At 56.0% G+C, this 461,373-nt stretch carries 390 protein-coding genes, 7 tRNA genes, 1 other RNA gene, 2 pseudogenes and 1 riboswitch (2 of these 401 only partly in view); of the genes and pseudogenes, 149 read left to right on the plus strand and 251 right to left on the minus strand.

Translation table 11 applies throughout. The features are described 5' to 3' along the window. The 20 genes from LZP73_RS01090 to hinT form a co-directional block, all read right to left on the minus strand. Positions 1 to 1,124, minus strand: the 5' portion of a protein-coding gene (locus LZP73_RS01090) for an ExeM/NucH family extracellular endonuclease (RefSeq protein WP_442800703.1). It extends 1,714 nt beyond the left edge of the window; 1,124 of the gene's 2,838 nt are visible here — the first part of the coding sequence; its start codon is at positions 1,122 to 1,124; the stop codon falls past the left edge of the window. A gap of 181 nt (positions 1,125 to 1,305) precedes the next feature. Beyond that, positions 1,306 to 1,821: a GDYXXLXY domain-containing protein gene (locus LZP73_RS01095; RefSeq protein ID WP_234232664.1), complete on the minus strand. Its 516-nt coding sequence runs from the start codon at positions 1,819 to 1,821 to the stop codon at positions 1,306 to 1,308. After that, positions 1,814 to 2,953, minus strand: a complete 1,140-nt coding sequence (locus tag LZP73_RS01100) for a DUF4401 domain-containing protein (RefSeq protein ID WP_234232665.1) — start codon at positions 2,951 to 2,953, stop codon at positions 1,814 to 1,816. Before LZP73_RS01100 ends, LZP73_RS01095 begins: the two co-directional genes overlap by 8 nt. After that, positions 2,946 to 4,004, minus strand: a complete 1,059-nt coding sequence (locus tag LZP73_RS01105) for a DUF2157 domain-containing protein (RefSeq protein ID WP_234232666.1) — start codon at positions 4,002 to 4,004, stop codon at positions 2,946 to 2,948. The genes LZP73_RS01100 and LZP73_RS01105 overlap by 8 nt, the downstream gene beginning before the upstream one ends. 175 nt (positions 4,005 to 4,179) lie before the next feature. Further along, a complete protein-coding gene (locus LZP73_RS01110) occupies positions 4,180 to 4,572 on the minus strand; it encodes a hypothetical protein (protein ID WP_234232667.1) in 393 nt (130 codons plus the stop codon). A gap of 240 nt (positions 4,573 to 4,812) precedes the next feature. Beyond that, on the minus strand, positions 4,813 to 5,232 hold the full coding sequence (locus LZP73_RS01115) for a hypothetical protein (RefSeq protein ID WP_234232668.1): 420 nt from the start codon (positions 5,230 to 5,232) through the stop codon (positions 4,813 to 4,815). Positions 5,233 to 5,266: 34 nt separating this feature from the next. Further along, a complete protein-coding gene (locus LZP73_RS01120) occupies positions 5,267 to 5,731 on the minus strand; it encodes a GNAT family N-acetyltransferase (protein ID WP_234232669.1) in 465 nt (154 codons plus the stop codon). Between the two features lie 36 nt (positions 5,732 to 5,767). Then, on the minus strand, positions 5,768 to 6,367 hold the full coding sequence (locus LZP73_RS01125; protein WP_234232670.1) for a GNAT family N-acetyltransferase: 600 nt from the start codon (positions 6,365 to 6,367) through the stop codon (positions 5,768 to 5,770). Positions 6,368 to 6,553: 186 nt separating this feature from the next. Further along, positions 6,554 to 7,177: a 2OG-Fe(II) oxygenase gene (locus tag LZP73_RS01130; protein WP_234233307.1), complete on the minus strand. Its 624-nt coding sequence runs from the start codon at positions 7,175 to 7,177 to the stop codon at positions 6,554 to 6,556. Positions 7,178 to 7,356: 179 nt separating this feature from the next. Then, positions 7,357 to 7,866 (minus strand): GNAT family N-acetyltransferase, encoded by a 510-nt coding sequence (locus LZP73_RS01135; protein WP_234232671.1) that lies wholly within the window; start codon positions 7,864 to 7,866, stop codon positions 7,357 to 7,359. Between the two features lie 39 nt (positions 7,867 to 7,905). Further along, the gene (locus LZP73_RS01140; RefSeq protein ID WP_234232672.1) at positions 7,906 to 8,454 is read right to left on the minus strand and encodes an NAD(P)H nitroreductase; all 549 of its coding nucleotides are present in this window, start codon (positions 8,452 to 8,454) and stop codon (positions 7,906 to 7,908) included. Positions 8,455 to 8,557: 103 nt separating this feature from the next. After that, positions 8,558 to 9,154, minus strand: coding sequence for an HvfX family Cu-binding RiPP maturation protein (locus LZP73_RS01145; protein WP_234232673.1), 597 nt, complete (start codon positions 9,152 to 9,154; stop codon positions 8,558 to 8,560). A gap of 93 nt (positions 9,155 to 9,247) precedes the next feature. Then, a complete protein-coding gene (locus tag LZP73_RS01150; RefSeq protein ID WP_234232674.1) occupies positions 9,248 to 10,093 on the minus strand; it encodes a DUF6279 family lipoprotein in 846 nt (281 codons plus the stop codon). Positions 10,094 to 10,165: 72 nt separating this feature from the next. Continuing rightward, a complete protein-coding gene (locus LZP73_RS01155) occupies positions 10,166 to 11,149 on the minus strand; it encodes a phosphotransferase (RefSeq protein WP_234232675.1) in 984 nt (327 codons plus the stop codon). A gap of 2 nt (positions 11,150 to 11,151) precedes the next feature. Next, entirely contained in the window at positions 11,152 to 11,805 is a 654-nt protein-coding gene (pnuC, locus tag LZP73_RS01160) for a nicotinamide riboside transporter PnuC (RefSeq protein ID WP_234232676.1), read from the minus strand. A 99-nt stretch (positions 11,806 to 11,904) separates the two neighbouring features. Next, the gene (locus LZP73_RS01165; protein ID WP_169562961.1) at positions 11,905 to 12,165 is read right to left on the minus strand and encodes a hypothetical protein; all 261 of its coding nucleotides are present in this window, start codon (positions 12,163 to 12,165) and stop codon (positions 11,905 to 11,907) included. An 85-nt stretch (positions 12,166 to 12,250) separates the two neighbouring features. Then, on the minus strand, positions 12,251 to 14,419 hold the full coding sequence (locus LZP73_RS01170) for a TonB-dependent receptor (RefSeq protein WP_234232677.1): 2,169 nt from the start codon (positions 14,417 to 14,419) through the stop codon (positions 12,251 to 12,253). Between the two features lie 54 nt (positions 14,420 to 14,473). Then, a riboswitch (TPP riboswitch) is annotated at positions 14,474 to 14,583 on the minus strand. Positions 14,584 to 14,714: 131 nt separating this feature from the next. After that, positions 14,715 to 15,119, minus strand: a complete 405-nt coding sequence (locus tag LZP73_RS01175) for a YcfL family protein (protein ID WP_234232678.1) — start codon at positions 15,117 to 15,119, stop codon at positions 14,715 to 14,717. A gap of 36 nt (positions 15,120 to 15,155) precedes the next feature. Continuing rightward, on the minus strand, positions 15,156 to 16,148 hold the full coding sequence (locus LZP73_RS21515) for a PaaI family thioesterase (protein WP_234232679.1): 993 nt from the start codon (positions 16,146 to 16,148) through the stop codon (positions 15,156 to 15,158). Next, positions 16,145 to 16,501 carry a purine nucleoside phosphoramidase gene (gene hinT, locus LZP73_RS01185; protein ID WP_234232680.1) on the minus strand — a complete coding sequence of 119 codons (357 nt, stop codon included), beginning with the start codon at positions 16,499 to 16,501 and terminating at the stop codon, positions 16,145 to 16,147. Before hinT ends, LZP73_RS21515 begins: the two co-directional genes overlap by 4 nt. Before the next feature lie 145 nt (positions 16,502 to 16,646). On the opposite strand from hinT, the gene LZP73_RS01190 reads away from it, so the two are divergent. Then, a complete protein-coding gene (locus tag LZP73_RS01190) occupies positions 16,647 to 18,413 on the plus strand; it encodes a M61 family metallopeptidase (RefSeq protein WP_234232681.1) in 1,767 nt (588 codons plus the stop codon). 115 nt (positions 18,414 to 18,528) lie between these two features. Here the strand turns inward: LZP73_RS01190 and htpX are convergent, their stop codons facing one another. Next, entirely contained in the window at positions 18,529 to 19,392 is an 864-nt protein-coding gene (gene htpX, locus LZP73_RS01195; RefSeq protein ID WP_234232682.1) for a protease HtpX, read from the minus strand. Positions 19,393 to 19,606: 214 nt separating this feature from the next. Here htpX and pepE point away from each other — a divergent pair, with 214 nt between their 5' ends. Beyond that, a complete protein-coding gene (gene pepE, locus LZP73_RS01200; protein WP_234232683.1) occupies positions 19,607 to 20,323 on the plus strand; it encodes a dipeptidase PepE in 717 nt (238 codons plus the stop codon). 343 nt (positions 20,324 to 20,666) lie between these two features. On the opposite strand, the gene bioD is transcribed toward pepE, so the two are convergent. From bioD to bioB, 4 genes are read right to left on the minus strand one after another with little or no spacing between them, the layout of a single operon-like run. After that, positions 20,667 to 21,365, minus strand: a complete 699-nt coding sequence (gene bioD, locus LZP73_RS01205) for a dethiobiotin synthase (protein WP_234233308.1) — start codon at positions 21,363 to 21,365, stop codon at positions 20,667 to 20,669. Positions 21,366 to 21,369: 4 nt separating this feature from the next. After that, entirely contained in the window at positions 21,370 to 22,332 is a 963-nt protein-coding gene (locus LZP73_RS01210; RefSeq protein ID WP_234232684.1) for a methyltransferase domain-containing protein, read from the minus strand. Positions 22,333 to 22,377: 45 nt separating this feature from the next. Continuing rightward, positions 22,378 to 23,583 (minus strand): aminotransferase class I/II-fold pyridoxal phosphate-dependent enzyme, encoded by a 1,206-nt coding sequence (locus tag LZP73_RS01215; protein WP_234232685.1) that lies wholly within the window; start codon positions 23,581 to 23,583, stop codon positions 22,378 to 22,380. A gap of 45 nt (positions 23,584 to 23,628) precedes the next feature. Continuing rightward, complete coding sequence (gene bioB / locus LZP73_RS01220) at positions 23,629 to 24,696, minus strand: biotin synthase BioB (protein ID WP_234232686.1); 1,068 nt, start codon at positions 24,694 to 24,696, stop codon at positions 23,629 to 23,631. Between the two features lie 111 nt (positions 24,697 to 24,807). Here bioB and bioA point away from each other — a divergent pair, with 111 nt between their 5' ends. After that, complete coding sequence (bioA, locus tag LZP73_RS01225) at positions 24,808 to 26,166, plus strand: adenosylmethionine--8-amino-7-oxononanoate transaminase (protein WP_326490325.1); 1,359 nt, start codon at positions 24,808 to 24,810, stop codon at positions 26,164 to 26,166. 89 nt (positions 26,167 to 26,255) lie between these two features. Here the strand turns inward: bioA and LZP73_RS01230 are convergent, their stop codons facing one another. Further along, positions 26,256 to 29,696: a hybrid sensor histidine kinase/response regulator gene (locus LZP73_RS01230; RefSeq protein ID WP_234232687.1), complete on the minus strand. Its 3,441-nt coding sequence runs from the start codon at positions 29,694 to 29,696 to the stop codon at positions 26,256 to 26,258. Between the two features lie 202 nt (positions 29,697 to 29,898). Here LZP73_RS01230 and acs point away from each other — a divergent pair, with 202 nt between their 5' ends. The 3 genes from acs (at position 29,899) to LZP73_RS01245 (ending at position 34,084) form a co-directional block, all read left to right on the plus strand. Next, positions 29,899 to 31,851, plus strand: coding sequence for an acetate--CoA ligase (acs, locus tag LZP73_RS01235; RefSeq protein ID WP_234232688.1), 1,953 nt, complete (start codon positions 29,899 to 29,901; stop codon positions 31,849 to 31,851). Between the two features lie 159 nt (positions 31,852 to 32,010). Further along, entirely contained in the window at positions 32,011 to 33,759 is a 1,749-nt protein-coding gene (locus tag LZP73_RS01240) for a DEAD/DEAH box helicase (protein ID WP_234233310.1), read from the plus strand. A 58-nt stretch (positions 33,760 to 33,817) separates the two neighbouring features. Then, complete coding sequence (locus LZP73_RS01245) at positions 33,818 to 34,084, plus strand: GrxA family glutaredoxin (RefSeq protein ID WP_169562975.1); 267 nt, start codon at positions 33,818 to 33,820, stop codon at positions 34,082 to 34,084. Positions 34,085 to 34,315: 231 nt separating this feature from the next. On the opposite strand, the gene LZP73_RS01250 is transcribed toward LZP73_RS01245, so the two are convergent. The 12 genes from LZP73_RS01250 to LZP73_RS01305 all read right to left on the minus strand — a co-directional run bounded on the left by LZP73_RS01250 (position 34,316) and on the right by LZP73_RS01305 (position 43,718). Further along, a tRNA-Lys gene (locus LZP73_RS01250) sits at positions 34,316 to 34,404 on the minus strand. A 47-nt stretch (positions 34,405 to 34,451) separates the two neighbouring features. Continuing rightward, positions 34,452 to 34,527, minus strand: a tRNA-Lys gene (locus tag LZP73_RS01255). Positions 34,528 to 34,578: 51 nt separating this feature from the next. Beyond that, a tRNA-Lys gene (locus tag LZP73_RS01260) sits at positions 34,579 to 34,668 on the minus strand. A 136-nt stretch (positions 34,669 to 34,804) separates the two neighbouring features. Then, positions 34,805 to 35,536: a tol-pal system protein YbgF gene (gene ybgF, locus LZP73_RS01265; protein ID WP_234232689.1), complete on the minus strand. Its 732-nt coding sequence runs from the start codon at positions 35,534 to 35,536 to the stop codon at positions 34,805 to 34,807. 24 nt (positions 35,537 to 35,560) lie between these two features. Continuing rightward, positions 35,561 to 36,100 carry a peptidoglycan-associated lipoprotein Pal gene (gene pal / locus LZP73_RS01270; RefSeq protein ID WP_169562977.1) on the minus strand — a complete coding sequence of 180 codons (540 nt, stop codon included), beginning with the start codon at positions 36,098 to 36,100 and terminating at the stop codon, positions 35,561 to 35,563. Positions 36,101 to 36,120: 20 nt separating this feature from the next. Further along, positions 36,121 to 37,449 carry a Tol-Pal system beta propeller repeat protein TolB gene (tolB, locus tag LZP73_RS01275; protein WP_234232690.1) on the minus strand — a complete coding sequence of 443 codons (1,329 nt, stop codon included), beginning with the start codon at positions 37,447 to 37,449 and terminating at the stop codon, positions 36,121 to 36,123. 9 nt (positions 37,450 to 37,458) lie between these two features. After that, complete coding sequence (tolA, locus tag LZP73_RS01280; RefSeq protein WP_234232691.1) at positions 37,459 to 38,394, minus strand: cell envelope integrity protein TolA; 936 nt, start codon at positions 38,392 to 38,394, stop codon at positions 37,459 to 37,461. Further along, positions 38,395 to 38,835, minus strand: a complete 441-nt coding sequence (gene tolR / locus LZP73_RS01285; protein WP_234232692.1) for a protein TolR — start codon at positions 38,833 to 38,835, stop codon at positions 38,395 to 38,397. After that, on the minus strand, positions 38,832 to 39,521 hold the full coding sequence (gene tolQ, locus LZP73_RS01290; RefSeq protein WP_234232693.1) for a protein TolQ: 690 nt from the start codon (positions 39,519 to 39,521) through the stop codon (positions 38,832 to 38,834). Before tolQ ends, tolR begins: the two co-directional genes overlap by 4 nt. Beyond that, positions 39,511 to 39,912, minus strand: a complete 402-nt coding sequence (ybgC, locus tag LZP73_RS01295) for a tol-pal system-associated acyl-CoA thioesterase (RefSeq protein WP_234233311.1) — start codon at positions 39,910 to 39,912, stop codon at positions 39,511 to 39,513. The genes tolQ and ybgC overlap by 11 nt, the downstream gene beginning before the upstream one ends. A 182-nt stretch (positions 39,913 to 40,094) precedes the next feature. After that, the gene (locus LZP73_RS01300) at positions 40,095 to 42,257 is read right to left on the minus strand and encodes a prolyl oligopeptidase family serine peptidase (protein ID WP_442800704.1); all 2,163 of its coding nucleotides are present in this window, start codon (positions 42,255 to 42,257) and stop codon (positions 40,095 to 40,097) included. 591 nt (positions 42,258 to 42,848) lie between these two features. Continuing rightward, a complete protein-coding gene (locus LZP73_RS01305) occupies positions 42,849 to 43,718 on the minus strand; it encodes a flagellar protein MotY (protein ID WP_169562984.1) in 870 nt (289 codons plus the stop codon). A gap of 142 nt (positions 43,719 to 43,860) precedes the next feature. Between LZP73_RS01305 and rnt the strand changes: the two genes are divergently transcribed. Then, positions 43,861 to 44,613, plus strand: coding sequence for a ribonuclease T (gene rnt, locus LZP73_RS01310; RefSeq protein ID WP_234232695.1), 753 nt, complete (start codon positions 43,861 to 43,863; stop codon positions 44,611 to 44,613). A gap of 94 nt (positions 44,614 to 44,707) precedes the next feature. Here the strand turns inward: rnt and LZP73_RS01315 are convergent, their stop codons facing one another. Next, on the minus strand, positions 44,708 to 45,313 hold the full coding sequence (locus tag LZP73_RS01315; protein WP_169562986.1) for a peroxiredoxin: 606 nt from the start codon (positions 45,311 to 45,313) through the stop codon (positions 44,708 to 44,710). A 316-nt stretch (positions 45,314 to 45,629) separates the two neighbouring features. On the opposite strand from LZP73_RS01315, the gene LZP73_RS01320 reads away from it, so the two are divergent. Continuing rightward, positions 45,630 to 46,949 (plus strand): Na+/H+ antiporter family protein, encoded by a 1,320-nt coding sequence (locus LZP73_RS01320; protein WP_234232696.1) that lies wholly within the window; start codon positions 45,630 to 45,632, stop codon positions 46,947 to 46,949. A gap of 166 nt (positions 46,950 to 47,115) precedes the next feature. Here the strand turns inward: LZP73_RS01320 and LZP73_RS01325 are convergent, their stop codons facing one another. The 3 genes from LZP73_RS01325 to upp form a co-directional block, all read right to left on the minus strand. Continuing rightward, positions 47,116 to 47,421, minus strand: coding sequence for a panthothenate synthetase (locus tag LZP73_RS01325; RefSeq protein WP_169562988.1), 306 nt, complete (start codon positions 47,419 to 47,421; stop codon positions 47,116 to 47,118). 363 nt (positions 47,422 to 47,784) lie between these two features. Continuing rightward, positions 47,785 to 49,128, minus strand: coding sequence for a hypothetical protein (locus tag LZP73_RS01330; protein WP_234232697.1), 1,344 nt, complete (start codon positions 49,126 to 49,128; stop codon positions 47,785 to 47,787). 777 nt (positions 49,129 to 49,905) lie between these two features. Then, positions 49,906 to 50,532 (minus strand): uracil phosphoribosyltransferase, encoded by a 627-nt coding sequence (gene upp / locus LZP73_RS01335; RefSeq protein WP_169562990.1) that lies wholly within the window; start codon positions 50,530 to 50,532, stop codon positions 49,906 to 49,908. A 252-nt stretch (positions 50,533 to 50,784) separates the two neighbouring features. On the opposite strand from upp, the gene purM reads away from it, so the two are divergent. From purM to asnB, 8 genes and pseudogenes are all read left to right on the plus strand, one after another. Further along, complete coding sequence (gene purM, locus LZP73_RS01340) at positions 50,785 to 51,822, plus strand: phosphoribosylformylglycinamidine cyclo-ligase (protein ID WP_234232698.1); 1,038 nt, start codon at positions 50,785 to 50,787, stop codon at positions 51,820 to 51,822. Continuing rightward, positions 51,822 to 52,466 carry a phosphoribosylglycinamide formyltransferase gene (gene purN, locus LZP73_RS01345; RefSeq protein WP_234232699.1) on the plus strand — a complete coding sequence of 215 codons (645 nt, stop codon included), beginning with the start codon at positions 51,822 to 51,824 and terminating at the stop codon, positions 52,464 to 52,466. The genes purM and purN overlap by 1 nt, the downstream gene beginning before the upstream one ends. A gap of 184 nt (positions 52,467 to 52,650) precedes the next feature. Next, the gene (locus LZP73_RS01350; protein WP_169562993.1) at positions 52,651 to 53,397 is read left to right on the plus strand and encodes an HAD-IIA family hydrolase; all 747 of its coding nucleotides are present in this window, start codon (positions 52,651 to 52,653) and stop codon (positions 53,395 to 53,397) included. A gap of 192 nt (positions 53,398 to 53,589) precedes the next feature. Next, positions 53,590 to 53,923: pseudogene (locus LZP73_RS01355) on the plus strand (HAD hydrolase-like protein); the annotation flags it as partial. 61 nt (positions 53,924 to 53,984) lie between these two features. Then, positions 53,985 to 54,072, plus strand: a pseudogene (locus LZP73_RS01360) (UMP phosphatase); the annotation flags it as partial. A gap of 556 nt (positions 54,073 to 54,628) precedes the next feature. Continuing rightward, a complete protein-coding gene (locus tag LZP73_RS01365) occupies positions 54,629 to 56,545 on the plus strand; it encodes an AAA family ATPase (RefSeq protein ID WP_234232700.1) in 1,917 nt (638 codons plus the stop codon). Between the two features lie 209 nt (positions 56,546 to 56,754). Next, positions 56,755 to 58,455 carry a M28 family metallopeptidase gene (locus tag LZP73_RS01370; RefSeq protein ID WP_234232701.1) on the plus strand — a complete coding sequence of 567 codons (1,701 nt, stop codon included), beginning with the start codon at positions 56,755 to 56,757 and terminating at the stop codon, positions 58,453 to 58,455. Between the two features lie 363 nt (positions 58,456 to 58,818). Continuing rightward, entirely contained in the window at positions 58,819 to 60,483 is a 1,665-nt protein-coding gene (gene asnB / locus LZP73_RS01375; protein WP_234232702.1) for an asparagine synthase B, read from the plus strand. A gap of 88 nt (positions 60,484 to 60,571) precedes the next feature. Here asnB and LZP73_RS01380 read toward each other — a convergent pair whose 3' ends face one another. From LZP73_RS01380 to LZP73_RS01395, 4 genes are all read right to left on the minus strand, one after another. Then, positions 60,572 to 60,913, minus strand: a complete 342-nt coding sequence (locus LZP73_RS01380) for a 5-carboxymethyl-2-hydroxymuconate Delta-isomerase (RefSeq protein WP_234232703.1) — start codon at positions 60,911 to 60,913, stop codon at positions 60,572 to 60,574. Between the two features lie 10 nt (positions 60,914 to 60,923). After that, positions 60,924 to 61,274, minus strand: a complete 351-nt coding sequence (locus tag LZP73_RS01385; protein WP_234232704.1) for a VOC family protein — start codon at positions 61,272 to 61,274, stop codon at positions 60,924 to 60,926. Positions 61,275 to 61,357: 83 nt separating this feature from the next. Continuing rightward, positions 61,358 to 62,065 carry a DUF445 domain-containing protein gene (locus LZP73_RS01390; protein ID WP_169563001.1) on the minus strand — a complete coding sequence of 236 codons (708 nt, stop codon included), beginning with the start codon at positions 62,063 to 62,065 and terminating at the stop codon, positions 61,358 to 61,360. A 179-nt stretch (positions 62,066 to 62,244) separates the two neighbouring features. Further along, positions 62,245 to 63,246 (minus strand): 2Fe-2S iron-sulfur cluster-binding protein, encoded by a 1,002-nt coding sequence (locus tag LZP73_RS01395; RefSeq protein WP_234232705.1) that lies wholly within the window; start codon positions 63,244 to 63,246, stop codon positions 62,245 to 62,247. Between the two features lie 272 nt (positions 63,247 to 63,518). Here LZP73_RS01395 and LZP73_RS01400 point away from each other — a divergent pair, with 272 nt between their 5' ends. Together LZP73_RS01400 and LZP73_RS01405 are read left to right on the plus strand one after the other, a co-directional pair. After that, positions 63,519 to 66,632 (plus strand): DUF748 domain-containing protein, encoded by a 3,114-nt coding sequence (locus LZP73_RS01400; protein ID WP_234232706.1) that lies wholly within the window; start codon positions 63,519 to 63,521, stop codon positions 66,630 to 66,632. 154 nt (positions 66,633 to 66,786) lie between these two features. Continuing rightward, on the plus strand, positions 66,787 to 67,143 hold the full coding sequence (locus LZP73_RS01405) for a glutaredoxin family protein (RefSeq protein WP_234232707.1): 357 nt from the start codon (positions 66,787 to 66,789) through the stop codon (positions 67,141 to 67,143). 165 nt (positions 67,144 to 67,308) lie between these two features. Here the strand turns inward: LZP73_RS01405 and LZP73_RS01410 are convergent, their stop codons facing one another. Beyond that, positions 67,309 to 67,998 carry an energy-coupling factor ABC transporter permease gene (locus tag LZP73_RS01410; protein ID WP_234232708.1) on the minus strand — a complete coding sequence of 230 codons (690 nt, stop codon included), beginning with the start codon at positions 67,996 to 67,998 and terminating at the stop codon, positions 67,309 to 67,311. A gap of 111 nt (positions 67,999 to 68,109) precedes the next feature. Here LZP73_RS01410 and LZP73_RS01415 point away from each other — a divergent pair, with 111 nt between their 5' ends. Further along, complete coding sequence (locus LZP73_RS01415; protein ID WP_234232709.1) at positions 68,110 to 68,562, plus strand: hypothetical protein; 453 nt, start codon at positions 68,110 to 68,112, stop codon at positions 68,560 to 68,562. Between the two features lie 51 nt (positions 68,563 to 68,613). Here the strand turns inward: LZP73_RS01415 and yqfB are convergent, their stop codons facing one another. Next, positions 68,614 to 68,931 (minus strand): N(4)-acetylcytidine aminohydrolase, encoded by a 318-nt coding sequence (gene yqfB, locus LZP73_RS01420; protein WP_234232710.1) that lies wholly within the window; start codon positions 68,929 to 68,931, stop codon positions 68,614 to 68,616. Between the two features lie 181 nt (positions 68,932 to 69,112). Here yqfB and LZP73_RS01425 point away from each other — a divergent pair, with 181 nt between their 5' ends. After that, positions 69,113 to 69,382 carry a DUF2986 domain-containing protein gene (locus LZP73_RS01425; protein WP_234232711.1) on the plus strand — a complete coding sequence of 90 codons (270 nt, stop codon included), beginning with the start codon at positions 69,113 to 69,115 and terminating at the stop codon, positions 69,380 to 69,382. Between the two features lie 148 nt (positions 69,383 to 69,530). Here the strand turns inward: LZP73_RS01425 and LZP73_RS01430 are convergent, their stop codons facing one another. Both LZP73_RS01430 and LZP73_RS01435 read right to left on the minus strand, forming a co-directional pair. After that, positions 69,531 to 71,036 carry an MATE family efflux transporter gene (locus tag LZP73_RS01430; RefSeq protein ID WP_234232712.1) on the minus strand — a complete coding sequence of 502 codons (1,506 nt, stop codon included), beginning with the start codon at positions 71,034 to 71,036 and terminating at the stop codon, positions 69,531 to 69,533. 61 nt (positions 71,037 to 71,097) lie between these two features. After that, positions 71,098 to 71,931, minus strand: a complete 834-nt coding sequence (locus tag LZP73_RS01435) for an ion transporter (protein WP_234232713.1) — start codon at positions 71,929 to 71,931, stop codon at positions 71,098 to 71,100. A 214-nt stretch (positions 71,932 to 72,145) separates the two neighbouring features. Between LZP73_RS01435 and LZP73_RS01440 the strand changes: the two genes are divergently transcribed. The 3 genes from LZP73_RS01440 (at position 72,146) to LZP73_RS01450 (ending at position 73,747) form a co-directional block, all read left to right on the plus strand. Continuing rightward, positions 72,146 to 72,655 (plus strand): L,D-transpeptidase family protein, encoded by a 510-nt coding sequence (locus LZP73_RS01440; protein ID WP_169563011.1) that lies wholly within the window; start codon positions 72,146 to 72,148, stop codon positions 72,653 to 72,655. Between the two features lie 85 nt (positions 72,656 to 72,740). After that, a complete protein-coding gene (locus tag LZP73_RS01445) occupies positions 72,741 to 73,337 on the plus strand; it encodes a VOC family protein (protein WP_234232714.1) in 597 nt (198 codons plus the stop codon). Between the two features lie 146 nt (positions 73,338 to 73,483). Continuing rightward, positions 73,484 to 73,747, plus strand: coding sequence for a DUF5062 family protein (locus LZP73_RS01450; RefSeq protein ID WP_234232715.1), 264 nt, complete (start codon positions 73,484 to 73,486; stop codon positions 73,745 to 73,747). A gap of 9 nt (positions 73,748 to 73,756) precedes the next feature. Here LZP73_RS01450 and LZP73_RS01455 read toward each other — a convergent pair whose 3' ends face one another. The 4 genes from LZP73_RS01455 to LZP73_RS01470 form a co-directional block, all read right to left on the minus strand. Further along, a complete protein-coding gene (locus LZP73_RS01455; protein WP_234233312.1) occupies positions 73,757 to 74,560 on the minus strand; it encodes a M23 family metallopeptidase in 804 nt (267 codons plus the stop codon). Between the two features lie 131 nt (positions 74,561 to 74,691). Further along, a complete protein-coding gene (locus LZP73_RS01460) occupies positions 74,692 to 75,564 on the minus strand; it encodes a 6-carboxytetrahydropterin synthase (protein WP_234232716.1) in 873 nt (290 codons plus the stop codon). A 310-nt stretch (positions 75,565 to 75,874) separates the two neighbouring features. Further along, positions 75,875 to 76,795: a M14 family metallopeptidase gene (locus tag LZP73_RS01465; protein WP_234232717.1), complete on the minus strand. Its 921-nt coding sequence runs from the start codon at positions 76,793 to 76,795 to the stop codon at positions 75,875 to 75,877. Between the two features lie 337 nt (positions 76,796 to 77,132). Beyond that, positions 77,133 to 77,828 carry an ArsR/SmtB family transcription factor gene (locus LZP73_RS01470; protein WP_234232718.1) on the minus strand — a complete coding sequence of 232 codons (696 nt, stop codon included), beginning with the start codon at positions 77,826 to 77,828 and terminating at the stop codon, positions 77,133 to 77,135. A gap of 168 nt (positions 77,829 to 77,996) precedes the next feature. On the opposite strand from LZP73_RS01470, the gene LZP73_RS01475 reads away from it, so the two are divergent. The 3 genes from LZP73_RS01475 to LZP73_RS01485 are packed head-to-tail and all read left to right on the plus strand — an operon-like array spanning position 77,997 to position 79,418. After that, a complete protein-coding gene (locus tag LZP73_RS01475; protein ID WP_234232719.1) occupies positions 77,997 to 78,332 on the plus strand; it encodes an NIPSNAP family protein in 336 nt (111 codons plus the stop codon). Further along, a complete protein-coding gene (locus tag LZP73_RS01480; RefSeq protein WP_234233313.1) occupies positions 78,332 to 78,688 on the plus strand; it encodes an antibiotic biosynthesis monooxygenase family protein in 357 nt (118 codons plus the stop codon). The genes LZP73_RS01475 and LZP73_RS01480 overlap by 1 nt, the downstream gene beginning before the upstream one ends. Before the next feature lie 43 nt (positions 78,689 to 78,731). Continuing rightward, positions 78,732 to 79,418: a DUF6058 family natural product biosynthesis protein gene (locus LZP73_RS01485; RefSeq protein ID WP_234232720.1), complete on the plus strand. Its 687-nt coding sequence runs from the start codon at positions 78,732 to 78,734 to the stop codon at positions 79,416 to 79,418. 41 nt (positions 79,419 to 79,459) lie between these two features. Here the strand turns inward: LZP73_RS01485 and LZP73_RS01490 are convergent, their stop codons facing one another. Then, a complete protein-coding gene (locus tag LZP73_RS01490; RefSeq protein WP_234232721.1) occupies positions 79,460 to 81,940 on the minus strand; it encodes an ATP-dependent Clp protease ATP-binding subunit in 2,481 nt (826 codons plus the stop codon). A 617-nt stretch (positions 81,941 to 82,557) separates the two neighbouring features. Here LZP73_RS01490 and LZP73_RS01495 point away from each other — a divergent pair. Next, entirely contained in the window at positions 82,558 to 82,866 is a 309-nt protein-coding gene (locus LZP73_RS01495; RefSeq protein ID WP_234232722.1) for a hypothetical protein, read from the plus strand. 146 nt (positions 82,867 to 83,012) lie between these two features. Here LZP73_RS01495 and yejK read toward each other — a convergent pair whose 3' ends face one another. Then, complete coding sequence (yejK, locus tag LZP73_RS01500) at positions 83,013 to 84,041, minus strand: nucleoid-associated protein YejK (RefSeq protein ID WP_234232723.1); 1,029 nt, start codon at positions 84,039 to 84,041, stop codon at positions 83,013 to 83,015. 77 nt (positions 84,042 to 84,118) lie between these two features. Between yejK and LZP73_RS01505 the strand changes: the two genes are divergently transcribed. The 3 genes from LZP73_RS01505 (at position 84,119) to LZP73_RS01515 (ending at position 86,636) form a co-directional block, all read left to right on the plus strand. Continuing rightward, on the plus strand, positions 84,119 to 84,337 hold the full coding sequence (locus tag LZP73_RS01505) for a YejL family protein (protein ID WP_234232724.1): 219 nt from the start codon (positions 84,119 to 84,121) through the stop codon (positions 84,335 to 84,337). A 125-nt stretch (positions 84,338 to 84,462) separates the two neighbouring features. Next, positions 84,463 to 86,253, plus strand: coding sequence for a DUF3413 domain-containing protein (locus LZP73_RS01510; protein WP_234232725.1), 1,791 nt, complete (start codon positions 84,463 to 84,465; stop codon positions 86,251 to 86,253). Positions 86,254 to 86,559: 306 nt separating this feature from the next. Continuing rightward, a tRNA-Pro gene (locus tag LZP73_RS01515) sits at positions 86,560 to 86,636 on the plus strand. Between the two features lie 660 nt (positions 86,637 to 87,296). Here LZP73_RS01515 and LZP73_RS01520 read toward each other — a convergent pair. The 9 genes from LZP73_RS01520 to LZP73_RS01560 form a co-directional block, all read right to left on the minus strand. After that, positions 87,297 to 87,737 carry a hypothetical protein gene (locus LZP73_RS01520; RefSeq protein ID WP_234232726.1) on the minus strand — a complete coding sequence of 147 codons (441 nt, stop codon included), beginning with the start codon at positions 87,735 to 87,737 and terminating at the stop codon, positions 87,297 to 87,299. Positions 87,738 to 88,187: 450 nt separating this feature from the next. Next, the gene (locus LZP73_RS01525; protein WP_234232727.1) at positions 88,188 to 88,496 is read right to left on the minus strand and encodes a hypothetical protein; all 309 of its coding nucleotides are present in this window, start codon (positions 88,494 to 88,496) and stop codon (positions 88,188 to 88,190) included. Continuing rightward, complete coding sequence (locus tag LZP73_RS01530; RefSeq protein WP_234232728.1) at positions 88,480 to 89,415, minus strand: zeta toxin family protein; 936 nt, start codon at positions 89,413 to 89,415, stop codon at positions 88,480 to 88,482. The genes LZP73_RS01525 and LZP73_RS01530 overlap by 17 nt, the downstream gene beginning before the upstream one ends. 703 nt (positions 89,416 to 90,118) lie before the next feature. Next, positions 90,119 to 90,658, minus strand: coding sequence for a GNAT family N-acetyltransferase (locus tag LZP73_RS01535; protein WP_234232729.1), 540 nt, complete (start codon positions 90,656 to 90,658; stop codon positions 90,119 to 90,121). 141 nt (positions 90,659 to 90,799) lie between these two features. Further along, complete coding sequence (locus LZP73_RS01540) at positions 90,800 to 91,144, minus strand: GFA family protein (RefSeq protein ID WP_234232730.1); 345 nt, start codon at positions 91,142 to 91,144, stop codon at positions 90,800 to 90,802. 198 nt (positions 91,145 to 91,342) lie between these two features. Further along, positions 91,343 to 92,248, minus strand: coding sequence for a 30S ribosomal protein S6--L-glutamate ligase (gene rimK / locus LZP73_RS01545; protein WP_234232731.1), 906 nt, complete (start codon positions 92,246 to 92,248; stop codon positions 91,343 to 91,345). Between the two features lie 47 nt (positions 92,249 to 92,295). Continuing rightward, positions 92,296 to 93,627, minus strand: a complete 1,332-nt coding sequence (locus tag LZP73_RS01550) for a magnesium transporter (protein WP_234232732.1) — start codon at positions 93,625 to 93,627, stop codon at positions 92,296 to 92,298. A gap of 57 nt (positions 93,628 to 93,684) precedes the next feature. Next, positions 93,685 to 94,515 carry a magnesium transporter MgtE N-terminal domain-containing protein gene (locus LZP73_RS01555; RefSeq protein WP_234232733.1) on the minus strand — a complete coding sequence of 277 codons (831 nt, stop codon included), beginning with the start codon at positions 94,513 to 94,515 and terminating at the stop codon, positions 93,685 to 93,687. Positions 94,516 to 94,611: 96 nt separating this feature from the next. Then, positions 94,612 to 95,457, minus strand: coding sequence for a mechanosensitive ion channel family protein (locus LZP73_RS01560; RefSeq protein ID WP_234232734.1), 846 nt, complete (start codon positions 95,455 to 95,457; stop codon positions 94,612 to 94,614). Between the two features lie 246 nt (positions 95,458 to 95,703). Here LZP73_RS01560 and LZP73_RS01565 point away from each other — a divergent pair, with 246 nt between their 5' ends. Both LZP73_RS01565 and LZP73_RS01570 read left to right on the plus strand, forming a co-directional pair. Further along, complete coding sequence (locus tag LZP73_RS01565) at positions 95,704 to 97,914, plus strand: sensor domain-containing diguanylate cyclase (RefSeq protein ID WP_326490326.1); 2,211 nt, start codon at positions 95,704 to 95,706, stop codon at positions 97,912 to 97,914. Positions 97,915 to 97,953: 39 nt separating this feature from the next. Further along, positions 97,954 to 98,475, plus strand: coding sequence for a DUF6942 family protein (locus tag LZP73_RS01570; protein WP_234232735.1), 522 nt, complete (start codon positions 97,954 to 97,956; stop codon positions 98,473 to 98,475). A 65-nt stretch (positions 98,476 to 98,540) separates the two neighbouring features. On the opposite strand, the gene nadE is transcribed toward LZP73_RS01570, so the two are convergent. The 13 genes from nadE to LZP73_RS01635 all read right to left on the minus strand — a co-directional run bounded on the left by nadE (position 98,541) and on the right by LZP73_RS01635 (position 112,715). Next, the gene (gene nadE, locus LZP73_RS01575; RefSeq protein WP_234232736.1) at positions 98,541 to 99,371 is read right to left on the minus strand and encodes an ammonia-dependent NAD(+) synthetase; all 831 of its coding nucleotides are present in this window, start codon (positions 99,369 to 99,371) and stop codon (positions 98,541 to 98,543) included. Between the two features lie 204 nt (positions 99,372 to 99,575). Then, positions 99,576 to 100,880 (minus strand): inosine/guanosine kinase, encoded by a 1,305-nt coding sequence (locus LZP73_RS01580; RefSeq protein WP_234232737.1) that lies wholly within the window; start codon positions 100,878 to 100,880, stop codon positions 99,576 to 99,578. A 355-nt stretch (positions 100,881 to 101,235) separates the two neighbouring features. Next, positions 101,236 to 101,880, minus strand: coding sequence for an adenylate kinase (gene adk, locus LZP73_RS01585; RefSeq protein ID WP_234232738.1), 645 nt, complete (start codon positions 101,878 to 101,880; stop codon positions 101,236 to 101,238). Positions 101,881 to 102,018: 138 nt separating this feature from the next. After that, entirely contained in the window at positions 102,019 to 102,879 is an 861-nt protein-coding gene (locus LZP73_RS01590) for a tetratricopeptide repeat protein (RefSeq protein WP_234232739.1), read from the minus strand. A gap of 80 nt (positions 102,880 to 102,959) precedes the next feature. Further along, positions 102,960 to 104,873, minus strand: a complete 1,914-nt coding sequence (gene htpG, locus LZP73_RS01595; RefSeq protein ID WP_169563048.1) for a molecular chaperone HtpG — start codon at positions 104,871 to 104,873, stop codon at positions 102,960 to 102,962. A gap of 199 nt (positions 104,874 to 105,072) precedes the next feature. After that, positions 105,073 to 105,672 carry a recombination mediator RecR gene (recR, locus tag LZP73_RS01600; protein WP_234232740.1) on the minus strand — a complete coding sequence of 200 codons (600 nt, stop codon included), beginning with the start codon at positions 105,670 to 105,672 and terminating at the stop codon, positions 105,073 to 105,075. Positions 105,673 to 105,684: 12 nt separating this feature from the next. Next, positions 105,685 to 106,014, minus strand: coding sequence for a YbaB/EbfC family nucleoid-associated protein (locus tag LZP73_RS01605; protein ID WP_234232741.1), 330 nt, complete (start codon positions 106,012 to 106,014; stop codon positions 105,685 to 105,687). Between the two features lie 165 nt (positions 106,015 to 106,179). Continuing rightward, positions 106,180 to 108,972 (minus strand): DNA polymerase III subunit gamma/tau, encoded by a 2,793-nt coding sequence (gene dnaX / locus LZP73_RS01610; protein WP_234232742.1) that lies wholly within the window; start codon positions 108,970 to 108,972, stop codon positions 106,180 to 106,182. A gap of 117 nt (positions 108,973 to 109,089) precedes the next feature. Beyond that, complete coding sequence (gene apt, locus LZP73_RS01615; protein WP_267960042.1) at positions 109,090 to 109,641, minus strand: adenine phosphoribosyltransferase; 552 nt, start codon at positions 109,639 to 109,641, stop codon at positions 109,090 to 109,092. Between the two features lie 174 nt (positions 109,642 to 109,815). Beyond that, positions 109,816 to 110,184, minus strand: a complete 369-nt coding sequence (locus LZP73_RS01620) for a YbaN family protein (protein ID WP_234232743.1) — start codon at positions 110,182 to 110,184, stop codon at positions 109,816 to 109,818. A gap of 283 nt (positions 110,185 to 110,467) precedes the next feature. After that, positions 110,468 to 111,214, minus strand: coding sequence for an HvfC family RiPP maturation protein (locus LZP73_RS01625; RefSeq protein WP_234232744.1), 747 nt, complete (start codon positions 111,212 to 111,214; stop codon positions 110,468 to 110,470). Then, positions 111,214 to 112,050: an HvfB family MNIO-type RiPP peptide maturase gene (locus LZP73_RS01630; RefSeq protein ID WP_234233316.1), complete on the minus strand. Its 837-nt coding sequence runs from the start codon at positions 112,048 to 112,050 to the stop codon at positions 111,214 to 111,216. The genes LZP73_RS01625 and LZP73_RS01630 overlap by 1 nt, the downstream gene beginning before the upstream one ends. 158 nt (positions 112,051 to 112,208) lie before the next feature. Then, positions 112,209 to 112,715, minus strand: coding sequence for an HvfA family oxazolone/thioamide-modified RiPP metallophore (locus LZP73_RS01635; RefSeq protein WP_234232745.1), 507 nt, complete (start codon positions 112,713 to 112,715; stop codon positions 112,209 to 112,211). A gap of 307 nt (positions 112,716 to 113,022) precedes the next feature. Between LZP73_RS01635 and dusC the strand changes: the two genes are divergently transcribed. Together dusC and LZP73_RS01645 are read left to right on the plus strand one after the other, a co-directional pair. Beyond that, positions 113,023 to 113,967 (plus strand): tRNA dihydrouridine(16) synthase DusC, encoded by a 945-nt coding sequence (dusC, locus tag LZP73_RS01640; RefSeq protein WP_234232746.1) that lies wholly within the window; start codon positions 113,023 to 113,025, stop codon positions 113,965 to 113,967. A 124-nt stretch (positions 113,968 to 114,091) separates the two neighbouring features. After that, the gene (locus LZP73_RS01645) at positions 114,092 to 114,454 is read left to right on the plus strand and encodes a TraR/DksA family transcriptional regulator (RefSeq protein ID WP_234232747.1); all 363 of its coding nucleotides are present in this window, start codon (positions 114,092 to 114,094) and stop codon (positions 114,452 to 114,454) included. A gap of 83 nt (positions 114,455 to 114,537) precedes the next feature. Here LZP73_RS01645 and ndk read toward each other — a convergent pair whose 3' ends face one another. From ndk to LZP73_RS01670, 5 genes are all read right to left on the minus strand, one after another. Then, positions 114,538 to 114,969: a nucleoside-diphosphate kinase gene (ndk, locus tag LZP73_RS01650; protein ID WP_234232748.1), complete on the minus strand. Its 432-nt coding sequence runs from the start codon at positions 114,967 to 114,969 to the stop codon at positions 114,538 to 114,540. Between the two features lie 303 nt (positions 114,970 to 115,272). After that, positions 115,273 to 115,470 (minus strand): Fe-S cluster assembly protein IscX, encoded by a 198-nt coding sequence (iscX, locus tag LZP73_RS01655; protein WP_169563059.1) that lies wholly within the window; start codon positions 115,468 to 115,470, stop codon positions 115,273 to 115,275. 107 nt (positions 115,471 to 115,577) lie between these two features. Continuing rightward, the gene (gene rimK / locus LZP73_RS01660; protein ID WP_234232749.1) at positions 115,578 to 116,483 is read right to left on the minus strand and encodes a 30S ribosomal protein S6--L-glutamate ligase; all 906 of its coding nucleotides are present in this window, start codon (positions 116,481 to 116,483) and stop codon (positions 115,578 to 115,580) included. Positions 116,484 to 116,684: 201 nt separating this feature from the next. Beyond that, entirely contained in the window at positions 116,685 to 122,501 is a 5,817-nt protein-coding gene (locus LZP73_RS01665; RefSeq protein WP_234232750.1) for a PKD domain-containing protein, read from the minus strand. 370 nt (positions 122,502 to 122,871) lie between these two features. After that, on the minus strand, positions 122,872 to 132,966 hold the full coding sequence (locus LZP73_RS01670) for an immunoglobulin-like domain-containing protein (protein WP_234232751.1): 10,095 nt from the start codon (positions 132,964 to 132,966) through the stop codon (positions 122,872 to 122,874). Between the two features lie 326 nt (positions 132,967 to 133,292). Between LZP73_RS01670 and LZP73_RS01675 the strand changes: the two genes are divergently transcribed. From LZP73_RS01675 to LZP73_RS01695, 5 genes are all read left to right on the plus strand, one after another. Further along, positions 133,293 to 136,454: an ATP-binding protein gene (locus tag LZP73_RS01675; protein WP_234232752.1), complete on the plus strand. Its 3,162-nt coding sequence runs from the start codon at positions 133,293 to 133,295 to the stop codon at positions 136,452 to 136,454. 13 nt (positions 136,455 to 136,467) lie between these two features. Next, positions 136,468 to 137,139, plus strand: a complete 672-nt coding sequence (locus LZP73_RS01680; RefSeq protein WP_234232753.1) for a response regulator — start codon at positions 136,468 to 136,470, stop codon at positions 137,137 to 137,139. Positions 137,140 to 137,241: 102 nt separating this feature from the next. Further along, positions 137,242 to 137,535 (plus strand): histidine kinase dimerization/phospho-acceptor domain-containing protein, encoded by a 294-nt coding sequence (locus LZP73_RS01685; protein WP_234232754.1) that lies wholly within the window; start codon positions 137,242 to 137,244, stop codon positions 137,533 to 137,535. A gap of 112 nt (positions 137,536 to 137,647) precedes the next feature. Next, entirely contained in the window at positions 137,648 to 138,217 is a 570-nt protein-coding gene (locus tag LZP73_RS01690; RefSeq protein WP_234232755.1) for an ECF-type sigma factor, read from the plus strand. Then, positions 138,210 to 141,017: a serine/threonine-protein kinase gene (locus tag LZP73_RS01695; RefSeq protein ID WP_234232756.1), complete on the plus strand. Its 2,808-nt coding sequence runs from the start codon at positions 138,210 to 138,212 to the stop codon at positions 141,015 to 141,017. Before LZP73_RS01690 ends, LZP73_RS01695 begins: the two co-directional genes overlap by 8 nt. A 236-nt stretch (positions 141,018 to 141,253) precedes the next feature. Here LZP73_RS01695 and fdx read toward each other — a convergent pair whose 3' ends face one another. The 9 genes from fdx to trmJ form a co-directional block, all read right to left on the minus strand. Next, positions 141,254 to 141,592, minus strand: a complete 339-nt coding sequence (gene fdx, locus LZP73_RS01700) for an ISC system 2Fe-2S type ferredoxin (protein WP_169563062.1) — start codon at positions 141,590 to 141,592, stop codon at positions 141,254 to 141,256. Positions 141,593 to 141,603: 11 nt separating this feature from the next. Then, on the minus strand, positions 141,604 to 143,466 hold the full coding sequence (gene hscA / locus LZP73_RS01705; protein ID WP_234232757.1) for a Fe-S protein assembly chaperone HscA: 1,863 nt from the start codon (positions 143,464 to 143,466) through the stop codon (positions 141,604 to 141,606). A 65-nt stretch (positions 143,467 to 143,531) separates the two neighbouring features. Next, complete coding sequence (gene hscB, locus LZP73_RS01710; protein WP_234232758.1) at positions 143,532 to 144,056, minus strand: co-chaperone HscB; 525 nt, start codon at positions 144,054 to 144,056, stop codon at positions 143,532 to 143,534. A gap of 15 nt (positions 144,057 to 144,071) precedes the next feature. Then, the gene (gene iscA / locus LZP73_RS01715; protein WP_169563065.1) at positions 144,072 to 144,395 is read right to left on the minus strand and encodes an iron-sulfur cluster assembly protein IscA; all 324 of its coding nucleotides are present in this window, start codon (positions 144,393 to 144,395) and stop codon (positions 144,072 to 144,074) included. Positions 144,396 to 144,409: 14 nt separating this feature from the next. Further along, on the minus strand, positions 144,410 to 144,793 hold the full coding sequence (gene iscU, locus LZP73_RS01720; RefSeq protein WP_169563066.1) for a Fe-S cluster assembly scaffold IscU: 384 nt from the start codon (positions 144,791 to 144,793) through the stop codon (positions 144,410 to 144,412). Positions 144,794 to 144,833: 40 nt separating this feature from the next. After that, positions 144,834 to 146,048: an IscS subfamily cysteine desulfurase gene (locus tag LZP73_RS01725; RefSeq protein WP_234232759.1), complete on the minus strand. Its 1,215-nt coding sequence runs from the start codon at positions 146,046 to 146,048 to the stop codon at positions 144,834 to 144,836. Positions 146,049 to 146,139: 91 nt separating this feature from the next. Then, positions 146,140 to 146,601, minus strand: coding sequence for a Fe-S cluster assembly transcriptional regulator IscR (gene iscR, locus LZP73_RS01730; protein WP_234232760.1), 462 nt, complete (start codon positions 146,599 to 146,601; stop codon positions 146,140 to 146,142). Positions 146,602 to 146,810: 209 nt separating this feature from the next. Beyond that, positions 146,811 to 147,632, minus strand: coding sequence for a serine O-acetyltransferase (gene cysE, locus LZP73_RS01735; RefSeq protein WP_234232761.1), 822 nt, complete (start codon positions 147,630 to 147,632; stop codon positions 146,811 to 146,813). A 13-nt stretch (positions 147,633 to 147,645) separates the two neighbouring features. After that, a complete protein-coding gene (gene trmJ / locus LZP73_RS01740; RefSeq protein ID WP_234232762.1) occupies positions 147,646 to 148,374 on the minus strand; it encodes a tRNA (cytosine(32)/uridine(32)-2'-O)-methyltransferase TrmJ in 729 nt (242 codons plus the stop codon). 152 nt (positions 148,375 to 148,526) lie between these two features. On the opposite strand from trmJ, the gene suhB reads away from it, so the two are divergent. The 7 genes from suhB (at position 148,527) to LZP73_RS01775 (ending at position 155,275) form a co-directional block, all read left to right on the plus strand. Continuing rightward, a complete protein-coding gene (gene suhB, locus LZP73_RS01745; protein WP_234232763.1) occupies positions 148,527 to 149,330 on the plus strand; it encodes an inositol-1-monophosphatase in 804 nt (267 codons plus the stop codon). A 189-nt stretch (positions 149,331 to 149,519) separates the two neighbouring features. Next, the gene (locus LZP73_RS01750) at positions 149,520 to 149,825 is read left to right on the plus strand and encodes a PilZ domain-containing protein (protein ID WP_234232764.1); all 306 of its coding nucleotides are present in this window, start codon (positions 149,520 to 149,522) and stop codon (positions 149,823 to 149,825) included. An 81-nt stretch (positions 149,826 to 149,906) separates the two neighbouring features. Further along, a complete protein-coding gene (locus LZP73_RS01755) occupies positions 149,907 to 150,572 on the plus strand; it encodes a nucleotide-binding protein (protein WP_234232765.1) in 666 nt (221 codons plus the stop codon). 190 nt (positions 150,573 to 150,762) lie between these two features. Next, positions 150,763 to 152,448, plus strand: coding sequence for a sensor histidine kinase (locus tag LZP73_RS01760; protein WP_234232766.1), 1,686 nt, complete (start codon positions 150,763 to 150,765; stop codon positions 152,446 to 152,448). 1 nt (position 152,449) lies between these two features. Then, the gene (gene btsR, locus LZP73_RS01765) at positions 152,450 to 153,160 is read left to right on the plus strand and encodes a two-component system response regulator BtsR (protein WP_234232767.1); all 711 of its coding nucleotides are present in this window, start codon (positions 152,450 to 152,452) and stop codon (positions 153,158 to 153,160) included. Positions 153,161 to 153,334: 174 nt separating this feature from the next. Next, the gene (locus LZP73_RS01770) at positions 153,335 to 154,777 is read left to right on the plus strand and encodes a carbon starvation CstA family protein (protein ID WP_234232768.1); all 1,443 of its coding nucleotides are present in this window, start codon (positions 153,335 to 153,337) and stop codon (positions 154,775 to 154,777) included. Positions 154,778 to 154,948: 171 nt separating this feature from the next. Continuing rightward, positions 154,949 to 155,275, plus strand: coding sequence for a VF530 family DNA-binding protein (locus tag LZP73_RS01775; RefSeq protein WP_234232769.1), 327 nt, complete (start codon positions 154,949 to 154,951; stop codon positions 155,273 to 155,275). A 137-nt stretch (positions 155,276 to 155,412) separates the two neighbouring features. Here the strand turns inward: LZP73_RS01775 and ribA are convergent, their stop codons facing one another. The 3 genes from ribA to rssA all read right to left on the minus strand — a co-directional run bounded on the left by ribA (position 155,413) and on the right by rssA (position 157,850). After that, positions 155,413 to 156,027, minus strand: a complete 615-nt coding sequence (ribA, locus tag LZP73_RS01780) for a GTP cyclohydrolase II (protein ID WP_234232770.1) — start codon at positions 156,025 to 156,027, stop codon at positions 155,413 to 155,415. Between the two features lie 282 nt (positions 156,028 to 156,309). Continuing rightward, positions 156,310 to 156,666: a YibL family ribosome-associated protein gene (locus tag LZP73_RS01785; protein ID WP_169563078.1), complete on the minus strand. Its 357-nt coding sequence runs from the start codon at positions 156,664 to 156,666 to the stop codon at positions 156,310 to 156,312. 239 nt (positions 156,667 to 156,905) lie between these two features. Beyond that, complete coding sequence (rssA, locus tag LZP73_RS01790) at positions 156,906 to 157,850, minus strand: patatin-like phospholipase RssA (protein ID WP_234232771.1); 945 nt, start codon at positions 157,848 to 157,850, stop codon at positions 156,906 to 156,908. A gap of 369 nt (positions 157,851 to 158,219) precedes the next feature. On the opposite strand from rssA, the gene LZP73_RS01795 reads away from it, so the two are divergent. From LZP73_RS01795 to LZP73_RS01810, 4 genes are all read left to right on the plus strand, one after another. Beyond that, on the plus strand, positions 158,220 to 159,584 hold the full coding sequence (locus LZP73_RS01795) for a DEAD/DEAH box helicase (protein WP_234232772.1): 1,365 nt from the start codon (positions 158,220 to 158,222) through the stop codon (positions 159,582 to 159,584). 129 nt (positions 159,585 to 159,713) lie between these two features. Further along, positions 159,714 to 160,151: a DUF3010 family protein gene (locus tag LZP73_RS01800; protein ID WP_169563081.1), complete on the plus strand. Its 438-nt coding sequence runs from the start codon at positions 159,714 to 159,716 to the stop codon at positions 160,149 to 160,151. A 132-nt stretch (positions 160,152 to 160,283) separates the two neighbouring features. Further along, complete coding sequence (locus LZP73_RS01805; RefSeq protein WP_234232773.1) at positions 160,284 to 160,799, plus strand: M48 metallopeptidase family protein; 516 nt, start codon at positions 160,284 to 160,286, stop codon at positions 160,797 to 160,799. A gap of 136 nt (positions 160,800 to 160,935) precedes the next feature. Next, a complete protein-coding gene (locus tag LZP73_RS01810; RefSeq protein ID WP_234232774.1) occupies positions 160,936 to 161,388 on the plus strand; it encodes a hypothetical protein in 453 nt (150 codons plus the stop codon). 75 nt (positions 161,389 to 161,463) lie between these two features. Here the strand turns inward: LZP73_RS01810 and LZP73_RS01815 are convergent, their stop codons facing one another. The 19 genes from LZP73_RS01815 to LZP73_RS01905 all read right to left on the minus strand — a co-directional run bounded on the left by LZP73_RS01815 (position 161,464) and on the right by LZP73_RS01905 (position 188,709). Next, positions 161,464 to 162,762: a peptidoglycan DD-metalloendopeptidase family protein gene (locus tag LZP73_RS01815; protein WP_442800705.1), complete on the minus strand. Its 1,299-nt coding sequence runs from the start codon at positions 162,760 to 162,762 to the stop codon at positions 161,464 to 161,466. A gap of 238 nt (positions 162,763 to 163,000) precedes the next feature. Next, positions 163,001 to 166,057: an AAA family ATPase gene (locus LZP73_RS01820; protein ID WP_234232775.1), complete on the minus strand. Its 3,057-nt coding sequence runs from the start codon at positions 166,055 to 166,057 to the stop codon at positions 163,001 to 163,003. Next, positions 166,054 to 167,196, minus strand: coding sequence for an exonuclease SbcCD subunit D (locus tag LZP73_RS01825; protein ID WP_234232776.1), 1,143 nt, complete (start codon positions 167,194 to 167,196; stop codon positions 166,054 to 166,056). Before LZP73_RS01825 ends, LZP73_RS01820 begins: the two co-directional genes overlap by 4 nt. Positions 167,197 to 167,231: 35 nt before the next feature. Beyond that, positions 167,232 to 168,014: a TSUP family transporter gene (locus LZP73_RS01830; protein ID WP_234233318.1), complete on the minus strand. Its 783-nt coding sequence runs from the start codon at positions 168,012 to 168,014 to the stop codon at positions 167,232 to 167,234. A 218-nt stretch (positions 168,015 to 168,232) separates the two neighbouring features. Then, complete coding sequence (locus LZP73_RS01835; protein ID WP_234232777.1) at positions 168,233 to 168,625, minus strand: ribonuclease E inhibitor RraB; 393 nt, start codon at positions 168,623 to 168,625, stop codon at positions 168,233 to 168,235. Positions 168,626 to 168,647: 22 nt separating this feature from the next. After that, positions 168,648 to 168,893, minus strand: coding sequence for an RNA-binding S4 domain-containing protein (locus LZP73_RS01840; RefSeq protein ID WP_234232778.1), 246 nt, complete (start codon positions 168,891 to 168,893; stop codon positions 168,648 to 168,650). A 74-nt stretch (positions 168,894 to 168,967) separates the two neighbouring features. Next, positions 168,968 to 169,504, minus strand: coding sequence for a GNAT family N-acetyltransferase (locus LZP73_RS01845; protein ID WP_234232779.1), 537 nt, complete (start codon positions 169,502 to 169,504; stop codon positions 168,968 to 168,970). A gap of 70 nt (positions 169,505 to 169,574) precedes the next feature. Further along, positions 169,575 to 169,853 carry a peptidylprolyl isomerase gene (locus tag LZP73_RS01850; RefSeq protein WP_169563088.1) on the minus strand — a complete coding sequence of 93 codons (279 nt, stop codon included), beginning with the start codon at positions 169,851 to 169,853 and terminating at the stop codon, positions 169,575 to 169,577. A gap of 146 nt (positions 169,854 to 169,999) precedes the next feature. Next, a complete protein-coding gene (locus LZP73_RS01855; protein WP_234232780.1) occupies positions 170,000 to 171,832 on the minus strand; it encodes a DUF885 domain-containing protein in 1,833 nt (610 codons plus the stop codon). A 347-nt stretch (positions 171,833 to 172,179) separates the two neighbouring features. After that, entirely contained in the window at positions 172,180 to 173,430 is a 1,251-nt protein-coding gene (locus LZP73_RS01860; protein ID WP_234232781.1) for a tetratricopeptide repeat protein, read from the minus strand. A 2-nt stretch (positions 173,431 to 173,432) separates the two neighbouring features. Continuing rightward, entirely contained in the window at positions 173,433 to 174,053 is a 621-nt protein-coding gene (locus tag LZP73_RS01865) for an energy transducer TonB (RefSeq protein ID WP_234232782.1), read from the minus strand. Position 174,054: 1 nt separating this feature from the next. Further along, the gene (locus LZP73_RS01870) at positions 174,055 to 174,459 is read right to left on the minus strand and encodes an ExbD/TolR family protein (RefSeq protein ID WP_234232783.1); all 405 of its coding nucleotides are present in this window, start codon (positions 174,457 to 174,459) and stop codon (positions 174,055 to 174,057) included. Positions 174,460 to 174,472: 13 nt separating this feature from the next. Beyond that, entirely contained in the window at positions 174,473 to 175,000 is a 528-nt protein-coding gene (locus LZP73_RS01875) for a MotA/TolQ/ExbB proton channel family protein (RefSeq protein WP_234232784.1), read from the minus strand. Then, a complete protein-coding gene (locus tag LZP73_RS01880) occupies positions 175,000 to 176,355 on the minus strand; it encodes a MotA/TolQ/ExbB proton channel family protein (protein ID WP_234232785.1) in 1,356 nt (451 codons plus the stop codon). The genes LZP73_RS01875 and LZP73_RS01880 overlap by 1 nt, the downstream gene beginning before the upstream one ends. Next, complete coding sequence (locus LZP73_RS01885) at positions 176,355 to 177,137, minus strand: DUF3450 domain-containing protein (protein ID WP_234232786.1); 783 nt, start codon at positions 177,135 to 177,137, stop codon at positions 176,355 to 176,357. The genes LZP73_RS01880 and LZP73_RS01885 overlap by 1 nt, the downstream gene beginning before the upstream one ends. Before the next feature lie 1,089 nt (positions 177,138 to 178,226). After that, positions 178,227 to 181,025 carry a TonB-dependent receptor gene (locus LZP73_RS01890; RefSeq protein ID WP_234232787.1) on the minus strand — a complete coding sequence of 933 codons (2,799 nt, stop codon included), beginning with the start codon at positions 181,023 to 181,025 and terminating at the stop codon, positions 178,227 to 178,229. Positions 181,026 to 181,431: 406 nt separating this feature from the next. Further along, positions 181,432 to 184,257 (minus strand): TonB-dependent receptor, encoded by a 2,826-nt coding sequence (locus tag LZP73_RS01895; protein ID WP_234232788.1) that lies wholly within the window; start codon positions 184,255 to 184,257, stop codon positions 181,432 to 181,434. Positions 184,258 to 184,873: 616 nt separating this feature from the next. Next, positions 184,874 to 186,076 carry a porin gene (locus LZP73_RS01900; protein ID WP_234232789.1) on the minus strand — a complete coding sequence of 401 codons (1,203 nt, stop codon included), beginning with the start codon at positions 186,074 to 186,076 and terminating at the stop codon, positions 184,874 to 184,876. Between the two features lie 212 nt (positions 186,077 to 186,288). Then, positions 186,289 to 188,709 (minus strand): DNA polymerase II, encoded by a 2,421-nt coding sequence (locus LZP73_RS01905; RefSeq protein ID WP_234232790.1) that lies wholly within the window; start codon positions 188,707 to 188,709, stop codon positions 186,289 to 186,291. A 102-nt stretch (positions 188,710 to 188,811) separates the two neighbouring features. On the opposite strand from LZP73_RS01905, the gene dinG reads away from it, so the two are divergent. From dinG to LZP73_RS01930, 5 genes are all read left to right on the plus strand, one after another. Continuing rightward, on the plus strand, positions 188,812 to 190,884 hold the full coding sequence (gene dinG / locus LZP73_RS01910) for an ATP-dependent DNA helicase DinG (protein WP_234232791.1): 2,073 nt from the start codon (positions 188,812 to 188,814) through the stop codon (positions 190,882 to 190,884). 8 nt (positions 190,885 to 190,892) lie between these two features. Beyond that, positions 190,893 to 191,666 carry a sulfite exporter TauE/SafE family protein gene (locus LZP73_RS01915; RefSeq protein ID WP_234232792.1) on the plus strand — a complete coding sequence of 258 codons (774 nt, stop codon included), beginning with the start codon at positions 190,893 to 190,895 and terminating at the stop codon, positions 191,664 to 191,666. Beyond that, positions 191,663 to 192,325 (plus strand): primosomal replication protein, encoded by a 663-nt coding sequence (locus LZP73_RS01920; protein WP_234232793.1) that lies wholly within the window; start codon positions 191,663 to 191,665, stop codon positions 192,323 to 192,325. Before LZP73_RS01915 ends, LZP73_RS01920 begins: the two co-directional genes overlap by 4 nt. 9 nt (positions 192,326 to 192,334) lie before the next feature. Then, positions 192,335 to 193,024 carry a DUF2057 domain-containing protein gene (locus tag LZP73_RS01925; protein WP_234232794.1) on the plus strand — a complete coding sequence of 230 codons (690 nt, stop codon included), beginning with the start codon at positions 192,335 to 192,337 and terminating at the stop codon, positions 193,022 to 193,024. A 322-nt stretch (positions 193,025 to 193,346) separates the two neighbouring features. After that, positions 193,347 to 193,607, plus strand: a complete 261-nt coding sequence (locus tag LZP73_RS01930; RefSeq protein WP_234232795.1) for a late competence development ComFB family protein — start codon at positions 193,347 to 193,349, stop codon at positions 193,605 to 193,607. Positions 193,608 to 193,703: 96 nt separating this feature from the next. On the opposite strand, the gene ffs is transcribed toward LZP73_RS01930, so the two are convergent. The 8 genes from ffs to pspA all read right to left on the minus strand — a co-directional run bounded on the left by ffs (position 193,704) and on the right by pspA (position 199,739). Continuing rightward, positions 193,704 to 193,801, minus strand: an RNA gene (gene ffs / locus LZP73_RS01935) — signal recognition particle sRNA small type. Between the two features lie 210 nt (positions 193,802 to 194,011). Beyond that, the gene (locus LZP73_RS01940; protein WP_234232796.1) at positions 194,012 to 194,371 is read right to left on the minus strand and encodes a ComEA family DNA-binding protein; all 360 of its coding nucleotides are present in this window, start codon (positions 194,369 to 194,371) and stop codon (positions 194,012 to 194,014) included. 144 nt (positions 194,372 to 194,515) lie between these two features. Next, positions 194,516 to 195,700, minus strand: coding sequence for a methionine gamma-lyase (gene megL, locus LZP73_RS01945; RefSeq protein ID WP_234232797.1), 1,185 nt, complete (start codon positions 195,698 to 195,700; stop codon positions 194,516 to 194,518). A 107-nt stretch (positions 195,701 to 195,807) separates the two neighbouring features. After that, positions 195,808 to 196,908: a TIGR01620 family protein gene (locus LZP73_RS01950; RefSeq protein WP_234232798.1), complete on the minus strand. Its 1,101-nt coding sequence runs from the start codon at positions 196,906 to 196,908 to the stop codon at positions 195,808 to 195,810. Positions 196,909 to 196,925: 17 nt separating this feature from the next. After that, a complete protein-coding gene (locus LZP73_RS01955; RefSeq protein WP_234232799.1) occupies positions 196,926 to 198,362 on the minus strand; it encodes a YcjX family protein in 1,437 nt (478 codons plus the stop codon). A 54-nt stretch (positions 198,363 to 198,416) separates the two neighbouring features. Beyond that, positions 198,417 to 198,812 carry an envelope stress response membrane protein PspC gene (gene pspC / locus LZP73_RS01960; RefSeq protein ID WP_234232800.1) on the minus strand — a complete coding sequence of 132 codons (396 nt, stop codon included), beginning with the start codon at positions 198,810 to 198,812 and terminating at the stop codon, positions 198,417 to 198,419. Continuing rightward, positions 198,799 to 199,038, minus strand: a complete 240-nt coding sequence (gene pspB / locus LZP73_RS01965; RefSeq protein ID WP_211164268.1) for an envelope stress response membrane protein PspB — start codon at positions 199,036 to 199,038, stop codon at positions 198,799 to 198,801. The genes pspC and pspB overlap by 14 nt, the downstream gene beginning before the upstream one ends. 17 nt (positions 199,039 to 199,055) lie before the next feature. Beyond that, the gene (gene pspA, locus LZP73_RS01970; RefSeq protein ID WP_169563112.1) at positions 199,056 to 199,739 is read right to left on the minus strand and encodes a phage shock protein PspA; all 684 of its coding nucleotides are present in this window, start codon (positions 199,737 to 199,739) and stop codon (positions 199,056 to 199,058) included. A gap of 176 nt (positions 199,740 to 199,915) precedes the next feature. Here pspA and pspF point away from each other — a divergent pair, with 176 nt between their 5' ends. From pspF to fabV, 7 genes are all read left to right on the plus strand, one after another. Further along, on the plus strand, positions 199,916 to 201,001 hold the full coding sequence (pspF, locus tag LZP73_RS01975; RefSeq protein ID WP_234232801.1) for a phage shock protein operon transcriptional activator: 1,086 nt from the start codon (positions 199,916 to 199,918) through the stop codon (positions 200,999 to 201,001). Positions 201,002 to 201,070: 69 nt separating this feature from the next. Next, positions 201,071 to 202,696 (plus strand): ABC transporter substrate-binding protein, encoded by a 1,626-nt coding sequence (locus tag LZP73_RS01980; protein ID WP_234232802.1) that lies wholly within the window; start codon positions 201,071 to 201,073, stop codon positions 202,694 to 202,696. Continuing rightward, complete coding sequence (locus tag LZP73_RS01985; RefSeq protein ID WP_234232803.1) at positions 202,696 to 203,727, plus strand: ABC transporter permease; 1,032 nt, start codon at positions 202,696 to 202,698, stop codon at positions 203,725 to 203,727. Before LZP73_RS01980 ends, LZP73_RS01985 begins: the two co-directional genes overlap by 1 nt. Next, a complete protein-coding gene (locus LZP73_RS01990; protein WP_234232804.1) occupies positions 203,714 to 204,604 on the plus strand; it encodes an ABC transporter permease subunit in 891 nt (296 codons plus the stop codon). The genes LZP73_RS01985 and LZP73_RS01990 overlap by 14 nt, the downstream gene beginning before the upstream one ends. A 3-nt stretch (positions 204,605 to 204,607) precedes the next feature. After that, positions 204,608 to 205,615 carry a peptide ABC transporter ATP-binding protein gene (locus LZP73_RS01995; protein WP_234232805.1) on the plus strand — a complete coding sequence of 336 codons (1,008 nt, stop codon included), beginning with the start codon at positions 204,608 to 204,610 and terminating at the stop codon, positions 205,613 to 205,615. After that, a complete protein-coding gene (locus LZP73_RS02000; protein WP_234232806.1) occupies positions 205,596 to 206,381 on the plus strand; it encodes a peptide ABC transporter ATP-binding protein in 786 nt (261 codons plus the stop codon). Before LZP73_RS01995 ends, LZP73_RS02000 begins: the two co-directional genes overlap by 20 nt. Before the next feature lie 105 nt (positions 206,382 to 206,486). Continuing rightward, on the plus strand, positions 206,487 to 207,689 hold the full coding sequence (gene fabV, locus LZP73_RS02005) for an enoyl-ACP reductase FabV (protein ID WP_234232807.1): 1,203 nt from the start codon (positions 206,487 to 206,489) through the stop codon (positions 207,687 to 207,689). A 327-nt stretch (positions 207,690 to 208,016) separates the two neighbouring features. On the opposite strand, the gene LZP73_RS02010 is transcribed toward fabV, so the two are convergent. From LZP73_RS02010 to LZP73_RS02050, 9 genes are all read right to left on the minus strand, one after another. Next, entirely contained in the window at positions 208,017 to 209,885 is a 1,869-nt protein-coding gene (locus LZP73_RS02010; protein WP_234232808.1) for a SurA N-terminal domain-containing protein, read from the minus strand. Positions 209,886 to 210,114: 229 nt separating this feature from the next. Beyond that, positions 210,115 to 210,387, minus strand: coding sequence for a nucleoid-associated protein HU-beta (hupB, locus tag LZP73_RS02015; protein WP_169563336.1), 273 nt, complete (start codon positions 210,385 to 210,387; stop codon positions 210,115 to 210,117). Between the two features lie 258 nt (positions 210,388 to 210,645). Beyond that, the gene (lon, locus tag LZP73_RS02020) at positions 210,646 to 213,003 is read right to left on the minus strand and encodes an endopeptidase La (protein ID WP_234232809.1); all 2,358 of its coding nucleotides are present in this window, start codon (positions 213,001 to 213,003) and stop codon (positions 210,646 to 210,648) included. A gap of 129 nt (positions 213,004 to 213,132) precedes the next feature. Beyond that, positions 213,133 to 214,413: an ATP-dependent protease ATP-binding subunit ClpX gene (gene clpX, locus LZP73_RS02025; RefSeq protein WP_234232810.1), complete on the minus strand. Its 1,281-nt coding sequence runs from the start codon at positions 214,411 to 214,413 to the stop codon at positions 213,133 to 213,135. Positions 214,414 to 214,497: 84 nt separating this feature from the next. Then, entirely contained in the window at positions 214,498 to 215,109 is a 612-nt protein-coding gene (clpP, locus tag LZP73_RS02030) for an ATP-dependent Clp endopeptidase proteolytic subunit ClpP (RefSeq protein WP_234232811.1), read from the minus strand. 89 nt (positions 215,110 to 215,198) lie between these two features. Further along, positions 215,199 to 216,503 (minus strand): trigger factor, encoded by a 1,305-nt coding sequence (tig, locus tag LZP73_RS02035; RefSeq protein WP_234232812.1) that lies wholly within the window; start codon positions 216,501 to 216,503, stop codon positions 215,199 to 215,201. A 254-nt stretch (positions 216,504 to 216,757) separates the two neighbouring features. After that, a tRNA-His gene (locus tag LZP73_RS02040) sits at positions 216,758 to 216,833 on the minus strand. 8 nt (positions 216,834 to 216,841) lie between these two features. Next, positions 216,842 to 216,918: transfer RNA gene (locus tag LZP73_RS02045), tRNA-Arg, on the minus strand. 96 nt (positions 216,919 to 217,014) lie between these two features. Continuing rightward, a tRNA-Pro gene (locus tag LZP73_RS02050) sits at positions 217,015 to 217,091 on the minus strand. Between the two features lie 283 nt (positions 217,092 to 217,374). On the opposite strand from LZP73_RS02050, the gene folD reads away from it, so the two are divergent. Next, entirely contained in the window at positions 217,375 to 218,232 is an 858-nt protein-coding gene (gene folD / locus LZP73_RS02055; protein WP_169563125.1) for a bifunctional methylenetetrahydrofolate dehydrogenase/methenyltetrahydrofolate cyclohydrolase FolD, read from the plus strand. A 114-nt stretch (positions 218,233 to 218,346) separates the two neighbouring features. On the opposite strand, the gene cysS is transcribed toward folD, so the two are convergent. After that, positions 218,347 to 219,726 (minus strand): cysteine--tRNA ligase, encoded by a 1,380-nt coding sequence (gene cysS / locus LZP73_RS02060; protein WP_234232813.1) that lies wholly within the window; start codon positions 219,724 to 219,726, stop codon positions 218,347 to 218,349. A gap of 140 nt (positions 219,727 to 219,866) precedes the next feature. Here cysS and LZP73_RS02065 point away from each other — a divergent pair, with 140 nt between their 5' ends. Next, positions 219,867 to 220,361 carry a peptidylprolyl isomerase gene (locus LZP73_RS02065; RefSeq protein ID WP_169563127.1) on the plus strand — a complete coding sequence of 165 codons (495 nt, stop codon included), beginning with the start codon at positions 219,867 to 219,869 and terminating at the stop codon, positions 220,359 to 220,361. Positions 220,362 to 220,370: 9 nt separating this feature from the next. Next, a complete protein-coding gene (locus tag LZP73_RS02070; RefSeq protein ID WP_234232814.1) occupies positions 220,371 to 221,096 on the plus strand; it encodes a UDP-2,3-diacylglucosamine diphosphatase in 726 nt (241 codons plus the stop codon). Between the two features lie 29 nt (positions 221,097 to 221,125). Here LZP73_RS02070 and miaE read toward each other — a convergent pair whose 3' ends face one another. Next, complete coding sequence (miaE, locus tag LZP73_RS02075) at positions 221,126 to 221,896, minus strand: tRNA isopentenyl-2-thiomethyl-A-37 hydroxylase MiaE (RefSeq protein ID WP_234232815.1); 771 nt, start codon at positions 221,894 to 221,896, stop codon at positions 221,126 to 221,128. Positions 221,897 to 222,136: 240 nt separating this feature from the next. Here miaE and LZP73_RS02080 point away from each other — a divergent pair, with 240 nt between their 5' ends. Continuing rightward, on the plus strand, positions 222,137 to 222,733 hold the full coding sequence (locus LZP73_RS02080; protein WP_234232816.1) for a Yip1 family protein: 597 nt from the start codon (positions 222,137 to 222,139) through the stop codon (positions 222,731 to 222,733). Between the two features lie 129 nt (positions 222,734 to 222,862). Here LZP73_RS02080 and glnS read toward each other — a convergent pair whose 3' ends face one another. The 3 genes from glnS to LZP73_RS02095 all read right to left on the minus strand — a co-directional run bounded on the left by glnS (position 222,863) and on the right by LZP73_RS02095 (position 227,198). After that, complete coding sequence (glnS, locus tag LZP73_RS02085; protein ID WP_234232817.1) at positions 222,863 to 224,533, minus strand: glutamine--tRNA ligase; 1,671 nt, start codon at positions 224,531 to 224,533, stop codon at positions 222,863 to 222,865. A 177-nt stretch (positions 224,534 to 224,710) separates the two neighbouring features. Further along, a complete protein-coding gene (feoB, locus tag LZP73_RS02090) occupies positions 224,711 to 226,966 on the minus strand; it encodes a ferrous iron transport protein B (RefSeq protein ID WP_234232818.1) in 2,256 nt (751 codons plus the stop codon). Further along, complete coding sequence (locus tag LZP73_RS02095; RefSeq protein WP_169563139.1) at positions 226,959 to 227,198, minus strand: FeoA family protein; 240 nt, start codon at positions 227,196 to 227,198, stop codon at positions 226,959 to 226,961. The genes feoB and LZP73_RS02095 overlap by 8 nt, the downstream gene beginning before the upstream one ends. Before the next feature lie 275 nt (positions 227,199 to 227,473). On the opposite strand from LZP73_RS02095, the gene LZP73_RS02100 reads away from it, so the two are divergent. Next, a complete protein-coding gene (locus LZP73_RS02100) occupies positions 227,474 to 228,112 on the plus strand; it encodes a uracil-DNA glycosylase family protein (RefSeq protein ID WP_234232819.1) in 639 nt (212 codons plus the stop codon). A gap of 55 nt (positions 228,113 to 228,167) precedes the next feature. Here LZP73_RS02100 and LZP73_RS02105 read toward each other — a convergent pair whose 3' ends face one another. Further along, complete coding sequence (locus LZP73_RS02105) at positions 228,168 to 229,661, minus strand: M4 family metallopeptidase (RefSeq protein ID WP_234232820.1); 1,494 nt, start codon at positions 229,659 to 229,661, stop codon at positions 228,168 to 228,170. A 213-nt stretch (positions 229,662 to 229,874) separates the two neighbouring features. Between LZP73_RS02105 and LZP73_RS02110 the strand changes: the two genes are divergently transcribed. From LZP73_RS02110 to LZP73_RS02145, 8 genes are all read left to right on the plus strand, one after another. Further along, entirely contained in the window at positions 229,875 to 231,029 is a 1,155-nt protein-coding gene (locus LZP73_RS02110) for a glycerate kinase family protein (protein WP_234232821.1), read from the plus strand. Positions 231,030 to 231,273: 244 nt separating this feature from the next. Then, positions 231,274 to 232,917, plus strand: coding sequence for a pyridoxal-dependent aspartate 1-decarboxylase PanP (panP, locus tag LZP73_RS02115; RefSeq protein WP_234232822.1), 1,644 nt, complete (start codon positions 231,274 to 231,276; stop codon positions 232,915 to 232,917). A gap of 131 nt (positions 232,918 to 233,048) precedes the next feature. Continuing rightward, a complete protein-coding gene (locus LZP73_RS02120) occupies positions 233,049 to 233,381 on the plus strand; it encodes a YceK/YidQ family lipoprotein (RefSeq protein WP_234232823.1) in 333 nt (110 codons plus the stop codon). Between the two features lie 175 nt (positions 233,382 to 233,556). Continuing rightward, positions 233,557 to 234,336 (plus strand): AzlC family ABC transporter permease, encoded by a 780-nt coding sequence (locus LZP73_RS02125; RefSeq protein WP_234232824.1) that lies wholly within the window; start codon positions 233,557 to 233,559, stop codon positions 234,334 to 234,336. Further along, entirely contained in the window at positions 234,333 to 234,635 is a 303-nt protein-coding gene (locus LZP73_RS02130) for an AzlD domain-containing protein (RefSeq protein ID WP_169563146.1), read from the plus strand. Before LZP73_RS02125 ends, LZP73_RS02130 begins: the two co-directional genes overlap by 4 nt. 254 nt (positions 234,636 to 234,889) lie before the next feature. Further along, a complete protein-coding gene (locus LZP73_RS02135) occupies positions 234,890 to 236,407 on the plus strand; it encodes a hypothetical protein (RefSeq protein ID WP_234232825.1) in 1,518 nt (505 codons plus the stop codon). A 631-nt stretch (positions 236,408 to 237,038) separates the two neighbouring features. Continuing rightward, a complete protein-coding gene (locus tag LZP73_RS02140; RefSeq protein ID WP_234232826.1) occupies positions 237,039 to 238,283 on the plus strand; it encodes an aerolysin family beta-barrel pore-forming toxin in 1,245 nt (414 codons plus the stop codon). Between the two features lie 324 nt (positions 238,284 to 238,607). Continuing rightward, complete coding sequence (locus LZP73_RS02145) at positions 238,608 to 239,291, plus strand: glutathione S-transferase family protein (RefSeq protein WP_234232827.1); 684 nt, start codon at positions 238,608 to 238,610, stop codon at positions 239,289 to 239,291. A gap of 98 nt (positions 239,292 to 239,389) precedes the next feature. On the opposite strand, the gene LZP73_RS02150 is transcribed toward LZP73_RS02145, so the two are convergent. The 7 genes from LZP73_RS02150 to LZP73_RS02180 form a co-directional block, all read right to left on the minus strand. Further along, positions 239,390 to 240,145 carry a helix-turn-helix transcriptional regulator gene (locus LZP73_RS02150; RefSeq protein ID WP_234232828.1) on the minus strand — a complete coding sequence of 252 codons (756 nt, stop codon included), beginning with the start codon at positions 240,143 to 240,145 and terminating at the stop codon, positions 239,390 to 239,392. A 199-nt stretch (positions 240,146 to 240,344) separates the two neighbouring features. Next, the gene (locus tag LZP73_RS02155; protein WP_234232829.1) at positions 240,345 to 240,806 is read right to left on the minus strand and encodes a GyrI-like domain-containing protein; all 462 of its coding nucleotides are present in this window, start codon (positions 240,804 to 240,806) and stop codon (positions 240,345 to 240,347) included. A gap of 34 nt (positions 240,807 to 240,840) precedes the next feature. Then, a complete protein-coding gene (locus LZP73_RS02160; RefSeq protein ID WP_234232830.1) occupies positions 240,841 to 241,227 on the minus strand; it encodes a VOC family protein in 387 nt (128 codons plus the stop codon). Between the two features lie 142 nt (positions 241,228 to 241,369). Further along, on the minus strand, positions 241,370 to 243,091 hold the full coding sequence (locus tag LZP73_RS02165; RefSeq protein WP_234232831.1) for a phospho-sugar mutase: 1,722 nt from the start codon (positions 243,089 to 243,091) through the stop codon (positions 241,370 to 241,372). A 209-nt stretch (positions 243,092 to 243,300) separates the two neighbouring features. Then, positions 243,301 to 243,612 carry a hypothetical protein gene (locus tag LZP73_RS02170; RefSeq protein ID WP_234232832.1) on the minus strand — a complete coding sequence of 104 codons (312 nt, stop codon included), beginning with the start codon at positions 243,610 to 243,612 and terminating at the stop codon, positions 243,301 to 243,303. Positions 243,613 to 244,075: 463 nt separating this feature from the next. Next, positions 244,076 to 244,528 (minus strand): GFA family protein, encoded by a 453-nt coding sequence (locus tag LZP73_RS02175; protein ID WP_234232833.1) that lies wholly within the window; start codon positions 244,526 to 244,528, stop codon positions 244,076 to 244,078. A gap of 228 nt (positions 244,529 to 244,756) precedes the next feature. Next, positions 244,757 to 246,583, minus strand: a complete 1,827-nt coding sequence (locus LZP73_RS02180) for a M20/M25/M40 family metallo-hydrolase (protein ID WP_234232834.1) — start codon at positions 246,581 to 246,583, stop codon at positions 244,757 to 244,759. A 398-nt stretch (positions 246,584 to 246,981) separates the two neighbouring features. Here LZP73_RS02180 and LZP73_RS02185 point away from each other — a divergent pair, with 398 nt between their 5' ends. After that, positions 246,982 to 248,565, plus strand: a complete 1,584-nt coding sequence (locus LZP73_RS02185) for a peptide MFS transporter (protein WP_234232835.1) — start codon at positions 246,982 to 246,984, stop codon at positions 248,563 to 248,565. A gap of 44 nt (positions 248,566 to 248,609) precedes the next feature. Here LZP73_RS02185 and LZP73_RS02190 read toward each other — a convergent pair whose 3' ends face one another. Further along, positions 248,610 to 249,719: an NAD(P)/FAD-dependent oxidoreductase gene (locus LZP73_RS02190; protein ID WP_234232836.1), complete on the minus strand. Its 1,110-nt coding sequence runs from the start codon at positions 249,717 to 249,719 to the stop codon at positions 248,610 to 248,612. A gap of 172 nt (positions 249,720 to 249,891) precedes the next feature. Then, complete coding sequence (locus LZP73_RS02195) at positions 249,892 to 250,779, minus strand: LysR family transcriptional regulator (RefSeq protein ID WP_234232837.1); 888 nt, start codon at positions 250,777 to 250,779, stop codon at positions 249,892 to 249,894. 90 nt (positions 250,780 to 250,869) lie between these two features. On the opposite strand from LZP73_RS02195, the gene LZP73_RS02200 reads away from it, so the two are divergent. Continuing rightward, a complete protein-coding gene (locus tag LZP73_RS02200) occupies positions 250,870 to 251,877 on the plus strand; it encodes an NAD-dependent epimerase/dehydratase family protein (protein ID WP_234232838.1) in 1,008 nt (335 codons plus the stop codon). Positions 251,878 to 251,929: 52 nt separating this feature from the next. Here LZP73_RS02200 and oleD read toward each other — a convergent pair whose 3' ends face one another. The 5 genes from oleD to LZP73_RS02225 form a co-directional block, all read right to left on the minus strand. Then, complete coding sequence (gene oleD, locus LZP73_RS02205; RefSeq protein WP_234232839.1) at positions 251,930 to 253,060, minus strand: 2-alkyl-3-oxoalkanoate reductase; 1,131 nt, start codon at positions 253,058 to 253,060, stop codon at positions 251,930 to 251,932. Between the two features lie 98 nt (positions 253,061 to 253,158). Then, positions 253,159 to 254,871: an olefin beta-lactone synthetase gene (gene oleC / locus LZP73_RS02210; RefSeq protein WP_234232840.1), complete on the minus strand. Its 1,713-nt coding sequence runs from the start codon at positions 254,869 to 254,871 to the stop codon at positions 253,159 to 253,161. Continuing rightward, positions 254,871 to 255,818 (minus strand): alpha/beta fold hydrolase, encoded by a 948-nt coding sequence (locus tag LZP73_RS02215; protein ID WP_234232841.1) that lies wholly within the window; start codon positions 255,816 to 255,818, stop codon positions 254,871 to 254,873. The genes oleC and LZP73_RS02215 overlap by 1 nt, the downstream gene beginning before the upstream one ends. A 116-nt stretch (positions 255,819 to 255,934) precedes the next feature. Beyond that, complete coding sequence (locus tag LZP73_RS02220; protein WP_234232842.1) at positions 255,935 to 256,984, minus strand: 3-oxoacyl-ACP synthase III; 1,050 nt, start codon at positions 256,982 to 256,984, stop codon at positions 255,935 to 255,937. A gap of 239 nt (positions 256,985 to 257,223) precedes the next feature. Continuing rightward, on the minus strand, positions 257,224 to 258,534 hold the full coding sequence (locus LZP73_RS02225) for a methyltransferase (RefSeq protein WP_234232843.1): 1,311 nt from the start codon (positions 258,532 to 258,534) through the stop codon (positions 257,224 to 257,226). Positions 258,535 to 258,765: 231 nt separating this feature from the next. On the opposite strand from LZP73_RS02225, the gene LZP73_RS02230 reads away from it, so the two are divergent. Further along, a complete protein-coding gene (locus tag LZP73_RS02230) occupies positions 258,766 to 259,005 on the plus strand; it encodes a DUF1289 domain-containing protein (RefSeq protein ID WP_234232844.1) in 240 nt (79 codons plus the stop codon). 64 nt (positions 259,006 to 259,069) lie between these two features. On the opposite strand, the gene LZP73_RS02235 is transcribed toward LZP73_RS02230, so the two are convergent. From LZP73_RS02235 to LZP73_RS02245, 3 genes are all read right to left on the minus strand, one after another. Then, positions 259,070 to 259,432, minus strand: coding sequence for a YajD family HNH nuclease (locus tag LZP73_RS02235; RefSeq protein WP_169563163.1), 363 nt, complete (start codon positions 259,430 to 259,432; stop codon positions 259,070 to 259,072). 114 nt (positions 259,433 to 259,546) lie between these two features. After that, positions 259,547 to 261,520 (minus strand): BCCT family transporter, encoded by a 1,974-nt coding sequence (locus LZP73_RS02240; RefSeq protein WP_234232845.1) that lies wholly within the window; start codon positions 261,518 to 261,520, stop codon positions 259,547 to 259,549. Positions 261,521 to 261,740: 220 nt separating this feature from the next. After that, positions 261,741 to 262,328: a DUF502 domain-containing protein gene (locus LZP73_RS02245; RefSeq protein ID WP_234232846.1), complete on the minus strand. Its 588-nt coding sequence runs from the start codon at positions 262,326 to 262,328 to the stop codon at positions 261,741 to 261,743. Positions 262,329 to 262,499: 171 nt separating this feature from the next. On the opposite strand from LZP73_RS02245, the gene LZP73_RS02250 reads away from it, so the two are divergent. After that, positions 262,500 to 262,883: a VOC family protein gene (locus tag LZP73_RS02250; protein ID WP_169563166.1), complete on the plus strand. Its 384-nt coding sequence runs from the start codon at positions 262,500 to 262,502 to the stop codon at positions 262,881 to 262,883. A 33-nt stretch (positions 262,884 to 262,916) separates the two neighbouring features. On the opposite strand, the gene LZP73_RS02255 is transcribed toward LZP73_RS02250, so the two are convergent. The 5 genes from LZP73_RS02255 to LZP73_RS02275 all read right to left on the minus strand — a co-directional run bounded on the left by LZP73_RS02255 (position 262,917) and on the right by LZP73_RS02275 (position 268,230). Continuing rightward, positions 262,917 to 264,194: a hypothetical protein gene (locus LZP73_RS02255; protein WP_234232847.1), complete on the minus strand. Its 1,278-nt coding sequence runs from the start codon at positions 264,192 to 264,194 to the stop codon at positions 262,917 to 262,919. Then, entirely contained in the window at positions 264,169 to 264,867 is a 699-nt protein-coding gene (locus LZP73_RS02260; protein ID WP_234232848.1) for an ABC transporter ATP-binding protein, read from the minus strand. Before LZP73_RS02260 ends, LZP73_RS02255 begins: the two co-directional genes overlap by 26 nt. Positions 264,868 to 264,969: 102 nt before the next feature. Continuing rightward, on the minus strand, positions 264,970 to 266,190 hold the full coding sequence (locus tag LZP73_RS02265; protein ID WP_234232849.1) for an ABC transporter permease: 1,221 nt from the start codon (positions 266,188 to 266,190) through the stop codon (positions 264,970 to 264,972). Continuing rightward, positions 266,190 to 267,419, minus strand: a complete 1,230-nt coding sequence (locus LZP73_RS02270) for an ABC transporter permease (protein ID WP_234232850.1) — start codon at positions 267,417 to 267,419, stop codon at positions 266,190 to 266,192. Before LZP73_RS02270 ends, LZP73_RS02265 begins: the two co-directional genes overlap by 1 nt. Position 267,420: 1 nt before the next feature. Next, on the minus strand, positions 267,421 to 268,230 hold the full coding sequence (locus LZP73_RS02275) for an outer membrane lipoprotein-sorting protein (protein ID WP_234232851.1): 810 nt from the start codon (positions 268,228 to 268,230) through the stop codon (positions 267,421 to 267,423). A 296-nt stretch (positions 268,231 to 268,526) separates the two neighbouring features. Between LZP73_RS02275 and LZP73_RS02280 the strand changes: the two genes are divergently transcribed. Both LZP73_RS02280 and LZP73_RS02285 read left to right on the plus strand, forming a co-directional pair. Continuing rightward, positions 268,527 to 269,024 carry an ion channel gene (locus LZP73_RS02280; RefSeq protein WP_234232852.1) on the plus strand — a complete coding sequence of 166 codons (498 nt, stop codon included), beginning with the start codon at positions 268,527 to 268,529 and terminating at the stop codon, positions 269,022 to 269,024. A 195-nt stretch (positions 269,025 to 269,219) separates the two neighbouring features. Next, complete coding sequence (locus LZP73_RS02285; RefSeq protein WP_234232853.1) at positions 269,220 to 269,849, plus strand: LysE family translocator; 630 nt, start codon at positions 269,220 to 269,222, stop codon at positions 269,847 to 269,849. Positions 269,850 to 270,095: 246 nt separating this feature from the next. On the opposite strand, the gene LZP73_RS02290 is transcribed toward LZP73_RS02285, so the two are convergent. The 3 genes from LZP73_RS02290 to LZP73_RS02300 all read right to left on the minus strand — a co-directional run bounded on the left by LZP73_RS02290 (position 270,096) and on the right by LZP73_RS02300 (position 271,841). Next, a complete protein-coding gene (locus tag LZP73_RS02290; RefSeq protein WP_234232854.1) occupies positions 270,096 to 270,392 on the minus strand; it encodes a hypothetical protein in 297 nt (98 codons plus the stop codon). A 137-nt stretch (positions 270,393 to 270,529) separates the two neighbouring features. Further along, positions 270,530 to 271,111 carry a dienelactone hydrolase family protein gene (locus LZP73_RS02295; protein ID WP_234232855.1) on the minus strand — a complete coding sequence of 194 codons (582 nt, stop codon included), beginning with the start codon at positions 271,109 to 271,111 and terminating at the stop codon, positions 270,530 to 270,532. A 46-nt stretch (positions 271,112 to 271,157) separates the two neighbouring features. Next, on the minus strand, positions 271,158 to 271,841 hold the full coding sequence (locus tag LZP73_RS02300; RefSeq protein ID WP_234232856.1) for a DUF4386 family protein: 684 nt from the start codon (positions 271,839 to 271,841) through the stop codon (positions 271,158 to 271,160). Between the two features lie 755 nt (positions 271,842 to 272,596). Here LZP73_RS02300 and LZP73_RS02305 point away from each other — a divergent pair. Both LZP73_RS02305 and LZP73_RS02310 read left to right on the plus strand, forming a co-directional pair. Next, positions 272,597 to 273,055, plus strand: a complete 459-nt coding sequence (locus LZP73_RS02305; RefSeq protein ID WP_234232857.1) for a nuclear transport factor 2 family protein — start codon at positions 272,597 to 272,599, stop codon at positions 273,053 to 273,055. A 113-nt stretch (positions 273,056 to 273,168) separates the two neighbouring features. Continuing rightward, positions 273,169 to 273,750, plus strand: coding sequence for an HD domain-containing protein (locus tag LZP73_RS02310; protein WP_234232858.1), 582 nt, complete (start codon positions 273,169 to 273,171; stop codon positions 273,748 to 273,750). 35 nt (positions 273,751 to 273,785) lie between these two features. On the opposite strand, the gene LZP73_RS02315 is transcribed toward LZP73_RS02310, so the two are convergent. The 5 genes from LZP73_RS02315 to LZP73_RS02335 form a co-directional block, all read right to left on the minus strand. Continuing rightward, positions 273,786 to 274,196: a GNAT family N-acetyltransferase gene (locus LZP73_RS02315; RefSeq protein ID WP_234232859.1), complete on the minus strand. Its 411-nt coding sequence runs from the start codon at positions 274,194 to 274,196 to the stop codon at positions 273,786 to 273,788. A gap of 945 nt (positions 274,197 to 275,141) precedes the next feature. After that, positions 275,142 to 275,852, minus strand: a complete 711-nt coding sequence (gene phoU / locus LZP73_RS02320; RefSeq protein WP_234232860.1) for a phosphate signaling complex protein PhoU — start codon at positions 275,850 to 275,852, stop codon at positions 275,142 to 275,144. Positions 275,853 to 275,913: 61 nt separating this feature from the next. Further along, a complete protein-coding gene (gene pstB, locus LZP73_RS02325; RefSeq protein ID WP_169563179.1) occupies positions 275,914 to 276,732 on the minus strand; it encodes a phosphate ABC transporter ATP-binding protein PstB in 819 nt (272 codons plus the stop codon). Positions 276,733 to 276,764: 32 nt separating this feature from the next. Then, positions 276,765 to 278,417 (minus strand): phosphate ABC transporter permease PstA, encoded by a 1,653-nt coding sequence (pstA, locus tag LZP73_RS02330; protein WP_234232861.1) that lies wholly within the window; start codon positions 278,415 to 278,417, stop codon positions 276,765 to 276,767. Between the two features lie 72 nt (positions 278,418 to 278,489). Beyond that, positions 278,490 to 280,745, minus strand: coding sequence for an ABC transporter permease subunit (locus LZP73_RS02335; RefSeq protein WP_234232862.1), 2,256 nt, complete (start codon positions 280,743 to 280,745; stop codon positions 278,490 to 278,492). 223 nt (positions 280,746 to 280,968) lie between these two features. On the opposite strand from LZP73_RS02335, the gene LZP73_RS02340 reads away from it, so the two are divergent. After that, on the plus strand, positions 280,969 to 281,469 hold the full coding sequence (locus LZP73_RS02340) for a glycine cleavage system protein R (RefSeq protein WP_234232863.1): 501 nt from the start codon (positions 280,969 to 280,971) through the stop codon (positions 281,467 to 281,469). Between the two features lie 50 nt (positions 281,470 to 281,519). Here the strand turns inward: LZP73_RS02340 and LZP73_RS02345 are convergent, their stop codons facing one another. Then, a complete protein-coding gene (locus LZP73_RS02345) occupies positions 281,520 to 282,407 on the minus strand; it encodes a DMT family transporter (protein WP_169563183.1) in 888 nt (295 codons plus the stop codon). A 158-nt stretch (positions 282,408 to 282,565) separates the two neighbouring features. On the opposite strand from LZP73_RS02345, the gene LZP73_RS02350 reads away from it, so the two are divergent. The 3 genes from LZP73_RS02350 (at position 282,566) to LZP73_RS02360 (ending at position 285,730) form a co-directional block, all read left to right on the plus strand. Then, positions 282,566 to 283,384: a DUF2797 domain-containing protein gene (locus LZP73_RS02350; RefSeq protein ID WP_234232864.1), complete on the plus strand. Its 819-nt coding sequence runs from the start codon at positions 282,566 to 282,568 to the stop codon at positions 283,382 to 283,384. A 452-nt stretch (positions 283,385 to 283,836) separates the two neighbouring features. Beyond that, the gene (locus tag LZP73_RS02355; RefSeq protein ID WP_234232865.1) at positions 283,837 to 284,757 is read left to right on the plus strand and encodes a lipase family alpha/beta hydrolase; all 921 of its coding nucleotides are present in this window, start codon (positions 283,837 to 283,839) and stop codon (positions 284,755 to 284,757) included. Position 284,758: 1 nt separating this feature from the next. Further along, entirely contained in the window at positions 284,759 to 285,730 is a 972-nt protein-coding gene (locus LZP73_RS02360; protein ID WP_234232866.1) for a lipase chaperone, read from the plus strand. Here LZP73_RS02360 and LZP73_RS02365 read toward each other — a convergent pair. Then, positions 285,711 to 285,881 carry a hypothetical protein gene (locus tag LZP73_RS02365; RefSeq protein WP_234232867.1) on the minus strand — a complete coding sequence of 57 codons (171 nt, stop codon included), beginning with the start codon at positions 285,879 to 285,881 and terminating at the stop codon, positions 285,711 to 285,713. The two genes, LZP73_RS02360 and LZP73_RS02365, sit on opposite strands and share 20 nt — an antisense overlap. A 24-nt stretch (positions 285,882 to 285,905) precedes the next feature. On the opposite strand from LZP73_RS02365, the gene LZP73_RS02370 reads away from it, so the two are divergent. Both LZP73_RS02370 and LZP73_RS02375 read left to right on the plus strand, forming a co-directional pair. After that, positions 285,906 to 286,499 carry a LysE family translocator gene (locus LZP73_RS02370; protein ID WP_234232868.1) on the plus strand — a complete coding sequence of 198 codons (594 nt, stop codon included), beginning with the start codon at positions 285,906 to 285,908 and terminating at the stop codon, positions 286,497 to 286,499. 45 nt (positions 286,500 to 286,544) lie between these two features. Beyond that, positions 286,545 to 287,087, plus strand: a complete 543-nt coding sequence (locus LZP73_RS02375; protein WP_234232869.1) for a DUF1415 domain-containing protein — start codon at positions 286,545 to 286,547, stop codon at positions 287,085 to 287,087. A gap of 45 nt (positions 287,088 to 287,132) precedes the next feature. Here the strand turns inward: LZP73_RS02375 and LZP73_RS02380 are convergent, their stop codons facing one another. Further along, the gene (locus LZP73_RS02380) at positions 287,133 to 287,468 is read right to left on the minus strand and encodes a hypothetical protein (protein ID WP_234233319.1); all 336 of its coding nucleotides are present in this window, start codon (positions 287,466 to 287,468) and stop codon (positions 287,133 to 287,135) included. Positions 287,469 to 287,986: 518 nt separating this feature from the next. Here LZP73_RS02380 and LZP73_RS02385 point away from each other — a divergent pair. After that, positions 287,987 to 288,439: a GNAT family N-acetyltransferase gene (locus LZP73_RS02385; RefSeq protein ID WP_234232870.1), complete on the plus strand. Its 453-nt coding sequence runs from the start codon at positions 287,987 to 287,989 to the stop codon at positions 288,437 to 288,439. Between the two features lie 50 nt (positions 288,440 to 288,489). Next, positions 288,490 to 288,984 (plus strand): DUF2938 domain-containing protein, encoded by a 495-nt coding sequence (locus LZP73_RS02390; protein ID WP_234232871.1) that lies wholly within the window; start codon positions 288,490 to 288,492, stop codon positions 288,982 to 288,984. Between the two features lie 97 nt (positions 288,985 to 289,081). On the opposite strand, the gene LZP73_RS02395 is transcribed toward LZP73_RS02390, so the two are convergent. From LZP73_RS02395 to phhA, 20 genes are all read right to left on the minus strand, one after another. Then, positions 289,082 to 289,978, minus strand: a complete 897-nt coding sequence (locus LZP73_RS02395) for a universal stress protein (protein ID WP_234232872.1) — start codon at positions 289,976 to 289,978, stop codon at positions 289,082 to 289,084. A 384-nt stretch (positions 289,979 to 290,362) separates the two neighbouring features. After that, positions 290,363 to 291,955 carry an ABC-F family ATPase gene (locus tag LZP73_RS02400; protein ID WP_234232873.1) on the minus strand — a complete coding sequence of 531 codons (1,593 nt, stop codon included), beginning with the start codon at positions 291,953 to 291,955 and terminating at the stop codon, positions 290,363 to 290,365. 248 nt (positions 291,956 to 292,203) lie between these two features. Beyond that, positions 292,204 to 294,264 carry a S9 family peptidase gene (locus LZP73_RS02405; RefSeq protein WP_234232874.1) on the minus strand — a complete coding sequence of 687 codons (2,061 nt, stop codon included), beginning with the start codon at positions 294,262 to 294,264 and terminating at the stop codon, positions 292,204 to 292,206. Positions 294,265 to 294,306: 42 nt separating this feature from the next. Beyond that, positions 294,307 to 294,531, minus strand: a complete 225-nt coding sequence (locus LZP73_RS02410) for a hypothetical protein (RefSeq protein ID WP_234232875.1) — start codon at positions 294,529 to 294,531, stop codon at positions 294,307 to 294,309. A gap of 261 nt (positions 294,532 to 294,792) precedes the next feature. Continuing rightward, on the minus strand, positions 294,793 to 295,551 hold the full coding sequence (locus LZP73_RS02415) for an SDR family oxidoreductase (protein ID WP_234232876.1): 759 nt from the start codon (positions 295,549 to 295,551) through the stop codon (positions 294,793 to 294,795). A gap of 22 nt (positions 295,552 to 295,573) precedes the next feature. Then, a complete protein-coding gene (gene mmsB, locus LZP73_RS02420) occupies positions 295,574 to 296,473 on the minus strand; it encodes a 3-hydroxyisobutyrate dehydrogenase (protein ID WP_234232877.1) in 900 nt (299 codons plus the stop codon). A gap of 50 nt (positions 296,474 to 296,523) precedes the next feature. Further along, on the minus strand, positions 296,524 to 297,645 hold the full coding sequence (locus tag LZP73_RS02425) for an enoyl-CoA hydratase/isomerase family protein (protein ID WP_234232878.1): 1,122 nt from the start codon (positions 297,643 to 297,645) through the stop codon (positions 296,524 to 296,526). Beyond that, positions 297,630 to 298,403 (minus strand): enoyl-CoA hydratase, encoded by a 774-nt coding sequence (locus tag LZP73_RS02430; protein ID WP_234232879.1) that lies wholly within the window; start codon positions 298,401 to 298,403, stop codon positions 297,630 to 297,632. Before LZP73_RS02430 ends, LZP73_RS02425 begins: the two co-directional genes overlap by 16 nt. Positions 298,404 to 298,460: 57 nt before the next feature. Continuing rightward, positions 298,461 to 299,618: an acyl-CoA dehydrogenase family protein gene (locus LZP73_RS02435; RefSeq protein WP_234232880.1), complete on the minus strand. Its 1,158-nt coding sequence runs from the start codon at positions 299,616 to 299,618 to the stop codon at positions 298,461 to 298,463. A gap of 175 nt (positions 299,619 to 299,793) precedes the next feature. Continuing rightward, positions 299,794 to 301,287, minus strand: a complete 1,494-nt coding sequence (locus LZP73_RS02440) for a CoA-acylating methylmalonate-semialdehyde dehydrogenase (RefSeq protein ID WP_234232881.1) — start codon at positions 301,285 to 301,287, stop codon at positions 299,794 to 299,796. Between the two features lie 100 nt (positions 301,288 to 301,387). Next, complete coding sequence (locus LZP73_RS02445) at positions 301,388 to 302,578, minus strand: thiolase family protein (protein WP_234232882.1); 1,191 nt, start codon at positions 302,576 to 302,578, stop codon at positions 301,388 to 301,390. Between the two features lie 408 nt (positions 302,579 to 302,986). Further along, positions 302,987 to 303,934 (minus strand): homoserine O-acetyltransferase MetA, encoded by a 948-nt coding sequence (metA, locus tag LZP73_RS02450; protein ID WP_234232883.1) that lies wholly within the window; start codon positions 303,932 to 303,934, stop codon positions 302,987 to 302,989. A 95-nt stretch (positions 303,935 to 304,029) separates the two neighbouring features. Beyond that, a complete protein-coding gene (locus LZP73_RS02455; RefSeq protein WP_234232884.1) occupies positions 304,030 to 304,491 on the minus strand; it encodes a YbaY family lipoprotein in 462 nt (153 codons plus the stop codon). A 143-nt stretch (positions 304,492 to 304,634) separates the two neighbouring features. Further along, a complete protein-coding gene (ompW, locus tag LZP73_RS02460) occupies positions 304,635 to 305,285 on the minus strand; it encodes an outer membrane protein OmpW (protein WP_234232885.1) in 651 nt (216 codons plus the stop codon). A 162-nt stretch (positions 305,286 to 305,447) separates the two neighbouring features. Next, positions 305,448 to 306,104, minus strand: a complete 657-nt coding sequence (locus tag LZP73_RS02465; RefSeq protein WP_234232886.1) for a nucleotidyltransferase family protein — start codon at positions 306,102 to 306,104, stop codon at positions 305,448 to 305,450. Positions 306,105 to 306,300: 196 nt separating this feature from the next. After that, entirely contained in the window at positions 306,301 to 306,954 is a 654-nt protein-coding gene (gene maiA / locus LZP73_RS02470) for a maleylacetoacetate isomerase (RefSeq protein WP_234233320.1), read from the minus strand. Between the two features lie 71 nt (positions 306,955 to 307,025). Then, positions 307,026 to 308,012 (minus strand): fumarylacetoacetate hydrolase family protein, encoded by a 987-nt coding sequence (locus tag LZP73_RS02475; protein ID WP_169563206.1) that lies wholly within the window; start codon positions 308,010 to 308,012, stop codon positions 307,026 to 307,028. Between the two features lie 282 nt (positions 308,013 to 308,294). Next, positions 308,295 to 309,833 (minus strand): transcriptional regulator TyrR, encoded by a 1,539-nt coding sequence (gene tyrR / locus LZP73_RS02480; protein ID WP_234232887.1) that lies wholly within the window; start codon positions 309,831 to 309,833, stop codon positions 308,295 to 308,297. Positions 309,834 to 310,077: 244 nt separating this feature from the next. Continuing rightward, complete coding sequence (locus LZP73_RS02485; RefSeq protein ID WP_169563208.1) at positions 310,078 to 310,416, minus strand: 4a-hydroxytetrahydrobiopterin dehydratase; 339 nt, start codon at positions 310,414 to 310,416, stop codon at positions 310,078 to 310,080. 61 nt (positions 310,417 to 310,477) lie between these two features. Continuing rightward, positions 310,478 to 311,275, minus strand: coding sequence for a phenylalanine 4-monooxygenase (phhA, locus tag LZP73_RS02490; protein WP_234233321.1), 798 nt, complete (start codon positions 311,273 to 311,275; stop codon positions 310,478 to 310,480). Positions 311,276 to 311,596: 321 nt separating this feature from the next. Between phhA and galU the strand changes: the two genes are divergently transcribed. The 3 genes from galU (at position 311,597) to LZP73_RS02505 (ending at position 314,053) form a co-directional block, all read left to right on the plus strand. Next, positions 311,597 to 312,505 (plus strand): UTP--glucose-1-phosphate uridylyltransferase GalU, encoded by a 909-nt coding sequence (gene galU / locus LZP73_RS02495; protein WP_234232888.1) that lies wholly within the window; start codon positions 311,597 to 311,599, stop codon positions 312,503 to 312,505. Next, a complete protein-coding gene (gene galE, locus LZP73_RS02500) occupies positions 312,505 to 313,518 on the plus strand; it encodes a UDP-glucose 4-epimerase GalE (RefSeq protein WP_234232889.1) in 1,014 nt (337 codons plus the stop codon). Before galU ends, galE begins: the two co-directional genes overlap by 1 nt. A gap of 115 nt (positions 313,519 to 313,633) precedes the next feature. After that, positions 313,634 to 314,053 carry a bactofilin family protein gene (locus tag LZP73_RS02505; RefSeq protein ID WP_234232890.1) on the plus strand — a complete coding sequence of 140 codons (420 nt, stop codon included), beginning with the start codon at positions 313,634 to 313,636 and terminating at the stop codon, positions 314,051 to 314,053. Positions 314,054 to 314,063: 10 nt separating this feature from the next. Here the strand turns inward: LZP73_RS02505 and LZP73_RS02510 are convergent, their stop codons facing one another. The 4 genes from LZP73_RS02510 to cysQ form a co-directional block, all read right to left on the minus strand. Then, complete coding sequence (locus tag LZP73_RS02510; protein WP_234232891.1) at positions 314,064 to 314,759, minus strand: DUF2982 domain-containing protein; 696 nt, start codon at positions 314,757 to 314,759, stop codon at positions 314,064 to 314,066. Next, positions 314,749 to 315,501: a YdcF family protein gene (locus LZP73_RS02515; RefSeq protein WP_234232892.1), complete on the minus strand. Its 753-nt coding sequence runs from the start codon at positions 315,499 to 315,501 to the stop codon at positions 314,749 to 314,751. Before LZP73_RS02515 ends, LZP73_RS02510 begins: the two co-directional genes overlap by 11 nt. A gap of 167 nt (positions 315,502 to 315,668) precedes the next feature. Next, the gene (gene mak / locus LZP73_RS02520) at positions 315,669 to 316,571 is read right to left on the minus strand and encodes a fructokinase (protein ID WP_234232893.1); all 903 of its coding nucleotides are present in this window, start codon (positions 316,569 to 316,571) and stop codon (positions 315,669 to 315,671) included. Positions 316,572 to 316,635: 64 nt separating this feature from the next. Then, entirely contained in the window at positions 316,636 to 317,436 is an 801-nt protein-coding gene (gene cysQ / locus LZP73_RS02525; RefSeq protein ID WP_234232894.1) for a 3'(2'),5'-bisphosphate nucleotidase CysQ, read from the minus strand. A gap of 720 nt (positions 317,437 to 318,156) precedes the next feature. Here cysQ and cspE point away from each other — a divergent pair. Beyond that, positions 318,157 to 318,366 (plus strand): transcription antiterminator/RNA stability regulator CspE, encoded by a 210-nt coding sequence (cspE, locus tag LZP73_RS02530; RefSeq protein WP_234232895.1) that lies wholly within the window; start codon positions 318,157 to 318,159, stop codon positions 318,364 to 318,366. A gap of 107 nt (positions 318,367 to 318,473) precedes the next feature. On the opposite strand, the gene LZP73_RS02535 is transcribed toward cspE, so the two are convergent. Further along, a complete protein-coding gene (locus tag LZP73_RS02535; protein WP_234232896.1) occupies positions 318,474 to 320,420 on the minus strand; it encodes a monovalent cation:proton antiporter family protein in 1,947 nt (648 codons plus the stop codon). A 162-nt stretch (positions 320,421 to 320,582) separates the two neighbouring features. Here LZP73_RS02535 and dgcS point away from each other — a divergent pair, with 162 nt between their 5' ends. Beyond that, positions 320,583 to 321,491 (plus strand): diguanylate cyclase DgcS, encoded by a 909-nt coding sequence (gene dgcS, locus LZP73_RS02540; protein ID WP_234232897.1) that lies wholly within the window; start codon positions 320,583 to 320,585, stop codon positions 321,489 to 321,491. A 30-nt stretch (positions 321,492 to 321,521) separates the two neighbouring features. On the opposite strand, the gene tilS is transcribed toward dgcS, so the two are convergent. The 17 genes from tilS to rpsB form a co-directional block, all read right to left on the minus strand. Beyond that, positions 321,522 to 322,907: a tRNA lysidine(34) synthetase TilS gene (gene tilS / locus LZP73_RS02545; protein ID WP_267960069.1), complete on the minus strand. Its 1,386-nt coding sequence runs from the start codon at positions 322,905 to 322,907 to the stop codon at positions 321,522 to 321,524. Between the two features lie 65 nt (positions 322,908 to 322,972). After that, positions 322,973 to 326,446, minus strand: coding sequence for a DNA polymerase III subunit alpha (dnaE, locus tag LZP73_RS02550; RefSeq protein WP_234232899.1), 3,474 nt, complete (start codon positions 326,444 to 326,446; stop codon positions 322,973 to 322,975). 111 nt (positions 326,447 to 326,557) lie between these two features. Beyond that, the gene (gene rnhB, locus LZP73_RS02555; RefSeq protein WP_234232900.1) at positions 326,558 to 327,172 is read right to left on the minus strand and encodes a ribonuclease HII; all 615 of its coding nucleotides are present in this window, start codon (positions 327,170 to 327,172) and stop codon (positions 326,558 to 326,560) included. Beyond that, the gene (gene lpxB, locus LZP73_RS02560; RefSeq protein WP_234232901.1) at positions 327,159 to 328,322 is read right to left on the minus strand and encodes a lipid-A-disaccharide synthase; all 1,164 of its coding nucleotides are present in this window, start codon (positions 328,320 to 328,322) and stop codon (positions 327,159 to 327,161) included. The genes rnhB and lpxB overlap by 14 nt, the downstream gene beginning before the upstream one ends. A gap of 132 nt (positions 328,323 to 328,454) precedes the next feature. Continuing rightward, entirely contained in the window at positions 328,455 to 329,225 is a 771-nt protein-coding gene (gene lpxA, locus LZP73_RS02565; RefSeq protein ID WP_234232902.1) for an acyl-ACP--UDP-N-acetylglucosamine O-acyltransferase, read from the minus strand. Next, complete coding sequence (gene fabZ, locus LZP73_RS02570) at positions 329,222 to 329,686, minus strand: 3-hydroxyacyl-ACP dehydratase FabZ (protein ID WP_169563224.1); 465 nt, start codon at positions 329,684 to 329,686, stop codon at positions 329,222 to 329,224. The genes lpxA and fabZ overlap by 4 nt, the downstream gene beginning before the upstream one ends. A gap of 31 nt (positions 329,687 to 329,717) precedes the next feature. Beyond that, complete coding sequence (gene lpxD, locus LZP73_RS02575; protein WP_234232903.1) at positions 329,718 to 330,743, minus strand: UDP-3-O-(3-hydroxymyristoyl)glucosamine N-acyltransferase; 1,026 nt, start codon at positions 330,741 to 330,743, stop codon at positions 329,718 to 329,720. Between the two features lie 3 nt (positions 330,744 to 330,746). Beyond that, positions 330,747 to 331,253: an OmpH family outer membrane protein gene (locus LZP73_RS02580; protein WP_234232904.1), complete on the minus strand. Its 507-nt coding sequence runs from the start codon at positions 331,251 to 331,253 to the stop codon at positions 330,747 to 330,749. Positions 331,254 to 331,300: 47 nt separating this feature from the next. Continuing rightward, on the minus strand, positions 331,301 to 333,784 hold the full coding sequence (bamA, locus tag LZP73_RS02585; protein ID WP_234232905.1) for an outer membrane protein assembly factor BamA: 2,484 nt from the start codon (positions 333,782 to 333,784) through the stop codon (positions 331,301 to 331,303). A 31-nt stretch (positions 333,785 to 333,815) separates the two neighbouring features. Further along, the gene (gene rseP / locus LZP73_RS02590) at positions 333,816 to 335,186 is read right to left on the minus strand and encodes a sigma E protease regulator RseP (protein ID WP_234232906.1); all 1,371 of its coding nucleotides are present in this window, start codon (positions 335,184 to 335,186) and stop codon (positions 333,816 to 333,818) included. A 54-nt stretch (positions 335,187 to 335,240) separates the two neighbouring features. Beyond that, positions 335,241 to 336,434, minus strand: coding sequence for a 1-deoxy-D-xylulose-5-phosphate reductoisomerase (ispC, locus tag LZP73_RS02595; RefSeq protein WP_234232907.1), 1,194 nt, complete (start codon positions 336,432 to 336,434; stop codon positions 335,241 to 335,243). Positions 336,435 to 336,438: 4 nt separating this feature from the next. Next, the gene (locus LZP73_RS02600) at positions 336,439 to 337,296 is read right to left on the minus strand and encodes a phosphatidate cytidylyltransferase (RefSeq protein WP_234232908.1); all 858 of its coding nucleotides are present in this window, start codon (positions 337,294 to 337,296) and stop codon (positions 336,439 to 336,441) included. A 20-nt stretch (positions 337,297 to 337,316) separates the two neighbouring features. Further along, positions 337,317 to 338,144 carry an isoprenyl transferase gene (locus LZP73_RS02605; protein WP_234232909.1) on the minus strand — a complete coding sequence of 276 codons (828 nt, stop codon included), beginning with the start codon at positions 338,142 to 338,144 and terminating at the stop codon, positions 337,317 to 337,319. 82 nt (positions 338,145 to 338,226) lie between these two features. Further along, positions 338,227 to 338,784, minus strand: a complete 558-nt coding sequence (gene frr / locus LZP73_RS02610) for a ribosome recycling factor (RefSeq protein ID WP_234232910.1) — start codon at positions 338,782 to 338,784, stop codon at positions 338,227 to 338,229. A gap of 29 nt (positions 338,785 to 338,813) precedes the next feature. Then, entirely contained in the window at positions 338,814 to 339,542 is a 729-nt protein-coding gene (gene pyrH, locus LZP73_RS02615; protein ID WP_234232911.1) for a UMP kinase, read from the minus strand. A gap of 68 nt (positions 339,543 to 339,610) precedes the next feature. Further along, positions 339,611 to 340,462 carry a translation elongation factor Ts gene (gene tsf, locus LZP73_RS02620; protein ID WP_234232912.1) on the minus strand — a complete coding sequence of 284 codons (852 nt, stop codon included), beginning with the start codon at positions 340,460 to 340,462 and terminating at the stop codon, positions 339,611 to 339,613. A gap of 119 nt (positions 340,463 to 340,581) precedes the next feature. Continuing rightward, positions 340,582 to 341,310 carry a 30S ribosomal protein S2 gene (gene rpsB, locus LZP73_RS02625; RefSeq protein WP_169563234.1) on the minus strand — a complete coding sequence of 243 codons (729 nt, stop codon included), beginning with the start codon at positions 341,308 to 341,310 and terminating at the stop codon, positions 340,582 to 340,584. Between the two features lie 311 nt (positions 341,311 to 341,621). Between rpsB and map the strand changes: the two genes are divergently transcribed. The 4 genes from map (at position 341,622) to LZP73_RS02645 (ending at position 346,432) form a co-directional block, all read left to right on the plus strand. Then, positions 341,622 to 342,422, plus strand: coding sequence for a type I methionyl aminopeptidase (map, locus tag LZP73_RS02630; protein WP_234232913.1), 801 nt, complete (start codon positions 341,622 to 341,624; stop codon positions 342,420 to 342,422). Continuing rightward, a complete protein-coding gene (glnD, locus tag LZP73_RS02635) occupies positions 342,397 to 345,033 on the plus strand; it encodes a bifunctional uridylyltransferase/uridylyl-removing protein GlnD (RefSeq protein ID WP_326490330.1) in 2,637 nt (878 codons plus the stop codon). The genes map and glnD overlap by 26 nt, the downstream gene beginning before the upstream one ends. Before the next feature lie 17 nt (positions 345,034 to 345,050). Next, positions 345,051 to 345,875, plus strand: coding sequence for a 2,3,4,5-tetrahydropyridine-2,6-dicarboxylate N-succinyltransferase (gene dapD / locus LZP73_RS02640; RefSeq protein WP_234232915.1), 825 nt, complete (start codon positions 345,051 to 345,053; stop codon positions 345,873 to 345,875). 212 nt (positions 345,876 to 346,087) lie between these two features. Beyond that, positions 346,088 to 346,432 (plus strand): DUF3718 domain-containing protein, encoded by a 345-nt coding sequence (locus LZP73_RS02645; RefSeq protein ID WP_234232916.1) that lies wholly within the window; start codon positions 346,088 to 346,090, stop codon positions 346,430 to 346,432. Positions 346,433 to 346,534: 102 nt separating this feature from the next. Here LZP73_RS02645 and purU read toward each other — a convergent pair whose 3' ends face one another. The 4 genes from purU to LZP73_RS02665 all read right to left on the minus strand — a co-directional run bounded on the left by purU (position 346,535) and on the right by LZP73_RS02665 (position 349,474). Then, positions 346,535 to 347,401 carry a formyltetrahydrofolate deformylase gene (purU, locus tag LZP73_RS02650; RefSeq protein ID WP_442800706.1) on the minus strand — a complete coding sequence of 289 codons (867 nt, stop codon included), beginning with the start codon at positions 347,399 to 347,401 and terminating at the stop codon, positions 346,535 to 346,537. Between the two features lie 236 nt (positions 347,402 to 347,637). Next, positions 347,638 to 348,102 (minus strand): flavodoxin, encoded by a 465-nt coding sequence (locus tag LZP73_RS02655; RefSeq protein WP_234232918.1) that lies wholly within the window; start codon positions 348,100 to 348,102, stop codon positions 347,638 to 347,640. Positions 348,103 to 348,354: 252 nt separating this feature from the next. After that, positions 348,355 to 349,167 carry a tRNA pseudouridine(65) synthase TruC gene (truC, locus tag LZP73_RS02660; protein ID WP_234232919.1) on the minus strand — a complete coding sequence of 271 codons (813 nt, stop codon included), beginning with the start codon at positions 349,165 to 349,167 and terminating at the stop codon, positions 348,355 to 348,357. Beyond that, on the minus strand, positions 349,154 to 349,474 hold the full coding sequence (locus LZP73_RS02665; protein WP_234232920.1) for a YqcC family protein: 321 nt from the start codon (positions 349,472 to 349,474) through the stop codon (positions 349,154 to 349,156). The genes truC and LZP73_RS02665 overlap by 14 nt, the downstream gene beginning before the upstream one ends. A gap of 188 nt (positions 349,475 to 349,662) precedes the next feature. Here LZP73_RS02665 and LZP73_RS02670 point away from each other — a divergent pair, with 188 nt between their 5' ends. Together LZP73_RS02670 and LZP73_RS02675 are read left to right on the plus strand one after the other, a co-directional pair. Next, positions 349,663 to 350,676 carry a DUF3549 family protein gene (locus LZP73_RS02670; RefSeq protein ID WP_234232921.1) on the plus strand — a complete coding sequence of 338 codons (1,014 nt, stop codon included), beginning with the start codon at positions 349,663 to 349,665 and terminating at the stop codon, positions 350,674 to 350,676. Next, positions 350,673 to 351,062, plus strand: coding sequence for a DUF3301 domain-containing protein (locus tag LZP73_RS02675; protein WP_234232922.1), 390 nt, complete (start codon positions 350,673 to 350,675; stop codon positions 351,060 to 351,062). The genes LZP73_RS02670 and LZP73_RS02675 overlap by 4 nt, the downstream gene beginning before the upstream one ends. Positions 351,063 to 352,390: 1,328 nt before the next feature. Here LZP73_RS02675 and LZP73_RS02680 read toward each other — a convergent pair. Then, positions 352,391 to 352,696: an Mpo1-like protein gene (locus LZP73_RS02680; protein ID WP_442800707.1), complete on the minus strand. Its 306-nt coding sequence runs from the start codon at positions 352,694 to 352,696 to the stop codon at positions 352,391 to 352,393. After that, a complete protein-coding gene (locus LZP73_RS02685) occupies positions 352,689 to 353,327 on the minus strand; it encodes a GNAT family N-acetyltransferase (protein WP_234232924.1) in 639 nt (212 codons plus the stop codon). Before LZP73_RS02685 ends, LZP73_RS02680 begins: the two co-directional genes overlap by 8 nt. 151 nt (positions 353,328 to 353,478) lie before the next feature. Here LZP73_RS02685 and LZP73_RS02690 point away from each other — a divergent pair, with 151 nt between their 5' ends. Further along, positions 353,479 to 353,709 (plus strand): DUF2789 domain-containing protein, encoded by a 231-nt coding sequence (locus tag LZP73_RS02690; protein ID WP_234232925.1) that lies wholly within the window; start codon positions 353,479 to 353,481, stop codon positions 353,707 to 353,709. Positions 353,710 to 353,729: 20 nt separating this feature from the next. On the opposite strand, the gene LZP73_RS02695 is transcribed toward LZP73_RS02690, so the two are convergent. Further along, on the minus strand, positions 353,730 to 354,101 hold the full coding sequence (locus LZP73_RS02695) for a DUF3192 domain-containing protein (protein ID WP_234232927.1): 372 nt from the start codon (positions 354,099 to 354,101) through the stop codon (positions 353,730 to 353,732). Between the two features lie 163 nt (positions 354,102 to 354,264). Here LZP73_RS02695 and LZP73_RS02700 point away from each other — a divergent pair, with 163 nt between their 5' ends. Together LZP73_RS02700 and LZP73_RS02705 are read left to right on the plus strand one after the other, a co-directional pair. Next, complete coding sequence (locus LZP73_RS02700; protein ID WP_234232928.1) at positions 354,265 to 354,594, plus strand: hypothetical protein; 330 nt, start codon at positions 354,265 to 354,267, stop codon at positions 354,592 to 354,594. Continuing rightward, positions 354,594 to 355,367: a Zn-ribbon-containing protein gene (locus LZP73_RS02705; RefSeq protein WP_234232929.1), complete on the plus strand. Its 774-nt coding sequence runs from the start codon at positions 354,594 to 354,596 to the stop codon at positions 355,365 to 355,367. The genes LZP73_RS02700 and LZP73_RS02705 overlap by 1 nt, the downstream gene beginning before the upstream one ends. Positions 355,368 to 355,439: 72 nt before the next feature. Here LZP73_RS02705 and syd read toward each other — a convergent pair whose 3' ends face one another. After that, positions 355,440 to 356,093 (minus strand): SecY-interacting protein, encoded by a 654-nt coding sequence (gene syd, locus LZP73_RS02710; protein ID WP_234232930.1) that lies wholly within the window; start codon positions 356,091 to 356,093, stop codon positions 355,440 to 355,442. Positions 356,094 to 356,152: 59 nt separating this feature from the next. On the opposite strand from syd, the gene queF reads away from it, so the two are divergent. Next, on the plus strand, positions 356,153 to 357,010 hold the full coding sequence (queF, locus tag LZP73_RS02715) for an NADPH-dependent 7-cyano-7-deazaguanine reductase QueF (RefSeq protein ID WP_234232937.1): 858 nt from the start codon (positions 356,153 to 356,155) through the stop codon (positions 357,008 to 357,010). Between the two features lie 91 nt (positions 357,011 to 357,101). Here queF and LZP73_RS02720 read toward each other — a convergent pair whose 3' ends face one another. Further along, entirely contained in the window at positions 357,102 to 357,905 is an 804-nt protein-coding gene (locus LZP73_RS02720) for a 4'-phosphopantetheinyl transferase family protein (RefSeq protein ID WP_234232942.1), read from the minus strand. A 254-nt stretch (positions 357,906 to 358,159) separates the two neighbouring features. Beyond that, positions 358,160 to 358,453, minus strand: coding sequence for a hypothetical protein (locus LZP73_RS02725; RefSeq protein ID WP_234232943.1), 294 nt, complete (start codon positions 358,451 to 358,453; stop codon positions 358,160 to 358,162). Between the two features lie 416 nt (positions 358,454 to 358,869). On the opposite strand from LZP73_RS02725, the gene LZP73_RS02730 reads away from it, so the two are divergent. The 13 genes from LZP73_RS02730 (at position 358,870) to LZP73_RS02790 (ending at position 386,192) form a co-directional block, all read left to right on the plus strand. Further along, complete coding sequence (locus LZP73_RS02730) at positions 358,870 to 359,727, plus strand: transcriptional regulator (protein ID WP_234232944.1); 858 nt, start codon at positions 358,870 to 358,872, stop codon at positions 359,725 to 359,727. Further along, on the plus strand, positions 359,724 to 367,520 hold the full coding sequence (locus tag LZP73_RS02735) for a type I polyketide synthase (protein WP_234232946.1): 7,797 nt from the start codon (positions 359,724 to 359,726) through the stop codon (positions 367,518 to 367,520). Before LZP73_RS02730 ends, LZP73_RS02735 begins: the two co-directional genes overlap by 4 nt. A 161-nt stretch (positions 367,521 to 367,681) precedes the next feature. Further along, the gene (locus LZP73_RS02740) at positions 367,682 to 369,841 is read left to right on the plus strand and encodes a PfaB family protein (protein WP_234232947.1); all 2,160 of its coding nucleotides are present in this window, start codon (positions 367,682 to 367,684) and stop codon (positions 369,839 to 369,841) included. Continuing rightward, complete coding sequence (locus LZP73_RS02745; RefSeq protein ID WP_267960044.1) at positions 369,838 to 375,804, plus strand: hotdog fold thioesterase; 5,967 nt, start codon at positions 369,838 to 369,840, stop codon at positions 375,802 to 375,804. The genes LZP73_RS02740 and LZP73_RS02745 overlap by 4 nt, the downstream gene beginning before the upstream one ends. A gap of 280 nt (positions 375,805 to 376,084) precedes the next feature. Next, entirely contained in the window at positions 376,085 to 377,728 is a 1,644-nt protein-coding gene (pfaD, locus tag LZP73_RS02750; RefSeq protein ID WP_234232949.1) for an eicosapentaenoate synthase subunit PfaD, read from the plus strand. Between the two features lie 855 nt (positions 377,729 to 378,583). After that, positions 378,584 to 379,480 (plus strand): hypothetical protein, encoded by an 897-nt coding sequence (locus tag LZP73_RS02755; RefSeq protein ID WP_234232950.1) that lies wholly within the window; start codon positions 378,584 to 378,586, stop codon positions 379,478 to 379,480. A gap of 120 nt (positions 379,481 to 379,600) precedes the next feature. Beyond that, positions 379,601 to 380,158 (plus strand): hypothetical protein, encoded by a 558-nt coding sequence (locus LZP73_RS02760; protein WP_234232951.1) that lies wholly within the window; start codon positions 379,601 to 379,603, stop codon positions 380,156 to 380,158. Positions 380,159 to 380,240: 82 nt separating this feature from the next. Then, the gene (locus tag LZP73_RS02765; protein ID WP_234232952.1) at positions 380,241 to 380,882 is read left to right on the plus strand and encodes a hypothetical protein; all 642 of its coding nucleotides are present in this window, start codon (positions 380,241 to 380,243) and stop codon (positions 380,880 to 380,882) included. An 803-nt stretch (positions 380,883 to 381,685) separates the two neighbouring features. Further along, positions 381,686 to 382,741 (plus strand): inorganic phosphate transporter, encoded by a 1,056-nt coding sequence (locus LZP73_RS02770; protein ID WP_234232953.1) that lies wholly within the window; start codon positions 381,686 to 381,688, stop codon positions 382,739 to 382,741. A gap of 16 nt (positions 382,742 to 382,757) precedes the next feature. Next, positions 382,758 to 383,513, plus strand: coding sequence for a DUF47 domain-containing protein (locus LZP73_RS02775; protein ID WP_234232955.1), 756 nt, complete (start codon positions 382,758 to 382,760; stop codon positions 383,511 to 383,513). A gap of 382 nt (positions 383,514 to 383,895) precedes the next feature. Beyond that, entirely contained in the window at positions 383,896 to 384,099 is a 204-nt protein-coding gene (locus tag LZP73_RS02780; RefSeq protein ID WP_234232956.1) for a hypothetical protein, read from the plus strand. A 206-nt stretch (positions 384,100 to 384,305) separates the two neighbouring features. Next, positions 384,306 to 385,661 carry a DEAD/DEAH box helicase gene (locus tag LZP73_RS02785; protein ID WP_234232957.1) on the plus strand — a complete coding sequence of 452 codons (1,356 nt, stop codon included), beginning with the start codon at positions 384,306 to 384,308 and terminating at the stop codon, positions 385,659 to 385,661. Between the two features lie 36 nt (positions 385,662 to 385,697). Then, entirely contained in the window at positions 385,698 to 386,192 is a 495-nt protein-coding gene (locus LZP73_RS02790) for a peptidylprolyl isomerase (RefSeq protein WP_234232958.1), read from the plus strand. A 40-nt stretch (positions 386,193 to 386,232) separates the two neighbouring features. On the opposite strand, the gene LZP73_RS02795 is transcribed toward LZP73_RS02790, so the two are convergent. Further along, positions 386,233 to 386,973, minus strand: coding sequence for a hypothetical protein (locus tag LZP73_RS02795; protein WP_234232959.1), 741 nt, complete (start codon positions 386,971 to 386,973; stop codon positions 386,233 to 386,235). Between the two features lie 587 nt (positions 386,974 to 387,560). On the opposite strand from LZP73_RS02795, the gene LZP73_RS02800 reads away from it, so the two are divergent. From LZP73_RS02800 to LZP73_RS02830, 7 genes are all read left to right on the plus strand, one after another. Beyond that, positions 387,561 to 389,456 carry a thiamine pyrophosphate-binding protein gene (locus LZP73_RS02800; protein WP_234232960.1) on the plus strand — a complete coding sequence of 632 codons (1,896 nt, stop codon included), beginning with the start codon at positions 387,561 to 387,563 and terminating at the stop codon, positions 389,454 to 389,456. Continuing rightward, on the plus strand, positions 389,453 to 390,340 hold the full coding sequence (locus LZP73_RS02805; protein ID WP_234232961.1) for a hypothetical protein: 888 nt from the start codon (positions 389,453 to 389,455) through the stop codon (positions 390,338 to 390,340). The genes LZP73_RS02800 and LZP73_RS02805 overlap by 4 nt, the downstream gene beginning before the upstream one ends. Beyond that, positions 390,337 to 391,191, plus strand: a complete 855-nt coding sequence (locus LZP73_RS02810) for a hypothetical protein (protein ID WP_234232962.1) — start codon at positions 390,337 to 390,339, stop codon at positions 391,189 to 391,191. The genes LZP73_RS02805 and LZP73_RS02810 overlap by 4 nt, the downstream gene beginning before the upstream one ends. A 53-nt stretch (positions 391,192 to 391,244) precedes the next feature. Further along, a complete protein-coding gene (locus LZP73_RS02815) occupies positions 391,245 to 393,374 on the plus strand; it encodes a TonB-dependent receptor plug domain-containing protein (protein WP_326490327.1) in 2,130 nt (709 codons plus the stop codon). Between the two features lie 124 nt (positions 393,375 to 393,498). Next, positions 393,499 to 394,464 (plus strand): ABC transporter substrate binding protein, encoded by a 966-nt coding sequence (locus tag LZP73_RS02820; RefSeq protein WP_234232963.1) that lies wholly within the window; start codon positions 393,499 to 393,501, stop codon positions 394,462 to 394,464. A 46-nt stretch (positions 394,465 to 394,510) separates the two neighbouring features. Then, complete coding sequence (locus tag LZP73_RS02825; RefSeq protein WP_234232964.1) at positions 394,511 to 399,016, plus strand: EAL domain-containing protein; 4,506 nt, start codon at positions 394,511 to 394,513, stop codon at positions 399,014 to 399,016. 112 nt (positions 399,017 to 399,128) lie between these two features. After that, positions 399,129 to 399,404, plus strand: coding sequence for a hypothetical protein (locus tag LZP73_RS02830; RefSeq protein ID WP_234232965.1), 276 nt, complete (start codon positions 399,129 to 399,131; stop codon positions 399,402 to 399,404). A 19-nt stretch (positions 399,405 to 399,423) separates the two neighbouring features. Here the strand turns inward: LZP73_RS02830 and LZP73_RS02835 are convergent, their stop codons facing one another. Next, positions 399,424 to 400,074, minus strand: a complete 651-nt coding sequence (locus LZP73_RS02835) for a fumarylacetoacetate hydrolase family protein (RefSeq protein ID WP_234232966.1) — start codon at positions 400,072 to 400,074, stop codon at positions 399,424 to 399,426. A 306-nt stretch (positions 400,075 to 400,380) separates the two neighbouring features. On the opposite strand from LZP73_RS02835, the gene LZP73_RS02840 reads away from it, so the two are divergent. Beyond that, a complete protein-coding gene (locus tag LZP73_RS02840; protein ID WP_234233324.1) occupies positions 400,381 to 402,408 on the plus strand; it encodes a methyl-accepting chemotaxis protein in 2,028 nt (675 codons plus the stop codon). A 7-nt stretch (positions 402,409 to 402,415) separates the two neighbouring features. On the opposite strand, the gene LZP73_RS02845 is transcribed toward LZP73_RS02840, so the two are convergent. Next, complete coding sequence (locus LZP73_RS02845; protein ID WP_234232967.1) at positions 402,416 to 403,429, minus strand: succinylglutamate desuccinylase/aspartoacylase family protein; 1,014 nt, start codon at positions 403,427 to 403,429, stop codon at positions 402,416 to 402,418. 180 nt (positions 403,430 to 403,609) lie between these two features. Continuing rightward, the gene (locus LZP73_RS02850) at positions 403,610 to 404,104 is read right to left on the minus strand and encodes a MarR family winged helix-turn-helix transcriptional regulator (protein ID WP_234232968.1); all 495 of its coding nucleotides are present in this window, start codon (positions 404,102 to 404,104) and stop codon (positions 403,610 to 403,612) included. 232 nt (positions 404,105 to 404,336) lie between these two features. Between LZP73_RS02850 and LZP73_RS02855 the strand changes: the two genes are divergently transcribed. Both LZP73_RS02855 and LZP73_RS02860 read left to right on the plus strand, forming a co-directional pair. Continuing rightward, the gene (locus LZP73_RS02855) at positions 404,337 to 405,017 is read left to right on the plus strand and encodes a DUF2461 domain-containing protein (RefSeq protein ID WP_234232969.1); all 681 of its coding nucleotides are present in this window, start codon (positions 404,337 to 404,339) and stop codon (positions 405,015 to 405,017) included. Between the two features lie 215 nt (positions 405,018 to 405,232). Then, a complete protein-coding gene (locus LZP73_RS02860) occupies positions 405,233 to 406,492 on the plus strand; it encodes a dicarboxylate/amino acid:cation symporter (RefSeq protein WP_234232970.1) in 1,260 nt (419 codons plus the stop codon). A gap of 131 nt (positions 406,493 to 406,623) precedes the next feature. Here LZP73_RS02860 and LZP73_RS02865 read toward each other — a convergent pair whose 3' ends face one another. Further along, entirely contained in the window at positions 406,624 to 408,831 is a 2,208-nt protein-coding gene (locus tag LZP73_RS02865) for a TonB-dependent receptor (protein WP_442800713.1), read from the minus strand. Positions 408,832 to 409,215: 384 nt separating this feature from the next. Here LZP73_RS02865 and LZP73_RS02870 point away from each other — a divergent pair, with 384 nt between their 5' ends. Next, complete coding sequence (locus tag LZP73_RS02870; protein WP_234232972.1) at positions 409,216 to 410,229, plus strand: LacI family DNA-binding transcriptional regulator; 1,014 nt, start codon at positions 409,216 to 409,218, stop codon at positions 410,227 to 410,229. Between the two features lie 167 nt (positions 410,230 to 410,396). On the opposite strand, the gene pgmB is transcribed toward LZP73_RS02870, so the two are convergent. Next, positions 410,397 to 411,062: a beta-phosphoglucomutase gene (gene pgmB / locus LZP73_RS02875; protein WP_234232973.1), complete on the minus strand. Its 666-nt coding sequence runs from the start codon at positions 411,060 to 411,062 to the stop codon at positions 410,397 to 410,399. Positions 411,063 to 411,095: 33 nt separating this feature from the next. Beyond that, complete coding sequence (locus LZP73_RS02880; RefSeq protein ID WP_234232974.1) at positions 411,096 to 413,432, minus strand: glycoside hydrolase family 65 protein; 2,337 nt, start codon at positions 413,430 to 413,432, stop codon at positions 411,096 to 411,098. A gap of 129 nt (positions 413,433 to 413,561) precedes the next feature. Between LZP73_RS02880 and LZP73_RS02885 the strand changes: the two genes are divergently transcribed. The 3 genes from LZP73_RS02885 to LZP73_RS02895 all read left to right on the plus strand — a co-directional run bounded on the left by LZP73_RS02885 (position 413,562) and on the right by LZP73_RS02895 (position 417,256). After that, positions 413,562 to 414,827 carry an MFS transporter gene (locus LZP73_RS02885; protein WP_234232975.1) on the plus strand — a complete coding sequence of 422 codons (1,266 nt, stop codon included), beginning with the start codon at positions 413,562 to 413,564 and terminating at the stop codon, positions 414,825 to 414,827. Positions 414,828 to 414,977: 150 nt separating this feature from the next. Next, entirely contained in the window at positions 414,978 to 415,646 is a 669-nt protein-coding gene (locus LZP73_RS02890) for a glutathione S-transferase family protein (protein ID WP_234232976.1), read from the plus strand. A gap of 260 nt (positions 415,647 to 415,906) precedes the next feature. Then, positions 415,907 to 417,256, plus strand: coding sequence for an RsmB/NOP family class I SAM-dependent RNA methyltransferase (locus LZP73_RS02895; protein WP_234232977.1), 1,350 nt, complete (start codon positions 415,907 to 415,909; stop codon positions 417,254 to 417,256). A gap of 87 nt (positions 417,257 to 417,343) precedes the next feature. Here LZP73_RS02895 and LZP73_RS02900 read toward each other — a convergent pair whose 3' ends face one another. Then, positions 417,344 to 417,511: a hypothetical protein gene (locus tag LZP73_RS02900; protein ID WP_234232978.1), complete on the minus strand. Its 168-nt coding sequence runs from the start codon at positions 417,509 to 417,511 to the stop codon at positions 417,344 to 417,346. Between LZP73_RS02900 and LZP73_RS02905 the strand changes: the two genes are divergently transcribed. Then, on the plus strand, positions 417,510 to 417,671 hold the full coding sequence (locus tag LZP73_RS02905) for a small highly charged protein (RefSeq protein ID WP_169563283.1): 162 nt from the start codon (positions 417,510 to 417,512) through the stop codon (positions 417,669 to 417,671). The two genes, LZP73_RS02900 and LZP73_RS02905, sit on opposite strands and share 2 nt — an antisense overlap. 188 nt (positions 417,672 to 417,859) lie before the next feature. Further along, the gene (locus LZP73_RS02910) at positions 417,860 to 420,982 is read left to right on the plus strand and encodes an NAD(P)-binding protein (RefSeq protein WP_234232979.1); all 3,123 of its coding nucleotides are present in this window, start codon (positions 417,860 to 417,862) and stop codon (positions 420,980 to 420,982) included. A gap of 78 nt (positions 420,983 to 421,060) precedes the next feature. Here the strand turns inward: LZP73_RS02910 and LZP73_RS02915 are convergent, their stop codons facing one another. From LZP73_RS02915 to LZP73_RS02925, 3 genes are all read right to left on the minus strand, one after another. Continuing rightward, positions 421,061 to 422,731, minus strand: a complete 1,671-nt coding sequence (locus tag LZP73_RS02915; RefSeq protein ID WP_234232980.1) for a GGDEF domain-containing protein — start codon at positions 422,729 to 422,731, stop codon at positions 421,061 to 421,063. Positions 422,732 to 423,213: 482 nt separating this feature from the next. Next, complete coding sequence (locus LZP73_RS02920; protein WP_234232981.1) at positions 423,214 to 423,723, minus strand: GNAT family N-acetyltransferase; 510 nt, start codon at positions 423,721 to 423,723, stop codon at positions 423,214 to 423,216. Between the two features lie 15 nt (positions 423,724 to 423,738). Further along, complete coding sequence (locus tag LZP73_RS02925; RefSeq protein ID WP_267960045.1) at positions 423,739 to 425,121, minus strand: magnesium transporter; 1,383 nt, start codon at positions 425,119 to 425,121, stop codon at positions 423,739 to 423,741. A 144-nt stretch (positions 425,122 to 425,265) separates the two neighbouring features. On the opposite strand from LZP73_RS02925, the gene LZP73_RS02930 reads away from it, so the two are divergent. Then, entirely contained in the window at positions 425,266 to 425,754 is a 489-nt protein-coding gene (locus LZP73_RS02930) for a glutathione peroxidase (protein ID WP_234232982.1), read from the plus strand. Between the two features lie 529 nt (positions 425,755 to 426,283). On the opposite strand, the gene LZP73_RS02935 is transcribed toward LZP73_RS02930, so the two are convergent. Then, positions 426,284 to 428,068 carry a M1 family metallopeptidase gene (locus LZP73_RS02935; protein ID WP_234232983.1) on the minus strand — a complete coding sequence of 595 codons (1,785 nt, stop codon included), beginning with the start codon at positions 428,066 to 428,068 and terminating at the stop codon, positions 426,284 to 426,286. A 215-nt stretch (positions 428,069 to 428,283) separates the two neighbouring features. On the opposite strand from LZP73_RS02935, the gene LZP73_RS02940 reads away from it, so the two are divergent. Continuing rightward, positions 428,284 to 429,114, plus strand: a complete 831-nt coding sequence (locus LZP73_RS02940) for a collagenase (RefSeq protein WP_234233326.1) — start codon at positions 428,284 to 428,286, stop codon at positions 429,112 to 429,114. 304 nt (positions 429,115 to 429,418) lie between these two features. On the opposite strand, the gene LZP73_RS02945 is transcribed toward LZP73_RS02940, so the two are convergent. The 4 genes from LZP73_RS02945 to LZP73_RS02960 form a co-directional block, all read right to left on the minus strand. Beyond that, entirely contained in the window at positions 429,419 to 430,390 is a 972-nt protein-coding gene (locus LZP73_RS02945; RefSeq protein ID WP_234232984.1) for a PstS family phosphate ABC transporter substrate-binding protein, read from the minus strand. 234 nt (positions 430,391 to 430,624) lie between these two features. Further along, positions 430,625 to 431,950 (minus strand): phosphate regulon sensor histidine kinase PhoR, encoded by a 1,326-nt coding sequence (gene phoR / locus LZP73_RS02950; protein ID WP_234232985.1) that lies wholly within the window; start codon positions 431,948 to 431,950, stop codon positions 430,625 to 430,627. Positions 431,951 to 432,024: 74 nt separating this feature from the next. Continuing rightward, positions 432,025 to 432,714, minus strand: a complete 690-nt coding sequence (gene phoB, locus LZP73_RS02955; protein WP_234232986.1) for a phosphate regulon transcriptional regulator PhoB — start codon at positions 432,712 to 432,714, stop codon at positions 432,025 to 432,027. A 185-nt stretch (positions 432,715 to 432,899) separates the two neighbouring features. Beyond that, positions 432,900 to 433,835 carry a porin gene (locus LZP73_RS02960; protein ID WP_234232987.1) on the minus strand — a complete coding sequence of 312 codons (936 nt, stop codon included), beginning with the start codon at positions 433,833 to 433,835 and terminating at the stop codon, positions 432,900 to 432,902. 291 nt (positions 433,836 to 434,126) lie between these two features. Here LZP73_RS02960 and rdgC point away from each other — a divergent pair, with 291 nt between their 5' ends. From rdgC to LZP73_RS02990, 6 genes are all read left to right on the plus strand, one after another. Beyond that, positions 434,127 to 435,041: a recombination-associated protein RdgC gene (gene rdgC / locus LZP73_RS02965; protein ID WP_234232988.1), complete on the plus strand. Its 915-nt coding sequence runs from the start codon at positions 434,127 to 434,129 to the stop codon at positions 435,039 to 435,041. A 491-nt stretch (positions 435,042 to 435,532) separates the two neighbouring features. Further along, the gene (locus LZP73_RS02970) at positions 435,533 to 437,710 is read left to right on the plus strand and encodes a tetratricopeptide repeat protein (protein ID WP_234232989.1); all 2,178 of its coding nucleotides are present in this window, start codon (positions 435,533 to 435,535) and stop codon (positions 437,708 to 437,710) included. A gap of 147 nt (positions 437,711 to 437,857) precedes the next feature. After that, positions 437,858 to 439,414 (plus strand): sensor domain-containing diguanylate cyclase, encoded by a 1,557-nt coding sequence (locus LZP73_RS02975; protein WP_234232990.1) that lies wholly within the window; start codon positions 437,858 to 437,860, stop codon positions 439,412 to 439,414. Positions 439,415 to 439,470: 56 nt separating this feature from the next. Continuing rightward, positions 439,471 to 440,826: a nucleotide 5'-monophosphate nucleosidase PpnN gene (ppnN, locus tag LZP73_RS02980; RefSeq protein ID WP_234232991.1), complete on the plus strand. Its 1,356-nt coding sequence runs from the start codon at positions 439,471 to 439,473 to the stop codon at positions 440,824 to 440,826. Between the two features lie 16 nt (positions 440,827 to 440,842). Further along, on the plus strand, positions 440,843 to 441,604 hold the full coding sequence (gene xni, locus LZP73_RS02985) for a flap endonuclease Xni (protein WP_234232992.1): 762 nt from the start codon (positions 440,843 to 440,845) through the stop codon (positions 441,602 to 441,604). Between the two features lie 143 nt (positions 441,605 to 441,747). Next, complete coding sequence (locus tag LZP73_RS02990; protein WP_234232993.1) at positions 441,748 to 442,164, plus strand: DUF3192 domain-containing protein; 417 nt, start codon at positions 441,748 to 441,750, stop codon at positions 442,162 to 442,164. 35 nt (positions 442,165 to 442,199) lie between these two features. Here the strand turns inward: LZP73_RS02990 and LZP73_RS02995 are convergent, their stop codons facing one another. Continuing rightward, on the minus strand, positions 442,200 to 442,406 hold the full coding sequence (locus LZP73_RS02995; RefSeq protein WP_234232994.1) for a DUF3565 domain-containing protein: 207 nt from the start codon (positions 442,404 to 442,406) through the stop codon (positions 442,200 to 442,202). Between the two features lie 145 nt (positions 442,407 to 442,551). Further along, complete coding sequence (locus tag LZP73_RS03000) at positions 442,552 to 445,401, minus strand: prolyl oligopeptidase family serine peptidase (protein ID WP_234232995.1); 2,850 nt, start codon at positions 445,399 to 445,401, stop codon at positions 442,552 to 442,554. Between the two features lie 253 nt (positions 445,402 to 445,654). Between LZP73_RS03000 and LZP73_RS03005 the strand changes: the two genes are divergently transcribed. Further along, the gene (locus tag LZP73_RS03005; RefSeq protein ID WP_169563304.1) at positions 445,655 to 446,665 is read left to right on the plus strand and encodes an isocitrate dehydrogenase; all 1,011 of its coding nucleotides are present in this window, start codon (positions 445,655 to 445,657) and stop codon (positions 446,663 to 446,665) included. Positions 446,666 to 446,834: 169 nt separating this feature from the next. Here LZP73_RS03005 and rlmM read toward each other — a convergent pair whose 3' ends face one another. The 4 genes from rlmM to LZP73_RS03025 all read right to left on the minus strand — a co-directional run bounded on the left by rlmM (position 446,835) and on the right by LZP73_RS03025 (position 450,000). Further along, complete coding sequence (gene rlmM / locus LZP73_RS03010; RefSeq protein WP_234232996.1) at positions 446,835 to 447,920, minus strand: 23S rRNA (cytidine(2498)-2'-O)-methyltransferase RlmM; 1,086 nt, start codon at positions 447,918 to 447,920, stop codon at positions 446,835 to 446,837. A gap of 107 nt (positions 447,921 to 448,027) precedes the next feature. Beyond that, positions 448,028 to 448,417: a DUF423 domain-containing protein gene (locus tag LZP73_RS03015; protein WP_234232997.1), complete on the minus strand. Its 390-nt coding sequence runs from the start codon at positions 448,415 to 448,417 to the stop codon at positions 448,028 to 448,030. After that, on the minus strand, positions 448,410 to 449,045 hold the full coding sequence (locus LZP73_RS03020) for an alpha/beta fold hydrolase (RefSeq protein WP_234233327.1): 636 nt from the start codon (positions 449,043 to 449,045) through the stop codon (positions 448,410 to 448,412). The genes LZP73_RS03015 and LZP73_RS03020 overlap by 8 nt, the downstream gene beginning before the upstream one ends. A gap of 43 nt (positions 449,046 to 449,088) precedes the next feature. Beyond that, on the minus strand, positions 449,089 to 450,000 hold the full coding sequence (locus LZP73_RS03025; RefSeq protein ID WP_169563307.1) for a transcriptional regulator GcvA: 912 nt from the start codon (positions 449,998 to 450,000) through the stop codon (positions 449,089 to 449,091). A 176-nt stretch (positions 450,001 to 450,176) separates the two neighbouring features. On the opposite strand from LZP73_RS03025, the gene LZP73_RS03030 reads away from it, so the two are divergent. After that, the gene (locus LZP73_RS03030) at positions 450,177 to 450,413 is read left to right on the plus strand and encodes a hypothetical protein (protein ID WP_234232998.1); all 237 of its coding nucleotides are present in this window, start codon (positions 450,177 to 450,179) and stop codon (positions 450,411 to 450,413) included. A 181-nt stretch (positions 450,414 to 450,594) separates the two neighbouring features. On the opposite strand, the gene thiI is transcribed toward LZP73_RS03030, so the two are convergent. The 3 genes from thiI to pomA all read right to left on the minus strand — a co-directional run bounded on the left by thiI (position 450,595) and on the right by pomA (position 453,903). Beyond that, entirely contained in the window at positions 450,595 to 452,049 is a 1,455-nt protein-coding gene (thiI, locus tag LZP73_RS03035; protein WP_234232999.1) for a tRNA uracil 4-sulfurtransferase ThiI, read from the minus strand. A 155-nt stretch (positions 452,050 to 452,204) separates the two neighbouring features. Beyond that, positions 452,205 to 453,131: a flagellar motor protein MotB gene (locus LZP73_RS03040; protein ID WP_234233000.1), complete on the minus strand. Its 927-nt coding sequence runs from the start codon at positions 453,129 to 453,131 to the stop codon at positions 452,205 to 452,207. Between the two features lie 4 nt (positions 453,132 to 453,135). Then, positions 453,136 to 453,903, minus strand: coding sequence for a flagellar motor protein PomA (pomA, locus tag LZP73_RS03045; RefSeq protein WP_234233001.1), 768 nt, complete (start codon positions 453,901 to 453,903; stop codon positions 453,136 to 453,138). A 339-nt stretch (positions 453,904 to 454,242) separates the two neighbouring features. Here pomA and xseB point away from each other — a divergent pair, with 339 nt between their 5' ends. Genes xseB through dxs form a run of 3 tightly spaced genes read left to right on the plus strand, consistent with a single transcriptional unit; the run spans position 454,243 to position 457,256 of the window. Next, positions 454,243 to 454,482, plus strand: a complete 240-nt coding sequence (xseB, locus tag LZP73_RS03050; protein ID WP_169563312.1) for an exodeoxyribonuclease VII small subunit — start codon at positions 454,243 to 454,245, stop codon at positions 454,480 to 454,482. 2 nt (positions 454,483 to 454,484) lie between these two features. Continuing rightward, entirely contained in the window at positions 454,485 to 455,366 is an 882-nt protein-coding gene (gene ispA / locus LZP73_RS03055) for a (2E,6E)-farnesyl diphosphate synthase (protein ID WP_234233002.1), read from the plus strand. A gap of 21 nt (positions 455,367 to 455,387) precedes the next feature. Further along, on the plus strand, positions 455,388 to 457,256 hold the full coding sequence (dxs, locus tag LZP73_RS03060; protein WP_234233003.1) for a 1-deoxy-D-xylulose-5-phosphate synthase: 1,869 nt from the start codon (positions 455,388 to 455,390) through the stop codon (positions 457,254 to 457,256). A gap of 100 nt (positions 457,257 to 457,356) precedes the next feature. Here dxs and grpE read toward each other — a convergent pair whose 3' ends face one another. Then, positions 457,357 to 457,962, minus strand: a complete 606-nt coding sequence (gene grpE, locus LZP73_RS03065; RefSeq protein ID WP_234233004.1) for a nucleotide exchange factor GrpE — start codon at positions 457,960 to 457,962, stop codon at positions 457,357 to 457,359. Positions 457,963 to 458,061: 99 nt separating this feature from the next. On the opposite strand from grpE, the gene nadK reads away from it, so the two are divergent. Beyond that, a complete protein-coding gene (nadK, locus tag LZP73_RS03070; RefSeq protein ID WP_234233005.1) occupies positions 458,062 to 458,940 on the plus strand; it encodes an NAD(+) kinase in 879 nt (292 codons plus the stop codon). Positions 458,941 to 458,953: 13 nt separating this feature from the next. On the opposite strand, the gene LZP73_RS03075 is transcribed toward nadK, so the two are convergent. The 3 genes from LZP73_RS03075 to LZP73_RS03085 all read right to left on the minus strand — a co-directional run. After that, positions 458,954 to 459,301, minus strand: coding sequence for a hypothetical protein (locus LZP73_RS03075; RefSeq protein WP_234233006.1), 348 nt, complete (start codon positions 459,299 to 459,301; stop codon positions 458,954 to 458,956). 306 nt (positions 459,302 to 459,607) lie between these two features. After that, on the minus strand, positions 459,608 to 460,978 hold the full coding sequence (locus LZP73_RS03080) for an MATE family efflux transporter (protein ID WP_234233007.1): 1,371 nt from the start codon (positions 460,976 to 460,978) through the stop codon (positions 459,608 to 459,610). An 86-nt stretch (positions 460,979 to 461,064) separates the two neighbouring features. After that, positions 461,065 to 461,373 carry the 3' portion of a CobW family GTP-binding protein gene (locus LZP73_RS03085; RefSeq protein WP_234233008.1) on the minus strand. The gene runs 771 nt beyond the window's last position, so 309 of the gene's 1,080 nt are visible here — the last part of the coding sequence; its start codon lies off the right edge, out of view; it ends in the stop codon at positions 461,065 to 461,067.

Genomic DNA, 461,373 nt, shown 5'->3' on the forward strand with positions numbered 1-461,373 from the left:
AGGGCCGCGGCACCCGGGCTGGCGACCTGAGTCCCCATGAAGTGACGCTGGCTGCCGAGGCTGATTTCACCGTAACGCCCCAGGTTATAGACTTCGTTCACCACCAGAGGTTGGCTGAAGCTGACGCCCATGCCTTCGAAAGCCTCGAGCTCGGAGGACGCGGCAAACGGCAGGCTAACCTGTGCCGGCGTCGGCAGCGCCTGGTTGGCGGCGCATAAACTATGCTCGGTCACAGAGGTCAGCTCGGTCAGGCCCTGGTATTCGGTGACCTTGGCCTGCAGCCGTATTCTGTCACCCGGCTGATAGCCGGTGGCGGCGTTGCCCGTGTAGACGAATACCCCTTCCGAGGTGTGCGCGTCCGCGTCTGTCTCGGCATCGGCCATCTGCAGGAATAAGCCCTTGAGACCGGCTTCCTGGTTGCTGACCACTATGGCTTCGACAATCACTGTCTGGCCATTGAGCGGGCTGAGATCCGTCGCCCCCTGGATGGCGTGGATCGGGGTCGAAGTCTCGCCGCACACCAAGGTTCCCGGCGTTGGGTCCGGGTCGGTTGGATCTGTGTTGTCTGCGCTGAATTTGCCCAGATCTGAGATGTCATCCTTGGCGAAGCCCTGCCAGCTGCCGAGGGTCACTTCGTCGTCTGTCTGGGTGTCGGCCACCAAGAGTGCCGGGTTCCGGCGCAGGGTGTTGTCCTGGGTAGATAGGTCGCCGGCGCCCCACTCGCTGCCGGGATCTTCCCCTATGCGGCCCAGGCTGTCTATGACCTGGGTTCCGGAGCTGAGCACTATGGCATCGTCGCCGTTGAAGAAGCTGGCGTTGCTGACCATGTCGGCCACAGCCAGGATGTCGGCACTGGCATCGTTGTCGGCGATGACAAAGGTGGCGCCGGCCGCCAGTACGCCGCTGAGACTAATGCTGCTGCCGGCCTGGGTGTTGCCGTTGAAGTAGAAGCTCAACTGGTATTGGCTCAGATCTATGCTGGCCGAGGTAGGATTGTAGAGTTCGATGGCCTTGTTATTGCTGCTGCCTTCGACATATTCGGAAATGATCAGATTATCGGCCGCCTGGGCCAGGGTGGACGCGCCACCCATGGCCAAGACGAGTAGACTCGCTTTGGTTAACATAAAAACCCCTAAATAGTATCGTTATTGTATTATTTTTACTTTAACCAGAAGTACTTGCCTCTGGTTAATCACTGGTTCATCCAAAAACCAGCCGACACTATAGGGTAAAGAGGTTACAAATAGGTTTCAATTGTTAACTTAAGCATGATCCGCCAAAAGCACGCCAAGTCTAAGTACAAGATCACAGCTTGACGAAATTTTCATCCAACAAACTGACGAGTAACAGTTCGCCGTTCCGTTTAAGCTTGAACTCACCGAACTTGGCAACGGCAAAATGACTGCCCTGGCCCTCTTCGAAAAAGAAGGCGTTGGATGCCAGTTTTATCAGGCCATGACGCAACCTGAACTGCACCTTGAGTTGAGCCGGTTGCAGCGGCTGGCCCAGGTACAAGCCGTCGAACTGGCCTACCCCGTCGGCATCGAGCCGCACCAAGAGCACACCGTCCGTCTGCCCCTCGGCCAACCGGGCAGCGACCTCGCCGGCCATGGCATAGTTGAGCGCCATATAATCGCCCTGCATCAGGGAGCGGGGATCGACCGGCGCCAGCTCGAACCTGACGTCCAGACCTTCGGCCAGCAGCCTCTCCTTCTGGTATATGCCCCAGTTCACCGAGGCGAGGACCAACAACGTGCTGACACACATCCATAGACCCAGGCGTTTCGCCGCGGCCGCACTCAAAGCTGCCAGCTCAATCATGGTTGCCTCCCGGCGTCTTGTGGGCCAGGCTCCACTGCATCAGGCCGCGGGCGCCGAGCAATGCCGCCCCGAAGCCGGCCAGGTAGAGGGATTTTTCCATCAAGTCGACCCGCAGCGAGTAGTAATAGCCGCCGATAAACAGCAGGCAACTGAGCACAGCCAGGCAGATGAGCCCCCTCTCCTTGAAATAGAGCCCAAGGATGAAGACACAGACGGCCGCCGCTAACCCAGCCATGGGCACAGACAGTAGCCCCACCCCGGCAACGGCCATCAGAACCAGGGCCCCTTGACGGCTGCCGAGCCCCAATCCCTGTTGCGCCAGGGCCTTGAGGCCCAGCAGCAAGATCACCCCAAGGCTCAGCAGCAGGGATAAATACCACTGCCAGTCATGGTGCAACAGCGGCGCCAACAGCGACCAATCCATGCCCTGGGCATGCTGCTCGCTTACCCCTTGGCCATTGAACAGGTAAGGCAGTTGGATGAAGAGCACCCACAGCGCCAGCCCATACCCCAGGACGCGTCCCCGACGGTACTGCAGCCCCCAGTGGCTCAGGGTTAACCACACCAGGGCCAACAAGAGGACGGTCAGCGCCGGTGCCAATGCCAGCGCGCCGTACTCTTGCAACAGACCCGTGCCGCAGGCGCAGAGGCCGAGCGCCGTGATGAACTGGTGCGGCGTGTGGGAGATGAGCATAAAATGCAATGCCATAACCAATGCCATGCCGCCGTACCAAGACACAGACAAGTGCATGTCCAACAGCTCGAACAGTCCCCATCCCAAGGCGATCAGACCACTCAGGTTAATGGCGAACGCCAGCTGAGAGGCAAATTCCCGCGCGGCGCTGACGGGCGAGCGATAGAGCCACAGGCCCAGCAGGCTATAGAAGCTTCCTATGCCGATGGTGGCGCCCGTGTCTATCTCGTCCAACACCAAGAGCAACAAGCTGGTCATGAAACCCAGCAGGAAGGAGGCCGCCATCCAGGCGGCGATCAGCAGCAATAACACCAGGTACCAGGGAGATGCCGGCGCCACCTCGGGTTCATCCCCTTTGACCCAGCCCAATTGCAGCAATTCCTGCCACAGGCGCGCCGCGCTCTCCCTGTCGCTGTAACCGGCTTGGGGCTCAGTCATGGTCCGTCTCCCTTAATGTCACACTGAACTCAAGTTGCAATCTTCTCAGCCATTGGGTCAACAGGGTGCTGCCCCCTATCATCACCATGGCCAGCACCAAGCCGCCGCCAACGGGTTCCGAATCCTCGAACAAGAGGCGCATCAGCAAGGCGGTGATGACAGTGATCAGACTGAAGCCGCCGAGGGCCAGAGGATACAAGTGTTTAATCTTGAAGCGATACCAGACAAATCCCAGGCCTATGACCAAGGCATAGACTAGGATATTGAGTTCCCGCCCCTGGGGCTGGAACAAGGCGTGGATGCATAGCCAGCTCAGCATCACCAGGGCGGCGCAGAGCGTCAGACGTTCGGTTAACGGCGCACGGCAGCGCACTTGCCCCAGGCGGGCACCAATGAGAAACAGCAAGTGCATGGCGCCATTTACCAGCGTCAGCGCCCACAGCAACTGCTCTTCATTCAGCGCCAGGCCAAATAGTCCACCGAAGGTATGGTAATAGAGCAGCAGCGCCAGATTGCTTAGGGCCGCGATCAGCAACCACAGCAGATCCAGGCCGACGAGCCAGGCCCAGGGCAATAAACACAGGGCCCAGAGGGCGAACAATTGCCAGGGATCGGCCCCCGTTTGATAGGTTTGCCCCACCAGTGCCAATAAGGCACCGACCAGTATGGCGGCGCCCAGCAGCGCCACTTTGGCGCCCTGGGTTCCTATGCTGCTCCCGGCAGGGGCGGAACGGGCAGCCTGGCTCAGCCAGACAAACAAGGCGACACACACCAGGAGAGCGGCTTCCACCAGGGCAAACTTGGCGAAGCGCCCCATGGCATGCCAGTTATAGGCGAAGAAGAACACCAGCGCACTGCAGATGCAGAGCATTCCCAGCCACAGCAGCAGGGCCGAGATCCCCCGGCGCCAACCGGCAGAGGTTTGCGGTCGAATGCTCAGTGCCAGCACCCGGTCGATATGCTCGGCCGGCAGCTTGCCCTGCTCCAGCCATTGCCATAGATGCACAGATGCATGAATGAGAGGTGAGAGATGAGAGATGAACCTGCCCATGGTTGTCGTCCTTGCAGCACTAGGGAGAGAATGCCTTTCCCTGTCCAAGATTAAGCCAATTGTTGCTGTTATCAGCCCCTGATATCAGCATCCAGATATCAGGCTAGCACAGCCAAGGGAGAAAGTGGATCTACGGCTGGGATGCAAACTTGCCATGCCGAAAAACCGGCAGCATTTACCTCATGAATAAACCCGCAAGACACAAGAGGCAGATCAACAGCAGGCTCATGCCTTGGTACCAGGCCAGCCAGGCGTCTTCGGCACGGTTCAGGCGCAGCAGATAAAGCTGCCAGATGACGAAGATGCCGTAGATGAGTGCCAGAAACAGCACCAAGGCGAAGGCATGCATACTGGAGACCAGTGCCAGGCCACAGGCCCACAGCACCAGTGCCGACAGGAGGAACAGAACCGAAATCCAGTGATACATGCAATGCAGCATCTGCTTGGCAGTATCATGGAGCCGGGATTGCAACAGCGGCGCCAGGACACGGGATTTCACCACGGTCAACTGCAACAGGCTCAGCAGCGTCGCCAGTATGGCCGCCAAGATAAAATAGACATTGATCATTTCACTTCCTCTGGCCATCCTCAGGAGACAGACGTGGCTTATTTTTGACTCAGCAGAGCGGCTGTTAACCCCGCCGGGGCAGGCCGGCATCAGGCTCTTTCTAAGAGACAGGGCCAACGGCGCATTTGTTACACCCAGAATCAAAAAAAGGAGCCCAGGGCTCCTTTTTTCAAGCTGCTATTTCAAACCACTGGCACTTAAAAGCCAGTTATATGGAAACCACTGGCGCTGAAAAGCCAATCACATGGTCGCCATGCTCCAGTAGTCCAGGCGCTTTTCCGGGTTGCCAAGCACTGTCTTGCATCTGTCTTTGTATTGGCCCATGAGGCTGGCCAAGCTGCTGGACCCTGCCAGGGTTTGGATCTGTTTCGCTTTGGCATCGGCCACGGCCTGAGTCACCACGGCCGCAGGCCGGTACTGGCTCGCCAGGGCAACGGCATCGGCGGCCGAGGCTTTCAACCTCTCTCCTACCGCCTGCATCTGCGGTGCATTCATGGCGGCTATGGCTTCTGAGCTGATCTGGTAATAGGCGGCGCATTCGATCAATTCGTTGCTGAAGGCGGTTTCCGCTTCGTTTGCCGCCTGTACACTCAGGCTCAATAAGGCGCTGATGCCCAACAGCGCCTTGGCGAGAGATGACAACTTATTGGGTATTAACATAGTGAGATGTCCTGGATTCAAATTGTCGGAAAACTTAAGCCAGTTCAGAGGCGATATCAAGCTCATAGACAAAATATTTGTCGTTGCGCGCAAACCCCAGGGCCTCATACAGGCCCTGGGCCCTCAGATTATGCTGCTCGGTTTCCAGCATGATGCCGGCAACCCCATGATGGCCGGCATAGGCGATCACCGCCTGCAGCAGCGCCCTGCCGATGCCGACACAACGGGCATGCTGAGCCACGAATAGATCGTTGAGGATCAGAATAGGTGCGAGTTTGAGGGAAGAAAAGCTGGGGTAAAGCTGGGCGAAGCCCAAACCCGAGCCCTGATTGTCGGTCGCGATGAAAATGACAGAAGAAGCCTCCTGCAGCCGCATCTCAATGAACTGCCGCGCCCTCGCCGGCTCGTCCGCCTTGCCGTAGAAGATGCGGTACTCGTTGAACAGGCCGGCGATCTCTTCGCCATCCCCGGGTGTTGCCTGTGCTATATGCCATGCCATGAATCTAAGCTTCCCTCTGTCGTGGAGTAAGAGACATTACTCCTTGTGTTGCAGCAATCTGAACTGCAGATTGGCTTTCACCGCCGGCCACTCCGAGTCCAGAATGGAGAAGACCACAGTGTCCCTGAGGCTGCCATCTTTGAGTATCTTATGGTTTCTCAGCACCCCATCCTGCTTGGCGCCGAGGCGGGCTATGGCCTGTCTTGAGGCCTGATTGAACCAGTGGGTACGAAACTCCACTGCGATGACGCCCAAGGTTTCGAATGCATAACCGAGCAACAGGAGTTTGGTTTCTGTGTTGATGCCGCTGCGCTGGGCGCTCTTGCCGTACCAGGTATAACCTAGCTCCAGACGGCGATTGGCTTGATCCCAGGAACAGATACGGGTCGAACCGACCACCAGGCCCGAAAGCTTGTCACGCACGGCGAAGGCCAGCGACTCACCCAGGGATTCGGATTTCATGGCCTCTTGTATATAGGCCGCCACCTCATCCGGATGCGGCACGCTGGTATACCAGAGTTCCCACAAGGCGCCGTCTCGGGCGGCCAGACTCAGAGCCGCGGTATGTTCCAGCGTCAACGGCTCCAACACGACCCTTTCACCCGACAAACAGGCGTGAAGATTAATCTCAGTCAAGCTATCTCTCCTCAAACAGTGATGTCTGTTTGTATCAGATTAACATTAAACTTTGATTAAAAAATAACATTATTTTCATGGGATTGCGATAGGAGGTCGGTCAAATGTAACAACGGGGTAAAAGAGAACCCTTGCCTGCCGGAAGCCGTGGCTCTCTGTGATTCACCAGGCCATGGCCTGGATGGCTCAGAATCCATGCACGCTGTTACTGACCCTAAACCAGCCGGCAATGCTGTTGCGCACCGCCAGGGTTTCCCTGACTTCGTGGGGAAATTGCTCGCTGAGGAAGATCACCAGCGTTCCCATCCTGGGCGCTATCCTCTGCAGCTCTGTACCCGCCTCGTCGAACAGCACCAACTCGCCCTTATGTTCGGCTTGCCAATGGGGATTGAGGAAACACACAGTACTCAAAATGCGGTTTTGGCTGCCCTTGAGCGCATCCAGATGCTTGCGGTAGAAGGCACCGGGTCGATAGACGGCATAATGGCTTTCATAATCGAACAGACCCATAAACAAACGCCGGTTGAGGCCATCCTTGAGCTGAGCCATGAGCGCCAGATAGGCACTGTCCGGCTGCTGCGAGGCATCGAGCCAACTGATCACGTCCGAACGTATCTCGGGGTTAAGCTGCTGCTCAACCCCGCGTCCTATGGCGGCCGGCCTGAATTCATTCAGTGCCGCTGTCTGCATCTTTTCCAGCAGAGCCTGGGTCACACATGTGGGAATGGCATCGGCCAGAGAGACGTAGCCCTTATCGGCCAGCGCATCTGCAATCACATCCAGCACAGCTTCACTCAATTGCGAAACCATCATTGCTACATCCAAAAAGAGACTACGCTTTTGCTGTACTCAAGGGCTCGAGGGGAAGATTCCGAGCCTGATTTTCGAGGGGCGTCATTAAAGGATAAATGTCATCTATCCCGGTAAAAAAACTGACGGAATTTTAGGGTAAAGTCCCGCCAAAGACAACTAAATTAAATCTTTTTATTTCAACAAGTTAAACATATAGAGTGAAGTTCTATCTCGGGAGCCTCCGGAGAGTGTCGCCAATAACCCTCGAAGCCGAGCCCGAGCCTTGCCAGGATCGCCTTGGAGGCCAGATTCTGGGGGTTGACTATTGCCACCAACCTGGCGAGGCCAAGCGCCCTGGCGTGATCCAGAGTGGCCTTTGCCGCCTCCAGCGCATAGCCCTTGCCTGCATATTGAGGCAGGAAGGCATAGCCTATGTCGACATCGGCCAGGGTCGGACGTTTTATCAGGCCACAGCTACCTATCACCTCGCCTGTGGGTTTCAACTCCACCCGATACAGACCGAAGCCGAACTCGGCATAGCTGGCCATGGGGCCATTGGCAATATGGTCACTCGCCTGCGCCAGGGTGCGTACCCCGCGATCGCCGATATTGTCCAAAAATCCCTGGCTGTTGAGCAGCGCCAGCATGAAGGCGGCATCGCTGCGCTGCAGTTGACGTAACACTAGCCTTTCGGTTTCGATTAACATACTGCACTCCTGTTCAAAAATCCTGTCTTCCAGGCTGACTTAGAGATAGCGGGCGAACGCCGAGCCATCCCTGGTGGCCTTGATGGGCGCCTTGACCGCAGGCGTGCCCAGATAGAGGAAGCCCACTATCTGATCTGCCGGGGTCAGGCCGAGTCGCTGTTTCACCAGGGGATCGAAGGCGAAGTCCCCGGTACGCCAGACGCCACCCAGCCCGAGGGAAAACGCCGCCTGTTGCATCGCCATGGTGGCACAACCGGCAGCTATCTCCTGCTCGATAACCGGCACCTTGGGGTGGACCTGAGTCTTGGCCACCACAGTGATCACCATGGGCGCGCGAAACGGCATGCCCCTGGCCTTGCGCAGCAAGTCCTCATCCGCGCCCTTAGCCTGTGCCGCCTCGACATAAATGGCCGCCAGCCGTTCCAGCCCTTCGTCCCTGGCGATGATAAATTCCCATGGCGTCAGACCGCCGTGGTCCGGCACCCTGGCCGCAGCATCGAGAATGATTTTAAGCTGGCGTTCATCCGGCGCCGGTGCCGTTAACCTGGGGGTGGATTGGCGGGTAAGCAGCAGTTCTTGTGCGTTCAACTTATTGTCCTTACAGAAATCTTATTGCGTTCGAGAATAACAAATTGCCGGCCAATAAACATAAAAATCCCACCGCCAAGGGTGGGATCTTGGCATCTAAGCGCTAGCCGGCAATCCCATGACGTCTGGCGATGACATGGTCCAGGCTGGTATAACGTCCACCGCCCAGCACCAGCAGCGCCAACAGCATGATGAAATAAGTGGCGGCAAACTCTATGCCGTTGTTGAGCACCACGAAGTTACCCGAGCCGGTCAACCACTCATAGTTACCGTATTGCTCCAATATCTCCCTGGCTCTGGACAAGCGCTCCACCGAGCCCATCACCCTGTCATTGGCGAGCCAGGAGCCGGGATCTGCTATGGCCAACCAGCCATTGGGCCAATGCACGGTAAAGGCCGCCACCAGCATGGTGATCATCAGCGGGATGCTGATGATCCGGGTCGCCAAGCCGAGCAAGAGCAGGATGGAACCGAAAAACTCGGTGCCGGCCGCCAGACCCGCCATGACTTCCGGCATGGGCAGGCCCAATCCCCAGTCTGGATTACCGAACCAGGCCGCAGTGTCTTCGAAATGCGTCAGTTTTTGGTAACCTGCCTGCATCAACACGGGGGCCAGATAGAGCCTCAATGCCAAGGGGGCCAGGCCGTCGATGCAGCGGATCATGTTGAGAAACGTCTGATATAGGGGGGCTAGTTGCATGCTGACCTCTTCATTTGTGTGGGTTGCCGTTTGGGTTGCCGGATAAGACCCCCAGACAGGGAGATATCTTTCATCCCGGCATGTTCTGGGCACTCAGAAGGCTTCCTGGTTCAGTTCGATTAGATCTTTAATCAGCTTATTCAATTTCTTATTGAAATGTTTCGCCTGCTTCGCCGAGAGGGTCTGACTGACGGCCAGCAGCATGGCACCGAAGTTTTCGGTATTTTGCTGCAACTTGACCTTATATACCTCGGACTTGAGTTCATCCGGCCGGGTCATCAACAGCGTCAGGCGCTCGGATAACAACGCCCTGTCCTGGCGCTGTGCCAATGCCTGTTCGAATTGCCTGAGCCATTCATGGCGGTACTCCAGCCACATATCCAGTGTAGCCAATCTTTGGCTATTGTATTGATGAATAAGCGCTTGCTGCGCCTCGCTGACACTGCCGAGCCAGTCGTCGAACTGCTCTGTCAGGCGCGCGTCCGAATCTGCCACCAGCTGAAGCTGGGTCTTGCCGGCATATTCCCCAACCAGTTCCCGCTCGTTTTTCCTGAGGACGCCTATGATTTCCCCGACCTGCGCGTCGCTGAAGGAGGCCACCAAGGGCAAGAGATCCGGCAGGGCATATTCAAACAACCTGAACCAGTGCGCCTTGGCCTGGGCAATATGCCGGGCCCACATCTGAGGTGTCAGGCTGTGGTCATTGATGGCGGTGGCCAGGGATTCAAGTTGCGCCGCATAACGGGCCAACTCTTCTTTTTGATGCCAGACGACAAACTTATCGACCAAGGCCTCGAACGCCTTTTCCTGCTCGTCATTGAGGGTGACATAGTCTTCCACCTCCCACTCTATGGCCCAGTCGAGAAAGTGGTAGCTGAATTTAGTCGAACAGCCGACGAGCAGCAGGACACCGAGCAGCAAGGGGAAAAGTTTTTTCATCGACCAGGGATCCATCCAGGTATTCAATAAGACGTCGGCTAGCTTAGCCCAGCTGTGGAGCACAAAAAAACACTATTTTGTAACAAGACAGTAAAAGCTGTCGAACCAGCCCAGGTACGCCTGGCGTTGCTTGGCATCGACTTCCTGTCCCGCCAGCAGCAGGGCCCAGCAGGCGGCAAACACCCAATATATGTCTATGGCACTCGTCAGGGCAGCCCCGGCAGCGGGCGTGAGATGAGGGTGTCCGGTCAAGTAGTGGGCCGTCAGCCAATCCCGCTGTGCAACTGACAGCCCATGGCTGGCCAACACCCCAGCCAATTCGAACAGAGGATGGGAGGCGCAGGCATATTCAAAGTCGATGCAGACCAACTGATTGTTGCGCAACAGCAGATTATGGGGATTGAGATCCCTATGACAATACTGGTGGCGCAACAGGCAGGCGTCGAGTCGTACCAGCCAAGCATCAAGGTGCGGCGTCAGCGCCAGCAGCCGGCGGTGACGGGTCAGCCAGTCCGCGGCAGCGGCCCCTGCCGCCAGGCGTTGCAGCTTATGCAGGTATGCCTGCCACTGGCCCGCGACACTCATGTCGTTGGCCGGCAGCGGTAACGCTTGCAGCCGCTGCAACAAGCCGAGCAATTGGCCGGCGGCATCGGGCCGCAGCGGCTCGCTGCGACCGTCTCCGCTCGCAGGCACGGCGGCCGCCAAGGCCTCCCAGGGGGGGGAGGCCTGCGGAACATATTCACTCAGGTAATATTGATGGTCGTCGCTGACCCACAGGAGCGCCGGCGCCAGGCCCCCGGACTCGGCCAGTCGCCAGTTGGCGACTTCCTCGGCCCTGTTACACAGGAAACTGGATGCCCGGCTGTTGACCCTGAGCACCCAGGCCTGGGTGCCCGGTGCTTTGATGCCCTGTGCCTTGTTGCTCAATGCCCTGGTCTGCAGCAGGTAGTTGCTGTTGCTCAGTCCCTGGCTCAGCACCTCAACCCCGCTAACCTGGCTCAGGTAGTAGCGTGGCAAGGCGGCGAGCACCTGTGCCGGTAAGCCGGAGACGGGCAAGCTCAGTGGCCCTGTACGGCCAGAGACTGGCTCTGACGTTGCCGCAATGCACCGCGCCACAGGAAATAACCCCCGACAGCCAGGCCGACATAGAACACGAATAGCAAGGAGGTCAGCATCAGACCCTTGTTGAGGTAGAGGTAAATGGAGACGAGATCTATCACCACCCAGTAGAGCCAGTTCTCCAGTACCTTTTTCGCCACCAAATAGGTGGTCATCACGGCGAAACAGCTGGTCGCCGCATCGAGATAGGGAAAGGCCGCCTGGGTGTAGGTCGCCATCATGTGGCCCACGCCCAGGGAGAGCAGCGCGGTTCCCGCAATCAGGCTCAGGTGCGTCTTCAGCGGCCAACTGCTGACCTCGACCCCGGCATGCTGCTCGCCGCCCTGGCTCCAGAGCCAGTAACCGTAGACCGCCATCAGCATGTAATAGATGTTGAGCACTGACTCCATCAGCAGGGCCACCCGCCAGAAAAGCACTGTGTAGATGGCCGTGCTGGCAAAGGCCGCTCCCCAGCACCAGACATTGGCCTTCATCGCCAGCAAGAGGTAGGCCAAGGCCAATACCACGGCGAGCGCTTCCCAGGCGGTCATCAGCTGTACCTCGGCCGAAGCCGAACTCAGGGTGTCGACCAGGCTTAACCAGAATTCTGTCATGCTGTCTCTCTGCTTCTCGCTTATTTGTTTCTTACTTAGTCGCTTGTTTGTCTCTTAACTCGTCGCTTGCTTGTCGCTGGCCTTGAGCACAACAGCGACCTACTCGCTATGCGCCAAGTCGAGTTCACCGCCGATAAACTTACACACAAATACCGCCTTGCCCCACTTCTGGTGTGCCGCCGCCATCTCTTTGGCAAGCATGGCCATGACGTCCGGGTAGTCGCCGCACACCTGGGTCGCCATGGCGTTGGTGACCCTCTCTATGTTGGGGTAGGCATCGACCCGGGCGATGAACCACCTTATGGGGTCCAGGTAATTGTCTTGCAGCGGGTACATGCTGATTTCTGCCGTGAGTTTCATCTCTATCTCCGGATTGCGTGCTTTACTTTGGCCTGTGCCAGAACCGGCACAGGCCCCTTGTCGCCAACTCTGATGACCTTCAGCCCTACAGATAATCGTATCTGAAGCTGATCCCCAACTGCCTGGGATCACCGTAACGTATATATTGCTGCGATGCCCAGTCCAGGTTGGGTTCGTTGCCGAAGAAGAAACCACGCACGCCGTAGGCTTCATCCGTCAGGTTGCGGCCCCAGAGATACACGGACCAGCTGGGCGTTTGGTATCCGAGGCGGGCATTGACTAACCTATAGTCGTTCGAGACAGAGTCATTGCTGTCAGAATAGTAGAAGGCGTCCATCCCAGTCAGGTTCAGGTTGGCGAACCAGCCGGCGTCGCTATGCCAGGTGCCGCCCAACTGGTAATTATAGTTGGGGGCATGGGCGAGCTCACGCCCGGACAGATCGACCAGGCCGCCATAACCATCGTCATAGCTGTATTGGTCATATTTGGCCTTGAGCAAGCCAAGGGAGCCGTAGAGCTCCAGACTGCTGCTCAGATACCAGGTGGCTTCGGCTTCCAGACCATAGTTGGTCGAGCTGCTGGCATTGGCCGTGTACAACTGGAAATCGCCGCTGTTGGGAATTTGCACCGAGGCATCGACCTGTTGATCTTGTCTGTCCATGTAGAACACAGATACCCGGCTGGCGAGTGCGCCATCGAACCAGGAGCCGCTGTGGCCCAGTTCGTAATTGTACAAGGTCTCGGAATCGAAGTTGCGGTACTGGCTCAATGCCGCCGGCAGATCCATGTTGAAGCCGCCCGACTTATAACCGCGGGACACCTTGGCGTAGAGCATCTGATCCGATTCGAATTGATAGCTCACAGACACATGGCCGCCCCACAGGTTTTCCGAGGGCGAGAAACTGTTGTCGGCTTGCTTCGAATCATCCTGATAATCGCTCTGCCAATGCTCGAAACGCACACCGGCGGAATAGTGCCACTGGCCCAGGTAGGTATCCAGTTGGGCAAAGCCGGCCAGCTTGGTGGCGTTGTAATCGCTGTTGAGGTTGCTCACATCCAGGGGATCCGGACTGTAGCGCTGCTCTATCTGTAACGCATTGGCTTCGGACAAGCGATTGTAATAGCCGCCGAACAACCAGTCTGTGGTGCCGGCGAAAATCCGCCCTGCCTGGCTGGACAGCAATCTCAGCTCCTGGGTGAAATTCTGCCTGTCGGCGGTCTTGTCCCACCAATAATCATAGACACAGGGCGCACCATAACAGCTCAGGTTGGCCCAGTATTCGGGGTTGGCCCAGTCGCCGTCGTAGGCCTGACGCTGCTTGGTGTCGGCGAAGCTGGTGCGCGACTCAAGTGACCAATTGTCATTGGCCTGCCAAGTCACTTTCAGGCCAGCGGCCGTGGTGTCCTGGGTATCGACACCGGGTCTGTCCGAGTAGGTAGTGTCGCCGTTGCTGTCCAGGGACCAGGCATCATAGCCATTGTCAAAATTGCCCTGCAACAGGGTGAAATCCAGCTGCAGTGCATCCGTAGCGTACCAACGCAACTTGGCCTTGGCCGACAGCTCATCACGGGCATTGGTATCGTCGCGTCCCAGGTAGGCGTTGTCCATGAAACCATCTTCCTTATGGGAAGAAACAGACACCCGCCCAAGCAAGGTCTCGTCGGCATTCAAGGCGCCGCTGGCATAAGCCCCGGCGCTCCAGAGAGCGTCTGTGCCCAGGGTCAACTCGGCGCCGGCTTCCGTCACTGCGGTTGGCTCGGCACTCTTGAGGTAAATCGCCCCGGCCAATGCATTGCCCCCGAACAAAGTGCTCTGTGGGCCACGCAGCACTTCCACCTGCTCTATGTCAAACAGATTGGATGCCATGCCCAGGCCGGACAAGTCAATGTCATCGATGAAGAAGCCGACCGAAGAGTTGGGCGCGCCCTGGTATTCTTCCTGATCGCCGACACCGCGAATTTGGAAATACCTGGCCCTGGAGCTGCCGCCGGACCAGTTCATGTTGGGAATGGCATTGAGCACATCCTGGAAGTTTTGCCCGCCATCGTCCAGCAAGCGCTGGCGATCCAGGACGCTGAGACTCGCAGGTACGTCTTCGATGGAGGTGGCACGAAAGTCGGCGGTCACAACCATGACGTCCATTTTTTCTTCGGGAAGGGTTTCGGTGAGCGTGGCGGTTTGCGCCAGTGCGGCCGGAGACAAGGCGGCTAAGATAGCCAGTGACAGCACAGACTCGGGTTTCAGGGTAAACATAGGACCTCAAATATTCAGTTTGAGATCCGGCAAAGTGTAAGCGATTCAGAAGTGCGCAATTGACAGGCCCATTCCTACGCCGGTATTAGCCGGATCAGGTTCTAAGGGTTCATCGTTCGACATCTCAGTTCGGTGCTTGGCACAGAACACCCCTTGGCGCCGGCAAGTATACCCGAGTTAGGCAACAAGATGACAGGTTTGTATCACCTTGATGTGGAACTCATTGCGGCAAAAAACAAAACGCCGGCAAAGCGGCGTTTTTATCTTCAGTTGGCCACCAACGACAGGGCCTGCCTCAGTTGGAGATGGCTTCCCTGACATAGACTTCGAAGGCGACCGCATTGGCATTGGGTGCCAGCGCATTGACCTGCAGCTGCTGCTTGCCATGCAGCTTGAGCGGCTTCCAGCTGCCGGCCTCCCCTTCCAGGCTATAACCGCCGGCATCGAACCAGGTGAACTTGTACTGCAAATGCAGATCTGTGCCTACCTTGCTGGCAACGACCGCCGAGCCTTGCAACAGTCCGGCCTGCAGCCTGCTGCCGGCATGCTCGACCGCCACCTGGCGGGCCAGGCCGGCATTGTCTACCCTGACGTCGCCGGCGGAATTCACTGCGACCCCGGCGGTATGGGGGGCACAGGCGCTTAAGCCAACCAAGGCGGATGCCGCCATGGCCGCCAATAACAGATATGTCGCTTTCATCTCTACTCTCCCTGTTTGCTTAGCTTGCTCGATACACTAGTCGACCAGGAAGTGAGCCCTGGCGGTAGCGATCAACTGTTTGCGGTTGGTCTGCCAACAATTGATGTTGACGTTGGCGACCCTGCGTCCCTGACGGGTGATGCGGCATTCGGCGAAGGTATCCTTATGATAGCCGGCCCTCAGGTAGTCGATGGAGAAATCCACCACCTTAGGCACCTTGGAGGTCTGCATGAACACCATCAGCTGGACTATCGCCGACATCTCCATGAACCCGGCTATCACCCCGCCGTGGATCGCCGGCAACACGGGATTGCCTATGTTGTCGTCCTTGGCCGGCAATTTAAACACCAGCTCATCACCGAAACGCTCCACCGCCATGCCGACAAACTTGGCATAGGGCACATGCTCCAGCAGGTGACCGAAATCGTTCAGCTCTGTGGCGCGTTTGACTATGCCCTTGACATCCAGCGGGCCTTTCACATCCAGGGCGGGATGGGACTGGGTCACGCTGGCCTCGTTGGCCTGGCCCTTGTCGCCGTCCTTGCCCATCAGGGCCTTGCGAAACTCATCGCCGACCATCTCAGGGCTGATGCGCATGAAGGACCCCACGGCATGGGCTATGGGATCGTCTATGCTGTCCTGGTAGGCGATCGCCCGGGTGAAGGCGATGCTGGAGGCCAGCTTATAGCATTCGGCGAACGCATAGACAGGCTTGTTGGGCTCGGCCGGTTTCATATAGTCGACCCGCAAGTCCAGGGTCGGCGAGATCTCCAGCGAGGCAAACTTGTCGAAGATGGCACACACCACGGCGCTGCCACAGGCGGTGTCCATCAGGGTGGTAATCACACCACCGTGGATCACCCCTGTATCTGGGTAACCTATCAACTCTTGACTGTAGGGCAGCTCGATCAGCACATGATGCTCGCTGGCCTCATGCACCGTCAGCCCCAGACGCCGGCACTGGGCCAGCTGGTTGACGAAACGCCCCGCCAACTGGGTCAGAGGGAAAAAGTCCGGGTTGACCTTCATAGACGCTGGCTCAGCATGGGGCCAAGCGCTGCGCCACCGAGCAGGTGCATGTGAATGTGATACACCTCCTGGCCACCGTGACTGTTGCAGTTCATTATCAGCCGATAGCCATCCTCGGCTATGCCTGCCTCGGCGGCCAATTTGGCCGCCACTGTGACCATGCGCCCCAGCGCCAGTTCATCCGATGCCTTGACATCGTTGGCGGTGGCGATCAAATGGTTGGGGACTATCAATATATGGAGCGGCGCTTTGGGGAAGATGTCGCGAAATGCGGTGACCAATTCATCCTGGTACAGGATATCGGCCGGGATCTCACGACGAATAATTTTACTGAAAATGGTTTCTTCTGCCATGGGTCATTCCTCCTTGGGGCAACTTGGCTAGTATACTCGTAATTCAACACTTTGTGACGCGCCAATTGCAGCCAACGCCGATTTTTGGCAGCATGTGGGCCACTGGCTCAAGCCGTATTCTAACAATAGCCGCTCAGGACAACAGATGATTAACTACCGGATAATTCCGCTGGACCCCAACGCCCATCTCTTTCAGGTCGAAATGACCCTGCTTAAACCCAACCCGGTACAACAGCTGTCGCTGCCGGCCTGGTTGCCCGGCAGCTATATGGTGCGGGATTTTGCCAAAAACATCATAGATCTGCAGGCAAAGGATGAGAAAGATAACAGCCTGACGCTGGAACAGTTGGATAAACAGACCTGGGCAGTGCTGGGCAACGGCCACGAGCTGCACCTGAGTTACAGGGTGTATGCCTGGGACCTGTCGGTACGTACCGCCCACCTGGACAGCCGCCATGGTTTCTTCAACGGCAGCAGTGTGTTCCTGGCGGCCAAGGGCTTCGAGGCCAGTGAGCATAAGCTGGAGATCTGCGCCCCCGACGGCGAGCCCTTCACCTCCTGGCGCCTGGCCACCGCCATGACGCGTGCCTCGGGCGACGACTTCGCTTTCGGCAGCTTCACTGCCGAAAGCTATGATGAACTGATAGATCATCCGGTGGAAATGGGTGACTTCAGCCTCGGCAGTTTCGAGGCCGGCGGCGTGCGCCACGACGTGGTGCTCAACGGCCGCCACCTATGCTGCATGGAACGCCTATGCCAGGATCTCAAGGCCATCTGCGACTATCAGATAGCCCTGTTCGGCACCCCTGCCCCCTTCGAGCGCTACCTCTTCATGACCACGGTGCTGGACAATGGCTTCGGCGGCCTGGAGCATAGGGCCTCCACAGCGCTCATGTGCTCGCGCAAAGATCTGCCGCTGTCCATGACGGCAGAAGTCAACAAGGACTATCGCACTTATTTGTCGCTATGCAGCCATGAATATTTCCACAGTTGGAACGTCAAGCGCATCAAACCCGCGGCATTCGTGCCCTACAAACTGGACAGCGAGAGCTATACGGAGCAGCTCTGGGCCTACGAAGGCATCACCTCCTATTACGACGACTTCCTTACCTTCAGGGCCGGGCTGGTCGATGAGGCGAGCTACCTGGAGATGCTCAGCCAGACCATGACCCGGGTGCAGCGCAGCCGCGGCCGCTTCATCCAGACCCTCAAGGACTCGAGCTTCAACGCCTGGACCAAGTTCTACAAGCAAGATGAAAATGCCGACAACGCCATCATCAGCTATTACACCAAGGGTGCCCTGTTTGCCCTGTACCTGGACTTGACCCTGCGTCTCGAGACTCAGGGGCAATACAACCTGGACCACCTGATGCGGGCCCTGTGGCAGGAGTTCGGCCTGACGGGCCGCGGCACGGACAACGACAGCCACCAGCGCATAGTCGAGCGCCTGCTCGGCCGCAACTGTGACGATATCTTCAGCTTCCTCAGCCGCACCGACGACATCCCCCTGGCCCCCTTGCTGGCGCAATTTGGGGTGGCCCTCAACCTCAGGGCCAGCAGCGGCCAACAGGATCTTGGCGGCGGCCCCCCCACTGGGCTCAAGCTGAGCCTGGGGGCCAAGTTCAAGGCCGAAGCCATGGGGCTGAGACTCATCAGCGTGAGCCAGGGCGGCGCCGCCCACCGGGCGGGACTCAGTGCCGGCGACCTGTTGCTCGCCGCCGACAACTTGCAGGTGACGGCCCAGTTCGAGCAGTTGCTGCAGAACTACCATGAAGGCGAGACCCTGACGCTGCACTGGTTCAGACGCGACGAGCTGATGACAGGCGAACTGCCGCTGCTGGCCGCGCCGTTGGATACAGTGTCACTGAGCATCACCCAGGCGGAACTCGCCGCCCGCTGGTTGACACGCTAACCAGCGCGCCATATCAGCAGACCCGGCATGGCCGCCATGCCGTAAACCCGTTCCTGCACACATAAAAAAGGGAGGCTTTCGCCTCCCAAACACACTTCAAACCTGGTTAACCTTATTAGCTTGCCTTCAGCGCCGCGATGCGCTTCTCCAGTGGCGGATGGCTCATCAGCATCTCGGCCATGGAGCGTTTGCCGTTGATGCCGAATGCCGCCATCTGCGCCGGCATGGCGCCGCTCTCTGGCCCCTGACGCAGGCGCTCCAGCGCCGCTATCATCTTGTTCTTGCCTGCCAGACGCGCCGCACCGGCATCGGCCTTGAACTCACGCACCCTGGAGAAATAGGCCACTATGATGGACGCCAGGATCCCCAGCAGCATGTCCAGCACGAACACCACTGCCATGTAAGCGAACATGCCCAGGCCCTCGCCTTCTTCATCGTTGCTGGCGACGACGTTGTTGATTATGCCGGCAACAACACGGGCGGCGAAGATCACGAAGGTATTGACCACGCCCTGGATCAGGGTCAGGGTCACCATGTCGCCGTTGGCGACGTGGCTGACTTCATGGGCCAACACACCCTCAATTTCATCCTGGTTCATGCCGTAGAGCAAGCCTGTGCTCACGGCCACCAAGGCATTGTCTTTGCTTGGGCCTGTGGCGAAAGCATTCATCTCGGGCGATTGATACACAGCCACTTCCGGCATCTTGATGCCGGACTGCTTGGCCTGACGCGCCACAGTGTCCAGCAACCAACGCTCGGTATTGTCCCTCGGGCTGGTGATGACCTCGCAGCCCATGGTCTTCTTGGCCATCCACTTGGAAATAGCCAGGCTGATGAAGGCGCCGCCGAAACCGAAGATAGCCGCAAACACCAACAGGCCCGTCATGCTGGAAGTATTCACCCCGAGCAGGGACATCACAATAGAGGCCACCAGCAACACCGCCAGGTTGGTCCCTACCAACAATAATATACGCTTCATTCGAGCTCCTTAACGGCAACGAGATGCCAATACATGTTCTTGCAAGACATAATATGTCAGAACCAAATAAATTCAAGAGGCAGAAGATAAATATTTGTTCATCTGGGATAAATCGGTTACCCCAACGCCACCCGGACAATGATGTGTTAAGCCTGTGTCGATTGACTGGGATCTTTGTTAGCATAAGCTGATACCTCCCTTACAGGACATAAGAATGACAATCAACACCTTACTCATCAGCAGCTCCCGGGTGGGCGACACCCCCTACCTGGCCCACGCCATCCCCTTTATCAAGCCCCTGACCGCCAAGGCCCAGAAATGGGTATTCATCCCCTACGCAGGTGTCAGCATGAGCTACGACGCTTATCTGGCCAAGGTGGTGAGCGGCCTGAGCGAACTGCGCCTGGACATCTCGGGCATACATCAGCATGCCGATCCGCGTCAGGCACTGCTGGACGCCGACGGCATACTGGTCGGTGGCGGCAACACCTTCCACCTGTTGCATGAGTTGTATCGCTACGATTTGCTGCACCTGATCCGTGAGCAGGTCGCCAACGGCAAGCCCTACATAGGCTGGAGCGCAGGCTCGAACATCGCCGGCCTGAGCATACGCACCACCAACGACATGCCCATCATAGAGCCGCCGTCCTTCACCGCCTTGGGACTGGTGCCCTTCCAGCTGAACCCCCATTACAGCAACTTCCAGCCGCCGGGACACAATGGCGAGACCCGCGCCCAGCGCTTGTTGGAATTCACCCTGGTGGATCCGCTCACGCCCGTGGTCGGCATCCAGGAAGGCACGGCCCTGTGGCGCCAGGGCGATAAGTTATCCCTCATAGGCGACAAGGAAGGGGTGCTCTTCTGCGGCCAACAGCAGGAAATTCCCATTCCGGTCGGCAGTGATCTGTCGCACATGCTGAAGACGAAATAACCACGCCCAAGCCGGCTGGCGGCTTAATCGCCGCCAAGTGTCCGGCTCAAATGTTCATGGTGACGTTCAAGCCCGGCCCATTCTTGTCGCATAGCGCATGGTACGTTTAGTTGAAGATGCCTGCCGGCAATCGCGTTGGCATTGGATTTCAAGCTCCTTGTCTTTCTAGGCTCGGTGACGCAACAGTGTCCACTTTTAGTGGTGCAGATCATTTGAGGTGCGCCTTCGGCGCCGGACGCAGCAAAGCGTTATCCGGCGTCGAGGTGCAACTGCAGCCAAAGCTCCAGCAAGGTCACTTGCCATAACCTGGAGCCGAAGCGGGTAAGCTGACGCTCGGGGGCGGCTAACTGTGTTTTGCCAGCGCCTCCAGGCTGAGGAATTCGGCGGCCCTGGCCGCGTTGGCTTCCTCCAGGAAGGGAATGCAGCCAAGCATGGGTGCACTCATGATCTCCTTCAGGCTGTCGAGATTTTCCTCGAACATGCTCATCTCAGGGTCGACACAGTTGGCGACCCAGCCGGCGATCTCCAGGCCGTCGGCCAGTATCGCTTCCTGGGTCAGCAAGGCATGGTTGAGACAACCGAGCTTCATGCCGACCACCAAGATCACAGGGATAGACAGGCTCTGCACCAGCTCCGACAGGTAACGTCCCTGCCCCAGTGGCAGGCGCCAGCCGCCGGCGCCTTCTATCAGGCAGAAATCGGCCTCGGCGAAGGCGGCTAAATCCAGCTGCGCCAACACGGCCTCGGGACTCAGGGAAACCCCCACCTTGGCCGCCGCTATATGCGGCGCTATGGCGGGTTCGAAGGCTATGGGATTGATCTGCCGGTACGCCAGCTTGACTGACGAGGCCGCCAGCAGCTGCAAGGCATCGCTGTTTCTCAGCCCGGCCGGCGTTAACATGCAGCCAGAGGCTATGGGTTTGATCCCCAGGGTCGACATGGGCCGGCCCGCCCCGGACATTAGCCCTTTCGCCGCCAACAAGAGCGCCGAGCTCACCAGGGTCTTGCCGCTGTCTGTGTCTGTGCCTGCGACGAAGTACATCATATTAAGGCTCCAAGCGCCGGGCGCGGATCTGCGCTATCTGATAGGTCAAGGGCAAGCCTTGGGGGATGCGCAGCGCTTCTGCCGCAGCCACCAGCCTGAGCCAGTCCCGGCGGCCGCGCAGCCCTTTTGCTGTGCCGGTCGCTGTACTGCCCGCAGGGCCGGTAGGGAGTCTGGTCTGGGAGTTCATGCTCTCGCTTGTGCCCGGCGGCGTTGGCGTCACATGAATGGAGGCCCCTACCCCCTTGATGGAATACAAGAGGCTCCTCAGATCCGGGAAGTAGACTGTCATGGGGACCAACTCGGCCGAGAGCACTTGCCACCCGGCCTTCTCTGAGCCAGAGTCTGAGCCAGTGCCATTGCCAGAGCCACAACCAGGGCCAGAGCCGGGCGCACGCTCGAAGGCGCCGCGCAGCACCGGCAGTGACCGGAAGCCATTGACCGCCAAGCCGAGCTGACTGAGTTCGAACAGACTGTCTTGCGCCACCAGGCTCAGGTGAAACTCACCATCGGGGCGCAGCACCCGCGCCGCTTCCGCTACCGCTTGGGGAAAATCCGCACACCATTGCAACGCCAGGTTGGAATAGAGGCAATCGAAGCTGGCATCCTGGAAGGGCAGTCGCTGGGCATCGCCCGCTACCGCTATGTAATCCGGATAAGATAGCGCCAAGGTTTCGAGCATGCCCTGGGCGATATCCAGGGCAAAGACCCGGGCATTGCCCGGAAAATCCGTGCCGGGGCCGGCGCCTATGTCGAGCAATCTGCCCTTGGGGCTGAACTGGCTCAACAGCGAGCGGGCGCTGAGACGCTGCAACACATCGTGTTGCTTGTAGCGCCCGGCGGCGGCAGAAAAACGCGCGCCGACCTGCACCAGGCCGCCATCCGTTGAACCCCGGTTTTGTTGACAAGTGTCCTGTGAACTCGTGCCCTGTGAACCTGTATCTTGTGAATTAGTGTCTTGCTTCATGCCTTGATTCATATCTTGCTGCAAAATGTTGGGCTGGTGCCCTGACTATGGCTTGGGGCCGGCTGCCTGGGTCAGCACCTGTGACAGCGCCGCGACACAGAATTCGATATCCGCCCGGGTATGGCGGGCACTCAGGGTCAGCCGCAGCCGCGCCGAGCCGGCCGGCACAGTCGGCGGACGAATGGCGCCGACCCAGAGGCCGAGTTCGCGCAGCGCCTGGGCCACAGCCATGGTCTTGGCCGCATCCCCTATGATCACCGGCTGGATGGCGGTAGCCGACGCCAGCAGCGGCACCTTGGCCTCCCGGCATAGCCGGGTGAAGCAGCGGATGTTCTCCGTGAGTCCGGCCAGCAGCTGCGGATTATCCAGGGCAAAGCGGCTCGCCGCCAACGCCAATGCCGCATTGGCGGGCGACAGGGCGGTGGAGTATATGTATTCACGGGCATTGCTCACCAGGAAATCGATCAGCTCCCGGCTGCCGAGCACGGCCGCGCCCTGGCAGCCCAGGGCCTTGCCGAAGGTGATCACCTGCACGTCGACCCCGGCGGCATCAGCCTCTTGGCATAAGGCGTTCGCGCCCAGCCCCTGCTCGCCCAGTACGCCGAAACCATGGGCGTCATCGACGATGAGCCAGCTGCCATGCTGCCGACACAGGGCAGACAACTCGGCCAAGGGGGCGATGTCGCCATCCATGCTGAACACACTTTCGGTGATCAGCGCCGCCGCCCCATGCCGGGCCAGCAAGCGCCCGGCGCCCTCTGTCGAATTATGCAGGAAGCGCTTCAGGGTTGCGCCGCTGTCCCTGAGGCCGTCGATCACCGAGGCATGCACCAGCTTGTCGGCCAGTACAATGTCTTGGGCATCGAACAGTGTCTTCATCAGGGCGCCGTTGGCACTGAAACCCGAACAAAACAGCAGCGCCGCCTCATGGCCTGTGAGCGCACACAAGTGTTGCTCCAGCGCCTGGTGGGCCTCACTGTAACCCGTGACCAAAGGCGAGGCGCCGCTGCCGACGCCATAGCGTTTGGCCGCCAGATGCAAGGCATCGGCCAGCGCCGGCTCCAGGGACAAGCCGAGATAGTCGTTACTGCTGAAGTTGAGGAAGGACTTGCCCTCGAGCACGAAGCGCGGGCCGGCGCATGCCTGAGGCTGCGCCGGGGGCGATACCGCCAACGCCTGACGGCGGCGCAGCAATCCCTGGGAGGCCAGGGCGTGCTGGCGGGCGGCTATCTTTGCCGTCAGTGGGCTCATCGACCGGCTCTTGAACAGGCTATCGCGACGTACATAGGACGCAGATCACAGCGCCGCGGCGTCGTAGAATTGCGCCTCGGCCTTGTCCTGATGCGCGGCGGCCTTGGCCAGCAGCGCCTCTTCGGCTTCCAGGCTGTCCAGCGCCGGATTGCTGTTCCTGGCTTGCTCGGGACGCAGGCCCAAGCGACGGAACAGGCTCATGTCGTCGTTTTCTTCCGGGTTGGGGGTGGTCAGCAACTTGCAGCCGTAGAAAATCGAGTTGGCACCGGCGAAGAAACACATGGCCTGCAGCTCATCGCTCATGCTTTCACGCCCCGCCGACAGGCGCACCCGCGACTTGGGCATCAGGATGCGGGCCACGGCTATGGTACGGACGAATTCCAATGGATCCAGATCGTCGAGCTTCTCGAACGGGGTACCAGCCACCTTCACCAGCATGTTGATCGGCACAGAGTCCGGGTGTTGTGGCAGGTTGGCCAGCTGTTGCAACAAGCCCGCCCTGTCGGTGGCCTGCTCGCCCATGCCGACTATGCCACCGGAGCAGACTTTCATGCCGGAGGCACGCACATTGCTCAGGGTATCCAGGCGGTTCTGATAGGTACGAGTGGTGATCACATCGCCATAGTATTCCGGCGAGGTATCCAGGTTGTGGTTGTAATAGTCCAGGCCGGCACCGGCCAGCTCGTTGGCCTGCTCGGGTGACAGCATGCCCAGGGTCATGCAGGTTTCCATGCCCAACGCCTTGACTTCCTGCACCATCTGCTTGAGATAAGGCATGTCTCTTTCTTTCGGGTTACGCCAGGCGGCGCCCATGCAGAAGCGTGACGCCCCGGCGGCCTTGGCGCTGCGGGCCTCGGTCAACACGGTTTCCATCGCCAGCAGACGTTCTTTTTCCAGGCCGGTATCGTATCTGGCGCTCTGGGGGCAATACTTGCAATCCTCGGGACAGGCACCCGTCTTGATCGACAGCAAACGGCTGATCTGCACCTCGTTGGGATCGTACACCTCACGGTGGATGCTGTGTGCCTTAAAGAGAAGATCATTCATTGGCAACGCAAATAACGCTTCTATTTCAGCGCGTTTCCAATCGTGGCGAACCTGCAATGACGACATGGTGTTTACCTTAATTTTCTGTTTTATCTTGGCTAGCATACCTTGAGGCCTTAAACTGTCAACGCCAACCAGTGTTTCACCTTTACTAATGATTAAAAATTAGGCGGAAATGTGAGCAAGCATCCCCAAGACAAGATAGATTTCGACTTCGATCGGCAGCATATCTGGCATCCCTATACCTCCATGACCCAGGCCCTGCCGGTGTTCGGCGTGAGTTCGGCCAAGGGGTGTGAGCTCACGCTCGAGGATGGCCGCACCCTGATTGACGGCACCAGTTCCTGGTGGGCCTGCGTCCACGGCTATGGCCAGGAGCAGATACTGGCGGCCATGCAAGCCCAGCTTTCCCGCCTCAGTCATGTGATGTTTGGTGGCATCACCCACCAGCCGGCGGTGGAACTGTCGAAGAAACTCATCGCCATGACCTGCGAGCCGCTCACCAAGGTATTCCTGTGCGATTCTGGCTCGATCGCCGTCGAAGTGGCACTCAAGATGGCGCTGCAATACTGGCAGGGCCGCGGCCAACCCGCAAAGCAGCGCATTCTGACGGTCAAACATGGCTACCACGGCGATACCTTCGCCGCCATGAGTGTCTGCGATCCCGAAGGCGGCATGCATGGCATGTTCGGCCAGGCCGTCACCCAACAGCTATTCGCCCCCGCGCCCCAGACCCAGTTCGGCGAGCCGCTGCGCAGCGATGATCTCCATGCCATGCGGGCCCTGATGGCCGGGCAGCATCACAGCATAGCGGCGGTGATCCTCGAACCTGTGTTGCAGGGTGCCGGCGGCATGCGCTGCTATGCGCCCGAGTATCTGGTCGAGTTGCGGGCCCTGTGTGATGAATTCGACATCCTCCTGGTCCTGGATGAAATAGCCACTGGCTTCGGCCGCACCGGCAAGCTGTTCGCCTATGAACACGCGGGCATAGCCCCGGATCTCCTCTGCCTTGGCAAGGCCCTGACCGGCGGTTATATCAGCCTGGCCGCGACCCTGTGCAGCGACGAAGTGGCGGCCGGCATAAGCGACTCCCCCGCCGGGGTCTTCATGCATGGCCCGACCTTCATGGGCAATCCTCTGGCCTGCGCCGCCGCCTGCGCCAGCCTGGAGCTGATCAACACGAATCGATGGCAGGCGCAGGTGAGCCGGATCGAGGCCCAGCTCAAGGCCGAGCTGGCCGAGGCCGCCGACTATCCGGCAGTGAAGCAAGTGCGGGTGCTGGGCGCCATGGGGGTGCTGGAGATGCACCAAGCGGTAAACACCGCCCGATTGCAGCAGCAATTCGTCGATCTCGGCGTGTGGATCCGCCCCTTCGCCAACCTCATCTATATCATGCCGCCCTATGTCATAGAGGAGGCGCAGCTGAGCCGACTGACTGCGGCAATGAAGCATGTCGCCCAGGCGCTGACGGCCAACGCCGGGCAAGGCGCTGAGCAAAGCACTGAGCAAGGCGCCGGGTTTATCAGCCACGGCTAGCCGCCAAGCAAAAAGCACCAGCCATGGCTGGTGCTTTTCAGTGGCTAATACGCTGTTTTACCAGACAGTTGCGCCAGCTAATGGCAGCGCTATTTCACCAGGCTGGAGATCAGTGCCCGCAGCGCCGCCGGCTTGATCATCTTGGCCATGTAATGATAGCCGCGGCGTTCCACGTCTTCGATGAGCTCCTTGCGGGTATTGGCCGTGATGAGAATACCGGGCAGATGCTGGCCATAGAGGCCACGTATGCCGTCCATGGCGTCGACGCCGTTCTGATCTTCGTCCAGATGATAATCCGCCAGCACTATGTCCGGCGCCAGCCCCTTGAGCCCCAGCTTGATGCGCGCATCGGCCAGATCTTTGGCACAGACCACCTCACACTGCCAGCGGCTGAGCAGGCTCTCCAGCCCGGCGAGGATCGTCTCCTCGTTGTCTATGCAGAGCACCTTCACCCCGGCCAGAGGTTGCAACAGGGAAGACACTGCCTTGGGTTGAGCCTGGCTGACGCCCTGCCCCATGGGCACGCTCAGCAGCGGCACCCGGATCCAGAATACCGACCCCTTCCCCAGGATGGACGACACCCCTATGCTATGCTCCAGCACCTTGCTGATCCTGTCCGCAATCGCCAGCCCCAGCCCCAAGCCACTGACGCTGTTGCTCTTGGGGTTATTCAGCCGTTTGAATTCCTTGAAGATTTCATGCACTTCCCCGGCATCGATACCGCAGCCCGTGTCCAGTACCTGAATTTCCAGCTCGCTGCCACGGCGCCGACACCCCATCAACACCCTGCTGCCCCTGGCATAACGATAGGCATTGGTCAGGAAGTTCTGCAGTACCCGTCTTAGCAAGGAGGGATCCGAGTTGACCGTCATGCCGGAGCCCATCATGCAAAAGTCGATGTGATTGTCCTTGGCCATGGCCTCGAATTCCACCGCCAGGCCGTTGAGCAGCTCGGCGATGGCGAAATCCCGCCGGTTGACCTGCACCATGCCCGAGTCCAGCTTGGAGATATCCAGCAAGTCGGTCAGCAGCTCGCCGGCAATCTTCAATGAGCTGTTGACATGGGACAGCGTGGTTCTGGCCTCCAGATCCAGGTTGGCGTATTGGGACAGGGACGCGGTGAAGAGTCGCGCCGCATTCAGCGGCTGCATCAGATCATGGCCCACGGCGGCGAGGAAGCGGCTCTTGGAGGCGTTGGCCATTTCCTCCTGGGTCTTGGCCTCCAGCAGCCGGCTGTTGAGCAGCGCCAGCTCATAGGTGCGTTCCCTGACCCGGCTCTCCAGGGTCTCGTTGGCCTCCAGCAGGGCTTTTTCCTGTTGCCGATACTGGGTGATATCTGTGAAGGTCATCACGAAGCCGCCATCCGGCATGGGATTGCCCTGGATCTTGATCACCTTGCCATCCCGGCGATGGCGCTCCGAGGTATGGGGGGTGCCGTTGCGCATGTGTTGCACCCGAGTCGCCACCTGCTCCTCTATCTCACCCTCACCGCAATAGCCACGGGCGGCATTGAAACGTATCACCTCGCTGATGGGCATGCCCTGCTGCAGGAAATGCTCAGGATATTGATACAGTTCGACGTATTTGTAGTTCCAGGCGACCAGGTTCAGATCTTTGTCTATCACGCTCATGCCTTCGTAGGCGTGTTCTATGGCGCCGCGCAGCATGTCCTGGCTGAGCATGATCTTGGACGAGGCCTCGTCCACCAGGCTGAAGACTTCATCCAGCGCCAGATCCCGGCCCCGCAATACCGAGTCCATCACCAGCGCCGCACTGGACGCACCGAGCACCCCGGCCAACATATGTTCTGTGTGGGCGACCAGCTCGGGCGACGCCGCCCTATGGCCGCTCTCTGGCTTTACCGCCTCGGGGGAGAAACGGTTGAAGCTCTCATAGGCGCGGTTGGGGCTGACGAAACGACTCGCCAACAGCAGGAGATCTTGCTGGGAGATGGGACCATGCTTCTTATGCTTGTCCGTGTCCTTCTTCAGCCTGCCAGGGGTGACGAAGGCACTGGCCTGGATGCGCTCGGCCACCCCGGCCCTGAACCAGACGGAGCCGAGCACATAACAGGATAAATTGGCGAACAGGGCCGTCAGCGCATCGCGCACATTGGGGGTAATGGAGTCGAGCAGCGTCACCCCGGACAGCATGCCGGCATTGTGATCCAGCCCCTGCAGCAAGATATAGCCCCAGAGCCCGAAGCCGGCGCCCAGGCCGAGAAATACCCCGGCACGGTTGCCATGCTTCCAGTAAAGGCCGCCGATCAATGCCGGCGCCAACTGGGCAAAGGCGCCGAATGACAGCAAGCCAAGGTGCGACAGCGAGTCGCTGTCCACCAGGCTGAGATAACTGCCATAGCCCAAGGCGAGTATGATGACGATCGCCAGGCGCCTGGCGTTGAGCAGCAAGGCTGAAAACTGGCTGAAGTTCTGCTCCCGTATCTGCCCGGTACGCAGCAGCATGGGCACCAGCCACTCGTTGCTGACCATCACGCTTATGGTCACCACCGCCACCAACACCATGCCAGTGGCGGCAGACAAGGTACCGAGCAGCGCCACCACGGCCAACAGGGGTTGATCCAATGCCAGCGGCAGATTGATCACATAGGTATCGGCGGCCACAGAGTTGCCCAGCAGCAGTTTGCCGGCCAGCGCCAATGGCGCCACGAACAGGCCGAACAGCAGCAAATACAAGGGGAAAATCCACCTCGCCTTGGTCAACATGGCTTCTTCGGCACACTCGACCACCATCACATGGAACTGGCGCGGCATGCAGAGAAAGGCCGCCATGCCCACCAACAGCTCAGGCATCAAGGCGCTGAGCTTCACCCCTGAATGGTCGAGCATGGCTTGCCGGCTCGCCTGCTGCCAGATGTCACCGAAGCCATCGAACACCCCGAAGCTGATGACCAAGCCTATCAGCAGAAAGGCCGCCAGCTTGACCACAGACTCGAAGGCGATGGCCAGCATCATCCCTGGGTTATGTTCGGTGGCATCCAGCTTGCGGGTGCCGAAGAGAATGGCAAATATCGCCAGCAGCGCCGTGATGATCAGCGGCACTGTCACCCCGTCGAGCGGCGCGTCCTGGGGCTGAAACAGGTTGAGGCTGAACACCATGGCCTTCAGCTGCAGCGCTATGTAGGGCATGATGCCAAACAAGGCGATCAACGTGACCAGCGCCGCCAGCAGCTGCGACTTGCCATAACGGGCGGCGATGAAGTCGGCCACTGAGGTGATGTTCTGCGCCTTGGAGACGATCACCATCTTGCGCAGCATGCCGAATCCCAGGCTGAACACCAGAATGGGGCCGACAAAGATAGGCAGGAATGACCAGAGATCCTGCGCCGACTGGCCGACCGTGCCGAGAAAGCTCCAGGAGGAACAATAGACAGCCAGGCTCAGGCCATAGATCCACACCTGCAGCTTTCTGGTGATGCCGCTGAACCAGCGCTCGGCGCCCCAGGCCAGCAGGAATAAGAGCGACACATAACAGAGGGCGATAATGGCCACTATCAGGGTTAAATTCATCTAATTCTCTTTTCTGGTTAATTCATTGCCGCTGCATACTCGGTTGATGCTAAAGTGTTAAAAGCCGCATCCTAGCCTGCCAGATTATAGGGTGCAACAGGTTAAATACTAAGGATATTTTTACACTAGACCAAGGTCTAATGGAGTGGCCGCAACAGGCGCCCCATACTCATATAACGCAATTTCTTAACTGGGAAGCCCTATGAGCACGCAGTCTCTCTATAAAGTCCCCGGCGATATCGCTGCCAATGCACTTATCAATAACGAACAATATAAAAAGATGTACCAGGAGTCGATCGTTAATCCCGATGGATTCTGGCGCGAGCAGGGCAAGCGCATCGACTGGATCAAGCCCTACACCAAGATCAAGCAGACCTCATTCGATGACAAAGACCTGTCGATCAACTGGTTCTATGACGGCACACTCAACGCCTCGGCCAATTGCCTCGACCGCCACTTAGCCGACGGCAGCGATAAAATCGCCATCATCTGGGAAGGCGACGACGCCAGGGATCAACGCACCCTCACCTATGGGCAGCTGCATGACCAGGTATGCAGGTTCGCCAATGTGCTGCGCAGCCAAGGGGTATGCCGAGGTGATGTCGTCACCATTTATATGCCCATGGTGCCTGAGACCGCCATCGCCATGTTGGCCTGCGCCCGCATCGGCGCCATACATTCTGTGGTCTTCGGCGGCTTCTCGCCCGATTCCATCGCCTCGCGGGTCAACGATGGCCAGTCCAGGGTGATCATCACCGCCGACGAAGGGGTTCGTGGCGGTCGCAGCATTCCGCTCAAGCATAACGTCGACCTGGCCCTGGAACACCCGGATGTCCAGTGCGTCGAAAAAGTCATAGTGCTGAAACGCACCGGCAGCGACATCTACTGGGTAGAAGGCAGGGATATCTGGTGGCATAGCCTGATGGAACTCGCCTCTGAGCATTGTCCGCCGGAAGAGATGGGCGCCGAAGATCCCCTGTTCCTGCTCTATACCTCGGGCTCGACCGGTAACCCCAAGGGCGTGTTGCACACCACGGGCGGTTATCTGGTGTATGCCGCCATGAGCCACGAATATGTGTTCGATTACAAGCCAGGCGAAGTCTATTGGTGCACCGCAGATGTGGGCTGGATCACCGGCCATTCCTACATGGTCTACGGCCCCTTTGCCAATGGCGCCACTGTGCTGATGCACGAAGGTGTGCCCAACTACCCCGGTCCGGCCCGTTTGGGGGAGATGATCGACAGGCATAAGGTCAACATACTCTATACGGCACCGACTCTGGTGCGCGCCCTGATGGCCGAAGGCAAGGAGCATTTCGAAGAATACGACGGCAGTTCGCTGCGCATCATGGGCTCGGTCGGCGAGCCTATCAACCCAGAGGCCTGGCGCTGGTATCACGAGGTCATAGGTCATGAACACTGCCCCATAGTGGATACCTGGTGGCAAACCGAAACCGGCGGCATATTGATCACCCCGCTGCCGGGCGCGACAGACACCAAGCCGGGCTCTGCGACCCTCCCCTTCTTCGGCGTGAAGCCGGCACTGGTGGATAATCAGGGCAACATACTCGAAGGCGCCAACGAAGGAAACCTGGTGCTGCTCGACTCCTGGCCTGGGCAGATGCGCACCATATATGGCGATCACGACAGATTCGTGTTGACCTACTTCAAGACCTTCCGCGGCATGTATTTTACCGGCGACGGGGCGCGGCGCGACGAGGACGGTTACTACTGGATCACGGGACGGGTGGATGATGTGATCAACGTCTCGGGTCACAGGCTGGGCACGGCGGAAGTTGAGAGCGCCCTGGTCGCCCATGAGAAGGTCGCCGAGGCAGCTGTCGTTGGCTATCCCCATGATATTAAAGGTCAAGGCATCTACGCCTATGTCACCCTGATCCACGACACAGAGCCAACCGAAGAGCTGCGTCAAGAGTTGCGTCAATGGGTACGCAAGGAAATAGGCGCCTTGGCGACCCCGGATCTCATTCAGTGGGCCAGCGGCCTGCCCAAGACACGTTCGGGCAAGATAATGCGCCGTTTCCTGCGCAAGATAGCCGCCAACGAAGTGACCAATCTCGGCGACGCCTCGACCCTGGCGGATCCCGCAGTGATAGATACGCTGATCGAGTCTCGCCTCAATCGCAGCGAATAGCCTGGAGCGCTGCAGTTAAACCTTGTTTATCACCCTAAGCTTGGCCCCTCCCCGTGAGGGGCTTTTTTTCATTCCAACTCTCGACAGCCAGGTTTTATTCTGCACCAGTGCAGGCCTGTGCTAGAGTAGCGCCACCCAATTCTTACCAGCAACGACTCCATCAGCGTGAAGCTCAGAGACTATCAACGAGACGCCGTCGATGCCGCGGTGCGGCATTTCAAAGCCAGTCAAGACTCGGCCGTCATAGTATTGCCGACCGGCGCCGGCAAGAGCCTGGTGATCGCCGAGTTGGCCAGGATCGCCAAGGGGCGGGTGTTGGTGCTCACCCATGTGAAAGAGCTGGTCGCGCAGAATGCCGATAAAGTCGGCTTGTTAACCGACGAGGCCAGCATTTATTCCGCCGGGCTGAACCAAAAATCGGCCAAGGGCAAGACAGTCGTCGCCAGCGTGCAATCGGCGGCGCGCTCGCCACAGAAGTTCGACAGCCCCTTCTCGCTGGTCATCATAGACGAATGCCATAGGGTCGGTGGCGATAAAGACAGCCAATATCAGCTGCTGCTGCAACACTTGCGCAAGCAAAACCCGGGCCTCAGGCTCCTGGGCCTGACCGCTACCCCCTATCGCTTGGGCCTGGGGTGGATCTATCGTTTCCACTACCATGGCAGAGTGGGCAACATGGACAAGAGTGTGTTCGAGCACTGCATCTTCGAGCTACCGCTCAGGCCGCTGATAAAACAAGGTTTCCTGACTCCGCCTAAGTTATTCGATGGCCTCAGCGCCCAATATGATTTCAACCAGTTGAAACCCGGCGAGAACGGCGAATATCGCGAGGCCGAAGTCAACAGCCTTCTGGGGCATTATGGCCGGGCAACCACAGAGATAGTCAAACAGCTGATAGCACTCGGCAAGCAGCGCCAGGGGGTGATCATCTTCGCCGCGACGGTCAGGCATGCCCAGGAGATCATGACCCTATTGGGAACCGAGTCGGCGGCACTGCTCACCGCGGATACCCCCCACAAGGAGCGGGATGAGCTCATAGACCAGTTCAAGCAGCGGCAAATCAAGTTTCTGGTCAATGTCGCCGTGCTGACCACAGGCTTCGATGCTCCCCACGTCGATCTCATCGCCATATTGCGCCCCACCGCCTCCGTCAGCCTGTTTCAGCAGATGGTAGGCCGGGGCCTGCGCATCGCCGCCAACAAGTCGGAGTGTCTGGTGATTGACTACGCCGCCAACGGCTATGATCTGTATTTTCCCGAAGTGGGCCAGAGCAAACCCAACAGCAAGTCGGTACCAGTGCAAGTTCACTGCCCTGTGTGCGACTTTGCCAATATCTTCTGGGGTCTGGTGGATGAGGATGGCGATATCGTCGAGCATTTCGGCCGTCGCTGCCAGGCTCTGATTGAAGAACGGGGACAAAGACACCAGTGCGATTTTCGTTTCAGAGCCAAAGCCTGCCCGGATTGCGGCGAAGAGAACGATATCGCCGCCCGTATCTGCCGGCACTGCAGCTCGACCCTGATAGATCCGGACACCCGCCTCAGGCAAGTCCTGGGTCAACAACATCATCACCTGTTTCGCTGCCAGGACATGCTGCTCTTCGCCGAAGAAGGCAAGTTAAAGGTGCAATACCTGGATGATGAGGGTAACGATTTTGTCCGCCGCTTCATGATGCAAACCCAGGCGCAACGCCGCGCCTTGTATGCGCTCTTTTTGCTGCCCCATAGCCGGACTCCAGGGATTAAATCACCCAATTATCAAACCCCTGAGGCGATAGTGCAGGATGCCGCCAGCTTCAAGAAGCCGGATCTGCTGTTACTGAAGAAGCACAAGCTGGGCTGGGATCTCCTGGAAACATTTTTCGATTACCAGGGACGCTATCGTACACCCAATAACCTGTCGCTATGATTATGAATTCCGCAGAGCCTATGGTATAAAGCCTGTGTTACTTTTCAAAGGAGCTAATATGTTTGTTGTTATTTTTGGTCGCCCTGGCTGCCCTTACTGCGTACGTGCGGTACAACTATCTGAGCAACTGGTTGAACAGCGTGATGATTTCAAGTTCAAGTATGTCGACATCCATGCTGAAGGGATCACTAAGGCAGATCTGGAGAAGACAGTTGGCAAGCCGGTAGAAACCGTGCCGCAGATCTTCATCGATGAGAAACATGTTGGCGGTTGTACCGATTTCGAACAATATGTCAGAGAGAATGAGCTGCTGGCTTTCGCCTAACCAGCCAATGCTGATTGATGACAGTAAAGAGGAGACCCTGAGTCTCCTTTTTCATTGGCGCGCAATTCAGAACAGGAGAATAAGGACGGAAGAATAAGTGGAATAAACGCGACATGGCCACAGAAGCAAAGCAGACATTAGCCAAAGCTGGCATTAGCGAAAATAGAGGTCGATTCTATGTGACGAGAAAGCTGGGGTAAAAAGGGAAACATGAGGGAAATAACAAGAGAGTGGTGGTTCGTATCGGATTACAACCAATCGACCGACTGGTTAAAAGCCAACTGCCCTCGCGCTTACAAGAAGCGACTGAGCCAACGACCATCTAGGTACTGCGATTTGTCTTTATCTAAGCTGATGCAAGATAAAGTGGTGGGTCGTGAAGGATTCGAACCTTCGACCAATTGGTTAAAAGCCAACTGCTCTACCGACTGAGCTAACGACCCATCTGGTATATCTCACTGATTTCAACACCTGAGTGTTCACTTTCAGCAAAGTGGCGGTTCGTATCGGATTACAACCAATCTACCGACTGGTTAAAAGCCAACTGCCCTCGTTCTTACAAGAAGCGACTGAGCTAACGACCCACTGATTTCGCACCCCGAACGGCCATGCCGCTCTGAGGGCGCCTATAATACCTTTTTCATCTTCTCATGCAAGCGCAAATTCCCGATTTTTTATCGTTTGCATGAAAAACAGACTAAGCGTCTGTTTTTTAGTTAATTAGCCTTTAATTGCAGCTAATTGTTGTTGTGCAATGCGGGCTGCAGCGCTGTTTGCATACTCTTTGACGACTCTGCGGTAATAACTTTTAGCCGCCGCCATATCACCGGTTTTCTCAGCGATCAGACCCAATTTAACCAGGCTATCTCCCCGCTTATTGGAGTCGCTGAAACGCTCGACCACGGTATTGAAGGCTTGCTTGGCTTCGGCAAATTCGCTCTTGTTGTAAAGCAGCTGCCCTAACCAATAATTGGCGTTGGCCGCATAGCCTGAATCCGGGTACTGCTTGATGAAGGCCCTGAATGCCGGAATAGCCTCATCATACTGACGCTCTTTCAGCACCAGGTTGACCGCATGTTCATAACTGGCGGTTTCACCCAGACTGGAACTCGCCGCCGCACCGTTACCTGTATCGACAGTGACAGATGTGGCAGAAGACTTGGCAGAAAGATTGGCAATCTCATCATACAACTGACGCTGACGTTGTTGCATTTGGGTGATTTGGTAGTTCTGCTGCTCTGACAGCCCCCGCAACTCCAGTACTTCCTGCTGCAGTGTGTCCAGACGACGCTGCATGTCCAGGTCTGCTTGCTGGCGGGCCTTAATGATGCGTTCCAGCTTAGCGACTCTGTCGTTATCCGCGCCTGTGGCAATATCCTCAACGGGTGCGGGCGCTGCCATGGCAGCGCCCGTTCCCAAGAACATTGCCGCGATTAAAACGGCATGTTTCATTGTGTTACTCTCCGAAATTCAATCTTAGTAAACTAAAACTGCACGACGGTTTTTACCAAAACCTTCATCGGTACGAGACATGTCCAGTGGCTTCTCTTCACCATAGCTGACGATACTCATCTGGCTGGGTTGCACGCCCATGCCTTGCAGATACTTGGCGACAGACTTGGCACGACGCTCGCCCAGGGCTATGTTGTACTCGGGGGTGCCACGCTCATCCGCATGCCCTTCGATCAACACCCGTACGTTCGGATGTTCGACCAGATAGGTGCCATGGGCTTCCAGAATTTCAGCAAACTCGGTTTGTACTTCACTGCGGTCGAAGTCAAAGTAGATGATGTGCTCTCTTCTCAGTTCCTGTAACTTCAGACGTTGTTGCTCCGCAGGTGACAACACAGGCGCCACACCGCCGGTTTCAACACCACCCGTGCCATATTCAGTGCCGGAGGTACCACTCATGGAGCCAGATGCATCTGTTTCTGATTCAGAAGTTGAGCTACATGCACTGATAGCCATAATTGGAAGTGCTACCAACATAGCTTTTAACAACTTGTTCAGATCCATTATGTATTCCTTAATAAATGTTAGAGAAATGGGGACCAGGATGGTGATTTCACCTCGCCCTGACCTACTGGCAATCTTGCCTTGAAGCGACCATCCATTGAAACTGCGGCCAATACCTGCTTGCCTTGATACGTAGTACCATAGATCACCATGGTACCGTTGGGGGCCACACTCGGCGACTCATCCAAACGGGTCGAAGTCAGCACCTGCATGAAACGGCTTTCCAAATCCATACGGGCAATGTTGAACTTGCCATTGGTACGGTTCACCATGATGATGCTGCGGCCATCCGGGGTTATCGAACCACCCAGATTCCACTCACCTTCAAATGTCATACGCGACACTTTGCCTGTGTCCAAATGTACGCGATATAACTGAGGTTTACCACCCCGCTCAGACGTGAATAACAAAGACTTACCATCGGGGAACCAGGCCGGCTCTGTATCTATGGCGTAGTGATTGGTCACCCGCTTGATGGCCTTAGTGGCTATGTCGATCACATAAATCTCCGGCTGACCGTCCTTGGACAGGGTCACGGCCAACTTTTTCCCGTCGGGAGAAAATACCGGCGCACCGTTGATACCGGGAAAGCTGCTTACCTTGACTCTGGCCTGGGTGTAGAGATCCTGAATGAAAATCTCGGCTTTCCTGTTCTCGAAACTGACGTAGGCCAGGCTCCGGCCGTCCGGTGACCAGGTCGGAGACATCAGAGGCTCGGGTGAACGCAGCAGCATCTGCTCGTTGTAGCCATCGTAATCGGCGATCATCAACTTGTAGGGAGATTTGTCACCATGATTGACCACCACATAGGCGATACGGGTCAGGAAGGCACCACGGATCCCCGTCAGTTTCTCGTAAACAATATCGCTGATCCTATGCCCGTATTGGCGAAATTGCGCGGCGCTGAGCACAGTTTCCCGGCTGTCGAGCAGAAAATCCCTGGGGATTTTGGTGCCGGCCGCCAGTTGCTGTTGCATCTTAACCAAGTCGACCAGATCGAAGGTCACCAGGTACTGATCCGGGCCATAGGGCTTGATCGCCCCCATCACAGCGGCCTCGGCGGTCACACCGGCCCAAGCCTTGGGCGATAAACTGCTGACGGCACCAACATCACGCTGTGGCAATGCCAGCTCGTCCACGGGCTTGAAGCTGCCGCTGCGGGCCAAATCCGACATCACCACATCTGAGATCTGTTGCGGCACAGGGCCGGTTCCCTGCCATACGAAGGGCACTACTGCTATGGGACGCGCCGCGTCCACCCCTTCGGTGATAACTATGTCCAGTGCCGCTTGTGCCGACCAGGCACCCAACACTAACAACAGTGCCAACCCTCTTGCCAAGATTTTCATGGGACTCCTTTAATTGAATTCCGGTGATACGGTTAAATTGATTTCTTTGAGTTGACTATACACATTCGCATCGCTCGATACAGGTAAACGTCCCGCCTTGTTGATCGCCGCTTTCGCGGCACGGCACACCACAGGATCGCCATCGAGTGTTTGACTGGCCGTCACGAACCCATCATGGGCCAAACGAATGAACACCCGGCAACTCTTGCCCCGCATCGACTCATCGATCAACAGGTTACGTTGAATCGTGGCCATGATCATCGCTTTATACTTATTGACTTCGCTCAGCACTTGTCTATTGCGGGTCTGCGACAGTGTCGCCTGCTCGGCGGCTAAGGCTTCGGCCATCTCACGTTCCTGCTGCGCCCTGGCTTCGGCCTCGGCTTTACGCTTACGTTCTGCCTCTTCCTTCTGCTTACGCTCCGCGGCGGCCTTGGCCACAGCAGCCTCTTCGGCCTTACGTTTCTCGGCCGCCTTCTTCGCCGCCGCTTCGGCCGCCTGGCGTTCCTGTTCCTTCTGCTTGCGTACCGCCTCGGCTTGTTGGGCCTTTTCCTTTTCCTGCTGCTCTTTCAGCTGCGCCGCCTTGGCCGCCGCATTGGCTTTCTGGGTCTCGACTTCCTTGAGCTTACGTTCGGTTTCCAGCCGCTTGATCTGTTCCTGCTCCCTCTCCCTGGCCTTTCTCGCCTGCTGAGCCTTGCGCTCCAGCTCGGCCTGACGCTCCCGCTCCTTGCGCTCGCTGGCGAGCTTCTGCTGCTTGAGCCTTTCGACCTGCTCGGCGACCTTCTGTTGATCTACTATTACGGCCTGAACCGCGGGGGCACTGGCCTGTGGCGTGGGCTCAGGTTTCTCGGAAAAATCGATACCCAAGGCCAAGATCACTATCACACCCAGATGCAGGCCGGCAGAAATCGTCAGTGGGATGGTAAAACTTGTGTTATCGGCCACCTACTTCTTCTCCTTGGGGGAATCTGTCATCAGGCCGACCGAGGGCACGCCTGCGCCTTGTAATGTCACCATCAACTGGATCACTTTATCGTAGGCTATGCTTCTGTCGGCCTTGACCACCACTGGACGCTCGGGTTCGAGCTGAATGAGCGCCGCGACCCGCGTCGCTATGGCTTCCAGATCCAACACTTCGTTGTTGGCGCCGCCGCCCATGTTGAGAAAATAATCCCCTTCGGCATCGATAGAGGCCACCACAGGCGGCTTGCTGTCTGCCGGCAATTTTTCGGCCCGGCCCTGCGGCAGGTCGACCTTGACCCCCTGGGTCACTATCGGCGCCGTCACCATGAAGATAATCAGCAGCACCAGCATCACATCGATATAAGGCACCACATTGATTTCCGCAACGGGACGGCGACGTTTACGCTGATATCCTTGCATCATGCTTCATCCCTTTCAGAATATGCCTGGCGATGCAAGATGCTGGAAAACTCTTCCATGAAGTTGGCATAGGCCATTTCCAACTTGTCGACCTGGGTCGAAAAACGGTTATAGCCGATCACCGCAGGAATGGCGGCAAACAGGCCCATGGCGGTGGCGATCAGCGCCTCGGCGATCCCTGGGGCCACCATGGCCAGAGTGGCATTTTCGACGGCGCCCAAGGCGATGAAGGAGTTCATGATCCCCCATACGGTACCGAACAGGCCTATATAGGGGCTGGTCGAGCCTATGGTCGCCAACAGCGGCAGATGGGTCTCCAGCTTTTCCATTTCCCGCGACAAAGTCACCCGCATGGCGCGCGAAGTGCCATCCATCACGGCATCCGGTACCCGGCCATTGAGCTTGGTCAGGCGCGAGTATTCCTTGAAACCTGTGACAAACAGGGACTCGAGCCCGGTATTGCCTTCGGGACGGGCAGACAATTCCTTGTAGAGGCGGTTAAGGTCGACGCCGGACCAAAACTTGTCTTCGAAACGCTGCGACTTGCTTCTGGCCCCCGTCAGCAACTTACGCCGCTGTAAAATAACGGCCCATGACATGATGGACAGGCTGAGCAAGGCCAGCATGACGAACTTCACCAACAGACTGGCTTGTAAAAATAATCCAATAAACGAAATTTCAGCTTGCACCGTTAAACTCCTGCACAATATTGAGGGGAATGGCCCGGGGACGCATACGCGAGAGCGCGACACAGGCAACCAACACTGTGCCCTCGCAATAACAGATCCCTGAGTCATCGATCAGACGCTGCTGGAACACCAAAGACGCCTTTTTCAACTCTATGACCTTAGACTCGACGATAAGGTTCTGTTCAAATTTCGCTGCCCGGCGAAAATCTATCTCGGAGCGGCTGACAACGAAGGCGATATCGTCGGCCAACAACAGCGTCTGACTCACCCCCATGGCCTTGAGCCATTCGGTTCTGGCACGCTCAAAAAACTTGAGGTAGTTGGCGTGATATACCACGCCACCCGCGTCGGTATCTTCGTAATAAACAGTTATGGGCCAATGAAACATAATAAGAGGACAGCAGATTTGAATGATCGAATAGAGGCTTACTATACCTAGACAAGCAGCACTTGTGAATGATCCCACCCAGATATAGTCACAAACCACCGCCTTTCAACTTTAACAGCCCCCTAAGCCCAAAAATAAAGGGGCCCCTGGCCCCTTCATTAGCTTATAAAAGCCTAGCTGTATCGCTACTGAACCAGACTTTCGGGCAATGCCAGTTGAAAGTTATGCCACAGGAAACTGTAGATATCGGCAAACTCATCTATCTTCATCGCCGTTGGCTTGCCCGCGCCATGACCTGCGTTGGATTCGATACGCATGATGACGGGTGCCTCACCCCTTTGTTGTTGCTGCAGCAGGGCCGCAAACTTGAAGCTATGCAGAGGCACCACACGATCGTCATGATCCGCCGTCATCACCATGGTCGCCGGATAGTGGCGCGGCTTGATGTTGTGATAAGGCGAATAGGCCAGCAAGGCCGGGAACTGCTCGGCATTGTCGGCACTGCCATATTCGCTGGTCCAGGCCCAGCCTATGGTGAACTTGTGGAATCTCAGCATATCCAGCACCCCGACGGCGGGCAGCACTGCGGCAAACAACTCGGGTCTTTGAGTCACGGCCGCCCCCATCAAGAGGCCGCCATTGCTGCGGCCATAGGCCCCCAGCTTAGTGCTGTTGGTGTATTTTTCTGCTATCAGGTACTCGGCGGCGGCAAAATAGTCGTCGAACACGTTTTGCTTCTTATCGAACATCCCCGCCTGGTGCCAATCCTCACCGTATTCGGCGCCGCCCCTCAGACTGGGCACGGCATAGATACCGCCCATGTCCAGCCAGGCTATGTTGGCCGGACTGAAGCGTGGGGTGATGGAGATCCCGAAGCCACCATAGGCGTACAACAAGGTGGGATTATTGCCATCGCGCACCATGCCCTTCTTGTATGACAGCATCATGGGCACCCGGGTGCCGTCCTTGCTGGTGTAGAACACCTGCTCAGACACATAGTCATCCGGGTTGAAGACGACCTTGGGTTTGGCATAGAGGCTGGACTCCCCCGTCTTGAAGTCGAACCTGTAGGTGGTTTCCGGTTGCACATAGCTGTTGAAGACATAGTAGAAATAGTCTTTGCTGCGCTTGCCGTAGGGGCCGGCGATCTTCCCCTTGCCCGGCAGCGTCACATCCTGACGTTTCACGCCGCCCATGCTGTAGATGCTCAGCTTGCCCAGCACATCATGCAGGTAGCTGACGACCAGATGATCGTTGATCAAGGCAACTGAGCTGATGGGATCTTCCGACTCTGGGACCAGTGTCAGCCAATTGGCCTTAGCTGGCCTGCGGGTGTCGATGGCGATGATCTTGCCGTTGGGTGCCGCCAGGTTGGTCTTGAAATAAAATACCGTCTTGTCGTTGCCCAGAAACTGATACTCGGCTTCGAGATCGCCGATCAGCTCCACCACGGGGGAATTGGCTTGGGTCAGTGAGCGGTAGAAGAAACGGTTGCTGCTGTCCGTGCCCTGGGAAACAGACAACAGCAGGTAGTCGCCCTGCTCGGACACTTCTATGCCGAAGCCCCAGTCTTTATTCTGTGGACGTTCATAAACGAGCCTGTCCTGCGCTTGTGGCGTGCCTAACTTATGGTAATAGACCTTCTGGTTGAAGTTGACATCGGCCAGCAAGTCCCCCCCTGCCGGGGCATCGTATCTGGCATAGAAGACCCCCTGGTTGTCATGATCCCAGACGGCACTGGAAAATTTGATCCACTGCAACTCATCCCTGAGCGGCTTGCCTGTGTCGATATCGGTGAAATGCCATTGCTGCCAATCCGAACCCGAGGCCGATACCCCATAGGCCAATATCTTGCCATCGTTGCTGACGGAGACGCCCGACAGCGCCACTGTGCCGTCGGCAGACAAGGCATTAGGATCCAGCAACTGATGTTCCACGCCATCCGCGCCTTTGACATACAAGACAGATTGCGCCTGCAGGCCGTCGTTACGGTAATAGAAGCTGCGTTTGCCCTGTTCGAACGGCGCCGAGACTTTTTCATAGTTCCATAACTGGGTGATGCGTTCGACCACAGCTTGTTTGCCGGGGATCTTGGCCAGATAGGCCCGACCCAAGGCTTGCTGGGCTTTAACCCAGGCATCCGTCTCCTGGGTATTTTCTTCCAGGTGACGATAGGGATCCGCGACAGCCACCCCGTGAAGCGTCTCCACCAATTCAGAATGCCGCACTTGTGGGTACTGTGACTGTTTTACCGCATCTTGTGTCTCTTGGGGCCCCGCCTGACATCCCGCCAGAACGAGCCCTAAGCCCAGGGTCAGCAAGCCTCGCTTGACCATAGTGCCTGTCATTATCATATTGCCTTGTCCTTTTCGTTATTTTGGCCGATACCGCTTGTCGGTGAATACTATACAAGTAAACAAAATCAAGGCAATAACACAAAAAACATTTGTTTAGGCCTTAATCTAAGCAATTTTGCAATAAAGGACTAACAACCATGAATTTTATAAAGTGTATTTTTATGCTTAAAATATGCTTAACTAGACAATAACCAGTCAAACCAGGCGTTGCAGCCTGAAATGCTAGGCTCAATGGATTAGTTTTACTAATTCTAAAGGGTAATTTTTCTAGTTTGTCTCTGTCGTTGCCAGACACTAGAATGAGCTTGTTTTCAGAAACCTCTGCTTGCAGACGGTGAAAACAAAGAACTTTAACCTTGGTGTGATCCCATCACCTCAAGGTGTTCCCTGGTTCTTGTGCTTGACTTCCTTCCTTCAATTTGTTGATTGCAATGCAATATTTTTGCGGCCCGCTTATCTAAGCGGGCTTTTTTTTTGCCAGCCAATTTACCCTATGCCGACCAAATAAAAACCCGGCACCATCATTGAATGCCGGGTCAAGTGTCTGCCACAGTGTGTCGTCGCGGGCGCCCCGAGTCAGCCTCACATAGGCTTGCTGATGCGTACCACCACTCTGCGGTTGCGGGCGCGCTCATCAATTTCGCCATTGGACGCGACGTGACGGCGTTCACCATGCCCTTCCGTGTGGATCCGCTCCTGGGGAATGCCCTTGGCAACGAAATAGCCTTTCACCGTCTGTGCCCTTTCCTCCGAGACTCTCTGGTTCACCGAGCGGCCGCCGAAGCTGTCGGTATAGGCATCGACCAGGACGAGTTCCACCTGGGGATCATAGGATAAATACTCCTGCACCCGCGACAACTGTTGTTTGGAGAAAGGCGTCAGCTCGGTACCGCCCGCCTCGTAGTTGAGCACGGTAAAGGCGATATCATCGAAACTGTAGGGTAACAGGCTCGCCAGACAGGACTTGAACTCACGGTAGGTACGGCCAAAATTGGCGGCCGACAGGCCAACGGCAATCTTGTTGGCCTCATTATGCCAATCGGCATAGTAGAACGTCGGCTCCATGCCCCGCTCCAGCTCGGCCAACATGGACCAGGCCGCCTTCTTGGGCACCTCGCCATTGAAGTACCTCTGGTACTTGAGTTGGGTGATCTCTTTGGACTCGACTCCCGGGCGCCAACTGGGGGCGCGGCTCATCAGCGTCGCCCGGGTAACGGCATCGGGTTTGACCCACATGTCCAGGGTGAAGTTCAGCTCGAGGTTTTTACTGGCTCTACTGCTGAATACCGCCTTGCCGTAGGCGGGAATATTATGTTCCAGACGGCAGGCAATGGGCGAACTCTGGCTCATACGCCACTGGGACTCCCCCAGGGAAGCCACATAATGTCTCAACTCGGCCGTCGCCGTTAACGGCAAGCATAGAGCCGAGACCAGTAATACTTTTCGCCACATACGCAGTACTCTCAATAAATCGGTCACAAAGCTATATCGGCAATCTTTTTCATTCCTTTAGCCTACTAAACGCGCAATCGCACATGACACCCGGAAGGAGTTTGCGCATAATAGCCGCTTGCTAATTCTTTCGGGTATTTTAATGAGCAATATTTGCGACGCCAACAAAATGAAACACAGATTTCGGGGTTATTTTCCTGTCGTCATAGATGTAGAAACTGCAGGCTTCAACTCTCAAACCGATGCGTTGCTGGAAATTGCTGTCACCATGCTGAAGATGGACGATGAGGGTGTGCTTGCCATAGACAAGACCTTGCACTTTCATATCGAGCCCTTCGAGGGCGCCAACCTGGAACCGGAGGCATTGGCCTTCAACGGCATAGATCCCACCAACCCCTTGCGCGGCGCCGTCAGCGAGAAAGTGGCATTTTTAGAGATCTTCAAGCAGGTCAAGAAGGCGCAAAAAGCCGCCGATTGCCATCGCAGCATCATAGTGGCCCACAATGCCGCCTTCGATCATGGCTTCGTCAGCAAGGCCATAGAACGCTGTGAGTTGAAACGCTCGCCCTTCCACCCCTTCGCCACCTTCGACACAGCTACCCTGGCAGGGCTCGCCATAGGCCACACGGTTCTGGCTAAGGCATGCAAGATGGCCGGCATAGACTTCAACAACAGCGAAGCCCACTCGGCACTATACGATACGGAAAGAACCGCCGAGCTGTTCTGTTACATAGTCAATCGCTGGAAAGCGCTCGGTGGCTGGCCCATGCCGGTGGAGAGTACCGACGACTCGGATGAGAAGGCCACCCGCACGGCGGACAAGGCGGCTGAGCGCGCCGAGGAGGTGGAAACCGCCGGTTCAGAGACACGGGTCAATTCTGAAACAACGAGCTAACGCCTGAGCGCCAGGCCTAAGCTCTCATGGGAAAGTTCCCATGAAGCGCCCATAAAAAAAGCTGCCGAGGCAGCTTTTTTTATGCAATCTCGACTTACAGCTCGGCAGCATTCTCAGCCAGGTAAGCGGCAACGCCTTCTGGATTAGCGCTCATGCCTTTGTCGCCTTTTTCCCAACCGGCAGGGCAAACATCACCGTGCTCTTCGTGGAATTGCAGTGCATCTATCATACGCAGCATTTCGTCGACGTTACGGCCCAGTGGCAGATCGTTAACCACTTGGTGACGAACCATGCCTTCTTTGTCGATCAGGAATGAACCACGGAAGGCCACACCTGCTTCTGGATGCTCAACATCGTATGCCTTGCAGATCTCATGCTTAACGTCGGCAACCAGAGTGTACTTAACTTGGCCGATACCGCCTTTCTCTACCGGCGTGTTGCGCCATGCGTTGTGGGTGAACTGAGAATCGATAGACACACCTATCACTTCAACACCACGCTTGGTGAACTCTTCCATGCGGTGATCGAATGCAATCAACTCTGATGGACAAACAAAAGTGAAGTCCAGTGGATAGAAAAAGACTACCGCAGTTTTTCCCTTGATCGCTGCAGACAGGTTGAAGCTGTCGACGATTTCGCCAGAACCCAGTACCGCTGCTGCATTGAAATCAGGTGCCTGACGGCCTACTAATACGCTCATTTTATATCTCCATCTATGAATTGAACTAAGGATAAGACATTAGCCTTCGAAGTCTCAACGCATTATAAGTGGTGTGTTAAGCCTTACAACCTATTTAGGATTAATATCGTTATTTTCAAGCCATTCCCGCACCGGCTGGCCAAGGAAGCGCCAACAAGACCACACAAATTAAAGTGCTATAAAATGATCTGCATCCCCATGGACGGATGCCGACCCTATCCAGGGACTTTTTCCGTCACTTGCGCCGGCAAACTGGACAAGCAACCGCATTAACGGCAAGAATAGCGCCCTCGTGAAATAGAATAAGAATTTGCTTATGAATGCCGTCGTGATTGCCGTCTGTTTAATGCTCGCCCTCAGTATCGCCAGGGTCAATGTGGTTATCGCCCTGACCGTCAGCGCCCTGGTGGCCGGTCTGATTGGAGGCCTATCCCTGCATCAAACGATCGACGCCTTCAACCTGGGCCTGGGCGGCGGCGCGCAGATCGCCCTGAGTTACGCCCTGCTCGGTGCCTTTGCCGTGGCCCTGTCGCACTCAGGCCTGACAACCCTGATCTCCAACGCCATCATCCGCCGTTTGGGCCGCGCCCCCGATGCCGCCGGCAACCGAGCGGTACGTTATCTGCTGTTGCTGGCATTGCTGGCGATGGCGGTGGCATCGCAGAACGTTTTGCCTATCCACATCGCCTTCATCCCCATACTGATCCCGCCGCTGCTGCATGTGATGTCCAAGCTCAACCTGGACAGACGCCTGGTGGCCTGTGTGCTCACCTTCGGTCTGGTGACCACTTACATGGTGTTGCCGGTCGGTTTCGGCGGCATCTTCCTCAACGACATACTGCTGGCCAACCTCAACACCAATGGCCTCAACGCCGTCAGCGAGCAGGTGCCGCAGGCCATGTTGATCCCCGCCCTCGGCATGTTGGTCGGCCTGCTCATCGCAGTATTTATCAGTTACAGAGCGCCACGCAGTTACGATGAGGAAAAGATCCTCAGTGCCGAACCAGAGGAGAGCCTGAACCGGCGCAACCTCATCATAGCCGGCGTCGCCATAGTGGCCACCTTGGTGGTGCAGCTGGAGACAGATTCGATGATCTTCGGCGCCCTGGTCGGCTTCATGATCTTCAGTCTCGGTGGCGCCCTCAAACATGTGGCCGGCGAAGATATCTTCAATCAGGGGGTGCGTATGATGGCCAACATAGGTTTCATCATGATCGCCGCCGCCGGCTTCGCCGCGGTAGTCAAAGACACGGGCCAGGTTGCCAGCCTGGTGACCTCCCTTGGCGAGCTCATAGGCGACAACAAGGCGCTGGCGGCCTTTCTGATGCTGCTGGTCGGGCTGCTGATCACCATGGGCATAGGCTCATCCTTCTCCACCATCCCCATCATAGCCACCATCTATGTACCACTGGCGCTGAGTTTCGGCTTCTCTGTGCCGGCGACCATAGCCCTGGTCGGCACGGCCGCCGCACTGGGGGACGCCGGCTCACCCGCGTCGGATTCTACCTTGGGCCCCACCGCAGGACTCAATGCCGACGGTCAGCACGACCATATACGCGACAGCGTGATCCCCACCTTCATCCACTACAACATCCCGCTGTTGGTATTCGGCTGGATAGCGGCCATGGTTTTATAACTCAAACGCTTTGGCCTAAATGCTTTAACTTAGGTGCTTTCGGGGCTTCAGCTCGATGCTGCAGCACGAGTGCTGTTATCAAGCGACCGAGAGAATAAAATCAACGTAAGGCATACGAAGCAGCCTCGGGAGCCTTCGTATGCCTGACAGGCTATCAGCTACGCCGCTAGCCCCAGCGTTTTCCGAGCCCCTCCAGCCCCGCCATCGCCATGTCCTCCGGCGTCATGGCTGTGTGGAATTCACACTTGGCGTTGAATTTGAGGAACAAAGGTTCGGCTATGGCAGGGATCTGAGCCGCTTCCTTGAGATCGACAACCAGGGTGCCGCCCCGGCAACCGTTTGGGGCATAAAAGTACACAGCCTCGGGCTTGATATCATCCAGGATAGATTTCATGACCTCGTCTGCGGTGCCTTCACGCACCAAGGTATTGAAAGGTTCGAGCGGGAATTCAAAATTTATGATGGTCTTCATCAGCTTATCCTAGGTTTATTGTGTTGGTTGGCGGATAGATACACAGGTAAGTAACCCAGGCGATAGGCATCGCCAGATCAAAGTATAATCCAGCAAAAACGCCTTCCCCGGATTTCTGACTAATCCCCGCAAGACACAGGAGCTGACAAACCACAGACGATGAAGCTTAGGTGGAGACGCTAAGGACGCTAAGGACGCTAAGCAGGCATCGGCTATTGGGCCGCTACCGGCTCAAGAGGAAACAGATAGGAGGAAATAGGTAGGATAAGAAAATACAAGGATTCTAAAAATGAAAGCGCCATATTCCAATTGGGATATGGCGCTGGTTAATTTAGGTGAGTCTCACAGCTTCAGGTTTAGGACCTAAGAACAAGTCCCCCAAGTCACGCCGTCCTGACTGCACTCTTTGAGGTAGGTGCCGTCATCATGATAACTCAGGCGCTCCCACTGACCGGTAGAAGATTTATCTATTTGGACCCGGTTTCCATGGCTATCATCGGTCGAACGCTTGGACCAGGCTTCATACCTGGAGTTATCCACAGGGGTATCGAACTTATACTCCAAGGTTTCGAAATGCGCGATCAACTCGCTGAAATCGAGTGGTTGCGCCTTATCTTCAAGTTGAGTCCAGTCCGGCAAGGCGTAGTAATCGCTCTGCGCCTCACCGACATCAAAGCGCGCATCGTAGCCAATGCCCTGTGCCTGATAGTCGACGTAGAAATATCTTCTTGGATCGCGCACAAGGCCGTCATTCACACAATCTTCCATGGTATCCGCCTGACCGCCGGACGAACCATTGTCGAGCTTATAATTGACACCATCTTTGGTTACCGATACAGCTTCACTGCTCGAGCAAGTGTAGGGACTGTCATCGCCGCCTTGGCTGGCGATATCATGGGTAATACTCAGCTTGCCGGTACCCCAGGCTTTATCAATAACTTTGCGCAGATAGATGGGCCTGACTTCCTGGCTCAGGTCGTCTGACATCTTCACCAGTTCGCTCGCGAAGCCATCGGGTAACCAGGCTGCCGTTTGACGGTACCAGGCATCCGGGTAGGCGTTGTTGCTGTCCGATTCGCTGCCCTGGAAATACTCCACCCGGATATAGCTGGCGTCAGGATACTTGGCCTTGGCCGTCGTCATGAAGGTATAACTTGCCTTCAGCCCCTTGACTATGTTCAGTGCCAATTGCTTGGTGACATCATCTTCGGCATGGATAAAATCCGCGAAGATGGTATCGGCCGCAATATTATAATGGGCGACTAGGTTTCTGATGGCCTCATCCAACTTGGACTGAATGCTATTTCTTAGCTCAGTATTTTCCTTCAGCGCGCTGCAAGATACAGCGTTGCTGTTCTCCTTGGCCAAGTCTGCCTTAATCACATCCGCCAGCACAGTCGTCAGCGGCGATATGTTGAAAATGGCCTCATCTGTCAGTGGCGACAGGCGCGCAGGCAACATCATCTGATAGGCTTCGGTAACCAGGCCTGTGTCCTCATCCAGTGCGCCGACCGGCACATCGACGTAGAGGTTGCTGTAAGAGATGCATTCTTTCAGCTCCTCCGACAGTTCCAGGTTGTAATCACCACCGGCTTCCGAAATCGTTTTGGGCTCAGACTCATCGAATACACCGTTGCCATTGATGTCCAGCCAAACGGTCGCGCCCGAGACATAGCCATCGATCACCTTACCCCCTATGTTAGTCATGACAGGCTCGGGTGGGGTAACAGGTGGTGGTGTAACAGGTGGCGTTACCGGCGGGGGTGTAACAGGTGCAGGGGCCTCTGTCGTGCCCGAGTCACCCGAACCGCCGCAACCGCTCAACAAGCTGCTTGCAATAATGCAAGCCAAATACAGCTTCTTTCTATCCTTGATCATTACTTCTCTTTCTCCATTCTAAATGGCTATCTGGGTTTTATGATATCTGTTGCCAATAATCATCAGCCTTCAACGACCATAGGCTGACAATGACGAATTATCTTTATGACGGCCCGCTTAAGTTAGCTGTAGATTGCCATGCGATGCTTTTACGGCTGCAACACATTTTTCCGGTGGCGGATTATGCCGCGCCGAAAATCCAACAACTTCACAACAAAAAGCCGTATTCGATCATCATTTGGATGTGCATTTACGCATCAATAGCGTAGAGCGCTGACTATAATGACTTTTTATCTTTAATACAATGTTAAAGATATGAATTAAATAGCATTCAGAATCATGGATTATACAAGCTATGCCTAAGGGGAATAAATAATGGACTTGTCTTGGCCCCTGCTCTGCCTATTCATGCCTGTAGCGTTCAGATGACCTAATAAGTTGGAATAAAGGCATCAAAAACGCCGGAGAAGGTTTAAGACAATGAAGGCTCTGTATGGCGACGAATGAGAATCAACCTGGGCTGTAGAAAACATTTACCCAGATATAAGAAAGGGAGCCTAAGCTCCCTTTCTTATATCTGTACAGTACCGAATGGCTCGGTACAAACTACTTGGTGCCGAAGATCTTGTCGCCGGCATCACCCAAGCCGGGCAGGATGTAGCCCTTGTCGTTGAGGCATCTGTCGATGGCGGCAGTATAGAGTTCGATATCCGGATGAGCCTTTTCCAGCGCGGCAATGCCTTCCGGCGCCGCCACCAATACCAGGGCTTTGATCGACGTGCAACCACGCTTCTTCAGCAGATCGACAGTGGCTATCATGGAACCGCCGGTCGCCAGCATAGGGTCAACCACCAGGGCGATACGCTCATTGAGATCGCTGGCCAGCTTCTCGAAATAGGGCACAGGCTCCAGGGTCTCTTCGTCGCGATAGACGCCAACCACAGAGATGCGGGCGCTGGGAATGTGTTCCAGCACGCCATCCATCATGCCGAGGCCGGCACGCAGTATGGGCACTACTGTGACTTTCTTACCTTTAATCTGATCCACTGCCACAGGGCCATTCCAGCCTTCTATGGTGACAGTCTCGGTTTCGAAGTCGGCAGTCGCTTCATAGGTCAACAGGCTGCCGACTTCGGCGGCCAATTCGCGAAAACGTTTGGTGCTGATGTCACCCTCACGCATGAGACCTATCTTATGGCGCACTAAGGGATGCTTAACCTCGACAACTTTCATTTCTCTCTCCTGCTTTCGTTCGATATATTTTAGGCAAATTTTGACGATCTTAGTCGATTTGTTCACGCCATAAAACAGAAAGTTTTACTTATCAGGCCAATCGTGAACTCAGTCGCATCAATTGCTTAAATGTAACACCAAAAATGCCGGCCCGAGCAGGATAAATCCAAATCATGGCTTCCGAGCCCCAGTACAAACTGGTAGAATACCGCCGCATAAAATCCAATAACGATGTACCCGAGAGGATCCTCCGTGAGCACTCCTACCCCACTGAGCTATAAAGATGCCGGCGTTGATATAGATGCAGGCAATGCGCTGGTAAGTAACATCAAAGCCGCAGTAAAACGTACCCGCCGCCCGGAAGTCATGGGCAACCTGGGTGGTTTTGGTGCACTCTGTGAGTTACCTACTAAATACAAGCACCCAGTGCTGGTATCAGGTACCGACGGCGTTGGTACTAAACTACGACTGGCAATTGACTATAAGAAACATGACACAGTCGGTATCGACCTGGTCGCCATGTGTGTCAACGACCTGATAGTTCAGGGCGCCGAACCCTTATTCTTCCTCGACTACTACGCCACCGGCAAGCTGGATGTCGCCACCGCGACTTCCGTGGTCAACGGCATAGGCGAGGGTTGCTTCCAATCCGGTTGTGCCTTGGTCGGTGGTGAGACTGCCGAGATGCCTGGCATGTATGAAGGCGAAGATTACGATTTGGCCGGTTTCTGCGTCGGCGTGGTCGAAAAAGCCGATATCATAGACGGCACCAAAGTCGCCGCCGGCGATGCCCTTATCGCCCTGGCCTCCAGTGGTCCTCACTCCAACGGTTATTCTTTGATCCGCAAGGTATTGGAAGTGAGCCAGGCGGATCCGCAGCAAGATCTCAATGGCAAGCCATTGATCGAACACCTGTTGGAACCGACCAAGATTTACGTGAAATCCTTATTGAAACTGATTGAAGCCTCTGACGTTCATGCCATGGTGCATATCACCGGCGGCGGTTTCTGGGAGAATATCCCAAGGGTATTACCGGAACAGTGCAAGGCCGTTATCCAAGGCGATTCATGGCAGTGGCCTGCGGTATTCGACTGGTTGATGCAGAACGGCAACATAGCCGAGTACGAAATGTACCGCACCTTCAACTGTGGTGCCGGCATGGTCGTCGCCCTGCCAGCCGATAAGGTCGAAGCCGCATTGGCGTTGCTGGCCGCCGAAGGCGAGCAGGCCTGGCTCATAGGCAGCATTGCCGCCCGCAATGGTGACGAAGAGCAAGTGGAGATCATCTAATGCCGAACAGCTGTCGCGTTGTGGTATTGATCTCCGGCAATGGCAGTAATCTGCAGGCGATTCTCGATGCCTGTGACGATAACCTGCTGGCCGACGTCGTTGGTGTCATCAGCAATAAGCCGGATGCCTATGGCCTGGTGCGCGCCCATCACAGCGAGGTCGATACCAGTTGCGTGATAGCCGCCAAGGGCGAGAGCCGTGCCGAATATGACGCCCGCCTGAGCGCCGTCATAGATGATTATCGGCCGGATCTGATAGTGCTGGCTGGTTTCATGCGCATCCTGAGCGCAGACTTGGTCACCCGCTATCAGGGGCGGATGATCAACATACATCCGTCCCTGTTGCCCAAGTACATGGGCCTGGATACCCACCAGAGAGCCATCAATGCCGGCGACAGCGAACACGGCGCCAGTGTGCACTTTGTCACCCCCGAGCTGGATGCCGGCCCTGTGATCCTGCAGGCCAAGGTGCCCGTCTATGAAGGTGACAGTGTCGAGCTCCTCGCCGAGCGGGTACATGAACAGGAACACGCCATCTATCCTTTGGTGGTTAAATGGTTCAGCCAAGGCCGGCTGCGGATGCAAGACGGTGTCGCCTACCTGGACGACCAGCCGATAGGTCCAAGCGGCTACGCACCTGACTGAGGCTCTGCCTGCAAAGTAGACAAAGAGGCCCTTGGGCCTCTTTTTTATTGCTCGTTTTCCCCCTTCCTCCCATTGCACCAGTTAACACCCAACGCCCAAGAATAATTCAGCTTAGGATTGTGTTTAGCCAGGATTTGGCTTTAGATACATTAAGGTTCTCAATGGATTTGGTAGGGATGACGAGATGAAGAATATTATCTGTGATATCGATGGCGTGTTACTGCACAATAACAAGCTGATCCCCGGCAGCGACACCTTTATTCACCGGATACTCGCACAAGGCAATCCCCTGGTGCTGCTCACCAATTACCCGGTGCAAACCGGCAAGGACTTGCAGAACCGCCTCGACGCCGCCGGGATAGAAGTGCCCGAGGCCTGTTTCTACACCTCGGCCATGGCCACCGCCGATTTCTTAAAACACCAGCAAGGCAGCAAGGCCTTTGTCATAGGTGAAGGCGCCCTCACCCACGAGCTCTATAAGGCGGGCTTTACCATCACAGATATCAACCCTGATTTCGTCATCATAGGTGAAACCCGCTCCTACAATTGGGACATGATCCACAAGGCGGCGGGTTTCGTCGCCAACGGTGCCCGCTTCATCGCCACCAACCCGGATACCCATGGTCCGGCCTACAGCCCGGCCTGTGGCGCCCTATGTGCGCCTATCGAGCGCATCACAGGCCGCATGCCCTTCTACATAGGCAAACCCAGCTCCTGGATAATACGTTCGGCACTCAACCATATCGACGGTCACTCTGAAGACACTGTCATCATAGGCGACAACATGCGCACCGACATTCTCGCCGGCTTCCAGGCAGGCCTGGAAACCATACTGGTCACCAGCGGCGTCAGTAAGCTCGAAGACATAGACAAGGAGCCCTTCAGACCGAATCATATCTTCGCCTGCGCCGGTGATATAGACGTGGTATAGACCTGGTATAGATGTAAAGCTTTACTTTTATCCAGGCCCGTTGGGCGAATATCCGCCTGCCCAAGACTCAGAGAAGCTTATCCGGCCCCGCCAACCCCGGCTAAACACATCCGTTTTTTTTTGCTGGCATCTGTTACTGCATTTTAGCCGGTTAGCCGTTCCCGACATCCCCCAGGCTGCCATCATGGGGGAAACCCGGATACCCATGGTCCGGGCTACAGCCCGGCCTGTGGCGCCCTGTGTGCATTCATGTACGCCTATCGAGCGCATCACAGGCCGCATGCCCTTCTACATAGGCAAACCCAGCTCCTGGATAATACGTTCGGCACTCAACCATATCGACGGTCACTCTGAAGACACTGTCATCATAGGCGACAACATGCGCACCGACATTCTCGCCGGTTTCCAGGCAGGCCTGGAAACCATACTGGTCACCAGCGGCGTCAGTAAGCTCGAAGACATAGACAAGGAGCCCTTCAGGCCGAATCATATCTTCGCCTGCGCCGGTGATATCGATGTGGTGTAGATCTCATGTCTGACTGTGAACCAGAATTCCACCACAGATATCAAGCCTCTGTTCAGTCAGCATCATAGGCGAGACCCGCTCCTACAACTGGGGCATGATCCATAAGGCGGCGGGCTTCGTCGCCAGGGGGGTGCACTTCATAGCCTGCGGCACTGTTGCACCAATGACACGCAGCAAGTTCGTCCCTGAATGCGCTACGACCAAGTCCCTTTCGTCGAAGGTCATTGGCGCAACAATGCTTCCTCCGAAGTCTCACTTTGACATTGCAGCTCACAGCCTTGCCCTCAGTGGCTCATTCGCTGATGTGCCACGGTTAGATTGGTATTAGCCAATCACTTGCCGTGGTGCCGTGCAGGATACCAAAGAGTGGCAAGGGTACTGGCGCCGCAGTGTCAGCGTGGACTTCTCTTCGATTCACACTATCAATTGCAAGATATTTTCCCTTGCACAGGGATACCTATCTCTGCCAAGATGCTGATTCAAAGAGATAAATCAAAATTCAGGGACGAAGCACACCACTTCGCCCCGTGCGGTAGCCATGGCATTTTGCTCAAATCCACGGCCCCTACTGGGCGAAACGTGCCGCCAAGGCAACGGAATGAACTGCTTCATTCCGTTAGTTGAAGCCGAAAGGCCTCCGGCCTGCCACGCGGTGATAAAAGCGCATGCGCGTTATACAAATGTTAAGTTTCAAGGGGGAGATCTTTGTCTATAAGAGTATCAGGCCAAACTGAGCATAATGGTTTTATATTGTCTGAACCATTTGTTCATAATGGTAGCTTAGTTGTTCTCACTGGGCGAAATGGCTGTGGTAAAACACGTCTTTTGGAAAGTATCCAAAAAAATATGTCTTCGGTGCTTTTAGATGGGCAGGTAATAACAAATCAAGAGGTAATGCTTGTAGATCAAAACAAGTTAACTCCAAATTTTGGTGGAAATTATAACGATAGCCAGTTTCAAGCAAAAATAACTTCCTCACTCCAACTGTTCGATCGAGTTAAAAACGATTTTGATTCTCCTTTTAACCCTGACAACGCTAGAAGCCAAGGAATAATGCAGGAGCCCTCATTACCTTATGAATATCTTTTCTATCTATGTACATCGGTAGCTCATCACCTCAATAAGCCAGCAAGTGAGTTAACTCACGATGAGATTAAGATACATTTTGAAGACTATACACCTAGTATTATTGGATTTCAAAATATATCTAGCATATGTAATCAATATATCCAGAGGAAAAATCTTAATGAATACAATAAATATCGTTCAGAGGTAAAAGGCGAAAATGTTTCGTTTCTAAATGAAGATGAATTCTTAAAAAGGTTCGGGAGCGAGCCATGGAAAATTATAAATAAAATTATTGAATCAACATTTGATAATAAATTCAAGTTCACTGAACCTGATGTAAACTCACTAAGCTACTCTTACAATGCTGCTTTAATCCAGCAAGATAATAACCGTCCTGTAGGCGTAAATGGATTGTCATCAGGCGAAAAGACTTTACTTTGGCTAGCTTTAACTTTATTCAACAGTCAATACTATGACCCTATGGCTGTAAAAGTGCCGAAGTTACTATTACTTGATGAACCAGATGCATTTTTGCACCCTCAGATGGTCGTTAAAATGTTCCGCGTCCTCGCTGAATTTTCACAAAGCTTTAATTCACGTATTTTAATAACAACACATTCACCAACAACTGTCGCACTATCTCCTGAAAATAGTACTTATATTGTTAGTGAAAATTCAATTACTCCTGTTAGCAAAGACGAAGGAATTGCTGATTTATTGGATGGTGTTACACAGATTTCTATTACCCCTGAAAATCGTAGGCAAGTTTTTGTTGAGAGTCAGTATGATGCTGACGTGTACCAATCCATTTATTCGAGGCTCGTTCATTGTTCCACCATAATAGATCCTAAAATATCGCTAAGTTTTGTTAGCTCTGGCCCGAAAATTCCAAAACAACAGATTATTGACAAAGCTAAGCAAATTCTTGGTATAGGTGACATGTCACTACTAACTGACTTTATTAAGGCGCTCAATGGAATTGGAAATTGCGTTCAGGTCGTTGGGCAAGTGGAGTCTTTAGTTGAAAATGAAAACCCTTATGTCCGGGGTATTATTGACTGGGATACAACCAATAGCCCATCGGGAAAGGTGTATGTATTAGCTCAGGATTACGCCTACTCAATTGAAAATATAACGCTTGATCCAATTTGTATCCTTTTGCTGCTTCATATAGAAAAGCCCGAATATTTAAAAATGATTGATATATGTGGCTCCGATATTCACTGGACTGATTGGCTCAAAGATAGCGATCTACTCCAAGAGTCAATCGATCGTTTCATTCTCAATGTTTTGGGCCGAAAAAACGAAAGAAATTCAAAGATAGAATATATTTCTGGTATGAAATTGTTAACCGATTCTGAATATTTACTCATGAATGGACACGCCCTTGAAGTACTGGTAAAGGAAAAATACTCAGGACTCAATGCCTTTTGTAAGAAAGGAAAAGATGGTGAGTTGAAATACTCTATTGCCACTAAGTCAATGATTAATTTGACGAAGGGGACTTTTATTCCTCGCGTTTATGAGCAAATATTGTACGAAGTGCAAAAATGAAACTTAACAAACGCAGTCTGTCGGAGCGCCTTTCCGCTTCTCCGTCGCTACAAGGCCCCCGCAGCTGCCGGCGTTAGTCCCAAGCAGCGGCATAAGGCAACATAAGCTAACACTTTTACACACAGGAACTCTGGCAAACACGGGCGTCGTGTTTCATCATAGCCGCCATGTTTTAACCCGAACCTCAACAATTACAATAGGATTAACCTATGCGATGTCTTTATCCTCTGTGGGCTGCCGCCCTCCTCTGCGCCTGCAGCCCGAATGAATCCGCAATCACTCCCGCCAATCCAAACAAAGCCAGTCCAGTTAGAGTCAGTCAGGCTCAAGCCGGCAGCACCTTGGTCGAATTTGACGAAGCGCGCTTTCGCAGCGACATCCAGGCCTTATCTTCGGATGCATTCGAAGGCCGCGCGCCTACGACCCGGGGAGAGCAGCTTACCCTGGACTACCTGTCGAAGGCCTTCGCTGACATGGGACTCCAAGGTGCCTACCGGGGCAGCTTTCTGCAACCCGTGCCCATGGTGAGTTACACCGCCAGCGAGCAGCAGACAATCCGCATCGCGGATCTGCCATTGCAGTACCGCAAGGACATAGTGCTCAGCAGTCGCCACGATAACGGCGGCATAGATATAGCACATGCGCCGCTGGTGTTTGTCGGCTATGGCGTCAATGCCCCCGAGTACCAGTGGAATGACTATCAGGGGCTCGACATGAAGGGCAAGATAGCCGTGATCCTGGTGAACGACCCAGGCTTCGCTCGCCCGGACTCGGGCAAGTTCAACGGCAAGGCCATGACCTATTATGGCCGCTGGAGCTATAAGTTCGAGGAAGCCAGCCGCCAGGGGGCACTCGGCGCCTTGATCATTCACGACACGGCTCCGGCCTCTTACCCTTGGTCTGTGGTGGAGAACAGCTGGACCGGTCCCCAGCAGGATCTGGTGCTCAGCAAGGCCGAGCGCGACAGCCGGGTGCAGGTCGAAGGCTGGCTGACGCTGGATGCCGCCAATCGCATCTTCGACAAGGCCGGCCTGTCGCTGCCGAGCCTGATGGCACACGCCGCCGATGGCCCAATACACCAAGGGCTTCAGCAGACCGCCAACATGACATTCGCCAACCAGGCGCAATACGCCACCAGTTACAATCTGGTCGCAACCCTGCCCGGCAACAGCCAGGCCGATGAACAGATACTCTTCACCGCCCACTGGGATCACCTGGGCAAGGATGAGACCAAGGAAGGCGACAAGATCTACAACGGTGCTCTGGACAATGCCTCGGGCACGGCCGGCATACTGGAAATCGCCCGCCAGTTTGCCCAACGGGCCAAACAAGGCCAAGGCCTGCAGCGCTCGCTCACCTTCATCGCCACCACAGGTGAGGAGCAGGGCCTGCTGGGCTCCCGTTACTACGCCGCCAACCCCATCTATCCGCTGGCCAAGACGGTGGCGGTACTGAACCTGGACAGCACCAACGTCTATGGTCGCACCCGGGATTTCACCATAGTGGGCAAAGGCAAATCTGAGTTGGAAGACTATCTGGTCGAGGCCGCCAAGGGACAGAACCGTATCGCCTTGGGAGAGAAGAATCCGGCCTCCGGCGGTTTCTTCCGCTCGGATCATTTCAGCTTCGCCAAGTTCGGCGTGCCGGCCGTCTTTGCCGGTGGCGGCAGCGAGCCTCTGGACCCTGCGACCGCCAGCTATAAGACGCAAATGGAGGCGAAGATGAAGGGTTGTTACCATAATGCCTGTGATGAATACCGTGAGGACTGGGATCTGAGCGGTGCCTTGCAGGACATGCAAGTCTACTACCAGGCCGTCGCCAAGCTCGCCGACTCAGACCAATGGCCAGGGTACTACCCTGATACCGAATTCTACAGTCTGCGTCCGGCCAGCAAGCAAGCCGCACACTAGCTGCACATTTACTGCGCATTTATTGCACAGCAACTGCAAAAAGCTAAACATGAGCCCGCCGCTGCGGGCTTTTTTTTGCCCATTTCTTAATCAGTTAATCGCTGCTGTTTGCAAAATACGGTTTCCGTTGCGGGTTCCGGAATCGCTAAATCTCGGGAACAAACGACAAGCTAAAATAAACAATAATCACCAAAAGCCACATTTAACTAAATAATGCTTACAATAAGAACCAAAACACAAAGAAGTTCCACATCAAATAAGCCTATTTTGTGACATTCAGTTAAAATTAACGTTTGCCGCACAGGAAAAATGCTGGCAGAGTAAGACCCATCATCTTCATCAGCGCTTAGTGGGAGCCCCTTTATGTGTTCAATTTTTTCTATTCTGGATATTCAATCCGATGCCAAGGCGCTGCGCCAGACCGCCCTGGAAATGTCCAAGCTACTGCGCCACAGAGGGCCGGATTGGTCGGGGATCTATGCCGATGACAAAGCCATTCTGGCCCATGAACGCCTGGCGATAGTCGACATAGAACACGGTGCCCAGCCCCTGCTGAGCCAGGATGAGAGCCTGATCTTGGCGGTCAACGGCGAGATCTATAACCATAAGGAGCTCAAGGCGCAGCTCGGCGACAAGTACAGCTATCAGACCAACTCGGACTGCGAAGTCATTCTGGCACTGTACCAAGAATACGGGGTGGATTTTCTCGACATGCTCAACGGCATCTTCGCCTTCGTGCTCTATGACAAGGCCAAGGACAGCTACCTGATAGGTCGGGATCACATGGGCATCATCCCCCTCTATACCGGCCGCGACAGCGCCGGCAACCTGTATGTCGCCTCGGAAATGAAGGCGCTGATGCCTGTATGCAAATCGGTAGCCGAATTCCAGCCGGGGCAATACCAGCACTCAGCCGACGCAGCGCCCGTGACTTATTACAGCCGCGATTGGCGTGACTATGAGGCGGTCAAAGACAACGGCGCCAGTCAGGAAGAGTTGCGCTGCGCCTTGGAAGCCGCGGTCAAGCGCCAGCTGATGTCGGATGTGCCCTATGGCGTCTTGCTGTCGGGTGGACTGGACTCTTCGGTGATCTCCGCCATCACCCAAACCTATGCCAAGCACCGCGTCGAAGACAACAGCCAGAGTGATGCCTGGTGGCCACAGCTGCACTCCTTCGCCGTCGGTCTCACTGGCGCGCCGGATCTGATCGCGGCCAAGAAAGTCGCCGATGCCATAGGCACTATCCATCATGAGATCAACTTCAGCTTCCAGGAAGGTCTGGACGCCATCAAGGAGGTCATCTACCACCTGGAAACCTATGATGTCACCACCATACGTGCCGCCACCCCCATGTACCTGATGGCACGCAAGATCAAGGCCATGGGCATCAAGATGGTGCTGTCGGGCGAAGGGGCCGACGAGCTATTCGGCGGCTACCTGTATTTCCACAAGGCGCCCAACGCTCAGGCCTTCCACGAGGAATTGGTGCGCAAGCTCGACAAGCTGCACCTGTTCGACTGCCTGCGCGCCAACAAGGCGATGGCGGCCTGGGGCCTGGAGGCACGGGTGCCTTTTCTCGACAAGGAGTTCATGGATGTCGCCATGCGCATCAACCCCGAGGCCAAGATGTCCAAGGACGGTCGCATAGAGAAGCATATATTGAGACAAGCCTTCGAACACAAGCTGCCCAAGGAAGTGGCCTGGCGTCAGAAGGAGCAATTCAGTGACGGCGTGGGCTACTCCTGGATAGACGGTCTGAAGGAACATGCGGCGACCCAGGTGGAAGACTTACAACTGGCCAACGCCAAGTTCAGGTTCCCCTACAACACCCCGGAAACCAAGGAGGCCTATTTCTACCGCTGCTTCTTCGAGGAACAGTTCCCGCTGCCGAGCGCCGCCGAAACCGTGCCCGGCGGCAAGTCGGTCGCCTGCTCCACCCCGGAGGCACTGGCCTGGGATGCCAGCCTGCAGGGCATCATAGATCCGTCCGGCCGGGCCGTGCGCTCGGTACACAGCAGCAGTTACTGAGTAACGGCCACCAACATTGAAAGCTCCCTGATACCAATACGCCAGCTCAAATGAGCTGGCGTATGGGTATTTAATGTGGCCGTGACTGTCAGCTCACTTGTTTGAAATAAGTGGCATCGTCCAGTTCGGTGATATTCATGGTCAGGCTATCCACCTCGGCGACAAGATGGGCTATAAGATCATATACAGCCCGGGTCAGCTGTTGTTTCTGCGCCTGACTGCGGCCCGGCATGATGGCAAAACCTATATGGATGAAACTGCCGGCGGCCTCACCGACGGCAAAATGTTCGCAACGCAAGGCGCGGGTCTTGATGGATGCCGGCTCGAACAGTGCCGACGCGATCGCGCCCTGATGCACGCACCGCACCAGCTCATCTATTGCCAGCACCTCGGCCAGCGGCGCCGAATACTCTATGACACAATGTGGCATCTACTACACCTTATTCCGACCAGACGGCATATTCGTTGCCGTTGATGTCGCTGAAATGAAATCTGCGGCCACCGGGAAAACTGAAGATACCTTTCACCAGAGTGCCGCCGGCATCGAGCACGTCCTGTTGGGTCTGCTCCAGTTTCGCGCTGTAGAGCACGATCAGCGGGCAACCCTGGGCCAGGTTGAAACTCAGGGGCGATTGATAAAAGCCACCGGTGATCCCCGCATCGAGGAAACAGCTGTACTCGGGACCATAGTCCTGGAACTGCCAGCCAAACACCCGGCCGAAGAAGGCCTTGGTCCCAGGCAAATCTTTCACCGGGATTTCGAGATAATTGATACTGTTATGACGATTCATCCGTCGCTCCTTATGTTGAACTCTTTGCTGGAAAGTAAGCAGTAAAAACGGGAGCCCAGGCTCCCATCACGAGTGTCATCAGCTTAGTGCTGGATGAAGGCGGCGGCAAGGCCAATCAAGCCACCGAAGACCCCACCCCAGACCACCAGCCAGCCCAGATGTGTCTTGATCATTTCCTGCACTATCTGCTTAACCATTTGCGGCGTCAGCTCATCCAGGCGCTGACTGACGATTTTCTCTACCTTATGACGCATGTCCGCCAGCACATTCGGCTGCTCCAGCTCCTCTTTGAGCAACTCGAAGAAAGCCTCACTCTGGGCCAGTTCGGTCAGAGACACTTTCATCTTGGCGATGAAAGGCTCCTTGAGTGGCACCAAGGCCTCGGTGCCACCGAACATGGCCAACATGCCGCCGAAGGAAGACTGGGCCACGGTACTGACCAAGGCATCGAAGGCCGGTGCCAGATCGACCTTCTCTATCACAGGGGTCAGATCCAGCTGTCCCACGCCGGACTCTTTCTCCGACAGGAACCTGTCGATATTCTCGTCGGTAAAAAACTGCTTCATCATCAGGTGTGAGATCCCGGCCTTAAACTCTTCGAACCGCGATGGCACCACGCCCGAGCCATAGAGACCAGGCACTTTTTCGAACAACATGTACACGGCCAACCAGTTGGTCACGGCTCCCGACAAGGCAAACAGCCCAACAGTCAGCACCAAGACATTGTTCAATCCATAACCAGCCAAAACCAGGATGGCTGCGATAAGATTTGTAGTCACACTCTTATTCAATCTCTGTATCCCCATGCTAAAAACCGGCCAAACCACGCGACCAAGATCCTCGGCTCAATGCGTCGCCGACGAAAACCGACGTATATTATCAACTTCATAGGGGATTAAACACAGCTAATCTCTGCCGCCTGGGCTGAGAACCCGGCCGAGCCATGACATAGGGCCTGGGGCATCCGAGGTTAGCCCCTGGGGTACTTGCGCAGGTCCTGATAATCGAACGCCAGCAGGTGGATCTTGTCGAAGGCGACACCATTGAGAAACGCCCACTCCTGCCCCTTGGCAACCTGCTGAGGTTCTCCACAGAGATAAATGCGGTGTTCCCGGGTCACCCTATGGCGGGCGGCAACCAGCTCCAGGACATCTCCCAGCACTATCCTATGCCCATCCACCTTGGCCTGCTCGGCCGGCGCAGTGACACAGCCCTGATAATGAAAGTTGGTTTGCGCCAGCATCAGCTTGAGCAGTTCCCTATGCCAGTAGAGATCGTCGCAATACCTGCCGCTGTGGTACAGATAAATAGGCCCCCTATGCCCGAGCGCTATCGCCTCACGCACTATCCCGAGCGCCGGCCCAAGGCCGGCACCGGCCGCCACCAGCAGCAGGCTATCGTCCCCATATTCGGGCCGATAGCAACATTCCCCCCAAGGCCCCTGGACTCCGAGGGTCTCGCCTACCCTGACCTCGTGATAGAGCCATTCGCTCATCAGACCCGGATGTTTATGACGTATATGCAACTCGAAGGTGCCGGTATCGGGCAGGCTGGCGATGGCATAGCTGCGCACCAGGCCATCACTGCGGCGAAGGTTAATACACTGACCGGCACGGAAAGCCACAGCGGCAGTTGGCTTGATGATGAGTTTGACTATGGTGTCTGACATCAGCTGTTTGTCCACCAGATGCGCCGGCACAAACAACTCATCGATGGCGGGAGATGCCAATTTTAGATAATCACTCGGATAACATTGGCAGGCATAGATATAACCCGCCTGGGTTAACTCTTCACTCAACCCCCGCTGGGCGCCGAACGAAATATCCCCTTCCAGATGACGCACCAAACAACTGCGACAACGCCCCTTCTTACAGGAAAACTTCATCGGCAGCCCCTGGCGTACCAAGGCATCCAACACAGTTTCCCCTGGCTTGGCGGTATAAGCCTCATCATTCCAGTAAAATAATGTCATTGCCTTTATATCCATTACAGGACCCGCAGTAGAGCCCCAATCCCTGTGACCCTTTAAGATGTAATCGATTTAACTCATTGTCAATAAAAGGTTAAATATTAACTTAGTCTGAGTTGCCCCCTGAGCTATATTTAAGCACAGCAGGCGCACTCTTTCGGTATTTCTGCTGCTAAAGCATATTTTCTGCCCATGATATTCGTTAGAATAGCGACAATTCCCCGGTAATCGGCACTTGTTAAGTCATTCAAACTTTTCGGATACTGACATAGGTTATGCGCATTAAACTCTCATCGTTCACCCAAAGATTTTCCCGCCTGCCGCGCGCTATGCGCGTCGCCAGTTACTGCCTGTTAGGCTATTTACTCTATGCCGCCCTGTTGGGGCTGTTGACGCCTTACCTGCTCAAGACCCAGGCGCCGGCCAAACTGAGCGAGTTGCTGGGTCGCCCCGTCAGCATAGCCGAGATAAAGATCAATCCCTTCCTGCTCAATGCCGAGATACGTCAGTTCAGAGTCGATGCAGTGGATCACGCCGACTTTGCCGCCATAGAGCGCCTCAGCGTCGAGGTCAATTTTTGGCGCTCCGTTTTCCAGCAGGCCCTGGATCTCGACAGGCTGCAGATAGCAGGCTTGTCTGCCAACCTGGCCAGACTGAGCGATGCGCCACAAGCCAGTTTCAATTTCAGCGACCTACTCACCCGTTTCCAGAGCGAGGCGCCGCCGGCAACTCCCGCGGCCGAGACGGCGGCATTAATGCCGGTCAAGATAGCCGACTTTGAGCTGACGGGCGCCACACTGCGACTCGAAGACAAGGTCACGGGCGGTAAACTCGTCTATCCGGATATCAACCTGCAGCTGACGCAATTCGACAGCCGGGGCTTGCTGGCAGAGGCAGATGCCGAGGCGATCAACAGCTATGCCCTGCAAATCGATGATCAGGATGAAGCCAGGATAGGGCTGCAGGGGCAATTTCAATTGCAACCGCTGCGGGTCATGGGCGAGCTGCAGCTGGCGCGGCTGCAACTCACGCGTTTCTGGCCCTTTGTCGCCGCCGAATTCGCCGCCAGGCTAGACAGTGGCCAACTGGGGCTGAAGAGCCACTACCAGCTGAGCCAAGATAAGGACCAACAGCTGCAACTGCAAAGCGACCAGGGACACTTGAGCCTGGAGCGGCTCGAGTTCAGCCACAGGGAGCAGACACTCCTGGCGCTGCCTGAATTTGCGCTGGACGGCATAGCAGTGGATCTTGCCGCCAAGCGGGTTACCATAGCCGACAGCCGCACCCAAGGGCTGATGCTCAAGGCCGCCATAGACAAGGACGGGGTGGATCTGCTGCCGCTGTTCATGCCCAAGTTTTTGGCCCTCTCTCAACAAGAGTCACCAGAAGCCGCGCAGGTGAAGCCAGCGCCACAGGCAGAAGCGCAAACCGCGATAGCGTCAGACGCCGCGACCGGCGACATCACAGCCAAAACCGCTGCCGAGGCCAATTGGCTGGTGACCTTAGGCGGCTTCACCCTGCAGGACTATGACATCAACATCAGCGAGCAAGGGCTCGCCCAGACGCAGGTGCAATGGCGCATCTATCCGCTGAACTTGAGTACGGGTGAGATCCGCAGTGACTTGAGTCAGGCTGTCGACTATGAGCTGTCGCTGGAGCTCAACCAACAGGGCAAACTGCAGGCCCAGGGCCGGGCCGATCTGCAGCAACAAACCCTGGACACCAAGATAGCACTGACCCAGCTGGCATTGGCGCAATTTGAGCCCTATATCAGGCCTTTCCTCAGCATAGACATAGACTCAGGCTCGCTCAGCACCCAGGGCGAGTTGCGTGCCGATGCCGCCGGCAAGGCCATCTATAAAGGATCGGCCCGGGTCGATGAGCTGCTGATAAAAGATAAGCAGCTTAAGGCGCCCTTGCTGCAATGGCAGTCTTTGGCCGTCGAGCAGCTGGCGTTCGATGCCGGCGCCCGGCAACTGACGATTGACAAGCTCGCCTTCGCCGAGCCCTATGCCAAGGTCATCATAGCCGAAGACAGGAGCACCAACATAGGCAACCTGGTGGTCGCCCAAGCGGCGCAGCCGCCAGCCGCCGAAACGGCAAGCGAAGTGACGGCTCAAGCCGAGTCGGGGGAAACATCCACCAAAGATGCGCCAACCGCTGAAGATTTCAGCATCACTATCAATCAGATAAGCTTCGCCAATGGCTCGGCCTTCTTCGCCGACAACAGCATCAGCCCCAATTTCGCCGCCAGCATAGAAAGCCTGGAAGGCCAAATAAGCGCCTTGTCCTCCACCCCAGGCACCAAGGCCTCAGTGGATATCCGGGGCAAGATAGACAAGTATGCCCCTGTGACCCTTAAGGGCGACATCAACCCCCTGCTGGAGCAGCCCTTCCTGGATCTCGATCTCGACTTTAAGAACGTCGAGCTGACCTCGGTCAATCCCTATTCGGGCACCTATGCGGGATATTACATAGACAAGGGGCAGTTGTCCCTGGCACTCAATTACCAGCTGGAAAACAACCAACTCAAGGGCAAGAACCACCTGGTTATAGATCAGCTGGAGCTGGGAAAACCCAGCGACAGCGATCTGGCGACCAGCCTGCCGGTCACCCTGGCGGTGGCGCTGCTGCAGGACAGGAATGGGGTCATAGATCTCGGGATGGAAGTCTCTGGCGATCTCGATTCACCGGATTTCAGCATAGGTGGCATAGTGCTGACCGCCTTCACCAATGTGATCACCAAGGCTGTGACCGCCCCCTTCTCCCTGTTGGCCGGCTTGTTCGGCTCGGAAGAAGCCCTGGACAAGATCCACTTTGCCGCAGGCATGGCGACGCTGGAGGCCAGCGAAGGCGAGAAACTGGCCACCCTGGCCAAGGCGCTGGCGGATCGTCCCAAGCTCACCGTCAGCATAATGGCGGGAGTCGATGCCAAAAACGACAGCCAAGCCTTGGCCGAAGCACAAATAAAACGCCAACTGGCAGAAATCGCCGCCATAGACGTCGAGGCGTTGCCGGCCAAGCTCAGCGCCAGTCACTTCCCCACCCAGGGGCCCCTGTCCGCGGCATTGCAGCAACTGTATCAGCGCCTGCTGCAGACGGATCCGGCGGACATCAAGGCCAAGATCCTCGCCGAGGCCGGCGAGCAGAAACTGACCGAAGAGACGCTGCTGACCCGTTGGCACCTGGCACTCTATAACCTATGTCGCAACGCCATCAAGCCCGGCGAAGACGACTTGGGCGATTTGGCCCAGGCGAGATCCAAGGCGGTCAAAGCCTACCTGGTCGACACCCTGGGCGTGGCTCCCGAACGTGTATTCCTGCTGGAGAGTCGCATCAATCTCAGTCAGAATGCCCAGGAAGCCCAACTGACCTTAGGCGCGGAATGAGCCAGGACCCGCCGGCAGCCCTTATGGCTTGCCGGCGGGCCCTGTTCGCCGGATCCCCGCCCTTTGCTTTTCTGCCTTTGCCCTTTTAAGCCCAATCCCCTTGGGTTACACTCTGCGACTTTCAACACAGCACAGATTGGATTAAAGGTAACCTATGTTTATTATTCGCTGGATCTTGGGCCGGATTATTTTAACCCTTAACTTTATCTTCGCCCCCAAGAAACCCCGACGTCCGCAGGCGGAGCAAGCGGCGCTCGATGCCCAGACCCAAGGCCTGTCCCTGTATCAGTATCCTGCCTGTCCCTTTTGCGTCAAGGTGCGCCGTGCCGTTCGCCGTCAAGGGTTGAACATAGCGACTATCGATGCCAAACAAGCCGCCAACAAAGACACCTTGGTCAGCCAGGGCGGCAAACTTCAGGTGCCTTGCCTGAGGATCGAGACCGATGGCCAGGTAAAATGGCTGTATGAGTCATCCGAGATCATAGACTACCTAGAACTCAAATTTGCCTAGCCCTGATTTGCCTAGCCCAGAGCTGGCCTGGTCCAGGCTCTCATAAAGGCATCTCATGGTAGCGCGTCATGGCAGAGGCTCATGACGTCTCATGACAGAGAACCCTAATGTGCCCACGCCCGTGGGCACATTGCTTTCCGCCAAACTCAGGCTGAGAGGCCAAGATCACTGGCGCCAGAAATAGGCCCTGTCCGAATAGTCATACAGCCAGAGCGGCCTATATACCACCAACAGAGTCACCGCCATGCCATTGAGCAGCGCCTCGGGGAAACCCAGCAGCGGGATCAGGAGCAGGTAATTATCCACCAGGGTCGGCCAATCATAGTCTGTGGCCAGCAAGAGCCAGAGCGCCCAGCCCAGCTCATGAGTCACCATGGAGAGGCCGGCGTTGATGAAAGCACCGCAGAAAATAAACACGAACAGATTGCGCGGCAACTTATGGTAACTCCAGCTGTAGAACGCGAAGCTGAGCCCCAGAGGCAGACACACACCGAACAGGGCATAGGCCCCCATTGCCGCGGGTTGCTTGAACAGCAAGAGGCTGAAAAATGCCACAGGCAGCAACAAGGCGACACAGCTCAGCCGCCAGCCGAACATCAGCATGCAAGTGACCAGCCCGAGAAAATGTGCATCCAGGCCAGGCATGATGCTGGCGTTAAGCAACCATAAGCCATTGATGCCAACCAGGGTCAACAACAACCGCGACTGCTGCGACTTATCCGCCAACAGCGACTTGATATCTTCTGCCGGCCAAATGAGCTTCAGCCACAGGAGCAACAGCCCCAGCGCTATGGCATCGGCCTGGGTGAACTGCCAATCTATGTCGGCGAACAGATGTGACCAATAGTCAATCAAAGCTATCCCCTTTACATCCCTGTGTAGATTAAAAACCTCATCAGCTGATATTACACCTTATTTTAAGGTAATCTGCTTGACTAAGATCATGACGTTTTTAATGGACCTCGGATGAATCAGCACTTTACCCGGATAATCTTGCTCACTTGCGGCCTCTTGTGTGGCTGCAGCAACACCCAGGATCCTGGCGAGTATGCCGGCAAGCTCAAGGACAGGCTCGCCACCGACATCAAGGAAAATGGCCTGAAACTCTTTACCTACAGCGCCAGGCAGGTCGACGCCCCGACGCCTGACTCGGGAGATGCCGGGGCGCGGCCGCTGCGCGCTGGCGGAGGTATGAGCCCCAAAGATAGGCAGCAGGCCGCGGCGCACCAAGCGCAGGCATTGGCAGACTGGGCGGCCCAAATAGAACTTGGGTTAGGGAAAACCCTGGAGATGACAGGCTATTGCCGTCAGGGTTACATAGAGCTCTATCGCTCGATAGCCTATGGTCGGGGTGAAATTCACGGCGAGTGCAAGGAAGGGGCAGATGCCGGCGACAGGCAAAAATTTACCCTGCAATGAGCAAAGGACAGAGGCGCAGCCGAGCCCAAATAGGGGTCGCCGGCCTCGGCCTCAACATAGCTTGAAACAGATCATATACAGGGACTTCTCATCCGGATAGATGCGGCTAATCACCGCCTGCAGCTCATCCAGCGGCATGTTTTCCTGCAACGCATGCCGTTCATCTATGTCGTCTACCTCGAGCGGGGTCACGGACAAGATCTGAATATTGCAAAACCAGCGGCCGGTTTCGAAGGTCGAAACACTCACTATCTCGCCGGGCAGGAGATCCGCCTCGGCATGATTCCTGATGGTGATAGTCTTGGCGCCACTGAGAATATCCTTTTCAAATCTATGATAAAAAGTCATTTGCTTTAGGGGTCGAGTCATGCGCCAGCTCCTTAGGGTCTATGCAGATATTCCGGTTTCATCCAGACCTAAGCTTACTCAATAGATGGGATCGAAGCAAAACATGGTCAGCCGCCTCGGTTTACGTTAGAATTCGCCCCTGATTGCGCCGCCGGCCACAGCGACGGTTCCCCTATCGTCGCCAAAGTATGTAAGAGACAGAATGAACAAGAAACAAAAGATCATCAAGAAACTGGCGAAGCGCGCCAAAGCCAGACAGAACAAGGTCGAGGTCACCAGTGTCGGTGTCTCAGGCAAAGAGCGCTACATCTCCAAGGCCGAGCGGGCGCGTTTAGCCGCGCAGGTCGACGCTGCAGAAGCCAATGCCCCTGAAACCACTGCTCCTGAAGCCAATGCCCCTGAAGCCGAAGCAGCGGCAACCCAGGGCACAGATGCCGTTCCGGCAACTGCCACAGGCGACAGCCAAGCCTGATTTTCCCGCTCCGAGTCCCGGAGTGTTTGCCAAGTTGAACCCGGCCCTGTCCGGGTTCAGTCTTATTTATCCCCTTATGCTCATCATGCCCAGAACGCTCTCGCTAGTGCTTGCGATAGCGCTCTCAGCATCAAAGTTCGCCGCTCCGCTATTTCTCAGGCTCCTGCGGCCGGCTGAAGCCGACCAGTTCGGGGACTGAATCATCCAGGGCCTCCTCCGCCAACTGCGCCATCTGAGTGCATGACGAAGACAGGGGATTGGGGCTTATCGGACTCATCTCGGCTTCCGCCTCGACCCCGCCAGGCTCTGAGCCGTGCATGACGCCGGGGGCAAACGAACTGACCCGCTCAACCAAGCGATAGGCCATCATCACGGCGAAGACGCCGAACAGCACTGATCCCAGCACCTGGCCGATCAAGACCCCGTGGACCCCGCCCCATAGCGCACCGAAATACACGAATGGCATGGTCCCCAGCGTCGCCTTGCCCACATTGAAGAAACTGGAATACTTCGCCTTGCCCAGGTTATTGAAGGAAGCGTTGGCGACGAACAGGATGCCGGAAAAGATGAAGAATACCGCTATGTAGCTGCAGAAAAACAACACCAGCTCGGCACTGTCTCCCTTAAGATCGAATACCCGAATGACTTGAGACTTGAGGGCGAACAACAACAGGGACACCAGCAAGACATAAAAAGTGCAGAACTGGATGGCCCGGGTCAGGCTCTCGCGCACCCTGGCATATTCTCCGGCGCCATAGTTCTGCCCCACTATGGGGCCTATGGCACCGGATAAGGCGAATATCATCCCGAAACAGACGGGAATGAGGCGGCCAAGCACGGCCCAGCCCGCCACATAGGCGTCGCCGAAGTCGGCGATGGCGCGGGTCACCACGGCATTGCCTATGGGAGTCGCGACATTGGTCAGCATGGCCGGCGCGGCAATGGCAAATATCGGCCGGAGATCTTGCTTGAACGCCGGCCAATCGAAGCGGCCGAACAACTTATGTTTGAAGATGATCCCCCGCCCGGCCACCAGCAACACAGCCAGTCGCGCCAGCACGGACGCCAGCGCCGCGCCTTCGATCCCCATGGCAAACATGAAGATTAAGATGGGATCGAAGATAGCATTGACTCCGCCCCCCGTCAGGGTCGAGAACATGGATAACTTGGCATCGCCGACGGCCCGCAGCGCCCCGCCCAGCGCCATTGCCAGGCAGATCAGAGGCAAGGAGGGCACCAGTATGTAGAGATAATCGCCCGCAAGCTCGGCCGTATGACCCGTCGCCCCGACCAGGGAGACCAATTCGGGAATGAAGCTGGTCACCAGGGTCGCAACCAGCAAGCTGACCACCAGGGTCACCACGGCGCTGTTGAGCAGCAACCGCCTGGCGAGCTTGAGATCTTTGGCCCCTATGGCGCGGGAAACCAGGGCGCCCAAGGCGATGGACAGACCTATGCCTATCGAAGTGGTGAAAAAGGAGATGCTGCCGGCATAGCCCACCGCCGCCGCCAACTCCTGCTCCCCCAATAGACTGAGGAAGAAGATATCCAGCAGATCGACCACAAACAGCGCCGAGATGCCGACGGCGGCCGTCGAACTCATCACCAGGATATGGTTCAGTATGGGTCCCTGTACAAATTTAGCCTTGGTCATTGTTATCCTTGTTTCCAAATGAGTTTTCAGATGAGATTCTGGCTAAGTGGCCATCGTCTTCTCAGGCATCCGACTCGAGTTTGCTGCCACAATGGTCACAGTATAACGCATTGTTTTCATGGCCTATCTTCAAACAATTACTGCAACGTCGCAGGTCGCGGCTGCGATTCATTTCCTGGGAAATTTCCACCGTCAATATCCCTGTGGGGATGGCTATGATGGAATAGCCGAGCAACATGGTAAAGGCGGCGATCGCCTGCCCCAGATTGGTCTTGGGGGTGATATCGCCATAACCTACTGTGGTGATGGTCACCACAGTCCAGTAGATAGACTTGGGGATGGAGCTGAAGCCATTCACTGGTCCTTCGACCACATACATGATGGCACCGAGCACCATGATGATCAGGCTGACGGAAAAGAAGAAGATGAACACCTTACGCCCCGACTGCAATATCGCCTTGAGCAGGACATTGCCTTCGCTCAGGTAGCGCAACAACTTGAGCACCCGGAAGATACGGAATAAACGCAATACCCTGATGACCAGGGTGACGTTGGCGCCGGGAATAAAGATCGCCAGGTAGCTGGGCAATATGGACAAGAGATCCACCACCCCATAGAAACTGCGGGCATACGCCAGCGGCTTGGTCGAGCTATAGAGGCGCAGGCCATATTCCAGGGTAAAGATGACGGTGAACACCCACTCGAGCCCGCGGATCAGCTGGCTATACTCCTGATTGATGCTGCGTATGGTATCGAGAAACACCAGGGCGACACTCAAGACGATACATAGGATGAGGGCTAAATCGAAATAGCGCCCGGCCGGGGTATCTGTGCCGAATATCACTACCCTGAGCCTATGCCTAAGGCCATGGTCATCATTGTTTTCTTTGGACATATATCTGCTAACTTCCATTATCAAGCATTCACGGGACCACTGGCTGGCAGTCGTCAGGGTGCCAGTCTGCCACGCATTGGCACCCGGCTCAAAAATAATCTAGTCAACAAGGCCTATAATTTCGGGTATCATCCCGGCAACATGGCGCGTCGCCCATGCGCATCTATATGCTTGAATCACTGCTTAAACCACTTGCCGACTGTTTGAGGGAATTATGCGTTTTACTTTGTTATCGGCCGCCGTCTTGCTGAGCCAGCTATTGTCTTTGCCACTGCAAGCCTCATCGTCCCCCGCCGCAGTGAAAGTCGACCTGGTGGTGGTCACCAAATCCGAGAATAGCCTGGTATTGTTGCGCAATGGGGAGATAGTCAAAAAATATCACATCGCCATGGGGGACACCCCAGCCGGCCATAAGCTCAAGGAAGGCGATCAACGCACTCCCCAGGGGCGCTACCTATTAGACTACAAAAAGTCCGACAGCGCCTTTTATAAATCCATCCACATCTCCTATCCCAATGAAGAAGACAAGCTGCGGGCCCAGGCACTGGGGTTAAGCCCAGGCGGCATGATAATGATCCATGGCCAGAATCCCAGATCTTCCCTGCCGGCGGAAGAAGCACAGAGATACAACTGGACCAATGGCTGTATCGCGGTCACCAACAAGGAAATGGATGAGATCTGGCAGGCCATAGACGCAGGCACCCCGATAGAGATCTGGCCCTGAGCCGCTCGCCCGCATGGGCACTAGCAACATAAGCACTAGCAGCGTTGGCACAAGCATTAGCACAAACATGATTAACGAGCACACAATGACAGCACTCCCCCTCAGCAGTGACGCCCTGGATGCCGGCTGGCCGGCATTCGTTCAGGCCATACAGGAATTCATCACCCGTTTGGGACTGACCCGGTTGCAGCTGGAATGCGATCACGCGGCCCTCAGGGTCAATAGTGTCGCCGCCGCCGATGCCCTGCGCCTCGCCTTTAGCCGCCGGGGACAGGTGATTTCCGAGGCCAAGATCAACGGCAGGCCCATATTGATCATTAAGCTGGATGAGCCATTGCAGCTGGGCCCCATGGCTGTCGAGTGCATAGAGCTGCCCTACCCGGGTGACAAACACTACCCTCAGGAAGGCTGGGAACACATAGAGCTGGTGTTGCCATCACAGGCCAGGGACTGCCAGGCCCTGGCCGCCGAACTGCTCGCACGCGTGCCCGCTTTGGCCCCTGTGCTCGCCGGCGACACGGACATAGAAGTTAAGCTCAGTTCCCCCAAGGGGGATGGCGAGCGCCTCGCCAACCCGACCATCGCCTTCAAGGCCGGGCCCCTGTGTATCAAGCTGCACCCCCACTCAATCCAGGCCATAGTCGCCAGCGAAGCCCAGACACAGCAGCATAGGCCAGGCTAACTAAACAGCAGAGGCGCTCGCCCGAGCGCCTTCGGCAGACGTCACCATCCCGTATCTCCCATGCCTGCGACCGAATGGGCTTGCCCATTCGGCTTTTTCGGGCGATAAATAGGCTTAAGTAACACAGGATTAGGGAGAGGTCAGCGATGAAACAGATGAAGCATGAGCCGCAGCTGCTGAAATTGGCACTGGAAATAGGTGTAGGTTACGCCAAGAAACGCGGTTTCGCCGACTTCGACAAGGGGGTGTCACCGAAAGACAAGGTCGAATGTATCTACCGCTTATTGGTCAACGACAACTTGATCCAGCCTCTGGCCAAAGACAAGGAAGACGGCCCCAACATGAAACATAAGCTCATACTCTGGATCAGTCGGCAATTGCCGGCCGAACACCCTCTGCTGAACGATTAGCGTCGCCAGTCAGCGGCCAGCCTTGGCGCTGGCCTTGCGCCGCTTGGCGGCCAGTACCTGGTCCATGGCAGGCACCAGGCTGCTGGCATCGAGGCGCATCTGATACCAGTTAATGCGCCAATCCAGGTGGGGGCCTGTGGCCCGGCCGGTGGAGCCCACTTCGGCCACCGCCTGACCTTGTTTAACAGCGTCACCCACCTTGAGGTACAGCTTGCTCAGATGCAGGAAGCTGGAGCTCACCCCATAACCATGATCTATGATCACTGTGCCACCCGAGTAAAACATGTCGGGCACCGCCAGGCTTATCACCCCATCGGCGGGCGCCACCACCACAGTGCCTGTCTTGGCCGCCACATCGACGCCGAAGTGCGGATTGCCGGGGACGCCATTATAGACTCTCTGGCTGCCGTAGACCCCGGAGACTCTGCCCGTCAGTGGCCAGATGAAGTCACTCAAGAATCCCGTCTGCGCCGAGTCTGTGGCCCTGGCGGCCTTGACCGCGGCGCTGTCTTTGGCTGCCCGCGCCAATGCCTTTGGGTCCGGCTGCATTATCTGCTTGCTGATCCCTTTCACCTGCTGAATATCGTACTGCCGCTTGGCGACTTTGAGGGGTTTAATCTCGGTCAGCCCGTCCGGGTACACCAGGCTAAGGCTCTGCTCCGCCCCGGCATCGCGATCGAAACCGAAGGCAAACTGCCCCCCGGGTGTCACCCTGAGTGGCTCGCCGTTGAGGCTGACCCGGGTCCCCGCCGGCGCCGCCGCCCGGATCAAAGCGCCCTGGCGAAACTCGCCCTGAAAACTCACCTCGGCCATCACATCCACGGCGGTAACGGCACTCAGCAGTCCGGTTGCCAGTGGGATCCAACTCAACAAATGCCGCACATTTGCCTCCTTCAAGCTCATTAACAAAAAGCCTGAGCTATGCTCAGGCCTGAATACTGGTGCTAGCCATGACTGGCGATGGCTCCCTTGCCGACACCCTCGAAGGCAATCACCTTGAAGTGGCTGCCGGGCACTTTGGCCGCCAGGGTGCTGGCCATGAAGTCGGCCAGCAATTCGACCGTAGTGTCGTGGGGAATGAGATCACAGTTGCCCTTGGGCATGGCGAGCTGAAAATCCCCCTGGGGCGCCTGGTAGTGGAAGCCGTAGTGGCTGTCATCGCTGATCTGGGTCTGGGGCGACAGGGTCAGCTCGGTGACAGACACAAGATCTTCCTCACTGCCCAGATAAATATCCTGCCAGCGTCTGGCCCAGTACTCATCCCAGAAGGGGGCCGCCTCGCCGTTTTCAAACACAGTCACAGGGCTGCGATGCCCATGGGCGATGCGCTGACAATTGCCGTCATGTTTACGCAGCCCGTGGCTGTAATGGTAATAGGGGGTATCCAGCTGTTCGTTGCGCAGGGTCAGGTAGATGCCTTCGACATTGGCGGGCAGGGCCTCACGCAGCGCCTGTTGCAGGAACAGATTCACGCTGACAAAGTCTATCACTTCACTCGGCACCAGGGCGAAGGCCTGGGCCGGACAGGCCAGGTGGATCCCCCCCTGCTCGCTGTCGAAATCCATCCAGACTCTGTCACCCTGCTGCTGCCAGCGCACCTGGTTACAGGCAGTGGGCACCAATAAACGGTGATCGGCCACCGCATCTATGGTTTGCTTTATGGTGCGTTTCACCTTGGCGAAATCGAGCACCATATTCTGCTCGTCCAGACCACCATCGAGCAACACATCTATTATCCAACTTTCCCCTACCATGCCGCGCTGCGGACACAGGTAGGAAAAGTCCAATACGGTTAAATCTTTGACAAACAGTTGCATGTAAACTCCCAGGCGGAAAAACAGTCCACCTCTTGACCCAAAATGGTTCCTGCCGGCAGTGGCCGGTGGAACCCTGATGCCCGTAAGCACGGATACTCATGTAGTGTCGGACATTCTAATCAATTGTGCCCATATCGGCGAGGAATGATTCGTCCATGGCCATTATTCCGCTGGTTTTATCGGCTCGGCGCCGCGGCCCAAGAAACAAAAAGCGCATCCTAGGATGCGCTTGGCAGCTCAAGACGGTGGCCCAGACCTGCGGCTTAGGCCCGGTGCTCATGCCCGGTGCTTAGTCCTAGCGCTCATGCTGTTACGCTTGGCTCAGGATGTAATCCAGCGCCCCTTTGATGGCGGCCACCTGGGCGTCGTTGCATTCGCGCTCGCTCGCCCTTGGGCTATCCGGGTACACCTCTGTGGTGGTGCCATAGGTGCAATGGGTCAGGCTGCTGCAGAGTCCCAGTGTCTTCACCGGATAGTTGATCACCCCAGGTTGCGCCAGGGGTTCGCCGATGATCTTGCCGTCGGCGTCGGCCGGGGCTATGTGGGTCACTGCGCTCACGGCGGCTATGATGGCTTCCTGGAATGCCGGCTGCGGATTTTCACTGTCCCCCACCAGGTAGAAGCCGTCCGGCACTGTGTCTGCCACATAGTCCCGACCGTCACGGGCCGCCAGTGCCGGTCTGAACTCCTGCTCGTCCGAATCTGTGGTTTCATGCAGATCTATGTGCGCCAGGATGTCACACTCCAGGGAGGCGACCAGACGCATCAAGGCAGCCGACTCTTCGGCCGGACTCTGGGCGTAGAAGGAGCGATTGGGATCCACGGCATTGGGGTTCCAGCGGTTGATGGTTTCATAACCCCAGGGGCTGACGCAGGGGGCCACCAGGATGTTGAAGTGTTCAGCGTAATTTTCGGCCTGGGTATCGAGGAACTTGATCGCCCCCTGCACCCCGCTGGTCTCATAGCCATGCACCCCGCCGGTGATCAGTATGCAGGGCTTGTTGCTGTCCCATCCCAGGGTTTTCAGCGCCAGCAGCGGATAGCGCGCGGCATCATAGGACAGAGCGCCGTATTGCAAGCGCTCGAAGCGCGTCCCGAGCGATTCAAGCTTGTCGAGCACTTCTTCCCGGTAGGAGCGTTTGATGCCGGCTCTCGCCAGCCAGGTCGCCTTCTCTACGTCTCCCCAAGGTTCGCCTGGGGTGCCTATGGGATAAGAATTTGAACTTTGCATGAGTCTGCCTTTTGTCATTATTGATTCAGATTGGGGCCAAAAATAGCGGCTATTGCCTGGCCGTGCAAGTGAGCTGATAGTTGTGTGAGTGAGCCAAGTGACAGCCGCATCCCTGTCCGTGGCCGGAAAGCATAGATCAGCGTCATGACCCATGGCAACGGTACCAGTCAAAGAGATAAGTCAAAGGGAGCAGGCAAAGAGATAAGTCAAAGGGAGCAGGCAAAGAGATAAGGCCAAAATAGACACTTCACGCCCCGGGGTTGCAGGCCCAGGCTTATCCTGTCCTCTATAACCTCAAGCCCCTATGGCTTCGAATTTCCCAAAGCCTAAGTTTTCGTTAGCCCTCAGCCAGGCCATAGCTCTTACTGAAGGCCTGCAGGCCACTGGCGGTAAATAGCATGGCCCTGGAGTCGAGTGCTCTCTCTGCCCAGCCCTTCGCCAGAATATCCTCGAGGATCCAATTGCCCAAGGCCCCGGCGAGATGGCTGCGCCTCTCGCTCCAATCCAGGCATGACTTGCACAGCGGGCGCCGACGCCTGTCCTGGCGCCCCTTGAGTTCCTCGAGATCCAGCCCCAAGGCGGCGAAAAATGCCCTGCCCTCGGCCGTCAAGCGAGTTTCATCCTGCTCCCGGGTGAGCAGCTGTTGCGCCCCCAAGGCATCATAGAGCGCCACCCCAAGTTCGCCGGCCAAATGGTCGTAACAGACCCGTGCCCGTCTGAGCCCTGGGTCCGCCGGCCCATGGACACTCTTGGGATTAAGGCTGCCGGCGCTGATATTGAGCAAGCTTTCCAACAGCTCGGCGACTTGCGGGCTCTGCAACTGAAAATACTTATGCCGCCCCTGCTTGCGGACCCGCAGCAGCTCGCCCTCCACCAGCTTGCTCAGGTGACTGCTGGCGGTTTGCGCCGTGACATCGGCTTCCACTGCCAGTTCTGTCGCCGTCAGCGCCTGGCCTCCCAGCAGGGCGACCAAGATGCGGGAGCGGGCGGTGTCGCCGATAAGGGCGGCGATAAAGGCGATGTTGGGTTCCATGGGTTGTCTTCTATCCTGGGGCGGCTTGCTTTACGGGCTTACGCCTGCATCCGCTACGGTTCGATGGCCGTCGAAGCATAGGTTTTTCCGGCCGTTACTATGCCTAAAAGCTACCTAAAGGCGTCAATGAATACAAGCCAATGAATACAAGCAATGGAGACCTGCGAGATGAAGATCACCTGTTTTATCGAGTACCAACTCAACCCCTTTAAGATCGAGCAGTTTCGGGAGTATGCCGAAAACTGGGGCGAACTCATTCCCGCCTGCGGCGGCGAGCTGCTCGGCTACTTCCTGCCCCATGAGGGCACCAATGACAGGGCATTTGGCCTGATCAGTTTCGACAGCCTGGCCGCTTATGAAGCATATCGCCACAGGTTGCAAACGACCGAGGCCGGCAAGGCTAACTTCATGCTGGCCAAACAGGGGGAGTTCATCGTCTCGGAGAAGCGCAGCTTTCTGACCCCGGTCCCCAATACCTATCAACGCCCGGCGCAGGAGGCATGATGCTAGCGGTTATCTTTGAAGTGACACCCAAGAGTACCACTAAGGAGGCGTACCTGGCGCTCGCGACCGAGTTGAAGACGACCCTGGTGGAGATGCCCGGCTTCATCTCCATAGAGAGGTTTCAGAGCCTGGCGGATCCAAAACGCCTGCTGTCGCTGTCATTCTGGGAGGATGAGGCCGCGGTGCGCGCCTGGCGCGAGCAACTATGCCATCGCCATGCCCAGACCCAGGGCCGCGAACACATCTTCGCCGACTATCGGCTGAGGGTCGCAGAAGTGGTCCGTGATTACGGCATGTTTGACCGGGTGCAGGCGCCGCAATCCTTGCCCGCATCATGCCCAGACAGCATTTGCTGACACCTTTTCCTGATACCATTTCCCGACACATGGAGCCGCTGACATGGAACTGCTCGACTACCTCAATCGCCATTTTTACACCCTACAGCAACTGCTGGAGCTCACCCAGGTCTCGGAGCAGGCGCTGCGACGTTACCAAAACCAGGACGCCATGCCGCTATGCTCCTACCGGCTGCGGCTGGATATCGGCTGCGATTCCTTCTTCGGCCCCCACAGGGAACAAGATGAGATAGAGTACTACGCCAGGGGCTACGCCGCCTGGCTGGCACTGCTGCACTCGCTTGAGACTCACCCGCCGAAGGCAAGCAGAGGCGCGGCTGGCGCAAAAGGTTACCCGATATTTTATCGGCGTTACCTCGATGCCATGGAACGGCTGCAGGCCCATGGCCAGTTATGCCACAATTTGACCTCGGGCCCGACGCTGGATGCACATATTGAGCGGGAATGGGCGCATTTCCTGGCGGGAACCTATGGCCTCTGCACCAGGTCCGGCCTGCCGGAAGATATCGCGGCCAAGGAACTCGCCATCTCGGCCATCAACGCCATAACCACAGCAGATGAACTGGATAGTGAACTGGATGAACAGCAGCGGCTTAAGCTGACCAGGGCAGTGAACCTGCTGGATGAAGTCAGCGCCGGATTTGCGCCACACGAACGACAGCGCAGCTCCCGACATAGGTTGGTGGATGAGATGCGCCGCCGCTATCGCTTGCAGGCCCAGGGCGCATGAGCCGGCGGCCTGTTACTCACTAACCTCTCACTCCCCGCCCGCTAGCCGGCGGGCGCTTGCTTCGGCGCCTGAGTGTCCGCGGCCACTCTCAGGCTTATCGGCTGATCCTCTGCCGTCAGCTCTATGTAGATCACGCTGCCAGGGCCACACTGGTTGCCGACTATCATGGCGGCTATGGGGTTCTCCAGCTGCCTTTCTATCTCGCGCCTCAGTGGCCGGGCACCGTAGGCTGGCTCGAAACCGTCCTTGGCCAGTTTGGCGATGACGGCATCGGCGATCACCAGGCGTATGCCTATGGCCTGCATCTGCTGACACAGGGTCTTGAGCAAGAGCCTGGCTATCTGCTGTACGTCCTCCCGGGTCAGGTAATGGAACACTATGATGTCGTCGAGGCGGTTGAGAAATTCGGGTTTGAAAAACTTCTTCACCTCCTGCATCACCGAGTGGCGTGCCGTCTCATAATCAGGATCTTTGCTGAAGATGAAGCCCACCGGCGGCTTGTCGGTGATCAGCGCCTCCGACCCCAGGTTGGAGGTGCCTATCAGCAAGGTGTTGCGAAAGGACACGGTGCGGCCCTGGGCATCGGTCAGACGCCCGTCCTCGAGGATTTGCAGCAGTATGTTGAACACATCCGGATGGGCCTTCTCCAGTTCGTCCAGCAAAATAATGCTGTAGGGATTGCGGCGCACCTTCTCCGTCAGCTGGCCGCCCTCACCGTAACCCACATAACCCGGCGGGGCGCCTATCATCTTGGACACCTCATGGCGCTCCATGTATTCGGACATGTCCAGGCGGATGATCTTGCTCTCGTCATCGAGCATGAATTCCGCCAAGGCCTTGGCCAGCTCTGTCTTGCCTACGCCCGTGGGGCCGAGAAACAGGAAGGAGCCTATGGGCCTATGGCCACGATCTATGCCGGTGCGATTGCGGCGTATGGCATTGGCCACCGCCGACACTGCATCTTGCTGCCCGACGATGCGCTGATGCAGCTTGTCTTCCATATGGGACAGCTTGTCGCTCTCGGACTCCGCCAGCCGGGCGACGGGGATCCCCGTCAGGCGGGAAACCACCCGCGCTATGTCTTCGGCCGTCACCCACCTGTCTTCGGTGCTCCTGTCGTTCAGCAGCTGATTGCGCTCCGCATCCAGCTGCTGCTCCAGATTGATGATCTGCGTCTGCAGCGCGGCGACCCGCTCAAACTCCTGTGCATTGAAGGCATCTTGCTTATCGGCCAACAATGACTGACGTTGCCGCTCCAATTCCTGCATCGGCCTGGACAGGGCCAACAGGTGCAGCCTGCGGTCGGCCCCCGCCTCATCCATCAGATCCACCGCCTTGTCCGGCAAGTGGCGGTCGGTAATGTAGCGCTCCGACAACCTGGCGGCGGCCTCCAGCGCCTGGGGCCGATAATGGATATCATGGTGACCCTCAAACTTGGGGGCCAGGCCCTCGAGGATGGCGATGGTTTCCTCGACGCTGGGTTCGCGCACCATTATGGGCTGAAAGCGCCGCTCCAGCGCCTTATCGGCCTCGACATACCTGTGATACTCCTCCAGGGTGTCGGCCCCTATGACCTGCAGTGCCCCTTGAGCCAAGGCACTCTTGAGCAGCGCAGGTGCATCCAGGCCGCCGGCACCTGCACCTGCGCCAACCACTGTATGCAACTCGTCGATGAAGAGGATGATCTGCCCCTGTGAGGCTATGACGGCATCGCGCACCCCCTTGATGCGCTCCTCGAACTCGCCGCGCATGCTGGCACCCGCGATGATTTCCGCCAGATCCAGCGACAGCACACGCTTACCCCTGAGGATGTCTGGCACCCTGGCCTCGGCGATGCGCTGGGCCAGTCCCTCGACTATCACTGTCTTGCCGACCCCGGGTTCGCCTATCAGCACAGGGTTGTTTTTCTTGCGCCGCGACAGGGTCTGGATCACCCTGGCGATTTCATCTTCCCTGCCTATGACGGGATCCAACTCGCCGCTGCGTGCCATCTTGGTCAGATCTTGGGTATATTCATCCAGCGGATCCTTGCGCCCCTCGGCATCCTGGGCGTCGAGCGTCTTACCGTTTCTCAGCTGGATCAACACCTTGCGCAGCGGTTCTGCCTTAATGCCATGATTGCTCAGGTGGATGGCGACGGCGCCGGCACGCTCGTGACAGAGTCCCAGCAGCAGGGCGCCTGTGCCCGTGAAGGCATCGCCGAGTTTTTTGGCCTCTTTCAGTGCGATACGAAAGACTTCTTCGACCTCGGGAGAGGCGACGACCTGGTTGGCCTGTTGTTGCAGCGGCAGCTGCTCGAGGGAAAGATAGATGTCCTGGGTGAGATCCCTCAGGGCTTGCTGGGGATTGTCCAGCACTTGCTGCAACATCTGCACGGCTTCCGAGTCCGGCAAGGAGAGCAGGCCCAGCAGCAGATGTTCCGGGGTCAGCACATTCTGGTGGGCGCTGGCCAGTTCGGCGATGGCGACATTCAGGCTCTTGTGCACTTCCTGGCTGCATTGGCGGATATATTGCTGAAACACCTTCACCCCCTGCGACGGTCAAAGACATTCCTGATTATAGTCCATTAGCCCCGGCCGGGATGGCCAACCCGGGCACTTCAACGCATTCAATCCTGTGCGCCTGTGTCCGGCTTGAGCCCCAGGCTCGCCTCGCCCCCCCTTTGCACCCCAACGCTTCGCCGAAGCTCGCGAGCCTATGGGGCTGGCCTGCCATCATCTTGGCCACGTCATTGAGTTGCAGCGTCACAGAGCCGGCATCGAACACCACGGGCCGCCAGCCGGTTTAGTTGCCGAACATGAGCTTATGCCATTCAGCTTGGCGACAGCTTTGCTAGCTCGAGGTAAACCAGGGTTAAGACGGGGTGAACAAAGTCGCCACGCTGCAACGCCCTTGTTGCATGCCTGGGTGCCCCGGCCCCCGAACCGGCCTTTATTTGCTGCGTCAACTGGCGAGCCATTGCCAGCCGGATGGCGACTGTATTAGTCTCTGCCCGATTGCGGTTTCCGCTGTCGCAAGGGTGAACCCAAACCCATTGCACTTTTTAAGTCGTTCCGTCAGTGCCTCAGCCTTCCCGCTCTTTGTTCCGAGGCACCGAATGGCGGAACTCATTTCGACTCCAATATTTAGAGGAAGTAACATGAAAATCATACCCACAGGCATCGCAGCACTCCTGCTCATCTGTACTCTCACCGCCTGCAACGACAAGCAGGCCGAAGAGACGGGTGTCATAAAGACCAGTGCCGAGATGCAAGCCATGGACAAGACCATGGATGACGTCGCCACAGAGGTGGATGACAAGCCGAACAAGACGCTGGAATTGAGCGATCAGGCCCTAGAAGAGATGGGCGATAAGCTGGATGCGGCGGCGACCGAATTGGGCAACAAGGTTGAGGATGCATGCAAAGAAGTGCAAGCCGGCCTGAAAACAGCAACGCCCAAGTGCTGACAGGCCTGTGCCGCTAAAGACAAGGCCTGAGCCGGTACCTGAGTCCTGCTGAGCTGACAGGTACAACTCGCACACCCACACACAAAAAAAGCGCTTATAGCGCTTTTTTTTTTGCCTGCGGGTTGTTAGCCAACTGGGCCTGAGGGCTATTCGCCCTTGAGGCGACGGTCGAGCTGATCCTTGAGGTTGGCCGGCACGCCCTTGATCATTATGGTGTCGGACACAGGATCATAGATCACCCGCTGGCCCAGATGGCCGCCGTCGAAACTCAGGGTCACGCCGCCGCCCGTGCCGGAGAACTTCTTCAACTGCCTCAGGGTCGACTTGTCGGCGGGAAACTCTTCGTCCAGCTCGTAGGCGCCGCCGCGGGCGAAGTCATAGAAGGACTCCATGCCCTGATCCGCCAGCTCGTCGGCCAGATCTTTGATTTCTATGTCGGCGCCGCTGTCGAAACGCTCGCTGCAATACTCGAAGACCTTGTCACGGCATTGCTGACGCTCGTCCTTGGTCAGCTCGCTGCCGGCGACGAAGTCTTCCACCGCATTCATCAGTGTCTTGTTCTGTGCCTTGGTGTTGACCCCTTCGACGCAGCCCATGAAGTCGAGGAAGAAATCGGCGACCTTGCGACCGGCGCGGCCACGGATGAAGGAAATGTACTTGCGCGAGTCCTTATCGGCCTGCCATTCGGTCAGATCGATACGCGCCGCCAGCTGGATGTTGTTGAGATCCAGATGGTTATTCTGCGACAGCTCCATGTCGTCCAGTACCGTCATCGACGATTTGGCGTTCAGCAGCGCCACGAACAGATAATCGCTGGTCATGGAGGTATAGCAGGACATCAGCAGGAATCCGCCCTGGCTGAAGTCGTATTTCGCCAGCTCATCCTGCAGCAGCTTGCTGGCGCGGCCGGAAAATTCGACGAACCCCAGCTCACCCTCACGGTACTGCCCCAGGGCATCGGCAAACGCCGGGTTGGCTTCGCCATCGTCACCGGCAATGCCGAAATAACCGAAGCCCTTGCCCGCCTTGCCGGTATAGGTCTGGTGCAGCTCTTCGAGCATGGTCTCGACAGCCTGACTGTTCAGCAGAGGTTGAGGACGCAAACGGCAGCGCAGCTGGCCTTGGCTGTCCTGGGAAATCTCGTGAATAATTGCTTGTTCGATGTTAATACTCATAAGCCCTGATAGTGATACTGGAATAAATCCGCTATTATATGCCGCTAATCCATTCCAAAGTGAAACATTTTTTGATCATGGCTATCCAATCCAAATACTCTAATACCCAAGTAGAATCCCTGATCGCCGAATTGCTGGCGGTACTGGAAAAACATCAGGCACCGACCGATCTCAGCCTCATGGTATTGGGCAACTGCATTTCCCACCTGTTGCAGACCAAGGTACCGGATGCCTCGCGTCAGGCGGTCGCCGAACAGTTTGCCAAGGCGCTGGCGCAATCGGTTAAGGCCAAGTAACTCGGTCAAGATCAAGCAACGGGGCGATATTGACGCATTAATCCGCCGCGGCATGTGCAGCGGCATTGGTATATTGCAAAAAAGCACTTAAGATACCTAAGTCTTTCAGGAATAAACGGATCCATATGGTCGAGCGCAAAAAGCAGATGGGACGGGACAAGGTTTCACGCCTGGTCAACTGGGGTCATTGGTTTGCCTTCTTCAATGGGCTGCTGGCCATGATAGTGGGCAGCCGCTACCTGGGCAGCGTCGGCTACCCGGAGACCTGGATAGGCTGGGGCTACCTCGCCATCAGCACCATAGGTCAGTTCAGTTTCCTGGCCTTCATGGTCTACCTTGTGTGCTTATTCCCCATTACCTTGCTCTTGCCCTATTCCAAGATTTTGCGCGGCTTTGCCGCCCTGGTCGCGACCCTTGGGCTATGTCTGCTCCTGTATGACACCATAGTCTATGACGACTATGGCCTGCACCTGAGCCCCTTCGCCTTCGATCTGGCCTGGGCCGATCTCAATGCCCTGCTGCAGAGCACGTCTTACATAGTCACGCCGCTGGCGATCATCACCCTGGAACTGACGCTGGCCAATGCCCTGTGGAAGCGCATAGAAAAACTCCAAAAATACCACCTGGGCAATAAGGTGGTCGCCTTCATCGGCGTCTGCTTCATCAGCAGCCACCTGGTGCATATCTGGGCCGATGCCGCCGACATCACAGAGATCACCGGCTTCGACGAGACATATCCCCTGTCCTACCCGGCCACGGCACGCTCCTTCATGGAAAGCCATGGCATAGAAGGCACAGGGCCGCGCCGCTCCAAAGCCGCCCTCAGGAGCACGCTCAATTATCCGGCCCAGCCGCTGCAATGCCAGAGCGACAACCTGCCCAATGTCCTGCTCATCAGCATAGACAGCCTGAGGGCGGACATGCTCGACGCCAAGACAATGCCATTTCTGAGCCGGTACAGCGCCCAAAACCTGTCCTTCGGCCAGCACTACAGCGGCGGCAACCAGTTCAAGACAGGCATCTTCTCCCTGCTCTACGGTTTGCAGGGCAGCTATGGCGATGCCGTGGGCCTGAGTGAAACCAGCCCGGTGCTGACCCAGACCCTGGCCGCCCAGGGCTACCGGCTTGGCCTCTTCAGCACCCAGACGAATCTGGAGCAGGTGAGCCCCAAGGCCACCTTCAAGGACTTCAGCATAGAAACGGCCAGCGAGACCAACGGCAGTGCCGAGGCAGATATCCAGTCGGTACAGCATTTTCAGGCATGGCATGCGGCCCAGTCTGCGCCTTGGTTCGCCCTGCTCAACCTCAAGGCGCCGGACAACTATGACACCCCGGTCGGTTTCCTCGGCATAGAAACCGTCAGGGCGGCGAGCACGCTCAAGCCGGCCGAAAAAGTCCTGTTTAACCAGTATCGCCAGTCGCTCAACTTCATCGACCAGCAGCTGCAAGCCACCCTCGCCGGCGTGTCACCCGACACTCTGGTGATCATCACTGGGGTCAGCGGCAAGCTATTCACCAGCAACCTGAACGAAGCCAGCCGGGACATGTCCCCCGCCAGCGTCAGAGTGCCCATGATAATCCACTGGCCCAACATGGGCAGCGGCAACAAGGTGAAGTACCGCACCAGTCATTACGGCCTGGTGCCTACCCTGATGAGCCAGGTGTTGGGCTGCACCAACCAGAGCACGGACTACAGCGCCGGCCGCAGCCTGCTGCAACCCAGCAAGGAAAACTGGGTCTACATAGGCGACAGCCGCATCTTCGCCATCTATCAGGAAAATGAAATTACCGTGATAGACAGGCATGGCAAGTACCGTATCTTCGATGAACACTATGAGAAACACCTGCATAAGAAGATGAGTGCCCCCGAGCTTATCCAGGTGATGCGTGAAGGCCGCAGGCTCTACAACCATTAATGGGCGTTAAGGTGGGCAGCAGACGCGGGGCCGATTTTTCAGCTCCAGCTTGAGCATAAGCATGAGCCCAGGCTTTGAGCATGAGTGAGTATGAAAAAGTATGAGCCCAGGCTTCCCCACAGGCGCGACTCAGGGGAAGCCAACAAAATCAGATTAGAAACTAGGCAGTTAAACGCAAAGTGATGACATATCGCTTGCAGAAGCCCCGAGGGCTTGATAAAGTTCTGCCTCGTTGAGACATACCCCACATGAGTGTCTCGATACAGGTTAATCCCAGTCTAAGCGCTGTATTGACCAAAACAATTTCGGTATGTAGCGCAGCCCGGTAGCGCACTGTCATGGGGTGTCAGGGGTCGGAGGTTCGAATCCTCTCATACCGACCAAATTAAACGAGAAAGCCCGTAGTTCTTAGTGACTTACGGGCTTTTTTGTATCTGCAAATCCTTCGGGTGAACGGCTTGAGTGTAGCGCGCCGTGCGGTTTGGTAATTCGCGCCGCCAGATATGGGAAGTTTTGGATTTCCCAAACCAGCCGACTCCTTCTTCGCTGCTGGGGTTATATCCCCTTTCTTTAATTGCCTTAAATACGCCTTCTGCCAGACAAGAGTCTCAATGCCGCACAGAGCAGCACACCCGAGAGCGACCCTGGCCCCCGTTCGCCGCATATCGCTATGCAAAAGCGACAGACAATAAATGATTGGCCTGAAGTGTGACTTGCACCGTCTTCATGTAAAGCGCAGCAATGACACGCCAGCTCTTGATCTCAAATAAGTCGTCCCTGAGGGCTCGACGACGGCAACATGCCTCCATGCACAAAAGCCAGCTCGCCTTCCCTGGCTCCCGTTCGCTGCATATCGCTACGCGATGCTCACCCTGCCGCCAACGGTCACTGGTGCAACAATGCCAATCCGAAACTGTGTCTGCAGGGCTGCAAGGCCTTGAGTTTGGGTTAATGTCGTAAATGGCAGTATGGGAATGTGTCTTCATGGTCCCATGATACGGGGCCAGACAGTACTAACGGATTGGAAAGGTTTCGGGATTGGCTTAAGTTATGGTTTCAACGCCATAATGGGCAAAAAATGCTTTCAGAACATCTGCAAATAGATACTTCTTTAAACTGTATTCATCCGTTAATAGGTAATCAGGCTCATAATGACTAACTTGGCTCATTTTCAGTGCCAACTGCTCAAATGAATCCAGATAAAGTTCGAACAGCAACTGCCTGGAGATAGCTCCTGAGTCAGGTTCAAGCTCAAACAAGTTGAAAGCCACCTTTCCCAGCAGCCTATCGGAAGCACAAGGAGTAAGAGTTATTTGAATTTTTTTCCCTAATATCTCGAATACATCTGGGTATGATGGGTCAACACATGGCTCCCCTATTTTGTTATCTCTGAGCCAGACTGTGAACATTTCTTTCAATGTTGCATTACTGGCGCGAATTTGTTGATATGCTTGAATAGCATGGTTTAACGTTACCTTCTGCATTTCATTTCCTTATTTAGCTCGTTAATTTACTTGCCAAGACCTGCAGATGGTAGGCCATGGTTGCTATCACTCTGACGCAGGCCCACCAGAAGATACTTCCCAGCAGCGCGGCGCTGTACAGAGTCTAGCTCAAATCAAGTGTACTGCCCGCTCCCGTACCAAAGCCTTGGTCCGGCACCAGCGCCAGTTTGAAAAACAGGGCCAACGCCAACACCATGCCCAGAAGGGCGATTCTTGTACCGAGAAACCGAAATACACCGATAACGCTGATGGGGAGTAACAGGGGCAGTGATAAGAGAACTGTCTGACATATTTCACTCCTTGAAAAATAATTTAGGAGTTAAATTATCATGTTATTGCCATCGATTTAGCTCACAGTACACAGACACCGCTGTCCCGAAGCTAGGCAGGGCTGTGTTTTGCAGTGGCTCGAAGTAGATGTTTTTCAAATTAAGTATTAGAAAATTTTTGGTATTTCTCTTGTAGTTCTTCTTGTGTTTTTTTCTTATTTTTCTGAATGTTAGGCTTCACATGAGAAGCTTCAGTTTGTAAGGCTAGGTTATGCTGATAATTTTCGTTTTTCTTAAGCCTAGTCTTGAGATTTTTCAGGCTATCTTTCACATGAGACGACACATTACGGTCATACTTTGAGTCCAAGCAGACCTGAATCGTTACACGCTTTCCGTTACGCAAATGGATAGTTTCTTCTTTGACATTAGATCCGTCTGGTAGAACCCGCACGTTAACCTTGGTTGACATCCCAACCTCCAATTATTTGATGCAAAACACTATCATCGTTCAAGTTAGTACTCTTGAGCTTTGGTCCACTCTCTTTAAGCTCAAGAGTGCAAACTTTGCTTACACTCTCCCAACTGGGATCATTCATGCAACGATAGTATGTAAGTATCGGTTCATTACTGTAAACATCAAATATCAGGCCAAGATTAACATAGCGATCCGTTCTAAGAAATCGATAAAATGCGCGTCTACAAGACTCTTGCCGATCGAGACTAACAAGAATCAAATGTACAATGTAACCTTCCTTAATCAAGTCATCCCTAAGTTCCCTTAGCCTTCCTACATCAGAACCTACTTTGGCGACGACCATATTAATGCCAAAAAAAGTGAGGGCTTCTTTTAAATTTACTTGATCGGAGTCTTGTTCATTTTCCCCGAAAGTAACCAAGGCCGATTCTTCATGCACCAGACTTGCCCCAATGTCCGAGCTAAACTCAGGAAATTTTCTCTTGGCATAGTCACTATCTACAATATACGAGCCTGTAGCATCGGCGATTTTTGTTGCTATCGTTGATTTTCCTGATGCAGGAGATCCTATTAAAATATAGGCTATTTTGTCCGAGACAACATCAGTGAGGGGCATTGCCCCTCCTTGCCCTAGGGCTATATTCTCATCATTGGCAAGGCGTTGATGGCGAAATAATTCTTCAAAAATCTTATTCCTCAGCTCATCACGTTTATCATCTTTTTTATAGGCCGGGTCTCGATACTTCACTGACGATAAAGTACCTTCCACTTTTTGGGCCTCCAATGCGGCATCAGCTTTACTTAACCGCACTTTATACTTGTTAGCATCTCGTGACTCAAACTCTAAAACATTGATGAGGAATTTGCTTGCAAGATCTGGTGAACTGAGAGGTCTGCCGTATTCCTTAGCCATCTGTAATCCCTGTAATTTGTTCAAGTTTTAAATTACAACCATTTTATCCTCAAAACAATCTCCGCTGCTTCTTGGCCACGAACGCCGCACGCCACCCGCTGCTAGGCGATGATCTGGCCAATGCGCCGCCCGGTGAGACATAGTCTCGCGAAGGTACCCTTAACCCGCGCCAAGTGCGGCTGTAAACGCCTCTCCCTGATGACATCGCTCCGCTCTATACACAAATATTTACTCATCATTCCCCTGCTGATCAGGTGCAAATCTTGGGACATTCAAGACATAAGGTGTGGGCACGATCTTGGCCTTCGACAACATGGATGTTTTCGTAGAGCCCACAAGGAAGTGCTCGTGGCGTGCCAAGGGAGTGCCTGCACCTTAACCTAATGCACAAGACAAGGAAGTGCTCGTAACGCCGTCCCTGGCTAAATGCCAGTTCGTCATCAGTGACTCACGTTCATGAACTCTGAAATCCATGATTTCAATTCACCGTGCCAAGGGAGTGCCTGCACCTTATAACCTAATGCACAAGACAAGGAAGTGCTCGAACGCCATCCCTGGCTAAATGCCAGTTCGTCATCAGTGACTCTCGTTCATAAACTCTGAAATCCATGATTTCAATTCACCGTGCCAAGGGAGTGCCTGCACCTTAACCTAATGCACAAGACAAGGACGTACAACGCCATCCCTGCTATGGCTGACACTCTTATGGCCGGGAGAGGTGATACTCGTAGAATGCGACTTGGTCATCTATAGCTGACGGCTCTATAGCTGACGGCTCTATAGCTGACGGCTCGGTGGCTGACGGCTCGGCGGCTGGCAGCTCAACAAACCCCAGTTTACGCAGCAAGTTGGAGGAGGCCTGATTCGTTTTGTCGACACCGCCGATCAACTTGCTCCACTCTTGCGCTTCAATCGCCAGTGCTATTAGCCCCCTTATCAGCTCGCTGGCTAAACCTTGGCCCCAATAGGCTTCACCCAGGAGGTAACCTATGTGGGCATCATGTGCATCTTCAATGTAGATGAATAAGAAACCAAGAATGGAGCCGTTGTCCTTATCCTGGACGGCAAATAAACGGCTCTCGGACAGCATGAGTTCAAGCCAGCGTTCGGCATCGGCAAGCGATTCGATACCCTGAAAATATGGCGGCAGATTTTCGACCACGGCAGGCGTCAGCAGCTCAGCCACCCGCAGCAGAAGTGCATTCAGCTCAAAGGGTTCTGCATCGCGGGCGATTTCCAGCACCCTTAATCTCGCTGTTTGATACCTTGAAAGCATGTTTACCCACCCACTCCGACAAAAATCCCGACACGCCATCATCTGCCACCCGGCGCCCGGCCCAAGATGACAAATTATGGCGGTAGATTATGACGGTTTAGTCACGGGTTAGAAAGCGCGGCCATCGACAAAGTCCCGCTTGATCGCAGACAGGTCGATATCCTGGAGACACCTGACATTGATTGCCGCCATCTCGACCCCTTTATTCGTTGCAAATCCAAATGGCGCGCTGCCGCATGTGGAACAGAAATGGTGCTTGATTTGGTGTTTATTGAAGGTATAGGTAGACAATGAATTGTCTTCCGCTTTGACAGAAACATCGGCTCGGGGGACAAACCACAATAGATAGCCTTTGCTGCTGCAGTGAGAACAATTGCACTCCAGCACAGACTCAAAGTCTCCCTCTACTTCAAAGCTAATCTTTCCGCAATGACAACGTCCTGTATGGCTCATATTCGCTCCTCATCCGCTCATGTTTCGTCTTGGTACGCCTGGCTTTATGGCACGCATGGTTTTATGGTACGCCTGCGTTGTTACTTCATGAAGACAGCAAAAATGAGCATAGCTAGTTCATTGTATTTTATCAACTTACCAAATTCAGGGCGGATATCCCCTGAGAGTGCAGCTGATAAGCAGGGACCGGCGTTCGCCCTAGCCCTTGCCTTGGGTGCGGTTGCGGTTGGGCCTGGCATTCTTCTCTATGAAGGCGATGATCATCTGCGCCACGTCCTTGCCGGTGGCGGTTTCTATGCCCTGCAGCCCGGGGGAGGAATTGACTTCCATCACCACAGGGCCCGTGTTTGAGCGCAGCAAGTCGACGCCACACATGTTGAGCCCCATGATGTTGGCCGCCGCCACTGCGGTGGCCCGCTCCACCGGGGTCAACTTGACTATCTCGGCCGAACCGCCGCGGTGCAGGTTGGATCTGAACTCGCCTTTCTGGGCCTGGCGTTTCATCGCCGCCACCACCCTGTCCCCCACCACCAGGCAGCGTATGTCGGCGCCGCCGGCTTCCTTTATGTATTGCTGCACCAGAATGTTGGCATTGAGCCCCATGAAAGCCTCGATCACGCTCTCGGCCGCCTTGATGGTTTCCCCCAGCACCACCCCTATCCCCTGGGTGCCTTCCAGCAGCTTGATCACCACAGGCGCGCCGCCCACAGTGTCTATCAGTTCGCGGATGTTATCCGGGCGATTGGCGAAACCGGTTCGCGGCAAGCCTATGCCCTTGCGCGACAGCAACTGCAGGGAGCGCAACTTATCCCGGGAACGGCTGATGGCCACGGATTCGTTGATGCTGTAAGTGCCCATCATCTCGAACTGGCGCACCACGGCCGTGCCGTAGAAAGTGACGGAGGCGCCTATGCGCGGGATCACCGCATCGTAGCGCTCCAGATCCTTGCCCTTATACCGCAGCGCCGGGTGGCTGCTGGCGATGTCTATATCACAGTGCAGGGTATTGATAACCTCTATCTCGTGTCCCCGCTCCTTACCCGCCTGCAGGAGGCGCGAGGTGGAATAGAGGTTTTTGTTGCGGGAAAGAATAGCAATCTTCATCTTGTTAGTCCTGGTTGATGGGCCTGGGCCTGCTATGCCTCAGGCCACTAGCCGCGCGGCAACATGTCGGACAATAACAAGGCGATACCAAGGAACGACAGAAAACCGGCGATATCTGTAATAGTAGTCAAGACAATGGTTGATGACTGCGCCGGATCCAGGCCAAACTTCTTCAGCATGATGGGCACTATGGCGCCGGCGCTGCAGGCGATGGCCAGAGACAACACCATGGCGATGGCGATCACCAACGCCAGGCCGAAGGAATGGCTCCAGAAATACACGGCTATCGAGCAGGTGACGGCGATGGCGAGTCCATTCAACAGCCCGGCAAACAACTCCTTGAGCAAGACCCTGAGCCAGTGGCGGGTGCTTATCTCCCTCAGGGTCAGGCCACGCATGGTGACCGCCAGGGCCTGGGCACCGGCATTGCCCGACTGCCCCGCCGCCACCGGCAGCAATATGGCCAGGGCGGTGATTTGCGATATGAGTCCTTCGAAGGAGCCGACGACAGCGGCGGCGGCGAAGGCGGTCAGGAGGTTGATCTGTAACCAGGGCTGGCGCTTGCGCACCGCAAACCAACTGCTGGACAGGGCCCGTTCCTCCTTGCTGGCACCCACCATGGTTTGCATGTCGCTGGTCAGATCTTCCTTGGTGCTTTGATAGACATCGAAGAAATGTATCACCCCCAAGATCTGCTCATGGAGATCCAGCACAGGAATGGCGCTGCATCTATGGCCTTCAAACACTTCTATCACCCGCTCCTTGCTGTCGAGTGCGCTCAGCACCGCCTTGAGCGGCTCGGCTATGACCGCCAGCTGTTCGCCGGCATCGGCGGCGAGCAGCTGCGCCAGGCTTATCTCCCCCACCAGCGCCAGGTTGCTGTCTTGCACATAGATGACCTCCTGGCCCGGCAATTTACGCTGCCTGAGCTGCCTGAGGGCATCGGCGACGCTCAGTTCATCGTAGAAGACGTTGACCCTGGTGGTCATCAGCCGCGCCGCCGTGTCCTCCGGGTAACTTAGCAGCTCGGTAAATTCCTGGGCCAATCCCGGCTCGGACTGGGCCAGGCGGGCCATCAGGGCGGTTTGGGTGTCCATGGGCAAACGGCTGAGCAAGGCGATGGCGATATGGGTATCGAGCCGGGTGATGAGGGTCAGGGCGAAATCGAGCGGGAAATGCACGAAGATGCTGTCCGCCGTCCCCGCAGGCAGGAAGCGCCACAGGGCCACGACCACCCCGGGCGCCTGGCTCTGCAACAATTCGGCTCCTTCGGTGGCCGGAATGCGCGCCAGATGCCGGGCGCTCCTGACGGGGTAGCGGGTGAAGAAGTCCTGGTTCAGGCTGAGTGAGGTTTCAGCCAGTTGTTGTTCGATTGACATACACGCCTCGGCATTCGCTATCTGTGTTGCCACCCGGGTGACAGGGTAAGACTCGCCTCAGTTGAGCGACTCCCGTGTCTTGGGTGATGAAAACAGCTCGGCCAGGGATACCAGGGTATCGCCGTACAGCTCGAGCAATTCGGCCGGGATGGCCTCGGGCCGGGTGTCGGCCCGCTGTTGGCGGCGGACCAGGTTACGCAAATGGTGGTGATGTAAGACGCCGATAAACTCCTGTCTGCGGTTGATCACCGCCACAGTATCCTGGCCTTGCCAGATATCCAGCGCCAGGGCGGTCTGCAGTTCGGTCGCGGCGTTGAGCCTGGGGCCCGGCTTGGACATGATGCCGGCGATGAGGGTCACAGGCGGATGGCGGAACAATTCGCCTATGCCGACCCTGCCCTCCAGTCGCCTGGAGGCATTGACCAGATACAGCCACTGGAGGAAGGCGTAGTTGCGCCGCTTCAGCCGCAGCAGGGCCTCGGCTATGCTCATCTTGCTGTCGAGCACCAGCACGTCGGTTTCCACCAGGGCCCCCACCGTATATTCAGGGTAATTGAGCAGCATCTTGCAGAGGGCCTGCTTGCCCTGGGGCAGGAATGGCAGCAGATGCCGCCTGTCATCCCCGGACAAATACCTGAAGATAGCGGCCACATCTGCCAAGCTAAGCTCCTGTATCAGTTTGCTGTTTTGTCCATCTGTCAATTGCGGCAGTATTTTTGCCGCAAAATCGGGCAGCATGGCTTGCAGCACTCTGGCCGCAACTCCGGTCGGGGCCTGTTGCAACAGCAAGCCCCCTTGCCCTGCGGGCAACAGCTCCAGTTGCCGGGCGGCGGCCTGGGGTTCGATCGTCATATAATGAATGCTGAGCCTAAGATTTGCAGAGTTCATCTTGCCTCCCGTACGGCTGCTCCAGCGCCGTCCCCGAGCCCGCAAAGGCCTCGCCCACAAAGGCCATGGCCGGGAACTGACCACATGGCGGCGCCACTATTGAGTCTCCTCGTCAGGCACTATGCTGGCCTGGGCCTCCAGACACAGCTTGGCCGGCACCACTGCCCGTCCCTGGCTGGTATCCAGGATCAACATGGTGGCGGAGATCTCGACCAACTCGCCGCGGATGCCGGCGATGGCGATGCATTCCCCCAGACGAAAATGTTTCCTGGCCTGCTTGGCGCCCACCAGGTTCTTCACCAGTTCGGCACAGCCTAAGCCATAGGCCAGGGCGATGCCGGCGCTCAGGGTCGACAGCAGCACCAACACCAAGGTAGTGAAAAACTGGATGTTGATCCCCAGCTGTTCTATGCCGACCACTATGGCGATGGACACTATGACAATCTTGATGACGGTGCCGATACGATAGGTCTGTCTGAATCCGCTGGGCCCGGCGTTTGCCATCGCCATGGTCCCGGCCATGCTGCCGATGAAATAGCCACTGATGATGATGATCCCCGCCGCCAACAAACGGGGTAAATAACCGAGTAGCAGCTGCAGCCAGGTCGCGATGAAATCCATTCCCAGGCTAGAGGTCGCCGCCGCGAAGAAGAACAGCATCACTACCCAAAACACGCTTTTCCCCATGATCCGAATCTGCCTTGGCTTGATGTCCAGGCTCTTCGCCGGGATGAGCTTGGTCAGGAAGCCATCGAGGAACTTATGCAACAACAGCAGCAGGGACGTCGTCAGCCTGGAGAGCCCCCAGGCGATGAGCCAGCCCAACAGCAGCAAGAACAAGGCACCGACGACTTGCGGCACATAGGCAACAAGATAGCCGAGCAGTTGTTCATAACTGACGGCCAGGGCGTTATGCCATCCGCCCGCTGCGGCTTCACTCATGAATGACCCTTAATAAGCTGCTGGTTTAAATAAGGTAGTTGCTGGAACAAGAATCTGCCATTCGCTCATACCCGACTTGGGGAAGCAGACAAGCCCACTGCGGCGTGCTTTACTTAAAAAACACTCGCCTGTTACCTTCGGCAACGAGCCTGGCTGGCGTCAGGTTAAATAAATGTATAAAACATTGAATATAAGCAGGTTAGCTAATAGCATGGCTAAAGATAATCACACCCATGGGTCGATATTTTGAAGGCATTGCCATTCAACTCAGCCTCGGTCGAGGTTCATAAACTGGGTTTTGCCCTGTTGCTGGGCGCCTTGGGGCTGCTGGCCAATCTCTATCCCCTGCCGCTGTTTGCCAATGTCCAGCTCATACTGGGCAACATGGCTTATGTCATAGTGGCTGTGCTGTTGGGTCCCTGGTATGGCTTGGTCTCGGCCCTGTTATGTGCCACTGGGCTGATGCTTTCCTGGTCGAGCCCGCACGTTTACCCCATCTTTATCGCCGAAGCCCTGTGGCTGGGCTTTGCCAAACGCCGGGATATCTATGCCCTGTATGCAGGTATCTGTTACTGGTTGCTGCTTGGGATGCCACTGACCTACCTCTATATCAGCCAGTTTACCGATCTGCCCAGGGAGCATATGCTGTTTGCCGTCATCAAACAGGGCGTCAACGGCCTCATCTACATCAGCCTGGGGGCCGTTGCCATACTCCTGGTGCCCGGGTTCTGGCATTTCAAGGGCAGGCTCAAGGAGAAGCGCAGGCGTAACTTCAGCACCCAGCTGACCTATATCTTCACCCTGCTGGTCACCTCGAGCCTGCTGATTTCCATCTTGGTCTCCAATCATTTTTTCCTGGATAAACAACAAGTCTTACTCAAACAAAACCTGCAGGATTCGGCGAATCATCTGGGGCAGGCCACCCAGAACTATTTGGATAACCACCAAACAGTGATTGCCAATGCCGCTCACTGGCTCAGCCAGATAGGCGCGGATGAGGCGCTGAGACAACAACTCCTGTCCAGCCTGCATGACAGGTATCCCAGTTTCATCACCATGCTGATCGCCAACAGGCAAGGACAATTAGTGGCCGCCAGCCCTGAGTCGCGCATGCTGGATGTCTCGGTGCGGGACAAGCAGTATTCGATTCAGGACAGGCCCTATTTCACCGAGGCCCTGTACAACAGGAAAACCTATCTGTCGTCGGTATTTCTCGGCCGGGGGTTCGGCAGCGATCCCATAGTCGCCATCAGCGCCCCCTTCTATCTCGGGGACGAGCAGCAAGCGGCGGGGATCCTAGAAGGCTCGCTGGATGTGAGCCATTTTATCTCGATAGAGAAACAGAATATCGATCATCAACAGCAATCCATAGTGCTCGTCGACGACAAGCACAAGGTCATCTATGCGTCCAAGCCACTGAAACTCGCCCCCCTGAGCGAGTTTAACTATGCCCTGAGTGGCAAGTCTTATCAGACCAAGCTGGACATGTTGAATCTTGAAGACCTGAGTAGAGACAGCCCCGAGTATATTTTTTCCCGCCATAGGCTCGACAATGGCTGGCAGCTCTATGTGCTTGAGCCCTTCTCACCCCTGCTGCAACTGGCACAGCGACTCTATCTGAATACCTTTCTGATCCTGATTGTTTCCCTGTTGCTCGCCTTCTACGCCACCAAGGTGGTGAGTAAGCTGCTCACAGGGCCACTGGAAGTCATCGCCAGCAAGTTCAATGATCTGAATCGGGAAGAGATCCAGGAGCAATTGCTGGATGATAGCTCGCCCTTGGAGGTCTTTCGCCTGTACCAGAAGCTGGTCGACAGCAAACGCCAATTGCTTCGCCATCAACTCGAATTGGAAGAAAAGGTCGCCATCAGGACCCACGAGCTGGAGCAGGCCAACGCCAAGCTCAAGCAGCTGGCCGAGAAGGACTCGCTCACAGGCCTGTATAATCGCCGCTATGCCGAGCAACGCTTCGGCGGGATCCAGGACTTTTGTGAACGTAACGATCAACCCATAGCCATCGCCATCCTGGACTTGGACCTGTTCAAGCAAGTCAACGACAACTACGGTCATGAGGGCGGCGATGAATGCCTGCGGGCGGTGGCCGAGCTGCTCAGGCATCATTTTTGCCGTGACATAGACATAATCGCCAGATACGGGGGCGAAGAATTCATCCTGATATTGCCCCAATGCAATGTCTTGAACATCGAGGAACACCTGGAAAGGTTCAGGATAAAACTGACCCAATTGGTCATCACCTGTCCCCAGGGGCAACGCAGCTTCAGCATCACCACCAGTATTGGCGCCATAGTCGCCAACGCCTGCTTCAGCGAGCACCTGGAAGACTGGGTGCGTCAGGCGGATATCCATCTCTACCGGGCCAAACATGCCGGCCGTAACAGGATCAGCCTCAGCATGCTGACGCAGGTGACGGAAACCGGCACCCAGGAGCAGATCTGATTTATACTGCAGCCATTGCCTCAACCTAAAGTCACCCAAATGCCATCAGCGGACTCCCATTCAAAACCATCACCAAGGCCCCCAGCCTCCCCTGAACCGGCATGGCTTGGCAGGCCGGCGGCCAAGGTCGCCTTCTACCTGCCCAATCCGCCGCTGCTGGACCCTGGCTGGCAGCATACGGCTGCGGATGCCGTGCCACGCCTCATCGCCCTCAACGGCAATCACTGGCGCAAGATCCTCACCATAATGGCGAAAATCTGTGCCCCGGATGACGATTGGCGCGCCTATCGCGACACCCAACTGCTGAAGCAAGATGAGCAAATTCGCATAGGGGCCGGGACCCTGGTCGATGCCGAGCGCCACCTGGTATGCGGCGGCGTCGCCAGTCAGGCGCTGGGGCTCCATGGCACCCGGGGGCAAGCCCTGGATGACGCAGGCAAGCTGCTGCGAATCGACACCCAGGAAGGGCAACGAGTGCTGCTGAGCCCCTACCCGGACTACCGCCAATATCCCAATCTGCTGCTAGCCAAGAGTCGTGACTGGCTCAGGGCGCAGCTCTGAAAACCGGCCAATAAAAAAGGCGCCGGGTATGACTGCCGGGCGCCTCGCTGTCTATGGCAAAAGCCTTAGTCATACAAGGTAGGAATGGGCTGACGTTTATGTTGGGTCGCCCGGTAGATGCCGATCAGCTTGTCCTCGACCGCCTTGTCCACTTCCTTGCCTTCAAGGAAATCGTCTATCTGATCATAACTCAGCCCCAGCGCGACTTCGTCTTCCAGCTGCGGCCTGTCACATTCCAGATCCGCCGTCGGTGCCTTATGCACCAGGATGTCGGGAGCGCCGAGGAACTTGGCGAGCTGACGTACCTGACGTTTGTTGAGACCGAACAGGGGCGCCAAGTCGCAGGCGCCATCGCCCCACTTGGTATAAAACCCGGTGAGATTCTCGGCGCTGTGATCCGTGCCCACCACCAGTCCACCCAGGAGGCCGGCGATTTCATACTGGGCCACCATGCGCATCCTGGCCTTGACGTTGCCTTTGACGAAATCTATCTTCTCGGTCCCGGGCAAGCCGACGGCGGCCTCCCTGAGCGCCAACAGGGTAGATTCGTGGATGCTGTCGACCCCCTGATGCACATTGACGGTCACCAGCCTGGATGGCTGGATGAAGCGGCAGGCCATCTGGGCCTCGTCTTCATCCTTCTGTTCCCGGTAAGGCAATCTGACGGCGATGAATTGGTATTCGTCGGTCGCCAGCGCCTGGTTCAGGGACGTCACCGCCAACTGACACAGGCGGCCGGCCAGTGAGGAATCGACACCGCCGCTGATCCCCAGCACCAGAGTATGGGTATGGGATGCCTGCAGCTTGGCCTTGATGAAGTCGACACGCCTCTGCACTTCATACTCGGCATCGATCGCCTTGAGCACCTTCATTTCTTTCAGGATTTGTCCTTTCACGAGCCACTCCACTAGGTTTGTTCTGTCTGTTTTACCGGCAACTGGATCGGGCCGCGGGCCATTCCTGTCTGCCGTCTCGAATGCTCCAAATTTAGCATTTATTTGCCCGGGCCTGAACTGCTAATTGCCTGCCGGGGAACGACAAATAAAAAAGACGATCATCAAGGATCGTCTCTGTCTCAGGTGCTGGGCTAGCGGCGGCTGCTATCTTTCCCAGTATGCCTCTTCCAGGCTGTCTTCCCGCTCGGGCAGGCCGCGGGATAACCTGGGGCTATGCTGGGCCAGCACTTCGTAGGCGACCCGGTTGGCATATTTGCAGATCTGGGAGAAGGAGGAATAGCACAGGCCGTCGCGCTTATGCTTGCTCGAGCCGGGCACATTGGTCTTGTGGAAGGTGTTGGCGGCCAAATCATGCAGCAAGGCAGACAGGGCACCATCGCCGGCGCCGTTGGTGTTGCGGATCTGCTCTGGGCCACCCATGTAAGGCGAAATATGGGCGTACACCTTGAGCGGCGTCTGGCAGTCCTGCTTCAATTGCGGGCGCGAGAACTCGTAACGGTTAAATTCAGGGATGGCGCCCGGCAACAGGGTATGGCTGGTGCTGCGCTTTTCCGACTCTTCGGTGTAACCCGCGGTATACAGGCCTATGGGGCCGGCAGTCGTCAGCACCATGTCGCACCACTCGAGCGCGGCTTCGCTGGCCAACAGGGGATCGCTGAAGCCGGTCAGGGCCTCGCCTTCATCTTCGTTCATCGCCAGCACTGTGACATTTTCCTTGATGAAATTCTGCCACCACTTGGGATCTTCTTCGATGAGAAAACGTGTGCCCAGGGTCAGTACCACGGGCACCTCGGCTTGCTTGGCGTATTCTATGGCACACATGGCCGCCTCTGTGATGCGATCGCCACCACTGGCACGCATCAGGTAGGCTGTCAGTACCAGGGCCGAGCTGCCTTTGACCACGGCCTCGTCGATGTACTCGGGGGTCAGTTTATCCATGGCGCCCTTGCTGATGGCGAAGGTGCGTTCGCCACAGGCAGAGATCAGGGTGAAACAACGCCCTATGGGGCCATCGACGGGCTGCAGATAGTTGAGATCTACCTTGGATGAGGTATGGCACAGGTAGCGATAGGCGTAGCTGCCCACTTCGATATTCTGGCTCATCACCCCGAACAGCACTGACTTGTCGTCGGCCAGTATCGAGTAGTTGTGTACCGTGTTGCCTATGGTGCCGCCGGCAAACTCATCGCTGATCAGCTCCTGACGCTTGAGTTCCTGGTAGAGCGCATGGGCTTGTTCGTCATCTATCAGGGTCGAGTTGCCCTTGGGCAAGCCATAGCGAGCCAGCAGCTCGTCTTCGACCTTGGCTTCGATATCCACCAGCGTCTGATCTATGCCACAGACATAGGCGGAGAAGGCCTGGGGTTGCTGGGTCAATTGCTCAAGCAAGGGATCACGGGTTTTGACGGGAAAGTAATGCTTGGACTTACGCTGACCGGGAAACTTCATACTGGGTTCTCTCTCGCTGGCATCCATGCAAACCGGACTCCGAACAGGCAAGCACAGCCTCGAAGTCCCTGATAATTGTGATTGTAGACCAAACGCTGTAACCACTGCGGCCGGTCGAATGGCGGCAGATTCTATCACAAAAATCCGTCGGCGCCAGACTAACCCAGGCCTTGGCGGCAATTATCCACGGCTATTATACCCGAGTGTGAGCCAGCGTTTATTATTCAGGCTTATTCGGGCAGAGTGGCGGCCAAGCGGGCACCGCCTACCCGGGTGGCGAGTGCCAGGCGAAACGAGCGCCCATAAAAAAGCCTGCAACTGAGGCAGGCTTTTCGACAGCTTATCAGCGGGGCGCTTAGCTCAGCGCCGCCTCTATCTGCTCGCTCACGGCGGCCACGGCCTGGGTACCGTCGAACTTGCTGTATTGGGTCTGACCTGCGGCGGCCACCTTGCCATAGTAATCCACCAACGGCTTGGTCTGCTCGTGGTAGATCGCCAGGCGCTTGCGCACCGTGCTTTCTTCGTCATCGGGACGGATAGCCAGGTCTTCGCCCGTGACGTCATCCTTGTCTGCCACTTTAGGCGGATTAAATACCACATGGTAGACACGGCCCGAACCCGGGTGCACCCGGCGACCGCTCATGCGCTTGACGATTTCCTCGTCCGGCACATCGATTTCGATCACATGATCTATGCTGATGCCATTTGCCGCCATCGCATCCGCCTGGGGAATGGTGCGCGGGAAACCATCGAGCAGGAAGCCCTTGGCACAGTCGTCCTGAGTAATACGCTCTTTCACCAGGCCAATGATCAATTCGTCGGACACCAACTGTCCGGCATCCATGACTTTCTTGGCTTCCAATCCCAGCGGCGTGCCGGCTTTAACGGCGGCGCGCAACATATCGCCGGTAGAAATTTGTGGAATGCCGTACTGTTCCATGATGAATTGAGCCTGGGTACCTTTACCGGCACCTGGGGCGCCCAATAGGATAATGCGCATTTCAAGAGTCCTCTTTTCGCATTGATATTCTTCTTAGGGCGGCGATCTTCGCACAATTGGCCGCCATTTAGAAGGGGATGAGCCCGACTTTAGCTCGAGGATGAGAGCCAGCCCACCCTCGGCGGGCATGGCGGAGCCTCAATAAAGCAAGCTGTAGAACTGACGCCGATACTGATTGGCGACGCCATGGCCCTGACCCAGGGCGGTCAGGATTTCCATAAACACTTGTTTAACATCGCCATTGAGTGCCGACATGTCCTGCCTGAGCACGGCCAGCAGAGAACCCAGCGCCTCATCGTCCCTATGGGCCTGATGCAGCGCCCGCGCCAATGCGATCAAGAGCGTCAAATCGTCCGGTGCCTGCGCCAGCTTCTGTTGCAGCTCGCGGATTTCCGGCGTATCGGCCGCCTCCAGTGCCAAAGCCAGCTTGGCCTTCAGGCTCTGATAGTAGCCGTCCTGATCCGCCAGGCCTATCCTGTCGAGCAAGGCCGTGGCGGCGGTGTAATCTTCCTGCTGCAGGTACACATCGGCGAGCACCAGGCTGATTTCGGCGGTCGCCGACTGGCTCTGGGCCTCCTTGAGCAGCACCTGTGCCGTCGACAGCATCTCGTCGCTGACCTGGGGCTGCGCCAACAGGGCCTTGGCCTCGTCCAGCTGCAATTGCCATATCGGCGGCAGATACTTGTCCAGCATTATGCCTATCTGCTGCTCGTCCTGCAGCCCGGCGAAACCGTCTACCGGCTGGCCCTTGTCCAGTACCAGGGTCGTTGGCAGACTCTGAATACGGAAGTAGCTGGCGATCTCCATTTCCGCTTCGCAGTCGACCTTCGCCAGCAGGAAACGTCCGGCATGCTGCTGCGCCAGGGCTTCCAGTCTGTGGGCCATGGCCAGGCTGTCGGCTTGTTGTTCGGCCCAAAACACCAGCACTACCACTTGCTGCATCGAGGCATCGACGACTTGCTGTATGTTGTCTTTGGTGAGATTAAGGACGTTTTCCATAGCCTTTCCTAAAAAGAATGGCGGTAACAGGTACCGCCATGTTGATCCCCGGGCAGGAGGCCAAGCGCCTCCATGCCCTGTTACTTAATGCTAGCCAACAACATCTGATTCATCAGCTTGATGAAGGCAGAAGGATCCGCCAGGCTGCCCTTTTCAGACAATTGTGCCTGCTGCAGCATGAGTTCGGCCCAGTCTTTGAACAGGCTTTCGTCCTGCTGCCCATCCAGATGCGCCATCAGAGGATGGCTCGGGTTGATCTCGAAGGTAGGCTTGACCTCGGGCACGGCTTGACCCGCGGCCTGCATCAGCTTGATCATCTGGGTCGACATCTCGCCCTCACCTGCAACCACACAGGCCGGCGTGTCGGTCAGGCGACTTGTGACCTTGACGTCGGCCACCTTGTCGGCCAGCGCCGTCTTCAAACGCTCGACCAGGGAAGCAGACTCGCTCGCCAGCTTCTCGGCCGCTTCTTTCTCGGCCGCATCTTCCAGCTCGCCCAGTTCCAGATCGCCTCGGGTGACCGAGTGGAGTTTCTTCTCCTTGTATTCGGTCAGGTGGTTGATCAACCACTCGTCGATACGCTCGGACATCAACAGCACTTCTATGCCTTTCTTGCGCAGCAGCTCCAGATGCGGGCTGTTGGCGGCGGCTTCATAACTGTCGGCGACTATGTAGTAGATCTTGTCCTGGCCTTCCTTCATGCGGCCGATATAGTCGTCCAGCGACACCGTGGTGGCCGCAGAATCCGTATGGGTCGAGGCGAAACGCAGCAGACCCGAGATGCGCTCACGGTTGGCGAAGTCTTCCGCCGGACCTTCTTTCAGTACCTGGCCAAACTCGGCCCAGAATTGCTGGTACTTGTCGGCATCGTCTTTGGCCAGCTTCTCCAGCATGCCCAGCACCCGCTTGGTGATACCGACCCGCATCGCCTTGGTCACCTGGTTGTCCTGGAGGATTTCCCGCGACACGTTCAGCGGCAGATCGTTGGAGTCTATCAGGCCGTGGACGAATCTCAGGTAAGATGGCATGAACTGCTCGGCGTCATCCATGATGAATACCCGCTGGACGAAGAGTTTCAGCCCATGTTTGCGATCCCGGTTCCACATGTCCCAGGGCGCCTTGGCAGGAATGTACAACATGCTGGTGTATTCCTGCTTGCCTTCGACCCTGTTGTGGCTCCACAGCAGGGGATCTGTGAAGTCATGGGAGATATGCTTGTAAAACTCCCGGTATTCTTCGTCGCTGATGTCGGACTTGCTGCGGGTCCACAGGGCGGTAGCCTTGTTCATCACCTGCCACTCACCTTCGGTGGCCGGGATCTTCTCGCCATCCTCACCCTCGCGCTCCGGGGTGCCGGGCTGGAACATCTCGACAGGCACAGAGATGTGATCCGAGTACTTGGTGATGATGGAGCGCAGGCGCCAATCATCGGCAAATTCTTTTTCTTCGTCGCGCAGGTACAGGGTGATTTCGGTGCCGCGGCTCGCCTTGGTGATGGTCTCGACCGTGAAGTTGCCCTCGCCTTCGGATTCCCACAACACGCCTTCGTCGGCGTCGTGTCCGGCCGCACGGGTACGCACAGAGACTTTCTTGGCTACGATAAAGGCGGAATAGAAACCGACACCGAATTGACCTATCAGCTGGGAATCCTTGGAGGCTTCGCCCGAGAGGTTCTTGAAGAACTCGGCGGTGCCCGACTTGGCTATGGTACCCAAGTGCTCGATCACGGCATCACGTGTCATGCCGACGCCGTTGTCTTCTATGGTGACTGTGCCCTTGTCCTTGTCTGTGCTGATCCTGACTCTCAGCTCGCCTTCGCCTTCGTATAAAGCATCATTGGTCAGAGCCAGATAACGCAACTTGTCCGCCGCATCGGCAGCATTGGACACGAGTTCACGCAAGAAAATTTCTTTGTTGGAATACAAAGAGTGGATCATCAACTGTAACAGCTGTTTGACTTCAGTTTGAAAACCATGAGTTTCTTGATGTGACATGAAATTTTCCCTTGTTGTTACCAAAATAAGTATTACCCAAGCGCCGTAAATCAGTCGCCGATGTTACAGAAATGGGGCTCAAAATGGCTTTTTCAAGGGGAGAAAATGAATCTCTGCCCAACTGACTAAAAAGGCAACAAAAAGCCCGGTATTACCCGGGCTTGGAAGTCACGCATGACTCGGCGCAGCCGCAGTCGGCTCAGAGTGGCAGACGGCCGTTGAAAGACAGCGCCAGGGTGGTGCTGTCGACATACTCCAACTCGCCACCCACAGGCACCCCATGGGCGATGCGGCTGATGCTGACCTCATAGCGTCTGGCGATATCTGCGATGAAGTGGGCCGTGGCATCGCCTTCGACCGTAGGGTTGGTGGCCAAAATAAGTTCAGTCACCTCCCCCTCGGCCAGGTGTTGCTCCAGCCGTGCCAACCCAAGTTCCTCCGGACCGACCCCATCCAGGGGCGACAGGTGCCCCAGCAGCACGAAGTAACGGCCGTTGAAATGGCCGCCGGCTTCTATCGCCAGCACATCCGCCGGGGTCTCGACCACGCAGATGACGCCGGCCTGGCCGCGCTTGGCGCTGGCACAGATGGGACACAGGCTTTCTTCGGTGAAAGTGCGGCAGGACTGGCAATGACCCACATCACTCATGGCATTGCCCAGGGCCGTAGCCAGCTTGAGCCCGGCACGTCTGTCCCGCTCCAACAGCTGGAAGGCCATGCGCTGCGCCGACTTGGGGCCGACGCCGGGCAAACAACGCAACGATTGAATGAGCTCGTCGACCAGGGGGCTGAATTTCATGGACAGCCTCGATTAGAAAGGCATTTTCATGCCGGGTGGCAACTGCATGCCGCCGGTCACTTCGGCCATCTTGGCCTTCTGGTTTTCTTCGATACGGCGCGTGGCATCGTTACAGGCGGCGGCGATCAGGTCTTCCAGCATTTCCTTGTCATCTTCCATCAGGCTGGGATCGATTTCGACCTTACGCACTGTGTGGGCGCCGGTCATGGTCACTTTCACCAGGCCGGCACCGGATTCGCCCGTCATTTCCATGCGAGCGATTTCTTCCTGCACCTTGGCCATTTTATCTTGCATCATTTGGGCTTGCTTCATCAGATTGCCCATTCCGCCTTTTCCAAACATAGTCATATCTCTTCAATTAGGGTTGTTAGCAACCGGTCAAAGTTGGCTAATCTTACTTAAAAAAAATGGATTGGCAACGACTGCCGCCATCCAGGCTTATTTCACATGTATCGTTTAACACGGGTAAGCTAACCCAGGCTGACTCGAACATCAGCCTGCGGCAGATTAACTCGCGGCCGGCACCCTGTCATGGGTCAGCGAGGCAATCGCCTGGCTGCGCTGACTCAGGTGTTCCGGCGGATAACTCAGGCTATCCGGGTCCAATTGGGCCCCCAGCTTAGTCATCAGCCACTGGATCTTGTCATCGCCGAGCAAGGCGGCCTGGGCCTCTTGCAACAACTCGCGGTGAAAACGCTTGCGCAGTTCCAACGGGGTCTCCCGCTCGCCATCCTGACCGACGAGAATGGTCACCTGCTGCGGCTCACCCAGGGCCTGGCTCAGGGCCTGCTGTAACTGCTCTATGGCGATGTCCGCCGCCAGGTGTTTCTGATCCGGCTTCAGCAACAGAGGCAGAGGCGACTCGAGTCGCTGGCACACGGAATTGACCGCCAGCTGCCTGACCCGGCCACCTATCTCCAAACTGGCCATCAGCTTATACCAGTGCAGATCGAGCGGATGGCCGCTGATCGCCGTGCTTGGCGCGGCCAGTGCCCTGGTTGGTGCCATAGCCGGTGCGACAGTCTGTGCCTTAGTCGGTGCCACGGCCGGCGTCATAGTCGAAGCCATAGTTAGCGCCTCGGGCTCTGGCTCTGCCTCTGGCTCTGGCGCAGCCGCGGCGGCAGGTTCAGGCGCCCGAGACTCTGCCTCGGCAGGAGCCTCCCAGGGCGGCCTGTCGTCATCTGCCGCGGCCGTGGCCCGAGGCTCCATCCCGGGCGCGACTCCAGTATCTCTTTCGGCCTTGGCCGGCACTTGAGCTGGCATTTGAACAGGCTCTTGCTCAGGGACTTGCTCAGACTCTTGCTCTGGCACTTGGACAAGCTCCTGGGCCACAGGCTCAGGCTTATCTGCCGCCTGCTGGCCTCTTGGCTGCGGAGCCAATTTGGGCGCCAGCTGGGGCTTTTTTGCTTCACCGTCCTTAGCGGCCAAGGCGTCTATGTCCGACAGCAGTGAATTCCTCGCGGCCAATACAGCGTCGAGAATATCGTCGTCAAACAGGGAAGCCTCTGCGGCTGCCTCGCCGCCCTGCCCGGCCGTCTGGTCATGACTTTGAGCATAATGCTGAGCATAGCTCTCATCGTAGCTCTGCTCGGGCGCGGCAAGGTTGTCGGAATAGTCCATGGCATAGGCGGCATCGCCCGGATAATAGCCGCCATCGTCCGGGTCGGCCTGTGCCGCCATGGCCTGCGGATAGTCGGCATAGGGTGCCTCTTCCAGGGCGCCGGGCGCAGCTGGCTGTACCGGCGCCGAGACGCTGCTGCTGACGGTTTCTGGCGCGGCTCCTGTCTCAATTTGGCTCTCGGTTTGGCTCTCAGTTTGGCTCTCAATTGGGGTTTCTGGCAGGAGCCCTGTTTCAGCCTCGGTTGGCGCTGCTGCTTGCCCGGCATCCGCAGCTACGGCGGCGGGCTCTGACTGGGGCTTGGATTCGAGCTGAGGCTCAGGCTGGGGCGCGAAACCCTGGCTCTGAGCCTGACTGAGGATCAGTGACTGCTCGGCCAACAGGGCGCTGTCTGGCGCCTCATCCTCATCTTCATCTGCTACCGCCTGCTGTCCTGGCGTTACGCGAGGCACTACCTCTGGGCTCGCTTGCGCCTGCGCTGTCGGGCCTGTCTGCTCCCCTGTCTGCTCCCCTGCCTGCTCTCCGGTCTGGGGCGCAGCGGGTTTCACTTCGGGCAAGGAGACAGACGCCTTGGCGTCGACAGTCCAACGCTGCACGGGTTTCTCAGGCACGAAGGCCACCGCCCGCAGCAATGCCATTTCCAGGCCGGACTTGGGATCCGGCGCATGGGGCAGATCTTTGCGGCCAGTGAGTAAGATTTGGTAGTAGAGCTGTACCTGCTCGGCACTCAATTGCTCGGCAAAGGCCGTTATCTGGGGGCTGTAGCGCGACTGCTGCGCCGCCGCGCTGGCAAATTGGGTCAGGGTTATCTGATGCAGCAACTCCAGCAGACTGCGCAGCACCTGGTCGGCATCGGCGCCATAGGCGAGCACCTGGGCCGTGGTCTGCATCAAGTTGGCAATATCGCCCGAGGTCAGCGCCTGCAGCAACGCCAACACCTGCTGTTCATCTATGCTGCCCAGCATGGTCTGCACCTGGGTCAGCAACACCTTGCCGCCACCGAAGGCTATCGCCTGATCCGTCAGGCTGAGGGCATCGCGCATGCTGCCATTGGCGGCCTTGGCCAACAGCGTCAGCGCCTGAGGCTCGAAGCTCAGTTGCTCCTGGGTCAACACATGTGTCAGCTGGGCGCAGATTTCACTCTGGCTCAGGCTCTTCAAGTTGAACTGCAGACAGCGGGACAGGACGGTCACCGGGAGTTTTTGCGGATCTGTGGTCGCCAGCAAGAATTTCACATGCTCGGGCGGCTCTTCCAGCGTCTTGAGCAAGGCATTGAAACTGCTGCGGGACAGCATATGCACTTCGTCTATCAGATAGACCTTGAAGCGGCCGCGGGTCGGCCGGTACTGCACATTGTCCAGCAGCTCACGGGTGTCATCTACCTTGGTGCGGGATGCCGCATCCACTTCGATGAGATCGACGAAGCGGCCCTCGGCAATCTCGACGCAACTGGCACACAGGCCACAGGGACTGGCGGTCACCCCGAGATCACAATTGAGTCCCTTGGCGAACAGGCGTGCCAGGCTGGTCTTGCCCACACCCCGGGTGCCGGTAAACAGATAGGCATGATGCAAACGCTGCTGGCTCAAGGCATTGGTCAAGGCCTGCAACACATGAGACTGTCCTACCATCTGCTCGAATTTGGCAGGACGCCACTTTCTGGCCAACACCTGATAAGACATGGAACTCCCCAAAGTAGCTGTTATCTGAAGCGGGTTAATCCCGGGATTTTTGGCACAATAACATGCAATGCCGACACTGGCTATATTGGCCGCCAGGGCGCTTCCCGGGGTGGCGTTTTATTCGCCTTCAAACTCACAAAGTTTAACCAACTCAAGGCCTAACTGAGTCAAACGCACCTCTCCGCCCAAATCGGGCAAGGAAATGACGAAGGCGGCATCTTTCACTTCACCGCCCAGCTGGCGGATCAGTTTGACCGTGGCTTCTATGGTACCGCCCGTTGCCAGCAGATCGTCGACCACCAGCACCTTGTCGCCGGCGCCAATGGCGTCGGTATGGATCTCCAGCACATCTTCACCGTACTCCAGCGCATAGCTTTGGCTCAGTGTCGCCCGCGGCAGCTTGCCCGGTTTGCGCACCGGCACAAAACCTACGCCTAACCTGAGTGCCAGAGGGGCGCCGAAGAAGAAGCCACGGGCCTCGGTGCCGACAACTTTGGTGAAGCCGCGACCCAGGTAATGTTCTGCCAGCAGATCTATGGTCGCCTGATAAGCCTCGTGGCTCTCGAGCAAGCTGGTGACATCACGAAACAAAATGCCCGCCTTGGGGTAATCGGGAATGGCTTTGATGCTCTGCTTAATCAAGGATAAGCGTGCTGTGTTCATTGTCATAATAAATGAGATCTCAAATGTCTGGATATGCCGGGCCAACGCCAGGACTTATACAACAAAAAAGTCCACCCGAAGTGGACCTCTGCAAAATCAGGCTCAAGCTTAAGCCGCTTTAAATCCGGTTGCAAGACGGCCATCGCCAGGATGTGAAACCGCTCGCCTTCGGCTTGGATGCTAGTCATCGATTTCTGGGATGCTCTGTATAAACAGCAATACCCCGCAGGCTATCCCAAAGACGACAGCCTTGAGCCACCAGAGGGGCACCAAGATCAAGCTGACGCAGAAACTGAGCCCGGTCAACCACAAGGCCCTGCGCTTCAAGCTGCGCCGCATTGCCCTATGATGCTCCCAATGATCCAGGCTGTCGACAAACCAGGGATGGTAGCGCAGCCAAAGATGCAGTTTCTTGCTCGAGCGCGCGAAACAAAAGAGCGCCAACAGAACAAAGGGCACAGTGGGCAGCAGTGGCAGGAAGATCCCAACCAGGCCCAGCGCTAAACTGCATAGCCCACAGAAGAGAAAGAAGCCGCGTTTTAATCTCATCCAAGCCCCTTTAACACAAAAGCCACCCAGAAGAGTGGCTTGAAAGTGACTGAACCTTGTCCTAGATCAAGCCGGCAATCTTTAACCATGTCATAGTAGTCGGCAAGGTAGGTAAGAGTAGAACTAAAATAAAGCCAATAAAATACAATACATTAAATGGGTCTTTAAACGGCGCGCTCATTACGGCTCCTATGGATTCTCAGTAAGGTTCAGTGAGTCAGATCATAAATGGCCGTCATTGTAACGGTTTGCCTTGCCAATAAAAACCAACTTTTTTTTAGGGTTATTCGGCTGGGCTGCGTATTATTCCCAGCGCCGCCAACTGCCGCAATAACTCCAAACTCCCCTGACTGATGGCCTCGGTCGCCATCTGCGGATAGAGTCGTTCCAACCAGGCGACTATCTCCGTCAGCGCCACCTCCCCTCGCTGCGCCATATAAGCCAACACCTGGGCACTCAGGGGATTGAGTTGTAGGAAGGCCACTTCATCTTCCCTGTCACGATAGACACAGAAAAATAAGGGACTGGCGGCCGGCGCTGCGGGGCGGTAATCCTGACTGATGCGCTGCACCTCATAAGTATATTGCGCCACCCTGGCGGTCGCCGCCAGGCTCAAGGGCCGGCATGTCACCTCGGCGTCACTCAGCCAAACCTGTGCCGGGTCCTCCTGGGCTATGGCCACGGCCAATTCCAGCCATTCGTAATGGGCCAGCTCCAGCATGAAGGGCGCATCCTGGCCCTTGGGCACATACTCCTGCTGCAGAAAATCCAGGAACTCTTGGGCAATGTTGACGAAAATCGGCGTCCGGCAGTCATGATGGGCGAAGAAGTTCTGCACCAATGCCAACCAAGACGCCTCGGCATACAGGCTCTTGAGCACGGGAAAGGCACTGGCGATAAACCCCTGGATGTTATTGAACAACAACTCGCGGTAGACCCCCATGCGCCTGCTGTCCGTCCCCTGTGGCAAGGGATTGGCAGGATCGCGGACATAGTTCATGAAGGCGGTTTGTAATTCGGTAAATGACATCAGGCACTCCTGCCGCTACTGGTGGCCGCGACATCCTGAAAGCTATGGATCCTGGTTATCTCCCGCAACAAGTCCTGGGTGGCGGGAATATTGAAGTCCCGCTCCAACAGAGTGGGAAATACTCCATGCACAGCGTAGCATTCGCGCAGCAACTGCCATACTGGATCTACGATCTCGGCGCCATGGGTGTCGATCAACAGATCGTCCGCTTCCCTATGATGTCCTGCTATGTGCAGATAAGCGATACGCTCGGTCGGCATGGCACGCAAGAATGCCTGCGCATCGTAGCCATGGTTCACCGAATTGACATAGATGTTGTTCACATCCAGCAACAAACGGCAATCTGCCTCGGCGAGCACGGCGGTGACAAACTCTTGCTCCGACATCTGTGCCCCAGGGGCGGCATAGAAAGACACATTCTCCAGGATGAAGCTGCGCTCCAGTATGTCCTCCACCCGCTTGATCCTCTCGGCCACATAACGCACAGCTTCCTCGGTGAAAGGGATAGGCATCAAGTCATACATATGGCCCTCCCCCGAACAGTAACTCAGGTGTTCCGAATAGGTCGTTATCTTATGGCTGTCGAGAAAGGTTTTGATACGCTTGACGAACTCGACATCCAGCGGCGCCGGGCTACCGATAGACAAGGACAAACCATGGCAGAAGAAGGGCCGACGCTCGACCAGGGCCGCGAACTTGTTGCCATAACTGCCGCCCAGAGTCATCCAATTCTCGGGTGCGACCTCGAAGAAATCTATGCTCTCGGGAATGTGCGCCATGAAGCCATCGAGCATCTCACGCCGCAGCCCCAACCCCACCCTGGCGTTGGCCGCCATATCGGCTCCAGCCATGTTTCCTCCAGCCATGTATCCCCCCGCCCTTACGCTTTAGCGCCTCTCTCGGCGCCGCCATACACAAAGGCCAGCAGAGGCTGGCCAAAACTACGACTGCCGAACCTGGGGCCATGCGCGCCCCAGGCTAACGGCGGTATGGGTTACTTACCTTTCTTGGCCGTTTCACCCTCATGGGCTTGCTTCATGTCGGCGCCACACTTGGCTTCACCGCATTTGCCTTCTTTGGCCTTGGCCATGGCGGCCGTTTTCTTCATCTCGGCGCCACACTTGGCTTCACCGCACTTGCCTTCTTTGGCCTTGGCCATGGCGGCCGTTTTCTTCATATCGGCGCCGCACTTGGCTTCACCGCACTTGCCTTCTTTGGCCTTCCCCATGGCGGCCGTTTTCTGCTTATCGGCGCCGCACTTGGCTTCAGCGGCTTTGCTGTCGGCCCCACACTTGCCTTCTTCGGCCTTCTTATCGGCGCCACACTTGCCTTCCTCGGCTTTCTTGCCGGCACCGCAGTGGCCTTCACCGCCGTCCAGTTGGTAGCCTGCGTTCATTTTCTCGAAGCCAAATGGGTTTGCCTGCGCCTCGGCGGCAAAGGCTGAACCAACGACGACTGCGCCCAAGGCGACGGCTACTGCGGTTTTTTTCACTGAACTCATAATGATTTCCTTCATCTATTTGTTATTGTATGACAGACACCCGCCAACATGATGTGTGAGTGCTGGCTTGCCTTAAGAGACCCTGAGATAAGAGATTTTATTTCAGCCAAAATATTCTTGTGCACCTCAAACCCATACCCTCAGGTCACACCCCAGCAAATTAGCCTATTTTTGCAATGAAAATCAAACTATTAAATTGGCATAGTGCTGATACCCCCTGGCACTCGGCCGCCAGAGGGCGATTTTGTAACTGCGGCCCCATGGGGTAGAATGCTCGCCCTTTATTTAGCTGTTCAGGTAGTTCTCAGTGCGTATCATTCTGGCCCCTATGGAGGGCGTGGTTGACGATTTAATGCGTGACATCTTATCCGAGATCAATCCGTTCGATCTCCTGGTCACCGAATTTGTCCGTGTGGTCGACCAACTCCTGCCGGAAAAGGTGTTTCATCGCCTCTGCCCCGAGCTGCTCAATCAGGGGAACACCCCTTCGGGTACCCCGGTCAGAGTCCAACTGCTGGGGCAAGAACCCGGCTGGATGGCGGAAAATGCCATGCGTGCCATAGAGCTGGGCTCCCATGGCGTCGACGCCAACTTCGGCTGTCCGGCCAAAACAGTCAACCGCAGCAAGGGCGGCGCCGTCCTGCTCCAGTACCCAGACAGCATACACGACATAGTCAGGGCCATGCGCCAGGCCGTCCCGGAAAACCAGCCGGTCACCGCCAAGATCCGCCTGGGATACGAAGATAAGTCGCTGTTTATGGAGAATGCCCTGGCCGTGTATGAAGCCGGCGCCAGCGAGCTGGCCATACATGCCCGCAGCAAGACAGACGGCTATCGCCCACCTGCCTACTGGGAATACATAACGGAAGTGAGGCAGCGGCTGCCGATCCCGGTTATCGCCAACGGGGAGATCTGGAACAGTGAAGACGCAGAGCGTTGCATGGCGGTCACAGGTTGCGACAGCCTGATGATAGGCCGCGGCGCCATATCCTTGCCGAATCTGGCCGATACCATAAAAACCGGCGCCACGCCTTACACTTGGCTACAAACCCTGGACCTGATGCTCGGCTATACCCAGAGAGAACTCAGCGGCCGCAAGAGCGATTATTATCCGGCACGGATCAAGCAATGGTTCAGTTACCTCAACCGTCAATATCCGGAGGCCGACGAGTTATTCAGAAGCCTGAGGGTGCATAAGACCACCCAGGACATAGTCAGGGCGCTGGAGCAGGCCAGATTGGCGATGAACTGAGCCAGGCCCGGGACGCAGCAGCCAATTTAATCACAATCTCACCCTGAATTGATCTTCATCAACACCGCCTCCCGCCTGTCGATGGCATCCTTATACTCTAGGAGCATAAACACAGGCGGATCCCGTGAGCAGAGAAAGAACCCATATAGAACAGGCATTATCCTCGCTCGATAGCCGGCTGAGGCAGGAGCTGGCCAGCCTGCTCCAGTTGCAGGAACAAAGCAGTGAGCTGACTCACAAGACACTGTCTGAACTCATTGAACTGCTGTTGACGCTGCAACTCAGCCACCATGACTTGTATGCCAGGCTCGCCAGGCTGGATGCTGCCTTATGTCAACTGGAGTTGGGGCTCTATGGCCTCTGCGCCGACTGTGAAGCCGAGATTGAAGCCGAACGGCTCGGCGCCGATCCGACGGAGCAGAGGTGCGAGCGCTGCAATGCCCGCTATCAACAGCAGCATAGGCAAGAACTCAGACTGGACCACTGATATCACCGGCCGTGGGATGCGGGTTTGAAAAACAAAAAAGGAGCCTAGGCTCCTTTTTTCATCAACTTATTCAGTCGTCTGGATTAGCGAGTGCGTGGGCACAGCTCATCGGCGCTGAAGAAGTAAGCGATTTCACGGGCAGCAGATTCAACCGCATCTGAACCGTGAGCGGCGTTTTCGTCGATGCTTTCGGCGAAATCGGCACGGATAGTACCAGGAGCCGCATCCGCTGGGTTGGTCGCACCCAGGATCTCACGGTGAGCCAGAACGGCGTTTTCGCCTTCCAACACTTGAACCATGATAGGACCTGAAGTCATGAATTCAACCAGGGCACCGAAGAAACCGCGCTCGCTGTGCTCAGCGTAGAAACCTTCGGCTTGTTCTTTGGTCAGGTGAAGCATTTTAGCTGCAACGATCTTCAGACCGGCAGTTTCAAAACGATTGTAGATAGCACCGATGTGGTTTTTTGCAACAGCATCAGGTTTGATAATAGAAAAAGTGCGTTCGATCGCCATAACTAGCTTCCTTTGTCAGCAAGTTTGAAAAAATTCGCGCGGATTATACGAGATTTAAACCACAAATCCTATCTTTTAAACAAACTTAACCGACCCGAAGCCGGGAGTCCGGCGCCATAACCACAGACACCATGGGACGACAGGCTAAGTTCGCAGCCATTGACTCATCTTCAGGCAGAAAGGAATAGTGTTAAGCCATTGTTTATCATGAATATGACAGGCAGATGACATGAAAAGCTGCAGCTGGGTGATGACTCGGCTTCCCTGGAACGCCGGCCGCTGACGCCGACAGACAGGCGCAGGCTACTTCTCCGCTATCCAACATTGCTGTATGGCTTCCAACACCCGTTCGCCGCAGTGCGCCGGATCGTCATCGAAATCCTCCAGTTCAAGCACCCAGTCTCGCAGATCGACAAACAACACCTTTTGGGGATCTACCTCGGGATGTTTTTCGAGCAACTCCAGTGCCACATCCAACGAATCTATCCACTTGAGTCCCATAATCTGTCCTCGGATCTTGGCCAGGCAAGCCGCGGGCGCAGCTCAGGCCTTTGGGTTACAGGCAAGCAGATGCAACATAAAGCTTGCCAATCTATCCCAGTTTAGTCTCAACCCTGAGCCAGGGCAGGCTTTTTCATTTTGGCGGCATTTTTCTCGACAAATTCTATGATGGCACCGGCCACGTCCTTGGTGGTGGCACCTTCTATGCCTTCCAGCCCGGGAGAAGAGTTAACTTCCATGACCACTGGGCCGTGATTGGAGCGCAGCAGATCGACCCCGGCGACATTCAGCCCCATGGTCTTGGCCGCACGAATGGCGACCGAACGCTCTTCCGGTGACAACTTCACCAGGCTGGCGCTGCCGCCACGGTGCAGGTTGGAGCGGAACTCGCCCGGCATCGCCTGGCGTTTCATCGCCGCGACCACCTTGTCGCCGAGCACGAAACAGCGGATGTCGGCGCCGTTGGCTTCCTTGATATATTCCTGCACCATGATGTTGGCCTTGAGTCCCATGAAGGCTTCGATGACGCTTTCCGCCGCCTTGCGGGTTTCCGCCAGCACCACACCTATGCCCTGGGTGCCTTCCAACAGCTTAATCACCAGGGGGGCGCCGCCGACCATCTCGATCAGATCCGGAATATCGCTGGGCTTGTTGGCAAAACCTGTGATGGGCAGGCCTATGCCGCGGCGCGACATAAGTTGCATGGAGCGCAGCTTATCCCGTGAACGGGAGATCCCCACAGAGTCGTTGAGGGCATAGACGCCCATCATCTCGAACTGCCGCAGCACGGCCGAACCATAGAAGGTAATAGACGCGCCGATGCGCGGGATCACCGCATCGAACTGCGGCAACTCCACACCGCCACTGTGAATGCTGGATTGGCGCATGTTGATATTCATGTAACATTCGAGCGGGTTGATCACCTGCACTTGATGACCGCGCAACTCGGCCGCTGCCACCAAACGTTTCGTCGAATACAGCTCAGGCCCTTGCGATAGGATCGCGATTCTCATTCAGGTCTCCGGCACCCATTAAATTTGAGCGCATAATACGCCTGCGGCAACAGAAATCAATCCGTCCCGGCGCAGATAATTGGCGGCAAGGCAAAAAAAAACCAGTCTCTGTGACTGGCTTTCTCCGAGCTAAGAAACAGGCCAGCGGCGAGGGGCTCCTTCCCCAACACACACTCGCCTCTCGACGCCAGGCCCTGCGCCCTAACGCACGCCCAGGGCGCGTCTGGCCCTTGCCAGTCCGGCGAGCAGCAACAGGCTCAACCAGCCCATGGCACCGCCATGATTATCATTGCGAATGATGAAACTTGTGCTGGTGCCGGTCGACAGCTCGCCGTCCGTGACTGTGACTTGCATGACGACCGTCTCTTCATGCGTAACATAAGGCAGCAGCAGGCTCACCTCGGCGGCGCCGGCATCGAACTCCAGCGTCGGACCAGACACTTGCGTCCACTGATAGCTCAGGGCATTGCCGTCCACATCTGCGGCCAGGGCCTTGAGTGTGACCAACTCACCTTCTTCATAGCTGGCTTCATGCCCGTCTATGCTGACGGTCGGTGCCTGGTTGACCTGTTGCACCACCACAGTCACTGTGGCCTTGCTGTTGTTGACACCATCGTCGACAGAGAGCTCGAACGTCAGGGTTTCATCCATGCTGACCTCGGGCGCCACAAAACTCAGACTCGGCTGATTGGCGGCACTCAGGGTCACTGGGATACCCGAGATTTGCTGCCAACTGAAGCTCAAGGCATCGCCCTCGGCGTCCGTGGTCGCAGCGGCATCCAGGCTCACGGCCATGCCTTCATCGACATTGTAAGCCAGTGACATGCTGATGACGGGTGCCTGGTTTGGCTTCTCGACCACTATGGCACCGGGATCGGCTATCGCGCCGTTGGCAATGAAGTCGGCGTCATTCGGGCCTCCATCCTGGATGAGCAGTTGCACACAGTTGTCACCGGCCGTCAGGCCAGCGACATAAGCCGCCGCATTCGGTGCCGGGCACTGCCCCCCGGCATCGGCAGAAGCCGAACTGACGCTGTTGCTGCTATCCTCAACGAAGCTGAACCAGCCCTGGGTGGTGTTGTACTTGCGGTACACGGCCCCTTCGGGCAGAGTGACACCGCTCGCCAGGGGGATCACCACGGCAACCGAATCCCCTGTCTGTGCCAGGCCGCTGAGGGTGAAATCCACCAGCGGTGTGGCCGCAGTGAAGTGGCTGTCATGGGTATCGGCTGCAGCGGCATCGCCGGCAAGGACAGTGGCTAGATCCGCCGCAGTCAGACTGGCATTGGCACCTGTGCTGCCATTCAAGGCCTGCACCAGGGTCCCCAAGGACATGCTGATCCCTGTCGAGGTTTGCAGCGGCTCACTGTCGCTCCCCGCCGGCAGACGCGTGGTATTGCTGTCGTTGTCCAGGTAATCGGCAATGCCATCGCCATCCGTATCGCCATACCCTTCCTGACTGTCGACTATGCCATCCTGATCTGTGTCGGTCGCTGCACTCAGAGCGGCTAATTGCCCAACCAGGAGTTGTAGCCGGCGACTGCTGCTCAGGCGCTCGGCCGTGCTGGTCTCAGTCACTGTGACATCGACAGTATAAACCCCCTTAGCCAGACCGCTGGGGTCAAATTCGAAACTGCTCTTGTGCGTGGCATCGCTGCCCGATGCGCTGCCGACTGTACCTTCGAAGGCGTTATTCGCCACCGACCAGCTCACCTCATGACTGTCATTGAGGTTGGCATCCTTCACCACGGCGCTGATGACGACCTTACCCTTGAGCGGGTCAATCAGGTTGCCGGTTTGAGTTTGTTGCATGACACTCACATCCAGAGTCGGCGTCAGATTCTGTTCAACCACAATCAGTTGTGCCTGGGATGACTCTGAGACGAAAGCGTTGCTGACTCTCTCGAGCCCAACGGTCAAAGTGTCACTGGCAAGCACGTTATCAGGCACTATCAAGATTAGCTGCCCCTGGGTACCTGCCGCTATGCTGGTACTGCCTTGACCTATCTGATTGCCATTGAGCCTCACTGTATAACCTATAGCCACAGGATAAGCAGGCGCCTGTCCGCTGAGACTGACAGGCAAAGCGTATTCACCGCCAACCTCGACCACCAGCTTTGACGCAACACTAAGCGCCGGCAAGATAGCCACCTCAAGCTGAGTGGTTGCCGCATTGCCTGCGCTGTCCGAAGCCTTGAATTCAACCGAGTGCAGCCCCGAGACGTAACGATTGTCACCGTTCAAGACGGCCGCGATATCGCCGTCGACCAAATCTGTCGCCGCTACCTGAACGACAGAGAGGAGATCCGTCAGGCGGCCTGTGGCGTTAATGTTGACGGGGACCAGTTCGGCAAACACAGGAGCCGTGGTATCGACAACAGTCACTTTCTGCTGCGCCTTGGTCGCATTACCGGCCAGATCGGTGGCTGTCCAGGTAACAATATGCTCGCCCAGTGCCAATGCCCCTTGAAGATCCGACACTAGGGTCGGTGCTGTGGCACTGTTGTCAGTGACTTGTGGCTGAGGCAAAGCCACACTAGTAGTCGGCCCGGTCGCCTCAAAGGTTAACGGCAAGAGTTCGCCGAATACAGGGGCCTGGCTGTCACCTACCTTGGGATCCAGCGGCGCGCTGTCATCCACGTCCGGGATACCGTCGTTGTCGTCGTCGGTATCGGCATTGTTGCCTATGCCGTCGTTGTCTGTATCGACACTTTCTGCCGCATCCAGCGGGAAGGCGTCGTTGACGTCGAGCACGCCGTCGTTGTCGTCATCCAAATCGGCATTGTTGCCTGTGCCGTCCTGGTCGGTGTCGACAGATTCATTGATATCCAGCGGGAAGGCGTCGATATCGTCGTTGACGCCGTCGGCGTCACTGTCGGCCTTGGTGTAGTCTGTGCCCAGGGCCAGTTCTTCGGCGTTGCTGAGGTTATCGCCATCGGCGTCGGCATTGAAAAAGTCTGCTGTGGCCGTGGTAACGCTGCTGGACACTGACTCGGCGGTGCCATAACCATCGGTGTAGTCGGCGCGAACGCTGATGTCCTGATCCTTGTCGGCCAGTACCAGGCTGTACTCGCTGCCTGTGGCTATGGCCTGACCGGCCCGCAGCCAGGTGTAGCTCACGGCTCCCATGCCATCGAGGTCGGCCAGGGTGTTGCTGGCAATCAGGGTCTGGCCATTGGGCGTACTGGCTGCAATGGTCACTTCGCCCGTCGGCGCATCGTTGACGTTGGCCACAGAGAGATCGAAGGCCGCCAGGCTGGCGCTGAGCTTGCCGTCGCTGACCGAAATCACTATGCCGCTAAAGTTGCCGACATCCGCATAACCCGGGGTGCCGGTGAGGGCGCCGGTACTGGTGTCAAAGCTGGCCCAGGCGGGCTTGTTCTGGATGCTGAAGCTGAGGTTGTCATTTTCAGGATCTGCGGCCGTGGGGATAAAGCTGTAGGCCGCGCCCTGGTTAACCGCGCTCGCAGGCGCGCCGGAAATGGTCGGCGGCGAATTTTCGGTCAGGTGCACCAGAATGGCGCGGTCGTTATTTAAGCTGTAATAGCCCGCCGCAACCAGCTCCCCGTTTGACTTGACGGCCAGGGATTCCAGGTCGACGCCGCCGTCTAAGTCAAAGGTCTGCAAGCCGCCGGGAGCGAACGTCTCGTCCGGCGAGCCGTCGGCATTGAGGCGCTGTACATAGGCCAGATCGTAGTGGCTGGTGCCCTCATAACCGGCGAACAGGAAACGCCCGGCACTATCTTTTTGCATATTGCTGACAGTGTACTTCTTGCCGGCACCGAACTGCAGCGGATTACCGCCGTTAAAGCTGCTGTCGACCGCACCCGTAGCATCAATGTGTACCAAATAGTTGAAATACTCTGTGTTGGTACTGTGGCCAGTAACCACTAGCCACAGGTTATCGCCCTCAACCATGGCTTTTTGAAAGGCACCGTAATTATCTGCTGGCAGGACGTAGGTTGTAACGCCGTTGGTGCCGTATGTAGTGTCCAGGGTGCCGTCGGCATTGACCCGCATCGCCATACTGTTGCTTTGATAGTTCACGCTACCCGCCAGCAGGATACGACCCTGGCTGTCTTCGCCCGCGCCCCACGAATGGTCGTTGCTGCCAAGGCCTGTGGCGGCGAAGATGCCGTTGTTGCCGAACGCTGTGTCCAGCGTGCCGTCGGCATTGAGGCGCGCCAGATTATATTTGTCGCCGGCAACGAACATGCTGCCGTCTGCGTGTAAGATCAGTGCCAGAGGTTTCACGGTATCCGGCATATTAAGCAGGCCGCCCGTGCCAAAACTCGTGTCCGGCTGACCGCTCGAATTCAACTTCATCAGGTAAAAACCTGTGGCGCTATACACTTCGCTACCGAGCAGCCAGATATTGCCGTTGGCGTCTATCTGCAGGTCCTTCGGATAGTCGCCGCTGCCGACGTTGAGCTGATAAGTGCCATTGCTGGCAAAACTGGTATCCAGGCTGCCGTCCGCGTTATAGCGGCGCAGAATTATATCGTCGCCCGTAGTTTTGCTGCTGTCCGTGGCATTGCCCGCCACCAGGGTGCGACCTTCGGCGTCGACGCGCACCTGGTAGTAATATTCATAATCGTCAAACGGCAGGGTCAGGTCGGCAGTGCCTTCCATCGCCGTGCCGTCTTTGGCGAATGGCCGGGTGGCATGGCCGTCGCCGTCGACCCTGGCCCAGCCGAGATCGTCGCCCTCAGCGCCGCTCTGGTGAGAGAAAATATCCAGGTTGCCGGTTGCGTCCTCGTGGATCAGCACCGGATAGTTGTTGGCGTCGCCCTGCTCCAGGTAATAACTGCCGATGCCGTTTGTGCCGAAGCTGGTGTCCAGCACGCCGCTATTGCTCAGGCGCAATACCGCCATATGGGAAGTGCTGTTGCCGGTATAGATCTTACCACCGAGCAAAATACGGCCCTGGCTGTCGATTTTGATCTGGGTCGAAGTATTGCTGCCGCCGGTTCCCTGTCCGTTGACATCCAAGCCGAACCAACCGTTGTCGGCAAAGCTGGTATCCAGGGTGCCGTCGGCGTTATAGCGATACAGGTTGAAAATTTCCGTGGTATCCGAGTCACTGACCCGATCGGAGGTCGTGAGCAGAATTTTGCCGCTGGCGTCAACGCCCAGATCGTACGCCTGGCTAGACTGCGTCGTTCGGCTGACGTCCAGCTGACCGCTGCCGCCGAAGTTGGCATCGAGGGTGCCGTCTTCGTTAAAGCGGAACAAGGTCGGCTTGTAGTCGAGATGGCCGGACGCAAGCAGGACCCCGTCGCCGGCAAAGGCCAGCGCATTGATCCAATCGTCACCGACAGCGCCCATGGTCTGATAACCGCTGGTGTTGAAGCTGGTGTCCAGGTAGCCGTCGGCGCCAAAGCGAGCGACAAACGCATCGTTGCCCGTTTCAGATTGAAAAACCCGTCCGCCGACATAAACTCGGCCCTGGGCATCGCTGAGGATGCTGGTCAATTGCGGGGCCTTGTTATTGACGGTAAATCGGGTCTCACCACCCTCGCCGAAACTGGTATCAATACTGCCGTCCGCCAGCAGGCGATACAGGCGCATCTCGTTTAGGCTATTGCCCTGGGAGTTTGTGCCGACATAGCCGGCGACCAGAATGCGGCCCTGGTTGTCGAGGGTGACGACCGAACCGTAGAGCGGATAATTAGCGTCGCTGATTTTTACTTTGCCGCCGCTGCCGAAGCTGGTATCCAGGCTGTTATCGCCTGAACGTCGTTCGATATAGATCTCATTGTTGAGTTCGACGCCCGGCGATATGTTGCCGACCATCAGCACCCGGCCCATGGCATCGACCGCGACCCGGTCGGGCGCGTCGAACGTGCTGTCAAACGCACCGGCACCGCCATCGAGCGACACGATTTTAACCGACGCCGCCTCACCCATGGTGGTATCGAGATGGATACTCGCCAATGCCGCACTGCTGCTTAGCGTGCCCAACACGGCCGCGGTAATTAAACCTGCCAATTTATTGATTTTCAACTGCTTGCTCATCAAGCCTTCTCCTCTGCATTAGATACTTACCCGATCCTGGGGCTCTTCCCAAAAGTCATAGTGACCCCGACTCGCCAGTTATTTTGTTCATTCAAACGCCCTGCGCTGCCAAGCGGCGTTCGCTATTTGCCCGCTCGTTGCCCATTCGCAATTCGGCACTTTATCTAGTTACGAAAAACATCCGGCAAACCCGCCACAAAAAATAATTTTTTGGGCGGCGTGAGTTTCAGCGGCACAAAATGTCATTTGCGGGGATTGAAACAGGGAAATATGCAGTGAAGATGCAGACGCACAACATCGCATTGCCAGGACAGAAAAATAAAAAGAGCGGCAGTGGCCGCTCTTTATGGTGTTTCAGGAGATGAAGTCTTTATTTTTTCCGGCGTCTGCGCAATGCAGGCAGGAACGCCAGCAACAGTGACCAAGGCGGCATTGAACCGCCGGAGTTCTTGCCCTCGGGTTGTGCCTCAGACGTCACCTGTGCCACCTTGACCGTCAGTTTGACCTGCTGGGTCACAGTATCAAAGCCGTCGCTGACGCCCACCAAAAGGGTGACATCCTGGTCCGTCTTCACCTGCGGCGCGCTGACTATCACGGTCGCGCCGTTCGCGTTCTCGAGCGTCACAGCAACGCCGTCGAGCTGGCGCCAGCGATATGTGAGGGCATGGCCGTCGGCATCCGTGGCACTCGCCCGAAGGCGTAGACTGTTACCCGACTCGACCGTCGCGATCGCATCCGTGCTCAGCACCGGCAGCCGATTGACCATGGTCAGATTGACGGTCACGTCCTGCACGCTCGCTGCTATGCCGTCGCTCACAGTCACACTGAAGGTCAACGGCGTGTCCGCCCGGATGTCCGGCGCCATAAAGCTCGCCACTGCTGCGTTCGCATTTTCGAGCGCGACCCTGGTACCCGAAGTCTGCTGCCAACTGTAGCTCAGGCTGTCACCGTCCGCATCTCTGCTGCCTGACGCATCCAGGGAAACCCGCGTCTGCTCGTTCGCCGTCACAGTCTCGCTTGCAACCTTCGCCAGCGGCGCCGTGTTGATGCGCGACACAGTCAACATCCCAGGGTCGGCAACCCTGCCGTTCACCAGGCCGTCGTTGTCGTATTCACCGCCGTCGACAATCACCACCAGCATACAGGCATCACCTGTATTGAGGCCCGTGCTGTACGCTTGTGAGCCCGCCGCCGGACAATTGCCGTCCGCGTCTTTAGGAGCCGACAGCAAGCGGTTCGCACCGTCGTCGACAAATTCGAACCAGCCGCGCGCCTGACTGTACTTGCGGTACGCCGCATCGCTCGGAATGCTCTGCCCTGCCGGCAGCGGCATCACCACAGGCACAGCATCACCGGCCTGCAGACCCGTGACCTGGAAATCCACCAGGTAACCCACCCCCTGGTGACCCTTGTCACGGGCGATCTCACCCAAGATCGCCACAAGTTCATCCTGAGTCAGGCTCGCATCCGCCGAACCTGCGCCTTGCTGCTGCACTGTGTTGCCAAGACGCATGGCCAGGCCCGCAGGCACCTGCAGCATATCACCGTTATTTGACAGCGGCAGGCGTGCCCTGTCCACATCTGCGTCCAGGTAGTCGGCAATGCCGTCACCGTCGCTGTCGCCGAACCCTTCGAGAGCATCAAGGATACCGTCGCCGTCACTGTCCTCCGTCTGCGACAGTACAGGTGCAGCCTCCAGCACCCGGAAGCCGATGCTGGCCTGTGTGCTGAGTGCAGACTCTGTGTTGGTCTCGGTCGCCGTCACGTCTATGCTGTAGAAGCCGGCACTCAGGTTCGCCGGGTCCAGCGTGATGCTGTTCCCCGAACCCAGATTGCCCAGCACAGTGCTGCTGTAGCCTATGCTGTGGTTGTCGTTGACGTTGACGTCGCTCACCAGGGCACTGATGGTCACAACACCGCCGGCAGGATCGATCAGCGAGACAGTTTTGCTGCCCTGCCCGACCCTGAGCGCCAGCGTCGGCGCCTTGTTGCTGCTAATCACATTCACCTTAGCCGCCACGTCGCCGCCCGGTACCGCGTTGTCGGCGCCGGTAAGGCTCACGTCAACCACATCGCCGTTGACAAGCTCGGCCGGAACCGCGATCAGGATAACCGCCTTGGTGCCGCTCTCAAGGATCACGCTGTCGCTCGTTGTTGTGCCGCTTGCCGTCACATCAAAGAACACGGTCACAGGGTAACTTGGCGCATCGCCGCTCAGCTGCACCGCAATGCGTGCCGTGCTGCCGCGCTCGGCAACCTGATCTATCCCCAAGTTCACCAGCGGACGTATGCTCGCGATCAGGCTCGCCTCTGCGCGGTTGCCGCTGGCGTCCGTGGCACTCACCAGCACGGAATGCGTACCTGAGCGCAGCTTGCTGTCGCCTTCCAAGACGGCGCTTACCTCGCCGTCAACCAGATCGCTTGCGCTTAAGCTGAGGTCCTTGCCTATGTCCGTCAGGGTACCGCGGGCATCGATGACGAGGTCCGCAACACCACTGATGACAGGCGCAGTGGTATCCACCAGCCGCACCACCTGGGTCGCGCTCGCACTGTTGCCCGAGGCATCCACGGCAGTCCAGGTCACCAGCGTCTGGCCGAGCGGATAAGGACCTGTATGGTCCGCCGCCAGTACGAACTGGCCGCTGTTGTCGGTTACCACAGGCGTCGCCAGCGCAACCAGCGTCAGCTTGTCCGTCGCTTCAGCTGTAACCGCCGGCAGGGCGCCGCCGAATACCGGCGCCTCGCTATCGACTGCAAGCATGACGGTCACAGTTGCACTCTTGCCGGTCGTGTTACCCGCCCTGTCTGTTGCGGTAAAGGTTACCCTGGTCACACCTGCGGCAAAACTCGCAGGGGCATCATTGCTGACCGTCGGCGTTCCGTCGACATTGTCCGTCGCCCTCGCGCCCGCCAGAAATGCAGCAATCGTCGCCTTGTCGGCACCGACCGCATTGCCGTCAGCCGACGTCACGCTGATGTTCGCAGGGACGCTCAGCTCAGGTGCCGTCATGTCCGCAACCGTCACTGTCGCGCTCGCCGTACCCAGGTTACCGGAAGCGTCCGCCGCGCTGAAGGTCACAGTCGTCGCACCGAGCGGGAATACCGCAGGCGCATCGTTGGATACAGTCACTGTGGCGTCTATGCTGTCCGATGCACTGGCACCCTTCAGGAATGCGGCAATCGCGCCGTTCGAAGCCGGCGTGCCGCCGGCGTTCGTCGCTGCAACCAGTATGTCCGCAGGCGCACTCATCACAGGTGCAATGATATCCACAACAGTTACCGTCCGCGTCGCCGTGCTGCGGTTGCCCGCCGCATCCGACACCCTGTAACTCAGGACATAGTTGCCAAGCGCACTACTGTCCACGCTGCCGCTTACCGTCACTTGACCCGAGATGTCACCGTCAACATTGTCTACCGCCGTATAGCCAGGCTCGACATAGCTGCCGCCGAAGGGCAACGTCAGTTCAGAAGCGCCGTTGAGTGCCAACACAGGGGCTAAGGTATCCTCCACAGTGACAGTCCGCGTCACAGACGTGGCGTTGCCCGCCGCATCGCTGACGCTGTAGGTCAAAGTGTAAACGCCGAGCGCCGGTGAATTCACGCTGCCGCTCACACTCACCTTGGCCGTCAAATCGCCGTCGACATTGTCGCTTGCCCTATAGCCAGGCTCTACGTATCCTTCGTTCACTTGAACGCTGAGCGTATTGTCGCCGGTCAAGGCGATCACTGGCGCGCCCAGATCCGACACAGTCACGCTCGCCCGCGAGATCCCCTTGTTGCCGCTGAGATCCGTCGCCGAGAAGGTCACCAGAGTCACCCCAAGCGGAAACACCTGCGGCGCATCGTGGGTCACTGTCAGACTGCCCTCGACACCGTCGAGCGCAGTTGCGCCGCTCAGGAAGGCCGCAATGGCGGGGTTGCTGTCGGCGGTGCCGTCCGCATCCTGCGCCGCCACGCCAATATCGGCGGGAGGCGTCACCACAGGCGCAGTAGAATCCTGTACCGTCACGCTGCGCGTCAGGGTCATACTGTTGCCCGCCGCATCGGCAACCCTATAGGTCAGGACATAGGCCCCTCTGGTCGCGACATCGACCACGCCGCTTCGCTCGACTCCGGCACTGATATCGCCGTCGACGTTATCGCGTGCGCTGAATCCAGGTTCAACAAAGGCCTGGCCGACCTCCAGAGTCATAGCGTTGCCGCCCGCCAGGCTCAATTCCGGCTTGGTCTGGTCGGCAACTGTCACTATGGCCTGCGCCATGCCCCTATTGCCCGCCGTATCCGTGACGCTGAAGGTCACCTGAGTCTCTCCGAGCGGGAACATCTCAGGTGCGTCGTTGCTGATTTGCGCCCTCAGGTCGCCGTCCACCGCATCCAGGGCTGTGGCGCCATTCAGAAAAGCAGCGATGGTCGCCTCCGTCGCCGCAGTACCGCTGGCATCCACCGCCGCTACCTCAATATTCGTCGGCGCGGTCACCACAGGGGCGCCGGCATCCTGTACCGAAACGCTGCGGGTCGCAGTTGCTGTATTGCCCGCCGCATCAACCAAGCTATAGGTCAAGGTGTAAATTCCCACCGAGCCGGTATCGACCGCTCCGCTTATCACAACGGCTTGCGAGATATCCCCGTCGACATTATCCGTACCTGATACACCGGGTTCTACATAGCTGTCGCCGTGACTGAGCGTGAGCGAACCGCCGCCGAGCAAGGCCAGCACGGGTTTGGTCAGGTCTGCAACTGTCAACAGGGCGGTACCTGTGGTGGTATTGCCGCTGGCATCGACCGCGCTGAAGGTGACAGTGTTCTCGCCGAGCGGCAGCACATCCGGCGCATCGTTGGTGACGCTCAAGACGCCGTCCACCCCATCGTTGGCAGTCGCCGCATTCAGGAACATGCTCACGTCACTCGCCGATTTGGCGGTGCCGTTGGCATCAAACGCAGCCACTCGAATGTTCGCAGGGACGTTCAGCACGGGCGCGGTGGCATCCGACACAATAAAGCTTTGCGTCACCTCGCTTGCCGCCGCGTAGCGGTCGTCGCCCGCCTGGCCGGCAACCAAGGTACAAGTGCCGGCACCGGTCAGACTGACGTTGACGCCGCTGACACGACACACGGACGGCGTCACGGACGTAAACGCCACGGTCAGGCCCGAATCGCTGCTTGCCGCCAGGGCAAAACCGCCGTCGGCAAAGTTGCGGTTCGCCGGGGCGTTGAAGCTGATCACCTGCACCTTCTTGTTGACGGTAAAGCTTTGCACCAGATCGCTTGCCGCCGAATAGTTGGCATCACCGGATTGCATTGCGACGACGGAGCAGAGCCCCCCGCCGAGCAGAGACAGCCTATCGCCGGACACGGCACAGACAGACGGCGAGATCGAAGCAAAGGCGACGACAAGACCCGCATTCGAGGTTGCACTGACAGTAAAGCTCGCATCGCCGTAGGTTTTATCCGCAAGCGCCGCGAAGCTGATGCTTTGGGCCGCCTTGTGGATGGTAAAGCTTTGCGTCTGATCCGACGCCTTCTGATATCCCGAGCCGCCCGATTGGAACGCAGTGATAGAACAGCTGCCGGCGCCAAGCAGAGACAGCCGATTGCCGGACACGCTGCACACAGCAGGCGTGGTCGAGGCAAAGCTCACCGTCAGGTTTGATGTCGCCATGGCGCTCAGGTCAAAGTCAGCGTCGCCGTAGGTTTTGTCGCTCACCACACCGAAGCTGATGCTCTGGCTAGCCATCGCGACGCTGACGCTTTGTACCACATCGGCGGCCGCCAGGTAGTCGGCGTTGCCCGCCTGACTGGCGATCACAGAACAGATACCGTTGGCCACTAAAGTCACAGTATTGCCTGCAACAGTACAGACATTGGGGGTGTCTGAGACAAAGCTGACCGCCAGGGCGGAGGTCGCAATCGCATTCAAGGCAAACGGCGCATCGCCGAAGGTTTTGTTCGCTGGTGCTACGAAACCGATGCTTTGGGTCGCCTTGGCAACATTGAAGCTTTGCATGACATACCGGGCGGCCTGATAGTTGCTGTCGCCCACTTGGCTCGCAACGATAGAACAGCGGCCTGCGCCGACAAGAGACACCAAGCTGCCGGATACGGTACAGACAGATACGGTCGTTGAAGCAAAGCTCACGACAAGGCCCGAATCTGCACCGGCGCTCAGATCAAAGGTCCCATCGCCGTAGGTTTTGTCGGCCAGGGCGGCAAAGTTGATGGCCTGGGCTGCCTTGGCAACTGTGAAGCTCTGCACCACCTCCGGCGCAGCCTGGTAATTGCCATCACCGGCCTGGGAGGCCGAAATGCTGCAGCTGCCGGCCGCCACCAGGGTCAGGATAGTGCCATTGACAGTGCCATTGACAGTGCCATTGACAGTGCCATTGAGGGTACAGATCTCGGGCGTCTGGGATACCAGGGCAACCGCCAGGCCCGAGTCGGCGCCGGCATTGAGCTCGAAGGCGTCATCGCCAAAAGTTTTATCGGCCAGGGTGCCGAAGTTGATGGCCTGGGCCGCCTTGGCAATCTCGAAGCTCTGCACCACCTCGGCCGCCGCCAGATAGTTGCCGTTGCCCGCCTGAGAGGCGGTGACAGAGCAGGTACCGGCGCCGTACAGGTTTGCCACGTTGCCATACACCATACAGACGCTTGGGGTGGTCGAGGCAAAGGATACCGCCAGGCCCGAGCTGGACGTGGCCCTCAGGGAGAAGGCACCGTCACCGAAGGTCTTGTTCGGCAGGGCTGCAAAGCTGATTTCCTGGCTGTTTTGGGCCACGTTGAAACTGTGCACCACCTCCTGGGCCGCCTTGAAGTTGGCATCGCCCAGCTGGCTGGCGGTGATGGTACAGCTGCCCGCCCCTTTCAGGGTCAGAACATTGCCGGACAGGCTGCAGACGGCTTCTGTGCTTGAGCTGAAACTCACGGTCAGGTCGGAATCGGCGCTGGCACTGAGGGCAAAGGCAGCATCACCTAAGGTCTTGTCGGCAAGGGGCGCGAAGCTTATCTGCTGGTCGCGCTTTTCCACCATGAAAGCCAAGGAGCTTTGCGATGCGGCCTGGTTGCCGGCGAGATCCCGCGCCGTGTTGGCGGCTATGCTGATTGCCAGAGAGCCGCTGCCGGAGAAGTTGCTCAGGGTCACCAGGCGGCTGCTACCGCTGCCGGACAGGCTGATGTCGGCACTGGCATCACCAGTGCGGACAAGGCCGATATCGGCGGCAGACAGACTGATGACATCGGCACCCGAGTAGCCGAGGATAAAGCTGACAGGGCCGCTCTGGCTCTGCGCCACACTGGGGGCACCGATGCTGAGTTCGGGCGCTATTGTGTCCTGCACCTGCACTGTGCGCACCTGTTGCAGCGCCTGGTTGCCGGCGGCATCTGTGACATCGTAATAGACACTGTAATTGCCCGATATCTGGGTGTTGACCGCGCTGTTGTCTATGCGCACCGCGGCGCTCAGATTGCCATCCACGTTGTCGCTGGCGCTCGCGCCCTGCTCCACATAGGCAGTGCCGCGCTCAACCACCTGCGGATTGGCGCCAATCAGGCTGATGACAGGGGGTATGGTCTCCTGCAGCACCCGCACCACCCGGAATTGGGGCTGGGCGGCATTGCCGGCGGCGTCGCTGACGTTATAGCTGACCTGATAATCGCCGGGCACTGTATTGCGGATGGCGCTGCTGTCGATGACCACGGCCGCGGAAATATTACCGTCCAGGTCATCGCTGGCACCGACGCCGGGCTCGACAAAATCGGCGCCGTAGGTCAACAGCAACGGATTGGCACCACTGAGGCTGATAACGGGGGCTGTGATGTCCTTGTCCTGGCAACCGTCGCCGTTGGCATCATACACAAAGCCCGCCAGCGGACAGGCATCGGCGGCGTCGAGTACGCCGTCGTTATCGTCGTCGCTGTCGGCATTGTTGCCTATGCCGTCCTTGTCTGTATCCAGGGTCTCGGAAGCATCGCGGGGGAAGGCGTCGCCGGCATCCGGGGTGCCGTCGTTGTCGTCGTCGAGATCCTCAAAGTCGTCGTTACAGCCGTCGCCGTCGTAGTCGCTGGCGGCTATGCCGACCGTGCCTGTGCGGCAGGCGTCGAGTTCGTCGGCGACGCCGTCGTTATCGTCGTCCGTATCCACATCGTTGGTCTGGCCGTCATTGTCCGTGTCCGCGTGTTGCAGCTTGATGCGGCCGAGAGATACGTAGTAATACTGATCGCCGTTCATCTGGCTCAAAATCTGGATCTTCACCAGGCGCACGTTTTCCGCGGCAAAGTCGAACAGCGCCGGCGCCTGATTGGTCCACCTGTCCACCACAATCGACGGCATGCTGTAGCGACCGACCTCACGGTAGTTGGCGGTCAGCGGATCGCTGTCGGAGGAGACGTAGAGAATGAAGTCCTTCACCGCGTTGTATGAGTAGGAGGTATTATTGGGATCCCAGATAAAGGCCTTGGACAAGTCGTAAGTGCCGCCGAGATCGACCACGATTTTCTGAGTCGACACGTGGGGGATGTTGCCCGGGAAACTCAATGGCCCGCCGAGACCACCGTCCGTGCTGTAGGTCACCCAAAACGGTTTGCCCGGTTGCAGCATATAGGCACCGCTGCCGCCGGAGGTAACCAAACCGACATTGGACATCAGGTTGTCTTTCTGGGTCTCGGTCGAATCCGCGCGATAGGACGAGGTCCACACCGCCACCGGGGTCAGCGCCCGCTCATAGGGGGTATTTTGGGCATTCAGGGGGTCCGTGCCCTGGCCCGCTTCGGTCACGTCGCTGAAGCCGTCGTTATCGTCGTCCAGATCTTCGGTGGCAGAGTCACAGCCGTCGCCGTCGGCGTCGTTGTTGGCCGGGCCCCAGCCGCGACCTATGGTGCCCATAGGGCAGCGGTCGGCGCCGTTGGCGACGCCGTCATTGTCCCTGTCGGTATCGTTGAGATCGGAGATATGGTCGCCGTCGTAATCCACAGGTACGCTGGCACTGTTCAGGGGATCCGTGCCGTTGGCAATCTCGTCGCTGTCCGTATAACCGTCGTTGTCGTCGTCGAGATCTTCGTCGGCATCGTCGCAGCCGTCGTTATCCCGGTCGGCGCTCAGGTTGCCGTCTAGGGTGATACACATATCCCCCGCCGCATCCAACATGCCGTCGTTGTCATCGTCATTGTCTTCGGTGGGGGAGTCACAACCGTCGCCGTCGGGGTCGGCATGGGCCGGGCCATTCCCCGTGCCGACTGTGCCAAGCGGGCACATATCGACGCCGTCGGGCACGCCGTCGTTGTCGTCGTCCGGGTCGTCCGAGTTGGAGATCAGATCCCCGTCCCAGTCGTTGGGAATGCTGGCGGCACTCATGGGATCCGAGCCTTCGGTCAATTCGACCGCATCTGAATAACCATCGTTATCGTCGTCCGGGTCGTTGAGATCTGAGATGTGGTCGCCGTCGTTGTCCGCCGGAATGCTGGCGGCGTTGAAAGGATCTGTGCCGTTGGCGTTTTCATCGGCATCCGTGTAGCCGTCGTTATCGTCGTCCGGATCATTCAGGTCCGAGATGAAGTCGTGATCAAAGTCGTTGGTGGGCACGCTGGCGGCACTCAGATGATCCGAGCCGTTGGCCTTCTCGTCCGTATCCAGATAACCGTCGTTGTCGTCGTCCGGGTCCCTGTGGTCCGGCAGGGAGTCGCCGTCGTTGTTGGTGCCTATGAGGCGGATTTCGGCAAAGCCGACCACGGACTCTGTAGACCAGTTGCTGTTGATCTTCACCTTGACCAGGCGCACGCCATCGGCGGAGAAGCTCAGCTCCTGTGCGGGGGCACGGACGTTCCAATAACCGCCGTTCTGGTTGACGGTGAACTCGCCGAGATCTGTGTAGTTGGCGGTTTTCGGGTTGGTATCGGCGGACACCAAAATATTGATGCTCTTGATGCCACGGGCCGCATAAGTATTGTTGGCACCTGAGAGGTTCCAAATATAGGCGCCACGCACATCCATGGGCTCGCCCAAATCCACCACGGCCGCCTGCTGGTCGACCGGCGGGGCAACGCCTATGGGGCCGCCCAGGCCACCGTCGCCCCAGCCCACGGACCAGACGTTGAGATCCCCTGCTTCGTGGAACTGGCGTTTGGTCAAGGGCTCGGTCGCAGAATTCAGGCCAGTGCCGCTGATCAGCGAATAGGGGCGGCCGCGGAATTCACCGCCGCCACCTGTGTAAAAGGAAGTGGTCCAGACGTTGACCGGCTTGATTGCCAAATCCAGCGGGAAGTTGTTCGGATCATTGGGGTCCGTGCCGTTGGTCTGCTCGTAACTGTCGTCAAAGCCGTCGCCGTCTGTGTCTGCCGCCAGCACAGAACAGGAAAACATCGACAGGATAACAGCCAGCAGACCGGCCACAGCTTTTCTACCGAAACCAAATCCCATATAGGGAAGGGATCCGGCGTTGAGATTCAAACGCACCGTGCGCCTCCAAAGTAAATTCATTCACACGACCGGCATAGCACCATGGCACCGCCGTACCGATAATTCGGACCAATAACAAGAAATACGTATCCCCGCCGAAAAACCGCCAAAAATCGATACATTTTTTACGGGTTAATTTCAGCGGCACAAAATGCCATTTGCGGGGATTGAAACAGGGAAATATGAGTGAATGTGCAGATACAGGGTGAGAGCGAAAGACGGCTGAAAACTGAAGTGCAACCGCAGGGATAGTGAACCTTGCTGTGCTCGGAGCAGAAGTTTAACGCTGGCACTCCCAGTGCCAGTATGACAAAATTTCCCCAATAACAAATATTATAAGAACTGACATGCCCGCCTTCTGTACCAAGATAAGCATTGGTTTTCTCCTGGCATTTTGTTGCCTGTGTCATGCTGACGACCAGTATGACCCCGGGCTGTTTTCCCCGACCCTGTTCACGGCCGAGGCCGACGGCCGACTTGCCAATAAGGAAATTTTGAAGCTGGCCCAGGACGACAGGGGCTTTATCTGGGTTGGTACCCAGAGGGGCCTGTTTCGCTTCGATGGCTATGAAAACCGCAAGATGACCTCGGAAGGCATGCCCTTCGATGTGTCAGCCATCTATGTGCGCTCCTTGCTCGCCGATGGCGATGTCCTCTGGATAGGGACACTGTCGAGCGGCCTGCTGCGACTCGATCTGCGCACTTACCAATTCAGCCAATTCAGCAAAGATCAAGACAATCCCGTCTCCCTGGGCGGTAACCAGGTCAACGCCATCAAGAAGGATGCCCAGGGCAAGTTGTGGCTGGCACACAGCTTTGGCCTGGACCGGCTGGATCCAGCGACTCAGACATTTCGCCATTTCGTTTCCGCCGATGATACCAAAGACAGGTACTTCAATTACCTGCTGGATCTGGAAGCGGACAGCGACGGCAGCCTATGGCTGTCCACTGCCAAGGGGCTGGCGAAACTGGCCCCAGGGGCGCAGCAATTTGCCTTGATCAGGGAACCCGCCCTGCTGGCAGAGGTGGTAATAAGGCGCATCCATCTGGCCAAAGATGGGCGCATCTGGCTGGCCACCCAAAAGCAGGGCACCTTTATCCTGAATAGAGATAGCCAAACGGCCATAAAGCTGGAGTCCCCCGCCTCCCGTGCCGATGCCGCCAATACCGCCATTGTCGAGACAGACGATGGCCAGATGTGGCTGTCTGGCTCCCTGGGATTGGAGATCCGCGACGCTGTGACCGGGCGGCTGCAGAAGGAACTGAGGGGAAATCTGCTCGACAAATACGGCCTGCGCGGTGATGTCGCCTACCCTTTGCTCAAATCGAAAGATGGACTGATATGGATTGGCGTCTCCAACTTTGGCCTGCAATTCTTTAACCCCCAGACCCGCCGCTTCCACTATTTTGATCGCTTCTCTCCCCAACTGGCGAACACCTTCGGTTCCTACCTGGCCAACCTGTTGAAGGTCAGTGAGTCGAAACTCATCATCTTCAATCAGCACCAACCCATAGAGCTCGACCTGACCACAGGGAAAACCGCCCCCCTGCTCAAGGAGCCTAGCCTGGCCAAGCAGTCGTTTTTCTCAGGGATCAGGGAAACGGATGACATCTATTGGCTCGGAGGCGGCAATGGCAACATCTTCAGGGTGGACCGCAGCCAACGCACGGCGGAAGAATTCCGCCTGCCACTGACCAAGACAGAGGGGGTGTATGTGCGTCACCTGGCGCTCGGCAAACAGGGGGAACTTTGGGTCGGCTCGGATCGCGGCCTGCTCAAGCTGGATCTGCACAGCCGCAGTTTCAGCTTCCCCAAGCACAGCGATGGCAGTCCCTTCATAACCTATGTGCGCAGGCTGATGGTCGATGACAGCAACCGGTTATGGGTGGGCTCAACCAGTGGCTTGGGCCTGGTAGACAGTGGCCAGACCCGGGTGCAGTTTTACTCCAGGGAACAGGGCACGGCCGGCACCCTGAGGCACAACACCATAGTGCAGTTTCTGCAGAACCGGCGCGGAGAAGTCCTGGTGTACCACAAGGGCGGCATAGACAAACTTGTGTCCAGGCAAGATGACACTATGCGCTTTGCTCCCTTTGCCACAGAAGTGACGGACAAGCTCGAAAATGAAGAGACCCTGCTGCAACTGGAAAACGGCCAATACTGGCTCGGCAGCCATTTCCTGTTGGACGAGGACGGCAGGTTGCTGCAGGCCCTGACCGAGACCGATGGCGCCCTGGACACGGGCCAAGGCAAAAATTTCCTGCGCCTGAACCACAGCCAGCTGCTGCACGCCTCCCGTGATGCCTTGGTGCTGATTGACCAGGATGCCGGGATAAGGGGGCACTATCGCGCCCCCCTGGTGGTGACCGAGCTTATGATCGGCAACCAAGAGGTGAATTTTGATGACACGACACCCAGTATTCGGGTGCCCAGCTCGGCCAACCAATTTTCACTGCGCTTTGCCGCGCTCGACTTCTCCGAGCCCAGGGCAAATCAATATCGTTACAAACTGGACGGTTATGATCCCGAATGGATCACCACCCCGGCCGATGTGCGTCAGGCCAATTACACTGCCCTGCCGCCGGGCCACTATCGACTCTTTGTCGAAGGCAGCAATCGCGAAGGCGACTGGAGCGGCGCGCCATTGATATTGGCAGTGGATATTGAGCCCAAATTTTTCCAGACCCAGTGGTTCCGTCTCCTGGCTCTGCTGCTGCTCGCCTTGCTGCTGTACTGGTTGTTCCGCTGGCGCCTGGCGGTGGCCAAGAGCAAACAGAAGGAAATCTTTGAGAAACGCGAAGCGCTGCGCAAGGCGGAGATGATGACAGAGCTGATGGAGCAGAAAAACCAGATGCTCGCCGAAGTGACCCATGATCTGCGCACCCCGCTCGCCATGGTCAAGCTGCAGCTCGAAGCCCTGCAGGACGGCGTACTGCAGCCGAGTGAAAAATCCTACGAAACGCTGCAACAGCGTATCACAGGGCTGAACCATTTGGTGGGAGATATCTACCAGTTATCCCTGATGGAATCCGGCGCGCTGACTCTGCATAGACAAACTACCCCAATCAACGCACTGCTGGCCTCGACTGTCGATGCCTTCAGACCCATGATGCAACAAAAAGACCTACGGCTTACATGGCACGACGACACGCCGCATCCCGTCGAGTTGCTGATCGACGAAGGCCGTATTACACAGGTACTGAACAACCTGATGAAGAACAGTTTCCGCTACACGGATGAACACGGCCAGGTCCGAGTGACGCTGACTCAAGACAGCGCCAGAGTGACAATCAGGGTCGAAGACAGTAAACCTTCGATCAGCGACGAGGAGTTGGGGAAAGTGTTTGAACGACTTTACCGCGCAAAATCCACCCGAAGCAAGAGCCAGTCCGGCTCCGGACTGGGGCTATGGATCTGCAAGTCCATTACCGAGGCCCATGACGGAGAAATCTCGGCAGGAGCTTCCGTCTTGGGTGGTTTGGCTATTACAATACGGCTGCCGCTTTAAACTTCGGGATCCTATGACAGATACTATCGTCCTGGTCGAAGACGACCTGGAAATTGCCGAAATCGTCCTCATGTACCTGCACGCCGCTGGGCTGAACACCCGGCACTTCGATGATGGTGTCGGTGTGGCCGCCTGGGTAAAACACCATACCCCGGCTGTGGTACTGCTGGATCTCGACCTGCCCAACAAGCAGGGGCTGGAGGTGTGCCGGGAGATCCGCGCCTTTTCCGAGTTGCCCATCATAATGACCACGGCGAAGGTGGAGGAAGTGGATCGCCTGCTGGGCCTGGAAATAGGTGCCGACGATTACCTCTGCAAACCCTTTTCGGTCAAGGAATTGGTGGCACGGGTCAAGGTACAGCTGCGGCGAATGCATCGCAGTCAGGCAGACGACAACGGTTTAAGGGTGGATGCGGCCAGTTTTCATCTGTACTTTTCCGGGAAGTCGGTGGAACTCACAGCCATTGAATTCAAGTTGTTTCACCTCTTGTACTCGAATGCCAACCGCATCTACTCCCGGGCACAGATAATGGATCTTGTCTACCAGGACTATCGCTGTGTGTCCGACCGCACGGTAGACAGTCATATTCGCAACGTGCGCAAGAAACTGGCGGCCATGGGCATGGAACAGGAGTTGATCCGCTCCATCTACGGCGCAGGTTACAAGTACGAAGCCCTCTGCTGAACCTTTGAGTCGATACTCAGTTCAATTGATTTCTGCACACTCACTGCATAATTTGCTGTTCTACTCTTCAGCAACAGGTTTTGCAATGGTGACAGAGAAACGATGAAACAGCCTTTCCAGCCACGGTCGGCGGCGGCCCTAACCTTGCCGGCCGCCGAGGATGACGACACCCCCTTGAGCGGCGCCGAGTGTCAGGCCGGAAAGGCGGCGTTTTTGGCCGCCCTGGCACACGAATTACGTACCCCACTGTCGGTCATCAAACTCTATGTCGAAGCGATACAGGACGAGATGTACGATAACAAGGATCAAGCCTTTGCCCGACTGGATGCGAAATTTCAAGAATTCGAACACTTAATGGACGAATTGCTGCAAATGAAAACCACACAAGACCAGTAGTTCAGCTCCGTTGGCCCGGTACCTATTGCGAGTCTCTATAAGCACAAATAACGATACAATGCGCTTCGGATCCGGTACGTACACACTCACCCTTGTTGGAAAAGGTCCCCTTATGCAGTTACCCGCGACAGAGCCAAGTTTTATCACTGCCCAGCTGACAGCGGCCGACCTGATGATCAGCGATACGCTTTACCGCGAATTGAAACGTTGCGCCGGCCGCATCCTGGCACAATATGCCAACAACCTGACCTTGCAAACGACGGAAGTGGTGCATGAGGCCTGCGTTAAATTAATCGAATCGGAAGGCAAATATCAAAGTAAGGAACACCTCTACCGTACCGCTGCCAAGGCGATGCGCCATCTGCTGATCGATTACGCCCGGACAAAATCGGCCGACAAGCGCGGCAATAACGCGATAAAAACCCAATGGCTCGACGAACTGCTCAGCGAGGACTGTGAGAACGAGGGACTGATCGCCGTCGAGCAATGCATTCAACAGATGAGCAGTCTGGGCGACAGAATGGAGGCCATAGTCGAACTGCACTACTTTGCCGGTTTCCCCCAACAGAAGGTGGCCGACACCCTGCAGCTCAGCCTGCGTACTGTGGAACGGGAACTGACCTTTGCCCGAACATTTTTATACGATCGCCTGCATAAAGGAGACAACGCGGCCCATGTCTGATCTCAAACGCGTTAAAGAACTGTTCGACGCCTGTCTGGACCTTCCCCCGCAAGAACAAAGCCTCTATGTCGAACAAAGCAACTGTACCGAGGCCGAACGCAGTGAGGTGATGCGGCTGCTCGATCACCTGAGCGCCAGCAAAACCGTCCACATCGCCGGCCACGCGCAGCGGGTGATAGGCCAGCATATGCGCGAATTAAGCCTGCAGTTCCAGCCAGGCCAACTGCTCGGCCAGTATCGCATCCTCGAAGAAATCGGCGTCGGCGGGATGGGCGTGGTATTGCTTGCCGAACGGGCCGACGGCCAATATCAGCAAAAGGTGGCAATCAAACTCGCCCCCTCATTTTCAGGGCCGGATGATCACCAGCATTTTGCCGCCGAGCGTCAGCTGTTGGCCAATCTTCAGCACCCACACATAGCCATGCTGCTCGACGGCGGTCTGACCGACGATAAACGTCCCTATCTGGTCATGGAATATGTCGAGGGCGAGAACCTGCAGGACTATTGTGTCGCCAACTCACTGTCGCTGGCACAAAGACTCGAACTCTTTCTCAACGTCTGCGACGCGGTCGGCTACGCCCACAACCGGCTGATCATTCACTGCGATCTCAAACCGGAAAACCTATTGGTCAACCAGGATGGCGTAGTCAAGCTGCTCGACTTCGGCACCAGCCGCCTGCTTCAGCAGGGGCAAGAGGAGCAAGGCGCCGCCCGCATGCTGGCGATGACCCTGAGCTGCGCCAGCCCGGAGCAGGTGCTCGGCGAACCGACCACGACGGCGACCGATGTCTACGGCCTGGGTGCCCTGCTCTATCAACTGCTGACCGGTAAGTCGGCCAATGCAGTAGATCGCAACAACATGGCGGCAACTCTCGACGCCATCTGCCGCGACATGCCGCTCCCACCCGGCAATCACGACAAACGAATCGCCAAAGACCTGGACAATATCGCCCTCAAGGCATTGCAAAAGCTGCCCGAAGACAGATACCCGTCGGTCAGCGAGCTGGCCTGGGACATCAAACGTTTCCTGAAAGGACAGACGGTATCCGCCACCCCGACCACGGCAGGCTATCGATTCGCTAAGCTGCTCAAACGCCATCCTGTGGCCTCGTCCTTGGCTTCTGCGCTCGCGGTCGCCATGACCACAGGCCTGGTGGCCACCAATCAGCTCAATCGCTCGCTGACCGAGCAACGAGATACGCTGATCACCACCCAGGCCAGTCTGCTGCAGCAAACCCATACGGCGGGAAAAGTCATAGAGCTGTTGACCGACATGTTCGACGCCGCCTCGCCGGCAAATGCCCAGGGTGAAGCGATCAGCATCGACAAGCTGGTCAATTCCGCGGTGACCAAAACCCGCAACACCTTGTCGCAACAGCCGGACGTCAAATCCCGGCTGCTCGGCGTCTTGTCCAGGGTACAGAACAGTTTGGGCCAGGATCAACAGGCCGTCGCCCTGATGGAAGAAGCCTTTAAGCTGAAACAACAAGACGGCAGACAGCCGACCCTGGTCGATGTCGCCGAGCTCGGCAGTACCTATACCAGTGCCGGTCAATTTGACGAAGCGCTCAGCTACCTGCGCCAGGGCGAGCAAATGGCACAGGCACCCGGTGCCAGCGAGAAAGACAGGGCGCTGGTGAATTATGATCTGGGGCTGTACTTTGAAAAGCAAAGCCAGTTCGCACAGGCGCAGGACTATTATCTCAAGGCCGATGCCTACTGGCAGCAACACCCTGACGAACAGGACACAACACCGCTGGAAATCCGCTTTCACATCGCCTATATGCACTACTATGCCCAGGAATATACCCAGGCCATAGACGTTTTGACCGCCCTGTTGATCGATACGGAGCGGTTATTCGGCGCCAACCATCCGCAGAATTTGAATACCCTGCGGATGTTGTCCAATACCTATCGTCACCTCGGCGATTATGACAAAGCCGAGGCGGCCATAGTGCGCGCCTATCAGCTGGCGCACAGAATCCTCGACCCTAACGCCCAGCTCAATCAAACCGTGACCCAGTCTTATGCCTATCTGCTCACCGACCAGGGACGTTACCAGGAAGAAATTGATATCCTCAACCAAGAACTGGCCGGCGATCTGACCAATCAGACAACCATAGGCAATTATCACTCGGACCGGGGCCAGGCCCATCTGGAACTGGGCAACTTTCAAGCCAGCAAGGACGATTTTGAGCAAGCGTTGGCGCTGCTCAGCCCGCATTACGCGGACTCAACTTTGGAGACCTTCCCTGCCCGTTTATTCCTGGCCTACAGCCGCTCGTTTCTCGGTGAAGCCGCCATTGGCGATCAAGCGCTTGACGAGCTCTATGCCCAGGCCGAACAGCAGTTCCAAAAAGGCGATTACAACCTGGGGCTGGTTGCACTGCTGCAGGGTGCAGTCGCCCTCAATAATCACGACCTGGCAAAAGCAGACCGCAAGCTGCAAAGCGCCAAAGCCATATTCGATGCCCATTTCCCGCCTGAGCATGTGGCCCATGTCACTCTGCTGCGCATCGAGGGCGATTACTACCTGGCAACGCAGCAGTGGCAACAGGCCCATAGGGTGCTTGGCCGGGCTTGGCAGCTGGCCGAAAAATACCACCCTCCGGGGTCGGTCGAGGGCCAGTTGATCCGCCTCAAAGATGCGCAGGCGCTATGGCATCAGGGAGACACACGCAAAGCCCGCGAAATAACCGCAGAAGCAGCGCCTTTGCTGCAACAAAAACTTAAACCCGACTCGCAGTACTACCGAATCGCCGAGCAGACTCGCCGTCTGGTCGACATGCAGCGAGGCTAAGGCTAACTAGAGACTTATTTATAGGGACTTAGTTATAGAAACTTAGCCATAGAAACTGGGTTAAAGGCATTTTGGCTGGAAATCACGCAGCTAAAATGCCAAAGGGAATATTGTCAGTGACCTTTTTACTTTTCACAGCCAACCCAGAATAGGCTTTCAGAGGTGTTGACCATAAAAAAAGGGTAATAACATCAGTTTGTTATTACCCTTTTTTAACTTGATTTCAGCCAAGCCGACTAGTTGTTTTCAGAGACCATGTTGATGGTGTACTTGGGAATGTCGATCACCATGTCGCTGTCGACCACCTTGGCCTGGCAAGACAGGCGACTCTCAGGCTCCAGGCCCCAGGCCTTGTCCAGCATGTCGTCTTCGAGCTCTTCGCTGGGCTCCAGTTCATCGAAACCCTCACGCACTATCACATGGCAGGTAGTGCAGGCGCAGGACTTCTCGCAGGCATGTTCTATGTTGATACCGCTGCGCAGGGCGACATCCAGTATGGTCTCCCCTACCTTGGCTTCGATGACGGCGCCATCCGGACATAGCTCTGCATGGGGAAGAAAGACTAATTGTGGCATACTTGATTCACCTATATATTGTCGACCGACTGCCCTTTTAGCGCGGCTCGAATAGAATTGTCCATACGTTTGGAGGCAAACTCCTGGGTCTGTGCATCCAAGGCCTCTATGGCCTTGGTGATAGCATCCGTATCGTCCTGCCCTGCGACCAGCACCAATTGGGTCATGGCCGCATCGATCGCCTCACGTTCGGCGGCATCGAGCAAATCCCCGTCTTTATGCAGCGCCGCATTGAGCGACTCCAGCACCCTGGCGGCCTCGACTTGCTGTTCGGCCAGCATGCGCCTGGCGATGTCGTCCTTGGCATGTTGCATCGAATCTTTCAGCATGAGGGCAATTTCCGTGTCGGATAAACCGAACGATGGCTTGACCTGAATGCTGGCCTGCACCCCGGTGGATTTCTCCATGGCGGTGACGCTCAGCAAGCCGTCGGCATCCACCTGGAAGGTCACTCGGATATGCGCCGCCCCGGCCGCCAGCGGCGGTATACCCTTGAGGGTAAAACGCGCCAGGGAGCGGCAGTCCGCTACCAGCTCACGCTCGCCCTGCACCACATGGAAGGCCATGGCCGTTTGCCCATCCTTGAAGGTGGTAAACTCCTGGGCCCTGGCGACCGGAATGGTGGTGTTGCGCGACACTACCTTTTCCACCAGGCCCCCCATGGTCTCTATGCCGAGGGATAAGGGGATCACGTCCAGCAGCAACAGATCGGATTCGGGCTTGTTGCCCACCAGAATGTCGGCCTGAATGGCGGCGCCTATGGCGACCACCTTGTCGGGATCGATCGAGGTCAGAGGCGGCTTGCCGAAGAAGTGCTCGACTTGCTCGCGCACCAAGGGCACCCGGGTCGAGCCGCCCACCAGCACTGTCTCCAGCACTTCATCGGCCGTGACGCCGGCATCGCGCAGCGCGCGCCGGCAACTGCCTATGGTCTTCTTCACCAGAGAGGCGATCAGGGCCTCGAAATCCGCCTTGGTCACTGTATGCTGCAACAGGCTGCCATCGGCCAGGGTCAGGCTGGCGAGCACACTCGCCTCTTGCGTCAGGGCCTCTTTCACCCGGCGCGCCTCTATCAGTAACTGACGCCCCAGCTGTGGACTCAGGCCGGGTAATTGCCAGGCTTGCTGCAGATGGTTCTGCAGCAGATGATCGAAATCATCGCCTCCCAGGGCCGAATCCCCCCCGGTCGCCAACACTTCGAACACGCCGCGATTGAGGCGCAGTATCGAGATGTCGAAGGTGCCGCCGCCCAGATCATAGATGGCGATAACCCCTTCCTGCTTGGAATCCAGGCCGTAGGCGATGGCCGCCGCCGTGGGCTCGTTGAGCAGGCGCAATACCTTCACCCCGAGCAGCGCCGCCGCGTCCTTGGTGCCTTGACGCTGGGCGTCATCGAAATAGGCAGGCACGGTAATCACCACCCCCTGGAGTTCGCCGCCCAGGGTTTGCTCGGCGCGCTGGACCAAGGGTCGCAGGATTTCGGCCGAGACCTGCACAGGATTCACTCTGCCCTGGGCCGTGACAAACAGGGGTAAGCCGTTATCACTGGCAGCAAACTCATAAGCGAAGCTCTGGGGACCGGACTGAATATCCTCCAGACTACGGCCCATGAAACGCTTCACCGAGACTATGGTGTTATGGGGGTCTTGAGCCGAGCTCAAGGCGGCCTGATAACCCACTTCGACCGCATCTGGGGTATAGCGCACTATGGAAGGCAGTGAATGCCTGCCCTGCTCATCGGCCAGGGTCGCTGTCTCACCACTGCGAACTGTGGCCACCAGGGAATTTGTGGTGCCGAGATCTATTCCCACCGCGAGTCTGTGTTGATGTGGCGCGGCACTTTGACCGGGCTCGGCTATCTGCAAAAGGGCCATAGGGTTCCAACTTGATCAAGAGCCGGCTTACTACTCAAGCCGGCGAATTACCGGACAAAATTGCCTCAGTCGAACAGGGCATCTTCGGCCCGGGTCAGCTCGTTATGCAATTTTGCCATAAATTTAAGTTTGCGCACCTGATCCGCCGCCAGCAACCAGTCAGTATGCAGTTCGCTGTCGAGCAAAGCGGCCAGCAGTTGGGTCAGCTCGGTCTGATAGGCGGCGAAAGACTGGTACAACTCGTCGATCATTGGCTCAGGCGCCTGGCTGTGACTTATGTCTTCCAGGGCTTCCCGCCATTCCATCTGCTGCATCAGAAACTGCGTATCTTTGACCGTGGTGGTCTCATGACTCAAGTCTATCCCCCTGAGCGCCAACATGTGTTCGGCGCGGCGGATAGGATCTTTGAGGGTTTGAAAACCATCGTTGATTTGGGCGGTGCGTTGCACAGACAGCAGCTTTTGCTGCTCAGTGTCGTTGGCAAACTTATCTGGGTGCACCGCCCTTTGCAGCTCACGGTAACGCTCGGCAAGCAGGGCGGTGTCGATGGTGAAGGCAGGCGTGAACCTGAACAGCTCGAAATAATTCATGGGTTACTCAGGCCATTAGACGGTGAAACTCTCACCACAACCGCACTCACCCTTGGCATTGGGGTTGTTGAACTGGAAGCCTTCGTTGAGACCTTCCTTGACGAAATCCAGTTCTATGCCCTGCAGATAGATGAAGCTCTTGGCATCTATGATGATATTCACCCCTTCGACTTCATAAACTTCATCGTCGTCGTTGAGGGTGTCAACGAACTCAAGCACATAGGCCATACCCGAGCAGCCAGAGGTTCTCAGCCCCAAACGCAGGCCGAGTCCCTTACCACGGTTCGCCATGAAAGATTTGACTCTGTCAACGGCGGCTGGGGTCATTGTGATTGCCATCTTAACTCCAGGGATTACTGAGCTTGCTTGGATTTGTACTCGTCCAATGCCGCTTTAATGGCGTCTTCGGCCAGAATAGAGCAGTGAATTTTTACCGGCGGCAAGGCTAATTCTTCGGCTATGTCGGTATTTTTAATCGAGGCCGCTTGTTCTACCGTCTTGCCCTTCACCCATTCTGTTACCAGTGAGCTGGAGGCGATGGCGCTGCCGCAACCATAGGTCTTGAACTTGGCGTCTTCTATGATACCGTCGGCACCTATCTTCAGCTGCAACTTCATCACGTCACCACAGGCGGGCGCACCCACCATGCCGGTCACCACTGAAGGATCGTTTTTGTCGAAAGACCCAACGTTACGCGGGTTTTCATAGTGGTCTATTACTTTTTCACTGTAAGCCATGATACTGCTCCAAAATGCGCTATCGGTCTTGAGTTAGGTATTAGTGATGGGCCCATTGCACCTGGTTAAGGTCGACCCCATCTTTAAACATTTCCCACAGGGGAGACATTTCTCTCAATTTACCAATAGATTGATTAATAGTTTCAATCGCGTGATCTATCTCTTCATCGGTAGTGAAACGGCCGATGGAGAAGCGGATAGAGCTGTGAGCCATCTCGTCGTTCAAGCCCAGCGCCCGCAGCACATAGCTGGGTTCGAGACTGGCCGAGGTACAGGCAGATCCCGAAGAAACCGCCAGGTCTTTGAGTGCCATCATCAGCGACTCACCTTCGACAAAGTTGAAGCTGACGTTGAGGTTGCCGCAATAACGTTGCTCGGCATCCCCATTGATGTAGGTTTCTTCTATGTTCTTGATGCCATTCCACAGCTTGTCACATAGGCGACGGATGCGTTCGTTATCGGCTTGCATGTCTGCCTTGGCTATCGCCGCCGCTTCGCCCAGACCGACTATCTGATGGGTCGCCAGGGTGCCGCTGCGCATACCGCGCTCATGGCCACCGCCATGCATCTGCGCCTCGAGACGGATACGCGGCTTGCGACGCACATACAGGGCGCCTATGCCCTTGGGGCCATACATCTTATGACCGGAAATGGACATAAGATCCACCTTGGTCGCCTGCACATCGATCGGCAACTTACCGGCGCTCTGAGCCGCATCCACATGGAATATGACCCCCTTGGCACGGCACAGCTCACCTATGGCATCGATATCATGAATGACACCTATTTCGTTGTTAACGTGCATCAGGCTGAGCAATATGGTGTCGGGGCGCATCGCCGCTTCCAGCTTATCCAAAGGAATGATGCCATTGGCCGCCGGCTCGAGATAAGTCACTTCGAAGCCTTCACGCTCCAGCTGACGACAGGTATCCAATACCGCCTTATGTTCCGTCTTGCTGGTGATGATGTGCTTGCCTTTCTTATTGTAGAAATGCGCAACGCCCTTGATCGCCAGGTTATCCGACTCGGTTGCACCCGAGGTAAAGACAATCTCCCTGGGATCGGCGTTGATCAACTCGGCCACCTGGTTACGGGCGATATCGACAGCTTCTTCAGCCTGCCAGCCGTACCTGTGTGAACGGGATGCCGGATTGCCAAAAATGCCGTCCATTGTCATACATTGGAACATCTTCTCAGCGACCCTGGGGTCGACTGGCGTAGTTGCGGCATAATCTAAATAGATAGGAAGCTTCATAACACACTCCGTACTGAGCAGTCTCTACCGAGGCTACATACAAGGTACATAAATAATTTTATAATATTAACAAAGAATTACAGCTCAAGAGCTAGGCGCTAATCCTTTGTTCCTTCTGTATTTTGTCTTGCTTGAGTGAGATAAACTGCACGTCTCGTTTCTGCATTAAACCGGCAAGACTGATACTATTTAAAAAATCTGAAATCTGCTTACTCAGATCGCCCCACAAAGAGTGAGTTAAACAACGAGTGCCACTCTGGCAATTTGCCTGTCCGTTGCAACGGGTCGCCTCCACGGACTCATCGACCGCATGCACCACCATTCCCACGGAGATTTCATTGGCCTCCAGTCCCAAGCGATATCCACCGCCGGGACCGCGCACGCTGGCAACCAGGCCGTGCTTTCTTAATTTTGCGAAGAGTTGTTCTAGATAGGAAAGCGAAATCCCTTGTCTTTCAGAGATATCCGCTAAGGGAACAGGTCCGGATGCAGAATGAATAGCAACATCCAGCATTGCTGTTACCGCATAACGACCTTTAGATGTAAGTTTCATATCGACCACTGCTCCCAAACAGGTATGGGGGAATTTCACCATACCCGAGTAATTTAGTCAAGTATAAAACCGAGTAAAACACTCAAGTATTAGCGGCGAAAACCGCCTGAATACTCCCACCAATCTGGCGGGGGTATTTAACCTTTTTCCGGCTCAGGATTCAATGCCGCGAGGGCAATTAATCGGCGTTTCGGCAAATAAGTGGCGATTTATATGATGGGATCGAATTCATCCAGGGTACTCTGGCGCTTCTCTGCCGCCGCATGTTCGGCATCGATAAACTCACCCACATCCAACTCGGGCAATTTCTCGGTGCAGACACTGCCGCCCATGGATTGAACGGCCTGGCATAGCTCCTGCACCTTGGAGTCCATCAGGTGCATATGATCCAACATCTGGCCTATGGCATTGGCGACGGGATCCGGATTGTCCGGTGACACGGCATAGGCGTCGAAACCGTATTTCTTGGCCATGGCACTGCGGCGCTCGGTTTTCTCTTTCGAGTGCATGGTGGGCTTGGCCACCACACGCCCGGGAATACCTACTACCGTGGTGTCCTTCTCTATGTCTTTGACCACCACAGAGTTAGATCCCACCCGCGCCCCTTCATGCATGGTAATAGGGCCGAGGATCTTGGCCCCGGCGCCCACCACCACATTGTTCTCCAGGGTGGGGTGACGCTTGCCCGCCTGCCAGGTCGTGCCGCCCAGGGTGACCCCATGATAGAGGGTGCAATCGTCACCTATTTCGGCGGTTTCCCCTATCACTACCCCCATGCCATGGTCGATGAAGAAACGTCGTCCTATGGTGGCGCCGGGATGAATTTCGATCCCCGTCAGCCAGCGGGAGAAAGTCGACAGACAACGGGCCGTCAGGCGACAATTTCGCTTCCAGAATTTATGACTGATCCTATGCAGCCAGATGGCATGCATCCCCGGGTAGGTAAGCAGTATTTCAATCGCACTGCGCGCCGCAGGATCTCGGTGATAAATAGATTCAATGTCTTCTTTTAGCCTAGCTATCACAGCCATGTCTTATCCCACCTTACTTCTGTTTAGGTTCAACCTGTTTGTCTATAGAGGTCAAGATGCCACGCAGGATATTCATCTCCTGTGCTTCAATTCTGGCACGACTGAACAGACGGCGCAGCTTGGTCATCACCTGCCCAGGATGATTTTTGATGATAAAGCCTGTACTCAGCAGGGTCTTCTCCAGATGGTCGAAGAACCTTTCCTGATCCGCCGCCAAAGGATACTCGCTCTCGAGCGCCTGGGGCTCGGCGGCCAATGCCAGATGGGCGACCCGGGTCTCATAGCAGATGATCTGCACAGCTTGTGCCAAATTGAGTGAGCTGTACTCGGGGTTGGCAGGGATAGCCACATGATAGGTACATTGCTGCAGCTCTTCGTTGCTCAGGCCATGGTTCTCGCGACCGAAGACGATAGCCACGGGCCCATTGAGGCTCTCGGTTGCCAGCTTCTGCCCCGCCTCTCTCGGCTCCAGCATGGGCCAGTCCAGGGTGCGGCTGCGGGCACTGGTGGCGATCACCAGGCTACAATCTGCGATGGCTTCGGCCAGGGAGTCGACCCGCACCAGATCCTTGAGAATATCCGATGCGCCGGCGGCGAGTGCAATCGAATGGCCGTCGGGTTCAACCCTGGGCTCAGCCAGATACAGGTTTGATAACCCCATGGTTTTCATGGCCCTGGCGGTAGAACCTATATTACCTGGATGGGATGTTCCGACTAACACGACACGAATATTACTGAGCATGAAACCACTTAATTTAATTCAAAAAACATGGCAAAGATATTATCACAGCCGAGTGGGAATGCTTATATGAAAATCCGCATTTGATATAACCGGCAAAACGGGTATAATGCGGCTCGCTATTTTATCCGTTCTTTAACATCCAGGGGATTGCAATGCATCCGATGCTGACTATTGCCGTGCGCGCCGCCCGCGCCGCAGGCCAAACTATTATGCGTGCCTATACTGAACTCGACCGTATTGAGGTGAGTGCCAAGGGAATCAATGATTTTGTTACCAGTGTAGACAAGGAAGCGGAAGCAGCTATCACATACCAGATCCGTAAGTCTTATCCTGACCACACCATAGTCGGGGAAGAGAAAGGCGAAAACCGCGGCGATAACAAAGACTATATCTGGATAGTAGATCCTCTGGATGGCACCAACAACTTCGTTCGGGGCATCCCACATTTCGCCGTTTCTATTGCCATGCAATACAAAGGCAAGACAGAAGTCGCCGTCGTCTATGACCCTGTCCGTGAAGAGCTGTTTACTGCTGTACGCGGTAAAGGCGCCAAACTCAATGATTTCCGTGTCCGTGTCAGCAATGTCAACGATTTGAGCCCTTGCGTGATAGGCACAGGCTTCCCGTTCAAGGCCCGTCAGCACACAGAATCTTATCTGAAAATTTTCGCTGAAGTCTTCAATCAGTGTGCCGATCTGCGCCGCGCCGGCTCTGCCGCCCTGGATCTGGCCTATGTTGCCGCCGGTCGCTTGGACGGCTTCTTCGAAATCGGTCTCAAGCCATGGGACATAGCCGCAGGTGATCTCATCTGTCGCGAAGCCGGTGGCACAGTGACCGACTTCACAGGTAATCATAACTACCTGGCATCGGGCAACATAGTGGCCGGTGCTCCTAAGGTCACCTCTGAAATCGTCAAGACCATGCGCCCACTGCTGAACGAAGGCCTGAAGCGTTAATTCGCCGCAGACCCGACTGAAAACCGCCCTCTGACTGCAGAGGGCGGTTTTTTTATGCCTCTCTTGCCCTCCCAGGCTTTTCCTCTTGACCCCAATGCGCCCATCCCCGGCATGGCCTTGTTCGCTTCACAGGAGCAAACCCGCTCTACTATAGTAGTGTTATCAGGCTATTCAGTTGGGGAAGAGTGAATGACGGATGACGACTCAGCCAGCTTTGACGAGCAGCGCCGCTCCCTGCGGCTCGACATGGAAGCCGAGCCGGTACGGCTCAACTGGTTGGATGCGAACGAGCAAGCCCATGCCAGTGAGGGGCTATGTCTGAATATCGGCCGTCGGGGCATGCTCCTCTGCATGCAACACCCCCTCCCCCTGGGGCAGCTGGTGTACATTAGCCTGTCGCCACATACTGAAAGAGAGAATAACCTCAGGGGTCAGGTCGGTCGCTGCAGCGCCGAAGGTAGCTGTCACTTCCGGATAGCGCTGCAACTCTTTTAAGTTCGAAGCCCGGATGGGCTGCGGGCTCAAGCCGCCTGGCCTACACTTAATCTCAGGGGTGTGGTTATGCGGGGACCGGATATGATATTGCTCGTTGGCGGCGAGAGAGACGGCAGCGGCAAGAGCTGTCTCGCCCAGAATCTTGCGGTACAGATCCGCCAGAGTCTCAACGGCGACGTGCTCATGGTCGATTGTGATCCCCAAGGCAGCACCTCGGACTGGGCCCAGACCCGCAATACCGCACCGCAACTGAGCGCCATACATTGCATCCAACTCGCAGGCAAGATACGTCATGACTTACTCGGCCTCGAAGACAGGTTCGCTTATGTGATTGTCGACGGTGGCGGTCACGACAAGCTGGCTCTGCAGGCCGCCATGTCGGTGGCCAGTCTGGTCGCTATTCCGCTGCGTCCCAAGCCAGGGGATCTCGACAGCCTGCATCGACTGGGAGACATGCTCGGCATCTGCAGCATGGTCAATCCCCGTATGGTGTCTGCCGTCATCTTGGCTCAGTGTCCTACGGCAGCGACCCAGTACAAACACATAGTGTCCGCCAAGGCGCGGGTGCGTGCCTGCGGGCTGCCTGTGCTCGACAGTGTCAGCTTCAGCCGCCGTATCTATGATGCCAGCGAGGGGCGAGGCGCTGCCGTTGTCGAGACGGCCCCCAAGAGCAAGGCGGCCGCCGAGATCCGCGCCATCACCCATGAACTCCTGGATTTGACGGCGAGAAAAACCACAGAACACTGACAGCCGAGCGCAGACTAAAGCCTTGGCCTCCAAGCCCTGGTTGCAACGCCCTGATTCCGAAACCCTGATTTAAAGCCCAGGGCCGTTACGGCCTGCACAGGGCTGCTGTAAATTATCGCTGCGGGGCAGATATTCATCCCAGGCTCTGGCAGAATGGGAGTCACTCTCTCTCAGCCAACCGTTTGCCCCTATGTCCTTGATCTTGCTCTTAACACAACAGATGTCCCTTTACCTGGTGATAGTCTATCTCCTGAGCAAGACGGCGCTGTTCAAGATCTTTGCCGAGGCTTCGGCCCGCCTGCCCCATAAGATTTTCATCTACCTGATTTTTTCCGGCTTCTGCATCATGGCCACCGACTTCGGTGAGCACACCAACGACGCGATCGCCAACACCCGGGCCATGGGCGCGGTGCTGGGCGGTTTGCTCGGCGGCCCGGTCACAGGTTTCTTCGTCGGCCTGACCGGCGGGTTGCATAGGTACAGCATGGGGGGCTTTACCGATCTTGCCTGCGCCATATCGACCACACTCGAAGGCGTGTCGGCGGGGATCATAAGTTATCTGCTGCGCAGAGCCGGCAAGAGCGAGCTCATTTTCAACCCGCTGCTGGTCTGCCTGATCACCTTCTGCGCCGAAGTGTTGCAGATGAGCATCATACTCCTGGTGGCGCGCCCCTGGGACGAGGCCTGGTCCCTGGTACGGCAAATTGCGCCGCCCATGCTGCTGGTCAACTCCATAGGGGCCGCACTGTTCATGAGCATGATCCGCGATCAGAAGACCATGTTCGACAAGTTATCTTCCAGTTTTTCGACCAAGGCGCTCAAGATAGCCGAGCGCAGCGTCGGCCTCTTATCCACTGGCTTCAATCAACAGAGCAGCAGTGAGGTCGCCAGGATCATCATAGAAGAAACCAAGGTGGGCGCTGTGGCGATCACCGACAGGGAGAAACTGTTGGCTTTCATCGGCATAGGAGACGATCATCATATTCCCGGCACCCAAATCTCTTCGCGCATTACCCTGGAGGCCATAGCCCAGAACCGGGTGATGTTCGCCGATGGCGTAGAGACCCCCTACGCCTGCTCCATCGCCGGTCAATGCCGCTTGGGCTCCAGCCTGGTGATCCCGCTGCGCAGTGACAACGAAGTCATAGGCACCATCAAGCTCTATGAGCCGAAGAACAAGTTATTCCTCAATATCAACCGCACCCTGGGTGAAGGCATCGCCAGATTGCTGTCCAACCAGATCCTCCACGGCAGATTCGAACAACAGCAGAACCTCTTGACCCAGGCCGAACTCAAGCTGTTGCAGGCCCAGGTCAATCCACACTTCCTGTTCAATGCCCTCAACACCATAGGGGCCATCATCAAGCGTGATCCCCAGATGTCCAGGCGCCTGCTGCAGCAATTGGCGCAATTTCTGCGCATCAACCTCAAACGCACCACAGGCCTCATCAGCCTCGGCGAGGAGCTGGACCATATAGCAGCCTATCTGGCCATAGAGAAGGCCAGATTCATCGACCGCCTCGAGGTGGAGCTCCTCATCCCCAGCGCACTGCATGGGCTCAGGGTGCCGGCCTTTACCCTGCAACCCATAATAGAAAATGCGGTGAAACACGGCACTTCCCACCTGCTGGAGGCGGGTCGGATCCGGGTGACGGGCGAGTTGCAGGGGGAGGAATTGTTGTTGCAGGTGCAAGACAATGCCGGTCTCTATCGCCCGCCACTCGCCGGCTCAGAAGGCCTTGGGATGAACCTGGTGCATAAGCGTATCCAGAATCTGTTCGGCAGTCCCTATGGCCTGAGCGTCGACTGTCGGGCCGATGAATTCACCCTTGTCAGCATTCGCCTGCCGGCAACGGCAAACATGAAGGAAAGCTAAGATGATCACCTGTCTAATAGTCGATGACGAGCCGTTTGCCCGCGAGCAACTGGCAGATTTGCTCAAGCCGCTCGCCGACGTTGAGGTTATCGCCCAGGCAGGCAATGCCATAGAGGCCATGCAATGCATCAACAGGGAGAAGCCTCAGCTGGTGTTTCTCGACATCCAGATGCCGAAGATCTCGGGAATGGAACTCATCGCCATGCTGGATCCCGAGCAGATGCCACGCATCGTCTTCGTTACCGCCTTCGATGAGTTTGCGCTCAAGGCCTTCGAGCATAATGCCTTCGATTATTTGCTCAAACCCATAGACGAGCAGCGCCTAACGCAAACCTTGAACAAGGTACGTAAAGATCTGCGGCCTCAGGCGATGGCGGCCATTACCCCTAGCCAGCTGGAACACCTGCCCTGTTATTCCGGCAGCAAACTCAAGGTGATTGCCACCAAGGAGGTCGAATATGTGTTCAGCGATCTCAGCGGCATACATGTGGCAAGCAGCAAGGGCAAGGCCCACACCCAGTTAACCCTCAAGCTGTTGGAAGAGAAGACCCCGCTGGTGCGCTGCCACAGGCAGTATCTGTTGTCGCCCGGCGCCATAGCCGAGATTGAAATACTGGACACAGGCGCCGAAGCCACAATGCATTCCGGCGATCGAGTGCCGGTATCCAGACGCTACCTCAAGAGCCTCAAGACGCTGCTGGGGTTTCAATAGTCTCGCCCGCGCCCCGCCGGGCATTGCAGCCGGGCATTCGGCAGCTATGCCTGACCGCTCATGCCGCCATACAACCGCTTAACATTCGATATCTACCTCTGAGACAAATGCGCGGGATCCTTTGACATCTTTCGGCCTACACTGGCGCACACTCAAACTGGGGAGATAATAATAATGATCTGGTTCCTGCTCTGTGTCGGCCTGTTAATCGGCGGATACCTAATCTATGGTGCCTTCGTCGAGAAGATTTTCGGCATCAACAAACAAAGACAAACACCGGCATTCGCCCAGACCGACGGGGTCGATTTCGTGCCCATGTCCAAGGGCAAGGTCTACCTGATCCAACTGCTTAACATAGCAGGTGTCGGGCCCATCTTCGGCCCCATACTCGGCGCTCTCTATGGCCCGGCGGCCATGCTGTGGATAGTCATCGGCTGTATCTTCGCCGGCGCAGTGCATGACTATTTTTCCGGCATGCTGTCCATTCGCAACAGGGGCCAGTCGGTCCCCAACCTTGCGGGTAAATACCTGGGCAAGAGTGCCAAGCATTTCATGAATCTGTTTGCCATAGTCCTGTTGCTCTTGGTCGGGGTGGTCTTCATCTCGGCCCCTGCGGGTTTGCTGGGTAAACTCACGGGCTGGGATGTCAGCATCTTCGTCGGCATCATCTTCGTCTACTACCTGATAGCCACTGTCGTGCCTGTCGACAAGGTCATAGGTCGCCTGTACCCTTTCTTCGGTGCCTTGCTGCTGTTCATGTCTGTCGGCCTGACCCTGGCGTTGGCGGTTTCCAGCGAGTACAGCCTGTTGCCCGGCGTCGAAGTCGGCGACTTCTTCCATAACCTGAATCCGAACGACATGCCGCTGTGGCCGGCGCTGTTCATCACCATAGCCTGCGGCGCGGTATCGGGTTTTCATGCGACTCAGTCGCCGCTGATGGCGCGCTGCGTCGAGAACGAGAGCAATGGCCGTTTCGTATTTTTCGGTGCCATGATAGGTGAAGGCATCATAGCCCTCATCTGGTGCGCCATCGCCCTGTCTTTCTTCGGGGGCGTTGAGGGGTTGAACCAGGGCATGGCGGGTAACCCGGCCAATGTCGTGTATCAAGCATCGACGGGCCTCCTGGGGGCTGTGGGCGGCTTCATGGCCATTCTCGGAGTGATCATCCTGCCCATCACCTCGGGGGATACCGCCTTCAGATCGGCGCGACTGATCTTGGCCGAATTCTTCGACATGCCACAGATCTCCTTACCGAAACGTCTGCTGTTGGCCATCCCCTTGTTTATCTTGGGGGCTATTCTGACTCAGGTCGATTTCGGGGTGATCTGGCGCTACTTCGGCGTCGCCAACCAAACCACTGCGGTATTGATGCTCTGGACCGCCTCGGCCTACCTGCTGCGCCATAATAAGCTGCACTGGATTTGTACCCTGCCGGCCATGTTCATGACGGCGGTCGTCATCAGCTTCCTGCTGAACTCGGCGACCCTGGGTGCCGGCTTGCCCATGACCATCTCGACCCTGGCAGGCGTGATCTCGACCGGCATCATCACTGCCTTGGTGATCATCAAGAGTAGGGGCAAGGGTGAAGGCGATGTCGGGGTGAGCGAACAGGCCTAGCACCGTCAGGTCACAGCTAAAAAACGCCGCCGGGTCAATGACACGGGCGGCGTTTTTTTATTCCAAATGCCGGGGCGCTGACCCAAGGTACGTTACTCCTGTCATCACTGCTGTTATCACCCAGGCCGCAGCTGTTATACTTGCCACAAATCTTATTTTCTATCCAGAGTTATGACTCAAGCAAACAATCCCCTGCACGGCATCAAGCTCGAAGCCATCATCAACGACTTGGTCGAACGCTATGGCTGGGAAGAGCTGGGCGTGCGCATCAACATTCGCTGCTTCACCCAGGATCCCAGCGTCAAATCCAGTCTGAAATTTTTGCGCAAGACGCCCTGGGCGAGGGATAAGGTCGAATACCTGTATTTGAAGGCCAATAAGCTGCCGTTGCCCAAACCTGCCGGCCATGCCAATGAAAAGGCCGCGGCCAAAACGGCCGGCCCGAGCCAGGCAAGCGGTACCCAAGTCAACGCCCATGTCTGGGGCGCTAAAGAATAATCAAGCTTGGCGGGAGTTATCCGGGCGGGGAGTGGCAGCAACAGCGCGAACCTGGATACAGCATAGATACAGCATAGATACTGCGTAGATACAGCAAGGGCTCGGCATATGCCGGGCCCTATTACTTTCTCTGCTTTCTATTGGTCGTCATCGGAGAAATGATGCTCAGACATCATATGTCCCAACTCGGTCGATTTGGTCTTCAAGTAGGCCTCGTTATAACGATTCTTGCCTACCTGCAGCGGTACCCGCTCGACAACTTCGATGCCAAACTCTTGCATGGCCTTCACTTTGCGCGGATTGTTGGTCATCAACCTGACTTGGGTGACACCAATTTTCTCCAACATGGGGGCTATCATGTCGTATTTACGCATGTCGGCGGCGAAACCCAGCTGTTCGTTGGCTTCGACCGTGTTGGCGCCCCTGTCCTGCAACTCATAGGCGCGGATCTTGTTGAGCAAGCCTATGCCGCGTCCTTCCTGACGCAAATACAAGATAAAGCCCTGACCATGCTCGGCAATATGCTGCATCGCCGTCTGCAGCTGGAAACCACAGTCACAACGCAGACTGAACAGGGCATCACCCGTTAAACATTCGGAATGAATACGGCCAAGCATGGGGCTATCGGCACTCAGGGTACCGAAGGTTAATGCCACATGTTCTTTGCCCGTCTGAACATCTTCAAAACCATGCATGTTGAACACGCCCCAGGGCGTAGGCAGTTTCGAAGAAGCTATATAGTTAATCGACATGAATCAACCTTAACAACGTGCCCCATATCCCTGAGGCGAATGAAATTCACGTATACAACAAGCGAGTACAACATAGGCTCCCAATCTCTTCGGACGCCAAAGCTATCGGGATAAGGTGCATCGGCTTGAGCTGGGATGCGCGCCATGGCCCGGACTCGGTAGGTTACTCGCTCTCGTTTCAAGCATGGCCGAGGCAGCTGCTGCCGCGGTCGGCCACTATGATGCCGGTATTGTACCCCGCAGGGCTGGCACCGGACTCATATCAAACTCGTATAACAAATATCAGAAGGCGCTCGGGGCGTAGCCGGTCACCACAGTCACACCCATTTCACGTCCCAATGCCGTCATGGGATGGACCACTATCAGACCTTTGACCGACTTTTTCAACTTGCCCATGTCGGCCTGCTCGGCTTTGGTCAGGGCCCGGTGGAAAGCCAAGGCCTTCACTTCTGTGCCCTGCTTGCTCAATACCCGGGTATGCTGGCCTTTCACGCTGGCAATCTGCTTGGTGACGGCGGCAATTTCCCGCTTAAACTGCGCTATGATGGCCGCATCGCCCCGCAGCTCTGCCGCAGCCAATTTGCGACGAAACTTATCTAATTTGTCATTGAGCTGTTGCAGCTCCTGCTTTAAATTCATGCTGTTACCTTAAATTACCTATGTCAGCCACAGTCATTATTCGGCACTTGGCCTGAAACTCTGTGTCAAGGTCAGAGATTATAGCAGCAAGTGTGCGATCCTCGTTACCGCTTTTCCTCAAGATAATGAATGATCTGTCGCAAGAACCCTGACCTGGATAGCAAGTGTTCCAAGCTGCAGCCTGCACCTCTAGCCAACTGCTGGGCCCGACTTGAATCGACCTGCAAGTCGCCAGGTGATCATTCCAAGGCCGCAGCCAACAGATGAGCCACTTCCTTGACCGCCTTCTTCCCCGCGTCAATCGCCTCACCGGCACGGTGGAACTCCATGGTGCCTATGTCGCCCAGGTCCGGCAATATGAAGATGTCCGGCGGATCGCCCATCAGACGCGCGCGTTTATGGCGTTGCTCCAAAATCTCCATGGATTGCGACATCACGGCCAGCATGCCCGGGTTCGACTTGGTGCCCAAGGAGAACTTGTAGCTCAGGTTGGATAGATAGTCCCGGCCGCGGGCCAGCAGATCCATGAAGCCCAAATCCTGCTGCGCCTTAGCCAGCACTTCCTCCTCCTTCGAGGGCTTGCTGCTGGTCATGTCTACCGGCAACACCTGCAGGCGGCCACGACGCTGGCCGTTAAGATCCACTGCGATGACGATATCGACCTCCATCGCCCGGCAGACAGAAACAGGAATAGGATTGACGACGGCGCCATCGACCAACCAACGCCCGCCCAGTGTCACGGGTGACAAGATGCCCGGCATGGAACAGGAGGCCCTGACGGCCTGGCGCAGATCGCCACGCTGGAACCAAATCTCCTGACCCGAATACAGATCTGTCGCCACTGCGGTGAATGGCTTCTTCATCTGTTCGATGGACATTTCCCCCATGCGCTCCTGCAGCATATCGAAGACTCTGTCACCGCCAATGAGCCCCCCCTTGCGCCAACTGAGATCCATCATCCCCAGCACGTCCCAACTGGAAAAACCGCGCACCCATAGCTCCAAATCCGCCAGCTGGTCGTTGGCATAGGCGGCGCCCACTAAGGCGCCTATGCTGCAACCCGCCACTTTATCCGGCTTGATGCCCAGCTCTGCCAAGCCATTTAGCACCCCAATATGCGCCCAGCCTTTGGCGGCACCACTGCCCAGCGCGATCCCGACACTCGGGGAAGCCTTCTTATTCATTCTCTTAATCCCCTTTCAAACGATACTCGTCTTGGCTGCAATCTGGGGTTCTTGCCCGTTCCTGGTATAAATACACCCAGGTACCTCCCCATGGCTCGCCGCCGCACCCGGTAGTAATCAATACCTTAATAACATCCAAAGTGCCATTTCAGTTAAATATACTATAAAAGCTCCCCCTGGTGCCCGACATGGCTTGACTCCCCATGCCATCTCCTTGAGGCCATCACCCAAAATATGGCCGCGACAGACGGCTTATTGGCCCACTTGAGTCCATTCTGCAGCAAAAGTTGCCCTCCCAGCCACCCAATGCATGGCCGCCGGCCAAAAGCGCGCTATAATGGCGGTCCATTTTATCCAGGAGCACTCTCTTTGCAATTTACCGAATTTTCGCTGGACACTCGTCTGTTACAGAGCCTTAAGCACATGGGGATCACTGCCCCGACAGAGATCCAGCAACAGGCACTGCCCGTCGCATTGGCAGGTAAAGACTTGATGGCCTCGTCCAAGACGGGCTCGGGTAAGACCCTGGCGTTTTTGTTGCCGGCAATGCAAAGAGTGATTTCGACCCGCGCCTTGAGCAAGAGAGATCCCAGGGTATTGATCTTGCTGCCTACCCGGGAACTCGCCCATCAGGTCTACAGCCAATTACGCCTCTTGGTCGCCAACACCCAATACAAGGCCATCAGTGTATTGGGCGGTGAGAACTTCAACGATCAGGCCAAGGCCTTGGCCAGGGAACCGCACTTCATCGTCGCTACCCCCGGACGCATCGCAGATCATTTGCAGCAGAAACACTTGTTCCTCAATGGGTTGGAACTGTTAGTCCTTGACGAAGCGGACCGTATGCTGGATCTGGGCTTCGCGCCGCAGTTGAAGGCCATAAGCGAAGCTGCTGATCATAAACGCCGCCAGACCCTGATGTTCTCGGCCACCTTGGATCATGAAGAAATCAACGATATCGCCGCCACCCTGCTGAAAAATCCGGTCCATGTTGCCATTGGTGCCTCCCACGCCGAACATCTGGATATTCATCAGCGGATCTTCCTCTGCGATCACCTGGATCACAAGGAAGCCATCCTCAGCAGGATACTGAGCGATGAACAACAGAAGCAGGTAATCATCTTCACCGCGACCCGCGCCGATACCGAGCGGCTGGCGGCTAAACTGTCGAGCCAGGGCTTTGTGACTGCCGCATTGAGCGGCGATTTGAAACAGACGGCCCGCAACCAGATCATGGATCAGTTCAGCCGGGGCCAACAACAGATCCTGGTCACCACGGACGTGGCATCCAGGGGACTGGACCTGCTCAATGTGTCTCTGGTCGTCAACTTCGACATGCCCAAGTTTGCCGAAGAATATGTCCACAGGATTGGCCGCACAGGTCGCGCCGGCGCCAAGGGCGATGCCATCTCACTGGTCGGCCCTAAAGATTGGGACAACTTCAAGAAGGTACAAGTCTTCTTGCGCAAGACCTTCGAGTTCAGCGTCTTGGAAGGATTGAAGGCCAAGTTCAGCGGCTTGAAAGAGAAAAAATCCGCTAACGCGAAAAACACGCCTAAGACCCATAAGCCGCTCAAGCAGGCCAAGGCTGCGGCCCAAGCCAATAAAGCCGCGCCCTCACGGGATAGACGCTTCATCACAGGGGTCGATGTGGGTGATGCCCCAATGCGCAAAAAGGCCAAGGCCCAACAGGCTTTTCAAGCCGGAGAAGGACAGGAAAACGACGCCGAGTAGCGTCGCGTCCTGTGGCTGCTGCAGCCCGGGGCCGAGATGAAATTAATTTAACCGCTAAGCAGGGAAACACTGTTCCTCAATGTTTTTCCCGCTACAATAGCGCCATTATCGATATTTTTAAGGTGTAACATGAGAGTCTGTGGTGTTGAATTGAAAGGTGGCGAAGCCATCATCAGCTTGTTGAGCTACGAAGGTGAGACCTTCAACGTGCCCGAGTGCCGTAAGGTGTCCTTCAGCGTTTCCCAGTCTGCCACGACGGAAGCGATGCGCGAATTCCATTTCGCCTTTCATAAGCTGATGCAAGACTACAAGGTCGATGAAATCGTCATCATAGAGCGTGAGCAAAAAGGTAAGCTGGCCGGCAGCGCCACCAGCTTCAAACTCGAAGCCGCCATTCAACTCACCGAGCTGCCGGTGGCATTGCTCTCACCCGTGGTGATTAAAGAGCAACTGAAGCGCAACCCGCCTCAGGTCGATTTCGACAGCCTGGACTTGAAGAAAGTCCAGCAAGCCGCCTTCGACGCCGCCTACGCCCATCATAATCGCCGTATCTTCGGCAAAGCATGAGCCGGTGGCACCCGAGGTTCGCCTCGGGTGCTTGGCTTCCCGGTTAATGGCTCATGCCCCACGAGCCAAGGCGCCGGGTCGAAGACAGCAACCCAACATACAATTCAAGCCCCCAACTCACGTCCGGACTCAATGCAACAACTCAAATATTTGGCAGGCTACAGTAGCGATATAGTGCAACAAGTCCAGAGCCTGGTCGATGCCGGCACCCTGGGACAAGTGCTGCTGCGACGCTATCCCAACCTGCACAACATTCGCTCGGACAAGGCGCTCTACGACTACAGCCAGGCGCTAAAACAGAGTTACCTGCGCCAGTCACAACCTGTATCCAAGGTGATTTTCGATGACAAGATCAGCCTGAGTCACCAGGCATTGGGGTTGCACTCCTATGTCGCCAGAATTCAGGGGCGCAAGCTCAAGGCCAAGAATGAAATCCGCATCTCATCCAAGTTGAAACGTGTGCCTGAGCCGTTGCTGAAGATGGTGGTAGTGCATGAATTGGCGCACCTCAGAGAGAAGGAACATAATAAGGCGTTCTACCAGCTCTGCACTCATATGCTGCCGGACTATCATCAACTCGAGTTTGACTTGCGTCTCTATCTCACCTGTGTCGACGCGGGTCAGTGTCCCTATCAAGCCATGGCCTGAGGCCCACACCTTTGCCGCACAGACAGGCCTGAACCAACATCCCCTTCCCTCTGTCGTCAAGCCGGCAAGACACTTGACTGATAATGGTTTTCATTTAGAATATCGACCATTCCCATCCCAGCACGAGAAGTCGGCTATGGCCAAGCCCGAGAAACGTCTGCAGCAGCTATGCCGTAAACACGCCAGAAAGGCATGGGTTCGTCAGTGGAAAAAACACCACTCTCAGATGCAAGATGGCGTCAAATCGAAACATAAACAAGCAATCAAGCAAGACAGCAAGCAGGGGATCAAGGGGCTTTCTGCGGCTATGCTGACGGCTCTGGCCAACGACCCCATTGGCCTTAACCGGCATGAGCTTGGCAAGAAAAAGCGACTCAAGCAGAGGCTGAAAGCCTTGGCCAAAACGCTGCTGAAGCGCCAGGCGGACCCGAGACTGGAGGTCCGGGTCGCCACCCTGAAGCCCAGGCATAATAGCCGCAGTTTTGCCCTGCTGCCGTTGAAGGCCTCCCCCTGTGGTGCTTGCCCGGCGCTCAGTGGCGGCTTATGCAAGTGTGCCCTCAAGGCTGCGGCCAGCGCCAGGACGAGCTGATCCATGCGCAATCGAAACTAAAAAGGCCTTTAAGCTTAGCTTAAAGGCCTTTTTAGTCTGTCCCGGGCACTCGGCTCAGCCAAGATCCATCATCATGCGTCGGCTGCGGATCTGAGACCTAAACTCAGCCAGTTCCAGCCTGGATAATTGGCTCGCCATGGGGATATTGGCCTTCATTGGATCTACAGGTCTGCCGTTGATATGGAATTCATAATGCAGATGGGGTCCGGTCGTGCGCCCCGTGTTGCCGCTCAGGGCGATAACTTGGCCCCGAGTCACCCTCTGGCCCTTGCGCACCAGGCTCTTGGACAAATGCAGATAACGGGTGCGGTACTTATTGCCATGCTCTATGACGATATACTTACCCGCATAGGGATGATCTGTGACCAGTACCACTACGCCATCGCCCGGCGCAACCACCTTGGTGCCTATGGGAGTAGCGAAATCTGTGCCGTTATGGGGTGAAGTTCGTCCCGTGACCGGGTGTTTGCGATAGGGGTTATAACGCGAACTCAGACGATATTGCTTCGCCAACGGCGTGCGCTGGAATGCCCTGGCCAGGCTCTGGCCCAGCTCGTCGTAGAAGTTACCATCCGTGTACTGGAATGCCGTGATATCGCGACGGCCATTATGAATTTCTACGCCCAAGATCTGGCTGTTACCTGTCGATTCGCCCTCGACATACTGATCGTTAACCAACACGGAAAACCTGTCACCGGCACGCAGATCCCGGGAAAAGTTCAGCTTCTCCTTGAGCAGGCCTTCGATACGTTGGATTTCGGCGGCACTCAGGCCCATCTTTTGCGCCGAGAGGTAAAATGATCCCCGGATCTCGCCGCTGACGATCCGGTTCTGCCATACGCCATCGACATTGCGCTCCTCGACGTTGAAGCTGCCATCGTCGAAGCGGCTGAAAACTACTTGTCTGGCGGCATTGAAATACAGTTTCAGCTGCTGCAGCTGCCCCTGAGGGTCCAGCCAGAAGGTGATGCGGTTGCCGGGTTGCAGGGTATCCAATGCCAGCACGTTCAGATCCGCCTCGAGCACCCGGTACATGGTCTGCTGATCTACCCCGGCCTTCTCAAAGAGCCCGCTCAAGGTATCACCGCCGACTATCAGATGATCCAGATGCGGTCTCGTTTCCGCGCTAATGGGTTCGGCTTGTGCCGACGACTGAGGTAACAGGCTGTCAATATCCAGGGGGACTGGAATGCGTTGCGGTTTCATTTCCCTGGGGGATGGCCATAAGAGTGCGGCAGCTACCAGAAAAACAGTCATCAACAGGAGCTTTCTATGGACCAGGGGCAAGTTCTGTAGAGCGGATAGCGACATTCTCTGCGGCATGTCGAAGCGTGAAATTTTACTCGTTTGCAAGCCTTGCACCCTTATCTCAAAAAAATAACCTATCCGCCCGGCGCTAAGCCAATACTGTCCAGACAGCCCTCTCAAATCTGGCCCAGCGCCAAGTTATAACAAATAAATTTACAATCACAAACAAGATTAATCTTGTTTAAGAAAGTTAACATTAATGCACAGAGCCGGCGGGATCCGGCACTCAGGGCCAATCTCCAGCATATTCGGCTGTAATCGCTTAATTTTATTCAGATTCGGCTCAAGGCAACACCAGGCTTATCTCACTGCCCAGAGAGGTCTTATGTATGTCAATCCGAGTCGCTATCTGTTCCTTCATCTCAGAAACATGGGAAATGACCCCAATCATACGCCCGGACGACTGCAGATCCATCAGGGTGCGAATGGCCAAGTCCAGGGAGTCCTGATCCAGACTGCCGAAGCCTTCATCGATGAACAGGGTATCGAGTTTTATGCCGCCGGCATAGGCCTGCACCACCTCGGATAAGCCCAATGCCATCGACAGTGCCGCCATGAAACTTTCGCCACCGCTCAGGGTCGCCACCGGCCGCACCTTGGAGGTGTAGGCATCCTCGACCTCCAACTCAAGCCCCGAAGCCTTATTCCCCTTGGCCCTGTCCTCCTTGCGCAATAAACGATAACGGCCCTTGCTCATCAGCTGCAATCTATGGCTGGCTTCGAGCAAGACATCGTCGAGCAGGACGCTGAGCACGAAACGCTGCAAACTGATCTTATTGCCCGTGTTGCCATTGGCGACATCCGCCAACGTGCCTATGACGCCATATTGATCTTCCAGGATTCTGACCTTGCCATCGGCGATATGCAGTTGAGTCTGGGTTTGCTTGAGTAGGCTGTTGCGGGTATGCAGTGCTTGCCAGGCCTGCTCCATCTGCGCCAAGTGCAGCCGACTCTGCTCGAGCCCGAGTTCCAATTGCGCCACGTCCGGCATCACTCGCTCACCGAGTTTGGCCGTTAACTGGGCCATCTGTGCCCCATTGAGTGCACTCTGCTGCTGGTAAGCGTCAATCTCGCCCGTCAATGCCTGCATCCCGGCGTCATCCAGCATGGCAGAGTACAGGGCCTGTTGATCTGTGAATCCCGCCTCAGTCAGCCGGGCGGCCAAGGTTTGTTGCGCCTGGGTTTGCTGTTCATCGGCCGCATCACGCGCTTGCTCCGCCGCGCCCGTCGCCGCCTCGGTGGCGACAAAGTGCTGACTCGCCTGCAGCTGCCCGGCTCTGGTCTGTGCTATTTGCTGCTTCAGGGTCTCGAGCCCTTGCCGGTTTTCGGCTATTGCCAATTCCAGGGCTTCGCGGGTACGAAACTCGGGCGGTACAGCTTTTTCCTTCTGTGCCAGCTGGCCCAGCAGCGTGTCTACCCGGGAATGTAACTGTTGGTATTGCTCGCGATCTCGCTCCAGGCTTTCACTCAGCCCTGTCTCTTGCTGCTGCAAGGCTTTGATTTGATTTTGCAACTGTTGCAAGCTGCGACTCGCCTGCTCGGCCGCTTGCAGCGCTTGCTGCAGCCGCTCGGCCTCATGGCTGAGTTCGGCTAATCCAAGATGCAGCACCTCACCCAATGACTGGGCCAACTCATCCGCCTGTTGTTGCAAGGTCTCAAGCTGTTTCTGCAAGCCCTTGTAATCGGCTCTGGCTTTACCCAGGGCTTCTTGGGCATGGCTTTGGGCCTGTTCGGCCGCCTGCAACGCCTCCTCGGTCGGCAAGGCCTCATGCCATGTGGCCGGCTGCGGATGCAGTTCGCTGCCACAGACGGGACATGGCTCTGCGGAGCGCAATTCACGCGCCAAAATCGCCGCCTGGCCTTGGTGCCAAGCCAGCTGCAGCGCTTTATAGCCTGCCTGTGCTTGCTGATGCTGGGCGGCGAGGGTTTTGCCCTCGCCGCCCGCCTGGGTTAATTGCGCCTGGGTTTGCTCGACTTTCGCCGAGACTTGCTGCCATTGCTGATAACGCGCGATCAGCTGTTGCTGCTGACTCAGGGCTTGCTGCAAATGCAGCCGGGTGTCGCTTTGTTGCTGCAGTTGAGGCAGTAAGGTTTCATGCTCACCTCGCTGCAGCTGAAGTTTTTCCAGTTCGGCCTTACCCGCCATCCCCTGCGCCTTGGCCTGGTCCAACTCGCCTTGCGCCGAAACCAGCCCTTGCTTGAGCTTGGTGAACTCGGCGAGTTCTGACACCAAGGCATTCAAGGACTGTTTTTGCTGCTCATGCTGTAACAGCTCTTGCTCTAGTACCGGCAAATGTTGGGCCCGGGTATCGGCTTCCTGCTTCTGCACCCGGGCCTTTTCCAGTGAATCCCGGCATTGGCGCAGCTTGTCTGCGGCGGCCCTGAATTCAGTTTCCCGAGTGAGGAATAACTCCCAAAGCGGCTTGAGACGCTGCGCCTGAGTGGCCAATGCGAGTTGCTGTGACTTGGCTGTGATGTGCGTTTGCTGCGCCGCCAAACTCTGAGCCTCTAGCTCCAGCTTGGCCAGCTGCTCGAATTCCAGCATCAGCTGCTGCGCGGCATCAACGGCCTTAGCGACAGCTTGCAGCGCCTCGGTCGCCTGTTCCTTGGCGCCATGGGCCAACAAGAGTTCGGATTCGACGGTGGCGAGCTGAGTGAGCAGCTCTTCGGCGGACGTTAACTCAGCGCTCTGCAAGATACCATCGCGGCGGCTGCGCTGCTCCCTGACCTGAGTGCGGATCTCCGCGGCCTGAAACTTGAGCTTGTCTTCTATCCTGCGGTAGATCTGGGTTTGGAATAACTGGCTGAATATTTTTTCTCTGTCTTTAGAGTCAGCCATCAAGAGTTCACGGAATTTTCCCTGGGGCAAGACCATGACCTGTCTGAATTGATCTGCATCCAGCCCTGTGAGTTGTTCGATTTCGGCCGTGGCTTCGGAGACCTTGCTGGCGACTAACAGTGTCTCTGTCCCCTCGCTGTCGATCTTATACAGCTGGGCCTCAGGCTTGTGCACAGTGTAGCCATCGCCGCTCTTCTTCAGCCTCGCTTGCTCTGGCACCCGCCGGATCCTATAGCTGCTGGTGCCCAATGCGAAGCTGAAGCTGACTTCCGTCAGCAAGGCATCATCGGCAAGATCGCAGCGCATCTGGCTGCCTTCCCTTTCATCCCCCGTGGTTTTGCCATACAAGGCAAAACAAATGGCATCGAGCAGGCTCGTCTTGCCGGCTCCCGTGGGACCATTAATCAAAAATAGCGGGTTGCTTCCCAGCGCCGAGAAGTCGGTAACCTGGGTACCGGCGAAGGGGCCGAAGGCCGACATGGACAGAGATAGCGGTCTCATACTTGCTCTCCCTTATGCAATTCATCGATGAAACCCACCATTGACTCACGCTGCGCCTGACTCATGGGTTCACCGGATACCTGGGAGAAAAAGTCGCTGAACATGTCCAGCTCCCCCTTCTTGATATGCTCGCGGCTCAATTCAAGGTAGGGCTTGTCTGCCATCAGGCCGGTGCGCTCCAGATGCAGCACGTTAGGATAGACGGCGCGCAGCTTACCCATGGCATCGAGGATGGCATGCCGATCCAGCAATCTCACCATGAGATAATCCTCATTGTGGGGGTCGCTTTTCCCCGCGGCCAGCAAGGACTCGAGTTCGCCTTCTAGGATGCGTACATCATGCAGCGACGACAGCGGCAACAGGCTGATTTGAGGCCGGTTCTGGGCATCAAACTCGACAAGGGTAACGGATTTCTTCTGCAGTTGTTCGCTGAAAGAGTATTTGAGAATGGAGCCTGAATACCTGATATGCTCCGCCCCCTTGTACTGGGGGCCATGTAAATGCCCCAGGGCCACATAGTCGAAGCCGGCAAATAGCTGAGGTGAAATCTTGTCTGCTCCGCCTATGCTCAACGGCCGCTCAGACTCAGACTCGCTGCCGCCATCGAGGAAACAATGACTGATGACCACCTTGGGTAGGCCTTGGCTGTCATGGGCAGTCACAGCCGCCAGCAACACGCCCATCGCCTCTTCATGGCTGCCGACATCTGCGTCGAATACCTGCCTCACGGTCGCGGGATCTGCATAGGGCAGCCCATAGAAAACGGCGCCGCCTCGCTTGCCATCGAGTCGTATCGGGGCTATATCCCTGACCAGCGGCCCTATGATGTGCAGCCCGCTATCCGCCATCTGCCGCGCAGCGAACGCCAGCCTTTCGTGGCCGTCATGGTTGCCGGCAATCATGATCACCGTCACCCCCAAGTCATGCACCAGACGATGAATCACCTCATCGAGCAAGGCGACGGCACTGGCTGGCGGAATGGAGCGATCGTAAATATCACCGGCGATGATCACCGCATCGACCTCATGTTCGGCGGTCAAATCGACCAGCTGCCCCAGGACATGGGCCTGATCATCGAGCAGACTCTGGTTATGCAGCTGGCGACCTATATGCCAATCCGAAGTGTGGATAAATTTCATCGTGACTCATCTTAGTTAGAGAGAATGCGACTGCACTAGGGCAACCAAAACCAGAGATCGTACTGACTCGAGAGCAACTTGACACTCATGGACAGCGACATGATAACCACCAGGGGCTTGATGATCTTAGTCCCCTTGGTGATCACTAACCTGGAGCCTAAGGTGGCTCCTATGGCCTGACCTGCCAGCATCAACAATCCCAGCAACCACACCACTTTGCCGCCGAGGGCGAAGAAGACCAGCGAGGCAATGTTGGTCGAAAAATTCAGTAACTTGGCATGCGCAGTGGCCTTGGCCAAACCAAATCCGGCCAGCGAGACGAAGGCCAGGGCGAAGAAACTGCCGGTGCCCGGACCGAAGAAGCCATCGTAGAAACCAACCCCCAAGGCGGCAGTGAAGGCAAATACCCCGGGCGTGAGCACCCTGTGACGGTCTTCCTCACTGATTTTCTTCGAGAACAGGAAGTAGCAGCCTATGGCCAATATGAGAAAGGGCAGCAGGAATTCCAGCACCTTCACATCTATCAACTGTACCAGCACAGTGCCGAGGGCCGCTCCGAGGAAAGCGCAGCTCAAGGCCAGTTTTATCTGCTTGAGATCCACCAATCCCTTGCGGACAAAATAGAGGCTGGCGAAGAAACTGCCGCCACAGGCCTGTAACTTATTGGTCCCAAGTGCCGCAGTGGGGGTCAGCCCTGCCCACATGAGGGCGGGTATGGTCAAGAGACCACCGCCGCCGGCGATGGCATCGATAAATCCCGCCACCAGGGCAACAGCGAAGAGGATCAGCGCAAGCTGTAGTGTGAGTTCAAATAGCATAGGATTATTTTCAAGGGTAACGAGTAACGGCATTAAACGCTCTTTGCCACTCAATTGCAAAGACCTGAAGCCTACAAGTGTTTCTAAAATATGACTTAAGCCGGCTGATGCGACCCATCGCCGGCTATTGGCAAGGAGCTGCACGACCTGGGTTGAGAGCTACTAACTTGGCGCCAACATAAAAAAACCACCCTGGGGTGGTTTTAAGCCAATGGCTATCAGTGCTGGCAGCTGTCGTCGCAATCTTCGCCATGTTCGTGGTCGGCGAACTCGTCATCACCTTCTTGATGTTGCATCACGCCCCAACCATCTGTCATGCCATCAAATTCGGCGGCAAAATCATTCAGGCGGGTCTCCTCGGCCACAATGGCAGCATACTCTGGCACCATGTTCAGGCTGACGATCAGTTCCCACTTGCTGAGTTCCTCACTGAAGTTGATTTCCAGCTCACCCTCAGGCTCAGAGCCTGACAGGGCTTCGAGGGCCGATTCGGCATCGCGCTGATCATCGAACACCAAAAAGAAATCGACATCCAGTGCCTGGCTGAGATCGATACCCGCATCGGCCATGGCCGCCAGCATTTGACCGTTATCATCATCTGGGAATTGCATTGTTTGCTCCATATACTCTGGCTTATTCAGCCGCTACTATTTGCACTGACTCGCCATTGAAGGCAACCAGATCGCCTGGGATAAGTTTCTTGCGCTTACGGGTTTCGACTTCGCCATTGACTGTGACCAAACCTTCGGCAATCACATGTTTAGCCTCACCGCCACCGTTACTCATGCCCTGCACTTTCAATACTTTGTATAACTCTACATATTCGTCCCCGGCATGCAGGGGAAATAACGGAACTTGCTTTGTCGCTTGAGTGGTCACTGGTTCAACGCCTGTTAAAGAAAACTCCGGCCATTATACCAGTAAGTTTGTCTGCATGAGGAAGATAAATAGTTTCAGAGCAACCTTTCCTCGGCCAGCAGACCGTAGGCGCAATCGTCTATCCAGACATCACCTATCTTGAAGTTATGCCTCAGAATACCTTCCAGTTGAAAACCGCATTTCTCCAGCACCCGCGCCGACGCCTTATTGTCTTGGGCACAATGACCGATAAACTTATGCACATCGAACGACAGACAAGCCCAATCTATCACGGCCCTGAGACTCTCGGTCGCATAGCCCTTGCCATAGGCCTGTGGCAGTAACAGGTAGCCAACTTCGGCATGAGCCAGGGCGAAGTCCTGGCAGTATAGTCCTGTGAAACCTATTGTTTGCTGCGAGTCGATCTCTTCAATCACCAGGGTTAACCATTCACCGGCCCCATAAACCCAAGGTTGACTGCGCTGCTCGAACTTGCTCCTGATGTTGGCGCCGGTATCCGGTTGACGCACATAACGATTGATGTCCGGATCTTGGTGGACATAGAGAAACGCCGGCCAATCCTCATCCCGCAAACACCTGAGTCTTAATCTGTCACTGTAGAGTTCGATCATGACGCCTCCTGCACTCCCCCTTCAAAGAAAAACGGCAGCCTAGGCCGCCGTGTCATCATACTGAGTCAACTCAGTCCCGGCTGGTCACTTCCAGCAAGTGATAACCAAACTGGGTCTTCACCGGTCCCTGAACCTGATTCAGAGGTGCACTGAACACCACTTCGTCAAATTCCTTCACCATCATCCCTGGGCCGAAAGAGCCTAATTCGCCGCCCTGGGCACCGGATGGACACGATGAGTGTGCCTTTGCAAGTTGCGCAAAATCAGCGCCATCGGCTATCTGCAACTTTAACTCTTCACATTGTTCCTGAGTGCTCACTAACAAATGTCTTGCGGTTGCCTGAACCATGGTATTACTCCTGTATTAACCCGGACTCGTTTCCTTAAGTATTAATCCACAGCCAAAGACTCTTGGATTAACGAGTTACGAGTATAAAAAGAATTCATTAAATAACAAAGTCAAAAAAACCGCCAATGCTGGCGGTTACATAAAGACTAGACTTGGGTCTTGGCAATCCAACGGTCGATCTTCTTCTCCATCACAGCCAAAGGCAGAGAGCCTGAAGTTAAGATCTCGTCGTGGAATGCCTTAATATCAAACTTGTCCCCCAGGGCCGCTTCGGCTCTGGCACGCAACGCCAATATCTTCAACTGCCCTACCTTGTACGAGAGCGCCTGGCCGGGTATCGCCATGTAGCGCTCAACCTCGGCTATGATGTCACTCTCGGCCATGGGAGAGTTGTCTTTCATATACTGGATCGCCTGCTCGCGGCTCCAGCCCTTGGCATGCAAACCTGTGTCCACTACCAGACGCATCGCCCGCAGCATCTCATCGGATAACTTACCAAAATACTGGTATGGATCGCTGAACAATCCCATTTCGATGCCCAGATACTCGGAGTAGAGGGCCCAGCCTTCCTCAAACGCGGTATAACCACTGAAACGCTGGAACTCAGGCACCCCTGTGAGCTCTTGCTTGATGGCTATCTGGAAGTGATGTCCGGGCGCCGCTTCATGCAGTGACAGGGTGGTCATGCCCCACTTGGGCTGTGCCTTTAAGTTATAAGTATTGATATAGAAGACACCCGGACGTGAACCGTCCACCGCCGGCGATTCATACGATGCCCCAGCGGCAGACTGCTCGCGGAAACTCTCGACCGGTTTAACCACGTAATCGGCTTTCGGCATCGCGTTGAAATACTTAGGCAGAACGCGATTAATCTTGTCTTTAAGCTGCATGTAGCCATCGATCAAGCCTTGACGGTCAGCAAAGAAATATTGTGGTTCGGATGACAATGAAGCGAAAAATGCCTTCAAATCACCTTGAAACCCGACTCGCTGACGGACCTTATCCATTTCACTCCGAATACGGGACACTTCACCCAGACCGATCTGATGTATTTCATCGACCGGCATCTTCGTGGTGGTATGGGAGTTGGCCAGCTGCTGATACCAAGCCTTGCCATTGGGCAAACCGGACCAGCCATCTGTGGCACGCGCTTCGGCTAAGTAGGTATTCTTGAAGTAATCCCTCAACTGCGTCAACGCGGGAAGGAGACGCTCAGCGATCATCTTTTGATACTGGCTGGTTAGCGTTTGCTTATCTTGCTCGGAAAAGTCCTCGGGAAAGGCCTTGATGGGAGAATAAAAAATGCTTTCTGTCGGTGTTGCCACCAACTGGGCCTCCAACTGAGGGATGATGCGTTCGACCAACACCCGAGGCAACACCACTTTACTGGCAATGCCTTCATTCATCCTTTGTTGAGATAAGGCAATCCATCCGATAAAGCCGTCGACCCGTGATTCCCAGTTATAATAATCCGTCACTGTCTTGAACGGCTGGGCACTTTCGCCACTACCCAGTTGTATCATGGTGATCACTGTGCTGTAGAACTGGTTCATGGGCATAAAGCGCGCAGGATAGGTCTCATCGATTAGCGCCATGTCCCTGTCATAGCTGAACATATCGTAGCTTAACTGCAAGGCTTCAGGCAGCTGGCGGTAATCTATCTTTCTCACTTGATCGAAATAGTGCTGATTCAGCTCGTGGCGAGCCTTGAGATAGGCCTCGGTTAAATCACCGCCGAATTGATCGTTATAATCATTCACCCCGACGAAGGTGGCATACAGGGGCTCAAGTTTCAAATAATCCTTGAAATAGTCATCGACCAGCGTCAGATAAGCTTGCTCGGCCGACGGCTGCTGGGCCACTGAACTCTCAGCTGCAGCTGCATCCTCATGGCGAACCTGTGTATTGGTGTCGGTTTTAGAGCAGCCCTGCAGCCCTAATATCAAGGTCAAGGTTCCAGCCAATAAGCCTATCTTCATTATTTTAATTCTCCGTTCCGGTGCTGACAGTGTGTGATCATCACTATGCTATCTCGATTGTCGGTTTGAGTTCAGATCTCAATGTTTGAAAGCCACCCTCCTCAAGCATTCGCAGCACACTCAAGATTAAGAACAAACCTCTGAGCTGCCAAGATACCCAATAACCGATGCTGAGCGGTATTGTATCCGCCAGCCCCTATTCAGGAAACAGCAAAACACATGCGGTTGCATTTTTTGATGAAGTACAAACAGTGCGCCAAGCCAGTCAAGTACAAGATTGGATACAAAGCAGAAAAATTTAAGTAAAAAAAAAGCCCCTTACGGGGCTTTTAATCGAAGAGCATGACTCAAAGGGTCACATTGTGAATCCGAGCTTTCTCTTTAATATAAGAGATATAGCTCTTAGCACTACGTGCAGTCTTGCTATCATCGGCCGCTTGTTTCGCACTATGATAAGCAGACTTATACTGTTTCAGACTCAGATAAGCCAATGCCAGTTCGAAATGCGCTTCACCTGGATGTTCCAATCCTGCTTTTAACGCCTTTTCCAATACTGGAATGGCGGCAGAGTATTTTTGATCCAGGGCCAACAAACGCCCTTGCTTCAAGTACAGCTTACCGTCGTTATTAATTTCGGCAGCCTTACCGTAATACTCGGCAGCTTCTTTCAACTCTTTGGCATTATGATAAAAACCAGCAAGTATTTCGAAACTCTTGGCATCTTCTTTGATCAAGCCAGACTTCATATGCTTTTCATAGATCTTGGCGGCCTTGTAAGGTGAACCTTTCTGAGCCAATAACTGAGATAAACGTGTGATGTTTGCTCCAGTTTCCAAGAAACCATTCTTATAAGCCAAGTCATAGGTCGCCAGTGACTTGTCATAGTCTTCTGTCATCAGATAGAACTGAGCCAACTGTACCCAGAGACGTTTATCGTCCTGGAATAACGGCACCATGACTTCAAGCACTTTAACTGCATCTTTATACTTCTTCTGATTGAAGTAAGCAGTCAGCTTCATCTGGTACAGGCCCTTATCAGGAGACTCGGCCAAAGAAATACCTTTATTGGCCACTTCCAGGACTTTATCCCACTGTTTCAGCTCAGTATAAGCAATACCTATGCGGCGAAAGATCTGCGCATCCGACTTACAAGTGAATTCCATCCACTTGTAATAATAAGGAATAGCTTCCTTAAACTTCTTATCCTGCAGCAATAAATCTGCGTACAAACGAAGTGTCGCACCATGATCTGTGCCACCTAAGATATCGGCATCGACAGCTTGCTTGAGATACTTAACAGCCGTCCCCATCTGACCCTTTTCGGCATAGAAATTACCCAACATACGGGCAATATACGCCTTGTCGAAGTCATTTCTGGGATTGGCTTCAAGCAAAATGGCTATCGCCTCGTCCAGCTGCCCTTCTGTGTAGGCTGCGAAAGCCTTCTGCACTTTCTTAGCCGCACTCTCACCCACAGCCTTGGATTGGCGCTGATCGATCGGACATTTTTCTGCCGCATTGGCAGCGGAAACCGCTACCAATGCGCCACCACAGATGGAGAGCAATAATGCCGTTGCGATATGATTAACTTTACGCATCTTTATCTGCCTCCTTTGTCTAAGGTGAAGTCCAGTTGAACAGTCATACCAGGTTGCTTCAGTGGCTTGCCATCAACGATCTTTGGCTTGTACTTCCACTTCTTGAGGGCACGAATGGCTTCCCTATCGAATATCCGCTTAGGTTCGGCCTTAATGACTTCTACGTCATCGACCCCACCCATTTCGTTGATGGTGAAGCGCAACTGTACATAACCTTCTTTACCATCACGTGCTGCAGCAATTGGATACTGAGGCTCGATACGAACGATAGGCGTTGCATCACCGTCACGCGTCATCATGCTACCCAGCTTGAAGCCTGTGCTCACACCGCCAGCTTGCACACCACCCATGTTAAACGACATGCCAGTGTCGATACTGGACGACGTATCTGGAGGTGTCGTATCAGGCTTAGGCGGTTGCTCCGGTGGTGGTGGTGGCTTAGGCACTACTCGTGGCTTGTTCTGTGCTTTTGAATCCTGTCTGTCCATGGTTATTTCTATCGTTGGCGTTTCGGTTGAGGTGTCGCCACGTTGTGCGCCACCTCCAACCAAAAATGCCATAAACCAGAACAGACCAAAAGTCACAGCAGCACCAATAATGATAGATACTAGTGCTCTTGGCATATTAGTCGTTCCCCGCTGAAACCGAAATCTTATCGATACCTGCAGCTTTAACCTGATCCAGCACCTTAACAACTAAGCCGTGGAGGGCTTCTTTGTCTGCCTGGATCAAAACTGCCGCTTCAGGTGCTTCAGCCAACATACGTTCGACGTTTGCTGTTACACGCTCGATATCAACCTGGCGATTTTCCATCATGATGACGCCTGTCTTGCTCACGCCAATAAAGATGTTTGCCGATGGTTTTGACGTCGCTTGTGAAGCCTTAGGTTTGTTATAGTCCAAACCCGATGGCTTAACAAAGGATGTCGTTACAATGAAGAAGATCAGCATGATAAACACGATGTCGAGCATCGGAGTCATATCAATTTGCGCTTCCTCGTCTACACTGGAATGCTTTTTACGTGCCATGTTCAATCTCTCTCTAGTGGTGCGGCATGCTGTCTTTTAGCTTTTCTAAACTGATCTTCATTTTCGCATCCAAACGAGTACTGAAAAATACTCCGGATAACGCTGCAACCATTCCCGCCATAGTGGGCATGGTTGCCATTGAAATACCAGCCGCCATCAAACGAGCATTACTCGTCCCCTGAACTGCCATCACATCGAATACTGTAATCATACCTGTTACGGTACCCAACAGACCTATCATGGGGCAAATTGCCACTAAGGTCTTAATGATCAGCATACGTGCATTCAAATCTTGTTTAGCTTGGGACAGCCAAGCTTCACGGATGCGGTGTGCATACCAAGAGGTTGTATCCTCTCTGGTTTCCCACTCGGATATGATTGCTTGATGTTGCTTTGGTGATATCCAATTCAGATACCAGTAGCGCTCAAGCATCAACACCCACATAAGAAACAGCACTGCCGCGACAAGCCAGAGGACATCGCCTCCGGAGGCCATGAAGCCCCTGACGGAATCCCAAACATCCATCAGGAATAGCATCATTAGTTAGCCCTCTTCTCAGCATGAGCGGCTATGATACCCGCGCTCTGCTCTTCCAATACTTGGACAATAGACTTGCTGCGCGCCACAACGATAGCATGAAGCAACATCAATGGCAGTGCCGCAACCAAACCTTGAACTGTAGTGATCAGTGCCATAGAGATACCGCCGGCCATCAGTTTAGGGTCGCCTGTACCGAACAATTGAATTGATTGGAAGGTAGCAATCATACCTGTTACCGTACCCAGCAGACCCATCATAGGCGCAATTGCTGCCAGTACTTTGATGATAGAGATACGTGATTCCAGCGCTGGCGTTTCTTTCAGAATTGCTTCGTCAAGTTTCAGCTCTAAGGTTTCAACATCGACATCTTTGTTGTCTTGGTAAACTTTCAGAATACGACCCAAGGCGTTGTTACCTGGATTATTGATATTCTTACGTTGGCTGTTAACCTTGCCACCGATCAGAGTCAGAGTAACCAGGCGCTCGAGGGCAATCAGGGCACCCAAAGCAAGCAATGCAATGATGATATAACCAATAGTGCCACCGGCTTCCAGACGTTCTTCGAAGCTGGCTTTGTTGGTGAAGATGTTCAGCAACACACCACGGGCAGGGTCAACATAAAATTTTGCAGTACCTGAAGTAGTATCTTCCCAATCGCCAACCGCACTGACCTGATAACCGTCTGGCTGTTGTGACAATTGTTGCACTAAGCCTAAATCAGCGTTATAGACAACGTACTTGCCATCGGCAGTCAAGTTGAACGTACCTATACGATGGATAGTAGTGTTGACCACATTACCATTTATGTCGGTAACAGAACCTTCAAATTTAACCACTTTGCCAGACTCAGCCATTTCGAACAGCTGCTCCTGCCAAAAACGTTCCAGTTCATCAATCTTGGGTAACTGCTTACGCGCGCCCAAATCAGCGATGAACTTGTCACGGCCAGGGTATTGAGCACTGATGTTTGAAGCGTACAGTTTGCCGGCAAAGTCACCGGCTTCACCTTTAACCACACCAAACATCTCACCCAAGTCACCTTGAGCCGTTTTCAGATCTTCTTCCAACTGAGCAATCTTACGTTCGTTATCCAAGAAAGCCTGGTTCAGATCTTTACCGCGCTGCTTTTCGGCAGCCAAGGCATTCTTTTCCTTTTGCAGCAGAGCGGCTTTATCGCCACGCTCATTCTGGAACTCGCGTTCACGCTTTGCATTAGTCTTGCTATCGTTAGCACGATCGACTTTAACTTGCTGTAGCAACTGGTCAATAGACTTGGGCGCATCGGCCGCACTCGCCATACCGGCAGTTAAAGAGAAACTTGCAGCCAACACAGCTGTAGTGATTAACTTCTTCATTATTGTGCAGTCTCCGCAGCAGGAATTGGTAACGCGAATAGATCAAGAGCACCCTGTTTACGGGCTATACGAATACCCTTGGTGATGTCACGCAGATAGCTACTGTCCAGCTCATCCCAACCTTTAGTTTCTGTGTTGTACATCCAGGCAGTCTTCTGATCCAGACTCTGTGCGTATAAGGCAACACGGCCTAAGTTAAAGAAGTCAACCAACACTTCTTTACCATCCAGGTTAAGTTTACCCGTATTAACTGCAACGAAGTTACCGTATTCACGTTCTATGCTGTAAGCATCCAAGATTAGACGGTATTTTTCGGCCAAAGTGACTTCGGCGGTATTGAGCAGATTCTTCAGATTCTCGACACGTTCAGTACGCACCTGAGTGTTAAACGGCAGATCCAGCTTAACGAACTGTTCAAGCGTATCTACCATCTTGAACATCAAAGGCACAACGCCCTGACGCAGCTTATCGACACCGTTGATATCGTCTTGAATTGACTTCATTGACGACTCTTGGTCTGCAACCAACTTAGCGACATAGTCGTTGTATGATTTCAGCGACTCGCGCTCATCGGCAACTGAACCATACTCGAAGAGCATGTCTTGTGCCTGATCAAAATACTTATCGACTTTCTTCTGCGACGCTGCAGCATCAGCATGGATCTTACTATCCGCTTTCTGCGCGTCGGTAAGAGGATCCGCCATCACTAAGTTGCTGCCGGCTAACGCCAGCGCGCCAACAAGTGCAGTAGCGATTTTTGTTCTATTGCTTACCTTGGACATAGTTCCCAACCAATTTGAAGTGAATTAAAAAGGCTTAACTTACCAGCAACAGGTCTCAAGGTTAGATTAACCCGAAAACCCAACACAGTAAGTCCATCTTTCTCTTGTGATTGTTAGTTTGTACCTTCCCTTTTCTATGCCCTTTCAGGCATAGACCCGCTGGCATCATTTCACAAAATGTTGACCTGTGTCAACATTTGGAAACGGGTAAAACCAGTGGCAAGAGGAGTTGCGAAGTTCATTGATAGTAAAAGCTGATTTTTCGAACAGACTGGCCCATCACCCTCTCCCCTACTGAGCCTAAGAGCCCCGCCAAGCGATACGCACGGACCTATGAGCAACTTAACTGCAACCTAGTCGCCTTAACCGCAGCAATCCAGCAGCACCTAAACTGTCGATAAAATATCATGGTACTAATGGATCAATCATGTCCGACCAACCTCAACCAAAAATTGGAGTCGCAACGCTAATTCCGTATAGTGCTCTTGAAACTTGGTACCATCTATGCCTGACATCATTACCTGGAGAGCATTCACGCAGCCACTTGGAAAGCAAACTATCGATTTAATTTTAAGCAGTTTTAAGTTGATTCAATAACCTAACGAAGCACGACGCTTTCAGGAAACAAACAGTCATACGAGGGCCGCACCTGGTCAATATTTCTACCTGCCAACACGCTAAAAACACCTAGCCTACAGATAAAGTAACCAATAAAAACAATGAATTATGCAAGAAAGCATCTTGTGCCACCTTAATTTCATCTTAGACATAAGTCACCGTGTTGGCAGCATTATCGAATTGACATTCATCGTCATAACTCCTGAACTCAGATTCACGCAAGAGCCACAGTACAAATCAAATACAAGTGTGCTTCACTTGTTGACGGCTACACAGATTCGCGGACATCACATATCGCTAGCCATATATGAACCAAAAAGCTGAGGAATGGGTTTGAGGGGACAGGTCGAAAGCGATTAACCTAATTAAGATAGGGGGAGATATACATTCTGGTCAGGAGGGCAAAAAAATGCCGCTCATATTGCTATGAGCGGCATTTGCCTGTTAAACCACATGGGCTCTAAGTATGACTTAGAATCTCAGGTTGGCTCTAACGAAGAAGTAACGGCCCATCACGTCATAAGTGTATGGATCGGTATTTGAATCGTTGTTACCTGTGAAGTAAGGTGGTTCTTCATCGAGCAGATTGTTTACACCAGCCGACAGAGTCACATTTTCCATGACATCATAGAAGCCTGACAGATCGTGGTAAACAATGCTGTCCACGGTAGGCGCATAACAATCGGCTGGATTAGCAGTACACTTACCCAGGAAGGAGGTCATGCCATCGATGTAGCGCATTTCATAGGTCAAACCCCAATCATCGCCACGAGCAGAAATGTTCAGATTAGATTTAAACTCGGCATAAGCACCATCACCAGCTGTAATGAAGCCTTTGAAGTTGGTAACATTTCCGTCTTGATCCGATTCTTCAAATTTGTCCAGTATTGAAGTATCCAGGGCTGCACGCCAGCTCAGACCCGCGGCATCGAACACGTATGCCACATTGATATCGTAACCAGCAGTCTTTTGACCACCTAAGTTCTGCAGACCATTATCGAAGGTGATACGGCCCGTACCATCGATAGCTATGTGTGATGCCTGACACAGAGCAGTACCTGTATTGATTGTTTGGCCATTAGCGCCTAAGCACTGAGCCGCAACATATGAGTCATCGACTGTGTTGATCGCATTGCTGATGTCAATATTATAGTAATCGACAGTCATCGACAGACCTTCGATGAAACTTGGCTCGAGCACCAGACCGATAGTCGTGATATCGGCTTGTTCAGGTGTCAACAGTGGGTTACCACCAACTGTCACTTCAGCCTGATCTTGCTGTGATGCCGGATGCTGAACCTGTTCGAATGATGGTGACTTACCACCGAAGAGCTCATCGACAGTAGGTGCACGGAACGCAGTAGAACGGCCACCGCGGATCATGATCTGATCATTCATTCTCCAGGTCAGACCCAGTTTCCAGGTGGTATCGTCACCGAAGGTGCTGTAGTCGAAGTAACGCATGGCGGCACTCAGGTCGACTTGCTCAGCAAATGGCAAATCATTCAGCAGTGGCACAGCCAATTCCACATAGGCTTCGTTGACGTTGAATGAACCTGCTGTTGGCTCAACGCGAGGATCGTTCGCCAGACCCTGTGCAGTCAGGGAATCAGGCGTGAAATGTGCCGCTTCTTCACGATGCTCGATACCGGCAGCAAAACCAAGGAAACCGGCGGGTAACTCTACGACTTCACCTGAAAGTGATGCGTTGAAAATATCCATCTCGCTGCCACCGCTGTTCACTTCGGTGTAGATGAATGGCTTGATGCTGTCGCCCATCCATGAAGACTGCAGGAAAGGATCGAAGTCGCCGGCAAGCACTGCGGCGTTGATCGAGCCTATGTTGTGCAGGTTAGCCAGCGTGTCAACCGAATCGTTCTTACCTTTGTTGTAAGACGCATCCCAGGTCCAGCCGTTGTCGAATTCACCTTCCAAACCAACCACGATACGGATAGTATCCACAACCTGGTTGAAGTCACGGGTGCCCGACTCAACCATGCGGCGACCGTAATCCAGCTTTTCACCAACTTGGGCGAATGGCAGTAACTCATCGGTCATCCAACCGGCAACACCATTAACACCGCCACCGCTTTTTGGGTTGTACACCCAAGAATCGTTATTCCAGATCGGCTGAGGCGCCATCTGCTGATTTGACCAGCGTTTGGTGTACATGGCTTCGGTGAAGAAACGAACGCTGTCAGACAATTCATAAGTACCGGCAAGAGATAAGTTCAGACGCTGCATTGGCGTCGACAGGTAGCTGTCCTTGGCATAGTTGTACTTGTCGTTGTTGTCACCAGAGTTAACATAATTGTGGTAGCTGTCGCCACGGCCACTGACATCGGCTTCGCTCATACCGTCGAAATATTCAAACTCAGGAACTGTGTTTCCTTCATCATCGACTCCAGCAACGTACTGGCCGTAAAAGCCCGAGTCACCTATGGCATAGGCACCGTCTGGTCCGGTAGGAGTAATACCGTGATTCATGTTACCCCAGACATGACCGCCTTGAGAATATACACTACCACCGCAGTAAAGCTCTTTGGCACCAGTTTTACCTGATTCTGAAAGCGGGCAGTTAGAAAAATCGCGATCGGCCTGACTGGCATCGCCGCGATCTGTGTACTGCATGTTGACAACAACATTGCCTTTATCGAAGTTTGTTCCCAGTGTGATATCTATGCTTGACTCATCACCATCGCCTTCACCGGAAATCCCGGTTTGAACATTGACTTCGAAGCCTTCAAAATCACGCTTAAGGATGATGTTAACCACGCCGGCAATAGCATCTGTACCATAGATAGCTGAGGCGCCATCTTTCAGCACTTCGATGCGCTGGATCATGGATACAGGAATAGTGTTCAAGTCAACCGATGACGCGGCACCGGTACCGGAGGCAATCATTCGACGGCCGTTGACCAGCACCAGAGTACGTTCAAAGCCCAAACCACGCATATTCACGCGAGCGTTACCGCCTGAACCATTGTTGATACCTGGGTTGGTCATGGCACCGCCGGCGGCGGTCATGCTTTGTAAAATACCATCGATTGAGGTTGCCCCTGTGGCCAAAATCGCTGAGGCATCGATAACACTAACTGGGCTGGCGGTTTCCATGTCGGCACGCTTAATGCGCGAGCCAGTCACTTCGATACGTTCAACTTTTGCACCGTCATCGGCAGCAAATGCGGTTGAAGCACCCAAAGCTGCGGTAGCAACACCGCCAATCAGCGCGAAACGCACCGATTTAGCTAACAGATTGTTCTTATACATTGTCTAACTCCCTATATATATCGCTTTTTTTATAATTAACCTCCACTTTACAGGAGGTGATGCCGACGTTCTAAATAACCATACGGACACGTGAGCCAACACATAAAATCACATTGGAAACATTTAATCAACATTTGCAGGTAAATAGAAACTGAATGGCGAAATAACGAACAAGTTGATATGCAGGTACAATCTGAAGATTACAACGGTTCCGAAAACGTCATATTGCAATCGCCTTTGACGCCCCCCGATACCAGACAGCATAAAATGCTCCGAGTGGGAAAGATAAGATCTTAGAATTGGGAAGGAAAAAAATCCGGGACCATTACTGGTCCCGGATTAGATAGACTAACAGTCTCTTGCCTTGGCAACCAAACTAACTTAGCCGCCTCGATTGTCGAGCCGCTTAGAACTTAACGGTAACACCTGCGTAGAAATAACGACCAGTTACATCGTAAGCTTCTGAAGCTGTATTGATACCGGTACCGCCTGAGTTAGTGCCTTGCGGTAATAATGGTGGCTGCTTGTCGAACAGATTACGAATACCCACTGTCGCCTCAACGCCGTTGCTGAAGTTATAACGGGCATTGATATCGTGATAAACCACGGCGTCAATTTCGTTAAATGTAGTCAGAGATTCACCATCGGTGAAGTTACCATTGTCCCCATTAACCGAGTCGACAACCGAATCCCAGTATCGCATGCGCCATGCGAAGCTGAAATCGTCGATCAAATAAGACAGGTTCAGGTTAGCCCTGTGCTCTGGGTACAACACCTCTCCAACATAATCGATCGCGTCACCATCAAGAATACCGGTAGTGACGTACTCGTTGGTGTAATTCCATACCAGCTGTGCTTTGAAGCTACCAGGACCGATATCGACAGTATAGTTTACTTCGGCATCGATACCCGAGGTATCTATGTTGTTCTCGTTCGAAGTACCAGAGTTAACATCGATCAGGGCGCCGTTGGCATCACGCAAGGTCGCGCCATTACAGTTCTGAGAGAAGGCACTAGGCGCAACTTCGAAACAGCGAGTAAGAACGACGGAACGATCAGTTGTGTCGATAGCATCTTTAACCGAAATGTCATAATAGTCAACGGTAAAAGATAACTCGTCCATGATCTGCCATACGAACCCGGCACTCCAAGTATCGGCAGTCTCGGCTTTAACGTCGACATTACCACCCACAGTACCACCTGTGCCCTGACGTTCTGCCTGGGTCAGGACAAACTCACCATTGGGATCGGCGGCAATACGGGCGCTGATCTGTGGGATAGAGCGGCAATTCGCTGCCACATCACCAGCTGTAGTTGCCGTGATACCGTCACAGGGATCCGTAACGCGGGAGAAGGTTTCGCCTTTGCCACCGAACAGATCGGCAATGTTAGGAGTGCGAATCGCGGTTGCAGCTGAAGCACGCAGCTTCAGGGAATCGATAGGTGTATACTCTACACCCGCATTCCAGGTCCAGTCGCCACCTGTAATAGAATGGTCCGCATAACGTGCCGCCAGGTCCAGCTCAAGGCCATCCATAACTGGCAAAATCGCTTCCGCGTAAACATCTTTGGTGTAAAGCTTACCGTCGGTTGGATCCGATTGGTTGGTGCTCGAAGCACCTGTCTGCGCCAAATCACCGGGGCTGTAAGTACCGCGTTCTTCACGGTATTCCAAGCCCATTGCCACACCAATGTTACCACCGGCCAGTTCCAGCGGTAACTCACCCGTCACACTGGTCCCCAACACAAACTGCTCAGCCTGGCCAACGGCCTTGGCTGGTGACTTAACATATTTTACTGCATCGTCAGATATAGTGCCGGCACCAAACATGTCTAACGGCACACAACCCTGTAGACGAGCAAGCTCGTTGGCACACACCAGATTGCCATTCGCATCTTCAATCACGTCCAGCGCCAAGGCTGCACGTTCTACGTTGACCTGACCACCGTTATCTTGCTGTTGGTCGGTACGACCCCAGGTCAGATAAGTTGAAGAGGTCCAAGTATCGTTAATAGCCCAGTCCATGCCCGTTGCCACGCGAATCGTATTCCGCTCGAGATCGGTCGAGCGAGCACCGAATTCGACCATACGACGTACGAAGGTCGTCTCGTTCAAATTAGTGATGCCATCAGCGACTAAAGCTGCACGCAACGCATCGGGGATCAATGGTGAATTAACATCCATGCCACCCTTACCATTACGGCTCTTCTTCCACACGTCGTTGACGATATCCAGTGGCGTCGGTTCGATAGTAGAATCGTTAGTCTTGGTGGTGTTCCAGTTCAGTTCGTTCCACATAGACACATTATCGGCCAGCTCTAAGGTCAGGCCGGCAGCAGCATATTTACGTTCCAGTGGTGTCACCAGCTGACGATATGAAGCGCGGTTGAAACCGTCGGCTACACCACCGCCATACTCGCTACCATCACCATTGTAACCACCGATACGGCCTTGGGGAGGGTAGGACGAATTGAGGATATCGGCGACTTCATTGCCATTGTCGTCCAGGAATACCGCCAAATCTTGCTTGGAGAAGTCTCTGTCGGTGCCTTTAATGCCTTTATCGTCATCATAACCCAGAGAAATCCAAGCGTTACCACCCGACCAGTTCTTACCTGAGGTTACGCTGATAGTCCTGGTCTCGCGATCACTTTCACCAGACACACCGGCTTGCGCAGCAATTTCAACACCATCGAAATCTTTACGGGTGATGATGTTGACCACACCTGCGACCGCATCTGAACCGTAGATTGCCGAAGAAGCGCTTTTCAGAATTTCAATACGGTCGATCATGGAGGTTGGAATGGCGTTCAAATCCACGGCATAGCCAGTTGAAGGGTCGACACCTGAAACGAAGCGACGACCATTCACCAATACCAGGGTACGTGATTCACCCAAATTACGTAGTGAAGTAGTGTTCAGACCGACTGTGGTTGTAGAGAAAGCACTGTTGGATTGATCCGAGCCTGCGATGGTAACAGGTGAAGAGTTGAGGATATCTGCAACGTTAATTGCACCAGTTTGCGCAATATCTTCCCGAGATAATACTGTAATAGGTACCGTAGTTTCCATATCGGTACGTTTAATACGTGAGCCTGTTACTTCGATACGCTCGACTTTTGCCCCTTCTTCTTCAGCGGCAAACGCAGTTGAAGCACTCAGCGCAGCCACGGCTGCGCCACTCATCAACGCAAAATGCACTGACTTGGCTAACAAACTGTTCTTATACATTGTCAATCTCCCTGGACATGAATATCTTCTTATTAAGCCATCTTTAAAGTCTTTGAGATGGTAGCTTTGTCAAAAGCGGCAAACTTCGCCACTATTAAAACAATTTCGAGCCAATGAAATCACATTTGAAACACTTAATCAACATGTGATACAAGCCAACTCAATAAATATAAAGTGTTTATGTTAGGCATAAAAGCTTCAGTATGATCCCAATGTTCCCTTGACAAGAAATAAATCAAAAAAATACAAATAAAAACAATGATATGCAGAACAAAAAATGATAGAGCAAGGGTGGGACACAGAACAACCCGTCAGTTGCTAATTTGTAATAATATGTTATATACCGTTGGAGTGGGGATAGGCTGCAGAGAGAATAATGATGAACATTAATCTCAGAAAGAAGCAGTACTTAGCAGGTTGACATAACACGTTGACCGGAGCGCAAAGCGGCATGGCCGGCATGCAAAGAGTAATAACAAGCTTCAATAACTCGGCTATTTACAGATGTTGTTGGCTGTAAATGGATGCTAACGATGAGATGTCAGGGGAACTATTTAGAGACTAGAAAAACAAAGCACTCTTATGAGTGCTTTGTACGGTAAAAATAAGATGGACATTATAAGCTGTAACGGATCCCTATCGCTATGCCGTCATCTTCGGAGAGAGACATTCTGGCTTCCTGTTCTTTATCGGCACTGGTGAAATCACTCAGGTCTCTTCGCGCTTCGACATATAAGACGGTGTCCAGATCCCAAACATAGTGAAGACCTACTACCAGGAATTGACGCTTAAAGACGTCATTCTTGTCTGTATTGTTAGGCTGAATAACGTAATCCTTGCCGGCATCCAGGATGTTATAAGCGACGAATGGGCGGAAACCATTTTCAAATTTATATGAAACCAGAGACTCTATGCCATAGGCGTCCCTGATCAGGCGGCCTATGTTATCCGTGTCGTGGTTTTCATTCTTGTTGAAGTTGGCGGAAAAATAGAGTCCATCGTTATCGAACCCGCCCCAGGTAACGCCTGCGCCATAGATGAGATCGACTGCGGTGATCTGGGCCCCTGTACCGTAACTCACATCGAACTCGCCACGGTTGACACCCGCGGTCAGCGTCAGCATGTCAGTGGCCTTATAGGTCACAGAACCACCATAGGTCTGGTTGAATTCGACTTGTTGCGCATCTGCCGCCCCGCCTTCCCACTGGGCTTGACATCTGTCTTGGTTGACTTCGGTATCACAAGTGTAGAAGGCATTGTTTTTGAGTTGCGCCTGCAGGGTAAAGCTAAGGTCACCGAAGGCATTGCGATATTGAACCAGCTTGTCACCACGACCGACGCCGTTTACCGCACCATCGTCTTTGTTATAGGTATAAACACCGGCAGTATTGCCATCCCATACGAAGCTATAGTTGGTACCATAAACCACGTCATACCAGGCGCCCCATTGCTTGCCTATGCTGATGCTGCCGTACTTGTCGTGGGAAAGGCCGGCGTAACCCAAGCGGTTGTAAAAGAATTCATCTTGTACCGACTCGAAGCGATTGCTGTAGACAATATCGCTGCTGCCGACAGGGTTGACGCCCCATTCCAGCTTAGCGAAGGCACTCCAGCCATCACTCAACTTACGATCGAAGCCGAAGTTTATCCGGGATGCGCCGTTGACCACTTCCGTCTTGCCTTGGGTCGCGATCACCCTGGCGTCGATGAAGCCACCGATTGACACGGCGTGCTTGTCATCCTTGTAAATTTCGATTGCCGATACCGACGGGACCATTAATACAGTTGTCAATGCGGCTGCCACTAGAGTCTTGTTCATTTTAGGTTTGACCTTACATTTTTGTTTACAACATTTCGTTGCTTTATTTCTATTGAGTTATTGCGAAGATTAACACAAGGCGCTATGGAGAAGTGAAGCAGGAAGGGGCAAAAGGCAGGACTTTTTCATTTAAAAACACCAAAATAACTTATGCAACAAGGCATGAAAACCTTATTGCAACACCACACCCTCAGCTGGATACAGGATGAACACTAAATTAACATGAGCTGATTGGATGCCAGCGAACTGTAATTTTCCTTCATTATGGTAAATACAGGTTCAGCTATCGGCTTGATCTGCTTATCCAGATAGTATTGATAATCAATTTGAGATTGCCTGAAACGGCTCGGCTCGGGCCCGTTGAGGGTGATCAGATAATCAATCTGAGCGCCTCGGCGGCCAAACCCCGGATCTTGGGTATGGGTGCATAACAACTGCGCCGCCTTGACGTGAGGTGATGACTTGGCGGTATAGTCTTCGATGTTACGGCGCAGGCGCTTGCTGAATACCAGCTCTGCATCCAACTTCCCCTGGTGCAATTCCTCAATCACGGATTTCAGGTAATCGACTATGTCGAGACGATTGAACATGCGCTGATAGAGATCGAACTGTACCCGTCGCGCCAACGGACTCCAATCGCTACGAACCTGCTCCATGCCCTTGAAGACCAACACCAATTCACCGGCAGCATTTCTGCTGGCACCCACATAACGCTTCTTGCTGCCTTCGTCCGAGCCCCTTAGGGTCGGCATGAAGAATTGCTCGTAATGACATTCGAACTCGAGTTCCAGAAAGCTCTCAAGGGCAAATGTTTCCTTGAGACGTTGCTGCCAAAGCTGAGTGATCTTATCTGCCAACTCCCGCCCCAAGGCATCTATATCAGTCACCTGGGGCGCTTCTCCCAACCAGACGAAGGTGGAATCTGTGTCCCCGTAGATGACTCTGTAACCCATGGCTTCGATCCAGGCCCGGGTTTGTTTCATGATTTCATGGCCCCTGAGGGTAATGGAGCTGGCCAAGCGGGCATCATGGAACACGCATCCCCTGGACCCAAGCACACCGTAGAGGGAATTCATGATGATTTTTATCGCCTGTGACAGCGGCGCATTCTTGTCTGCCTTGGCCTTTTCCCGCTGCGCCGCCAGGGTGCCGATCAACTTAGGCAATATGGGGGCGTTGCGACTGAAGCGGGCGCCGAGAAAGCCGGCAACACACAGCTCATCGGCCAAGGCCTCCCCTTCGATCAATCCCTTAGGATCTATGAGGAAGGTTCGGATGATGGATGGATACAGGCTCTTGAAATCCAGCACCAAGATGTGCCGGTAGAGGCCGGGAATGGAGTCCATCACATAACCGCCGGGGCTTTCCAGGCCGTCACTGGCCGCCAGCGCCGGCGCCACAAAGCCGGCACGGTGCAGGTACGGCAGGTACAAGTTGTTGAAGGCGGCCACAGAGGCACCGACCCGGCCAAACTCCAGCCCTGTGAGCCTGGCCCTCTCAATGGCGAAGTCCAGCAGCTGGGTCTTGGCGAATATCTCCCACACCAGGCGGCTGTCGTTCAGGTTATAGTGCGCCAGCGCAGGTTTATCCTGGCGAAAAAGCAGCGCTATTTCCTCCAGCCTATTATCGACATCGTGAATGGCCTTCCCCTCCCCCAGCAATGCCTGGGCGACGTTTTCCAGGGAGAAGCTGTCGAAACGGTAGAAGGCGGCCTTGAGCCAATCTATGCCATCGAGCACCACACGCCCGGGCAGAGACAGGGTTTCGGGGCGATACTTGCCCTCGACCTTCCAGCCGAGTGGCGTAGCGGCTCTGCCGAGCGTCAGCTCAATGCCATGCAAACCGGCGCGGCGCGATAACAATGCCAAGTCGAAAGTCACCACGGCCCAGCCGATGATCACATCGGGATCATAGTCGGCAAACCAGTGAATGAGGCGCAGGATCAAGGCCGCTTCATCGGCCACCCATTCGAGATAAGCTGCGCTATGCGCCTGCTCGGCGCCGACCATGATGACTTTCTGATAGTCCTTGCCATAGAGGCCGACCGAATAGAGTTCGCCCTCGGCACTGCATTCAAAATCCAGTGAGATAAGCTTGAGCCCTTGGCTCAGCTCGGTGCGCCTGGCTCTTTGTGCCTTGAACAGGGGTATTTCGGCCCCAAGACAGGCGCGCAGCCCGGCTGAAGACTCGGCCTCGTGCTGCTGCGCCGTTTGAGCGGGCGCCATCACCCCCTGAAATTCGGCGTCCAGGGCGATGAAGCGCTCTATGAGGAAGCGGTTCTCGGCCTTGATATCTGCCTCGAACAGGGGCACATCCGCGTCCTTGGCAACCCTGATGACTTGCCTGTGTGCCTGGGCTGTCCTGGCGTATAACCCGCTGACGCTCTGGTGTGCGAAGCTCTTCAGGGCCAGAGGTTGGCTCCTGACGTCCGAGCGTCCAATCCCGGCCAGCAGCCTGGCGGCGTCCGTCTGGTGACAGAAGCTCAGGTGCTCGACCCGCTCCACTTCCACCAGCACGGGGCCGGACTCGGTTGCGAGGAAATATTGCAACACCAGCGCGCCATGGCGATGAATGGCATGGCGCGTCAGCACCCGCCCCTTCAGGCGGGTTGGTGCGCTTGTGGCTGTACTCATGGCGACGGGTTCCAATAAAAATGCAAATCTAGGCCGGAAAAGGTTCTTAGGCTAAGAGAACACTGTTATTATGTACAGCATTAATTATTCACTGGCCGACCCATGTTACCGGACAAAGTAAAAACTCAGATCCGCGGCATCTATAAAGACATAGCCGCAGCCCTGCCTAATTTTCGCTCCAGGCGCGAGCAAAACTATATGGTGGCTGAAATATCTAAGACACTTGCCGGTGAATATGACAAGCATAGACGCATTATCGTCGTCGAGGCAGGCACAGGCATAGGCAAGTCCTTGTCCTACATTCTTGGCAGTATCCCGCTCGCCCTGACGAGCAAGAAGAAGGTCTGTATCGCCACAGCGACGGTCGCACTGCAGGAGCAGTTGTTGCATAAGGACCTACCCTTCTTCCTGCAGCAATCTGGGCTGAATTTTCGTTTCGGTCTGGTCAAGGGCCGCCAGCGGTATGTCTGCCTCGCCAAGCTGGAACTGCTGATAGGGGCGGACAACGGCACCCAGATGGCCATGTGGCAGACCAAACCGGATCAGAGCCAGGTTGCCATGTTGCACAGCTTGCATAAGGACTACCATGAAGGCCGGTGGAACGGCGAGCTCGACACCCTGACAACACCGCTTCCGGACCATTTATGGCAGCAGATCGCCTGCGACAAGCACAGCTGTCATCGCCAGGTTGCCAGTCACAGAAATTGCCCTTTTCATAAGGCCCGTGAGGACGTGGATACCTGGGATGTGTTGATCGCCAACCACAGCCTGCTGTTTGCCGATCTTGAGCTGGGTGGCGGCGTGATACTGCCGGATCCCGAGGAGATGTTCTACGTCATAGACGAAGCGCACCACCTTCCCATAGTCGCCCGCGACTTCTCCAGCGCACAGGCGACACTCAGGGGCGCCTGCGACTGGCTGGAAAAAATCGCTAAGCTAACGACTAAATTACAGAATCAAATCAAGAGCAATAACATAATAGCGCCGGCACAGGCGATGCAGGATCACTTGCAGGATCTCATCGGCCTGCTCAACCAAGTGGCGCACTATTGCGATACCCAGACCAAGTTGTTCGACAATCCGGAAAATCGCTTGCGCTTCGAGCATGGCAAGCTGCCACCTGCCCTGTTGATCCAAGCCGAGAACCTGGCCACCGCCTCGGGCTCGGCGCTGAAACAATTCAACAAGATGTCGACCCTGCTGAGCGAAGCCATCAAGGACGGCGAGATCCCCAAACATCAGGCCGAAGCCCTGCTATCGGAAACCGGCTTCATGCTGCAACGGCTGGAAAATCTGCATAAGCTGTGGAAGATGATGGCCAAGGAAGACAAGCATAAAGGCGCCCCCATGGCGCGCTGGGTAGAGTTGCTCAGCGGTAAGCAGATAGATTACCTGTTCAGCGCCTCGCCCATCGAAGTCGGCTTCATGCTCGAGTCCATGCTGTGGCAGAAGGCCGCCGGCGTGGTGTTATGCAGCGCCACCCTGAGGGCGCTGAACAGTTTCGATCATTTCACCCACCAGGTGGGACTGTCGGTCAAGGATGGCAGCCGCTATCTGGCGCTGCAGTCGCCATTCGATTACGAGAATAATGCCACCCTCTATCTGCCCAGGATGCGCACCGAGCCGACGGAAGACGCCTATACCCCGGAGCTTGCCGAACAAATTTTAACGCTGGTCGACGGCGAGATGGCGACCCTGGTGCTGTTCGCTTCCTATTGGCAAATGGAGAAGGTCGTCGACTTGCTCGATGGCAAGATAACCACGGAGTTGCTGATACAGGGCAATGCCCCGCGGCAGCAGTTGCTCGAGACCCATAAGGCCCGCTGCGACAAGGGTGAGCCCAGTATCATCTTCGGTACCGGCAGCTTCTCCGAAGGTCTGGACTTGCCAGGCGATTATTTGACCAACCTGATCGTCACCAAGTTGCCCTTTGCCGTGCCCACCTCGCCGGTCGAGCAGGCCCATGCCGAATACATCAAGGTAAAGGGCGGTAATCCCTTCCTGCAATTGACCATTCCCGATGCCTCGCGCAAGCTGATACAGAGTTGTGGTAGATTATTACGTAAGGAACAGGACTATGGCCGGGTTACCATACTGGACCGGCGCCTGGTCTCCAAACGCTACGGCAAATCCTTGCTCGATGCATTGCCGCCCTTTCGACGGGTAATTGAATAGGAAACGCCTTGGAGCTATTACTCACGCCCGGCGATTGGGCCTTATTGGCCGGGTTGGGCCTCATAGCGGGATTTATCGACGCAGTCGTAGGTGGCGGTGGCTTGTTATCCATTCCGGCGCTCTTGACCTTGGGGCTGCCCCCCCATCTGGCGCTCGGCACCAATAAGTTGGCGGCCTGTTTCGGCTCCTCCATGGCCGCCTTCACCTATTACCGCCAGCGGCTGTTTACCCCAGCCTTCTGGTATCACGCCTTCATCGCCACCTTCATCGGCGCCGTGGCCGGCAGCGGCCTGGTGTATCTGATCGACAATCTGTGGCTGGAAAAACTCCTGCCGCTGCTCATCATAGCCATCGCCCTCTATACCTTGCTCAACCCCGCCGCCATGGGCAATGCCCAGAGCCTGGCGCCAAGCAAACCCGGGGCTAAACCGACTCAATGGCTGCAGGGCCTGGCTTTGGGCGGCTACGATGGCTTCGCCGGCCCAGGCATAGGGGCATTCTGGACTGTCTCCTCCGCCCGTTTGTATAGGCTGCCCCTGCTGCATAGCTGCGGCTTGGCCCGCGCCATGACCTTCACCAGCAACCTGAGCGCGCTGATCATCTTCGGCCTCCTGGGGCAAGTGCAGCTGCATATCGGCCTCTGGCTTGGGCTCTGCATGATGTTAGGATCTTTCATAGGCGCCCACACGGCCATCAAATTCGGTTTGCCTTTCATCCGGCCGCTGTTCATGCTTATGGTCATACTGATCACGGCCAAGTTAATCTGGAGTGCCTGGTTTTGAATACGACGCAATTGCTCGAGATGCTCAAGCGACAGCTGAAAGCCCTGGAGCAGGAAGTACTGCAACACGACAGCCGGCTGCCGGCGGCACAACGCAAAATCATGCAGGATACCGAAAGGTTTAACCAGGCACTCTTCATCCAGCATGGGGCCCAACTGGCACCCTGCGTCGAGCAGCTGGCCAAGAGTATCGCCCAACTGGAAAAACAGCTCAAACTCAGGCTGGCCCCCCATGTGGTGGAACTCAGCTGCGAACGCATCCAAGACAGATTTACCGCGGTAAAACGGGCCATGCTCACCACAGGCATCAATCTCAAGGCGGCCGAGCAACATAAGGCCAGCAACAGGGCCCGCTTCGCCAAACGCCAACAAAGCGCCCACGCCGACAGCGGTTTTGGCTGGATTGCCAATAATGTGATGCAAAATAGCCATCAGCTCTATGAAGAACTGAATAAGCATCTGAATTGGGAAAAGAAAATCGCGCAAAAAATCGAGTTATTGGAGGCAAATATTGAAAACTGTCATAGTGTTGACAAAATCAAGTTGCAAAATGACATCCTTTTAATGCATCGTCGTCTAGGTAAATGCCGACAGGCTATCAGCTATATCGAAGATCGTATTCAGACCTTTGAGCGTCCGCATCAAAGGAACAATCGTTAAGGAGTCACAATGAAATCATTCATGCCAATCGGCGCCCTGCTGGCGCTACTTGGATCCTCGTCTGTATTTGCCGCTAATCTCAACATCCCCATGGCATTCGAATTTCTGGCGCTCGATGGTCAAAAGGTAGAATCGAGTCTGTTCAACCATAAATCGGATTTATCCCTGAGCCAGGGCGTGCATAAGATAGCCATACGTTACAGCGACATGATTGAAGATGAATTCAGCGACAGCCAAAGCTTCGTCAAATCTGCGCCTTTCATCCTGACCCTGACGGTCGAGGCCGAGCAAGAGTATCGGCTCAAACCGGCCGGCGGCGATGTCATCAAGCGCCCCAAAGCCTTCGCCAAGGCCCCCAAAGTCCTCATCAGTCGCGGCGATAAGGGCAAGGTAGATTACCGGATCACACTGACGGACATAGAAGAGGAATCTTTTGTTTCCAGACTCTTCAGTGGCAACAAAGTGCAAGACATAGAAGCCGCTGCCGCCGCCGCGACAGATGCAGCCCAGAGCCAACATAAGCCGGTGTTAAATGCCCCTGTGAGCCAAACCCATGCCGCCGCGGCGATGGCCCAACAAAATGCGCCCCAGGCAGCAGAGGCTGCTAACCAGCCACAACAGATGCTGCAATACTGGTGGTTACAGGCCGACGAAAAGACTCGCAAAGAGTTCATGGGTTGGGCGATACAGCAACTCTGAGGCTAACTCCCGACTCGACCACACCCTCGGCAGCCGCCGAGGGTGTGGTCAACCCCTAACCACCCACCTCTTGCCGTCCCAACGCCCCTCCTCCGCTCGTTAGCACCAGCACCAGCCCCAGATTATCGTCGAGCACAAGACGGCCCCGATACGGTTAACCGTCTATGACTGGAGATGAGTACAGGCGACTATAGCTAGAGACTGTGACAGTTACAGTGACTGCAGAAATTGTGGCTAAGATTCAAGACCCTAGTCTATAGTGAAGGGGCCTGGGGCATTCGAAGCGGGCAATGAACACTAAAGGGCAAATGGAGAGCTGGCTATGCAACTGGAAATACGCAATTACTATGAAGTGCTGCTGATGGAAATGCTGTCTGATGAGGGACTGCTGGATGAATTACCCCAAGCCTATCTGGCCGATCTTTGCTGCCTGACACTGAATCAGCTGCCGGTCAGGTATATCAGACACTTGGTCGATACTTACTTCTTCGAAGAAGAGGGCGAGCTGGATGAGATGCGCCAACATATTCAGACGGCGCTGGAAAAATCCCACCAGTTCTTAAGGACCAATCCAAGCACTTAATTCTAAAAGGATATTAACGAGTAAAAACGTCCGGCTCACAGCACGAAAGAAATAGCCAAAGAGAAGAAATAGCGCGAAGAGCTGAGATTGGAGGTTCCCCTAGAGCCAACACCCCGGCACACGAGTCGCTTGCTGCGGTTGCTCCCTTCCGGGCCTGGCCGAGTTCACAAGTTATCATTGCGGGGGGACCCTAGGGTCACCATAACTTCCTATATATGACTATATCATAGGACGGCGTGGATTATCCCCCAAGGCCTGAAATGGATCAAGGGCTAATGCCCAAGATAGGGCCTGGACATCACTGACTGGACAATCTATATACAAAAGCCTGCGGCTGCAGGCTTTTTCTTGGCTCGGGCGGGGGACCAGCCCCTATGCCCACGAATGCTCACAGACATAGGCTGCTAGAAGAGTATCATGCCCATGTTCTGTTCTATGAGTTTCGCACCTATCCCTGAGACATTCGCCAATTCCTGTGCCGATTTGAAATTCCCATGCTTCTCACGGTAAGCGATGATCGCCTTGGCCTTGACTTCGCCAATGCCTTTAAGGCCCTGCAGCTCGTCGACCGATGCGGTATTGATATTCACCTTGGCGCTATGCGCCATGGCCTCGGGCTGCGGTTTAGCCTGGTTTTTGAGCTTGGTTTCCGTCTGTGCTTTAGCCTGGGGTTGAGCGCCGGCTTGACTCGGCTTGTCGGCGGCTGCCACCGGCAGAGCCAACAGGGCCGCGGCGATTAAGCCGGGCAATAGATAGGATGTCATCTTGTACTCTCCTTAGATTCATTAAATTGGCCTTAGTCCATTTCCTTGGCCATAGATCAAAGGTAGTTCAGCCTCAACAGATTGCCAAACGCCTCCCGAGCAGCACAGGCCAAAAGAGCAGCCTGTGCACAGCTTAGGTGCTCCCTAGATGGCGTCCAGCGCCTGACGCAAGTCGGCAATCAAGTCGTCCACATCTTCCAGCCCGACCGAGATCCGCAGCAGGCTGTCACTGATCCCGCCTTCGATGCGTGCCTCTGGGGTATAGGGTGAATGTGTCATGGATGCCGGATGCTGGATCAAAGACTCGGCATCCCCCAGGCTCACGGCTATGGTAAACAACTGCAAGCTGTCGACGAAGGCGATGGAGGCATCGAAGCTGGCATCCAACTCGAAGGCGATCACACCACCGGCACGCTTCATCTGAGTGCCGATGAAGTCATGTCCCGGATGGGATGCCAGTCCCGGATAATAGACACGGGCGACTCTGGCATGCCCCTCGAGAAACGTCGCTAAACGCTCGGCGTTATCACAGTGACGCTGCAACCTGACATCCAGGGTCTTCAGCCCCCTCAATATGAGCCAGGCATCATGGGGCGACATCACAGCGCCTATGTCCTTGAGGATCTCGAACTTGACCTTGTCCAACATGGCCTTGGTGCCACAGACTATGCCGGCGATCACATCACCATGACCATTGAGGTACTTAGTGGCACTGTGCACCACCATGTCTATGCCCATGGCCAAGGGTTTTTGCAGCAGCGGCGTCATAAAGGTGTTGTCTACTATGCTCACCAGCCCATGCTCTTTGGCTATGGCTGCCATCATGCGCAGATCGAACACCTGCAGGTGCGGGTTCACCGGCGTCTCACAGAAGAGCACCTTAGTGTTGGGTCTGATGGCCGCACGTATCGCCTGTTCATCGCTGAAGTCGACCAGGGTCACCTCTATGCCGAAACGGACAAATTGACTCGTCATCAGCGCATAGGTGCAACCATAGACGGTTTTGGAGGCCAACAGATGATCGCCCTGTTCCAGATTGGCCAGTAAGGCTGCTGAGACGGCCCCCATGCCAGATCCTGTGGCGGCAGCGGCCTCGGCGCCTTCGAGCACCGCCATCTTGCGCTCCAGCTCTGCCGTCGTCGGGTTTCCCAAACGGGTATAGATATAGCCGGCTTCGTCGCCGGCAAATCTCGCTCCACCCTGGGCGGCATTATCGAAGACGAAGGTCGCACTCTGATATAAGGGCGTTACCAGGGCGCCGAAAGCCTCGGTCTGGTGTCCTGCATGTATGACTTGGGTCGCGCTTTTCCATAGCTCTTGATCTTGCATTTACTTCTCCCCTGCACCACGCATTTTATTGAAGGTTGGTGTGTTTGTGATGCCAGGAATTAACATACAGGGAGTTAGGCGTCAGCCAAGACTCAGGGCGCAAATAACTAATCTGTTGATGTAAAATCTTTGTTACGAAGCTCGGATTTCCCCTTCGCCGCCTTGCTCAATACCTGGCCGGAGAAGGAGGTCAACTCGGCTAACAGCTCCCGGTGGATCTTGGTGAGTTTCGGCTTGTTGTCGGCGCCGAAATCCAGTGGCCGGCATAGGGCCATCGCCTGATAGCCCAAACGTGCGGTCAATATGCCGCCGCCCAATCCCTGAGCCAAACGGGCCGACAGCTTGCCGGTCATTTCCACCGACAACAGCTGGGTGCCGAGATCTGTCACCAGCTCACTGGTGCCGGCATAGAGTATGTTGATCACTATGCTGCGGATGAGTTTTATCCGGCTCCAATAACCCAGCTCTATGCCGTAGCAACGGGCGACATCACGTATCATGCTCTGATTGCGCCAGAGAATGATCGCCATATCCAGCAATGCCAGCGGACTGGCCGCCAACAAGAGCGCCGACTGGGCGGCGTAACGGCGCACAATTTTCTTGGCGAGCCTGTCCCGTTCGGAGAGGACCAAGGTATCGAACAGCTGCAAGCACTCGGCATCGTTATGCTCTTCGCTCAATGCCGCCTTGAACTTCTCCTGCCCTGGGCTGGGTGGATACTGGCTCAGCAGCGGCGCGATAAAGCCTTCGGCCTCCCCCATCTGCATGCTCTGTTGCAACCTGCGGCCGCTCGCCTGGCTATCCGCGACCCGTTTCAGGCGTTTGAGTTTGCGCCACTCACTCACTACCCCGGCGGCGGCCCAACTTGTGGTGATGGCAAGCACCCCGGCATAGAGGCCAAACAACCAGGGACTGTCGAGCCAGGCGTCATGCAGGGCGAGCAGGGTTTGAGTGACCAGCAGCACCAGGATGGCCGCAAGGGACAAACGTGCCAGCCGGGAAAAGCCGCTACCCGTCCCCGGCATCATGGCCTTGGCGTCATATTCCTGTTCATGCTGCGCCAGTTCGAGCTCGAGCAGCTCGGCAGCGGGATCCAATTGCTGCGCCTCCTTGAGGCCGGCTTGCGCCGCGGCGTCCTGCTGCCGGGCATCGAAGCGGCGTTGGGGCTTCAAGTCAATCTTGTTGTGTTCGCCAGAGAGTTCGGACATACAGATCTTATCTTCCATCAATTCAGCTTATCTGCCAGTAGAAACTGCAGCAAATGATCCAGGCGTATGTGCTCGAACCCGGCGGAGTGATGAGCGGCGGGCGGCGGGGCAAACTCGACAAACTGAAATCCCTGCCGTTGCCAGAAGTCCTTGCCCGGTAGGCGTGTTGGCACTTCCCCAGGGTAGATTACCAGCGGCTGGCCATCCAGGCCGGTCCCCTGGACCACTTCTATGCTGCCTTCATCCGTGTTCACCATGCCATGGCGGGTCGCCTTGATCGCACTTATCGCCATGGTCTCGACTTCACAGCCCTCGAAACCGGCAAAATGCTGGCTCTGCCTGAGCATATCGCTGAGCAGCGACAACACGTGTCCCTGTTGATCCCGGGTGACATGGTCGACCTTGCTGGCGGCAAACAGGAGTTTATCTATTCTGGGGGCAAACAGGCGGCGCAGCAGCCCGGATTTGCCGAACTGAAAGCTCTCCATTATGGCGTTGAGCGCCGCCCCCATATCCTCGAACTGGGCCCTGCCATGGTTGAGGGCACTGAAGCAGTCGACCAACACCAACTGGCGATCGAAACCGGCAAAATGATCGCGATAGAAAGGCTGCACCACCTTAGCGACATATTCATGGTAGCGCCGCTTCAACACCCGATAGGCACTGTCTTTGCCACTGAGCTCGAGCGCCGAAAATCTGGCCTCATCATCGGTCAACAGGGGGAAAAAGGTCAGCAGCGGCGTATCGGCAAACTCGCCGGGCAGTAACATGCGCCCGGGCTGGGCCTGATAATAGCCCTGCACTTCGACCAAATCCTTGAGCAAATTTTGGTATAAGGCGGCTATCCGCCGCAGCTCCTGCTCGTCGGCGACGGCGTCCAGTTGCAATGCGCCGAGCGCCTGCTCGAAGGCGGCAAAGTGCGGCGAGCGGCTCAAGCTGGCCTTTCTGGCATATTGTGCCCGGCACCAGTGGCTGAAGTCCTGACGCAACATGGGCAAGTCGAGCAGCCACTCCCCTGGGTAGTCTATGATGTCCAGATAGAGGGTCGCAGTGTCGGCCAGTTTGGCCAACAGTCCCCGCTGCGGCCGATACTTGATCGCCAGCCGCAATTCTGTGATGTTTTGAGTCGATGCCGGCCAGTGGCCAGGGGAGCTTGTCAGCTCGGCCATGGCGCCTTGATAGTCGAAACTGGCGATGCCGAGATCCGGCTGCATGCAGCGCTTGACCCCAATCAACCTTTCCTGACTGCTGACTTGCCATAGGGGGAGGCCATTGTGCTTGCCACCCGAGCCCTTGGCCTCGAGCAGCTGATTGACCAGGCCCGTGATGAAGGCCGTCTTTCCTGCACCTGCGAGGCCGGTCACGGCCAGCCTCAGCTGCCTGTCGGCGCTGCGATGCAGCAGTGCCTGACCCTTTTGACTCACCTTATGCAAAGATCGTGCGATGATGCCCATGAAACTCCTTGCCGCAAAAAGCCAACAAGGGCGGAAGGCCGCCCATTGGAAGAATTAAAGACTGTTAATTTGCCGCTTGAGGTCGAAATGATCCGAGGTGACATACTTTTCCAGCTGCTGCAACCTGACTTCCAAGTCGCAAAACTGGCGATTGACATCACTCAGTGCTTGTTTTGCCGGCTCCCCCGCCTGCCAGACTTTCTTCTTCAGCTCTATTTCCCTGTAGCTGTCTTTGTCATGGGGAGCGACAGGGGCGACGTCCAAAATCATCCACAGGGCGACATAGAGGATCAGGACTATCCCTGTGCCGCCGAGCAGAAAGATGGAGATAGCCACCACTCTCACCAGCCAGGTCTCTATGTTGAAGAACTCGGCTATCCCGGCACACACCCCGGCAATCTTCCCTGAACGGGGGTTACGGTATAAGGTGCGTCCATTACGCTCGCTCATGTTTACTCCTCCATTCGGGAGAATCCGTGTCCAGAATCGCTTCCAATGTTTCTATGCGCTGGCTCATTTTCTCGGCCTTGGCAATCAAACCATTGAGCATGGCAAACTCTTCCTCAGTGAGTCCCTGGCTCACTTGTCGCTTGCTGCGATAATGAAGCACTAACCATATGGGGGCCACCACTACCATGAAGATAATAATTGGGGCCATCAATATGTCCATATCCATAACTCACCTCTCGAAGGTTATTCTTTCGACTTAGCTTTTGCTTTTCCCTGAACCTTGGCCTTAAGCGCCGCCAGTTCGGCATTCACTGAGTCTTCCGCTTCCAGCGCCGCAAACTCGTCCGCCAATGTCTTCTTGGTGCCGAGATCGTATGACTCGACCTGAGCCTCCAGGCCTTCGACCCTGCGCTCATACTGCTCGAACTTGAGCATGGCATCGTCTATCTTGCTCGAGTCCAGCTGGCGTTTCACATCCAATCGTGAAGAGGCTGTCTGGGTGCGCATTATGATGGTTTTCTGGCGCGCCTTGGCATCGATGAGTTTTTCCTGCAGCAGGCTCACTTCTTCCTTCAGGCGACCTATATGCTCTTCGATGACATCCAGTTCCTGTCCCAGGGTATCGGCGAGGCCGGCGGCCTTCTGCTTCTCGACCAAAGCCGCCTTGGCGAGGTCTTCCCTGTCTTTGGACAAGGCCAACTCGGCCTTATCCTGCCAATCCTGTACCTGTTCCTGTACCCTGGCGATGCGGCGTAACAGCTCTTTCTTCTCGGCCAGTACCTTGGCCGAGGTGGAACGCACTTCAACCAGCGTGTCTTCCATTTCCTGAATGATCAGGCGCACCATTTTTTCCGGATCTTCGGCCTTGTCCAGCAAGGCACTGATATTGGAGTTTATGATGTCTGCAAAGCGAGAGAAAATTCCCATAATCCTATCCTCAATAAATGTTGGTTTCGTAAAAGGTAATACACTAAGTGTGCCAACATTCAAAAACCGCTATGAAACATGATGTTAAACATAAATTTAACTTTATCTTTATTTTCTATATCAAGCCACCTATCATGATTTCCACCAAATAATAGCGTGAAAGACTAAAAATTACTGTGGACAATCAATTCCAGCAAGACAATCTCATAGGCCAATCCAACGCCCTGCTCGAAGTCCTGGAGCATGTCTCTCAAATCGCCCCCCTGTCCAAGCCTGTGCTCATCATAGGCGAACGCGGTACGGGCAAGGAGCTCATTGCCGAACGGTTACATTATCTGTCCAAGCGCTGGGATCAAAGTTTTATTAAGTTAAATTGCTCATCCCTGAGTGAAAATTTACTCGAAAGTGAGTTGTTTGGCCATGAGTCGGGTGCCTTTACCGGCGCCAAGGGCAAACATGAGGGACGCTTCGAGCGCGCCGATGGCGGCACCCTGTTTCTCGATGAGTTAGCCAATACCTCTGGGCTGATCCAGGAGAAGCTGCTCAGGGTGATAGAATACGGTGAGTTTGAGCGGGTCGGCGGCAGCAAGACGGTACAAACGGATGTGCGCCTGATCTGTGCCGCCAACGAGGACCTGCCGGCGCTGGCCGAGATAGGCGAGTTTCGCGCCGACTTGCTCGATCGCCTGGCCTTCGATGTGATCACCCTGCCACCTCTCAGGTGTCGCCGGGAAGACATAATGCCGATGGCAGAATATTTTGCCATCAGCATGGCCAGACAGCTCAAGCTCGAACTCTTCAGTGGCTTTGCCCCGAGTGCCATAGAACAGCTGATGGAATATGCCTGGCCTGGTAATGTGCGGGAACTCAAGAACGTGATAGAGCGCAGCGTCTATCGCAATGGTGGCGAGGCCACAGAAATAGAAAACATAGTCCTGGATCCCTTCGCCTCCCCCTACCGGCCGACGACCAGGGTCAAGACAGTGTCACGTCAGCAAGCCAATGCGAGCCCGGCGACAGACTCGGACCCGGCACCCGTTTCCCAGCCGGCTGCGCCGGCTAAAACGAACGGCAGCCCAGCGGAAACATTCGACTTCCCAATTGATTTTAAAGAACAAACTGAAAAGTTTGAGGTCGAACTTATCCAACAGGCATTGGCCGCCAGCCAGTTCAACCAGAAGAAGACTGCCGAGATGCTCGGCCTCAGCTATCACCAGCTCAGGGGCATACTGAAAAAGTACAATTTACTCGATAAGGCATAAGCCGATTGCCCATGGCGGAATAGCACTGCTAAAATAGCCTCTTAACGCAGATAAAATAATGATTTTTAAATGAGTGTGCTAATTAAACGTCTGTGTCTGACGACCGCCGTTGCCTGCATGGGGTGTATCCTGGTTGCCTGTGGTCCGCAGCGCGTGCCTTCGGGCCTGGTATATTGCTCGGAAGGCAATCCTGAGTCTTTTAATCCTCAGTTGGTCACCTCAGGCACCACAATAGATGCGACCTCACACCAGATCTACAGTCGTCTGGTCGATTATGATGCCGCCTCGGGGCAGATAGTGCCGGCACTGGCCACCCGCTGGCATATGTCGAAGGACGGCCTGAGCTATTATTTTACCTTGCGCCACGACGTGCAATTCCATCATACGTCACGCTTCATGCCTTCGCGTCCCATGACGGCCGACGATGTGCTGTTTTCCTTCAATCGCATCATAGACACTCAGCACCCCTACCATAAGATATCGCGCACCGGCTATCCGTTTTTCCAGAGCATTTCCTTCGCCGAGCAGATAAACAGCATAGAAAAAATCAGCGATGATCGACTCGTGTTCCATCTCAATCACAAAGATGCCTCCTTCCTGTCGAATCTGGCCACCGACTTCGCCGTCATACTCTCGGCAGAATATGCCGAACAGCTGTTAGCCGCAGGTCATCCCGAAGATCTGGATCAATATGCGATAGGAACCGGGCCGTTCAAACTCGTCCAATACGTCAAGAATGAGTACATACGCTACCGTAAACACCCGGACTATTGGGGCGAGATGCCCAAGATAGACATGTTGGTATTCGATATTACCTCCAAGAGCACGGTCAGGCTGGCCAAGTTGATCACCGGCGACTGCAGCGTCTCGGCCCTGCCCAAGGCGGGTGAGCTATCCGTGGTGCAACAACATCCGGATATCATGCTCGAATCCCAACCCGGGCTGAACGTCGCCTTCTGGGCCTTCAACACCCAGAAGGCCCCCTTCAACGATGTCAGGGTCAGGCGCGCCCTCGCCCATGCGATAGACAAGAAGAATATTCTCAGGGCCGTTTATCAGGACACAGCCGTCGAGGCCACGGGCATTTTGCCGCCTGCTTCCTGGGCCTATGAACACAATGCCGGCCTCATCGCCTATGATCCGCAAAAAGCCAAGGCTCTGTTGAACGAGGCAGGCATAGAGAACCTGAGCATCGACATCTGGGCCATGCCGGTCGCGCGCATCTATAATCCCAATGCCCTCAAGACAGCCGAACTCATTCAGTCGGATCTGGCTAACATAGGCGTCAGGGTCAACATCATCAGCTATGATTGGAGCGTCTTCAGCCAGAAGTTGAGTGAAAGCAATTACGACTCAGTGCTGATCGGCTGGACGGCCGACAACAGCGATCCCGATAACTTCTTCACCCCACTGCTCAGTTGCTCGTCGGCACACACCCAGAATAACAGGGCCCGCTGGTGTCATCCCGGCTTGGACGCCGTCTTGACCCAGGCCAGAACAGTCACCTCGCGGCTGGAGCGCAGATACCTATACCAACAGGCGGAAGCCATCCTGGCCGATCAGCTGCCCATGGTGAGCCTGGCCCACGCCAAACGCATGGTGCTGAAAAGAAACAATGTGACTGAAACTCAGTTGACGCCCTTTGGCGGCATCGCCTTTGGCGGTATTGGCCACGAGAACGGAGAGGCCCACTGATGGCACGCTACCTGTTACGCCGACTGAACTTATTCCTGGCGACCGCCTTGCTGATGCTGGGGATACTCTTCTACGCGACCAGCCTGTTCCCGGTCGAGCGCAGCTATGCCCTGTCAGGAGTCCGGGTGCCAAGCCTGCAGCAACAGACACAAATCATCGAAGATTACCAATTGGAACAAGGCGAATTGGCACAGTTTATTGCCTATGTACAACAGCGCCTCGGGGGTAATCTGGGACTGTCGCTGACTTCGCAGCAGCCTGTGGTCAATGAACTTGCCTCGGTATTGCCGGCCTCCTTCGAATTGGCCGTCGTTGCCGGCCTCATCGCCCTGGTACTGGGGATCCCCCTGGGAGTCCTGGCCTCCCAGAGCCAGCATAAGCTCACCCAGCACTGCATCATGGCCATCACACTCACTGGCTATTCGATCCCGGTATTCTGGCTCGGACTCTTGCTGTCGCTCTGGTTCGGGGTCAGGCTCGGCTGGTTGCCTATCTCTGGGCAGATTAACTTGCTCTATGAGATCAAGCCCGTCAGCGGCTTCATGTTGATAGATACCTTGCTCTCCGACTCCCAATACCGCTGGTCGGCCTTCAAGGATGTGCTGCTGCACCTGCTGTTGCCGGCCATCACCCTGGCGGTGCTCCCCTTCACAGTGGTGGTGCGGATCACGCGTTCGGCCATGATGAACGTGATGAACCAAACCTTCATACGGGCGGCCGAGGCCAGAGGCTTGAAAACCAGCAAGATCATAGTACGCCACGCCCTGCCCAATGCGCTGATCCCTGTGTTGAAGCACCTGGGACTCATGCTCGGTCCCTTTGCCAGTTATGCCATCATAGTCGAGATGATTTTTGCCTGGCCAGGGGTAGGTTCCTGGTTGATCTCCGGCATATACCAGCGCGACTACACTGTCATCCAAGGGGGGATACTCGCGGTTTCCCTGTTGATCATCTTCTTGAATATCTTGATTGAAGTACTGCATACCGTCAGCAATCCGCTCAGCAGGAAAGAACTCTATGCGGCCAATTAAAATCTACCAGGAAGATCAAATCCCCTCGCCCACACTGCGTCTGTGGATGCTTTTTTCCGCCAATCCCTTCGCACTGGCCGGTCTATGGGGCATCTGCACCCTGCTGCTGCTAACCCTGTTCGGCACTTATATAGCACCATTTTCGCCCGAGGCCCAGGACCCCCACGCCTTATTGCTGCCGCCCTCCTGGGATCCTGCCGGCACTGTGGAACACTTCCTTGGCACGGACGATCTGGGACGGGACATCTTCAGCCGTCTGCTGCACGGTGCGCGCCTGACCTTCGGCATGTCACTGTCTATCGTTGCCACTGCGCTCTCCACGGGCTTTGTCATAGGCTCAATCTCAGGCATGATGCATGGATTGAAATCCAGCATCTTGGGCCATCTGCTCGATGCCCTGCTGTCCATCCCTTCACTCTTGATGGCTATCCTGGTGGTTGCCGTCATGGGTCCTGGACTGAACAATGTGTTCTGGGCCGTGGGTATCGCCCTCACGCCACAATTTGTCAGGGCCATCCATCAATCGGTGCACGAAGAGCTGCAGAAAGAATATGTCACGGCGGCCAAACTCGATGGTGCCAACGGTTTGCAGATATTCTGGTTTGTGATCATGCCTAACGTATGGGAAACTGTGATCATTCAGACAACACTCGCCATCTCAGCGGCCATACTGGATATCGCGGCCCTGGGTTTCCTCAATCTTGGAGCCCAGGCACCGAGCCCTGAATGGGGCGCCATGGTGTCTCAGGGGCTGGATAATCTGCTGACCGCCCCCTGGACAGTCACCATACCCGGCGTCGCGATTCTCTTCAGTGTGTTAGCCATCAACCTGGTTGGCGATGGATTAAGATCGGCGCTGGCGCCCATCAGAACATGACCTATGCCTTTACTCGACGTACGTAATCTCACCATAGAACTGGATACTCCCCATGGCCGGGTCAAGGCGCTGGAGAAGGTCAGTCTGACCCTCAATGCCGGTGAAGTCCATGGCTTGGTCGGTGAATCCGGCTCGGGGCGCAGCCTGTTCGCCCGCGCCATCTTGGGCATTCCAGGTCCAAATTGGATAGTCAAAGCGGATCGCATGATGTGGGATGGGCGCAACCTGATGGAGATGTCTGCCAAGGAACGACGTTGCCTCATGGGCTCAGACATGGCGATGATCTTCCAGGACCCTTCAGGCAGCCTGGACCCGGCCAAGACGGTCGGCAGCCAGCTGATAGAAGCCATGCCCACCAATCCCGAGGTGGCCTTTTGGCGCCGCGGCAAAGATCGACAGTTAACGGCACAGAAATGGTTGCATAAGGTCGGCATCAAAGATCCGCGGAAGGTGATGGCCAGTTACCCCTGGGAGTTATCCGAGGGGGAATGCCAGAAACTGATGATCGCCATGGCGGTTGCCAATCAGCCCAGGCTGTTGATCGCCGATGAACCTACGAGTTCGATGGAACTGAGCACTCAGGCCCAAATTTTTCGCCTCTTGTCACAGCTCAACCAATTGCAGAACGTGTCCATCTTACTGATAAGCCATGAATTGGAAACCCTGGCTCAGTGGTGCGATCGCCTGACTGTGCTCTATTGTGGCCAGGTGATGGAATCCGGTCCCACCAGTGAGCTCACCACCCAGCCCTATCATCCCTATACCAAGGCCCTGCTGGATAATATACCCGACTATTCGGGTAAGGGAGGCCATAAGACCCTGATGCCGACCCTGCCGGGTTCGGCGCCGGCGTTACAGCACCTCCCCATAGGCTGCCGACTCGGTCCCAGGTGCCCGGCGGCGCAGAAGAAGTGTGTGAATCAGCCCGGATTAGCCCATCAAAAAGATCGCTACTTCGCCTGTCATTTCCCTTACCATAACGAGCCCAGCAATGACGACACCTCTGCTTAAAGTGATTAACCTGAGTAAGCGTTATGACATGGGTTATAAGGGGTTCAGTCGCCAGTATAACTATGCCCTGTCACCCATATCCTTCGAATTGGGCCAGGGTGAAACGCTGGCCATTGTCGGTGAAGCGGGGTCGGGCAAGAGCACTGTCGCGCGGATCTTGGTCGGGGCCGAGCAGCGCAGTGGCGGGGAGATTTTCTTCGAAGGCGAAGCGCTCGAGTCGCGTAACGTGAAACAACGCTGCCGGCTGATCAGGATGATATTTCAGGATCCCAACACCTCGCTCAACCCCAGGTTAACCATAGGTGAACTGTTGGATGAGCCGCTGCGTTTCAATACCAAGTTATCGGCCGCCGAGCGTCAGATCCAGGTCATAGACACCCTACGCAAAGTCGGGTTGCTGCCTGAGCATGCCGAATTCTACCCCCACATGATTTCCGAAGGCCAGAAACAAAGGGTCGCAGTGGCCAGAGCCCTGATGCTCAATCCCAAGGTCATAATCGCAGATGAAGCCCTGACGGCGCTGGACCTGTCGGTACGGTCGCAAATCCTCAACTTGCTGCTAAAGTTGCAAAAAGAGCTGGGCTTGTCCTACATCTTCGTATCACATAATTTAAACATCATACGGCATGTCAGCGATAAGATCATGGTGTTGCATAAGGGACAGATGGTAGAAAAAGCCCCTACTGAACAACTGTTTAATTCTCCACAACACGAGTATACCCAGAGATTGATCCAGGAACAGAGCCTGTTCATGCACAAGCGCTAAACTGCTCCAACCACTGACAATATCAGGGTATTTTACGAAAAATGAGTGCCATTTAGTGACTGAAATATTTATCCTAATGGCCATTTTGATAGAAGAAGCATAAACATGATTATCAAACCCAAAATTCGTGGATTTATTTGTACTACCACTCACCCGGTTGGCTGTGAAGCCAACGTCCTGGAGCAAATCACACTGACCAAGGCCAAAGGCAAGATAGCCAATGGCCCGAAACGCGTCTTGGTCGTCGGCTCCTCCAGCGGTTATGGCCTGTCTTCACGGATCGCGGCCGCCTTCGGCAGCGATGCCGCTACCATAGGGGTGTTCTTCGAAAAGCCAGGCACAGAGACTAAGCCAGGCACAGCCGGCTGGTATAACAGTGCCGCCTTCGAGAAATTTGCCAAAGCCGAAGGCTTGTACGCCAAGAGCATCAATGGCGATGCCTTCAGCCATGAGGCGAAGCAGCAAGCCATAGCGCTGATCAAACAAGATCTGGGGCAGATAGATATGCTGGTGTACTCACTGGCATCCCCGGTCCGCAAAATGCCGGACAGCGGTGAGCTTATCCGCTCCTCCCTGAAGCCTATCGGCGAAACATATACCGCCACCGCGGTAGACACCAATAAAGACACCATAATCACCACCAGTGTCGAACCTGCAACCGAGCAGGAAATTGCCGATACTGTGACCGTCATGGGCGGTCAGGATTGGGAACTCTGGATGCAAGCCTTATCCGAGGCCGGTGTACTGGCGGATGGCTGCAAGACTGTGGCCTACAGCTACATAGGCACAGAGCTGACCTGGCCCATCTACTGGCATGGTGCCCTGGGTAAGGCCAAGATGGACCTGGATCGCGCCGCACACGCCTTGGATGCCCAATTGGCAGCCAAGGGCGGCAGTGCCAATGTCGCAGTACTCAAGAGCGTTGTCACCCAAGCCAGCTCGGCCATCCCCGTGATGCCACTCTATATCGCCATGGTCTTCAAGAAGATGCGTCAGGAAGGCCTGCACGAAGGCTGTATGGAACAGATTTATCGTCTGTTCAGCGAGCGCCTGTATCGCATGGACGGCAGCCAACCCGAGGTGGACAGCGAGAATCGCCTGCGTTTGGACGATTGGGAATTGCGCGAAGATATCCAGCAGCATTGCCGCGACTTATGGCCACAGATCACCACAGAGAACCTGGCTGAACTGACCGATTACCGCGAGTATAAGGAAGAATTCCTTAAGCTGTTCGGCTTCGGCGTCGATGGTGTCGACTATGAGGCCGACGTCAGTCCATTAGTGGACTTCGATGTTATCGAACTCTGATGATAGCTAGTCGCTGAACATGCAACGCCACTCTCGCAGTGGCGTTTTTTTTATCCCCCCTCTATCCATCCGCTTCGCAGTACACTTGGCGCAGCGACCGGCTCGGCACAGACTGGACTTAAACCAAATGGCTTAGCTTAAGTGGCTTATGCTTAAGTGACTTATGCTTAAGTGACTTGAACTAAGTACTTAAGTTAAGTGGCTTGAGCCAGGTGCTCTCAACTTCGCGGCAGCATTGCAGCCTGGGCTTCCACCTGAGGCCCCCCATACACACAAAAAAAAGGCCAGTCTGAGACTGGCCTTTTCGGTGCTTAACGACTCGAGTCGTTATTCGACTTCCGGGTAAGTCACCTCGCCCTTGGCCTTAAGCAAGGCGATCAGGGCGCGATAGTCGGCTTCGCTGTATTGGGCATTCAGACGCTGCTTGAGGGCGCTGAGCATGCCGGCATCGACGGCTTCGGCTTGGTTCACCTTATCCAGCAGTACCAAGGCATAACCCGTTGCCAGACCTACGGTATCCACCGACTGAGCGTCGCTGAGCAGCGGCATTTGGAAGGCCTTGGCAACCAAGGCGGAATCCAGTCCACGTTCGGAACGGGCCAGCTTAGCCTTGGCAATCAGCGGCAGTCCGTCTGTCTCACCTGCCTTCACCTGCGCCAGATATTCCTGCGCCTTGGCTCTGGCGGCCTCATTGGCCTTGTCTTGTTGCAGGCGCTCGACTATGCCGGCTTTGACCTGTTCCAGGCTCTTGGTGCCGGCATTTTGGTGTTCTTTCATCCGCACCACAACCACGTGATGAGGCTCGAGTTCGATCACATCACTGTTCAAGCCATCCTGCAGCACTGGCTCAGAAAACGCCGCCTTGACCAGCTCAGGCTTGTTCAACAGCGCAGGAACCGTGTCACGGGAGAACAATGCTGTGGTCTGCACCTCGGCGCCAACCGCTTTGGCCGTCTCGGACAAGGTATCCGGCACTTCATAACTTGTGTCTGCCAGTTTGCTCTGCAGGCTGTAGAAGACATCGACGGCTTTCTTCTCATTCACTTGTGCCAGGATCTTGTCTTTAACCTGGGCAAAATCGACCACGGCACCCGGCTGGATGTCGAGCGTCTTGATGATGTGGAAACCATAGTTTGATTTCACGACTCCGGAATGCTCACCCTTATTCACTGAGAATAAGGCCTTATCGAAGGCAGGATCCATCACCCCTGGCTCGAACCAATCCAGTTTACCGCCCTGCTCGGCGCTGAATTTGTCGTCAGAGTCGGCCTTGGCCAAGGTCTCGAAGTCCGCCCCCTCATTCAACTGCTTGAGTATGGTTTCGGCTTTGGCTTTGGCAGCGGCCTCATCATCACCAAAATCCACCAGGATATGTGCCGCCAGGCGCTTCTCGGCAGTAACATATTGGCTCTTATGCTCATCGTAGTAGGCTTGCAGCTCTTCATCCGTGGTAGTCACATCTTTTGCCAGTTTAGCGGCATCCAACTCGACATACTCCAGACTCACCTTCTCCGGGCTCATGAACTGAACCAAGTTGGCATCATAGTAAGTCTTGATCTCTTCATCCGAGACCTGGCTGCTTGCCAGGAAGGGCTTGGAGTCAACCACCAGGTAGCGTATATCCCGGGTTTGACCTTGGACTTCGGCCAACTGCTTGCTCTCTCCGGCCAAGACAAACTCGCTTCCCACCAAGGCAGACGCCAGCTGACGCCTCGTCATATCGACACGCATCATGGTTCTGAATTGCGTTGGCTGATAGCCCAATTGACGCAAGATGGCCAAGTAACGTTCGTTATCAAACTGACCATCAGTCTGGAATGCGGGTTCGGCCAGAATGGCTTCTTTAATTTGGCTGTCGGACACTCGCAAGCCCAGCTCAGCGGCGGCTTGGTCCATCAACTTCTCGGCAACCAAGCGCTCCAGAGCGCTGCGTTTGATACCGGCAAGATAGCGCTCATCGCCCGCCAATGCCTCAAACATATCACCCAACTGTTGTTCCATGCGGCCACGTTCATTCTGGTAGGCTTGCTCCAGTTGCGCGGCGGTGATGTCATCACCATTGACTGTCGCAGCCGGAGTTTCAGTCCTTGAGCCTAAATAGCTGCTTACCCCTGCAAATGCAAAGGAAAGTATCACAAGCACGAGTATGCCTTTGGCAATCACACCCTGTGAACCTTCGCGGATCTTTTCTAACATCAGATTTCTCGCTTGTTGCGATTAACATAATAAAAAGGCGCATCACATGTTGGATGCGCCTTTCTGTAATTTATAGAGAGTATCGAGACGCTACCACAGGCAATATCCAACACCCCTGGGATGATTGCAGGCCCGAAGCCGTTCAACTCATCACCGATTTATTCGTAAAAAGCACTGATTAACAGTGCTCACATTTACGAATGCCTTACAAAGGCTGCGTCATCAAGTCTTAGTTGACAGCGTCTTTCAGAGCTTTGCCCGCTTTGAATGCTGGGATTTTTGCTGCTGCGATTTTGATTTCTTTACCCGTCTGAGGGTTACGGCCAGTACGTTCAGCGCGTTCACGTACTTCAAAAGTACCAAAACCAACAAGAGAAATCTTATCGCCATCTTTCAGACCATCGGTCACGGCAGCGATAAAAGAATCCAGTGCACGGCCGGCAGCGGCTTTAGAAATGTCAGCACCAGATGCGATTTTCTCGATTAGTTCAGATTTGTTCATGTCATCCCCTTGAATGTAATTTTTTGCACCGCAACCAATTCCGTCTTTAGAGCGGTCTGCGGAGACTTTTATAACAAGCTTGATTTCAAAGTTCAAGCTAAGTTCGAAAACCAAATAAACAAAACAGGATAAAGCTCAAAGCCAGTCACTCCAAGGGCTTGGAGCTAACTGGCTCTCTACAGACCTAGGCTACCACAGGTCAGGGCTTTGTTAAGCCCTTTTTTCATTTTTTTTAAGGTGATAGTGTAAAAACTTGTCTCAACCTAAGTTTTTAACCATTTCAAAGCCTTCAACCGGTCGTTCCAGTGCCAATTTAAGCACTTCATCTATCCATCTCACCGGCTTAATTTCCAGATCGGCAATCACATTAGCCGGAATTTCTTCCAAATCCCGTTCATTTTCCTTGGGAATAAGCACCAATTTGATACCGCCTCTGTGAGCCGCAAGCAGCTTCTCTTTCAGCCCGCCAATGGGCAGAACTTCACCGCGCAGGGTGATTTCTCCCGTCATGGCCACATCGGCACGCACCGGATTGCCGGTCAGGCTGGAGACCAGGGCAGTACACATGGCGGCACCGGCGGAAGGACCATCCTTGGGGGTCGCGCCTTCAGGCACATGCACGTGAATATCACGTTTTTCATAGAAGTCGGCATTGATCCCCAATGATTCGGCGCGGGCACGTACCACTGTCATGGCGGCCTGGATTGACTCCTGCATCACATCACCGAGAGAGCCGGTGAAGGTCAGCTTGCCTTTTCCCGGCACTGAGGTGGCTTCTATGGTCAAGAGATCGCCCCCCACCTGGGTCCAGGCCAGACCTGTGACCTGACCTATCTGGTTTTTCGACTCGGCCTTGCCATAGTCGTAACGCTGCACCCCAAGGAATGACTTGAGATTGTCCTGGTTCACTTCCACCGTTTTAATCGACTTGTCCAACAAGATGGTTTTCACCACCATACGACAGATCTTAGAGAGCTCCCGCTCCAGTGAACGCACCCCGGCTTCGCGGGTGTAGTAACGTATGATCCCCACTATGGCACTGTCATCTATGTGGATTTCAGAGGCCTTGAGACCATTGCGCTCTATCTGCTTGGTCAGCAAATGTTGTTTGGCTATGTTGAGCTTTTCATCTTCCGTGTAACCCGACAAGCGGATCACTTCCATCCTGTCGAGCAGCGGCCCAGGGATATCCATGGAGTTGGAGGTGGCGACAAACATCACATCCGACAGATCGTAATCGACTTCCAGATAGTGATCGCTGAAGGTCGAATTCTGCTCAGGATCCAACACCTCAAGCAAAGCAGAGGCGGGATCGCCACGCATATCCGAACTCATCTTGTCGATTTCATCGAGCAGGAACAGGGGATTTTTCACCCCTACCTTGGCCATTTTCTGAATGATCTTGCCCGGCATAGAGCCTATATAGGTACGTCTATGACCGCGGATCTCGGCCTCATCACGCACGCCACCGAGCGCCACCCGCACATACTTGCGCCCGGTCGCCTTGGCAATGGATTGCCCCAGAGAGGTCTTGCCCACCCCCGGTGGCCCCACCAGACACAGGATAGGCCCCCGCAGCTGTCTGACACGGCTCTGCACCGCCAAATACTCCAGGATGCGCTCTTTGACTTTCTCCAGACCATGGTGGTCCGCATCCAGGACTTCCTGCGCCTTGCCCAGATCCCGCTTGATTTTGGAGCGCTGCTTCCAAGGCACTGAAGTCATCCAATCGACATAGCTGCGCACCACAGTGGCTTCGGCCGACATGGGCGACATCATCTTGAGCTTATTCAGCTCGGCGATCGCCTTCTCCTTCGCCTCTGCCGGCATGCCGGCTTCTTCTATCTTGCGGCCCAGACCTTCGAACTCGTCGTGGCCCTCTTCCAGATCCCCAAGCTCCTTCTGAATCGCCTTCATCTGCTCATTCAGATAGTACTCGCGCTGGCTCTTCTCCATCTGTTTCTTGACTCTGGTACGAATGCGTTTCTCGACCTGCAGCAGATCGATTTCCGACTCCATCATGGCCATCAGATATTCGAGGCGCTCACCCACATCGACCATCTCGAGCACGGACTGTTTATCTTCGAGCTTGAGTGGCATATGCGCCGCCATGGTATCGGCCAGGCGGGCGGCATCGTCTATGCCAGACAGGGACGTCAGGACTTCCGGCGGGATCTTCTTATTGAGCTTGATATAGCCTTCGAACTGACCTAAGGCGCTGCGTACCAGCACCTCTTCTTCCTTGTCTTCCAGCGGCTCAGATTCCAGATAATGCGCCGTGGCTACGAAAAATTCTTCTTCTTGGGTATAGCGTTCTATCTTGGCGCGACGTCCGCCCTCGACCAGCACCTTGACTGTGCCGTCGGGCAGCTTGAGCAACTGTAAAATAGAGGCGACGGTTCCGACATCGAAAATGTCATCGCTGCCGGGTTCGTCGAGATCTGCATCACGCTGGGCGACCAAAATGATCTGTTTATCTTGCTCCATCGCCGTTTCGAGACAACGAATGGATTTCTCCCGTCCGACGAATAACGGAATTACCATATGGGGATAGACCACCACATCTCGCAGGGGCAGCACGGGGAGTTCGATATGCGCTTCACGCTCTAAGGTCATAGCTCGATTCCGTTTAATGAAAGAGATTAATAATGAGTATATTGGGACGCTTTAATGAGTTTCAATGCCCGATACGAAAAAAGGAGCCCTGAGGCTCCTTGTTTTTCGGTTTATTGACCGGCTGTTTGTTTATTGCTCGCCGGAGGCAACTTGGGACTCGTTGGTCTCATACATGAGTATAGGAGCAGACTCCCCCTTTACCACAGACTCATCGATGACGGCCTTGACCACACCCTCGGCAGAAGGCAGATCGTACATGGTATCCAGCAGTATGCCCTCGACTATGGAACGCAGGCCACGGGCGCCTGTCTTGCGGGACATGGCTTTCTGGGCAATGGCTTTAAGCGCATCGTCACGGAACTCCAGCTCCACGTTTTCCATTTCGAATAAGGCGCCATACTGTTTGGTCAGGGCATTCTTCGGCAGGGACAAGATTTGCACCAAGGCATCCTCATCCAGCTCGGTCAGCGTCGCCACTACCGGCAGACGGCCTATGAACTCGGGGATCAGACCGTACTTAACCAAGTCGCCAGGCTCGACCTGAGTCAGGACCTCGGAAATCGTGGCTTTGTCCTGCTCGCCTTTCACCTGGGCACCGAAACCTATGCCTGTGCCTGTGTGGGCGCGCTGCTCGATCACCTTTTCCAGTCCGGCAAAGGCACCACCACAGATGAAGAGGATCTTGGAGGTGTCTACCTGCAAGAATTCCTGCTGTGGGTGCTTACGTCCACCCTGAGGCGGCACGGCGGCCACTGTGCCTTCGATGAGCTTCAGCAGCGCCTGCTGCACGCCCTCACCCGAGACGTCACGGGTGATAGAAGGGTTATCCGACTTGCGGCTAATTTTATCTATTTCATCTATATAGACTATGCCACGCTGGGCCTTTTCCACATCATAGTCGCACTTCTGCAGCAACTTCTGGATGATATTCTCGACGTCTTCACCGACATAACCCGCTTCGGTGAGCGTGGTGGCATCGGCCATGGTGAAGGGCACATTCAATGAACGCGCCAAGGTCTCGGCCAGCAGCGTCTTACCGCTGCCCGTAGGGCCTATCAGCAGAATATTACTCTTGCCCAGTTCGACATTGTCTTTGGGCGATGCATGCTTCAGACGCTTGTAGTGGTTATATACGGCCACCGAGAGCACTTTTTTCGCCCTGTCCTGACCTATGACATAATCGTCCAGATGTGCGCGCAATTCATGCGGGGTCGGCAGCTTATCTTGATCCCGCTTAGGTGAAATCTCTTTGATCTCTTCACGAATGATGTCGTTACATAATTCGACACATTCGTCACATACGTATACAGACGGGCCAGCGATGAGCTTACGCACCTCATGCTGGCTCTTTCCGCAAAAAGAGCAGTACAGCAATTTACCGCTGTCACCGTTACTTCTGTTATCGCCCATTACTCTACCTCATTTGCAGTCTGCTCTACTGCTTGGTCAAATCGTCTCACTATTTATTGAGCATAGCCCAGTAAAAAGCAAAAATCAGCCTCGTTTCGTCAGCACCGAATCGACTAAGCCATATTCAACTGCCTGAGTTGCACTCATAAAATTGTCACGGTCTGTGTCACGCTCAACCACTTCCAGGGGCTGACCTGTATGCTCTGCCAGCATGTGATTCAACTTATTCTTGATACCCAGAATTTCCTGGGCGTGAATGGCGATATCCGATGCCTGACCCTGGAAACCACCCAACGGCTGATGGATCATCACCCGCGAATTAGGCAAACAATGACGCTTGCCCTTTTCGCCACCGGCCAACAGGAAGGCACCCATGCTCGCGGCCTGACCTATGCAGACAGTGCTGACGTTGGGCTTGATGAACTGCATGGTATCATAAATCGCCATCCCGGCTGTGACTGAGCCACCGGGCGAATTGATGTACAGGTAAATATCTTTATCCGGGCTTTCGGACTCTAAAAACAGTAATTGCGCCACAATGAGGTTGGCCATATGTTCTTCGACCTGGCCAACCAGAAAGATCACCCGCTCTTTTAACAGACGAGAATAGATATCATATGAGCGTTCGCCTTTGGCCGTCTGTTCGACCACCATGGGCACGAGTGCGTTTTGTATTGCTTCTGGCGCATTATGCATTCTTCACTTCCCTAAATAAAAATGGCTCGCATGAGGAGCCTCATACGAGCCATTATAAATGGCGAACAGCTAATCAAGTCAAGCTTAGCTTATGCGCGACCTGTAGCCTTGTTCATAAATTCTTCGAAAGCGACTTCTTTCTCTGTCACTTTGGCTGTTTTCAGCAGGGCTTCAACCGCTTGCTCTTCCAGAGCCACGTTGCGCATGTTCTGCATCAGCTCTTTATTGCCGTTGTAGTAGTCAACCACTTCTTTTGGATCTTCGTAAGCAGAAGCCATGGAAGCGATCAGAGCCTGAACGCGATCGTCTTCGGCTTTCAGCTCGTTGGTCTTGATGACTTCGCCCAATAACAGACCGACCTTAACGCGACGTTCCGCTTGCTCAGTGAACAGATCGGCCGGCAGCTCAGGCATGTTGGCAGATTGCTCGCCGAAGCGTTGCATGGCTTGCTTGCGCAGTACATCCACTTCACCGTCGATCAGCGCCTTAGGCAGAGTGATCTCGTTGTTGGCCAACAGACCCGCTATGACTTGCTCTTTCACGTTGGCTTTCAAGGCTTGTTCCAGCTCACGACCCATGTTCTTACGGATCTCGGCTTTCAGTGCTTCCAGGCCACCGTCGGCGATACCGAACAGAGAGGCAAACTCATCGTTGACTTCAGGCAGGTTAGCCGCCAGTACTTCGGTCAGTGTGATGGCAAACTTGGCCGCTTTCCCTTTCAGGTTTTCGGCGTGGTAATCTTCGGGGAAAGTCACTTCGATATCGAAAGACTCGCCTGCCTTGTGACCGTCGATGCCGGCTTCGAAGCCAGGGATCATGCGGCCGCTGCCCAGTTGCAGTTCGAAGTCATCGGCTTTGCCGCCGTCAAACTCTTCACCGTCGATTGAACCTACGAAGTTCATTTTCACTTTGTCGCCATCGGTAGCGGCACGGTCAACGGCGGCGAACGTCGCATGTTGCTTGCGCAGGGTTTCGATCATGGCATCGACATCTGCGTCTTTGACTTCGGCTTTAGGCTGCTCAACTTCGATGGCATCCAGGCCTTTCAACTCGACTTCAGGATAAACTTCAAAAGTCGCTACAAACTCAAACTTCTCACCATCGCTGGCACCAGGCACGAAGGTTGGCGCGCCGGCAGGGTTCAACTTCTCGGCTATGATGGCTTCGATAAAGTTGCGCTGCATGACTTCGCCCATGATGTCTTGACGGATCGCCGCACCATAACGCTTGTTGATCACTGTGACTGGGACTTTACCAGGACGGAAACCTGGGATACGGGCACGCTTAGCTTCACGTTGCAAGCTGTCTTTAACCAGCTTTTCAATTTGTTCAGCAGGAACAGAAATGGTCAGGCGACGCTCTAGGCCTTGAGTTGTTTCAACAGAAACTTGCATTGTTTTACCTCGAAATGTGTCTAACGTCCTTTGTAATAGTCGAGTTTTCAACTATTCAGGTATTCGTTTCTTGATCATTAAATTTGACTAGAATGCCCATCACTACTGAATTCCGGCACCGGTCGCTATAGTTGATATTTATCAAGACGCGACATTATAGCCACCGTTTTCGGCAGAGTCGAGCCTGATAAGGCGGATTACGGGCATAAAAAAAGCGACCCAAGGTCGCTTTTTTTATTTCTAACACAGAAAAATGGGGTGACTGATGGGGCTCGAACCCACGACAACCGGAATCACAATCCGGGACTCTACCAACTGAGCTACAATCACCACTGAAATGGTACGCCCGGCAGGATTCGAACCTGCGACCACCCGCTTAGAAGGCGGGTGCTCTATCCAACTGAGCTACGGGCGCATGGTCTACAGTTTACTCTGTATCCTAACAGGTTGAGAGAATGAGCTTGTCATTCGTCTCACATTCGCCGATAAAAACCAGCCAATGTCTTTAATGTGGTCGGTGATAGAGGATTCGAACCTCTGACCCTCTGGTCCCAAACCAGATGCGCTACCGGGCTGCGCTAATCACCGAGAACTTGCACGTCGTCGAGGTTATTACTTGATACTGCATGAGTATCACCCCGAGAACGGAGCGCATCTTATCCCCTCACTTTAGGCCAGTCAACGATTTTTTTGCCTATCGGGAGCGGCTGCTGAATTAACCGGCTAAAGTCGATTTTTTATCCTGCATCCGGCGGCATTGTTCATGACACCTCAGCCCCGCCCTGTTAAAATAACGCCGATTTTAACGCAGTGCACAGCTCAAGTGCAGTGTCGTTCAACTATCGCGCCATATAAAGGATATCCTACACCCATGACAGCCCAAATAATCGATGGCAAAGCGATCGCTCAATCCATTCGCACTCAATTAAGCCAAAAAGTACTAGCCCGCAAAGAGGCTGGACAGAGAGTTCCTGGTTTAGCCGTCGTACTCGTTGGTTCCGACCCCGCCTCCCAGGTGTATGTCGGCAGTAAGCGCAAAGCCTGCGACGAAGTCGGTTTCATCTCGCGCTCATACGATCTGGACGCTTCCACCTCGGAAACCGAGTTGCTGGAACTGATAGACAAGCTGAACAACGATCCGACCATAGACGGTATCCTGGTACAGCTGCCGCTGCCGGCGCATATCCAAGATTCCAAAGTCATAGAACGCATACGCCCGGACAAAGACGTCGACGGTTTCCATCCCTACAATGTCGGCCGCCTGGCCCAACGCATTCCCGTGCTGCGCTCTTGCACCCCCATGGGCATAATGACCCTGATCAAATCCACCGGCATAGATACCTATGGCCTGGATGCCGTCGTGGTTGGTGCTTCCAACATAGTCGGGCGCCCCATGACGCTGGAACTCTTGTTGGCCGGCTGCACTACCACCACCTGCCACAGGTTTACCAAGAATCTCGAACAGAAAGTCAGGCAGGCGGATCTGGTGATAGTTGCCGTCGGCAAGGCCGGCTTCATTCCCGGAGACTGGATTAAACCCGGCGCCATAGTGATAGACGTAGGCATCAACCGTCTGGATAACGGCACTCTGGTGGGCGACGTGCAATACGATGTCGCCGCCGAACACGCCAGCTTCATCACCCCAGTCCCCGGCGGAGTCGGCCCCATGACCATCGCCAGCCTGCTGGAGAATACCCTATACGCCGCCGAGCAATATCACGACCAGTGACGGCCCGGCCGCCCACTGAGGTTGCAACGCACAACAACAAAAACGCCAGCGGATGCTGGCGTTTTTTTATGCTTGCTTCAGGCGTCTGCGTGCGCCGGCTATTTCTTGCGCCAACTATTTCTTGCGCCAAGTGGTACCGGCGGGACCGTCTTCCAGCTCGACCCCCAAGGCATTCAGCCTGTCACGGGCCACATCGGCCGCGGCCCAGTCTTTCTCGCTGCGGGCGCGATTGCGCTCGACGATCAAGGCCTCGATCTCCGCCACTTCATCATCGCCACCCGTCCCCTGGAAGAAGGCATCGGCATCCTGTTCCAGCAGTCCCAGCACCGAAGCCAGTTGTTTCAGGCTGACGCCCAGGGCCGACGCCTGCGCCATGTCGCTCGTCTTCAGGCGGTTGATTTCACGCACCATGTCGAACAACACAGAATAGGCTTCCGGGGTGTTGAAGTCATCGTCCATGGCCGTCTTGAACTTGGCCACAAATTCGTCGGCGGGCGCGGCGGCGACAGTCAAATCCAGGCCCTTGAGCGCGGTATACAGGCGTTCCAACGCCGCGCGGGCCTGCTTGAGGTTATCCTCTGAGTAATTCAGCTGGCTGCGGTAATGGCCAGAGAGCAGGAAATAACGCACTGTCTCGGGATCATAATGGGCCAGGACATCGCGAATGGTGAAGAAGTTATCCAACGACTTGGACATCTTCTCCTTGTCTATCATCACCATGCCCGTATGCATCCAGTAATTCACATAAGGTGTATCGTGGGCACAGCAGGACTGGGCAATTTCATTCTCATGGTGGGGGAACTTGAGATCCGAACCGCCGCCGTGAATATCGAAATGCAGCCCAAGGTGTTTGCTGTTCATCGCCGAGCATTCTATGTGCCAGCCGGGACGCCCTGGGCCCCAGGGCGATTCCCAGGTAGGCTCACCCGGCTTGGACATCTTCCACAACACAAAGTCCATGGGATCTTGTTTGTTTTCATCCACTTCGACCCGGGCGCCGGCTTGCAGCTGTTCCAGGTTCTGGCCGGATAACTGCCCATAGGCAGGATAAGAGGCCACGCTGAACAAGACATCGCCATCGGGCGCCACATAGGCATGACCGCGATCGAGCAGGCGCTGCACCATATCTATGATCTCGGCCATGTGCAGGGTCGCCTTGGGCTCAAAATCCGGGCGCATCATGTTGAGCGCATCGAAGTCACGGTACATCTCGCCCGTCAGACGCTCGGTCAGGGATTCACAGCTCTCGTTGTTCTCATTGGCGCGCTTGATGATCTTATCGTCGACATCTGTGATGTTGCGTTGATAATTCACCTCATAGCCAGAGTAACGCAGGTAGCGCACTATCATGTCGAAAGAAACAAAAGTACGCCCATGACCAATGTGACACAGGTCGTATATGGTTACCCCACACACGTACATCCCGACTTTTCCGGGCTGAATTGGCTTAAATTCCTGTTTTTGGCGGCTGATACTATTGTAAATCTTTAACATCGACATTCTCTTCAAAGGGACATTCGGGAGCAAAATCAGGCGCTCAGTCTAGCATGACAGCCCGGGTTTTGAATACTGCGCTTTATGGCTTAGCTCAGATCAGTTAGAATCTCTGCAGGATTTCCAATGAGTATGAAAAAATGATTACATTGCACACTAATTTTGGCGACATCAAACTGCAACTGCATGCGGATAAGGCGCCCCTGACGGTCGACAACTTCCTGCGTTACGCCAACGAAGGTTTCTTCGATGGCACCATATTTCACCGGGTGATCGATGGTTTCATGGTGCAAGGCGGCGGTTTCAGCGAAGACATGAGCCAGAAACGTTGTCACGAGCCGGTCAAGAATGAAGCCAACAACGGTTTATCCAACCGTACCGGCACCATAGCCATGGCCAGGACCTCAGATCCACACTCGGCAACGGCGCAGTTCTTCATCAACGTCAATGACAACACCTTCCTCGACTTCAAGTCCGAGTCGTCTCAGGGCTGGGGCTATTGCGTCTTCGGTGAAGTCAGCGAAGGCATGGACGTGGTCGAAAAGATCAAGGCCGTCAGCACAGGCAATCGTGGCATGCACCAGGATGTGCCTCTGGATGCCGTGATTATCGAAAAAGTGACTGTCGCAGCCTAAGCCCACTAGATGCGCACACTCTTTATCGCCGATCTGCACCTGAGTGCAGATCGGCCAGACATCACCCAAGCTTTCTATCGCTTCCTCGATACCCAACTGGACAACACCCAAGCCCTCTACATACTCGGCGATCTGTTCGAGGTCTGGGTCGGTGACGATATCGCCGAACCCTTCGCCATCGCCTTGGCCGCCAAACTCAAGCATGTTTCGACGCGCCTCCCCGTGTACTTTATTCACGGTAACCGCGACTTTTTGCTCGGCAAACACTTCGCCGCCAGTGCCGGGATGATCTTGCTGCCCGAGGTCCATAGGCTGAGCCTCTATGGCAAGGCGGTGGTGATACTGCATGGCGACAGCCTCTGCACCCTGGACCGGGCCTATCAGAGATTCAGGAAATTTCGCAGCCTGAGCTGGGTGCGCTGGCTCTATTGCCAGCTGCCACGGCAGACGCGGCAAGGCATAGCGGATAAGCTCCGCAACAAGAGCAAGCAGAGCAACCAGAATAAGAGTTACAGCATAATGGATGTGGCGCCCGAGTCGGTCGACGAGTTGATGCAACAGACAGGCGCCGAGCTGATGATCCATGGCCATACCCACAGGCCGGCCATTCATGAACTGGCCCATGACCGCCGCCGCTTGGTGGTGGGAGACTGGTATCAGCAAGGCAGTGTGCTCAGCATCACGCCCGACTCGGTATCCCTGGACGTGCTGCCCTTCGACGGCGCTTGTCCTTAGACAACCCAAACCCTTAGAAGGCGCCCGGCTCACCCCTGGGCAGGCGCGCCGCTGTGGAAATGGAACTCAGTGTCGCTTGCCTGGATGAGTTCGGCCTCGAGCCGGCCGAAGTGGGCCACCCGCTCGCCTATGTCCTCCCCGGCAATCGCCTGGGCCAGGCTGAGGTAGTCGCGAAAGTGGCGCGCCTCGGAGCGCAGCAGCGACACATAGAAACGCTTCAGTTCATCATCCAGATGCGGCGCCAATTTCGCGAAACGCTCACAGGAGCGGGCCTCTATGTAGGCGCCGACGATCAACTTATCCACCAGGGTCGCGGGTTCGTGGGTGCGCACTTGCCCCATCAGGCCCTTGGCGTAACGGGCGGCCCTGACGTTCTGATAGCCTATGTCACGGCGCTGCATCAGCTCCAGCACCTGCTCGAAGTGATGAAACTCTTCTTTGATCAGCCGCACCATGGGGCCTATGATATCCACTGTCATCGCCAGCTGCTCACGGGGAACCAAGACGGCTATCGCTTCATTCTTCTTGCTATCCCTGGCCAGAAAGGCCGTCAAATCCCTGTCCTTGTGATAGACAAACTCCTCATAGGGCTTGGCCCACGCCAATAAGGCCTCGCCGCTGGGCTTATCCAGGGCATATTTACGCAGTAAAAACATCGCCGTCTGCGCCGCTTTTAGCTCGCAATTACAATGATCTATCAACAAAGCGCTCAGGTTTTCCGGCCTGGCAGCCGCCGCGATCCAGGCATCCGGGGTATCACACTGCAAAAAGGCACTTATGGGGGCTAACAACTGCTGCATTATATTACTCTGAGGCGAAAGCATTACTGCGGCCATTTTATCCTAACCCCAAGGGATTCTATAGCTTTTGCCATTTCTTCGCTTGACGCGCCGATGTTTTTGTTCAATAAATAAACCATATCAGTCGGCTTAGATAACCTAATTAGAACACGCTTGATTAAGACGATTGCTATAAAAGCTGTCACAGGCTCGTCAGATGTCCGCCGAGCATAAGATCAATGCTGAGAAAGGATAATTAGAATGATACTGAATCACTTAATGGGGCTATACACTCATCCTAAGCAAGAGTGGCATACGATAGAAAAAAATCACGAGGCGTTGAAAAGCAGTCTGAGCCATGTATTGCTGATCGCACTCATTCCCGCAGTCTGCAGCTTCATCTCCAGTGTCTATATAGGCTGGAACCCAGGAGTAGGCGATCCCCTGTTTCTCACCCAAAAGAGCGCGCTCTTCATGTCGACCGGCATGTATTTTGGCTTGATCGCCGGGGTCTTCGCCCTCGCCTATCTGGCCTACTGGATGGCCAAGACCTTCGATGCCAATCCCACTTATACCCAAGCGCTGGAGCTGGCCTCATACACGGCCACCCCTCTGTTCATGGTGGGCCTGGCGGCCCTCTATCCGACCCTTTGGTTCGTGATGTTGGTCGGGCTGGTCGGCTTGACCTATTCTGTGTACCTGCTCTACGCCGGCGTGCCCATCATAATGAACATCCCCGAGGAGAAAGGCTTCATCTATGCCAGTTCCATGGTAACCGCGGGCCTGGTTCTCCTGGTTGGCCTGATGGCCAGCAGCGTGATCCTCTGGAGCCTGGGCTTCGGCCCCATGTATCAGTAGCCACTTCAAGTCGGCACGGTACCGGCGCAACCCCAAACGTCAGCCTAAGCGGCATTTGGCAACAGGCAAGACAAGCATAAAAAAAGAAGGCCAATGGCCTTCTTTTTTATGCTGAGTGGCTCACCAGACTCAGGCGAATGAGTCTCTCAGGGCTACCGTCAGGTTGAAGACCAAGTGCTCGGCGCTGGAATCCTTGTTATCGGCGCAGAAGTAACCTTCGCGCTCAAACTGATAGGCCTTCTCCGCCGGGGCATTGACCAAACCTGCTTCCACTACCCCGTGAACGACCACCAGGGAGTTGGGGTTAAGCACTTCATCGACCGTCTCCGCCGCCGCAGGATTGGCGTCGGTGAACAGGCGATCATACAAGCGGAACTCGGCCGGTTTGGCGCTCGTCGCCTCGACCCAGTGGATCACGCCTTTGACTTTACGGCCGTCGGCCGGATTCTTGCCCAAGGTCTCAGGGTCATAGCTGCAATAAATGGCAGTGACATTGCCTTCGCTGTCTTTATCGCAACGCTCGGCCTTGATCACATAGGCATTGCGCAGCCGCACTTCCTTACCCAGCACCAGACGTTTGTAGTGCTTGTTGGCTTCTTCTTTAAAATCTTCGGCATCGATGAAGATTTCACGCCCGAAGGCCAGCTCACGCACGCCCATGGACTCATCGTTCGGATGAACGGCGGCCTTGATGTATTCGAGTTCACCCTCAGGGTAATTCTCGATAACCACTTTCACAGGTCTGAGCACGGCCATGGCACGCGGCGCATGCTCATTGAGCTCTTCGCGGATACAGGCATCCAACATGCCGACTTCGATCATATTGTCTTGCTTGGTCACACCGATACGATCGCAGAATTCACGGATCGACGCAGGGGTATAACCACGGCGACGCAGGCCGGCAATCGTCGGCATCCGCGGGTCGTCCCAGCCGGAAACCAATTTGCGCACCACGAGATCGTTCAGCTTGCGCTTGGACATCAGGGTGTATTCCAGGTTCAGCCTGGAAAACTCATACTGACGGGTGCGGTTCGGCGCCTGAAAATCATCCAGGTGATCCAACACCCAATCGTACAGACGACGATTGTCCTGGAACTCCAGGGTGCAGAGTGAGTGGCTGATATTCTCCAGCGCATCGGAAATGCAGTGGGTAAAGTCGTACATAGGGTATATGCACCACTTGTCGCCAGTCTGGTGATGATGGGCGAAACGGATACGGTAGATCACGGGATCGCGCATGCACATGAAGGGCGACGCCATGTCTATCTTGGCGCGCAGGGCACACTCGCCTTCCTTGAACTCGCCCTTACGCATCTTCTCAAACAGCGCCAGGTTTTCGGCTACCGGGGTGTCGCGATAGGGGCTGTTTTTTCCCGGCGCCTTCAGGGTACCACGGTATTCGCGGGTCTGTTCGCTATTGAGGAAACACACATAGGCCAAGCCCTTGTTGATGAGCTCAACCGCGTATTGATGCAGCTGGTCGAAATAATTCGACGAATAACGTACCTCACCGCTCCACTGGAATCCCAGCCAACGCACGTCTTCCTGAATCGAATTAACGTAATCCATGTCTTCTTTTTCAGGATTGGTATCATCAAAACGTAAGTTACACTGACCCTGGTAGTCCTTGGCGATCCCGAAGTTTAAACAGATAGACTTGGCATGGCCGATATGAAGATAGCCATTAGGCTCGGGCGGAAACCGCGTATGCACGCTGGTGTGTTTCCCGCTCTGAAGATCTTCATCTATGATATTACGAATGAAGTTACTCGGACGTACTTCAGTGTCCACATGACTCATGGAATTCCTCTTGGCGAACTAAGGTAATATGCGAAAACGAACATGATCCTACAGATCATCACCAGTTACAATGCCCTCCGAATAAAAACCCCTATTAAGAGTGTAAGTCGACAAGGCGGATAGAAACAACAACAGCGGCCGCCAGGCCGCTGTTGTGTAAGGCGAATGCCGCCGGCATTAGCCTGTGATGATGCGGATCCCTGGGATGATCTGCTGGGTTCTGCGCCCCTTGCGCTTGAGCCAGAAATAGAAACCGCTCAGGGCGAAGGCGAAGAAGCCTATCCAGAGACTCGATTGCAGTGGATGCTGGCTGAAGGTGGCGCCCTGGTATACCACGGTCGCCGAGCCATAGGCCAAGGCGAAGGTCCAGGTCGCGGCGAATGTGGCCCAACGCGAACCAAACTCATGCACCAATGCGCCCATGGCGGCCACGCAAGGCGTATAAAGCAGGATAAACAACAGATAGGAGAAGGCCGCCAGCTGACCGCTGAAACCGGCCTGCAAGGCGCCGAAGGTGCTGCGATCCACGCTCTGCTCTTCCGCCGCCAACGCCAGGTCATCCACATGCCCCACAGACAGGGACAGGGGATCTTCCAGGGCGATGCCGAACAGGTTGGCCGGAATGGTTGCCAGCGCCTCGTTCAGGCTCTGGACCAAGGGCTTCACGCCTTTATCATCCACGGTTGTGGTGCTGTACAGGCTGTTCAATGTGCCTACCACTGCCTCTTTGGCAAAGATCCCTGTGATGATCCCAACCGTTGCCGGCCAGTTATCCTGGGCAATTCCCATGGGGGTGAACAAGGGTGTCACCTTCTGGCTGGCGACACTCAGCAGCGACGCTTTGCTGTTTTCATGGCCGAAGCTGCCATCCACGCCTATGGCATTGACGAAATTGAGCAGGGTCACCACCAGCACTATGGTCTTGCCGGCCCCGAGGATGAAGCTCTTGGTGCGCTTGCCCGTCCGGGTCAATACCACCTTGAGTTTAGGCAGCTCGTAGCTGGGCAACTCCATCACCACGGCGCTGCTGTTGCCCGGCAGCAAGGTCTTGCGCAGCAGGACGCCAGTGCCTATGGCGGCGACTATGCCTATCAGGTACAACAAGAACACCAGATTCTGGCCCGACTCGGGGAAAAACGCCGCCGCAAACAAGGCGTACACCGGCAGGCGGGCACCGCAGGACATGAAGGGGGCCATCATGCCTGTGACTATGCGTTCACGTTCACTGCCCAGGGTCCTGGTTGCCATGATAGCCGGCACGGAGCAGCCGAAGCCGACTATCATGGGCACGAAAGCCTTACCCGGCAGGCCTATGCGGCGCATCAAACCATCGACCACGAAGGCGGCCCTGGCCATATAGCCGGAACTTTCCAGGGTCGACAGGGCCAGGAACAGGGCGGCGATCACAGGGATGAAGGTGGCGACGGTTTGCACCCCCTGGCCTATGCCACCGGCGAGCAGGGTCACCAACCACTCGGGAGTGCCTATTCCCGTCAGCCAGGCCCCAAGATGGTCCACGAACAGGGCACCGGCGGTGATATCGAAGAAATCGATGAAGGCGCTGCCGACATTGATGCTGAACATAAACATCAGATACATCACCAGGAGGAATACCGGGATCCCCAGCACTGGGTGCAGGCTGAGTTTGTCCAGCTTATCGCTCAAGGTGAGGAAGCTGCCGCTATGCACGGCAGAGCCGAAGACTGTCTCGACGAAATTGAATCTGCAACCGGCGATGGTCACATCCAGATCGCCCGCCGCCCCGGGGGCCCCTTTGCCATGGCAAGCGGATGCGGTGTTAGCCAACGAGGCTATGGCATGGGCCCGGCTCAATGCCGGATTGGCAGCTTGCAGCGCCGCAATTTCGGCCTCTGTCTCCATGCCATAATCCAGCAGCAGCGGCGCCTCACTGACTTTACCCTGGAGTAAATCCAGCACCTGGGCCTGAACCTTGAGCACATCGGCCTGATCCCGCGAACAGACTCCCACCACAGGGCAGCCCAAGGTGTCACTCATACTGGCCAAATCGACCCGGATACCGCGCTTAGTCGCGGCATCTATCTTATTGAGCACCACCACCATGGGGATGCCAAGTTCCCGCAGCTGTACCGTCAGATACAGGTGACGCTCTATATTGGTGGCATCGACCAAATTGATGATACCGTCGACCTGTTGCTCGTCGAGAAAGGTCTGGGCTATCTGCTCGTCCAGGGAACAATCACAGCTGTCGGTCGCAGGCAACAAGTCATAGATACCGGGTAAATCGGTCAGATAGACATCTGTCCCCTGCAAACTGAAATGGCCGGTTTTTTTCTCGACCGTGACGCCGGCCCAGTTGCCGACCTGCTGGTTGGCGCCGGTCAGGGCATTAAACAGGGTCGACTTGCCCGCATTGGGGTTACCTACAGTGACGCAATGAAACTGTTTAGCCATTCGACTTTACCACCTCGATTATGTCGGCCAGATCCCGACGCATGCACAGCTTACTGCCACGAATATCCAGCTCGACGCCTGAGCCCATGGGGGCGCGTCTTATCAAGGAGAAGCGGGTATTTGGGGTGATCCCCATGGAAAGCAACTTGCGCTTCACGGTCAGGGGGAGGTCCCACTGGCCCACCGCGGAAATCACCGCGACATCGCCAGGGCTCAGTTCACTTAACTTCATTACTTACTCCAGCCTGCAACAGGTCGTGTTTTTGGCATCAGTCGAATTCGCCGATTGGGAGGTGAGCATCTCTCGATGGCGGAGTATTCTAACTGCTAACGAGAATAGTTTTCAATTGTGTTGGGTATTATGGGATAAATTCGGCAATGAATAAACAGCCGCAACGAAATAAAGCCGAAATGCCGGCTCAAGTGCCGACTGCATCACAAAAAATACCCCGCCAGCACTTGTTCCCAAAGGCACTAAGCGCAATAGTAGCCCTATGTTTTGAGCCGATGCCAAGCTTTGCCGTGATACCGGAAAATGAGTTCAACCTGCTGATGCAGCAGATCCACGCCTGCCAGCTATGCGCCCGGGCCTTGCCGCTGCCGCCCAAGCCCATATTGCAGGCCCACCCGGCGGCGAGAATCCTCATCGCCGGTCAGGCGCCAGGCCTCAAGGCCCATACGCTCGGCCGTCCCTTCGACGATCCCAGTGGGGACAGGCTGAGGCAATGGCTGGGGGTAGACAGGACTCAGTTCTATGATGAGCACTTGTTTGCCATAGTGCCCATGGGATTCTGTTTCCCTGGGAGTCATACCAGCGAAGGCAAGAAACGCGGTGATAAGGCTCCCAGGCCAGAATGTGCCCAAACCTGGCATGAACGGCTCCTGGCGGCATTGCCTAACATAGAGCTGACTCTGGTCTTGGGACAATATGCCATAGACTATCATCTCGGCGGCGCCGGTGCAGGTGTCAAGGGCAAGCTCAGCGTCGGCCAGGCGGTGGCCAACTGGCAAGCCTATTGGCCGGAAAAGATGGTGTTGCCCCACCCCAGCCCACGCAACAACCTCTGGCTCAAGCGCCATCCGCAATTCGAAACCGAACTACTGCCCAGGTTGCGTGCACACATTGCTGCCCTGCTCGAACGATAAGATAAAAAAAAAAAAGCCTGCACATGTGTGCAGGCTCATTCGCTAAGCCAAAGGCTTACTGACAGGTCACGCCCACGGAACTGAATGCGGCAGTTACGTCGGCGACCGAGTAGCCGCGATCGGCAGCGGCGCTTTCAACCCCACAGGCAGCCTGGTTATAATCTGACGTAGGTGTCCAGTACATCTGGTTGGCCAGCACGAACACGTCGAAGGCCTTATGGGTATCCCAACCATTCTTCTTCGCCAACAGATAGAAGGCCTTGTTATACACGCCCGATGAATAGTGCACGTCCAAACCCGAGGTATAATCGGCCGCATCGCCTATGGAGCGACCATCTTTGGTCGGATCGTCCATGTAACGCAGCGCGCCGTTGCCCTTGACTATGTCATAACCCACTTTCCAGTCGTTGCTGCCGCGCATGTAGAACTCGGCGGCTTCACCTGCTATGTCGGAGAAGGCTTCGTTGATACCGCCGGATTGCGCACTGTATTCCAGGCCGGAATTTTGCTCGGTGAAGCCATGGCTGACTTCGTGCGCCGACACATCCAGGCTCACCAACGGATAGAAGTAGCTGGCGCCATCACCGAAAGACATGGCGGTGCCATCCCAGAAGGCATTTTCATAATTACGGCCATAATGGACCTTCATTTGTAACTGGAACGACAGAGGTGCGGTGTTGTACCAATCCTTGTACATGTTGAAGATCACGCCGCCGAAGTAGTGGGCGTCGTTGAGCGGCGAATAGGCACCATTGACTTCCTTGTAGGTATTTTCAGGACAGGCGAAGGAGTAAGTCGTGCCGCCGCGGGTGCTGTTACCCATGTCTATGGTCTTGACGTTGGTGTTGCTCATGGTACAAGTGCCACCGGACTCGAGCACGCTCAAGGGGCCGAAGTCGCTGCCATAGTAATATTGGCCAATTTTGGCATTACCGCCGGGACCCGTGGCATCGAAGGGGGTGCCTGTGCCACCGCCAGTGCCACCACCAGGCTTGCCTTTGCCTTGCTTGGCCGTCATCAACTCGTTCCAATGACGTATCACTTCACCGCTGTTGGCATCGACCAGGCCGGCGGGACGCGAAATGGCATCGGCCTGTTCACTCAGATAAGACACCCTATAGGCCAGGCGCGGAGTGCCTTCCTCCATCAGGATAACCAATTCAACCTCTTTTTTGCCTGAAGCGGCGGAACCGGCATAGACTTTATTCAAGGCGGCAATGGCCTGACCATGGGTCATTGCCGGGGAAACCGAAAAATCATCAGCGATAGCGGCGAACTGGCCATTGATAAGTTGTTGCTGACCATCGGACTCGACCACCAGGTGCTGGCCATAGACACGTACTCCCTTGAAAGCCTGTTGCTGCTTGGTCTTGGCATGTCCTTGGGCGGTATTTATTTGCTTAACTTGGGTAAAAGAGTGGGACTGGCTTAAACCTAACGCCTGCTGTAGGCCATGTTTGGCCGATGCAGTGACTTCCATCGCTTGCGCCGGCAGCGCAGCCAGCACACATAACGCCAGGGCTGAGGGTACGAAAACCTTGTTTGTCATTGTAGGATCTCCATTTGAGGTCAGATTTATTATTTGATAGAGCGTTTTTTCGCCAAAACAAATTGTCACAATTTATATGTTGCCGCAACAACAAATGTAAATAGATTGTAAAATAAACGTAAATAAATCTGCACGAACGCCATGCATTAAAGTATGCCAATCCGCTGGCAGGCTGGGTACAGCCGCGACAGGGAAAGCTAATGAAGAGAGCCAATGAAGATAGTCATAGCGCCGGATTCCTTTAAGGAGAGCCTGAGCTCGGCCCAAGCCGCGGCCGCGATAGCCCAAGGGCTGCGACAGGCATTGCCCTCTGCAGAACTGCAACTGCTGCCGGTGGCCGATGGCGGCGAAGGCACTGTGCAGGTCATGGTCGATGCCACCCGCGGCAGGTTCATCTCCAAAGAGGTCACTGGGCCGCTGGGTGACAGACTCATGGCCAGGTACGGCATCCTGGGCAAAGATGGCACTGCCGTGATTGAAATGGCCGCCGCCTCCGGCCTGCAACTTGTCGCCAAGAATGAGCGAGATCCCAGACTCACTGGCAGCCGTGGCACGGGCGAGCTGATCATGGATGCGCTTGAGCGAGGATGCAGGCACATCATTCTCGGCCTCGGCGGCAGCGCCTGCAACGATGCCGGTGCCGGCATGTTACAGGCCTTAGGGCTGCGACTGCTCAATGCCAGGGGACAGGAGCTTGCCCCCGGCGGCGCGGCACTGGCAAAGCTTGCGCGAATAGAGACGACTGAACTGCATCCGCTGCTGGCGCTATGTCGCTTCGAATTGGCCTGCGATGTGGACAATCCCCTATGCGGCGAGCGCGGCGCCTCCGCGGTATTCGGACCACAGAAAGGTGCCACTAAGGCCATGGTACAGGAGCTGGATAAGGCCTTGGCGCATTTTGCCCAATGCCTGGTCGCCGGCGGCTTTGCCGACATGCGTGACATGCCGGGCGCCGGCGCGGCGGGCGGCATGGGACTGGCGGCCATGGCGGTACTCAATGCCGAGGTAAAATCCGGGATAGAACTTGTGCTCGGATACACAGGGCTGGCCGAGGCCCTGCGGGAAGCGGATCTGCTGATCACCGGTGAAGGTTGCCTGGATAAACAAACACTGGCCGGCAAGGCGCCATTTGGGGTGCTGAAGTTAGCCCTGGCGCAGAAGGTCCAAGTAATAGGCATAGCCGGCAGCCTGGGCGATGGCGCCGAGGCGCTGCTCGACGCCGGCATGACGGCGGTCTTTCCCATCATCCCGGCCCTCTGCTCGGAAGATACCCTGTTGCGCCATGCCGAAGCCAATCTGAGCCATACGGCCCGCAACATAGCCGCGACCCTAGGATTGGGCATGAAGTTAGCCAAGCCATGCAGATAGCGACTAATCTCATGCCGATGGCGGCTAACCCAATACCGATGGCGACTAACCCAATACCAATGGCGACTAACCCAATGCCAATAGCGGCTAACCCAGAGTCGGGCCACAAGACTTTGGTTTTATCCCTTGATGCGCTATGAGGCTTGCAGTAAAGTGAGCTCCCTTTTTCAAGACTCCGCATCATGGCAATTTGCTCACGCGCGCCATGCGGTTACGCAAGACGAATAAACAGACGGCACGCCCTATGAAAACTCAGCATCCCCGCCAAGCGACAGCATCCGAAGACAGCCTGATGCGCATATTTACCGTGCCCGAGGCGGCGGATTCCACCCTCAGCATCATAGAGCAGAAATTGTCGGCGGATTTGGCGGGCTTTCTGGGCGAGAGCATAGCCGCACTGGAAAAACCCTTGGCGGAAATCGAAACCGACTTCCAGGCCTTCGACATTCCCAGTACCCCAAGGTTTGTGTCCGACTATACGGACGAGATAATGCATAGCTTGGTGGCGCACTCTGTGCACACTGCGGCGCCCAGTTTCATAGGCCACATGACCTCGGCCCTGCCTTATTTCGTCTTGCCTCTGTCGAAAATGATGATAGGCCTGAATCAGAACCTGGTGAAGATAGAGACCTCCAAGGCCTTCACCCCGCTGGAGCGCCAAGTGCTCGGCATGATGCACCATCTGATCTATGCCCGTGATGGGGATTTTTACCAAAGCTGGATGCATAGCGCCAATCATTCCCTCGGCGCCTTCTGCTCCGGCGGCACCATCGCCAACATCACGGCGCTGTGGATAGCCCGTAATCAGGTGCTCAAGGCCGACGGTGACTTCAAGGGGATTGCCCGCGAAGGCCTGTTACGTGGGCTACGCCACTATGGTTTTGAAGATCTTGCCATCCTGGTGTCCGAACGCGGTCACTATTCCCTGGGTAAGGCCGCCGATCTGTTGGGGCTGGGACGCGACAACATCATCAGCATAGCGACGGGGCCGGACAACAAGGTCGATGTCGAGCAGATGCGTGCCACCGCCCTGGCACTGGCGGCCAAGAAGGTCAAGGTGATGGCCATCATAGGGGTGGCTGGCACCACGGAGACGGGCAATGTCGACCCCCTGCCTGAGCTGGCCGCACTGGCCGCCGAGCTGGGTTGCCATTTCCATGTGGATGCCGCCTGGGGCGGTGCCAGTTTATTATCCAACAAATACCGCCATCTGCTCGCCGGCATTGAACTGGCCGACTCTGTCACCATAGATGCTCACAAACAGATGTACGTTCCCATGGGTGCCGGCATGGTGATCTTCAAAGATCCCGAATTTGCCCATGCCATAGCCCACCACGCCGAATACATACTGCGCCGCGGCTCCAAAGATCTTGGCAGCCAAACCCTGGAAGGCTCACGCCCAGGGATGGCCATGCTGGTACACGCCTGTTTGCAGATCATAGGCCGTGAGGGCTATGAAATCCTGATCAACAATAGCCTGGAAAAGGCGCGCTACTTCGCCGATAAGATAAGCCAACAGCCAGACTTCGAGTTGGTCACGGCCCCCGAGCTATGCCTGTTGACCTACCGCTATGTGCCGGCACAGGTGCAGCGCGCCATGACACAGGCGTGCGCCGCCGGCGACATCGCCAGGCTGGCACAGTTCAACGAACTGCTCGACGGCTTGACCAAGTTTATCCAGAAGCATCAACGCGAGCAGGGCAAGTCCTTCGTGTCGCGCACCCGCATCCAACCGGCGCGCTATTTCCGCCAACATACGGTGGTGTTCCGGGTGGTACTGGCCAATCCCCTGACCAGCAGGGAGATCCTCGATGCCGTGCTTGTCGAGCAGACACAGATAGCCGCACTGGATAAGGAGTTTTTACCTAAGCTCATGGCGCTGCTTTAGTCCCAAGGCACCCGGGTGGGAAAAGTTCTGCCCGAGCCGGCCAAAGGTGCGACAAATAACAAGCATTTAGCTTAGACATCCGCTAATCTGGTCGAACCTTCAACCTTGAAAGTCAAAACATGGAAAGTTTTATGACCCTGAAACAGCTGCTGTCCCTTGCCCCCCTGATGTTGCTCAATGCCTGCTCGACAATTAACACCCTGAGCCCGGAGCAGGAGCATATAGACATTGCCTACCATGGCAGGAAGAGCTATTGCGATGAAATACCCAGAATATACAGTGGTGTGGCCTACAATGTCTGCCTGGTCAAAGGCGAGCCCAGCCAAACGACGGATTTGGGCAGCAGTCTCAACGGCGTGCCATTTTTTGTCATAGACACGGTTTTTTCCGCCGCTGCAGATACCCTGGCATTGCCTTATACCCTCTACCAACAAGCCCGGCATGGCAACATAGCAGTCAACTAGCAGCCGACTGACTCCTTTGGCGCAGTCACCTGGGTGCGCCATTGCGGCCAGGCCGGTTTTCAAGGTATAAACACAGGAAGCGCCGTTAAGCAGTGACGGGGATGCCAAGAGATGGGCCTGCCAATTGACAGCCATGAAGCAAGCCATGACGAACCCAGGAGCCTGAGTGCCTTCCATGAATTCTGTTGAGCCACAATCGAGCCCCCAGCAAAAGGCCGGCGCCTTCCTGAGGGGGACCCTGGCCGTGCTGCCGCTCACCCTGGCCGTGGTGCCCTGGGGCATACTGGCGGGCTCATTTGCCTTGGAGGTGGGACTGACGCCGCTCGAAAGCCAGGCCATGTCGGCGATCATCTTCGCCGGCAGCGCCCAGTTGGTCGCCCTGGGGATGATCAAAGCCGGCATAGGCCTTGGCAGCATACTCGTCACTACCCTGCTCATCACCTCGCGCCACTTGCTGTATGCCATGGCGATGCGCAGCCAGATAAGCCCACTGCCCCTGGGTTGGCGTCTGGGTCTGGGCTTCTTGCTGACAGATGAACTGTTCGCCATCGCCAATCAGGGCAAACAACATAAGTTCGATCCCTGGTATGCCTTGGGCGGCGGCCTGAGCTTCTACCTGGGCTGGAATCTGGCGACCTTGCTCGGCATAGTGGCAGGCAGGTCCATCGACAACTTAGGGGAGCTGGGGCTGGATTTCGCCATCGCCGCCACCTTCATCGCCTTGGTGATCCCCACGGTGAAAAAACCTTCGATACTCGTGTGCGTGCTGGTGTCCCTGACCCTGGCCGTGGTCTGCGCCCTGTTTGAAGTGCAAGCCGGGCTGCTGATCGCCGCACTCTGCGGTATGACGTCCGGGGTAGTGTACGCCAGGCTGACGGGGGAAAGTGACATGCCTGGAACCCAGGCTGACAGGTCCCCAGAGGCGGGCGCTGCACATGAGGAGCATGACGCATGATGTGGTTGATAATCCTTAGCATGGCGGCCGTGGTTTTCATCAGCCGTCATCTGTTGCTCGAACCTAAGCTACCGCTGCGGCTGAGCAAACGCACTCAAAGCTTTCTCGGCTACTCGGCGCCTGCGGTACTCACAGCCATCTTCGCCCCCCTGGTGTTCGTTCGCGACGGCCGGCTGGCTCTGGGGCTGGATAATAGCTATCTGGTGTGTGCCCTGGTGGCGACCGCGCTGGCGCTGCTGACCCGCAACACCCTGCTGACCACAGTCCTGAGCATGGGGCTCTTCTTCCTGATCCACTAGCCATTAGCCATTAGCCATTAGCCATTAGCCATTAGCCATTAGCCATTAGCCAGAGTGCCACCGAGTCAGGCTCCAAGCCAGGGCCTCTTGCCAACTCAGCCCGGCTTTGTCCCTACCCTGCTGCATCCCCATAGCCGCAATCTTGCCGGCCGGCGTGCTTTGACACTCCTCTGGGGCATGATTCGCCATAGCCTGAAATTAACACTATGCTTATAAAGCAATTTTTGGATGAATAACTCATCAAGGATGACATTATGAAACATAAATCAGCCGCATTACTTCTGCTTTCTGCCTGTGCCTTCCCAAGCTTGGCCTCGCAACCTTCCGACATGCCAGCGGCATCGACCTGCACCGGCGCTTACCCCAGCTACTTCCAGGATCCAGCCTTCAACGACACTGGCATGTGGGACAACCAAGTGATCATCAACCAAGCCTATCCTGGCTGGAAAGGCCCCATTTTTCGCCTGAGTGATGCCTATACCGGCGCCAAGGCGGATCAGGCGGCGCCCTGGCGGGCCTTCAACCCCTTCGACAAGAGTCTGAGCGAGAGTGACAGGCATGCCCAAGCCAGAGGCTATTTATGGGCCGTGATGCACTATATCCAGGAAGGCAACATAGGCAGTGGTGATATAGATACAGATTGGGACCTCTGCAACAACCAGGTGCGCTCCTGGTATCACATACCCTACCAAACCTATGACCCCCTCAGCGGCCGCGAATTCATCCATGGTTTGACCCGGGAAGCCCCAGTCACCATGACCATCGCAGGTCAAGGAGATCTGAAGACCACCATGTGGGCCGTGGGCTTTTATAACCCGGCCGCGGGCAGCAGTATAGGGACAGTGTGGACGGGGGCACCGGCGCCTGAATTGCCCCAGCAGAATTTTCAATTCAATGAAGGCAGTGTCATAGGCAAGTTATTATTTACCACGGCCACCCCTAATAATTACCCCTTCCTCACGAATGTTCCCGTATGGCAAGCCAACATCAGTGCCAGTGAATTTTGCAGCTGTACAGGCACAGATGGCCAGGCATGCAGCTTTCAGCAGGAAACCGAGCAATGCCCGCGTTCCGTCGCCAATGTGTATCTGCTGCAGTTCGACATAGCGGTGCGGGATAGTCGCTCCCCCGTAGGTTGGGCCTATGGCACTTTCGTCGCCGACGGTCAGTTCAAGGCAAGTGAAAAAAATCCATGGGATCGCATTTCCCCCCTGGGCTTGATGTGGGGCAACGACACGCCGCCGCTTGGCAGCGGGGCCGCCGCCTATCCTCAAAATCCTGTGACGGGCCTGAAAGACAGCGCCATATTTCAGGACGTCGCCGGCAGACTGAATGCCCAGACAAATGCAGGCCATCTGGGCTGTGACAGCCGACTCAATGGTCCGGCCGACAATGCCCAGAGCAGTTGTCTCTCCTGCCATCAAACGGCTTCTGTGCCCGACAGCGACAACAATACCCCCGCCATCATGTACCAGTTCGCCTCCTATCAGAAGAAGGGCAGCGGTCAATGCATGACCTCGCCGAGCGATTTCGACTTGGCCATAGATCAGGTGTATTTCAAATCTTTCATGTGCTCCAGCTCTTTCAGCGGACCGAAAGACATTGTCCCCGCGCCCGATTATGCCCAAGGGCAGAAGCAATGGATCTCGACCGACTTTTCGCTGCAGCTCAGCATCAGCCTGACGCAATGGCAAGAGTGGCAACAAGACCAAGATAAACTGAAAAACAACATAAAAATCCGCCGATTCGACGGTACCCTGCCATCACGTTAACTCATAGACAGCAGCCTATGATGAAGAAGCAGTTCGGCTTGCTGCTTCTTCATTTTTCTTCTTCACTTTTTTCTTCTTCATTTTCCTGCTTCTTCATCATGCTTTTACATACTCAGGTAATTAGAAGATAAACCCGTAGATAAACATGGATACCGACATAGACTAAAGTATTAGCCGGAACCTTAAATTACTCCTTCAACATTATTGTTACCCATGAAGTTTAAACACGCCATGCTATTTAATCCTTATTGAAGTTAAGGAATGACATCTCATTAAATACAAATCCAACAAGCAGTAAATTACCGAATACCCCAACATAAAAATAAGTTAAAGCGCTTATTTAATTCAATTTAATACGAGTTATTAAAAAAACTAACACAGATCAATAATCAAACAAATTTAACACAATTTAAACAGTTTGAGATTTATTTATTTTTTAAATTGACCCGGTAAATTTAAAAATGCTAGCTTAAATAAGTGCCACGATGTAATGATACTTATATGATAAAGGAGCTGTACATATAATTCCCATAGGCACGCAACTGTACAATGGAATTATTAAAGTAAAGGAATAATAATGAAGATAACATCTGGTTTAAATATAATAACACTATCCTGTTTAACGGCATTTATGACGGTTTCCAGCTTGGTCGAAGCTGCGATCCCAAATACTATCCCCAAACTCTCTATGGTAGAGCACGCTTCACCGGATCTTGATTCGCTGAAAAATAATGTGATTAATGACCCTTCATTCATCGGCTCCCTCTTCTACCTGGGTCATCACCTGGGTTATGCCTGGGCCGGCGGCACCGCATCCCAATATGTGGGTCAAGACATAGCAGTGAAAAGGGAATCTGCTACCGAGTATAGCCTCAATGCCCGTTACAACAGCAATGACCCCTATGCCGGCGGCTACTGGTCCAGCGAACGCCTGAAAGTCAATCTGAAGAACATACACTTCGTGACCAACCCGCAAGATCTCACGCTGGGTACGCCGCAGATATATGAGCGCGAAGCCCTTTATACTGTCCCCTTTGTTGTCTATAACTGGGGAGACAGCGAAGATACCGGCCTGGCAACCCTGAATTACAATCGCACCACCAGCTGGGCAAAAACCGATAACTTTTCATTTTCCGAAAAAATCGGGGTGACCAATAAATATGAGGTTGGGATCCCAGGGTTGGGGGGAGCGAGTTCGGAGATCAGTGCCGAATTTTCTGCCAGCCAAGGCTGGAGCGAAACCAATGGCGACAGCACAAGTATCTCTGCCCAGGCACAATATAACGCGACTATGCCGCCGCGCAGCAAACGTTATGTCTCGATAACCTTATTCAAACAGAAGGCAGATATTCCCTACAGCTCAAATATGTTCATGATGTATGACGTTAAATATGAAAACTTCCTGCGTTGGGGAGGCAACGCCCATATAGATCATCCTACAGACAGACCCAATTTCCCTTATACCTTCGGGGGCGTCAATGCCAATAACCTGAGCGGACCTGAGTCGATAATAGATCAATATCTGCATCAGGATATTTATGGTTATGGTGTCTGGGATTGGCCGGCGGCCGTGACCTCCTCAACGAATAAGAGTTGGTTCGAATGGCATCTGGCTAATTTGGCGAGAAAACATGGCGCGCCTATTTCCGGCAAGTTCACGACCATAGACTCGAGCCAATTCTATATAGATGCAGGTGCGGCTATTCCGCTGACAGATGAAGACATGGCCAACCGCCCCGGGGTCCAAACCCAAAGTTTCGGATTCAATAACAACAATATTGAGATAGTGGTCGGAGACATAGAAAACAACGACTACGAGGGGCTCATCGACAACCTCAGCGTTACCCAGCCAAGCGATATGATGTTGAACAACTGAGTTATCTTCATCCCAGTGTCGTAACCACTGGAGTCGGAGATCTTCATAGCCTGGACGGATGAAGCCCCGACGTTAAACCCCGACGCTCGCGTCGGGGTTTATTACATCCAAACGCTGCTGTTTTTAAGCTTGGCCGGGGATTGGCGACAGATCATCCCTAGGCTAACCTGAGTCATCCATTCCCTTGAAGAAAAACACATTTCCAATAAAATGACTTCTCCCCAAGCACGCCGGGATTTAGACTGAGTCCATTCTGGCCGAGCAAGCCACTCTTGATTGTGCAATTGTGCATTTGCTTCTGCCGTGACTCACCGGAGCCCTATCTTGCTTACTCTCTATATCGCCAATAAAAACTACTCGTCCTGGTCGCTGCGCCCCTGGATCCTCATGACCCAATTGGGGCTGACATTCGACGAAAAACTGGTGCCCTTCGGCGGCCGGGAAAACACGAGTCGCTTCAGCAGCTTTTCACCGACAGCCAAGGTACCCTGCCTGCAGGATGGCGAGATCCTGGTGTGGGATTCACTGGCGATCATAGAATATCTGGCCGAGCAGGTGCCGGAGATCTGGCCCGCCGATCGCGTCGCCCGCGCCTGGGCACGCTGCGCCGCCGCCGAGATGCATTCAGGTTTCGGCGCCATACGCAACGGCTGCACCATGAACTGCGGCCTGAGGGTAAGGCTGCATCAATGGCCCGACTCTCTGAAGGCGGAATGGCACCGAATAGACAGCCTATGGCAACAGGGGCTCACGCGCTTCGGCGGTCCCTTTCTGGCGGGCGAGCACTTCAGCGCCGTCGATGCCTTCTTCGCCCCACTGGCCTTTCGGGCCCAGAGTTACGCCCCGCCCCTGTCTGCCAGCGCTCAGGCCTATGTGCAACACCTGTTGGCACTGCCCGGCATGCAGGCCTGGTATGAGGCGGCGCTGGCCGAACCCTGGCGCGACGAGGAACACGAAACAGAGGCCAGAGAGGCTGGGGTCTGGCTGGAAGATCTGCGGAAAAATTGAGCTATGCAGGCGGCCGACGTCGGTCGGCTGCCACTTGCAACCGGGCCTATTGGAGAGCCGGGAGTCAAGGGAATCGGCCCATAACGGGCCTATGAGGGTCAGCCGGCGCGTCCTGTGTCCCTGACCTTTGCCGGCGGCTTCTTGTCTGTCACATGCCTGCCTGTCTCATGCCTGTCGGCTTCGGCAGCCGCCATCAAGCGCATGAAGTCGTCCCGCTCCTGACCCGGGCTCACAGGGAAAAAGCGCCCCAATTTATCCAGCGCCACTATGCGATCCACCCTGAAGTTACGAAAATCTGCTCTAAGCTCACACCAGGTCAGCAGAGTCCAGGTGCCGCGCCAGAAGTAGATGGCCAGCGGACGTACTTCCCGCTCGGTCTGCACCCGGTTGGCATCCTGATAGCAGAGCTTCACATATTCGCGGGCGCTGGCGGCATTGCGCAAGGGATCCAAAAACTGGAACTCATCCGAATCCAGATAAAAGTCCGGGGAAAACATCAGTGACTGGTTACGCTGCAACCTGGCGGGCAACACGGCTTCGACCTTGATCATCGCCTGTTTGGCGGCGCTGCCCAGCTCCTTGCCGCCCCAGGTCTGCACCATGCGCATGCCCACCTGTATCGCCTCGAGCTCGGCCTCGGTGAACATGAGTGGCGGCACATTGACTTCGTGGCGCAGCAGGTAGCCCACCCCGGCCTCGCCCTCTATGGGAATACCACTCAGGCAGAGGTCCTGCACGTCACGGTAGATGGTACGGGTCGAGACCTCGAGCCGCTCGGCCAGTTCGGCGGCCGTGGTCAGGCGTCGGTGACGCAGGATCTGAACCAATTGAAATAATCTGTCGGCGCGGCGCATCCCGTCTCTGTTCTCCCTTTGACACTTAGCTTGTTGGCCCTGTTGCGCTATTGCATTGCAAGAGTCGCCCCATGCAAAAGCCAGACCTGCATGCAGGTCTGGCTTGGCTATGCAGTGGCCGGCGGGCCTACGCCTTCAGGCCACTGCCACTCAGACCACTGGCATTCAAACCCCAGTCATCTGCTTGCTCATCACTTCTTTAGCCTGCTACCCCTATGTAGATCTCGACCCGATTGTCATTGGGATAACATTCGAAGTCGGTCAGATAGCGACGGCGGTATGGGCAATCGGCCGAGGCGAAATAGGCCCACACCCGGCCCCAGAGAGCAATCACGCTCCCTGGCATCTCTCCCTCGGCGCTGAACTGCAGGTAGTCTCCGGCCACCAGAGTGACCTCGGCCATGGCGTTATCCGCCGAGGCGAGCGCCAGAGAGTCTGCCGTTGTACCGGCCAGGACACTGAAGTCGGCATGCATATCGGATTGATATTCATGGTAGACCCCATACACTGGTGTGCCGGCATTGAGGCGACTCCTGTACTTGGCATGGAATTGCTGCCATAGGGGCCCTATCTTGCCCGACGCCGGCTGCATCTCGGCCGCATTATTGGTGCGTACCTTGAGCCCATGTATCTGCTTGTCATCCAAGTGTATCAACTTCAATTTCGACTCCTGTTCCCTGTCCTTCGACGCTCGCTTAGGCCAAATCTTTCGCCCACAAGCCTACCCTGTTGCCTTCGCTGTCGGCAAACTGGGCGCAATAACCGCATTCGCCGTCCTTAATACCCGTTGCCGGCATGAGGATCTCGACACCGGCCGACGCCAGCTTATCCAGCAAGGGCTGCAGTTTAGCACTCAGATGCAGGTAGACCACAGATCCCTGCAGTGAAGGCTCTGCGCCCTTGTGCTTGATCAGCCCTATGCTGGCGGCATCCGACTGCTCTGTCAGCAGCACAGCATATTCCATGTCCCCCATGGTTTCATTTTTGAACGCCAGAGTGAAATGGTGCTGATAAAATGCGATGGCCCTGTCCATATCTGTCACTGGGATTTCGCCCCAGACCAGAGGTGCTATTGGTAACATATTGATGCTCTCCTTGTTGAAAATCCATATAAATTTCAGTGGCCAACGGATTGAAACTACGCAATTTGGCCGACAGGAAGAAGCATAAGGCGCACCTACTGACAGCATAGTGTCAGTAGGCTTGGCGCAGATGAAAAAAAAGTTACTTTGGCAGACTGGCCTGATGGGCCCGGATGAAATTCGCCATGGCCTTGTCGGCACGGCCGTTGGCACTGTCCAGGCTGTCGTCGGGGTTAAGGGGTTCCACCAGCTCGTAATAACACTTGATCTTGGGCTCTGTGCCGGACGGCCGCACTATCACCCTGGCTCCCCCCTCCAGGCGGTAGAGCAACACATCGCTGGCGGGCAACTCTATGGCCTCGCTGCGGCCATCGGCGAAGCGGCGCAGGCTGCTTTTGAGATCTTCAGTCTCCAGCACCCGGAAACCGGCGATGGCCTCGGGCGGATGTTCACGCAAGTAGGCGCCTATGTCCGGGGTACCCGGCTTGAGCGCTATGCTCACCTGGGCGTTGAGATGCAGACCATGCCGGCGGTAAATCTGCTCCAGCCTGTCCCAGAGCGTCAGCCCCTGGGCGGTTAATTCGGCAGTCAGCTGGGCAAAGGCCAGTAACGCCGAGATGCCGTCCTTGTCCCACACCATGTCCCCCACTGTATAGCCCAGGGCTTCTTCATAGGCGAACAGAAAACGGTTCTCGGGTTTCGATTTGGCGATGGCGACATTCATCAGCCATTTGAACCCTGTCAGAGTGGTATAAGTCTGGCTGTTGAAACTGGCGGCGATCTTGGACAGCAGGCTGGAAGACACTAAGGTGGTGCCCGTCAGTCTATGGTCGAGGGCGGCGTGACCCAGGAGGTAATGCCCCAGCAAGGCGCCGACCTGATCGCCGGTCAGCATCCGATAGTCACCGTCGTCCCGACGCACCGCCACGGCGAAGCGATCGGCATCCGGGTCGTTGGCACAGGCCAGCATGGCGCCATGCTTTCTGGCCTCGGCGATCACCAGATCCATGGCTCCCGGCTCTTCAGGGTTGGGAAAGTTGACCGTAGGAAAATCACCGTCCGGCTCACGCTGGGCCGCCACCGAATACACCAAATTGAACCCCGCATCGGCGAGCACAGTCTCGGCCATCTCGGCGCCGACCCCATGCATGGCTGTGTAGGCCAGGCTCACGCCCTCGGGCGGAATGGCGCTCTGCAATACCTCGGCGTGCATTATGCCGCGGCGGTATAGCTGATAGAAGTCATCCTGCAACCAACTGAGCTTGCCCAACTTGGTCGCCTGGCTCTGATCCAGGAAGGGAATGTCCCGGGTGGCCGCCTGTTCGATACAGGCGGCGATACCTTTGTCATGGGGCGGGATGATCTGGGCACCATTCTCCCAGTAGACTTTATAGCCGTTGTACTCGGGAGGATTGTGACTTGCGGTCACCACTATCCCGGCCACGGCGTCGAAGTGTTTCACCCCGAAAGCCACCAGCGGCGTCGGCGCCACCCTGGCGGTCAAACGGACCCTGATACCCATGGCGGTCAAGACGCTGGCGGCGTCGTGGGCGAACTGACGGGAATCATGGCGGCCATCGAAACCTATCACCACCCCGCGCACCGCCGCGTCTTTCACCTGCTGCAGCAGATAGTTGCCCAGCCCAGCCGACGTCTGGCATATCACCAAGCGATTCATGCCCATGGGGCCAGGGCCAACCACGCCGCGCAGCCCGGCGGTGCCAAACTCCAGCCGACCGGCGAAACGGGCGGCGAGCTCAGCCTCATCCTGCGCCTGGATCAGCGCTTGCAGCTGGGCCCGGGTATGGGGGTCGGGATCTTTTTCCAGCCAATGCTTCAACTGTAATTGCAGATGGGTATTCATTGAGCACCTCGTTCAACCTAAGCTTGAGTCACATTAAGAAAAACTCTGGCAGAGAACAAGCGAATTTGCATTAATTACCCGAGCGCCAGGGATGAACAGGCATAGGCCGAGGCGCCCTCGAGGCCGCGACTCGATCGGCACCACAGGGAAGAGGAATATGCAGTAAGGCCCCGGACTCATGTGCGGGCCTCTGCGGCGGCAAGGCCCGGTTAACGCGATAGATTTATCGACACCACATTCAGGACCGACTCCTGATCTTTCTGCTGCTGATGTTCCAGCTGCTCACGCCAGGGCTTATCACACACGCGCACCAAAAAGAAATTCTCCCTCGAGGTATCGGTGACGAACGCCATGCCGCTCTGCATCAGCTCATAGTGAATATCATGCACGAACACCAGGGAAAAATTTTGCCGGCCCGTGAGTTGATTTATGTCTTCGCGGGTGAGACTCACACCCTGCTCGACCTCTTCGAAGCGTTTGTATAGCCAATTAGCAAATTCCTTCGCACTTACCATAGACATTCTTGTATCTCCCATGCCATTGGATTTCTGGCTCGCTCGCCTCAAACCGACCCGTTTAGCGGCTGAACAACGACGGCTAAGCAGTTATGTATTTTCCATCTTTATTAATCACTTAACTCTATTACACCCATACGTTGGCATCCATGACCCAGGACGGAAACTGACCATGTGTTAATCAATGACCGTTCAACTTAATATAGATGAATCCCTGTGGAACGACAAAAAAGGCCGGGTTGGATCTCGGCCTCTGTGTTGCAGCCAGCTGTCGCGCTGTCGCAGAGTACTTTTGGAAAGAGTACTTTTGGAAAGAGTGCTTTGGGAAAGTGCCGTTGGAAAGGTGCCGTTGGAAAGGTGCCGTTGGAAAGAGTGCCGTTGGAAAGAGTGCCGTTGGAAAGCGTGCTTTTGGAAAGAGTGCTGCCGGAAACTGAGGTCCAAGCGTCTGTGCCAAGCGAGATTCGAACCTTCAATCATAAACGTCGTCGATCCCTTCGAGCCGGACCCAAGGCGCGCGGCGGCAGTCATACACTGACACTGTGGGCGGCGGCAAGGGCGAGCCGTGCGGCTTGGCAACTGAGGTGGCGACAAAGGCAGAGGCACTGTCATCCCCCCTGTCACGGGCGAAATTACCCGCTGGGATGGCGATCAGCTTGGGCTGGCTATCCACGAAGAAATAGAGGGTGGCGCCACAATCCGGGCAGAAGTGGAAATCGACCAGGCCGCCGCTGTCACCCCGGCGCCGGTAGCCCTTGCTGACACCCGAGACTTGCACCTGGGCCAGGGGGAAGCGCACCTGTACGCCGAACGCGCTGCCGGTGCGGATTTGGCAAGCGCTGCAATGACACACAGAAACCCGGACGGGTTCCCCTTTGGCAATGAGCGTCAATTGGCCGCAGCTGCAGCCGGCATGTCTTTGCATCCTGGTATCCTCTTATTTCGCAAGCTGATGATCTTGCCCTATTAAACGAGCTAACTCACTCGATGAAAAGCATTCATTTTCGATTCGGCAGGCAAATGCCGCCGTCGGCAGCACAGTCGCGGCCACGACTGCTACCAGGCTAAAAAAAAAGCGCCGCTGCCCGGGGCAGCGGCGCTGTTAAGGTTTGGCCTGTTAACCCTCAGCCGCACGCTGCTTCATCACGACACCTCACTGATACTGCCAGTTCAGGGTCACGCCGCTGAAGGCAGAATAGGGGTTGATCCCTATGTACCACTCGCCGGCCTGAGGATTATTGATGGTGCAGCTTTCTTCATTGCCACTCTTATAGGGGCGACAGGCATAGCTGGAACCCGTAGGTTGGCTGCCGGCCTTGAGGTATAAGTCGGCATCGCCTGTGCCGCCGCTGATGGTCACAGTCAGCGAGCTCATGCCGCTCGGCACTGTCACAGTGTGATACAGCCACTCAGAGGATGCGCTGAGATCCGTCAGCACCCCAGAGTCACCGCCCGAGCCAGTGTTATAGCTGCCGCTTAAGGTCAACCCCGCATAACTGCTGTAACCCTGCAGCATCACATAGTAATCGCCCGCCACCGGCGAGGCGAAACTGCATTGCTCATCGTTGCCCCCCTTGTAGGGACGGCAATCATAGCTGGCCGATGTCGGCAACTGTCCTTGCCTGACATAGAGATCCGCATCACCGCTGCCACCCGAGCTGGCTATGGTCAGCTGGCTGACATTGGCCGGCACTGTCATCACATAGAAGTTTTCACTTCCCGTGGCGCCGGCGATATCCGAAATCGGGATTTGATTCTCCAGAGGCGTCGCCGTCGGCAGCGGCAAGGCCTCGCCGAACCCCAACTCCAGGGCGAAGGCGGCGCCGAGCTTGGCAAAATTCAGCGCATGGTCGGCACTGTAATTGAACTGTGCCAGGGTATCGTTGGCCGTGTGGATGGCATTGTTGTGGGAGTCCATGGTGGATTCGAACGGCATGGTGGCCGAGAAACCGGCGTTATGCCATGAGGCATGATCCGAGCAGCCGTAACCACAAGTGCTGTAACTGTAATTGACGCTCGGCAGATAGGCATCCAGCAACTGGGTCATGTATTGATTGAGTTTGCTGTCCGTGTAGTCGTCCATGAAGACTATGTCTTCGATGCTGCCGGCATAGGCCGTCATATCCAGCTGCATCACGGCGAGGACTTGCTGATTATTGCTCGCCGCCTCGTTGGCTATCGCCTGACTCCCCCTGAGACCCACTTCTTCGGCGGCGTAACCTATGAACTTAATGGTACGCCTGGGTTGGTTGCCCTGGGCCATGAAGACCCGCAAGATCTCTGTCAGGGTCGCGATCCCCGAGGCGTTGTCATCGGCCCCTGGGGCCAGAGCCGACTCGCCAGTGTTACCGCCATTGATCGAATCCAGATGCCCGCCCAGCACCACTATCTCCTGCGCCTGGCTGCTGCCCTGCAGGGTCAGCACCACTGAGTCCTGGCCCCAGGCCGGGTGATCATAACGACTCACAGAGGCCCAGCTATAGCCTTGGACCATGGAGGTCCACTCGTCCGCCAGCCAGATGGCCGCATTCTGGCCATGGCTGCTGGTGTAGTACCTGTTGGTGAAGTCCGACATGGTGCCTATGGTGGTGATGATATTGTCACCGGACACGGCGGCGATCGCCGTGGTCACCTTCTGCTGCTGACCTATCTCAGGTGGATTGAACTGCGCCAAACTGATGGGCAGTTGACTCGCCAACAGCGCCTGCTGCTGCGACTCATGCACGGTGAAACCGCCGCAGCGGTTATGCTGCTCATGCATCAGGGTGCTGAGTTTCAAGATGGCCTGCTCTGGGATGCGGGCGATGAGCCGCTGCTGTGGCATCAGGGCATTCACCTGCTCAGGGATCACGGCCTGGACTTGTTTCAGGGTATTGAGGGTATCGCTGTCTGCGGTGATCCACAGATCTTTCGCCTGCACCTGAGTCAGCACCATCAGCGGTGCCAAAGATAACAAAGCGGTTTTAATACTGGCTTTCATAGATTATTGTTCCTTCAATGATTGAATATCCACTCCCTTGGACGAGCCTAATACGAGCCGTACGGTAAAACCCGGTTCCATCCTCTCAGTTAGGGTCGAACACTGACTTTGGAAGTCATTAGTTTTGCTGAGGATTTTTTAATCCCGTGTAAATGTAGTAGATACGGCCAATAAAAGTAGTGAAACAGCAAATATAAAAAAGCCGCTCCCGGTTGAAAGCCGCTGCGACGGCGATTTACGGTTCTCCAGGCCGTATGGCGTATTTAATAGCAACACCTTGTTCATTCACTCAATTGTATGATTTACTGCAACATGCTCGGTTCGCCGCATAAGGATAAGCGGGCAAAACAACAAAAATAACACTTAGAGCCATTAACTGGCCCAGATGGAGAATTTACGTGTCTGCCGAACTCAATGAGCATTTTCCCCAAGACTTGGTCCTGGGGCATCCCAAGGGGCTGTTCGTCTGCTTCTTCACCGAGATGTGGGAGAGATTTTCCTTCTATGGCATGAAGGCCCTGCTGTTCCTGTACCTGATCAAGTACCACCTGTTCAGCGACGAGTACGGCTATAACGTCATAGGGGCCTACGGCGCCCTGGTCTATGCCATGCCTGTCATAGGAGGCCTGTTGGCCGACCGATATCTGGGCATGCGCAAGGCCGTGGTGTTCGGCGGCATTCTCTTGGTGCTGGGCCATCTGGGGATGGCATTCGAGGGGCACCAGGCCATGCTGGTCGCTGGAGAGGTAGTGCGGGACGAACAGGCCCTGCAGGTGTTCTATTTCTCCCTGTCACTCATCATAGTCGGGGTCGGTTTCCTCAAGCCCAACATCTCCACCATAGTCGGCCAACTCTATCCGCCACAGGATCCCAGACGCGACTCGGGTTTCACCATCTTCTATGCCGGCATCAACCTGGGCGCCACCATAGCCCCGCTGATCTGCGCCTATCTGGGTGAGACCTATGGCTGGAAATACGGCTTCGGCCTGGCAGGCATAGGCATGCTGACCGGCCTGCTCGTCTTCATCCGTGGCCAGAAATACCTCCAGGGCCATGCCGAGCCCAGAGAGCCGCAAAAATTACTGAAAAAGACCGCCGGCATACGCACAGAGTATTGGATCTATCTGGGTGGCCTGGGCAGCATCTTCCTGGTGTGGGGCCTGGTGCAGACCCACTCAATACTGATAGCAGTCAACAGCCTGCTGCCGGCGGTGAGCCCGGTATTGTGGTTCCTGCATTCCATCACCCTGGTGCTGACGCTGGGGATTGGCTGGTTCATGATCAAACATTGCAACTCGGTGGAGCGTCAGCAGATGCTGACCCTGATCCTCTTCATCATCGCCGGCCTGATGTTCTTCGGGCTGTATGAGCAGACCTACGGCTCCTGGGTGGCCTTCTCCGACCGGGTCATGGATCGCAGCCTGTTCGGCTTGCAGTGGAGCGCCGGCCAGCTGACCTTCCTCGGCGCCTTCTTCGTCATCACCCTGTCGCCGCTGTTTGCCTGGCTCTGGCCGGCGCTGGCGCAGAGGAATTGGGATCCAAGCAAGCCGGTGAAGATGGCCCTGGGGCTGATGTTCGCCGGCCTGTCGTTCATGATACTTGTGCTGGGGATCCAACTGCCGCTGGCTTCAGGCCTGGTCAGCATCTGGTTCCTTATCGGCGCCTATTTCGTACTGGAAATCGGCGAGCTGTTGCTGTCTCCCATAGGCCTGTCGGCCGTGACTCAACTGTCGGTCAAACGCGTGGTCAGCCTGATGATGGGTGCCTGGTTCCTCGGCACCTCCTACTCGGAGATCCTCGCCGCCGAACTGAACAAGCTCGCCGCCATAGACACCCAGGGGGGCGTCATCAGCGATATCGCCGGTGCCATGTCCCTGTACGAGCAGCTATTCATCTTCTCTGCCCAGATAGGCATAGTCGTCGCCGCTGTCTTCCTGGTCCTGGCCCCGCTGATGAAGAGAATGATGCACGAGAAAGACTGAACTCGAGCCAAGGCATTCACCCGTGCCTCGGGCCGGAAACCACACTAGCTCAGCTGCAGTTCGACATACTCGGCGATCGCCAAGCTCGCGGTCAGCCCTGGCGATTCTATCCCGAACAGGTTGATGAGGCCCTCGATGCCGTGGCGGGTCGCATCCTGGATCACGAAGTCTTGCACTCCGTGTCGCTGCAGCTTGGGGCGGATGCCCGCATAGTCGGGCTGCAGCCGGGTTTCGTCTAGGGCCGGCCAATAACGTCTGATGGCCTTAACAAACTCGCCCTTGGCGCTGGCGTCCGTGGCGTAATCCAGGGCAGGGATAAACTTGATGTCCGGGCCGAATTTCAGCCCGCCGGCCAGGTCCAGGGTGGCATGTATGCCGAGTCCATGCTGCTCGGGCACAGGGTAGATCAGGTGTTTGAAGCCATGCTGGCCCTGGTAACTGAAATACTGGCCACGGCAAAAGTGGAGCTCGGGAATAAGTTCCTCTGCCAGACCCTCGATGCCCTTGGCGCTCTTCTGGGCGAACAGGCCGCCGGCATTGATCAACTGCTCACAATGCAGTTGCAAGCGCTCGCCGTCACTATTCAGACCGCCACAATTCAAGGTGACGACAAAGCCCCGGGCATCGGCCCTGGCGGCAATGAACTCAGTGTTGGGCACATAATTGCCGCCATTGAGTTCGAGTATATAAAGCAAAGACAAGAGAAACTGCTGGCTGTCGACTATCCCGGTCGAGGGCGACCAGAGGCCATACCCGGCGGTAAGGGATGGCGCTCTCAGGGCAATTTGGGAGCGGCTTAAAAAGCTGAGGTCCTCCACGCCGTTGCACCTGGCCTGCCTGGCTATGGCGTCCAGTTGCTGCGCTTCGTCGGCATTTTGCGCCAGCAGGAGTTTGCCAATGCGCCTGTGGGGCACCTTGAATTGTTCGCAATGCTCATAGAACAGGGCCTGGCCGCGAACGCAGAGTCTGGCCTTGAGGCTGTCTGTCGGGTAATAGAGGCCGGCATGGATCACTTCGCTGTTGCGGCTGCTGCTATGCTCGCCGAAATGGCGTTCCTTTTCGATAACCAAGACACTGCGGCTGTGACTCAATCTGGCGGCGATGGCAAGACCTACCACGCCGGCACCTATCACCAAGGTATCTATGTGTTCCATGAGCGCCTGTTCCCTGAGTGTATCGCTTGAGCTTATCACATGAAGATGTCGCTTGAATCCGGGTTCTCCGATGCTGACAAATTCCCGTTTCAGGCACCATCTGCCCCCATTGCCGACGCAGATGAGCCCGGCTATGCATCCCAGGCCATGCGCCACAAACGACGCGTCGGTCTCAGGCCAGGTACCCTTGCAGCCCTGCCACCAAAGCGTCGAATGCCGTCCTGCATGGGGGATTGTGTCTCAAGTCCTCGTGCATGGTCACCCAGACATCCAGGGCCAAGCCAAACTGCTGCGGCAGCACCTGCACCAAGTTGGCATCGCGTTTGGCCAATGGCAGCTGGCAAAAGCCGATGCCGGCACCGGCCCGGATCAGGGCCAAGGTGGCGAGATCGTTATCCGAGCGCAGTGCAAACTGCTCCCGCTCCATTCCAGGCAAATCCTTGGCCAGTTGGCGGACGAAGGCATTGGGGCGATCGAAGCCTATCAGGCTATGGCGCCCAAGCTCCTCCGGGTTGTCGGGGCAACCATGCCGGTCGATATAGTCCTGGCTGGCATGCAGCCCCATCATCACCTGCCCCAGCCGACGGGCGAGCAATTGTGTCTGTCGTGGCCGCACCATACGCACAGCTATGTCGGCCTCCCTATGCAACAGATCTTGCACCTGGTTGGACACCAGCAGCTCCACCTTGAGTGCGGGATATGACTGCCGCAGCCCCTTGATGATAGAAGGCAGCACCTCCACCCCTATCACTTCGCTGGCGGTGATGCGCACCACGCCGTGCATGCCGTCATTTTGGCTGAATGCCGCCCGCTCCAGCGCCGCTGCCGTACTGGCCATGGCTTCGGCATGCGGGCGCAATGCCTGCGCCGCCGCCGTCGGCAACAGCCCCCCCTGAGAGCGGGTGAAGAGGGTCAGCTTGAGCCCTTTTTCGAGCGCGGCAATATGACGCCCTACCGTGGGTTGAGTCACGCCCAAGGCGCGCGCCGCAGCCGACAGCGAGCCCTCCTGCAGGACCCCGAGAAATGAGCGGTAAAACTCCCAACCTATCTCTTTATTCATACAAAAATGTATAGCCGTACGTTCATTTTAGTCAATTTAGTTTATCCGGAGACAAACGTAAACTCCCCTCAAAGACACAAGGAGACACAGATGAACACAGCTAACACAGATAACACGGTATTGGTGCTGGGCGCGACCGGCGGCATAGGTGGCGAGCTCGCCCGGCAACTGCAACGAGCCGGCTGGAAAGTGCGAGCCATGAAACGCCGGGGCGGCGCGCGCCCCGGTATGGCGACTGCAACAGCGGACGGCATAGACTGGTGCCATGGCGATGCCCTCGAGCGCCGGGATGTTGAAGCGGCGACCGAAGGCTGCGCCGTCATAGTCCACGCGGTCAATCCTCCGGGTTACCGCAACTGGGCCAAGCTGGTGCTGCCCATGCTGGACAATAGCCTCGCGGCGGCGAAGCGGAACGGCGCGACCCTGGTACTGCCGGGCACTGTCTACAATTACGGGCCGGATGCCTTTGCACTCCTGAGTGAAGACTCACCCCAGGAGCCCCATACCCGCAAGGGGGCCATCAGGGTCGAGCTGGAACTGCGGCTACGCGACTACGCCCGCCATGGCGGCCGGGTACTGATAGTGCGCGCCGGCGATTTCTTCGGCCCTAATGCCCGCAACAGCTGGTTCTCACAGGGACTGATAAGACCCAACCGCGCCGTCACCAAGATCTCCAACCCTGGCATGGCCGGAGTCGGCCACCAATGGGCCTACCTGCCCGACGTGGCCCGCACCATGCTGCTCTTGCTTGAGCGACGCGACACCCTGGAGCCGTTCGCCCGCTTCCATATGGCCGGTCATTGGGATGCCGACGGCACAGAGATGGCCCGGGCGATCCTCAGTGTCGTCGCCCGCCATAACGGCAGCCATGGCCATGGCAATTGCGTCCCCGAGATCGGCGCCTTTCCCTGGTGGTTAATAAGGCTGCTGGCGCCCTTCAAGGCGACGCTGAGGGAACTGTTGGAAATGCGCTACCTATGGCAACGGCCGCTGCAAATGGACAATAGCAAGCTGAAGGCGGTGCTGGGTCAGGAGCCGCAGACGCCGCTGGAAGAAGCCATAGCCACCACACTCAGGAGCCTGAACTGTCTTCCTTAATGCCTGAGGTTGCCGGGAAAAAGGCCCCGGCGGCACGAGTGACACTCAAGGCTTACAGCGACGCCTTCAACCTCGCCATGCCTTCATCCAGGCTCACCAGCGGCCGGTAGCCGAGATCCCGCTTGGCGGCAGTGATATCGAAGTAGTGGCTGGTCGATAACTGACGGGCAACGAAACGGGTCATTATCGGCTCCTGCTGTTTGCCGAGCAGGCGATAGGCGCCTTCCAGCAAGGCGCCGACGCCATAGGCCAGCGCCGTCGGCACCCTCTGGCTCACGGGAGCCAGGCCGTCACAGGCCAAGATCCTGTTGAGCATGGCCGCCATGGTGATGGGTTCATCGTTGCTGAGAAAATAGGCCTTGCCGGCAGACTGAGGCGCGCCGGCGCATAAATCCAGCGCCGCCAATATGTGGCCATGGGCGGCGTTATCCACATAGATGGTATCTACCAGCTTGTCTTCACGGCCCACCAGCTTGAGCCTGCCACTGCGGCCGCGGGCCAGAACCCTGGGCACCAGATGGGGATCCCCCGGCCCCCAGATGAGGTGCGGGCGCAGCGCCACCGTCCTGAGGCGGGTGCCATCGGCGCATGAACTGCCGTTGGCGCCCAGCATCAGCCGCTCTGCCAGCGCCTTGGACTCGGCGTAATGATTGAGGAAGCGCGCGGCATAGGGGGCAGATTCGTCTATGCCGGCCTCATCTTTGCCGGCAAAGGTCACGCTGGGGGTGCTGGTGTAGACGAGGGCGGGAATATTCAATGCCCGGCAGGCGGCAACGACATTGGCGGCACCCTTGACGTTGGGGGAGAAATAGCTGGCCCTGCTGCCCCAGACACCGGCCTTGGAGGCCACATGGAACACCAGCTCACAGCGGCCGAACGCCTGCAGCGCCGCCTGCACCCCTGCCCCGTCGGCGATATCGCCGCGCACCATGTCGACGCCCATGGCACTGAGTTCGGGATAATGACCGCGGGCAAAGCCTGTGACCCGGATCCCCGCCGCCAGCAGGCGCCGGCAGATGGCCTTGCCGAGAAAACCGCCGGCGCCCGTGACCAACACCCGGCTTACGCCGGCGGCCAGTTGTTGCAGCGCCGCCCGCTCGGCGGGGTGCAGCTGCGCCAATGCGGCGCTATCGGCTGTGGGGGTATGGGCTGTGGGGGAATCTGCTGTGGAGCTATCATTCATAATTCGCACCTGACGTTGCGGCTCTTGCTCGAGCCCATGACTCAAATCTGTTGCTCAAGCCCTTGCCCGAGAAAGATTGCCCGAATCCATAGCCCAGCTCATTCCTTTAGCTGCGACTGAGCCCACAGGGCCAGCTTCTCGCGGAAAATCTTGGCATTATGGCGTATGTCGACCGGAAACTCGGGATGGATCAGGAAGCGGCTGATCCCTCGGGTGTGGGGATATTGCTCGGCAAGCGCCCTCAGTTCGGCATAGAGGGCGCCGCCCTTGTTGCAGGCCAGACCCTGTGCCAACTCCAGGCATACCAGCGGCGTCACCTCCCCGGCGAGCTTGACCCCGACCAGGGCCGAGCGCTTGACGGCGCCATGGGTATTGAAGATCCGCTCGCAGGGAATGGAGAAATAGCGTTTGCTTAACCGGCCGTCGCGGCCGGCATCGACCCTGTGGGCCTTGCGGCCACACATCCACAGCTTGCCCTCCTGATCCAGGTACCCCAGATCGCCCATGCGGTGGCGCAGCCTGCCGCCCGTGTCGGCTATTTTTGCCGCGGCGCTGGCGCCGTCTCTGCGATAATACCCCTGGCTGACCATGGGGCCGCGCACCACTATCTCGCCTATTTCCCCGGCGGCCAGCACACGCGCCTCGTCCCAGTGGCCTATGACATCCTCTGTGATGCCAATGATCTTGATATCGACGCCCGAGACAGGCGTACCGACACAGATGCCGCCGCCGGCATCCGTGATGGCCGAGGTCGTCAGCAGCTCCTGGCTGGCTATCATGCTGATCGGCAAAGACTCGGTGGCGCCGTAGGAGTTGAGCAGCGGCACTCGGGCGCCGAGCAGGTTGGCGAAGCGGGCGATGGAGGCAATAGTTGCCGGGGCGCCGGCGGAGATCACCCGCCTGAGGCTCGGCAGCTTGCGGGCTGGTGCGGCTGCGTCATCCCCGACCACCAAGGCCTGGCCCAGGCGCTCAACCAGGGCAGGATTCACAAACAGATTGGTGCACTGATACTTTTCTATGGCGGCGAAGATGAACTCGGGATTGGCGGTGATCGGCTTGCTGGCGTCCATCTCAGGCACTATCGCGGCCATGCCCAGCGCCGGACCGAACAGGGAAAACAGCGGAAAGGTCGCCAAGTCGCGCTCGCCGGGGCGGATGCCGTAATCTGTTTTCAGCACCTGGATCTGCGCCTCGAACATGCCATGGCTGTAGACCACCCCCTTGGGCGTGCCTGTGCTGCCACTGGTGAAGAGGATCGCCGCCATCTCGTCCTGCGGCAGCATCACCATGGGGTAAGGCTCGCTCGTCTCCGGCGCTTGCGCGAGCAGGCTATCCAGGCCGATGGCGCCCGTTAAACTCCGGCTCAGCCGGTTGCCACCGACATGGATGCAATGCCTGACGCTGGGTTTACCCCAGGCAAACAGCCGCCGGGCAACATGGGCCTTGGGGATGCCGATGAATACGTCCGGCTCGGCCTCGGCGAAACACTGCTTGAGGTTGCGGATCCCCATGCCCGGGTCCACCAGGATAGGAATGATGCCGGCCTTGAACAGAGCGAAGGTGAAGGCGAAAAAATCCAGGCTGGGGGTCACCATGAGCACCGCCTTCCGGCCTTTGCCTATGCCGGCATGGTTGAGGGCGAAGGCGATGGCATCGCTGCGCTTATCCAGCTCGGCAAAATCTATCTCGGCGTAGACCAGCTTGCCGCCCCGACTCTGCTGCACCGCCACCGCCAGCTGGGTGGGCGTCGCCCGTGCCGCCAGGCTCAGGTGGCGACAGAGGTTGGCCATAGCCACTTGGGCGGCGGTCATCAGCGGGTTTCCTGAGCCACGTCTTGCCCGGTTTCCTGTTCTGCTGCCGGCTCTGCGCTTGGCTCTGCTGCAGGCTCGGCGGCGAGGAACGCCTGGATCTGAGCTATCACTTGTTCGCCGGCATCTTCGAGTATGTAATGCCCACAATCGGCAAACTCATGCACCTGGGCCAGGGGCAAACGCCGGCGCCACTCGGCGAGGAAGTGCTTGTCGAACACGAAATCTTTCAGGCCCCAACAAATGAGGGCCGGCACCCGGGTAAACTTTTCCAGGCTGGCGGCTATGTCGGACACCAGCTCATAGTTTCTGTCGCCCGGACGCAGCGGTATGTCCTGCACGAACCTCAAAGTAGAGATGCGATTGGCCCAGGAGTTGAATGGCGCCACATAGGCCTGGCGTATCGCCTTGGGCATGGGGTTACGCTTGACGCCGACATGGGAGGCGATGGCCGAGAAGGCATTGAAGCCGCGCACCAACACAGTGCCCAGCAGGGTGTTGCGACAGATCCACAAAGGCCAGGGGAAAGGCTTGCTCTTGGGCAGATGGAAGGCGCCGGTATTCAGGATCACCAGGCGCTTGATGCGCTCCGGGTGACGCGCGGCATAGCCCATGCCTATCATGCCGCCCCAGTCATGCACCACCAGGGTGATCTGCTCCTGCACCCCAAGATGCGCCAGCAGGGCTTCGAGATCGTCGATACGCTGCTTGAGGGTGTAATCATAGGCGGCGTCGCCTGGCTTATCCGACAGGCCGCAACCTATGTGATCCGGCACTATGCATTGGTGATCTTGCTTCAGGGCAGCGACCAGGTTGCGGTAATAGAAGGACCAGCTGGGGTTGCCATGCACCATGACCACAGGCTCGCCCCGGCCCTCGTTCACATAATGAAGTTTATGGCCGTTACGACTGAAAAAGTGGCGTGTAAAAGGCAAGAGAGTGTCGAGCATGGGGCTTCCTATCATAGATTTTTATGGTCGTTTTTATTGTCTGTGCCGATGGGTGTTTATGCCTGTATGCAGGCTTGAATGAGCGCCGGCCCGAACTCCCCCCCGGGCCGGCGGCACTACCATTTGACGCCGAGCATCATGCAATTGAGGCCGCTGCCTATGCCGAGAAAACTCACCTGATCGCCGACTTGCAAGAAGCCCTGATCGTGCGCCATGGCCGCGGAAACCGGCAAGGACACTGTGCCCATGTTGCCCAGCTGCTGGTAGGTGGGGAATTCTTTTTCCGCCGGGATATTGAGGGCCGTGAGTACTTGCTTACGGTTGGCGGCGCCCACCTGATGGCAGATCACCTTGTCGACCTGCTCCACCAGCCAGTCGCGCTGCTCGAGGAAGTGCTCCCAGGTATGCTTCGCCAGCTCGACCCCTTCCTTGAGCAGGGTCACGGCATCGGTACGCATGAATTCGCGATACAGATGCTGCCCGGCTTCCTGCAGCCCCCACTGGCATAACCTGTGGTGCTCCGGCGCCGACAGATGCGAGGCCCCCAGCAGCTGATGTTGGCGCGCCGTGAGCAGCGGCAGGCTGCCATCTGTGAGGATCACGGCAACGGCGCCCGAGCCCCCGGTCAGGGTCGCCAGCGACTGGGCAAAGTTCTGCATGGTAGGTTCCGCCAGCATGTTCTCTATGGTGACATCCACTATGTCCCTGGCGGACTCGCAGGACACCACCATGCCCGCCTTTATCTGCCCCAGTTCGATGCGATTGGCGATATCCAGTATGCCGGATAATACCCCGAGGCAGGCGTTGCTTATGTCATAGATGGCCGTGTCCTTGGACACCCCCAGCTCGGCGGCGATGCGGCAAGCCGTGGCCGGCTCATGCTGATCGCGGCACACCCCGGTATAGACCAGGGCTCCCAGATCTGCGACCTCTATCCCGGTTTCGGCCACGGCCTTGCGGGCCGCCTTTATGGCGCCATCGGATAACTGATGCCCCTTGGGCCACCAGCGGCGCTCGCTGATCCCTGTGAGTGCGGCAAGCTGGCCCATGGGAATGCGAAACTTCTGGTAAAGCGGGGCCAGGCGGCTTTCCAGCTCTGAACTGGAAACCACTTCGGGTGCCAGTTCATAGGCCAGGCTATTGATGTACACGCGGGAATATTTCATGAAACTGTTTTAATCGCTCACTAAAATGGCCAACACATGACCATGACTAAGTTATTGGATCTCATTGAGGCGACATTTGAGCAAGAAAAGCCCCTTGATTCAATAGAAACCCGCCTTTTGTTCCGCCGTCCGGGTCGGACTCAGCCTGAGCCAGGCCGGGTCTCGTTCGAATTTAATCGACCACCCAAAAAACAACCCATTAAAAACAGAACGTTAATCCGTATTTTTATCCCGATATCTCAGCCGGCTATTTTGAACGCCTGGATCATGGCATTTCTCGGGGTCACACTGTTTGCACAAAATTCCCCCAGCGACACCCGGTAGCCCTGCCCTTCGAGGAAACAGACCCTGTCCAACAACAGCCAATGTTCGACCACAGCACGGAACAGGTGAGCCACAAGATCCAAGCGCCGGGTCAGACGTTGGCGCCGCAGCCCCTGACGCCGATACTCCTCGAACGCCAGGCCATAGGGCAGCACCAGCCCCTTGGCCGTCGCGGCCCAATGGCAAAACTCGCCAAAGCTGCCGCTCAGCTGGCTCTGTTTGATGGCCGGCACGGGTAAGTACTCATTAACCTGCCGCAGCTCACGCTGCAGGCTGTCGAATCCCAGGCGCCAGGCGATTTCCTGCAAGCGCAGCGCCTGCTGTTTGGCCCCGGCAATCACGCTCTGCTGCAGCGGCAATTGCAGATCGTGGCGACTGAGTCGCAGCTCGCTGGCCTTGGCCGCTGCCGACATGGGCACATAGTGGCTGGCGTGGATAAGATGGTAACAGCAAGGCGAAATCGCGACCGCCTGGGTGCCGGCGGCGGCGGCCAACTCCAGCAAGCGCACATGCAGATCGCCGCAGGCATGCAGCGCCAGCGCCTGTTGCCGCGGTTGCAGGGGACTGGCCCCGGGCAGGCAGATCTGCGGCGCGAAGGCATCGGCACAGACGAACTGCTGTGGCAGCTGCCATTTCCGGGCAAATTCCCTGCCCTGCTCGCACAAGCCGGGCTGCCACTCCAGACTCAACACTTCGCAGCCGCGGGCCTTGGCGAGCAGGCGCCCCAGGTGGCCCTTGCCGGCACACCATTCGAGCACGGGCAACCCCAGATGTGGCAGACACTCGACGAAGGCGCCTATCTGCTGCCACTTGCGGCCCTTGATGTGGGCGCTGAAGTGGGGCTCGTCGGCGGCGCTCAGCCCACAAGCCGATGCCCCGGAGGCGGTTGGCCCAGAGGCATTCACCCCAGAGGTCTTAAACTCAGAGGCACTGCCTACTCCATTGGCAAAGGCGGGCAGACGACTATCGAGCAGTCCCAGCGGCCACTCCAGCCCGGCCGCGGCCAAGTCCAGACTCAGGGCCGGGGTCAGACGCCTTACCAGCAGGCTGTGATCCCGGTCGAGCGGCTCCAACTCATCATCATTCAGCGCCAATACCTCGGCCGCCAAGCGGGGAAACTCCCCTTGCCAAGGCAAGTCATGGCAGTCGAAGGCCCTGAGCTGCCATAGGCTGCGACTGGCCAACAAGAGGCTGTCCAGGCGGCGAAACTGACCGAGATGACTCATTTAAGGTTCCTGTTCATGATTTCTGTTCATGATTTCTGTTCATGGTTCCGGGTTGCTGCAACCCGCGAAAACGACATAGGCGCGGATTATACCCGCTTCGGCCGCAGGCTACACCCGGCCGGGTGCGAAAGCCGCGACTGGGACAAGCCGGTCAGAGATGCTAATATGTCGGCTCGCCCAATTCGGGCCCATTACAGAACCCCCAAGAACCCCAATTAGAGGAGCCTCAGTATGCATTCCCCCTGTGTCGCCCGCTGCGGCTTGGATGACAACGACTATTGCATGGGCTGCTTCAGACATATAGACGAAATCGTCGCCTGGGGCAGCGCCAGCGATGCGCGCAAGGCCGAGATTTTGGCCGGGCTCGCCGAGCGCAAGGCGCGGCTGGCCGGCGGCGACAAGTGTCAGACGCTGAGCCGGCAGAAGTGGCTCGAGGCCGAGGCCAGGCTGGCGACCCAAGAGCCGGACTGATCCCGCCATAAACAACAAAAAAGCACCCAATGGGTGCTTTTTTATTTCTGCCGGCGCCGCTGGCCTATTTCTTCAGCATGGCCTTGAGATCGGCGAAGGGATTGTAGGTCGCCGCCTCGACCTTGGTCTCTGTGGTGCTGCCGTAACGGATCAGCTCTTCGAAACGCGAATGCTCATTGTCGTGGCAATAGAGACACAAGAGTTCCCAGTTGGAGCCGTCCGGGGGATTGTTGTCGTGATTATGATCCCTGTGATGCACTGTCAGTTCACTCAGGTTCTTGTGGGTGAACTCACGGGTGCAGCGACCGCAGACCCAGGGGTAGAGCTTGAGCGCCTGCTCCCGGTAACCTTTCTCGCGTTTGGCCTTGTAGTCTCTGGCATCGGCCAGCACCTTGTCTAATTTACTTTGTCCAGCTTGCACAGTCATGAGCGTCAATCCAGGATGAAAAATAACCAACCCAGAAAATATCCAGGTTCTCTGCCCCAAGGATAATCCCAGTCGGCGCCCGGGGCAATGCCCGGGCGCGCATTCTGCCGGGACTCATTCCGCCGCCGGCTCGGCATGACTCAGGTGCAGATAATGCAGGTAACGCTCATACTGGGAGACGATATCGGCAGTCAACTGCTCCTCGGTATAGCCCATCACATCGTAATGCTGGCCCCCGTGCTCCAGGAAGACTTCGACCCGATAATACTCACCGCTGCCCATGTCCTGCGGTCCCTCGGCATTGCCGGCTTGGGTGAAGGCGCGGATCCGCAGCGCATAGATAAACTCCTGGTGGCTTGCCTGACTGACGATAAGCCGTACCCTGCCATTCAGGAATACCAACTCGGCGGGGATCCCTTTGTCGGTAAAGCTCCGGCACACCTTGGTCAGGCCAGGAGTGGCCACCTGTTCGAGAAATGCCAAGGCCTCCTTCAGACTGGGTTGGGACACCAGCACTTCGATGCGTTCCTCCCAGCTCATGTTGGTCTTGGCGTATTGCACGCTGGTGTTATGGGACTGGACACTGTTGAGTTTCAGCCAATCATCCTGCAACGCCTTAAACAGACCGAAGCACATCAGCAACATCACCAACAAAAACGGCATGGCGCTGGCAATGGCCGCGGTCTGCAACGCCTGCAGACCGCCGGCAAACAGGAGCACGGCGGCAACCACACCCTGCAGCAGCGCCCAGAAGATCTTCTGCCACACGGGCGCATCGTTATCCCCGCCCGAGGTCAGGTTATCTATCACCAGTGAGCCCGAGTCCGATGAGGTCACGAAGAAGGTCACCACAAGGCAAACGGCCACCGACGACAGCAAGGTCGAGAAAGGCATGTGTTCGAAGAACTTGAACAGGGCCACAGACACATCCGTCGACACAGCGTCCGCCAGATAGGTCGCGCCATGGTTCATGATGGCGTCGATGGCCGAGTTACCGAATACCGTCATCCACAGGAAGGTGATGGCGCTGGGCACGAACAGCACGCCGATCAGGAATTCGCGAATGGTACGGCCGCGACTGACCCTGGCGATGAAGGTGCCGACGAAAGGAGACCAGGAGATCCACCAGCCCCAATAGAGCAAGGTCCAGCCGCCGATCCAGTCTTCCTTCTTCTGATAGGCATAGAGGTTGAAGGTCTTGCCGACCAGGTCACTCAGGTAACTGCCGGTATTTTGGACGAAGGCCTGCAGCAAAGATACGGTCGGCCCGAGCAAGAGCACGGCGGCCAGCAACAGGAAGGCCAATCCCAGGTTGAGCTCGCTCAGACGTTTGACGCCCTTATCCAGGCCGGAAAATACCGACAGGGTCGCCAACAGGGTAATGCCTATGATCAGCACTATCTGCACTGTGACATTGTTGGGCAGCGAGGGGAACAAATAACTCAGGCCCGAGTTGACCTGCAACACCCCGAATCCCAGGGAGGTGGCCACCCCGAACATGGTACCCAGCACGGCGAAGGTGTCCACTGTATGACCTATGGGCCCCATGATGCGCTCGCCTATCAAGGGATACAGGGCGCTGCGCGGCAACAGCGGCAACTTGTGACGGTAAGCAAAGTAGGCCAGGCTCAGTGCCACCACGGCATAGATGGCCCAGGCATGTATGCCCCAGTGGAAGAAGGTGATCTTCAGGGCATCCTTGGCCGCCTGTATGGTTTCAGGGCTGGCATCGGGTGGCGCCAGATAGTGCATCACAGGTTCGGCCACCCCGAAGAACATCAGGCCTATGCCCATGCCGGCGGAAAACAGCATGGCGATCCAGCTCTTGTAGCTGTAGTCGGGCACCGAATGATCCGGCCCCAGCTTGATGTCGCCGAAACGGCTGACCATGACGAAGATGATGAAAATCAGGAAGATAGCTACACCTAGGATGTAAACCCAACCGGCTTTCAGTTCGACCCAGGATTGTACTGATTTGAAGAACACATTGGCCTGCTCCGGCCAGAGCGCACCTATTAACGCCATCAGTGCGATGAGGAATACCGATGGATAAAACACCGGCGGGTTAATACTCGATTTAATCGACATTATTACTCCCGATTTCAGCTTGAATTTGAGCCGCCTCGCTACACAGCCAACTCGCGCCTCCAATAGGGGCCAAGCAGCAATGACAAGGCAAGAAGATGCACCCAGGAGAGAATACTCTCTGAGCCATGCAGGCATAATAGCATACAAACCACGGCCTTAGGCTGCGCCTTGGCCGCAGTTGCCCTTCTTGTCGCCCATTTTGGCCTCGAGCGGCCCGGGATCACTCCTGTCGTTGCGGGGTCTGGGAAATGCCGGCGGTGAGATTGAAACGCATCGCCTCTTCGAATGACCAGTCGACCGGGATAAGATCCTCACGTTTGACCAGGCTGGTCACCCCCGCCATCTGATAACTGAGCTGAAACAGCACAGGCACCCAGTCGCCCTCTGGCAGTGCATCGAGCAGCGGCCGGGGCGGCTTATCCGTCATGATGAAGCCCACCACGAAACCGCCGTTGGCCTGTTTGACCAGCACAGTCTTTTGTTGCTTGGGTTTGCCGTCGCGGTTCATCAGCGAGGCTATGTCCCTGATACTGCCATAGACAGACTTGAACAGCGGGAAGCGCATCAACTGGCGCTCGAGCCAGGCATAGAGCCAGGCTATGGGGCTGACGGAGAAGGCCAATCCGACCACGAAGACCAACAGCCCCACCAGGATGAAACCTTCGCCCCTGACATGTGTGTCTATGCCCAGCAACTCCAGCAGCAGGACGCCCAGGCCATCCAGGGACACGAACAGGGACCAGAACAACCAGAGGCTGATCGCCATAGGTAACACATTCATCAAACCACGGGCCAAAGTTCGTTTCATGACACCCTCATAAGTTAAATAGTCAAAGTAAGCACAGGATAAGCCCAGGCAAGATAATGTTACGCCCTGGACGGGCATAAATGTTACCACAGTCGTCCCCGCCCGCCGTTAACTCATGTAAGGTAACAGGGCCACAACCAGACAATAACAAAGCCAACAGAGGAAAAGTGTATGCGAGTAACCAGAATGGATCATTTGGTGCTGACAGTCGCAAACCTGGATATCACCACAGACTTTTACCAGCGTGTACTCGGGATGAAACCCCAGCTCTTTGCCGGCGATCGCATAGCGCTCAATTTCGGCGACCAGAAAATCAACTTGCATACCGCCGGCGGCGAATTCGAACCCAAGGCCAGGGTCGCTGCCCCGGGCAGCGCCGATCTCTGTTTCATAGTCAACGAACCTCTGGCGATAGTGATAGATCATCTCAATGCCCTGCAGGTGCCTATCGAGCTGGGGCCTGTGCAGCGCACCGGGGCCACAGGCATGCTCAACTCCCTCTATATCCGGGATCCCGACGGCAACCTGCTGGAATTGTCCGAATACCGCGTCTAAGGCGCATGCGCCGGCCCTGTACAAGAGACAGGGCTAAAAATAATACTCGTAACGCAAAAAAAACCTGTCGCCGGATGGCAGCCGCTGCCTGCGGCTGGCATCGACAAACAGGCCACCGTATTGACTGCCTGGCTCGCCCCTGGCGAACTGGGCCCCAAACACCAGATTAGACGACTGGGAGCTGTTGTAATTGACGGTGAGCAAGCTCAGGCTGCTGCCGTCGTTGGCCTGGTAAATCCAGGTCGGCGCCAGGGTCAGCAGGGGGGAATATTGCAGTTGCAAACCTATGGCAAACTGATCCCGCCCCAGGGAGAAGAGTTGTCCCCGCTGCAGCCTCGCCCTGACCCCGGGCGCCAGCTCATCCAAGCTTCTGACGTCGTCGGCGAAGCCGTTCAGGTAATATTCGATAAACCCATTCAGGGGCCGTTCCCGCCACTGCCAGCTATGTTGCAGATTGAGCACCGCCGAATAGAGAGTTTGCCTTGCGGCCGCCGGCGGCAAAACCAGCTCACTGGCGAGCAGATCCAGCTTGGCAAGCGCCGTCCCCAGGGGCAGCACCAGGCCGAGCCCCAGCTGCTTGTCCCCGTAATTCTGGGCCAACATGAGTTCGAACTGCAAGCTCTGCCAATAACCCAGATACTTGAGCGCCAGCGAATCCCGGCAGCCGGTTGCTTCGGTCTCGGCGCCACACTTATGGGGCACCCACAGCCCTTGCAGCTCGGCGCCCGAGTCGAACAAACGCTGCAGGTACAAGAGGTCGACCCCGGGTTTATAACTGGTATCCATGGCCGCCGGCGCGAAGGGGTTAAACAAGTCCAGCACCTGGAAGACATTGCCATTGCCCCAGGTGATGGCCTGACGCCCCAGCTTGGCAACCCAGCGGGCGCCGCTGTACTTCAGGCTGGCCCTGTCGATGAAATGGGTCACCACCTGAGTGTCTGAACGCCTTATGTCGGCCCGCCAGTCAAACCAGCTGGGGGCGCCGGCATCCTGTTCCAGGCCGGCCGAAGCATCACTGGCAGCCGCCCCGAGTACATAATGCAAGTCCAGTGACCAGGCCCCGACATCTTGGGTTAATTTGAAACGATAATTGCCCTGCAGCAGCGAATAGTCCTCTGCCCCCATGTCAGTGCTCGTGTCAGTGCTCATGCCTGGGCCCATGTCAGTGCTCATGCCTGTATTCATGCTTGGGCCGGCACTCGAATCGACATACAGGTATTGCAGCTTGGCCTCATGGGCCAGGTCCACCGCCACGGCACTCCCATGTGCCAACAGGGCGATCAGACTAATAATCTTCAGCCACAGTGCCATCTTTGATCACCAGTTTGCGGCGGGTAAAATCTATGACCTGAGGATCATGGGTCGCCACTATGAGGGTGGTTCCCGACTCCAGGTTCAATTCCGCCATCATGGTCAACAGCTCCAGGGAATTCTTGCTGTCCAGATTGGCCGTGGGTTCATCGGCCAGTATGATGGCCGGGTGGCTGACCAGGGCCCGGGCCACTGCGACCCTCTGCTGCTGGCCGCCGGACAATTCCGCCGGCAGGCGCTGCTCCATCCCCGCCAGGCCGACCCTTGCCAATATTTGCCTGGATAAGTCCCTGCGCTCGGCCTGGGCGACCCCCTGCAACTGCATGATGAATTCGACATTTTCACGGGCGCTCAGCACAGGGATCAGATTGTAGGCCTGAAACACGAAACCTATCTTGCTTAGCCGCAAATCGGCAAGTTCACTGTTATTCATCCGCGACAGCGGCGCCCCCTCGACCCACACCTCTCCCGAGCCGAACCTGTCCAGGCCGCCAATCATGTTCAACAGCGTGGTCTTGCCCGAGCCCGAGGCGCCGGCGAGGGAGACAAATTCCCCGCGGGCGATGGACAGAGATATCCCCCGCAATGCCGGCACCTGGATTGCCCCTTGCTGATAGGTTTTCACCACCGCATCGCACCTGACGATGGCCGAATCCTGACCCCCTGCTTCCATAGCCGTTCCCGCCCCTTTATTCCGTCACCTGGATTTACCTCATCCGGCGCCATTGCGACTCTGTGCTTGCCGCCTGTTTGCAGCCAAAGAGCACAGTTCCTGCTAATTGGTGGCCCGCGCCAATACCTCGACCGGCACCTGCCGGGCCGCCTTGAACGCCGGATAGAGGCTCGCCAGCAGCCCCATCAGCATGACGCTGATGCCTATGAGCCGCAACTCGGCCCAATCCAGCCGAGGATACACAACTTGCGCCGCCCCAAAGTAGCTGGCGCCGACGCCGAGATAGAGGCCGTCGTCGAAACCCTGCACTGTCGCCATCCCCGCCAGCAAACCACACAGGGTTGCCAGCCCCAACATCAGCCCCGACTCGATCAAGAGTTGCAGCAACAGCCATCTGGGCTTCATCCCCAGGGCCTGCAGCAGGCCAAACTCCCGCATGCGTTCAAACACGGCCACCAGCAGGGTGTTGATCAAGCCGAAAGACACCAGGGCGAAAGACACCAAGATCCATATCCAGATGCTGCCCTCACTCATTTCCATCAGCGCCTTGGTGAAGGGCTGCAATTCATCCCAGGCCCTGACTTCCAGCCCGCCGGCCTGCTGCGCCAAACGGGCCGCAGTCACGCCGGAGTCCTGATCGTCGGCGAGCCGATACACCAGCTCGGAAAAGTCGTCGCCTATCTGCAGCAGCGCCTGCGCCTGAGGTAAGGTTATGAAGACACTGTATTTTTCAATATCCGGCTGTGAGGAAAAAATCCCGATAATCTTCAGCCCCCGCTCCTTTATGCCGCCGTCGGCCCCCTGGCTCATCAGCACCAGGCGCCGGCCCAGGCGGGTTTGCAGCCGCTTGGCCAGCTGTTCGCCGAGCAGGATCCCCCGCTCGTCGGCGGAGACAAAGTAATGCCCGTCAACCACGGCATGGGGAATGAAAGACAGCCCCTGCTCGCGCTCGGGCTCAATCCCCAGCAGCTCGACCGGCGCGCTTTCGCGCTCGGTGCGTATCATGGCCGGGACCCTGACCCGTCTGGCAAAGTGGCTGACGGGCGGCCGGGTCAAGATCCCGGCCACGCCGGACGGCAGATGCGAGATCCTATGGTCGACATTGGGATCGTCAAGATACCCGGGGGCGTGGATCTGCCCATGGCCCGTGAGGTTGTTGATCGTCTCCACCACTGCGGCCCGTGACCAGGCCCGCATGAATGCCCCCATGGTCACCATGGAGTACACGGCCACGAAAATGGCCAGCATGGTCAATAAGCTGCGGCGCCTGTTGCGCCACAGATTGCGCCAGGCCAGGGGAAAGATCAGGCTCAAGCTCCCCATCAGACGGCCCTCATGGCGCTGACTATTTCCAGCCTGCGGATCCTGAACACGGGATAGAGCCCGGCAAGCGCCAGACACAGGACGATGCAGCCGGGTCCCAGCAGGAGGGTAGCCCAGGTCAAGCTAGGGTATAAGGTGGCATCCAGGCCGAACTGCTTGAACACGGCCTCGGCCTCTTCGAAGCGGATCCCCGTCTGCTGATAGTAGTAACTCACCACCGCCCCTATCGCCAGGCCGGCGACGATACCCAGGGACATCACCAATAGGGACTCCAGCCATACCAGCCTGCCGAGCAAGCCAGGACCGACGCCGAGCGCCATCATCATGCCGAACTCCCGGGTTCTCTCCATCACAGTCATCAGGGCTGTGTTGAGCAGGGATAGGACTATCACCAGGATCAGCACCAGGTACATGGCCATTGCCGAACTTATGTCCAGCTTGATCGCCTTGAACAGTGCCGGCTGCATTTCCTGCCAATCCCGCAGCGCCAGATCCCGGCTCGCCAGGTAGCGCCTAAGGGCCGCCGGATAAGCAGGTAATAACTCGATTTCCCCCCCGGCGACGACCAAGGCATGGATCCCCCCTTCCATGGAGAAGGTCTGTTCGAAGCGCGCCAATGGCATCTGCGCCAATTGCCGGTCAAGCGGCTTCAGGCCGCTGGCGAAAATGCCCACCACCCTGAGGGAGTCCACCGCCAGCGCCCCTTCCCTACCGGCCCCCAGCAGCGTCAGCCGGTCGCCCGGGTTAAGCCGTAAATTCTTCGCCAGCCCTTCCCCCAAGACTATCTCGTCGGTCGCCGCCGAGGCGTCGGGACTCAGGTAACGCCCCTGCCTGATATTGGCCGGCAGTGAGGAAAACAGCGGCTCCTTGTCGGCCTCCACCCCTGTGAGTTGGGCGCCGAAACTGCGCTGCCCGGATGACAGCAAGGCGAAGCCGTTGGCACGGCGGGCCAGAATGGCATGGGGAAGATACAGCTTAAGCTCACGCTGCAGCGCGGGGTTAAGCTCGAAGCTGGCCGCCATGACGGGTTCGGCCAAATATGCCTGCCGCTGGATCTGGGCGGCGCCATCCAATATGCCTATGCTGCCGTTAACCATGGCCCTATAGCTGCCCAGCTGCATGGCCGGCAGGAAGATGACGATGGCGCAGGTCGAGGCCACCGCCGCGGCGCTGAGCCAGGTACGCCGCGGTTGCCGCCATATGTTGCGCCACGCCAATGCCAGCAACATCTCAGTCGGGTCTCCAGGGGCGGGGATTGCGCAGATTGGACTGGGTAAACATGAAACCAGGTAACGCCAAATCGAAGAAAGCCTGCCGGGTGGCTATCTCGGTCCAATGCCCAGGCTCGGCATAGTTGACCATGCGCATCCGCACAGGATATTGCCGTCCCCCCAAGGGGGCTATCTCCAGGGTCTTCATCTCCTTCACCAGTTGCATCTCCTGGTCATAAAACTGCTCGTACAGCAAGATATGATCCTCACGGATCGCCAGCACTTCCTTACCCCATACCACGGGCGCATCTGGCCTGGGGGTCGCCTTGATGAAGTGCTGCACATGCTCCCCCATGGGCTCACTGCCCAGCAGCTGCAGGGTGAATTCGGTCAACAAGTGATCCGATTTGGCGAGATCATTGTAGGAAAAGTCGCTGCCCATCCAGGACTGGGTCATCATGCTGGTGGGTAACTTGATCACCTGATTCAGCTTGGGGGCGAAGATCCACATGTCGTTGTTGAGTTTCAAGGTGGCATTCCCCGCCTCCTTCGGCGGGGCGGTGAAGCGGATCAGGGCATCCTTGTCACCGCGGGTCCAGCTGTTCAGGCTCATGCTTCTTTGCCATTCGGGACGATGTATGGTCATGGAGACTTCGGCGTAGGAGCTCATGCCGCGCCATTGATCCAATGCCCCCTGCACCAGGGCAACGGCTTTGGCATCGGAAATAAGGGTATCGGCCCCCACCGACACGCCACTGAGTGATAGCACGGCCGTGAGCAACAGCTTGCCCGTCAGCCTGAACCCGGCACAGGCCTCCAATACATTCATCTCATCCCCCGCTGGTATTCATTGCGGCATCCGCCCGGCAATAGCCTGGGCCGGACACCAATATTTGCCAATAGCAATTAACAGCTTAGTTAACATATCGGCAAGTTTCGAACCGATGCCGCCAGGGCCAGCCAAGGCGGGCCCGGCTGTCGCAGTCCTGGATAGCCGGGCGTTCCGAATCTTCTGGGCTTTCCGGGACCTTCCCAGAGCTTTATGGCTAAACTTATGTTTACAGGAGCCATGGACCAGGGACAGCCCCACCTGTCTAGGCCAGCTATGGTGAGCGCCGGGTGACTATGATGAAAAACAAAGCACATTATTCTAGGTTCGGAAAATTCATCCAGGACATCTCCCTGCACACCCCCTTCGTCAGGCTGGTGCTGATCTTGGTCTTGCTCTGGCTGATATTCTCCGCCGGCCTGTATCTGGCAGACAGGGACATGAACGGCACCACGCTGCATTCCTACCCGGACGCCCTGTATTGGGGCATTGCCGCCTTTTCTACCGCAGGCATAGCCGATACCCCTATCTCAGGCATGGCCAAACTCATAGGGGGGCTGTGGATAGTGCTGGGCTCAACCCTCTTCTTCGGCGCCATAGTCGCCACTGTGACCGGCTATTTCATGCGCCCCCTGCAGCGGCCCCATAAGCAGATCATAGACACCATAGAATATAACCTGGAACAGTTGACGGATCTGACCCTGGAAGAATTGGATCTGTTGAAGGAAACCGTCGACGCCCTGATAGAACATGTGGAACACTTGAAGGCGAGGCAGCCGAGGGAGCAGACATAGGCGCCTTGAGCCACTGCCGAGTCCCTGGCAGTTCAAGAGATAGGCGGTACGAGACATGAGTTGGCGCAGCCTTAGCGGCATGAGGCTGCATCCCCGTAGGCCAATATGAAAATGTTGGCTTTAAACATGGCTCTTGATTAACGCGTCACCGGCCCCAATCTCTGTTGAATAGGAATGCACAATAGGAATAGCTAAATGGAATATTTACTGGCTGTGATGCTCTTCGCCGTTTCATCATCTGTAACCCCGGGGCCAAACAACATCATGGTGATGACATCCGGCGTCAACTTCGGTATCAAGAAGAGTTTGCCTTTACTGACGGGAATTTGTGTCGGTTTTACCCTGATGCTCTTGTTGGTCGGCTTGGGGTTTGCTCAATTATTCCAGGTGTTCCCCCAGCTGCACTTCGTCATTAAATGCATAGGGACAGGCTATTTATTGTACCTGGCATACCTGATTGCAAGATCGGCAGGCACCCTGAGCTCGGCCTCCCAGGCCAAGCCCTTCAGCTTCATGAAAGGTGCGCTGTTTCAATGGGTGAATGCCAAGGCCTGGGTAGTGGCAACCGGTGCCATAGCCGCCTTCACCACGGTTGGGGCAGGTTTTTACAGCCAAAACCTGACGATCGCCCTGACCTTTTTCATCGTGTCTTTTCCCTGTGTCGGCGTTTGGCTGCTGTTTGGTTCCATGCTTAAAAATCTGCTGCAGAACGAGCGCAAGAGAAGGGTCTTCAACTATACAATGTCGGGGTTACTGGTATTATCCGTCGCGCCCGTCATCAAAGAGATACTCGGACAGCTAAGCCTGACAAGCACTGTCACCTGAGCCACAAGGGTGGCCCTGTTACTGCTGCGCACATACTGGGATGTCCATATATATATGTCCGCCGCTGCGGCAACATCCTTGACTGAACCATGGGAACAATATGACCGGGCCCCGGCTTTTATCCTGAACCCAAGCGTATCCTGCTGAGTCCGGTTTTGTATGGCTGCATGGGAACACCTCAATGACTCATTTGGGTGTCCCTAAAACGGGTGAAGTTCAAATCTCAGTTTAGAGGCTTGTCAGGTGCTAAATGCCTCTTAACAATGAAATTATTACTAAACCAATAACTAATACATAAACTCCACGAATAATATACCCCCAGCCTCTCCACTCTGCATTAAAGGCACATTGCCACAGACCAGCAAAAACCCAAATTCCATAGATTACGTTAAACGTTATCAATATATACAGTGGAGCAGTAGATAAAGATGGTCCAATTTTGTCCACTCCAAACTGCAGTCCCCCTCCAATCAAGACATTCTGAATCCAAAAGACTTGCCATAAAGGAGTTTTGCCTTGAAAGTTCTTTTTAATTAAATCCATCATTTTCCTTGAGTACACTTAACGCCGTATTGAGGTGTGAGCAAGGCTACCACTGGATATAAACCATTGCACCATAAACACGGAGCCCAACCTTGAACTGGACATACCAAGCGTTGTGAATCACGCTTAAACATTTGTCATATACAACTTTGCTCAACGTCCCTGAACACCAGGTGATTTTCTATGCATTTAAAGCCATATTCCTCCCCCACTGGATCGTATGCCTTAGAGCATCTATTCATAAACCCATGTTCATAAGGGGTAATTTCAGAGTCAACCTTTGTACAGGCTGAGATATGTTTACTAAGACTTATTACATCAAATGTATTTTCTTTATGTGGGAAGATAACGCTGGTCGATATCTTTGGAATGATATCTAGATGACTGCGTATCTGTGCCGGATAAAAACAAATTGTCTTTTTACATTCAACATTATCTAAACCTGAAGCTCTCCATACCGCACTGGCCCCAGCACTAAATCCAATCAACAATTCCGGATTTACTTCAGAAAGAGACTTAAGCACCAAGGCTAAATATTTATCGTGACCACATTCTTTAATGAAAGTATTGTAAGCCTCTTGTTCTTTTTGGAAGTCATGACGCTCACCCTTATAGGGTTCAACAATTACAACATCGGTCACGCGTTGAGCCAAATATTTGATTAGATCATCTGTCGACTCACACAACCCAAAGATATCTGTAACTATTACAACTCTCATTTACTACATAATCCTTATGATGATGTCGCCCATTGCACATAACGCCTCAATCAGCCGACGCGTTAGCGGTCGGCTGAATTGACTTGTTAGCATTGCTTTGGCCTAACATGGATATACCAAGCCAGACAAACCAAATAATCTGAATGATACCAAAAATTTCGGTGATGACTTCATCCGGATATATTGTTGCAATACCAAAAATCCCTACAACTATACCAAGGTAATTAAGTCCTCGCGGAAATTCTTCTGCTTTTAAAGCAGCTATACTAACCAACAGTACCCAAAGTCCACCAACCAGCTCGTTTCCTCCACCAAGGCTTTCGATTAGCACCGAAATCATTCGCCACATATCAAAAGCTTTCTCGGAGGATAAGTCCATCAGGTTAATTGCATGTGAAAGCCCAATATTTGCCAGCATACCACTTGCAATGACCAGAACAACCCAAACAATGCCGAAGACAGAACCCACTTTAACAATTGGATTATTTGCTGATCTTAGTTTTTCATATAAGCCAACAACAAGAACAGCTAGAAAAATTCCGAACACTGCATACATCAGAAAATAAATCATTGAAAATACAAACTGATTTTCCGCCAAATATACCATTTTTTCTGATGCAGTACCTTCGGAGGGATATGCCCAAAAAGTGCCAAAGTAAACAAAGGTAACGATATAAATCAACGCTTCAAAAATAGCTGAAACGCCTGCGATTTTTTGTAGATTGTTCATTAAAACTATCCCGTTTTATTCGTAATGCTAACAGCTGTATAGTGCGCTTGCGCATATGTGCTTTTTTACAATGACTTCAAGATTAGCACAAGCCACTGTTGTATAAAACATTCCGTATCGCACTGGCTCTAAACCCTCAGGCAAAACGCGCATGCGCGTTTGCACTTCTTTACTGGGAATGCGGGATCTCGCGTATCCTAGCTTCTTTCGAGTCACCCACTGGGCCTCGCGGTTTCGGCCAACTTGGTTGGCAGCCAATCACCAGCCGTGGGCTTTCGCACTGCTCTTATTACAGAGGCAGCAGTGACACGCAGGCACTTGATCTCACAGGAAGCATCCCAGGATGCTCTGCGGCGAAGTCCCTTTCACCGAAGGCCGCCGGTGCAACAGTGCCCTCTCTGGTGTTCCACTTTCGCCTCGAAGCTACATGAAAGTTTAGGATGTCTGCAATCTTCCTGTTTATTTGTCCTGCGGCAACTTAGATGGGGATGGGAGATGGGGCAAAAGGCTAAACCAGACCCGATAGAGCGCTCAGGCACGTTTTGCCACCGAAACCCGCGCGCTTTGCAGACAAAGCGCTTGCTGAAATCCAGAGATACCAGTAGCTTAGATGCAAGGTCATGAAAGATAACAGGCGCAGCTCGCAGCCATTTAATAAAAACAAGGAGTGCCAGCACGCTTTGCGCTGGTCCGAGCTGATAAACATGCATGCGTGTTATGCAAATGTTATGTGAATCTTTGAAAAAGGAGTTTTCGTGAAAAAACTATTTATTTGTTTGGCAGGTTTCGCGCTCTTCAGTACAAGTATTTTGGCTGATGATTTTGACTATGATGCGTTTGTGAAAGCCTATTTCAATGCTCAGGTCATGACTCAGCAGCCAAATGCGACTGAGGACGACCTTGAGTACTATTTATCCTTTCTGACTGATGACGTTGGCAACCAACATTTCCCAAATGCACCTGATGACTCTCGTGAACCAGATGGTAAAGCCATGATGCGAAAAGGTATGGGCCGCTACCTTGGTGTTCACACCGAATATAAGGCGGAAATCATCGACTATCAGTATGGTTACAATGCTGTTTCTATCAAACACAAGTTCTCTGCAAAAGGTAAGCGAGCGGATGGTTCAGAGTTCAGCTACAGCAAAATTGCTCTGGATGTACTTGAACTTGAAAATGGCAAAGTCTCTATTATTCGTCGGTACAGTGAATAATTCACATAACAAGCAAACTTCATCGTCAGCAAAAAACGCTCGCTGCGCGGCTTTCCGAGCTAAATTTGGGCGTTATACGCCAATCAAAAATCGAAACATCAAAAGGAGTTAATGTGGAAGAAATTAAAGGAATAATCGACTTTATGGTTGAAGTCGAGAAACTAAAAGCTATCGAGAGACAAACCAAACCTGTAGGGTTGAATCGCTACGAAAACTCTGCGGAGCATAGTTGGCATGTGTGTTTGAGTGCACTGATGCTGAAAGACTTTGCCAATGAGCAGGTTGATATTACGCGTGTTATGAAAATGCTCCTTATCCATGATTTAGGTGAAATTGAAGCAGGTGACACGGTCATTTATTCGAGTGAAACTGACGAAAATAAACAAGTAGAAAGGTCAGGTGTTCAGCAATTGTTCCAGCTTTTACCTCAAGCTAGCCGAGATGAATACAGTAACCTATGGGAAGAATTTGAAGAGGGTAGCAGTCCCGAAGCTAGATTTGCTAAGGCTATCGATCGAGTTCCTCCTTTGCTACACAATATTTATGGCGAAGGGCATAGTTGGAAAAAGCATAATATATCTAAAGAAAAAGTGTTTGCTTTCAACAGTGAACGTATCTCTAGAGGAAGCAATATCCTTTGGCAAGAAGTTGAGTCCCGGCTAAATGAAGCAGTAGAAAAGGGTGTGCTGAAATAGGCGTATAACAAGTGACTGAACACCACAGTCACTTATTAGGCGTGCGGTTTAAACTTTTTTGTCATTCCTTGGCAAGATGGAGAAACAAGTTTGTATCCCAACTTTTCGTAAAATACTGGTTCATCCGCAATCATTGAAACATACGAACCTTCTAAGGCCACTGACGACAAATAGTTGTCTATATACTCCATGACCTTTCGTCCCAGCCCTTTCCCTTGGTAAGTTGGATCAACGGCAACATCCACCACCTCAAAGTTACACGCACCATCACCAACGACACGACCCATCGCAGCCAAAGCCTCACCATGTCGTATTGAGATCCCATACAGGCTGTTTGGCAATGCAATTGTGGCAGCCTTAAGAGACTTTGGTGACAAGCCTGCTTTCACGCGCATTTCGCAGAATTCTTTCGGACTAGGGACGTTTTCTTCGTATGTCATTTTCATGCTGCACCACTCCTTTTGATTGCATTCGAAGGATACACTCAACAACTGTATAAATAAACAGTTAAAGTGTATTTTGCTTAACACGCATAACGACGCAGTTTGGGCCAACTTGGTTGGCAGCCCATCACCAGCAGTGGGCCTTCACACTGTTACCCCTGCGGCACGCAGGCACTTGATCTCACAGGAAGCATCCCTGGATGCTCTGCGGCGAAGTCCCTTTCACCGAAGGCCGCCGGTGCAACAGTGCCGTCTCTGGTGTTCCCCTAAGGCTTCAAAGTTAACAAGCATCAAGACGACAAATGTTCCAGCTACAAGCGCTGCTGCGGATGACACATATTCCCCTTCGAAGTTGCCGAAAAACGTTGGAGAAATTGCGTGAGAAAGACAAGGCGAATGCTCGGCTACGACGAGCCAGCTCATGAGCGCGAACCATGGATGGTGAGCTGGCCTTTATCCAAGGATGGATTTGGCCGAGCTAGCCTCAGGTGAGCCAGGGATGGCGAATATGAGGCGCTAGCAAATTTCTTCATAAGTTTGAGGGAAAACGACTTCGTGGGGACGGCACAGGAGATCCAAGAGGGGATTGCTGTTGATCCCCTCTTGGCCGGGTGTGGGCTGGAAGCCCACGACTTTCTCGGCCGCAAGGCCGCTGCAAAGCCGATATTGAGAGGACGAGAGGATAAGAATATAGAAATAACCCCAGCTCGCTTTCAGCAAAAACTGGCGCTAATGGCCTCAGTCCCTACTTTTGATTGCAGTTAAAAATGGGGAGATCACCTATAGACTCATTATCTGAATTCAAGCATATAAAACCAACAAGCCGTTGATTTATGTGGAGGAGAAAATAGAAAGAGTCTCTATCCCCCCTTCCCCCCAACAAAAACGCCGGCTTAGCCGGCGTTTTTATCAAGTATCTGCTTCACAGCAAACTCAAACTTTACTCGCTTAAAGTTTGAGGTCTTTTTCCATGTCTTCGTAGGAGGTATGACGCACGTCCTTGCCTTTGACATAGTAGATGATGTATTCGCAGATATTCTTGCATCTGTCACCGACCCGCTCGACGGCGCGCGCGGCCCATAACACGTCCAGCACCCCGGGGATGGAGCGGGGATCTTCCATCATATAGGTCATCAGCTGGCGAATTATGCCTTCGTATTCCTTATCCAGCTTGGCATCTTCCTTGTGCAGCTCCAGCGCCGTGTCGGCATCCATACGCGCCAGCGCATCCAGGGTGGCATGCAGCAGACGGGTGGCGTGGCGCCCCATGCTCTCTATGCTGACCAGGAGTGGCTGCTGGTTGTTGAGGCGTTTGTCGAGCGCCGCCTTGGCGATACGCACACAGGCATCGCCTATGCGCTCCAGATCTGTGATGCTCTTGGAGATGGCGATGATGAGACGCAGGTCGCTGGCCGCCGGCTGGCGTTTGGCTATGATGCGGGTACATTCTTCGTCGATGGACACTTCCATGCCATTGACCTTGTGATCCCCTTCTATCACCTGCTGGGCCAGTTCGGCATCCAGGGCCCCCAGGGCATCCAGGGCCTGCTCCAGCTGGCGCTCCACCAAGCCGCCCATGGCCAGCACCCGGTTGCGTATGTCGTCCAGTTCGGCGTTGAACTGACCGGAAATGTGTTTGCTCAGATTCATCTTTTCCATTGGATTTAAAACCTTTTATTCAAACTGTGCCAAAAAGCCGTGTCGGGTAGCGCGGGCGCGATTAACCGTAACGCCCAGTGATATAGTCTTCCGTCTTGCGCTTCTTGGGCGTAGTGAAGATGGTGTTGGTGTCGGCGTATTCCACCAGTTCGCCCATGTACATGAAGGCCGTCTGATCCGAGACCCGTGCCGCCTGTTGCATGTTATGGGTCACTATCACCACAGTATATTTGGATTTCAGCTCGGTGATCAGCTCTTCGATGGTCAGGGTGGAGATGGGATCCAGCGCCGAGGTAGGCTCATCGAGCAGCAGGACCTCCGGCTCGATGGCGATGGCACGGGCGATCACCAGACGTTGCTGCTGACCACCGGACAGGCCGAAGGCGTTGTCGTGCAGCCTGTCTTTGACTTCATCCCAAATCGCCGCGCCGCGCAGCGAGCGCTCGGCCGCCTCGTCGAGTTCGCGGCGGTTGTTGATCCCCTGCAGCCTCAGGCCATAGACCACGTTCTCATAGATGGACTTGGGGAAAGGGTTCGGCCGTTGAAATACCATGCCGACGTTGCGGCGCAGCGCCGCCACATCCACTTGCTTGTCGTAGATGTTCTGGCCATGCAGCAGGATTTCGCCGTCGATGTGGCAGTTATCCACCAGATCGTTCATGCGGTTGATGCAGCGCAGCAGGGTCGACTTACCGCAGCCGCTGGGGCCGATGAAGGCGGTGACCTGCTTCTTGGGGATCTTCATCGACACGTCAAACAGGGCCTGCTTCTCGCCATAGCGCAGATCCAGGTTGCGGATCTGCAGCGCTGTGTTTTCCTGGCTCAGGTTTTCCAAGTCAAACTGTTCTGTATTCATTACTGATGAGTCTATAGAAATCATGTTCTGTCCTATCACTTCAGGATAATCGCCAATTAATGCTCTAGCGAACGGAATTTTTCACGCAGGTGGTTACGCACGCTGATGGCCGTCAGGTTGAGTGCCACTATCACAGACACCAACAGGAAGGAGGTCGCATACACCAGAGGACGTGCCGCTTCAACGTTTGGACTCTGGAAACCTACATCGTAAATATGGAAACCCAGGTGCATGAACTTACGTTCCAAGTGCACGAAGGGGAAATTCATGTCTATCGGCAGGGTCGGTGCCAATTTCACCACCCCCACCAGCATCAGCGGAGCGACCTCACCGGCGGCGCGGGCCACGGCCAGGATAAGCCCCGTCATGATGGCCGGGCTCGCCATGGGGATGACGATGCGCCACAGGGTCTCGGCCTTGGTGGCACCGAGCGCCAGGCTGCCCTGACGTACGGCACTGGGAATACGGCTCAGGCCTTCCTCGGTGGACACTATCACCACGGGCAAGGTCAGGATGGCCAGGGTTAGGGCCGACCAGATGACCCCGGGGGAGCCGAAGGTCGGTGACGGCAAGGCCTCGGGATAGAAGAGCTGATCCAGGGAGCCACCCAGCATATAGACGAAGAAGCCCAGGCCGAATACCCCATAGACGATGGACGGCACGCCGGCGAGGTTGATCACCGCGATGCGGATCATCTTGGTGATGGCGCCCTTCTGGGCATATTCATGCAGGTAGATGGCCGCGATCACCCCGAATGGCGTGACTATCACCGCCATCAGCAGCACCATGAACACAGTGCCGAAGATCGCCGGGAATACCCCACCCTCGGTGTTGGCTTCACGGGGATCGTCGCTGACGAAGCGCCCCAGGCCAACAAACCAGTGGCCTATCTTGCCCAGCAATCCCAGATCATTGACGTAGGTCACATCCAGTACGCTGTCGAGCGGCAGGGTCACTTCTTCGCCGCGCATGTCGCGCACTACCACCGCATCCCTGCCCGCCTCATCACGCAGGGCGAACAGCTGCTTCTCCAGCACTAAGTATGCTTGATGCAGGGCGTTGGCCTGGGTCGCCAGCTGCTGCTTGCGCTCGGCCGTCAGTTCACCGTCGAGTTCGAAACGGCGCTCTTTCAGGCGCAACTTCTCCAACTTATAGTTGATTGCACCTATGTCCTTTTTCTGCAAACTGACGGCTTCGTCGGACAAGGCCACAGCGCGGGCAATATGCTGCTCGAGCTCGCCTTTCACATCCTCGAGCGGCAGGCGCTGACCCTTTTCGATCACGGCCACGGGATAACCGTAGAAGTTACCGTTCTTGGCGCGCTCGAGCATGGCCACATCGACAGGCGTCGAACGTTCCAGTATGTCTGTCGCCAAGATCCAGCGAAAGTCCAAACCGACAAATTCGCGGTTACCCGTCTTCACCAGATAGCGGGTGACAAACTCGCCGGGATCTTGGGTAAACTTATGGCCGGCAGAAATCAAACGTTCGGTCGGCACTTCTTCCACATCGTAGATCTCACCTATCAGGGTCGAACGTTTGCCCTGGTTGTCCTGCAACTGCCATTGATAGATGTCGGCCGGCCAGAAATAGCTCAGGCCGCGCCAGGCGATAAGCAACAGCAGCCCCAATACCGCAATCAAACTGATACTCACGGCGCCGCCTGTCATCCAGATCCACGGCGAACCCGATTTAAACCACTTACCCATTGCACGAACCTCTCAAGGTCATAGGCGAAAATTCATTAAAATACATTATCTTATTCTCCATTCTTTGCCGCATCAGAGTGAACTGTAGCGTTCACGCAGACGTTGACGCACCACTTCGGCAATGGTGTTAAAGAAGAAGGTGAAGATGAACAGCACGAAGGCCGCCAGGAAGAGCACCCGGTAATGCGAGCTGCCGATGGCGGACTCGGGCATTTCCACTGCTATGTTGGCCGCCAGGGTACGCATGCCCTGGAACACGCTCCATTCCATGATGGCCGTGTTGCCTGTGGCCATCAGCACTATCATGGTCTCACCGACGGCGCGGCCCAGGCCCATCATCACGGCCGAGAAAATCCCCGGGCTGGCGGTCAAGAGCACCACACGGGTCAGTGTCTGCCATGGGGTTGCCCCCAAGGCCAGGCTGCCGTTGGACAGGTGGCGCGGCACAGAGAAGATGGCGTCTTCGGCGATGGAGAAAATCGTCGGGATGACGGCGAAGCCCATGGCTATGCCCACTACCAGGGCGTTACGTTGGTCGAAGGTGATCCCCAGCTGGTTGGTGATGAACTGACGGGTATCGCCGCCAAACAGAGCGATTTCTATCATGGGGCTGATGGCGAACGAGGCCCAGCCAACGAAACAGATCACGGGTATCAGCATCAGCTCCTGGTACACTTCCGGCAGTCTCTGTTTCCAGCGACCGGGTAACTTACTCCAGGTGAAGGCCGACAACAGGATGGACACAGGCAACAGCACCAGCAAGATCATGATCCCCGGCAGGTGATCTTCGATAAGCGGCGCCAGCCAAAGACCGGCGAGGAAGCCCAAGATCACAGTCGGCAAGGCTTCCATGATCTCGATGGTCGGCTTGACTATGCCGCGCACCTTGGGCGACATGAAGTAGGCGGTATAGATGGCGCCGGCAAGCGCCAGCGGCACGGCGAACAACATGGCGTAGAAGGCCGCCTTCATGGTACCGAATGCCAAGGGCATCAGACTCAGCTTGGCCTCGAAATCATCCGAACCCGAGGTCGACTGCCATACATATTCAGGCTCGGGATAACCTTCGTACCAGACCTTGTCCCATAGGGCACTCCAGGACACCTCAGGGTGTTCATTGGCGACCTTGAACAGGTGCAGCTTGTGGTCGGCTTCGACCACCAGGCCGTTGGATCTTGGGCTGAAGCCCATGACGCCGGGATTTTTCAGATCGAAGGTTTCATCGAACAACTGACGCTGACTCGTGGTATACAGCAGCGACAGCTCGCCTTCGGCACTGACGGTGGCAAAACTCTTGCGATAAAACTCAGATGCCAGGGCGGCCGAGGGAGCCAGATCATCGAACTCGCGAATTTCCTGGTACAGACGACCCTTGTCACTGTTGACCTGGAAATACTGGGCCACCTTGCCCGAGTCATAGGCGACCAAGATAGAACTGGCGCCGGCCAGCAGGCTGATGTTGCTGACTTTTCCATTCGCGCTTTCAACATCCAGCACCTGCAACAAGCTGACGTCATCCAGATAACGAATATCATAGATGTAGATCTTGTTACCCGTCTGCAGTATCAGCTGGCGCTGATCCGGGGTCATCAGCTGGTGCGCCACCTTGATCGGGGCATCGCCCAGGGTGACGTTCGCAGGTTGCCATTCGACCTCTTCGGTCATCATGTTCTCTTCGCCTTCGAAGCGATTGACCTGCCAGGTACCGTTATCGTCCTGGAAGGCGAAACTCATTTTATCGCTGCTGAAAGCAAACACCAGGTTGTGGATGGCGCCGCCGTCCGTCAGCGCCAGAGGCGTCTTGCCGACGGGGTAACGCAGTTCAGGGGTGATGAGGCGCTTATTATCCGGATAGGTCAGGCCAAAGGCGATGTCGGTGATCAGCACCTGGCCGTTGCTCAGCCCCAGGGCGAAACGCTGCTCGCTGGGCGCGGACACGGCGCTGCTGCTGACTGTCACACCGGCCGCCAGCTCTGGCTTGAAGCTGTCGACCCGTTGCTGGTTCAGGGCGGAATAAAAGTCCACCTGGCCGTTGCGTGCTACCCGGTAGAGGACTTCATTTTGCTCGTCACTGCCCACCATCAGGGTCGGAATGTCGGCATTCTGGTAGCTGACATTGGTGACAGGGGTGACATCGGCACCATCGAAGATGGGCTTAATGACGTACAAGAGATAGAAGAAGATCAACAAAAGGGCGACAAACACTAAGGTTCCGCCAATGGTGACGCCTATCTGAGCCGCCTTATCCTTAACTGCTCTGCGGTTGGTTCGACCACCGATCAACAACTTATGTGTTGCAGAACCAGGTTGAATGACCTGACTTTCCATTAAGAACCTCTATTATTAATAGCCAGCGAATGTGCGCTGGGATTGTATCGCCTGCTATGCTAACAATACTCGCATCGAACACAGCCAAGACATAACCCTATTCTGATGGGCTGGCATTGTATGACGCAAAGATGACAGTTGTGTTACATGGGCGTTCTCACAACGCATTTTTTGCTATCGGTTGCACTTCTATTTCAATCACTAGAACTCGGAGAAGAATGGCATGTTACGTTACCTGTTAACCCTGCAAGTTCCTGACAGAAAAGGATTAGTCGAACAAATTGCCCAAGCTGTCAGCCGTCATGGCGGCAACTGGCTCGACTCGGAACTCCGCCATATCGACGGTATCTTTGCCGCCATACTCCTGCTGGAAGTCCCTTCGCAACAATGGGATGAACTGCTCGAATCCCTGGAATGCATCGACGGCCTGACGCTGACCTTCTCCAAGACAAGCCACAAGAAAAGCCCCCTGCTGCGCCTGAGCTTTAACCTGGTCGCCTACGACAGACCCGGCTTGGTATTGGATATTTCAAACAAGATCAATGCGCTGGGTATCAATATAGAACAATTCAGCAGCCAATACGAGACCGCGGGTCATACCGGCATAGCCCTATTCCGCGCCACCATAAGCTTGGGGCTGACGGACGAGTCACAGGAAGAGCGACTCACGGAAGCCCTCTATGCCATAGGCGATGATGTGGTGCTGGATAAACTCAGCCGCTGAAATGAAGCGCGTCATGGCGTCATCACGCCATGACGCCTATCCAGGCCGCCTCAGTTCAGGCTCTCCTGTTGGGATTTCACCAGATAACGCAGCGGCACCTGGGACACCAGCATGCCAAATAGCATCAAGCCACAGCCCGTCAACTCCCGCACGCTCAGACTCTCGTCCAGCAGCAAGATCCCCCCAATGGCGGCGAATACGGTTTCCAGGCTGAGAATGATGGCCGCATGGGCCGGGTGGGCATGTTTCTGTGCCATCACCTGCAGGGTATAACCTATGCCAACCGAGATGAGTCCCGAATAGGCCAGGGACGCCCAGGCGGCGGTGACATTTCCAAACTCTGTGGTCTCGAATCCCGCCGAGATCAGCAGGCTGAGCACACCACACACAAGAAATTGCATCTGCGCCAGGATCACAGGCGACACCCGCTTGGCGAAGTGGTCCACCGCCAGGATGTGCATGGCCCAGAAGCAAGCCCCCAGCAGCTGCAACAGATCGCCATAGCCTATGCTGAAGTCATCCTTCACGCTGAGGAAGAATAGCCCCAGGACGGCGATGCCGCAGCCGAGCCAGGTATTGAGCCCTGTGCTGTGTTTCAGCGCCAGCCCCAATACCGGCACCAGGACTATGTAGAGGCCGGTGATGAAGCCTGCGTTGGCGGCCGTGGTATACAGGAGTCCGACCTGCTGCAGCGAGGCGCCGGCAAACAACAGGCTGCCCACCATGAGGCTGCCCCAGAGCAGGTCCCTGCCCTGGCTGACGTATAACTTGCCTTTGCGCTTGAAATACCACACCAGGGGCAACAGGCTCAGGGCGCCGATCAGGAAACGCACGCCATTGAAGGCGAAGGGCGACAGGTGATCCATGCCGAACACCTGGGCGACAAAACCAAAGCCCCAGATGGCGGCGGCAAGCAAGAGGATGAAGTTAGCAGGCAAGATAATAATCTCCCGGAGAAAATAGCTGCCTAGATTAGCACTGATTGCAACAAATTTGGATCGGATAATATACAACTGAGGCCGCAAGCGAAAAAAGCTGTCGGGAAGCGGCCGGATAAGCTGATAGACTAAGGCAAATAGCGAAGAATGAGTAATGTATGTTAGGCACCTTATCCAAAATGCGCGCGACCCTGAATGAGGCTCAGCTGGTGCAATACCGGTTACCCGTGGGTGAGCAGTCACTCGAGCTCAATCCCCTGATAGGTCAGGCATTGACCCTGACTCACACGGGCAATATCTTCTGTTGCAACTGTGGCAAGAAGACCAAGAAGAGCTACTCCCAGGGCCATTGTTTCGTCTGTATGCAGAAACTGGCCAGCTGCGATCTCTGTATCATGAAGCCGGAAACCTGCCACTTCGACCAAGGCACCTGCCGCGAGCCGGATTGGGCCCAGAGCCATTGTTTCGTGCCCCATTATGTCTACCTGTCCAATACTTCAGGGGTCAAGGTCGGCATTACCCGCCACACTCAGCTGCCAACCCGCTGGATAGATCAGGGGGCGACCCAGGGACTGCCGATTTTCAAGGTCGCCACCCGGCAGATCTCCGGCCTGGTGGAAGTCGAGCTGGCCAAACTCATCAACGACAAGACCAACTGGCAGGCGATGCTCAAGGGCAATGCCGAGGATATAGATCTCAAGCAAAGCGCCATAGAATTGCTGCCGCTGATAGAAGATAAGCTGCATGAGATAGGCATGCAGAAAGGCGATTACAGCATAGAGAGACTGGACGAGGCAGTGCAGGCGATCCACTACCCAGTGACCGAATTCCCCAAGAAGATCAAATCCCATAACTTCGACAAGGAAGCCGTGGTAAGCGGCGTCTTGCTGGGCATCAAAGGGCAATACTTGCTGTTCGATACCGGGGTGATCAACATCCGCAAATTCTCCTCCTATGAAGTCCAGGTAAGCTACTGAGTCAGGCTGCCCGCCCAGACTCACGAAAGAGAGGGACCAGGCGTAAGCCTGGTCCCTCTTTCCTATCCCAAGCGCACGGCTATGCGCTTTCACTGCGATGAACTTTTAGGGCAATGGGCTTTTGCTGCAATGATTTTACGACAATGATTTTGCGGCAATGATTTTGCGGCAATGATTTTGCAACAATAGCCGCACTCAGGCAGAAGCCGGCCCTGTATTAAACGACCGCCATCAGCCTAGGCCCGGCCGACAAAAGTCGACAAGCGCCAGTTTTAAACGAAAAAATACCAGATAACATGCTGTATTTGTGTGAGAAATAACCATTGCACCGCCAATTGATTTCCGTTAACAATAAAGTTACAAATCCCGTTTCGAGCGAGCCGGGCAAATTAATCTGTTAACAAGGGCCCTTAACAGGAGCAGTTAACAGCATCAGTTTACAGGGAGTCACAATGAAAGCATGGATCTGCACTTCACTAGTCATCATCCTGAGTCTATTCAACCCGGCCCAGGCCGAGGATACACAGGCAACCCGCTACCCCATAGTCATGGTTCACGGCCTCTTCGGCTTCAATGATATCTGGGGCATAGACTACTTCTATCGCATCCCCCAGGCACTGGAGCAACAAGGGGCCAAGGTGTACATAGCCAGTGTCTCGCCCGCCAATGCCACCGAAGTTCGAGGTGAGCAACTGCGTACCTTCGTCCAGGCCGTGCTGGCGCAGACGGGGGCGGAAAAGGTCAACCTGATTGGCCACAGTCATGGCGGACCGACGGCCCGCTATGTCGCCAGCGTCAGCCCTGAGATGGTGGCTTCGGTGACCTCCATAGGCGGGGTCAACTGGGGCAGTCGTTTCGCCGATTTCACCCGCTCCGCCGTGCCAGCGGATAGCGCGACCGAATGGCTCATCAGGCAGGGCGCCGACTTGCTGGCCGGAGTCATCGCCGGCGTTTCCGGCAGTGGCGAACTGCCAAGCGACAGCCTGGCGGCCATGGAAGCCCTCACCACCCGCGGCTCACTCTTGTTTAACCAAAGCTATGGCGAAGGCATGCCCCTGGACTATTGCGGTCAGGGCGCCGAAGTCGCGGCCAATGGGGTCTACTATTTTTCCTGGTCCGGCGCCGCTAACCTGACCCATGCACTCGACGCCTCCGACTATCCCCTGAGCCTAACCGGACTGGCGTTCAATGAGGCCAACGATGGCCTGGTCTCGAGTTGCAGCTCACATCTGGGCAAGGTGATCAACGACAGCTACCAGATGAACCATCTGGATGAAGTGAATCAAACCTTTGGCCTGGTCAGCTGGTTTGAAACCAATCCTGTGACCTTATACCGCCAACATCTCAAGCGTTTGCAACAGTTGGGGCTGTAACTTGAAGCCACCCAGGCTCAGGCTGGATAACAAGGCACCGGCCGCGCTGCTCACAGGACTCGGCCTGCTGTTGCTGCTCTGGGTCGAGACTGGCTCGGGGCGGCTGCCCGCTCCTGCTCTTGCTCTCCCCCCTGCTCCGGCTTCAACGCCAGCGCTCACCTCAGGGGTGCTCACCCCAGGCCCGCAAGCCGCCATTGTGGCCCAGGCAGCCGGAGGCCCGGCGGGTGAGCTCTTGGTGTTGGAGCAGGCATTGCGCTGGCAATTCGATGACATCATCCTCGACTATCAACAGACGGGCACGCCCCTGAGCGCCCAGCTCAACAGGTTGGCGGAGCAACACAGGCTCACACCAACCGCGACCACTGAGCTGAGCGAGCTGTTCTACCGCTACCGGGATTACCAGTTGGCCTTGGCCGAGCTCAAGGCACTGGGACCTCAAGCGACCGAAGCGATAGACATGACAGAGACCTATGACTTTCTCGACCAGGTGTATCGGCTGCAGTTTGACTATTTCACCCAGGCGGAAATCGAAGCCTTCTTCGCCAGAGACAATGCCTACGACAGCCAGGCACTGGTCAGGGTCGGCATAAGGCAAGACAGCAGTCTGGCGCCGGCACAAAAACAAACATTGTTGGCACACCAGATAAGTCAGCTCGATGAACAAGATAGGCGGGTGCTGATGCCGACCCTGGAGGCGCAGCAGATTGCCGCCCAGCTCCAGGGCCAGGAGACGGCGGCAGCGGCCCTGGCGCCGGAGATACAGGAGCGGGTCGAACAAACCCGGGCAAGTGAGCAGGCATGGCACACCCGGGTCGAACAATACCTGCAATTGCAGCAGGAGCTGCCACAGGCCAAGCTTGAGGCTTACCTGGCCGCGCATTTCAGCAACAATGAAATGAAACGCCTCAGGGTATTCCTGGCCCATCCGGAATTATTGGGCCACACTCCAGGATCTACAGGTGAAAAGCAGTGAAAATACAGCCATAATCCGCGAAACTGCCGCCATCTACCGACAAACACCAACAAATACCGACATCTTGCCGGCGAACTGCCGTTGCAAACAGGCCGTTCAGGCGGGCAAAAATAGACTCGGAGCGGAGCAAAAATGCGGCTACAATAGCCATCCCTTAATCCGCATAGAGAGCCCAATGGAACTCGTGTTTGCCATCGCCTTGTTTGCCTTTTCCTCCGGCATCACCCCGGGGCCCAACAACATCATGCTGATGACATCCGGGGTGAACTTCGGCGTGCGCCGCAGCCTGCCCCATCTGTTGGGCATAAGTTTCGGCTTTCCGTTGATGGTGCTGGCCATAGGCCTGGGCTTGAGCAGCTTGTTTCAGGCCTACCCTGTGCTGCATCAGGTGATCAAAGTGGCGGGCATAGGCTATTTGCTGTATCTGGCCTGGCTCATAGCCAACAGTCACAGCAAGCTGGAAGGCAAGCGCAGCGCCAATCCCTTCAGCTTCTTCCAGGCCGCCGCCTTCCAATGGGTCAACCCCAAGGGCTGGATCATGGCGGTGGGCGCCGTCGCCACCTTCACCTCGGTGCAGCAGGCACTCACGCCCCAGGTGCTGACCATAGCCGCGGTGTTCTTCTGTGTGGCCTTACCCTGTGCCATCGTCTGGCTCGGCTTCGGGGTGGCGCTGCAACGCCTGTTGAAACGGCCGCGGCAACAGAAAATCTTCAATATCTGCATGGCGCTCTTGCTCCTGGCCTCCATCGTTCCTATGATCGCCCCCTAGCCCAAGGCGTTAAGCCAACAGCCACAGCAGCGAAGAGAAGTTCCCATGTCAGAGCAAGAATACATTTCCAGCACCACCCACTGGGTCAGGGATGTGATAGTCAAATACAACATCTGCCCCTTCGCCAGGCGCGAATTGGACAGGGGCAGCATACGTTATATTGTGAGCGAGGCGCATAAGCCAGCTGCGGTGCTGAAAGACCTGTTGGCCGAATGCCGCTTCCTGGATCAACACCCGGATACAGAAACGACCCTCTTCATCGTCCCCCGGGGATTTGAGGGCTTCTACCCCTACCTGGATCTGGTGGATGCGGCCGAAGATATGCTGGTCGAACAGGGCTACGAGGGCCAGTATCAGCTCGCCAGCTTTCACCCCGACTATTGTTTCGACGGTGAGCCCCAGGATGACGCGGCCAATTACACCAACAGATCCCCCTACCCGACGCTGCACCTGATCCGTGAAGCCAGCATGGAACAGGCGCTGGCCGACTATGAGGATCCCGAGTCTATCCCAGAGCGCAACATCGCCTTCAGTCGCCGCAAAGGCGGAGCCTTTTTCGCCAGACTCCTGGCCGAATGTCACAAGTAGCCATGAAACAGGCTCGTCGACCCTGTCGATGAGCCTGGATGCCCCTTATGCGCCTTTGACTATCGCCGCCAAGCGTTCGATAAACTGCTCCAGTGCCTGTTCATCATCGAAGCCGAAGGCCAGACCATAATGGGTCTCGGTCAGGCTCTTGTGCAGGCGTTTGGGAAAACGTGTCATCTGGGCATTGTGATGATAGTCGTATCTGGCATGCACTCCCTGGATGGCGGCAAACTCGCCGGCAAACACCTCAAACGCCGGGCGTATGATCAGCAGCTCCTGATGCAGATACACGGCCTCCTTCGACTCTGGCAGCATGTATTCGGTGACATTCTTGATGGTGAAATTGGTGCGGCAACCGAGTCGCTGCAGACTGCTCACCATGAGCTCATGGGTCATAAAAACGATTCCTTCCTAAGGTAATGGGCATAACTGACGTCACATACGCCATTGAGATCATATAGGCCACTGACATAGATGGCCATTAGGCACCAGTCAGGGGAAATAAGATAGCCCTACAGCAAAGCCAGAAACAATCCGGGCTGTCGACAGCAAGGAAGCAGTGCCGGCAAATTGCGTTAGTTTTGCCGCTTGCTTGCAACAGTATCAACTGAGTATTATGACTCGGTCTAAATCCAATAAGTGACTGTAAAGACTTGCTCTTGTTCACAGGCACTGTCAGTTCTGAACGCTTAACCATCCCGGCTGCCAGCGCCATTTTCCATGGGGGATAGCAAATGCCAAAAGGGGTTAACGTCATGACCATTACACCTCAGCCAACGGAACACAGCATTGCTTATCCGTGCTGATATAGCCAACAGCCCAATGACCCGGATACCTTGGCCATTGGCAGATATTGAGGCGCCCGGCTTGTGGGGCCTGGCGACTGAAGGAGGCGTAGATTGACATTGCAATTTATCCCGGCGTCAGAGGCAGATAGAGCCTACCTGCTGGCACTGAGGAAAAGCACCATGGTGGCGCATCTTGAAAAATCGGGGCAATTTCTCTCCGACGCGGAGCATATGTTCAGACTCAATGAGGGTTACTCCCATTCCCATCTGATCATCTTCGACCATGAAAGAGTCGGAACCCTGAAGTATCGGGAAACGGACACATATCTCGAAATCATGCAGCTGCAAATCGAGCCCAATTTGCAAGGGCGTGGCCTGGGCACCCGGGTGATAAAGCATTTGCTGGCCGCGGCTCAGGGTAAGGCGGTTAACCTGACAGTGCTGAAAGACAATCCGGCGCTGCGGCTTTACCAAGACTTGGGCTTCGCCATTACCGGCGAGGACAGGTATGAGTATCATATGCAGGCAAATGAGTGCCACGACGCGGCTCAGGTTTCCCGGTAAACTTGACCTGGCACCGACATGAATCACGGCAAACAAGGAGGTATCAAGATATGCAGGAAACGCTGGAATGGCTGAAACACGCCGCCGTCATTGGCATAGGCGCCACGGCATTCATGGATCTGTGGGCGGTGCTGATGCTGCGCCTCTTCAAGATCCCCGCGCTCAACTATGCCCTGGTCGGTCGCTGGCTGGGGCATATGCCCAGCGGGCGCTTCATCCATGACAACATAGCCCGGGCGGCACCCATAGGCTACGAGTCATGGCTCGGCTGGGGCGCCCACTATGGCATAGGCATAGGGTTTGCCGCCTTGCTGCTGACACTCTGTGGTCTGCAGTGGGCATACACGCCGACCCTGCTGCCGGCGTTGTTGTTCGGCATAGTGACAGTAACAGCCCCCTTTTTCATCATGCAACCCGGCATGGGCGCCGGAATAGCGGCCAGCAAAACCCCGGCTCCCAAGGTGGCACGCCGCCGCAGCCTGATGGCCCACACCTCCTTCGGTCTGGGGCTGTATGTCGCCGCCTCGCTGCTGACCCGGGTATGAACTGGGGTATGAACAGGGGTATGAACAACTTGGATATCATCCAGAGCAGCCGAATCCAGGCGCACAAGGTTCATAGACGGCTCTGGCTCGGCTCTGGCTATGCTCGGCTCTGGCTATGCTCGGCGCCGGGTTTGATGGCCAGCAGATCGCAGTTGAGCTGGTTGAGCACCTGCTCCGAGGTGTGGCCCTTCAGGTGGCTGAATAGGCCGCTATGCTCGACGCCCATGACCACCAGACTGGCACCGCAGCGTTCGGCCATATCGGGAATGAGAAAATCGGCCAGACCGGATGCCAGGTGCAATTGTTCGGGCGCCAGGTGATAAGGCTTCGCCGACTGCAACAGCGCTTGCCAATGGCGCCCCTGTTGATCCGCCGCTTCCTGAGTCTTTTCGCTCCGGCATGACATGCCGAAGTTGTCGTCCAGATAGCAGTTGAGCAAATGAATATCCACATTCAGCAACTGTGCCAATTGCTGGGCTTCATCCAGCAGATAGCGATTGAATGCCTGATGCCTGCTGTCATGCTCGTCCATCTGCAGCGCAATCAGCATGTGGCCATCGGATTGCCAGGCTGAGTCGCCGGCAAACATCAACTTCGCCTTGCTCTCCCTGAGCAGGTGCAACTCATCACTGCCGATAAACTCATTCAACAACGGATGTCTATGCCTATGATGCAGCAACACCAGATCATAGTCTGCCTGCTGCAACTCGTCCAACACGGCACGGTAAAGCCGCTGCGCTCGGCGGTACTTCACTTCGACCTCCAGCGGCCTGGCGGCATAATCATGCCCAAGTTGATCCAACTCATGCCGGAACTCTGTGTCTTTGGCGGGATTCGCGAACGCCGGCAACCAACGCCCCAACCTGGAGCTCAGTTCCACCTTGAGCAGAGTGAGCCTGGCATGGCTCTTGCTGGCGAGGATTGCGGCTTTTTTCAGGGTATGGCCGCTGGGGGAAAGATTATCCACCACCGCCAGGATATGCTGATAAGACATCTGTAACTGCTCCACTAAGCTCACCTGCTGCTAACTCTAGATGCCAGCAAGGCGGTTGGAGCAGACTCGACCAGAACAATTTTGACGCTTGTCACTATGCCATAGTGCTCAATGGTATATTTAAATTAACAAATTGATTTTTAGCGTGTTTCACGATCCACTTTCGCCAACATGAGCCCAGGGCGCCGAACCGACAACTCCAGGCAACCACCACTTTTTTGTTACCGATTATTTTTGCCTGGCCTTGGGGGAAACCCAGGCATCCAAGGCCGGGGCTGAATTGGCCTGCCTGCACTCGCCCGCGGCGCCATGCGCTCACGCAACATGCAAACACGCAAAAAAAAAGCCCGGACCTAGGCCCGGGCTTTCTCGCCGTGCATTGGCTTAGGCGTCTATGCCCTTGCTGCGCAGGAATTCATCATAGCTGCCCTTGAAATCGTTGACGCCATCGGCGGTGATCTCCAGGATACGGGTCGCCAGCGAGGACACGAAGGCCCTGTCGTGGCTGACGAAAATCAGCGTGCCTTCGTACATTTCCAGCGCGTTGTTGAGCGACTCGATGGACTCCATATCCATGTGGTTGGTCGGCTCATCGAGCAGCAGTATGTTGGGCTTCTGCATTATGAGCTTACCGAAATACATGCGGCCCTTCTCACCACCGGACAAGACTGTCACAGACTTCTTGATGTCGTCCGAGCCAAACAGCATGCGTCCAAGTATGCCGCGCACCGTCTGATCGTCGTCATTGGGTTTACGCCATTGACTCATCCACTCGAATAAGGTCATGTCGTTGGCAAAATCTGCCTCATGATCCTGGGCATAGTAGCCTATGGCCGCATTTTCGGACCATTGGATGGTGCCCGTATCCTGAGGCAGATCGTGTACCAGAGTCCGCAGCAACGTGGTCTTACCTATACCGTTCTCACCCAGGACGGCGATGCGCTCGCCCACTTCCACCATGAGATCCAGTTTGGAGAATAACGCATGGTCGAAGCCTTTGGACAAGTCCTCTACCACCAGAGCGTTACGGAACAATTTCTTTTCCTGCTCGAAGCGGATGAAAGGATTCACCCGGCTGGAAGCCTTGACTTCTTCCAGCTTGATCTTGTCCAACTGCTTGGCGCGGGAAGTCGCCTGCTTGGCCTTGGAGGCGTTGGCCGAGAAGCGCGCCACGAAGCCCTGCAGCTCGGCGATCTGCACTTTCTTCTTGGCATTGTCCGACATGAGGCGCTCACGCGCCTGGGTCGCCGCCATCATGTACTCGTCATAGTTGCCCGGGTAGACCCGCAGTTCACCATAGTCCATGTCGGCCATATGGGTACAGACAGAGTTGAGGAAGTACCTATCATGGGAAATGATGATCATGGTGGAGCTGCGCTGTGCCAGCATGTCCTGCAACCAACGTATGGTGTCTATGTCCAGGTTGTTGGTGGGTTCGTCGAGCAGCAACACATCGGGATCCGAGAACAGGGCCTGGGCCAATAACACCCTCAACTTGAAGCCGGGCGCGATTTCGCTCATCAGGCCAAAATGTTGTTCGACCGGAATACCCACGCCCATCAGCAATTCACCGGCACGGGACTCGGCGGTATAACCGTCCATCTCGGCAAATTCCATCTCCAGCTCGGCGACCTTGATACCATCTTCTTCGCTCATTTCCGCCAGAGAATAGATGCGGTCCCGCTCTTGTTTGACCTGCCACAATTCGGCATGACCCATGATCACCGTATCGACGACATTGAATTCTTCGTAGCCGAACTGATTCTGGCTCAGCTTACCCAGGCGTTCGTTGACGTCCAGTGACACATTACCCGAGCTTGGCTCCAGATCACCGGCCAGAATTTTCATGAAGGTGGACTTACCACAGCCGTTGGCGCCGATCAGACCGTATCTGTTGCCGCCGCCGAATTTGACTGAGATATTTTCAAACAGTGGCTTGGAGCCAAACTGCATGGTGATATTAGCTGTAGTGATCAAAATGAAATTCCAAATCGAGTTGTGTTGGCCTATGCCTGAAGACATACCAAACTGACATATACCAAACGGCCGCATGCCGAGGGGAAAAATTAAGCGAGGCACTATAGCATTTTGACCCGAATTATCAACCCAAATGCCGGCAACAGACCCAGTTTAGCCGGCGGTATCGGCCCTCGCTGCCCATGTGCCACACAGGTGCCATGCCTGGGGCGTCCCGCCTCCGTGGCGGCCAGGACCATACACCCGGGCTAGGGCTCGACCACCGCCAACTTATGTTTCAGGGCGCCGGCATTTTCCAACTGCAAGCCGGGCAATTCACCCGCTGGTCTGAAACCGAAGACCTGGCCATAGAAGGACAACTCGGCTTCCAGGGCCGAGGTTCTGTCTTCGGTTCGCCAGAAACCACTGCCATCGCCCTCGAAGCCGACAAAGGCAGTGGGTACGCCCTTACGCTTCAAGGCATTGAAGATACTCATGGACTGGCTGGGGGGCACCACCTTGTCATCCAGCCCCTGGACCAACAGCAGAGGCTCGTCGAGTCCCTGCAAGTGATGCAGGGGCGATCTGGCCTGGTACAAGGCCTTGGCCTCGGGATAGGGGCCGACCAGCTTCTCCAGGTAATGGCTTTCAAACTTATGGGTCTCCTTGGCCAGCACAGTCATGTCGCTGATCCCGCCATAGCTGACTCCGGCCTTGAACACATCATAGAATGCCAGCGACGACAGGGCCGTCAGGCCACCGGCGCTGCTTCCCCTGATGGCTAACTTATCGCCATCGACCCAGCCTCTGTCAACCAGGTAACGGGCACCATAGACGGCATCTTCAACATCCGCCTTACCCCAGAGACCGTAGAGACTCTGGCGGAACTTGCGGCCGAAGCCACTGCTGCCGCGATAGTTGACATCCAGTACCGCAAAGCCCCTGCTGGTCCAGAATTGGATGTCGCTGCGATAGGCCAGGCTGGCCTTGGCGGTCGGGCCGCCATGCAGCATGACCAGCAGCGGCGGACGCGAATCGTGTGGGCCGATAAAATGCGGATTTACCGGGGCGTAGAAATAACCATAGGCCGATTTGTTGCCTGCGGTGGCAAAGGTGATAGCCCTGGCCTTAGAGACATACTCAGGCTTGAGCCTGGGCAATTGAGGCGCATACATGAGTTCGACCCCGCGGCCTGTGACCTTGTAAATGCCCCTTTCCGGGGTGGTCTTGGCCCCCACGAAGTAGACGGCATCCTCGCCGCTGATCACCTGGGATATCTCGGCAAAATCGGCGGCCAATTGCTCGACCACTCCGGTATCCAGATGGATCCTGGCCAGAAATGCTTCCCCCTGGCGGGTGAAGCTGGCGATCAACACCCCAGGGCTCTCGAAGGCATAATTGTGATGCCCCAGGCGCCAGTCGGGCACGGCAAACTCGGCCTTTCTGGGCAGAATATTCTCCGCCGCGCCGTCGGCGGCTATACGGTAGATGTTCCACCAGTTGTTAAAATCGGCCACCACATAGAGGGTCCCATCCGGACTGAACAGCGGCTGAGTCAGCGCCCCCCGTTTGCCCTTGAACACCTGATGGACATTTTGCAATTGTCCCTTGCGATCCAGCTGGCCCAGCCAGAGCACAGTATTGTCCCAGGGCATGTCGGGATGCTCCCAGGTCAGCCATGCCAGCTGGCTGTTGTCCTGTGACAGGGTCGGCGCGGCAATAAAATCGTGGCCGCTGACCAGGGTATCGCCTTCACCGGGGAAATTCAGGTTAATGGTCACCAGACTGGCCTTGGCCTCGCCTGCGCCGCGATGATCCTCACGCACACAGATGATCCTTGACCCTTTGGGGTAGGAGATACAGTCGGCATGGCGAGTGCCGTTGGGCGTCAGCGCCAATTCGGGCTGGTTGGGGGCGAAGCGATAGAAGAGCTGATCCTCTTTCTTGGTGACGAACAGACTCTGGCCTATGCCGAGAAATGCCGCCCCGCCATATTCATGCACCTTGGTGCCGACATTGAATGCGGCCGGAATGCTTTGGCTCACACTGCCATCGGGTTCGAGGCGCTTGATGCCCACCCGGCCGCCACTGGTTCCTTCGGACTCGGCAAAACAGATGGCACCGCCGACGCTCTGCAATTCGGCTATGTTATCGCTCTGCTCGTAGACGTCGGCCGCCCCCAGAGGCGAAGCCCAGCTGCCGTAAGGCGCGACTATCCTGGCATCTTGGTTGCCGTTCGGCGCACGCCCTGACTCGCCCTCTGGGCTACAGGCGTTCAACAGCAAGAAAAATGTCAGGCTAAGCGCTATGCCGCCGAAGGGGTGTGTCATTCTGTACTCCGCTGTGGGCTAACAACAAGGCGCTGAGCCCGACTAATGCTTAAAGCGTCTGACAAACCAGGTGATGACCCTGAATTGTCTGGCATGGTCTAAACCAAAGAAAATGCATACCCAGGGCGATAACAGCAGATACCAAGGCAACACGGCTACCGAACGCCCGCTCAAGAGCAAGTAAATAAAACCACTGTATATGATGACCACTCCCAGTATTCCTACCGACAGCATCATGCGTTTAGTCCATTTTTCCAGCCAAGACATAAGTCTACCCCAGGCGTCAGTACTCTCGGTGCTCAAAGCGCTCTCTTCTCGGTGCTCAACTCTCAGTTCCCATGCTCCAGATTCACAAGACGCCGGCTTCAAGCCGGCGGGCTTTTTAACCTATCTTAAACCAGAATTGTTCAGCGCATCGAGATGAAAGTCAACCGCCCTATCTGCAGCCCACTGATTGAGCTGCAGATAGGGCAAAAAATTGGCCGGGCTAAGCCCGGCCAATTACCACATTCGAGCCCGCACTGGTCGTCAGAGGCGGATGCCGCCGTCGACTTCAAACACCCGACCGTTGACATAGTCGTTCTCTATGATGAAACGCACGGTAGAGGCTATTTCTTCTGGCTGGCCCAAGCGGCCGACAGGCACCATTTTCTCCAGACGCTCCAGCGCTTCGGGCTTCATCGCCGCCGTCATCTCTGTGGCTATGACTCCGGGTGCCACTGCGGCGCTGCGGATATTGTAACGCGCCAGTTCCTTGGCCCAGCCTACGGACATCGCCGCCACTCCCGCCTTGGAGGCGGCGTAGTTTGACTGGCCCATGTTACCCGAACGCGCCAGGCTGGAGATGTTGACTATCACACCGCTCTGGCCGGTTTCTATCATGGCCGCCGCCGCTTCACGACCACAGAGGAAGGTGCCGGTGAGATTGACATTGATCACCGACTGGAATTGCTCGTAGGACATGCGCTCTGTGACCTTGCCCTCTTTGGCCTTGACCATCAAGCCGTCACGCAAGATCCCGGCGTTATTGACCAGCACATTGATCTGGCCGAAGTCTTCACGGATATAAGCAAAGCCTGCCACCACATCTTCTTCATCTGTGATGTCCAGGGCATAACCCTGAACTTCTGTGGTATCACCCAGTTCGGCACAGGCACGCTCCAGCTTTTCCTGATCCATATCGATAAGCGCCAGCTTAGCCCCTGCGGCGGCAAAATTGTGTGCCATCGCCAGGCCAAGACCACCTGCACCACCTGTGATAACGACCACCTTACCTTTCAGCTCCATCGGGTTATCCTTCTTTAATGTGTTATTTTTTAATTTTCGCAAACTGTTCGAAAATACTGGAGAAGTCACGGGCCCCATTGCCCTGACGGGCATGATTGACGTACAAGCTGCGCGCCAATGCGCCCATGGGGGTGCTGGAATTGGACAAGAGCGCCGCTTCTTGGGACAGTCCGAGATCTTTGACCATCAAATCTACCATAAAACCGCCCTCATAGCCCTTGGATGAAGGCACATTTTCCATCACTCCTGGACAAGGGTTGTATTTTTCCAGGGTCCAGTTGCCGCCACTGCTGACCTTCATTATGTCCGACAACACCTTGGGATCCAGGCCATGGTCCAGCCCCATCTGCAGCGCTTCCGACGTGCCTATCATGAGCACGGACAAGAGCATGTTGTTGCAGATCTTGGCTACCTGCCCGGCCCCGGCGGCGCCGGCGTGGAAGATGTTGGCCCCCATGGCGGCTAGCACAGGCTCGGCCCGGGCGAAGCCGGCATCCGAGCCACCACAGATGAAGGTCAGGGTGCCGGCGGCGGCGCCTGCCGTACCGCCGGACACAGGCGCATCGACAAATTCCAGCCCCTTGGCGGCGGCCTGTGCGGCCACCAGCTGCGCGCTGTTGGCATCTATGGTTGAACTATCTATGAGCAAGGTATCCTTGGCGACGACCTCGAGCAGGCCAGGCTGCTCACCGCCGAGGTAGAGGCCGCGCACATGTTTGCCTGCGGGCAGCATGGTGATCACCACCTCGACATTTTCTGCCGCCTGCTGGGCACTGGTGGCCAACTCGGCACCCTGGGCCGCCAGCGACTGCATCGCGGCGGGAACCAGGTCGAATACTGTAACTTGATGGCCGGCCTTCAGCAGGTTAGCCGCCATCGGCCCGCCCATATGCCCCAGGCCTATGAATGCTATTCTTGACATGTCACGCTCCTAATCCCTGTTCGGCCACCCTTGTGACCTTAGCTTGTAAATTAACCCAATGCCTTGAGTGGATGCTGGTTGTCGTCCCAGGGGGACTGCTGCAGTTCGGCTATCAGCTCGGCCGGCACCGCCGCCACACTGGCGTAATGCCATTTAGGCGTCCTGTCCTTGTCGATCAGCAGCGCCCTGACGCCCTCACTGAAATCTCCCTTGGCGCAGGTGTTGACACTCACCCCCAGCTCCCAACGAAACACCTGTGCCAGGCTCAGCTCAGTGCCCAAACGCGCCTGCGCCGCCATCAGATGCAGACTGATGGGACTGCCGGCCAGCAACCCGGCCCTGGCCTTCATCAACCAGGAGACATCCGTCTCCAGCTCCGTCATGCGCTGCACTATGGTGACGAGATCACCGCTCATCAGTTCATCTATCTGGGCCTGGTGGCGCTGCAGGCGACTGTCACCCACGGGCTGACTCAACCCCTCGAGCAGCGCACTCAGCTTAGTGTGATTGAGCTGTTGATTGTCATCCCAGCCGACGCCGGACATGGCATCGAGCAGTGCCTGTTTGGCATCGCTGCCCAGATGATGATTGCCCAGCCCCACATACAGGGCGTCGGCGGCATCCAGGTTATAAGCCGTCAGCCCCAGGAACAACCCTGTCTTACCCGGCATGCGGTTGAGAAAATAGCTGCCGCCCACATCCGGGTACAGACCTATGGTGACCTCAGGCATGGCGATGCGCGACGTGTCGGTCACCACTCTATGGCTGGCGCCGGCCATCAGTCCCAGACCACCGCCCATGACGATGCCGGCGCCCCATACCAATACCGGCTTGCCATAGGTGTGCAGCAGGTAATCCAGCCGATATTCAGAGGTGAAGAACTCACAGGCCTGGGGCGTGACAACGCCAGGGGTGTCTTTGGCGGCCTGGTATAAGGCGCGCACATCGCCACCGGCGCAGAACGCCTTGGTGCCACTGCCATCGAGCATGATGCAGGCTATGCTGTCATCCTGCTGCCAGGCCAGCAGCTGCTCGGTCATGGCATGCACCATCTCCAGATTCAGTGCGTTGAGCGCCTTCTCCAAGTTGAGCGTTACCCGGCCTATGCGTTTGCCCGACATGGTCGCCAAGCTGGTAAACAAGACATCCTGGGTCATCAGCGGTTCTTCCATTGTGGTGGACGTTTTTCCAGGAAGGCTTGTACGCCTTCGGCCTGATCTTCGGTATGGAACAGCCCGACGAAACGTACCCGCTCCAGTGGCAAGGCTTGATTGCGTGGCATGTTGCGCCCCGCCTGGATCAGTTGTTTACAGACCTTGACGCTGCTCGGGCTCTGCTTGGCGACCTTGGCGGCCAGGGTGATGGCGGCGTTGAGCGACTCGCCCTGAGGCACCACTTCTTCCACCAGCCCCAGCTGCAGCGCCTTGGCGGCATCCAAACGTTCACCACAGAGTATCATGCGTTTCGCCCAGCCCTCGCCAACCAGGGCGGTCAGGTTCTGGGTGCCACCGGCGCAGGGCAACAGGCCGACGCTGGCTTCGGGCAGCGCCATCACAGCATGGCTTTCGGCGATGCGCAGATCGCAGGCCATGGCCACTTCCAGACCGCCGCCCATGGCATAACCATTGATGGCGGCAATAGATACGCCGCGAAAACCACTCAGGGCCTCGAATGCCTGACCGAAATGCTCGGCCATGAGTTCGGCATGGTGCTTGTCACCGTCGGCGAACTCGTTGAGATCGGCGCCGGCGGAGAAAAACTTCTCACCTTCCCCAGTGAGCACCAGGGCGTAAATTTCCTTGTTGCTGTTGAGCTTAACCACTTTAGCCAGCAGTTCGCGCAGACTGTCTGCGGTCCAGGTATTGGCCGGCGGGTTGTTTATGGTCAATATCGCGGTATGACCTTCGATACGTTCGTTGATGAATGACATATACGGCTCCTTGCTTATTCGGTTAAAAAATCATAGAAACTCACGTTAATAGATTCTTTAGAGTATCTGGCCCGCATTGTCATCCAACAGACGACGGGCGATGATGAGGCGCATGATTTCATTGGTGCCCTCGAGGATCTGATGCACACGCACATCACGGAAGTGGCGCTCCAGCGGGTATTCGCGGATGTAGCCATAACCACCGTGGATCTGCAGTGCTGCGTCACAGACCTGGAAACCTATGTCGGTGGCGAAGCGCTTCGCCATGGCGCAATAGGCCGTCGCCTCGGGATCGCCACTGTCCAGCTTGAAGGCCGCCAGACGTACCAGCTGACGCGCCGCCACCAATTCAGTCGCCATATCTGCTAACTTAAATTGTAGCGCCTGAAACGCCGCCAGGGGTTTGCCAAACTGTTGCCGTTCATTCATATATTGCGTCGCCCGCTCCAGCGCCGCCTGCGCTGTGCCGACGGAGCAAGTCGCGATATTGATCCGGCCACCGTCGAGGCCCTTCATGGCGAAGGTGAAGCCCTGGCCTTCTTCGCCCAGCAGGTAGGCTGCCGGCACCCGCACCTGATCGAAACTGATCTGCCGGGTCGGCTGGGCATTCCAACCCATCTTGTCTTCGGCCTTGCCGTAGGTGATGCCGGCACTGTCCGCCGGCACCGCGATAGCAGAAATCCCCTTGGCACCGGCACCGCCGGTGCGGCACATGACCACCAGCATTTCGGTGGCTCCCGCGCCCGAGATGAAGACTTTGGAGCCTGAGATCAGATAATCATCGCCATCCCGTACCGCCTTGGTCTGCAGTGCCGCGGCATCGCTACCCGCCCCCGGCTCGGTCAGGCAATAGGAGGCCAGCTTCTGGCCTGTGGTCAAGGCTTCGGACCAGTCGCGGCGCAGAACCTCGGAACCGAAGCTGGTGATCATCCAGGTGGCCATGTTATGTATGGTCAGCATGGCCGTGGTGGCCGTGCAGCCCTTGGCGAGCTCTTCGAAGATGATGGAGGAATCCAGGCGGGACAAGTTCATGCCGCCTTCGGATTCGGGGGAATAGAGGGAGCAGAATCCCAGCTCACCCGCCTTGTGGATCACCTCTTTGGGGAAATAATGTTCCTCGTCCCACTTGGCGGCGAAGGGGGCCAACTCATCGGCGGCAAACTGGCGCGCCAGTTCGGCGAACTGACGCTGATCTTCATTAAAATTAAAATCCATCTGTGACTCCTTATGCTTGCTGTGACTCTCGGGTCACTCTAGTACGGCGGCTATCACCCGCGCAGCATGACGCTTGGTCTGACCGCCGATTTGTCTGAGGCTCAGTTCTCCATCCAGGGCCAAAACAGCAGGAGCCTGAGGTGATTCAGGCTCCTAGATAGAGAATAGGCGATTCTTACTTGAGGTGGATACTCATGTTGGGACCCGTGCCTATGTCCGACTCGAACCAACGGGCCGTGATGGTCTTGGTCTCAGTGTAGAAACGCACCGCCTGTTTGCCATAGGCGTGTTGATCGCCGTAGAAGCTGCCCTTCCAACCTGTGAAGGAGAAGAAAGGCAGAGGCACAGGGATAGGCACGTTGATACCGACCTGACCTACTTCTATCTCATGCTGGTATTTGCGTGCCGCGGCGCCGCTGGCGGTGAAGATAGAGGTACCGTTGCCGTAGGGGCTGTTGTTGACCAGCTCTATGGCCTCTTCCAGCGTCTCGGCTTCCATACAGCAGAGCACAGGGCCGAAGATCTCTTCCTTGTAGATGCTCATGTCCGTGGTGACCTTGTCGAACAGGGTTGGACCTATCCAATTGCCCGACTCATGGCCTTCGAGACTGAAGTCGCTGCCATCGAGCAGACAGTCGGCGCCTTCATCCTTGCCTTGCTGTATCAGTTTCAGCACTCTCTGTTTGGCCGCCGGACTGATCACAGGACCATAACCCGCTTGTGGATCGTTCCACAGACCGGGGCGCACCTTGGCCAGGGCTTCCTTGAGCTCGGGCAGCCATTCTTTGGCGGCACCGACAAAGACTGCGACCGAAAGCGCCATGCAGCGCTGACCGGCGGCACCGACCGAGGCCCCCACCAGGTTATTGATCACTTGCTGCTTGTTGGCATCCGGCATGATGACACAATGGTTCTTGGCACCGGCGAAGGCCTGTACCCGCTTGAGGTTGTCTGTGCCCGTCTTGTAGATGTACTGACCTACGCCGACCGAGCCGACGAAGGAAATGGCCTTGATGGCGGGATCCCGCAGCAGAATATCCACCGCCGTCTTGTCGCCATGCACCAATTGCAATACGCCCTTGGGGGCACCCGCCTGTTCGAACAGCTCCACCAGACGCTGGGGCGTCATGGGATCTTGCTCGGATGGCTTGAGGATGAAGGTGTTACCGCAGGCGATGGCCAGGGGGAACATCCACAGGGGGATCATCGCCGGAAAGTTGAAGGGCGTAATACCGGCACAGACACCCAGAGGTTGGGTGTAGCTGTAGGTATCTATGGAACGGGCGACGTTCTCGACGGTTTCACCCATCAAGAGCGAAGCCACGTTACAGGCATGCTCGGCCACTTCTATGCCGCGCCAGACATCGCCCTTGGCATCTTCGAAGGTCTTGCCGGTTTCCTGGGACAAGATGGTCGCCAGTTCGTCGTGATGTTCTTTCAGCAAATGTTGGTAGCGCAACATGACCCGCGCGCGCTCGGACACAGGCACTTCTTTCCAGCTCTTGAAGGCCGTCTTGGCACTGGCGATGGCGCTATGCACTTCGTCTGCGGTGGCGCAGTTGATCAGGGCTATGGTTTCGTTGTTGGCCGGGTTGGTCACGGCGATTTGCTGACTGCCGTTACCGACGACGAACTCACCGTTTATGTAGTGCTTTACTTGTGTAGTCATCTTGCTTCCCTTTACTGAGAGTGATGAGCCGGCGGCGCCTTTATTATGCTCTGGTGGCTCGCCGGCCTGATACAGAGTCTTGTTTGAACTTAACGCGTTGTTAGACCTCTATGGCCATGGCCGTGGCTTCACCGCCGCCTATGCATAACGAGGCCACGCCGCGTTTCAGGCCACGGGCCTTGAGGGCATGGATCAGGGTCACCAACAGACGGGCACCCGAGCAGCCTATGGGATGACCCAGGGCACAGGCACCGCCGTTGACGTTGATCTTGGCCATGTCCAGACCCAATTCTGACTGGGCCAGCATGGTCACCATGGCGAAGGCTTCATTGATCTCGTACAGATCCACATCATCCTTGCTCCAATCTAGCTTGCTCAGCAGCTTGCCTATGGCGCCCACTGGGGCCGTGGTAAACATCGACGGCTCCTGGGCATGGGTGCTGTGGCCCTTGATGGTGGCCAACACTTCCAGCCCCAAACTGTCGGCCTTGGCGCGGGTCATCAGCAGCAAGGCGGCTGCACCATCGGAAATCGAGCTCGAGTTGGCGGCCGTGATGGTGCCGTCTTTAGCGAATGCCGGGCGCAAGCCGGGGATCTTCTCCGGACGGGCATTGCCGGGTTGCTCGTCGGTATCTATTGTGACTTCGCCGCGGCGATCGCTGACGGTGACAGGCACTATCTCTTCCCTGAAGGCGCCGGATTGGATGGCGGCGTTGGCTTTTTCCAGCGAACTCAGGGCGAAGGCATCCATCTGTTCGCGGCTAATGCCGAAATCATCGGCGGTCTTCTGGGCGAAAGTACCCATGGCGCCGCCCGTGTAGGCATCTTCCAGGCCGTCGAGGAACATGTGGTCCATGACCTTGCCATGCCCCATGCGCATGCCGCCACGGGCCTTATCCAGCAGATAAGGCGCCTGGCTCATGTTCTCCATGCCGCCAGCGATCACTATCTCACTGCTGCCGGCCTTGATCACATCGTGGGCCAACATCACGGTCTTCATGCCCGAGCCACAGACCTTGTTGACTGTGCTGGCGCCGACCGACAAAGGCAAGCCGCCACCGAGTGCCGCCTGGCGCGCCGGAGCCTGGCCTAAACCTGCGGGCAGGACGCAACCCATCAAGACTTCGTCGACCTGCTCACCCGCCAGACCCGTTTGCGCCAGCAGCCCTTTGATGGCGGTGGCGGCCAGTGCCGGTGAAGTGACTCCGGCCAATGCGCCCTGAAAGCCACCCATGGGGGTGCGCTTGGCGGCAACAATAACAATATCTTGACTCAACGCCTGTGTACTCATAACAACTCCACTCAGTGTTTGCCTCCAGGCCCAAATTCAGGGTGTCCTGGAATTCATAATAAAGCTAACTTACCTCACTCTGACGTTTACGCGAACGTAAAGCAAGTAGTCCTTGGTCTAATCGGCCAATTCGGCCAGGAATCTTTTGTCACTCAGAATTTACACCCGGATAGGGCCCCCTGCGCCCATGCCTTAAGACAGGGACGGGTACCTGGGCCATGCGTCCGGCTCGGGGGAAATTTGGCTGCTGCGACAAGCCATTGGCACGCAAGCGAGCACGAGTCAGCTGTCCGGCGTGGCGTACAGAGGCGGCATTATCCGGGATGCAACAGGGAAAGAAGTGTGCTGCCCTGGCCTGCAACATGACGGGTTGCAGGCCAGGGCAGAGGCAAGGGCTGGCGCTATCGGCTAGGAATGCTTGCTTTCCCAGGGGGTGATGGCTGTCATGTCGCTCAAGTCGTAGGGGGTGAGCTGATACACATAGTAGTTGAGCCAGTTGCTGATCAGCAGGCTGCCATGACTATGCCAACGTGCCACCGGCGGTTTGGCGGCATCGTCCCCGGGGTAATAATTCTGCGGGATCTGCGGCGCCAGTCCGGCGGCCAGATCCCTGTGATATTCGTCGTTCAGGGTCGATTTATGGTACTCGGGGTGCCCCATGACGAACAGGTTGCGGTTGTTCTTGCTCAACACCAGATAGGCGCCGGCTTGATCCGACTCGGCCAAGACCTGCAGATCCGGGTGTTGCCGCAACTGCGCCAGGCTCATCTCGGCAAAGCGCGAGTGCGGCGCGAAGAACTCATCATCGAAGCCCCGCAGCAAGGGAAAATGCTCAGAGGTGCGCTTATGGTTATAGACCCCGGAACGCTTCTTCTCGAGCAAGGTACGGTTCAGGCCATAGAGATGAAACAGGCCGGCGTGGGCCGCCCAGCAGAGAAACAACACAGAGGTGACATGCCGCTGCGACCAGTCGATGATCTCGCGGATATGGTCCCAATAACTTACATCTTCAAATTCCACCTGCCCGAGGGGGGCGCCCGTGATGATGAGGCCGTCATAATTGTTGTGGCGCACCTCCTCGAAGTCACGGTAGAAATTATTCATATGATCTATCGAGGTGTGCCTGGATGCCTTATCGTGGATCCGCAGCAAGTCCACCCCCACCTGCAGTGGCGTATTCCCCAGCAGACGCAGTAGTTGGGTCTCTGTCTCTATCTTATTGGGCATAAGATTGAGGATCAGCACCCTCATGGGCCTGATATCTTGATTTGCGGCCCGGGTTTCGGACATCACAAAAATATTTTCCGACTCTAGCACTTCTGCGGCAGGCAGGTTGTCTGGAATTCTGACCGGCATATGACGCCTCTTTCTCTGGGTTTATCTAAGGACGGCTCCCCCGGGAGCCGTCTGTGCGATTCACTAGTTCGGCGTCTGGACCGCGGCCCGGCAGTCTAGGAACCGACCTTATCCAACATGACGGACAAGGGGACAAGCGCATTCGGATCCAGGCTATAGGCCTGGGTATTGATGAACAGCAACTTGTCATTCAACATGATTTTGGCCCCGACGGCATAGGTATGTCCGGCGATAAAGGCCGTCCTCGGCAGGACAAACTCGAACCGGGTCGGCGTGGCTAGCTCCGACATGGTCACGCTCGCCAGTATCTGTGCCGGTACATCCATCTTGGACACGTCTTTCACTTCTATGCTCAACTCGGCCGCCGCAGGCAAGGCGATGCGTTCACTAAACCAGATCTGTCCGGAAATGATCTCAGTGGCGTCACTGGCCTCCAGGATTTCATGTTTATCTGCGGGCGTACAAGCCGGCAGTCCCCCCATACAGGCCAGTATCACCAAGACCGCCGACACTAGGCCATGTCTATGTATATGTCTATGGCTGAAACTCATCTTCATTCCCCCATCATACCCAAAGACTTCCAGATGTCTACACGTCTTAACCATACTTTTCTTCATCCAGCGCAAGCATCAAACATGAGGCATCAAACATGAGGCAACAAAAAAGGAGCCCATGGCTCCTTTTCACTGAATGACTGAGGTTAGAAAGTATAACCAACGCTCAGCATATACACCCAGGGATCCACGTCTGTGTCTATCTTAACGGCCTGATCACCCAGGTTGAATTTGACCTCTGTGTCTATCTTGGCATACCAGACCGAGGCATTGACCAGCCAATTCTTGTCGATCTTATAGTCCAACCCAAGCTGTCCGGCCAGGCCCCAGGAGTTGCTCATGCTCAAGTCGCTCAGGCCCAAGGCCTTGGCTTCATCGGTGAAATCATTGTCGAAGAAGTTGGTGTAATTCACCCCCAGACCTATGTAGGGGCGCAATGCCGACTGCGCCGTACCGAAGTAGTACTGAGCGACCAGAGTCGGTGGCAACTGCTTGGTGTCGGCGATTTTACCCAGACCTGCCAGGGAGACATCGTGGCTGAACGGCGTTGCCGCCAATAACTCCAGGCCAAGGTTATCCGTCAGCATGTAGGCAAAATTCAATCCCAACTGAGTGTCGTTACTCACGGAAAATTCACCCAGACCGGCAACATCCTCACTCGACTCATTGGGCGCCACCATGGCGGCACCGGCACGGACTATGATATCGCCGGCCTGATGGGCAAAGGCGGAAGCAGAGATGCCGGAGCAGAGTAAGGCGCTGGCAATGAGGCAGGAAGTTAAGGTTTTATTCATCATGATCTCCAGTAGCATAAACTCAGAACTATGAGCTAGCTTATTGTTATGTATTAATTTGTCTGGAGGCAGAATGTCAGATCCCCTGAGGGGTTTTCTTGATCTAAATCAGTAGCCGGACTAAATGTGTGGGTAAAGCGAACGACTTGGGATCTGGATCACAGGCTAAGTCGGTGCAAGTCTGAGTTGCGGATAACGCGTCAGCCAGGCTTTGGCCTGCAGGCGTTGTTCGAACACAGTCCTGTCCCGCCGGGCATTGGCTGTCAGTTGCAGTGAAAACAAGCCATGCCAGCCGAAGACGCTGACCAGTCTCACCTGCGCTGGGTCGAGTGCGGTGCTGCCCGCTTCCTTGAGGGGAATCGCCATGTCTTCCCTCAGCGCCACCCCGACGGCGGTTTCCTGCTCGGGCCAGAAGCCCATGGCATCTTCGGTCGAGCGATAAGGCCGGTCGGCATTTCTCAGGTGCATCCTGGCCTGGTTCTTCACCGACCAGGGATATTCGGGCGCCAGCAGCCGCAGGCGCGCCTCCAGCCTGGCATCACGCTCGCGGGAAGTGTCTTTCGCACAGAAGTAGATGAAGTCTATGTCGTTGAGGCTCGAAGCCGGATAGCCATGTAAGTTATCCCACACCAGGTCCCGCACAAAGCCCGCCGCCAGCAGCCAGTCAGTCAGCCTCTCCTCCGAGGCCAATTGCCTCGCGGCCATGAGTGCCAGCAGGCGCGCCTCGTCCCGGCCGAGCCAATGCAGCAACCTGGCTTCGGGTTCGAAAGCATGCCCCTCTTGCCTCTCTTGCCCCTCTTGCCTATGTATAGTCATAGGCATATGTCTCCCTGCGTCTAACATAATTCATGTCCATCATAAGCATACAGAATAGGCATGCAGAATAGGCATACAGAAGTGGCTATGCCCGCCTGCCGCTGTGTTTGCCACTGCGCATGCCGCCGTGGCCGCAAAAAAAAAAGAGCCGCGACTGCGGCTATCCAAGCTCAAAGACGCCTCCCATGAAGGGAGGAGCCACTCAGACTGCGTCTGGCTGCAGCTCCGGCGCCGCCTGGCTGAAGGCCGGCAGCTTATTACAATTTGTCCAGATCCGCATTATGTTGGGGTAGGCACTCAGGTCGACATTGAAACGCTGGGCATTATACACCTGGGGCACCAGGCAGACATCGGCCAGGGTGATGCTGTCACCGAAGCAATACTCTCCCGCATGTTGCTCGAGCAACGCTTCGAAGGCACCGAAGCCTTCATGGATCCAATGTTGATACCAGCTGTTCTTGGCCGCCTCATCCAACCCCATGGGCCCCGTCAGGTATTGCAACACCCGCAAGTTGTTCAGTGGATGGATCTCACAGGCGATCGCCAGCGCCATGGCCCGCACTCTGGCGCGCTCGGCACTCATTGCCGGCAACAGAGGGCAATCATTATAGGTTTCATCCAGATATTCTATGATGGCCAGGGACTGGGACAAGACCAAAGGCGTGTCTGTGCCCTCGCCCACCACCAGGGTGGGCACCAACTGCTGGGGATTGAGGCTGGCGAAGTCGGCCTTGTGCTGCTCGCCGCCGTCACGTACCAGATGCACGGACACTTGCTCGGCCTCCAGTCCTTTGAGGTTGAGGGCGATACGCACCCTATAAGCGGCACTCGAGCGCCAGTAACCATAGAGTTTCAGCATTTTCATCTCCTTATAAAAAACGGGGCAAATACCTGGTATCAGCCCCGTCGTATCAACTTAAGTTGGTGTTAGCCTTTGTATTCGACGACCTGCTGGTCGATCGAACCGAAGATGCTGTGATTGTTATCGTCCAACATTTCGATGCGCACCCGGTCGCCGAAGCGCATGAACGGCGTGCTGGCCTTACCCTCGGCGATCACTTCCAGCATGCGCTTCTCTGCCAGACAGCTAGAGCCGGCGCTGCGATCATAATTGGAAATGGTTCCTGAGCCGACTATGGCACCCGCGCCCAAGGGGCGCGTCTTGGCGACATGGGACACCAGCTGGCTGAAGTTGAAGGTCATGTCGACGCCGGCATTGGGGCGACCGAACAGACTGCCGTTCAAATGGGTTATCAGCGGCAGGTGTACCTTGGAGTCCTGCCAGCGATCGCCCAGCTCGTCCGGCGTCACGGCCACAGGCGAGAAGCTGCTCGAAGGTTTGGACTGGAAGAAGCCGAAGCCCTTGGCCAGTTCACCCGGGATCAGGTTACGCAGCGACACGTCGTTGACCAACATCAACAGCTTGATGTGCTCTGCGGCGGCTTCTGGGGAGACGCCCATGGGGACATCATCGGTGATCACCGCAATTTCCGACTCGAAATCTATGCCCCAATCTTCACTGCCGAGGGCGATATCCGCCTTGGGAGCGATGAAACTGTCTGAGCCGCCCTGGTAAAAGAGTGGATCTGTCCAGAAGGTTTCCGGCATCTCGGCACCGCGCGCCTTGCGAACCAACTCGACATGGTTGACATAGGCGCTGCCATCGGCCCACTGGTAGGCGCGTGGCAAGGGCGACAGGCATTTGGCCTCATCGAAATCGACGGCATTATCCAGCTTGCCTTCGTTCAGCGCCTCGTACAGCTCCTGCAGCTGAGGCTTGAGCAGATCCCAGGCATCCAGCAACTGCTGCAGCGTGTGGGCTATGGCCGGCACTGCGACAGCCTTGGTCAAATCTTTGCTGACCAACATCAACTGGCCATCACGGCGGCCATTGTCATAACTTGCGAGTTTCATATCTGCTCCTGTGCTTATTCTGCTTGACGGACAGGCTTGCGATTCAAGCCTTCTCCCGCCTCTATTCCCGGTACCCGGGCACGCATTCCTGGGCTTATTGGGCGTAGGAATACCCTATGTCCGGCAAGATTCCTATAGCGTGACCCGAATCACATTAACTCGGGCACGGCATGCTTTTGTAAACTTATAATTACGCATCAGGTTTTCGACGACTTATAGGGGGCTTGCGCCACCGTTCCGTTCAAAAAGCCAACGCTCCGGTGGCAAATTCAATTTACAGCCCTATTTGCGCTTACTTATCTTATATTCCCTGAGCTTGTTGGCGATGGCCGTATGCGACACCCCGAGCTTCTTCGCCAGCTGACGTGTGCTGGGATAGGCGGGGTACAGGCGGCGCAACAGGCTGGCTTCGAATTGTTTCATCGCCTCATCCAGGCTGCCCTCGAACTGATTATCGAAATAACCGAATCCTTCGGCATAGGAAGGCAGTTTCAGCTGCTCGACCGTGAGTTCCGTCGAGCCATCCCACATGGACACGGCCCTGAATACCGCATTCTTCAGCTGGCGCACATTGCCCGGCCAGGCATAGCTGAGCAAGTGATCCCGGCATTGGGCCGAGATCCGCCGCATCGGGCTGGACAGCTGCTGGCTGTAATGCTCGAGGAACATCTCGGTCAGCGGAATGATGTCGACCTTGCGCTCGCGCAGTGACGGCATGTGGTAGCTGAGCACATGGATGCGGTAATAGAGATCTTCGCGAAACTCCCCCGTTTGGCATAGCTCGGCGAGATTCTTCTGGGTCGAACATATGATGCGCACATCGGCACGCACTTCCTCGTCGCCGCCTATGCGCCTGAAGGTACCATCCTGCAGCAAACGCAACAGCTTGACCTGGGCCGCCTTGGACATCTCGGCGATTTCATCCAGGAATATGGTGCCGCCCTTGGCCTCTTCGAAGAAGCCACGCTTAACCACGGCCCCCTTGCTGACGTAACCGAACAATTCCTCTTCGGCGGCGCTGTCCGGCAAGGCGGCACAGTTGATGGCGATGAAGGGATGTTCGCGGCGCATGCTGGCGTCATGACTGGCCCTGGCCATCAATTCCTTGCCCGTGCCGGTTTCACCCGTGATCAACAGAGGGGCATCCAACTGGGCCATGCGCCTGGCTTGCTTGAGCACGTCTTTCATCTTGTCGCTGACCGCCAGCACGTTCTCAAATCCTGTGGTCTGGTTCTGCAACGCATTGAACTGCTTGCCTACCCTGGCCGGCGACTTGAGCGACACCACGGCGCCTGCGAGTATGGTCTTGTCATTCTCGTCGGGTAAATAGATGGGCAGCATCTCGGCCAGGTATTCGTTGGGGCCTATCTGGACCCGGGTCGCCTGGGCCAGCACCTGGGATTCACTCAACCAACGCCCGAAGTTGAAGCCCTGCACCCAATGGTTGATGGACTCGTCCAACACCTCATGCTCGGCCATCCCCAGGGTCAGCAGCGCGGACTCGTTGACTATGCAGATCCTGCCCTTGGTATCGATCGAAAACACCGAGTCGGGCAAGGTCTTGAGCAGGGTCTTGAGGGCGTAATGTTCCTGCTCCGAGGGCATGAAAGACACGGTACGCACATCGTGGACGCTCTCCACCTTGCGTATCTGCGGCATCAATTCACTCAAGGTATTGAAGCCGATCTCGGCAAATTGCAAGTACAAGAATCCCTGGTTGCTCGCATCTATGGCGATCAGATTGATATGGTAGCGCTCCAGCACCACCAAGATATCTTTCGCCAATCCAACACGATCCTGACAACTAACTTCCAAGCGCATAATGCTGATGTTCCCTGTTTTTAGATTCGATTTATGGGATAAACACGCCGAGTTCTCTCACTATGAACGGCCATAGTGGCATTTAAGAGTACAGCTCGTAGGGCTGACAGCGGCCGATGAAAATGCGCCTATACGTTAGAAGGTTATCTCAAATGTGGCAAGTGATGTTTACAGCAGATTTGTAACAAGGGAATAATATCAGTGCCAAACATGATGTAAGACACTGATCAATATCTGAAATATGTTAATCGAGCAACTGGTCTGTCTTGGCGGCCATGATGAAATCGTTCTTATGCAGCCCCTTGATGGAATGAGACCACCAAGTCACTGTCACCTTGCCCCATTCGGTCAGGATCCCGGGATGGTGAAACTCGGCTTCCGCCAGATCCGCCAGTTTATTGGTGAAAGCCATGGCGAGTTTGAAATTCTTGAACTTGTATACACGTTCGAGCTGCATTATGCCGTCACGCACTTCCACTCCCCAGTCGGGGATCATGCGCACCAACTCGGCCAATTCCTGATCTGTGACCTTGGGGGCATCCGCCTGGCAGGCTTCACATTTCATCTCGGATAATACTGTCATCACAACTCCTACTGTCTTTATTGTTCGCTTCGGCCAATAGCCTATCTGATTGTTCTGATCGTTAGCTGGCCTTGGATTTAGGCTCAAACTTGGGGGCAAACAGCCCAAGTTTACGTGCTTCTTGCACCGCCGCCATGATGTCCATCCTGGCGATCTCATCGAGGAAATCTATGTGCTCTATGACATAGTAAATCGGCTGCATTATATCGATTCGATAAGGGGTACGCAGCACATCGATAAGCTCAAACGGCTTACGCTCGGGCACATCGCTCAGGGCGTACAAGGTTTCCCCAGGCGAGCTCAGGATACCGCCACCATAGATACGCAGAGGTTCATTCTTGGCCTGCACCAGACCAAATTCTATGGTGAACCAATAGAGACGCGCCAGGAATACCCTTTCTTCCTTGCTGGCGGCCAGGCCCAATTTACCGTACATATGGGAAAAATTGGCGAAAGCCGGATTAGTCAGCAAAGGACAGTGGCCGAATATCTCATGGAAAATATCCGGCTCCTGCAGGTAATCGAATTCTTCCTTGCGGCGAATGAAGGTCGCCACGGGAAACTCTTTGTTGGCCAACAATTCGAAGAAACGCCCGAAGGAGATCAGTGCCGGCACGGCCGCCGTCTTCCAACCTGTGGTTTCCAGCAACACTCTATCTATCTCGGCCAGCTGCGGGATCCTGTCGGTTGGCATGGCCAGGGCGTCCAGCCCCTGAATATATTCATCACAGGCGCGTCCCGGTAAATTGACTGCCTGACGCGCATATAATTGACCCCAGATGTCATGTTCTTCCTGGGGATAGTGGATAAAGCCTGTGGCGTCGGCCTGCCGCGCCAGGTAAGGAGTACCTTTATTCATCATATTCACTTCGCTCTACTGCAATGCCCTCATAGTGTTCCAAGGTTAGATTTTTGTTAACTCCCCCTGCCGATATTGTCGGTTCGTAAAGCGACGACAAACGTAAACTAATACTGACATGCACGCCAACAGCCAGAGGCATGGGCGTTTGCCGAGCAGCAACAGTGGCGGCATTTGTTGACAGAGGAAGATCTCAGGCTTGTTGCCCAGGCGAAAAATCTTGTCCGAATCGCTAAAATTTAACCTTTGGAAATGGCTTTTCAGCCCAGCTCCTTTACAATAACCGCCATTCACATTCGGGGTTAAGCCTTAAGGGAAAGAATGAAACAAGATAACATACGCAAAGCCGTCATTCCGGTTGCCGGTCTGGGGACCCGCATGTTGCCCGCCACCAAGGCCATCCCCAAGGAGATGCTGCCCGTGGTGGATAAGCCTTTGATCCAATACGTGGTCAGCGAAGCCATCGCCGCCGGGATCAAGGAAATAGTGCTGGTAACCCACGCCAGTAAGAATTCCATCGAAAACCATTTCGACACCAGCTTCGAGCTCGAGGCCCAACTGGAGCGCAGGGTCAAGCGCCAGCTGCTGGATGCGGTGCAGTCTATCTGCCCTAAAGATGTGACCATCATCAGCGTACGTCAATCACAGGCCAAGGGCCTGGGGCACGCCATCCTCTGTGCCCGCTCGGTAGTGGGCGATGCCCCCTTCGCCGTGCTGCTGCCGGACGTATTGATAGATGAAGCCAGCTGCGATCTGCAATGGGATAACCTAGCTTCCATGGTGCAACGCTTCAACGACACCAATGTCGGCCAAATCATGGTCGAAGGCGTGCCCCATCAGCTGGTAGACCAATACGGCATAGCCGATGTCAATGGCCATGATCTCAAGCCCGGCGAGTCCGAACCTCTGGTCGAGCTGGTCGAGAAGCCGGCGATCGACGAAGCGCCGTCGAACCTGGCCGTCGTCGGCCGCTATGTGCTGCCGGCCAGCATCTGGCCCCTGCTGGCCAAGACCCCTGCCGGTGCCGGCGATGAGATCCAACTGACGGATGCCATCGCCATGCTGATGGAACAGGAACAGGTCAACGCCTACTATATGCAGGGCAAGAGTCATGACTGCGGCAATAAGCAGGGCTACATGAGAGCCAATATAGAACATGCACTGCGTCATCAAGAGATAGGCGAAGAGCTTGGGATTTACCTTAAAGAACTAGTCAAAGGATTGAAATAATGGGTGTTTTAGTTACCGGTGGCGCAGGTTATATCGGCAGTCATACTCTGGTCGAGCTGCTGAACGCGGGCCATGAGGTCATAGTGCTGGACAATCTGTCCAATTCCTGTGTCGAAGCCCTGGCGCGGGTGGAGCAGATAACCGGCAAGAGCCCGATTTTCTACCAGGGTGACATACTCAACAAGGCCCTGTTACAGAAAGTCTTTCGCGACAATCAGATAGAAGCCGTCATTCACTTTGCCGGCTTGAAAGCCGTCGGCGAATCCGTCGCCAAGCCGCTCAAGTATTACGAGAATAATGTCACAGGCACTCTGGAGCTATGTCAGGTGATGGCCGAATTCGGGGTCAAGAAGCTGGTATTCAGTTCTTCGGCGACCGTTTATGGCGATCCCGCCAGCTTGCCCATCACGGAGGATTTCCCGACCGGCGCCACCAATCCCTATGGTCGCTCCAAGCTGATGGTCGAGCAGATACTGGCGGATTTGGCCAGGACCGATGCCAGCTGGAATATTGCCTGCCTGCGTTATTTCAACCCGGTCGGGGCTCACGCCAGTGGTCTGATTGGCGAAGATCCCAACGATATCCCCAACAATCTGATGCCCTTCATCGCCCAGGTGGCGATAGGCAAGCGCGAACTGCTCAGCGTGTTCGGCGGCGATTATCCGACCCCAGACGGCACAGGAGTCAGGGACTATATTCATGTGGTCGACTTGGCCCAGGGCCATCTGAAGGCCTTGGCTAAACTCGCCGGCAACCCAGGACTCGTGACTTACAATCTGGGAACAGGTCAGGGTTACAGCGTACTGGAGATGCTCCGGGCCTTCGAGAAGGTCTGTGGCAAGCCAATAAACTACAAGATAGTCGAGCGCCGTCCCGGTGATATCGCCGCCTGCTACGCGGATCCTACCCTCGCCAGAGAGGACTTGCATTGGCAGGCGAGCCATAGCCTGGAAGACATGGTCAGCAGCAGTTGGCACTGGCAATCGTCAAACCCCAATGGTTACAAACACTAACTCATGCCGGCGCCGGCAGCCAAATATCTGGCGGCCTGGCGCCAAATATTTGTGGTTTTGTTAGCGAAAAAATCCGGTTAACATTCGTCTTATCTTTGCTTAACAAGACCAGACTATGTTCAAAAAAAAGAAGCCAACTGCGGCCCTCACCTTCATCGCCCAAGGCACTAAACTGACAGGCATGACAGAGTTCAGCGGCGATGCCTTGATCGGCGGCGAGCTCAACGGCAGTGTCTATTCTGAGGCCAATATCACCATAGAGCTCAATGGCTGCATCCAGGGCGAAGTCAAATGTCATGAGCTGAAGGTGGCGGGTTTTTTCAACGGCAAGTTGGCATGTGACAAGCTCATCATCACAGGCAGCGGCACCCTGGAAGGCGAGATCAGCTGCACCAGCATGGAAATTTACGACGGTGGGCAATTCATAGGCACCAGGGTAAAAGAGCAGCTGATGCTACTCGACTCGGCATCCAGGACGGCTGACGTCGCTGAGGGCGGGCAAGATTGCGACTTTGCCGAGGCCGCCGGCGCCTGACAGCGAGGGCCTAAGGGTTTCCAGGCGCAGCCGGCAAGCTGAAGGCGGCGATCCTTTGGCGCAGCAAGCGCACGAACTCTGCGCTATCACGGTCCAAGCTGTCTTTGGGAATATACAAGTGGTAGCCAAGATGCGCATTCAAGGTCTGGCATCTATGGCCAAACATCGCCAGCACCCCGCGGTATCTGTCACCCTCGACAAGCAGCGGGGTAAATTCGGCACCGAGATAATGCTCCAAGGACTGCAGATCTTCATCCTGGGTGGCCGCCGTCATCAACAGCGGCCGCTGCTCCGTCAGTAAGCCCGTGGCCAATCTGGGGGAGATGTTATCCAACACGGGATTGAGTCGCTTCAATTTTATGCCGACATAAGGCAATTCTATCAACTCCATGCCCTGGGTTAGCCTGGGAACATCGACCCTGTGGATGTTGTCCCAGGCCACGAACACGCTGCCGCGCCTGTGATGGTAATTCAGCCCCGAGGGCGTGAGCTCCATGCTGGTCTCGGGTTCGTACAGCTTGGCCAGCCCCAACAGCAGGCCGACGGCCCCCAGAGAAAACAGGAGTAATCCGGCGGCAAACAAGCCAGGGTAGCCCAGCAGCAAGCTCAGCCCCAGCAACAGGCTGACGCCGCCCCCAAGTGATAGGGTCAGGCCATTGCGTTTGGAAAAGGGCCGCACGGCAAAGATATCGCTTTCACTCTTCACTCTGGTCTTGCTCCTGTTTGAGTTTAAACCACAACTGTCCCAGATACTCGTGAATGGCGCGCTGGCTGGCCAACAGATGCCTGGCATCGAGTCGCCACCAATAATCCTCCCTGGCAAGAAAATCCGTCGGCGCCGCCTCCGGCTGCAAGCCCTGGGCGGTAAAAATCTGCATGCTTCTCGGCATGTGAGTCGCAGACGTGACCAAACGGAAAGGGGCATCGGCTATCTGAAACTTGGCATATTCGGCTTCTTCTATCGTATCTCTGGCGAGCGGCAACAGCAGTATCTTATCTTCGGCAACCCCGAGTTCCATGGCCGCATCGGCCATCACCCTGGCATGGGAGCGACTGTTCGTTTCACCATTCCAGCCGCTGACCATGAGTTTACAATCCTGCCCCAGCGTCAACTGCCGCAGCCCCTCGGTGAGCCTTGCCAGGGCAACGGGAGACAATTGTTGTGTCGCACTGCCGGCCAGGCTGTCGTCATGGCCTGAGCCCAACACCATCACCAGGCAAGCCCCAGAAATGGCCTGGTTGTTGACGCCATAACTGGATTCCAGCGGTCTGAGCAGCAGATTGCTGCCCCAGACGCTGCTGAGCAGCACCAGGAGTGTCAGCGCCAGCAACAATAGGGGACGGGCGAGGCGACGATGTCGCCAGAAGAAGAATACGAGCAGGAGCAGCAGACAAATCAAGGGAACCGGCATCGCCAGCTGTGACAGAAGTTTCTTAACCCAGAACATAGGCATCCTCGAGAGCACGGATAAAGACTGAGGCACGGGTCGGGCCAAAGCCGTGAGCCCGGGACGTGCGAGTGCGCCATGCTAACATGGAAACACCCCCGGCTTCATCCGACTAACGGCGAATGAAGCCAGACTCAGTCCCTAGCTTTCGGCGCCGGCGTCCGGCATCAGGCCTTCTGCCACAACCAGGCCGCCCCCCGCACTCCGGAGGAACAACCGTAGAGGTTCTGTACCACAGGGGTACGACACTCGCCGCCCAAGACATACTTGGACAGGAGATCCGGTAATCTGGGGTAGATGGCATCAATATTCGACATGCCGCCACCCAGCACTATGGCATCGGGATCCAGCATGTTGATCACATGTGCAAGAGAGCGGGCCAGCCTGTCCATGTAACGCTCAAACGCCTGGTTGGCAGCGGCATCGCCCTTGGCGACCAAGGCCATGATATCGGCGCCCGAGGTCAAGGCCTGACCCGTGGCGGCATTGTAATCTCGTACGAAGCCGGTGCCTGATATGAAGGTCTCGATGCAATCCTTGTTGCCACAGAAACAGCTGGTGCTGTTGAATTCCGCCGCCGTCATCCAAGGCAGGGGATTATGGCCCCATTCGCCACCTATGCCGTTGCCGCCGCCATGAACCTTGCCGTTGATGGCTATGCCGGCGCCGCAACCCGTGCCTATGATCACGCCAAACACCACACCTTTACCTGCGGCGGCGCCATCGACGGCCTCCGATACCGCGAAGCAATTGGCATCGTTGGCAACCCGAACCTCACGGTTCAGCCTGGCACCGAGATCCAAGTCCAGCGGATGACCGTTTATCCAGGTGGAATTGGCATTTTTCACCAGACCGGAAAAGGGGGACACCACGCCAGGGATGCCAACCCCGACCGTGCCTGTGATCCCGAGACTGGCCTCGGCATCCAACACCAGGGTGGTAACTGCATCCAAGGTCGCCTGGTATTCTCTGGGAGTGGGGACGCGCTTACGGTACAGCTCACGTCCCTCATCACACAAGGCTACCAGTTCTATTTTTGTTCCACCCAGATCGACGCCCATGCGCATCATCAGTCACTCTCCGCTTATCAGTGTAAACTCGGTCCCAGGCATATAGGCCTGCCGAGCGTGAATGTTATTTTGCCCAGCCCGGCGCTGTCGCAATAAAGTAGGGGTTTAAAATCTCTGCCTTCTGGTTATACCTCAATGGCTCGTCTGTGCCATAACGAATCACCCTGCCCCCGGCGGCCTCCAGCACGGCCTGGGCCGCGGCCGTATCCCATTCGCTGGTGGGCCCCAGTCTGGGGTAAATATCCGCCGCCCCTTCCGCCAGCAGACAAAACTTGAGCGAGCTGCCGACACTGAGCAAGCTATGGGCGCCCAGCGCCTCTAGATAGGCCGCAAGTCCTGAGCTGGCGTGGGAGCGGCTGCCGACGACTATCGGCTCGGGCCGAACGGCATCTGTCTTGCCTGCGCCATCCAGGCGTATCGTCTCGCCTTGGTGCACTAACCAGGCACCGCTTGCCAATGACCCCAGATAACACTTGTCGAGCACGGGCGCATAAACCACCCCGGCAATGGCGCGGCCTTGATGGATCAAGGCGATGTTGACGGTAAACTCGCCATTGCGCTTGAGAAATTCCTTGGTGCCATCCAGAGGATCTATCAGCCAGTAAGTCGACCAATGGCGACGAACCTCCCAGGGAATATCCGCCGCTTCTTCCGACATCACAGGATATTGAGGGAACTGGCGCGTCAGGGCAGCGACTATCGACTCATGACTGGCAATATCGGCCGCAGTCACAGGGCTGGCATCCGCCTTATGCGCCACTTGCACCTCAGTCTGCCCATAGACTCTGAGTATGGCCTCTCCGGCCTGCAACGCGATAGCGGCAACCTGGTCCAACTGTTCCCGCGAAAGTATCTCTGATGTCACAGCTTAATTCCTTGAAATATTGAGGCGTCGTTGCATTATGCCATCTTGCCGGACGGGAATTAATAACATATTCGTCATATATTGATCAAAAGATACTAAGCCAAGGGCCCATGGCTGAAAAGCCTTGCAGGCCGGGTTGCATTCGTATTCACCCATGCCCGCCCCAGCCATGGCCCCAAAGAAGCAGCCATGGCCCCAAAGAAGCAGCCATGGCCCCAAAGAAATGGCCCCCAAGCAACAACAATCTGAGTTCGAACCCGGGACAGGGATAAAAGATCAAAACCGACAACCGGCAACACAACAGGAGCAGAGGCCATGGCATGCTTGAGACCCATGCTCCTGCATGCAAACCCTTGGCTGCGCCCTGCCCCGCAAGATAAGCCAAGATCATTTTCCCTGAGCCCAGGCAGGCATTCACGATAAAAACCAGGGCCTTGGGGAGAAATAGCTGACATTTCAAACAAACAGCACCCCATCCCCACAGCGAAAACAGAAAATAAAGCTATACAAAAAAGCGAACTGTGTTAACCTGGAACCCGGCCTGTGATTCAGACCTATTTATAAGCAATATTATGTTTTTGAAAACCTTCGCTGCACCGTGTATTTTGTTTGCCGTCATGAAGCTTTCCACTCATAACTTATCATCAACATAAATAATTCTATTTCCGGCTGTATCCCGCATAATTGCGAATTATTTGATTGAAAATTTTGGAGACATTCATGTCTAAAACTACTGGTGTAGTTAAATGGTTTAACGAAGATAAAGGTTTCGGTTTCATTTCTCCTGACAATGGCGGCGCCGACGCATTCGTTCATTTCCGCGCTATCGTTTCGGATGGTTTCAAAACCTTAGCCGAAGGTCAAAAGGTTTCTTTTGACGTAGAGCAAGGCCAAAAAGGCCCACAAGCTGCGAACGTTGTTGTTCTGTAATTAGAACCGCACCCGCAGAAAAATGCCAGCTTATGCTGGCATTTTTTATGGGCGTAATTTAGTCTTTAATCATGATGTTATCCCTTCAATGAGCCGCGCTAGCGTCCTCAGCCCTGCAGCAGATACTCTTCGGCCTTCTCTACCCTTCTGGGTTTCCCCACCAATAACAAGATATCACCGGCCTGGATCAACCAACTGGCATCCGGGTGATCCACTTCCGCGCCGCCGCGCCGCACCGCCCTCAGCTCCACCTTGAGTTTCTCCCAGGGGATATCGGCCAGACTCTTGCCGACAGCATTGGCTTCCCTGGGCAAGGCGACCGCATGCAGCAACTCCAGGGTGAAGTCGGTCTCAGTGCCGGAAAAGAAGCCATGCAAATATTGATAATGATTGCGCCGCTCAAACTCGAGCCGTTTCAGGATCCGCGCCAGCGGCACCCCGCATTGATACAGTACCTGGGACACCAACATCAGGCTGCCTTCGAGGGACTCGGGGATCACTTGGCTGGCACCGGCCTTTTCCAGCTCTTCCAGGCCAACACTGTCACGGGTACGCACCAAGATCTTGGCCTCAGGCGCCAGAGTCTTGCAGAGCGGCAAGACTTCTTCCAGGCTTCTGGAGTCGTAGAAAGTCACCACCACCATCTTCGCCTGCCGCACCCCGGATTGCTTTAGGATGCTGCGCTTACAGGCATCACCGAAATAGACAGGCTCGCCGCCACGCCTTGCCTCCGAGACCCGGGTGGGGTCGAGATCCAGCACCCTATAGGGCACGGCTTCCGTCTTGAGGAATCTGGCTATGGTCTGGCCGACCCGGCCATAACCCAGAATAAGCACCAGCTCTTTGACATCTTGCATGGCGTCATCCGGCTTTTCCATCACCACCCTGGGGCCAAGCCCCTGGGCCCAGCGGCCAATGTTCACACTGTGGCGCACCAGCCAGGGAGCGAGCGACATGGATAAGACGGCCACCATCACGAATATGGTGCTGACCTCCTTATCCAGGAGTTGATAATTGACCGCCAGCGCCAGCGCCACGAAACTGAATTCCCCCACCTGGGCCAGCGTCATGCCGGTGCTGAGCGCTATCCTGACGGGCTCGCCGATCAAGCGCAGCAAGCCATAGACGATCGCCGTCTTGCCCAGGATAACCGCCGACAGGATCAGGAGAATCTGCCACCAGTAATGCAGCACCAAGGCGAAATCCAACAGCATACCGATGGAAATGAAAAATAGCCCCATCAGCAGATCCCGAAACGGCCGTATGTCCGCCTCCAGCTGACGACGATACTGGCTCTCCCCCAATAGCATCCCCGCCATGAAGGCCCCCAACGCCATGGACAGCCCCAACCATTGAGTCAGGACCCCGGTCAACAGGGCCACCACCAAGGTCGACAGCACGAACAGCTCATTGGAGCGGGAGCGGGCGACCTCATCGAATACCCTGGGCAGGGCCCATTTGCCGAACGCCATCAAGACGATGAAGGCCAGTATGCCTTTCACCAGTGCCAGTAGTATGGGGATGAAATCCAGAGGCTCGCCATCGGCGGCCAGCAGGGGCAGCAAGATCAGCAGGGGCACCACGGCCAGGTCCTGAAACAACAACACACTGACGGAAAGCTCACCATGACGTCGCCTGAGCCAACTCTGTTCATTGAGCAGCTTAAGCACGATAGCCGTCGAAGATAAGGCGACGGCCGAGCCTATGATCAGTGCCTCGGCCAAGGTACGGGAGCACAGCCAGGCGATGGCCATGCTCAGTAGGGTCGTGATGGCCACTTGGGCGAAACCCAGGCCGAACACGGTGCGCCGCATGGCCCAGAGCCTGGGCACTGAGAATTCCAGCCCCAGGGTAAACATGAGTAACACCACCCCCAGCTCGGCCACCGACTGCATCTGCTGCTGGCTGAACCAATGAAAGCCGCTCGGGCCACTGACGACCCCGGTCAGGAGATAGGCCAGAATCGCCGGCAACCCCAGACGCCGCAACAGGGCGATGCTGACGATGGCGATGACCAGCATCAGTAAGATCTGAATGAGAAAACTGTGTTCCATGCGCCGTCTAAGCCCCCAGTCAATATACTGACATAGGTATAGCGTTAAGGGTAACTACAAGATTAACTGAATGACAAATAAAGACAAATTTAATTAAAAAGATATTCGGCATGTTCTTTGCTTGTTTATTAACTATTATCAACCTCCCCGCTGGAGCAAGCTATGGATTTTGGCCTGACGACCGAGCTATTCCCGAATGAATACCGCTATCGGCCAACCTTGGCCGCCAATGACAAGCCCATGATAGATCTGGTGCAAGTCATACAAGGGCTGCATATGAGTTTGGATCCCAGGACAGTTTTTGCCTGTTACGGCAATGTGCTGGGACAACACTTGCCGGTCATGGGCGTAGACTTGTCGCTTGCCCAGCAGGAATTCAGCTGGGGCAGTCCCCATGGCATCAGCATGAGCCGCTACCTGGATTATGGCGATCGCGCCCTCAGCCTGAATTACAAGCTACAAAGCCTGCTGACCCAGCAACAGCTGGCCTTGCTGCAGGACATAGAGGCCCTGCTGTTGCAACCTCTGCTCAATGCGGTGCAATACCAGGCCATGTCCACCCAGGCCATGTTCGACTCGCTCACAGGGCTGGGAAACCGTCACTATTACCAAGAGAGCGTGAAGACGGCCGTCGCCCGCAGCCAACGCAACTTGGGGCAGGTTTCACTGGTGATCCTGGATCTGGATAACTTCAAGCAACTCAACGATTGCTTCGGCCATGCCTGCGGTGACAGCATACTCAAGGTCTTTGGCGAATTGCTCAATGAGTCTATCCGTAACACAGATCAGGCATTTCGTATCGGCGGGGATGAATTCGTGGTGCTGGTACAGGGCGATGCCCATGCTGCCGCCATCTTGTGTGAACGTATCATAAGTAAGATGCTCCAACAGCCGTTGCTGATGCGCTTCGAGGTGAAGGCCAGTCTGGGGGTCGCCCAATTGGCCGAGGAACAGGAGCATCACCAGCTCTATGAATTGGCCGACAGGGCACTATACCAGGCCAAGGCCGCCGGCAGAAACTGTTACCGGGTCAGCATGACCGACTATGATGAAGAGAGGATCAGTGCCTGAATGCCGCCCGCCTTCCCCCGAGTTGACGGCCTAGAGAGGGTCACCCTCCAGTACACAGGAGAGCCCGGGCGTTTCGGCTTCGCAGACGGCCGATTTTTCCAGCCAGAGGCCGACGGCCGCAACCAGCTTGTCGCCATAGAAGAGCAAAGGCCAACCGGCACGCTTCCAGGGAGGAATACCGAATTCCTGCCACAACTTCTTCAGCTCGCGCCCCTTGGCCCTCTGCTGCGGATGACAACGCAGACTCCCCCCTTGATTGAACCTGACAGTCACAGGCTCCCCCGCCGCGGGCAATCTCAACCTGGGCCCAGTGCCTGTCAGGCATAGACGCAGGCCACAGGAGTTGGCCAGACTCAGCTGCAGCGTCTTGCCGGCCAGCAGTTCTGCCATCTCGGCCGACGTTAGCACCCTCTGGCTGGCCGGCGCCTCCTCGGTGGCGGCACTGATGTAGGCCTTGGTTTGAAAACGTCGCACCAACAGACCCGAGACCCGGATCTCGACCCTGGCATCTTCCCTGGCATGCAGCAGCTGGCGGCGGATCTGCTCCAGCTGCAACTGAGACGGCGGCTTGAGCCCTAGCCTGTCGATATAGCCCCGCAGCAGCAGCGCCTGCCAGGCGGGGGATAAGGACGCAAACCCAGTTAGCCTCAGTGCCGATCCCGCATGAGGCACGGCTTCATCTATCCATTCGGGTAAGCGCTTGCTCACCTCTTCGTCGACCACGGCCTGCTGCTCGGCGCAGAGGGCGGCACTGCGGCTGGCCGTGCTGGCAATCGCCCCCCAGCGTGCCTTCAACCTGGGAATGATCTCCAGCCGCAAGAAGTTACGATCGAACTTATCGTCGGCATTGCTCTCATCCTCAATGTGCGCAAGCTGATGCCTCTGGGCATAGGCTTCGATCTGCTCGCGGCTGACATCCAGCAGGGGCCGCAGCTGCCACTTGTCGCCATCCAATGGCTGGCTGGCGCCCATGGCCGCCAGGCCCTTGGGTCCCTGGCCGCGCTTGAGTGCCAACAGTATGGTTTCCAGCTGATCGTCTTCATGGTGAGCCGTCAGGAGCAGATCGCCCGTTTGCATCAGGGCAAGGATGGCCCGATAGCGGGCAGAGCGGGCCTCGGCCTCCAGGCTCAGCCTCGGGCCCTGGCGCACCTTGACCCTCTGCACCTTGAGTGTCAGGCCATAGGCGTCGGCACTGGCCTGACAATGCCGGCTCCAGGCATCGGCGTTGGCACTCAAGCCATGATGCACATGCACCAATAACACCTGCCGCTGCGGATGGCGCTTGGCATACAGGCTCAGGCCATGGGCCAACACTTCAGAGTCTACGCCCCCGCTGTAAGCCAGCACTAACTTAGCCGTCGCCGGCAGACTCAGGGTCTGCAATTGCGCCTCGATACGCCCCGCCACGTCGATCATCTCTATGTATACCTCGGTTGTCGTCCCTGCCTGCACTCATGAGCCAAAATGGCAGGGATCAGCGCCTAGAATAAGATCCTGACCTTGTCCGATCCCAGCAGGGACTCGAGCGCCAACATGAGCTCATCCGTGGGATTGACCCGCCAGTCATCCCCCAGCCTGAACTGGCCCTTGGCCGCCTGCTGAGCATAGTTGAGCAACACGGGCACGGCGCCGTGACGCCAGGGGGTCAGGGTCTGCTCGAAACTGTCCAGCCACTGGGGCGAGATGGCGTCGGCATCGAGATCTATTTCCACCGCGCTGGCGAAATGACTGCGGGCCTCACCTATGTCTATGATGTTGCGCGCCGTCATGCGGTTGCCGCCGGAGAAATCATCGACACTCACCTCGCCTTCACAGATGAGGATCCTGTCCTTCTCCAGCAGGTGGCCGAACTTCTCGAATGCCTCGGTAAACAGCATTATCTCCAGCCGGGCACTCTTGTCATCCAGGGTCACCAGGCCCATCTTGGCGCCACGCTTGGTCAGCATAACCCGGGTCGCCACCACCAGGCCCGCCGCCTTGACCGTCTTGCCGCGCTCGGTCGGGTGTATGTCCTTCAGCCTGCCGGAGGTATAGTGCTTCAGCTCCTTCAGGTACTGATTGATGGGATGGCCGGTCAGGTACAGGCCAAGCGTCTCGCGCTCGCCCTCGAGCCAGATCTTATCCGGCCAGGGGGTACATTCCACAAACTGCTGCTTGTTGTCTTCCGGCTCGCTGTTGAGCAGACCGAACATGTCGTGCTGGCCTATGGCCTCGGCCTTGGCATGCTGATCCGCGGCGCGGATCGCCTCCGGCAGGGTCGCCATCATGGATGCCCTGTGGGGCCCCAGGGCATCGAGCGCCCCGGCACAGATGAGTTTCTCTATCACCCGCTTATTGAGTTTCTTCAGATCGATACGGGCGCAGAAATCGAATAAGTCGCTGAAGGGGCCATGCTGGCGCGCCTCTAGGATGGACTCCACCGGCCCCTCACCCACCCCCTTGATGGCGCCTATGCCGTAGACTATGTTGAGGTCGTCATCCACGGTAAATTTAAACAGCCCCTTGTTGACGTCCGGTGGAATGAGCGGCAGCCCCATGCGCTCGCACTCGTCTACCAGGGTGACTATCTTGTCTGTGTTGTCCATATCCGCCGACATCACAGCCGCCATAAACTGCGACGGGTAATGGGTCTTGAGCCATAGCGTCTGGTAGGACACCAAGGCATAGGCGGCCGAATGCGACTTGTTGAAGCCGTAGCCGGCGAATTTTTCCACCAAGTCGAAGATCTTCATCGACAGCTCGCCGTCGACGCCGTTCTTGATCGCCCCCTCCTTGAAGGTGCCGCGCTGCTTGGCCATCTCCTCGGGCTTCTTCTTACCCATGGCACGGCGCAACATGTCGGCACCGCCCAGGGTATAGCCGGCCAGCACCTGGGCGATTTGCATCACCTGTTCCTGGTACAGAATGATGCCGTAGGTGGGCTCCAGCAGCGTCTTGAGCGACTCGTGTTGGTACTCGGCATCCGGGTAGGACACTTCCTCGCGGCCATGCTTACGCTCGATGAAGTTGTCTACCATGCCGGACTGCAGCGGCCCTGGGCGGAATAGCGCCACCAGGGCGATCATGTCTTCGAAGCAGTCGGGCTGCAGCCGTTTGATCAGATCTTTCATGCCGCGGGATTCCAGCTGGAATACCGCTGTGGTCTCGTAGCGTTGCAGCAGGCGGAACGAGGCGGGATCATCCAGCGGGATCGCCTCGATGCGCACCGGCGGCCGGCCGTGCTTCTCCTCGACGCTGTTGACCATCTCCAGCGCCCAGTCGACGATCGTCAGGGTTCGCAGCCCGAGGAAGTCGAACTTCACCAACCCGGCGGTTTCCACGTCGTTCTTGTCGAACTGGGTCACAGGGTTGTTGCCCTCGGCATCGCAGTACAGCGGCGAGAAGTCGGTGATCTTGGTCGGGGCTATCACCACCCCACCCGCGTGCTTGCCGGCGTTACGGGTCACGCCTTCGAGTTTGCGGCACATGTCGATGAGATCTTTGACATCCTCATCGGCATCATAGGACTCCTGCAGCGCCGGTTCGACTTCGAAGGCCTTGGCCAGGGTCATGCCGGGCTCGGGCGGGATCAGCTTGGAGATACGGTCGACGAAACCATAGGGGTGTCCCAGCACCCGGCCGACGTCGCGGATAACGGCCTTGGCCGCCATGGTACCGAAGGTGATGATCTGGGATACCGCCTCGCGGCCATAGAGCTCTGCGACGTGATCTATCACTTCATCGCGCCTGTCCATGCAGAAGTCGACGTCGAAGTCGGGCATGGATACCCGCTCAGGGTTGAGGAAACGTTCGAACAGCAAGTCGAACTCCAGCGGATCCAGATCCGTGATCTTGAGGGCATAGGCCACCAGGGAACCGGCACCCGAGCCCCGGCCTGGGCCGACGGGAATACCATTGTCCTTACCCCACTGGATGAACTCCATCACGATCAGGAAGTAACCAGGGAAGCCCATCTGGTTGATCACCCTGAGCTCGATATCCAGGCGCTCGTCGTACTCGCCGCGTTTCTCGGCGCGCACTTGCGGGTCGGGAAACAGGAATTCCAACCGCTCTTCCAGGCCCTTCCTGGAGCAAGCCACCAGGAAGTCCTCGATGGACATGTCGCCCGTGGGAAAGTTGGGTAGGAAATACTCATGCAAACGAATGGTGACGTTGCAGCGCTTGGCGATTTCGACACTGTTGGCGGTGGCCGCGGGTATGTCGCTGAACAGCTCCAGCATCTCCTCTTCACTGCGCAGATATTGCTGCTCGCTGTACTTCTTGGGGCGGCGGGGATCGGCCAGGGTGAAACCGTCGTGAATGGCGACACGGATCTCATGGGCGTCGAAGTCTTCCGGCTGCAGGAACACCACCTGATTGGTGGCGACCACAGGCAGGCCCTTCTCTTCGGCGAGCGCCACCGCCATGTGCAGATAACGCTCTTCATCGGCGCGGCCGGTGCGGATCAACTCGAGAAAGTAGCGCTCGGGGAAGTGTGTCTGGTAGAAGTCGCACAGGGACTCTACCTGTCCGCCATTGCCCTTGAGCAGCGCCTTGCCAAGATCCCCTTCCTTGGCCCCGGACAAGAGCAAGATCCCCTCGTTATAGGTCTGCAACCACTGCTGATCTATCACCACCCTTCCGGCAACCTGACCACGCAGGTAGGCCTGGCTGATCAACTGGGTCAGGTTCTGATAGCCGGTGTTATCCATGGCCAGCACTGTCAGGGCACACAGCTCGGACTCGAAGCCAGGCACCTGCATCCAGAAATCGGCCCCTATGATGGGCTTGATGCCCGCGCCATGGCAGCCGCTGTAAAATTTCACCAGGCCACAGAAGTTATTCTGATCCGTCAGCCCCAGCGCCGCCATGCCAAGGGCTTCGGCCCTGGCAAGAATAGGCTTGACCTTGGCGACGCCATCGGACATGGAAAAATCACTGTGGACACGCAGATGCACAAAACGAGGATCGGACATAATTTAGGGTTATCTATGAATAGCCAGTTAAACAAAATGAAAATAAGAGTCAGCCTAACAGACTCGCGCCGTCAGAGCCACAAAGCACAAGAGGCAGGCTGAGCCGGGAAACTAGCGCGCCAGCAAGTCTCTCACGGGAGCGAAACTCTTTCTATGCTCGGCCAACACACCGTACTTGGCCAGCGCCTCGAAGTGGGCCTGGGTGGGATAGCCCTTGTGCTTGGCGAAACCGTATTGGGGATAGGCTTGATCCAAGACAGCCATCTCCCGGTCACGGGTGACCTTGGCTATGATGGAAGCGGCGCTGATGGCGGCAACCAGACCATCCCCCTTGACTATGGCATGGGATGGCAGGCCGAAATCCGGGCTGCGATTGCCGTCGATCAACACAGATGCCGGCGTCAGGCTCAAAGCCGCAACGGCACGCTGCATGGCGAGCATGGTCGCATGCAAGATGTTGAGCGAATCTATTTCGGCCGGGCTGGCGCGGCCCACGGCGAAGCATAGCGCCTTGTCACAAATCTCGGCGAACAGGAGTTCGCGGCGTTTCTCCGACAGCTTCTTGGAATCGTTCAAACCCGCTATAGGTCTGTCCGGATCCAAGATCACCGCCGCCGTCACGACATCGCCAACCAGGGGGCCACGGCCGACTTCATCGACTCCGGCAACCAAGCCCTGGGACAGGCTGAGCACTTGTGCCTCGGTAATATTCTTAATGACCGCCATTGGGCTGCACTCCGACCAATTTCAATACCGCCTCGGCGGCCCTGGCGCTGGCATTGCATCTGAGTCTGTCGTGCAGACGTTCAAACTCGGCTTCTTGTGGCGCAAAGTCTCTGTCCAGCTCGACCGCGACCGCCTCTGCGATACGCTCGGGGGTGCACTCGCTCTGGATCAATTCTGGTACCAATTCGGTGGCGGCCAACAAATTAGGCAAAGAATACTTATCTATCTGCATCAGTCGCTTGGCAATACTATAGGTCACAGGGCTGACGCGATATGCCACCACCATGGGGCGCTTCACCAGCATGGCCTCCAGGGTGGCGGTTCCCGACGCCAGCAGTATGGCATCGGCCGCCGCCATCACCTCTCTGGAATGACCTTCGATGAGCGTGATCTCCAGATCGGGGGCAAACTCCTGCAACGCCGCCTCGAACTGGGCACGACGCGCCTGATTGACCAAGGGAGTCACGAAACGCAGATCCGGATAACGCTGTTTGAGCAGGCTGGCGGCGCGGACGAAAGGCTCGGCCAGCATCTTAAGCTCGCCACCGCGGGAACCTGGCAACACAGCCAGGTATTCGGCGTGCGCCTCCAGTCCCAACGCTTGCCGCGCGGCCGCTTTATCCGAATGCATGGGAATGTCATCGGCCAGGGTATGGCCGACGAAGGTACAAGGCACCTTGTACTTATCGTAGAAGGCCTTCTCAAACGGCAACAGAGACAACACCATGTGGGTCGCCTTGGCTATCTTGAAGATGCGTTTCGGGCGCCAGGCCCACACAGAGGGGCTGACATAATGCACTGTCTTGATCCCACGGGCCTTGAGTTTCAGCTCGAGCCCTATGTTGAAATCCGGCGCGTCTATGCCGATGAAACAATCCGGCTGCAGTTCGCTGATCTGCTTGACGAGACTGGCGCGTACCTTGAGCAGTCTTGGCAGGCGCGACAGCACTTCGACTATACCCATCACCGCCAGTTCTTCCATGGCGAACAGGGATTCGAAGCCAAGGGCCTGCATCCGTGGGCCACCTATGCCGACAAAACGCGCCTGGGGATAGGTGTGCTGCAGCGCGGCCATGAGACCTGCCCCTAAAATATCGCCGGAGATTTCTCCGGCGACCATGGCAAACACTAACTGGGATTTTTTGCTCATATGCCAATCATGCTCAAGAAAATCGAATGTAACCGGCTCATGTTCAACGGCCCTTGTCTAATCCAGCTGCCTGGCTGCGAGTCAGCTGGAACATTAATCCATCGAGTTAACCTGTTAAATTATCAGGCTAAATTAACGTACTATACCGCGACTCGACGCCTTGACGAACTCAAGCATCAGCTTCACCTGGGCATCATTTTCGGCATCGTCCGCCAGGGCAGCGGTCGCTTCTTCGACCGTCAGGCTGCTGCGATACAGTGTCTTATAGGCGCGGCGCACCGCCAACTGGCTTTCCTTGGAGAAACCGCGACGCTTCATGCCCTCGCTGTTCAACCCCCGAGGGATCGCCGGCTGGCCGGCTGCCATCACGAAGGGCGGCACATCCTGAAGGATCAGCGAATACCCTGCGGTAAAGGCATGGGCGCCTATATGCACGAATTGGTGCACCCCTGTCATGCCACCGAGAATGGCCCAGTCACCCACGTGTACATGGCCGGCGATCGAGGCATTGTTCGCCAAAATCACATTGTCCCCCACCACACAATCGTGGGCGATATGCACATAGTTCATGAACAGGTTATTGGAACCGATACGTGTCTCACCCTGATCCTGAATCGTGCCCCTGTGGATGGTGACATTCTCGCGTATGACGTTATTGTCGCCTATGAGCAGCCGGGTTGGTTCACCGGCATATTTCTTGTCCTGGCACTCTTCACCGACGGACGCAAACTGAAAGATGCGATTGCCTTTACCTATGACTGTCGGGCCCTTGACCACCACGTGGGAGCCGAGCCAAGTATCGTCACCTATCTCGACGCCGGGACCCACATAAGTCCATGGGCCTATGGTGACATTTTTACCAATCTTGGCATCGGGATGAACGAACGCTAATGTATCTATCACTTACTGATCTCTCTGCGGGCACACATGATTTCGGCTGAACAAACCAGCTCGCCATCCACTTTGGCCTCGCCGACAAACACGCCAATTCCGCGGCGTTCCTTGATTAATTTCACTTCGAAATGCACCTGATCGCCAGGCTCGACCACCCGCTTGAAACGGGCCTTGTCGATACCGGCAAAATAATAGAGCACGTTATCGGGTGGCACATCATCACTCATGGTCTTGAAGGCTAAAAGCCCTGTGGCCTGGGCCATGGCTTCCAGGATCAACACACCTGGCATCACTGGCTGAACCGGGAAATGTCCCTGAAAAAAGGGTTCATTGATAGTGACATTTTTAATCGCGTGCAGGCTCTCGCCCGGGGTGTAATCCAGCACACGGTCGATGAGCAAAAACGGGTACCTATGGGGTAAATACTTGAGTATTTCTTTGATATCCATAGTGTTTAATTGATTAGACACGAACACATTTCCTCAAATTGCCCTAAGACAATTAATCTTCTGTTTTGAATGTTTTTTCCAACTGTTTGACCCGTTGGAACAGCTCGTCCAGCTGCCGGAAACGAACCGTATTCCTGCGCCATAACTTGTTTTCCATCGCCACTGTCGCCGACGAATACACACCTGGTACCCTGACCTCGCTGGTCACATTGGTGCCGCCACTTATGTGTGCCCCATCGACTATGTTGAGGTGGCCTGCGATGGCGCTGTTGCCACCGACGATACAATATTTGCCCAAACGTACGCTGCCGGCGATGGTACTGTTACCGGCAATGGCGCTGTTTTCACCTATGATGTCGTTGTGTGCTATCTGCACCTGATTATCTATGATGACACCATGGTGAATTTCCGTGTGGCCGAGTGCCCCCCTGTCTATCGTGGTGCTGGCGCCTATCTCGACTCTGTCGCCTATGCGCACCCCGCCGGTCTGGGGGATCTTAACCCATTGACCGCGCTCATTGGCATAACCGAACCCATCCGAGCCTATGACGGCGCCCGAGTGCACTATACAATCCCGCCCCAGTTGCACATCATGGTAGAGGGTCACATTGGCCCACAAGCGCGTGTTGGAGCCTACTATCGAGTCCTGGCCTATCACGGTTCCTGGGCCGACTTGCACGCCATCACCCAAGATCACCCTGGCGCCTATGACGGCATTGGCACCGACTGCGACCCCTTCCCCCAGCATGGCGCTCGGGTGTATCTGTGCCGAAGCATGTATCCCCTCGGCGGCATTGGGTGTAGTGTCCAGCAGTTGCGCAACCCGGGCGAAACCTACGTAAGGGTCGGCCAGCACCAGGGCATTACCCCCATAATCGGCAGCATCTTTGGCCGTGAGCAAAACCGCGGCGGCTCGGGTATGTTCGAGTTGCGAGCGGTATTTGCTGTTGGCTAAAAAAGAGATTTGCCCATCGACTGCCGCTTCCAGTGTCGCAACACCTGTTATCACCAGAGACGCATCTCCTTGGACATCGGCGCCCAGCAACAGGCCAAGCTCTTTTAAGGTCACACTCTTCATCTATTACTTGCCTTTGCTCAAGACTTCGATCACCTTGTTGCTGATATCGGCATCGGGCTTAACAAATACCACGGCACCGCTTTGCAACACCATGTCATATTGCTCTTTTTGGGCTATGGTGTTTACGGCATTCTGCACTTGGGTCAACAGTTTATTCTTTTCTTCGCCGTTACGACGACGAAAATCTTCATCCAGTGCCTTGCCCTTCAACTGGTATTCGGCCTTCGCCGATTCCATCTTACGCACCAGTTCAGTCTTCTGTGCATCGGACATCAGGGCGCCGTCACGTTGCTGTTTCTCCAGCATGGAACGCAATTCTTCTTCCATCTTTTTCACTTCAGCCACGCGATCGGCGAACTCGGCCTGGATGGATTTGCCAATCTGCTCGCGCTGTGGCAGTTGTTGTACCACGGCATTGATATCTACTACCGCAATTTTTTCAGCCTGGGCAACCACAGGGGCGGCCAATAATACCAGTGTCATGAATGCGCGATTTACTAACTTGTTCAAAATAGACTCCTTGTTAAATTCAGCAAAACTTGCCGAGTGTATGGGTTTTAGAAGGTTTTTCCAATATTGAACGAAAAGATCTCTGTCTCATCGTCTTCATATTCTTTAATTGGCCAGGCCAGGCTGAATATCATGGGCCCCATGGGCGACAACCATTGTACGCTCATGCCCCAGGAAGCACGGATGCGGGCCGGATCGCTATAGTCAGACAACTTAGCAAACTCATCCGCCGGCAGATAGCGATAGGAATTATAATCAAATTCCGTATCCCAGACATTACCCGCATCGACGAATAAACTGGTACGTACCGAATTGGTATAGGCCTCATCCAAAAATGGCACAGGCACTATCAGCTCCATGCTGGCCGTCGCGACCGCATTGGCACCGACAGAGCGGCCAGAACTGACCTGGATACTGTTTGGCTCCCCTGGCAGGCTGCAGCTTTCGCCGGCCACGTCGGGTCCACAAGGCTCGCTGCCGCGATACAGGTAGAAGGAGCGAGGTCCAACCGAGTTCGACTTGAAGCCACGCAACGAGCTGCTGCCACCTGAGTAATAATTCTCCCAGAATGGCAAGATCTGATCGTTGTCGTTGAACTTACCATAACCGTTACCATAGCCAAGATGCGCCCGGGTCAGGAACACGAAGCTGTGATTGCGGGTCAGCGGGAAATAGAAGTTAGTATCGAAATCCGTCTTGAAGTACTGCAGATCCGAGCCTGGGACTGTCATCTTGCCACTTAGACGCTGGGATGAGCCGTCGGTCGGGAAAGTGCCGCGGTTCAGAGTGCTGCGATACCAGCCCAGATTCAGTTCGAAGTTATTGAAATCGAGCGACGCATTGGGATCGTCAGATTCACGGTAGATGTTGTAGAACCTCAACGCCTGCTCGTAGGCGGACGTTTCCGAGATGCCATCATGACGATAGCCTATGCCGCCGTTGATACGATTGTATTCGTTGAGGTTGAAACCCGAGGTTAACGACACCCCGTAGGAGTTTCTCTTGTAGCGTTCCAGGTTGGCCTGGTTGGCATCGAATTCACTCCAGAAGACACTGCCGCCGAGGCTGACGTGGTCCTTGGTCCAGTAGGGATCCGTGTAGCTCAAGTTAGCGCTTTTGGAATATTTATTGGTGTTCAGGTTGATGCCGGCCTGATTGCCTGTACCCAGGAAGTTGCTCTGTTGCACCCCCAACTGCAGGCTAACGCCTGATTCGGTACCATAGCCCACCCCGGCGTTGAAGGAGCCAGAGGGCTGTTCCTTCACCTTGAAGGCCACATCCACCAGATCATCTGTGCCAGGCACTTGTATGGTCTCGGTATCCACAGTCTCGAAGTAGCCCAAACGGTTGAGGTTGCTCTTTGAAAGCTCAACCTGAGCCGAGTTTAACCAGGCGCCTTCCATCTGGCGCAATTCCCGGCGCAACACTTCATCTTTCGTCACCTGGTTACCGCTGAAGTTAATCGAGCGCACATAGACCCGCTTACCCGGCTTGATGTTGATATTGAGGGTCACTTCCTTAGTCTCATCATCGATTTCAGGGTAGGTCTTCACTTCCGGATAGGCGTAACCGAAACGCCCCAGATACTTGCTGTACATTTCTTCGGTGAAGGTGACATCACTGCCATTGTACATGTCGCCATCCTTGATGGGGAGAATGGCTCTCATCAGAGGCTCGCGGCCCATGAGATCCCCCGTCAGGTTGACTTCCTTGACCTTGTATTTCTCACCTTCGTTGACATTGATAGTGATGTACAGTCCCTTGCGATCCGGGGTCATGGCGACCTGGGTCGAAGTCACATCGAAGCGAATATAACCTTGGTTATGATAATAGGTCTTGATGGTTTCCAGATCCGCCTGCAGCTTCTGCTTCTGGTAACGGCGCTCGCCAAACAAATCCCACCAGGCGACATAATCTTTCAGCTCCAGCATGCCGATGAGCTCGGCATCGCTGAATTGAGTATTGCCTATGATGTTGATCTGACGAATTTCTGCCGCCAAGCCTTCGGTAAACTTAAATTTCAACTCGACCCTATTTCTGGGCAGGTTAATGATCTGAGCCTCGACCTTGGCGCCGTATTTGCCCACACCATAATAGAAGTCCTGCAGCCCCTTCTCTATCCCGGTCAACATGGTCCTGTCCAAAGACTCTCCCACCTTGACGCCCGAGCCGTCGAGACTCTCCTGCAGCTGCTCATCCTTGATGTCTTTGTTACCTTCGAAGGTAACCGCACTTATGGTTGGCCGCTCCTTCACTGTCACCACCAGCACGTCGCCGTCACGACTGACTTCGACATTTTCGAAATTGCTCGAAGCATACAGACTCTTAATCGCCTGTTGCAGCTTAAGCTGATCGACAGTATCTCCCACTTTAACCGGCAGGCTCAGCAAGGCAGCACCCAGTGCTACTCGCTGTAAACCTTCAACTTGAATGTCGGCCACTTTGAAAGGTTGGAAAGTTTCGGCCAACGCATTCCCAGAAAATGACGCACCGACGAATAACATCGAGGCAAAAAGTTTATTCAATCTCATAGAGCACTTCTAATTATTAGTCTGTCCCTGCTCAGAGTCGGGAGAAATCATTGAAGAGTGCGACACTCATCAACAGCAGCAATAAGGCCGCCCCAAACCTGAATCCTATTTCCTGCACCCTTTCGGATACAGGTTTACCCGTTATCACCTCAATGAAGTAATAGAGTAGATGTCCCCCATCGAGCACAGGCAAAGGCAGTAAGTTAATTATGCCTAAGTTGACACTGATGAGCGCGAGAAACCCGAGAAAATAGACCAGACCATAGTTTGCACTATTGCCCGCACCCTGTGCGATTGAGATGGGTCCACTCAGGTTTTTCACCGACACGTCGCCGGTAAATAATTTTCCAATCATCTTGAAGCTCACGGCAGTCAATTGCCATGTCTTGTCTGCCGCCACGAGAAAGGCATCCACTATGCCATATTCGAGCTGCAAGCGCATATTCTCCGGCCAAGGTGCCTGGGTAGGGCTGACACCTATCACACCTATGATCTTGCCGTCCGCCGCCTTGCTCGGTTTGGGCACTAAGTAAACCTCGAACTGTTCAGCATCACGGCGCAGGGTCAACGCGACCTGCATATTGGCAGAATGCTGAATAATTTCAACAAAATCATCCCAGCTTGAATAGCTCTGACCATTGACTGCGACCAGCACGTCCCCCGGCTTGAGACCGGCAGCCTCGGCGGCACTGCCCGGGCTGATGAGCGCCAGGGTGGGTAAAATTTCCGGGCTGTAGACTCCCAGTCCCAGTGCCTTGATAGGTGACTGCTCCTCAGGATTGAAACGCCACTCGCGGGTATCCAACTGATAAGTTTCCTCGCGGCTATCCAAGCCTTCCAGCCTATCCAGTGGCGCCAACGAGAGGCTGATATTGTCTTCACCTATGTGACTCACAAGGGCGAGATTGACTTCTTCCCAGTTGCGCACCTTCTGCCCAGATACCGCCATGATCTGCATGGGCTCATGGATCTGGATCTTCTCGGCCGCAGTGCCGGTCAGAGTCGAGTCAATGATGGGCTTGAGCGAAGGCACACCGATGAAAAACATCAGATAGAGCGCGAGTATCGCAAAGATAAAGTTGGCTACCGGGCCCGCAGCTACGATAGCGATGCGCTGCCATACCGACTTACGATTAAATGCCTGAGGTTTGAATTCGTCGGCGACCTCATCGACCCGCTCGTCGAGCATCTTGACATAACCGCCCAGGGGGATGAGGGCCACAACATATTCGGTGCCGTCTTTGCCGATGCGACGCCAGATAGCCCTGCCAAAACCTATGGAGAAACGTTCGACTCTGACACCACAGCGCCTGGCGACCCAGAAATGGCCATACTCATGGGCGGTGACCAAGATCCCAAGGGCTATGATAAAGGAACCTAAGTTCCATAAGAAATCTAACATCTCACTCCTTCATTACTGGACTAACATTACTGGACTAACATTACTGGAGCAACATTACCGGGCTAAGGCGGCGATAGCCTCTATGGCGTAACGCCTGGCCTCGGCATCTAACATCAGGATATCGTCAATCGAGGTCAATGTCGCGGCCGGCACTCGACCTAGACACAATTCATTCACTCTGGCGATATCGGTAAACTTCAGCTGCTGCCCAAGGAAGGCCTCGACGGCGATCTCATTGGCGGCATTCAACACTGTCGTTGCCTCCTGTCCCTGGGCACTGGCGGCCATCGCCAGCGCTAAACAGGGGAAACGTTCGAAATCAGGTTCATGGAAGCTTAATTGTCCGACTTTGAAAAAATCCAAAGGTTCAACCCCGGAGGCAATTCTCTGCGGATAGGCTAAACAATGTGCAATAGGCGTACACATATCCGGGTTACCCATCTGCGCCACCACAGAGCCATCCACATACTGCACCATGGAATGGATCACGCTCTGGGGATGGATCACCACCTTCAACTGCTCTGGCCCGGCATTGAACAACCAGCGCGCCTCTATGTACTCCAGCCCCTTGTTCATCATGGTGGCCGAGTCGACGGAGATCTTGGGCCCCATGGACCAGTTGGGATGTTTACAGGCCTGGGCCGGTGTCATGGTCGCGAGAGTCATCAAGTCCGACGTCAGGAAAGGCCCACCGGATCCTGTGAGCAAGATATGTGAGACACCGGCAGTGTCGAGATCGCAATGCCCCAGATGGGATTGCACCAACTCAGGCAGGCATTGGAAAATAGCGTTATGCTCGCTGTCGACCGGCAGCACCAGAGCGCCTGAGGCCTTGGCGGCATCGATAAACAGTCTGCCGGACATGACCAAGGCTTCCTTGTTGGCCAGCAAGACGCGCTTACCCGCCTTGACGGCCTCGAAGGTCGGCAGCAGCCCGGCAGCCCCCACTATCGCCGCCATCACGGTATCGACGTCCGGGCTGCGCATCAGGCCGAGTAAGTCAGGCGTTCCCGTGGTCACCTGGACCTTCATGGCCGCAGGCAGCCGAGACCTGAGCGAGGCGGCGGCGCTCTCATCCACCATATGCGCGATAACCGGCTTATGCTCGAGGCATAGGGCCAACATCTTATCGACACTGGCATTCGCCACCAAGGCATAGGCGCGATAGGCCTGCGGATTTCGTGAGATAACACTCAAGGTGCTGGCACCTATTGAGCCGGTTGCTCCCAAAATCACCAAATTTTGCATAGCGTTACATCCAGAATGCAAGATAAATCAAGGTAAATACCGGCAAGGCCGCGGTCAGGCTGTCGATACGATCCAGTACACCGCCATGACCGGGTAAAATCGTTCCCGAGTCTTTGATGCAGGCGACACGCTTAAACATGCTTTCGGACAAATCCCCCAGCGCCGAAGCCAAGGCGGTAAACAGGGTGACCCCGATAACCAGTCCGAGTTCCTGTTCGGGTGATACATACATGACACCTGCCACCACCAACATGGTGGTCAACAGGCCGCCGGCGAGTCCTTCCAACGTCTTGGCCGGGCTCACCTTAGGCATGAGTTTGATTCTGCCGAACGTCTTGCCGGCGAAATAAGCGCCCGAATCCGTCGCCCAAACCACCAGCATCACCAGGAAGACCAGGGTGCCGCCATAATATGGCTGGGACAGGGTATCCAGGGATTTAAGCGCTATCAGCGAGGCGAAACAAGGTAACAGGGTCAACTGGCCAAACATGGACTTGAGCATGGGGCTGGTTTGCCACAAACGCCCGCTGTTGGGGAACGAGACCACAAGCAACAAGGCGACAGCCCACCAGATGGCCCCGAGAGAAATCACCGCTAAAAACACCGGATGCAGCTGCCCCTTGAACCACAAGCTGTCGATGGGGACCAAAAGGTTCAGCGCGACGAGCAGTATCCCCATGGTGGCGGTGAAACTCCATTGGGTGACCTTAGACTCACAGTCGATGATCCTGCCCCATTCCTTGGCGGCAATCAAAAATACCGCCACCAGGGCCCAGGAGAAATAATTTGCGGGGAGCAAAAATATCGCCCCCAACACCAATGGGACTAACCAAATTGCTGTTATTATTCGTTGTTTTAGCAAAAAAATTTCCTCATGAAATTTTATAAGGTGCGCATTTCATCGATCTGATTGCCGGTCAAACCGAAACGTCGCTGACGACTGGAAAAAATACTGATCGCTTGCTGAAATGCTTGCTCATCGAAATCCGGCCACAGGGTGTCGGTAAATACCAACTCGGCATATGCCGCCTGCCAGAGCACAAAATTGCTGATGCGATAGTCTCCGCCGGTGCGGATCATTAAATCAACTTCGCTCTGATTTTGCATGCATAAATGTTCACTCAAAGCGGCTTCGGTGAACTGACTGCTGGTCATTTCGCCATTTTCAACTTTGACAGCCAACTTCTGCGCTGCCTGTAAAATATCCCAACGGCCACCATAGTTGGCGGCAACATTGAGCACCAGCCCAGTATTCGGCGCCGTTTTCTCCACGGCGCTGGCAATCTGCTTCTGCAGGCGCGCCGAAAAGCGGCTGATATCACCTATGATGTTCAATCTGACCTGATTCTTATGCAACAGCTTAAGTTCACGTTGCAGCACAGTGAAGAACAGCTCCATCAGCAGGCTGACTTCCTTATCCGGCCTGCGCCAGTTTTCACTGGAAAAGGCGAATAATGTCAGTGACTTAACTCCGAGCTGACTGGCAGTGCTCACGGCCCGGCGTACCGCCTTGACTCCGGCCTTATGCCCCATGACTCTGGGCTTACCCTGCATCTGGGCCCAGCGGCCATTACCGTCCATTATGATGGCAACGTGCCGAGGGATGGGCAGATTGACCAGCTCTGGCAGTTGTTCCGACAACTCAGATGAAGTCTGGCGCTGCTCACTGGCTGGCCCAGAATCTTGTCCAAAGTCCACTGTGGATGACATCTATTATGACCCTTTTAAATAGACAAACGCCGTGTAGTATACCCCTACACGGCGCATCAACTCTAGCTTATCGAGCCGGAGTTTAGACTTCCATCAGCTCAACTTCTTTCGCCGCCAGGATCTCATCGATCTTCTTGATGTGTGCGTCGGTAAACTTCTGCACTTCATCTTCACTGCGGCGAACATCATCTTCGGTGCATTCTTTAGCTTTCTCAAGCTTTTTCACTTCAGAAATCGCATCGCGACGCACGTTACGTATGGCGACCCGGCCATTTTCGGCCTCGGCACGCACTACCTTGATAAAGTCTTTACGGCGCTCTTCGGTCAATGCCGGCAGAGGAATACGCATGGTCGCGCCGGCCGTCATGGGGTTCAATCCCAGATCGGACGTCATGATGGCTTTTTCTACGGCTTGGATCATGCTGCGATCGAAGACGCTGACAGACAGAGTACGGGAGTCTTCAATACCAACGTTGGCCACCTGATTCAAAGGTGTCATGGCACCATAGTAAGAGACCTGGATCGAATCCAGCAGGCTTGGATGAGCACGGCCGGTACGGACTTTTGCCATTTGGTTCTTGGTGGCTTCGACGCATTTACCCATGCGTTCCTGGGCATCTTGCTTAATATCTTCAATCACGTTAAATGTCCTTCTGGGTCACTAAAAACTTATTTCGCTTTGATCATCGTGCCTTCTTCTTCACCCATGATGACACGACGCAGGGCGCCGGGTTTATTCATGTTGAAGACCAAGATAGGCATGTCATGGTCCCGCGCCATGGTAAAGGCGGCCAAGTCCATCACTTTCAATTCTTTATCCAGTACTTCAGTGTAACTGAGTTCGTCGTACTTGACTGCATCGGCATTCTTCATAGGATCGTCTGAATAGACGCCGTCGACCTTGGTGCCCTTGAGCACGACTTCGGCTTCGATTTCAATACCGCGCAGACAGGCGGCAGAATCTGTGGTGCAGAAAGGATTGCCGGTACCCGCAGCAAAAATCACCACACGGCCAGACTTGAGCAGGCTGATGGCTTCTGCCCAGTTATAGTCGTCACATACGCCCTTCAGGGGGATGGCCGACATCAGGCGCGCATTGACATAGGCACGGTGCAAGGCGTCACGCATGGCCAGGCCGTTCATGACAGTTGCCAGCATACCCATGTGATCGCCCACCACGCGGTTCATGCCGGCTTTTGCCAGGCCTTCACCACGAAACAGGTTACCACCACCAATCACCACACCCACTTGAATACCCAGCTCAACCAGCTCTTTAACTTCCTGGGCCATGCGGTCCAGTACTTTGGGATCGATACCGAAGCCTTCTTCACCCATAAGTGCTTCGCCACTTAATTTCAGAAGAATACGTCTAAAGGCAGGTTTTGGATTGGTGCTCATAATTTTATCCTGGTCATAACAAGACCGCAGCAATTGCCGCGGTCTTGGGGGTATGTAGAGAGTGGCGATTAAGCCTTTTTAGAAGCCGCGATTTGGGCAGCAACTTCGGCTGCAAAATCTTCTTCTTTTTTCTCAATACCTTCACCCACTTCCAAACGAATGAAGTTAGTTACCTTAGCGCCTTTCTCTTTAAGAATTTCGCCAACGGTTTTCTTAGGTTCCATGATGTAAGCTTGACCAGTCAGAGAAATCTCACCGGTGAACTTCTTCATACGACCGACAACCATCTTCTCAGCGATCTCGGCAGGCTTGCCTTCGTTCATTGCGATTTCGATTTGCAGTGCTTGCTCTCTGGCAACAAGTTCAGCAGGTACGTCTTCAGGGTTAACGAATTCTGGCTTAGAAGCAGCAACGTGCATTGCGATATGCTTTAAGGTTTCTTCGTCAGCTTCACCTGCGACAACAACACCGATACGCTCACCGTGACGGTAAGAAGCCAGGTTTGCACCGTCAATGTACTCGACGCGACGTACGTTGATGTTTTCACCGATTTTAGCAACCAGCGCAACACGGGTTTCTTCAAACTGTGCTTTCAAGTCTTCGATAGAAACTTTAGATGCAGCGGCAACGTCCAGTACGGCGTTGGCGAATGCAAGGAAGTTTGAGTCTTTTGCAACGAAGTCGGTTTGGCAGTTAACTTCTAACAAGGCAGCGAAACCTTCGCCATTCTTGATTAGGATAGTACCGTCGGCAGCGATGTTACCTGCTTTCTTAGCGGCCTTGGCAGCACCACTCTTACGCATGTTATCAATCGCCAGTTCGATATCACCGTTAGTTTCAGTCAGGGCGTTTTTACAATCCATCATGCCAGCGCCAGTGCGCTCGCGCAGTTCTTTAACTTGGGCAGCAGTAATTGCCATTGTTAAATCCTCTATAAAAAATCGACAAATTTGCAGATATAAAACAGGGGCCGTTAGGCCCCTGTTAACCAATCATAAATCTTGGTTAATAAGGGCGATGTAATCACCACACCTTATTATTATTCGGCTTCTACGAAACCGTCTTGCTCAGCTTGCACAGCCAGATCCTGACCACGGCCAGCGTTCGCGGCAGCAGCAACAGAAGCAGTGTACAGGCGAATAGCACGCATCGCGTCGTCGTTACCAGGAACGATGTAGTTAACACCGTCTGGCGCAGAGTTAGTATCAACAACTGCAACAACAGGGATCCCTAAGTTGTTAGCTTCTTTAATAGCGATATGCTCATGGTCAGCGCCTATGACGAACAATACGTCTGGCAGGCCGCCCATGTTCTTGATACCACCCAAAGATTTTTCCAGCTTTTCCAGCTCACGAGTACGCATCAGCGCTTCTTTCTTGGTCAGCTTGTCGAAAGTACCGTCTACTGATTGGCTTTCCAGTTCTTTCAGACGTTTGATTGACTGACGAACGGTTTTCCAGTTAGTCAGCATACCGCCTAACCAGCGGTGATCGACATAGTACTGATCACATGACAGAGCCGCTTCTTTGATCGCTTCGCCAGCGGCACGCTTAGTACCGACAAACAAAACCTTGCCTTTCTTTGAAGCAACATTGCTGATGAAAGCCAGTGCTTCATTGAACATAGGCACTGTATGCTCGAGGTTGATGATGTGAACACCGTTGCGAGCACCGAAGATGAATGGCTTCATCTTTGGGTTCCAGTAACGGGTTTGGTGACCGAAGTGAACACCGGCCTGGAGCATATCGCGCATTGAAACTGTAGTCATTTCTCTTACCTTAGTATATTAGGGGGTTGGACCTCCACGCATCCCATGCCTTCGACCCCAGGCTTTCCAGCCGGGAGCACCCCGAAGAATGTGTCGATACGTGTGTGATTTAGTATTTACATAAATAGCCATGTATAATGGCAGCCATATCAGCCAGATTGCGACCCCAGGACCAAGTAATACTCCGCCAGGGAAACCCAATAAGACTTAAACATAACGGCGCGCTTTATACCATAAATAGCCCTGAAGCACAAATTTTTGCGTCAGATTGCGCCGAAAACTGACCCATTCAAGACACGAAGAGAGACTCCATGAGTATAGTCATAAAGACAGCTGCAGAAATCGAAAAAATGCGCGCCGCCGGTAAACTGGCCGCCCAGGTGCTGGAAATGATCGCCCCCCATGTCAAGGCCGGCATCACCACCAACGAGCTCAACGATATTTGTGCTAAATATACCGAAGATCAAGGGGCTATTTCTGCGCCGCTCAACTACCATGGTTTTCCCAAGTCGATCTGCACCTCGGTGAATAACGTCATTTGCCACGGCATCCCAGCAGACAATCCTCCGCTGAAGGAGGGTGACATACTCAATATCGATATCACTGTCATCAAGGACGGCTACCACGGCGACACCTCCAAGATGTTCCTCATAGGCGATGTCAGTGCCAAGGACAAGCGCCTGTGCCGCATCGCCCAGGAGAGCCTGTATCTGGCCATCCGCAAGGTGCGTCCAGGAATGAAACTGGGTGAAATAGGCACCACCATCGAGAAGTTCATCAAGGCCAGCAAGACAGGGCTGGAGAAATTCTCCATAGTGCAAGATTATTGCGGCCACGGCATAGGTGCCGGCTTCCACGAAGAACCGCAGGTGGTGCATTATAAGAACAATGACAATACTGTGCTGCGTCCTGGCATGTGCTTCACCATAGAACCCATGATCAACGCAGGTCGTCATACCACAGTGCTGGACAAGTCGGATAACTGGACTGTGACCACCTCGGATGGTAAAAATTCTGCCCAGTGGGAACACACTCTGTTAGTGACAGAAAAAGGCGTCGAAGTCCTGACGCTGCGCGAGGAAGAGGATTTCCCACGCTTTATCAACCACTAAACTACATCCACTCAAGTTAATTGCAAGGGACTCGATGATTACAGCTCTGTCTGCCAAGGCCGCATTAGTCGAACAGAACTTACTGTTGCTCAATCGCTTTAAAGCCAAAGAACAAGTCGGTGAGCTGGTCAGGCAGCGATGCCAATTTGTCGATGACCTACTCAAACAGGCCTGGCAGGATTTCGGTCTGGATGCTCAGGCTATCGCGCTCATCGCCGTTGGCGGTTATGGCCGCGGCGAGCTGCACCCTCATTCGGATATCGATCTCTTGTTCCTGGTCGAAAACGAGGACTTAGGCAAGCAGGCCGAGGCGGCGCTGGGGCAGTTCATCACCTTCCTCTGGGATGCCAGCCTGGAAATCGGTCACAGTGTGCGCACCATTGCCGAGACCCTGATACAGGGCCGCGGCGATATCACCATCGCCACCAATTTGCTGGAAGCCAGGCTGTTGGCTGGCAGTGAACCCCTGTTTGATGTCCTATACGACAGCATACGCCAGGGGGATTTCTGGCCATCGAGTGATTTCTTTATTGCCAAACGCGACGAGCAGCAGGCCCGTCATGCCAAGGCCAGCGCCTTCGATTTGGAACCCAACCTCAAGACCTGCCCGGGTGGACTGAGGGATATCCAAACCATAGCCTGGGTGGCGATGCGTCACTTCGATGCCGCCAGGCTAGAGGAGTTGGTGCAATATGAGTTTCTCGAGCCCCAGGAGTTGGAAGAGCTGCTCGAGTGTCAGTCTTTCCTGTGGGAGCTGAGATTTGCTCTGCATAGTATCTCAGGACGTGACGAGAACCGTTTGCTGTTCGATCTGCAACGCCAGGTCGCCGAGCTGATGGGGTATGAAGACGCCACCCAATTGGCGGTCGAGCAACTGATGAAACGCTACTATCGTACGGTTCGGCGGGTAATGGAGCTGAACGAGATGCTGTTGCAGCTGTTCAAGCGTGCCACCCTGGGTCATACCAAGGCGTTGGTGATCCAACCCATCGATGCCCATTACCAGAGACGTGGCATCTTCATCGAAGCACTGAACAACGAGCTGTTCAACAATGCCGAGGAAATCGTCAGATTATTCTTGCTGGTGGCAAAGAACTCCAACATCAAGGGCATCTATGCCCCGACCCTGAGATCCCTGCGCCTGGCGCGCAGGGCCCAGACCCAGCCACTGATGGAGCATGCCGGCTGCCGGCAAGTGTTCATGGAGATTTTGCGCCATCCCAGGGGCATAGCCGCGCTGTCGCTGATGCATAAACATGGCGTGTTATCTGCTTATTTGCCCGCCTGGCGCAATATAGAAGGCCAGATGCAGTTCGATCTGTTCCACGCTTATACGGTCGATGAGCATACCCACAGGTTGCTGCTCAACATAGAAAGATTTTCGCAGCCGGAGCAGAAAGAAGAATTTCCTTTGGGCTCTGTGCTGATCAACCAGCTGCCCAAGAAAGGCCTGTTGGTACTGGCCGCTATCTTTCACGACATTGCCAAGGGCCGAGGCGGCGATCACAGCAAACTGGGCGCGGCCGATGCGCTGGCATTTTGCAAGTTGCATGGACTCAACGATCATGACGGCCGTCTGGTCGCCTGGTTGGTGGAACATCATCTGGTGATGTCGGTCACAGCCCAGCGGCGGGATATCTCAGATCCCGACGTGGTGGCCGATTTTGCCGGCAAGGTGCGCGATGCGGTGCACCTGAGTTATCTCTACTGCCTGACGGTGGCCGATATCTGTGCCACCAATGAAAAAACCTGGAATAGCTGGAAGGGCTCTCTGCTCAGAGATCTGTACTTCTCCACCCAGAGGGTATTGGCCAGGGGCAAGGAGAAACCTGTGGATATCCGGGCCCGGGTACGCGAGTACCAGGCCAAGGCCAAGAAAGAATTGCTGCGGCGCGGCATCAAGGAAAAAGATCTCGATGCTCTTTGGCAAAGATTCAAGGCGGACTATTTCCTGCGCCACCAACCCAATCAGGTTGCCTGGCACGCCGAAGCGATACTCAAACACAAACACGACGCCCCCTTGGTGTTGATCTCCAAGCACACCACCCGCGGCGGCACGGAACTGTTCGTCTATTGTCCCGACAGACCCAAGCTTTTCGCCACTGTCATGGCGGTGTTGGACAATAAGAACATCAATGTGCATGATGCCAACATCATGACCTCCAAGGACAATTATGCTTTGGATACCTTCATCATATTGGAGCAGGATGGGGCGCCCATAAACCAGTTGTCGCGCATTCAGAGCATCCGCAAGGGACTGGAAAAGGCGCTGGGAGCAGACTCGCCCAAATTGCCGCGTTTTAGAAAACTTTCGCGTAAGATGAAACCTTTTAATGTTCCGACTCAGGTGAGTTTCCTGCCGAGCAGCCGTCATGGTACAAGTATGATGGAACTGATCGCCCTCGACAGCCCTGGCTTGCTGGCAAAGGTAGGGGATATTTTCTATCGCTGTGGCGTCACCTTGCTTGGCGCCAAGATCACTACCATAGGAGAGCGCGCCGAAGATTTCTTTATGTTGCAGACCAACGAGGGATTGCAACTGGATGTCACCCAGGAGATGAGGCTGAGAGAGGCGCTCACTCATGCCTTGTCACAACCCCTAACGAATTAACTAAACAGGAGAAACCCATGGAGGCTTTACGCCAGCGTATTGAAGCGGCTTTCGAAGCGCGTGCAGACATTACACCGGCCACGGTATCGGACGGCGTGCGCGCCGATGTCGAAACTGTCATCAGCATGCTGGACAAGGGCGAGGCCCGGGTGGCCGAAAAGATTGACGGCCAATGGCACGTGCATCAATGGCTGAAAAAAGCCGTGCTCTTGTCGTTTCGCATCTTCGACAACGGCATCATAGAGGGTGGCGATACCCGGTATTTCGACAAGGTGCCGCAGAAATTCGCCGATTACGACGAGGCGCGCTTCAAGGCCGAAGCCATACGTGTAGTGCCTCCGGCCACGGTACGTAAAGGCTCGTTCATAGGCAAGAATACCGTCTTGATGCCCTCATATGTGAACCTGGGAGCCTATGTCGACGAAGGTACCATGGTCGATACCTGGGCCACGGTCGGCTCTTGTGCCCAGATAGGCAAGAATGTGCATCTATCGGGTGGGGTCGGCATAGGTGGCGTGCTTGAGCCACTGCAGGCGGGTCCCACTATCATAGAAGATAATTGCTTCATAGGGGCACGCTCGGAGATAGTCGAAGGCGTTGTGGTCGAAGAAGGCAGCGTGATCTCCATGGGGGTCTACATAGGCCAGAGCACACGGATTTATGACAGGGAAACGGGCGAAATCCATTATGGTCGGGTACCTGCAGGTTCGGTAGTGGTATCGGGAAACCTGCCATCGAGCTGCGGGAAATACAGCCTCTACGCTGCTATCATAGTCAAGAAGGTCGATGCCAAGACACGTGGTAAGGTCGGTATCAACGAACTGCTGCGCATAGTGGATTAAACTTCACTGCGTCACAAGATAAAAATCCCGCCTCGAGTGGGATTTTTTATGTCCGAAGCGGCATGCAATAATATTTTGTTACAGATAGATACATTCAGCAGTATTTATCACACTCAGATACACTTGAACACAAATAGCTTACAGCATTCAGTCCAGATAGCGCCTTTACTTTCCTATGACACAGCTAAAAGTTAAGTTGCCAGGAGCTAAATATGAAAACGCTAACCACAGTTGCAGCCATCACGCTCACCACCCTCTCCTTCGCAGCTTCTGCTGCCATGGATCCGCAAATAGAGAAAACCCTAATCGCCGTATGTAAAGCGGGGGCCAGCAACAATATTTTCACCTATACCAATACCATGCGGGATTACCGTATCAATGAACAACGCGTGTTCCCAAGACTGGTTTGTAATGACCAAAGTTTCCATCAATTTGCCCTCAGCCATGGCGCCAATAGAACCGCTGCCAAGATTGAACGTTATCTCAAGGGTCGGGTCACAATTCAGGATATCGCCATGAATATCCCTGAGGAAGAAATGCTCAGAGTCTATTTTTAAGCCAACAGCGATTCCTACAGCAAAGTTATGTTTAAGTTCAAGGGCCTGCCAGTCGGGCCCTTGTCTTATATGCGGCGACTCTGCCCTTAAGCGACTCAGCCCTTAAAAGACTATCGTCCTGTTGCCATAGACTATCACCTGGTCGTTCAGCACCAATTGCAATGCCTTGCTCAAAACGCTCTTCTCAACATCCCGGCCGGCGCGCGCCATTTCCTGCGCGCTGTAGTTATGATCTACTGGGATCACATCTTGCTTGATGATGGGTCCCTCATCCAAACAGTTATTCACGAAATGCGCCGTCGCCCCGATGATTTTAACCCCACGTTCCCAGGCTTGCCGGTAAGGGCCGGCGCCGATGAAGGCAGGCAGGAAAGAATGGTGAATGTTGATGATACGATTCGGGTATTGAGCCACGAAGTCAGGGGTCAGTACCCGCATGTATTTCGCCAGCACCAGATAATCGGCCTCATAGGGTTTGATGACTTCGAGCAACGCCTGTTCGTGGGACAGCCTGTCCAAACCTTCATGGCTGACAAAATGAAACGGGATGGCAAACTTAGCGGCAAGTTCCGCCAGATTGGGGTAATTGCCGACCACAGCGGCAATGTCGACATCCAGGCCACCATAATAAGACTTCATCAAGAGATCGCCCAGACAGTGCGCCTCTTTGGTTACCAGGACTACGACCCTCTTACGCTCGGCGCCAACCAATTGCATGTGATTCTGTTCCGGCAGCACAGAGCTTAGATCGTTCAGCAGGGATGCGTCGTCGAAGCTTCCCTCCAGTTCGGTGCGCATGAAGAAGCGTCCCTGGGCATTATCGACGAATTCACTGTTTTTAACTATGTTGAGCTCATGTGCAAAGCAGACACCGGTAATCTTGGCTATCAATCCGTGGGCATCGGCACAATCTGTGATTAATATTTTACGCTCGACAGAGCTGTTGGCATTGGTCTGAGTCACTGACACTGGCTTTCCTCGAAAAATGGACTTGCTTCGAGTGTGCCATAACATGGGCAAATGAACACTAGCCGGCGTGCAATTGAGTAATAAATTTTCAAAACAGAGAAAAACATTCGAAAAAACGAGAAAAACCGTCGGAAATTTGAGGTAAATCGCAATTTAAGTGTGACTTTTGATGAAAACAGCATTAAACCACGGAAAGCTTGTTCCCCGGAACCTGCTCCCCTCAGGTTTAAACCCTGCTAAGCAGCCAGTTCTGACTCGACCGACCTATGCCAATGCAACAGCCAGGCTTTAGCCGCCAATTCGGGCTCCATGGTTTCACAGGCATCAATTTCGAGCCGCTCCGACAAACGCGTCGCACCAAGCTCGGCGAAGAGTGAATCCAGCTGTTTACCCGCCCCACAAAAAGTTTCATAACTCGAATCCCCCAGGGCGATCACACTGTACTTGAGTTCGGGCAAATAAGGTGCCGCCGAGCTAAGGCCATGAAACCAAGGCTGGATATCGTCCGGCAGATCGCCCTGTCCCGTGGTCGAACACACGAGGATCAGATACTCATCCTGAGGCGGCACAAATCCGGCCAGCTCGTCGGGTTGCCACAGCCGCGCCTGATAGCCCAAGGAACCGAGTTCCTGCTCCAGAGTTTCGGCCACAAACTGAGCGCTGCCATAGACAGTACCAAACACCAGATTTACACGTTTCATGTTATACTCTCTCCCGAGTTTCTATTACTTCCAACTTAACCATACGCCAGTGGTTGGCAGTGCCACAAGTCAAGGACTCAGAGCTGTGTGCCAGACCAACAGACGAAGACATCTGAAACAACAACACAGAGCGGCTCATATCCGGCGCAACGGCTATTTCCACGCATTTCAGCAAGGCATTAATCCCCTGCCACAAGAGGTCCAGGGCTTCATTCACTTACAGGCTCTGGTACAACAATCCTGCCGCAAAGATTAGGCCCCCTTGACCAGGTGCGGGCCTTGACTCATAGTCTCCAGAGCCTGCTCCCACCCCAATCCGGCAAACACGGTCAGCCACTCGGGCTCCAACTCAGTCTCTATGCACAAGGGTATTTGTGTCACAGGATGAAGAAAGCTTAACTTCTTGGCGATAAGCCACAGGCGGTTAACGGCAAAATGTTCGCGAAAAAATCGATTCTGCTTTCCATCACCATGGGTGGTATCGCCCAATATGGGATGACGCAGATGCGCCATGTGACGGCGTAACTGATGTTTACGTCCCGTATGTGGGCTCAGTTGCACTAACCCGAAACGACTGGTCGGGTAACGCCCGGAACTGAACGGAATTTCACTGTTCAACAAAGGCTCATAACTGGTCACGGCCATTTGAGCCTCTTTGTTAGGATCGACATCCTTATCACCCAGCTCATCCAGCTCTTCCCTGAGGGCATAATCCAAGGTGCCGGCTGCATGCATGTTGCCGCGTACCAACGCCAGATATTGCTTCTCAACCGAGTGAGCCGCGAATTGCTCGCACAACAGCCTGGCCACCTCACTGCTCTTGGCAAACAACAAGACACCGGAAGTCGGCCTGTCCAAGCGATGCACGGGAAACACATGGCATCCCACCTTATCCCGGGTGAGCTGCATGGCAAAGAACCGCTCTTTGCGTGCCAGGTAACTGCGATGTACCAAGAGGCCTGCCGGTTTATGGATGGCGACCAGGTATTCATCTTCGAATAATATGTCAATTTCCGGTGCAACTTCCGGCGGCTCGCACGCCAACATGGGATCAACTGGGTTCATTTAACAACACATCCAAATCGTTGAGAAGGGCGATCAGGGCCTTATGGCTGGCCAATCCGGCCCAGACATGCTCGCCCATGGGCGCGATAGCTATTTTAGTGGGCAGTGGCTGTCCCATCTCAATCAGCTGATGCATTCGCGGCAAAAAAATAAATTGCAACCAATGCTCTATTGGCATGAGATCGCAACAGAAAGGTGCGGTACTGGCCATGGCGGCCTCGGATGGCCTAACCTCGGACCAGAATTCAAGAGCCTTGAGCTCAGCTTCAATGTCCCCAAGCAGAGCCAGGGTTTGAGCATAATGCATTAACTATCCAACCTATCTCATCCACACGCCCATGACTGACAGTAGCAGCCATGAGGCACTCGGACCGACGCTATACGGGCCCACCTAGTTATTGACCGGCAATAATACCATCTGTGTTCAGTTATCCCTATAATGCCGGTATTCCACGGACGAGTTTCCAGCTCAATTCTCAGCAAAATGGCCAGTAAATGACAGAAGTAATCACCCTCAGCCAATTTTTAACCACGGCAAACACTCAATTTCAGGTCTATGATATGGGCCGCAGAGTCCAGCCTATCGATTTGGCTGCCTTTCATCAGATAGAGTCACTCGCAACCCCCTATCCTTATCCTATCCAGGGCCACGCGCAACTGGCATTGGTTTTCTGGCGGCAGACGCAGGCCCCTTATATCTGGTTTCTGAAGTTACCCTTGGATGAGCAGGGACTGCTGGCCCCGGCACCACGCAGCCAATTCATACGTATGGTCCTGGAAGCTCTGGGACAAGATCCCACCCAACAGCTCAGCCAGGAGCAACAAGAACGTCTGGCGGCGAACCCCTTCAACTTCACCCCAAGCCAAGAGAAACTGGCACTCTTTAATGCCTTGGTACGCAAACAGCTGGGCCAGCAAGCCTCACCGCAATATGAATTTGCCGTGCAGTATTTATCCGGACAGGTACCGGCCAGCGCCTGGCAACATCTGGGGCTACAGGGGCTCGCCGATGTCTGCGTTCGACGAGATGAATTCGACCACTTGGGCCCGATAATGACAGGTTTGGAGCTGGCCGCGCCGGAAGTACAGATTGCCCTATGTCAGTGCCTGGAACATCTCAGCTTAGATGCGTCACTGGCACAAAAGATAGCGGCAGGATTCGAACAGGCCACGCCCCAAAATAAGCTCTATTACCTCAGGGCACTGGCATCCAGGCCAGAGCTGGCCAGAGTCGCCATCGCAAGTCTGGCAGAGCAAGCCAGGCTCGATGCCGATGCCCTGATCGCCATCGCCGCCCGCAATTGGACAGCGCTGGAAGATGATGCTTGCCGCTTAAATTACCTGGAAGCGCTGGCATTGCAGCCTCAAGGCTTTTTTAATCAGATATTTGCTGATATTGTGGCCATTCCTGGATTGCGTGGGCAGCTGTTGGCCGATATTCGCAACCCGGAGCGTAGTAGCCAACTTTCAAATGCCATAGGCGGCTTATTTAAGGCAACGACTGCATGATGACAGACCTGTTATTGATCTTGGCCCTGGTGGTGCTGGCGGCGTTTTTCTGGCAACTGCGCCAGATGGCGGAGCTCAGCCGCCTGTTTGTTGAGAAAGAATGCATCAAACAAAACGTCCAGTTGCTGGCCATCGCCATGGAATCGGCCCGGCCGAGTGTCGGTGGCAGTACAGGCTTATGCTGGAAAGCCAAATACCTTTTTGAATTCAGCACGGATGGGATAAATCAATTTCAAGCCCATCTCTGGATGCAAGGGAGAAAAATCCATAGAATTGAGTGGCCCGTTTTCCCCGAGCCCGAGTGGCTGGATGCGCCCCAGGCCAGAGGCTCTATCGGCGGCAGCTGTGGCTCTCGCCGTAACTGCAACTCGGGAAAGTGTCATTGAGTTTCATCTCGACTAAAGCTAAAAAGAAAGGGCGCGACAGTTAACTGCCGCGCCCTTCTGGTTCTCTGTTAAGCTTTCCCGCTATTACAATGCTCCCTGCACCATCCCTGCGTCTCGATTGCGTCCTGCATCATCCTTGTCGTTCCCTGATAGCTCCCTGTACTTAAAGTACACTTCCTTGTTGCCCGACAATCCTTTGTACGAGCCTGCTTATCCATAAGCGTGTCCTGAGTCCATCCATGAAAATCCCTTTAACTACATCCTGTATCCCGCCATCCAAGGCAGTAGCAGTTCATCCTGAAAGCTGACCGTCCTGGTCGATAGACAATGCCCATCCTGTGGCTTTGTCGCTCTCGAGAGACCTCCCTGTCTGTATTTCATCATCCTGATGGCAACACAAACGGATTTCAATCTCCCTGAGAACTGTCTATATCTTAGTTGGGAACCTGCCAACCTGGTGGTGCAAAGATAACCACCCGGACACCGACCTAAATCCCAAACATCAGAGAACACTCTCAATCCCATGAAAAATAAAAAATTATTTATCTATGGCGGAAAGTTCGCCCGTCACTGAGACTGATTGTCTTACGCTCTTGTAAGCCATCTCGCACATACACTCAGGCTGTTCACCATTCCACATGGGTTGCAAGCAACCCATTCACGCCAACAGGAGACAAAATAAAAGGGCGCAACCTTGTAGGTGCGCCCAATTTATCTCTAGTAAGCCATCCTGCTATCACAGTGCTCCCTGCACCATCCCTGCGTCAGACTGCTTGCCTCTATCCCTGATATCCCTATTAGTTCCCTGTACTCAGTACTCAATCCTTTGACCGGCATCTCCATTTCGCCGAGCCGACCTATCCGTAGGCCTCATCCTGTGCGTCCTGCGAACCTTAATCCCCAAGGTTCATGTATAAGCTGTTCACCATTAAGCCTATACCGCTTCGGCCTTCCCTATTGCCGGGCGAGAGCCAACTCCGTGGCATATTCTGATATCGTTTCGAAACACATCCAGGTGTTTCATGAGTCTACCCTGACTCGATAACAGAATTCCTGCCGTCACCCACACGACCCATTCCTCAGGTCGATTGTTTTCGTCATACGGCAAAAACAGGCGACATGAGAAGTTTAGCTTAAGCAGCAACATTCACAGGTCAAAATTAGAACACTCACTCCGGTGCCCATAGGCCAAGATCGAGACGTTGGGCGTAAACGTTTGTTTATAAATGACTATAATATTAACTACAGGGGAAACACCCAAGAGAAGGACATTATGTCTCACAGCTTTGTGAGACATGTCGCACACGGCAAGCAGACAGCAGCGAATGCTAGTTCTTCGCCCCCAATGGCTTACCCGTCAGCATCTGCCATAACATGAGCCAGTCGGCCACGAAACTGTAGAAGGGGTGTTTGAAAGTCGCCGGTCGATTTTTTTCAAATAGCAGATGCCCTATCCAGGCAAAGCCATAACCTGCCAGAGGCAGATAGACTAGTTGCCACCAAGCCTGAAACCATAAGCTGTACAACAAGATCAACACCACCAAGACACTGCCAAGATAATGCAGGCCTCGGCAGAGAGGATGTTGGTGCTGTGATAAATACCAGGAATAGAAGGTCCAGAAATCGCTAGCCATCTTCATGCCCACGATAAAAAAGCAGCTCGCCCTCTACCTTGCCAATCGTCAGGGAGGTTAAGCGTGTGAAACCATTCTTGCTGAACAACGCTAACTGCTTCGCATTGTTGACGAATACCCCTACCCCATCCAACGCGAGTTGTTCATCACACCAACTCAGGACGGCCTGAACCAGGTGACTGCCATGGCCTTTCCCCTGTTCATTGGGTGCCAAGGCGATAAATTGCAAGATACCGCAATCCTTGCTGGGCAAGTGCTCGAGAATACTGGACTCTTTCTTCATCAAAGCCTGGGTCGATTGCCACCCAGTCCCCATTAACATTTTTAACCGCCAATGCCAGTATCTAGCATCCCCCAAGGGCACTTGCTGAGTGATGATGCATGCCACACCGATCAAACGCTCACCATCGAACCAACCTATAAGCGCTTGTTCCTGCTTCCAAAGTTCATTCAGTTCTTCCCTGATGGCTGCACGCAGTTTCTGCTCGTAGGCAACCTTGTCACCTTTGAACAAGGCATCCATGAATAACGGATCATCATGATAGGCATTGTAAATAATGGATGCGGCTATGCGTAAGTCTTCCGCCGTCAGGTAAACAGCACGGCAACTTTCCAAGATTTGTTGTTCCATAGGCATTATTCCTTGATCCGGATCACAGATTAGCGAAGCAATTACCAATGTATCAAGCTTAAGTGAAAGTGCAAAGATTAATCAGATATTGCATTTTGGCCTGAGTGTCTTACTCTGGATCTATTGCTCAGGGCAACGAAGGAACTCTGTTATGGATACCACACCAGTAGATATATCGCATTTATTTGAACAACTTGGACTAGACAGCGAACGTGAAGCCATAGAGCAGTTTATTGCCAGGCACTCGCTCTCGGATAACGAACTTCTGGCTCAGGCGAGTTTTTGGACCCCATCCCAAAGAGCATTCCTGAATGAGGCGTTAGAGGAAGATGCCGAGTGGTCAGACGCAATTGACCACTTGGACACCTTATTAAGGAAATAGACGCTGTGCCGAGGCCGCATCTAGAACTTAGCGTAAGCGGCCTCTCCCCAGCCAACCAAGCTATGGTTGCTCAGGATGATGGGGGTACATTCATCCTTGGTGGTCTTGCCATCACCGTGGTTTCTCTGGGTTCGATAAAAGAGTACCTGCATTTCTTTGCCATCTTGCAGGTAGGCCTCGCTGAAATCCGCCGTTCCCATCAGCGCCAACACCTGCTCTCTATCCATACCTAAGTTCAACCGGGTGAGCTTTTCCCTGTTATCGTCCTGCACTTTTGCCCAATGGCTGCCGTCGAGTCTGTCACTGGCTTCATCACCGACATTGACCACACAACCGCTAAGCCCTAAGCTTGCTGCCCCAACAAACGCAATGGCAATCCATTTTGATTTCATGTTAATTTCTCCTAAGACACTCTATGTGTTTGACTTCATTTGCAGCCAACACAAGCAAAATACCGGCCAAAAATACTAACCAATTGTTATTTAATACAATAAAAACATTTCATTGGCTTAAACATACGCCCCTAGTCACCCAAGTTAAGGAATTTAACCAATCATGAGCCAGATAGACCAAGTATTGGCAGCGGCAAAGGCACTGGCAGACAGAGGTAAGCTTCCATCGGTCGCACTGTTGAAGGCGCAACTGAGCAATAGCATTCCCCTGCCAATATTAATCAAAGGCTTGCAGCAATTTAAGGCCATGCCCAAGGCTGAGCAAGCTAGGCTGGTGGGACAGGTTGAGGTTGAGGCCGAAGTTATTATTGCCGACTCATCGCCGGAGCAAGCAGTCGCGCGGCTCACTCAGGAGCTGAAACAGCTGAAGGCCGCATACCAACAGCTGGATGCACGCCTGACACGACTCGAATCCCAGGAGAAAACAGCCTGATGTTTGTGACCGAACTGAGATTTGAGTGTTTTGCCGATACCACCATCAGCGCCGCCGAGAAGGCCATCAACAACCTGCTGGAAGCATTGCGCGCCAACGGTCAGGTGCTGGGACGTGAATTTGCAGTGGCTTTCAACGATGGCGAGTTCCGGGTGCGCCTGCTCACACCGGAGAAGACCAGCCTCGCCAATCGCCATAACAGCCCATGGGTGAAACGTGCCCTAGGCGCCCTGACGGAGGCCAAGCTGCTGGCCCCAAGGGAGAAGTTCATAGGCCAGGATATTAATTCCGAAGCCAGCAACCTTGACACTCCGAGCTGGCAACTGCTGTATACCAGCTATGTGCACATGTGCTCACCGCTGCGCAGTGGCGATAACTTGCTACCTATTCCTTTATATAGGATCCCCGCGACCTTCAACGGCGATCACAAGCGGGTGATCCGCTGGCAGAGTGAATGGCAAGCCTGTGATGAGTTGCAGATGGCGGCGGCGACCAAAGCCGAGTTTGCCGCACTGGATGAGCTATGCAGCAGCGACAGCGACTTGTTTCGCCGCGGCTGGGATATACGGGGGCGTATCGAATATCTGACCCAGATCCCGACCTATTATTATCTGTATCGGGTGGGAGGAGAAAGCCTGGCCGCGGAACTCAATCGTCCCTGCCCACGTTGTGGCAGCCTGGACTGGAAGCTGGACGAGCCCTTGCTGGACATGTTCCACTTCCGCTGTGAGCCATGTCGTATTGTTTCCAATCTTTCCTGGGATCATCAATAGCCATAGCTGACGAGAAAACATAGAGATGAATAGCGACAGCTCTGACTAAGAATCAGGCTATGCAGCAACCCCTTAGCCACGCTTGCCGAACAGATGCTGCCACATGGCTTGCAACCGCTGGCCTATGCCAGGATGCGCCAAGGCCGGCATCTCAGGCTCCTGATGCAGGCTCGGCGGCGCCACCCTGGCAGACAATTGCCCGATAAAGGCCTCCAAGCTTGGCGCCAAGCGCTCGGACGGCGCTTCACCCGGGATCTCCAGCCATACGCTGCCATCGGCATTGTCCACCGTCAGCATCTTATCCCCCTCATTCAGCACGCCGACGAACCAGGTCGGAGCCTGCTTGAGTTTCTGCTTCATCATGAGGTGGCCTATGATATTTTGCTGCAAATAGTCAAAGTCCTTGTCATTCCACGGCTGCAACAACTCGCCTTCGCCCCAGGGAGAGTCGAATAACAGTGACGCAGCGAAGAAATAACCATAAAAATCATTAATATCCGGCCATAATGTCAGCCCCAGAGCGCCTGCTACATTATCAAAGCGCCCTGGCACATCACGCCTGACGGGGGCCCAGAATACGGCGACATTGGCTTCAGGCTCGAAATCCCCCCGAATGCAGACAGACGCCTCCCCCAGAGGATAGTAACGTGGGTATTCGTCCAGTCGCTCACGATACGCCTGAAGGTAGTTTTGCAAAAAATCATCTAACGCTGGCAGACAAGACACTGAAGCGACATCCAAATTGAAGTATAATGAGGGTCTATTTTGACATGGAAACCGTATTGATGACAAAGAATCACGATCCCTATAGTGATGCTTCAGAGATGGCTGGACTGACCCTAGGCAAGACTAGCGAGTATAAGGCCGAGTATGATGCTGCGCTGTTGCAAGGGGTTCCCCGCAAACTCAACCGTGATGCGATAGCACTCACAGCCGAGCTGCCCTTTCATGGCGTCGACTTCTGGACGGGTTATGAATTATCCTGGCTCAATGCCAAGGGGAAACCTATGGTCGCCATAGCCGAGATACAACTCAGCTATGCCAGTCAGAATCTCATCGAATCCAAGTCTTTCAAGCTCTATCTCAACAGCTTTAACCAGACACGCTTCGACAGTGTGGAGCGGGTACAGCAGGCGCTGATCCGCGATCTGAGCCAGTGTGCCCAAGGGGAGGTTGGGGTCAAAATCATCGAACCCAGACATTTCAACAACCAGCGCATCGCCGAGCTGCCAGGCACCTGCATCGACGAGCTGGACATAGAAGTCGATGACTATAGCTTTAATCCTGACTACCTGGCGGACAGTACGGATGAGAAGCAAATCGTCGCCGAAACTCTGAACTCCAACTTGTTGAAATCCAATTGCCTCATCACCTCACAGCCCGACTGGGGCAGTGTGATGATACGTTATCAGGGGCCCAAGATAGACAGGGAAAAACTGCTGCGCTATCTCATTTCTTTCCGTCAGCATAATGAGTTTCACGAGCAATGTGTCGAGCGCATCTTCGTCGACTTGAAGCGATACTGCCATTGCAGCAAGTTGACCGTCTATGCCCGCTATACCCGTCGTGGTGGCCTGGACATCAACCCCTATCGTACCGACTTCGAGCACCCGCCCGAGAGTCATAGGCTGGCACGCCAATAGCCGACAGGAATACACATAAAAGAGTCAAACATAAAAGAGTCCGCGGCAACGCGGACTCTTTTATGCTCTCTATGACAAGAGCCTAGCCAAGCTACTGCTCGATAGCGGCAAACAACTCGGCTCCCCACTGCCTGGCGCTCAGTTTGACCTCGGACGCCATCCCCCCCAAGCTCACCGCGAAGCGATAATCGGCATCCAGGCGCCCAAGGCTGCACTGCCATAGGCCTGAGTCGAATCCCGCCTCCTGCGCCTCCAGCCCTATGCGACTCAAGAGCGGCAAGCAAGTATCGGACTGCCCGGGAATGCTTGTATTTAAGGTTAATTCCCCCAGCCCAGGGCGCGACAAATCCATGCTGAAACTGTCCAAGGCCAAGGCCAGTCCCATTCCCTGGGCCTTGATATAGGACTCCTTCAAGGCCCAGAGATCGAAGAAACGCCCCCTTTGTTCATCGGCCGACAAGGTCAGCAACGCCGTCGTTTCCGCTGCCGAAAAATAATGCCTCAGTATAGGGTGAATATCGGTGCGGGCTCGTTCATGTTCGATATCGACCCCCAACTGCACTTGCATGCCATGTGTCTGCAGCACAGCGACCATAAGCCAGTCGCCACTATGACTCAGGTTAAACTCGAGTCCGGTTGCTTGCCGCTGGGCCGAACTGAGCCCGGGCTTGCCGTATTTTCCGTAGTCGAAACACCATTGATGGGGCGCCAGCACCCCATATTGCGACAACAGCAAACGCAAGCATGCCCGGCTCAACAAGGCCTTGTCCTTCAGTGCCAGGGAGGCAAAACGGCCCACCTTGCCGAGCTCTTCGTGGGACAGGAGCGTCAGCAGCCTGGCGCGCTCCGCCCCGGCTAACGGCCTCAAGGGAACGAAACCTAAGTGAATTAACATTGGATCATGCACAGGCAGAACCTATAGGTAAAAGGTAACTCGCTGAAATGATCTCATAACACAGTCTCTTTCAATAGATAAAAAATGGCCCGGCTATTCGCCGGGCCATTTTTTATGATAGTTGCTGCGGGCTCAATCCAAGTAAGTCCGAGCATCTTGAAATAAACATCAGCTTAAACATGGTCAGAGCTTTACATATCAACAGGTAGCACTCACAGGAAAGAGCAAGATAGCAAAGCCGAGATCTATGATACTTACTTCCTTTCGCTTTGCCGTCCCTGCGCCGCGTCAACCATATCCCTAGCGGCTTGTTTTTCTGCTTCACGCTGCCTACTGGTAGTACAACGTTTTGAAGGGATACTGCTACCTGTAACCCTCACGCTCTCGCAACGATATCCCGCTTTATCCAAGGCGGCCTTGCGAGCGGCAACTTTATCTGCATCGGCTTTATTTACTTGCTGCTCTGGTGTTGAACTACAAGCAACCATGCCCAATAACACAAGCCCAGCACCCACTTTTTTAGCCAACCCATTGTATTGTGTAAACACTGTCCTTCTCCTATTCCATTAATAAAGACAACACAATGAATAACACAAAACAAATCAATAATAAACATACGCATAACAATTCAATTCCGGTCAGTAACCAAAACAAAAGCGCACTCGAGGGGGATTGATTGCAGCTTTCCCGCTGTCGCCGGACGCAAAATAAAAATCCTATCGCCTTCTTGCAGCAAAACCCTCAGTCCTAGCCGCAGTCGAGCAGATAAATCCGGCGCCAGAGTCCCAGGTGATTGTATCGTCTCACAAGGTCGGGTAAGCTGCCTGTCCATAACGAATAAGATATCGGCCATTCGGCAGTAAATAGGCCTGAATGCGTCGAAGCTGTAGACCAATTACCCAGTTCCAACAGATTGAGTCCCAGCAGATTGTTGCCGCGCCGATAAGGAACCTCAACCCTAGCTATGCCCATTTATCCCCAGGATGGAGGCCCTCCGGCGCCGACCCATAAGAACGCGACCACCACGCCCGAGATGCGCAGCTTCATTCAAACATCCGACTTGAGCGTCAGCCAGCTGGCGAAGGTGCTCAACATCAGCGAGGCGACGGTACGCAAGTGGCGCAAGCGCGACTCTGTGGTTAACTGCCCCAATACCCCGCACCATCTCAATACCACCCTGACGCCGCTGGAAGAGTATGTGGTGGTGGGCCTGAGGCAACAGTTGAAGATGACCCTGGATCAGCTGCTGCAGGTTACCCAGACCTTCATCAATCCCCATGTATCCCGTTCCGGCCTCGCCCGTTGCCTGAAACGCCATGGCATGTCGAAACTCAATGAGCTCGCCGAAGCCGGGACACCCGAGAAACATTTCAACCTGCTGCCCGTGGTCCAAGGCAGTGAGATGGCCACCTATACACTCAACAGCGAGACCCTGGCCAAAACCCTGGCGCTGCCGGCCCAGGATGCCAGCACAGTGGTGCAGGTCGAGTCATTGGCCATTCCGGCGGAACTGGATGCCACGGACGCAAGTTCTGTGCTGATAGGCTTCGACCCCATCAGCCAGTGGGTCTATGTCGACATATATCAGGATGACAACACCACAGCCTCCAACAGATACATGGCCTATGTGCTCAAGCATGGCCCCTTTCATCTGCGCAAGTTGCTGGTGCGCAACTATCACACTTTTCTGGCGCGTTTTCCCGGTGCCCGTCCCCAGGACTCTCACGTACAAGAGAAGCCTTCCCGGGACAGCAGGACTGCAGACGCCCCCAACAGCCAAGAGGTCGGCCCATCGCGCCAGGCCTACGGAGACTCACTATGAGCCAAGCCCCGACAGAGACAGCAGCCAAAACAGACAAGCGCCTCAACAAGCGCCTCAAGGATATGCCCATCGCCATCGTCGGCATGGCGAGCATCTTCGCCAACGCCCGCTATCTGGAACAATTCTGGGATCTCATCTGCGACAAGATAGATGCCATCACTGAGGTGCCTGACAGCCATTGGCAGGCGAGCGATTACTTCGATGCCGACAAGCGCACCCCGGACAAGAGCTACTGCAAGCGCGGCGGCTTCATGCCAGAGGTCGACTTCAATCCCATGGAGTTCGGCCTGCCGCCCAATATCCTCGAGCTAACAGACACCTCGCAGCTGCTGTCTCTGGTGGTCGCCAAGGAAGTATTGACCGATGCCAATCTGCCGGACGATTACGACAGGGACCGCATAGGCATCACCCTGGGGGTCGGCGGCGGCCAGAAGATAGGCCATAGCCTCAATGCCCGCCTGCAATATCCAGTGCTGAAGAAGGTCTTCAAGAACAGTGGCATCTCGGATGCAGACAGCGAGATGCTGTGCCAGAAGTTCCAGGATCAATACATACACTGGGAGGAGAATTCCTTCCCGGGATCGCTCGGCAACGTCATCGCCGGGCGCATAGCCAACCGCTTCGATCTCGGCGGCATGAACTGCGTGGTCGACGCCGCCTGCGCCGGCTCGCTGGCCGCCATGCGCATGGCGCTCACCGAGCTCACAGAGGGGCGCAGCGACATGATGATCACCGGCGGGGTCTGCACCGACAACTCGCCCTACATGTACATGAGCTTCTCCAAGACCCCGGCCTTCACCACCAATGAGACAATCCAACCCTTCGATGTCGACTCCAAGGGCATGATGATAGGCGAAGGCATAGGCATGGTGGCGCTCAAGCGTCTGGAGGATGCCGAGCGCGACGGGGATCGCATCTATGCGGTCATCAAAGGTGTCGGCGCCTCCTCTGACGGCAAATTCAAGAGCATCTACGCGCCGCGGCCCGAAGGCCAGGCCAAGGCGCTGGAGCGCGCCTACGACGATGCAGGCTTCGCCCCCCATACCCTGGGGCTCATAGAAGCCCACGGCACGGGCACCGCCGCGGGAGATGTGGCCGAATTCAAAGGTCTCAGCTCTGTGTTCAGCCAGAAGGGAGGTGCCAAAGACAGCAAACAGCATATCGCCCTGGGCTCGGTCAAATCACAGGTGGGCCACACCAAGTCCACAGCAGGTACCGCAGGCGTCATCAAGGCGGCGCTGGCGCTGCACCACAAGGTATTGCCACCCACAATCAACGTGACCAGGCCCAATCCCAAGCTGGAGATAGAGGACTCGCCCTTCTTCCTCAATACCCAGACCCGCCCCTGGCTTTCCAGGGTCGATGGCACGCCGCGCCGCGCCGGCATCAGCTCCTTCGGTTTCGGCGGCACCAACTTCCATCTGGTGCTGGAAGAATATGCCCCAGAGCATCAGGCGGGCGACAAGTATCGCCGGCGGCGGGTGCCCCAGAGCCTGCTGTTTGCGGCAGCTGACAAGACGGCGCTGCTGGCCGAACTTAACTCGGTACTGCAACAGACGAACAAAACGAACCTGCAGACCCTTGCCAACTCACATCCACTGCGGGACATACCCTCGGACTTTGCCCGTCTAGGCCTGGTGGCGGTCGATATGGCGCAGCTGCAGGCACAATTGAAGCAAGCCATACAGCAGCTTGGCGACAATAACGGCGCCAGCTGGCAGCTGCCGTCCGGTATAAGCTATCGCGCTTCGGCATTGCTGGGTGGGCAAGTCCCCCACAAGGTCGCGGCGCTGTTCGCAGGCCAGGGTTCCCAATACCTCAACATGGGGATTGAGCTTGCCTGCCACTTCCCCGAGATGCGAGCGCAAGTGAGTGCCGGCGACGCCGTTTTTGCCGCCCAGGGCCAGACGCAGCTGTCGAGTGTGCTCTACCCCATACCCGCCTTCGATGCCGATGCCATCAAGGCCCAGGAAGCCAGACTCACCAACACTCAAAATGCCCAGAGCGCCATAGGGGCCCTCTCCATGGGCCAATATGCCCTGCTGACGGCGGCGGGATTTACCGCGGACATGGTGGCGGGCCACAGCTTCGGTGAACTTTCGGCCCTGTGCGCCGCCGGGGCGATCTCCCAGGCGGATTATTACCGCCTCGCCTTCGCCCGTGGCCACGCCATGGCGGCTGCCCCCGAGGGACAGGACTCTGGCGGACAAGTCCCTGGCGACAAAGACGCTAACAAGGCCCAAGGCAACCGGGACTCAGGCACCATGTACGCCATACTGCTGGGGCAGGCGGCCGACAGGACGGCGCTCCATGCCTGTCTCGAAAAGTTTGCTGACGTCAAGATTGCCAACGACAACGCTCCGACCCAGCTGGTGATCGCCGGCCCCACGGAGCAGACCCGTGAAGCCGCCAAGGCCTTGGGCGAACAGGGCTTCAAGGCCATAGTCCTGCCCGTGTCAGGCGCCTTCCATACCCCCCTGGTGGCCCATGCCCAGCAGCCTTTCGCCAAGGCCATAGACGAGGTCGAGTTCAAAGCGCCGACTGTCGCCCTCTATGCCAACGCCACCGGCGCCCTGTACCCGAGCGAGCCAGAGACCATCAAGGCAGAATTCAAGCAGCACATGCTGCAGTCGGTGCGTTTCAGCGAGCAGCTGCGCGCCATGTATGACGCCGGTGCCCGGGTGTTTGTGGAGTTTGGCCCCAAGAATATCCTCGGCAAGTTGGTGGAAAATACCCTTGGCGAGCACTTGTCCGAGCTGTGCATCGTCAGCATGAACCCTAGCCCCAGGGGCGACAGCGATCAACAGCTGCGCCAGGCCGCGGTGCAGCTGGCGGTTGCCGGTGTCAGCCTGAGCGAGCCGGACCCCTACCAGGCAGAGGTACGCCGACCCGATGCGCCTTCGGCCATGAACATCAAACTCAGCGCCAGCAACCACATCAGCGCCGCCACCCGGGCCAAGATGGCGGCATCCCTGGCGACGGGTGAGATTTCGCCACGGGTGGAACAGGTGGACAGGATAGTGGAAAAGCTAGTGGAAAAAATCGTCGAGAAAGAAGTGTTCGTGGACAGAATGGTAGAGAAGGTAGTGGAAGTGGAAAAGCAAACCAACAAGATGACAGATGCCATGGCGAGCACCACAGGGGCTCAAATGGCCGCAACGACGACAGCCAAGCCACAAGAGATCGGCGCAGAGGCGCTCAATGCCTTCTTCGCGGCCCAGGCCCAGGCGGCGCAGCTGCATCAGCAGTTCCTCAGCATCCCGCAGCAGTACGGTGAGACCTTCAGCGCCCTGATGACGGAGCAGGCCAAGATGGCCAGCCAGGGAATAGCCATCCCCGAGAGCCTGCAACGCTCCATGGAACTGTTCCACCAGCATCAGGCGCAGACACTCAAGAGCCATGCCGAGTTCATGCAGCTGCAGGCCGGCAGCAGTCAGGCGGCCCTGGCCATGCTGGGTAATGCACCAAGACAAGCAGTCACTATCCAGACTGCGACTCAGCAGGCAGAGAGCATGCCGTCTGTTGCCATGCAAGCGGCGCCCGCTCGAGTTGCCCCCGTGCAAGCAGTGTCTGCAACGCCTGTGCAAGTCGAACCTGAGCACAGGGCCCCGGCGCCCGTCCTCGCAACAACAGCGGGATCTTCGGACGCTAGCGCACCAGCTGCCTCAGCCTCAGCGACAATATCGGCACAGGCAGTCTCTCAACAACAGGTGCAGGAAGCCATGCTAAGCGTGGTCGCAGACAAGACGGGCTACCCAGTGGAGATGCTGGAGCTTTCCATGGACATGGAGGCAGATCTCGGCATAGATTCCATCAAGCGGGTGGAGATCCTCGGCACGGTGCAGGACGCCCTGCCCGGCTTGCCCGAGCTGAGCCCTGAGGACTTGGCCGAATGCCGCACCCTGGAAGAAATCACCTCGCTCTTCTCCCTGGCCCTGTCTCAGAGTCAGAGTCAGCTAGTCTCACAGCCTGGCGTTACCAGGGCGCAAACAGTAAAGGCGCCAACCACTGCGGCAGCTCAGAGCCAGAACCTCCTTGGCAAAGAACAGGTACAGCAGACCATGATGGCCGTGGTCGCCGACAAGACGGGTTACCCTGTGGAAATGCTGGAACTTTCCATGGACATGGAGGCGGATCTCGGCATAGATTCCATCAAGCGGGTGGAGATCCTCGGCACGGTGCAAGATGCCCTGCCCGAACTGCCCGAGCTGAGCCCTGAGGACTTGGCCGAGTGCCGCACCCTGGGGGAAATAGTCGAACTCTTCTCCCTGCCCCTGTCTCTATCCCTGGGCCAGAATAGCCAGAGTCAACTTGCCTCACAATCTAGCGTTACCAGGGCGCAAACAATAAACACGCCAAACCAGAACTCTCTTGGCCAAGAGCAGGTACAGCAAACCATGATGGCCGTAGTGGCCGACAAAACGGGTTACCCGGTGGAGATGCTGGAACTGACCATGGACATGGAGGCGGATCTCGGCATAGATTCCATCAAACGGGTGGAGATTTTGGGCACTGTGCAGGACCAGCTGCCCGAACTGCCCGAGCTAAGCCCTGAGGACTTGGCCGAATGCCGCACCTTGGGGGAAATAGTCGAACTCTTCTCCCAGTCCCTGTCTCTATCCCTGGACCAGAGCAGCCAGAGCAGCCAGAGTCAGCCTGCCTCACAGCCTGCGGCCTCGGCGCCGGCCGCTGCCACTGCGATGACAGCTCAGAACCAGAACGCTCTCGGCCAAGAACAGGTGCAGCAAGCCATGCTAAGCGTTGTCGCAGACAAGACGGGCTATCCGGTGGAGATGCTGGAACTGACCATGGACATGGAGGCGGATCTCGGCATAGATTCCATCAAGCGGGTGGAGATTTTGGGCACAGTGCAGGACCAGCTACCCGAACTTCCCGAGCTGAGCCCTGAGGACTTGGCCGAGTGCCGCACCCTGGGAGAAATAGTCGAACTCTTCTCCCGAGCCTTGGGGCAATCCCAAGAGCAAACGCCAGGGCAAACCTCGGCGGACTATGCCGGCGAAGCTACTGTCCACGAGGCTAATACCTTCGAGGCCGAGGTGGCGCTGCCGCCCCACAGCGAGGTGACGCTAAAAAAGCTGCCGGCGGCGGCCATCCTAACGCTACAGGAAACGCAACAGGGAACGCAAGAGACAGAGTCAGCGCCTGAGCCCTGGGCTGAGTTTGCCGAAAACGCCTGCATCCTCATCAACGACGATGGCCACAACGCCGGCGTGCTCGCGGAAAAACTCTATGCCAGAGGCCTGAAAGTCGCCGTGGTGCGCGCACCCGGGACACTGCAGGGACAGCAGTCGCCGCTCAGCAGCAATATCGCCAGCTTCACCCTGGAAGCTGTCGATGACGCCAGTGTGCTTGCCGTGCTCGCCGAAGCCGGCTCTTTGGGCCCCATAGCCGGCTTCATTCACCTGCAGCCGCAGCATAAGGCCCAAGAACAACAACAGCCACAGGGGCTCATGCTCTCGGGCGCAGCCCTGGCCTCGGTCGAGCAAGCCTTCCTGTTTGCCAAGCACCTGCAGGCGCCATTGACACAGATGGCAGGCACAGGGGCGCGGGCAAGCTTTGTCACCGCCTCCCGTATCGACGGTGGCTTCGGCTACCTGGACAGCGAGGGCGTGCAAAGCAGCGAACTCAATCAGGCGGCATTGTCCGGGCTCACCAAGACGCTGAGCCAGGAATGGCCGGACGTGCATTGCCGCGCCCTCGATCTGGCGCCATCGCTGGATGCCAAACACTTGGCCGATGCCCTGGTGGCCGAACTCTTTGCCACAGAACCTGGCACAGAGTCGGGTCAGGTAGAAGTGGGCGTAAGCCTGGATGCCAGTGGCATGTTCAGCCGTGCGACCCTGGTTGCAGGGACAGCCCGGGAATCACATGCGCCTGCCAGCCTCGAGAGTACAGACAAGATTTTGGTAACCGGCGGCGCCAAGGGCGTGACCCTGGAGTGTGCCCTGGCGCTTGCCAAACATTGCCAGGCCCACTTCATCCTGGCGGGCCGCAGCAAGCACCAGGCGATACCCGCCTGGGCCGAGGGCAAAATTGCCGGCGAGCTCAAGGCCGCCGCCATAGCCCATATCAAGGCCATGGGCGACAAGCCCACCCCCAAGCAAGTGGATGCCCTGGTGTGGGAGGTGCAAAGCAGCCTGGAGATCTCTGCCGCCCTCGCCGCCTTCGAAACGCTCGGCGCCAGCGCCGAGTACCTGAGCCTGGATGTCAATGACAGGGATGCCATAGACAGCAGCCTGGGCCCAATCACCGCCTTGTCGCCCATCACAGGCATAATACACGGTGCCGGGGTGCTGGCAGATAAACACATACAGAACAAGACATTGGATGAGTTGACCCGCGTCTATGGCACCAAGGTATCGGGACTGAGTCAGCTGCTGGCCGCCCTGGATCTGAGCCGGCTCAAACTGCTGGCCCTTTTCTCCTCCGCCGCCGGCTTCTACGGCAATACGGGCCAGAGCGACTATGCCATGGCCAACGAGATACTCAACAAGGCCGCACTGCAGCTCAGCCGGCAATTGCCGGGCGCCAAGGTGATGAGCTTCAACTGGGGTCCCTGGGATGGCGGCATGGTGAGCCCGGCGCTGAAGCAGATGTTCATGGCGCGCGGCGTGTATGTGATCCCCTTGAAAGCCGGTGCCAGGCTGTTTGCCGATAAACTGCTCGGCCAGGGCGGCACTCAGCTGCTGATAGGCTCGGACATGCAGGGCACAGCCGCTAAGGTAAGCGGGACAGAGACAGAGGAAAGCGAGGCAAAAAAGTCTCAGGCGGATCTGACTGCTAGCGCGGCGGATCCGCAGGCATTGCTGTCAATAAACTCTGTGCCGGCAAGGCTTGCCTCTGCCGTCACCCTGACGCGCACTCTGGATCCCGCGGCCATGCCCTTCATCGAAGATCATCGCATCAACGCCAGCCCTGTGCTGCCCACCGTCTGCGCCATCCAGTGGATGCGGGAGGCGGCCAAACAGCTGCTGGGCGTGCCTGTACGGGTGCTGGACTATAAGCTGCTCAAGGGCGTGATCTTCGAAGCTCAGGCAGGGCAGACAGAGAAAGAACCTGCGCCACAGACGCTGCAACTGACGCTGACGCCCGCCGGCGACGGCCAGATAAACGCGCTGATAAGCTGCCAGGACAGGCCGCAATACCAGGCAGTGCTGAGCCTTGCCCCTCCTACCGCGTTGCCAGCAAGCCTGGCAGGCGATGCCCTGCCGAGCCCAGGCGCTGCTATTGTGACAGACGCAGGCGGCACTCTAATAGCCGCCGGCAGCGACTTATACCAGGATGGTACCCTGTTCCATGGGCCCAGACTGCAGGGCATTGAATCCATTGTCCAATTTGACGACGCGGGTTTAGTCGCCAAGATCTGCCTGCCAAAGGTTGCTTTGGCCGACTGCGGCGACTTCGCCCCCAGCCTGGTGCCGGGCGGCGCCCAGCCCTTCGCCGAAGACTTGCTGCTGCAGGCCATGTTGGTGTGGGCGCGGCTCAAGTATGGCGCCGCCAGCCTGCCGTCGACCATAGGGGAGTTCATATCCCATGCGCCTATGTCGTTCGGCGACGGCGGCAGCCTGGTGCTCGAGGTAGTGAAACACTCGGGGCGCATGCTGGAAGCCAATATCGCCCTGTATCATGGCGACGGCCGCCTGAGCTGTGAGATGCGCAGTGCCAGGGTCACCATAAGCAAAGGTCTCAACGCCGCCTTCCTGAATACGGCTAAGGCAACGCCGGCGCAGGAGACAAGCCTGGCGAGCGCGGCGGGAGTCGTGACCCAGTGACGCAAGCAGCAACGCCAACAGTGAGCCAAGCCATTGTTAATGGACCTTCAGGTTCAGGTCCAGGCTCAGGTCCAGATACAGGTCCAAGCTCAAGTTCAGGCCCAAGTTCAGATACTGGGGCGCTGCGCATCGCTGTTCTGCTCGGCGACGAGGCGGAACTCATGAGCGCATCCAGCCCCCTGGCGGATTTGGAATGGGTGTACCTAACCCATGAGCACCTACCCCAGGAGCGCCTGTCTCAAGAGCAACAGTCTCAGGAGCCGCTGACGCAACTGCTGGATCTGGCCGCCGAGCTCCTTTCCCAAGGCAAGCCGGTGGCATTATCCGCCAATAACAGCGACGAAAGTCTGCGCCTGTACCTGCTGGATGGCCTCGACGCCGCCAGGCGTCACCTGCATGTGCATGGCTATCTTGCGGGCTGGGCCTCGGTTGATGCGAGCCAGGACACACAAACCACACAGGCTCAGGCCATAGCCCTGGCCCGGGCCAAGCGCAGTGCCGCCCAGGCACAGCTGCACAATAGCGTCGCCAATACCCCATGGGATGAGTTCGACGCCCTCTATCGCGCCGTCCAGGCCCTGGCCCGGCGCAGCTTGGCGCCGCTGACACAAAGGAATCTGGCGCCGCTGACATCGGCCGACGGCACGGCTGCCAGGGCAGAAGCCGGTTACTGGTTCAGCCGCCAGCATCAGGCCAGGGTGCTCTGCCTCAACCTCAAGCGCCTAAAGCTGACAGCCAACACGGGTAACACAGTGCAGTCTGTGGTCCTCACCCAGGGCAGCAAACTGGCGCCAGCCAGGCCGCTGCTGGATGAGAGCCGCCTGTTTATCCCCCTGAGCGGCAGCACCAGCCTAGAGCTGCAGACACGCCTCGGTGCGCTGAAAACCCATCTCGATGCGTGCAAGGCCGAGACAGATGGACTGACGTCCCTGATGGCCAAGTGCCTGCAGGACTATGATCCCAAAGCGCCGCTGGCACTGGTGCTGATGGCGCAGTCCGGCACGGCACTGGCACAGGAAGTCCTTGCCATGCAGGCGGCGCTGGCGGCAAATTCAGTCCAATTCAAGACCCCGGCCGGCAGCTGCTTTTGCGCCCGCCCCTTGGGGGATGCAGGCCTGACCTTGGTCTATCCAGGGGTCGGCACAGTCTATGCCAACATGTTCAGTGGCTTACCCGAATATTTCCCCGACTTGTACGCCGGGCTGGAACGTGAAGGCGATCTCGGCGCCATGCTGCAAGCGGCCAGTCTCTATCATGGGGATCCCGAGACGGCCGCCGCCAATACGGCGAAGATGAGCCTCAGCCAACAGGCTATCGCCGGGGTCGGCGCCAGCTATCTGTTCACCAAGCTGCTTACCCGGGAGTTCAAGCTGCGCCCCAGATTTGCCCTGGGTTACTCCATGGGCGAGGCCGCCATGTGGGCCAGCCTGGGCGTGTGGCAAGCGCCCCACAAGCTCATAGAGGCAACAGAAAACAGCAGTATCTTCAATCGCGCCATCTCAGGCGAGCTGACGGCGGTGCGCCGCGCCTGGCAGCTGAGCCATGACGAGCCCATAACCTGGAACAGTTTCCTGGTGCGCGCCGATGTCGCCGGCTTAAATGCGCTGCGCGCCGCCCTGCCCGCCTTCCCCCGGGCGTATCTGGCGATCACCCAGGGAGACAGCTGCGTGCTTGCCGGTTGCGAGGCCAGCTGCCGGGCGCTGCTGGCACTCCTTGGCAAGCGCGGCATAGCCGCCAATCGCGTCACCGCCATGCACACCCCGCCCGCCGTGGCGGTTCACGGCGAGCTGCTGGACTTCTACACCCTTGCCCTTAAACCAGAGGCATTGGAGTCAGAAGCGGCGGGCATAGGCTTCATCAGCGCGGCCCAGGCCGGGCCGGTACGGTTAGACAGCCAACACATAGCCAGCTCGATAGCCGATACCTTCTGTGGGCCGCTGGACTTCGGCGCCCTCATCCACAGGGCCCACGAGCTGGGCGCCAGGCTGTTTGTCGAGGTGGGCGCCGATCGCCAGACCAGTACCCTGATAGACAAGATATTGAAACAAGACGGCGAGCGCCCGGCACTGGCGCTCGCCGGCAACGCCAAGGGCGCAGACACAGCCACCAGCCTGCTCAAGTGTCTGGCCCAGCTCATCAGCCACAGGGTGTCGCTGTCGCTCGCGCCCCTGCTGGCCGGGTTAACCCAAGACACCAGCCTGGACACTAGAGCAGGCACCAGCTCAGACAGCAGAGCAGACACGAACAACTACCAAGCGGCATTTTCCACCCAGAACCCGGCCGCAGCGCCAACCCCATCAGCAGAAGGAGAACCCCTTTGAGTTCTCAAGATACACCACAAGCCCAAACGGCTTCTAAAACAGCCACTAACATTGCCCCTGTACCGGCTCAAAAAATAGCTATCGTCGGCCTGGCGGCCCAGTATCCGGATGCAGATAGCCCAGAGGCCTTCTGGCAGAACCTGCTGGACAAGAAAGACTCCCGCAGCCGGATAGATGCAGCCAAGCTCAAGGCAGAACCTGAGGATTACCAAGGCGTACAGGGCCAGTCGGACAGATTCTATTGCGACAGGGGCGGTTACATCCGAGGCTTCAACTTCGATGCATCGGGTTATCTTTTGCCAAAGGAAGATTTTGCCTGTCTCGACGAGAGCTTCCTCTGGGCACTGGATTGCAGCCGCAAGGCGCTCCTCGATGCCGGCGTCAGCCTGAATGACGCCGTACTGGCGCGCACCGGCGTAGTGATGGGCACCCTGTCCTTCCCGACGGCCAGCTCCAACGAGCTGTTCCTGCCCCTGTACCACAGGACAGTGGAGAAGGCGCTGCAGACCAAGCTGGGCCGAAACGACTTTCGTCTGACGCCATTCGACGACGCCATATCATCACAGCCGGTGCCATCTCAGCCTGGTCCCGAAACACACAAGAGCCACAGCGCCAATGGCGCTGTGTCCCATACCGCCTCCGCCCTGGTGGCCGATGCCCTGGGCCTGGGCGCGGCCCAGCTGAGCCTGGATGCGGCCTGCGCCAGCTCTGTCTATGCGTTGAAACTTGCCTGTGACTATTTGAGCACGGGCAAGGCGGATCTCATGCTGGCGGGCGCCGTCTCGGGCGCGGATCCCTTCTTCATCAACATGGGCTTCTCGATCTTTCACGCCTACCCGGATCACGGCATCTCGGCGCCCTTCGACGGCCACAGCAAGGGGCTGTTCGCCGGTGAAGGCGCAGGGGTCTTGGTGCTAAAACGCCTCGAGGATGCCGAGCGCGACGGCGACAACATCTACGCCTTGGTCTCAGGCATAGGCCTGTCCAACGACGGCAAGGGCCAGTTCGTGCTGAGCCCCAACAGCAAGGGCCAGGTACAGGCCTTCGAGCGCGCCTTCGAGGCCGCCAACACGGCGCCTGCCGCCATAGAAGTGATCGAGTGCCACGCCACGGGCACGCCGCTGGGGGACAAGGTGGAGCTGAGCTCCATGGAGCGCTTCTTCGAGGACAAGCTCGATGGCAGTGCCGCGCCCCTGATAGGCTCGGCCAAGTCCAACCTGGGGCACCTGCTGACCGCCGCCGGCATGCCGGGGATCATGAAGATGATCTTCGCCATGGACTCTGGCCGCCTGCCCCCCAGCATCAATCTGGCGGCGCCCATCTCCTCGCCCAAGAGCCTGTTCGGCGCCGGCAATATCCCCACAGAGCTGCGCGCCTGGCCGGATAAGCCGGGCAACGATCGCCGCCATGCCGGGGTATCAGTGTTCGGCTTCGGCGGCTGCAACGCCCACCTCTTGCTTGAGTCCTATGCCCAGGACAAGACAAGAGTTGCTGACAAGACAAACGCCGCAGAGCGTGTCGAGGCTTCACAAGACCAGGACAAGCGACTTGCCCCGACGCCGCTGAGCATCACAGGAGTCGCGGCCCATTTCGGACCACTGGCCTCGGTCAATGCCCTGAATACGACGATTCAGGCGAAGGGGAATGCCTTCATTCCCCTGCCGCCGGCGCGCTGGAAGGGCCTGGATCAGCATGCGGACATACTGGCGGACTTTGGCCTCAAAGGCGTACCCGATGGCGCCTACATACAAGATTTCGATTTCGACTTCCTGCGCTTCAAGGTGCCGCCCAACGAAGATGACAGGCTGATCTCCCAGCAACTCTTGCTGATCAAGGTCGCCGACGAGGCGATACGCGACGCCGGGCTCACCCCGGGCGGCAAGGTAGCCGTGCTGGTCGCCATGGAAACCGAGCTGGAGCTGCATCAGTTCCGCGGCCGGGTGAACCTGCATACCCAGCTGGCCGAGAGCCTGAAGCGCCAGGGCATAGACCTGAGTCGGGATGAATATCTGGCGCTGGAACAGCTCGCCATGGACAGCGTGCTCGATGCCGCCAAGCTTAATCAGTACACCAGCTTCATAGGCAACATAATGGCGTCGCGCATCGCCTCATTGTGGGACTTCAACGGCCCGGCCTTCACCATCTCCGCCGCCGAACAGTCGGTGGCCCGCTGTATCGATGTGGCCCAGAACCTGCTGTCCCGGGAAGAGCTGGATGCCGTGGTGGTCGCCGCGGTGGACTTGAGCGGCAGCGCCGAACAGGTGATCCTCAAGAATGGCATACTCCCGGTTGCTCTTGAATCTGGGGCCCTTAAGTCTGAGGCCCTTATACCAGAAGCCCTTGAGCCAGGGAATAATGCGTATCTTGGCTGGAAGCCGGGCGAAGGCGCAGGTGCCCTGGTGCTGCAAAGTCGCAGAACGAGCGATGACGGCTATGCCAGGCTCCATGGGCCCGTATTTGGCCGGAGCAGCGATGCCGCACGCCTGTGCGATCGCCTGCTGAGCCAGACTCGTATCCATAGTGACTCTGTGCAGTTGCTCGAAACCAACCTCGCCCTCGAAGATATGCCTGGGGCGCAGGCGAACCTGGCCGGGCTCTTGCCGGCTGTGGCTGCGCGCAGCAGCGCCAGCGATCTGCTGGGCCACAGCTTCGCCGCCTCAGGCATGGCGAGCCTGCTGCATGCCCTGCTCAGGCTGCAGGGCGCCGCCTCGCCAGGGCAGAGACAGGCCGAGCAACATGCCCTGGTCGCTACCCTCTGCCAGGGCAAGTGCTCCCAGCTGCTGCTGGGACAGACGAGCGCCCAACAATACGGCTTGCAACAGCGCTTGGCGCAGGACCTCACTCTGGCCGAGCAGAAACACCTGATAAAGCGGGTGACCCTGGGCGGGCGCGACATCTATCGCCACATCATCGACAGCCGGCTGCCAGAACTGGACGCCATACAGGCAAAGGCCATGGAGGCGAGCGCCATGCAGTCAAGCAGCATAGAGACGAGAGCCCAGGCGGTCGTGAACCCAGCATCCCAGCCAGCTCCCCAAACAAGCATTAACCCGAGTATTCAAATGAATGATCCCGTCGACGCCGAATTTCTTCGCAACCAGCAACTGGCACGGGAGGCCCATGGCGCCTTCCTCGAGAGCCGCGCCGCAGGCCTGAGGCTCGCCGATGCGCTGCTCAAGGCGCAGCTGGCGACAGAGTCGGGCCAGACCCAGCCCCAAACACAAGCACAGGCACAGCAGCCAGTGCCCAAGCTGCAAACGCCCGTGCAGCAGCAAGCGCCAGTGCAACAGCAACAAACGCCTGTGCAGCAAGTGCCGGAAAACAAGCCCTGCATCTGGAACTACCAAGATCTGGTGGAATACGCTGAGGGCGATATCGCCAAGGTATTCGGCCCGGATTATGCCATAATCGACGGCTACAGGCGCAGGGTGCGGCTGCCGACCACAGACTATCTGCTGGTGTCGCGGGTGACCAAGCTGGACGCGACCATCAACCAGTATCGCCCCAGTACCATGACAACAGAATACGACATCCCCGTCGATGCACCCTATCTGGTGGACGGCCAGATCCCCTGGGCGGTGGCGGTGGAGTCGGGCCAGTGCGATCTCATGCTGATAAGCTACTTGGGGATAGATTTTGAGAACAAGGGCGAGCGCGTCTATCGCTTGCTCGACTGCACTCTCACCTTCCTCGGTGACTTGCCAAGGGGCGGCGACACCCTGAGATACGACATCAGCATTAATCACTTCGCCCGCAACGGCGATACCTTGCTGTTCTTCTTCTCCTACGAGTGCTTCGTCGGCGACCAGCTGATCCTCAAGATGGACGGCGGCTGCGCCGGTTTCTTCACCGATCAGGAACTCTCGGACGGCAAGGGCGTCATCCGCACCGAGGCGGAAATCAGGGAGCGCGAGCTGGCCTTGGCCAACCCAGACAAGCCGCGCTTCGCGCCGCTGCTGCATTGCCCACAGACAAGCTTCGACTATGGCCAAATCCACCGCCTGCTCGGCGCCGATATCGGCGGCTGCTTTGGCGGTGCCCACGCGGCGCATCAGGCGCGTCATGGCATGCAGCCATCCTTATGTTTCGCCTCGGAAAAGTTTTTGATGATCGAAGCCGTCAGCAATCTTGAGGTGAACGGCGGCGCCTGGGGCCTTGGCTATCTCGAGGGCCATAAGCGCCTCGAGCCGGATCACTGGTACTTCCCCTGCCACTTCAAGGGGGATCAGGTGATGGCCGGCTCCCTGATGGCCGAAGGCTGCGGCCAACTGCTGCAATTCTTCATGCTGTACTTAGGCATGCATACAGGCGGGGGCATGCATACAGGCGGGGGCATGCATACAGGCGGGGGCATGCATACAGGCGGGGGCATGCATACAGGCGGGGGCATGCATACAGGCGGGGGCATGCACCTTGGGGTTAAAAACGGGCGTTTCCAGCCCCTTGAAAATGCCGCCCAGAAGGTGCGCTGCCGCGGCCAGGTGTTGCCCCAGTCTGCTACCCTGACCTACCGCATGGAAGTCACAGAAATCGGCATGAGCCCGAGGCCCTACGCCAAGGCCAATATCGACATCTTGCTCAACGGCAAGGTGGTGGTGGACTTCCAGAACCTGGGGGTGATGATAAAGGAAGAGGCCGAGTGTACCCGCTACGGCGCCACGAACGACCTGCCAGGCATCACAAGTGAAAGCGCGCCTCTCATGGCGCCTCTTATGGTTCAGCAGCCCGACCTGAATGCGCCCACCAACAAGGGCGTGGTGCCGCTCAAACATGTGCCGGCCCCTGTGGCGGCGCCTGGCTCCAGGTTCGCCAATCGCACCCCGGATACCCTGCCCTTCACCCCCTATCATATGTTCGAGTTCGCCACCGGCGACATAGAGAACTGCTTCGGGCCGGATTTTGCCATCTACCGTGGCCTCATTCCGCCGCGCACTCCCTGCGGCGACTTGCAGCTGACCACACGCGTTATCGCCATCGAGGGCAAGCGCGGCGAGCTGAAACAACCTGCGCGCTGCATCGCCGAATACGAAGTGCCGGTGGACGCCTGGTACTATAAAGGCAACAGTCATCCAGGAATGATGCCCTACTCTGTGCTGATGGAGATCTCATTGCAGCCCAACGGCTTCATCTCGGGTTACATGGGCACCACCCTGGGCTTCCCCGGCCAGGAGCTGTTCTTCCGCAACCTCGACGGCAAGGGTGAACTGCTGCGCCATGTGGACCTGCGCGGCAAGACCATAGTCAACGACTCGCGGCTGCTGTCGACAGTCATCGCCGGCAGCAACATCATCCAGAACTTCAGCTTCGAGCTCAGCACGGATGGCGAGCCCTTCTATCGCGGCACCGCCGTGTTCGGCTACTTCAAGGGCGAGGCGCTGCAGAACCAGCTGGGGATAGACAATGGCAAAATTACCCAGCCCTGGCACAGGGAAAACGCCATAGCGCCGGACCTGGTCCTGGATCTGCTCGACAAGCAAGGCCGCAGCTTCAGGGCGCCGCCCGGCAAGCCCCACTATCGCCTGGCGGGCGGCCGGCTCAACTTCATCGACAGCGCCGAGATAGTGACCCAGGGCGGCAAGGCGGGCTTGGGCTACCTGTACGCCGAGCGCTGCATAGATCCCAGCGACTGGTTCTTCCAGTTCCATTTCCATCAGGATCCCGTGATGCCTGGCTCCCTGGGGGTCGAGGCCATAATAGAGCTGATGCAGAGCCATGCCATAGCAGAGGATCTGGGCGCAGGTTTCAGCAATCCCAAGTTCGGCCAGAACTTGTCCGACATAAAATGGAAGTACCGTGGCCAGATCAGCCCCTTAAACAAGCAGATGTCGCTGGATGTGCATATCACCCGCATAGAAGATATTGACGGCAGGCGCATCATCACAGGCGACGCCAACCTGAGCAAAGACGGCCTGAGGATCTATGAAGTGAAAAACATCGCCATCTGCATCGAAGAGGCAAATTGAAAAACCAACAATGACCCGGGTCGTTGGTAAGAAACGGTTTTAGGAGGATTGACGGTAAGGCGGAGCAAAATGTCTATGACAAGGTCGGGGTTCGTTCCAGACAACCCCGACATTCCCGCCCTCCATGGCGGTCAGCGTCATGGCCAAGCCTATTGGGACATATTCACGGCGTTTTTGCGCAGCCTCCCGTCAATCCGGCACAATGAATTGAATACACTATTCAGTCATTTTTACGAATAGTATTAAATGCGAACGCATTGCATGAGAGAACTTAAAATAGATGAAAAATCAAACCATCAATGACGAGAGACTCAGCCCCTGGCCTTGGCAGGTAAAGGAAGCCGATATCAGCTTCGATACCGAGAGTCTCGCCAGGAAGCTCAAGGATCTGACCCAGGCCTGCTTCCTGGTAAACCACAGCGACCAAGGCTTGGGCATAGCCCAGCAGGCCGAGGTGGTCGGCATGCAGGCCCCCGACGACTCTGACCTGAACCCGAGCCTGCATCCTGTCAGCGCCTTCGCCCCGGCGCTCGGTACCCAGAGCCTGGGTGACAGCAATTTTCGCCGGGTTCACGGGGTCAAATACGCCTACTACGCCGGCGCCATGGCCAACGGCATAGCATCGGAAGAACTGGTGATCGCCCTCGGTCGGGCGGGGATTCTGTGCTCCTTCGGCGCCGCCGGCCTCATCCCCTCCAGAGTCGAAGCTGCCATCAGCCGCATACAGCAGGCGCTGCCGAACGGCCCCTATGCCTTCAACCTCATCCACAGCCCGAGCGAGCCGGCGCTGGAGCGTGGCAGCGTCGAGCTGTTTTTGAAACACCAGGTGCGCACGGTCGAGGCCTCGGCCTTCCTGGGGCTCACGCCGCAGATAGTCTATTACCGCGCCGCCGGCCTCTCCCGGGATGAGCATGGCGAAGTCCTGATAGCCAACAAGGTGATCGCCAAGGTGAGCCGCACCGAGGTGGCCACCAAGTTCATGGAACCTGCGCCGCTTAAGATCCTCCAGCAGCTGCATGGCGAGGGCCTCATCAGCGAGGAGCAGATGGCGCTGGCACAATTGGTGCCCATGGCCGACGACATCACAGCCGAGGCCGACTCGGGCGGTCACACAGACAACCGCCCGCTGGTGACCCTGCTGCCGACCATGTTGGCGCTCAGGGACGAGATCCAGGCCAAGTACCAATACAAGACCCCAATACGCGTCGGTGCCGGCGGCGGCGTCGGCACCCCGGATGCGGCGCTCGCCACCTTCAACATGGGCGCGGCCTACATAGTCACAGGCTCGATAAACCAGGCCTGTGTCGAGGCGGGTGCCAGCGAGCACACCCGCAAGCTGCTCGCCACCACTGAGATGGCCGATGTCACCATGGCCCCGGCCGCCGACATGTTCGAGATGGGGGTGAAATTACAGGTGGTCAAGCGCGGCACCCTGTTCCCCATGCGCGCCAACAAGCTGTATGAGATCTACAGCCGTTATGACTCCATAGAGGCGATTCCGGCAGAGGAACGCAAGAAGCTGGAAGAACAGGTATTCCGCGCGTCGCTCGATGACATCTGGGCCGGCACTGTGGCCCATTTCAACGAGCGGGATCCCAAGCAGATAGAAAGAGCCCTGGATAACCCCAAGCGCAAGATGGCGCTGATCTTCCGCTGGTACCTGGGGCTATCGAGCCGCTGGTCGAACACGGGCGAAGTCGGCCGCGAGATGGATTACCAGATCTGGGCAGGCCCGGCGCTCGGTGCCTTCAACGCCTGGGCCAAGGGCAGCTACCTGGACGATTATCGCGCGCGCAGCGCAGTGGATCTCGCCAAACACCTGATGATGGGCGCCGCCTACCAGGCACGCATCAATCTCCTGCTGTCACAGGGCGCCAGCATTCCCGTCAGCTTGCAGAGATGGAAACCCCTCGGCCGCTGCTGAACATCCGCTTGGTTCACAAAGGCGCTGCGCTGAGTCCTGAGCATACCGACTTGCCGAAAATGTCCTGCGGGAAAGGGCAAGCACTAAGGTGACACGCTGCCAGTACATCCTTGTAAGCTCGTCCGTGACGTCCCTGTCACGGGCGGTCACCCACGTGCCAGCCCTTGCCCATAATGGGCCAGCTTAGCTTGCCAAGGCGCTGCGGCGCCTTTTTGCAATACGCCTCTTGTGGCGCGCTTCTATCCCGTGAGAAATAACAAGCTTTGCCGTCAAGGGGACGATGCAGCTACTGCTGCGAGACGCCGTGGATCCTTCCCTGGAGGCTCAACCAAAACATCCCTGTTTTGGATGCCCGCAGCCGCACCTGTGCCAGGGATCCTGTTTCTTCGGGCCGTTAATGGGCCTATTGTGGCGCGCATCTGCTCATTGAGAAAAACAGGCTTTATTGCCAAACGGTGCAGCTACTGCTGCGAGACGCCGTAAATCCTTCCCTGGAGGCTCAACCAAAACCTCCCTGTTTTGGATGCCAGCAGCCGCAGCTGCACCTGTGCCAGGGATCCCGTTTCTTCGAACCAGTAAGTGTTCATGACATGCTGATTACCTTGAATAACAATCAGAATACCAGTAAGTTAGCAAGGCTTTAGCTTTACAGCCCGTATTGGCAGGTACTGAGTTAACAGGCGCGGCTGCGCTTGATAACACTCATGCACGCTTTGCTGGAAAAGCTATCCAGCCAATATGTTGTAAGAGAATGAGATTAAAAGGGAAGCCAGCGCACACTTTGCACTGGTCTGAGAAGAAAAACGCGCATGCGCGTTATACAAATATTAGGTTCCAAGAGCCGGAGATCGTGTCATGATAGAAATGATCTTTCAGTACATATACGAATTCAAGTTTGAGATCGTCTACAAGCTATTAAATTCACAGTTCATGTCCTCGGTTATTGGCACCTTGACCGGTGCTTTTGCTGGCGCATATGCAGCTCATAAAATTGGAATGGGTGCAAAAAGAAGAGAGCTACTTGAGGCACAGATGCGCTATACCAATGTTGCTACCTCTTCAGCCTTTTTGACCTGTAATACGGTTCTTGGATTAAAGAGTCAACACATACAATCCATGTACACGAGTTACATCTTTGAAAAGGATAACTTTGAAACAGCGTTAAGGAATCCTCCAGCTAGTGAGCCAATTCATTTTGAAATGGATCTCAAGGTGTTACATATGCCTTTCGTTCCATTTGATGATGTTTCAGGCATTATACAAGGTCAAGTTAATGTAAGAGGACGATCTCTAGCTTTAGTGTCAACCATCAAAAATTCACTTACTTCCCTCAGCGAGGGTTTGGAGTATAGGAATAGATTAATTGATCAGCTCAAGACAAAATTTCAGGGACTTCAAGAAGAACATAAGCTCAAGATCTACTTTGGCTTGCCGTTGCCAGATGGAAACATTCATCAAGAGTATTCAGATACTCTACCGGCGATATATCAATATATAGACGACGTAATATTCTTTTCCTCTTTGTTATGTTCCGATCTGGTCGAGCATGGAGAAAAAATCCGAGCTCAGTATCGAAAGGAGTTTGGGCGGCATCTGGAGAAAACCACATCCCCTAATTTTAAGACTGAGAAAGCTGATAAACTTATGCCAGATGCAAAAGACTATGAGGACTGGTTGAATATGTTCCAAGAGCTCCCCCAAGAGCAACCATGGTTCAAACGAGTATGGCTCCTAACAAGGCTCTTCAGTTGATTCGAAAAAAGCGACGCTCATATTGTCGCCCCACTTTTGATCCCACCTGAGCTTAATCGTTAAGTTGATTAGAGAAATATCATGAATCTCAATTACTTTGAAATATTTTAAGATCTAAAAATGGGGCTTATCGATCAAAATCCAGCTTCGACTACTGATATAACATCAAATATCAAGGAGTATTTTTCAAGAAAGTTTCAAGATTATACTGTCTTACCTAACGACAATAGCGGCGAATACCTACTGGATGTAATGGTTACCAATTTCACTCCACTAAATATTATTGAGAGTGATCGCAGTAGCTTAAGCATTACACTAGACTCAATCGAAAACCATATAGCTGTCGAGTCTGAACTGGGAGGTTCAGGTGGATCATCAGCATATGGCGTCCAAAAGAATGTGGTTGAGGATTTTGTAAAGCTCTTATTGGTAAATGCCAAATACAAAATAATGATATTTACGTCATTGCCCTTTGCTGGCGAGAGAAATCATGTTTCAAATCGGGTTGGCAATCTTAGAGAAATCTATTTAAAAGTATGCCAAAATGATCAAGGCGTGTTGCTCGTTCATCTGCCAGGAACGCAGACTAGCTCAACTCAAGTTCAGGCATCTGTTCATGGAATATCTGGATTTATCATATCTGGAAATGGTGAGCATGTAGGCCAGATTGCAACTTAACAAGGCGCTGCTATCGGATAAATTTTTCGTTGCGCTCCAAATCTGCCGCAGAGCGCGGCGTTAGTATTATAGGAATAGTATAATGAAATATATTTGCTTTTTTGCTCTATTGCTTTCTTCAGTAGCGAATGCGCGATTTGCGAGCATTCCGATAGATAGAGCCATTGAAAAATCTGATGCAATAGCAATAGCAATAGTAGAAGTGGTAAGCAGTAAACCACACTACTGGCAGAGTCCCAGAGGAAAATCGGTTTGTGGTCATACGGTTGAAGTTGAAGTTCAGCATCTACTTAAAGGAAAGTATGGGCATCGGCTGGTTTTGGCGAGCCAAGCGGATTTGTTTCCAGGATTAACATTATTAGCCTTTATAGACTCATATAAAGGCGACTTCCCGAATGATGTTAATATGAAGTACGAAGATTATTTTAAAGAGGCAAAAGACAGCTGTTTGGCTACTTTACCTATCTTGAAGCTAGACCCCTTAACAACCTCCCAAGTTAGTTTTGATGGCAACATCATTTTTCCTCATAGTCTCTTAACCTTTTCAGATGAATTGCCGATTAACAAAATTACAGTAAGTAAAATTGAGCTAAATGGCAACGAAATTGATTTGTGGGATCCGAAAGTGCCTGATGCCGTAAGGATGCAGCTTCCTTACGGAGAACATGGCTCAATCAGATATATACAAAAAGATGTTTTGATTAAATACATAACCAAAGATTAACAAGTGACTGCGGCATTCAGTCAATTGTTTTTAAACTGCAACTCTTCATTGAGTCCTTTTCATTGAGATCCAGGGGAAAGGTCACACTTTCCATCCAGCGCCCCTGTCCCGTCGATGGCGGCATGTTGTAATCATATCTATGCTGCAGGCTTCCCGAGGGGCCGGTAATACGGGATCCGGGCAGTAGCGGATGAACAGCCAAACACAGTGAAGCGGCGCTCATTCCCATTGCAGTCCTGGATATTGCTTTTACGAAACCATTAGCCCTATATCAGGGTTTAAAAATGGAAGCATGCTTGATGTATGGCCTGATTCTGCTCTTATTTATTAGGCTGAGCCGGGACCGAATTGACAGAGTCAGGTCAGTAGGTGCGGGTGCGATTTTGGCCTTCGAAAACAGGAACGTTTTCGTAGAGCCCACAGGGAAGTGCTCGTGGCGTGCCAAAAAGAGCACCCGCGCCTGTCCCACACACTTCCCAGATAATCTCCCCACACGTTTTAATACTTCCTCTCCCAGGCACTTTCCATCCCTGACACTTTCCATCCCAGCTTCCATCCAGCGCCCCTGTCCCGTCGATGGCGGCATGTTGTAATCATATCTATGCTGCAGGCTTCCCGAGGGGGGCCGGTAATTCAAGGAGCCGGGCAGAAGCAGATGAACAGTACAACACAGTGAAGCGGCGCTCGTTCCCAGCTCATTCCCCATTCATTCCCATTGCAATCCTGGATATTGCTTTTGCGAAACCCTTAGCCCTATATCATTGTTTAAAAATGGAAAGCATGCTAGATGTATGACTGTTTGAATGGAATGGCTGCCTATGGATCCCATACTCCTGCTCATCATATTCTCTATCCTGATAGTGATTGCCTTTGACTTCACCAATGGCATGCACGATGCGTCGAATATGATAGCGACGCTGGTGGCCTCCAGGGCGATGACACCGGTCCAGTCGTTATTGTTGGTGGGAGGATTTACCTTTCTCGGTCCTATCCTCGGGGGCACTGCGGTCGCCGATACCATAGGCGGATTTGTCGATCTTGGCAGTCTCAAAGCCTTGGACTCTGTTACCCTGGTCAGCTGCGGCATGCTGGCCGCCATCGCCTGGAATCTGCTGACCTGGCGAGTCGGACTGCCTTCTTCCTCCTCACATGCACTGGTCGGTGGCCTGATAGGCGCCGTGCTCATGGGCGCCAGTGCGAGTGATATCAGCTGGGGCCTGGTGGAACTCGGCCAGGGCCGTCTGGTCGGGGTCAGCAAAATACTCCTGACACTCCTGACATCGCCGCTGATAGGTTTCATTGCCGGCTTTGTGTTGCATAAACTGATGCGCTTCATGCTGCGCGCAGCCAAACCCAGTGCCAATCAAACACTGCGACGGGCGCAGTGGGTCACAGCCGCGGCACTGGCATTCGCCCATGGCACCAACGACGCCCAAAAAGGCATGGGCATCATCACCCTGATGTTGGTGCTCGGGGGTATGCTGGGCGAGTTCGCCGTCCCCTTTTGGGTCATAGTGGTGAGCGCCACCAGTATCACTGTGGGCACCCTGCTGGGAGGATGGCGGATTGTGCGCACAGTCGGTTTCGGCATTTACAAGCTCGGCCCACTGCATGGCTTCGATGCCCAGCTGGCATCCTCGACTGTCATCTTCGGCGCATCCCTTTTTGGCGGGCCCGTCTCTACCACCCATGTGGTCAGCACCGCCATCATGGGTGTCGGGGCCTCAGAACATCCGCGCGCCGTCAGGTGGTCCAAGGCTGAGGAAATACTCATCGCCTGGGTGGCGACCATTCCCTGCACTGCGCTGTTTGGCGTGGCAATTTACGGACTCTTCACCTTGGTCCGCCCCCTAATATGAACAACAGGAGAGCTTTATGACGAACGAAGAACGCCCTTCTTTCCTCAAGCAACTGGTTGCCAGGATAGTGCCGACAACGACAGACTTTTTTGCCCTGCTCGTGGAGCAGTGCGCCAATGCAGCCCAATGTACCGGGTCCCTGGTCAGCTATATGGAAACGGGCGATGAGAGGTATGCGAACCAGACCAAGGTTCTGGAACACGAGGGCGATCGTCTGAAGGAGCGCAATCTGGAGTCGCTGCATCGCGCTTTCTCCACCCCCATAGACAGGGAGGATATCTTTCGGGCCGTCACCAGCATAGATGCGGTGCTCAACTACGCCAAGTCGACCGTGAGTGAAATGTATCTCCTCGGCCTGCCGCCGGATCCCCATACCCTGGCGATGGCGCAACTCCTGGATGAAGGCACCAATGCCTTACTCTCGGGTTTTAACGCCTTACAGAAAGATCCGGAAAAGGCGAGCCAGGAAGCGGAACGGGCGCGAAAAACCGAGCGCAAAACGGAAAACATCTATCGCACCGCGTTGACCGAACTCTTCGATGCCGAGCATTATCTGGCACATCAGACGGCGGCACATCGCCTGGATGCCAACACCCTGGAGGTGCTGCTCGAGCCGCTTGATCCGGCGGAGCGCGAAGCCGTCGCCAGCAGTGTCGCCTTCGTGGTGGAAATCATGAAACGCCGCGAGATCTACCGCCACATGTCCAATGCGGCAGATAGGGTGGCGCTGGCGGGGGAAACCCTGCGCGATATAGTGGTCAAGATCACCTGAAATGCCAGCCCGGCCTATGCCGCTGGATTTTTATACCTACAGGCCGGGGGCTGAAGCCTGCATTGCCTGGCCCCTGAAGCACTAACCCCTGAAGCACTGACTCCCGAAGCACGGCCCCTGGAGCACGGACGCCTTGCAACAATAAGCACCTGAGAATAAATGCTTTTTTCACCATACAGGAAATCCAGGCATTATTCTTCGCATTAAAGAGGTAATATACCGTCTGACATGGGAAGCAATGCAGCTTGTTGGAACTTGGGTTTTGGGTGACAGTAAATAGCGCCAGCGCCCGCACCACAGCAGTACCAGCACCAACAAGTAAGCCATTGGATGACAGCAGTTATCTCTTTATCCCTAAACGATAGCCTGAGGAGTTTGGATCGTGAATACCGCCGACCTGCTGTGGGGAATATTATTCAGTGCCATAGGTTTTGGCTTCTTCCTCTACGGACGTAAGCAGCAACGCCTCATTCCCCTGGTCTGCGGCCTGGGCCTGATGCTTTATCCCTATTTCGTGACCGGCACCCTCTTGTTGGTCGGGATAGGAGTCGTGTTGACGGCCCTGCCCTACTTTGTTCGGGTGTAACCTGGCTCCCGTCGCCAGGGGTGGACGCCTGTCTATGGCGGCCAGGAGCGACTATCTGTTCAGAGCGGCTATCTGACCAGAGCGACTTACTGTTATAATGTGCGCTCTGCTGTCGGCGTCGACAGCCTTCCTTGAAGCCATACCCACACTCAATACCTAAAGCCGTATTGACACCCGTATCGAAACCAGAGTACCAGAGACCACTAATGCCATTCTCCAAACTTGGATTAAGCGCTCCTATCGTCAGCGCCGTCACAGAACTGGGTTACACCAGTCCCACGCCAATTCAGGCCCAGGCCATTCCCGTCATTCTGAAGGGCAAGAACCTGTTAGCGGCGGCGCAGACGGGCACGGGCAAGACGGCAAGCTTCGTGTTGCCCATATTGGAGAGGTTCAAAGACGCCCCCAAGATCCGGGCCAAACGCATTCGCGCCCTGATCTTGGTCCCGACCCGGGAACTGGCACTCCAGGTCGAGGAGAACATCGCCCTCTACGGCAAGCACCTGCCGCTGACCTCTATGGCCATGTATGGCGGCGTCGACTCAGGGCCGCAGAAGCAGCGCCTGATCCAGGGGGTCGACATTCTGGTGGCCACCCCCGGCAGGCTGCTGGACATGTATACCCAAAGAGCGCTGCATTTCGATGAGCTGAGCCTGCTGGTGCTCGACGAGGCAGATCGCATGCTCGACATGGGCTTCATCGAAGACATCAACAAGATCATCGAGCGCCTGCCCAAAGACAGGCAGAACCTCTTGTTCTCGGCCACCCTGTCGAAGCAGGTACGCTTCCTGGCCAAGACGGCCGTGGCACACCCGGTAGAAATCAGCATAGCGCCGGACAGCGCGACCACGCCGCAGATAGATCAGTGGCTGACCACTGTCGACAAGGATAAGAAATCGGCGCTGCTCAGCCACCTGATTAACGAGCATGGCTGGCAGCAGGCGCTGATCTTCATTCAGACGAAACAGGGGGCGGCCAAGTTGGTGAGCCAGCTGGAGAAACGCGGCATCAAGGCCGAGGCCATTCACAGCGGCAGGAGCCAGGCGGTACGCGAACAATTGCTGGTCGACTTCAAGTCGGGGGCGCTCGCCTTCATGGTGGCGACCGGCGTTGCGGCCCGCGGCATAGACATAGACGCCCTCACCAGAGTGGTCAATTATGATCTGCCGGACGAAGCCGATGACTATATTCACCGCATAGGCCGCACCGGCCGTGCCGGCGCCAGCGGCGAAGCCGTCTCCTTCGTCTCCAAGGATGACTTCAGGAACCTCTGCGCCATAGAGAGCCGCTTGGGCCAGCTTATCAGCCGCAGGGAAATAGAGGGTTTCGCCCCCAAGAAAGCCGTGCCTGTGTCCATTTTGAACTTTGTGCCCAAAAATAAACCTGCCCCCAAGAGAGCGCTAACGCCCCAGACCAAAGCCGCCGGGCCAAAGGCCGGCCGGCCCTTGAGGCGCGAGCCTGGCCATGTCAGTCCCGAAAAAGGAACCGACAAGCGCGTCGCCGGCAGTGCCGAAAAAGTACCTTTCAATCCCTGGACCAGCGGCCCGAGAAGCAAGCAATAGCCAGTCGCCTTGGTCACCAACGAAGAAGCAAACATCATGATTATTTTCACCACCAACTTAGGCGATATCGGCATAGAACTCGACATGGAGCGGGCGCCGGTCAGCGCGAAAAACTTCCTGCGCTACTGCCGGGAAGGCTTCTATGAAGGCACTATTTTTCATCGCGTGATCCCCGGGTTCATGATCCAGGGCGGCGGGCTCAGCGCCAAGATGAGAGAGAAACCGACCCATGAGCCGATAGTCAACGAAGCCAACAAGGGCCTGAAAAACACCCTGGGCAGCCTCGCCATGGCGCGCACCGATGCCCCCCACTCGGCCACGGCGCAGTTCTTCATCAATGTTGCCGATAACGACTTCCTGGATCACAGCGCCACCACCAACGCCGGCTGGGGCTATGCCGTGTTCGGGAAAGTGACGACGGGCATGGAGATAGTCCAGCAGATCGCAAACGTGAAGACAGGCACAATAGCAGGCCATGAAGACGTCCCTATGGATCCCATAGTCATAGAGAAAGTGACCATCAACCTCTGATGGCTCAGGTGCCGCCGGGGCACAGGCAGAGCCATGGCGGCTACTCGGCGGTTATCCCATGTTCAGACACGGCCAGCGTCAGGGTTTTCGCGACGCTTGGGGTATCGGCCATGGCCTCTTGTGGTCCCCGGTCGCGGTAATGCACCGACAGCCGATAGGGCGCAATGAAAGGCACCGCCGGCTCGATACTGTCGAGCAAGATACGATCGCCGATAAAGACACTGCCCAGATGTGCCACAGTCGCCTCCCGGGTATTGAGGTGAAACATCCCCAGATACCAGAAGCTGCCCGAGCCTTGGCCGGTCACGACAAAGGGCGCGACAAAGGCCATGCCTTGGCCCTCTGCCTGGCCCTCAGCCTGTGTGGGGACCGGCGCTAAGTTAAGCGGCGTAATCTTAAGGTAATCCAGCAGCACACTGCCTCTCGCCTCGGCATCGCGGTAATCCGCTGTCGCATAGTCGGCCCCGCCTCTGTGCTCTAAGTGGCTCAAGGGCACAGATAAGCCGCTGTCGGGCAAGCGAATGCTGAACGCCTTTGGGGTCTGCAGGCTGAAGAGCTTCAGCATCACAGGGTCCGGGCCTTGCCTGATGAGCTGCGCCTGACTCCCTGGGTTTGCCTCCGAGCCGGCGTCATCCAAGGGCACCACCCGGCCATCCTCAAGCTCAAGATAGAGATCGTCATGGGTGAAATTGAAGCGATAGATACCCGCCGCCAATACCCCGAGCAGCAACAAGACGGTCAGCAGCACTAGGCCAACCCCATATTTCACCATGTTATTCATCCCCACTCCTCCAAGCCAGTCCATGACGCCAGCCTCAACCTGTCCAAAACACAAGACTAGCCAAATCGGCCCGGCTCTTGAAGCGGTTTTCTTGCCCCAAGCCAGGTTTCAGCGACTCTGTCAGCCCTGCGTCAGCTTTAGCGGCATTGAGCGGCTGCCGGCTTCCCCGTACCTGGCTCCTCGCTCCTTGCTCCCGGCTCATGACTTCTGGCTCATGGAGCATGGCTTATCTAGGGCGGCTTTTAACACAGGCAATAAAAAATCGCCAATGGCCGCCTCAGCCTGAGCGGCGCCAGAACCCGGGTCTCCTCTGCGGCCATGGCAGGAACAAAGGCCAAAGTGCGCTATTCCCGCAGCGCCCATTGGACCCGCCCCCGGGCGGCACGGGATTGAGCTGCGCCCAGAGCCGGCGCCGGCTCAAGTGTCGCTTGGACGTAAGGTAAATTCAGCATAAACAAGACCTAAGGCGAACCAGGGGGATAAGTAAATTTTTCAATAAAATCCTCTCGCTTTAACAAATGTTGACTAGTCTATTAGGTAAGACTGACTCTTTTCAGTACGCCTTCTCAGACAAAAGGACACTTGTTATGGCGAAAAGCTCGGAGGATCTCCATTCCTCGTCCATGCTCGACATGGACAACCAATCCAGGACACAAGCCCAAGTGCCCGTCAGCCGAATCGATGAACTGACGCCTCAGCTGGATCTGGCCGATCTCTTGCTGCATTACCTGTCGCTGTTGCAGATAGACTTTGTCTTCGGCATTCCCGGCGGCGCCATAGAGCCCATGTACAATGCCCTCGCCCGCAGTGAGCGTCAGGCGGGCCCCAGGGCCATCATAGCCCGCCACGAAACCGGGGCCGTCTTCATGGCCGACGGCTATGCCAGCAGGACGGGGAAACTCGGGGTCTGCTGTGCCACCACAGGCCCTGGGACCACCAACCTGATCACCGGGGTCGCCTCCGCCTACGCCAATCAGATCCCCCTGTTGATCATCACGGCGCAGACCCCCCTGTCCTCCTTCGGCAAGGGGGCCTTTCAGGAGTCCTCCTGCACCGGCATAAACACGGTTGCCATGTTCGAATACTGTACCCGCTACAACACTCTGATCTCCCATCCAGAACAGTTCGAGCGCAAACTGGCGGCCGCGCTGATGAAAGCCTTCGCCTCGCCCCCCGGGCCGGTGCACCTGAGCATCCCCCTGGATGTCTTTCGCAGCCCGGCCCCCATGCGCAATGAAATCTTCGATATCAAGCGCTTACTCCATAAGAAATCCTTGCTCGACCGCGAAGATCTCGACGCGCTGTTCAAGGAGCTGCAACCGGGAAAGAATACCGTCTTCGTGATTGGCGAAGGCGCCAGCGAGGCCATAGGCGCCATACTGACCACGGCACACATGCTCGATGCCATACTGCTGACCACCCCCCACGGCAAGGGGCTGATCAGTCCCTATCATCCGCAGTTTCGCGGTGTGGTCGGTTTTGCCGGCCACCAGAATGCCGTCAACAGCCTGAGAAACGCGCAGCTGGAAAACATCGTCTGTATCGGCACGGCACTGAGCGAATGGGCCAGCAACGGCTGGGACAGCGAGCTGCTGCTCAACCCCAGGCTCATTCATATCGACGAGCAGGAAGCCAACTTTACCTATACCCCCATGGCCAAGCTGCACATTCGTGGCCGCATACTGACCATCTTCGAGCAGCTGTACAAGAAGTTAACCCAGAGCCACGGGGTGCCGCACCTGCCGCACCCTGAGCCCAGCACCCGCGAGCGGCATTTCATGCTGGACAATGAAGCGGCATTCATGGATACCAGCAAGCCGATAAAACCCCAGCGCCTGATGCACGACCTGGCCGAATTGTTTCCCCCTCACACCCGCTACCTGGCCGACACGGGCGCCAGCTTCGCCTGGGCAATCCACTACCTGCACCCTTATGATCGCCGCATGGTCGGCAACAGGGATGCCAGAGGCGGCCTGTTCAGGGCCTGCCTGGAGTTTGCCTCCATGGGTTGGGCCATAGGCTGCGCCGTCGGTGTCGCACTGGCCGCGCCGGCTCAGCCCGTGGTCTGTATCACAGGCGATGGCAGCATGCTGATGAGCGGTCAGGAGCTCACTGTGGCGGTGCAGCATGGTCTGCCGGTCATCTTCGTGGTGCTCAACGACTCGGCACTGGGCATGGTCAAACAGGGTCAAAAACTCAGCCACGCCGAAGCCATAGGCACGGCCTTGCCCCAGGTCGACTTTGCCGCCATGGCGACAGCCATGGGCGCCGCCAGTTATCGAATCGAAACCTCGGAAGCGCTGCATAGACTCCCCATAGAGCAGATTTGCCGGCGCAAGGGCCCAACCCTGCTCGATGTCTACATAGACGTAGATGAAGTCGCCCCCATAGGCGCGCGCATCAAACAACTGTCCCAGGTCGACAAGCCTGCAGACCAAGGGGATGACAGGGAAACCTCCGACCAACCCAAGGAGCTGAAATGAGCGAGCCAACCCCGGCCGAAGCGGCACAGGATGCCGCTTTCGAGCCCATCACCACCGCCATCTGGCATGAGACGGCGGACGAGCAGAATCCTTTCCTGGCCCAGCGCTGTCTATGCGCAGGTTTCGATGTCTTCGAAGATCTGCTGGGCAAGGCCGGCTGGATAGAATACCTCTTCCTCTTATTTCGCCGGCGCCAAGCGACGCCGGCGGAAACCCGGCTGCTCAATGACCTGGCCGTGGCCATAGCCAACCCCGGGCCCAGGGATCACAGCATACAGGCCGCCATGTCGGCCGCCGCCGGCGGCTCGACCCTGGCCTCCTGCCTGATGGCGGCGTTAGCCGTCGGCGCCGGACGGCGCAACGGTGGACGGGAGATCTATGATGCCATGCTGCTGTGGCAGGCATGTCAGAAAGAGCTTTCCCTCTGGGAACCCGGCCTGAAAGAAAAACACTACCTGAGTTATCAGCAGCAACATAATGGTCATGACTTCGATGTCTGGCCCGAGATGGAACAAGCCCCCGGCTTCGCACCCCACGCAGGCGCCTGCGCCCAACCCGTGCTGAGCACACTCGCGCATCTGGCGAAGGTGGCGGCCTCGCTGGGCATGGACACCCACCTCGCCTGGCTGCATGGCCACAGGGAAACGCTGGAGCGCGCCGCCGGGCTGCCGCTGGCCATGACGGGCGTGGTTGCCGCCGCCTTCTGCGATCTGGGCTTCGACTCCCAAGAGGCAGAAATCCTCTACCTCTTGCTGCGTCTTCCCGGCGCCGCGGCCCACAGCATAGAGCAGCATAGGCTCGGCTGGCGGGATTATCCGTTTCACCCCCATGGCATCAAACTCGACATGGACCCACAGGCACAGAGCAAGGAGACAGAATCATGAGCAACCCCTGGCTCCCATGGGAGGAATGCTGGAAAACGGATTTAGGCGCCTGGTTTCCGGGAGAACGCGTGGTGTTTCGCGGCCAGGATCTGTTCGAGGAGTTGCCGGACCTGCCCTGGATGGGACTCCTGCTGTACGGCATCACGGGCAAGATCCCAACGAAAGCGCAAATACGCCTGTTCGACGGCATCTGGGCCCTGGCCGCCAGCTTTCCCGATCCCAGACTCTGGAATAACCGCATAGGCGCCCTGGCCGGCACGGCGCGCAGCACCACCACTTTGGGGGTCGGCGCCGGTGTCGCCGTCTCTGAGGCCGTCATCTACGGCTACCAGCCCTTGATGGGCGCCATGGAATCCCTGTTGGCCATAAAGGCCAGGCTGCAAAACCAGGAGTGCCTGAGCGATATCTTGCAGGATAAATTGTCCCCCCGCCCCCAGGGCTCGCCCAGGCCCGCCAGCGGCAAGAGTCGCTGTGTCGCCCGCTTGCCCGGCTATGGCCGCCCCATAGCCGCCCGCGATGAGCGCATCGCCCCCCTGATGAAGCTGGCAAGGGAGCTGGGCCTGGATCAGGGCCCCATGCTCAAACTGGCATTCGAGATAGAAGCCACACTGGCAGACATGGGCAAGTCGATGCAGATGAATGTGGTCGGGCTCATGGCCGGCTTCAGTGCAGATCAGGGACTCAGCCCCAGGCAACACTACCAGTATGGGGTGCTATGCTTCAGCGCCGGCATCCTGCATTGTGCCGTCGATGCCGCCAAGCACCCACCCGGGGCCTTCTTTCCGCTGCGCTGCAGCAGGATAAGCTACACGGGCCCGGCGGAACGCCGCTGGCAGGTACAGAACGAATAATAACGACCATGGTACAAATGCCTGCATTCAGGGCATTGGGGATAAGGGACTATATGACTCACTCAAGGGGAAAAACACTCGGTCTGGGGCTGATGCTGCTCGGCATGGTTTCGCCTCAGCTACAGGCCAATACCAGCGACGAGGACGAGTTACTGGCGCTCTACGGCGATACCGAGATGATCAGCATAGCCACCGGCAGCCTGCAATCCATCACCAAGGCCCCGGCCGTCGCCACAGTGATCAACGCCGATGACATAAGGCAAATGGGGGCTACCGAGCTGGACCAGGTGCTGGAAACAGTTCCAGGGCTGCATGTGACCCGCAGCGCCCTGGGCTATAACCCCATCTATACCTTTCGCGGCATACGTTCCAACTATAATCCCCAGGTACTGCTGTTGATTAATGGCATCCCCATCAGCAGCTTATACAATGGCGATCGCGGCCTTATCTGGGGCGGCATGCCGGTCAATGCCATAGAAAGGATCGAAGTGATCCGTGGCCCAGGCTCGGCGCTCTATGGCGCCGACGCCTTCGCCGGGGTCATCAACATCATCACCCTCTCCGGCAGTGCCATCACACAAAATGAATTCGGGGTCCGCGCCGGCAGCTATGATACCCAGGATGCCTGGGGCAAGCTGGGGGGCGAGTGGCACGATTTTACCCTGGGCATGATAGTCGAGTTCCATCAAACCGATGGTCAACACGAGTTCATAGGCTCAGATCTGCAGTCGGGGCTGGACGCGCTGGCCGGCACCTCGGCCTCGAATGCCCCCGGCCCAGTAAGCCTGTCCAGGGAGAACCTCGACATACGCCTGGACATAGTCAAAGATAACTGGCAATTAAGGAGCGGGTTACAGCGACGCAGAAATTGGGGCAATGGCGCCGGGGTGGCGGAGGCATTGGATCCCGGCAATCGCTGGAAGAGCGACAGGTTCAACGCAGATCTCACCTACCATAACGCCAACATCTCGGACTTCTGGGATCTGCAGGCCCAGATCAGCTATTTCGATACCAGTAACGAAGCCGAGAATGACATGCACATCTTCCCCGTCGGCAGCGATCTCACCCTCATAGGCTTGGGTGGCGTCTATCCCGAAGGCCTGATAGGCAATCCCGAATCCTTTGAGCGTCACACCAGGGCCAACATCACCGCCTTATATACCAGACTGGAAAAACACCATATCCGCGGTGGCATAGGCTATGTATTCAGCGACTTGTATAAGGTAAGAGAGACGAAAAACTTCGGGCCGGATCCCATCACGGGAGAGCAACTCCCCCCCGGCAGCCCTGTGGTCGACGTGAGCGATACCCCCTATGTCTATCTGCAAGAGGGCAACAGGGAAAATACCTATATCTATCTGCAGGATATATGGCATCTGGCCGATGACTGGGAGTTAACCGCCGGGCTGCGCCACGATGATTACTCAGACTTCGGCGATACCACCAATCCGCGCGTGGCACTGGTATGGTCGAGCAGCCGCAAACTGACGACCAAGCTATTGTACGGCAAGGCCTTCAGGGCCCCTGCCTTCGCCGAAACCCGGGCGATCAACAATCCTGTGGTATTGGGCAACCCGGATCTGGATCCCGAGACCCTCTCCAGCTACGAGCTGGCGTTCGACTATAGAGCCACGGAAAGGCTCAGATTCAGCCTGAACCTGTTCCACTACGACTGGCGCGATATCATCAAGTTTACCGCCGATGCCAGCGGCAATACCAAGACGGCGAATAACGCAGGCAGCCAGACAGGCAAAGGCTTGGAACTGGATCTGGACTGGCGTATCAACGACCTGTGGCAGGTCAAAGCCAATTACGCCTGGCAGGACTCGGTCGATGAGGCAACCGACCGCCGCACCAGCCAGGTACCCGGCAGCCAGGCCTACCTGGCGGCAAACTGGATTCTGAACGACAGGGTGCAACTTCATGGCCAACTCAACTGGGTGATGTCGAGGACGCGGGAAGCCCTGGATACCAGAGACAGCATAGCTGACTATGCGACCCTGGATCTGACACTGAACTACCAGAGCGACAACAATGCCTGGGGAGGCAGCATAATGTTGCGCAACCTGACGGATACGGATGCGCGGGAACCAAGCGATTGGTCGAATCCGGTCGCGGCCATTCCGGACGATCTGCCACTGGAAGGCAGGAATATTTACGCCCAAATTTATTTCAAATTCTAGCCATGATGAAAATGAACGACTCGAGGGAGGCAACACTATCCTCCCTGGAGACGGATATCATTCGATATCCAGCGGCAAGTCAGGGCATACCAACAGGCATGGATACCGGGTCAACGGATGAATAATGACTTTAGTTAATAGGGCACTCAGGATTAAGCAAGGCTGCAGATTGAGCCTGGTATTAATCCTTGTATCGGGTTTAATAGGCACAGTGCCGGTATTGGCGGCCGATGCCGGCACGGCCGCGGTATTATACCCAAGAATCAAGGAGCCTTATAACCAGATATTCGTCAATATAACTGAGGGAATAGAAGAAAATTTCAAAGGTGAGATTAAAACATTCAAATTCGAGAATGATACCAACATAGCCGAAATCAGATTCTGGATAGCCGAAAATAATATTTCATCCTTGATTACCTTGGGAAGCAATGGACTCAAATTTGCCCGACAACTGAAAGATGAACTCCCCCTGGTGGTGGGGGCCGTCAATATTGCCACAGAACCAAAGGAATTTTCCGGGATATCCATGACCCCAGCCCCCATGCTCCTATTGAGCCAGATGGCACGAATAGCCCCTGACGTATCTAAAGTCCATGTTATTTATCAGAAAAAAAAGCAGGCATGGCTGGTTGGTGCCGCGCTGGATGCCGCCAGGCAAACGGGACTCACCCTGATCCCTCATCCCGTTGACGATTTGATCGAATCGGCCCATAACTACCGTAAACTCTTGACCGAATTGAACAGTGACTCGGAAGCCCTATGGCTGATGTCGGACAATAGCATAATGGATCAGGCGGTCATGCGCGATATCCTCGAGGTGGCCTGGCAAAGAAAACTCTACATTTTTTCCAATAGACTCCCGGATGTGAAGCGCGGAGCCCTATTTTCCATGTATCCGGATAACAGGGCCTTGGGGAGCAGCCTGGCACGCATGTTGATGGCAAAATTACAACACCCGGAGCATGAAGAAAAAATTGTCTTGCTGGCAGATTTATTGACGGCAATAAATCTGCGCACAGCCAAACATCTTGGCCTATATTTTAATAAATCTGAGCAGCAAGATTTCGAGCTGATTTACCCTATGCAATAGCATTTTGGAAGCTGATGGGTTAATAAAAGGATATATAATGGCGATCATGGAAAGAGCTTTAACTTTTTTTCTGACCAAGCTCAGTTTCAGGCAACAACTGATTTCAACCTTTACCTTGGGTATCATCTTACTTGCGGCCATCTCATCTTTCGTCATTTCAAAAACCTCCCATAACACAATCGAAGCTCAATATGTGCAGCAGGGACATAAGCTCACCCTGAATTTTGCCCACCAAAGCACCCTGGCCCTCCTCTATCACAGCGTCGAATCGGCGGAAGATGCCGCCAAGATCACCCTGAGTTTTCCCGACATTGTCGGCATTGCGCTCTACGACAAAAGCCATAAGCCCCTGTTGCTGACCGGCCGTCCGCCACTCCCGGGCAAGGGACTCTTTCCAACGGCCGAAAATACCATAGTCATGAGGGAAACGGCGCAGGAATGGGACTTCTCCACCCCTGTCTATTCGAGTTCCGACATGAGCGCCGACACATCGCCCTTCACTGTGGAAGAACCCAGCAGGGAGATCATAGGTTATGCCCATGTGATTAAAAGCAAAAAAAACCTGCTCGCCATGAGCCAGGACATATTGCAAACCAATATGCTCACCGCCGGTCTGCTGGCCGGCCTGCTCTTGCTATTCCTGCTGCTAATCACCAACAGGGTCATTCGTCCCATCAAGATCCTCGCCAAACGCATGCGGGAAGCCGAGACGGGTGACTATGGGGTGCGGGCGCAGCTGCAGGGCCCGAGCGACATATTGCACATGGAACAGGCATTCAACACCATGATGAATGAGCTGGAAGCCAGGCAGCAGGAACTGGAGCGCGCCAGGGACAGTGCCCTGAGTTCGGCGCTGCTGAAGGGACAGTTTGTTGCCAGTATCAGCCATGAGCTGCGTACCCCTATGAACAGCATTCTGGGCATGATGGAGCTGATAGATGAACAAGGCCTGACGGAAAAGGCCAGGCATTATCTGAAAATTGCCAACACCTCAGGCGTACAGCTGCTCAGGCTCATAGATGACATTCTGGACTTCAGCAAGCTGGAGTCGGCCAAGGTGCACCTCAGCTTCGAGGCGTTCGACTTAGCCGAACTGATCGCCGATGTGGTTGAACTGCTCAATGTCCAGGCCAGCGCGAAGCACCTGTTGCTCGGCGCCTTCCTGGATCCCCAACTGCCCACCAGGCTCAGTGGTGACGCCGGCCGCCTGCGACAGGTGCTGATCAATCTGCTGGGAAATGCCCTCAAATTCACCCAGTCCGGCGGCATTTCGGTCACCGCCAGCCTGCTCGAGCGCCTGGACAAGGAAGTCAGACTCAAACTTGAAGTAGCAGATACGGGTATAGGCATAGAAGAATCGGCTCAACGCATTATCTTTCAAGCATTTACCCAGGCAGACGGCTCCACAACCCGTCTCTATGGCGGCACGGGATTGGGGTTGGCAATCTCCCGTCAACTGGTGAGCCTGATGGGCGGCGAACTTGGGGTGCAAAGCACAGTGGGTGCCGGCAGTCATTTCTGGTTCACCCTGAGCCTAAACACAGAGGCTCAGGCAGACGACATGATGCCAATGCCGCCGGCACCCTTGCCTCCTTTGCTGCTGCTACAGGGCAACACCAGCCTGAATCGGCTGCCTGAGCGCTTGACTCAGTCGGGTTATGACGTAGATACCGCCTACAGTGCAGAGCAAGCCCTGCAAATGATGCGTGACAGTGCCGCCAAGCCCCCTCCCTATCCCTTGGTGCTGATCAGCGAGTCGGCCGAGATGCCTGTTGGTGCGCATTTTTATCACTCGCTCGAAGCAGAATTCCCGACCATCTTGCCGCAAACCTTGGTGCTTAGTCACAACTGGCACCAACCCAGACCGTCCAGGGCATCACGCCTGTATTTCCTGCCCCTCTCCCTCGGCTATCCGCAACTGCGAGCCCTGCTCAACTCGAGCCTGACCTCAGAGTCAATCCAGCCGGAGACCAAGGCGCTGGGTCGCCCCTTGAAAACCAGTCACGGGGCGAGCCCGGGCGACGAAAGGCTTCAGCAGGCCCAGATCCTGGTGGTAGAAGACAACAGGGCCAATCAGTATGTCGCCAGTGCCATGTTGGAAAAACTCGGCTACAGAGCCATTATCGCCGCCAATGGCAGGGAGGCGCTGCAACTCTTGAGCGAGCAGGAGGTGTCGCTGATTTTCATGGATTGCCATATGCCCGTCATGGACGGCTATGAGGCGACCCGGAACATCAGAAAACGGGAAGGCACGGACAGACACACCCCCATAATCGCCATGACGGCGGATGTGAAGAGCAGCGACAGAGACAAGTGTTTCGACGTCGGCATGGACGATTATCTGGCCAAGCCGCTCACTCTGGCGGCATTAACTGTCAAGTTGCAGCTTTGGCTGGGGTCGCCGGCGACAACGGATAACAGGCACAGGGAAGCCGAAGTCAGCATGACCCACGCCCCGGGGGCAATAGACAAGGCCGTGCTGTCTCAACTCAGGGAAGAAACCGGCAAGACCTTCCCCTCCCTGGTGATGGCCTACCTGGAGGATACCCCGGGCACTTTGGGCCAACTGGCACAGGCCATAGCGCAGCAGGACAAGCAGAAGATCAAGGACTATAGCCACCTGCTCAAGGGCAGCTCGGCAACCTTGGGTGCCAGCGGCCTGGCCCATGATGCCAAGCGACTGGAGGCCACTGCCACGGCAAAAACGGCGACCGAGGCGCTGCAGCAAGAGTTGCTGCAGCGCCTCAACCTGGCGTTTAACAGGGTCGCACAGCTGCTGAGTGCCGAAATCGACACGCCCTTGCAGCCAGCATCCCAAGGGGGGACGGCCAGCCAGGAATTGCTGTCACTGTCATCCCAGCCCTATGTGCTCATAGTCGATGACGATCGCAGCACCAGACTCAGCCTCAAAGGCTGCCTGGAACAGGATAGCTATTACATAGCCGAAGCCCAGAATGGCGCCATAGCCCTCAGTGTATGCGAGCAGAGGATGCCGGACCTGATCCTGATGGATGCCATGATGAAGGAGATGAATGGCTTCGACGCCATGCGGAAAATACTGCAGCTGCCCATGGAGTTTAAACCGCCGATCCTCATGCTGACCGCCTCGGACAAGGATGAGGTCATAGAACAGGCATTCGAGTATGGGGCCACGGATTTCATTGCCAAGCCGGTCAACCTGCATGTGCTGAGGAAGCGGGTCGCCCAGCTCATACGCACCACCCTGGCGGAGCGCCACATACATCAATTGGCCTACCATGACCAACTGACAGGTTTGGCCAACCGCACCCAATTCCTGGAAAGAATCGAAGAAGCCATAGCCCAGGCTGAATCGGCCAAGGAGCAACTGGCACTGATGTTCATAGATCTGGATAAGTTCAAATTCATCAACGACACCCAGGGCCATGATGTCGGCGATATGTTGCTCAAAGCCGTTGCCAAACGTATCAATCATTGTGTCAGGAGCGGCGATCTGGTTTCCAGGCTGGGGGGCGATGAATTTACCGTGCTGCTGGAGGACATACAGTCGACGACAGTCGCCAGCAAGATAGGGCAAAAAATTTGTGCCCTGTTGGCCGAACCTTTCACCTTCATGGGCAAGATAGTCAGGGCCCCTGTGAGTGTCGGGATCTCGGTTTATCCCGCCGACGGCGAGGATTACCACACCCTGATGAAACACGCAGATACCGCCATGTACAGTGCCAAGGCCGGCGGCGGCAATAAGATCCAATTCTATGAGTATGGTATGGAAGCCGAACTCATACGCAGGATAGAGCTTGAACGCGACTTGCGCCATGCCCTGGAACACGACGAGCTGGTGCTGCATTTCCAACCCCAGATAGAACTGCGCACCGGCAAACTGCTGGGCGCGGAAGCCTTGGTCAGGTGGGAACATCCGGAACGGGGATTCATGCCACCGGACGAGTTTATCTCGCTGGCGGAAGAGTCAGGGCTCATACTGCCCCTGGGGGAGTGGGTGCTGGACCAGAGTTGCCGCCAATTCAAGCTCTGGCTGGAGGCAGGCTTAGATCTGCACTTCATCGCGGTCAACATCTCGGGGCAACAGATGAAGCATAGCTACCTGCTGCAGAAAGTAACAAGCTGCCTGAATACACATAAGCTGGATGCCAAATACCTGCAACTTGAGATCACAGAGAGCGTGATGGCAGAGGAATCCGAGACCTGCCTCTCATTGCTCAACGGCCTGAAAGAACTCGGGGTTTCCCTGGCCATAGATGACTTCGGCACTGGCTACTCTTCCCTCAGCTATTTGATCAAGTTCCCGGTGGACACCCTGAAAATAGACAGATCTTTCATTCACAACATACCCAATGACAAGGACAGTGAAACCGTCGCCTCCGGGATTATCGCCCTGGCGCATAAGCTGAGTATGCAGGTCATAGCCGAAGGGGTCGAGACCCAGGAACAGAGAGACTTCCTGCTGAGGGAAAAGTGTGACTCTATTCAGGGGTACCTAATCAGTCGCCCCCTGGCCAGGGACGAATTTGAAACCTGGTTGCAGGCCTACAAACCCCACAAGTTGCCTAAGTGACTCCCATGCCTTGAGTGTCATAGGGATTGCCGCCCAAGGCTGAAAGCCTTTTGGCATCTGCCGGCGTCAAGGCTATAATCCCCGGCAAGTCACACCAAGCTTAATGCAGCCAATGACCATAGCCGAACCAGAGACAGACAAGACAGCAGCCCAAGATGCCAGCAACAGCAAGCGTTTCGCCGAGATAGGCAAGCTGACGGCCAATTCCTTTAACGCGCAAAAACAGCTGATCAAGCGGGTATTGAAGGGGCAAAACGTCAGCTGCACCGGCTGTCACCAGCCCTTGAGGGTGCTGCTGCCGGAACAGCTGAAGCCGGGGCAAAAGCCGGGCATTTTCTGCAAGAAAGGCTGCACCGACATAGAGCTGGACATGGAAGCCTACGGCTGACGGCTGGATGCCATCTGTCTCATACCGCCTGCCATTGCCACTCGAGTAAGACCCTGTCGCCATCACTGAGTGTGACCCTGAAACGACTCCCAGCCTGTACGATCCCGACCCCCTTGGGGGTGCCCGTCATCACTATATCGCCGTCGTTCAGACTCATGAAGCTTTGGATCTCGGCCAAGATCTCATCCGGCTTATGTATCATGAGTTCGAGGTTGCCCAACTGCAGCAACTGCTCATCCAGGTGCAGACTGAAATTCAGCGCCCCATGGGGCTCCAGGCTGACGAAGGGACTGAAGAGCGCCGAGCCATCGAAGGCCTTGGCCCGCTCCCAGGGTAAGCCCTTGGCCTTGAGCCGCCCCTGCAGCTCGCGTTTGGTGAGATCCAGGCCCACGGCAGCGGCGATAAAACGCCCCTGCCAGTACAGCAGGCATAGCTCAGTCTCATAGTGCAGCGCCTCGCCACTGAAGGCCGAAAGCTGCTGAGTTATCGCCGAATTGGGCTTGGTGAAGATCACCATCTGCTCCGGCACTTCGTTGCCCAGCTCATGTATATGCTCGACGTAATTGCGGCCAACACAGACAATTTTTGACGGCACCAGTTGCCGCTCGCCCAGGGTGACACTCTTGAGGCCAGTGTCCATGCCGGCCAATGGGTTAGTTTGCTGCATCATACTCTCCTTAATAAGCCCTGCTCCCGAGACGCTCGAAGACGGCTGTCACGCCCGCGCCAAGCGGCACATTGGCTTGATCGGCCTAAAAAAATATTGAAACGCCCTGGCTGCTTCAACGCGCTATTTTAGTTCGCATTGATACGGGTTTTCAAACGCAAACCCGCGCCACAGGGCTAAACTTAATAGCAAGATCCCAAATGAAAACAATCACCTGATTGCCAAGGCACGCCAAATAGCCTTAACATTGGAGCAACAAGTTGCCTCCCAGACCCCAGAATAGCTACGATAAAGAGACGTATCATGAGCATGCTGCAGTTAACCATCAAACAGAAAGTCACCCTGGGTTTCGGCACCATAGGCGCCTTGTTAATTGCCGGCAGCAGTTTCTTTTATCAGTCCTTGACCCGGATCCATACCGCCAACGCCAATATCGAAACTCTGGCCGTCCCGGTGCAGAAGCAGAGCAACGCCCTGCAGCTGAAACTGCTGCAAATGTCCAAACTCGAAACCTTGGCCTTCGCCCAGACAGGCACGGCCATTATCACCCAAAGCCAGGGCCAATTCGACACCCTGAACTTGGTCTACAACCAGGCGACCCGTGAATTGGCGCAGCGGGTGTCGGACCAACCCGAGATGCAGGCCAGGTTGACCCGGGCGGCAAACCATTACCAAGCCTATTTCCGCCTGAGCCAGGCCATGTACCAGGCCAAACTGGCCAGGGAACAGGCCTTAGGCCAATACCAACGAGAGCTGGAGCAATTCGAGGAGGCCAGAACCCGGGCCAGCAACGCCATGATAGATCTGGAAACCATTGCGGCGCCCAATGAGCCACAATTGCTGGAAGAAGTCATAGGCACAGGCACACGTATCGATGACATGCTCTATACCCTGGGCAACAGCATCAAAGATCTGGCGCGCAGCGCCAGCCTGGAGGAGCTCGCCACCCACCAACAGGACGTGGGTTTCCTGCTGAGCAATATCAGCACCAATTTCAACTACCTCAAACAGCAAGCCGCACCGCTGGACAGCCAGGCATTGCTGGACAACTTCGCCGCCGGATTCAACCAGGTCATGGCACAGCTGGCCGAGCCGGGCAACCTGTATCTGGCGCAGCAGCAGATACTGACCCAGCAGCTGCTGGCGCAGAAAAACTATCGGGATGCGGACGCGGCATTCGCCGCCAATTATGCCGAGCTGGATGCCTTGGTGGCCCTGGCCGACCAGCGTTTCTCCCGTCTGCAAGGGGTCGCCAATGAAGAAATAGGGGCGGCGCAGACATTGGCGGTAGTGCTGGCACTGGTGTTCATCTTCATGGCCGGCTTTATTTCCTTCTTCACCTCCAAGGCCATGCTGGGGCCACTGGCCGCCGTCAACAAGGCCCTGGCCCGCATCGCCAGCGGCGATTTATCCCTGCGCCTGCCGCAGCGCAGTAAAGATGAGTTCGGCCTGTTGATCGACAGCATCAACACCCTGAGCGATGATCTGACGCAACTGCTCACCGCCATCAGGCGCGATGCCCTGTCACTGGATGATTCGGCCGAGCGTTCCGGGCAACAGGGGCAAAGGATCGCCACCTCGGCGAATGCTCAAATCGGCCGGGTCGACAAGGCCAAACACTTGGCCGAGCGCATTTTTGTCAGCTCGGGCACCGTCAACGAACAGGCGAGCCAGTCGGCGCTGCAGATCCAAAAGGCCTCGGAACGCGGCCAGGAAGTCAGGCACATAGCGGCAAGCAACCGCAGCCGGATAGAACAACTGTCCCAGGGGCTCGGCGCCTCGGTGGAGATCATGTCCAGGTTGAGCCGCCACAGCGACAACATAGGCAGTATTCTGGTGACCATCAGCGGCATTGCCGAACAAACCAATCTCCTGGCCCTGAACGCCGCCATCGAAGCCGCCAGAGCCGGGGAGCATGGCAGGGGCTTCGCCGTGGTGGCCGATGAGGTCCGCTCCCTCGCCTCCCGCACTCAGGCGTCCACCGCCGAAATCCACACAATGATCGCCGCCCTGCAACAAGAAACGGCGGCGGCCGTCAAGGCAATCTCCCAGGGACAGGGCCAAGCCGATGAATGTGTGTCCCAGAGTCAGACACTGCATGGCGCCTTAGCGCAAATCGAGGCCGCACTGGCCAGCATAGAAGACATGAGCCTGTGCATCACCCAGGCGGCGGCCGAACAACTCGAGCAGAGTAGACACATAGAGTCGAGCATGACGGAGGCCGCAATGGCCGCCAACACCAATGCCGCCGAAGCCGGTGACATGGCCAGACGCAGCGACGAGGTGACCCAACTGGCGCATTCCCTCAGCGACTCGGTGCAGCGCTTCACCCTCTGAGCCTGGGCTAAGAGTGCTCCATCAGAAATTCATCCAGCTGTTCGTTGGCTATCTCGATTTCGTCGCCCTCGAACTGGGCGATATGGAACATGCCCTCGCCCTCATTGGTCACAGGGATATTGCTTATGCCTATGATGATGCCGTCGGTCGGCGCCCTTATCGCCACGGCATCCCCGCCATGGGGGCTGACTATGTTGGCTATTATGTAGCCCTTGCTGACCCTCTGGCCTAACTTGAGCTTCATATTCACCAGGCCATCGGCTTCGCTGCGCACCCAATAACTGCGCAAGGCCCGGACGCAATTATTCTTGTTGCGCACCCGTCCCTTCAACATGCCCAGGCTGCGCATCACATTGGTCACCCCCTTGAGGCCGGACTTTATCGACAAGTCACTGAAACGCAGCGCTTCACCCGCCTCGTAGAGTATGCAGGGAATCCCCCTCGAATTAGCATAGCCCCGCATGGACTCGGGGCGGGCCTTGGAATGCATGATCACCGGCGAGCCGAAGGCATGGGCCATGGTTAACATGGTGTCGTCCGAGGTATCGCAGCGGATCTGCGGCAGGTTATCCCTGTGGATAGCCCCGGTGTGCAGATCTATGATGTGGGTCGCATGGGCTATCAGCTGGCTGGCAAACAAGTTTGCCAGGCGACTGGCGAGCGCTCCCTTGACCGAACCGGGAAAACATCGGTTGAGATCCCGGCGGTCGGGCAAGTAGCGTGACTGTTGTATGAAGCCAAACACATTGACTATCGGGACCACCAGCAGGGTGCCGCTCAATGTCTTGGCATTGATCTTCCCCAATAACAGGCGGCATACCTCTATGCCATTGAGTTCGTCACCGTGAATGGCGGCGCACACCAGGAGGGTCGGCCCAGGTCTGGTGCCGTGGAAGACTTCCACATGCAGATCCAGCTGGGTATCCGTATACAGCTTGGCGGCGGCCAACTTGACACTCACCTGGCTGCCGGCCGCCACCTTGTGGCCGGAAAATTCGAAGGGTTCGCGCTTCTTAACCATGTTGGACTCCAGCCTGACCTAAGGCAGCCGGCTTATTCGATACTAACCTCGTTCGAAACCAAGCTCATTAGAAACCAAGCTCATTAGAAACCAAGCTCATTAAAAACCAAGAGAGCCGTTGTCATGAGCACGGGCGACAAGCAACGGCAGCGCCCATATTCAGCAGACCCGGCTGACCTGTCATTCGAAATGCCCCAACCACTGCTTCAACAACAGATTCAGTTGCCCCCTCTCCTCTGATCCCATGTCGACCAGCAGAGATTCAAATAGGGCCATATGCACAGGCAGGGCGCGGTCGATCAACGCCTTGCCCGCGTCACTCAGGGACACATGCACGGCGCGGCGATCTTCCGTGCTGTGTTGGCGTTCGATAAGCCCCTTCTGCGCCAGCCTGTCGAGGCGGCTGGTCATGGCGCCCGAGCTTAACATCATGCTTTGATACAAGTGCGAAGGCGACAGGGTATAAGGTGCGCCATTGCGTCTCAGGGTCGCCAACACATCAAACTCCCCCTGGCCCAATCCCAGCTCGCTGTGACAACGTAAAATCTCCGCCTCTATATGCTTGGCCAGCCGCGCTAAGCGGCCGAAAATCGCCATGGGCTGCAGGTCGTCACTCACCCCCTGCTGCTGCCATTGGGCGACCAAGATGTCGATATCGTCAGCCTTGTCCGTCATGATTCTTTCTCTATATAAAGATACTTCATATATTAATCACTTTATGCCAAAGCTCAACCGCCCAATCTGCTTTTAGGCCATATGCAAGCCATGGCCAGGAAAATCGACCCAGCCAGGGCTCCTGAGCCGCTCGGCCGCATTGTGGGAGAAAAGTTGGAGATTATCAGGGTTAACCCGATGAATTTTCAGCTATCCTGTGATACAAAAGTCAGTATTTCCCCAGGAGCCACAGATGTCGTCAGCTTTTACCCAGGCCAGTTTCGATTTCCTGCACCAATTGGCACAACACAATGACAGGGACTGGTTCAAGGCCCACCAAACCCAGTACGAAACCCAGGTGCGCACCCCGGCACTCGCCTTCATCCAGGAAATGCAACCGCACATTCTGGCGCTGTCACCACGCCTGACCGCAGTCCCCAAGAAAGTCGGCGGCAGCCTGATGCGGCCCCAGAGGGATAGCCGTTTCAGCAAAGACAAGACCCCCTACAAGACCAATGTCGGCATTCAATTCCGTCACTTCCAGGGCAAGGATGTTCATGCCCCTGGGCTGTATCTGCATATCGCCAACGATGGCTGCTTCCTGGCGGCGGGGATCTGGCATCCAGAATCCAAGGCGCTCAACGCCATTCGCAGCTGCATAGACGAGAATCCCAACGCCTACAGGAAGGCCCTCGCCGAATTGGGCCGACATGGCTTCGAGATGACGGGCGACAGCCTGATACGGCCACCCAAGGGCTTCGATAAGAGCCATCCCATGCTGGATGAACTCAAGCGTAAAGACTTCATCGCAGTCAAAAACATAGACTCTGCAACCCTGCTGCGAGCCGACCTTGTCGACTATTGCAGCCGCCAGTTCCGGCACTGCAATGGGCTCATGGCCTACCTGTGTTTTGCACTCGAGTTGGACTACTGAGTCGACGCCGAAGCTGCACCTGAAGCTGCATCTGAAATTGCCACTGAGACTGAAACCCAGGCCCAGGCGAGTGCCTGGGCTGCACCAGGGCATGTCTGGAAATCCCCCCCAAGTTAACTAGGCTTAGACTAGCCGCCCACCAGGGTTAACCCGCCGGCTCTCCCCGGCCCAGAGCCAAAGCGCTTTCCCAGAGGCATAAGTCACAGGAATGGCCCATGAAACTCCACTGGCAAATCTTGATTGCACTCATCCTGGCGATACTGGCGGGCCTGAATACCGCCCCCGGCAGCAGCCTGTATGCCGGCTATGAGTTCGTCGGCGAGCTGTTTCTCAACGCCTTGAAGATGGTGATAGTGCCGCTGATCATGTCATCCATCATCGCCAGCATGGCGGGTCTAGTCGGCGGGGACAATCTGGGACGCTTGGGCTTGAAGACCCTGGCGTATTACACAGTCACCAGCCTGTGCGCCATTCTCATCGGCCTGACACTGGTCAACATCAGCCAACCCGGCATCATCAACGGCGAGGCCGCCGGGGCCAGCCTGAACCTGAGCATAGACACAAAGCAGCTCGCCTCGACGCTGCAGCAAGTCACAGGCCGCGACGGCGGCGACATGATAGCCATCTTCATCCGCATGGTGCCCACCAACATAGTGGCCGCGGCGGCCGAAGGCCAGATGCTGGGACTGATCTTCTTCAGCCTGCTGTTCGGCTTCTTCATGGGACGCATAGACCCCCAGGGGAAACAGACCCTGAGCCGCTTCTGGCAGGGCGCGGCCGATACCATGGTGCTGATCACCCTGTTCATCATGCGCTTCGCCCCCATGGGGGTATTTGCCCTGGTCGCCAAGACCATCAGCTCGACCGGATTTGCCGCCTTCCAGCCCATGCTGATCTTCCTGGTTACCGTGATACTGGCGCTCCTGCTGCACGCCTTCATCGTCTTGCCGCTGTTGCTGAAACTCCTGGCCGGACTCAGCGGCCGCAAACAGCTCCAAGCCATGGCACCCGCCCTCTTGATGGCCTTCTCCACCGCTTCCTCCTCGGCAACCCTGCCCTTGACCATGGAATGTGTCCAGCATAGGGCCGGCGTGTCGCGCAAGACGGCCAGCTTCATCCTGCCCTTGGGGGCCACGGTCAACATGGATGGCACCGCTCTGTACGAGTGCGTGGCGGCCATGTTTATCGCCCAGGCCTATGGTCTGGAGCTGGGATTCGTGACCCAATTCACCATAGTCCTGCTCGCCCTGCTGACGTCCATCGGGGTCGCCGGCATCCCGGCCGCGAGCCTGGTGGCCATAGCAGTGATCTTATCCGCCGTGGGCCTACCGCTGGAGGCCATAGGCCTGTTGCTGGTGACCGATAGGGTGCTGGACATGCTGCGGACCTCGGTGAACATCTTCAGCGACGCCTGCGGCGCGGTGATCATTGCCAAGAGCGAGGGGGAAAAGGGGATCCTCGAAGATCCTAACTGATGCGGCGAGCCTGCTTCCGCAACCACAACAGTCAACGCCACAACAGCCAAGGCTATGCACATAAAAAAGCCGCCGGCGTTCGAACGCCGGCGGCGGTAAGCCAGGGTCAGCTGCCTGAGCCGGAACTTGAGTTAGAAGTCATAGCTGACATTGAAGGTCGCGGTTCTTGGCATGATATAGCGGCCATTGGCGGCATCCGCACTGCGGGGATCGCCTTCGGTCAAGGCGTCCTCGTCGGTCACATTCTGCATGCCCAGCTCAAACTTGAGCCCGCCGTCGGTGCGCACTATCAGGCCTATATCCAGCTTCTCATAGCCATCCAGCACTACGCTATTTTCGTTGTTGCCATAACGATCCCCCACGGCCGACAGGGTGCCGTACAGGGTCGAGTCCAGTCCCGCCACCTCGAAATCATAGCTGGGCGTCAGACGTATCTGCCACTTGGGCTGGCGCTGGGCTTGGTTCCCCTTGTTGCTCGGGCTCTGGGTGATCTCCGTATGCTGCAGCGTGCCATTCATCTTGATGGAGAAGCCGCTGTCGTTGAAGTAGGCCGCATCCAGCTCCAGGCCATAGGCCTCGTTGGTCAGCACCTCTGCCGGGGCGCCCGGCTGCCTGACGAAGGTATCGCCTTTGACCTCATTGTAGAATCCAGTGGCATAGAGGTTGAGGTTATCCAGGGCCAACTTGTAGCCCAGCTCATACTGAGTCACATCTTTGATCAGATCCTCCCCCGCGCTGTAGGCATCATAGTTATCGCGAAAATCATCGAAGCTGGGCATCTTGGCGCCGTCACTGGCCCGCAGGAAGACCCCGGCAGCGTCGGAAAATTGCCAGTTAACCCCGGCGGTCCAGGAGAGATCCGTTTGGTCGTAAGCCACCGTCTGGTCGATCCCGCCATCCAATCCCTCATCGACCGTATAGTCAATCTGGTGATTCTCATTGCGAAGGCCGATATCTGCGCTCCAGCGCTCGCCGAACTTATACTCGAACGCGCCGTAGAAGGCAGTGGTCTTGCCATCGCCGACGGCGTTGATATCGTAATTCCAATCGCAACTGTCCTGGTTATCGTTACAGTCTATGCCGCTCAGGGCTTCCCCCCCGGCCTGCACCAGATGATAGGCCTGATTCCCCAGGCTCCACCAATCCTTGGCGCTGTAGTCGGAGCGATAGAGCCCCAGCGTCGCCTGGTAATTGTCGGACTTCTTGGTGATCGCCAGATCATTGGTCAGGGCCTCTATCTGCTTCAGCACCACCCAACGCCCCAGCTGCTGCACCAGGGTATCGCCGTCATAGGTCTTCTGGCTCGCAGCCCCAACGGCGCTGACGCCGTTATCTGCCACGGTCGACAGGGCCACAGGCGAGCCGTTGGGCACCAGGCCCAGGGTGTTGGCATCACCCGAGGTGTAAGCGAAACGATCGACCAGGCTCCAGCCGTCGTCGAAATCCAGGTCCAGGCTGCCGCCCGAGATGGCGCCTTTCCAGCCGCGGCCATCGCCTATATCTATCGCCTTGCGCTCGCCATCCGGGCCAAATTGAATCGTCGCCTGACGATTCAATAGACCTAGCTGGGTGTAGCCGTTGTCGACACCGGCGACCAGAGGAGTGGGCAGATACCAGGCACCATGATCGTCCGTTACCCGCGAGAAGAGATTCAACTTGCCGTTATCCAGCACCTTGGTGATATTGACGGTAAACTGACGGCCTTTCTCCGAGTTGAAACCCGCGTCGCGGATCCCGGAACTTTGCTGGAGGTAACCACCGGCCATGAAATACAGATCTTCGGCCAGGCGGCCGCTCACCACGGCATCCAGACGCTGCAGGCCATAATCCGAGGTGCTGTACTTGAAACGCCCTTCGGTGGCCTCGCCGCCCTCCTTGAGAATGAAGTTGGTCGTCAACCCAGGCTGACCGGCGGACACCACTGAGCTGGGGCCACCGCGCAGGGCATCCATGAATTGCACTGTCTCATCGATACGGAACAGGGAGGAGTTTTCCAGGAAGGACAGGGTCGACGGCTGATACACGGGCACGCCCTGCAGCTGCACCGTCAGGAATGGCGCATCGCCGCCACCGGGAAAACCGCGCACGAAGACGTTGGCGCCGGACACCCCGCCCGAACTCTCGGCCCAGACGCCGGGAACCGCCTTGAAGAGATCCGCCGTGCTCTTGGGCGCCAATCTCTCTATGGACTCGGCATCTATGGTGGTGATGGCATAGCTGGCATCCACTTTTCTGACGGCCTTGCCGCTGGCCGTGCCTGTGACCACTATCTGCTCTATGTATTCTTTGGCCTTCTTGGCTTCCTGGGCCTTCGCCGTTGACACTTCGGCCGCAACCACCCCAGTGCTGAAACCCGCAACGGCCAGGCCTATTGCCAGTGCACTTAACTTGAAGTTTTGACTAGTCACCTTCTCCCCCTTGTTACACATATGTTTTCATTAATTATTATTTGCATAGCACCGGCATTTAGTTTCGGGTGCATGTTGAAGATATGTTATTGTGCAATCGATTGCAATCACTTTAATGCAAACGATTGCAATACCAAGGTAACATCTGACTGCCGGGATTTTACTCAAAGAGTATGAAGCAATTGATTAAATATTCCGCAAAATCACTCTGTTTCAGCAAGATACTGGAGTGATGACCCAAAGCCCCTTAGTATGGTGCCAAGTGCCGGGCGCGATGCCTGTGCCCGAACATAATTCATGGTGAAGCAGGTTTTAATGCAAAAGAAAGCGATGACCCTATCGGATCTGGCCAAAATTGTCGGCGTGTCCGAGTCCACAGTTTCAAGAGCGCTGAATAACAGCAACCTGATCAGCGAGAAGACCCGCCTGCACATTCAGGCAAAGGCCAAGGAATATGATTTCAGGATCAACACCACGGCCCGCAGTCTCAGGTTGCAGAAATCCAACACCATAGCCGTGGTGCTCCTGATAGGTTCACAGGAAGATCAGTCGGTCTCGGATCCCTTCATCCTCAGCATACTCGGGGTGATAGCCGACGAACTCACCTCCAGGGGTTATGACATGCTGCTGGGGACCCATAGAGGCTCGGGCAGCGACTGGCTGACCCACTATTTCGACTCCCAGAGAGCCGACGGGGTGATCGTCTTCGGTCAGGGGGACAACGAAGCCGAATTTGCACGCCAGCTGAGCACCAGCAAGCCGGTGGTCGTCTGGGGGGCCCCTTCGCCGACCCAAAGCTATGCCACAGTGGGCACAGATTGTATCCTCGGCGGCAAGCTGGCCACAGAGCATCTGCTGCAACAGGGCTGTCGCCACATCGCCTTCGTCGGCCATATGTCCTATGAGATTTCACTCAGATACCAGGGTTATTGCCTGGCCATGACCCAGGCGGGTCTGACACCACAAGAGGCAATCGACGCCCATTTCACCTATAAGGGCGGCTTCGAGGCGGCGCAGGCGTTGGTGGCCGGCGGGAAAACCGAGTTCGATGGCATCTTCGCCGCCAGTGACGGCATAGCGCTGGGAATGATCCGGGCCTTTGCCGAGCAGCAACTCAGGGTCCCCGAGGATATCGCCATCGTCGGCTACGATGACATCCCGGTCGCCGCCTTCATGCAGCCGACCCTCAGCAGCATACGCCAGGACACACGTGAGGGCGGCCTGCAGCTGGTCGACACCTTATTCAAGCTGATCAACAAACAGAGCGTGGCCTCCACCCTGCTGGAGACCCGGCTGTTGGTGCGGGACTCGAGCCGTAAACAGCCTTGAGCCAATAGACAGCCCTGAGCCGGTAGACAGCCTTGAGCCAATAGAAGGATCTGAGCCGGTAAACAGCCCTGAGCCAATAAACAGCCTTGAGCCGGTAAACAGCCCTAAGCCAATTAAAGGTCATTGAGCCGAAACGTCGGCCTAGGGCCGGCACTGGAGCTGGGCGACTAGCCCTCGGCGACACTCGCCGCCAAGGCGAAGATCATCTCAGGGGTGATCTCCCGGGTGTGGGCGACCACCAGATTGGCCCTGCCGAGGATCTCGCTGCTGCCGACCCCTATGGCAGGCATCCTGGCCGCCAGAATCGCCTCGACCCCGGCGGCGGCATCTTCTATGCCGACGCAAGCCGAGGGCGGGGTGCCGAGCGCCGCCGCCACCGTCAGGAAAATTTCCGGATCCGGCTTGGTGCGCACTATGCTGGCGGCATCGGCCACATAGTCGAACAGCTCAGTGAGCCTGAGTTTATCCAGCACGAACGCGGCATTCTTGCTCACAGATGCCAGGCCTATCCGGCAGCCCTTGCGGCGCAACGCCAGCAGCAGCTCGGGGACCCCGGGGAACGCATCCTCCGGCGCCATGTCGGCGATGAGCCGCTGGTAATGGGCATTCTTGCGCTCCGCTAAGGTTGTCAGCTCGGCCTCGGAAAAGTCCCTGGCGCTACGGGCCGCTATCCAGCGCAGCGAAGCCATTCTGTCTATGCCCTTGAGGGCCTCATTGGCCTCGGCGTCGAAGGGCGCACCTATGCTGTCGGCCAGCGCCTTCCAGGCCAGGTAATGATAATGGGCCGTATCTGTGATGACCCCGTCCAAATCGAAAATCACACTGGGTTGCATGTTCACCTCTCTGTTAGTGTCGAAACGCCGTGACTAGTGGGCCAGCTCGAGCCGGCAAGGCGCTGCCGAGCTCAGGCTCAGGTTATGAAGCCGCCCCCTATGCAGACAGCTGAAGCTCAAGGGCTCACCGCTTTGCAGCTCGAAGCTTATCTGCCCGGCTTGCAGGGACACAGACAGCAAACGCCGCCGGTAACGCAGCTTGATATGGATCCCGCGCCAGTGCTGCGGCAACTGGGGATGGAAGTGCAGACCCGAGTCGCGCATCCTCAGGCCAAGGAAGCCGAACACCAGGCTATTCCAGGCCCCCGCCATGCAGGCCGTGTGTACGCCGTATTCGCTGTTGCCATGCAAATTGTCCAGGTCCATCCGCGCCGAGGCCTGGAAATAGTCGTAGGCCTTGGGCAAGTCGCCGGTTTCGGCATACTCTATGCTGTGAATACAGCTGGACAGGGTCGAATCATGGGTGGTCAGGGGCTCATAGTAGGCCAGATCCCGCGCCTTCTGCTCGACACTGAATTCATCGTCGGCGAGGTACATGGCCAGCACAGTGTCGGCCTGTTTCAGCACCTGGTGGCGATAGATCACCAGCGGGTGATAGTGCAGCAACAGCGGCAACTTCTCCTTGGGATGCCCGGCCAGGTCCCAGGGTTTCTTGGCCAGGAAACTGTCGTCTTGGGCATGGATCTGCAAGCGGCTGTCGAAGGGCAAAAACATCTTGTCGGCGGCCAGACGCCATTCCGCCAGCTCGGCTGGCGTCAGCCCCAGGCGCGACCTCAGTCGCTCCCAGGCCTGCGGCGCCCGCTCAATGAACTCGACAACCAGACTCAAGGCAAATTGCAGATGCTTCCTGGCCATGAAGTTGGTGTAGAAATTATTGTTGACCAGCGCTGTATACTCATCCGGTCCCGTGACCCCGTCTATGCAGAATTGGCCGTCACGCCCGGCATCGAAGTGCCCCAGTGCCAGCCAGACCCTGGCGGTTTCCAATACCATTTCGGCGCCATGGGCCTGGATGAAATCCCAGTCATCGCTGGCCTGGTAATAGGTCTTGATGGCGTAGGCGACCGCAGAGTTGATGTGGTACTGAGCCGTGCCCGCCGGGAAATAGGCCGAGCACTCCTCGCCGCCTATGGTGCGCCAGGCATAGAGGGCGCCTCGCTCAATCGCCAGCTCACGGGCCCGCTGGCGGGCGGCATTCAGGGTATGGAAGCGGTACATAAGCAACTGTTTGGCGAGCTCTGGCTGCAGCAGAGTGAGACAGGGAATGATGTAAATCTCGGTGTCCCAGAAGTAATGGCCGTCATAGCCTGGGCCACTGAGTCCCTTGGCGGCGATGGCGCTGGTGCCGTTGCGGCCGGTCGACTGAAACAGATGGAATAAGCTGAAGAGCAGCCCTTGCTCCGTCTGGCCATCGCCTTCTATCTGCAATTGCGCCGTCTGCCAGAATTCGCTGAAGCAAGCCATATGCGCCTGCTTATGCTGCTCATAGGACAGGGCCAGGCAAGCCGAGATGTCCTCTTGTTGGCGCGCCTTGAGCGCCGCCATGGAGGTGTCGTGATGGTAAAAGCCGAAGCGCACCAGTTCCAGGGATTGGCCCTCGGCCAGCTGCAGGTGGTGGATGTTGGCCGGCCGCTCACTCTGCCTGCAATACTCATGTTCGAGTGTCGCCTGTGTGGTCAGTCGGTCCACACAGGCGGAGGCGACCACAAAATCACTGTCCACCACCCTGTGATACAGGGAGATGCTGTCGCTGTCCTGGCAATAGTCCTCGAGGGCGAGGGTCGCGGCTATGGACAGGCTGCCGGCCCTGGGATCGGCAGCATCCGAGCTGGAACCATAGATGCAGTCCATGCCGGCCAGCAGGCTGAGGGCATGCTCCCCCTCGGTGGCGCTGATGCGCATCTTGATGCATACCAGTTCAGGGTGTGCCAGCGACACCAGACGCTCTGTGGTGATCTCCAGCCGCCCCGTCTGTGGGTGCGACAGCCGCTGTTGCCGGCTCACTATGCCTGTGGCCATGTCCAATTCGCGGCTGTCTTCCAGGCTCTGGTAGTCGCCTGCGTGCAGCTGGAGTGCTATGAGCTTACAACTGGGCACCTGCAACAACTTATGATTATGGGTGGCAAAACCGTAGGCGGTCTCACCATAGGGGATAGGTTCACGGCTGTAGACGCCATTGAGGTATACCCCCTCGCAGCGCTCAGGCGTCGATTCTTCCAAGCCTTCCAGGGTGCCGCGCAGGCCGATATAGCCATTGGCTTGGGAGAACAGGGTCTCGGAAAGACGCGGGTTGGGCCTGTGGCGCAGATCTTCGGATAAACGCCATAATGTCCCGGTATCAGGACGACTCGGATCGATAGTCGAATGCATAGTACTCACTCATAGCCTAAGGTTGGATTTCATGCTTGCGGACTATAATACAGTTTTTGCAATCGATTGCATTAATTTTGTATCTATGTAAAATCCATGTGACAACTTCATCACATTCAGGAAAGTGATATGCGAGCCGAGCATCAGAACATGAGTCACAGCGGCAGAATTATGCTCTGTCTTATCACCACTTATGTCATCTTCGCCATGCTGCTGAACAGCGTGGGTACAGTGATCTTACAAGTGATCAGCAGCTTCGACGTCAGCAAGAGCGGCGCCAGTGTGCTGGAAGGTTTTAAAGACATCCCCATCGCCCTGGTGTCATTCCTGGTTGCCTCATACCTTCCCAGATTCGGTTACAAAGCTGCCCTGGCGCTCGGCATGTCGACTGTCACCCTGGCCTGCGCCCTGATGCCCCTGTTACCCGGCTTCCTGATGACCAAGCTGTTGTTTCTGGCCGTGGGGACCAGTTTCGCCCTGGTGAAGATCTCCACCTATTCCCTGCTCGGGCAAATTTCCGCCACCGCAAAAATCCATGCGGCCAACATGAATCTGCTCGAAGGCTGCTTCATGTTGGGGGTGCTCGGCGGCTACTGGCTGTTCGGGCTATTCATCCAGGGGGAGCAGCACCCCCAGGCTTGGTTAACCGTCTATTGGGTGCTCGCCGCCCTGGCCCTGGCGAATCTGCTGCTCCTGCTAAGCACCCCGATCGCCCGGGAGACCCGGTCGGAAAACAGCCGGGAAGACAGGGGCAATTTCAGCAAGATGCTGAAGCTGACGACCCTGCCCTTCGTGCTGACCTTCGTGACGGCGGCCTTCTTCTATGTCTTGATCGAACAAGGGGTCGGCAGCTGGCTGCCGACCTTCAACAACCAGGTACTGCACCTGTCGGCCGGTATCAGTGTGCAGATCACCAGTATCTTCGCCGCCTGTCTCGCCCTGGGGCGCCTCTCGGCCGGGCTTATCCTGCGCCGGGTGCATTGGTACCCCCTGCTGATGGGCTGCATTGCCGCCATGGCCAGCCTGCTGTTGCTCATACTGCCCGCGGTGGCAACCCTGGCCCCCGAGGCGCAGATCACCCAATGGCACCAGGTCCCCGCCGCCGCCTTCATCCTGCCCATGCTGGGCATGTTCATGTCCCCCATTTATCCGGCCATAAACTCGGCGGTGTTGAGCGCCTTGCCAAGACACAGGCATGCCCCCATGACAGGGCTGATAGTGATCTTCTCCGCCCTGGGAGGGACCCTCGGCAGCCTGATCACAGGTTTGATCTTCGACCATTTCGACGGCCAGAGCGCCTTCTACTTCATGTTGTTGCCCATGGCGGTGCTGGCGCTAACCCTCAGAGGCTTCAAACGTCAGCTCACCCCTGCCGAGCCGCTGCTATCCGCATGAATAGCCGTATGGCTACCCGTATGCAGTTCAGCTGCATCTGTGATTTATTGGCGTATCTGATATGCTGGCGATGCAGCTGAAATCCGCAGTGCCCGGGCCGGGAGCCAAACCGGCATCCGGGCCTTATGCCAGTAAAACCAAGGAGGTAGCATGATAGAGTTATACACGGCCGCAACGCCCAACGGTTTCAAGATTTCCATCGCCCTGGAGGAAATGGGCCTGGAATATAGGGTGCATCATCTGGCGCTCTCTGAGGGCGAGCAGAAGCGGCCCGAATTTCTTGCCATCAACCCCAACGGCCGCATTCCGGCGATAATAGACACAGACAACGACGACTTCGCGGTATTCGAGTCCGGCGCCATCTTGCTGTATCTGGCCGAGAAAACCGGCCAGTTTCTGCCCCAAGATCCCAAACAGCGCTCACGGGTGATCCAGTGGCTGATGTTCCAGATGAGCGCCGTCGGCCCCATGATGGGCCAGGCGAACGTCTTCTATCGCTATTTCCCGGAAAAGATCCCGGCCGCCATCGCGCGCTACCAACATGAAGGCCGTCGCCTGTTCGAGGTGATGGATACCCAGCTGGCCAAGCATAGGTACCTGGCCGGCGACGAGTACAGCATAGCCGACATGGCCAGCTGGCCCTGGGTGCGCGGCTACGACTGGAGCGGCATAGAGATAACGGGTTTGCCACACCTGCAACGCTGGCTCGATGAACTGGCACAGCGGCCCGCCTGCCAGAAAGGCATAACCATCCCGCCATCGACCGAGATGAGCGATGAGGACAAGGCCAGGCAGATCTTCAAGATGGTGACCGAGTAGCCAGTCCCCGAGACGGCGCGGCCCAGGCCTCGTTATGAGTATCGTCATGAGGCCTTGCATTGGCGTCTGCCTGTTCGCCCATACACCCAAGGCGCATACACCCAAGGCGCATAAACCCAAGCTGCATGAACCCAAGCCGCATAAACCGGGACAAGCCGATGGCTGGCTGCCTGGGATAAATGTTACACTTGGGGCCGGATTTTATCAGCGGTTTGCCCTAATAGGGCCAAACCGCATTTTTTGCTGCCAGGCCGATACCCATGACCTCTATTCCCAATCAGGACTCACACAGCCAAGCTGGGCTGCAGGCGACAACGCCGGCACAGAAGCGCGCCCTGAGTCATGCCAATACCATCAAGCTGTTGTTCGCCCAGGTGCTGCAGGATGCCCAGCCCGCAGACAGGGTGCTGGCCAATTATTTCCGTGAACACAAGAAACACGGCTCCAAAGACAGAAGGGTCATACGCGAGACCCTGTTCGGCCTGTTTCGTTGGTGGGGCTGGCTGCAAAAGCTAGGTGCCTGGCAGCAATCCGGGGACTGGTTCGCCATGCTCTCGGGTTGCGCCCTGCTCGAAGCCCATCCCTGGCGCGACATTCGCGACGCCTGGCAGGGGTTTTCCGGCCTGGACGCCTTTCCTGCCGACATAGGCCGGAGCTTAACTGAGCAACAGACGCTGATGGCCGCCATGGCCCCAGGGCAGGACTTCGCTGCCGGCGAGCTGGTGCCCGCCTGGTTCTGGCGAGTCTGCCCCCTGGAGGGCGAACAACAGACGCGGCTGATAGAAGCCCTCTGCAGTCGCCCGCCCATCTGGGCCCGAGTCCAGAAAATCGGCGTCGATGAGGCGCTGACCGAGCTCAAGAAAGCGGCGCTGGCGGCCAGCGCCAGCGAGTACTTCGACGATGCCATTAACCTCGGCCACAAGAGCATGAATCTCAACGAACTGGCGCTGTACAAGGCGGGTAAGTTGGAGATCCAGGATCTCGCCTCCCAAGTCATAGGCAGGGTGTGCGCACCGGCGCCGGATGAACTCTGGTGGGATGCCTGCAGCGGCGCCGGCGGCAAGAGCCTGCAGCTGAGATCCCTCATGCTGCAGAAGGCCGCCGGCCGGCAAAACCAGGGCAGCATAGTCGCCTCGGATATCCGCACCAAGGCGCTGGAAGAGCTCGGCAAGCGCGCACTGCGCGCCGGTTTCGAAGGCATCAGCCTGGCACGCTGGCAGAGCGATGAGCTGCCTGTGCCCCTCGCCCATTTCGACGGCGTGCTGGTCGATGCCCCCTGCAGCTGCACCGGCACCTGGCGCCGCAACCCGGACATGCGTTGGCTGGATGAGCCGGATAGCGTAATGGACAAGACCGAGTTGCAGCTGGATATCCTCAGTCGCAGCAGCCGGGCGGTGAAGCCGGGCGGGATCTTGGTCTACGCCACCTGTTCCCTGGCGCCGGCGGAAAATCAGGATGTGGTCAATAAATTTCTCGCTCTGCATGACGAATTTGAACTGCAGACACTGCAGCACCCCTTCACCGGCGAGTCGACCCGGATGTTGACCGTCTGGCCCTTCGAGGCCAACAGCGACGGCATGTTCGTGGTACGGATGCAGAAGCGCTTCTGAAATATGGCCTGCCGCTATCCAGCGGCAGGCCATAAAAATACCCAACAGAAACAAGGGAGCCCTCATATTTCCTTGCGCCTGGCTCACTCACTGGGCGTCTGCCGGGTTGAGGTCATGGAAAGCATTTTCTGCCAGTGCAATTTGGGCAAATATTTTCACCATCAAACAATAAATATTTCGCTTTAGCTTCATCCTGCCTTTGGGTAAAAAGAGCTGTGCCGAGAATGGCACAGTTATTTTTGGAATTTTGACCATGTCACACTCCTATGAATTTGACGATGATACTGCGCCATGGGGCGACAGCGTCAAAGGTAAGCAAAAGACGAAACGGGTAAAACAGCGCCGCAGGGATACCAAGCGGCGTTACTTTGATGAAAATACCGAGGTGGAATTCGCCCAAAACAAATGGAAGTAATCCCCCTCTAGTTGTACCGAACATATCTTAGCCAGTTGCAGTCGGCTGCAACTGGCTACATTCCTTTATCGCCTCCCCATAAACCGCCAACGAGCACGCCGTGAAGCCGCTAAAAATTCATAGGCTAACGCGCTGTTTTCCCTTATGCTTTTCTGCTGTTGCTGTTTCCCCTTCTAAAGGATGAGCCCATGAAAACCCAAAACCCAGATTTCATTTATCCCCCCGGCAGCATGCTGATGCACTCGCCACTGGTGCTGAATAACGCCGACATGTATGGCTTCTTTCTCAAGGGCAAGTTGGCCAATCTGCAGCGTTCGGTAGACAGCACCCTCAACCAGGTGGCCGGCGGCGCCATGTATTTCAAGGTGCTGTCGCCCTATGTGCTGACCACTTTTACCCAGATAGCCAAGGCCTATTCTGCGTATCCGGCAGACAGGGAGAAGGGGTGGATCCAGGAAACAGATATCATCACCTGGGTCATGCTGGGGCGCCAGGATGATGCCGACAGCGATAACATAAGCCAGGTGTATTTTCAGCCATTGCATATCTGGGTCAACGACGCCATGGCCTTGATCAACGGTCGCGAGCTGTTCGGTTATCCCAAATACCTGTGTGAGCATAAGATGCCCGCCCCGGGGGAGAAGTTGACGGAATTGTCTCTGGCCGCCAAAAGTTTTCGCCGGTTTTCGGCCGAGACAGAGCTGGCCATGCATTCTCTGTTGGAGGTGAGTTGCAGCCCCGGGCCCGAGACGCCCCTGTCGACACTGGAGGCCATGGAACAGACATGGCAACTGCTCAAGGCCCAGACGGACTTCATTCCCCAGCTGGATCTGCTTGGCGCAGAGCAGATGTTCGAGCTGCTGTTCAAACCCGCGATAGAGCAGGTGTTCCTGAAGCAACTCCCGGACGCCTCGGGGCAGAAGGCCGTCTACCAGGCGATAGTCGCCGCCCCCGCCAAGATCAACAAGGTGCACTCCATCTGCTTGCTGGAAAATGAGCTGCGCGCCACCCTGTTCGATAACGCCAGCTTCCCGCTCAAGGACAGCCTGGGACTGGAGTTGGGAGAACAAGGGGTATTGCTGCCCTATCATGTGAATTTCGATTTCGAAGTACCGCCGGCCGAGGTGCTGGTGGATAACTCACAGATCAAGAAACAGAAGATCGCCATTCTCGGCGGCGGAGTGGCGGCCATGACGGCGGCCTATTACCTGACCGACAAGCCAGGCTGGCAAAACCTGTATGAAATAGACGTCTATCAACTGGGATGGCGCGTCGGCGGCAAGGGGGCCAGCGGCCGCAATGCCGCCATGGGCCAGAGGATCGAAGAGCATGGCCTGCATATTTGGTTCGGCTTCTATCAGAACGCCTTCGCCTCGATACGCAAGGCCTATGAAGAACTGGACAGGCCGGCAGGCGCACCATTGGCCGGCTTCCTCGACGCCTTCAAACCCCACAACTTCATAGTACTGCAGGAAGAGATTGCCGGGCGCAGCGTCAGCTGGCCCATCAGCTTCCCCGCGACAGACGGGATCCCGGGCGACAGCAACGAGATCCTCACCCCCTGGAAACTGGTCAAGGCCAGCTTCGCCTGGATACGTCAATGGCTGGGCGAGATGGAGCAGCTGCACGGCGCAGCCGACAGGGAATCGGCCAAACCCAGGCATTGGTTCAGCCATGACTGGTTCGAGCGGCTCAAGGATAAACTGGAGGACTCGGTCGACGACGCCAGGGAGGATCTCGTCGCCCTGGGCGAGCAACTCGAGTGTCATTTCAACCGCCTGATCGACAAGGAATGCCGCGGCCATGAGCATAGAGAAACAGATGACGGCCTGGTGGAGTCCGCCGTCGATGCGCTCCATGCCAGCCTGGTGGAACGCTTCAGCCCGGCGTTGGCGCAGAACGACGAGCTGCGTCACCTCTATATCGCCGTCGATCTTGGACTGACCATACTCAAGGGCATGTTTGTCGATGGGGTATTTGAGCAGGGCTTCGATGCCATCAACGACTATGACTACCGCGAGTGGCTGGCCAGACACGGTGCCAACGAGCAATACACACTGGACAGCGCGCCGGTGCGGGGCTTCTATGATCTTGTGTTTGCCTATGAGGAGGGCAACTTCGAACGTCCCAATGTCGAAGCCGGCACTCTGATACGTGCCATGCTGCGCATCGCCCTCTGCTATGAGGGAAGCCTGATGTGGAAGATGCAGGCCGGCATGGGCGATGTGGTATTCACCCCCTATTACCAGGTACTCAAACGCCGCGGGGTGAAGTTCCACTTCTTCAACAGGGTCGATAATCTCGAATGCCGCAATCAGAGCATAGAGGCCATACAGATCACCGAACAGGTGGCGCTGGCCGACCCAAGCCAAGACTATCACCCCCTGGTCGAGGTCAAGGGATTGGACTGCTGGCCCAGCTGTCCCGATTATGAGCAGCTGGACCCGGAGCAGGCGGCGCTGCTGCAGGCCCATAACATCAACCTGGAACATTTTTGGAGCGATTGGGACAATCGCTATCTGGCCCACTTCGACCGGCCGCTGCCCCAGAAGCGCCTGGTGAAAGGTAAAGACTTCGATCGGGTCATTTTCGGCCTGTCCATAGGCTCCCTGCCCCATGTGGCCACCGAAGTGCTGGCGGCCAGTCCGGCGTTGCAGCAGGCCGTCGACAAGGTCAAGACGGTCGCCACCCAGGCCTATCAACTCTGGCTGGATCAAGATCTGGCCGCCATGGGCTGGGCCCATACTCCGGCGTCCGGCGAACAACCTGTGCTGTCCGGGTTCAGCGAGCCCTTCGATACCTGGGCCGCCATGGATCAATTGCTGGATAAGGAAGCCTGGCAGGGAGAAGCCCCGAAAAATGCCAGTTATTTCTGCTCCGCCCTGCCGGTGGCAAGCTATCCGCCCAGGACAGAGGTGAACTTTCAACAACGCATGACGGACAGAGCCAAGGCCGGCGCCCTGGGTCAGCTCAAACATGAAATCCACCATTTGTGGCAAGAAGTAGGTGAGACCTTTCCCTGGCAGTGGCTGCACGATCCCTTTCAGCGCCAGGGGGAAGCGCGTTTCGACAGCCAATATTGGCGGGCCAATGTGGATCCCTCGGAGCGTTATGTGTTGTCGGTGAAAGGCAGCAGCAGCTACAGGGTCGCCACGGATGCCACCGGCATAGGCAACCTGTATGTCACAGGGGATTGGATCAAGACGGGTCTCAATGTAGGTTGCGTCGAAGCGGCAACCATGGCGGGGATGCATACGGCCAGGGCCATCTGTGGCCACCCGGCCATCATTAAAGGCGAGCAGGACTTCTGACGCCAGCCTCAGCTTTGCACACTGCGGCGTCCCCGACCATATTCTCCGGCCCCAGAGAATATGGTCGGGGAATATGGCCTAATAACCCACTTCGCTTCCCAAGGCCCGGCTTTGGGCGTATTTCTCGCGCCGCTTGTCTATCTTGTCACTGTAGAGTTTGCTGTCTGCCAACCTGAGCCATTCGTGGGACTTGGCCACCTGGGTGTTATCCGCATAGCCACAATGCAGCTTGACCCCCTTGACGCCCTCGGCCAGGAAGGCTTGTTTCAAGTCGTTAATTTTAAGCAGCAAAGCCTCACGTTCCTCGCTGGGCAAGATGATGGCAAACTCATCACCACTGAGGCGATACAGGCTCATGTGTGCCAATTGGATCCCCTGCAGCGCCTGCACCAGGGATTTGAGCACCCTATCCCCCTCGTGGTGCCCCAGGGTTTCGTTGATGGTTTTCAGACCATCTACGTCCAGCAGAACCAGACTCATGGCCTGTTTGACCCTGTCGGCAAATTCGGTCGCTCCCTGCATGAATTCATCGAATGCAAAACGATTGCCTACCTGAGTCAGGGCATCGCGCCGCGCCGTTTCCCAGGCGAAACAGAGCTCTTCGATATGCGCCTTGCGTTCCTCAGACAGCAATTTGAGCTTGTTGGCCAGGGCCAGGGACAAGAGCAGCGCATCCGCCGTACCCCCTATCAGGGTTGCCAGCTCGGCGTACTCGATGAAATCCGGGGTGATGCCCAAATTTCCCGGAAGAATAAGCACGGCAGGCAACAATAAACAGCTGAAAGCCATGATAAAATAACGCGCGGGGGAGAAGCCTTTCATCAGACAGACGTTGCCACAGGTGATCGCCAGGGCTATCCAGAACATGATAAGCACAGAAGCTATGATGGCTGTGTAGGAAATCAGCCAGATGCTGGTCGGCAAAGCCAGAATGCAGGCCCACAGCAAGATCTTGCTCAAACGCCATAACTTGGGTGAATAGCTGGGCAGCTGCAGAAAATACTTATAGAACATGATGTTCAGTATTGGCAAGCCGATGAAGAACAGGTGGTGCAACTCCAGCAGATGAAAGTTCCATAGGTGCGCCGGCAGGTGGAAGGTGAACGCCCAGCCGCCGAAGTAACTCAACACATAGACGCCGTAGAATAAGAAGGCCTTGTCCGAGGTTGAGAGGTAGATAAACAGGTTATAACAGGCGATAAAGACCAAGCCACCCAGACAGAGGGAAATGATCATCGCCAGCTTATCTGTCAGCAACCTATGTTCGGCCAAAGGGCTCATTTCCAACTGAGGTGCAGAAGAGTAATAGCGGCTGCTGAGCTTAACCACCAGCCAATAATCTATGCCTGGGGTGAGGCTGAAGCTGCGGCCATAGTCGAACAGGAATTCATAGGGCGCCGAATAGCCGCTGTGGGCGAGTTGGCTCGAACCATCGCTGCCCAACACCCAATAGTCGACATTCTCTATGATGGAGTTGCGCGCATCCACCACCCAAGTCCCGTCCGTTCCGTGGGGCAACAACTGGGTCACCATCCAATAATCCCCACCGGTCAACTTGACCGAGGGAGTCTCGCGCAGCGAAGACATCCACTCGGGCACCTCGGCATAGGCCGACGGAAATTGCTGCCCCTCATCCAGATGGAAGATATAGGGGGCGTCCAACTCGACTCTCGCCTGCGCCTTTGCGGCACCCAGGCCACACAACAGCATGAGGCCGATAAATATGAAGGTTAAATTAACTCTGGCCATAAAAACTTATTATTATTGATTCGATTAGGATAAGGCATTCATAGCAAGCCCGCCTCATCAGGCAAGGCAGGATAACATGTAACACACTGCAACTTTATGGCTACAGGAGATCTTTTTTACGCCTGCAGCCCAAAAAGCACAAGCGGGTTTTGCCCCCGGACGACACTGGCCGGGTCGAGTACACAGGTCTGATGTTCGCCGCCTGCTGTTGCTGGATGAGCGGCTTAAGGTGTTGATGCTGGCCGGGATAGCCCTGGTGTGGTTCGCGTCTCTGCTGCCGAGCTGGAATGAGCTGGCCAGACGCTTCAAGCGCACCGCCACTAAAACCAGCCCGGACTGAGACCCAGTGTATAGCCAGGATACATTCCCGATGTTCGCGGCACCCGGCTGCGGCTGGCTGTTGCTGGATGAGCGGCTTAAGGTGTTGATGCTGGCCGGGATAGCCCTGGCGTGGTTCTCGTCTATGCTGCCGAGCGGCTGCGTTAGGCTAGCCGGGTACGCGCGCCGACCAGGGTTTGCATCAGGGCCGGAATGTCGAGATCCGCGGCAAGCGGCAGATAATACCAGTCTATGCTGTTGCCTGTGCCCCTTATGCTCAGATACTTGCCCCAGAGCTTAAAGCCGGCTTTGACCAAATTGGCGCGACTGAGACTGTTTTCCTCGCGCACAGTGGCAAACAGCAGCTTGACTCCCAGGGTCTTGGCCTGCTGGATACGCTTGGCAGTCAAGCGAGTGGCGAGCCCAAGACGCCGGTAATCTGGGGCGACCACCAGATAGCCCAGTTCGGCAACCCCCCCGCTTCCCGCCTTGATGACGGCGCAGCCGACCACCTTTCTGGCGGCATTCAAGGCCACTATTATCGCCCTGGCGGCGAAGAAGGCCTCATGGTCCAGGGGATGGGCATTATCGTCACGGCTGTCGACCAGGGCTGCCGCCTGACGTCGTAACCCCTCATCCAGGCAGAGCTCTATGCTGATGCTCTCAGTGTTCACCTTATTCACCATGGTTTATAAATACAGGATGCTCGCCAATCCAAGGAAGGTAAAGAAGCCGACCACATCTGTCACAGTGGTCAGGATCACTGAGCCTGAGAGGGCCGCATCCTGGTTCATGCGCTGCAATATCATGGGCACCAGCACCCCGGCGAATGCCGCCACCGCCATGTTGATCAGTATGGCACAGGCGATCACCATGCCTATCTTGGCCTCGGCAAACCACCAGCCGGATATGGCCCCTATGACCAGCGCCCACAGCAAGCCATTGACTATGCCTATGCCCAACTCGTTCTTCATCAAGGAAAACAAGTTACCGGCAGACACCTGTCCCAGGGCCATGCCACGGATCATCAGGGTCAGCGACTGACTGCCGGCGATCCCTCCCATGGATGCCACTATCGGCATCAGGATAGCCAGGGCCACCACCTGGGACAGCACATGGGCGAACAGGCCTATGGTTGCCGAGGCCAGGAAGGCGGTCAACAGGTTGATCCCCAGCCAGATGGCGCGCCGTCTGGCGCCCTTGATGATGGGGGCAAACAAGTCGTCGGACTCGTCCATACCCGCTGTCGCCATCAGCTGGGACTCATAATGTTCACGAACCAGATCCATGGCCGTGCGCAGGGTGATCCTGCCAATCAGCTCGCCCTCGTCATCGACGACGGGCAACTCTATTTCACGGCTATGTTCTATGGCTTCGGCGGCATCGAGCAGGGAAGTATCGGCGGCGATCGCCCTCGTCTCTTCGGTCATCAAGGAGGTCAGCGGCTCCTCGGGGGCATGTTTGAACACTTCATAGCGACGGACACAGCCCAAATACTTGTCCTGATCGTCGACCAGAAACAGGTTATCGCTGCAGTCCAAGTCGATGCGGCGGAAGAAGCGCTGCGCCTGGGCAACCGACGCCTTGACGCTCAGCACCAGCATCTGGTGATCCGTGTAGCGGCCTATCTCATTCTCGGAATATTGATTGTAGAGTTCGAATCTCTGCCGCTGACGCTCGCCCATCTGCGCCAGGGCGCGATCGGTAAAGCTGTCGGGCAGGGAGTCACTCCAGTCGATCAGATCCTCCGGACTCAACTGAGCGAATAGCAGATCCACTTCTTCGCTCGGCATCCGCTTGAGGATTTCCATCCGCGGCGCGGCGCGCATCAGGCTCAACACAGTCGCGCGTTCGCCAAACTCCACTTGCTGCCAACGCTCGTAACGGGCATCCAGCGGCAGGGATTCGAGCAAGATGGCAATAGTACCAGGCTCGGCCTCGTCGAGGATCTCGCTGAAGACTTCGGCCTGGGCATCGCCCTCGGCCTGGGTCAGTTGTTGCACCACCAGCCCAAGATCTGTCTGTGCCAAACTGCTAACATCATATTCAGTCTTATCTTCGGTCACAGGCATGTCTTCTCTTCACTCGGGTTTAATGCGGGAACTATATTGATATTTAACGGGATAGGCAATTCAACAAATTGAATTGTGCGCAAGTATATTGCCATCTATCAATCATTGTATTAGATTGGCTCCATCATTCACGAGGACAAAGCCATGACACAGACGATTTACGATTTCTCGGTCACAGACATTCAGGGCAATCAGGTTGCCATGGAGCAATTTCGCAACAAGGTACTCTTGATAGTCAATACCGCCAGCCAGTGCGGCTTCACCCCCCAATATAAGGCGCTGGAGGCCTTGTATCGGCAATACAGGGAACAGGGACTGGTGATTTTGGGCTTCCCCTGTAATCAGTTCGGCGCCCAGGAACAAGCAGCTGAGCAGGAAATTCAATCTTTCTGCGAGCTTAACTTCGGAGTGACTTTCCCCTTGTTTGCCAAGATAGAAGTCAACGGCCAGCAGGCCCACCCCTTGTACCAATACCTCAAGTCCCGGGCGAAGGGAGTGCTGGGCACAGAGAAGATAAAGTGGAACTTCACCAAATTCCTGGTCGACGGCCAAGGCAAGGTCGTTTCCAGGTTTGCGCCCACCACCAAGCCCGAGAGCCTGGCGCCGAAAATAGCGGCCTTGCTCAAGCGCTGAACAAAAGGGGGAACCAAAGCTATTGATAACTAACAGCTTTAAAAAATAGTCAAAAAACAGCGGTTATTTTTTGAACTTTAGTCGCCAGAAGCCCTCCAATCCTATGAACAGTGAATATCCACTTTTCATGTTCATCATTCTCCCTGGGACTTCTAGCGCGGTCCCCCTGGATCTAGTGATAGATCAGCTGGCGACCTCTTGGGTTGCCTTTTTTTTTGCGCATTTCCCCTGACATTCCGGACACGGCCCATGAAGGGTCAGCACATAAAAATTACCGGCCACTGAACTTTTATCCTCCGGGCGACTCTGACTCTATGAAGCCTTTGAGAAGTGGATAAGGTCGCTTGCGATCCTGGCAGAAGTGCAATACTGGCAGTTGTGTTATCGCCCTGCACCTCAACACTTAGCCAGAGGCTTCATGTTCATCATCTCCCTTTTGGGAAACAGTCAAACACGCTAGCGCATTGTTTTTCCTGTGACCCCTTTTGAATACTTTGTGGCGACCTTGGGTCGCCATTTTTTATGCCTGCTATTCCTCCAGCAGGGCATCCAACTGCAGCTGTATCGAAGGATGATAGCCACTGCGTGCCCGGGCATAGATGGCCCGCATCTGCTCGAGATAACCGGCAATTTTCAGCTCGGTATACAAAGGGCGAACAAATTTCCCCCGGCCTATGGCGCACAGATAGTCTCCCAGCGCCGGCAGCACGGGATCATAGTTGTTGCGGATGGCCGCCCTGAACCAATCACAGGCGATTTCGGCGTTAGTCGATTGGGTCAGCTTGAAACAGGCATCCAACTCTGCCAGCTGTCCATGGGACAAGATCTCGGGCAGTTGCGCCAGAAAATACTGCCAATGCTGTACCCGCCAGTCTTGCACTTCGAGCCGCATCGCCTGGGTACCGCCGAGCCAGGCATGCAATGCCTCGGTCACCTTATCCAGGCTCGACGAGCTTGGGGCGACAAACTCGCTCGGCAAGCCTGCACCATAGACCCATTCCAGTAACTGCGCCTCGGTGAACTTATCCCCATGCTCATGCAGCAGCGTCTGCCTGGCGTAGTCGACGAAGGTCTCTGTGGTGATGGCCTGGAAGGCGAAATGGGCCACATAGTCATGCAGGAAGGCGTCGAAAGCCGGCCGCCCCAGACAAGCCTCCAACTGATGCACGAACAGCGAAGCCTTGTCATAGGTAAAACGATTGAAGGCCTGTTGAGGATCTTCGTCCTGGACATTGGCCGGCAGGGTCTGCCGCGCCAATGGCAGCAACTGCATCTCTTCCTGCAAGCGAGTGAATTCAAGTACCCATTCCAGCTCGGCCTGTTCCTTGCCGTACACTGCCTCGACGATGCGATTGGTAAAATACGTGGTGAAGCCCTCGTTGAGCCAGAGATCGCGCCAGCTGGCGTTGCTCACCAGATTACCTGTCCAGGAATGGGCCAGCTCATGGGCGACGGTCGATACCAGACTCTTGTCGCCGGCAATCAGGGTCGGGGTGATGAAGGCCAACCTGGGATTTTCCATGCCGCCGAAGGGGAAACTCGGCGGCAGGACCAGGATGTCATAACGTCCCCAGGCATAGGGACCGAGCAAGGACTCGGCGATAGCCATCATCTGCTCGGTGTCTTCGAACTCGGCCGCGGCGGCGGCCAACATAGCAGGTTCGGTATAGATGCCGGAGCGAGGCCCCAGCTCGGCATAGGCCAGCTCGCCGACCGCCAATGCCAACAGGTGTGTCGGGATCGGCTTCTCCATACTGAAGGCGAATTGCCCCTCCAAGGGGGTATCCGCACTGTTCATGGCGCTCATCACAGCCCGCATGCCCTTAGGCACGGTGAGCTTGGCCTCGAAGGTGATCCTTGCCTGGGGCGTGTCCTGCAATGGGATCCAGCTGCGGGCGTCTATGGGCTGAGACTGACTGAAGAGGTAAGGCAGACGTTTACCCCTGGTTTGTTCGGGTGCCAGCCACTGCAGCCCCTGGGCCTGTGGGGAGGTGAGATAATGGATAACCATCTTGGCGGGATGCGACTCAAGCGCAATGTTCAGTCTTTGCCCCAGCACAGGGTCCCTGGCATCCAGGCAGTACGGCAGGGCCTCGCCGTCGGGTGTCTGCACCTTAAGGATCTGCAAGTCCTTGGAATCCAGGAATAAGTGCCGCACATCCGGCAGCATATAGGTCAACGACAGCTCTGCCGTACCCGCTAAGCGTCTGGCATCGAAGTCCACCGCCAGGGTCAGGGCCAGGTGGGCCACCCTGACTTCATCCGGGTTGGCGAAGGAATGATAATCTCTGTTGGTATCCCATTCTGGTTGCACTTATGACTTCCTTTGTTGTTATGCAGGCTTATGAGGCCGGCGGCCAGGTTGCCATAGATGGTAAGCATTGAACGGACAAAAGTCATTGGCACCGGCGGTATTTGCGTTGCCAACCGTGAAAGTATATTGTATCCAAAAAACAAAGGGGAGAATGCTTAGTGAAGAGATACAAGCGCCTGGCCTTGGCTTGCCTGTTGACCACCCAGGCTCAGGCCATGACTCAACCCCAGGGGGAAAGCCTGCCGCCGGTGACGGACATACTGCAACAGGAATACGGCTGCAGCGACACCTTGGTCATACGCGCCCAGGCATTGACCCAGCCCCAGCTCAGCCAGGCTTGCCAACTCATGTTGCAGCAGGAACGTCGCTTCCATCGGCTGCTCGACACCCACGACACCCCAGTGCCTCAGGACAATAATCTCAGGATGCGCGCCAACGTGTATCATAGCCGTGGCGATTATGAACGCTATGTGACGGCACATTTCAATGTGCCCAGCGACAATGGCGGCATGTACCTCGAAGGTCATCCCGAAGCGCCGGACAACAGCGCCGAATTTGTGACTTATGAGCGCCAGGGGCAGATCTGGAACCTGGCCCATGAGTATGTGCATTACCTGGATGGACGTTTCAATCTGTACGGCGATTTCTGTGCCAGCCTACACGACTCCCACAGCGCCCCCGAATACTGCCCCAGCCCCGCCCCGCTGCTGCCTTATCTTGTCTGGTGGTCAGAAGGCCTGGCCGAATACATAGCCAAAGGCAACGACAACCCGGCGGCCCTCAAGCTTGCCGACGAACCCGGCTATGCCTTGAGCGCCCTGTTCGATACCGGCTACGAGCACAACGCCGGCACAGAGCGCATCTATCTTTGGGGATATCTGGCGGTGCGTTTCATGCTCGAGCGCCATAAACCCAGGCTCGATGCCATGCTGGCCTTCACCCGCAAGGGGGATTACCCCAGATATCAGGCCTTAATCACCTTCTGGGGCGACGAGATGGACGAGGAATTTTCCCTGTGGCGACGGCAATTAAATAAAAAAACATAAAAATGCGAAATTTTCTGAACTAACCCAGAAAGTGGCAGTCTGATTATGTGAACCGAATCTTTGTCGTTATGAGTTTCATCGTTCATCATCATACTCCCATTGAGATGGTTTCTAGCGCGACCATCGAAGATTCCGAATTGGAATTTAACGCGACCCCTTGGGTCGCTTTTTTTTTTTTTTTGTCTACCTTCTCCCGCACAAGCGACGCAGGCATTCCAAGCTCATGCCTGCGGGTCTCATACAACCCCGAACGCCGCCCACAAAAAAGGCCTCTTTCGAGGCCTTTTAGATGCAGAAGCTAAACTTACAGGCGGATGCCGGCTTTCTGCAGATCTTTGGCTACCACACTTCTAGGCAGGGAAACATAACCGTCTTTTTCAACGACTTGTTGGCCTTGCTTAGACAGCACGTAACGGATGAACTCGCGGTCCATAGGCGCCAGATCTTTGTTTGGGTGCTTGTTCACATAGATATACAGGTAGCGTGACAATGGGTAAGTACCGTTAGCCGCATTCTCTGTGGTGGCAGCGATATAATCATTGCCTTTCTTGGAGATGGCGACGGCTTTCACACCGGCAGTCTTGTAGCCTATGCCTGAGTAACCTATGGCGTTAAGAGACTGAGATACAGACTGAACCACAGACGCAGAACCAGGCTGTTCGTTTACGTTGGCCTTGAAGTCGCCTTTACACAGGGCGTGCTCTTTGAAGTAACCGTAAGTACCAGATACCGAGTTACGGCCATACAACTGCACATCTTTCGCCGCCCAGTTACCTGTCAGGCCGACATCGCCCCAACGAGTCAGGTCCGCACCGCCACACTTGTGGGTAGATGAGAAGATACCGTCAACCTGTTCCTTGCTCAGACCCTTGATTGGGTTATCTTTATGCACGAAAACAGCCAGGGCATCGATGGCGACGCGAATCGCGGTAGGCTTGTAACCATAGTGCTTCTCGAAGGCTTCGACTTCGTTAGGCTTCATCTTACGGCTCATAGGACCGAACTGAGAAGTGCCTTCGGTCAAGGCTGGTGGCGCAGTAGAAGAACCGGCAGCCTGAATTTGAATGTTCACATTTGGATATATGTGCTTAAACTCTTCGGCCCACAGAGTCATCATGTTCGCCAGAGTGTCTGAACCAACAGATGACAAGTTACCAGATACACCACTTGTCTTTTCGTAAGTGGGTAAAGACTGATCGATTGCAGCCATAGATGCTGCTGAGAATACACCAGCGGCCGTTAAGGTAACCGCGCCGACAAGCTGTTTCAATTTCATTATATGTTGCTCCAGTGTTATGCGTACTTGGTTTCTAAAACGCAGCCAGTATCAATCGCTACAATGACAAGTCTATGACTCTGATGTGACACTTAGATGACATAGTGAAATATAATGTTTGCGCCTTCTCTGCAGCGAGCTGCGCCGTGGCCGGACTCGCAACTATAACTATAGCCCGGGACAGGCCCAAAACGAAAAAACAGGCTGTATGCCTGTTTTTTTCATGGTCCCAGCCTAGTTAACCGAGGACATAGAGCCGCTCTGGGGCCGGCGCTCCAGCAAGTGCAGCGGTATGACAAAACTGAAGGTACTGCCTTTTTTCTGCTCGCTGATGACTGTCAGTTCGCTGTGGTGGTGGCTCAGGGCATGTTTGACTATGGCCAGCCCCAGGCCACTGCCCCCCGTCTGGCGCGAACGGGCACTGTCGACCCGGTAGAAACGCTCGGTCAGACGGCTGATATGCTGCGGCGCTATGCCTTCGCCCGTATCCTTGACGCTGAATAGCCCGCCCGTTGCGGTGCTGCGCCACTGCACCTCGATTTTACCTCCAGGCTCGGTATAACGTATGGCATTGGAGATCAGGTTGGAACAGGCACTGCGCAACTGCAACTCGTTGCCATGGGTATCCAGCCCAGGTTCACAATAGAAGCTCAACTCGTACTGGCCCAATGCCAGGGCACTGGCTTCGACCTTGAGCCCTTCCATCAACTGCGTCATGTTGACGGTATTTTCCAGATTGATGTCGGCAGCATCTTCGATTCGGGACAGTGCCAGCAACTGCTCCACCATGGACTGCATCCTGTGGGTCTGTTGTTGCATCAGCTTCAGCGGCTTGGCATTCACTGAATCCTCAGCCTCCATGCCCTGCATCATCTCCAGATATCCCTGCAGCACGGTCAAGGGGGTCTTCAGCTCATGGGAAACGTTGGCGACAAACTCCTTGCGCATCCCCTCCAGCTGCCGGATACGTGTGATATCCCTGGCGATCAACAACAACTGGCGGTCGCCGTAGGCCATGATACGTATCTCAAGCAAACGCTTTTCCGAGACGGGTGAAGGCAATTCCAGTGGTTCTTTATACTCGGCTTTCTTCAGGTAAGCGGAGAAATCCGGGTGGCGGATCAGGTTATCTATCCGCTGGCCGTTGTCCTGGGGCCAGACGAATCCGAGGATCAGCTGCGCCAGTTTATTGCACCAGAGAATGTTGTGATCCGAATCGAGCACGGCCGCGGCGTCGGGCAAGGCTTCGGCCCCCTGACGAAAACGTCCGAGCAAAGATGCCAACTGCGCCACCCGGCGGCGGTTCTTGCCCTGTAAACGATAGATGCCGTTGAACGTACCTTCCCAGCTGCCACTGCCCTGGGGAGGGGTCAAGCGCCGGTCGCGCCAGAGCCAGTAATTGAGCCTGGACAGTTGGTGGTAATGCCAGGCCAGCAAGCCGAGACTACCGAGCAGGAGTGCCCAGAGTATTTTCCCGAACAAGATCCCTATCAGTAAACATACGGATAGAAACACAGCTATACGCGAAAACAACCGGTATCCGGAATAAGAGTGAGCCATAGGTAAATCCAGGCAAGTTGCCGAATGAAGGCACAAGATAATCTAAATGACGTCTCGTGCCTACCATACAAAGACTAGATACGGGTAGAAAAGCGGTAACCTGCACCCCGTACAGTCTGGATCAGGCGATCATGACCCGAGCCTTCGACGGCCTTGCGCAAACGCCTGATATGCACATCCACAGTCCTGTCTTCGACATAGACATTGGTACCCCAGACATTGTCCAGCAACTGTTCACGACTGTAAACACGTTCCGGATGAGTCATGAAGAAATGCAGTAAGCGAAACTCGGTCGGCCCCATGTCCAGCACAGTGTTACCGGCCGTGACCCTATGGCTGACAGGGTCCAGCAACAGCCCCTGCACGTCTATGGTTTCTTCCAGGCGGGTCGGTGCGCTGCGACGCAGCACTGCCTTGATACGGGCAACCAGCTCCTTGGGAGAGAATGGCTTGGTGATATAATCATCGGCGCCGACTTCCAGGCCTTTGACCTTGTCTTCCTCTTCGCCACGGGCGGTCAACATTATGATGGGGATCTGGCGGGTAAATTCATCCTGCTTCAAACGTTTAGCCAACTGAATGCCACTGCCACCCGGGAACATCCAATCGAGCAAGATCAGATCAGGATAAGGTTCATGCAACAGCGCCACGGCCGAATCGAAATCCTCGGCGGCAGAGGTGGTAAAACCATGCTGTTCCATCACAAAGGTCAGCATCTCGCGGATGGCCAACTCGTCTTCTACTATCAATATCCGTGCAGTCATAAGTGATTTTCTGTCAGTGAATTTCAACATCGCCATTATTGGTCATTTTTATTACAGATTTATGATCAGGCGGCTAACTGGCACTCATTTCAGTGCATTTTCTGTCATAAATAGTTTATCTGACTGTCGGCTCATGGCAATAAAAAAGGAGGCATATGCCTCCTTTCATTAAAAACGCTGTGGTCTTAGAACTTGTGTTCTATACCAACACCGAAGTATTTGTCATCGCTGCTCTCACCGTCGATAGAACGGTTGGTGTAGAAGGCCAACAACTTGGTTGGTTTACCCAGTTTGTAGTCGCCACCAACTGACCAGGAATCACCCTTGTCTTCCATGTCCTGGTACTGAGCCTTCAGCACTACTGCATCCATATGGTAAGCGGCGCTCAACAGGAAACCGTTTTTGCTGTCACCATTTTCAGACTTCTCTTGCTGCTGGTACATACCACCCAGAACCAAGTCGGCCACTTTACCTTGTACCGTGGCACGCAGAACATCATAACCTTTGACGTCTGAGTCGTAAGCAACAGAAGCGAAGAAAGGTGTCTTCTTCAGTTTAGCGTCGCCGTACAGGGCTGCAATACTGAAACCGTCATCGCTGCCGGCACTCATTTGATCCGCATCGCCTTCGGCAGCATAAGTCACGCCGACCTTGAAATCACCGAATGCAGGTGTCATGTAGGTGGCCGTTTGGGCCAAACGGTTTTCACCCTTGAACAGGTGCTTGAGGTCGCCTGACAGGTCGTTGAATTGGTCAACCTTACCTTGAGAAACCTTCAGCATGGTGTCGTTGCGACCTACTGACAGGGCACCGAAATCGCCCTTCAGGCCGACAAACTGGTTACGGGCCAGGAAGTTGTTCTTCGAATCATCGCCGGTATCGACTTCGTATTCGACAGTATAAAAAGCTTCGAGTGAGCTGCTCAGCTCGAACTCGCCTTTAACACCAAAACGAGAAGCATTGCTCTGAATCGTAGTAACAGATTCATCACCTTCATCATTGGACTGTGCAGTAACGTTTAACTTACCATAAACCGTCAATGGCTCGGCAGCGTAAGCAGAGGCCAGAGTGGCAGAAGCGAGTGCAGAAGCAAGCAGAGTTTTACAAAAAACGTTCATCATTTCATCCTTTCGACGTCATTTTCGTCTTGGTTATTGGTTTGGAACGAGCGCAAGTGTGCAATGATTTTGTTTCAGTTTTATTTCACCGAAAGAATTTAGCCGTCATTTTTGCGACACCCAATCCTTTGAGGCTCACAAAAGTCAGTAACCACCCGGCCTTCAGACGGATTCGGTCGAATGTGACGATTAGATGAATATTGTGGCAGCCGTATTTTACCGGCCAAACTATCCGGGTTTACCCCAAGTCGTGTATGCCGTAAACTGCCCTTTTATTTTTATTGGGCGCTTCTCATGTGGTTTAAAAATCTTACCCTCTACCGCTTTAACAAACCTTTCGCCATCGAAACCGAAGCATTGGAAACGGCACTCGCAGACTTCACCTTCTCTCCTTGTTCCAGTCAGGATGTCAGCAAATTCGGCTTTTCAAATGCCTTGGGCAAACAAGGCAGCGCCTTGGTTCACACGGCCAACAACCGCCATCTGGTGTGTGTCACCAAAGAAGAAAAAATTCTCCCAGGGCAAGTCATCAAAGAAGCTTTGGAAGAGAAGGTTGCCCTCATAGAAGATGAAGAAAACCGCAAGCTCACCAAGAAAGAGAAAGACGCGCTCAAAGACGAGATAGTGACCAGCCTATTACCGCGCGCCTTCTCCCGCCGCAGCCAAACCCGCGCGCTGATCTTGCCGGAGATAGAAATGATCTTGGTCGACAGCTCGAGTGCCACCAAGGCGGAAGAGTTGCTGGCACTCTTGCGCAAGGCCTTGGGCAGCCTGCCGGTCATACCTCTGAGCTTCAAGGCCCCGGTCGAGAGTCACCTGACCCAATGGCTGCAGGCGGGCAGCTCCCCGCTGCCATTCGAGATGCAAGATGAAGCCGAGCTCAAGTCTGAGGCCGACGAAGGCGGCATAGTGCGCTTCAAACAGCAGGACCTGAAGGAAGACGAGGTGCTGGCACACCTGGCGACAGGCAAGCAAGTGCATAAACTGGCACTGCACTTCGGCCAATCTATCGCCCTCCTGTTGCAATCGGACGCCAGCGTCAAGCGCCTGAAGTTCTCCGAAGAGTTCAGGGCTGGCAACGACGAAGTGGGCACAGAAGATCCCCTCGCCCGCCTGGATGCCGACTTCGCCCTGATGGGCAGTGAACTGGTGGCCCTGATGCACGCCCTGGTCGAGTCTTTGGGTGGCATAGAAGAGCCGCAGCAATAAGCCGACCCTGCCAGCAAGCTCTGTTAGCAAACCCTGCTAACAAACTCTGCTCGTAAACAACAAGAAAGGCGCCCCTGGCGCCTTTTTTATGCTTATGCTTATGTTTATGGCTGTTTGTGTGACTGTTTGTATGGCTTTCTTATGATGTCGGCCCGGTTCCGACCCGGGCTATGGGCTCAATCACAGCCCGGCCCCACTCCTGCTGCTGAAGCTGCCTTGGGCATCCAAGGTCTGTCTATGCCGGGCTTGGCGCCAAGGTCATCCCTCTCGTTTCTGCTTGCCGTTACCCGATAGGCAGAGGCTGAAAATAACGCCCCCGCAAAGATGGTGAAAAATATGCTGGGTTTCACACAGGCCTCCTTCTGGTATCATTCTGGTTCTTAATAGAAAATGCGCCCGAGTATCACGAGTCGTGATGGCATTCTCATCAGAGGCAGACAAAAGCTAACACATAAGTTCCTTGGCCAGAGGAATCAGGAATAACTATTAGCATGCATCCAATATCTATCATTATGTTCGCCTTACTGCTGTTATTTTCAAAGGCGGGTCTGAGTCAGGATTTTGAGTCTGAAGAGATACAGTTGAGGGAGTCGCCCCAGGCCTTCTACGATAAGCTCTACCGTGTGGTCGGCTTTCCCGTGAGATTCAGCAATCGCGTCGAATTTGAACAGGCGGCGCAGGAGCTGGGCTACAGTCCGGCGGCACTGCTGCATAATCTGCAACAGCTGGCCAGGCTCAACCTGGAGTCCGGCGTCGTGGGCGCCAACAAGTATGATGATGCCCACAGCCTGATAACCCAACTGGGGGCCATAGCCCAAACCGACTATGAACATGCCATGGTTGCCATGCTGAATGGCCGTTATTTGGGCCGCACCCAACAGGACTACCAGCAAGCCATCACTCGCTATAACCGGGCCCTGGCCCTGCTCGAAAACACTCAGGGAATCGAAGCCAAGTTACTGAAATATACCATACAGGAACACCTGGGCACCCTGCACCTCTTGCTGCGTCAGGACATACCGGCGCTGGTGCACCTCAATAGCCACCGTGATATCGCCTACCAGCTCAGAAACAATTACCTCATTGCCGCCGCCGAGGCCAGCCTGGGCAAGTATTATGGCAAGCATCAACAACTCAACAAATCGCTGCAACAATACAGCGAAGCCTTCCGCCTCGTCAGCCAGGGGGATTACCCAGCGCTCAAGGCTCACCTGCAGCTACAACTGGCCAAGGTGTACCGGGATCTTAAGCAGTGGGACGAGGCGCTGGAGAATGCCCACGCCGCCGCCACGGGCTTCGAGGACCTGGGCAACACGGCATACCTGTCGAGCTGTATGACGGTTATCGCCATGACCTATGGTGAGCAGGGATTATGGAATAGAGCGATAGATTATTATCTCAATGCCCAGCAGATAGATGCCAAAAGGGGCAACTATACCGCCCAGGGGCTTAACTTCCATAACCTGGGCGAAGCCTACTCCAAGATTGGCGATAACGATAATGCCCTGGCCTATCTGCTCAAGGCCAACAAGATATTCCACGACAAGCAGAGTCAGCATTATCTCGTCTATAACGAGCTGCTGATTGCGGAAGTCGGCCAGAATCGCCTGGATTGGCCTCTGATGAGCGAGCATGCGGATAAGGCACTGACCCTGGCCGAGACACTGAAATTACAGGATGAGCAGATAGAAGCCCTCAGACTCAAAGCGACTGCGGCCAGGGAAGTCAAAGATTTGCCCGCTGCCATAGCCGCCATGGATGCCATCCTGGTGCTGACGGAACAAAGGCTCAGCAGACCGAGCCTCAAGACGGATTACAACCCTTCACTGCTGACAGAGCAGAAACTCAAGCTGGACTTGAGTGCCAACCAGGGCAAGTTGGTCCGGCTGCAAGCGTCGCAAAACCGCACCACCAGCTTCTTGATCCTCAGTCTGCTGAGCACACTCATACTGGGGGCGGTCACGGCTTTGCTCTGGCGCAAACGCCAGGGCCTCAGCCAGCTGAACCAGCGCCTTATCCAGGCGCAACTCAGGGATGTCATGACGGGGCATGCGGGTTACCCTGGCCTGATACAGGCTCTGGAGCAGGCATCCCTGGGGCAGCGTGGCGACCGGGAGCCGGCCGCCATCGCCCTGCTATGCCTGCCCGCGGCAACAGATGCAGATCTGACCCAGGGCCAGGATGCCAGTATCCAGCAACAGCTGCTGCGGGTACGGAACCTGAGCCAGGCGCTGAACGCGCAAACCTACATACTGCGCCCGGGCTTGCTGGCCATCTATCTGAGCCGGGATCAGGACAATGACAGCCTATGCCACAAGATCCGCGCCAGCCTGGATCAGCATGAAGCTGGCAGCCACTTCAGCCTGGGGCTGATAAGGCTGCCACTGCTCGCCAACCCGGATATCAAGCTCAGCGCGGCACTGCAATTTGAAACCCTGCAACTGGCCCTGGCCGGCGCCATGAGCCTGGGCCAGGAGCAAGACAACTGGGTCAGCCTGAAACCCCTGGACTTCGTTCCTTCGACACTGTTCGCCGCGCCCTTGTATTTACACCTGACCAAGGCCATAGAGCGGGGCTTGATTCGGGTAGAAACCAATGGTCATAAGGAGCAGATCCTATGGCCCGAATGGAAACCTCAGCAAGATCAGCAACAATTAGTCAAACTGTGAACTATGGGCGAGTTTATTCGCCCCGGGACAACAAAGAAGATTTCCACGGCACCGTGATTGTTATAACATTAGCGCCACTAAGGTCATAAGTCATGCCTGACTAAGGTTAATCACCTTTTAGCCTCGCAGCGGTAGGATAAAATAGCAATGAAGGATTCAGACGCAACTGTCTCTCAACTCAATCTTTTGAAGCAGAAGCTTCACTCGGCGAAGACCGCCCTGGATGAGATAAATGAAGACAGGAATACCAAGCTGCAGACCCTGCTCCAGTTCATAGGCCATCTCAGCCTCGCCTGTAAGGGGCAAAATCTTGAGCTGGACAATAAACTCGCCAAGCTCAGGCATAAGCTCAATACCTTCGAGCGGGTCGATGAGGCCCTGCCCGAGTTAGTGGATGTCGAGCGCCTGCTCAAGGGCCAGTACAATCATGTGATGGTACAGCTCGAAGAGAGCCGCGCCGGGCTTTCCCGGGTCATAAGACAGATCCAGCGGGTCGAATCTGCCCCGGATAGACTCAAGAAAGAGATCAGTTATTTCAAACAGGGACTGAGCAAGCCATTCCATACAGTGTGGGAATACATTCCCAAGGTCGAACAGCTGATCGGTTTCTATGAACTCATACTGCAGCAGGAATTCACCGACGAGCATCGTCTCGAGGTGCAACCCAAGCATCGCCAGCTGGCCCATGAGCTGGCGCAGATGGTTTCCGAAATTGAATTTCGCAAAGATCAGCGGGATCAGGTGCTGGTCATCAAGGAATTGCTGGCCTCAGAGCTTGAGCTCGATTCCCTGTTGGATGCCTATCAGACCATATTATCCCTGCTGCTCGATAACATAGCCCGTGACAAGACGGCGTCACAGGAGTTTCTCTACACCCTCAACGACGCCATAGGCGCCGTCAGGGAAGTGATGACCGACTCTCATAATCAAGTCCAACGCAGTGAGCAGCTCAAGAGCCAGTTGAATCGGGAGATCAATGCCAACGTCGACAGAGCCGATGATGCAATAACCGAAGTCGATGATATCACTCGTTTAAAGCAGCAACTGACGGAAGAGCTCAATGCCCTCAAACTGTCATTGGCGCGCAAGGAAGCCCTGGAGCAACGCGAGCAGGCACTGCAGCGCAAGTCCATAGAGACAATGCGCAAAGAACTCGATGCCCTTGGCAATGAAGCCAAGAGCTATAAGGAAAGGCTGTTCGAACAGCAAAAACTCAACCTGCTGGACAACCTGACCCAGCTCCCCAACAGGGCGGCACTCGAAGAGCGCATGGAGCAGGAGTTCCGCAATCACAAGCGGCATAAGACCCCCCTCTGGGTGGCGGTGGCCGACATAGATCACTTTAAGTCGATCAACGACAGTTTCGGCCACAGTACCGGCGACAAGACACTGCAGGTGATCGCCATGGCATTGAAGAACTCCTTCAGGGACACAGAATTTGTGGCCCGCTACGGCGGCGAAGAGTTTGTCCTGCTGTTGCCCGATGTCGCCAACAAAGACATAGCTGCGCTGTTGAACCGAGTGCGTGAGAAGATAAAAAATATTCCATTTAAATTTAAAAATCAGAGAATTACGGTTACAGTATCTATAGGTGCCGCGCAAGTTTCCGGCAATGAACATATACAGGAAACCTTTGAAAGGGCCGATGCCGCACTCTACAAGGCCAAAAACGAAAGCAGAGACAGAGTCATTATCGACCAATAGCGACGGGTAACAGCTGCTGCGGCAACCGGATTATCAGTCGCCGTTAAGGAGTTGCCATGATAGTGAAAATCAGCCCCAGGGGCAGTATGGATCAACTGTCCCAACTGGAAGTCGAACGCCTGCAACAAAGCGCCAAGAGCGAACTCTACCAACTGTACCGCAACTGCTCACTGGCCGTATTGGCCTCGGGCCTGAACAGCGACGATACCAAGGCCCTGTTCGCGCAATTTCACGATTTCGACATCCATGTGCTGCAACGCGAACGCGGCATCAAGCTCGAACTCGTCAATCCTCCCGAAGAAGCCTTCGTCGACGGAAAGATCATCAGTGGTATTCAGGAACACCTGTTCGCCGTGCTCAGGGATATCATCTACATGAGCAATAAGTACGACAATCTCAAACACATCAACCTCACCAATTCCAGCCACATCACCAATGTGGTGTTCGACATCTTGCGTAATGCCCGCGCCATAGCGCCCATGAAAGATCCCAATGTCATCGTCTGTTGGGGCGGCCACAGCATCAACCAGGTCGAGTACCTCTATACCCGTGAAGTCGGCTATCAGCTCGGCCTGAGGGAGCTGAACATCTGCACCGGCTGCGGCCCTGGCGCCATGGTGGGACCGATGAAAGGCGCCACCATAGGCCACGCCAAACAGAGGGTCAGCAATGCCCGCTACATAGGCCTGACCGAACCCAGCATCATAGCCGCCGAACCCCCTAACCAGATAGTCAATGAACTCATCATACTGCCGGACATAGAGAAGCGCCTGGAAGCCTTCGTCAGGCTGGGCCACGGGATAGTCATCTTCCCCGGCGGCGCCGGCACCACGGAAGAGTTACTCTATCTGCTGGGCATCTTGCTCAACAAAGACAATGCCCATATTCCCTTCCCTCTGGTGCTCACGGGTCCGAAGGAATGCGAAGCCTACTTCCTCAGGATAGATGAGTTCATCGGCGCCACCCTGGGGCCCGAGGCACAGGAGAAATACCAGATAGTGATAGACGATCCCATTCGCGTCGCCCGTATCATGAAGCCCGCCATGGAAGAAGTGAAAACCTATCGCCGTATCAGGGGCGATGCCTATCAGTACCATTGGTCGTTGAAGATAGAACCCGAATTTCAACTGCCTTTCACCCCCACCCATGAGACCATGGCCAGTTTAAACCTGCATTTTCAAGCCAATAAAGCCGAACTGGCCGCCAATTTACGCCGCGCCTTCTCGGGCATAGTCGCGGGTAATGTCAAATCCGACACCATGAGACAGATAGAACGCCACGGTCCCTTCAAGATCAAGGGGGATCCCAAATTAATGAACATGATGGATATGCTGTTACACGCCTTCGTGGAACAACAACGCATGAAGCTGCCCGGCAGCACTTATGTTCCCTGTTACCAAATCCTTAAATGACCAGTCAGCGCTTAAAATGAATAAATTGTTAATCATAGACGGCCTCAACCTGGTGCGGCGCATGCACGCGGCCCAGCCGGATGAGACAGATCTCAACAGCGTCTACACCCGAATCGACGGCGCCTGCACCAAGCTGCTGGCATTGCACCGGCCGACCCATGTCGCCATCGTCTGGGATGGCCCACAGCTGTCCTGGCGCAAGCAGCTGTATCCCGACTACAAGAAGGGCCGCAAACCCATGCCCGAGGCGCTGGCCCGGGGCCTGCCCGAGCTGAAGCGTTTATTGGCCGAACGCCACTTGCAATCGATAGACGCCGAATCCGAGGCCGACGACGTCATTGCCACCCTGGCGACAAAACTGGTCGGCCAGGGAGGAGAAGCCATCATAGTCTCAACCGACAAGGGCTTCAGCCAGCTGCTGCATCCCCGCATTCAGCAATGGGATCACTTCAATCAGGCCTATCTGGATATCCGGGCATTGGAGCAGAAGCTGGGGGTGGACAGGCGCCAATTCATAGATTTCATGGCCCTCGCCGGCGACAGCGGCAACAAGATCCCCGGGATCGCCGGCATAGGGCCCAAATCGGCCGCCGAGTTGCTGAAGACCTTTCGCTCCCTGGCCAATATCTATGCCTCGCTGGAAAATCTGGGGGCCAAACAGGCGCAGAAACTCGCCGCAGGCAAAGAGATGGCCAGGTTGAGTTATAAGCTGGTGCAACTGCAAACCCAGTTGCCGCTGAACATCAACCTGCGCAGTTTCAGGGTGCCATCGGCTTAATCTGGCGCGGGCCGGTCGCCGCCGGGTTGGCGATAGGTTAACATTAAGTTACCGGCTGTGAGTTTACCCTGGCATCACAAAGGCGTATCTTATGTCGGCAGTGAAGCGTTAGCCCAACATTCAGCAAAGGATAGATGAACCAAATGAAACCAAAAGTCTCGGTGATTATCGGCGGCATTTTCGCGGCCTACCTGATATTTGTTGCCCTGGTGGTACTGGTCTATGAACCTACCCCGGATGACATGAGCTGGGAAGACAGACAGGCCTATAACCAACAGAAACTGATGGAACTCACCCTGGGGCAGGACCTCAAAGACGTCAAATCCATCTTGGGCAAGGCCGACTTTACCGAAGCCAAGAGCGTGCAGAACGCCAATCTGCAAGTGCTGTTTTACCGCACCCACCATGAAAAGTCTGACGGCGTCACCACCAAGGATGAATGCACCCCGCTACTGTTCAAGGACAACAAGCTCATCGCCTGGGGCCAGGACACCTACGAGCAATACCTGCATACCACGGACAGCAAGCAGCCTGTAAACGACGGCAAGGCCAATAAATAACGCCCGCCACTGGGAATCAGGGGCTGGGGCTCTGGTTATAACGAGTCCTTGTCGGCCCCGAGATCACACTTCTTGCACTCGAGCAGATACCCCAACATCCGGGTGCGGCCGGCGGCCGTCACCACCCATGGCCTGTTAATCCAGGGGGGCTGATGGCGCACATGCTGAAAATGACCGCAGCGCAACTCGGCCACCCAGTGTTGTTCTTCATCCTTGTGGTAACCACAGATAGCTTGTTGCATTGACTCTATTCCTCGGCAGCGTCCCTGGCTTTAACGCGGCTATGGCTTGCAAGCCATAGCCGCTTTTCCTTTTAGCACCTAACGCCGGCAGCCGCGCCAACAACAACCTCAGCTGCCGAGGCGAACTCCCAGGCCAATTATTGGCTCAGTCTTCCTGCTTGTACTCTCTGTAGGCCTCGCCCTGGGTGAGCCACTCGGGCGCCTTGGCTCCCTTGAGGTAATGGTCGAAGTACTGTTTCATCCTGATGCTGTAATCCAGCTTATTGGGGTACTTCTTCAGGTGATGGGGCTCATCTTCATACTGCAGCAATACCACCTCCTTTCCGGCACGGCGCATGGCCAGATACAGCTCTATGCCTTGCTCCCAGGGCACGGCATCGTCTTTGTCACCGAACATGATCATCAGGGGAGTCTCGATGCGCTCGACATAGAATACCGGTGAGTTCTCCATGTATTTCTGCGGCGCGGCAAACAGGCTGTCGCCTATGCGGCTCTGGCCGGTTTCATACTGGAACTGGCGCGCCAGACCTGTGCCATGGCGTATGCCGCTGTAGGCGCTGGTCATGTTGGTTACCGGGGCGCCGGCCACCGCGGCCTTGAACATCCGCGTCTGAGTGACGGCGAAGGCCGTCTGATAGCCGCTCCAGGAATGGCCATGCAAGCCGACGGCATCGGGATCTGCTATGCCAAGCTCGATCAGCTTCTGCACCCCTGAGGTCAGCGCCTGTACCGAACTCTGGCCTGGGTAACCCACTTCGAAGCGAATATCCGGCAGGAAGATGGCGTAGCCGTTGTCGGCATACCAGGCAAAATTCGGCCTATGGTTAATGAGCATCTGCGGGAAGGCATGCAGCCTGTCGCTCATGAAACGGTAGTAGTACACAAGCACTGGATATTTGTGGCCGGGCTGATAACCACTGGGTTTGATCAACACCCCATCCAGCGGTTTGCCGTCACCATTGGTCCAATGCACCAGCTCGGCACTGCCCCAGTTGAAGCGCTGGCGCTGGGCATCCAGCTCGGTCTGACGCTCAGCCTGTTGCGGCGTCAGGTAATCCGAGGTGTAGAGATCCGGAAAGAGATCATAGCGCTGCCTGGAATAGACCAAGGTGGCGGCATCCTTGCTGCGCCCCAATACCGTCAGCTTATAGTCGCCGCTCATCAGCGGCTCGACCCCGGCGCGTCCGACCCTGGCGCGATAGAAACCGTCGCCCTTGGTCCTCTCGTTGTAGCCTTGCAGCAACAGGGACGCGTCGGCGGCCAGCACAGGCGGCCGTTCCTGATCTTCGACCAGGCCCTTGACCCTGTACTGAATGCCCGCCTCGCGGCCCTTGCCTGCGGTCAGATTAACGCCGTTAGCTGAGCCGCTGGGAGAGGTAGCAAACTGCCACACATCGTACTTGTCGTATACCAACAGGCCGGCGTCATCGGCCAACCAGGGGCCGAAACCGTAGCCCGGTGCCGGCGAAGGATAGTCATGATCTTCGTCGGCAAAACCGACGCCGAGCGCCTGGGTCAGGTTGCGCTGCGTCGCGGCGGCGATATCGTACAGCAACACATTGCCCTGCCGATAATAGGCGACAAACTTGGCATTGGGTGACAGGCTCGGCGCTTGATCACTCGGCTGCTGGGTCAGCAACAAGCGCTTGTGGCCGGTATTGATGTCGACCAGATAGAAGTCACGGTAAAAACCGGCCCAGGTGATCATCTTGCGATAGGGCAGATCCGAACTGGCGAGCAGGAAGCGGCGCTGCTCCGAATAAGTCACATCCGGTACCTGCAAGTCGCCGAGCTGCACCAAACTGTTGGACTCAAGGTGCAACACCGCCAGATAAGTCCGCTCCTGCTCTTCCTTGTAGCGCTTGACTTCGTTAGGTTTGATCAGAGGATCATCGCCATGCCATATCCTCAGGTCACGCAGCCCGGTGACCAGAGTCTCATCATAGAGATCTTGCTCCCGGGTGATCTTCGCCCGGCTCGGCTGCTGGCTGACCGCCGGCACCCGGCCGAAGAATAACCGCTCGCTGTCGGCGGAAAATCTCAGCTTGGCATAGCGATTCAGGGTCCAAGCACTCGAGCTTGGCACAGACACCCGGTTACCCTTGGCCAGATCGAACAGGAGCAACTCATATCCGCGACCGTAGGGCGCCTGGGCGGCATCCCCTTGGGTCAGCGCCAGCCATTGACCGTTGTCACTCAGGGCAAGGGCGCCGAGTTGCCGCAGCTTAGCCTGGTACACCTGGGTCTGCTTATCGTCGGCCAGGGCTATCAGCGTCAGTTGATGCTGCTGCCCAGGGATGTCATTGCTCACCACTGCGGCATGCAAACCTGTCTTGTCCATGGCATAGGCAGTGACATGCGCGAATTCACTCAGGGTGGCGTTGCCAAGGTTGAGCAACGCGAACCTGCTGCCGAGATCGTACTTATCCACCTTGGGCTCGGCCGGCTTGCTTGCCCCCGCCACTGGCTTTTGCGCGAGCTTCTCTGGGTCACTCTCGGCCGTAGCCTTGTCGGCGGCGTCAGGCTTGTCATCGTCGGCCTCGAACCAGATGGCCAGGTGGCTGCCCGTGTCGTTGAAGGCGAAGCTCTTCACCCGCTCAAACTGGCGCTCGGCTCCTGTATGGGTATCGAGCAACACCATGGCCGACTTGAGCCGCTTCTTCGCCTTGGCATCGCTGCTTTCCAGCGCCAGCAGGCTGGGCTGCTTCACCATGGCGACGAAACGTCCATCCCGGCTCACCTGGGGCGCCGAGGCGCCGGCGACCGAGTAGGACGCATCCGATGTCAACTGCCGTACCAGGGTGCGGCTGTCGCCCCTGTCCGGCTTGGCTTCCACCGCCAGCACCTCACCATTGGCGGCCAGTACCGGGGTCGAAAGGGATTCGAAATGCATTATGTCGTTCAGGGTTAAGGCTTGGGTCGCCGGTGTTTCTTCGGCCTGGACGGGCAAGCCCGTGAGCAATAACAGCAGAGATAGGCTGGATAGTAATTTCAAACGCGTCCTCTTTTTCATTCTTGTTAGACTAAAGTAGACTTTTTTAACCTTTAACGATCGATCATCGTTCTGGTCGGTATTTTTATGCCTCAGCCTACATAAAAAAGCGCGGCTTTGCTCAGTATTTTCTGTAAAAAAAGGTTAAAAGTGGTTAAAATTGCCAGAACAAAAACTCTAGATTCAGCATCACTTCTCCGTGTCCCAGGACATGGTTGGACAATTGCAGTAACGACCCACCGTGGAAGGACTATCCATGTCAAAAAGAACTATAACCGTGATCCCAGGTGATGGGATTGGACCAAGCATTATCGATTCGGCGTTAAAAATCCTCGACAAGGCGGGTTGTGACTTTGAATACGAATTTGCCGATGCCGGCCTGACCGCCCTGGAAAAGCAAGGCGAGTTGTTGCCACAGCGCACCCTGGATCTGATCGAGAAGAACCGTATCACCCTCAAGGGACCACTGACGACGCCTGTCGGTGAAGGTTTCACCTCCATCAACGTGACTCTGCGTAAGAAATTCGGCCTGTATGCCAACGTCCGCCCTGTGCTGTCTTTCAAGGGCACTCAGGCAAGATATGAAAATATCGATATCATCACGGTACGTGAAAACACCGAAGGCATGTACTCTGGCTTCGGTCAGAAGGTGTCCGAAGACGGCCAAACCGCCGAAGCGACCAGCATAGTCACACGCCAAGGTGCCGAGCAGATCACCACCTTCGCCTACGAGCTGGCGCGTAAGGAAAACCGCAAGAAAGTGACCATAGTGCATAAGGCCAACATAATGAAATCCACTTCGGGCCTGTTCCTGAAGGTGGCCCGTGAAGTGAGCCAGCGCTACCCTGACATCATCACAGAAGAGATGATAGTCGACGCCACCTGCATGAAGCTGGTGATGAACCCTGAAAACTTCGACGTGATAGTCACCACCAACCTGTTCGGTGACATACTGTCAGACCTGTGTGCCGGCCTGGTCGGCGGCTTGGGCATGGCACCCGGTGCCAACATAGGCCGCGACGCGGCTATCTTCGAAGCTGTCCACGGCAGTGCCCCGGATATCGCAGGCAAGAACCTGGCTAACCCAACCTCGGTGATCCTGGCTTCCATCCAGATGCTGGAATACCTGGGAATGGCGGATAAGGCCGAGGCGATCCGCAAGGCAGTGTCTGCCGTCATAGAAGAAGGGGATCGCACCACCCGCGATCTCGGCGGTACCCACGGCACCACAGATTTCACCCAAGCCGTGCTGGATCGTCTCAACTGATCCCCGAGCTGGGTTTCTTAACAGAGACCCAAGTTGCCGCAGCCTGGCAGTGCCAGATAGCGGCAACCCAATAAAAAAGCCCCCGAGTCGACTCGGGGGCTTTTTTATTGGGTGATTAAGCTCAGCCCTTAGCTAGAGTGGGCGCGCTGCCTCGGCTATTGCCAAGGAGCTATTGCCAGGGAGTATTGGGCTTAAGCCACAGATGCACTGTCACTTCATCCCTGTCGTGGTACAAGTGCTTACACTGCACCTGAAAATCGGACACGCCATTCTCTTTGAGAATCGCCTGCATGGTCTCCAGGATAGCCGTGACTTCCTTGTAGCGGCTCTTCATGGGCAGCTTGAGGTTGAAGATGGCTTCCTTGAACCAGCCGTTGATCGCCCAGGCTTCGATGAGCTCGGCCACCCGCGCGGGTTTCTCCACCATGTCACACACCAGCCAGTAGATGTTCTTGCGTTGGGGTTCGAACCTGAAGCCATCGGCACGGTAATGCTTCACCTGCCCCGTCTCCATCAGCTTTTCATCCATGGGGCCGTTGTCGACGGCGGAGACGAACATGCCGCGGCGCACCAATTGATAGGTCCAGCCACCCGGGCAGGCTCCCAAGTCCACGGAATTGAGGCCACTGCGCAGGCGCGTTTCCTGCTCTTCCTTAGGCACGAACTGAGCGAAGGCCTCATCCAGCTTGAGGCTGGAACGGCTCGGGGCATCGGCGGCCATCTTGAGTCTGGGAATGCCCATGAAATAGGGCGAACTGTTATTACTGTAGGAATAGCCAGCATAGGCGCGTCCAGGGCCAATGAAACAGACATGGACTATGGGGCGCTTGGGGTTTTCCTGTGCCAGCAGGCTGCCGGACTTTTTTAACCCCTGGCGCAAAGGCACTGTGAACTTGCGGCAGAAGGCCGACAGCTCCTTGGCTTCATTGGTATCCGGGGTTTCCACCCTCAGCTCCCCACCCTTGCTGACCTCGGCCAAAGCGGCCACTATCGGCCCTACCCTGTCCTGCTCGGGCAAGTCGCTCAGCAGTTCGCCGGCGACAAACATCTGTCTGGCGAAGATCAAGGAATCCAGGCTCAGCTGCTTGGCCAGGATATCGGCGCCGCCGGCTTCGAAGCACTGGAACACCACATAGGCATCGTTGTTGTTGGCCTTAACGAAACCACCCACATCGAGCGTTGAGGCTCTGTGTTGAATTTCTGCGGCACACTCTTTTTCATAACCGGCACGGCAAAATAAAAACAGGTTTTTCATCGGGATCCCTAAGCAATCCAAGCCAGTTTACTGGCACACTCACAATTTGGGTGCCAGTATACCAAGCTAACCGGATAAATACCCGAATTCGAATCAGGCTTAACACCTCAGGCGTTGAGCCCCTGTGTCCGCTGGCGCCACAGAGCGACCGCCAGCAGCAGCCAGCCCAAGAGGAAACACACGCCGCCTATGGGGGTGATAAACACCAGCCACTTGGCCCCGGTGAGCACATAGGCGTACAGGGAGCCTGAAAACAAGCCTATGCCGGCAAGAAAGGCGTAGGCCGCCCAATCCAGCAAGCGTGAACTGAGCCAGTGGCCGGCCAGCGCCACGGCAATCAGCGCGAAGGTATGGTAGAAATGATACTCGACCCCGAGCCTGAAGGTGGCGATGAGCTCGACCGATACCAGGCTCTTCAAGGCATGGGCGCCGAAAGCACCGAAGGCCACCGCCAGAAAGCCACTCACAGCCCCGAGTAGAAACAAGCCCTTACGCATCCAAACCTCCGATAAAGTCGCTGCAAAAATCCAATGCCGCAGCCAAATTGGCCGCTTCCGTATTGCCCGAGGACTTGCGCGGCACGAAACTGTGATCGCCATCGCCAAGCCATTCGATGCGGATGGCGGCGGCCAGGGGCCAATGCGGCACCTGTGACACACAGCCAAACTTATCCCGTTCGCCCTGCACTATCATTACCGGCACCCGGCAATCATTCAGGGGCGCTAACCTGGGCTCGCCCCCCTTGAGGGGGACGAAGGGGTAACCCAGACAAACCACCCCGGCAATCTCGGCAGCCATGGCCGCGTCCGTCCCCATGATGGCCGCCATGCGCCCGCCCATGGACTTGCCCATCAAGACGATTTTCTTGGCCCCAAGGCACTTGGCCGCCGTCAGCACCTGCGCAAAATGCGCCAGCAACTTGGACGCCCTGTCCGGCGGCCGGCGTTTGCCATCCAGTGCATTGGCCTGCATATAGGGGAAGTTGAACCTGAGCACCCGCAGGCCTTTGGCGGCCAGGCCGGCGGCCATGGCGGCCATGAAGTCCGAGTGCATGTTGGCGCCGGCGCCATGGGCCAGAATAACTAATGTGTCGCCTGGCTCCCCCTCCAGCAGACAGTTTGCCAGCGGATCTGTTTCGGCTTGAGGGGTTTCATTGGGCGCGCCAGGCTTATCCAGGGAGCAATTCACTGCGTGACTCCTCGGCAAACATGTCCAACATCCATTCGCGGAAGGCCACTATCTTGCCGAGTTCGGCATGATTCTGCTGGCATACCAGGTAATAGGCATCCCGGCTGACCAGGACCTCTTCGAAGGGGCAAACCAGGCGCCCGGCCTTGATGTCGGGCCTGGCCAGCACGCTATAGCCCAGGGCAACCCCCTGGCCATGGGCGGCGGCCTGCAGCACCAGGGACGAGTGACTGAAGATGGGCCCCTGGTTGACATTGACATCCGTCACCCCACACTGGCGGAACCAGGCCTGCCAATCCTGGCGACTGGAATCATGCAGCAGGGTATGGTGCTTCAAGTCTGCCGGGGTCGCCAATGGCTTGGGGCCGTTGAGCAGCAGGGGCGAACACACGGGGATCAACACTTCGTTGCGCAGCTTATCGGCCCGCAGCCCTGGCCAGTTGCCCAAACCATAATAGATCGCCACGTCCACATCGTCGGTGAGCGAACTGACCTCGCTGTCCACCGCCTTGATGCGCACATCTATGTCGGGGTTTTTCTCGCTGAACTTGGCCAGCCTGGGCACCAACCATTGAATGGCGAAACTGGGCGACATGCTCACGGTCAATGAGCCTATGGCGCTTCTGGCGAGCAGGCGGTCTGTGGCCTCGCTCAATTGAATGAAGATGTCCTTGATGTCGAGAAAATAACTCTGGCCTTCCTCGGTCAGCAGCAGGGAGCGATTTTTTCGACGAAATAATTTTAATCCGAGAAAATCTTCCAATGCCTTTATCTGATGACTGACGGCCGCCTGGGTAACAAACAATTCTTCTGCCGCCCGGGTGAAGCTCAGGTGCCTGGCGGCGGCTTCGAACGCCTTGACGGCATTGAGTGGTGGGAGTCGTCTCGACATAGTGATCTGCATCTCAATTTTTGATTAGTTTTTCTAATCATTATTGTTACATTTTATCGTTTGTCAACACCCGAAATTTTGATTAAATTTCACGCCATTGAAATACCGTGTTGGACGCCCTCTTGGACGTGATTAGGGATGTCTGACTATACTTTTAGTCCGCCAGGAGGCGACCCATGTTTAACCTGAAATCTGTTTTCGCACTCGTATTCTTCTCATCCCTCTGTGCAACCGCTGTCGCCGGTGAATCCGAGATAGACATGCAGAGCCTGCATGCCGCCATCAGCCAGGATATAGCAATAAGCCTGCAACAGCTGCAAGAAACCCTGACGCAAGACGTCGATAGCCTGTTGGTCGCCGAGCAAGCCGTCGCCGCAACCCAGGTTGCCGAAACCAGCTCCAGCCTCAACTAACGGCCGCTTCTGGCCCCCTTAGCCGGCCTGATTAGCCGGCATGAGTAGCAGGCAAGAATAGAAAAGCCGCTTCCATCGGAGGCGGCTTTTTTGTGCGCGCTTTGCGCCATAGCTTGAGCTTGCGTGGGCTGTCTTGCGCGTTTGCATAGCCGGCAAGACCGCCCATGCAAACGCGCCGGCATCAAGGGCGATAGACCTTGACGTTCTGATAACCCTGTTCGAGCAGATACAGGGCCTGCAGCTTACTCATCACCCCGCGATCACAGTACAAAAGGTAGGTCTTGTCCTTGTCGAGATCGGCAAACTGAGTCGCCAACTTGAAGAAGGGAATGGTCTTCACTTCTACGCCATCCAATGCCAGAGGGCTATTCTCTTCCTCTTCCGGTGAACGTATGTCCAGCACCACTTCGTTGGCGGCAACCGAATCGACCGTCTCTGTCTCTGTGATCTTGGCATCGACGCTGGCGGCGATTTCCCGTATGTCGATCACCTGCGCCTCGGCTATGATGCGATCCAGCAGGTCCTCGGAAAACTTCTGCTCCTCGGCTTCAATCTTCGCCAGCACGGCTTTGACCGTCGGCCGCTGGGAGATGACGCCGCAATACTCGGGCATGGACTTGGCGAAGTCTTCTGTGCCTATCCTGCGGCTCTCGTTGATAATATCCTGCTTGTCCATGGTGATCAGTGGCCTGAGGATAAGCAACTCGGTGCAACGGTCGATGACATTCAGGTTGGTCAGGGTCTGGCTCGATACCTGCCCCAGGCTCTCACCCGTGACCAGCGCCTGGATCCCCATGCGATCTGCGATGCGGGTGGCGGCACGCATCATCATGCGCTTGAGTATCACCCCCATCTGCCCATTGTCTATGCGTTCGAGGATCTCGGCCACCACTGGCTCGAAAGGAACGGAAATGAACTTCACCTTATGGGATTCGCCATAGGTTTTCCACAGGTGGTGGGCTACCTGTTTGACACCTATCTCATGCTGGGCGCCGCCGAGGTTGAAGAAGCAGTAATGGGTACGGGCGCCCTTCTTGATGAACTGGAAGCTGGAGACACCCGAGTCGAAACCGCCGGAGATCAAGGACAACACATCTTCCTGGGTCGCCATGGGGAAACCGCCCAGGCCCTCGATGCGTTTCTCCACCATGTAGAGATTGTCGCGATCGATTTCCAGGTTGATGGTCAGATCCGGGTTCTTCAGCTTAACGCCGAGCGCCTCTGTGTGTTGGTTCAAGCCACCGCCGACATAACGTTCGACATCTATGGAGTTGAAATCATGCTGACCCGAACGTTTCACCCGCACGCAGAAGGTCTTGCCGGCCAGCTGCTCGCGGTACACGGGCAAGGCCTGCTGGTAAATGTCATCCATGGAGTCGAAGCTGTATTCATTCACCTGCACCACGTGGGCGATACCTGGAATACAGGCCAGGCGCTCGGCGAAACGTTCCACCAGCTCCGGCTTGTCCTTGGGCACCATCACCATGATCTTGTCCCACTGGCGTTGAACCTTGGCGTCTTCATCGACTTTTTTGAGGACATTACGAATATTGGTTTCGAGCATCTTGGTAAAACGCATTCTTACCGGTTTGCTCTTCATCATGATTTCTGGATATAACTTTACGATAAACTTCATGGGACTTCCGCGGACGAGGTTTTAAACAGCAATTGGGGGATTATAACAAACCCAGCCCGAATGGCGCAGCTGTTTTGGCCGGGAGTTAATCGGGAGCCAAAAATAAGCCCCGGCATCACCTAGGCTTATTCCTGCATTCGGACACAGATATCGGGCTAGTGGCCGACTTGGATCTCGTCCGACTCTTTGGCCTTGCCTTGTTCTATGGCAATTTCCACCCTGCGGTTGCGGGCCCGGTGCGACGGTGAGTCGTTGGCAACCAAGGGAGCCGAGGCCGCCATGCCGACCACCTTCATCCGGCTGGAATCGAAGCCTTTCACCTTCAGCAGCTCGTGGGCCACCGCGACAGCCCGCTTGCTGGAAAGGTCCCAGTTGGAGCTGTACAGCTCGTTGCTGATCTGCATGTCGTCCGTGTGGCCCGAGACGGTAATGATGCCCGGCACATCCCTGAGCAGCTCACCCACAGCCCTGACCACAGGCTTGAACCTGGGTTGCAGGAAACCCGAACCCGAGGCGAAGGCCCCCTTCTCGCGAATGCGTATGATGATCTGTTGTCCCAGGGATTCGATTTCGATGGCGCCATCGACGATTTCTTCGTTGAGCTCCTGAGCCATCTTCTTCACTTGCTCGTTGATCTTATCCTGGGCCGCCTGCGCCTCGGCCTTGACCGCATCGGCCACTTCCTGCGCCGTGGCACTCGCCTCGCCGCCCCGCTGCTCACCCTGCTGTTGTTGCACCCCGCCGGCACTGTCATCTTCGCCGGCCTGGTAATCGAGCGTAGGCTCGGTCATCTCATTGGTCTGCTGATTGATGATTTCAATCGGCGTCGGCTCAGGCTTGCCGGGGCGAAACTCCAATGCTATGACAGAGGTGCCCTTGGGAATGTCTTTGACTTCGACCTTATTCTGTACCCCGAAGGCGTACTTCATCGAACCGGCGATCTGCTTGAACTTCATCACATCCATTTCGGAAAATGACAACAGGAGCACGAAGAAACACATCAGCAGCGACATGAGATCGGCGAAGGTCGCCAACCACATGGGCGCTCCGGGAGGCGGGCAGTCACACTTGGCCTTGGCCATCTACTTACTCCCCATCCGTGGTATCTATTTTCCTCTGTTTCTCCGACAGATAATTTTTCAGGAAGCCTTCTATGACCCTGGGGTTCTGGCCATCCTGGATGGCCAATACCGCGTCCATGATCAGGCTGCGGTTGAGCATCTCTTCGCCCATCCTCAGGTTCAGTTTATCCGCTATGGGAATGGCCATCATGTTGGCGATCACAGCACCATACAAGGTGGTCAGGAGGGCAACCGACATGGAGGGGCCTATGGTCTTGGGATCGTCCATGTTCGACAACATGCCCACCAGGCCTATGAGGGTGCCTATCATGCCCATGGCAGGGGCGACATCGCCGAAAGCACGAAAAATTCCGATCCCCGACTTGTGGCGCTCCTCGGTCAGGGAAATATCCTTCTCCAGCGCCTCGCGTACCACGTCGCCGTCATGACCGTCGACCAGCATGTCGACGGCTTTCTGCATGAAACTGTTGCTGATCTGCGCCTCTTCCAGCGCCAGAAAGCCCCCCTTGCGGGCCGCATCGGCCATGTTGACAGATTGTTCTATCAGGCTTTCGGGCTTTTCCAACTTAAACATGAAGGCCTTGGCAGCGATCTTCACCGCCCCCAAAAACTGAGTCAGGTTGTACTTCATCATGACGACGAACAATGAGCCGGCCATGACGATCAATACCGATGGCACGTCGACGAAAATACCAATTCCGCCGCTGCTGACCATGGCCATAATAACAAAACCGAAGGCGCCAATAAGGCCTATCAGGGTAGCTAAATCCACAACCTATCCTCAAATCCAGAAACGCAGAACGCAAAAGAAAGACTCACAGTACCAACGAGACAAGCATGGCCCTTGTCGGGACGACCAGACTCGGCTGTCGGTAACAGGACTGCCAGCTTACCACCGCTATCATCAGGCTAACCAGCTTAAAAACACCCAATTGCGACGACTGCTATTGTCAGTTATCGGACAAAGGCGACGCAAGTTTAGCGATTAATTAAATTATCGAAAAATAATTCCCCCCAAACCTCGCTATCGCACAATTATTGGCCGACTCAATTTGACCGCCGATGCGCCCTGATATACCTTGTGTCACGCTTAAGCAGAGGAAATGTTAACGTGGCCAAAAAAGCAGAAAATCTCAGTTTTGAAGAGTCCCTCGGTGAACTCGAACGCATAGTTGCCGAGCTGGAACAGGGTGAAGTCACACTCGATGACGCCTTGAAGCAATTCGAACGCGGTATCAATCTGGTACGTAACAGCCAGGCTAAGCTGGAGCAGGCACAGCAGAAAGTGGCTATCTTGCTCAAGCAGGATGAAACTGCGCCTCTGTCGGCCTATGACGTCGAGGGCGAATAGCAGTGTTGACCCAAGCCATCCACGACTATCAGCAAAGGGTCGATGCCCAGCTCAGACAGAGAATCGCCTCCCTCGACGACAGCGCCCCCAGACTCAAGGCGGCGATGACTCACGGTGCCTTGCTCGGCGGTAAACGCATCCGCCCCTTCCTGGTGTACAGCATAGGCCAGCTTCTGGGAGCCCCCCTCGCCAGGCTGGACGCCGCCGCCGCCGCCATAGAATGCATCCATGCTTACTCGCTGATCCATGACGATTTGCCCGCCATGGACGACGACGAGCTGCGCCGTGGCCAGCCGACTGTGCATATCGCCTTCGATGAGGCCACCGCCATACTCGCAGGCGATGCACTCCAGACCCTGGCCTTCGAGATAGTCACAGAGACGCTCGATGGCGTTTCTGCCGAGCAACAACTGGCCATGGTTAAAGCCCTGGCCAGGGCCTCGGGCTATCGCGGCATGTGCGGCGGCCAGGCGATCGACCTGGGCTCGACCGACAAGGCCGTCAGCCTCGAAGCCCTGACTCAGCTGCATAACCTCAAGACGGGGGCCCTGATCCGCTGCGCGGTCGAACTGGCCATCATAGTCGCCGAGCCGCCGGCGGCCGATGCCTCGGCCCTGCTGCAATTTGCCGACGCCATAGGGCTGGCCTTCCAGGTGCAGGACGACATACTGGATATCGTTGCCAGCACAGAAGAATTGGGCAAACCCCAGGGCTCGGACACTGAGGCCAACAAGAGCACTTTTCCCAAGTTGCTCGGATTGGCGGGCGCCCAGGCGACCGCGGCCGAGCTTATCCAAGATGCACTATCGGCGCTGGCAAAATTGCCATACAATAGCCAGTTAATTGCAGACTTCGCCCGCTATATTATTGCGCGAAGAATATAATAAGAGTCGAAGTATCTCGCTATGAGTTTGGACATTTCCCTATTTCCCGTGTTGGCCAAGGCCAATACCCCAGATGAGCTCAGACAGCTTCCTCAGGCCCAGTTACCGCAACTTGCCGATGAACTAAGAGAGTTTTTATTGAAGTCTGTTGGCATGTCCAGCGGACATTTTGCCTCTGGCCTGGGCACAGTGGAACTCACTGTGGCCCTGCACTATGTATACAACACCCCCTTCGATCGCCTGATCTGGGATGTGGGCCATCAGGCCTATCCCCATAAGATACTCACGGGCAGACGCGACAGAATGCAAACCATTCGCCAGAAGAATGGCCTGCACCCCTTCCCCTGGCGGGAAGAGAGTGAGTATGACACCTTCAGCGTCGGTCATTCCGGTACCTCAGTCAGTGCGGCCCTGGCCATGGCGGTCGCCGCCGAGAAAGAGCAGGCGGGCCGCAAGGTGGTTGCCGTCATAGGCGATGGCGCCATGACGGGCGGCATGGTGTTCGAAGCCATGAACCACGCTGGGGATCTCAAGAACGACATGTTGGTGGTACTCAACGACAACGAGATGTCTATCTCGGAGAACGTCGGCGCCCTCAACAACCACCTGGCCCAGCTGATGTCCGGGCGCCTGTACACCACGCTGCGTGAAGGCGGCAAGAAGGTGCTCAAGGGCATGCCCGCCATCAAGGAGATGGCGCGGCGCACCGAGGAACACCTCAAGGGCATGGTGGTGCCGGGCACATTGTTCGAGGAGCTGGGCTTCAACTACATAGGTCCCATAGACGGTCACGATGTCGATGCCCTGGTGGAAACCATGCGCAACATGCGCGGCCTCAAGGGGCCCCAGCTGCTGCACATAATGACCAAGAAGGGTCGCGGTTACGAGCCGGCGGAAAAAGATCCCATAGGCTGGCATGCTGTGCCCAAGTTCGATCCGTCCCAGTTCAAGAAGCCCGCCTCGGCCCCGGGTCTGCCGACCTTCTCCCAGGTGTTCGGCAAGTGGCTATGCGACATGGCCGCCAAAGACAGCAAGTTGCTGGGGATCACCCCGGCCATGCGTGAAGGCTCGGGCATGGTGGAATTCTCGCAGCGCTTCCCTGAGCAGTATTTCGATGCCGCCATCGCGGAGCAGCATGCTGTGACCTTCGCCGCCGGCCTGGCCTGCGAAGGCTACAAGCCTGTGGTCGCCATCTATTCCACCTTCCTGCAGCGCGGTTACGATCAGCTGATCCACGATGTGGCACTGCAGAAACTGCCTGTGCTGTTCGCCATAGACCGCGGCGGCATAGTCGGCGCCGACGGCCCGACTCACCAGGGGGCCTTCGACTTGAGCTTCATGCGCTGCATCCCCAACATGGTGATCATGGCGCCGTCGGATGAGAATGAATGTCGGCAGATGCTCTATACCGGCTATTGCTACCGGGATGGTCCGACTGCGGTGCGTTATCCCCGCGGCAGCGCCACGGGTGAGCCCCAGGTCGAAGAGATGACGGCCTTGCCCATAGGCAAGGGACTCATCAAGCGTCAGGGACAGAAGATCGCCCTGCTAAACTTCGGCACCACTTTGGCGGCGGCGCTGAGCGCGGCCGAGCAACTGGATGCGACTGTGGCCGACATGCGCTTCGTCAAGCCTCTGGATGTGGAGCTGGTGCGAGCCTTGGCCGGCAGCCACGAAGTGCTGGTGACAGTGGAAGAGAATGCCATCATGGGCGGCGCGGGTTCCGGGGTGCTGGAATTGCTGCAGCAGTTGAAATTGCCAAAGCCTGTGCTGCAAATCGGCCTGCCGGATGAATTCATCAAGCATGGCGCGCCAGCGGAAGTCACCGCCGAGCTGCGACTGGATGCCGCAGGCATACTGGCGCAGATCCGCGACTTCCTTGATGCCTGAGGCGATGGACCCGGCACTTGCCGGGACAGCCAATAAAAAGGACTGCCATTGCAGTCCTTTTTATTGTCCTGGCGCCAAACCGACGCCTTAAACTTTCACATCAGGCTTCCACATCCACGCTCGGGCCGCCCTGGGACACCATCACCATGGCGGGACGCAGCAGACGCTCATTGAGCAGGTAACCCTTCTGCATCACCAGCATCACAGTATTGGCCGGGAACTCGGCGCTGGGCTGCATGCCAATCGCCTGGTGCAGCTCGGGATCGAAGGCTTCACCCTGGGGATCGACCGGCTTGATGCCGAACTTGTCTACCGCGGTCAGTAGGCCTCTCATGGTCAGCTCGACGCCCTCATGGACCGCCTTGGTGGCCTCATCGGCGGCATCGCTGACGGCCAGTGCCCGCTCCATGTTATCCAGCACGGGCAAGAGTTCGTTGGCGAACTTTTCCAGGGCAAATTTACGCGCCTTGTCCACATCCATGGCGGCACGGCGGCGTATGTTATCCACTTCGGCGGCGGCACGGATAACCGAATCCTTCTGCTCATCGACTTTGGCCTGGGCTTCCGCCAGTGCCTGTTCCAGCTCTTCTACCCGGAAATTAGCCTGGGTCAGCTCATCGACCAGACTCGCCTCCTGGGGCGCAGCCTCGGTATCCACCACTGCTTCAACCGGTGCCTGCTCTGCTTCAATCGACTTCTTGCTCATTGTTACTCCAGCTAAAAATGCTTTGTTTCTAAATACTCTGGGCATATTATGGGGATCAATTTCGACGTTTCAAGTCCCAAGGGCACATCTAACCTAAATATGACGACAAAGTTTCGCACTATTGGCCTCATTGGCAAGCCACATCATCAAGGTACCAACCAGACGCTGCAACGTCTACACCTTTGGCTCGAGGAGCAAGGGCTGGTGGTGCTGGTCGAGGAAAGGGTCGCCAGCGAGCTGGGCAAGGATGTCGAAGCCGTCGACTTGCTCGAGCTGGGGCAACGTTGCGATCTGGCCATAGTGGTTGGCGGTGACGGCAACATGCTCGGCGCCGCCAGGGTGCTGGCGCGTTTCGATCTGGGGGTGATAGGGGTCAACCGCGGCAATCTGGGCTTTCTGACGGATCTGGCACCGGATGCGTTCGAAGAGGAGCTGGCCAAGGTACTCGCCGGCGAGTACGAGACAGAGCATAGATTCCTGCTGGAGGCCGAAGTCCATAGGCATGGCAAAATCAAGGCCAGCAATACCGCGGTCAACGAGGCGGTGCTGCACCCGGGCAAGATAGCCCACATGATAGAGTTCGAGGTCTATATCGACGACCAATTCATGTACAGTCAACGTGCCGACGGCATGATAGTCTCCACCCCCACAGGTTCGACCGCCTATTCACTGTCCGCCGGTGGTGCCATTCTCACCCCTGGCCTGCAGGCGCTGATCTTGGTGCCCATGTTCCCCCACACCCTGTCATGCAGGCCGATAGTGGTGGATGCCTGCAGCACCATCAAGCTGGTGGTCTCACCGGAAAATGGCGATAACCTGGAAGTCAGCTGTGACGGCCATGTGCATTTGGCGGTGTTGCCCGGTGATGAGATCCTCATCAGGTGCAGCAAGGAGCGCTTGCGCCTCATCCATCCCAAGGGCCACAACTACTTTCATGTGCTGCGCAACAAGCTAGGTTGGGGCAGCAAGTTGTTCTGACGGCGGCAAGCCGTCATTCAATTTTCGCCGGCGGAATGGGCATCAGGCCCTTGTTGCGATTGGCCACTGCCTCATCGAGCGCCACCCCGATTTTCCGCCATTGACTGGCCTCATCGACACTGAATTTCTGCTGTTGCCAGCGGCTGGCCTCCATCAGACTGAATCCTGCCTGCTTCCATTTCAGGCCGCGGCTTGGGGTGAATCCGGCGGCTTTCCAACTCTGGGCCTCAGCGGCGTTGAACCCGGCGGCCTGCCATTGGGCGATATCCGGGTTACTCATGCCCTGCCAATTCCCCGGGGTCGAACTGCATGCCGCCAACAGCAGCGCCAGCGCCGGCATAACTAACTTCTTGCTCATCATCTGCGCCTCCAAATATGCCCTCGGCCAAGCATGGCCGTGAATTCCCCATGCCAAGCTTCCATGTCAATGCCCCATGCCAACACTCATGACCCGGCACAATTCTGCATCCTTCTCCGAGTCTTGCATTGGCGCCTTGCATTGGGCCTAGTATTGGCGCCTTGTGTCAGCGCCCGCTATTGAAGTCTATATGAGAAACAGGAGCCGGGGATGAAGAATAGATGACATGGTCACAGGCGCCCCGATGGCGCCTGCGGCAAAATAGCGCTGAAGAGACTGGCGCCGGCAGGAATAGCGCTAACCCCTGGGCTAGCGCGCCCCGCCTCTGCTGGCTGGCAGGGCGGCCTTGCCGACGTCGACCCTTCTCATGGCAAACAACATCCACACGGTCAACAGGCTGCTGCAACAGGCGAGCGAGATCCACACCCCGGTCACCCCGAATGCCCAGGCGAAGCCGTAGATCACCAAACAGATCAACAGCAGCTTGCTGCCGGTGAGGATGGCGGCCTCCCTGGGGCAGTTAATCGCCTGGAAGAAGCTGGCCCCCACCAAGATCAGCCCCTCCATGGGCAGGCCCCAGAAATACAGCCCCATGCCTTCTATGGCCACGGACGCCAGCTGCGGCGTATCCCCGGCAAACAGATATACCAGGGCTTCGGGGCGACTGTAGATGAGCAGCAGACCCAGGCAGGCGACCAGCAAGCTCATGGCGAAGGCGATGTTGCGCGTCTGGCGTACCCGCTCGGTGCGGCCGGCACCGGCATTGAAGCTCAGGATCGGCTGACTGCCGAAGGCGATGCCCTCGAAAATCAAATAGAAGAAGGCCTCCGTGTAGCCCACCACGGCATAGGCGGCCACATGTATGGGGGCGCCGACCCAGAGGAAGGCGATGTTGTGCAGGGTGAGCACTATCGACAGATAAAGATTCATCAGAAAACTGGGGAAACCGACGCGGGCGATATTCAGGCAAAGGTCCAGACTGAGGCGCATCTGCTGCCAGTTGATGCCAAGCCGGGTCCTGGGACCAAAGAAATGCCGCAGGCATAGGCCGCCGGTGACGGCCTGGGACAACATGGTGGCAATCGCCGCCCCTGCGAGTCCGAAGGGAAATACGACGATCAGCAACCAGTCGAGCAAGGTATTGAGCACTCCGCCCAAGATCAGCACATAGGTCACCCGCTGCGGCTCACCGTCGTTGCGCAACAGGGCGGTGAAGGTCATGGACAAGATGGGAAAATGGCATAGGGCGAAATACCAGAAGAGGTAATCATCGGCGCTCTCCAACACGGCTCCCTCGGCGCCCAGGACGAGCAGTATGTTGCGGGAGAAGAGTCCGCCCAGCAGGGCAAACAGGGCGCCCATGGACAAACAGAGACTGAAGGCATTGCCCAGTATTTTTCTGGCCTTGGGAATGTTCCCCTCCCCCAGGCTGATGGACACCAGGGCCGCACTGCCCATGCCTATGAGTGCGCCGACGGCATAGAGTATGGCGCCGACCGGGTAGGCCAGCATCATGCCCGCCAAGCCGGTTTCTCCCAGGTAATGACCGACGAAGATCCCGTCTATGGTGACATACACGCCTGTCACCAACATGGAGAAGATGGTCGGAATGGTGTAACGCCAGAAGAGTTTGCTTATCGGCTGCTGGAGCAGACTCAGATCCGGATCCTGGGTTGGCATCAAAAACACTCGAGTGATCAAAGAAACGGATTGTATCCAATCCCCGGAGTAAGACCAAGCCCGGCTTACGCTGGGACGCAGACCGGCTAGGGTCCGAGCCTGCAGGCGAGCAGCCCGGACTCCAGCTGCTGCCAGTCGAGCCGTTTCGAGGCGATGATCTCCAACCGCGAGTCGAGGGCGTCGTCCAGCTCCGCCAGGCTCAGCTCGTCATCCACCAGATTGAAGCCGGCGATGCCGTCCCGGGTGATCATCACCGCCTTGAGCCTGAGCAGATGGGCGGATTTGAGCGATTCTATCCAGGCCAACAGGGCATCGAAGTCGAACTCATGTGCGGGTTCGAATAGCCAGCCGCAACTGAAATAGCCTTCGGCCGCATTCAACTTTCTCGCCATGCC

It is taken from the genome of Shewanella sp. AS16 (genome assembly GCF_021412365.1).
GTDB classification, from domain to species: Bacteria; Pseudomonadota; Gammaproteobacteria; order Enterobacterales; family Shewanellaceae; genus Shewanella; species Shewanella salipaludis.

Bases quoted from the DNA above. Each gene is read 5' to 3' on its own strand.
- LZP73_RS01095 (WP_234232664.1), bottom strand. From the start codon at position 1,821: ATGATTGAGCTGGCAGCTTTGAGTGCGGCCGCGGCGAAACGCCTGGGT.
- LZP73_RS01100 (WP_234232665.1), bottom strand. From the start codon at position 2,953: ATGACTGAGCCCCAAGCCGGTTACAGCGACAGGGAGAGCGCGGCGCGC.
- LZP73_RS01105 (WP_234232666.1), bottom strand. From the start codon at position 4,004: ATGGGCAGGTTCATCTCTCATCTCTCACCTCTCATTCATGCATCTGTG.
- LZP73_RS01110 (WP_234232667.1), bottom strand. From the start codon at position 4,572: ATGATCAATGTCTATTTTATCTTGGCGGCCATACTGGCGACGCTGCTG.
- LZP73_RS01115 (WP_234232668.1), bottom strand. From the start codon at position 5,232: ATGTTAATACCCAATAAGTTGTCATCTCTCGCCAAGGCGCTGTTGGGC.
- LZP73_RS01120 (WP_234232669.1), bottom strand. From the start codon at position 5,731: ATGGCATGGCATATAGCACAGGCAACACCCGGGGATGGCGAAGAGATC.
- LZP73_RS01130 (WP_234233307.1), bottom strand. From the start codon at position 7,177: ATGGTTTCGCAATTGAGTGAAGCTGTGCTGGATGTGATTGCAGATGCG.
- LZP73_RS01135 (WP_234232671.1), bottom strand. From the start codon at position 7,866: ATGTTAATCGAAACCGAAAGGCTAGTGTTACGTCAACTGCAGCGCAGC.
- LZP73_RS01145 (WP_234232673.1), bottom strand. From the start codon at position 9,154: ATGCAACTAGCCCCCCTATATCAGACGTTTCTCAACATGATCCGCTGC.
- LZP73_RS01150 (WP_234232674.1), bottom strand. From the start codon at position 10,093: ATGAAAAAACTTTTCCCCTTGCTGCTCGGTGTCCTGCTGCTCGTCGGC.
- pnuC (WP_234232676.1), bottom strand. From the start codon at position 11,805: ATGACAGAATTCTGGTTAAGCCTGGTCGACACCCTGAGTTCGGCTTCG.
- LZP73_RS01165 (WP_169562961.1), bottom strand. From the start codon at position 12,165: ATGAAACTCACGGCAGAAATCAGCATGTACCCGCTGCAAGACAATTAC.
- LZP73_RS01170 (WP_234232677.1), bottom strand. From the start codon at position 14,419: ATGTTTACCCTGAAACCCGAGTCTGTGCTGTCACTGGCTATCTTAGCC.
- LZP73_RS01175 (WP_234232678.1), bottom strand. From the start codon at position 15,119: ATGAAAGCGACATATCTGTTATTGGCGGCCATGGCGGCATCCGCCTTG.
- LZP73_RS21515 (WP_234232679.1), bottom strand. From the start codon at position 16,148: ATGAAGGTCAACCCGGACTTTTTCCCTCTGACCCAGTTGGCGGGGCGT.
- hinT (WP_234232680.1), bottom strand. From the start codon at position 16,501: ATGGCAGAAGAAACCATTTTCAGTAAAATTATTCGTCGTGAGATCCCG.
- LZP73_RS01190 (WP_234232681.1), top strand. From the start codon at position 16,647: ATGATTAACTACCGGATAATTCCGCTGGACCCCAACGCCCATCTCTTT.
- htpX (WP_234232682.1), bottom strand. From the start codon at position 19,392: ATGAAGCGTATATTATTGTTGGTAGGGACCAACCTGGCGGTGTTGCTG.
- pepE (WP_234232683.1), top strand. From the start codon at position 19,607: ATGACAATCAACACCTTACTCATCAGCAGCTCCCGGGTGGGCGACACC.
- bioD (WP_234233308.1), bottom strand. From the start codon at position 21,365: ATGTACTTCGTCGCAGGCACAGACACAGACAGCGGCAAGACCCTGGTG.
- LZP73_RS01210 (WP_234232684.1), bottom strand. From the start codon at position 22,332: ATGAAGCAAGACACTAATTCACAAGATACAGGTTCACAGGGCACGAGT.
- LZP73_RS01215 (WP_234232685.1), bottom strand. From the start codon at position 23,583: ATGAGCCCACTGACGGCAAAGATAGCCGCCCGCCAGCACGCCCTGGCC.
- bioB (WP_234232686.1), bottom strand. From the start codon at position 24,696: ATGTCGTCATTGCAGGTTCGCCACGATTGGAAACGCGCTGAAATAGAA.
- LZP73_RS01230 (WP_234232687.1), bottom strand. From the start codon at position 29,696: ATGAATTTAACCCTGATAGTGGCCATTATCGCCCTCTGTTATGTGTCG.
- acs (WP_234232688.1), top strand. From the start codon at position 29,899: ATGAGCACGCAGTCTCTCTATAAAGTCCCCGGCGATATCGCTGCCAAT.
- LZP73_RS01245 (WP_169562975.1), top strand. From the start codon at position 33,818: ATGTTTGTTGTTATTTTTGGTCGCCCTGGCTGCCCTTACTGCGTACGT.
- ybgF (WP_234232689.1), bottom strand. From the start codon at position 35,536: ATGAAACATGCCGTTTTAATCGCGGCAATGTTCTTGGGAACGGGCGCT.
- pal (WP_169562977.1), bottom strand. From the start codon at position 36,100: ATGGATCTGAACAAGTTGTTAAAAGCTATGTTGGTAGCACTTCCAATT.
- tolB (WP_234232690.1), bottom strand. From the start codon at position 37,449: ATGAAAATCTTGGCAAGAGGGTTGGCACTGTTGTTAGTGTTGGGTGCC.
- tolR (WP_234232692.1), bottom strand. From the start codon at position 38,835: ATGATGCAAGGATATCAGCGTAAACGTCGCCGTCCCGTTGCGGAAATC.
- LZP73_RS01300 (WP_442800704.1), bottom strand. From the start codon at position 42,257: ATGACAGGCACTATGGTCAAGCGAGGCTTGCTGACCCTGGGCTTAGGG.
- LZP73_RS01305 (WP_169562984.1), bottom strand. From the start codon at position 43,718: ATGTGGCGAAAAGTATTACTGGTCTCGGCTCTATGCTTGCCGTTAACG.
- rnt (WP_234232695.1), top strand. From the start codon at position 43,861: ATGAGCAATATTTGCGACGCCAACAAAATGAAACACAGATTTCGGGGT.
- LZP73_RS01315 (WP_169562986.1), bottom strand. From the start codon at position 45,313: ATGAGCGTATTAGTAGGCCGTCAGGCACCTGATTTCAATGCAGCAGCG.
- LZP73_RS01320 (WP_234232696.1), top strand. From the start codon at position 45,630: ATGAATGCCGTCGTGATTGCCGTCTGTTTAATGCTCGCCCTCAGTATC.
- LZP73_RS01325 (WP_169562988.1), bottom strand. From the start codon at position 47,421: ATGAAGACCATCATAAATTTTGAATTCCCGCTCGAACCTTTCAATACC.
- LZP73_RS01330 (WP_234232697.1), bottom strand. From the start codon at position 49,128: ATGACTAACATAGGGGGTAAGGTGATCGATGGCTATGTCTCGGGCGCG.
- upp (WP_169562990.1), bottom strand. From the start codon at position 50,532: ATGAAAGTTGTCGAGGTTAAGCATCCCTTAGTGCGCCATAAGATAGGT.
- purN (WP_234232699.1), top strand. From the start codon at position 51,822: ATGCCGAACAGCTGTCGCGTTGTGGTATTGATCTCCGGCAATGGCAGT.
- LZP73_RS01350 (WP_169562993.1), top strand. From the start codon at position 52,651: ATGAAGAATATTATCTGTGATATCGATGGCGTGTTACTGCACAATAAC.
- LZP73_RS01370 (WP_234232701.1), top strand. From the start codon at position 56,755: ATGCGATGTCTTTATCCTCTGTGGGCTGCCGCCCTCCTCTGCGCCTGC.
- asnB (WP_234232702.1), top strand. From the start codon at position 58,819: ATGTGTTCAATTTTTTCTATTCTGGATATTCAATCCGATGCCAAGGCG.
- LZP73_RS01380 (WP_234232703.1), bottom strand. From the start codon at position 60,913: ATGCCACATTGTGTCATAGAGTATTCGGCGCCGCTGGCCGAGGTGCTG.
- LZP73_RS01385 (WP_234232704.1), bottom strand. From the start codon at position 61,274: ATGAATCGTCATAACAGTATCAATTATCTCGAAATCCCGGTGAAAGAT.
- LZP73_RS01395 (WP_234232705.1), bottom strand. From the start codon at position 63,246: ATGACATTATTTTACTGGAATGATGAGGCTTATACCGCCAAGCCAGGG.
- LZP73_RS01400 (WP_234232706.1), top strand. From the start codon at position 63,519: ATGCGCATTAAACTCTCATCGTTCACCCAAAGATTTTCCCGCCTGCCG.
- LZP73_RS01405 (WP_234232707.1), top strand. From the start codon at position 66,787: ATGTTTATTATTCGCTGGATCTTGGGCCGGATTATTTTAACCCTTAAC.
- LZP73_RS01415 (WP_234232709.1), top strand. From the start codon at position 68,110: ATGAATCAGCACTTTACCCGGATAATCTTGCTCACTTGCGGCCTCTTG.
- yqfB (WP_234232710.1), bottom strand. From the start codon at position 68,931: ATGACTCGACCCCTAAAGCAAATGACTTTTTATCATAGATTTGAAAAG.
- LZP73_RS01425 (WP_234232711.1), top strand. From the start codon at position 69,113: ATGAACAAGAAACAAAAGATCATCAAGAAACTGGCGAAGCGCGCCAAA.
- LZP73_RS01430 (WP_234232712.1), bottom strand. From the start codon at position 71,036: ATGACCAAGGCTAAATTTGTACAGGGACCCATACTGAACCATATCCTG.
- LZP73_RS01435 (WP_234232713.1), bottom strand. From the start codon at position 71,931: ATGTCCAAAGAAAACAATGATGACCATGGCCTTAGGCATAGGCTCAGG.
- LZP73_RS01440 (WP_169563011.1), top strand. From the start codon at position 72,146: ATGCGTTTTACTTTGTTATCGGCCGCCGTCTTGCTGAGCCAGCTATTG.
- LZP73_RS01445 (WP_234232714.1), top strand. From the start codon at position 72,741: ATGACAGCACTCCCCCTCAGCAGTGACGCCCTGGATGCCGGCTGGCCG.
- LZP73_RS01450 (WP_234232715.1), top strand. From the start codon at position 73,484: ATGAAACAGATGAAGCATGAGCCGCAGCTGCTGAAATTGGCACTGGAA.
- LZP73_RS01455 (WP_234233312.1), bottom strand. From the start codon at position 74,560: ATGGCCGAGGTGAGTTTTCAGGGCGAGTTTCGCCAGGGCGCTTTGATC.
- LZP73_RS01460 (WP_234232716.1), bottom strand. From the start codon at position 75,564: ATGCAACTGTTTGTCAAAGATTTAACCGTATTGGACTTTTCCTACCTG.
- LZP73_RS01465 (WP_234232717.1), bottom strand. From the start codon at position 76,795: ATGCAAAGTTCAAATTCTTATCCCATAGGCACCCCAGGCGAACCTTGG.
- LZP73_RS01470 (WP_234232718.1), bottom strand. From the start codon at position 77,828: ATGGAACCCAACATCGCCTTTATCGCCGCCCTTATCGGCGACACCGCC.
- LZP73_RS01475 (WP_234232719.1), top strand. From the start codon at position 77,997: ATGAAGATCACCTGTTTTATCGAGTACCAACTCAACCCCTTTAAGATC.
- LZP73_RS01480 (WP_234233313.1), top strand. From the start codon at position 78,332: ATGCTAGCGGTTATCTTTGAAGTGACACCCAAGAGTACCACTAAGGAG.
- LZP73_RS01485 (WP_234232720.1), top strand. From the start codon at position 78,732: ATGGAACTGCTCGACTACCTCAATCGCCATTTTTACACCCTACAGCAA.
- LZP73_RS01495 (WP_234232722.1), top strand. From the start codon at position 82,558: ATGAAAATCATACCCACAGGCATCGCAGCACTCCTGCTCATCTGTACT.
- yejK (WP_234232723.1), bottom strand. From the start codon at position 84,041: ATGAGTATTAACATCGAACAAGCAATTATTCACGAGATTTCCCAGGAC.
- LZP73_RS01505 (WP_234232724.1), top strand. From the start codon at position 84,119: ATGGCTATCCAATCCAAATACTCTAATACCCAAGTAGAATCCCTGATC.
- LZP73_RS01510 (WP_234232725.1), top strand. From the start codon at position 84,463: ATGGTCGAGCGCAAAAAGCAGATGGGACGGGACAAGGTTTCACGCCTG.
- LZP73_RS01520 (WP_234232726.1), bottom strand. From the start codon at position 87,737: ATGCAGAAGGTAACGTTAAACCATGCTATTCAAGCATATCAACAAATT.
- LZP73_RS01525 (WP_234232727.1), bottom strand. From the start codon at position 88,496: ATGTCAACCAAGGTTAACGTGCGGGTTCTACCAGACGGATCTAATGTC.
- LZP73_RS01530 (WP_234232728.1), bottom strand. From the start codon at position 89,415: ATGGCTAAGGAATACGGCAGACCTCTCAGTTCACCAGATCTTGCAAGC.
- LZP73_RS01540 (WP_234232730.1), bottom strand. From the start codon at position 91,144: ATGAGCCATACAGGACGTTGTCATTGCGGAAAGATTAGCTTTGAAGTA.
- rimK (WP_234232731.1), bottom strand. From the start codon at position 92,248: ATGAAGATTGCTATTCTTTCCCGCAACAAAAACCTCTATTCCACCTCG.
- LZP73_RS01550 (WP_234232732.1), bottom strand. From the start codon at position 93,627: ATGTCAATCGAACAACAACTGGCTGAAACCTCACTCAGCCTGAACCAG.
- LZP73_RS01555 (WP_234232733.1), bottom strand. From the start codon at position 94,515: ATGAACTCTGCAAATCTTAGGCTCAGCATTCATTATATGACGATCGAA.
- LZP73_RS01560 (WP_234232734.1), bottom strand. From the start codon at position 95,457: ATGAGTGAAGCCGCAGCGGGCGGATGGCATAACGCCCTGGCCGTCAGT.
- LZP73_RS01570 (WP_234232735.1), top strand. From the start codon at position 97,954: ATGCCATCAGCGGACTCCCATTCAAAACCATCACCAAGGCCCCCAGCC.
- LZP73_RS01580 (WP_234232737.1), bottom strand. From the start codon at position 100,880: ATGAAGTTTCCCGGTCAGCGTAAGTCCAAGCATTACTTTCCCGTCAAA.
- adk (WP_234232738.1), bottom strand. From the start codon at position 101,880: ATGCGCATTATCCTATTGGGCGCCCCAGGTGCCGGTAAAGGTACCCAG.
- LZP73_RS01590 (WP_234232739.1), bottom strand. From the start codon at position 102,879: ATGGAAAACGTCCTTAATCTCACCAAAGACAACATACAGCAAGTCGTC.
- htpG (WP_169563048.1), bottom strand. From the start codon at position 104,873: ATGTCACATCAAGAAACTCATGGTTTTCAAACTGAAGTCAAACAGCTG.
- recR (WP_234232740.1), bottom strand. From the start codon at position 105,672: ATGAAATTCAGCCCCCTGGTCGACGAGCTCATTCAATCGTTGCGTTGT.
- LZP73_RS01605 (WP_234232741.1), bottom strand. From the start codon at position 106,014: ATGTTTGGAAAAGGCGGAATGGGCAATCTGATGAAGCAAGCCCAAATG.
- dnaX (WP_234232742.1), bottom strand. From the start codon at position 108,972: ATGTCTTATCAGGTGTTGGCCAGAAAGTGGCGTCCTGCCAAATTCGAG.
- apt (WP_267960042.1), bottom strand. From the start codon at position 109,641: ATGACAATGAACACAGCACGCTTATCCTTGATTAAGCAGAGCATCAAA.
- LZP73_RS01620 (WP_234232743.1), bottom strand. From the start codon at position 110,184: ATGAGATTAAAACGCGGCTTCTTTCTCTTCTGTGGGCTATGCAGTTTA.
- LZP73_RS01625 (WP_234232744.1), bottom strand. From the start codon at position 111,214: ATGTCATTTACCGAATTACAAACCGCCTTCATGAACTATGTCCGCGAT.
- LZP73_RS01630 (WP_234233316.1), bottom strand. From the start codon at position 112,050: ATGGCGGCCAACGCCAGGGTGGGGTTGGGGCTGCGGCGTGAGATGCTC.
- LZP73_RS01635 (WP_234232745.1), bottom strand. From the start codon at position 112,715: ATGAGTTCAGTGAAAAAAACCGCAGTAGCCGTCGCCTTGGGCGCAGTC.
- ndk (WP_234232748.1), bottom strand. From the start codon at position 114,969: ATGGCGATCGAACGCACTTTTTCTATTATCAAACCTGATGCTGTTGCA.
- iscX (WP_169563059.1), bottom strand. From the start codon at position 115,470: ATGGGACTCAAGTGGATAGATTCGTTGGATGTGGCACTGGAGTTGCTC.
- rimK (WP_234232749.1), bottom strand. From the start codon at position 116,483: ATGAGAATCGCGATCCTATCGCAAGGGCCTGAGCTGTATTCGACGAAA.
- LZP73_RS01665 (WP_234232750.1), bottom strand. From the start codon at position 122,501: ATGAGCAAGCAGTTGAAAATCAATAAATTGGCAGGTTTAATTACCGCG.
- LZP73_RS01670 (WP_234232751.1), bottom strand. From the start codon at position 132,966: ATGAATTTACTTTGGAGGCGCACGGTGCGTTTGAATCTCAACGCCGGA.
- LZP73_RS01675 (WP_234232752.1), top strand. From the start codon at position 133,293: ATGCCCGCCTTCTGTACCAAGATAAGCATTGGTTTTCTCCTGGCATTT.
- LZP73_RS01680 (WP_234232753.1), top strand. From the start codon at position 136,468: ATGACAGATACTATCGTCCTGGTCGAAGACGACCTGGAAATTGCCGAA.
- LZP73_RS01685 (WP_234232754.1), top strand. From the start codon at position 137,242: ATGAAACAGCCTTTCCAGCCACGGTCGGCGGCGGCCCTAACCTTGCCG.
- LZP73_RS01690 (WP_234232755.1), top strand. From the start codon at position 137,648: ATGCAGTTACCCGCGACAGAGCCAAGTTTTATCACTGCCCAGCTGACA.
- LZP73_RS01695 (WP_234232756.1), top strand. From the start codon at position 138,210: ATGTCTGATCTCAAACGCGTTAAAGAACTGTTCGACGCCTGTCTGGAC.
- fdx (WP_169563062.1), bottom strand. From the start codon at position 141,592: ATGCCACAATTAGTCTTTCTTCCCCATGCAGAGCTATGTCCGGATGGC.
- hscA (WP_234232757.1), bottom strand. From the start codon at position 143,466: ATGGCCCTTTTGCAGATAGCCGAGCCCGGTCAAAGTGCCGCGCCACAT.
- hscB (WP_234232758.1), bottom strand. From the start codon at position 144,056: ATGAATTATTTCGAGCTGTTCAGGTTCACGCCTGCCTTCACCATCGAC.
- iscA (WP_169563065.1), bottom strand. From the start codon at position 144,395: ATGGCAATCACAATGACCCCAGCCGCCGTTGACAGAGTCAAATCTTTC.
- iscU (WP_169563066.1), bottom strand. From the start codon at position 144,793: ATGGCTTACAGTGAAAAAGTAATAGACCACTATGAAAACCCGCGTAAC.
- LZP73_RS01725 (WP_234232759.1), bottom strand. From the start codon at position 146,048: ATGAAGCTTCCTATCTATTTAGATTATGCCGCAACTACGCCAGTCGAC.
- iscR (WP_234232760.1), bottom strand. From the start codon at position 146,601: ATGAAACTTACATCTAAAGGTCGTTATGCGGTAACAGCAATGCTGGAT.
- cysE (WP_234232761.1), bottom strand. From the start codon at position 147,632: ATGGCTGTGATAGCTAGGCTAAAAGAAGACATTGAATCTATTTATCAC.
- trmJ (WP_234232762.1), bottom strand. From the start codon at position 148,374: ATGCTCAGTAATATTCGTGTCGTGTTAGTCGGAACATCCCATCCAGGT.
- suhB (WP_234232763.1), top strand. From the start codon at position 148,527: ATGCATCCGATGCTGACTATTGCCGTGCGCGCCGCCCGCGCCGCAGGC.
- LZP73_RS01750 (WP_234232764.1), top strand. From the start codon at position 149,520: ATGACGGATGACGACTCAGCCAGCTTTGACGAGCAGCGCCGCTCCCTG.
- LZP73_RS01755 (WP_234232765.1), top strand. From the start codon at position 149,907: ATGATATTGCTCGTTGGCGGCGAGAGAGACGGCAGCGGCAAGAGCTGT.
- LZP73_RS01760 (WP_234232766.1), top strand. From the start codon at position 150,763: ATGTCCTTGATCTTGCTCTTAACACAACAGATGTCCCTTTACCTGGTG.
- btsR (WP_234232767.1), top strand. From the start codon at position 152,450: ATGATCACCTGTCTAATAGTCGATGACGAGCCGTTTGCCCGCGAGCAA.
- LZP73_RS01770 (WP_234232768.1), top strand. From the start codon at position 153,335: ATGATCTGGTTCCTGCTCTGTGTCGGCCTGTTAATCGGCGGATACCTA.
- LZP73_RS01775 (WP_234232769.1), top strand. From the start codon at position 154,949: ATGACTCAAGCAAACAATCCCCTGCACGGCATCAAGCTCGAAGCCATC.
- ribA (WP_234232770.1), bottom strand. From the start codon at position 156,027: ATGTCGATTAACTATATAGCTTCTTCGAAACTGCCTACGCCCTGGGGC.
- LZP73_RS01785 (WP_169563078.1), bottom strand. From the start codon at position 156,666: ATGAATTTAAAGCAGGAGCTGCAACAGCTCAATGACAAATTAGATAAG.
- rssA (WP_234232771.1), bottom strand. From the start codon at position 157,850: ATGAATAAGAAGGCTTCCCCGAGTGTCGGGATCGCGCTGGGCAGTGGT.
- LZP73_RS01800 (WP_169563081.1), top strand. From the start codon at position 159,714: ATGAGAGTCTGTGGTGTTGAATTGAAAGGTGGCGAAGCCATCATCAGC.
- LZP73_RS01805 (WP_234232773.1), top strand. From the start codon at position 160,284: ATGCAACAACTCAAATATTTGGCAGGCTACAGTAGCGATATAGTGCAA.
- LZP73_RS01810 (WP_234232774.1), top strand. From the start codon at position 160,936: ATGGCCAAGCCCGAGAAACGTCTGCAGCAGCTATGCCGTAAACACGCC.
- LZP73_RS01820 (WP_234232775.1), bottom strand. From the start codon at position 166,057: ATGAGACCGCTATCTCTGTCCATGTCGGCCTTCGGCCCCTTCGCCGGT.
- LZP73_RS01825 (WP_234232776.1), bottom strand. From the start codon at position 167,196: ATGAAATTTATCCACACTTCGGATTGGCATATAGGTCGCCAGCTGCAT.
- LZP73_RS01830 (WP_234233318.1), bottom strand. From the start codon at position 168,014: ATGCTATTTGAACTCACACTACAGCTTGCGCTGATCCTCTTCGCTGTT.
- LZP73_RS01835 (WP_234232777.1), bottom strand. From the start codon at position 168,625: ATGCAATTCCCAGATGATGATAACGGTCAAATGCTGGCGGCCATGGCC.
- LZP73_RS01845 (WP_234232779.1), bottom strand. From the start codon at position 169,504: ATGATCGAACTCTACAGTGACAGATTAAGACTCAGGTGTTTGCGGGAT.
- LZP73_RS01850 (WP_169563088.1), bottom strand. From the start codon at position 169,853: ATGGTTCAGGCAACCGCAAGACATTTGTTAGTGAGCACTCAGGAACAA.
- LZP73_RS01855 (WP_234232780.1), bottom strand. From the start codon at position 171,832: ATGAAGATAGGCTTATTGGCTGGAACCTTGACCTTGATATTAGGGCTG.
- LZP73_RS01860 (WP_234232781.1), bottom strand. From the start codon at position 173,430: ATGCGTAAAGTTAATCATATCGCAACGGCATTATTGCTCTCCATCTGT.
- LZP73_RS01865 (WP_234232782.1), bottom strand. From the start codon at position 174,053: ATGCCAAGAGCACTAGTATCTATCATTATTGGTGCTGCTGTGACTTTT.
- LZP73_RS01870 (WP_234232783.1), bottom strand. From the start codon at position 174,459: ATGGCACGTAAAAAGCATTCCAGTGTAGACGAGGAAGCGCAAATTGAT.
- LZP73_RS01875 (WP_234232784.1), bottom strand. From the start codon at position 175,000: ATGATGCTATTCCTGATGGATGTTTGGGATTCCGTCAGGGGCTTCATG.
- LZP73_RS01880 (WP_234232785.1), bottom strand. From the start codon at position 176,355: ATGAAGAAGTTAATCACTACAGCTGTGTTGGCTGCAAGTTTCTCTTTA.
- LZP73_RS01885 (WP_234232786.1), bottom strand. From the start codon at position 177,137: ATGTCCAAGGTAAGCAATAGAACAAAAATCGCTACTGCACTTGTTGGC.
- LZP73_RS01890 (WP_234232787.1), bottom strand. From the start codon at position 181,025: ATGTATAAGAACAATCTGTTAGCTAAATCGGTGCGTTTCGCGCTGATT.
- LZP73_RS01895 (WP_234232788.1), bottom strand. From the start codon at position 184,257: ATGTATAAGAACAGTTTGTTAGCCAAGTCAGTGCATTTTGCGTTGATG.
- LZP73_RS01900 (WP_234232789.1), bottom strand. From the start codon at position 186,076: ATGAACAAGACTCTAGTGGCAGCCGCATTGACAACTGTATTAATGGTC.
- LZP73_RS01905 (WP_234232790.1), bottom strand. From the start codon at position 188,709: ATGAGTACAGCCACAAGCGCACCAACCCGCCTGAAGGGGCGGGTGCTG.
- dinG (WP_234232791.1), top strand. From the start codon at position 188,812: ATGTTACCGGACAAAGTAAAAACTCAGATCCGCGGCATCTATAAAGAC.
- LZP73_RS01925 (WP_234232794.1), top strand. From the start codon at position 192,335: ATGAAATCATTCATGCCAATCGGCGCCCTGCTGGCGCTACTTGGATCC.
- LZP73_RS01930 (WP_234232795.1), top strand. From the start codon at position 193,347: ATGCAACTGGAAATACGCAATTACTATGAAGTGCTGCTGATGGAAATG.
- LZP73_RS01940 (WP_234232796.1), bottom strand. From the start codon at position 194,371: ATGACATCCTATCTATTGCCCGGCTTAATCGCCGCGGCCCTGTTGGCT.
- megL (WP_234232797.1), bottom strand. From the start codon at position 195,700: ATGCAAGATCAAGAGCTATGGAAAAGCGCGACCCAAGTCATACATGCA.
- LZP73_RS01950 (WP_234232798.1), bottom strand. From the start codon at position 196,908: ATGTCCGAACTCTCTGGCGAACACAACAAGATTGACTTGAAGCCCCAA.
- LZP73_RS01955 (WP_234232799.1), bottom strand. From the start codon at position 198,362: ATGGGCATCATCGCACGATCTTTGCATAAGGTGAGTCAAAAGGGTCAG.
- pspC (WP_234232800.1), bottom strand. From the start codon at position 198,812: ATGAGCGAGCGTAATGGACGCACCTTATACCGTAACCCCCGTTCAGGG.
- pspB (WP_211164268.1), bottom strand. From the start codon at position 199,038: ATGGATATGGACATATTGATGGCCCCAATTATTATCTTCATGGTAGTG.
- pspA (WP_169563112.1), bottom strand. From the start codon at position 199,739: ATGGGAATTTTCTCTCGCTTTGCAGACATCATAAACTCCAATATCAGT.
- LZP73_RS01980 (WP_234232802.1), top strand. From the start codon at position 201,071: ATGAGTGTGCTAATTAAACGTCTGTGTCTGACGACCGCCGTTGCCTGC.
- LZP73_RS01985 (WP_234232803.1), top strand. From the start codon at position 202,696: ATGGCACGCTACCTGTTACGCCGACTGAACTTATTCCTGGCGACCGCC.
- LZP73_RS01990 (WP_234232804.1), top strand. From the start codon at position 203,714: ATGCGGCCAATTAAAATCTACCAGGAAGATCAAATCCCCTCGCCCACA.
- LZP73_RS01995 (WP_234232805.1), top strand. From the start codon at position 204,608: ATGCCTTTACTCGACGTACGTAATCTCACCATAGAACTGGATACTCCC.
- LZP73_RS02000 (WP_234232806.1), top strand. From the start codon at position 205,596: ATGACGACACCTCTGCTTAAAGTGATTAACCTGAGTAAGCGTTATGAC.
- fabV (WP_234232807.1), top strand. From the start codon at position 206,487: ATGATTATCAAACCCAAAATTCGTGGATTTATTTGTACTACCACTCAC.
- LZP73_RS02010 (WP_234232808.1), bottom strand. From the start codon at position 209,885: ATGTTAGAAAAGATCCGCGAAGGTTCACAGGGTGTGATTGCCAAAGGC.
- hupB (WP_169563336.1), bottom strand. From the start codon at position 210,387: ATGAACAAATCTGAACTAATCGAGAAAATCGCATCTGGTGCTGACATT.
- lon (WP_234232809.1), bottom strand. From the start codon at position 213,003: ATGACCTTAGAGCGTGAAGCGCATATCGAACTCCCCGTGCTGCCCCTG.
- clpX (WP_234232810.1), bottom strand. From the start codon at position 214,413: ATGGGCGATAACAGAAGTAACGGTGACAGCGGTAAATTGCTGTACTGC.
- clpP (WP_234232811.1), bottom strand. From the start codon at position 215,109: ATGCATAATGCGCCAGAAGCAATACAAAACGCACTCGTGCCCATGGTG.
- tig (WP_234232812.1), bottom strand. From the start codon at position 216,503: ATGCAAGTTTCTGTTGAAACAACTCAAGGCCTAGAGCGTCGCCTGACC.
- folD (WP_169563125.1), top strand. From the start codon at position 217,375: ATGACAGCCCAAATAATCGATGGCAAAGCGATCGCTCAATCCATTCGC.
- cysS (WP_234232813.1), bottom strand. From the start codon at position 219,726: ATGTTAAAGATTTACAATAGTATCAGCCGCCAAAAACAGGAATTTAAG.
- LZP73_RS02065 (WP_169563127.1), top strand. From the start codon at position 219,867: ATGATTACATTGCACACTAATTTTGGCGACATCAAACTGCAACTGCAT.
- LZP73_RS02070 (WP_234232814.1), top strand. From the start codon at position 220,371: ATGCGCACACTCTTTATCGCCGATCTGCACCTGAGTGCAGATCGGCCA.
- miaE (WP_234232815.1), bottom strand. From the start codon at position 221,896: ATGCAGCAGTTGTTAGCCCCCATAAGTGCCTTTTTGCAGTGTGATACC.
- LZP73_RS02080 (WP_234232816.1), top strand. From the start codon at position 222,137: ATGATACTGAATCACTTAATGGGGCTATACACTCATCCTAAGCAAGAG.
- glnS (WP_234232817.1), bottom strand. From the start codon at position 224,533: ATGAGTCATGTGGACACTGAAGTACGTCCGAGTAACTTCATTCGTAAT.
- feoB (WP_234232818.1), bottom strand. From the start codon at position 226,966: ATGGCTAAACAGTTTCATTGCGTCACTGTAGGTAACCCCAATGCGGGC.
- LZP73_RS02095 (WP_169563139.1), bottom strand. From the start codon at position 227,198: ATGAAGTTAAGTGAACTGAGCCCTGGCGATGTCGCGGTGATTTCCGCG.
- LZP73_RS02100 (WP_234232819.1), top strand. From the start codon at position 227,474: ATGCCAAGCTTTGCCGTGATACCGGAAAATGAGTTCAACCTGCTGATG.
- LZP73_RS02105 (WP_234232820.1), bottom strand. From the start codon at position 229,661: ATGACAAACAAGGTTTTCGTACCCTCAGCCCTGGCGTTATGTGTGCTG.
- LZP73_RS02110 (WP_234232821.1), top strand. From the start codon at position 229,875: ATGAAGATAGTCATAGCGCCGGATTCCTTTAAGGAGAGCCTGAGCTCG.
- panP (WP_234232822.1), top strand. From the start codon at position 231,274: ATGAAAACTCAGCATCCCCGCCAAGCGACAGCATCCGAAGACAGCCTG.
- LZP73_RS02120 (WP_234232823.1), top strand. From the start codon at position 233,049: ATGACCCTGAAACAGCTGCTGTCCCTTGCCCCCCTGATGTTGCTCAAT.
- LZP73_RS02125 (WP_234232824.1), top strand. From the start codon at position 233,557: ATGAATTCTGTTGAGCCACAATCGAGCCCCCAGCAAAAGGCCGGCGCC.
- LZP73_RS02130 (WP_169563146.1), top strand. From the start codon at position 234,333: ATGATGTGGTTGATAATCCTTAGCATGGCGGCCGTGGTTTTCATCAGC.
- LZP73_RS02135 (WP_234232825.1), top strand. From the start codon at position 234,890: ATGAAACATAAATCAGCCGCATTACTTCTGCTTTCTGCCTGTGCCTTC.
- LZP73_RS02140 (WP_234232826.1), top strand. From the start codon at position 237,039: ATGACGGTTTCCAGCTTGGTCGAAGCTGCGATCCCAAATACTATCCCC.
- LZP73_RS02150 (WP_234232828.1), bottom strand. From the start codon at position 240,145: ATGCGCCGCGCCGACAGATTATTTCAATTGGTTCAGATCCTGCGTCAC.
- LZP73_RS02160 (WP_234232830.1), bottom strand. From the start codon at position 241,227: ATGTTACCAATAGCACCTCTGGTCTGGGGCGAAATCCCAGTGACAGAT.
- LZP73_RS02165 (WP_234232831.1), bottom strand. From the start codon at position 243,091: ATGAATACCCATCTGCAATTACAGTTGAAGCATTGGCTGGAAAAAGAT.
- LZP73_RS02170 (WP_234232832.1), bottom strand. From the start codon at position 243,612: ATGTCTATGGTAAGTGCGAAGGAATTTGCTAATTGGCTATACAAACGC.
- LZP73_RS02175 (WP_234232833.1), bottom strand. From the start codon at position 244,528: ATGCAAAGACATGCCGGCTGCAGCTGCGGCCAATTGACGCTCATTGCC.
- LZP73_RS02180 (WP_234232834.1), bottom strand. From the start codon at position 246,583: ATGAAAGCCAGTATTAAAACCGCTTTGTTATCTTTGGCACCGCTGATG.
- LZP73_RS02190 (WP_234232836.1), bottom strand. From the start codon at position 249,719: ATGGAACACATAGATACCTTGGTGATAGGTGCCGGCGTGGTAGGTCTT.
- LZP73_RS02195 (WP_234232837.1), bottom strand. From the start codon at position 250,779: ATGAATAAAGAGATAGGTTGGGAGTTTTACCGCTCATTTCTCGGGGTC.
- LZP73_RS02200 (WP_234232838.1), top strand. From the start codon at position 250,870: ATGAACACAGCTAACACAGATAACACGGTATTGGTGCTGGGCGCGACC.
- oleD (WP_234232839.1), bottom strand. From the start codon at position 253,060: ATGAATGATAGCTCCACAGCAGATTCCCCCACAGCCCATACCCCCACA.
- oleC (WP_234232840.1), bottom strand. From the start codon at position 254,871: ATGACCGCCGCCCAAGTGGCTATGGCCAACCTCTGTCGCCACCTGAGC.
- LZP73_RS02215 (WP_234232841.1), bottom strand. From the start codon at position 255,818: ATGCTCGACACTCTCTTGCCTTTTACACGCCACTTTTTCAGTCGTAAC.
- LZP73_RS02220 (WP_234232842.1), bottom strand. From the start codon at position 256,984: ATGAAATATTCCCGCGTGTACATCAATAGCCTGGCCTATGAACTGGCA.
- LZP73_RS02225 (WP_234232843.1), bottom strand. From the start codon at position 258,534: ATGAGTCATCTCGGTCAGTTTCGCCGCCTGGACAGCCTCTTGTTGGCC.
- LZP73_RS02230 (WP_234232844.1), top strand. From the start codon at position 258,766: ATGCATTCCCCCTGTGTCGCCCGCTGCGGCTTGGATGACAACGACTAT.
- LZP73_RS02235 (WP_169563163.1), bottom strand. From the start codon at position 259,432: ATGACTGTGCAAGCTGGACAAAGTAAATTAGACAAGGTGCTGGCCGAT.
- LZP73_RS02240 (WP_234232845.1), bottom strand. From the start codon at position 261,520: ATGTCGATTAAATCGAGTATTAACCCGCCGGTGTTTTATCCATCGGTA.
- LZP73_RS02245 (WP_234232846.1), bottom strand. From the start codon at position 262,328: ATGAAACGAACTTTGGCCCGTGGTTTGATGAATGTGTTACCTATGGCG.
- LZP73_RS02250 (WP_169563166.1), top strand. From the start codon at position 262,500: ATGCGAGTAACCAGAATGGATCATTTGGTGCTGACAGTCGCAAACCTG.
- LZP73_RS02255 (WP_234232847.1), bottom strand. From the start codon at position 264,194: ATGGCACTGTGGCTGAAGATTATTAGTCTGATCGCCCTGTTGGCACAT.
- LZP73_RS02260 (WP_234232848.1), bottom strand. From the start codon at position 264,867: ATGGAAGCAGGGGGTCAGGATTCGGCCATCGTCAGGTGCGATGCGGTG.
- LZP73_RS02265 (WP_234232849.1), bottom strand. From the start codon at position 266,190: ATGGGGAGCTTGAGCCTGATCTTTCCCCTGGCCTGGCGCAATCTGTGG.
- LZP73_RS02270 (WP_234232850.1), bottom strand. From the start codon at position 267,419: ATGTTGCTGGCATTGGCGTGGCGCAACATATGGCGGCAACCGCGGCGT.
- LZP73_RS02275 (WP_234232851.1), bottom strand. From the start codon at position 268,230: ATGAATGTATTGGAGGCCTGTGCCGGGTTCAGGCTGACGGGCAAGCTG.
- LZP73_RS02280 (WP_234232852.1), top strand. From the start codon at position 268,527: ATGATGAAAAACAAAGCACATTATTCTAGGTTCGGAAAATTCATCCAG.
- LZP73_RS02285 (WP_234232853.1), top strand. From the start codon at position 269,220: ATGGAATATTTACTGGCTGTGATGCTCTTCGCCGTTTCATCATCTGTA.
- LZP73_RS02290 (WP_234232854.1), bottom strand. From the start codon at position 270,392: ATGGATTTAATTAAAAAGAACTTTCAAGGCAAAACTCCTTTATGGCAA.
- LZP73_RS02295 (WP_234232855.1), bottom strand. From the start codon at position 271,111: ATGAGAGTTGTAATAGTTACAGATATCTTTGGGTTGTGTGAGTCGACA.
- LZP73_RS02300 (WP_234232856.1), bottom strand. From the start codon at position 271,841: ATGAACAATCTACAAAAAATCGCAGGCGTTTCAGCTATTTTTGAAGCG.
- LZP73_RS02315 (WP_234232859.1), bottom strand. From the start codon at position 274,196: ATGAAAATGACATACGAAGAAAACGTCCCTAGTCCGAAAGAATTCTGC.
- phoU (WP_234232860.1), bottom strand. From the start codon at position 275,852: ATGGAAAAGATGAATCTGAGCAAACACATTTCCGGTCAGTTCAACGCC.
- pstB (WP_169563179.1), bottom strand. From the start codon at position 276,732: ATGATTTCTATAGACTCATCAGTAATGAATACAGAACAGTTTGACTTG.
- pstA (WP_234232861.1), bottom strand. From the start codon at position 278,417: ATGGGTAAGTGGTTTAAATCGGGTTCGCCGTGGATCTGGATGACAGGC.
- LZP73_RS02335 (WP_234232862.1), bottom strand. From the start codon at position 280,745: ATGGAAAGTCAGGTCATTCAACCTGGTTCTGCAACACATAAGTTGTTG.
- LZP73_RS02340 (WP_234232863.1), top strand. From the start codon at position 280,969: ATGTTACGTTACCTGTTAACCCTGCAAGTTCCTGACAGAAAAGGATTA.
- LZP73_RS02350 (WP_234232864.1), top strand. From the start codon at position 282,566: ATGTTAGGCACCTTATCCAAAATGCGCGCGACCCTGAATGAGGCTCAG.
- LZP73_RS02355 (WP_234232865.1), top strand. From the start codon at position 283,837: ATGAAAGCATGGATCTGCACTTCACTAGTCATCATCCTGAGTCTATTC.
- LZP73_RS02365 (WP_234232867.1), bottom strand. From the start codon at position 285,881: ATGGCTATTGTAGCCGCATTTTTGCTCCGCTCCGAGTCTATTTTTGCC.
- LZP73_RS02370 (WP_234232868.1), top strand. From the start codon at position 285,906: ATGGAACTCGTGTTTGCCATCGCCTTGTTTGCCTTTTCCTCCGGCATC.
- LZP73_RS02375 (WP_234232869.1), top strand. From the start codon at position 286,545: ATGTCAGAGCAAGAATACATTTCCAGCACCACCCACTGGGTCAGGGAT.
- LZP73_RS02380 (WP_234233319.1), bottom strand. From the start codon at position 287,468: ATGGTGAGCAGTCTGCAGCGACTCGGTTGCCGCACCAATTTCACCATC.
- LZP73_RS02390 (WP_234232871.1), top strand. From the start codon at position 288,490: ATGCAGGAAACGCTGGAATGGCTGAAACACGCCGCCGTCATTGGCATA.
- LZP73_RS02395 (WP_234232872.1), bottom strand. From the start codon at position 289,978: ATGTCTTATCAGCATATCCTGGCGGTGGTGGATAATCTTTCCCCCAGC.
- LZP73_RS02405 (WP_234232874.1), bottom strand. From the start codon at position 294,264: ATGACACACCCCTTCGGCGGCATAGCGCTTAGCCTGACATTTTTCTTG.
- LZP73_RS02410 (WP_234232875.1), bottom strand. From the start codon at position 294,531: ATGTCTTGGCTGGAAAAATGGACTAAACGCATGATGCTGTCGGTAGGA.
- LZP73_RS02415 (WP_234232876.1), bottom strand. From the start codon at position 295,551: ATGGAGCTGAAAGGTAAGGTGGTCGTTATCACAGGTGGTGCAGGTGGT.
- mmsB (WP_234232877.1), bottom strand. From the start codon at position 296,473: ATGTCAAGAATAGCATTCATAGGCCTGGGGCATATGGGCGGGCCGATG.
- LZP73_RS02425 (WP_234232878.1), bottom strand. From the start codon at position 297,645: ATGGAAGAACCGCTGATGACCCAGGATGTCTTGTTTACCAGCTTGGCG.
- LZP73_RS02430 (WP_234232879.1), bottom strand. From the start codon at position 298,403: ATGTCATTCATCAACGAACGTATCGAAGGTCATACCGCGATATTGACC.
- LZP73_RS02435 (WP_234232880.1), bottom strand. From the start codon at position 299,618: ATGGATTTTAATTTTAATGAAGATCAGCGTCAGTTCGCCGAACTGGCG.
- LZP73_RS02440 (WP_234232881.1), bottom strand. From the start codon at position 301,287: ATGACTACACAAGTAAAGCACTACATAAACGGTGAGTTCGTCGTCGGT.
- LZP73_RS02445 (WP_234232882.1), bottom strand. From the start codon at position 302,578: ATGAGTACACAGGCGTTGAGTCAAGATATTGTTATTGTTGCCGCCAAG.
- metA (WP_234232883.1), bottom strand. From the start codon at position 303,934: ATGCCGGTCAGAATTCCAGACAACCTGCCTGCCGCAGAAGTGCTAGAG.
- LZP73_RS02455 (WP_234232884.1), bottom strand. From the start codon at position 304,491: ATGAAGATGAGTTTCAGCCATAGACATATACATAGACATGGCCTAGTG.
- ompW (WP_234232885.1), bottom strand. From the start codon at position 305,285: ATGATGAATAAAACCTTAACTTCCTGCCTCATTGCCAGCGCCTTACTC.
- LZP73_RS02465 (WP_234232886.1), bottom strand. From the start codon at position 306,104: ATGCCTATGACTATACATAGGCAAGAGGGGCAAGAGAGGCAAGAGGGG.
- LZP73_RS02475 (WP_169563206.1), bottom strand. From the start codon at position 308,012: ATGAAACTCGCAAGTTATGACAATGGCCGCCGTGATGGCCAGTTGATG.
- tyrR (WP_234232887.1), bottom strand. From the start codon at position 309,833: ATGCGCTTGGAAGTTAGTTGTCAGGATCGTGTTGGATTGGCGAAAGAT.
- LZP73_RS02485 (WP_169563208.1), bottom strand. From the start codon at position 310,416: ATGACAGTATTATCCGAGATGAAATGTGAAGCCTGCCAGGCGGATGCC.
- phhA (WP_234233321.1), bottom strand. From the start codon at position 311,275: ATGAATAAAGGTACTCCTTACCTGGCGCGGCAGGCCGACGCCACAGGC.
- galU (WP_234232888.1), top strand. From the start codon at position 311,597: ATGAAACAAGATAACATACGCAAAGCCGTCATTCCGGTTGCCGGTCTG.
- galE (WP_234232889.1), top strand. From the start codon at position 312,505: ATGGGTGTTTTAGTTACCGGTGGCGCAGGTTATATCGGCAGTCATACT.
- LZP73_RS02505 (WP_234232890.1), top strand. From the start codon at position 313,634: ATGTTCAAAAAAAAGAAGCCAACTGCGGCCCTCACCTTCATCGCCCAA.
- LZP73_RS02515 (WP_234232892.1), bottom strand. From the start codon at position 315,501: ATGTTCTGGGTTAAGAAACTTCTGTCACAGCTGGCGATGCCGGTTCCC.
- mak (WP_234232893.1), bottom strand. From the start codon at position 316,571: ATGATGCGCATGGGCGTCGATCTGGGTGGAACAAAAATAGAACTGGTA.
- cspE (WP_234232895.1), top strand. From the start codon at position 318,157: ATGTCTAAAACTACTGGTGTAGTTAAATGGTTTAACGAAGATAAAGGT.
- LZP73_RS02535 (WP_234232896.1), bottom strand. From the start codon at position 320,420: ATGGAACACAGTTTTCTCATTCAGATCTTACTGATGCTGGTCATCGCC.
- dgcS (WP_234232897.1), top strand. From the start codon at position 320,583: ATGGATTTTGGCCTGACGACCGAGCTATTCCCGAATGAATACCGCTAT.
- tilS (WP_267960069.1), bottom strand. From the start codon at position 322,907: ATGATCGACGTGGCGGGGCGTATCGAGGCGCAATTGCAGACCCTGAGT.
- dnaE (WP_234232899.1), bottom strand. From the start codon at position 326,446: ATGTCCGATCCTCGTTTTGTGCATCTGCGTGTCCACAGTGATTTTTCC.
- rnhB (WP_234232900.1), bottom strand. From the start codon at position 327,172: ATGGCGGTCATTAAGAATATTACCGAGGCACAAGTGCTCAGCCTGTCC.
- lpxB (WP_234232901.1), bottom strand. From the start codon at position 328,322: ATGAGCAAAAAATCCCAGTTAGTGTTTGCCATGGTCGCCGGAGAAATC.
- lpxD (WP_234232903.1), bottom strand. From the start codon at position 330,743: ATGAAGAGTGTGACCTTAAAAGAGCTTGGCCTGTTGCTGGGCGCCGAT.
- bamA (WP_234232905.1), bottom strand. From the start codon at position 333,784: ATGAGATTGAATAAACTTTTTGCCTCGATGTTATTCGTCGGTGCGTCA.
- rseP (WP_234232906.1), bottom strand. From the start codon at position 335,186: ATGTTAGATTTCTTATGGAACTTAGGTTCCTTTATCATAGCCCTTGGG.
- ispC (WP_234232907.1), bottom strand. From the start codon at position 336,434: ATGCAAAATTTGGTGATTTTGGGAGCAACCGGCTCAATAGGTGCCAGC.
- LZP73_RS02605 (WP_234232909.1), bottom strand. From the start codon at position 338,144: ATGTCATCCACAGTGGACTTTGGACAAGATTCTGGGCCAGCCAGTGAG.
- pyrH (WP_234232911.1), bottom strand. From the start codon at position 339,542: ATGAGCACCAATCCAAAACCTGCCTTTAGACGTATTCTTCTGAAATTA.
- tsf (WP_234232912.1), bottom strand. From the start codon at position 340,462: ATGGCAATTACTGCTGCCCAAGTTAAAGAACTGCGCGAGCGCACTGGC.
- rpsB (WP_169563234.1), bottom strand. From the start codon at position 341,310: ATGACTACAGTTTCAATGCGCGATATGCTCCAGGCCGGTGTTCACTTC.
- map (WP_234232913.1), top strand. From the start codon at position 341,622: ATGAGTATAGTCATAAAGACAGCTGCAGAAATCGAAAAAATGCGCGCC.
- dapD (WP_234232915.1), top strand. From the start codon at position 345,051: ATGGAGGCTTTACGCCAGCGTATTGAAGCGGCTTTCGAAGCGCGTGCA.
- LZP73_RS02645 (WP_234232916.1), top strand. From the start codon at position 346,088: ATGAAAACGCTAACCACAGTTGCAGCCATCACGCTCACCACCCTCTCC.
- LZP73_RS02655 (WP_234232918.1), bottom strand. From the start codon at position 348,102: ATGAAACGTGTAAATCTGGTGTTTGGTACTGTCTATGGCAGCGCTCAG.
- truC (WP_234232919.1), bottom strand. From the start codon at position 349,167: ATGAACCCAGTTGATCCCATGTTGGCGTGCGAGCCGCCGGAAGTTGCA.
- LZP73_RS02665 (WP_234232920.1), bottom strand. From the start codon at position 349,474: ATGCATTATGCTCAAACCCTGGCTCTGCTTGGGGACATTGAAGCTGAG.
- LZP73_RS02670 (WP_234232921.1), top strand. From the start codon at position 349,663: ATGACAGAAGTAATCACCCTCAGCCAATTTTTAACCACGGCAAACACT.
- LZP73_RS02675 (WP_234232922.1), top strand. From the start codon at position 350,673: ATGATGACAGACCTGTTATTGATCTTGGCCCTGGTGGTGCTGGCGGCG.
- LZP73_RS02680 (WP_442800707.1), bottom strand. From the start codon at position 352,696: ATGGCTAGCGATTTCTGGACCTTCTATTCCTGGTATTTATCACAGCAC.
- LZP73_RS02685 (WP_234232924.1), bottom strand. From the start codon at position 353,327: ATGGAACAACAAATCTTGGAAAGTTGCCGTGCTGTTTACCTGACGGCG.
- LZP73_RS02690 (WP_234232925.1), top strand. From the start codon at position 353,479: ATGGATACCACACCAGTAGATATATCGCATTTATTTGAACAACTTGGA.
- LZP73_RS02695 (WP_234232927.1), bottom strand. From the start codon at position 354,101: ATGAAATCAAAATGGATTGCCATTGCGTTTGTTGGGGCAGCAAGCTTA.
- LZP73_RS02700 (WP_234232928.1), top strand. From the start codon at position 354,265: ATGAGCCAGATAGACCAAGTATTGGCAGCGGCAAAGGCACTGGCAGAC.
- LZP73_RS02705 (WP_234232929.1), top strand. From the start codon at position 354,594: ATGTTTGTGACCGAACTGAGATTTGAGTGTTTTGCCGATACCACCATC.
- queF (WP_234232937.1), top strand. From the start codon at position 356,153: ATGACAAAGAATCACGATCCCTATAGTGATGCTTCAGAGATGGCTGGA.
- LZP73_RS02720 (WP_234232942.1), bottom strand. From the start codon at position 357,905: ATGTTAATTCACTTAGGTTTCGTTCCCTTGAGGCCGTTAGCCGGGGCG.
- LZP73_RS02730 (WP_234232944.1), top strand. From the start codon at position 358,870: ATGCCCATTTATCCCCAGGATGGAGGCCCTCCGGCGCCGACCCATAAG.
- LZP73_RS02735 (WP_234232946.1), top strand. From the start codon at position 359,724: ATGAGCCAAGCCCCGACAGAGACAGCAGCCAAAACAGACAAGCGCCTC.
- LZP73_RS02740 (WP_234232947.1), top strand. From the start codon at position 367,682: ATGAGCGCATCCAGCCCCCTGGCGGATTTGGAATGGGTGTACCTAACC.
- pfaD (WP_234232949.1), top strand. From the start codon at position 376,085: ATGAAAAATCAAACCATCAATGACGAGAGACTCAGCCCCTGGCCTTGG.
- LZP73_RS02755 (WP_234232950.1), top strand. From the start codon at position 378,584: ATGATAGAAATGATCTTTCAGTACATATACGAATTCAAGTTTGAGATC.
- LZP73_RS02760 (WP_234232951.1), top strand. From the start codon at position 379,601: ATGGGGCTTATCGATCAAAATCCAGCTTCGACTACTGATATAACATCA.
- LZP73_RS02765 (WP_234232952.1), top strand. From the start codon at position 380,241: ATGAAATATATTTGCTTTTTTGCTCTATTGCTTTCTTCAGTAGCGAAT.
- LZP73_RS02770 (WP_234232953.1), top strand. From the start codon at position 381,686: ATGGAATGGCTGCCTATGGATCCCATACTCCTGCTCATCATATTCTCT.
- LZP73_RS02775 (WP_234232955.1), top strand. From the start codon at position 382,758: ATGACGAACGAAGAACGCCCTTCTTTCCTCAAGCAACTGGTTGCCAGG.
- LZP73_RS02785 (WP_234232957.1), top strand. From the start codon at position 384,306: ATGCCATTCTCCAAACTTGGATTAAGCGCTCCTATCGTCAGCGCCGTC.
- LZP73_RS02790 (WP_234232958.1), top strand. From the start codon at position 385,698: ATGATTATTTTCACCACCAACTTAGGCGATATCGGCATAGAACTCGAC.
- LZP73_RS02795 (WP_234232959.1), bottom strand. From the start codon at position 386,973: ATGAATAACATGGTGAAATATGGGGTTGGCCTAGTGCTGCTGACCGTC.
- LZP73_RS02800 (WP_234232960.1), top strand. From the start codon at position 387,561: ATGGCGAAAAGCTCGGAGGATCTCCATTCCTCGTCCATGCTCGACATG.
- LZP73_RS02805 (WP_234232961.1), top strand. From the start codon at position 389,453: ATGAGCGAGCCAACCCCGGCCGAAGCGGCACAGGATGCCGCTTTCGAG.
- LZP73_RS02810 (WP_234232962.1), top strand. From the start codon at position 390,337: ATGAGCAACCCCTGGCTCCCATGGGAGGAATGCTGGAAAACGGATTTA.
- LZP73_RS02815 (WP_326490327.1), top strand. From the start codon at position 391,245: ATGACTCACTCAAGGGGAAAAACACTCGGTCTGGGGCTGATGCTGCTC.
- LZP73_RS02820 (WP_234232963.1), top strand. From the start codon at position 393,499: ATGACTTTAGTTAATAGGGCACTCAGGATTAAGCAAGGCTGCAGATTG.
- LZP73_RS02825 (WP_234232964.1), top strand. From the start codon at position 394,511: ATGGAAAGAGCTTTAACTTTTTTTCTGACCAAGCTCAGTTTCAGGCAA.
- LZP73_RS02830 (WP_234232965.1), top strand. From the start codon at position 399,129: ATGACCATAGCCGAACCAGAGACAGACAAGACAGCAGCCCAAGATGCC.
- LZP73_RS02835 (WP_234232966.1), bottom strand. From the start codon at position 400,074: ATGATGCAGCAAACTAACCCATTGGCCGGCATGGACACTGGCCTCAAG.
- LZP73_RS02840 (WP_234233324.1), top strand. From the start codon at position 400,381: ATGCTGCAGTTAACCATCAAACAGAAAGTCACCCTGGGTTTCGGCACC.
- LZP73_RS02845 (WP_234232967.1), bottom strand. From the start codon at position 403,429: ATGGTTAAGAAGCGCGAACCCTTCGAATTTTCCGGCCACAAGGTGGCG.
- LZP73_RS02850 (WP_234232968.1), bottom strand. From the start codon at position 404,104: ATGACGGACAAGGCTGACGATATCGACATCTTGGTCGCCCAATGGCAG.
- LZP73_RS02855 (WP_234232969.1), top strand. From the start codon at position 404,337: ATGTCGTCAGCTTTTACCCAGGCCAGTTTCGATTTCCTGCACCAATTG.
- LZP73_RS02860 (WP_234232970.1), top strand. From the start codon at position 405,233: ATGAAACTCCACTGGCAAATCTTGATTGCACTCATCCTGGCGATACTG.
- LZP73_RS02870 (WP_234232972.1), top strand. From the start codon at position 409,216: ATGCAAAAGAAAGCGATGACCCTATCGGATCTGGCCAAAATTGTCGGC.
- pgmB (WP_234232973.1), bottom strand. From the start codon at position 411,062: ATGCAACCCAGTGTGATTTTCGATTTGGACGGGGTCATCACAGATACG.
- LZP73_RS02880 (WP_234232974.1), bottom strand. From the start codon at position 413,432: ATGCATTCGACTATCGATCCGAGTCGTCCTGATACCGGGACATTATGG.
- LZP73_RS02885 (WP_234232975.1), top strand. From the start codon at position 413,562: ATGCGAGCCGAGCATCAGAACATGAGTCACAGCGGCAGAATTATGCTC.
- LZP73_RS02890 (WP_234232976.1), top strand. From the start codon at position 414,978: ATGATAGAGTTATACACGGCCGCAACGCCCAACGGTTTCAAGATTTCC.
- LZP73_RS02895 (WP_234232977.1), top strand. From the start codon at position 415,907: ATGACCTCTATTCCCAATCAGGACTCACACAGCCAAGCTGGGCTGCAG.
- LZP73_RS02905 (WP_169563283.1), top strand. From the start codon at position 417,510: ATGTCACACTCCTATGAATTTGACGATGATACTGCGCCATGGGGCGAC.
- LZP73_RS02900 (WP_234232978.1), bottom strand. From the start codon at position 417,511: ATGGTCAAAATTCCAAAAATAACTGTGCCATTCTCGGCACAGCTCTTT.
- LZP73_RS02910 (WP_234232979.1), top strand. From the start codon at position 417,860: ATGAAAACCCAAAACCCAGATTTCATTTATCCCCCCGGCAGCATGCTG.
- LZP73_RS02915 (WP_234232980.1), bottom strand. From the start codon at position 422,731: ATGGCCAGAGTTAATTTAACCTTCATATTTATCGGCCTCATGCTGTTG.
- LZP73_RS02925 (WP_267960045.1), bottom strand. From the start codon at position 425,121: ATGCCTGTGACCGAAGATAAGACTGAATATGATGTTAGCAGTTTGGCA.
- LZP73_RS02930 (WP_234232982.1), top strand. From the start codon at position 425,266: ATGACACAGACGATTTACGATTTCTCGGTCACAGACATTCAGGGCAAT.
- LZP73_RS02940 (WP_234233326.1), top strand. From the start codon at position 428,284: ATGACTCAACCCCAGGGGGAAAGCCTGCCGCCGGTGACGGACATACTG.
- LZP73_RS02945 (WP_234232984.1), bottom strand. From the start codon at position 430,390: ATGAAATTGAAACAGCTTGTCGGCGCGGTTACCTTAACGGCCGCTGGT.
- phoR (WP_234232985.1), bottom strand. From the start codon at position 431,950: ATGGCTCACTCTTATTCCGGATACCGGTTGTTTTCGCGTATAGCTGTG.
- phoB (WP_234232986.1), bottom strand. From the start codon at position 432,714: ATGACTGCACGGATATTGATAGTAGAAGACGAGTTGGCCATCCGCGAG.
- LZP73_RS02960 (WP_234232987.1), bottom strand. From the start codon at position 433,835: ATGATGAACGTTTTTTGTAAAACTCTGCTTGCTTCTGCACTCGCTTCT.
- rdgC (WP_234232988.1), top strand. From the start codon at position 434,127: ATGTGGTTTAAAAATCTTACCCTCTACCGCTTTAACAAACCTTTCGCC.
- LZP73_RS02970 (WP_234232989.1), top strand. From the start codon at position 435,533: ATGCATCCAATATCTATCATTATGTTCGCCTTACTGCTGTTATTTTCA.
- LZP73_RS02975 (WP_234232990.1), top strand. From the start codon at position 437,858: ATGAAGGATTCAGACGCAACTGTCTCTCAACTCAATCTTTTGAAGCAG.
- ppnN (WP_234232991.1), top strand. From the start codon at position 439,471: ATGATAGTGAAAATCAGCCCCAGGGGCAGTATGGATCAACTGTCCCAA.
- xni (WP_234232992.1), top strand. From the start codon at position 440,843: ATGAATAAATTGTTAATCATAGACGGCCTCAACCTGGTGCGGCGCATG.
- LZP73_RS02990 (WP_234232993.1), top strand. From the start codon at position 441,748: ATGAAACCAAAAGTCTCGGTGATTATCGGCGGCATTTTCGCGGCCTAC.
- LZP73_RS02995 (WP_234232994.1), bottom strand. From the start codon at position 442,406: ATGCAACAAGCTATCTGTGGTTACCACAAGGATGAAGAACAACACTGG.
- LZP73_RS03005 (WP_169563304.1), top strand. From the start codon at position 445,655: ATGTCAAAAAGAACTATAACCGTGATCCCAGGTGATGGGATTGGACCA.
- rlmM (WP_234232996.1), bottom strand. From the start codon at position 447,920: ATGAAAAACCTGTTTTTATTTTGCCGTGCCGGTTATGAAAAAGAGTGT.
- LZP73_RS03015 (WP_234232997.1), bottom strand. From the start codon at position 448,417: ATGCGTAAGGGCTTGTTTCTACTCGGGGCTGTGAGTGGCTTTCTGGCG.
- LZP73_RS03025 (WP_169563307.1), bottom strand. From the start codon at position 450,000: ATGTCGAGACGACTCCCACCACTCAATGCCGTCAAGGCGTTCGAAGCC.
- LZP73_RS03030 (WP_234232998.1), top strand. From the start codon at position 450,177: ATGTTTAACCTGAAATCTGTTTTCGCACTCGTATTCTTCTCATCCCTC.
- thiI (WP_234232999.1), bottom strand. From the start codon at position 452,049: ATGAAGTTTATCGTAAAGTTATATCCAGAAATCATGATGAAGAGCAAA.
- LZP73_RS03040 (WP_234233000.1), bottom strand. From the start codon at position 453,131: ATGGCCAAGGCCAAGTGTGACTGCCCGCCTCCCGGAGCGCCCATGTGG.
- dxs (WP_234233003.1), top strand. From the start codon at position 455,388: ATGAGTTTGGACATTTCCCTATTTCCCGTGTTGGCCAAGGCCAATACC.
- grpE (WP_234233004.1), bottom strand. From the start codon at position 457,962: ATGAGCAAGAAGTCGATTGAAGCAGAGCAGGCACCGGTTGAAGCAGTG.
- nadK (WP_234233005.1), top strand. From the start codon at position 458,062: ATGACGACAAAGTTTCGCACTATTGGCCTCATTGGCAAGCCACATCAT.
- LZP73_RS03075 (WP_234233006.1), bottom strand. From the start codon at position 459,301: ATGATGAGCAAGAAGTTAGTTATGCCGGCGCTGGCGCTGCTGTTGGCG.
- LZP73_RS03080 (WP_234233007.1), bottom strand. From the start codon at position 460,978: ATGCCAACCCAGGATCCGGATCTGAGTCTGCTCCAGCAGCCGATAAGC.